This is a genomic window from Sorangium sp. So ce381, assembly GCF_051473845.1.
Classification (GTDB): domain Bacteria; phylum Myxococcota_A; class Polyangia; order Polyangiales; family Polyangiaceae; genus Sorangium; species Sorangium atrum.
In genome coordinates, this window is record NZ_CP150336.1 from 576,013 (window position 1) to 1,037,385 (window position 461,373).

Sequence of the window (461,373 nt, forward strand, 5' to 3'; positions counted from 1 at the left end):
CCGCGCGGCCAGGATCTCCGCCGCGTGGGGGACGGTGAGCACCAGCGCGCGCGCATAGAGATGGATCCGGTAGGGCTCCGGGAGGTCGCCGGGCCGGCCGTTCGTCGCGTGCTCGAGCAGGATCGCCGCGGTGACGCTCACGTTGAGGCTCTCCGCGAAGCCGCGCATCGGGACGCGCACGGCGCGGGCGCAGGCGGCGGCCAGGTCGGGGCGGATGCCGTCGCGCTCGTTGCCGAGGACCAGCGCGAGGCGGGGGATGCTCGAGAGGTCGCGCGGGGTGAGCTCGCCTTCCGGGTGGGTCGCCACGAGCTCGTGCCCCGAGGCGCGGAGCGCGGCGACCGCGGCCTCGGTGGTCGCGTGCGTGCGCACGTCGACCCAGCGCTCGGAGCCGCGCGAGACCGTGTTCGAGACGAGGAACTGCTCGGCCCGCTCGATGATGTGGATCCGCTGCAAGCCGAACGCGTCACAGGACCGGAGCACGGCGGCCCCGTTGTGCGGATCGTGCGGCGCATCCATGGCCACGGTGACGGCGTCGAGCCGCGCCGCGATGACGCCGCGCAGCCGGGCCCTGCGCTCGTCCGTGACGAACTCCTCGAGGATGCGGGCGACGTCGGCGACGTCGAGGGAGTCGAGCGCGGCGAGCAGCCTTCGCTGCTCCTGCGCGACGAACGAGCAATTGGGGGTCGAGCGGCGCATGGCGGGGGGGCGCCTCTATAGCAGGTCGATCGCGACCGCGATCCGCTCGCCCTCTGCGTACTCGACAACGGCGCAGTCGCCGGGAGAGCCGTCCTCCCAGGACAGGCAGACGAAGTCGGCCTCGGCGTCGAGCGCGATCATGGGGTGGTGCCACACGCCGGGGCGATAGGTGATCCCCTGGGCGCCGTGGGCGATGAAGGCGCCGAGCGTCGCGAGCTCGGGCCGGTCGCCGCCGAGCGCCACGACGACGAGGTAGCGCCGCGCGCTCATCGGCACGAACGCCTGGGTCGAGCCGGGGTGCTTCTCGAGCAGGGCGATCGGGAGCGGGAAGCTCGAGCGCGGGGCGCAGCGGAACACCGAGACGTTCAGCGAGGCGTGCCCGGGGCGGAGGTTCTCGATCGCGGCGAGGTGATCGAAGCGCCGCGCCGTCCCCTGGTTGGCAGGCCTCCCGGGCTCGCCGTGCGGCGAGGCCATGAGGATGTCGCCATACGGCGCATAAGCTGCAGGGCTGAGCGAATGGGCTGCGATGCGCGGGCGGTGGCTCATCGTAATGGGCGACTGTGGCGGCGCGCCACGCGTGTGGCCTCCCTGCGGCCCTCCTGCACGGTGCATGGCGCGCGCCGACCGAGGGCACGACAGGGAAAAGGTATCACGTCGCGGGGGCGCCGCAGCACGCCAGCCCGCCGCTCGCGACATGGGGCCGGGTTTTGCAAGGCGTCTCGCGACGCTTACCCGACGGGTAATGCAAGCGACCCTGGAGCCAGTCATGCGGATTGTTCACAAATCGACATTTCGGAAGCGCCTCGCGGTGGCCTCCCTGTTCCTGGCGGTGCTCGCCGTCATGACGTCCATCGTCGGCTGCCAGCGCTACGACGTGCTGGTCGAGAAAGATCAGATCGCGGCCCAGAAATGGTCCGATCTCGAGGCGGATCTCCAGCGGCGCTACGACCTGGTCCCGAACCTGGTGGCCGTCGTGAAGGGGTCGGCCAAGCACGAGGAGGAGACGCTCGCGAGCGTCGCCGAGGCGCGCGCCCGCGCGACAAGCGTCCAGCTCAAGGCCGACGATCTGACGGATCCGGAGAAGGTGCAGGCCTTCCAGAAGGCGCAGGAGCAGCTCAGCGGCTCGCTCTCGCGGCTCCTCGTCGTGCAGGAGCAATACCCTGATCTCAAGGCGAACCAGGCCTTCCACAGCCTCCAGATCCAGCTGGAGGGAATCGAGAACCGGATCCTCCGGGCGCGCCAGGAGTACAACCAGGCGGCGCGCGAGTACAACGCGGAGCTCCTGAAGATCCGGGGCCAGGTGGTGAACAAGGCGACGGGCCAGCCGTTCAAGCCGCGCGTCTATTTCACCGCGTCTCCCGAGGTCCAGTCGGCGCCGAAGGTCTCGTTCTGATGAGGGGCGCGGCGATGCGCCGGATCGGCATGGGCGGGGCGCGGCTGCGGGCCGTGGCCAGGGCCGTCGCGGCCGCGTTCGCGCTGGTCTGCGCGCTCGTCGCGCGGCCGGCCCTCGCCGACTTCACGCCGCCGACGCTCACAGGGCACGTCGTCGACACCGCTGGACGGCTCGAGCCGTCCGACATCCGCGCTCTCGACGCGAAGCTCGATCGCATCCGCCGCGAGACGGGGTTCGAGATCGTCGCCTTCGTGGCCGGATCCCTCGAAGGCGAGACGATCGAGGACGTCGCCTACAAGGCCTTCAACACCTGGCAGCTCGGCCAGCGCGGGGCCGACAACGGCGTTCTCCTCGTGATCGCCCCGAACGAGCGGCGCGTCCGGATCGAGACGGGCAAGGGCGTGGGCGGAGCGCTCACGGATCTCCAGTCGAACGACATCATCCGGCAGACCATCAACCCGCTGCTCAGGCAGGATCGATTCCGCGAGGCCATCGACCAGGGGACTGCAGAGATCGCCAGGACGCTCGTCGCCGGGACACCCGAGGAGGAACGGCGCCCGGCGCCCGGCGCCCAGCCGTCGCCCGCCCCGGTCTCGCCGATCAGGATCGGCGTGACGGCCGTCGCCATCGTGGCGGCGCTCGTGCTCGCGCTGATTTCGCCCTCCTTCCGCTGGTTCCTGTGGCTCGTCCTCCAGGCGCTCCTCTTCCGAGGTGGCGGCGGCGGCCGCGGTGGCGGCGGTGGGTCCGGGTTCGGCGGCGGTGGCGGCGGTCGCTCCGGCGGGGGCGGATCCAGCGATAGCTACTGAGCCGCTGCGCGCCGCCTCTTCCACCCTGTGCAGGACGGACCAGGCCGATCGGTCGTCCTCCGCGCCGGCCTTCCGATCGGCCCCCGTGCTCACCCCTGGCGTGACCGGGCGGGCACACGCGACATCGACGCTGGCGCGGCGCGCGTCGAACCGAGCGGAGATTCCAGGGCGCGCGCGATCTCCCGCTGCGCGCTGACCAGGCGACGCTACGCTCTCGTCATGGCTGCTGCCCTGCGCCCTGTCTTTGTCGTCGACGCCGTCCGGACCCCGATCGCCCGTTACGCCGGCGCGCTGGCGACGGTCCGCCCCGACGACCTCGCAGCGCACGTCCTCGACGCGCTCGTGCGTCGCAATCCTTCGCTGGCGCCGCGCCTCGATCACGTCGTCTTCGGCGCGACGAACCAGGCCGGAGAGGACAACCGCAACGTCGCGCGCATGGCCGCGCTGCTCGCCGGCCTCCCCTACGAGGTCCCGGGCGTCACGGTGAATCGCCTCTGCGGCTCGGGGCTCGAGGCGGTGGCCGACGCCGCGCGGATGATCGCCACCGGCGAGACCGACTGCGCGATCGCGGGGGGCGTCGAGAGCATGACGCGCGCGCCGTTCACGATGCCCAAGCAGGCCGAGCGCTTCGAGCGGAGCGCGCCGACCCTCTACGATACGACCCTCGGCTGGCGCTATCCGAACGCGAGGATGGCCGCGCGGTTCGAGCTCCAGTCGATGGGGGAGACGGCCGAGAACGTGGCCAAGAAGCACGGCATCAGCCGCGACGAGCAGGATCGGTTCGCGCTCCTCTCCCACGAGCGCGCCACGCTCGCCTGGGAGTCGGGGGGCTTCGCCGACGAGGTGGTCCCCGTGCTCGTCCCTCAGAAGAAGGGCGATCCCGTCCTGTTCGAGCGCGACGAGGGCGTGCGCGCCGACGCCTCGCTCGAGGCGCTGTCGAAGCTCAAGCCCGCCTTCCGCGAGGGCGGGACCGTCACGGCGGGCAACTCGTCCCCCCTCAACGACGGCGCCGCGGCCCTCCTGCTCGCCTCGGGCGACGCCGTGCAGGCCGCCGGCGCGACGCCGCGCGCGCGGGTGATCGCGACGGCGGCCGCCGGGGTGGATCCCAACCTCATGGGGGAGGGGCCGATCCCGGCCGTGAAGAAGCTCCTCCAGCGGACCGGGCTGCGCGTACCCAACGTGGATCTGTTCGAGCTCAACGAGGCGTTCGCGGCGCAGGCGCTCGCGTGCTCGCGCGCGCTCGAGCTCGACCCGGCGCGCGTGAACGTCCGCGGCGGCTCGATCGCGCTCGGGCACCCGATCGGCTGCTCGGGCGCGCGCATCGCGTGCACCCTGGTGCATGCGATGCGCGCGCGCGGCGCCAAGGTCGGGGTCGCCTCGCTGTGCATCGGCGTCGGCCAGGGCATCGCGACGCTCTTCGAGCGCGCGTGAGGTCATTTCGCCGCTCGTCCGCGGCGCCAGATGAGATAAGACCGGCGCAGCAGAACGCAGGGAGGGGGCCCGCGGCTCACCTCCCTCGGCTGACGGCGCCGCCTCGGCGGCCAAACCAAGGAGAAGTCCCGATGGAATTCCCCCAGATCAACGTGCCCGGCACCGGCAAGCTCCACGCCCGGCTCAAGACCTCGCTCGGTGACATCACGGTCCGGCTCGAGGAGGAGGGCGCCCCCAACACGGTCAAGAACTTCGTCGGCCTCGCCACGGGCACCATCAACTGGACCGATCCGAAGACCGGCCAGGGGATGCAGGGGACTCCCTGTTACGACGGCGTCCGCTTTCACCGCGTGATCTCGGGGTTCATGATCCAGTGCGGCGACCCGCTCTCGCGCTACCCGGACAAGGCGGCGCTCTGGGGCACGGGCGGCCCCGGGTACAAGTTCGCAGACGAGTTCAACCCCTCGCTGAGGCACGAGGGCGCCGGCGTGCTCTCCATGGCCAACGCCGGCAAGAACACGAACGGCGCGCAGTGGTTCATCACCGACGGGCCGACGCCGCACCTCGACAACCGCCACACGGTGTTCGGCAAGGTCGTGAGCGGGCAGGACATCGTCCACCGCATCGCCAACGTGGCGACCACGCGCGATCGGCCCAACCAGGACGTCGTCCTCGAGCGCGTCGAGATCTTCCGGCAGTAAGCGCGCGGCGCGCCGCGCGGCGCCGTTCAGCGCCGCGCGGCCAGCGCAGCGCTCCGCTCGTTCAGCGGGCGCAGCAGACGGTGATCTTGTCCTCGCCTTGCTCGACCTCGCCTGTGGGGTCGCCGCCGCGCGGCTGGCAGCTGCCGGTTCCGGTCACCTCGAGCGACACCGAGACGGCGGGGGGCGGATCGTCGACGCAGGCCCCATTGAACGGCACGGTCTCGCCGCGCCCCCGGCAGCGGCTCTGCTCGAAGAGCGTCAGCGTCGCCGCGCAGCGCACGCCGCCCGTGTCGCACGTGCATCGGGTGCAGCCGCGGTTGTCGACCATCGAGCTCGCGAACACGTGTCGCTCGCCGAACCCGTCCGGGCAGCGCTGGTCCCCGTCGCGCCAGACGCAGACGCCCTGCTCGAACGGCGCGTCGATCTCTCGCGGGGCGCAGGCCTCGCCGGCTCCACATCCGCCGGCGTCCGGCCCGGCGGCGCACACGAGCCCCTCGATACCGAAGCGCGGCGGCGGCAACGTCGCCTCGCCGCCCGACGCAGCGCACGTCGCCGAATCCACGCCGGGCGCTTCGCCGCTGTAGCTGCCGGCCTGGAGGTCGCCGCCGAGGTTGATGCAGTCCTCCGTCTGCACCGGCAGCGTCGCGTTCGCTCCGCCGCACGCGCCACGCGTGTACACCGTGACCGCGGGCGTCTCGCACGCCACGGTCGGCGCGCCGCACGCGCACGCGCTGCAGGTCGCGGGCGTGTCGAGGGGCTCGCGGCCGCCCACGTCCACCCGCTCGGAGAAGCCCTCGGGGCAGGCGACGTCCGCGGCGTCGGGGCCCTGGTACAGGAGGCCGGGCCCTTGCCAGTCCTCGGGCGCGGCGACGCAGGCGAACCCTCCGCAGTCGTCGTCGGCGCAGTCGACGGCGCCATCGCCGTCGTCATCCTCGCCGTTGGTGCACCGCTCGCCGCCGCCGGCGCCGCTGCTCGTGGTGCTCCCAGCCGCCGTCTGGCCTCCTCCATCTCCGCCGGAGCTGCTGGCCCCGCCGGAGCCGCTCCCGGACGGCCCCGGGAAGAGCGCGGGCTCGAACTGGTCGAAGTCCTGGGTGCAGGCGCTCGCCGCGAGGAGAGCGACGAGCGCGGTGACGCTTTGGAACGCAGAGCGGCGCAACACGACCTCCGGGATCGGCGGGCTTCGCCTCGGTTCGAAGGAGCCCGACCGACGGTACCACGAAGCGCCTGTCCGCACGGCGAGCTCCGCAGCCGGCGATCCCGGCGCCCGTTCGCCCAGTCCGAAGCGCGCCTGCTGCGGCGCTCCTTGCTGCACCGCGCCCCGCGCGTTGCGTCATCCGCTCGGGAGCGCGCGGGGATCGCCCGACCAGAGCGATGTGAGCGTATCGAGCTCTCGCGCGAGCTCCTCGATCGCCTTGTGAGCGAGCCGCGCCCGCTCTGCGGCGAGCGCCTCGAGGACGGCAGCGCGCGCGTCAGGCGCCAGGGCCTCCGCTGTTGTCATCTGCGCGAGCGCCTCATCGGCGTCGTGCAGCTGGCCGAGGCGGCGCTGCATCCGTGACGCGGATTTCGCGGTCCGCTCGGCGCGCTCTCCGAAGAGCGGTGAGAACGTCTCCGCGGAGTAGCGCAGCCGTTTGAAGCGGATCCGGAGCGCGTGCATGGCCGCCCCATCGCCCGGGTCGCTCGCGGCGAGCGCGCGCACGTCGTCCAGGGCATCACCGATCGCTCGCCTCGCGAGCGCCTCGGCGCCGCGCTTCCTCGCTTTCCGGCGCGAGATGCGCCGCTCGAGGCGCGCGAGGTGAGGCTCCAGCCGGAGCCGCTCGCCCTCGACCGGCGCGTCGGCCTGCGTCGCGCCCGTCTCGCCCTCGGCCGGCGCATCGGCCTGCGGCGCGCCCGTGTCGTCCGGGCGATCCTGCCGGAGCAGCTCGACGATGTGGGCCCTCGCCTCGCGCTCGCGGCGCGCGCGCTGCGCGACCCACCCCGCGACGGCCGCCCGGGCCGCCTCGTCCAGATCGAGCGCGGTGAGCGTCTCGCGCAGCACCTCCTCGTCGCGCAGCGCGCCGGTCGCCCGCGCGAACTCCCGGAGCCCCTCGGCCACGGGGCGGAGCCGCCTCCTTCCGTAGATGCGTCGCGCCGGCTTGAGCAGCGTCCGGAGCCGGCGAAGCGAGACCCGGAAGTCGTGCACCGCCTCCGCGTCCGGCTCCGCGTCCTCGCCCTGCTCGCTCGCGGTGACGACGCGCCGCGCATCGGCGCGGACGCGCTCGATGTGGGAGAGCAGCACCGGGCCCAGGAAGTCTCGCGCGGAGAGCCTCGCGCCGCCGCCGTCGCCGGCTCCGGCGCCACCCGAGGGCGGGGGGCTCCCCTCGAGCGGCGTCACAGACGCGTGAGCGCCACCGTCACCAGCGGGCGCCTCCCGAGCTTCGCCTCGAGCGTCCGGCGCGCCGCGAGCCGGGCGATCTCGATGATGTCGTTGTCGCGGCGCCGCGCGCGCGGCTCGCAGTCGTTCACCGCCTGCGCGACCGCGCGCGCCGCGGCCCTCAGCGCGCCGCCCTCGAGCTCCCCGGTGACCCCGCGGGCGAGGACCTGCGGCGGCGCCGCGAGGGCGCCGTGCACATCGACGACCAGCGACACGAAGGCCACCCCCTGGCGACCGAGGGTCGCTCGCTCCCGGAGGACCTCCTCCCCGAGCTCCTCGCCGCCCGCCGTCGCCACCCGGCCGGCGACGGCCCGGCCGCTCCGGCCGAGCGGCTGCGTCTTGCCGATCTCGACGACGTGGCCGTTCTCGGCGACGAGCACCTCGGCCACGCCGCGCTCCCGCGCGAGCTCCGCGTGCCGCGTCAGGTGGTGCAGCGCGCCGTGCACGGGGAGGAAGCCGCGCGGCTGGGTGAGGTCGATCATGCGCGCCTGCTCCGTCCGGTGCGCGTGCCCGCTCGCGTGGACGCGCCGATCCGTCGACCACGTCACGAGCTCGACGCCGAGGCGGAGCAGCCCGGCCATCATGTCGACGACCGGGCGGTCGTTGCCAGGGATGACGCGGCTCGAGAGCACGACCCGATCCCCCTCTTCGAGGCGCAGGAGCGGGTGCGTCCCCGAGGCGAACCGCGTCAGCGTGGAGGCCCGCTCGGCCTGCGTGCCGCTCGCGATGACGAGGAGCCGCTCGCGCGGCATCGACGAGGCGACCTCGGGCGGGACGAGCAGGTCGCTCGGCCACGGGAGCCTCCCCACGCTCTGCGCTGCCCGCACGTGCGTCTGCACGCTGCGGCCGAGCAGGCAGATCTTGCGGCGCGCGCGGATCGCGGCCTGACCGAGGGCGAGGAGGCGCTGGACGTTCGAGGCGAAGACGCCGACCACGACGCGCGCGGGCGCGGTCTCGACGAGCTCCGCCAGCGCGTGGGCGACGGCGCGCTCGCTCCCCGCCTCGCCCGGCGAGTCCACGTTGGTGCTGTCGGACAGGAGCAGCCGGACGCCGGCGTCGCCGAGCGCGCGGAAGCGGGCCTCGTCGGTCGGCTCGCCGTCGAGCGGCGTCGGGTCCAGCTTGAAGTCCCCGGTATGGACGACGAGCCCCGCGGCCGTGTGGATCGCGAGCGCCGTCGCGTCGACGATCGAGTGCGTCACCCGGAGCGGCTCCACGACGAAGCCGCCGATCGCGACCTCGCGCCCGACCTGCGTGGGCAGCAGGCGGACCTTGTCCTCGAGCGCGTGCTCCGCGAGCCGGTAGCGCACCAGCTCCAGCGCGTGGGGCGGGCCCCAGACGGGGACGTCGAGGTGACGCAGGAGGAACGGCAGCCCGCCGATGTGGTCCTCGTGGCCGTGCGTCAGCACGATGCCGCGCACCTGATCGCGGAGCGCGAGCACGTGATCGAAGCGCGGGTGGTACACGTCGACGCCGAGGTCCGTGCTCGGGAACGTCACCCCGCAGTCGATGAGCAGCAGCCCATCCGCCTGCTGGAGCGCGAGGCAGTTCATCCCGACCTCGCCGAGCCCTCCGAGGGGCACGAGCCGCAGGGTGGACGGCGGTGGCAGGGGGAGCTGGCTCGGGGCGGGGGCGCTCTGCTCGGGATGCACGTTCGGTGGAGGGGGTCTGCCACCCAGGGCGCCGGGGGCCTACGGCCCGCGGCTTGCTGAGCTGGTCTGAAAGAGAGAGGACGACTTCTTCAAGACGTAACCCACATCGGCTCGCCGTCCCCTTCGAAACTTGGAGCGACAGTGTAGCCACAGGGGGGCCCCTTGCGTCACGCTCTCTCTTTCCAGTTCCGGCGCCGGGGCCAGGCGGCGCCGACCTCGCCACCGGATCTCGTGCCGCGCGGACCGGTTCCTGCACATCCTGTCTCCCCCCACCACATCGTGACCGCCGGCGGACGCCGAGCCGCCTTTCCCCAGATTTCGAGGAGCCTCCGGTGATCGCTGCCCTGCTCGTCAATCTCCTCCGCCTGCTGCTGCTCCCGGTCAGCGCGCTCCGCTGGGCGTTTGCTGCACCCCGGGGCGGGTATGTCGTTCTCGAAATCGACGGCCGCGTGGTCGATCTGCAGCCGCCCAGGGTCCGCCTGGCGCTCTCGTGGCGTCCCAGGAAGAGGGCGCCGCTCTCGGTGGAGCGCGTCCGCGAGCTCGGCAAGCACCTGATGAAGGATCCGCGCCCGGCGGGGCTGCTCCTCCGGATGCGGTCGGTGCACGCGGGGCCGGCGGTGGCGGCCTCGCTGCGGGACGCGCTCCTCGAGATCCGGGCGGGGGGCAAGGACGTCGTCGCCTACCTGCCGATGGGCGCCGACACCACGACGCTCCTGCTCGCCTCGGCCGCGCGGGCCATCGTCGTCGGGCCCGAGACGATGGTGTCGCCGCTCGGGTTCGCTGTGGAGGGCCGCTACGTGCGCCGCGCGCTGGAGCAGGTCGGCGTCGAGCCCGAGGTGTTCGCGAAGGGGATGTACAAGAACGCCGGCGAGGTGCTCGTGCGGGACACGATGAGCGCCGCGCAGCGCGAGCAGGTGGGCGCCCTGCTCGACGGGCGCCTCGGGGACCTGACCGCGGCGCTCGCCCAGGGGCGCCGCGTCGATCGCGAGACGGCCGCGCGGTGGATCGACGAGGCCCCCTTCGGCGCGGAGCAGGCCGTCGCGCGAGGCATCGTCGACGCTGTCGCGTACGAGGATGAGCTCGAGCACATGCTCGTGGCGGGGTCGCTCCCGTCCGCGATCGCGGCGCCGCGCCGCGCCGAGATCGGCGCGCAGGACGCGGACCGCGCGTCGGGCGGAGGAGGCGGAGGAGCTCCTGCTGCTGCGCGGCATTCGAAGAACCGCCTCGTGTCGGCGGACCGCTACCTGGGCGCGCGGCGCGCTCTCTCGCTGACGCCTGTGTGGCCTCGGCCCGTCCTCGGCGTCATCGAGGTGCACGGCGCGATCGTCAGCCGCGCCCACTTCCGGGGCGCGTCGCTGGCCAGCGAGGAGCGGCTCGTCGCGAGCCTGCGCGCGGCGCGGCAGAACCCGCGCGTCCAGGGCGTCATCCTCCACGTCGACTCGCCGGGCGGCTCCGCGCTCGCCTCCGACAGGATCCACCACGAGGTCACCCGCCTCGCGGAGGTGAAGCCCGTCGTCGCGTGCCTGTCGAACGTGGCGGCGAGCGGCGGCTACTACGTGGCGGCTGCCGCGCACGCGATCGTCGCGCAGCCGCAGACGATCACGGGGAGCATCGGCGTGGTGTCGGCGCGCTTCGCGCTCGGCCCGCTGCTCGAGCGCCTCGGCGTCTCGACCGACGTCGTGAAGCGCGGCGCGCGGGCGGACCTGTTCTCGCCGTCGCGCAAGCTCGACGCGGGGGAGCGGGCGGTGGTGGAGCGCGAGCTCGACGCGATCTACGCGGCGTTCCTCCGCGTCGTCGCCCGCGGCCGCCGCCGCCCGGTCGAGGAGATCGAGCCGCTCGCCCAGGGGCGCGTCTACAGCGGCGCCGAGGCGCAGGCGCGCGGCCTCGTCGACATGCTCGGCGGGTTCGAGCGGGCGCTCCACGAGCTGCGCCAGATGATCGGGCCCAAGGCGGCCGCCATCGAGCCGGCCATCGTGCGCGCGTCGCGGTACATCCCACCTCCGCCGCTGCTGCCCGCGCCGGTGCCCACGCTGCTCGAGCTCGTCGGGCTTCGCGGGATCGCCCAGGAGGTGGCGCTCGCCATCCACTGCGAGGGCGAGCGGGTGCTCGCGTACTGCGCGGAGGCCGACGACCTGGACTAGGCGGCGACGGCCGGCTCCATGGAAGAGCTGGTGGTTGGTTGGGCGCATTCCACGGAAGAGGCGGATTTTGTCGCGGGAGAAGCTGTGCGTAATCTGTGCGCCCGGTGGGTAGCACCTGTTCAGAACTGATCACGGATCGCTAGGAATCCCGTAGCGGACAGAGAGACCCTATATGTGGGCCCTGTTCGGAGGGAGATCCCAACCTGTAGCGGTTCTCCTTGACGCACGGACGGTTCGCGAGTTTGGATAGCAGGCGGTCAGGCGCTCCCGCATGTCGGCGTACGCCTTTCAGACATGGCACCTGAAACTATGCTCACTGGTCGAAAGACGGAACGTTTGAGCAGGTAGTAGGGGAGAAGCGACGAGACCTGTGGAGATCGAGGCGATGAGGCCTCGCAGTTCTCCAGGGAACTCTTTGTGCTTTCGGTAGGACCCGGGTCACCGCCAGGTGCGGTGGTTCACAGGAGGACTTGGAAATGGCCCAGTCGGCAGTTGTGGGTGACGGCGGTAAGCTCCCCGCCGGGAACGGCAAGATGACGGCACGGACGAAGGAAGATGGGGGTGGGCGTCCTGTGACCGGGGGGGCCACCAAGGCGCAGGTCGACGGCGCAGCCTCGAAGAAGGGCGCGAAGAAGGGGGCCTCGCGCCCCCGCGGGCTCGGGTTCGACCGGCGGTTCACGCACCGGGCCGCGGATCCGCTCGATGAGGTCACCTGGGAGCGCCGATCGAGCGTCATCACCAACCCCGACGGCTCGGTCGTCTTCAAGATGGAAGGCGCCGAGATCCCCGCCGGCTGGTCGCAACTAGCGACCGACATCGTCGTCTCCAAGTACTTCCGCAAGGCGGGGATCCACGGCAAGAAGGAGCTCGGCGAGACGAGCGTCCGCCAGGTCGTCCACCGGCTGGCGCGCACCATCCGCGAGGCGGGTGAGCACTTCGGTGGCTACTTCGCCTCGACGAAGGACGCGGACACCTTCGAGGCGGAGCTCGCCTACCTGCTCGTGCACCAGTACGGCGCGTTCAACTCGCCCGTCTGGTTCAACTGCGGGCTCTACCACCGGTACGGCATCGAGGGGTCGGGCGGCAACTTCGCCTGGAACGAGGCCTCGGCCGACGCGGGGAACGGGAGCGCCAACGGGAAGGCGTCGGCGCCTCGAGCGAACGCGACGGGCGCGGCGGGCGCGCTCGACGACATCGTCGAGACCCGGAACGCCTACGAGCGGCCGCAGTGCTCCGCGTGCTTCATCCAGGCGGTCCAGGACGACCTGATGAGCATCTACGACCTCGTGAAGAGCGAGGCCCGGCTGTTCAAGTACGGGTCGGGGACGGGGACGAACTTCAGCGCGATCCGCGGGAAGCAGGAGAAGCTCTCGGGCGGCGGGACGAGCTCGGGGCTCATGAGCTTCCTCGAGGTGTTCGACCGCGCCGCCGGCGCGACGAAGAGCGGCGGCACGACGCGGCGCGCCGCGAAGATGGTCTGCCTCGACATGGACCACCCCGAGATCGTCGACTTCATCCAGTGGAAGGTCCGCGAGGAGAAGAAGGCGATGGCGCTCATCGGCGCGGGGTACCCCTCCGACTTCAACGGCGAGGCGTACCACACGGTGAGCGGGCAGAACTCGAACAACTCCGTGCGCGTGAGCGACGAGTTCATGCGCGCGGCGGCGACGGGCGCGGCGTGGGAGACGCGCTCCCGGACGACCGGCGAGGTCGTCGACACGCTGAGCGCCAAGGACCTCTGGCGCCAGATCGCCGAGGCGGCGTGGGGCTGCGCCGATCCGGGCGTGCAGTACGACACGACCATCAACCGCTGGCACACCTGCCCGAACACGGCGCGCATCAACGCCTCGAACCCGTGCTCGGAGTACATGTTCCTCGACGACTCGGCCTGCAACCTGGCGAGCCTGAACCTCACGAAGTTCCTCCGCGAGGACGGCTCGTTCGACATCGAGGGCTACCGCCACGCGGTGCGGGTGTTCTTCGTCGCGCAGGAGATCCTCGTCGACTTCTCGGCGTACCCGACCCGCACCATCGCGAAGAACTCGCACGACTACCGCCCGCTCGGGCTCGGCTACGCCAACCTCGGCACCCTGCTCATGCTGCAGGGCATCCCGTACGACTCCGATCAGGGGCGCTCGGTCGCGGGCGCGCTCACCGCGATCCTCTGCGGCCACGCCTACCGGGTCTCGGCGGAGATGGCCGCCGCGAAGGGGCCGTTCGCCGGCTTCGCCAGGAACCGCGAGCCGATGCTCCGGGTGATGGGCATGCACCGCGACGCCGCCTACGCGATCGACCGCGACCGCTGCCCGGAGTCGCTCTGGCGGGCGGCGTGCGCCGACTGGGACGAGGCGGTCCGGATCGGGCAGGAGCACGGCTACCGCAACGCCCAGGCGACGGTGCTCGCCCCGACCGGCACCATCGGCCTCCTGATGGACTGCGACACGACGGGCATCGAGCCCGACTTCTCGCTCGTGAAGTTCAAGAAGCTCGCGGGCGGCGGCTACTTCAAGATCGTGAACCAGTCCGTGCCCGAGGCGCTCCGGAGGCTCGGGTACCCCGAGGCCGAGGTGCAGGAGATCGTCGCCTACGTCTCCGGCACGAACACGCTCCTGGCGGCGCCGCACGTGAACCGGGCGTCGCTCAAGGCGCGGGGGCTCACGAGCGACGACCTCGCGAAGGTCGAGGCCGCGATCCCCGGCGTCTTCGATCTGGATCTCGCCTTCGGTCCCTGGATCCTCGGCGAGGAGGCCTATGACAGGCTCGGCGTCTCCAAGGAGTCGCGGGCGCGCTTCGGCTTCTCGCTGCTCCAGCACCTCGGCTTCTCGGCCGCGGAGATCGAGGAGGCGAACGAGACGATCATCGGCCGCATGACCGTGGAGGGGGCGCCGCACCTGCGCGAGGAGCACTACGCGGTGTTCGACTGCGCCAACCGCTGCGGCAAGAAGGGCCGGCGGTACCTCGCGCCGATGGCGCACGTCCGCATGATGGCGGCCGCGCAGCCGTTCCTGTCCGGCGCCATCTCGAAGACCGTGAACCTGCCGAACGACGCGACGGTCGAGGAGGTGCAGCGGATCTACGAGGAGGGGTGGCGCCTCGGGCTCAAGGCGGTCGCGCTCTACCGCGACGGCTGCAAGGCGTCGCAGCCGCTCTCGTCGACCTCGAGCGACAGCAAGGAGAGCAAGGGCAAGGCCGACAAGGCCGAGGTCCCCGCGCCCATCGTCCAGGCAGCGACCGCGCTGGCGCGCCCGCGCTCGCCCTCGGCGGCGGCGCCCGAGCGGTTCCGCCTGCCCAGGAAGCGCAAGGGCTTCACGCAGGAGGCGCGCGTCGGCGGGCACAAGATCTACGTCCGCACCGGCGAGTACGACGACGGGACGCTCGGCGAGATCTTCATCGACCTCCACAAGGAGGGCGCCGCGTTCCGCTCGATGATGAACTGCTTCGCGATGGCGGTGTCGATCGGGCTCCAGTACGGCGTGCCGCTCGAGACCTTCGTCGAGCAGTACACCTTCACCCGCTTCGAGCCGCAGGGCATCGTCGAGGGGCACGACTACGTGAAGATGTCGACGTCGATCGTCGACTACCTCTTCCGCGTGCTCGGGGTCGAGTACCTGAACCGCTACGACCTCGCCCACGTCCAGCCGGTCAGCTCGGCCATGGAGGACCCTGTCGAGTCGCGGGCGCAGGAGAGCGGCGCGGTGACGTTCTCGCCAACCACGCCGGCCGCGGCGGCGCTGGTCGAGGGCGGGGGACGGACGGCGAGCGCGCTCGACGCGCAGCTCGAGGACATGATGGGCGACGCGCCGGTCTGCGACGGCTGCGGGCACATCACCGTGCGGAACGGGGCCTGCTACAAGTGCCTCAACTGCGGCAACAGCATGGGATGCAGCTGAGCTGCGACGGGCGGGGGTGGGGGTGACGAGGGAGGGGCCGGCGGGGGGCCCTCCCACGAACTCGCGCCTTTTCGTGGCTGTTGCCTCGTGAACGGGGGAGCTCGGTCTGGAAGGCGTCACTGCGCTGCGGGCCGGCGCTCGGGTTCGTGGGGCCCTCCCCCGCCGGCCCCTCCCTCGTCACCCCCACCCCCGCCGACTCGGGGGGGAAGGGGAGGGTGGGGGAGATCGCGGAGCGTTTGGGATGGGGGCGAGAGCGCGGCGGGGGGGGCCGTACGGGCTTGTACTCGGGCAGCCGTATGGATGCGTTCGGAGAAGCTCTGTAGAAGACGGGCATGAACCGGTCGCGTTCGTCCATCGCCTTCGTCGTCGTTGCCTGCAGCATCCTGTCTAGCTCCTGCCGGAAAGAAGAGGCAGAGCCGGAGACGATCCCCGCGCCTACGCCGACGGTCGCGCCCGTGGCGGCCGATCCGGTGCCGACGGCGACCCCGACGGCGGCGGCGACGCAGGAGCCCGCAGCGGCCCAAGAGCCCGCGGCGGCGGCTTCCGCCGAGCCTGCGGCGACAGCAGATGCGGGGGCGGCGACGGCCGAGGGGGCGACGGGGACGACGTCACGGGGGGGAGGCGCCTCCATCCAGGCGTGCTGCACGGCGCTCCACGCGGTCGCCACCAAGTCGGGCAAGTCGCCGGAAGCCAAGTCGAAGGCGGCGACGGCATCCCATCTCTGCGCCGGGATCGAGAAGCTCGTGAAGAGCGGGAAAACCCCGCGCGCCAAGGCGCTCACCCAGATCCGAGCGAGCCTCGCCGGGAGCACGCCGCCCGCCGAGTGCAACTGAGCCGGGCGGCCCGGGCGACGTCTCGTCCCGGGTCGCGGCACCCCACCCCGATCCGGTGATCTCGAGCGCCGCAAACCTGCCCGGCCATGGAGGGAGCGCGGCCGGACCCTATCCTGCGCGGTTGCGCGGCGTTCGTCCGCGCCGCGACGGCGCCCGCCGTCGCGCATCGACCCTCACGGGAAGGAGCTGTCATGCCCTCGAAGCTGGTCACCGATCGTCAGAAGAGCGCCAACTCCGTCGTCGCGTCCGGCGAGGCCCACGCCGGCCGGATCGCCGCGGAGCTCGAGGCGCTGCTCTCTCCGCACCTGCGCAAGGGAGAGAAGATGCCGGACGTCTCGCTCTTCACGCACATCGTCGCTCGCGCCCTCGCCGAGGCGCGCGATCGCATGGTGGCGGCCGACGAGGCGCACCAGGCGGAGCTCGCCGACGACGCAGCCCCGCGGGAGGCCCGCGACGAGGCCGCCGCCGCGCTGTACACCGAGCTGACCGAGCTCCGCGAGTGGCTCACCGGCCTGTACGGCGCCGCGGCGCTGACGCGCCTCGGCTTCACGGACGCGACCCCGCGCGACCCCGCGCAGCTGGAGCGCTTCGCCGGCGAGGTGGCGCGCGCGCTCGGCGCCAAGGACCTGCCGAAGCCGCGCCGCAAGGGGATCCGCTGGGACGCCGAGGAGACGGTGCTCCGGATCGAGGGCCTGCGCGGCGCGCTCCGCGGCCACCTCAAGGACGTGGCCCGCGAGGCGCGCGAGGCCGAGGCGACGCTGCTCGCCAAGACCGCCGCGATCGCGGCGTACGACGAGCGGTTCAGCCGCGCCGCGACGTTCCTCGTGGGGCTGTTCCGGCTCGCGGGTCACCCGGAGCTGGCCGCGCGGGTGCGCCCGTCCTCGCGGCGGCCCGGCCAGATCGAGGCCGACGCGCCGCCGGCAGAGCCGGGTGGCGAGGCCCCGGTGGCGCCCGAGGAGGCCGCGCCGCTCGGCGGGTGAGCGCCGTCGTCGCGGCGCCGGGCGCGAGCGCCGCGGACGCGGCCGGGAGAACGCCGGGCGCGATCGCGAGGTCGGCTGACACGGACCGCGCGCGTCACGCCGACCTCCGCATTGAGGACGGGGCACCTCCCGTGAGACGCTCGAGAGCGCCATGGCCAAGGTCACCGCCCTTCACATGGACACGATCACGGAGAAGTCGGGCCACCAGATGACCGGCATGGCCGTCAGCGTGTGCCTGACGCCCGCGGCGCCGAGTCCGCTGCCGATCCCGTATCCGACGATGGGCACCGTGGCCGAGGGGATCATCGATCCGTGCATGCGGACCAAGATCGAAGGGGCGAAGATCCTCACGGTCGGCGGCTGCATGAAGGCCTGTCACGGCAACGAGCCAGGCACGCTCAAAGAGGTTGTCAGCCTCAACACGGGAGGACCGTGCTTCCCCTGGCTGGGCGCGCCCAACGTCCTCATCGAGCTCGGCATGGCCGGCATCACGGGCAGCATGGGCCAGATGAACAAGAGCATCACTGTCGGCGCAGGCGCGAGTGCGAGCAACGCCGCGGGCGGGGGCGGAGGGGGCGGAGGGGGCGGCGGGGGCGGCGGCGGTCCGGGCGGCGGCGGCCCTCAGGGCCCAAGCAACGGCGGCGGGGGCGGCGGAGGCAGCGGTCAGGGCGCGGGGCCGCCGAGCCCACCCGCGCCGCCGTCTGCGGACGGCCAGGCGTCTGCGGGGCACCCGGTCGACGTCGTGACAGGGGCCATGTACACGAACCCGGTCGCGGACGTCGAGCTGCCGGGGCCCCTGGTCGTGACGTTGGAGCGAAGCTATTCGACCGCGGCGGTGCGGCACCGCTGCGGCATGGGGTGGGGGTGGTCGCACGATCTCGCCTGGAGCGCCCGGCGCCGCGGCGACGCGCTCGAGCTGACGTCGCCGGGCGGTCGCACCCAGGTGCTCTCCTGGCCCGCGCAGGATCAGGTCCTGCTCCTGCCGTTCGGTGTTCGCGTCGCCGCCGTCGGAGAGGATCTCCTCGTCGAAGACGATGACGGCCTCGTGCGGGTGCTGCGCCGCGCCGGCCCGGAGGAGCGCTTCGCGCTCGTCGAGCTCCGCGACGCGTTCGGCAACAAGGCCACCCTGGAATGGCGAGGCGATGAGCTCACGGGCATCGTCGATGCCGTCGGGCGGCGCGCCCGGCTCGAGCGCCAGGGACCCTTCGCCTGGTGGGAGGTGACCGCGACCGACGAGCATGGCACCCCGCACACCCGCCGCGCCGTGACCTACGAGCTCGACGGCGCGGGCGATCTCGTGCGGGTCATCGACGCGGGCGGCGCCGAGATCCGGTACGAGTACGACGAGGAGCACTACCTCATCCGGGAGATCTTGCCCGACGGGCTCGCTTTCCGCTTCAGGTACGAGGCGATCGACGGCGTCAGGCGGTGCGTCGAGACGTGGGGCGAGATCGCCGGCCGCGACGTGCTCGCGGAGCTCGGCGGGCCCGGCCTCCCGGGCGCCCGGGGTATCCACCACGCCCGGCTCTCGTACGACACCGCCCTGCGCAGGACCGTGGTCATCGACGGCGAGGGCGCGACCCACACATACACGGGCAACGCGCTCGGCCTCGTGACCTCCTATGTCGATCCGCGCGGCCACGCGCGCACCTACACGTACGACACGGTCGGCAGGCTGCTCTCGATCCGCGATGGCGGCGGGCGGACTACCCGGCTGTCGTACAACGCCACGGGGCACCTCGCGAGCGTCACCGAGCCCGGCGGCGCGACCTGGCGAGACGCGGTCGACGAAGAGGCGCAGGCCATCGTCCGCACGCGGCCCGACGGGAAGAAGACCCGCACCACGTACCGGAGGGGCGTCCCGACCGGGAGCGTCGACTGGCGCGGCCGCGAGCACGCCCTCGAGTGGGACGCGCACGGCCTCGTGCGGGCGTCCACCGGGCCGGACGGCGCCGAGCTCACGTACGACTACGACGCGCACGGCAACCCGCTGCGGGTCGAGACGCCGGCCGGCGACGTCTACGAGTACGTCTTCGATCTGTTCGGGTGCCCCGTCGAGGCGCGCACCCCGAAGGGCGGCGTCTACCGATTCGCGTACGACTCGCGCTTCGCGCTGGTGCGCCTGGAGGAGCCGAACGGCAACGTCCAGGAGCTGGAGATCGACGCCAGCCGCCGCGTCACCGCGCGCTCCGACGCGAGCGGGATCACCAGGTACCGCTATGTCGCCGGCGCGCTCGTCGAGGTGGTGCGCCCGGACGGCAGGCGATTCCGGCTCGGCTACGACGCGCTCCTCCGGCTCCGCTGGATCGAGAACGCCGCGGGCGAGCGCCATGCGCGCGACTACGACGGCTGCGGCAACCTCTCCCGCGAGACCTCGTTCGGCGGCTCGATCACGGCGTACGAGTACGACGGATCGAACCACCTCGTCCGGACGACCCACGCCGACGGAACGTGGGTGCGCTACGAGCGCGACGGCGCCGGTCGCGTGACGAAGCTCGAGACCTCGGGCGGGCTCGTGGAGGAGCTCCAGTACGACGCGCTCGGCCACCTCACGCGCGCGCGGAACGCGGACGTGATGGTCACGTTCGAGCGCGACGAGGACGGCCGGGTCGTCCGGGAGGTCCAGGAGGCCGCCGGGTTCGCGTTCGCCGTCGCACGCCGCTTCGACGACGCGGGCCGCGTGCTGGAGCGTCGCTATGCGACGGGGTGGTCGGTCGAGGTGCACCGGCGCGAGGAAGATGGCGCGCCGGCGTCGCTCGAGGTCGCCGCCGCCGAGGCGGACGGGCTCGCCTTCGAACGGGACGCGCGCGGCGAGTCGCGGCGGAGGCGGCTCGACGGGACGCGCGCGCTCGTCTGGTCGCGCGACGTCCAGGGCATGCCGGAGAGCGTCGCCATCCTGGATGGGCGGGGCGAGCCCGTCCGGACGCGCGCGTGGACCTGGAGCCGGGTGGGCCCGGTCGCGGCGGTCGAGGACAGCGAGCGCGGCGCGCGTCGGTACGACCTCGACGTCGAGGGCAGGCCGCTCCGCCTCCACGGCCTCGGCGCCGACGAGCAGTTCGCGTACGCGCCCCAGGGGACCCCGATCCCGTCGCGCGGCCCCGCGTGGTCGATCGGCGGGGATGGCCGTCCCCTGCGCGCGGGCGGCGCCGAGATCCAGTGGGACACCCGCGGCCGCCTCGCGGGCCGCGCCGGCCAGGGGCCGCTGCAGACCTGGCGCTACCAGTACGACGAGCGCGACCGCCTCGTCGCAGCGGTCCGTGGCGACGGCCTCGCCGTCCGTTACCTCTACGACCCCCTCGGCCGCTGCGTCGCGCAGGCGCACGGCAATGGCGAGAGCACCTGGTTCGGCTGGGATGGCGAGAGCCTCGTCGAGGAGCGCCCGACGAGCGGCCCGTCGATCCAGCGCGTGTTCGACGACGACGGCTTCACGCCGCTCCTCGAGGCGCGCGACGGCAAGGACTGGCGGATGGTCGTGACGGACGCCGCCTCCACGCCGTGGCTTTACCTGCACCGCGACGGGCGCGCGTCGGAGATCGATCTCGGCGCCTTCGGCCGCGTCGCGCGCGCGACGGGCGATCCGGGCGCGCTCCGGTTCGCCGGGCAGCGCGCCGACGCGGTGACCGGCCTGCACTACAACCGCCACCGCTTCTACGACCCGGCGACGCACGTCTTCCTGACCCCCGACCCGCTCGGCCTGCTGGGCGCGCTGCAGGAGATCGGGTTCGTCCCCAACGTCACGATCTTCATCGACCCTTCCGGGCTCACGACGATCGTCGTGGGCGCGCCGGCCGACGCGACCATCCAGCAGCACGTCACCCTTCTTCAGGCACAGCACCCGGGCGCGCGCGTGCTTCGATACGATCAGCTCACGCCGGGCAGCCTGGCGCGAGAGGATCACGTCATCGTATCGACGCACGGCGCGCCCAACCTGGTGGAGTGGGGCAACGGGTACATCGACGGCCGCCAGCTCGGGCAGCGGCTCACGGCGGCGGGGTTCCGCGGCCAGAAGCGGGGGCGAAAGCGGCGCGTCGAGCTGTCCGCGTGCAACAGCGCGACCCCAGCGGCTGGCAACGGGCCGAGCGTGCTCCAAGCGGTCGCGGACGAGACCCGGGCGATCGCGAGCGGCGCGCGCTCGGCCAACCCGGCCGCGACCTACGCGGGCACCACGTCCGTGGGGCCGGGCGGCCACGCCTGGGGCCCGGGCATGATGGCGCCGAACTGGACGGGCGGAACGACGCCGTACGTGCATCAGGGCACCTGGGTCGAGGCGCGCCCCGGCCGGCAAGGGGGCCGCGGCCGGCGCCGGCGCTGATCAGCCCGGAGCGAGGAGCGAGACGAGCTCGTGCGTTTCATCAATCCCTATCCTTACGGCCGCCCTCCCCGGAACGAGGACCTCCAGCGCGCGCTCGCGGCGGCGTCCCGGGGCCAGGTGGTCGACGGGGGCGATCGCGTCCTCGTCGAGCTCGACCGGACGGCGCTGCAGGTCCTCGGAGGGGCGCTCGAGATCGACGAGCACAAGGCTTCCTTCGACGAGCGCGGCCGCGCGCCGCACGGGCTGCCGCAACTCGGAATCGTGCTTGCGGCGGAGGGCGGGCCGGTGGGCCGGGTGGACCTGTACCCGGAGAACCGTTCGATCTATTGGCGGGGCCTCGACTGGAAGCAGTGGTGCGGCTGGGCCGAGCTGCGTGACGACCGCGCGCTGCTCGAGTGGCTCGCCGCGCACGGCGTACCGGAGCCGCTCGAGGACGTGACGCGCTGGAGCAGCGAGGAGGGCGAGCGCGCGCGGTGCGAATGGCGCAAGGCGATCCCGCCGAACCTCAAGGGCCCCTGGTGCGCTCCGATCGAGCGCCTCCTGGATCCCTGGCACACCCTCGAGGCGGCGGCGTGGATCGAGCAGGCCGGCGCGAACATGCGCAAGGCCCGAGGGCTCCTGGAATGGTACGGTGGCGGGTCGGGGCCGTTCGCGCGCCGGCCCGATTACGAGCTGCTCCCGCGGCGCCTGCTCGGCCGCTTCCTCGGCGAGGATCTCCAGCGCGCGCTCCAGTCCCGTCCGAGCGACCAGGCGCTCGCGGGCGCCGGGCGCCATCTCCTGGACCTCGGGCCGCTCTCCCCAGGCGCCCGCGCCCAGCTCGCGCCGCTCGACGGGAGGCTCCGCGAGGCGATCATCGACGCGGTGCGCCGGCTCGCGTCCAGCGAGGACGCGGATCTGCTCCGCGAGCGGCTCTTCCCGGCGCCGTTCGCCCTGCCGGAGCCCACCTCGCTGGTCGGCGCATCGAGCACGCTGCACCTGCGCCGCCCGGTGGCCGCTGGCGACGCGGCGGTATACGCGGTGGATTTCCAGGACATCGTGCGCCTCGAGGGCGGCGCGCGCACCGTCCTCGGCAAGCTCCTTGGCGATGCCGTCCTTGCGGTCCGGGAGGGCCGGCTGCTCGTGGGCAAGGGCGGCGGCGTGCAGGAGCTCGACGCGCGAGGGAACGTCGTGGCCGTGCACCCCGCCGCGACCCCAGAGCAGGCGGCCGCGGCGCGTGCGATCACCGCAGCCTGGTCCGCGCCGGCCGCAGCGCCGCCCCTGGGCGAGCCGCTCGGCCCCACGCCCGAGGAGCGCGAGGCGTTCGAGGCGCTCGCGCACCTCGGGCTCGGCGCGCCGCCCTCGGCGCGGGTCGTGGGGCGCGATCACCTTGAGGCGGGCGGGCGCGCGATCGTCCGCCGCGGCGTGGCCGGCGCGCCGCCCCGGCGGATCCCGCTGCCCGGGCGCGCCGTGCTGCACGCCTTTTCGGCGTCGCACCTCGCGCTCGCGCTCGACGTCGGCGACGCCTGCCGGATCGCGTGGGTGGACGAGGGGAGCGACGCGCTGCGCCTGTCGCCGCCGCTCCGGATCGCCCCGCACGCGCTGCGCTTCCTGCTCGCCATGGGCGACGCTGCGCTGCTCGGCGTCGACCTGGGCGCCGGCGAGGTCGTGCTGCGCATCGGCATCGAGCGCGCCGGCGGCGGACAGCCCGAGCGACCGTGAGCGCTCACCTGCCGCAATTCACCCCTGGGCTGACGAGGGGCTGGTTCCGCGCTTCAGAAATCCTGCCAGGGATCTGCCTCGCGAGCCGAGAGCGATGAGGCCGAGGCGACGCTTCTCGCCAAGGCCGCCGCGATGCAGCAGGCGCTCGGATTTCACGTCGAAAGCGGTGCGACCGCGAGGTGCGACGCCGAAAAGGCGTGCAGCACGGCGCGCACGGGCAGCGCCCGACGGGCACGGCGCGCAAGGTTCGGCCCGTCGCGAGCGCTGCCGACGCGGCCGGGAGAACCCCAGGTGTGCTCGCGAGCGCCGCGGACGCGGCTGGGGGAGCGAAAGGCGCGCTCGCGAGCGCCGCGGACGCGGCTGGGGGAGCGAAAGGCGCGCTCGCGAGCGCCGTGGACGCGGTTGGGAGAGCGAAAGGCGCGCTCGCGAGCGCTGCCGCTGGAACAGACAGACTCAGGCGAAGTGGTCGTATCCCCGCGCGACGAGGCTGGTTAGCTGCCCGTCCGGTCCGACCAGCGCCACGTCGCTCGCGCCCTCCTCGCGCGCCGCGCAGCGGCCGATCGCCACGAAGCCTGCGAGCTCCCCGACGTCGGGGCCCGCGACCACGACCGCGTAGTCCTCGCCGCCGTAGAGCGCGAGATCCAGCGCGTCCACGCCGAGCTGCGCGGCGGCTTCGCAGAGGTCGGCGCTCACGAGCGCCGCAGGATCGAGCAGCGCGCGCACGCCGCTCGCGCGCGCGAGGTGCGCCACATCGGCGACGAGGCCGTCGGAGACGTCGATCGCCGCGCGGGCGCGCGCCGCCGCGCGGAGGCCCGCGTCGATGCGCGCCACCGGGCGGCGGAACGCGCGGATCGCGTGCTCGGCCGCGGCGCCGGCCGGCGAGACGCCGCGATCGAGCAGCGCAAAGCCGGCCGCGGCGAGGCCGACCGGACCGGCCAGCGCGAGCGCGTCGCCGGGTCGCGCGCCGTCGCGCCTGAGCGGCAGCGCCGCGACGCCGAGCGCCGTCGTGGTGATCGAGATCTCGCCGCCCCGCGAGAGATTCCCGCCGATGATCGCCGTGCCGATCTCGTCGCACGCGGCGCGCTGACCCCTCGCCAGCGCGCCGAGCTCGTCGTCGCTCACGCTCGGGGGAAGCACCAGCGCGGCCAGCAGGCCGACAGGGCGCGCCCCCATCGCCGCCAGATCGCTCGCCGCGGCCATCGTCGCGCGGTAGCCGAGATCCTCGAAGCCCAGGAGATCGCGCCGGAAATGGACGCCCTCGACGGCGCTGTCGACCGTCCAGACGAGCGGCTCCGGGGCACCCGGGAGGGCGCCGCCCCGCGGGGCCGCGGGCGCGAGGATCGCGGCGTCATCGCCGATGCCGCAGAGAACGTGATCGCCCGCCGCGCCCCCGAGCACGGCGCGCAGCATGTCGATGCGCTTCCACTCGGAGCGCCCGCTCATTGGAAGATGGGCGGCAGGACGCTGTTCGCCGGCGAGCCGGCGACCGTGGGCAGCTTGACAACGAACACGGTGCCGCGCGGCTCGTTCGGCTCGATGCGGACCGTGCCGCTGTGCGCCTCGACCAGGCGCTTGACGATCGAGAGACCAAGCCCGGTGCCGCCGTGCTCCCGGGTCGAGCTCTGATCGATCTGGTAGAACGGGTCGAATACCTTCAGCCGCTCGCCGGCAGGGATGCCGATGCCCGTGTCCACGACGCGGATCTCGACCGCCTGCTGGAGCGGCGCGACGAGCACCAGCCCGGGGAGGTCGTCCATGTCCTCGCTCACGGCGCGCGCGACGAGCTGCACCTCGCCCCCCGCCTCGGTGAACTTCACCGCGTTCTCGACGAGGTTGATGAACACCTGCCGCAGCCGATCGCCGTCCCCCAGCACCGGCGGGAGATCGTCCTCGGCCTGGATCCGGAGCTCGACGCCCTTCTTCGAGGCGGCAGGCGCGATGGTCGACGCCGCCTCGACGAGCACCGGGCCGACGGCCACCTCGGTGCGGTGCACGATCAACGTGCCGCTCTCCAGCTTCGAGAGGTCCAGGAGGCTCATGATGAGCCCGAGCAGCTGCTCGCTCTTCGACCGGATCGTATCGATGAACTCGCGCTGCTCATCGGTCAGAGGCCCGCCGATGCCCTCGGCGAGCATCTCGCTGTACCCCATGATCGACGTGAGCGGGGTCCGGAGCTCGTGCGACACCGTGGCCAGGAAGTTCGACTTGAGCCGGTCGAGCTCCTTCAGCCGCTCGTACGCCTGCTCCAGCTCGGCGTTCTTCTGCGACAGCTCACGGAAGCTCTCGCGGATCGACGCGACGTGCATCGTCGAGGTGAGGAGCGATTTGTGCCCGCTGAACAGGATCAGATCGAGGACCGAGCGGAGGTGGTCCGCGATCGCGCCGAGCCGCTCCGGCCGGAGCCGCGGCATCCGCAGCCACCCCTCCGCCGCAGGCGCGAGATCGAGCTGGGACGCCGCCTCGATCTGCGCGGCAGGGGGCTCGTCGAGGCCGTCGGGGAGGTACGGGCCCAGGATCGACCGGCCGATGGCACGCCCGTCGTACTCGATCGGGAACACCTGGTAGAGCGCGCCCTCGAAGCGGGGATCCGCGACCTCGCTGCCGGCCGACGTGCCTTGTTTTGCCGCACGATCCGCCGGCGCCGCGCTGGCCCGCCGCCCTTCCTGCTCGCCGCCCGTCAGGCCGCCGAGCGGCGGGAGCGGCGCGAGCGCGCCCGACTCCGCGAGCGTCGCGCCGTTGATCGATTGGATCCGGATCGGCAGGCCGAACAGCTTGTGAAATGACGCCGCCATCTCCGCGAGGGCCTGGCGATCCACGAGATCCTCGAGCGAGAGCGGGCCGATGCCGACAAGGTCGACCACCGGCGCCGCCGCGGGGGGAGGCAGCGTCGAGGGCTCAGGCGCGCTGGTCGCGCCGTCGCGCTTCGAGGAGCTGGGCGCGTCCGCGACCCGGGCCGACGGAATCGGCGCGGAGCCCGGCATGCTGAGGAGATCCTCGTCGTCGAGGCCGAAATCCGCCGGCGTCCCCTTGTGGGCGTCGGGCCTCATGGAACGATCCGGGAGCTCTTCTCGAGGCTGCCGCCCATTCGCCTTGCCAGGAGGTCGTTCACCGAGCTCGTCACACCGAGCTGGCGCGCCGCGCTGTTCAGGAGCTCCTCGCCGCTGATCGACAGCCGCTTCGAGAGCTGATGCGTCTGATCGAGCGTCTCCCACGTGAGGTGGAGCAGGCCCATGAGCGTCTCCACCGTGCCCACGCCGCGGGTCGCGACGGCCTTGTACACCGGCTCCTTGCCCCGCGCGGCGAGCCGCGCCAGCTCCTCGTCGCTCCGGATGTCGGGCAGGTCGCGCTTGTTGAACTGGATGACGAGCGGCATCCTCGCGAGATCGAGGCCGTTCTCCCGCAGGTTCTGGCGGAGGTCGAAGAACGCCTCGGCGTTGCGCTGCGTCTCGGAGATCTGCGAGTCGGCGATCAGCGCGACCCCGTCCGCGCCCTGGAGCACGAGCCTCCGCGTGGCGGCGTGCATCGGCTGGCCAGGCACGGTGAACAGCTTGATGCGGAGCGAGACGTCGCCGTCCTTCGCGCGGAAGGTCAGCGGCAGGAGATCGAAGAACAGCGTCCGATCGTCCTGCGTCTCGAGCGTCATCAACCGTCCGCGAGCGTCGGACCCGGCGAGGCCGTGCAGCGAGACGAGGTTCGTCGTCTTGCCGCTGAGCGCCGGGCCGTAATAGACGAGCTTGATCGTCACTTCACGGGCTGCGAAGTCGAGCTGCACGGCCGCATTCTCGCATGAGCGCCCGACGATTGGATATGGCCACGGCGCATGGCGGAGGAGGTCCGGCTGGGCCGGATCTCCTCCCTTGTCAGGAGGCGTGCGCCCCGCTCAGGCCGAGCCGCCGGGCGCGTTGGGCACGCTGGACACGGGCGGAGGGATCGGCCTGCTCTCGCCGTTTTCGACGGTCCAGAGCGCGCTCCGCAGCCCCTCCAGGCGCGACGTCAGCGCCTGGAGCGCCTCGGCCTGGGCGTCGCACGCCTTCAGCTGGCTCTCGCTGCTCGGCTCGGCCTGGACCCGCTCCTCGCGCGCCGCCTTGAGGACCTCGATGACCTCCCGGTGCAGCTCCTGGCCGGCCGTGACCACCCACGCGTCGAGCCGGCTCGCGAACTCCTGGATCATCTCGTCGAGCTTCGGCCCGATCCGGGTGGCGGCCTCGCGCAGCGCGACCGGCGCCATCTCCTTCGCCTTCTTGCGGGTCTCGGCCTCGACCTTCTCCTTCACGTACACGGCCAGGACAGGCGCCGCGAGCGCCAGGATCCCGCCGAGCAGGGCGTTCGTGAACATCACGCCGAGGCCGATGGTGAAGAGCGCGAAGACGCCGACATCGTAGCCGAACGTGTCGACCTCGACGTTCGGCGTCTTCACGTCGCCGCCGAGCGCCTCGCTGACCCGCTTCGCCACGTCGTGCGCGTCCTCGCGCACGAGCGCGATCGTCTTCTCGGCGAGCGCCTCGAGCGCCGTGGCGATCTCCTTCGTCTCGGCCTGGGCCCACTCGGCGAACGTGCGCTCCAGGAACGCCCCGAGGTAGACCTTGATCTCGTCGGTGTGGGCCTCGTCGATGATCGCCGGGAGCTGCCGGAGCACATCGTCGACGAAGCGATCCAGGTCGCGGTGCACCCACGCCCGGATGGCGCTCACCTCCTCGCGGATGCCGGCGCGCCGCTCCTCGATGGTGCGCGACTGGCCGGCCAGATCCTTCTCGATCATCTCGATGCGGCGGCTGAGCTCGTCGCGCGACATCGCGGTCGCCCGCCGCCGCGCGTCCACGCCCTTGCCGAGCAGGCGCGCGGACTCGAGGCCCTCGCCGAGCGCGTTGTCGAGCAGGATGCGCCCGCGCTCCTCGGCGAGGAACCGGGTCAGGTGATCGAGCAGCTCCGGCATCCCGCTGCCGGGCCGATCGCCCTCCAGCGCCCGCTCGCTCGAGATCGGGAAGACCACGGGCGATTTCACGAGCTTCCCGAGCTCGCTCCGGATGTAGGCGAGCGCCTCGACCTCCTCGTCCTGGCTCCAGATGTCGCGCTTCGTCACGACGAACAGGATCTTGTCGCGCGACTGCCCGAGCAGCTTCTCCTGGAGGAAGACCCGCTCGCTCTCCTTGAGCGGCTGGCCTGCGTCGATGAGGAACAGCACGGCGTCCGACCGCGGGATGTAGCTGTAGGTGATGTCCGCCCGCTGGAGCGAGAGGTCGTTCACCCCGGGGGTGTCGACGAGGACCACGCGCTCGCGCAGGAGCTCGGCCGGGTACCCCACCTCGAGGAACTTCACCTCGCCGGCGCTCGACGAGCGCTCTCCGCCGACCGTGAAGGCCCGCACGTCCTCGAACGGCAGGCCCGTGCGCTCGCCCGACGCGTAGACCACCTCGGCGCGCGGCTCGGCCGCGTACTCGAGGTGGTGGATCACCGCCGTCGTGGGCGTCACGCCGACGGGGAGGATCGAGGCGCCGAGAAGGGCGTTCACGAACGTCGTCTTGCCGTGGTTGAACTCGCCGACAACGACGAGGTGGAACCGATCGGCGTCGAGCTTCTTCACGAGATCGTTCGTGATGCGCGCCGCGACGCTCTTGGCGCCGAGGGACTCGGCGAACGTCACGAGATCCCTGAGCGCCCCGGTCACGTCGTCTTTGCGGCTGTGGAAGGATTCGAGCATGTGCGTCTACCTCGGCCTTGCGCCTTGCCAGGAGCAGGAGCCCCTCAGCCCCAGATCTTGATGACTTCGTGCACCTTCTCGTCGACCTCTTCCATGGAGAGGCCGCTCGCGCCGAGCCCGGCGTGGCGCTTGTAGAGCTCGCTCTCGGCGAAGGCCCGGAGCGCCAGCACGCGCTTCGGCAGCCACGGGTGGCTGGCCGTGAACTCGGCGAACCTGCCGACGCCGCCCTTGCCCTCCTCGTGCTGGGCGATGAACGCCTCGAGGTTGAGCTCCTCGTACAGCTTGGTCGAGCCGAGCGCGAGCTTGGTGAGCGCGCGCGTCGAGACGTCGAGGCTCTTCGCGCAGAGCAGGCCGGCGCGGTCGCAGGTGACCTCGGCCCGGCGCGACCAGCCGGAGAGCGCGAGCATCGCCGGGCCGACGATCCACTTCACGAAGACCGACGCCATCCGCGTCAGGTAGTGCATGGCGGTCAGGTAGACCACGTGGCTGTTGTGGATGTGGCCGCACTCATGGCCGATGACGCTGAGCAGCTCGTCGTCGGTGAAATGATCGACGAGCGCCGAGTGCACCATGATGAACGAGTCGTCGTTCGTCCCGTAGGTGGCCGCGTTGAGGGTGGGGCTGTTGACGATGTAGATCGTCGGGGTCGCGATCCCGAGCGTCTCGGCGCAGTGGACCGCGAGCTTGTGGACACGGGGGAACTGCGCGGGGCCGACCTTGACGGCGTGGCCGAGCAGCTCGTTCTTGCCGACCGTCTTGAACAGCCTGACCGCGGCGGTCACGGCGAGCTCGACCGGACGCATCTTCTCGAAGGCGAGCCGCGTGTTCTTGTCGGACACGTAGGCATACGCGTTGCCCGCGCCGTCCCCGCCGCCCGCGCGCTGGCCCTTCCGTCTCTCGATGAAGCCCTTGAAATCGAGCGTTCCGACCTGTGCCATTCGGCGAAGGTAACGGCCTGGCCGGGACCGCGCAACGCCGCCATCGTCAGGCGAAGCGAAGTTAACGCAAAATCACAGACGACCTCCGCTCACATCTGAATCGGACGCCAAGCGGACGCCAAGCAGACGCCAAGCAGACGGCAAGCAGACGGTGATCAGACAGCGGAAGCACATCGGGCGCGGGCCCGATGCGGACCGGGCGCGGGTCGACGCGGATCAGACGCCGAGCAGAGCGAGGAGCCCCTCCGGGCCGAGGCGCTCGAGCGTCCGCTGCCGCGCAAGGAAGCGCCGGAAGTCCTTGTAGACACCGCTGCCCTTCGGGCGGAGCTCGAAATCGGTGATGCGCGTGATGGAGAACCTCAGCGCCGCGATCACGCTCTCGTGGAACAAACGGTCGCGCTCCTCGGTTGAGAGCGGCCGCACCGCCGTGTAGCCGGCGGCGAGCGCGGACACGAGGTCCGGGTCGAGATCGTCGCCGAAGCACCACGCGAGCATCGTGACGGCGAGGTCGAACGCGGCGCTCCCGCGCGAGGCGCTCTCGAAATCGAGCAGCGCGGAGATCTCGCCGGCCTCCCAGAGCACGTTGTCGCGGAAGAGGTCGCCATGGATCAGCGTCTGGGGGCCGGGGGTCCTCGGCGCCGCGGCGCGGATCCGTTCGAGCCGGCCGGTGAGCTCATCGACGACGGCGGCCACGTCGGGCGGGAGGGCCGGGGCGGCAGCGGGGGCCGTCGACCTCGCGCCCGCGGCGGGCGCAGGGGAGCGGAGCCCCCGGAGCCGCTGGTCGAGGCTGTCGAGGTCGAACCGGCTGGCGTTCGCCCCCTCGAACGAGGCGCCGACGAGGTGCACCCGCGCGAGGGCCGCGCCGACGCGGCGGGTCGCGTCCGGCGTGACGCGCGCCTGGCAGAGCGACGCGCCCGCGACCCACGGGAACAGCGCGACAGGCTTTCCTGCGTGCTCCGCGACGAACGCCGCGCCCTCCGACGCGGCGTCCGTGTCGGAGGGCGCCGCGTCGCGGCGCCGGAGCGGCTGCGGGGTGGCGACGCCCCCGGCCGCGAGGTGCTCGAGCATGCGCGCTTCGCGTGACGCCGCGCCGAGCTGCTGCTCCTCGTAGATCCGCAGGAACACCTGTCCGCGGCCGTCGGCGAGCGTCAACGCGAAGTTGGAGTTGACGCTCCCGGCGAGGAGGCCGCGCACGTCGGCGATCTCCAGGCCGTACAGCGCGCCGATGCGGCGGGCATCCGCGAGCGAGAGGGGGGTCAGGATGGCCATCGCGGCGCAGGGTAGCCTCGTCTCGCGCGCGGCCTCCACAGGAACCTGGAGGAGCGCGCCGAGCGGGAGGCGAGGAGGGACGGGGAGCAACGGAAGGGGGACGAGCGACGAGAAAATGCGCGCTCCTCACGAAGATCCGCGGTGCCCCTGGTCGCGGACCGGCCCAGCGTGCGTTATGAAATCGAGTGAGCGGGAGCAACATCCCCCTTCGATTATCGAATGCCCACCCTCTACGGAAACACCACCGGACTCAGCCCCCAGGCCACCAAGACCCTCGAGCGCATCTACCGCCGCAAGGTCCCGCTCGCCAGCATCGCCACCCCCGAGCTCATCAAGGCGCTCGCCGAGGCGTCGCATGAGACGGGGCGCCAGGTCGGCGCGCTGGTCCACCGCTCGGGCGAGATCGACTACGTCATCGTCGGCGACGCGACCCGGCTGATGCTGCCGGACATCGGGCGCCTCCGCGCCGCGCAGGGCCGCTTCAGGGCGCTCCGGCTCATCCACACGCACCTCTTCAACGAGCCGCTCACCCGGGACGATCTGGTGGATCTCGTCCGCCTCCGGCTCGACCTCGTCGCGGCCGTGCAGCTCACCCCGCAGGGCGAGCCGCGGACCCTCCAGTACGCGTACAACGTGCCGGTCCACGGGAAGGAAGCGGTCACGGTGACCGTGGACGAGGCCCAGGGGCGCGGCGACGGCCGCGGGGAGGCGGCGCTGCCGTATCGGACCGTGGGCCCCGTCGCGATCGGCCGCGCCGACGTCGATTTCGGCGCGCTCATCCAGGCGCTCGAGGACGAGTTCACGAAGCGGTCGCGCACGCGGTCGGTCGCGGCGAAGGACGGCCGCGCGATCCTCGTCCACGTCGCCGAGAAATCCAAGGCGGGCGCGCTCGCCCGGGCCGAGGAGAGCCTGCGCGAGCTGACCGAGCTCGCCGGCACCGCGGGCGTCGACGTCGCGGACACGGTCCTCCAGCTGCGCGATCGCCTCGACCCGCGGCTCGTGCTCGGCAAGGGCAAGCTGGACGAGGTCGTGCTGCGCGCCTCGGAGCTCGACGCGGAGACGCTGGTCTTCGACAGGGATCTGACCCCCTCCCAGGCCTCGGCGATCGCGAAGCACACGGACCTCAAGGTGCTCGACCGGACGCAGCTCATCCTCGACATCTTCGCCCAGCGGGCCGAGTCGTCCGACGGCAAGCTCCAGGTCGAGCTGGCCCAGCTGAAGTACACGCTCCCTCGCCTCGGGCAGAAGGACGACTCCCTGTCTCGCCTGACGGGCGGCATCGGCGGGCGCGGTCCCGGCGAGACGAAGCTCGAGATCGGGCGCCGCCGCGCGAAGGAGCGCGTCAGCTTCCTGGAGGCGCAGCTGAAGCGCCTCTCCCGCCAGCGGGAGCAGCGCCGCCGCCGCCGCGCCCGGCTCGGCGTGCCGGTGGTCTCGATCGTCGGTTACACGAACGCCGGCAAGAGCACGCTGCTGAACACGTTGACCGGCGCCGACGTGCTCGCCGAGAACAAGCTGTTCGCGACCCTCGACACCCGCTCGAGGCGGCTGCGCTTCCCCGAGGAGCGCGAGGTGGTGATCACCGACACCGTCGGCTTCATCCGGGAGCTGCCGAAGGACCTGTTCGCCGCCTTCCGGGCGACGTTCGAGGAGGCCGCCGACGCCGACCTCCTGCTCCACGTCGTGGACGCGAGCGATCCCGCGCGCGACCAGCACATCGAGACGACCGAGGCGCTGCTGACCGAGCTCGATCTCATCGGCATCCCCCGCATCGTGGTGTTCAACAAGGCGGACCTGATCGCCCCGGCGGAGGGGCGGCGGCTGCTGCTCGGGCACCCGGATGCGGTGGTCCTCTCCGCCACGGACCGGGAGACGACGCGGGAGCTGCTCGCGAAGCTCGCGGAGCGGCTCAAGAGCCGCTGGGAAGAGGCCGCGATGGTGCCCACCTACGAGGTGGAAGCCGCGGAGGGCGAGCTCGGGGACGGCGGGCTGTTCGAGGGGGAAGCCGAGTCGATGACGGTGCTGGGCCCGCCTTCGAGCTCCGGGGCAGGGGAGATCAGCTCGCGTGTGAGAGGGACGTTCGAGGCGTGAGCTCCGCCGGGCTCCCTGGGGAGCCCGGCGGGAGCCGGGGAGAGCTCAGGGCGTCGGGATGGCGTCACACGTGAAGAGCGTGGGGAGGCACTTGTCGCTCGCGCACTGCTCGTTGGTGGTGCAGTCCTCACCAGCGGCCAGCTTGCAAGCGCCCTTGCCGTCGCAGACGTTGGCCTCGCTGCAATCCGTCCCGTCCTCGCTGCCGAGCGGGACGTTCGAGCACGTGCCCTCCGACCCCTCGACGTTGCACGCCATGCACGCCGAGTCGCAGGCGGCGTTGCAGCAGACGCCGTCGACGCAGAGCCCGCTGGCGCACTCGCTCGCTTCCGTGCACTCCACGCCGTTTGCGGGCTTGCACTCGCCCGCGGCGTCGCACGCCTGGCCCTCGTCGCAGCCCAGGCCGTCCGTGCCGGCCGCGGCCAGCGCGCAGGCGCCGTCTGCGCCGCACTCGTGGCACTTCGCGCAATGCGCGTCCTCCATGCACTCGGTGAAGCAGGCGTTGGCCTTCGGATCGCAGGCGAACTCCTCGCACTCTTTCTCCTCGCCGGGCGCGCACTCCACGCTCTCACCGTCGCAGGTGCCGCGGCTCGTCTCGACGCCCTCGGAGCACGTCGCCTCGCCGCACGCGGTCTCGGCCTTCGAGGGGCCGCACGTGCCGTCTTCGCCCGACGCCTTGAGCGCGGCGGTGCAGGCGTCGCAGTCCGCGTCGCAGGCGGTGTCGCAGCAGACCTCGTCGGCGCAGAAGCCGCTCGTGCAGTCGCCGGCCGCGGTGCACGCCTTGGCGTTGTCGCACTGAGGGCAGACGGAGCCGCCGCAGTCGACGTCGGTCTCTTCGTTGTTCTTCGTGCCGTCAGAACATCCGTCGTCGGGACCCACGTCCCCCGGGATGCGCGAGCGATCGACGGAGGCGATGAGCTCGCAACCCATGCCGAGGGTCGAGAGCGCGCCAGCGCAGAGCGCCACCGCGAGAAGGTGCTGTTTCTTCCACATAGTAGTCCCCTTAGAAGGTAAACCGCGCGGCGGCGCCGCCGCCTGTCGGGCTGACGAACGGAGTGACGAACGCCTTCTTCGTCACGCTCGACGCTGCGGCCTTCGCCTGGGCCGGGTCGTCGCTGAGGAGCAGGACCGCGCCGGTGACGCCGAACGTGAGCGCCACCGCGAAGGACATGTCCGCGATGAGCGCGAAGCGATCGACCTTGTCCGCTGTCTTGGTCGTCGGGGCGTCGTCGAAGTCGCTCTTCGCGCCGAGCGCCTGGATGCCGAAGATCGTCCCGACCACGACACCGGCGCCGGCGAGCCCGAGGGTGACGTAGGCCGGCACCGGCGAGCGCGGCTCGATCGGCGCTGCCGGCGGCGGCGGCTGCGCGGGCGGCGCCTCGGCGGGCGGCGGCGCGGGGGGCTGCGCGGGCGCCGCAGCGACCGGCGCCGGCGCCTGCGGCGTCAGCGTGACGTTGACCTCGCGCGCCTCGGCGAAGGTGACATCGAGCTCCTGGCTCGCGTCGGCGAACCCTTCGGCGGAGACGGTGAGGGTGTGCTTGCCGGGCGGGACCGAGAGCTCCTTGCCGGTCTGGGCCACGCCGTCGACCGCGACCTTGAGGCCTGGCGGCGCCTCCGGGGCGGTCGCGACCTTCACCTTCGCCGGCGTCTTCTTCAGGGCCTCGACGCGCGCCTGCCCCTCGGCGATCTTCTCCTTGAACTTCTCGGCGTCCGGCTTCGAATCGAGGAACGCCTGCCAGGCCGCGACGGCCTCGGTGACGAGGCCCTGCTTGTCGAGCGAGAGGGCGAGCTTGTACTTCGGCGCGGCGCCGGGCACGTACTCGTCCGCCTGGCGATACAGGTCGGCCGCGACGGCGAACTCGCCCTTGTCGAACCTGGCCTCGGCCTCCTTGTAGAGCTTCTTGGCCTCGTCCTTCTTCTGCTTCTCGGTCAGCGCCTTCTTCGGCTTGGTGGTGGTCACCTTCGTCGCGGGCTCACCGGCCTTCGCAGGGGCAGCCGTCGCGGGCGTCCCGGCCTTCGCGGGAGCCGCGGCGGGCGTCCCGGCCGCGGGCGGCGTCGCGCCGGCCGCGGGAGGTGTCGCGCCGGCCGCGGCCGGCGTCGCAGCGGTGGTGGGCGCCTGCGCCGCGGATGTGGCTGGCTTCGCAGGAGCCGCCGCCGGGGCGGCCGGCTTACCCGCCGGGGGCGCTGCCGGCTTGGCATCCGTCTGCGCAGATGCCGGACTGACGCTCGTCAGCGTCAGGAGCCCAGAGACCATCGCCGCCGAGGTCAACATCGTCAGCCGGCCCGATCGTGAACGCATACCGTAAGCCCTCCTCCGCGGATAGTGTCGCGTGGGCGCCCACTTAAGCCTTGAAGGCCGCTCTACACAAGGGGTTTCGCGTTCATCCGGGGGCGCGCGCGCGTTGGCCTAGGTCCGCGCCGAGGCCCGCGCCCCCGCTGCTCCGGCGCGGCCTCCTCGGACATCAAGGCTCGTCGCCTCGCTCCAGCCACGCAGGGAACCGAAGCCTTGCCTCCAGCCCGAAGCCCAGGGTCGCCTGGCGCATGCGCGCGGCCCGCTCTGGGCCCCGAGGGAGGCTCTCGCGGAGCCGCCGCAGCGCCTCGATGTAGCGGGCGAACCGAGGATCCGAGAAGAGGGCGCCGAGGTCCTCCCGGATGCGCCGTATCGTTCCGGGGCTGACGCCATGGCTGCTGAAGCTCATCGTCAGTCCGGACGCAGAGACCACCGAAGGATTGGCGAAGTTCGACACCTCCGGGCGATCCAGGGTGCAGACGAGGCGCCCGGCGCCCGCGAGCTCTCGGTGGAGGCGCCGCGAGAGCGCCTCGTCGCCCGGCACGAGGAACACGATCGCCGCACCGGCGAGGTCGTCCTCCACGAACGCTCGCCGGTGCAGATCGAGCCGCCCCTCCCGGCTGGCTCGCTCGATCGACCCGTCGACCTGCCCTGGCGCGACGACGGAGACTCGAGCGCCCGCCGAGAGGAGGCGCTCCACCGTGTACGGCGCCTCGCCGTCCGCGCCGATGACGAGGGCCCGCTGGCCGTTGAGGTCGAGCACGATGGGAAAGAGGCGCATGGGGGTGGAGCGGACACGAACGCGGGGCCGCGCGGCGATTGTAGACCGACGCGCCGCCCGGCGGGCGAGGGGCGTGACGGCGAGCGAGGCCGCCGCGCGTGGGGCTCAGCGGCCGGGAGGCCTCTGGGGAGGCGGAGGCGGGCTGGGCGGCGGCACCGGCGGCAGAAAGGGCTGCGTGCGGAAGGCGAGCCTCCGGTCGGCGTTGCCGATGCGCGTCACGAACAGGCCGACGAAGGAGCCGAACAGCGAGTCGCCCGGCCCGATCGCCGTCGAGCCGGGCGGCCGGGTCACCCACCGCTTGATGCGATCGAGCATCTCGGCGCTCATGGGGTTCACCTCGACCAGCACGGCGACGAAATAGCGGCTGCCGTCGCGGATGAGCGAGCGCTCCACGAGCGGCAGCCGCCGGGCCTCGGCGCAGTTGCGGAGCACGCCCTCGACGTTGATCGCGACCGTGCTCGACTGACCTCCGGCCTGGATCAGCTGGATCCGGAACACCTCATCCCAGAGGTCGTAGACGATCCGGCAGCTCTTCGCGGCGAGCGCGACAGGGTTGCCTCCGCTCTCGTGGAAGAGGTAGCCGCGCATCGTGATGACGGTGGGGAGCCCGCTGAGCAGCTTCTTCGAGATCTCGCCGTCGACGACGTCGCGGAAACCTACGGTGAGCTGCACGATCGTCTTGTCGAGCGTCAAGCTCGCCACCCGGGTGGGCAGCGCGGCCGGCGCGCCGAGCGCCTGCTGCGCGTCCGCGTCGGCGATCTCCTTGGGCCCAGGCCCCTCCTGGGCCATCGACCAGCTCGCTCGGAGGGCGAGCGTCGCGAGCAGCGCGATCCCGAGCCAGCGCGCCGCGCCACGGCCGAGCGCCACGAGCGCTCGCCGCGCGTCTCGGAGGTGCCAGGCGCGGCGGCCACCGCCCGAGCGCCGCGCGCCGTGCGTCGCGCGCCTCGGTCCGCGAGGTGCGTCGGAGCAGATCATTTCCGCTCACCGCGCCGCGCCGGGATCAGCCCGAGCAGGTTCGAGAACGCGAGCGTCACGCCGCCGACCGCGGTGTCGACCCGCAGACCGAGGTTGTACGTAATGTCCACGGGCACGCGGGCGAAGCCCTCGTATCCGGTCGGCGCGTCGGTGAACTCGCGGCGCGTCGCGAGGCCGTACAGGCCCGCGGCGCCGAAGAGATCGACGCCGTAGATGGAGCCGCGGCCGGCGTAGACCGGGATCCGGTACTCCGCCTCGAGCTTCGCGGCGAAGTCTCCGTACCGGACCTCGATGATGTCCGTGCTGAGGAAGTTCGGCGGTTGCCTCCGATCGGGCGCGAGGTCGAGCAGCCGATCCGGCAGGAGGTCGGTGAGATCGCCGACGTAGAATTTCTCGAAGAAAGGCGCGTCCCCGGCGATCGCGCCGGCGAACGCCTCGACGCGGAGCACGTGCCGCAGCGGCAGGCGGAACCAGCGCTGCGCGCCGAACTCGAACTTCTGGTAGCCGTAGTCGCTGCCGAACGGCGGTACGCCCACCGTGACCGAGACCGAGGCGAGCGTGCCCTGCGTCGCGAGGAAGGGCGCGTCGCGCGTGTCGTGATCGATCGCGGCGTGCAGCGACGAGAGCACCGTCTTGCCGCCCAGGATGTCGAACTCGATGGGCTCGCGGCTGTTGCCGCGCATGTGCGAGGCGACCGTGGGCACGGTCGCGTCGATCTGCTCCAGGTGGTAATCGAGCGACAGCCGCGAGGAGGAGGAGACGTCGTGACCTGTGCCGAGCGTCGCGCCGAACCGCTTGTAGGCGACGACGGCGTAGCCCGTGACCTCGCGCTGCTCGAGCAACGGGGACTCGAACACGACGGCCCGGTTGCCGAAGAAGTCACGGGCGTCGTTGTAGAGCAGCGTCACCGTGGCCGACCAGCGGGTCCCCACGAACGCGGGGTCGACGAAGCGGGTCCTCAGCGCGAGCTGGTCCGCCGCGAGCCCGACGCCGGCGCCGAGCGTGATCCCTGTCCCGGCGAGGTTGGTCTCGGCGACCTGCACGCCGGTGAACGCGGAGAGCGGCTTCGCGTTGCCCGCTGTGTCCTCGTCGGCCGCGATGCCGAGCCAGAGGTCCTGCACGACGAACGTGTTGCGCTCGACGACGTCGATCACGAGCGTCGCGCTCCCGCGCTCGACCCCCTTGCGGAGCGAGAACCCGACCGAGGCGAAGAACCCGGTCCCGAGGAGGCGGTAGCGCGTGAGCTCGATCTCCGGATCCTCGACGTCGAGCAGGTCCCCCGCGCGGAACCTCACGTAGCGGAGGATCACACGCGCGGCGGTCCGCACGTTGCCTCGGATCTCGATGCCGTCGAGGGTGTACCGGACGCGATGTCTCTCCTGGAGCGCCGCGCCGGGCGACAGCGCTGCCGCGTGGGGGGACGCGGCAGCGTGCGGCGCTCGCTCCTGCGCCGTGGGCCCTGCGCCGGCGGCCTCCGCGCCCTGCCCGAGCGCGCGCCTCGGGCACGTCCCCAGGAGCAACACGCACCAGAGCGCGAGGTGGGCGCGGCCGAGCGCAGGGGGCAGGGGGGCGGCCCGGGAGCGTGAAGAGCTCCGGAATCGAGGTGGATTCACAGGATTCCTGCAACGCCGCCGGAGCCTGCCGAGGCGTCGGCGACGCGCCCTTCAGCCACGCACCCTAGCACGATCGATCGCCTCGCCGGAGGAATCGGTCGCGTCGAGATCGACCCCCGCCGCGGCGTCCTCCGCGACGGCGTCGGTGGGGACAGGGCGCGACGGCGCCCTGCGGCGGATCTGCGCTGCGGCGCTCACGCGCTGTGACCACCGAGCATCGCGGGGCGTCGGGGCGGGCTCGGTGTGCTCTGCCAGCACGAGCAGGTCCAGCCGGGCCGGCGTCGGCTCGATCAGGTGATCGGCCGCGGCGAGCAGCAGCGCCCGGACCTCGGTCCGGACGCTGGCCTCTCGCGCCCAGCGCGCGCCGACGCTCGCGGCGATGGCGCGGGCGAGGAGGAGCTCCGCGCGGCCGCGCACGTCCGCGGGGATCCAGTCGGCGATGAGCGGATCCGCGAGCATGGATAGCGTCTTGCGCAGCGCGGTGACGCGGCGAGGACCGAACCGCTCCGGCGCGCGCGCCGCGTGGCGCGCGAGGCGCCATGCCCTGCGGAGCGCGCGCCTCGCCGCCCTGCCGACCACCGCGCCGCGCACGGTGAGGCGTTCGCGCGGCGCATCGATGGCGCGCAGCACCGCGGCCAGCGACACCCCGCCCGCGATCACGAGCGCGACCGTCACCGCCGTGGCCTCGAGGCCGTGCAGCTCCCAGCCGCCGGTCGCCGCGATGAAGGCGCAGGCGGACACCAGCAAGAGCCCCAGGGAGCCCAGCGCGCCCGCGGTGTGCGAGCGGCCACGCCAGGAGCCGCCTTCGCCGTGGAGGGTCCGCGCATAGCCGTCCGGCGCGATGAGCCGTCCGCCGCTCGGGATGAGGCCCACCATGGCTCGCCGCGCCGCGCGCCCGAGGCCGACCTCCAGCGGGCCGAGCTCGACGCCGGGCGGCTCACGGAACGGGCTCACCCCTCCAGAATAGCCCATGCGCTGCCCTCGCGGAGGGCGCGGCCCGGCGCGCAGCTGCGGCGGCGCCAGAAGCGTGTTGCGGCGGCGAAATCTCGTCCGTCTACAACGGGCTATGCGGCTGCTGGCAGCGCAGCGCTTCGGCATACGAACAGCGAGCCGCCGCCACATCGAGGCAGCGGCTCTCGGCGCATCACGGCTTTCCCGCGCTGTCCTTCGGTGCCCGCGACGCCTTCTCGACGAGGCCGCTCGTGCCCATGCGTGACGCGAGCGCCGAGAGCACCGCGCGCAGCGGGACGCCGCGCGACGCGAGGCCGACCAGCAGGTGGTAGATGACGTCCGCCGCTTCGGACGCGACGCGCTTGTCGCTCTCTCCGGCGATCGCCTGGGCCAGCTCGCCGGCCTCCTCGCGGAGCTTTGCGCCGATGAGCGGCGCGCCTCCGTCGAGCAGCTTCCGGGTGTAGCTCTTCGTCGCCGACGACGCCTTGCGCGTCTCGATCTCGCGCTCGAGGGTCTCGAGCAGCGCCGACGCGTCCTGCCCCTCGTCGGCGGCCTCGGGCTCTCCGTCGCCGCGGGCATCGACCTGCCGGAAGAAGCAGCTCGCGCTCCCCGTGTGGCACGTCGGGCCGCGGGGCTCCGCGAGGATCAGGAGCGCATCCCCGTCGCAGTCGGCGTGGATGCTCGTCACCGCGAGCGTATTGCCGCTCGTCGCCCCCTTCTCCCAGAGCTCGCCGCGCGATCGGCTGAAGAAGGTGGCGCGCCCCGTCTCGAGCGTCCTGGCGAGCGACTCCCGCGTCATGTACGCGAGCATCCGGACCTGCCCGGTCAGCCGATCCTGCACGACAGCCGGCACGAGCTTGCCCTCTCCGAATGCGATCTTCACGGTCTATGCCTCTCCGGTGGTGTCGGGCGCCTCGGCGGCGCCGTGTTCGCGGGCCGTCGCCCGGCCCTCGTCCTTTGCGCTGCCGCGCCTGGCGCCGGCCTTCGACGGCGCGCTCGGCTTCTTCCTCGGCGTGTCGTCCTCGTCCTCGTCCTCGTCGTCCTGGTCCTCGTCGTCGTCCCCGTCTGCTTGCCTGTCGGCGGCCGCGGCGGGGCTCTCCGGGAGGCTGAGCGCCATCGCCTGCTCCGGGTGGGCCAGGGCGGCCTTGTAATAGACCGCGAACGCGATCGACGCGGCGATCCCGGTCGCCAGCGCGACGGCCTGGGAGGTCGAGTACTGGAGGGTCGCCGAGGCGGCGAACGTCTCGGGCCTGAGGGCCAGGTACAGGGCGACCGCGGGAACGAAGGAGAGCACCTGCGTCACCTTGCGCACCACGTTGTCGCGGAGGAGGTGGGAGAACCCGATCGTGTACCCCACGGCGAAGATCACGAGGCCGGCGGGGAGCAACACGTGCTCCGGGAGCGTCGGCGGGATCGAGCCGCGCTCCGCGTCGTCGCGGAGGAGCTCGAGCAGGTAGCGGCAGACGCCGTAGGAGAACGTGAAGATGAGGAAGATCTCGCCACGGAACTTCTGCCGTCGGCGCGCGAGGAGCAGGAGCGCGAGCAGCCCTGCGCCGACGAGCGACTCGTAGATCTGCGTCGGGTGCACGGCGAGCGACGCCTCGGCGGTCGGATCCAGCCCGCGCTCCTTGACGTGCTGCACCCACGCCGGGGACCCGCTGCCGTGGTCCAGCGTGCCCTCGGCCCAGCGCGGGAACGTGCCGAGCTTCTTCAGCCAGGCGGGCGCCGCCTCGCCGAGCGGACGGCCGAAATCGCAGCCGAAGAGGTAGCACCCGATGCGCGTGATCATCAGGCCCGAGGCGAGGCTCGGGACGGCGACGTCGGCCCAGGGGAGCAGCGGGATGCGATGGGACCGCAGGAACAGGTACGAGCCCAGGAAGCCGCCCAGGAAGCCGCCGTACGCCACGAGCCCGCCGCGTCGGATGTCGAACATCGCGCCGAACGAGTCGAACTCGTCGAGGTTCGTCAGGATGTAGAGCACGCGCGACCCGACGACCGCGGCGAGGGCGGTGACGACGTAGCAGTTGGCCATCGTCTCCTTCGGCAGGCCGTCGCGCTCCGCGAGCCCGAGCGTCAGGTACCAGCCGACCACGAGCGAGAGCCCGAGCATGACACCGTAGCTGTAGATGGGCAGCGGACCCAGGGTGTAGGTCTGCTCCTTGACCTGGGAGGCGATCGCGGCGAGCGCGACGCCTGCGATGCCCGCGGTCGTCGCGCCTGGTTTGTTCTTCGCGATGAGCAGCCCGATCGCGCCCGCGAAAGCGATGCCCGCAGCGATCAGGAAGACCCAGAGCAGGGGCACGGTCCAGGTGGGCAGCGGGACGCGGAACAGGATGGGATGCATGGCGCCTCTCCTTACGCCTGGGCTTGGGGACCATCAAGCATCGTCTCTCGCGCATGACGCAGCGAGCCAAGGTGCTCGCTGACGCTGGTCCAACCGCGTCGGGCGATCTCGATGTGCCCGGGCCGTCAGCGAAGCGCGGCGCTCTCCCCATCCTGTCGACGGCGCCAGCGAAGCGACCCTCGAAGTCCGCGCGCGCCGCTGCTAGCATCGATTCCGTGCTCTCTGGCCGTGCCACCGTCGGGGTCTTCGCAGTGCCTGGACTGCTCGTGAGCGCGGCGTGTGTTCCCGAAGGGCCGGCCACCGGGGACGCGAGCGCGCGGCCGGCCGGGACGGTCGCGCCGTCGGTCTCCTCGACCGCGGGTGCAGCTCGGGGAGCGCAGGGGACGGGCGTGTTCGAGGACGATTTCAACCGATCGGCGCTCGGCCCCGACTGGAACGCCCTGAGCTCCAAGTGGGCGATCGACGAGGGGCAGCTCTGCGTGCGCGCCGCGAGGAACCGCGGCGTGTGGTTGAATCGGCCGCTGCCGGAGAACGCCCGGATCGAGTTCGAGGCCATCGCCGAGGCCCCGGACGGCGATCTCAAGGCCGAGCTCTGGGGAGACGGTCGGAGCGGGGCGACGGCGGCGAGCTACACGAACGCGACGAGCTACCTCGTGATCCTCGGAGGATGGAAGAACACCAAGCACGTGCTCGCGCGCCTCGACGAGCATGGCGCCGATCGGCTGGAGATCGACGTGGATCCAGACAGCGACGACGACCGAGCGCGCCCGGTCGCGCCGGGGCAACCGTATCGCTTCCGGATAGAGCGTCGTGACGGCAGGACCCTCTCCTGGTCGGTGAACGACGTCGAGTATCTGGAGCTCAGCGACCCTGCTCCGCTCTCCGGTCCAGGGCACGAGCACATGGGCTTCAACGCATGGGATGCGCCGGTCTGCTTCGACAACCTGCGCATCACGCCCCTCTAGCCGCGATGGAATCGGGTGAGGTCGAGCGGGAGCTCGAGGAGCTGGAGACGCGCATCGAGCGGTTGCGCGCGCTCTACGAGCAGTATTTCATGGGGATCGAGCGGCTGGAGCCGCTCATCCCGCGCAAGGACGTCGAGCGTCGCATCTGGGTGATGCGGCGGGAGCAGATCAGGAACACCGGGCTCCGGTTCAAGTTCCAGATGCTCATCCAGCGCTACAACACGTTCCAGCAGTACTGGGGCCGCATCTCGCGCGAGATCGAGAACGGCACGTACCGCCGCGACGTCATCCGCGCAGCGAAGCGGGTCGGCGCGAAGGAGGCGCTCACGATCGTCGGCCGCAAGCGGGCGGAGCGCTACGCGGAGCTCGCCGAGCAGCAGGAGACGGCGAGCGAGCCGGTCCACCGCGCCGATGACGGCGGCGATCACGACGAGATCGACGTCGACGACGAGGCGGTCACGCTGGCGCCCCCTCCTTTGCCCGCCGCGTCGCTCTTGGGAAAGCGATCGCTGGCCGCGCTGGCCGCCGAGGAGGCCGCGCCTCGCGCCGCGGTCGCGCCGCTGACCGCGCCGGAGGCGGCGAGCGCGGCGCCCGTCAGCTCGCCGGTGCGCCCCGCGCTCGCGCCGCCTGCCATGCCGCAGGCCGCCGCGGCCGTGAAGCCCGCTCCGCTGGGAGGGCTGCCCCGGGGGCTCGGTCTGACCAGGCCGCAGCAGAAGCCGGCGGAGATCAAGCCGGCAGAGGCGAAGCCGGTCGAGGCCTCGCCGGCGGGCGCGAAGACCTCGGCGCGCCCTGCCGTCGAGAAGGCCCAGCCCGCGGCGGGCGGGAACAGCCGCCAGCGGCTCGCCGAGCTCGCGGCGGAGATGCGCGCTCAGCGCACCAAGACCGGCGACGCGGCGAAGGCCGCGGCCGGACCTCCGGACGCATTGGCAGACGTCGCGCCCGAGCCTCCGCCCGCTCCGAAGCGACCGCCGCCCCCGGTTCCCGTCAAGCCTTCTCCCGGCCCTCCGGCCGAAGCTCCAGCGGTCGCTGCCGCGACGGGCGAGGCGAAGGGCGCGGGCGCGAGGCGGCAGGAGCGCCTGCACTCGGAGCGCCCGCCGTCGGCCCGGCGCCGTCGCTCCACCGCGCCGCCTGCCGCGGAGGCCGGCGCGGCGAGCGGCGCTCGGAGCCCGGCGCCGCGGACGCCGTCGCGCCCCCCGGAGGCCGCGCGCGCCGGCCTCGACACCGCGGTGCGCGCGCGACCCGGGCCGCCCCCGCAGCGATCTGCCGCGCGCGACGACGAGCTCCCGGAGCAGCGGCTGCGCCAGATCTACGCGAAGTATGTCGAGACGAAGCGCGCCGCGCGTGAGTCGACGGCCGGCGTCACCTACGAGCGCCTGGCCGAGAGCCTCCGCGCGCAGGCCGCGAAGCTGCGTGCGACGAACCCGGCCAAGTCCGTCGACTACGATGTCGTCGTCAAGGACGGCAAGACCCTGTTGAAGCCGATCCTGAAGTAGCCGGAGATCGGCTGGCGGCAGGGCGGACGCGACATCCCAAGGCAGGATCGACGCGCGAGCAGCGTTCGGCGCGGCGAGCGCCAGGAGCACGAGCGCTCCGAGCCAAGCTCAGAGCGCCGAGATGCTCCCGAGGGCGCTCGCCGCGTCAGATGATCGGGCTGGGCGGATGAGGATGTTCCGGCGGATCAGTGATGTGCGACGCGGCGCCAAAGCTGCGGCAGCCGCTGGACCCGCGCAGGTACTCCGGCGTCGTCCTCGACGAAGAGGATCGCACACGCCGTGCGGTCGGCCTCGCGCATCCTCGCGCATAAGTCGGCCAGGTCATCGTCGGCGTCCACAACGTCGGCTTCGGCCGGCTGGGAACCGCCTTGAACGTATCTAACATTGTCAAGGGCGATCCATCGCCCAGCGAACTGTTCAGATCGACATATGTCGCGCCAGCTCATTCGAGGCGCGACCAAACGAATCTTACTGCCCATTTCCCGTGAGCGACCTTCTCCCCCATGTTCCAAAGTCAAGCGCCGACCAAGCAAAGCCAGGGCGCGGCGTGCACTGAACTTTCAGAACTGTCGGGGCAGGATCTAGCACCGCTCAAAATCGGGCGTCAAGGCAAGCCTGGAACAGCCCGGACCCTCTGGGCGTTGTGCTCGATCCGGCCCACGTCCTTCACCGACATTGCGCTGGCAGCTGGGACATCGCCTCGCCTGCCCCGATCCGCGCGGCGGCCAAGGCGTGGGACTTCGCCGCGCACCCCTTGGACGCGACCGCGCGCTTGGCGCTACCGCTGATGGCGGCTCTCGCCTCGGCCTTCTTGGGGCCATCGCAGGCCGCGAAGCGCTTCACCGCGAGATCCGTGTTGCCGCCGTTCGCCAGGTTGATCGCGGCCCTGCACTCCTGCTCCGCCTTCTCGTTGCCAGGCGGCGGGGCCTTGGGTCCGGTGGTCGCGGCCGGGGTCGTCGGGGTCGACGTGTGCTTCGGGGTGTCCGGAGCCGTCTTGTCCGGGCCGTTGGGCTCGGGCGGCGTAGGCTCCGGGGTGGTGGTGGGCGTGCTCGTGGGCGTGCCCACGGGATCCGACGCCACGGTGACCGACGGCGCGCCCGTGGGCAGCGGGATCGCGGTCGACGTGCTCTCCTCGGTCGTGCTCCCGCCGCTCCCCTTCGTCATCATGACGACGCCCACGACGCCGAGCACCGCGACGGCCGCGACCGCGGCGAGGATCGGAGCTGCCTTGCTCTTCTGCGGGGCCGGCGGCGGCGCGGGGAACACCTGGCCGCTGCCCGTGGGCACGGCCGGGTGCGCCGGGACGACAGCCTGATCCATGACCGTCGCGGCCTGATGGGCCTGATGGGCCTGATGGTTGACGACGGTCCTCACCGGTCCCGATCCCGTGGGCGGCCCCGCGACGAACAGCGGCTCCCCGAGCTGCGTCTGACCCGAGCGCGACGGCATGAGCGCCGTCCCGCTGGTCGGCGCGTCGCTCCCGACGAGCGTGCGGGGCGCCGCCGCGAGCACCGAGAGGCGGGCGCCCGCGCCGATCGTGAGATCCTCGTAGAACTCCCGCGCCGACTGCTGCCGGTCCTCGCGCCTCTTGCTGAGGGCCCTCATGACGGCCGCCTTCATCTTCGGCGGGGCCGCGGCGCCCATCGGCACCGTCTCGAACGGGAACGGCTGCGCCGTCATGTGCTGCGTCGCCCACGCCCATGGCGTGTCGGCGTCGAACGGCAGACGCCCGGTGAGCATCTCGTAGGTCAGCACGCCGAGCGAGTAGATGTCGCTCCGCGCGTCGAGCTCGGTCCCCGTGAACTGCTCGGGGCTCATGTACGGCGGGGTCCCGAGCACCGTCCCCTGCTGGGTCAGCTTCTGCTCGGCCTTTGCGCTGCGCTCGTCGCGCTTCGCGATGCCGAAGTCGAGGACCTTGACGTAGTCCTCCTCGCCGGCGCGCTTGGTCAAGAAGATGTTGGCGGGCTTCAGGTCGCGGTGGACGATCCCCTTCTCGTGGGCCTCCTGGAGCGACCCGCACGTCTGCGCGATGATGCGATCGACGCGCTCTGGAGAGAGCGCGCCGCCCCGCTCGAGCGCCGTCTCCAGCGACTGCCCGTTGAGGAGCTCCATCGCGATGTAGAGCTCCCCGGTGTTCGTCTGCCCGAAGTCGTAGACCTTGATGGTGTTCGGGTGCTCGAGCTCGCTGACCGTGCCGCACTCCCGCATGAAGCGCGCGACCACCTGCGGATCCTTCGCGTGCTGCGAGAGGAGCGTCTTGATGGCGACCTTCCGCACCGACGTCCCCATCGGCTGCTCGCCGTTGTAGACGCGGCCCATCCCGCCCTCGCCGAGCACGCCGATGATGCGGAACCGGCCGCCGACGATCGCGCCGATGAGCGGGTCTGCCTCCACCGGCGCGACAGGGAGGAGCGCGCCGCACGTGGCGCAGAAGCGCGCCCCATCGATGTTTGGCTGATGGCAAGCGGGACATTCCATGCGATCGAACCTCTACCCCCGAAGCGTGACGGAACGCGATCGTCGCCTCGGGCCGCTCCGCGGCGCGCCCGAGCGAACGTGCGCCGGGCAGGATCGCAGCAGCCGCGAGCGGAGCGCAAGGGACCTCTCGCCGGCCCGAGGCGCCGCCAGCGCGCGTCGTCGTCGTCGTCCTCGTTCGCTTGCGTTCGCGCTCACGCAGCTGCTCGCCCGCGCCGCGTCGTCGCTGCGCGTGACGTTCGGCGCTGAGAACGCGGCCCGGGCGACCCCGCGCGGGCCGCGCCGCTGCGCTCCGCGCGCCGCGGGAGCGTGCTCCTCGACGTCCGCACTTGAAAACCGGGAGCGCTCGAGCGAGATCGGCGCCGCCGGAGGACGCCGGTGCTCTGGACCGCCCACCTCGACGGCGCGGCCAGCCCCGCGCTCTCGAAGCCGATTCCAGCGAAACGGACGAAAACGATGCACACCGCTTGACACGTCTCTTGCAGGGGGCTAAGAGCCTCCTCCCTTCGCGGGACTCGTCTACCTTCGGAGCGACGTGAGCGGCACCAACTGCTTCACCTCGCTGCGGTCCAGCCCGGTCGGGACACTCCGAACCGTGCAGGCAGGCGGTCCAGCAGGGCCGGGAGTTGATTGCTCGCACAGAAGTGATCGGTCTTGGGACATTTCGCTAGGTCAGCACGCACGTTTCCCGGAGCCCGGGGACGGGCAGCGGGTGGATGCCGCTGGCGTAGCTCAATCGGTAGAGCACCTGCCTTGTAAGCAGGGGGTTAGGGGTTCAAGTCCCCTCGTCAGCTCCGATGCAAGGCAACAGGTCGATGGTTCGGGAGGTCGCGGTAGAGACAAAGTCGGCAAAATCTAATAAATAGAGAAAATCTGGAGGGTTGCCCGAGCGGCCAAAGGGAGCAGACTGTAAATCTGCCGGCAATGCCTACGATGGTTCGAATCCATCACCCTCCACCGGGGCGTCTTTACGCTCCGAAGACGGTCCGACCAGGAACCAGATCCGCTGGGGTCACTCCCGACGGAAGCCCGCGGGCGTAGCTCAGTTGGTAGAGCGTCAGCCTTCCAAGCTGAACGTCGCCGGTTCGAACCCGGTCGCCCGCTCCGTGGTCGGTCGTTTGCCCACCTAGCTCAGTTGGCAGAGCACGTCCTTGGTAAGGACGAGGTCGTCGGTTCAATCCCGATGGTGGGCTCCAGCGAGGACAGCGAAACGCAGTCGCGAACTTCATTTCGGCAGGAGACATCTCGATGGCCAAGGAGAAATTCACTCGTACGAAGCCGCACGTGAACGTGGGCACCATCGGCCACATCGACCACGGCAAGACCACGCTCACGGCGGCGCTCGTCAAGGTGCAGTCGAAGCGCAACCTGGCGAAGGCGATCTCGTACGCCGACATCGCGAAGGGCGGGACGGTCCGTGACGAGACGAAGACGGTGACCATCGCGGCGGCGCACGTCGAGTACGAGTCGGCGAACCGCCACTACGCGCACGTCGATTGCCCCGGGCACGCCGACTACATCAAGAACATGATCACCGGCGCGGCGCAGATGGACGGGGCGATCCTCGTCGTGTCGGCGCTCGACAGCGTGATGCCGCAGACGCGCGAGCACGTGCTGCTCGCCCGGCAGGTCGGCCTGAACCACATCGTCGTGTTCCTCAACAAGTGCGACGCGGTGGACGACCCGGAGATGCTCGACCTGGTCGAGATGGAGGTCCGCGAGCTGCTGTCGAAGTACAAGTTCGACGGCGACAACGCGCCGGTGGTCCGTGGCGCGTCGCTGCCCGCGCTGCAGGGCGACCCGAAGTGGGAGGAGACGATCCAGCAGCTGCTCAGCGCGCTGGACAGCTACATCCCCGAGCCGGTGCGCGACATCGACAAGCCGTTCCTGATGGCGATCGAGGACGTGTTCTCGATCAAGGGCCGCGGCACGGTGGCCACGGGCCGCATCGAGCGCGGCATCATCAAGGTCGGCGACGAGGTGCAGATCATCGGCTTCAAGGACACGAAGAAGTCGGTCGTGACCGGCGTCGAGATGTTCCGCAAGCTGCTCGATCAGGGGCAGGCGGGCGACAACGTCGGGTGTCTGCTCCGCGGCGTGGAGAAGGAAGAGATCGAGCGCGGCCAGGTGCTGGCGAAGCCCGGGTCGATCACGCCGCACACGAAGTTCACCGGTGAGGTGTACGTCCTCAAGAAGGAGGAGGGCGGGCGCCACACGCCGTTCTTCACCAACTACCGGCCGCAGTTCTACATCCGGACGACGGACGTGACCGGCACGGTGAACCTCCCCGAGGGGGTGAAGATGGTGATGCCGGGCGACAACATCACGATGACGATCGAGCTCATCGCGCCGGTCGCGCTGGAGGAGCAGATGCGCTTCGCCATCCGCGAGGGCGGCAAGACGGTGGGCGCCGGCGTCGTCACCAAGATCCTCGCGTAGGAGGCCGACGTGGGCGAGCAGGCCGGTGGGTGGCGTGCGGCGCGCATCGCCGTCTCACTGGCCTGCCGCGAGTGCAAGTCGCGGAACTACAAGACCACGAAGGCGCCGGACCAGGTGGTGTCGCTCAAGAAGTTCTGCAAGCAGTGCAAGAAGCACACGGTTCACGACGAGACGAAGTGAACGGGTGCTCAGGAAGGCGCAGCGATTCTAGGGGTATAGCTCAGTTGGTAGAGCAGCGGATTCCAAATCCGCAGGTCGGGAGTTCGAGCCTCTCTGCCCCTGCCGGGGGATGTGGGTGCCTCATGGCCGCCCTTGGATCCCCACCGAGCAGGCCTCTGTCTGCCGCGGGTCGGCGCGTTTGGTGTTGTTATGGCGAAGGGTCAAAAAGACAAGCAGCCGCCGAAGGTCGCGGAGGACGAGGAGCCGGAAGAATCCGGACCGAGCTCGCCCGCCGAGGACTCGTCCCTCGTGGCGCAGAGCGAGAGGACGGGGGCTGCTGACGCGAAGGACGCCGAGGCGCCGCGGGCCGATGAGTCGAACGAGGCCGATGAGGCCGAGGACGAAGAGGTCGCGGCTGCTCAGCTCGGCTCGGAGCGCTATGTGCTCGCCGGCTTCTTCGCCGCGGGGATGCTGCTCGCCTACCTGCTTGGCAAGGTCGTCCATGGCGTCTGGGCGACCCTGGCCAACAAGGACTGGTTCAGCCGGACGCTTCCGGCGCTCTCCGCGGTGGGTGACGACGACAAGACGACGTACGGCATGATCGCCGGCGGCGTCGTCGCGCTGGTCGTCGTGTTGCGCGCGTTCCGCAACGCCGAGCTCCGCGCCTGGAGCGACGAGGTCGCCGCCGAGCTGGCGAAGGTGAAGTGGCCGACCAAGAAGGAGGTGACGAATGCGACGTTCGTCGTCATCGCGACGACCACCGTGGCGACCCTCTACCTGGCGCTGCTCGACCGCTTCTGGGCATTCGTGACCAACATCGTTTACGGCGATGGAAGCTGAAGCAGGGAGATCCTGAGGGAATCAAGCGCCATGGCCAAGAAGTGGTACGTCATCCATACCTACTCGGGATACGAGGCGAAGGTGCGCGACGCGCTCCAGCAGCGCGTGAAGCAGTACAGCCTGGAAGATCGGTTCGGCGAGATCCTCATCCCGAGCGAGACGGTCACGGAGAACCGTCCCGGCGGTAAGACCCGCGTGCGTCAGAAGCTCAGCCTGCCCGGCTACATCTTCGTGGAGATGGAGATGAACGAGCAGGTCTGGCACCTGGTCAAGGACACCCCCAAGGTCACCGGCTTCATCGGCAACCAGACGCCGCAGGAGGTCCCGATCGTTCAGATCGACAATCTCCGGCGGGGGATCGTCGAAGGGGCGGTCAAGCCGAAGCCGCGGCTCACGTTCGAGGTGGGTGAGGAGGTGCGGGTCCTCGATGGCGCCTTCGCGAACTTCACCGGCACGGTCGACGACGTGAAGATGGACAAGCAGAAGCTCAAGGTGAAGGTCAGCATCTTCGGCCGGCCCACCAGCGTGGAGCTCGACTTCTCAGCCGTGGAGAAGCGCTAGCCGGGAACGGACGGCTGCAAACCTGCGGGCGAGCACCGCGCCTCCGCGGTGCTTCGCTGTTTCTCTGAATAGTAGACCGCCCGTCGGGCGGCGGTTCGATAGGGTGCGAGATTCATCATGGCGAAGAAAGTCACAGGGTACGTGAAGCTGCAGCTTCCGGCGGGCAAGGCCAACCCGTCGCCCCCCGTCGGTCCGGCGCTCGGCCAGCACGGCGTCAACATCATGGCGTTCTGCAAGGACTTCAACTCGCGGACGGCGGCGCAGGGGGACATGATCATCCCGGTGGTGATCACGGTCTACTCGGACCGCTCGTTCACGTTCATCATGAAGACGCCGCCGGCCTCCGTGCTCCTCAAGAAGGCGGCGGGGCTCGAGACGAAGAAGAAGCCGGGCGCGGGCTCCAAGGAGCCCAACAAGGTCAAGGTGGGCAAGGTCACGCAGAAGCAGCTGCAGGAGCTTGCCCAGCTCAAGATGCAGGACATGAACACGACCAACCTCGAGTCCGCGATGCGCAGCATGGCGGGCACGGCGCGCTCGATGGGCATCGACGTCGTCGACTGAGGTGGTCGCGCTCCCCGCCGTCGGGGATGCGCCCCCGCCGCGCTGGCGCCCCGAGGGGCGCCCGGCGGGCCAGAAGCAAGACTTACCACGGTAGTTTAGGCGCACCGTGGGAGGCGAGAGCCGTTAAGAAGGAGGGCATGTGCCGAAAGTCGCCAAGAAGAAAGTCGCAGCGCGGGCAGTCGTCGACCGCGCGCGAAAGTACACATTGCAGGAGGCGTGCGCGCTCGTGAAGAAAGCGGCGCCCGCCAAGTTCGACGAGACGGTGGACCTCGCGGTCCGGCTGGGCGTCAACCCGCGGCACGCAGACCAGATGGTCCGCGGCGCCGTCGTGCTGCCGCATGGGACGGGGCAGTCGCTCCGGGTCCTGGTCTTCGCCAAGGGTGAGAAGGCCAAGGAGGCCGAGGCGGCCGGCGCCGACTTCGTCGGCGAGGCGGATCTCGTGAACAAGGTCCAGGAAGGCTTCATGGACTTCGATCGCGTGATCGCCACGCCCGACATGATGGGTCTGGTGGGCAAGCTCGGCCGTATCCTCGGTCCGCGCGGCCTGATGCCGAACCCGAAGGTCGGGACCGTGACGTTCGACGTGAAGACGGCCGTCTCGGAGGCGAAGGCCGGCAAGGTGGAGTACCGCGTCGAGAAGGCGGGCATCGTGCACGCGCGGATCGGCAAGGTCTCCTTCGCGGAGAACGCGCTCCACGTGAACGCGGACGCGCTGATCCAGGCGCTCGTCCGGGCCAAGCCGGCGACGGCCAAGGGCATCTACCTCCGGAGCATCACGCTGTCTTCCACGATGGGCCCCGGGGTTCGTATCGACCCGGTCCACTTCATCGGCAAGACGGAGGAGGCGTAGCCCATGGAACGGTCCCAGAAGGAAGTGCTGATCGGCTCCGTCCGGCAGAAGTTCGAGCGGATGTCTTCCGCGGTCTTCCTGGACTTCAAGGGGATGAACGTCGAGGCGGTCACCAAGCTTCGCGATGAGTTCCGGAAGTCCGGCGTGGAGTACCGGGTCGTGAAGAACACGCTCGTCCGCCACGCCATCAAGGAGCACCCCTGGGCGAAGACCCTCTCGAAGAGCCTGACCGGCATGACCGGCGTGGCCTGGAGCTACGAGGATCCGAGCGCGGCAGCCAAGGTCGTCAAGGCGTTCCGCAAGGACAACCAGAAGCTGCAGATCAAGGCGGGGCTCATCGAGGGGCAGATCCTCTCGGGGGACGCCGTCGAGACGCAGCTCGCGACGATGCCCGGCAAGGATGAGCTTCGTGCCACGCTGCTCGCGACGCTGCAGGCGCCGCTCCAGCAGTTCGTGCAGCAGCTCAACGCGCCTCTCCAGAATTTCGCTTATCTCTTGAAGGCGAAGGAAGAGGAAGCGGGCAAGCAGGCCTGAGAGGGTGCTTTCGTATCAATTGGGCCTTGCGCCCGTCTGGTTTTGGTTTACATGGCCCCCTCCCCGGGGCGCGCAGAAGAGTTTGAAGGAGTCTTGCAATGGCTGAGATCACGCGCGAGCAGGTCGTCGATTACCTCTCCAACCTCCCTGTCATCCAGATCGCCGAGCTCATCAAGGACCTCGAGAACAAGTGGGGCGTCAAGGCTGCCCCCGCGGCCGTGGCCGTCGCCGCCGGCCCCGCGGCCGGCGCCGCTCCGGCCGAGAAGGCCCCGGAGCAGACCGAGTTCGACGTCATCCTTGCGAACGCCGGCAGCAACAAGATCGGCGTCATCAAGGCGATCCGCGAGATCACCGGTCTGGGCCTGAAGGAGGCGAAGGACCTGGTCGAGGCCGCGCCGAAGACCGTCAAGGAGCAGGTTTCCAAGGCGGACGCGGAGGAGATGAAGAAGAAGCTCGTCGAGGCAGGTGCTACCGTCGAGCTCAAGTAACGATCACCGCTCCCTGCTAGGGAAATCGGGATCCGCCGGCGGACGGCGGCAGGGGCGGTCGTCCCTGCCGCACGTCCCGCTTTTGTCTGATGAACGGGACCGCGGATGCGGGCCCTCGCGCAACGCTGAAGAGGACCGCGAGTACGGGTCCTCGGTCAACTCTGAAGAGGACCGCGGGTGCGGGTCCTCGGCCAACGTCGGAGCTCAATGGGTCGCCACGCGGTCCGCTCTGCCCCCACAGCCAAGATGTTTTGGGTCCTCATTCCCTGGGGACGCTCGCTCGCCATTCGTGCGTAGCTTCGTGTTCGTTGCTCGGTTCGAGCCGTGCGCCCGCCCCGCACGGCTCGTGTGAGCCGGAGGAAATCGATGCCGTCGGTCGTCCAATCCAACTTCCGCGTCCGTAAGAACCTGGGTCGCGTTCGTCGCATCATCGACGTCCCCAACCTGATCGACATCCAGAAGTCGAGCTACGACAAATTCCTCCAGATGAGCGTTCCGCCGAACGAGCGGGAGGAGGTCGGGCTGCAGGCGGTGTTCCGCTCGGTCTTCCCGATCAAAGACTTCAACGGCACGAGCGAGCTCGTCTTCGTCTCGTACAACCTCGAGCCGCCGAAGTACGACGTCGATGAGTGCCGCCAGCGCGGCATGACCTACTCGGCGCCGATCAAGGTCACGAACCAGCTGATGATCTACGACACCCGCGACGGCGGGGAGCGGATCGTGCGCGACATCAAGGAGCAGGAGGTCTACTTCGGCGAGCTCCCGCTGATGACCGAGACGGGCACGTTCATCATCAACGGCACCGAGCGCGTCGTCGTCAGCCAGCTGCACCGGAGCCCCGGCGTCTTCTTCGATCACGACAAGGGCAAGACGCACTCCAGCGGCAAGCTGCTCTACTCCGCGCGCGTGATCCCGTACCGCGGCTCGTGGCTCGACTTCGAGTTCGACCCGAAGGACATCATCTATGTTCGCATCGATCGGCGGCGGAAGATGCACGCCACGGTGCTCCTGCGCGCGCTCGGGTACTCGACCCAGGACCTGCTGAACTACTTCTACTCGACCGAGACCGTGTACCTCGAGAAGGGTGGCAAGTACGCGAAGAGCATCGAGTACGATCTCCTCGCCGGTCAGCGGACGACGCGCGACATCAAGATCGGCAACGACGTCATCGTCAAGAAGAACACCAAGTTCACCCGCGCTGCCATCCGGAAGATGAAGGAGGCGAAGCTCGAGCGGCTCAGCCTCGAGCCGGAGGAGCTCGTCGGGAAGGTCGCGGCGCACGACATCGTCGACCCGGAGACCGGCGAGGTCGTGGTCGAGGTGAACGAGGAGCTCACCGAGGCGAAGCTCGAGCGGCTGCGCGACGCGAACATCGAGCAGTTCCGCATCCTCTTCATCGACGGCCTGAACGTCGGATCGTACCTCCGCGACACGCTGCTCACCGACAAGGTGAAGACGATGGAGGACTCGATCCTCGAGATCTACCGGCGCCTGCGGCCGGGCGATCCGCCGACGCTCGAGACCGCCAAGACCCTGTTCCACAACCTGTTCTTCAACGCCGAGCGCTATGACCTGTCGAAGGTCGGCCGGCTGAAGCTGAACTACAAGTTCTACCGGGATGTCCCCGAGGACGAGCGGCCGGGGCTCGATCTCACGGTGCTCACGCCCCAGGACATCCTGGAGACCGTGCGCCACCTGATCGAGCTCAAGAACGGGCGCGGCTCGGTCGACGACATCGACCACCTCGGCAACCGCCGCGTGCGCGCGGTCGGCGAGCTGATGGAGAATCAGTACCGCATCGGCCTCGTTCGCATGGAGCGCGCGATCAAGGAGCGCATGAGCATGTCGCAGGAGATCGACACGCTCATGCCGCACGATCTGATCAACGCGAAGCCGGTCAGCGCGGTCGTGAAGGAGTACTTCGGGAGCTCCCAGCTCTCGCAGTTCATGGACCAGACCAACCCGCTCTCGGAGGTCACCCACAAGCGCCGCCTCTCGGCGCTCGGCCCGGGCGGCCTGACCCGCGAGCGGGCCGGGTTCGAGGTGCGCGACGTCCACGCGACCCACTACGGCCGTATCTGCCCGATCGAGACGCCGGAAGGGCCGAACATCGGCCTCATCGCCTCGCTGTCGACGTTCGCCCGCGTGAACGAGTTCGGATTCGTCGAGACGCCGTACCGGAAGGTCGAGAACGGCCGGGTGACCGAGGACGTGATCTGGCTCTCCGCGCTCGAAGAGGAGGGGAAGTACATCGCGCAGGCGACCGTGAACCTCGACGAGGGCGGTCGCTTCAAGGAGTCGCTGGTCTCGGCCCGCTACAACGGCGAGTTCAAGATCGTCACGCCCGAGATGGTCGAGCTGATGGACGTCGCGCCGAACCAGATGGTGTCGGTCGCCGCCGCGCTCGTGCCGTTCCTCGAGCACGACGACGCGAACCGCGCGCTCATGGGCGCCAACATGCAGCGTCAGGCCGTGCCCCTCGTGCAGTCGCACGCGCCCCTCGTCGGCACCGGCATGGAGGAGCGGCTCGCCCGCGACTCCGGCGTCTGCGTCATCGCGCGGCGCCCCGGGGTCGTCGAGAGCGTCGACGCGACGCGCATCGTCGTCCGCGCCGAGGGCGAGGGCGCCGAGGTGCCCGATATCTACCACCTCATGAAGTTCCAGCGCTCGAACCAGTCGACCTGCTACACGCAGAAGCCGGTCGTCAGGACGGGCGAGGTGGTGAAGAAGGGCGACGTGCTCGCCGACGGCCCGTCGACGGACATGGGCGAGCTCGCGCTCGGCCAGAACGTGCTCGTCGCGTTCATGCCGTGGCAGGGCTACAACTTCGAGGACTCGATCCTTGTCTCCGAACGCATCGCCAAGGACGACGTGTTCACCTCGATCCACATCGAGGAGTTCGAGTGCGTCGCCCGCGACACGAAGCTCGGCAAGGAGGAGATCACCCGCGACATCCCGAACGTCGGCGAGGAGGCGCTCAAGGACCTCGACGACTCCGGCATCGTGCGCATCGGGGCCGAGGTGCGGCCGGGCGACATCCTTGTCGGCAAGATCACGCCGAAGGGCGAGACCCAGCTCTCCCCCGAGGAGAAGCTGCTCCGGGCGATCTTCGGCGAGAAGGCCGGCGACGTCCGCGACAGCTCGCTCAAGGTGCCGCCCGGCGTCGGCGGGATCGTCATCAACGCCCGCGTGTTCTCGCGCAAGGGGACCGAGAAGGACGACCGCGCGCGGGACATCGAGGATCAGGAGCGGGCCAGGATCGAGCGGACGCGCGACGAGGAGATCAAGATCCTCCGCGACTCGTTCTTCCGCCGCATCCGGGAGCTCCTCCTCGGCAAGGAGACGACGGGCAAGCTCGTCGACGACAAGGGCAAGGTGCTCTTCCAGAAGGGCGCCATCATCGACGAGCCCTCGCTCGCCGAGATCCCCCGCAAGTACTGGGGGGAGATCCCCGTCGACGACGCCGAGCGGGTCCAGCAGATCCTGCGCGACCTCGAGGAGCTCGTCCGCACGCGCGAGGAGCACTTCCGCGACAAGATCGATCGCCTCTCCAAGGGCGATGAGCTGCCGCCGGGCGTCATCAAGATGGTGAAGGTCTATATCGCCATCAAGCGCAAGCTCCAGGTCGGCGACAAGATGGCGGGCCGCCACGGCAACAAGGGCGTCATCAGCCGCATCCTCCCCGAGGAGGACATGCCGTATCTGCAGGACGGCAGGCCGGTCGATCTCGTGCTGAACCCGCTCGGCGTGCCGAGCCGCATGAACGTCGGTCAGATCCTCGAGATCCACCTCGGGTGGGGCGCCTTCGAGCTCGGCAACCAGCTGCAGCGGATGATCGAGCAGCAGCGGGCGAGCGCCGAGATCAAGGAGCACCTCAAGGCCATCTATGCGGGCGACGAGACGATGAACGGCTTCTTCGACAACCTCGATGACGGCGACGTGAAGCGCTTCGTCAAGACGGTCGACGAGGGCGTGTTCATGGGATCGCCGGTGTTCGACGGCGCGCACGAGTCGGACATCAAGGGCGCGCTCGATCTCGCGGGTCTCCCGACCTCGGGTCAGGCGATCCTCTTCGACGGGCGCACGGGCGACGCGTTCGATCAGAACGTCACGGTGGGCATCATGTACATGCTGAAGCTCCACCACCTGGTCGACGACAAGATCCACGCTCGCTCGATCGGGCCGTACTCGCTCGTCACGCAGCAGCCCCTCGGCGGCAAGGCGCAGTTCGGCGGGCAGCGGCTCGGCGAGATGGAGGTCTGGGCGATGGAGGCCTACGGCGCGGCCTACGCGCTGCAGGAGTTCCTCACCGTGAAGAGCGACGACGTGATGGGCCGCACCCGGATGTACGAGGCCATCGTGAAGGGGGACTACACCCTGGAGGCGGGGCTGCCGGAGAGCTTCAACGTGCTCATCAAGGAGCTCCAGTCGCTGTGCCTGAACGTCGAGCTGGTCGAGACGAGCGCGGGCGTGGAGGCGTCGGCCGCGGAGGAAGAGGAGTGATGCAGTTCGTCACGTCACGAGCGCCGCGCGCCTTTTCGGTGACGGCAGGGGAGGCGCGCCGCGCGGGCGGCGCGCTCCCGAGCGCTCAAGCAGTGGGCGCGGACAGGTTCATCGGTTTCGTTTCTGTCTCCGGAGGTCTCCATGCGTGACATCTTCAGCTTCTTCGAGAAGCCCAAGGACCCGCTGTCGTTCAGCGCCATCCGCATCTCGCTCGCGAGCCCGGAGAAGATCCGCGAGTGGTCGCACGGCGAGGTGAAGAAGCCGGAGACCATCAACTACCGGACGTTCAAGCCGGAGCGCGATGGTCTGTTCTGCGCGAAGATCTTCGGGCCTGTGAAGGACTACGAGTGCAACTGCGGCAAGTACAAGCGCATGAAGCACCGTGGGATCGTGTGCGAGAAGTGCGGCGTCGAGGTCATCCAGTCGAAGGTCCGGCGCGAGCGGCTCGGGCACATCTCGCTGGCCACGCCGGTCGCCCACATCTGGTTCCTGAAGAGCCTGCCGTCGCGCATCGGCAACATGCTCGACATCACGCTCAAGGACCTGGAGAAGGTGCTTTATTGCGAGGCGTACATCGTCATCGATCCCAAGGAGACTGGCCTCATGCGGGGCGATCTCCTGAGCGAGGAGCGGTATCTGCAGCTCCTCGACGAGTACGGTGACGACAAGTTCAGCGCCGGCATGGGCGGCGAGGCGATCCTCGAGATGCTCAAGCAGGTCGACGTCCACGGCCTGGCGGAGCTGCTCAGGACGGAGATGCGCGCCGCGACCAGCGAGGCCAAGCGGAAGAAGCTCGCGAAGCGGCTCAAGGTCGTCGAGGCGTTCCGCGAGAGCGGCAACCGGCCCGAGTGGATGATGCTGACCGTGATCCCGGTGCTCCCGCCGGATCTGCGCCCGCTCGTCCCCCTGGACGGCGGCCGCTTCGCGACCAGCGATCTCAATGACCTCTACCGCCGCGTCATCAACCGCAACAACCGCCTGAAGCGGCTCCTCGAGCTGAACGCGCCGGAGATCATCATCCGGAACGAGCGCCGGATGCTGCAGGAGGCGGTCGACGCGCTGTTCGACAACGGCCGCCGCGGCAAGACGATCACCGGCCCGAACAAGCGCCCGCTCAAGTCGCTCTCCGACATGCTGAAGGGCAAGCAGGGCCGGTTCCGCCAGAACCTGCTCGGCAAGCGCGTCGACTACTCGGGCCGCTCGGTCATCGTCGTGGGCCCGACGCTGCGCCTGCACCAGTGCGGTCTGCCCAAGAAGATGGCGCTCGAGCTCTTCAAGCCGTTCATCTACAACAAGCTGGAAGAGCGCGGCTACGTCAACACCATCAAGAGCGCCAAGAAGATGGTGGAGAAGGAGCGCCCGGAGGTCTGGGACATCCTCGAGGAGGTCATCAGCGAGCACCCGGTGCTCCTGAACCGCGCCCCGACGCTCCACCGCCTCGGCATCCAGGCGTTCGAGCCGGTCCTCATCGAGGGCAAGGCGATCCAGCTGCACCCGCTGGTCTGCGCGGCGTTCAACGCCGACTTCGACGGCGACCAGATGGCCGTCCACGTGCCGCTGTCGGTCGAGGCGCAGATGGAGGCGCGCGTGCTCATGATGAGCACGAACAACATCCTCTCGCCCGCGAGCGGCAAGCCGATCATCAACCCGACGCAGGACATCGTGCTCGGGCTCTACTACGCGACCCGCGAGCGGAAGTTCGAGAAGGGGTCGTACCGCGCGGACACCCTCGCCTTCGGCGAGGACGGCGTGGCGCAGGGCTACCTGCGGGGCATCTACGCCTCCCCCGAGGAGGTGCGGATGGCCTACGACAACGGCGAGGTCGCGCTGCACGCCGGCATCCGCGTCCGCGTCCCGATCATCGACGACGACGGCAACCCGCAGCTCGACGAGTTCGGCCACGTGAAGCGCCGCATCGTCGAGACCACGGTGGGCCGCGTCATCATCTCCGAGGTCCTCCCGAAGGGGGTCGCGTTCGAGTACGCGAACAAGACCCTCGACAAGAAGGCGCTCTCGGCGCTCATCGACGTCTGCTACCGCATCCACCGCAACAAGGAGACCGTCCTCCTCGCGGACCGGCTCCGCACGCTCGGCTTCGACCACGCGATGCGGGCGGGCATCTCGATCTGCATGGATCACATGGTGATCCCGGCGGCCAAGAAGGTCCTCCTGGGCGAGGCGCAGAAGGAGGTCGAGCGCGTCGTCGAGCAGTACCAGGAGGGGCTCATCACCGACGGCGAGCGGTACAACAAGATCGTCGATATCTGGGCGAGCATCGCCGACCAGGTCACGACCGAGATGATGGGCGGCATCGGCAAGGAGACGGTCGTCGATCACGAGACCGGCAAGGAGTCGATCGAGCCGAGCTTCAACCCCATCTACATCATGGCCGACTCCGGCGCGCGCGGGTCGACGCAGCAGATCCGGCAGCTGGCCGCGATGCGCGGCCTGATGGCCAAGCCGTCCGGCGAGATCATCGAGACGCCGATCACCGCGAACTTCCGCGAGGGTCTCAGCGTGCTCCAGTACTTCATCTCGACGCACGGCGCCCGGAAGGGCCTCGCCGACACGGCGCTCAAGACGGCGAACTCGGGGTACCTCACCCGGCGTCTCGTCGACGTGGCGCAGGACGCGGTCATCTCCGAGTTCGACTGCGGCACGCTCGACGGCATCCGCGTGGCGAAGCTCGAGGAGGCCGGCGAGGTCATCCAGCCGCTCGGCGACCGCATCCTCGGCCGCGTCGCGCTGGAGGACGTCGTCGACCCGCTCACCGGCGAGGTGCTCATCACGGCGAACACCGAGCTCGACGAGCAGGCGGTGCGGTCCATCGAGGACGCCGGCATCGAGGAGGTCGTCATCCGCTCGGTGCTCACGTGCCAGCTCCGCCGCGGGGTCTGCGCGCTGTGCTACGGGCGCGACCTCGCCCGCGGCTACCGGGTCAACATCGGCGAGGCGGTGGGCATCATCGCCGCCCAGTCGATCGGCGAGCCGGGCACGCAGCTCACGATGCGCACCTTCCACATCGGCGGCACCGCGGCGCGCGGCAAGATCGAGGCGAGCTACCTCGAGGCCCGCACCGAGGGCACCGTCCGCCTCCGCCGCGCGGTCGTCCAGAAGAAGAAGGACGGCACCATGGTGGTCATGAACCGCCACGGCGAGATCGTGGTCGTCGACGAGACGGGGCGCGAGCGCGAGCACAACCGCCTCGTCTACGGCGCCATCCTCAAGAAGGCCGACGGCGAGCGCACCAAGCCCGGCGAGCTGCTCGCCGAGTGGGACCAGTTCGCGACGCCGATCCTCACGGAGGTCTCCGGCGTTGTGAAGTTCGGCGACCTCATCGAGGGCGTCAGCGTGCAGGATCGCCTCGACGAGGTGACGGGCCTCTCGCGAAAGGTCGTCATCGAGTCGAAGGCGGCCGACGTCCGCCCGCGCATCTCGCTGAAGGACCCCGAGTCGGGCAGGACGCTGAAGCTCCCGAACAGCGAGCTCGAGGCGCGCTACCTGCTCCCTGTCGGCGCCCACATCGTCGCGCAGGAGGGGGATATCATCGAGGCCGGCGAGGTCATCGCCAAGATCCCGCGCGACACGACGAAGGTGCAGGACATCACCGGCGGTCTGCCCCGCGTCGCCGAGCTGTTCGAGGCCCGAAAGCCGAAGGATCACGCGATCATCAGCGAGATCGACGGCGAGGTGAACTTCGGCAAGGACACGAAGGGCAAGCGGAAGGTCATCATCACGCCGTACTCGCCGGACGGGCACGCGCTCGGCGATCAGGCGCGCGAGTACCTGATCCCGAAGGGCAAGCACATCCAGGTGCAGCCGGGCGACCGGGTGCGCGCGGGCGACCCCCTCCAGGACGGCCCGCCGAACCCGCACGACATCCTCCGGGTGAAGGGCGAGAAGGAGCTGTCGGCCTGGCTCGTGAACGAGATCCAGCAGGTCTACCGTCTCCAGGGCGTCGGCATCAACGACAAGCACATCGAGGTCATCGTCCGGCAGATGCTCCGGCGGGTCCGCGTGCGCGAGGTCGGCGATACGAACTTCCTCGTCGACGAGCAGGTCGAGAAGCACATCTTCGAGAAGGAGAACGAGACCGTGCTCGAGCGCGGCGGCAAGCCCGCCATCGCCGAGGCGCTCCTCCTCGGCATCACCAAGGCCAGCCTGTCGACCGAGTCGTTCATCAGCGCCTCGTCGTTCCAGGAGACGACCAAGGTGCTCACCGAGGCCGCGATCAACGGCAAGACGGACGATCTCCGCGGTCTCAAGGAGAACGTCATCATGGGCCGCCTGATCCCGGCCGGGACGGGGCTGCCCGCCTACAAGCGCCTCCAGGTCGTGGTCGAGGGCGAGCCGGTGGCGCAAGCGCCGTACGTCGCCCCGCGGCCGCGTCCCGAGGAGACGCTCACGGCCGTGAACGAGGAGTGATCTCCTGCTGGCGCGCCCAGGGCGGGATCCAAACCCGGCCCCGGGCGCGCCGCCCGTCTCCCGAAGCGCGTTTGCGGCGTTTCGGGGGGGCGTCCTCCGCTTCGCCCCAGGCTCACCGACCTGACGAGCCGCGCCGGACGTGGCGTGCGCGCCTACCCGGGGTCAGTCTTCACTTCCACGTCGCAGCGTATCGGGTCGAGCGGGCATCGCCAGCCAACCGGCGTCGGCTGGAACGCTCACGGGGCTCGCGCGCCGCGCCGAGCTCTGCTCTCATTCCTCGAGCGCACCCCATGGCTGTATACGCCGCTAGCGGCTGGCCAGCTCTCCCCGCGTGCTCCCGTTCCGCGAGGGTTCTTGGGCGCGCCACCTCCAATTTCTGGGTAGAATCAGGGTTTCGATGGCTTCCGTTCAAGGATTGAACCAGCGGATTGCCGATCGCCTCGTCCTCGAGGGGCGCATCACCCCGGACGATCACCGTCGTGCGGTGGAGTACGCGATGCGTACGCGCGGCCGTATCGAGGACGCCATCATCGAGCTCGACATCGTCAACGAGGCCGAGCTCCTGAAGTTCATCGCGACCGTCCACAACACCCGCTTCGTCTCGACCGAGAAGCTCTCGAAGGCGATCATCGAGCCCCGCGTGCTCGCCAAGGTCTCGGCGATCACCGCGACGTTGCACGGCGTCTTCCCGGTCCTGCTCGACGATCGGAACACGACGCTGTCGGTCGCGACCGCGGATCCCGACAACGACGTCGCGCTGCACGAGATCCGGCTCGCCGCGGGCGTGCGGGACGTACGCGCCATCGTCGCCAGGCCGGCGGCGGTCCGCGCGGCCATCGCGTACCACTACCGGGGCGACACGACCGCGTTCAGCTCGCTGCTGCGCCCGGTCAACTCGTTCGACGAGATCCTCTACACCAACAGCAATAACCCCTTCGAGCGCGCGTCGATGACACACGAGCGCGCGTCGATGACACACGAGCGCGCGTCGATGACGCACGTGCCTGCGGCGGTCCCGCTGCCGGCGCACGGGCAGACGATGCACATGCCGCCGGCGCACGCGGCGCCCACGCAGGCGGCGCCGATGCACCCGCAGGCGATGCACGTGCAGCCGGCGCACGCTGCGGCGCCCACGCAGGCGGCGCCGGTGCCGGCGGCGCTCGTCACGGCGCCGCAGGTGCCCGCGGTGATGCGGGCGCCCTCCGCGCCGCCCCGGGTGGCCCCGGCCGGCCCGCCGCCCACGCCGGTGCCTCCTTCGCCGCCTCCGCAGCAGCAGGTCGCTCCCGCCCCGATCTCCGCGCCGGTCGCCGTGGCGCCGCCCCCGCCGCCGGCGCACCCGACCACGACCCACGCGTACGTCGAGACGCTCAACGTCCTCGTGAGCCTGCTCGAGAACGCGCGGCAGGACCTCCGGGGCCACTCGTCCACGGTCGCTCGCATCGTGCGCAAGCTCTGCGAGCGCATCGGCCTGCCGCCGACGACGGTCGCGAGCTACGTGGCCTCGGCCTACCTGCACGACCTCGGCAAGAACGGCCCGTACCACCTCACGGCGCTCAACGTCGCCGAGTACGAGGGGCACCGGCTCGCCGCGACGAAGAGCGTCGATCTCCCGGCGCACCTCATGGAGTCGGTGGGGCTGCCGCAGGAGGTCGTCTCGGCGATCAGCATGATGTACGAGCGCTACGACGGCAGCGGCTTCCCCGACGGCCTGTCGGGCAAGGAGATCCCGCTCGGCGCGCGCATCCTCGCGGTCGCGGACACCTACGCCGATCTCACGCAGAACCCGCGCAACCCGTACCGCAAGGCGCTCCGCCCGCCGGAGGCCTGCGACGTGCTGGCCCAGTACCGCGCCACCATCTTCGATCCGAACATCGTCGATCTCTTCCGCCAGGTCATGACCGGCGACGACATGCGCGCGAAGCTGCTCTCCGATCGGCACCAGGCGCTCATCGTCGACCCGGATCCCGAGGAGACGACGGTGCTCGAGCTGCGCCTGCTCGAGCAGGGCTTCGAGGTCTCGATCGCGCGCAACGTGGCGCAGGCGCGCCGCGAGCTCGAGACGAAGGACATCGAGGTGGTCGTCAGCGAGATCGACCTCGAGGAGCCCGACGCCGGCCTCGCGCTCCGCGCCGACGCCCTGAAGCTCGGCTTCGGCCGCGACAAGACGTGGGTCATCCTCACCGCGAAGACGGACCGGCAGACCGCTCAGCGCGCCTTCGATCTCGGCGTCGACGACTTCGTCTCGAAGCCGGCGTCGACCGACGTCATGGCCGCCAAGCTCCGCCAGCTCATCGAGCGGCGCTCCACGACCGCCGTGCCCCGCGGCGTGTCCGGCTCGCTCGCCGAGATGGGCCTGCCGGACATGATCCAGATCCTCTGGCACGGCCGGAAGACGTGCGCGCTCAAGATCCAGGCGAACTCCATGGCCGGCGAGATCCACTTCGCCGACGGGCAGGTCGTCCATGCGCTCTGGGCCGGCGCGCAGGGCGAGGATGCGTTCTACCGGATGCTCACGCTCCGGGAGGGCGACTTCCGCCTCGACCCGAGCTTCTCGCCCAGCACCCGCAGCATCACGGCGTCACCGGAGGCGCTGCTCCTCGAAGGGATGCGCCGCCTCGATGAAGGGACCCTGTCCTAGGCGCGTCGCGCGGGAGGCCCCTTGAAGAGCCCCGTCTGCATCGAGACCCCGCGGCTGCGCCTCTTCATCCCTTCCGTCGAGCTCGCTGGCCGCTACCTCGCCTATTTCGAGCGCAACCGCGACCACCTGGCGCGGTGGGATCCGCCGCGCCCCGAGGGCTTCTACACCGAGGCGTTCTGGCGCGAGCGCCTCCTCCGGGACCACGAGGACTTCGCCGCGGATCGCGCGCTCCGGCTCGCGCTGCAGTGGCGGGGCGCGCCCGGCGGCGAGGTGATCGGGGTCTGCAACTTCACGCAGTTCGTCCGCGGCGCCTTCCAGGCCGCGACCCTCGGCTACTCGCTCGACCAGCGCGCCGTGGGCTCGGGCCTGATGTTCGAGGCGATCGAGGCGGGGATCGCGTACATGTTCGACACGCTCGGCTTCCACCGGGTGATGGCGAACTACCTGCCGCACAACGAGCGCAGCGGCCGGCTGCTCCGGCGCCTCGGCTTCGCCGTCGAGGGGTACGCGCGCGATTACCTGTTCATCGACGGCGCCTGGCGCGATCACGTCCTGACCGCGCTGACCAACCCGAGGTCCGCGCCTCCGGGCGGCTCGCGGACGACGGGGACAGCGCACCCCGTCCGCGGCGCCGGCCCGCGCCACGGTTGATCCGGCCGCTCCCGCGATCGCGCCGCCGCGCTGCAGGGCCCGCTGCGCGGCGTCCGGGCCGCACGCCGCCGGCGGCCGGCCACCGGTCGGCGACTGGTCGGTAACCAGGCGAGAACGCTGAAGATTGCGGCTTGCCCGCCCGCGACGGCCGCGCGCCGCGTCTTGCCCCGCAGCGGGCACCGCCCTAGCTTGTCCCGAGGCGTGGACCGCGAGTGCGGCCGCGACCCGGAGGCACATGTACGGTCCGCAAGGCAACGGTGGCGGCAGCGCACGCAGGCCAGCGCAGCGCTCGACGAAGGTCACGGTCCCCGAGATCCGGTCCCGCAAAGGGGTCTCGCCGATCGCGATGGTGACGGCCTACGACTTCACGATGGCGCGGCTGCTCGACGAGGGCGGCGCCGATCTGCTGCTCGTCGGCGACTCGCTGGGGATGGTCGTGCAGGGGCACACGACGACGCTCCCCGTGACGGTCGAGGAGATCTGTTACCACGGGCGCGCGGTGGCGCGCGGCGCGCGGCGGGCCCACGTCGTGGGCGACATGCCGTTCATGAGCTTCCAGCTCTCCCCGATGCACGCGCTCGAGAACGCCGGGCGCATGATGAAGGAGGGCAGCTTCGAGAGCATCAAGCTCGAGGGAGGCGAGGAGATCGCCGAGCACGTGCGCCGGATCGTCGCCGCGGGCATCCCGGTGATGGGTCACCTCGGGCTCACGCCGCAGTCGGTGCACGCGATGGGCGGCTTCAAGGTGCAGGGCAAGGGCGACGAGGCGGCCGAGCGCCTCATCGCCGATGCCCGCATCCTCGACGAGGCGGGCGCCTACGCGATCGTGCTCGAGGCCATCCCGCCGGATCTGGCGCAGGAGGTGACGGCCGCGGTCTCCGTCCCGACGATCGGCATCGGCGCCGGGGCCGGCTGCGACGGGCAGGTGCTCGTCTGTTACGACCTGCTCGGGATGTTCCGCGAGCTGACGCCGAAGTTCGCGAAGCGCTTCGCCGAGGTCGGCGATCAGATCGTGGAGGCGACGCGCGCCTACGTGGACGAGGTGCAGTCGCGCACGTTCCCCGCTGCCGAGCACAGCTTCAAGCCGAACGGGCCTCGCCGGGCCGCCACCGTGCCCGCCGCGCCGGCCAAGCCCGAGTTCGCGCCGGCGGACGAGATCCCCCCGCACTGGCAGACGCACTGAGCGCGGCGGCCGGCCTCAGCTCGCCCGGCCTTCCGCCGGCTCCTGCCGCCCTGCGATGGAGCGCAGCAGGAGCTCGACCGCGAGCAATCCGAGCAGCAGCAGCGCGACGTAGGGCGACCCGTCGATCGACGCGGCCATGCCGCCCAGCTCCGCCGCGCGGGCGCTCTCGGCGACGCGCCGCGGACGGAGGTCGATCTCGCGCTCCGGGACGGACACGACGCGCGTCGAGCGCTCGCCGTCGAGGGTGAGCTCGTAGAGGCCGGCGAGCGGCGGAGACACGCGCAGGCGCCGCTCGACCTCGGCGACGGGGAGCGCCTCGCGTGACCGCGAGCCCTGCGGGGCCCCGTCGCGATCGAACCGCACGCGCTCGACCTTGACGTCGTGGTAGCCGTCGAACGTCCACACCTCGCCCGCGGCGAGGCGCCGCGCGCCGCCGCGGGCGCGCGCGGCGCCGACGAAGCCGTCGAGCAGCGACAGGAACGCGGGCCGCAGCGCGACGTCGCTCTCCTCCGTGCTGAGGGGCAGCGTCATGAACAGCACCACGCCGCGCCCGAGCGGGCGGCGCACGAGGAACGGGGCGCCGTCCGCCCACCGCGCGAGCACCTCGGCGCCCTCGGAGGCCTCCGCGCCCAGCGTCGCCCGGCCGCGCGGGGCGACGTCGGCGAGGCCGGGCGCGGACGGGCCGAGCCAGCCCGCCGTCGCCGGATCCACGCCGGGCACCGGGGAGGCCGACCAGCGGACGACGCCGGGGACCAGCGGCTCGAACCCGGCGCCGAGCGGCGCCGCGGCCGCGCGCTGGCCGAGCGTCAGCAGCGCGACGCCGCCGCGCTCGACCCACGCGGCGAGCGAGCGGCGCACCTCCGGCGTGAAGCCGGGCGCGTCGTCGACGATGAGCCCGGCGTGCGCGGCCAGCTCGTCCGCGTGCTCCGGGACGGAGGGCAGCGGCCTGATCTGCGCATCCAGGTCGAGCGCCGAGAGGGCCTGCTCGAGCGGCGGTGGGCCGCCCGTCTCGACGTGCGTGGCCGCGGGGTCGACAACGACGGCGATCGAGAGCGGGCCGCCGGCGGAGATGATCGGGGCGCGGTCGTCCTCGGCGATCGCGTCGCCGCCGGTGAGCGCGGCGATCAGGATCTCGGGCGCCCCGGCGGGGAGGTCGATCGAGAGCTCCTCGGCGCGCAGGGTCGGATCGAGCGCGACCTTGCCGAGCACGGCGTCGCCGGCGCGCACCTCGAGGGATCGCCCCGCCGCGGCGGAGGCGCCTGCGGCGGCGGAGCCCGCGGCGGGCGGCGCGTCCGCGCCGCCGTCTCGCTGCGCGACGGCGATGTCGGGCCCGCGCGCCGCGGTCGACGCGGCGGTGCAGACGACGCGGACGCGCGCCTTCTGGCCGGATCGATCGGCGCGCACGATCCCGCAGTCCTGGCCCGTCGCCTCGAGCTCCTGGAGCGGCACCCACGTGGCGATGTCGGGGGTGCCGGAGATGGGCGGGGCGCCGGGCGTGCCGTCCGCGAGGTCGCTGAGGAGCACGATGCGCTTGTCGCTCTGAGGCAGCCCCCGGAGCAGATCGCGGGCGAGCGCGAGGGCGCCGTCGATGTCGGTGGCGCGGTCCGACGGCGCCGCCGCGGCGAGCGCCTCGCTGACGGCGGCGAGGTTGGTGGTCGACGCGAGGGCGACGCGGGCCGGGGCGCCCGCGAGGACGAGCGCCGCGGCGTCCCCGGGAGCGAGGCCGCTGGCGAGCTCGCGCGCGGCCGTGAGCGCGCGCTCGAACCGCGAGGACGCCTGGCTCGATCGCCCGGCGCCCTCGGCGCCGTCCGCGCGCGCCCGCATGCTGAGCGAGTCGTCGATGACGATGGCGAGCGCGACCGACGCGCCGGCCCTGCGGCTGAGCGACAGGTGCGAGCAGCGCAGGAGCGGCGTGGCGCCGAGCACCGCGAGCGCGAGCACCGAGACGGCCCGCGTGGCGAAGAGGGCGCGGTCCTCGAGGAGGCTCCGGCGCCGCGCCGTCGGCGGCGTGGGCGGGACCAGGCGCGCCGGCGGGAACGGCCGCTCCTCGGCGCGGCGGCGGCGCAGGAGGTGCGCGGCGATCGGCGCGCCGACGAGCAGCGCGACCAGCAGCGCGCCGAGCGTGACGAAGCTCATCGGCGCACCTCGGCGATCGCCTGCACGAGCCCGCGGACGACGTCGGTCGGCGGATCGGCGCTCGTCGCGCGGAGCAGGCGGCCGCCGCGCGACGCGAGCGCCCGCGACCAGACCTCGGCCAGGGCGGCGAGGCGCGCCTGGTACTGCGCGCGGACCGCCCCCGCGTCGGCCTCCACGACCGCGCCGCCCTCGAGGGCGCGGAGGCGCACGTTGCCCTCGAAGTCGAGCGCCGCCTCGCTGGGATCGAGGACCTGGAGGGCGATCAGCGTGCGGCCGCCGGTGCTCAGCGACGTGAACGCGGAGAGCGCGCGGTCGGCGCCCGACGGGGCCGCGCCGGATTCATGAGCAAGATCGATGAGATCCGAGATCAGCAGCACGACGGCGCCGCGGCGGGCCTTCTTCGCGATGGGCGCGAGCGCGCGCTCGACGGCGCCGGCGTCGCCGCTCCAGTCCTGGGCGGCGGAGGTGGCCTCGAGGGCGCCGACGATCCGCTCGAACGCCTCGCGCCCCGCCATCGCGGGCAGGCCGTGGGTGCCGGCGCCGCCGAGCCAGGCGAGCCCCACGGGGTCGCCGGTCGCGAGCGCGACGCGGGCCATGGCCGCGGCGATGAGCGCCGCGTAGGCCAGCTTGGCGCCGGGCGCGCGCCGGCCGCGGTAGGACATCGACGCGGTCGCGTCGACGCACAGCCACAGGGCGCGATCGGTCTCGGTCTCGAACTCGCGCACCATGAGGCGATCGTGGCGGAGCAGGGCGCGGCGATCGAAGAAGCGGAGATCGTCGCCGGGCACATAGGGCCGCTGGCCGCCGAACTCGACGCCCGCGCCCTTGCGGACGCTCCGGTGCATCCCGGCGTAGACGCCCTCGGCGACGGCGCGCGACTTGAGGCGGAGCGGGGCGAGCCCGCCCCAGTCGATGGGGAACGCGGCGAGCGAGGCGCGGTCGGAGGCGAGCGGCACGGTCCGCTTCTTAGCCTGGATCCACGGGGCGATCACCTTGCGGCAGCCGTGCGCCGGCGCTGCGGGTGAAGGCGCGGCAACGGCGCGTCGGCGCCGCGGGCGGACGCGCGGCTGCCGTGCATCGGAGGCGCGGCAGCCGCGCGCCAGGGGCGCTGAGCCGCGCTCGGGGGCGCTCCTGGGCTCCCTCCCTCGCGCGGCTTTCTCGTGGGCTTTCCCGTTCTTCCGGGGGCGAGGGCTTGCCGAGGCGACGCCCGCCGCACATCAGCTCCGTGGAATGGCTGACGAGAAGAGGCCGGCGTCGCGCGCGTGGCTCGGGTACCTGCTGATCGCGGTCGGGATCCTGGTCCTTTCCGGGATCGTCAGGTCACGAGGGCGCCCGCTCGTGCCGTACGACGAGGCGGTCGCCGAGGTGCGGCGCGGGGAGATCTCCTCGGCGATCGTGAAGCCCGACGAGATCGAGCTGGTCCGCCGCGCCAGCCCGCAGCGACCGGAGGAGCAGGTCCGCGTGACGCGGCTGCCCGGCGTCCAGGACGAGCCGATCGTGAGGGCGCTGCTCGACCAGCAGGTCCACATCGAGGCGAAGAACCCCCAGACGTCGGTGTGGATGCAGGTGGCGCTCTGGCTGTTGCCGCTCTTCCTCATCAACGCGGCGTTCTTCATGATGCTGCGGCGGGCGGGGCAGGGGGCCGGCGGGCCGCTCGGGTTCCTGCGCAGCAAGGCGAAGATCTACGATCGATCCAAGCAGGATCCGGTGCGCTTCTCCGACGTCGCCGGCGTCGATGAGGCCAAGGACGAGCTCGTCGAGGTCGTCGACTTCCTCAAGGAGCCCTCGAGGTACCGCTCGTTGGGCGGGCGGATCCCGCGCGGCCTCCTGCTCATCGGGCCGCCCGGCACCGGCAAGACGCTCCTCGCGCGGGCGGTGGCGGGCGAGGCGAACGTGCCGTTCTTCTCGCTGAACGCGAGCGAGTTCGTCGAGATGTTCGTGGGGCTCGGGGCCGCGCGGGTCCGCGAGCTCTTCGAGGAGGCGCGCAAGAGCGCGCCCAGCATCGTGTTCATCGACGAGATCGACGCCGTGGGCAGGACCCGGGGCGGCCTCGGCGCCCTCGCGACCCACGACGAGCGAGAGCAGACGCTCCACCAGCTCCTCGCCGAGCTCGACGGCTTCGACGCGCGCACCACCGTGATCCTGATGGCGGCCACCAACCGCCCCGAGGTGCTCGATCCGGCCCTCCTGCGGCCCGGGCGCTTCGATCGTCAGGTCATCGTGGATCGGCCCGATCTGCGGGGCCGCGAGGCGATCCTCGCCGTCCACGCGCGGCGGGTGCCGCTCGCGAAGGACGTCGATCTCGGGCTCGTGGCGCGCCGCACGTCGGGCATGGTCGGCGCCGATCTCGCGAAGATCGTCAACGAGGCCGCGCTGGCCGGGGCGCGGCGCGGCGCCAGGGAGATCGGGCAGGCCGATTTCGACGAGGCGCTCGATCGCTCGCAGCTCGGGCTCCGGCGGCGCGGGCAGATCATGACCGCGGAGGAGCGGCGGCGCGTGGCCTACCACGAGGCCGGGCACGCCCTCGTCGCGCTCGCGCTGCCAGCAGCGGATCCGGTGGAGCGGGTGTCCATCGTGGCCCGCACGATCGGCGCGCTCGGCGTGACGATCCAGGTGCCCCGCGACGAGCGTCAGCTGGCCACCGAGCAGGAGATCGAGTCGCGCGTCACGGTGATGCTCGGCGGCAGGGCGGCGGAGGAGATCGCGCTGGGGCAGGTGTCGAGCGGCGCGCACGACGATCTCGGGCGCGCCACGGCGCTCGTCCGCGAGATGGTGACCCGCCTCGGGATGAGCCGGCGCCTCGGGCTGGCCGCGCTCGCGCGCACCGTCGGCGCGCCGATGCTCGGCGTGATCCAGGAGGAGCGCACGTGCAGCGAGGAGACCGCCCGCGAGGTCGACGAGGAGGTGAGGGAGCGGCTCGGCGAGATGTACCTGAAGGCCAAGCAGCTGCTCGTCGATCGCCGCGAGGGCCTCGAGGCGGTCGCGGATGCGCTCGTGCTCAAGGAGACGCTGCGCGGTGAGGATCTGGCGGAGATCGCGGCCGTGTCGACGCGCCGGAAGATCGCCGTGGGCCCGCCGAGCGCGGCGTGAGCCTCAGCCCGCGCGCCGCCGGCGCCTGAGGCCGCCCGCGAGCGCGGCCAGCGACAGGCCGGCGGCCGCCCAGGCCCCGCCGGCGGCGCCCCCGCGCGGCGCGCCGCCGGCCGCGCGGCAGGCGCAGCCGCCGTCCTCCTCCGCGAGCTCGCCGCTGCCTGCCGGGGCCTCGGGCTCGCCGACGCCGATCCCTCGCACCGCGATCCTCTGCACGGGTCGGTCGGGGTCGTTGGACTCGATGAGGACGGTCGCCGCGAGCTCGCCGCTCGCTTTCGGCGCGAAGCGGATCGCGAAGTCGAACTCCGTTTCGGGGTCGATCCCGAATGCCGCGTCCGCGAGCTCGAAGCTCTCCGGGTCGTCGGTCGTCACGACGGCATCGAGTAGCGCCTCCCCCGCGTTCGACAGCCGGACGAGCTCCACGTTGGCCTGCCCCACCTCCACGGCGCCGAAATCGATCTCCTGCTTGTCCAGCGCGAGGTCCGGGAGCGGCACATGGACGCGCTCGCTCTCGAAGACCCACTCTCGCTCGGTGAGCGGGAAGGCGAGCGGGATGTCGGCGAGCGGGATCGACCACGAGCGGCCCAGCAGGCTGACGCTGAACGCGGGGACGAGGTGGAGCGTGCCGTCGTACCGCACCGAGCCCTCCGGACGAACGTTGAGCTCGACCGACGGGCCTCCCACGTAGTCCACGGAGGAGGCTCCGCCCTCGGGGGTGATGTCGCCTCCGCTCACCGTGGCCTGATCGAGCGTCTCGATGGCCACGCGATGGGTCGTGTAGCGGGCCGCGACGTCCATCGCGACGTCGAGCTCGAACCTCCCGTCGATTCCGGGGATCGAACCGCCGATGACGTCGCCGAGCGACACCGACGCAATGCGCTGCAGCTCGGTGGAGCTCTCCAGCGTGATGCCCGGCGCCCAGCCCCACGCGTCGAACTGCTCGCGGGCGTGCACCTGGAAATCGATCTGGGGCACATAGGGGATATCGCCCGTCCAGTCGACGTCCTGGCCCACGAAGGAAATGCTGATGCGTCCCTGTGCGCTGACATCGAGTCCGTAATCGCAGCTGAACGCGCCTCCGTCCGGGGCGCCTGGCGCCTTGAGCGCGAGCGCCTCTGGCCACGACGCCTCGAGCGCTCCGCTCAACGAGACCTGGGTGTTGGCGTAGACCGCCGCCCCGAGGCTGACTTGCAGGGGTGAGCCCGGCGGGACCCAGCCTGTTTCGAAGTCGAGCTCGAGCGGGATGGCGTCTTTGCGCTGGAATGTGAGCGGCCCCCGCGCGCAATGGAGCGGATCGTCCGCGCACGGCACGGCGAGCGAGTCGTAGGCCGACGCGGCCGCGGGGGCGAAGAGGGCGAGCGCGGCGGCGACGCAGGGGAGAGCGCGCCGCCGCCGGGGCCGAGCAGAGCGGAGAGCCGCGAGGGCAGCGCCGCCGGACAGCAAGGAACGCATGAGAACGATTACCACGATCCTCGCGCTCCACGCCATAGCCGCACCCCCGATGGCGGCGCGCCAGGCGCGGCCCAGCTGCGCTTCGGCGGCGCTCTAGCGCGCCCCGAACAGCGTGCCGACCACGATGCCGGCGGCCGCACAGAGAATGGCCACCACGGTCCAGAGGATGAGCTCACGCGAGGTGCCGCCCGCCGTCGGTGCGGCGATGGCGGCCGTCTCCCGGACCACCGCGGCCGCGCGTTCGGGCAGCGCTCTGCTCATCGCGCTCTCCAACCGCGTAACCGGCTGGCCGACGTGGCCAACGCCCGAGGCGGAAGCACCGTCCTGGAGGGGCGCGGCGTAATCGAGGCCGGTCCGCTCCAGCGCGAGATCGGTGATCGAGACGGCGTCCGCGAGGCTCGCGGGGGTGTGGTGCACGACGCGCCGTTCTTCGCGGCAGGCGCGCAGGGCGTCGGCGAACGCCCTGGCGCTCGGGTGCCGCTCGGAAGGGCTCTTGGCGAGGGCCCTCAGGATGACGGCCTCCAGGCCGGCCGAGATGAGCCCGGAGCGCTCGCTGGCGCGCGGCGGCAGCGGCTGCTCGGCGATCTGCGCCGTCATCACGGCGATGGGCGTCCGCTTGCTGAACGGCACGGCGCCGACCGCCATCTCGTAGAGGATGCAGCCGAGCGCGTAGATGTCGCTGCGCGGGTCGACGTCCTCCCCGCGCACCTGCTCCGGCGCCATGTACTCCGGCGTCCCGAAGATCATGTCCTTCTCGGTGAGCCCGGTCGTCTGCTGCTCGCCGTGCACCACCTTCGCGAGCCCGAAATCGACGACGCGGACGCGGCCCGCGAGAGGGGACGGCGCGGCGGCGTGCTCGCCCGACGGCGCGTCCGGGCGCTCGATGAGCACGTTGGCCGGCTTGAGATCGCGGTGCACCACGCCCGCCGCGTGCGCGGTCTCGAGCGCGGCGCAGATCTGCAGGGCGATCTCGATCGCCAGGTCGATCTCGATCGGCGCGTGGTCCCGCAGGAGCTCCTCGAGCGAGCTGCCGTCGATGTGCTCCAGCGCGATCACGAGGAGCCCGCCCTCCTCGACGAAGTCGAGCATCCTGACGACGTGAGGGCCCTCGACGCGCTCCAGGATCGCGGCCTCCCGGTGATAGCGCCTGAAGATCTGCGGCGTTCCCGAGAGGTGCCTGTGGATCACCTTCAGCGCGACGGGCTGGCCGTCCTCGTCGCGGGTGGCGCGGTAGACGACGCCGGAGGCCCCCTCGCCGATGACGGACTCCACGGTGTACCGCGACGCGACGCCATGCCCGGCGGGCAGGCGATCGGGCGCGGGCTGCTGCGAGGTCACCGCCCACCGCCCGCGTCCGCCGGGATCGGCGGCGCGGGATCCGGCGAAGGCGCCCTGAGGTGCAGCTCCGTGGACGAGGTGCAGGCGCGCACGATCTTCGGGCTGAGCTCGATGGGATCGAGCCGCGCGGCCGGGTCGGCCTCGCGCCACGCGGCGCACGCGGTCTCGGCGAGCCCGGTGGCGTCGAGCGCGACGTAGGCCTCGAGCAGGTGCCGCTGCACGGTGGCGATCTGCACCCGGGCGAGATCGCCGTAGCCGAGCAGGCGGCTCGCCCGCGCCACCGCGTCGATGTAGCGGCCGCTCCGCACGTCGCCGGCGAGCTGCGGCAGCTCGGCGTCGACCCGGCGCTGGGCGTCGCGCGCGCGGCCGGCCCCCTCGGAGCGCACGAGCGCGCCGGAGCTCGCGGCCTCGGCCTTGCCCTCGGCCGTGAGCGGCAGATCGGTGAGCGGGACGAGGATCACCATGCCGCGGCGCAGCGGGTCCTGCTTGAGGTGGTTGTACTTGTCGAGCATCCACGCCTGGTCCCGCTTGCCCAGGAAGCGATAGGCGATGGTGAGCAGGGTGTCGTGCTGGCCGACGACGTACCGCAGGTTGTACGGCACGATGATCTCCTGCCCGTCGGTCGGCTCGAGCCAGGGCCACGTGTCGTTCGAGAGCGCGAGGACGTCGCTCCGGTCGGCGGTGCCGAGCAGCCGCTCCGCGAGGATCGCCCAGGTCTCGCCCGCGGTGACGCGGTGGTGGCCGAGCGCGGGCACCTCCAGCCGCAGGCCGGGCATGATCGGCACGCCGGCGCCCGCGTCGAGCGCGTTGGCGGCGACGAGCACCTGCTCCATCTGCACGCGCCCGTAAGTGCGCTCCGCGATCTGCGCGAGGGTCTCGCCCTCGCGGACGACGTGCGGGAACGCCGCCGCGGCGCTGCCGACCAGCGTCGTCGCTGCGAGGGCGCCCACGGAAAACCAAGCTCGCCGAGGCATCACGCCGCCGAGGGTACCAGGGGTTCGCGCGTCGTGGGACGGCTCGCGACGGCTCGCGCGGCGGCGCGCCGGGAACGTTCGCCACGATTTCGTCGCGCCTGTCGTTTCGTGCCAGAGTGCGCGCGACGCATGAACGACACGACGACGGCCGGCAGGATCCCGACGTGGCTCTCGCGGCGCTCGCCTGCGGCGGCGCGGCTCCTCACGGCCGGGCTGCTGGGACTGGCGACGCCGGGCTGCCTCGTCCGGCAGACGCTGTACGACGAGGCACGCGCGGAGATCCGGAGAGAGCGCGAGGCGGGTGACAAGGCGCGGGCCGAGGCCCAGAGCGCCCGCGCCGAGTCCGCGCAGCGGTCCGCGCAGGTCGTCGCCATCGAGGAGGAGCTGGCGCGCCTGGCGGACGACCTCCGGGCGCGCGATCTCAGGCTGTCCGAGGCGACGACGGCCGAGGCGGGGCTCGCGCGGCGGCTCGACGAGCTCGTCGCCATGAACGAGGAGCTGTCGGCGCGGCTCCGGAGCGCCGGGCAGAGCGTGGGGCAGCTCGCCGGGGAGCGGGGCAGCCTGTCGGCGGAGCTCGCGGAGACGCGGGCCAAGCTCGACGATCTGCGCCGGAAGCAGGCGGCGGCGGAGGCGCGGGCGGCCGGGATCCGCGACGCCGTGGACCGGCTCAAGGGCGCTGTCGCCGCGGGGAAGGTCCGTGTCGGGCTCCGTGCAGGGCAGCTCGTGATCGAGGTGCCGAGCGATACGCTCTTCGCCGCGGGGAAGGCCGAGATCCAGCGCGGGGGCCGCGCGGTGCTGGCCGAGATCGCCGCGGTGCTGCGGACGATGCCGGAGCACAGGTTCCAGGTCGCCGGACACACCGACGACGGCGGCGACGCGAAGAGCAAGAAGGGGAAGGGCGCGCGCCTCCCGTCGAGCTGGGAGCTGTCGGCGGCCCGCGCCGTGGCGGTGGTCCAGGCGCTGATCGCCGAGGGCATGGCGCCCGGGAGCCTGTCCGCGGCTGGATACGGTGAGTTCGCGCCGGCGGCGACGAACGCCACCGCGGAGGGGCGGGCGAAGAACCGGCGGATCGAGATCGGCCTGGTGATGGACCAGGAAGCGTTGGAGAAGGAAAAAGCAGGCGGCCCGAGCGAGGCGGCGCCAAAGCCCTGACGGGTCGCCTCCAGCGCCTCCGGGCGCTGCCTGCGTCACATCACCGATCGCCCGCCTGCCCCGCAGCCGCCGCCTCGCCTCGCCGCAGCGCGCACGCCGCGAGGATGCACAGCGCCGGCGTCACGACCATGTGATACCGGTCCTCGCCGAAGAACACGGCGTGCGTCAGCGCCACCGACGCGACCGCGAACGCGAGGTAGCCGACGACACCCCCGTTCGCGGGCCGGCCCGGCAGCGGCAGCGCGGCGATCAGCGGGATCGCCACCGCGAGCGGCCAGAACGCGTGCCCGTCGCCAAACACCCCGAGCGCGACCAGCCCGAGCACCGCCGCGAGCGCGAGGAGCTGCGCGGCGAGCTCTCGCCGCGGGCTCCGACGCGGCATCGCCACGACGCCGAGCGCCGCGGCGGACAGCAGGCCGAGGTGCGACGCCGTGAGCACGCGGCGCCCCGCCGCGCGCCGCTCCTCGGGCCACGCCCCAGGGTCCGCCTCGCCGAGATAGCCGATCGGGAACGACTCGTGATCGAAGGTGAAGCCCAGCTTCCTCGGGATCAGGCCCAGCCAGCGACCTGGATCATCCTTGATCCACTGAAGCCCGGCGGCCATCCAGCAGCGGTCCTGCGCCACCTGGCCGCGGGCGATCGGGCAGCCGTCGCCCGCGCGCAGCGTCTCGAAGCGGCCCGTCGCGCGCGGGAACGCGCCGATGGCGAGGTTCCAGCCGCCGTTCGTCGAGACGAGCGCGCAGCCGTCCATCACGCGGCAGTTGCGGATCGTCCACGGCGCCACCACGGCGAGGGCCGTCGCGGCCGAGAGCGCCGCGGTGAGCGCGCCGCGCCTCCACGCGGCGGACGCCCCGCCCGCGCCCCGCCACGAGATCAGCGCCAGAGCCGGCGCGCAGAGCAGGCTCTGGGGCCGCACCAGCGCCGAGAGCCCGAGCGCCACGCCCGCGAGGACCGCGCCGCGGGCCGGGCGGCCCCGCGCGGCGTCGCGCGCGAGCAGCCACGGCGCCGTCACGAGGCCGAGCGCCGCGAGCGGCTCCGTCATGAGGAGCGCCGCATAGAGGATGAGCCCCGGCGAGAGCGCCGCGAGGAGCGCCGCCACGCGGGCGCGCCCCGGCGTTGTCGCGTACCGGGCGAGGCGGTGGACCACGACGACGAGCAGCGCGCCGGTCACCGCGTTCGCGACGGTGGCCACGTGCGGCCCGGCGCCGAACAGCTTGTAAACGAGGGCGAGGAACCCGCTGTAGCCGACCGGGTAATGGCACCACGGATGCCAGACCGCCTGGCCCCCGACGATGAGATCGTCCGAGTAGCCGAGCCCGGCGGCGATGCGGCGCGCGCCGAAATCGTAGTAATGGCCGTCCCACACGGGCTCGCGCGCCCACGCGATCGCCACGTAGAGCCGCGGCAGCAGCGCGAGCGCGAACGCGAGCGCCGAGAACGCGAGATCCCCGCCGGCGCGCTCTGACATGCCGCGCCCGCCGTACTCGCCGCGCCCACGTCCGAGTCGCGCCGCCCCGTCGCTGGCGCGCGCCGCCTCAGCCATGCGGCTTGGCGCGCGAGCCCGCGGAGATCTCGCGCAGGCGACGCATGTAGGTCTTCGCCACCTGCGCCGGATCGAGCCGCATGTACTTGGCAATTTCCTGAACGAATCCCTGTACGTAGACGGTCGCCGGCAGGTCGCCTATCGCCTCGTTCTCGATCGCCTGGAGGTGCGCGAGCGAGATCTTGGTCCGCTGGGAGATGTCGGTGAGCTCGACCCCCTGCGACTCGCGCACCTTGCGGAGCAGCGCGCCGCTGAACTGCGTCTCGGCGTTGATCTCGCGCGCGAGCTCGGCCTGCAGCATGGCGAGCTCGGCCGCGGCCGCGGCGTTCTCGGCGCGCACCGGGCCGAGCTGCGTGCGCGGATCGTCCGGGTAGGTCGAGAGATCGTACGCGCGGCGGCGCACCGGATCGAGGAGGGTGTCGTGCGCCTCCTCGATGCGCGCCTGCTCCTTCTGGAGCACCGCGGGGCTCAGCACGCTGACCACGGGCAGGCTCCCCTCCCGGTAGGTGTCGCGCTGGCGCTTGTAGGCGCGCCGGATCTCGTCGTCGGCGGCCGTCCGCGCGAGGCCGAGCGCATCGTAGAGCGTCAGCGGCGCGGCGCTCTTCGAGGCGGCGGCGAGGGCGCGCGCGTGCGCCTCGGCCGGGCGGGAGTCGCGCGCGGCGAGCAGCGCGAGGATGCGCCGGGCCACGCGCTCGAGGTTGCGCGCGCTCTTGGACGTCGGGCTGTCGATGAGGAGCGGCTGGCGCCGGCGCGCGGTCAGCCACACCGCGTCGTCGTGCTCGATGTGCCCGAGGTAGTCGAGGGAGATGCCGAGGAAGCGCTCCGAGACGGCGCTCATCGCGGGGCCGAGCTCCAGGTCCGAGCGGTGCCGGGTCTGGCTGACCACGAGGTGGGGCTTCACCCGCGGCAGCTGCGCGGCCGCGAGCGACGCTACCCCCTCGTCGAACCGCTTCACCTCCATGATGAAGTCGCGCGGCGTCGCGAGCGGCGGGAGCGACGCGGCCACCTTCTCCACGAGCCGGATCTTGAAGCGCTCCTTCATGAGCGCCCGGCGCAAGGTGCGCTGGTAGAGCGCGCGGCAGAAGCGGTAGGAGTGCTCGACCGCGAGCGGCTCGGGCGTGGTGGCGCAGATGCCGACGTCGGCGTGCAGGAAGAGGTCGAGCGTCGAGGAGCCGGTCGCCGCGCCGAGGCTGACGATCACGTAGTCGACGTCGAGCTCCTGGATCATCTTCATCCAGTAGGCGGCGCGGCTCGGCCGGTGCGGCGTGGCCGTCATCGGGTCGTACGCGGTCGGGACGAGCCGGAGCCCGGGCACCGTGGTCGCGATCGGCTCGGCCTTGCCCTCCTCGATGTCCTCGCGCGTGACGAGCGGCGGCGCCTCGATCCCCAGCGCGGCGTGCAGCCCCGGGCTGTAGGCGTCGGTGTCGATGATGATCACGTCGCGCCCGAGCTGCGCGAAGTACACCCCCAGGTTGACCGCGAGCGTCGCCTTGCCCACGCCCCCGCGGCCGCCCCCCACGGCGATCACGCGCCGGGATCGCGAGCTGGAGAACGAGGTGATCTCGCCCGGCAGGGGGAGATCATCGTCCGCCGAGCCGGGCGGGAGGGTCGAATAGCGCGGCGGAGGGTAGGACTCACCGGAGCTGGACAAGGTTCCTCTTCGTGCGGCGCGCGGTGGTGCGCGGGCGGAGTGGTGCGGCGGCAAGCAGATGCGAGCGGCTCGCGGCGCGAGTCCCTCCTAGCACGCGCCGCGCGCGGCCATCAGCGTCGCCGTCGCCGTCGCCGGGGCTCCGCGCCGTCGCCGGGGGCTCCGCGCCGTCCCGCGCGGTTTGCCCGCCCCGCCTGCCGCAGCTCCCGCCGCGCGAGCCGCCTCGACGCGCCCAGGCCGCTGGGCTAGGCGCTCTCCGTGGCCACCGTCCGACCTTTCCGCGCTTACCGACCCCCCCAGGCCCAGGCGGCTCGCGTCGCGAGCCCGCCGTACGACGTCATCTCGACCGCCGAGGCGCGCGTCCTCGCGGCGGGAGGCCTGCACAGCTTCCTCCGCGTCTCCCGCCCCGAGATCGACCTGCCCGAGGGGACGGACGAGCACGACGACGCCGTCTACGCCCGCGGCGCGCAGAACCTCGCCGATCTCATCGCGAGCGGCGACCTCGCGCAGGACCCGGAGCCGCACCTCTACCTCTACGCCCAGAGGATGGGTGATCACCGGCAGATCGGCGTCGTCGGCTGCGCCGCGGTCGCCGAGTACGAGCAGGACATCATCAAGAAGCACGAGAAGACGCGGCCCGACAAGGAGGACGATCGCACCCGCCACATCGAGGAGCTCGGCGCCCACGACGAGCCGGTGTTCCTCACGTACCGCGCCGACGCGGGCATCGACCGCGCCGTCGCAGAGGCCTTGCAGTCGCCGCCCATCTACGATTTCACGACCGCGGACGGCGTCGAGCACAAGCTCTGGGTCCTCGGCCGCGCGGCGACCGCCGACATCGAGGAGCGCTTCCAGGCGATCCCCACGCTCTACGTCGCCGATGGCCACCACCGCAGCGCCGCGGCGGCGCGCGTCCACAGGAAGCTGCGCGGCGACGGCGGAGAGCACGACGTCTTCCTGGCCGTGGTCTTCCCGCACGACCAGATGAACATCATGCCGTACAACCGCGTCGTCCGGGACCTCGCCGGCCGCAGCGCGGAGGCGCTGCTCGCAGCCCTCGGCGAGCGGCTCGACATCGCGCCGGCGAGGGACGGCGCGGCCGCGACCCCGGCCGGCCCGCGGACGTTCGGGCTCTACCTCGGCGGTCGCTGGTACACCGCCAGGGTCCGCCCGGGGTCGTTCGACGCGAAGGACCCGGTGGCCTCGCTCGACTGCTCCATCTGCCAGGACCAGATCCTCGGCCCGATCTTCGGCGTCAGCGACCCCCGCCGCGACAAGCACGTCGATTTCGTCGGCGGCATCCGCGGCGTCGCCGAGCTCGAGCGACGCGTCGACTCGGGCGCGTTCACGATGGCGATCCACCTTTATCCGACGCAGATCGACGAGCTCTTCGCGGTGAGCGACGCTGGGCTGCTCATGCCGCCGAAGAGCACGTGGTTCGAGCCGAAGCTCCGCAGCGGGCTCTTCATTCATACGTTCTGACGAGCGCGCCGCGCCGGGGCTAGACTGCGCCCCATGGCGGACATCAAGCGTATATCCCCCCAGCAGGCGAAGAAGCTCATCGACGAGGAGGGGTATCTCTACCTCGACGTCCGGAGCGAGCCCGAATATGCGGCCGGGCACCCGAGCGGCGCGCACAACGTGCCGCTCATGCACGCCGGCGCCGGCGGCATGAAGCAGAACCCCGACTTCCTCGATGTGGTCCGCGCCCTGTATCCCAGGGACGCGAAGATCATCGTTGGCTGCAAGTCCGGACAGCGCTCGATGCGCGCGGCCGAGGCCATGGTGTCGGCAGGCTACACGGCCGTCATCGAGCAACGCGCCGGCTTCGATGGGCCGCGCGACGCGTTCGGCGCGATCACCGAGCCGGGGTGGGGGCCGGCCGGGCTGCCCGTCGAGACGACAACGCCCGGCGGCTCGTACGCCGAGCTCCGCAAGAGCGCTGGCAAGTAATACGTCCGGCGCGCACGGCCCGCGCCGCGGCGCCGAGCGCGCCGTCGCAGCGCCGAGCGCGTTGCCGGAGGCCGCTCGCTCCGCTAGGAATCCGCGTGCTCCACGGTGCGCGCGTCGCAGTGGTCATCCCCGCGCGGGACGAAGCGCGATGGATCTCCGAGGCGGCGGGGTCGGTCCCCGCCTTTGTCGACCACGTGATCGTCGTGGACGATGCCAGTCGAGATGGCACGGCCGAGATCGCGCGCGGGGTCGGTGACGAGCGCCTCGAGGTGCTCGTCCACCCGGAGTGCCGCGGCGTCGGCGCGGCGATCGTCGCTGGCTACCGGCGCGCGCGCGCCCTCGGCGCCTCGGCCGTCGCGGTCATGGCCGGCGACGGGCAGATGGATCCGCGCGATCTCCCGCGCGTCGTCGCCCCGATCGCCTCGGGCGAAGCCGATTACGTGAAGGGCGATCGGCTGCGCCACCCCGACGTGTGGCGCGTCATGCCTCTCCAGCGGCTCGCCGCGACGGCGGCGCTTGCAGCGCTCACCCGCCGCGCAGCGCGGCTCGACGCCCTCTCCGACAGCCAGTGCGGGTACACCGCCATCTCGGCCCGCGCGATCGACGCGCTCGACCTCGACGGCCTCTGGCCCCGCTACGGGTATCCGAACGACCTGCTCGCCGCCCTCGCGGCTCGCCGGCTCCGCGTCTGCGAGGTCAGCGTGCGTCCCGTCTACCGCGGCGAGGCGAGCGGCCTGCGCGCGCGCCACGTGTTCACCATTCTTTTCCTGATCGCCAGGAACGCCATAAGGCGGTCCCTGAGCTGATCAGGAAAACCGCAGAGCGCCCGGGCGCGGACGGAACGTGTGAGTCGGAGTCGATCGAATCGACACGTGCCACTGCGTAAAACGGTCGACAACTCGCTCATTGGTTTTCATAGCAAAGCTGCCTGGCGACCTGACTCATCGACTTGGCGCGGAGGGGCCCGAGAGGCGCGAACCCCGCAGCCATGCTTCAACAAGGGGGGTGACGGACGTGGCCATCAGCCGAGCCGCCTGGGCTAGAATCTGGAATCCGGGGAGGTCGCGGACTCCGTCGTTCACGCCTCGGGTCGTGGCCTATGCGTTCGGCATCGAGCTGCCGTACAGCCTGCTTGTCCCGGTCGCTCACCTGCGCCTCCTCGGCGTCGTGGACTCGGCGGTCCAGGCGCGGTTGCTCGGGCTGATCGGGTTCATGTACCTCGTCAAGACGGGGGGCCTGATTGCGCTGCTCGTCCACATGCTGCGCCCGATCGAGCGGCTGCGGCAGTACGCCGTGGTCCATCGCCTCCAGAGCGGCGCGGGCCTCGAGGACTCGAGCAGCGGCGGCGCGGCGCCCCCGGAGGAGGTCGTCCTCGCCGCGGCGAGCGCCGCCTACGACACCCCGCTCGCGTTCGCGACGGTCTGGGCCGTGTCGTGGGGGCTCCTGTACCTGCCGGTCACCGTGGCGCTCTACTTCATCGCGCCGGACCAGAGCCCGCTCGGCGTCCAGCGCGGCGTCGCGCTGGCCCTGTTCGCGCTGGCGCTGTTCGCGGCCGCGCTGCCGCTCGCCTACAGCATCCTCGGCCGCCTGCTCGCCCCCGCCGCCGGCGTGATCTCGCTCATCGCGCGCGAGCGCGGCCTCTCCATGCCCGGCAAGGGATACTCGCTCGCCGTCCGCCTCGTGATCCTCGGCGCCTGCCTCGCCATCGCGCCGACGAGCTGGATGGCGGCGATGGTGCTCGGCGAGACGGCGGGGCCGGCCAAGCCCGGCCTGAAGCTCACGCTGGCGATCTTCTCGATGGTCGCGGTCACCTGGGCGCCCGTCTGCGCGGGCTTCCTCGCCGGCGCCCTCGCGGGCCCGCTCCAGCAGGTCGCCGCGGTCATCCAGAAGATCGTCCAGCGCGGCGAGGTCGACCGGCTGGAGCGGATCCCGGTCTATTTCAATGACGAGATCGGCGCGCTGGCGGGCGGCGTCAACGCGATGGTCGATCGCCTGGAGGCGTCGTCCCGGCGCACGCGGAGCTACCTGGCGGAGCGCGAGCGCCTGCTGCAGGACGCGGCGCAGCGCGCGGCGCAGCTCGGGGCCGTGCTGGACAACCTCGTCGAGGGGGTGTTCGCGTGCGACCGCCAGGGCCGGCTGACGATGATCAACGCCTCGGGGCTCAGGCTGCTCGGCCTCTCGGGCCGCTCGGAGCAGGCCGGCAGGATGGTCGAGGAGGTGATGGACCTCGGCCGGGTGCGCCACAGCGACGGTCGCGCCTTCACGCGCGACGAGCTGCCCATGGTGCGGGCGCTCGCCGGCGAGACCATCGTGCAGGAAGAGCAGGTGCTCGCGGACGGCCGCGCGGGCCGCGACGTCTTCCTGCGGACCAGCGCGGCGCCGATCCGCAGCGAGGGCGGGGCGGTCCTCGGCGCGGTCGCGGTCGCCCGCGACGTGACGGAGCTCATGGAGCTCGATCTCGTCAAAGATCAGTTCATCCGGGTCGGCGCGCACGAGCTCAAGACGCCGGTCGCGATCATGAAGGGATACGCGCTCGCGCTCCTGCGCAACACGAACGATCTGCCGGCGCCGCGCCGCAAGATGCTGGAGGCCATCGACCGCGGCGCGGACAGGATCAACCGCATCGTCGACGATCTCCTGGCCATCTCGCAGGTCACGCTCGACGTGCTCCAGGTCTCCGAGGAGGACGTCGATCTGAAGGAGCTCGTGCAGGAGACGGTCGACCGCGTCGCGAAGTCGGCGAGCCGGCACCGGGTGCGGATGTCGCTCGACGCCGAGCGGCCGCCCGTCGTGCGCGCCGATCCGGAGCGGCTGCGCCAGGTGCTCGCGAGCCTCCTCGACAACGCGGTGAAGTACTCGCCCGACGGCGGCGACGTCGACGTGCGCGTCGCCGTCGCCGAGCGCGCGCCGGCGTCGTCGCCGCCGTCCTCCTGCGACGCCGCGCTCTTCTCGCAGCGCCACGGCGCGGCGCCGCGCTACGAGGCGGTCGTGTCCGTGCGCGACCGGGGCGTCGGCATCCCCGCCCACAAGCAGGAGCGGATCTTCGAGCGCTTCTTCCGCGCGCACACGGACACCCGACACGACTACGGCGGCATGGGAATAGGGCTGTTCCTTGCGAAGGACATGATCACCCGCCACGGTGGCCGTATCTGGTTCGAGAGCGAGGAGGACAGCGGCAGCACGTTTTATTTCACCCTTCCACTCAGCAGCGAGGCCCCCGCGGCCGATCGACGATGAGCGACAGACACGCAAAGACGGTGCTCCTCGTGGAGGACGACGCGGATCTCGTGGCGCTCGTCGCCCTCGTGCTCCAGGAGGACGGGTACCGGGTCAAGATCGCGTGCAACGGTCGCGAGGCGCTGGCCAAGCTGGAGCACGACCTGCCGGATCTCATCCTGCTCGACATGAAGATGCCGGTGATGAACGGCCCGGAGTTCGCGCGCGAGCTCGAGGTCCGGCACGGGCGTCAGGCGCCCATCGTCGTGCTCACCGCCGCGGCGGACGCGCACCGGCGGGCGGCCGAGGTCGGCGCCGACGCGTGGCTCGGCAAGCCGTTCGAGCCGGACGCGCTCCTCTCGACGGTGAGGCGCTACACGGGGTGAGCGCGGAGGAGCTGCCGCCGCTCGGCGAGGTCGCGCCGCACCTCGGCCCAGTACCGCGCGGGGAACCGGCGGTGATCGAAGCCGGTCGCGCGGAACACCCGTGTGATGCGGGCATAACGGCGCAGGCTCCACTCCCTCATGATCTGGAGCGAGGGGTGGAGGCCGCGCGCCTCGATGAACGGCGCCGCGCGCGCGTAGAGCGCTGGCATGACCTCATCGAGCCAGTGCCGCATCAGGGCCTGGTATCCGGGCGTATCGACGCACCGTCCGGAGATCACCTGAGCGCGCGTGACCCCATGGCGCGCGAGCTCCTCCTCGGGCAGGTAGCAGATGCCGCGATCGGCGTCCTCCTGCATGTCCCTCAGGTTGTTGAAGAACTGATCGAGCCGGCCGAACTCCCCGGCCGCGTCCCAGTGCTCCTTCGTCAGGAACGGAACCAGCTGGAAGATATGGCCTGACAGCCGCGCCAGCATCGTGTCGTGCTCCTTCAGGGTGCGGATGAGCAGGCTGGGAGCGTGGTAGTCGGCGAGCGCGAGCAGGTAGGCGTCCCAGGCGGCGAGCGCGCGCGGTTGCATGTCGTCCGGGTCGGGACGATCGGGCGCGGGGCGGCGGAGCCACAGCGCGTGGATGGCCGTGAGCTCGCGGGCGAAGGGGCAGCACGGATCGACGAAGCCGCAGGAACGGACGCGCCGCCACGCCACCATGAAGCGGCTGAATCGCCGCGCGTGGGGCTCGATGCGCTCGTTCTCGGCGAGGCGATCGACGATCCGGATCCAGCGGATGCGGTCGAGCCACGCCCGCTTCACGTCGGGGGCGAGGCCGAGCACCCATGCGGCGTTGTCCTCGTCTTTCAACGCGTCGTCCGACAGGGCGCGATAGTGCGATGAGCCGACGATCGCCGAGATCGGCTGATAGGGAGTCTGCTCCGATGCCGGTGCAGCAGCGGGCAAGTAGGGCAGTCGAGGGGAGATGTGTTGAATAGGTTTCACGATGTCGAGTGCCGCACGTTGAACGTGCTTGTCGCCGGTGTCGCCCTGGCTTCGCGCGGTCACTGGCGATTATGGACGTGGCCCGCCCTGTTTGCTTTGGGCGCCTGCGTCGGTGATGGATGGTGGCTCTCTACCGTGTAGAACTTTCCGATCCTCCGAGAGATGCGCGGTGACGCCTGTTCGCCTTCCTTTATGAGGCCTTATCGTCTCCCAGTCGACGCGGAAATTCGTCGTCCAGGGCACGGGCGCCGGAGATAATGCATGGATTCCTTGTGTGTTTTGCCGGTATGTTGGGAACACGCCGTCAATGATCGTCGGTGTATACCCTGGGTCGGTACATTGTCCAACGGATAACGTCAGTGATGGCCTGACATCTCGGCCCCTCCTCGCTCCGTCTCGGCGGTACGTCAGGCGTTCTAGGCACATGGATTATCCCGGAGTTCCTGGCGGATGGCACCTATGCCCACGTGACGGCGCGTGAGCGCCGGGGGGCGAGCCTCTCTCTCTGCTGCTCGGTCTGCCGCGGTGAACGGCGCGGCGGAAACGCTCCGACTCGCGATCGGACGCGATGCTAGACGCGCTCGTGACAGGGGGGATTCAGCGGTTGTTATCGCGCCGTGCGTGCTGCGGTGAACGGCCCAGATCTGTGGTTGTGACCACGGCCAAAGCGGTCATCCGCGCTCGGTGCGCCCGAGGCGCGTCCGCTCCAGACAGAGGGGATGGGCTGGACGAGAGGCCCTGGGAGCCACGTCCACCGCTCCATCACGCGGTGGACGTGGACGATCGAGTCGGTGCTCCCCGAAGCGCGCTCCTGGCGCGGTGACGCCGCTCACCGCCGCCGTTGCGCCGCCGGCGCAGGATGGCCGCCCGCCGGCGGGCTGCCGGGCTACCAGACATGCAAACGAGAATCTCAGGTTCGAAAGACTTCAGGAGCATCCTTAAGGTTAACCCCGTGAATCGAGCAAGGCCGGGCCCTGGCCCGTGTCCTGCTAAAGCTGCAGGGCAGAGCGCCCGTGACGGCTTCCCCCCCGCCGTCGAATGGGCGCTCTGTTTTTGTGCTCTTCGTCCGGGACGCGAGGCCTAGCGCTCGCGCAGCCGGTTCACCCGGTCGCTCCAGTGCTGGAGATCGAGCGCGGAGAAGACCGCGGCGGCGCGCGCGATCTGGCGCTCGCGCTCCGGATCGCGGCGCGGGAGGTGCCGCGCGAGCTCGAAGCGGGCGCGCGCCTCCTCGACGGGCAGGCCGCGCTGCAGGGCGTCGTCGATCGCCGCGGCCCAGAGCTGCCTCGCACGCGCGCGGCCGCCGGCGAGCCACGCGGCGAGGCCGCGCAGGCGGAGCGAGGTCGAGCGGCCGAGGGGGAAGATGCGCGCGTACTGGCCGAGCGCGCGGCACGCCTCGGCGGAGAGGCGCGAGAGCTCGCGCCTCTCCGCCGAGCCAGGGGCGTCCTCGAGCAGCGCGAGCAGCACCTCGCACGTCGCCGCATAGCCGTACAGGCAGTGGTAGCCCGCCGGCTGTCCCTCGCGGAGCATGGGGAGCGTCCGTTCGGCGGCCGCGCGCGCCTCGGCGTTCGCGCCGCGGAGCAGGTGCCCCAGCGCGACCTGGCCGTGCGTGATCTGCTGCGTGCGGTCGCCGAGCCGCTGCACCTCGGCCGACAGCGCGTCGAAGATGGCGATCGCGCCCTCGCCGTCGCCGAGCAGCAGCCGGCACTGCGCGCGGCCGCTCTCCGCCCAGATGTGGCCCTGCGCGTTGTCGCTCTCGCGCGACGCGATCACGAGCGCGCCGTACAGGTCGAGCGCCTCCCTCCAGCGGCCCTCGGAGTACGCCACGCCGGCGAGCAGCGTGATGCACTCCTCCTTGCGGCGGCGGTCGTGCAGCGCCTCGGCCAGCCGCTCGGCCTGGGTGAGCAGCGCCCGCGCGTCGCGGCACCGGCCCTCGCCGAGCGCCGTCAGCCCGCGCAGGCACGAGACGAACGCGACGCCCTGCGGGTCGTCGAGCGCCGCGGCGACCGCCGTCGCGCGCGCGGCGTACGCGTCGACGACGGCCTTCCACGGGACATACCCGAACGCGACGCTCAGGGTCGCGTACCCGCGCACGAGCGCGAGCGACGGGCCGAGCCGCGCCGCGGCGTTGGTCGCCGCCAGCGCGGCCAGGAAGGCGAGCGTCGGCTCGTTGCGGAACAGGTACGTCTCCGACAGCTTCTCCGCCGCGAGCGACGCCTCGGCGAGGCGCTCGCGCTCGGCCGCGTCGCGCGTGACCGGGGCCGGCAGGCCAGCGACGTGCGCGAGCTGCAGGCCGAGCTGCTTCAGCGAGGCCATCGCCGGGCGGAGCCGCTCCCCGAGGCCCGCGCGACCGCTCGCCGCGCGCTCCCCCGCGCGGAGCCACGCGGCCTCGTCCCGGGAGAGCAGCTCCAGCGCCGCCGCGCAGTGCCGCTCCGCGCCGAGCAGGTCGCCGAGGTTGTAGTGGGCCTGGCCGAGCCGCCGCTCCCAGCGCGCACGCCGGAGCGGCGGCGCGCGCTCCTCCGGAGGGTGCGCGCCGTCGAGGTCGAGCGCCCTCTTGTAGAAATCCACCGCGTCGCCGGAGGCGCCCGTCGCGAGGGCCTGGGCGCCCGCCTTGTCGAGGTACTCCAGCGTCTTCTGGACGGCGCCGGCGATTCCGTAGTGGTGGGCGAGGAGCGGGTACGACAGCGCGAGGCCCGGCGCGTCGCGGTGGCGCCGCTCGATCGCGCGCGCCGCGGCGGCGTGCAGGGCCCGCCGCTCCGGCTCGGGGGTGCCCGCGTAGACGATCTCCCGCAGCTTGTCGTGCACGAAGCCGAGCCGCCCCGGCTCGGTCTCCTCGAGCACGTGGCGACGGGCGAGCTCCGCGAGCGCGTCCATGGCGTCGACCTCGGCGAGCCCGGCGGCGCCGAGCAGCAGGCGCTCCTCGAGCTCGCGGCCCAGCACCGAGGCGAGCCGCGCGAGCGCGAGCGCCTCCTGGCTCAGCCCCGACAGCCGGCGCGCCACGAGCTCGCGCAGCGAGCCCGGCAGCGGCAGCGGGGCGGGCGGCTGGCTCCCGCGCGCGGCGCGGGCGAGCCGCTCTGCGGCGGCGCCCTCGGCGCCCGCGCGGATCCGCCACGCGTAGGCCTCGTCCCGGTAGATCACCCGCTCCTGGATCGCGGCCCGGAGGTACTCGGCGATGAAGAACGGGTTCCCCTCGGACTGCTCGAAGAGGTACTGCACGAACGCCTCGGGCGGCTCGTCCAGGGCGAGCATGTCGCGCACCATCCGCCCGACCGATCCGCGATCGAGCCGCCCGAGCTCGAGCCGCGAGGCCCAGGGGGCGCCGAGGAGCGAGGAGAGCGCGGGCGACGTCTCCTCGGTCCGGTACGCGCACAAAAGGACCACGGGATGGGCCGCGAAGTAGTCCGCGTCGAGGTGCTCGAGGACGGCGCGCGAGTTCTCGTCGGCCCACTGGAGGTCGTCGAGCACGAGCAGGACGGGCCGCGTCGCGGCGAACGCGGCGAGCGTGTCGGCGAGCGCGGTCCGCAGCCGGTAGCGGGCCGCGTCCGGCGGCAGCTCGGGGGGCTCCGGGTAGCGGTCGTGGCCGCGGAGCTGGGCGAGCGACGGCTCGTGCGGCGCGAGGACCCTGCCGCGCGGGCCGAGCAGCGCGTCGTAGCCCGTGGGGCCGAGCTCGCTGCACCGGTCGGCCACCGCGAGCAGGAGCGGGCGGAACGGGTGCAGCGGCGCGGCCTTGACGGCGCCCTCGCGCTCGACCTCGGCCGACACGGCCGCGCACGCGCCCGTGACCACGGCCATGCGGATGAGCGCCGCCTGGTGCGCCGCCTCGACGGCGAGGCGCGTCTTGCCCACGCCGCTCTCGCCGCCGACGACGACGAGGCTGCCCTGGCGCCGCTCGTGGGCGCGCTCGAGCGCCTCGGTGATCTGCTGCAGCGCCTCCTCGCGCCCGGCGAGGCGCGGCCGGTACAGGTACGGCTGCGCGCTCGGGACGCGCGCGCGTGCCGAGCCACTCCAGTCGCGCGGCGGCGTGTCGGCCGCGCCGAGCTCGGCGAGGGCGGTCGCGACCTCGTCGGCGTAGCCGAGCCGGTCCTCGGGGCGCTTCTTCAGGAGCCGCGCGATGAGGGCGTCGAGCGCGGGAGGCACGTCGGCGACGAGCTCGGAGGCCGGGAGCGGCTCGGCGTAGAGGTGCATGGACAGCACGACGGAGCTCGAGTCGCCGAGGAACGGGACGCCCCCGGTCACGGCCTCGTAGATCATGCAGCCGAGCGCGTAGAGATCCGCGCGCGCGTCGACGAGGTCGCCGCGGATCTGCTCGGGGGACATGTAGTCGGGGCTGCCCATCAGCCTGCCGCCCGCCTGGAGCACGTCGCGCCCGGTGTGCCCCTCGAACTGGAAAGCGAGGCCGAAGTCGAAGAGCACCGGCGTGCCGTCCGGGCGGATGAACACGTTGTCCGGCTTGAGATCGCGGTGGACGAGGCCCCGGCCGTGGACGTACGCGAGCGGCCGGCAGATCGCGCGGAGGAGCGTCAGCGCCTGGCGGAGCGCGCCGCCCGCCGCGCGGTGGAACGGCCGCGGCGCGAAGGGCTGGTACGAGCGCGGGATGATCGAGGCGGGCGCGATCTCCGCCGTCGCGGTGCTGGCCTGCGCGTCCATGGCCGTGGAGACGCTCACGGTCGGCTCGCTGCTCACGCTCCCGCGGGCGCGCCAGCGCTCCTGGTTGTGATCCCGGAGCGTGCGCCCCTCGATCAGCTCCATCGCGTACCACGGGATCCCGCCCTGGACCCCCTCGTCGAGCACCCGCACGACGCCCGGGTGCTCGACGCCCCGGAGCGCGTGGATCTCGCGGCGGATGCTGGAGACGAGGCTCTCGTCGCCCACGCTGACGGTCTTCAGCGCCGCGAGCGCGCCCGTGATGCTGTGCTGGGCGCGGTAAACGACCCCCATCCCGCCGCGGCCGAGCGGCGCGAGCACCCGCCACGGCCCGATGGACACCGGGACATCCGGAGGGTGCCTGGCCTGTCCCGAGCTCGGCGTCGTGATCATCGAGGGACCGACGCAGCCTTGGCCCGGGCCTGGATTCGCCCCAGGTGGTAGGTCAAAAGCGGTTTCCCGACATCCACGCTGGAGCTGAGTACATCCACCCGACGGCGCGCGATGATGTCACGGCGCGGCCGACCGTACAACAGGTCTGTGTGGAGGCCAGCTCATCGCACGAACGCCGCGCGGCGGGGCCGCCGCACCGACAGGCGACTACACACGAGGCAGCGGAGCGTGGCTATCGAGGCTCGCGCCGGGGCGGAGGCGCGGCGCGTCCGGAGGCGCCGGCGCGCCGCCGTAGCGCCGCGCGGTCGTCGCGTCGCGCGTCGCGCGGCGCGTGCACGCAGGGAGCGCCGGCGCGCGGGCGCCTCTCTGGACGTTGGCGCCACGCGAGACGCGGTGAACCCGGGACTCTGCGGAGGCGCGCTCTGCCGCCGCGGTCGTCGCCGCATGTCGAGACGCGATGTCGAGGCGAGCCTCGCCGCGCCGCGCTCGGGCGGGGACGTCTCGGTCTCTCGCGGCCAGAGGACCGCCGGGGATCGTCTGCTTTCCCCGCTTGGTGGATTCGACATCTCCGATGTCGTTGTCCCGTTTCACCGCGCTTCGATCGTGCTGTGCGAGCCAATCGTGCACAGCTGAGCTCGCGGTACACGGTTTGCTCCCGGTGCGCTCACGGCCCGCGCTGGCGGCCGCACTTAGAAAGGGAACCAACGAATGAAGCATTCGACTCATCTCGGGGCCTTGTTGACCGTCCTGTTCCTCGCTGCGTGCGGCGGCGAAGGTGCAGATTCCGCCCCGACGGACAGCGCCGTGAGCTCCAAGCAGCTCAGGGATCTGACGGCCGATGACGTCCAATCCGCCTGCGACTCGCTCGCGGCGAGGGTGAAGCTCTCCAAGGAAGATGCCTGTGAGTACCTGGGCCTCGTCGCGTCGCCCGCCGTCGGGCAGCCGTGCGGCACGGTGAAGGACGAGTGCCTCTCCACGGCGGACGAGGCGGCTGACGAGCAGGACGACCACGCAGCGGATTGCATGCCTCCGACCGAGCACCGCGCCGGCTGCTCCGCCACGGTGGCCGAGTACGAGGTCTGCTTGCTCGCCCAGACGCAGCGGGTCCGGGCGCTCACGTGCGACTCAGCGCTGAGCTCGCTCGAGACGGTCCCTCCGGAGTGTGATGCGGTGGCGCGCAAGTGCCCGCAGATCCTGGAGGCGGACGCGGGCGGAGCTCCGGGCGCCGAGAGCCCCTGAACCCGGCGCCGAGGAGCGGGCGGCCACCAATCATGGGCGATCGATCATCGATCATCGCGCTCAACGCGGACGCACGGCTCTCTTCCTGAACGAATCGCCGGTAGACACGACACGGCCGCTTGGCGGCCGTGAGTGCCATTGTCCTACCTCTGTTTTCCTGGATCTTTTGATTCCTGTTGATATTCGTGCTCGTCCGCGCCTTCCAGGGCATCTCGGCGTATGATGGGCTCCGGAGCCGGCGCGTCCGGGGAGGTTCAAGCCTCGGCGTCTCGGCTCAAGCGAAGTCGCGGCTCGCGCCGAGGGTTCGCTGGCACAGAGGAGGATTTCATGAAGATCACCAAGGTTTCCGGAGTGCTCGCCCTGCTGCTGATCGCCGCCGCGGCTGCTTGCGGCAAGGGCGAGCAGCCGGCTGAGGCGAACGCGACGGTCGAGGTGACCGCCACCGCCGAGTCGGCGATGGGCGAAGGCGCCTACGTCGAGGAGCACGAGAGCGGCAAGGCCGCCTTCAACGTCGCTGCCGACGGGAACGTCAAGGCCGCGGTCACGGGTCCGGACGGCAAGCCGATCCGCGAGGACGTCAGCGGCACGCTGGTGTGGAAGGACGCGTCCGGGGAGAAGACCGTGCCGCTCACGCTCGATGCGAAGACCGGTCTCCTTGTCGCCGCCGGCCCCAAGCTCGAGGCGGATCTCACCGAGATCGGCTACACGCTCAACGTCGCCGGCAAGCCGTGGAACGGGACGCTGCACGTCCCCGCCGGCGGCACCGCCGAGCTCTACGCCAACGCCAAGGCGTCGGCGGAGCTCGGGCTGCCGGAGGGCAAGCTCGGCCCGCACGGCGGGCGCATCGAGATCGTGGGCGACGACCGCCTCGAGCTCCTCGTCGACGAGGTGACCGGCGAGGTCCGCGTCTATGTGCTCGACGCCGACCTGAAGCCCATCGATATCGGCGAGCGGAAGATCACGCTCGGCGTGGTGGCCGAGGCGCCGCAGGTGGTCGTCCTCGCCCCGGCGGTCGCGACCGCGGACGTGGCCGCGACCGCGGCCGCGGGGGTGGCCGCGGGGGCGTACCTGACCGGCAAGCTCGCGCTCGCCGCCGATCCGCTGAAGCTGACCATCGCGGTGCGGAAGGCGGGCCGCGCCGCCGTGGGCCTGTGCGGCTACCGGCCCGGGGTGGCGTTCGCCGTCCATGCGCGCGCCCCGCGCGTGAAGGTGCGCGTGAAGACCGACTGGGATGCACACGTCCACGCGCTCGCGAACGCCGACCTGAAGGCGAAGGCCGACATCGACCCGAAGGTCCACGTCCACGCGGGGGCCGGCGCCGCTGCCAGGGCCAACGCGAAGGCCAACGTCAACGTGAAGGCGCCGAGCATCCGCGTGACGCCGCCCAGCGTGAACGTGCAGATCAAGGCGCCGAAGATCTCGATCCCCAAGCCGAGCTTCAAGGCGTCGGCGTCGGCGCACGCGAGCGCGGGCGCGAAGGTGGGGGCGCACTGACGCGCCCCGGCGGGAGGGGCGGGCGGCGCGGGCCGCCCGGCGAGCCCTCCCCCGACCCTCCTCCGAGGCGTCGGAGAGCGTGTCGTTGACGCGGAAGACCTCGGCGAAGCGGCCGCGGCGGACCTCTCCGCCCGCGGGCGCGGTGGCGGCTGTGGTGCTCGATCCGGCGTCGAGCGCCCCGCTCCACCGGCAGGTTTACGAGGCGGTGCGGGGGGCGATCGTCGCCGGGCGGCTGCGGTCCGGGAGCAAGCTGCCGTCGACCCGGGCGCTCGCGGCGCAGCTCAGCCTGTCGCGCAACACGGTGCTCGGCGCGTACGCGCAGCTCCTCTCGGAGGGGTACCTGCGCGGCCGGATCGGCTCCGGGACGTACGTCGCCGACGCGCCGCCGGAGCGCGTCCTGCTCGCCCGGCCGAGCTCCGAGCCGCAGCCAGCGCCCTCGCTGGATGGCGCTCCCCTCTCGCGGCGCGGCGCGCTCGTGGCGGGCGCGGCGTCGCCGTTCCTGCGCGCCACCGCGCCGCGCGGTCCTGCCGGCTGGGCGTTCCAGGTGGGCGTGCCCGCGTTCGACGCCTTCCCAGCCGCCGCCTGGGGCCGGCTGATGAGCCGGCGCTGGGACCGCTCGTGGCAGGCGCTCCTGACGCGCTGCGAGCCGCAGGGGTACGCGCCGCTGCGCCGCGCGATCACCGACTACCTCGTCACCGCGAGGGGCGTGCGGTGCACGCCGGACGAGGTCATCGTGGTCAGCGGCACCCAGCAGGCGATCTCGCTCGTTGCCGAGGTGCTGCTCGATCCCGGCGATCCGGTCTGGGTCGAGGATCCGGGCTACACCGCGGCGCGCAGCGCCCTGATCGCGGCCGGGGCGACGCCGGTGCCGGTCCCGGTGGACAGGGAGGGGCTCGACGTGGCGACGGCCGTCCGGCGATCGAGCTCGGCGCGGCTCGCCGTCGTGACACCGGCGCACCAGTTCCCACTGGGCGTGACGATGAGCCTCGAGCGCCGGCGCGCGCTCCTCGACTGGGCGAGGTCGTCGAGCGGCTGGGTTTTCGAGGACGACTACGACAGCGAGTTCCGCTACGCGGGCCGGCCGCTCGCCGCCCTTCAGGGCCTGTCGCCGGGCGCGCGGGTGATCTACGCGGGGACATTCAGCAAGGTGCTCTCGCCGTCGCTGCGGCTCGGCTACCTCGTGGTGCCGGAGGGGCTGGTCGACGCGTTCGTCGCGGCCAAGGCGCTGGCCGACGTTTCGTCGCCCTCGCTGGAGCAGGCGGTCGTGGCCGATTTTATGATCGAGGGCCACTTCGCGCGCCACGTGCGCCGCATGCGCGTGCTGTACGAGCGGCGCCAGGCCGCGCTGGTCGCGGCGGCGGAGCGAGAGCTGTCGGGGCTGCTCGAGGTCGGCCCGGCGCCCGCCGGCATGCACCTCCTCGGCTGGCTGCCTACCGGGCGCGCGGACGGCGCTGCGGCCGAGCGCGCGGCGGCGTGCGGCGTGCGGTGCGTCGCGCTGTCCGAGCTTCGCGCGCGCTCCGCCGGACGGGGAGCCCTGCTGCTCGGCTATGCGGCTTTGCCCGAGGACGAGATCGCCGAGGGCGTCCGGCGGCTGAAGGCCGCGCTGCGCCAGCGCTGAGCGCCCCGCACGTGGATCCAGCCGATCGGGACGAAGTGGATCTCGCGCTCGCCCGGCGCGCTGCCTAGAAAGTGCGTTCTGGCTCTACTGCGGGAGGTTGCCCCGGATCAGCAGAAAAACCGCCCAGGCGCCGAGGCCGCCAAGCAACCAGGGGAACGAGAAGGGAATGCCGGGACGGCCCTCCCCCTCTTCTCTTGGCGGCCTCGGCGCCTGGGCGGTTCGCTTCTCAGGGCGACCTCCCGCAGTCGTGCTAGGCGCCCGCGCGCGGGCGGAGGGAAACCACGGAGGATGGACCCATGCAGTCACGCATGAATTACGCGAGCGTCGCCCCCGAGGCGTATCAAGCGATGCTCGGGCTGAGCTCCTACGTCAAGCGCTGCGGGCTGGAGAAGACGCTGATCTCGCTCGTGTTTCTCCGCGCCTCGCAGATCAACGGCTGCGCCTATTGCATCGATCTGCACTGGAAGGAAGCGCGGGCCGCAGGTGAGGACGAGCGGCGACTCTACATGCTGAGCGCGTGGCGCGAAGCGCCCTGTTACAGCGAGCGCGAGCGGGCCGCCCTCGAGTGGGTCGAGGCGGTGACGCTCGTCGCGGCAGAGCACGTGCCCGATCGCGTCTATGACGCCGTACGCCAGCACTTCTCGGAGCGGGAGATCATGGATCTCACCTGGGCCGTGGTGACGATCAACGCCTGGAACCGCGTGGTGCTCGCCACCCGGGCCGTGCCTGGCTCCCACAGGTCGGAGAAGCGGGAGCAGGCGTGAACCGGCGCGCGGCCGCGCCGCGGCCGCGGGCTCCGTTCGAGCGGCCTGCGCGCCGTCGTCATTCAGCGCCGGCGGCGGATGACAATCTCCCTGTTCCGGACCGGAAGTGCCTCGATGGGGGTGTGCTACCGGCCGGTTGGAGGGGTCGCTCCCGCACGCGCATGAGCCTGAGGAAGAAGCAGTGATGTTTGCTCACCCGGACAGCGCGCGATAATCGATCTTCCCCGTCGACGTCCGCGGCAGCTCGTCCATCGCGACGATCTTCTCCGGGACCATGTACGGGGGAAGCCGCTCCGCGAGGTACAGCCTGAGCGAGCGGTCGTCCGCGTCCCCTGCGAGGGCGACGAAGCCGCGCAGCGTCTTGCCGAGGCGCGCGTCCTCCACGGCGATCACCCCGGCCTGGCGCACCGCAGGGTGCGACGCCAGCGCCGCCTCGACCTCGCCCGGCTCGACCCGGTAGCCCCGGATCTTCACCATCCGGTCGATGCGACCGCGGAAGTAGAAGAGCCCGTCGGCCTTGCGCTCCACCCGGTCGCGGGTCCGGTACGGGCCGCCGTCCACGGCCGTCGGCCCCGAGACCACGAGCTCGCCCGTCCCGGGGCCCTCGATGACCCGGCCGCTCTCGTCGTCCGCGTCCAGCGCGAGCAGCGCGCAGGCGGCGTAGGGGCACGCGACGCCGATCGGGAGCTCGCTCGCCCCGTCGAGCGCCGCGCGATCGACCCGGTGGAACGTGCAGACGTTCGTCTCTGTCGGGCCGTACAGGTTGTAGAGCGCCGCGCCGGGCGCCCGCGCCGCGAGCGCCGCGAGCTCGCGCGGCGGGAAGACCTCGCCGGCGAAGAGGATGGCGCGCACGGGGGGCGAGAGCGCGAAAGCCGGCGCCGGCGCGCCCGCGTCCGCCGCGGGGAGCGCCGCGACGAGCTTCATGAACATCGACGGCACGCCGTAGATGACCGTCGGCGCGAGCGCGCTCACCGCGTCGCGGAGCGCGCGGCCCGAGGCGAGGTCGCGCCGCGCCATCGTCACGAGCGTCGCGCCGGCGCGGAACGTCGCGAGGTGGTCGAACCAGGCGAGATCGAAGACGAGCTCGGCCACGCGGAGGACCCGATCCGCCGGCGTCACCCCGATGAGGTCGATGCAGAAGGCGGTGAACGCGTCGAGCCCGGCCCATGTGATGGGGACCGGCTTCGGCTCGCCCGTGCTTCCCGAGGTGTGCAGGATGCACGCGACGTCCTGCGCTCCGGAGCCGCCATCGCCGCTGGCCCCGCCGTCGCCGCCCGTGTCGGCGCGCGCCGCCCCGCGCGGCGTGCGCCCCTCGGCGTCGAGCTCCACGCGCGGCAGGCCGCCGCCGAGCTCGGCGTCGATGCCGTCCGCGAGGCCCGCGGCCGCGGCGTCGAGCACGAGCGCCCGGCACCCCCGGGCACGCGCGATCCCCCCGAGCCGCGCCGGCGGCGCGGTCGCGTCGAGCGGGACCGCCACGGCGCCGGCCGTGAGCACCCCGGCGAGCGCCACCGGCTCGTCGTGCGCCCGGCCCAGCGAGAGCAGCGCCACCCGGTCCCCCGGGCGCACGCCCGCCCCGGCGAGCGCCGCGCCGACGGCCGCCGCGCGCGCCGCGAGCTCGGCGTAGGTCACCGTGGCGCCGCCGCGCGACGCGAGCGCGATGGCGTCGCCGCGCGCGGCCAGGTCCTGGGCGCGCAGGCGGAACGTGCCGGCCACGCGCTCCCCGCTAGCCCTGCGCGGCCGCGATGCGGCCGGCGACGAAGCGCGCCATGCTGTCCACGGTCGACACCGCGTCGAGGTCCACCTCCTCGTCCGGGATCCTCACGCCGAAGCGCTGCTCGATGAACACGAGCACCCGCGTCAGCGACATCGAGTCGAAGCCGGACCCGCCCGCGAAGAGATCCTCGTCGAGGGCGAGCGGCGCCTTGCGCAGCAGGATCTCCTTCGCGATATGGTCGTGCAGCGCGCGCCGCACCGTGTCGAGATCGTAGGTCACCGCGGTGGTCCCTTTCCGGCCGGAGCCCGGGCGCTCAGCCGATGGCCGGCGTCGCCTTGCGGGCAAGATAGTCGATGAGGTCGATCTTGGACACGACGCCGAGCACCGTCTCCTTGTCGACGACGAGCGCGATCTTCGCGTCGCTCAGGACGCCCTTCAGGAGCTCGACCTTCGTCGCGGGCGTCACGGTCGCATAGTCGCTCTCGACGAGCCCGCCGATGCTCGAGTCGAGGGTGCCGCTCCCCGTGACGAGGTGCCGGAGCAGGTCGATCTCGTGGACCATCCCGCGCAGCTTGCCGTCCTGGGTCACCGGGAGCTGGCTTATCCCGTGCGATTTCATCATGTCGATGACCTCGCGGACCCGCGCGTTCGCGTCGGCGGTGACCACCGCCCCGCTGGGCTTGACGGCGAGCAGGTCGCGCACCGTCCCGAGGCCCTTGTCCTCCTCGAGGAAGCCGTTCTCTCGCATCCAGTCGTCATTGAAGATCTTCGAGATGTACTTGGACGCGCCGTCGGGCAAGAGGACGAGGATGTTCTCCTTCTTCGCGCTCTGCCGCGCATACTTGATCGCGCCGGCCACCGCCGCGCCCCCGGAGCCGCCCACGAAGAGGCCCTCGAGCCGCACGAGGTCCCGCGTCATGAGGAAGCACTCCTTGTCGTCGACCCGGATGATCTCGTCGATGATCTTGAGGTTCATCGTGCTCGGAAAGAAATCCTCGCCGATCCCCTCGACCTTGTAGGCAAACGGCTTCGTGATCCGCTGGGTCTTCACGTAATCGTAATAGAGCGAACCCACCGGGTCGACGCCGACCATCTTGATCTCCGGCTTCCTCTCTTTGAGGAACTTGCCAATGCCGCTCAGGGTGCCCCCTGTCCCCATGCCGGCGACGAAGACGTCGAGCTCGTCGCCGCACTGCGCCCAGATCTCGGGGCCGGTGGACCGGACGTGGGCCTCGGGGTTCGACGGGTTGTGGTACTGGTTCGCGTAGAAGCAGTTCGGCGTCTCGTCGGCGATGCGCTTCGCCACCTGGTAGTAGCTGCGCGGGTCGTCGGGCTCGACGGCGGTGGGACAGACCACGACGCGGGCGCCATAGGCGCGCAGCGTCGCGATCTTCTCCTGCGACATCTTGTCCGGCATGACGAAGACGCACTTGTATCCCCGGATGGCCGCGACCATGGCGAGCGCGGCGCCGGTGTTGCCGCTGGTCGCCTCGACGATCGTCCCGCCGGGCCTGAGCCCGTTCGCCTCGGCGTCGCGGATCATGTTCAGCGCGACCCGATCCTTGTGGCTGCCGCCCGGGTTCAGGTACTCGCACTTCACATAGATGTCGCTCTCGAGCCCCTCGGTGACCCGGTTCAGCTTGACGATCGGCGTATCGCCGACGGCCTTCGTGATATCGCTGCGCGCGCCTCGCATCATGGGGAGACCTCTTAGCCGCCGCGCGCCGGAGCGACAAGCGACAAGGGGAGCACGCGGGCGCGGCGGCGCCGCGAGAGGCGCGCTCGCCGCGGCGCTTGCGAGCGCGCCTGCCGTGACTGCCGGGCTCGGCCGCCGGCCATCTTTCCTATCCTTCGGGAAGGAGCACAAAAGAAATGGTGTTTACGATAGGTCCATATTGACCCTATCCGGCACGTTATCGTTACGGGTTCAAAGGCCCTGACGGCAGCGAGCCATGGCTCTCCCGGGGCGAGCCGCTGGGGCGCGGCGCTGACGGGCCGACGCGCTGACGCGCTGACGCCAACGCCACGCGGCGCCGCTGCGCGTGTCGGGGCGAGCGGACCGGCGGGCGATCTCGCGCCGCGCTCCCTGTGGTAGACTGGCGAAATGGCGTCCGAGCCGAAGATCCACCCGAGCGCCGAGACGGCGCTCCTCAAGGTCCGCTCCAAGGAGATCGCGTTCAGCCGCTTCCGCGTTCAGGTGACCGCCGGCCCGGACGCCGGGGCGTCCCAGACGTCGGACGCGACGGAGTTCGTGATCGGCACGGCGCCTGGCAACCAGCTCATCCTGACCGACCGGGCGGTGTCGCGGCACCATTGCGTGATCTCGGTCACCCCGCGCGGGTTCTTGCTCCGCGATCTCGGCAGCAAGAACGGCACGACCCTCTCCGGCTTCCGCGTCGAGGCGGCCTATCTCCTGCCGGGCGCCTCGCTCGGGGTCGGGCAGTCCACGCTCCGCTTCGAGCCGCTGGCCGAGGAGATCCGCGAGCCGCTCGGCGACGAGGAGCGGTACGGCCGGGTGCTCGGGCAGAGCGCCGCGATGCGCCGCATCTTCGGGGCGCTGCCGCGGATCGCCGCGTCGGACTCGACGGTGCTGATCGAGGGCGAGACGGGCACGGGCAAGGGCCTGCTCGCCGAGGCGATCCACGAGAGCAGCCCGCGCGCGGGGGGGCCGTTCGTCGTGATCGACTGCGGATCCATCCCGCCGACGCTCATCGAGGCCGAGCTCTTCGGGCACGCGAAGGGGGCGTTCACGGGCGCCCAGGCGGCGCGCGCCGGCGCCTTCGAGGCGGCGCGGGGCGGCACCGTGCTGCTCGACGAGATGGGCGAGCTCCCCCTCGACATGCAGCCGAAGCTCCTGCGGGTGCTCGAGGAGCGGCAGATCCGGCGCATCGGCACGATCGAGCCGACCAAGCTCGATATCCGGGTCATCGCGACGACCAACCGCGATCTCCGCCAGGAGGTGAACCGCGGAAATTTCCGGTCGGATCTGTACTACCGGCTCAACATCGTCCGCCTCCGCGTCCCCGCGCTGCGCGAGCGCCCCGACGACATCGCGCTGCTCACGGCGCATTTCTACCGGCAGCTCGCGCAGGGGCAGGACCAGAGCCCCCCGGGCGAGCTGCTCGAGGCCTTCATGCGGCAGGACTGGCCGGGCAATGTGCGCGAGCTCCGCGGCGCGGTGGAGCGCGCGGTGCTCATGATCGATCCCGCGCTGTTCCGCGAAGCCGTGATGGGCTCCGAGGGGGCGGAGAGCGGCTCTCCCGCGCTCCCGGTGCCCCGGGACGACGAGCTCAGCCTGTCGTTCCGTGAGGCGAAGGAGCGCGCCGTGGCGCGCTGGGAGCGCACGTTCCTCACGGCACTCGTGCGCGCGAACGGCGGCAATCTGTCGCGCGCCGCCCGCGCGGCGCGGATGGACCGCAGCCACCTGCGCGAGCTCCTCCAGCGGCACGGCGTCTCGGCCACGGAGGCGTGACCGCCGGGCCCGCGGGGCAGCGCCGGAGACGGCCCACCCCGCCTGACCCTGAGGGCAACGCCAGGGCGCGCCCTCTCGCTGGTTTTACTGATTGGCCTTCTGCCGGTTCTCTCCCTTGAGCTCCTTGGCCTTCCCTTCGGCGGCCATCTGCTCATTGTCGACCAGCTTGCCGACTCGGTTCTTGATCGCGCCGGCGGCCTCCTCGAGCGCTCCCTTCGCGCGCTCCTCCGCCTTGGCGTCCTCCTTTTGCACCTTTCCTCGGAGCTCCTTGGCGCGGCCCTCCGCTTCCATCTGCTCGTCGCCGAGCAGCTGGCCGAGGCCCTTCTTGACCTTGCCGCCCAGCTCCTCGGCGGCCCCCTCGTTGCGATCGCTCGTGTTGCTCATTGCTTCCTCCTCGTGGCGTGGCCTCCGCAGAGCCTCTCTGCGGCGCGCCGCCGCCGTTGACCTGGCATTGGCAACCTCAGGATGTAGCAATCGGTGCGCCATCGCAGGGCAAACGGTCTTTTCGAGGACGCGGAAGGGGGGATTGGGGCAGGCTACCTCGCCCGCGCTCTGTCTCTCGGCCCCTTTGAGGCAATACGCCACGCGGCGGCCAAGCAAGCAGTCCCACGGTCCGACCGGACGATCCCCGCTCTCCGGGGGGCCGCACCGCGCTGTGGTCGGATTTCGCCATGGATCGCGGCGACGCGAGCGCTCTGTCCGCGGCGTTCAGCCCGGCTGCGCGTCTGTGGAGAGTCGGGACTCCACGGCATGGCGCGGCGTTTGCTGAACAGCCTGCATAGCAACGAGGAGCGCTTCGCTCCTTTCTGGGAGGTTCATCATGTCATTCATCCTCTTTCTCCTGTTCGGCCTCGTCGTCGGTGCTCTGGCGCGCCTCATCGTTCCTGGACGTGAGCCGGGCGGGTGGGTCGTCTCGATGATCATCGGCGTGGTCGGCTCCTTCATCGGCGGGCTGCTCGGCCGCATGCTGTTCATGTACCGTGAGGGTGAGCCGGCCGGCTTCTTCATGTCCCTCATCGGCGCCATCCTGCTGACCGCCGGCTATCAGGCGATCGCGCGGCGCCGTACGGTGGTATGAGCCGGCCGAGCGATCCCCTCTCGAGGCGCCACGCCCGATACCGGCCCACGGCGCTGGAGGAAGGAGCTCCCGAACCGCTCCCGCGATCTGTAACGCGCGGGAGCACCTCGGGCCGCGAGCAGGAGGCGCGGAGGAGGCGCTGCGGTCCGTGAGCGAGAGCTCGGCGCAGGCGGCGCGCGCTCTCCTCGCGCTCGGCAGGCTGAGGGGTCCTGCTCGTCGCACGGCTCACCCCCAGGGTCGTACGACGAGCAGGGCCTCCGGCGGCCTGTCGCGCTCGGTCCGGCGCCGGCGCCGCGATTCCGCCGGCGCCGCGCCCGCTCGCCGGGTAACGCTTGACGCCGCAGGAGGCTTTGGGCTTGCTAGCGGGCTCCGCGCTTTTGCCCAAGGTCCTGGCCATGTCGTTCTCGATCCTGCCCCCGCCGATCACGCCCCTCGCCGCGATCCTGCCGTCCGAGCCGCTGCTCCTCATGGGCGCCGGTCCGGTGCCCATCCCGCAGGCGGTGGCGCAGGCGAACGGGGTCATCATCAATCACCTCGGCCCCACCATGGACCGCGTCATCCAGAACGTGAAGTACATGGCGGCCTATGCGTTCCAGACGCGCAGCGACAAGATCCTCGGCATCGCCGGGCCCGCGTCCGCGGCGATGGAGATGGCCGTGGCGAACCTGTGCTGGCCCGGGCGGAAGGTCCTTTGCCTGAAGGTGGGGACGTTCAGCGGGCGCCTCGGCGAGATGGCGCTCGGCGTGGGCGCCGACGTCACCTTCCTCGAGGGGCCGCCGGGGCGGCCCGTGTCGCTCGCGGACGTGCGGGAGGCGCTGAAGAAGCAGCGCTACGACGTGGTCACGATGGCGCACGGCGAGACGTCCTGCGGCGTCCGCATGGTCGAGATGCCGGAGATCTGCAAGCTCGCGAAGACGCAGGGCGCCCTCACGATCGTCGACGCGGTGGTCACACTCACGGCCATGCCGGTCCACATGGACGAGTGGGGCATCGACGTCGGCATCGTCGGCGGGCAGAAGGCGCTGTCGTCGATCCCGGGCGTCTCGGCCTGCGCGTTCTCGCAGGACGCGTGGAAGGTCGTCGAGGAGCGCCCCCTGCCGCGCCCGCACTGGTGCTACGACGCCACGCGCGCGCAGCGGTTCTGGGGCTACCAGCAGTACCACTACACGGCGCCGGTGCCGGGTGTGCTCGCGCTGCACGAGGCGCTGCGCCTCGTCTGCGAGGAGACGCTCGAGCGGCGGTTCCGTCGCCACGAGATGAGCTCTCTGGCCATGCAGGCGGGCATCGAGGCCATGGGGCTCGAGCTGTTCGCGTCGAAGGACGTACGCCTCAACAGCGTGCTCGCCATCAAGCTGCCGGCCGGCGTCGATAGCGCGCGGATCCGCGAGTACATGACCAAGGCCTTCCGCGTCGAGATCTCGGGCGCCTTCGGCCTCAACATCGTCCGTGTGGGCCAGATGGGCGAGCAGTGCCGCTCGCACAACCTGTTCAAGACGCTCTACGCGATGGGCATGAGCTTCCAGCGAGAGGGCGTGAAGCTCGACGTCGCCAAGGGAATGGCCGCGCTCGAGCAGGGTCTGGCGGGGGATCGCGAGTACTTCGTCGACTAGCTCTGCCCGACGGAGGCGCGGTCCTGGATGGCCGGACCTCCGCGCCGCGTCGCGGCGGCGAGGGCTTGCTCGCGGCGCTTGCCGGCGTCGATCCGGCTCCGATGCGCGTCGAGCAGGTCGCTGCGCGTCAGGATCCCGAGGACCTTGCGGGGGGCCTGCCTGGACACGACAGGGAGCCTCCCCACGCCCTCGGTGACCATGTGATCGGCGGCTTCGCGAAGGGAGCTGTCCTCGAACACCACGGCGGGCGGTCGCCGGACCAGGTGGCGGATCGAGATGGTACCGGCCTGCTCGGTGAGCACGTCGCGCTGGGTGACCACACCGACGAGCTCCCCTCGGCCGTCCACGACCGGGAAGCCCTGGTGGCGGGAGCCCGCCGCCTGCGACAGCAGAAAGGCGCGGGCCGTCTCGACCGTATCTTCGGCGGCGAGCGTCACGGCGGGGCGCGAGGCGGCCTCGCCCGCGGTGATCTGCGCCAGGTGATCGGCCGCGTACTCGACCGTCACGCGCGCGCCGCGGCGGGCGATCTTCTCCGTCATGATGGAGTGCCGCATCAGCAGGCTGGAGACGAGGAAGGCCGCGCTGCAGCCGCCGAGCAGCGGCAGCAGCCCCATGGGCTGCCGGGTCGTCTCGAAGGCGAAGACGACGGACGCGAGGAGCGCCCGGGACGCGCCCGCGAAGATCGCCGCCATCCCGACGAGCCCGGCGACGCGAGGGTCCACGCCGAGCCCGGGGAGGAGCGCGGCCGCGGCCAGGCCGAGGATCGCGCCGAGCCCGCCGCCGATGGTGAAGAGCGGCGCGAGCGTCCCGCCCGAGGTGCCGCTGCCGAGCGCGATCGACCAGGAGATGAACTTGAACAGCGAGAGCGACACGAGCGCGGCGAGCGCCAGGCGGCCGCTCAGGATGTCGTCGATGTTGCTGTACCCGACCCCCAGCGTCCGCGGCGCGAAGGCGCCCACGACGCCGATCGCGACGGCGCCGATCGCCGGCCACCACATCCAGTGGAGCGGCAGCCGCTCGAACGCCTCCTCGATCGCGTAGATCGCGCGGGTCGCGCCCATCGCCGCGAGGCCGAGCGCCGCGCCGAGCACGATGTAGAAGGCGAGCGCGGGGCCGGTCGAGGGCGCCACGGCCGGCATCTCGAACGCGGGCGCGGTGTGGCCTGCGGCCAGGCGCGCCGCGGTCGCCGTGGTCGCGGCGAGGGCGACGGGGATCACCGATCGCGGGCGGTACTCGAAGAGGAGGAGCTCGATCGCGAGCAGCACGGCCGCCACCGGGCTGCCGAAGGTCGCCGACATGCCCGCCGCCGCGCCCGCGGCGAGCAGCGTCTTGCGCTCGTCCGCCGTGATCCGCAGCAGCTGCCCGACCAGCGAGCCGAGCGCGCCGCCGGTCGCGATGATGGGGCCCTCGGCGCCGAACGGACCGCCGGTGCCGATGGCGATGGCCGCGGAGAGCGGCTTGAGCAGCGTCATCCGCGGCGGGATGCGGCTCTGGTTGAACAGCACCTGCTCCATCGCCTCGGGGATCCCGTGGCCGCGGATCGCCTGGGAGCCGTAGCGCGCCATCACGCCGACGACGAGCGCGCCGGCGATCGGCACGACGAGCACGAGGAGGCCGAGGTTGTGCTCGGCGGGCGACGCGGGGGCGGCGGACAGCCGGCCGAAGAACGCGAGGTTCGTGATGATGGCGATGAGCGCGGTGAGCAGCTCCGCCGCGAGGAAGGCCACGGCGCCGAGCGCGATCGCGAGGCCGCTGACGAGGACGACCCGCCGATCGACGGCGGCGCTGGGCGCGGGGACGCGGAGGTCCTCGAGGGTCGGGCCCATCGAGGGGGCGACCGGGATGCTCTCGGTGACTGGTGGGGGTGGGGCGTTCAATCTGGACAATTCAGCTCTCCTCGCGGTCGATGGCTTTGGCTTCGGCGGGGGTCTCCTCGCCTTCGAAGAACAGCGGCGGGGCCTCGTCGCCGGCGCCGAGCGCCCGGGCGAGGGTGGTGAGGCTCTGCGCGAGCCCGCTGCGCTCGTCGGCGGGCAGGCGGTCGACGGCGGCGACGAGCTCGGCCTGCGCGGTGCGGGGCGCGCGGCGGAGCAGCGCGCGGCCGGCAGGGGTGAGCGAGATCTCGGTCCGGCGCGCGTCCTCGGGCGAGGCGCGCCGGGTGACCAGCCCTCGCTCGGCGAGGCGCGTCACCACGACCGACACCGAGCTCTGGTGCGTCAGGGTGCGCTGCGCGAGCTCGGCGATCGAGGACGCGGCGGCCTGATCGAGCTGCTGCAGCACGAACAGCTGCGCGCTGCTCAGCCCGAGCTGCCGCTCGCACGCGCGCGACGAGACGCGCAGGCGCTGCACGATCGCGCGGATCGCATCCATGACCCGCTGCGCGTCGGGCCCGCCGGGGGCCGGCCGCGCGGGGCTCTTCCGGCGCGCCGTCGAGGAACCATGGGATCCCATATAATTGCGGGGAACCTACGCCGCTCGCCGGTCAACCGCAAGCAGTCTGCGGACCTCCGAGGGGCTCGGGCGGATCGAGGCGGGCCGTCCTCGACGGGGTGATCGCGGGCGGCGGTGGAATGGCGGCGGGGCGCCGGCGCGGTGTCCGGCGCGCGGCGCGCCGGCCCGGGGGCAGCGCGCCGGGCGGACCGTGCGGGCGACGCTACGCGGGGCGTCGCCTGCGCGGGCGATCCAGGCTAAGAACCGGCCCTCCCATGACCTTCCAAGACCTCATTCTCACCCTGCAGAAGTTCTGGGCCGATCGCGGCTGCCTCATCGTGCAGCCGTACAACTCGGAGGTCGGCGCCGGCACCTTCAACCCGGCGACGTTCCTGCGCGCGCTCGGCCCCGAGCCCTGGAATGTGGCCTTCGTCGAGCCTTCCCGGCGGCCCGCGGACGGTCGTTACGGGGAGAACCCGAACCGTATGCAGCAGTTTCACCAGTTCCAGGTGATCCTCAAGCCGAGCCCGATCGACATCCAGGACCTCTACCTGGAGTCGCTGCGGGCGATCGGCACGAACCCGCTCGATCACGACGTCCGGTTCCTCGAGGACGACTGGGAGTCGCCGACGCTCGGGGCGTGGGGGCTCGGCTGGCAGGTGTGGATCGACGGGCTCGAGATCTCGCAGTTCACCTACTTCCAGCAGATCGGCGGGATCGACTGCCGCCCCGTGTCCGGCGAGCTCACCTACGGGCTCGAGCGGATCGCGATGTACCTGCAGGACAAGGACAGCATCTACGACGTCGTCTACTCGGACCGCGGCGGGAAGATCGTGCGCTACGGGGACATCTACCAGCGCGCCGAGTGGGAGTGGTCGACCTACAACTTCGAGGAGGCCGACATCGCCGAGCACTTCGCGGCGTTCGATGTCTGCGAGGCCGAGGTGAAGCGGCTCCTGTACCGGGGCGCGGATCCGGCGGCGAAGGGGGCAGCGATCGATCCGAAGAAGGCGCTGGTGCTCCCGGCCTACGATTTCGTCGTGAAGGCGGCCCACCGCTTCAACGTCCTCGACGCGCGGGGCGCGATCAGCGTCACCGAGCGGCAGCGCTTCATCGGCCGGGTCCGCGCGCTCGCGAAGGCGGTCGCCGAGACGTACGTCGCGCAGCGCGAGGCGCTCGGCTTTCCGCTCCTCGGCGAGCAGCAGGCGAAGGCGGCGGAGTAGCGCAGAGCAGGCCGAGGCGGCGGGCAGTGCGCCGTCGCCTCGGCCGGGCAGCGCGTCGCGCGGCCTCAGCCGGGCGGGTTGTCCGGGATGAAGTCGTGGCGGGTGCAGATCGCGACGACCGGCAGCCCCGCCGCGCGGATCGCCTCCGCGCCCCCCTCGAGGCGGTCGACAAGGGCGATCACGCCGACCACCGAGGCGCCCGCGGTGCGCAGCTTCTCGACCGCCTTCAGCGTCGAGCCGCCCGTCGTGATCACGTCCTCGAGGATCGCGACGGGCATCCCGGGCACGAGGCCGCGATCGCCCTCGACGAGGCGCCGCGAGCCGTGGTCCTTGACCTCCTTGCGCACGTAGAGCGCGGGGAGGGGGCGGCCGCGCAGGAAGCTCGTGAGCGACACCGCGCTCGCGAGGGGGCACCCCCCGAGCTCGACGCCCGCGACGGCCTCGCACCGCGGGAGCGCGTCGAGCGCCTCGAACATGAGCGAGCCGACGAGGGCGTGGCCCTCGGCGGTCAGCACCGACTGCTTGCAGTCGATGAAGAAGTCGCTCTCCCGGCCGGACGCGAGGACGACGCGCTTCTGCTCGAACGAGCGCTCGCGCAGCAGCGCGACGAGCCGCTCCCGCTCCGAGGCGCCGGCGGCGCTCACCGGCCGCCCCGCTTGCGCAGCGAGGCCTTCGCGGCGCCCTTCCGGAGCGCGGGGACCACGGGCGGCGGCGGCCCGCCGGCGCTCTCGGCCGCCTCGGGCTCGTCACCCTCGCCGGCAGCCGAGGCCGACAGGTCGGCCTCCTCGTCGTCGTGAACCGGCGCGAGGCGCGGCTCCGGCGCAGGAGCGGGCCTCGCCTCGACGACCGGGGCGGGGCGCGCCGCCGGCGCGGGGCGCGCGGGGGCAGGCGCGGCGCGCGGCGCAGGCCGGGCGGGCGGCGCAGGCGCGCGCTGCTCCGCCGGCGCACGCGCCGGCCGCGCCGCCGCGGCGCGCGGCGCAGGTGCAGCGGCGGCGGCCCGCGCCGGGGCGGGGGCGGGGACCGCGGCGAGCGGCGCGCCGGTGGTGACGTTGCCGCGCACCAGCGCGCCCGCGTGGATGCCGATCTGCGGCGCGCCGAGGTCGCCGACGACGCGCGCGCCGGGCTCGAGGATCACGGCCTCGTCGCCGGAGATGTTCCCGGCGACGGCGCCGCGGACGACAACGCGCCGCCCGCGGACGTCGCTCTGGATGAGCGCGCCCTCGCCGATGGTCACGTCGCCGGTCATGACGACGCTCCCCTCGACGCGGCCGAGGATCTCGAGATCCCCGTCGCCCTGCACGTTGCCGCGGATGGCCGTCGTCGGCCCGATCGAGGACTGGGCGGCCATCGGCTACACGTCCATGTCGACGTTGCCCTTGAACGAGGCTCCGTCCGCGATGGTCAGCCGCGACGCCTTCACGTCGCCGACGAGGCGCCCGCCGGCGAGGAGATCGACGCGATCGGCCGCCGTGACGTTGCCGGTCACGTTGCCGCCCACCTGGAGCGACGCCGCCCCGATGTCCGCTTCGACCAGCGCCCCTGCGTCGATGGTGAGAGGCCCCTCGACGGTGAGCTTTCCGCGCACCGTGCCGGCGACGATCACCTCCTCGTCGGAGGTGATCTCGCCCTCGATCGTGAGCCCGTTTCCGATGATCGTACCCGCCACGTTCGTGCTCCTCGCCGCGCCCTCGCGGCGCGATTCTTCGTCCGTCAACGCGCGCTACCGCCCTGCCGGTTCACGCCGGGGGGCCTGCCCGCGACCGCCGGTCGTCCGCTCCGAGAGCTCGGCCGGGAGGTCGAACTCCGCCTCGATGCGGCCGGCGAACGCCGCGCCCTCCTCGAGGATCACCTCGCTGCCGCCCACGTTTCCGGCGTACTGCGCGGTCGCCCGGATCGTGACGGGGCCGCGCGACGCCACGTCCCCCGTGAGCTGGCCGGAGACGACGAGCGAGTTCGCCTCGACGTCTCCGGTGACCGTCGCCCCGTCCTCGATCTCGAGGTCGCCGGCCAGCTGGATGTTCCCCTCGACGCTCCCCTCGACCCGGAGCGAGCCGTCGCCATGGACGCGCCCGCGGATGCGGGCGCCCCGTCCGATGAGCGATTCGGCAGCGTCCGATTCGCTGCGCGTCGTTGTCGAGCCTCGGGCCATTCTCGTCTCCTGTGCGCGGAGGGAGCCGCGCGAGCCGGGGCGCGCACCAGACGCCCGGCTCGTCCGCTGGAGCTGGGCGAACTGGATCACCCGGCCCCGCGGCGGCGCGGACGCTACTCCAAGCGGCTGCGCCTCGCAACCGGCGGGCGGCCTCGGTGGCGGGGGCGCTTCCCGTGGACTGACTGCAGCGGAGCCCTCGGGGGGAGGGGGTGTCGCGCGGGGGGCGAGGGGGGCCCTCCCACGAACTCGCGCCTTTTGGTGGCAATGGCCTGCTGTACGGAGCTGGCGAGTCCATGAGGACTGGCTGCGATGCGGGCCGGCGCTCGGGTTCGTGGGGCCCTCCCCCTCGCCCCCCGCGCGACACCCCCTCCCCCCGAGGGCTCTCTCCGGGGGGAAACGCGGGAGCGTGGTGGGAGAGCGAAGCGCGGTACGGAAGGGGGGAGCGCGTGGGGGGCGCTTCCTGCGGGGCTGGCTCGGGTGGTACGGTCTCTCTTGACTGGGCTTTCCTTGCTCGCGACGCCTGCTGTGGCTCTGACGGCGAACCGACTCGGATGGCTCGGCGCGCGTCGTCCGTGAGGCGAGCGCAGACCAACCCAACCCGGGGGTTCCTCATGCGGAAGATAGCTATCGTGGGGTCTGGACAGGCCGGCCTGCTCGCGGCGCACGCCCTGGTGAAGGCCGGCTACGAGGTGACGCTCTACTCGGATCGGACGCCCGATCAGTGGCTCAACGAGTCGAAGCCGACCGGCACCGCGGCGCGGTTCGACGTGGCGCTCGCGTTCGAGCGCGAGCTCGGCCTGGCCTTCTGGGAAGACGCCGCGCCCCGGGGCCACGGGGCACAGCTGACCGCGTGCGCCGCGCCGGGCAACCGCCTCCTGACGCTGGCGGGCCGCCTGGAGCAGCACTTCTTCGCGATCGATCTCCGGCTCCAGAGCCACCGGTGGATGCTCGAGCTCGAGCGGCGGGGCGGCAAGATCGTGATCGAGCCCGTCACGATCGCGCGGCTCGACGCGATCGCCGCAGAGAACGACCTCACCGTCGTCGCCGCGGGGCGCGGCGAGCTGTGCAACCTGTTCGAGCGAGACCCCGCGCGCAACGTCCACACGGAGGCGCAGCGCAACGTCGTCATGATGTGCGTCACCGGCCCGAAGCTCGGGTTCGACGGCATCCCGATGCTCCCGGTCAAGTTCAACCTGTTCGCGGGCATCGGGGAGGCGTTCTGGGTGCCCTACCACCACAAGGACGTGGGACCGAGCTGGAACTGCCTCGTCGAGGCGGTGCCCGGAGGGCCGCTGGACAGGTTCCAGGGCGCGAAGTCAGGCGAGCAGATCATCGCGATCGCGAAGGGGCTGGTGAAGGAGCTCATCCCCTGGGACTACGAATGGTTCAGGGGAGCCGAGCTGTCGGACAAACACGGATGGCAGAACGGGCGGGTCGTCCCCGCGGTGCGCAAGCCCGTCGGACGGCTGCCCTCCGGCCGGCTCGTGACGCCGCTGGGCGACACGGCGATGTCGATCGATCCGATCGGCGGCCAGGGCGCCAACAGCGGCAACAAGATGGCGCGCAACCTGGTCGAGTGCATCGTGCAGCACGGCGAGCGCCCGTTCGACGCCGACTGGATGACGCGCACCTTCGATCGCTTCTACGCGCGGCACGGCGGGCCCACCGACCGGTTCAACAACATCCTGCTCGCCGGGGTGACGCCATCGATGGCCCACCTCCTCATGGCGCAGTACGGCAGCGACGGGCGGGCGGACAACACGAGCGGGCAGCAGGCGCTCGCCAACGCCTTCGTGAACAACTTCAACGATCCGGCGCGGCTGACGGCGGTCCTCGAGGACGTCGGGCGAGTGCGCGCCTTCATCCGGCAGACGACCGGGAAGCCGTGGCCGCTCGCGCTCGCAGCAGGGGGCGTGGGCGTCGGCATCGCGCAGGTGCGGCAGCGCATCGGGCTCCCGCCGGGGCACCCGGCAGCGCCGGTGCACGCCGGCGGAGCGCTCGCGTAGCGCCTCGCCGGGCGCCCGCTTTCCTCTGTCGTAGCGGTACGCCGTCGCCCCCCGACGCGCACGTCGTCGACGCGCTGGAGGTCGGGCGGAATCCGTGCCGTCAGATAAAGGGCGAGGGGTCCCTGCCTTCAGCCACATGCTGCACGAAGTGGGTTTTCTGAAACGAGGCCTCGAGCAACCGTGCATGCACCAAGAAGTCGACTGGGGGCACGCCTGGCTCTCGAGCCGCAATGACTTGCGTCGATGTCGCGAGCCCGAAGCGCTCGAGCTCCCGGACTGGTCCGTCCGGCAGCGCCTCGCAGTGAGCGAGCGCCTCGCTTGCGCGCTTGATCGCGCCCGCCGCCGCTGCTGCCGCAACACGTGCGCGGAGCTCGGAAGGGTCGATCGATCCCGATCTGCCTGACGCGATCATGGCGACGCGCGCCCGGTCGGCGTAGATCGCCTCGAGGCAGTGGGTGTATGTGAGCATATCCAGGTGCAGCGGAGAGTCGCCAGGCAGCAGGCAATACGAGGACAGTAGATCAATGAGACCCTGATGGACGAGCATTCGCGTGAACCGGTCGGTGATCGAGTCAAGGTGTTGAAACGCCTCTTGCCCGTTCGCGATGACGTCAGGTTCGTCCATGGGATCAGAACGTCCTTGTCCCCGGCGGGCCAGGGAAGTTAGGCGGCCCCATGAGGAGCCGCGACGGTGATGTGCTCCGGTCAAAGGTGATTTGTTTGGGATCCGTGTTGATGAGCCCTGGCGGGCCGACGTGAATCGTTCTGTCGGGTGCAATCACCAGCTCGCGCCCACCGCCCTCGCCGTTGAAAGCGAACGAGCCGTCGACGCAATTCATTCGCGCTGCGTCCCATGAGCTCCACCACGCGGCATTCCTTTCCATGTCAGATGAAGGGCGTCGGCTCCTTGCCCTCGGCCAATAGCTTCACGAGTTCGATCTTGCGAAAAGAACACTCAAGCATCCGCGCATGCACAGCAAAGTCGACTGGTGGCGTGCTCACCGCCGCTTCGAGCAGCTCCGCCGAGACGCCGAGCCCGAAGCGCTCGAGCTCGCGCACTGGGCCCTCCGGCAGCGACTCGCAGTGCGCAAACGCCTCGGCGCCGCGCTTGATCGCCCCCAACGCCTCAGCCGCTTCGATGCGGGAGCGGAGCTCTCCCGATCCGATCGGGGACTGCGCGCCGCACGACGCGAGCGCCGCGATGCGCGTCCGGTCGGCGTAAATTGCTTCAAGGCAGCGCGCATACTTGAGTAGATCGAGATAAAGCGGAAGATCTGTATGAAGCAGAGAAGAGGTTCCGAGCAGATCGATGAGCCCCTGGTGGACCAGGTGTCCTGTAAAACGATCGGCGATCGCCTCTGCGTGCTGAAACGCTTCCTGTCCGTGCACGATGATGTCTGTCTCGTTCATAGGATCAAAATGTCCTTGTTCCGGGTGGCCCCGGAAGGTTGGGCGGCCCTACGACGAATCGCGGCGGCGTTACGCTCTTGTTGATGAACGGGGGCGTGGGAGTCTTGTTGATGAGCCCCGGTGGCCCGACATGGATGTGCCGGTCGGGAGTGATGACGAGCTCCCGACCACCCTTGTCACCCGCGAACCCGTGCGAGCCATCGCTGCAATCCAGACGCGTTGCGCCCCATGATTGACCGTGCTGGTTCGCAGCGCCGTGGATCTGCTTCACCATCCCCTGGTACATGTCGGCCATCTCCCCCGCGCTGCGCCGACAGCAATCGGTCGGCGCGGTCGTAACGGTACGCCGTCGTCCCCCAGCGCGCGTCATCGATGCGCTCGACGCGCCCGCGTGCGTCGTAGAGCCACTGCCGTGTGACGAGCGCCTTGGGTGCCCCGGGAGCAGGCGCCGTCGCGCGCTGGTCGATCAGCCGGTCCATCGCGTCGTAGCTGCTCCGCACCGCGATCGCCGCCGTATCGTCGTCGCCCTCGCGCAGCGTGCGGCTCGTCCGCTGGACCTCGCGTCCCAGCGCGTCGCGCTCGATCCGCAAGAGGTGCCCGTCGTGCTCGACTGCGCTCAGCGCGTCGAGCGCGTCGTACGCATACCGCGTCGTCGCCCCGTTCGGCATCACCCGCTCGACACACGCCGCCCGCGCGCGTCGTACCCGAAACGCACCGCCATGTCGCCCTGCCGCTCGCACACCACGCGCCCGAACCTGTCGCGCTCGAACCACGTCTCGATGCGCTGCCCGCTCGACTCCTCGAGCACGGCCCCGAGCAGCCGCCCCATCCGGTCGCGCGCGTGGCCGATCGCCCCATCGGGCGTCTCGTCGGCCGTGAGGTTCCCCTCGCGATCGTAGAACAGGTCGCGCCACGTCCCGTCCGCCGCCTGCTCGATGCGCCCGAGCCTCCCCGAGCTGCGGTAGCCGTAGCGCAGCGTGCGCCCATCGAACGTTTCCTCCTGCACGCCGCCCACGGCGTCGACCGCCGCGATCAGGCACCCCGCGCGATCGTAACGGTAGTCTACCCACTGCCCCAGCCGCCGCTCTGCCCACAGCTCCAGGCGCGTGATCCGCCCGTCCTTCCACCGCACCTTGAGCTCTCGCTCCGCCGTGTCGACGATCCGGACGAGCCGATCGCCTTCGTACTCCAGCCGGATCTCGTTGCCGTGCACATCGCGGATCGCCCGCAGCAGCGCCCTCGCCGACCCGCCCTCCGCCACGGACACCCGCACCTGCCGCGACCCGAGCTCCACGATCCGGTACTCCCCCGCTCCCTCTCGATGCAGCTCCAGCCGAAGCGGGATCGCGTCGAACGGATCGGCCCGGACCTGCGCCCCGCACTCTGCAACAAGGATCTCGTCTGAATCGTGGAGCGCTCGCCTCTCTCAAGCTGAGCCCCGAGCTGACACTCTTTCCTCGGTCAACACGTCATTGTCGACCTTGTAAATGATGATGTTCTCCCCGTCTTCCCCTCGCGCGTGGAAATATCCTGAAATTTCGACCTTCAGGAGTGCAATCTCATGGATCGTGTCGCAGAGCAATGTCAGGCCTTCCTCTGTGACATCTGCGCCATAGAACAGATACCGTGTCCAGTTGATGGGCTCATCGCTCCAGCACCAGCCCTTCATGTAGAGCCGCTCTTTGTCGTGGCTCTGCCACCGCTCGCGAAGAGCGGTGATGGTGGATACAATCTTCGGGAAGTCGCTGGGTGATGCTTCCAGCCAGCCACGGACCGAGTAAAAATACGACATGGTGCGCCTGAAGGCTCGGTTGTTGATTCGTGTCAGTCCTGTTCGAGCTTTGAGTGTCAAGAGGAGCACTTCCCCTGCGTCGGTGGGGGTAGGCCGCCCCATCCGGTCGCGCGCGTAGCCGATCACCCCATCCGGCATCTCGTCGCCGATCAGGTTGCCCGAGCGGTCATAGAACAAGTTGCGCCACGTCTTGTCCGCCGCGATCTCGATGCGCCCGAGCTGCGGTATCCATAGCGCAGCCTGCCGCGTCGTCGTCCGCCCGAGCGCGTCGGTCTGCGATACGGGTCGTCCGGTCCTGTCGTGCGTGGACGTCGCGCCGATGCCTCCTCAACACATCCCAGCATGCGTCACCAAACTCCCGACATGCATCACCAGGTGATCGCCTCATAAGCTGGTGCAGGAGTAGCGACTTCTTTGGCATGGTGGGGGGGTGGAGCCGTCGCTGGTCGGCGAATCGCAGGCCGCGTACATGCTCTCCTCACCCGGTCCAGCCGCTTAAATAGTCATCAATTGAGATGCTCACAATCTCGTCACCGCCAATCTCTTGATAGTCTCCGATGCTATCAAAATCGGCGTCGCCCTCGACGATTACGCGAATCGCGTGGCCTGCATGGTCGGCAAGGAATTTCCATATCACCCGGTTGAGCTTGTTGTTGAGCGAGTTTGCTGGGTCGCTCTCCTGGCCCATGTGGAATCGATCGACCCTGTTGCCCTTATATATCGCCTTTCCGAGCCACAGGGCGACACCGCACTCGACGCATGTGAGATACGCGTAACGGCTCATTGTCCACCGTTGCAGCTTAATGGCCCACTGTACAAAGTGTTCCCGTCTGTGTCTGTAATAACGAGCTTGGTGCCGGAGTACTTGGCCAGATCGTCAGCGGTTCGTGAGCCTCGAAAGCGGGCGACCATTCTGCTTGCGTCGTCGGGGCTTGTGCTATGTTTGACCTGAACAAATACTTCTCCGCCGCTGCCGGCTTGAGCTTTTGCAGCATGGCTCACTTGCTTGTTGAAAGCTCCTTGCGAGCTCCCGCCTATGCACTTCACCTCTCGGCGCCCAACAATATTGCCGTGCGGATCCTCGAACGTGACGTCAGCTCCTGCACCGCCAGAGCCAGCAACCCTTGCGGTCGAGCCTGTAGGGCCGGTCCCTAGGATGTTCTCGGCATTTTTCTGACTCAGCGGGAACTCTGGATTGCTGTCGGCAATAAGTGCATTGACATCGCTTGGCGTATAGCTGCTTAAGCCGAAAGGATCGATGCGGCTGGTTGGACTACCGTCAAGTCGGAATAGTCCCGAGCCGCCACGTATGCCCAGCGGATCCGGGCTGCACCACCCCCCGATCTCCGGATCGAAGAACCGGAAGCGCGTACAGCAGAGCCCCGTCTCCTCGTCGGCGTACTGCCCCAGGAGCCTGAACGGCGACTCCACGGTGGTCCTGTGGTTGAGCACGCTGATCGGATCGCGCCACTCCTCGGTGACCTTGCCCCAGGCGGAGTGCGCGGCGGCCCAGGCGACGAGCCCGCGCGGATCGAGCAACTCCTTGGGCGTGCCGAGGTGGTCGTTGACGTACGTCAGCACGCGCCCGTCCTGCTGCTGCAGGAGCGGCACGAACGTCCCCGGCGCGTGCACGAACGTCCTCGCCCCCCGCTCGCTGTCGACGTCGGCCGCGAGCACGTCCCCATCCCACACGAAGTCCACCCTGCGCGGCCGGTTCGTCGCGGCCTGGCTGCTCACCTCCTTGCATATCCGCCGCCCAAAGGCGTCATAGGCCATGACGACCCGGGTGCCATCCGACCGCCGCACCTCCCTCAGTCGGTCGCGGCAGTCCCAGGTGTAGCGGGTCATGTCCTGCTCGTTCACGGACCCGCCGTTCGGGTGGCTCGCGCGGTACTGCGCGAGCTCCACCTTGGCGGTGCGCCGCCCGCGCGCGTCGACTTCGTACGCCGCCGTCTCGGTCCTGCGCAGCACGCCGCCCGGGTCGATCTGCCACGACGGCTGCGTCCAGTCCTGCGCCTGCTGCGCCGGCGCGAGCAACCCCAGATCATCCTTGCCGGCGAGTTCCTGGAGCATGCGCGTGATCGACCCGGCCGGGTCGTAAGAGAACACCTCACGCACCGTCCCTCGCTGCGCCGACAGCAGCCTATCAACGCGGTCGTAGCGGTACGCCGTCGCCCCCCAGCGCGCGTCGTCGATGCGCTCGACGCGCCCGCCGGCGTCGTAGAGCCACTGGCGTGTGACGAGCACCTTGGGCACGCCTGGCGCCGGCGCGGTCGCGCGCTGCTCGATGAGCCGATCCATCGCGTCATAGGCGCTCCGCACCGCGATCGCCGCCTCGGTCGCCGCGTCCTCTTCGCCCACCGTGCCGCTCGTCCTCTGCACCTCCCTCCCGCGCACGTCGCGCTCGAACACCACGCGGTGCCCGTCATGCTCGACCGCGCTCAGCGCGCCGAGCGCGTCGTACGCATACCGCGTCGTCGCCCCGTCCGGCATCACCCGCTCGGTGCGCCGCCCGCGCGCGTCGTAGGCGTACCGCACCGCCTTGTCGCCCTGCCGCTCGCACACCACGCGCCCGAACCTGTCGCGCTCGAACCACGTCTCGATGCGCTGTCCGCTCGCCTCCTCGAGGACGGCGCCGAGCAGCCGCCCCATCCGGTCGCGCGCGTAGCCGATCGCCCCATCGGGCGTCTCGTCGGCCGTGAGGTTCCCCGCGCGATCGTAGAACAGGTCGCGCCACGTCCCGTCCGCCGCCTGCTCGATGCGCCCGAGCCTCCCCGAGCTGCGGTAGCCGTAGCGCAGCGTGCGCCCGTCGAACGTGTCCTCCTGCGCCACCCGGCCCGCGGCGTCGTAGTGAAAGACGTACCTCTCGCCCTTCGGGTTGGTGATGGCGCGGAGCCGCTCCTTGCGTGTGTACGCGAACCTCCACACGCCCCCGCCCGGCTCGACGATCTGGGCCAGCACGCCCGTGCCCTCGTAGGCCAGCTGGGTCGTCTGCCCCAGCGCATCGACAAGGCGCGCCGGGTTGCCCATGCGATCGTAGGTCGCGACGGTCCTCGTCCCGTCGGGCCGCTCGACACGGATCGGCCGCCCCATCGGGTCGTACGCCACGCGCGTCGTCCGCCCCAGCGCGTCGGTCCGCGACACGGGCCGGCCCATCGCGTCGTACGCGTACGCCGTCCGCGCGCCCCGCGCGTCCGTCTCCGCGATCACGTTGTGCTGCGCGTCGTGCTCATGGCCGAGCAGCAAGCCCTCCTGCCCGCCGCCGTGCCCGTACACGCCCGTGACCCGCCCGCGCTCGTCGCGCGCGAAAGAGTACGCCTCGCCGGTCGGCTGCAGCACCGCGCTCACCTCGCCGCGCGCGTCGCGTACCACCTGCGTGACGAGCCCCTCGGGGCTGATCTCTCGCACCACGAGATCGCCATCGTGCTCCCACCGCGTCTCGTTGCCGAGCGCGTCCACCTCGCGGATCGCGTTCCCGCGCGCGTCGTACCAGCGCTGCATCCCCTCGCCCGCGCCATTGGTCTCCGCGACGAGGAGCGCGTCCTCGTCGTACGCCCGCTCCCACAGCGCCGTCCCGTCGGGCAGCGCCGCGCGCGTCACAAGGCCGTCGGCGTTCCAGCTGTACACCCGCGGCTCCACGCCGCGGACCTCGGTCGTCTGGCCCTGCGCGTCGCGCCGGAGCTCCACCTCGTGCAACCCGTCCCGCCCGCCGGTCTTCCTGCACCGGTGCCCGTGGTGGTCCTCGTAGGCGTACCAGAACCGCTCGCCGTTCTTCAGCGTCGCCGCGGTCATCCGGTGCCGGACGTCGACCTCGTACGCCTCCACGCCGCCCACCGCGTCGACCGCCGCGATCAGGCACCCCGCGCGATCGTACCGGTAGTCCACCCACTGCCCCAGCCGCCGCTCCGCCCACAGCTCCAGGCGCGTGATCCGCCCGTCCTTCCACCGCACCTTGAGCTCTCGCGCCGCCGTGTCGACGACCCGGACGAGCCGCTCGCCTTCGTAGACCATCCGGATTTCGTTGCCGTGCACATCGCGGATCGCGCGCAACAGCGCCCTCGCCGAGCCGTCCTCCGCCGCGAACAGCCGCACCTGCCGCGACCGGAGCTCCACCACCCGGTACTCCCGCGCTCCCTCGCGATGCAGCTCCAGCCGCTCGCGCCGGTGGAACGCGCTCTCCCCGGGCTCCACCTTCTCGAACCAGATCCACCGCCCCTCGCCGTCGCGCAGCGCGAGGACCTGCTCGCCCTCCTCGATCCATTGCTCGTACGAGAACGCCCAGCCAGGCCCCAGCGCCGCGTCTCGCTCCCCGTGACGCGACGAGCGATAATGCCGCGCCCACACGAGCGGGATCATCCCCGGGACCGAGAGGTCCGTCGCCGCATCGACCACCGCGCCGTCCGTGACGTCGACCGGGTGCCCCTCGGTCGTGCACTGGTCCACCGGCGGCGACGACGACTTGCCCGCCTTCGCCCCCTTGTGGCTGCGCCCGCCGCCGCCCCCACCGCCGCCTCCCGGCGCGCTCGGCCCGCCGCCTCCCGGCGCCCCCGCGCCGCCGCCTCCTCCTCCATCGCCCGCGCCCCCGGCGCCGCCCGCCCCGCTCGCCGCCGTCCCGGCGCCGGCGGTGACCGACTTGTTCATCTGCCCCATGCTGCCGGTGATCCCGGCCATCCCGAGCTCGACGAGCACGTTCGGCGCGCCGAGCCACGGGAAGCAGGGGCCGCCCGTGTTGAGGCTCAGCACCTCTCTCATGGTGCCCGGCTCGTTGCCGTGACACGCCTTCATGCACCCGCCGACCGTCAGGATCTTCTTCCCTTCGATCGTCGTCCGCATCGGTGCGTCGATGATCCCTTCGGCCACCGTCCCCATCGTCGGATAGGGGATCGGAAGAGGGCTCGGCGCGGCCGGCGTGGTGCACACGCTCACCGCCATGCCGGTCATCTGGTGGCCGGAGCCCTCGTGCACCGTATCCAGACCCAGCGCGGTGACCTTGCTCATGGCGACAGCAGGTTCACCCACGCCCCGCCGGGAATGCAATCGGGGCCGCACGAAGCGGACACGACGCCGGCCTCACCGGTCCTGGCGGCGAAGGGACCGCCTCGAGGAGCTGGAGCGACAGAAGGCGAAGATCCGCGGGGCCGAGATGTGGATCGAGGAGATCGGCGAGACGCACGGCTCGCCACGGCTCTACGTGGTCGCGGAGATGGCTCCGCGATGGCTACTCCAGGACGGCGTGGTACCGCCCGCTCGGCGTGACGATGACGTGGGCCTGGAGCGGGACGTTCAGCGCGTAGGAGAGATCGCGCAGCTCCTCGGTCATCGCGTGGTCCTCCGCGGTCGGCGTCGGATCGCCGCTCGGGTGGTTGTGGGCCAGGACGAAGCCGACGGCCGCCATGTCCAGCGCCGTGCGCAGGATGGTCGAGCGGCCTGCGTGGAGGGCGTCGTCGACGCCGCGGGCGAGCATGCGCGCTTCGCGGACGCGGCCGTGGCTGTCGAGCGCCGCGATCCAGAGCTCCTCGTGGACGAGGTGCGCGAGCCTCGGGCCGAAGTACCGCGCCACGCGGGCGGCGTCGGTGAGGCGCGCGCCTCGGCGAGCCCGCGCGGCGTGGGCGCGACGGCCGAGCTCGAAGGCCGCCGCGAGCCGCGTCGCGTCGAGCAGCGCGATCTGGGTTCGCTCGGCGATGGCCGCCGGAGAGAGGCGACCGAGGGACGGCAGGGCGGCCGCGCCAAGGATGCGCGCTCCTACGGCCGGGATCCCGAGCACCATCTCGATCAGTCCGGCCTCGGTCACGGTCGGGATCTCGGCCGCCGTCTCGGCGGGCGCATCGACGGGTGCGCCGCTCATCGGGGCCACCTCCGAGCGCGGGTGAGCGAGCGGGCGAAGAGGCGGCGAGCGAGGCGGAGCCGCGTGGCCACCGTCGGCCTCGGGATCGCGAGCGTCGCCGCGATCTCGCGCGTCGTCAGGCCGGCGGCGGTGAGCGCCAGGACCTGTTGACGCTCAGGCTGGCCGATGGTCCGCCGAGCAGGCAGCTTGATGGCCATCGAGGGCGTGCGCGGTTGCGGTCAAGGAGAGCGATGGCCATCGTTCGGACGCGCGCCGCAGGGCAGCTCGCAATGGCCATCATGGTTGGTGGCCGTCGGCGCCGGCGAGGTGTTTCTTCGCCAGCGCCGAGGGGGCGCCCGTCGTGTCGGTCAGCGTCAGCTGCCGTCCGTCCCCAGGTCGCCGACAATGCGCGCCATCACGTCACGCTCGACGAGTTTCTTCTTCCGTCGCGCCGCCTCGCGCAGCGCGGCGGTGGCCATGCGGTCGATCTCGCGCAGGCTGGAGCCAGCCGCCTCGTGGAGCAGCGTCAGAGCGTCCGCGGTGAAGACGTCGCGGTCGGCGCCAGCACGGCTCATCCGTAGCCGCACGTACTCGCCGGTATCGTCGGGGACCATCGCACCGATCGAGAGACGCCGCTCGATGCGCGAGTACAGCGAGCGATTTTTGCGCAGCTCAAGCCGGTCTTGAAGGTCAGAGAGCCCTACCAGGATCAGCGACAATAGTGCGCGGCTGTCCCATTCATAGTTCGGTGGGCGGCCGGCGCCGTGCCCGGCTTGCGCCGGGTCGGTTTCCGGCCGCCCCCGTCCAAACCCGGCGTGCACCTTTCGTTATGCACCGGGCTCTCCCTCCATGTTTGTGGCGAAGTACGGTTCGCGCATCCACCCCAGCTTGTATTGCTCGACGCGCACGGTGGACGTGTCGAAAGGGCTGACTCCTCCATCCGTCCATCGCACGCCTCGTCCCCCCGACCTGCGCTGCCCGTACTGCAGGATCAAGCGCTTCAGGGAGATGCGGTGCTTCTTACGAAGCCATCGGGCGATCGTCCACCACACGTAATGGTCGAGGAAGTTGAAAACCTTCTTCGCTCCCCACGCGTGCCGGTAGAAGTTCGCCCAACCCCGCAGGATGGGGTTGAGCCTCTGGAGCTGACCCCGCAGCGAAGAGCCCGTTGATCTCTTCTTGAAGAGCTGCTTGATCTTCTCCCGGAGGCGCTGGCTGCGCTCCTTCGGCACGAGGCTCGCGCTCACCTGCCGGCGATGTCCGGGGTGGCGTCGGACGAGGACATGGTGCCCGAGGAAGCTCATCGGCTTCGTGACAGGGGTCACGAGCGTTTTTGCCTCTGCAAGCTCCAGCCCAAGCTCGGCTTTCAGGAAGCTGGCCAGTGCAGCCTTCTCCTCGTTCGCGACCCGCTCGGCATCCGCATGCTGCTGCGGGCCGGGCGGGGCGGCAACGAGGATGATGAAGTCATCCGCGTACCGGATGGGGACGAGGATAGGGAGGCCGCGCCGCCGGTCGGTGGCGCGTCTCTCGTTTGCTCGTCGAGTGATCCCCGCAGGATCGGTTTGTATCGTCGGGGTGCGGCGTGGCCACACATGACGCTCATACCGCTCCTCAATCGCGCTGAGCGCGATATTCGCCAGCAATGGCGACAGGATCCCACCTTGGGGAGTGCCGGCTTCCGTTCGGGAGAACTGCTCCTCGGAAAGGACGCCAGCCTTGAGGAATGCCGCGATCAGTCTCGTCACCTTGACATCGCCAATGCGTCGGCGGACCCGGTTCATTAGCGCGTGGTGCCCGATGTGATCGAAGCAGCCCTTGATGTCTCCTTCGATGGCCCATTGGTACGGAAGCCGATGCTCGATCCCGCCCTTGCGTACAGGCCTCGGTCGCAACAGCATCCGTAGATGCTCGAGAGCGCCGTGGACCCCGCGGCCGGGGCGGAAACCATACGAGACGGGAAAGAAGTCCGCCTCGAAGATCGGCTCAAGGATGCTCTTCAACGCTGCTTGCACGACGCGATCCTTGACGGTGGGAATTCCCAGGGCTCGGTACTTCCCTGGGGCGCCTGCCTTGGGGATCCGCACCCGTCGGACAGGGCTCGGGCGGAAGCGGTGATTTTTGAGCTCCTCGCGCAGTGTCTGCACGAAGGACTCGCTGCCACCGCTCGTTCGTCCGAGCTTGACCACCGTGACACCGTCGACGCCCGCCGTGCGACTCCCGCGGTTGCGGGCGACGCGGTGGAAGGCGCATCGCAAGGAGCGAGGATCTGTAATGAATCCCCACAGCTTGCGAAAGACGTAGTCCAGATCGTCTCTACCTCGCCGGTGAAGCTCGCGCTGGACGCTCCGGAGCCAGTCCTGATCGGACTGAGGCGCCGCATACACGGCTTTCTCCGGCGCCATGCGCGTTTCACCCATGGACTGCCTCCCTTCGCCATGTGCGCGGCTCTCCCGCGCTCCGACTACTACGGAGGCTCCGCCCCCCGGACGAGACATTGCCAGACCTGGTGGCTTGCTGGCGCTTCCGCCAGCGCTCGGCTCGGGGTTCCCGTGTTCACTGCCCTGACCCATGGTGCTGTAGGTGGTCGGCTTTGCCCCTGGCAGCGCGGACCGCATCCCCGTTCGAGGCTGGGGGGCGGCGTGCCCATGCCGGGCACACCCAGATGCTTTCAACTGGCTACCGGGCTCTGGCTGCAAACCCGCACGAGGCGGGGCATCCTTCCGTACAGAGGGTTCTAACACCGACTTCGATTTGCTTGGACGACGGTCCATGCAGTTCTCACCTTGGCACCTGTGGTCACCGGCCTCGGTCGCCGAAGCTTCCTTCGCCGGCTGTTTACGCCGCTCGGCTGTTGCAGGCCCCCGTTCCAGTCTCCGGGGACGTTCGCGGCGCCCTTCTTCACCCAGCTCGGCCTGGGCGAGGGGGACCCCTTGCGGTCCCCGGTCTTGGCAGCGCCTCACGGCGCACATTTAACAATATGTGGAGATGATCGAGCGTGTCTTGGTGGAGCAGGTGCGCTTCGTCCAGCAAGAAAACCGGGTGGATGCGCTCGCGGCCGAGGGTCTCGATATGGGCGCTGACAGCGTAGAAGACGGCCGCTGCGGTCGCCGCGGGGTTGAGGCCGAGGGCATGGCAGAGCTGGCGATAGAAGTCGCGGCGACCGAGCGTGGCGTTGTGGCAGTAGGTCAGCCGGAAACCTGCCTGCGGCAACCGATGACGCACGGCCCGCAGCACACACGTCTTGCCGGCGCCGGGCTCGCCGACCAGCAGCACTTGGGCGTGCTCGTGCACGGCCTCGCACACCTCCTCGACGAGCTGCTCCTTGGAGGGCGGCAGCCACAGGTCGCCGTCCTGGATCTCCTTGGAAAAGGGGGCGGCGGAGAGGGTGAAGAAGCGGACGTAAGACTCGCTCACGTTGCACCTCCACGCTCGCTCGTATCCTCGCCAGAGCCGGTGGAGAGGCCGAGCGTGCGCGCGGGGTTGAAGTCCACCGGGCGTGTCGGTTTGTCCACCGCAGGCCCGCCGCACGGCAGCCGCTTGCGCCGCGCATTGCGCTGCGGGTCGACCGGATGCAGTACCAGGCGCTTGCCCTCGTGCTCGACCCACGGCGGCTCGCCGGGCGCGACGAAGCACCGGGCGACGGAGACGATCTGGCCGGCGAGGTAGCCTTGATCGAGCTGCCAGGCGACGCCGTCGATGGAGATGATGTTGTCACCTGAGACGCGGCGCCGGGTGCGCTCGGTGAGTGCGACGCGCAGTGCCTTTTCGTCGACGACGCCCTCTGCGGCGGGGCGGGCTGCATAGACCTTCGCCGGGGTCTTGCCAAGCAGGCCCGCGTGCGGCGCCGGGTGATAGCGCCTGTCGAGGAAGGCGCAGAGCGTCGTATTGATGTCGACGAGCGACGCCACGGCGCCGAGATAGTTGAGACACCCTTCGCGCAGCGTGCGCCAGAAACGCTCCATCTTGCCGCGCGCCTGCGGGTCGTAGGGCTTTGCATGCAGCAGCGTGATGCCGAGCCTCGCGCACGCGGTCTTGAGGACGTCGCCGCGGTAGGTGGAGCCGTTATCGAGGTAGAGCGCGTCGGGCTTGCCGTGGCGGCGCAGAGCGTCGACGGTCATGCCGAGCATGTCGACCTCCTTCTCGGTGGGGTGCGCTTCGAGGGCGATGACGTAGCGAGAGGCGTCGTCGAGCAGCCCATGGATGCGAATCGGCATCGCTTTGCCGCCGACGGTGCAGCCCGTCACGTGGCAGACGTCGCCGTGCCAGAGCGCGCCGGCACGCTCGGCTTGCCAGCGCAGCCGCGTCTTGGGCTCCCCCTCGGCGCGCGCGGCGCGCCGGCGAAGGCCATACGCCGCATACAATCGCCGCACGGTGGGCTCGGAGACCTTGCCCGCCTCAAGCCGCCCCTCGTCGACGAGCGTTTTGAGGATGAGCGGCACCGAGGCGTCGGGGTGCTCGCGCCGGATGTCGAGCAGCAGACTGCGCAGCTCCTCCGACAGCTCCTGCGCGAAGCCGCGATCACTGCGTGGTTGCGGGCGCAACCCATCGAGGCCAGCGGAGCGATACGCATACAGCCAGCGCTCGAGCGTGGGCACCGCGTAGGTACGCGTGCTGTGCGCGCCCGGCGGTCGAAACCGCTGCTCGCTCAGGGCGCGCAGCTCGGCGGCGAGCTGGCCGTGGGTGAGCACGCGGTGCATGAGAGGGCCGATGACCGTGGCGCGATAGATCGCCACGGTCTCGGCGTGATCGGTGGGGCCGAGGGCCATTGCAAGGGGTCCTTTCTGCGCCTTGCCGGCGCGCGGTCCTTGTCCGGGATCCGCCGCGTTTTCGGCAGCGATCCTCTCAGGTGGGCGCTACGATTGGGGCTCCGAAGGGGCAGATGCCGTCACGCCGCGTGCGCGGCGCCGAAGAAGGCGCGGTGCTCGATCGGCAGCGCCCGGGTCGTCGGGTCTGCGCTCGCCGCCAGCGCTGCCGCGGCGCTGCCTGCGCGCTGGCGGAGCGAAGCGAGTGGAACGGGGTCGGGGGCTTCAGCAAAGAGGCGTCGTTGCGCGACATCGCGCACCCATCTGCGCAGCGTGGTCCAGCCGGTGACGGCGCTGTCGCCGACGATCCCCGCGGGGGCCACGCGGCGCCGGACCTCGGCCGCGGTCGCGAGTACAAGGCCCCAGAGCGCGAGGGCGAAGCCGATGGCGGAGGCGCTGTACAGGCGCCGGCCGAGCACGCCGCGAGGAACGACGTGGAGCACGGCGCCGCAGGAGACGCAGCGATAGCGGCGGGCGGTCACCGTGAGCATCTCGGGCGGCTGGTCCGGCCTTGACGGGCCCCAGACCTGCCGCTCGCGCTTGCCGTGGCCCTGGAGCCGAATGGCGCCGCCGAGGGGGCAGCTCGCGACGCCGCAGGCTGGGCACCGAGCAGGTCGCGCTTCGACGACCGTGGGCGTTTGCTGCTGCCAGCGCTTGATGTCGATGGCGCTCTGGACCACACTGCGACCGCTTCGATTCCTGGGCACGGGAACCGGAGCACGACGAGGAGACTGTCGGCCAAGATCAGGTCTCCTCGTCGCCTATTTTGTGGCCGGCCCCGCGCCGCTGCTCCGCTCCTCGGGTGGACCTACCCCGTCGTGAGTCGGGCGTGCGAGCAACGATAGCTGGAAATCTTCGATGGCTGAACGGAAGGGGCTGCGATCGGGCATCAGCGGCGTCTTCGGCCGACGCGAATGTGCTCGGAGGGGTCCATGGTGAGAATTTTGAGCAGCTGACCGGAATGCACGGCGCCGCCACTCTCCGGACACCATCGCCCTCGTTGCCCGTGCAGAGCGAGCACGCTCCATGATGGCCAGCTTCGCCGGGCAGGGCTCCTCGCCATCAAGAAGCATGCTCGATAAGAGGAGCTTCGGCATCAACGAGAGTGCGCGGCAATACGGGCTAACACGCTGTTGGATCTGACAGCCAGTCTAGCAGCGCAGAGCGTCCTTCGGCCGCTCTGCTTGCGTCGCCTGTCTGCAGCTCAACAGCACGTTCGGCGCCGGAGAGCGTAGCCGACGGTTGTTGTCGCCCAACACCTGATGCGGGGCGGGAACGCCGCGGGGCAAAGTACGTCGTCGCCGATGTCACCGCGCCGCGCCACGGAGTCGCCGGCCGGCGACGGTCGTGGTAGCGCTGCTCCTGATGGCGAAGGGCAACCGCACGGCGACGACGCGCGAGGTTCGATCCTCGCAGCGACAGCGGCGTGTTCGCGTCTACACCGCCTGGCACCCGGTGCTCGTCGCGCTCCTGGAGCACGTGCTCCCCGAGGGCTGGTACCAGTGCATCTCGGAGTTCCAGCTCGCCCGCGAGCCGCTCCGCGTCGACATCGTCATCCTCCGTCGCAGCCGTCGCGGAGCCCCACCCAGGCCGCGCCTGCTCACGAGCGTGGTGGGCGAGCTGGCCGAGCACACGCTCGTGCACTTCAAGGGGCCGACCGACGAGCTCGAGCGCGACGACGCGCGCATGCTCCTCGCGTACGCGCTCCAGTACCTCGTGGTCGCCGAGATCGAAGCTCCCGCCGCGGTCGCCCTCCGCGTGCTCGCGCCCCGCCTGACCCCGCGCTTCACCGAGGCGCTGATGTCGCTCGGCTGCGCGCTCACACCGACCGGGCCGGGCACGCACGAGGGGCGGCTCGGTGTCTTCCCGCTGCGGGTGGTGGAGACGGTGCCCGCCAACGCTCGCGAGGGCGAGCATCTGCTGTACACTGTGACCCCTGGGATGGTCGCTGACCCCGGCGGCATCCCGGCGCTCTCCCCGGCGGAGGTCGCGGTGTTCTGGGCGCTCCTGGAGCATGTCGAGCAAGTTCGACACCCCCTCCCGGGGCAGAGGAAGCGGCACATGAAGGACGAAAAGCGGGTCGTCGAGAGCTTCGAGCAGGCGCTGGCACGCCTCGTTGCGCGGCTGCCGCCCGAGCAGCGCCTCGCGGGGCTCGCCCCCGAGCAGGTGCTGCAGGCGTACGCGCCCGAGCAGCGCCTCGCGGGGCTCGCCCCCGAGCAGGTGCTGCAGGCGTACGCGCCCGAGCAGCGCCTCGCGGGGCTCGCCCCCGAGCAGCGCCTCGCCGGGCTCACCGAGGCGCAGGCGGTGCTCGCGTTGCCGGACGCGATGCTTCGTGCGTTGTCGGAGGAGTACCTCGCGACGCTGCCCCGCCAAACGCAAGCGGCGATTCAGAAGCGCCTCGGGGCGGCATCGGGGCGGCAGCCCGCGCGCCGACGAAAGACGCGCAGCGCTTCGAGATGACGCTTGGAGAACGCAAGCCGCGGTGGTGGTCGCGTGATTCGTTCTTCCTGACCGGGCGCCGAACAAGCCAATGCGGCTGCCGGTTCGGGCAACCGCGCTTCGCGCGGCAGCCCGCCCCGCAGCAGATTGGCGAGGCGTTCGGCCCGCGCTTGACCTCGGGCATGTCCAGCAGGCGTTGATGCCGGCGGCGCGCGCCTCGTTCCCGAGCTGCGTGGCGTAGGTCACGATGGAGTTGCGGAGCACCATCGCCATCTCCCGGTTGCGCAACCCGAGGATGCCGAGCAGGTCGCGCCCGCTCACCTCGTCGAGCAGCGCGCTGCCCTCGCGCAGGAAATCCTCGGCGAGGCCGATGGGCGAAAGACGGGCCTGGTGCTGCTGGGCGAGCCGGAGCAGCATGGCGAGATCGCTGGTCTCCTCGGTGAGCGTGCCGCTCGTGTTCACGTCGGCGAACTGCTCGGCGACGTCCGGCTCGAACGCGAACGCCTGGTCGGCCGGGGGGCTGCGCCGGCGCGCCCGGGGCGCGTCCCAGCAGGCCGGGGCGCGAACCCAGCAGACCGTGGAGCGCGGCCAGCGGGCCGGAGAGCGCGGCCAGCGCCGCCGAGACGGCCGGGAATCGTGCCAGCCGATCCGAGGAGGCGTACCAGCAGATCCGGGGAGCCGTACCAGCACGTCCGAGGAGGCGTACCAGCAGGTCCGGGGAGCCGTACCAGCAGGTCCGAGGAAGCGTGCCAGCCGATCCGAGGCGGCGTACCAGCAGATCCGGGGAGCCGTACCAGCACGTCTGAGGAGGCGTACCAGCAGGTCCGGGGAGCCGTACCAGCAGGTCCGGGGAGCCGTACCAGCGGGTGCTGGCACGCGTCCCGGGGTTGCTGGGGAGCCGCCGGAACGTGCTGGCACGGCGCCGGAACGTGCTGGCACGGCGCCGGGAGGTGCTGGCAGGGCGCCGGAACGTGCTGGCACGGCGCCGGTGGCACCAGCGCCGCCGCAGCCTTCTCGCGAGCGCGCCGCTCCCTCCGTTCCGCTCGGCGCCGGAACTCCCCGAGCGCGCCGTGCTCCCGATCGAGCGCGTCGCCCTCGCGCGTGCCGCCCAGGACCCGGCGCTTCGCGCACTCCCCGACCGCCTCCCCCCCGTTATCCTCAACCACGTCGCCGCGACGGCCAGCGTGATGGTCGACAGGGCCGAGCGCGTCCTGGTTGACGACGCAACCGGCGAGGTGGTCGCCGAACTGCCGGACAACGGGCGCGACGACGGTCGGATGGCGGTGGACGACGCGGGACGGCTCGTGATCCACGGCGGCGACGAGAACTTCGGTGGGGAGAGCGTGTTATCCGGGCGGGGCGGCGAAGAGTCCCCTTCGGGTGCAGCAATGCGAGCAATGCAGGATTCTATCTGGACGAAATCCTTGGGGCGAGCGGCTGTGGTGCCCGGCCTCCGTCTGCGCTCCACGGACTGCGAGGCGTAGGCCGCCGCTGCCGAGCGCGTGGTGGCCGACGCGGCGGCGCGCGACTAGGTGAGCTCGTCCCGAAATGTGCCTCGGCCGCGACGGCGATGTCGTTAGGAGCTCGACGACACCTGCCGCAGACGTTGCGGCGACGGAGCCAGTCGTTTATGTCTGGGAGGGGCCTTCCTCGGGTGGCCGGCGCTTGTCGGACGCGTTGAGAGGCCCTTCGCGACGCGCGCCAAGGTCCGGAGTGTCGTCCCCCGCGAGGAGATTTTCTCATGAGGCGCCAGGAATTGGGGAACTGGATGGCTGCCTGGATCACCCGGACGGCGGTTCGAGCGGCACCCATCGTCATCGGCGCTGCTGTCGCGGCGCCCGTCCTTGCGGGCTGCACGTTCGGCGATGACCCGCAGAGAGCTCAGCCCGTCGTCGGGAACTGGTTCAATCAGAACTGCATCCCCGTGGAGTGCATGTTCGAATGCTGCCAGGGGTGGAATTACACTACGAAACCGCTTCTCCACGGAAGAGGTTGGTATGGCCCTCAATGCGACGAAGTTCGGACAAAAAATGCTGCCTATTCGGAGTACGTCGTTCTGATGTTGCAGGCCCAGAATTGGTGCACTGAGGACTTTACCTACTTCGAATCGGGGTACTGCGCGATCGTTGATCCCCCCGACGTCATCAAAGAGTTCGGCCCCGATGGACAGCCCGTGTATTCGGGGTTGAGCTTCTTGGTCTGCCCGCCGAGGGGACAGCCAGCGGCGCACCCCATGGAGGATGTGGAGCTCATCTCCGAGGAGTGAGGGTGGTCGTGATGGTCATGCCTGCACGCCTCCTCGCGATCGCCATCATCGCCGCCTCTGCCTTCGTCCGCCCCTCAAATGTCTGCGCCCACGAGGGCCGCTGCGCGGCCCCCGAGCCTTTCAACGGGTTCTGGGGCGGTGGGCAGGTCCAGGTGAGAGAACGCGTGGCGGGAATTCCGCTCCTCGCCACGACACGCTTTTCGTACAGGCAGATCCGATACTCTCCCTGCGCCAGCGGGATGCCCGTGTTCCCCCCTGGGGTCGGCGAAGCGAGCATGAGCGTGGGGGTACCGCTCTTCGACAACCGGCGCGGCGGGTGGCTTCTACAAATGTCCGCCCGGGGGCAGGGGTCGCAGAGATCGAGCGAACCCGTGAGCGGTGTCGTCACCGGCGCACCCGCCACCGCGGGCCACATCAACCTCTGGGAGACCTCGCTGCCGTTGATCCAGCTCACGGGGGCGGTGTCGGCGGCCATCATGCCGCAGTCCTCGGACGTTCCCCTGTCGATCGCGTATCTCGGCGGTGTGCGGTTCTACGCTCTTCATGACAAACACGCGCAAGCGAACTTGGGGATCATGGTCAGCGGCAAGAATGCTGTCGTCAACGCCGTTCCCTCGCTCGCGGTCCGGGGCAGCGATCTGGAGATATGGGGTCATAAAATCGCGATCGGATTGGAGCTCCGCTCACCCATCGAGTTCTCTGGTGGCCCGATACCCGTTCGGTGGCGGCTCTGGGGCGCCTTGACCTTCGCGCTCGACAAACTGGACGATGGGAGGAGCGACCACGCGCGCGACACACAAATGCCCTGGTCTTCCTTCGATCTGGTCCGTTCACCCCTCGAAGCCGCCCCACCCACCCAGACGGCCTGGGAGATGACGTTATGATCAAGTCCGTTCATTCGTCGGGCAGCCCGAATCGTTTGCGGCACCTGCGGTGCATCTCTTGCACGTCCCCGATCAAGCTATTTCTCGTCCTGACTGCGCGGTTGAGTTTTGCTTCGTAAATTCTAGTCTTCTCTTCTTGCGTCAGATCGTCTTCGTTCAGATGTGCTGGAAGATCTGTGAATTCGGCGCACTTTTCGAAGCTACTCACCATGAGCTCGCCAACTCCTCCCTCGTCTACACATGACGCGCTGTATGTCAAGACGAACAGGAGGTTTAGGTGATCGCCGATCGCGCCGCAAACGTAGGCATTGGCCAAGGTCTCTCGTGCTCTGCATTCTTTTACCTCTTTTTGCAGTGCCTCGACCTTGGCGGTCTTCTCCAACCCGGCGTCGTCCGTTTCTCCCGGAGGAGACGTCGCCGTGGCCGGCGGGGTCGATCGAGGTTTCGCGAGCGCTCTCAGTTCTCGTCGACACGCAGCGAGCTCCCGCTTCACCTCCGCATCAGGGATGGACGCCTCGCTCTTCTCCATGGCCGGAGGTCTGCGCTCCCGCGTCACCCAGCCGACCAGCACGCCACCACCAAAGACGAGGCCGAGCACGGCCACCGCGATGAGGAGATGAACCATGAGGCCGGCGCTCTCGGGGCGTTTGCTCATGTGTCCACCTCCTAAGGCTTCGGTGCCTGCTTCATCATCGGTGGGAGTTTCGGGGGCGTCTCCGTGCACGTCCAGACGAACTCTTTCAGGCTGCGGAGCAGCTCGCCTTCCGTGAGCGTCTCACGAGCCCGGATCGCTTCCGCGACGAGGCTCGACTCTTCCTTCGTGAGGTCGCCCGAGCGAAAATCCGCGGGAATGTCCGAGAGCGCCGCGCAGCTCTCGAAGTTCTGCTCGATGAGATCGGCAGCCCTGGACTTCGGCCCGCACATCAACCCATCCTTCGGCAAAGCCATCAGCGCGCTGAACTGACGAGCCGCGGCGCTGCAAACCTCGGCGTTGACCAGGATTTCGCTCTTCCTGCACCGCTTCAGCTCCACCTCGAGCTCATCGACGGTGGCTGCTCTTTCGGGAGCGTCTTGTCGCCCTTCCCCCGGAGGCGCCTCGGCTGCCGAAACCGTCGCTCGCGGCTCCGGACGAGCTGCCAGCTGTTCTCGACATGCAGCCAGCTCTCCCCGGTCGATCCGAATCCAGGGATCCGAAGCCGGCTCCGCGCTCTTCTCCTTCGCCGGCGGCCTCCGGTCCAGGAGCGATCTTCCGACGAGCACGCCGGAGCCGAACGCAGGGACGAGCAAGACCGTCGCTGCCAGAACACGAACGGCGTGCCCCGTTTTCGTGGCGTTCTCCGTCATGAGTCGCGTCACCTCCGCCCACGACGTCGCGCCAAGATCTTCTCCGCCGCCGTGAGCGGCCGTCCCTCCGGCGCCGCGCCGCCCGCGCCCGTTGCGTGTCCGCCCCCCGGGGACGCAGGTTGGGGCCCCGCCGCCGACCCAGGTTGAGGCCTCGCGGCCGACCCAGGTTGAGGCCCCACCGTCGGCCCAGGTCGAGGCCACGAACCAGGTTGAGGCCACGACGCCGCCGACCCAGGTTGAGGTCCCGGCGCCCCCGCCGGCGGCGCTGTCCTCCCTGCCATCGTCCCCGCCGGCTCGCCTCCGCCGCGCCTGTCATCGCGCAGCGCCGCTCCCGCCTCCGCGCCCTCGCGCTGCGCGCGCCCCCGCTCCCGAGCCGACAGCAGCGCCCCCACGGTCGCACCCGCGCCGGCCGGCTGCGCGGCGGCTCCCCACCGCGCCGCGCGGAGCCGCTCTCCCGCCCGCGCGATCCACGCCGCCGCCGCCTCCGGCAGCGCGAGCCGCCGCGCCGCCACCGCGAGCAGCAGCGCGAGCGCGGCGAAAAACACCAGGTTGGGCGTCGCGTCCCGGTACGCGAAGCGCTTCGAGGCCCGATCCTCGAAGATGCCCGCGAGCGTGTCGCGCCGCTTGCCCCCGGTGAACTCCGCGATCCGCCCGAGCAGCGACAGATCGCTGCCCGTCGGGCGCAGCTCCTCGCCGGCGGTCATCGCCGCCCCCGTCGTCCCGACCGCCTCCCCCGTGAGCTCGTCCCGCGCAACCGCCACGTAGGTCCCCGGCCGCGAGAGCGGCAGCTTCGCCGTGTACGCCCCCGCGCCCGTCGCCTCGAGCGGTAGCTCTCGCGAGAAGCCGTCGGGCCCCGCGACGTGCACGACAAGCCGGCGGAACGACTGCGCACGCCCGTCGTCGCCGATCACGCTCGCCCGCACCGACAGCTCGCCGCCCGACGCGTCCGCCTCCAGGCGCACGCGCGGATCCTCCTCCTTGCGCGTCACGTCGCGCGCGGCCTGCGCGATCATCCGCGCCGCGCCGGGCCAGCGCGTCCACGCGGCGCCCCAGCGGCCCTTGAGATCGCTCGTGAACGCGGCGGCCCGGCCGAGCCCCGCCGACCACACAGCGAGCACCGGATCACCCTCCGGCCCGGACAGCAGCACCGTCGATCGGCTCTTGGGGACCGTCACCACGTAGCCTCCGAGCGCCGGCGCCTCGCCGAACGGCACGCCGGCGGTGATCGACGACGGCGCGCCCAGCGCCACGTGGAACGGCTCCTCCACGATCGCGCTCTTCGCCGCCATGATGGTCTCCTGCGTGAACACCGCGGGCAGCCGCGTGGCGTCCTCGACGAGATAGAAGCGCCCTCCGCCGATGCGCGACAGCGCCTCGAGCTCCGGCACGTCGTTGCCCTGGCCCAGCGCCACGACGCTCGTCGTCGTCCCGCGGCGCATCGCCGCCTCCACCATCGCGCGGCACGGCCCCATGTTCTCCGCGTCCGACCCGTCGGCGAAGAGCAGCACGTGCTTCAGGCTCGAGGTGTCCCGGTCGAGCGCCTGGTACGCCGCCTCGAGGGTGATGTCGACGTAGATGCCGCCGCCGCCCGGGCCCACGGCGCGGATCGCCTTGTCGATCGCGGCGCCGTTCGTGACCGGCCCGAGCGGCACGCTCCACCGCACCGCCGTGTCGACGTGCGCGACGCCGAGCCGATCGCCGGCGCCGAGCAGCGAGGCCGACCGGGCGGCGGCCTCGTTGGCGAGCTCGAGCTTCGTGTGGGCGCCGGCGGTCGCCGCCATCGACCCGGAGATGTCGATGCCGATCACCTCGGCCAGGCTCGCCCGCCGCCGCTCCTGCTTCAGGTCGAACGCGACGGGCGAGATCTCCTCGAGCGGCGTCCGCGCATAGCCGCCCGGCCCCATGCTCCGATCGCCGCCCATCAGGATGAGCCCGCCGCCGAGATCGCGGACGTAGCTCGCGAGCGCGTCGATCTGGCCCGGCGAGAGATCCGACGCGCGGATGTCGCTGAGCACCACGACGTCGTAGCCGGCGAGCTCCCCGAGATCGGCGGGGACGCGGCTCAGGCCGCCCTCGTCCACGCGGAACGCGCCGTCCGCGAGCGCCCGCGCGATGAACGCGCCCTGCCCGGCGTCGCCCTCCAGCACGAGGGCCGCTGCGGCCCCGCGGACGCGCAGGAACGCGCTCGCCGCGTTGTCCTCGGCGGCCTCGTCGAGCCTCGGATCCTTCGCGGTGATCTCGACGTCGTAGCGGTGCAGCCCGGGCCCCGGCGCCTTCTCCCGGATGCGCAGCACGTCTTCTCCCGCGGCGATCGAGGCCTCGGTGCGGGCGATGAGCTCGCCGTCGCGGCGGAGGCGGATCTCGACCTCGGCCGGGGACGGCGACGAGGTGACGAGCCGCAGATCGAGCGCCTCGCCCTCGTCGGCCCGCGCGGGCGCGCGGAGGGCGACCACGCGGACGTCGGGGACGAGCCGCTGCTCCAGCGGGATCACGTCGACAGGGAGGCCGGCGGCGACGGCGGCGGCCGCCGCGGCCATCGTGTCGCCGCGGGTCGCGACGCCGTCGCTGAGCAGCACGACGCGCGCCGCGGAGTCCGGCGGCACCTCGGCGAGCGCGCGCCGGATGCCGGCAGCGAGGTCCGTCCCGTCGCGGCCGAGCGCGACCCGCTGCGGGGCCGCGAGCTGCGAGCGCGGGCGCGGCGGATCCTCGGTCGCCGCGCCCGCGGCGAACGCGATGGTGGCGATCCGATCGTCCTCGCGCATGCCGAGCTCGGCGACGGAGAGCTCCTGCGCGACGCGCCGGTCGGCGCTCGGCACGAGGTCGATCGAGCGGCTGCGATCGATTGCGACCAGGACGGTGAGCCGGTCGAGTGGCCGGCCAAGCTCTGGCCCGGCCGCGGCCATGGCTGCGGCGAACGCGGCGAAGGGGGCGAGGAGGTCGCCGAGCCGCGAGCGCCACGCCCCCTGCCGGCGGGCGTGCGCCGAGGCGAGCGCGAGCGCGAGGTACCGGAGCGCGATGAACGACGTGGCGCCCAGCGCGAGCAGCGCGCCCCAGGGCCGCGCGAGCCGGAGATAGGCGTCCGGGAGCAGGCCGCACCAGACGAGGCCCACGTAGAGCGCCGGCAGGGCGCCAGCCACCATCCAGCCGAGCAGGATCGGGCGGCGGAGCGCGCCGCGCCGGAGGGCGAGGCGCAGCAGCGCCGCGAAGACGAGCGCGCCGGCGAGCGTGGCGGCGTAGGGGAGGGCGCGCAGCGCCGCCGCCGGGATCAGGGACGCCTCCGTTCGGTCCGCATGCGGGGGAGCCGCAGTAAATCATCTTTACGGGGGCCCGGGGACGCCGCTTCGGCGGGTGTGGCCGAGTGCCCCATCGGCGAAGCCATGGGGCGTCTCTGTCGGTGTCGTGCGGGTTTCATGGGGCGCTCCGGCGCATCGGAGCACCTTTCCATGTTTGTCAGGGATGGCACGCTGTCTGCTTGAGCGCGGTCATGGGTGCGGCGAGGCCGCGCAGCCGGGGCAGGAGACATCATGTCGCGCATCGAGACCACGGACACCTGGAGCGGCACGAACGGCGGCACATGGGATCTCGATGGGGGGTTCGGCGAGCCCGCGCGCAGCGCGCACTACCAGGAGGGGGATCTCGTCGCGGGCAAGTACCGGCTGGTCCGCAGGATCGGCGAGGGGGCGATGGGCACGGTCTGGGTCGCGACGCACGTGGCGCTCGGGTCGGAGGTCGCGATCAAGCTGATGCGGCCCGAGCTCCGGTCGCCGGAGCTCGCGGAGTACTTCGTCCGCGAGGCGCGCGCCGCGGGCCGGCTGAACCACGCGGAGGTCGTCCGGATCTTCGATCTCGGCGAGACCGCGGCGGGGGACCCCTACCTGGTGATGGAGCTCATCGAGGGCGAGTCGCTGAGGAGCGCGCTCTCGCGCGAGGCGGCGCTGACGCCGGAGCGGGCGATCGCGCTGCTGCTCCCGGTCGCGGGCGCGATGCACGCGGTGCACGAGAAGGGGGTCGTCCACCGCGACCTCAAGCCGGACAACGTGATGCTGGTGCGCCACGGCGGCGGCCGGCTCCAGCCGAAGATCGTCGATTTCGGCGTCGCGAAGATCGTCTCCGAGCGCGAGGCGAGCCAGGCATCGGCGGCGTTCGAGGTCTTCGGAACCCCGGACTACATGCCGCCGGAGCAGGTCCTCGCGGTCCCTGACATCGATCGCCGCGCCGATATCTGGTCGCTCTGCGCGATGCTGTACGAGCTCCTGTCGGGCCGGCCCCCGTTCTCATCAAGGAACGCGCTGGACGGCCTGCGGGCGGTGCTGCAGGACGCGGTGCCGTCGCTCGTCGACACGTGCGGCCTCGACGCGGAGCTCTGGGCGATCGTGGAGCGCGGGCTGCGGAAGGAGCCGTCCTTGCGCTGGTCGAGCATGCGCGAGCTCGGCGAGGCGCTCGCGGCGTGGCTCCGGGCGCGGGGCGTCCGGGAGGACGCGCGCGGCGTGTCGCTCGAGGGGGAGTGGCTTCCTTGCGAGGAGCCCTGTGTGCCTGCGGGCAATGGCGCGACGCCGCGCGTTTCCTGGGTGGAGGAGCGGAGCCGGCCGAGCCGCCGGTGGTCGTCGCGCCGCCGGGTGCACCGGGTGTCCCGGGGCCGGCCACACGGCGAGCAGGCGGCCTGCCCTTGAGCGCCCATGAAGCGGCCGGCGCCCGCCATGCGAGCGCGGGTCATTGCGACGGCTGACCCGTGCGCAGCGGGCCACCTCGCGAGGTGGGCCAGAGCATGCAATTGGCCGCCGAGCCCGGGATCGTGAAGACATCCATCCCGTGCTCGAAGGTCTGCACGAAGACCTCGAGCTGGCCGTCTCCGTCGAGATCACCCACCGCCGGAGCGGCGGGCGCGCCGTTGCCGTTGCCGTTGCTGCCGGGGTTCGGCAGGGGCACGTCGTGCAGGACCGCGCCGTTCGCGCCGAGGATCACGAGGTTGCCCGAGTCGAGCACGTCGGGAGCGCCATAGGTCGCCAGCAAGACCTCGGGTGATCCGTCCTGGTTCAGGTCGGCCACGGTGGCCTCGGTCGCGAACATGATCGATTTGCCGTGCATGTAGTTGTACCGCCACAGGAGCGACGCATCGGGGCCGAACGCATAGAGGTAGCCGTCGTTCATCGGGACGATGATCTCGGGCCGCGCGTCCCCCTGGACGTTCACCGTCGTCGGCGAGGGCACGCCGTTCGGCGGGTAATAACCGTCGATCGCGAGCGGCCTCTCGCCGCGCGGGAGCGTCTCCCACCCGGGTTTGCGCATCGCCGATCGGCTGCCGTCGCCGTGCGCGCCCTCGAGCACCATCACCGCATACGCCTGCGTCTCGTAGGGCTCGTGCATCTCGACGTTCGGTACGCCGACGACCTCGTTCCGCCCGTCCCCGTCGAGATCGACCACGTTCGGCGGCGATGCGGTCCACTGCAGCCACTCGGCGGAGCTCGGGTGCGGCCATGTCCCGGTATGGAGATGATAGTGGTCGCCCTCCACCTTCGGGTCCGCCCAGCGGATGAATTGGCCCCAGGTCAGCGGCTGATCGGCGAAGGCCTCCTCGCGATTCTTGAAATACGGCGCGGTGTCGATCGCCACGCCGTCGTGGTTGAACGCCTGGATGTGGTGGTTGTCGTAGGTGGCCAGGATCTCGAGCTCCGGGTCGTCGTCGATGTCGCCGATGCCGACGTTGAGCCCATAACACCCGTACCCCGAGTGCCCCATACCGTTGCGATCGGCGTCGTTCCCCGGGCCGCTCTGGTTGTTGTACCGAGGCCAGGCCGCGAAGGCGGCGCCTGCGGGCTCATAGAGCGACCCATCCGCGCTGAAGACGAAGACCTGCGCGCCGCCGTCCTCGGTGGTCGCGGTCTGGGTCGTCGTCGCCACCACCTCGATGGTGCCGTCGCCGTCGAGATCCGCCGCGGCGAGCCCGCGCACCTCGGGGGCGCTGCCGGCCGTGGTGGTGTCCACCGGCCACCCGGCTTTCGGCGCGAGCCCGTCGTTCCATTCGAATGCGAAGACCTGGTGACCGTTGCCATAAACGATGTCGATCGCGCCGTCGCCCTCGAGATCGGCGACCACGTGCGGCGCATAGATCCGGTCTTCCCCGACCTCGGCGCGATCGATCTCCTTCCCGTGCGAGTCGAAGACGAAGAGCGAATAGTAAGCGGCGATGAGCTCGTTCTGACCGTCGCCGTCGAGGTCCATCACCACAGGCGACGCGTACCAGCTCGTCTGCCCGGGCAGGACCATCCGGTGCTCGGGCGCCTGCACCTCGCCGGCGCTCGTGCCCACCTCGCAGATCGGGTTGCGCGTGCCGCCCGTGCTGCCCCTGCCGCCGCCGGCGCCGCTCGCGCCATCCCCGATCTCGCCCCCGGCGCAGGCTGCCGCGAGCAGCGCGAGGAGCAACGCCGCGCTGCCGAGAGGCCACGCACCCAGGCCGGTGCGCGCGGCCCATGGTGAAGGGGGCGGGTCCTGAGGTCCGGCGGGGAACCCGCGACCGGAACGGCACGGGTGGTCCTGGGTAATCATGGGTCCTCCGGGGAATGCGCCCGCGGGCGACGCCCGCCGGTGGAAAAGGACAGGAGCCAAGCTCATCGAGATTACCAGGAACCTTCAGAGCCGGGGATACGAGAGTCCACCCGAGGGGAGATTCACCGGATCGCTGTGAGGGTGGTTGTCCAGAGCAGGGTGTGGTTCGTCGTCCGGGGGTGCGCCCCGCCCCTCAAACAGGGATTCGCGTGCATCGGCGAGCTCGTCGAGCTCGTCGAGCTCATCGAGCACATTGCGCCCCTGCAACCGCAGTGTTCACGACCGTAGTGGCACGCGCGTGAAATACCAGACGTCGAAGAGCACGAAGCCGAGCGCCGCCAGCGCGAGCAGCCAGGTCCATTCGACGTGGGCGTCCGGCTGTCCCGCCGCGCTGGAGACGGCGACCTCGCCGCCTCCCTCCGCGACGAGCGGCCTCGGCGTGAGGTCGCTCTCGGCGACGCTCGTGAGGTTCGCCGGCACGACGACGGACCCGGCCTGCGGTCCCTGCCAGGCGAGGCGGTAGAAGCCGGCGCGGGGTGTCTCCGCGATCACCGCGACGCCTGCGCGCTGCGCGACCTCGAGCCGCTCGCCTGCAGGGCCGGTGGCCTGGAGGTCCCGCGCGGTCGCGGGGACGCTCACGCGCAGCGGCTCGCCGGTGCGCGCGGGGCCTGTGATGCCGTGGGCGCGGTGGGCTCGCGCCTGCTCGAGCAGGTTGCGCACGAAGAGCACGAAGGACGCCTTGAGCGGCCAGTCGCTCTCGCCGACGTCGAAGCCGAGCAGCGTGCCTGTCCGCGAGGCGGTGGAGATGTCGGTCGCGATCGTGCCCTCCTGGGCGCGGATCAGCTCCTGCGTCGCCGCTTCCGGCTTGAGGGACGAGGCCGCGCGGAGGTTCACGCCGTCCAGCGTCAGGAAGCGCAGCCGCGGATCCGCCGTGTCCCACGACGTGAGCGTGGGGCGCTCGAGCGTCTGCCCGACGAGCGTGCCGGCGCAGCGCCCGGGCGGCGGGTTCACGATCAGCAGATCGCCCCCCGGAGGATCGGGCGGGCACGCCCCGTCGATCACAACGAACGTGTCGGGATCGAGCCCGGGCTTCCCGAGCAGATCCCCGAGCGCGCCCGAGGTCACCGAGGTCATCGGGTCGGACGCGAGCGCCCGCTCGAGCCAGACGGAGCCGCCGGAGGGCGCTCCCGCCTGCGTGCCCGGGGGCTCGCCGCCCTGGCCCCTGCCGGCCGACGCGAGGAACACCGGGAGCTTGTCGCCGGCCGGCACCCTCCCGTAGGCGACGTCGTCGAGCGGCATCGCGTCGCGCGGCGAGAGCTCGAAGACGAGCCCCTTGCGGTAGTCGCCGGGCGACGGGCGGAACGTGACGACGACCGGGAGGCGCTCGCCCGGCTTGACCAGCACCCGCCGCGAGCCGAGCACGTCCGACGCGTTGTCCTGCCGCATCGTCACGTACACGTCGCGCGGCTGCGCCCCGAAGTTCGCGACCACGAGGAAGGCCTGCACCTCCTCGCGATGCTCCGACCGCTCGCCGTCCGCGCCGCTCGCGTCACCCGCTGCGCTCCCGGAGCGCACGTCGACGCGGACGATGGCGGCGTTGTCGACCGGATCACCCACGGTGATGACCTCTACCGGCAGCGACGCGCCGCGCAGCGAGGCGGGGCGGGCGAGGTTGCCGTCGGTGATCGCGACGACCCGTCGGGCGCCGCCGAGCTGGCGGAGCCGGTCGATCCCGAGCGCCACCGCGGCCCCGAGATCGCCCTCGACGTCGCGCGCCGCGATGGGATCGATCGCCGCCTTGAGCCGGACGAGATCGCGATCGAGCGCCGCGACGAGGCGCGCGTCGCGCCCCGCCTCGACGATCAGCGCGTCGCTGCCCGGGGCGAGGCCGGCGAGGAGGTCCCTGGCGAGCTGCTTCGCGAGCTGGATGCGCGTTGTCGCCTCGCCGGCCGGCCCTCGAGCGGCCGCGGACATCGAGGCGCTCGTGTCGAGGACGATCGCCACGTGATCGCCGGTGAGCTCGCGCCCGCGCGAGGCGGGGCGGGCGAGGGCGAGCGCGAGGAGCGCGAGCGCGAGCGCCTGCAGGATGAGCGGCAGCTGGGCGATGAGCTTCCTGAACGGCGCGCGCGCCATGAGGTCGCGCTGCGCGGCGGCCCAGAGCCACGTCGAGGGGACGCGCCGGCGGCTCCGCTTGATCTTGAGGATGTAGAGCAGGACGAGCGGGCCGAGCAGCGCGAGCAGCCACAGGCCGCCGGGCGAGAGCAGCGCGAGCGGAGCGCCCGCGGAGGCCTGTGCGAGCGGGGCGGCCACGTCAGTCGACGCCCCTCGCGACGAAGCGGCGGACGGCGCCCTCGAGCGGCTCGTCGCTCCGCGCGCGCACGTACGTCGCGCCGTGGCGGCGGGCGAAGGCGCGCAGCGCCTCGCACAGGCCGGCGAAGCGGGCCGCGTAGGCGGCGAGGGCCGCGGCGTCCAGGGTCACGTCGACGAGCGCCCCGGTCTCGGCGTCCTCGAGCGTCAGGTCGCCCTCGAAGCTCGGCTCGAGCTCGTCGGCGGCGACGACCTGGAGGGCCGCGACGTCGTGGCCGGCCTGCGCCGCGCGCCCGAGCGCGGCGGTGACCGGGCCGGGGTCGAAGAAGTCGGAGACGACGCAGAGGAGGCCTGGCCGGGCGCTCTGCCGCACGACGGCGTCGATGGCGCGCGCGAGGTGCGTCCCGCCGGAGGCCCTCACGCCGTCGAGGGCGCGGAGGAGCGCGGCGAGCCCCGCGCGCCCGCGCACCGGCGCGTGCTCGCGGGCGATGCCGTCGCCCGCCACGAAGAGCTGCGCGCGCTCCGAGCGCGCGAGCGACATGTACCCGATCGCCGCCGCGAGCCGGCGGGCCGCGTCGAGCTTCGTCGGCTCGCCGAAGTCGAGGGACGCCGACGCGTCGCACACGATGCGGGCGATGACGTCCTCCTCGGCGCGGAACAGCTTGAGCACCGGCTCCCCGGTGCGGGCGTAGGCGGCCCAGTCGATCCGCCGCATGTCGTCGCCGGGCGCGTACGCCCGGTGCTCCTTGAACTCGGCCGAGCCGCCGCGGCGCCGCGCGAGGTGCTCGCCGGCGCCGCCGGAGCGGGCGCGGATCTCGAGCCGCCGCTGGAGCACCTCGAGCTCGCGGACGAAGCTCGCGCCGAGGAGCGGCTCGGGGGACGAGGGGACCATCGGAGAGGAGTAGACATCGGCGCGGGCGGCGGTGCCAGCGGGGTCGCGGACGAGCGGCGGCCCGCGCTCGCCAGGAGCGCCGGCCGCGCCCGGCCCGCGGTCGCCGTGGTCGCCCCGCGCGCCGAGACAGACCGCCACGGTGGGGCAGAGCACCCCGTTCGTGCTCGGCGTGGCCGACAGGACCCCCGTCCGCAGGCGCGCCGCTGCGCCGTGGCTCGCTTTATGCGAGCCAGCGCGGTGGTTCAGCTGTCTGTGCGCCGGCCCGGCCGGCAGAGCCGCCGAGCGCCCCGTACCGATGTGTCACCCGAAAGGAGGCACCGTGAAGGCCCTGGTTTTCCACAAACCTTCGGACGTCCGCGTCGAGGACGTCCCGGATCCCCGGATCGAGGAGCCCACCGACGTCATCGTGCGCGTCACCGCGACAGCGATCTGCGGCTCGGATCTGCACATCTACAACGGCTTCTTCCCCCAGGCGAAGCCCATGGTGCTCGGCCATGAGTTCATGGGCGTCGTCGAGGAGGTCGGCCCGCAGGTCACGAAGCTGCGGAAGGGCGACAGGGTCGTTGTCCCGTTCCCCATCGCGTGCGGGCGCTGTTTCTTCTGTCAGGCGGAGCTCCCCGTCCATTGCGAGAGCTCCAATCCCAAGCACTACGGCCCCGAGGGCGGCACGCTCGAGGGCAAGGGCGGCGCCCTCTTCGGGTACACGGACATCTACGGCGGTTACAACGGAGGTCAGGCCGAGTACGTGCGCGTCCCTTACGCCGACTTCGGGCCACGGAGGGTGCCTGAGCGCCTCACCGACGAGCAGGTCCTCTTCACGACCGACATCCTCCCCACCGGCTGGACGGCGATCGAGTGGGCCGAGCTCAAGGGGGGAGAGACGGTCGCCGTGTTCGGATGCGGGCCTGTCGGCCTCGCGACCATGAAGTGCGCGTGGCTCCGCGGCGCGGCGCGCGTCATCGGCGTCGATCGGGAAGAGTACCGCCTGACGAAGGCCCGCGAGATCGCCAAGGCCGAGACCGTCAACGTCGACAAGGTCGACGCCGTCGAGGCGATCCGCGCGATGACGGGCGGGCGAGGCGCGGACGTGTGCGTCGATGCGGTCGGGATGGAGGCCCACCGCGGCCTCCTCGAGAAGGCCTCCAGCGCCCTTCACGGCCAGGTCGGGACGATATCGGCCCTCCGGCTCGCCCTGAGCGCCGTGCGCCGGGGCGGGGTCGTGCCGATCGTTGGGGTCTACGGCGTGTCCTATGACAACTTCCCGCTGGGCCAGCTCTTCGACAAGGGCCTGAAGCTCCGCGCCGGCCAGGCGCTGGCGCACAACTACATCGACCGGATCCTCAAGCACATCGAGGACGGCCACCTCCGGGCGGACGACATCATCACCCACCGCCTGCCGCTCTCGCGCGCCCCGCACGGCTACGAGATCTTCAACAAGAAGCGCGACGACTGCGTCAAGGTCGTCCTCAGGCCCTGACGTAGCGCGCAGATCGCCCCTCCGGCGCTCGTCCGGCGCGCCGTCATGCGCCCTCTGCCCGTCGAACACCGCCATCACGCCCCCTCGTCGGAGCGATGCTCCGCCGGTCGAACCGGCGCTCGGGAGCGGCCCACGCGCTCGGGCGGCGCGAACACGCGAACCATGGCCCGCCGCAGCCGTGATGCCTGACACCGGCGTCAGGGGCGCGCGGCCGCGGTGCTGTGTAATTTGTTGAATTCATGTTTGTTTGTTCAGGGTATGGCGCTTGCTTGGCGCCGAACCTCGGCGAGCGCCTCGCTCGCTTGCTTGGCCACCCGCGATGGCCTCTGATCGCACGGAAGGAGAGCTCCCGATGGCTCGAGATCTGCGCTCAACTCGAACGCTCCTTCACCCCTTGTGGTTGGGAGCCCTGGCGCTCCTCGTCCTCAACGATCACGCCCTCAAGGGCTCCGGCCTGCTCCCCGGGTGGTTGACCGGGAAGCTCAGCGACTTCGCTGGGCTCCTGGTCGCGCCCGCGGTCCTCGCCTCGCTGCTCCGCGTGACCTCGCGCCGCGGGTTCCTGGGCGCGCACCTCGTCATCGGCGTGGTCTTCTCGGCCATCAAGCTCGCTCCGGAGGCCGCCCGCGCGGTCGAGGGGCTCATGGCGCTCACGCCGCTCCCGTGGCGGATCACCGTCGACCCGACGGACCTCATCGCGCTGCCGGTCCTCCTCGCCTCGTACCGCGTGCTCGGCGAGGCGATGGCGCGGCCGGAGCCAGCGCGCCCGGTCGCCCACCGCCTGGCGCTGATGGCCGGCGGCCTGTCCTGCGTGGCCACGAGCTACGATCCGCCTCCGTGCGGCGAGGCCGAGGGGTGTGTGCCGCCGCAGCCGCAGGAGCTCGCGTCGCTCGTGATCGGCAACACGACAGGGACCGAGCAGCTCATCCGCGTGCGGCGCCTCCGGGAGTCGGTGCGGGTCGATTGCGGCGTCGTGCTCGACGACCCGACGGGCGCCCTCTCGCGCGATCTGTTCGCGAACGCCGAGACCTGGCTCATCGCGCCCGGCCGCGCGCTCCCGCTCGGCAACGCGGGGTGTGACGCCTACCTCATCGACGCCGACGGGCTGCCGCTCACGCTCCTCGCCTGGTCCGCGACGGACTTTCCGGAGCAGCTGCTCGTCACGTCGACGGAGAACCCGCAGCCGGATCGGATGATCGTCCTGCAGCGCGCCGGGGCCAGGCTCGCGCTCGCCGCGCACCCGGCGGTGTTCCCGGCGCCTCCCCTCGAGACGCCGTCGCCCGCGAGCGCGTGCGGCGTCCACGCCACGGGGAGCGGGCTCGACTGGACCATGCCCGTCCCTGGGGCGGGGGTCCTCACCGGCGTGACGTCGTCTCCGGACGGCTGTCATGCCTTCACGCTCGAGCGCGGCGAGACGTTCTTCCTCTGCGCTCCTGCCGAGGCGATCCCGTTCAGCGAAGGCGACGTCCTCCGCGTGAGCTCCGTCGCGATCGACCGCGGCAGCTACCCGGAGCTGCCGCGGGACCAGCTCGCCTTCGCGCGCGGCATCCACATCGAGAGCGCGACGCACGCCGTGCTCGCGCTGCGGGGCAACGTGCTCGCCCGCTGGTCGATGGTGGGCCGGCAGCCGGCCGCCGATTTCACGGCCGATCTCTCGCCGCTCGCGGGCTGCGACGCGTTCCACGACGCGTGCGGAAGCCTCGTCGAGCCGCTCGAGGCGTCGCTCCTCGGCGAGGGCGTCTCCGGGGTCGTCTCGCTGCGGCCCGGCGAGAGCGCGGAGCTCGCCGAGGGCGCCGGCGCGCTCTTCCTCGTGCGCGCCGACGACATGCCCGTGCGTGACGCGGAGTGCTTCACCGTTCCCATCGATCAACCCCGCCTGCTCGAGTCGGTCTTGGTCGCCGCCACCGCGGCGCCGTAGGAGGTCACGCCATGAAGCTCCGCATCCATGATGTCCTCGCGCTCGGCGCCGCCGCCGCGCTCGGCGCGGCCGGCTGCGCCGATTCCGGCGACGCAGAACGCGGCTTCGCCGCACCCACGGACCCCCCGGGCAGCGTGGGCGTCTCCCAGGGCGGCGCGCAGGACTTCGGCCTGTTCCGGCAGATCCTCGAGGACGGCGAGATCCCCGGGCCGAACACGCTCGACGACGTCGGCTTCTTCGCCGAGCACAAGCTCGACTACCCGGCCGCGACGTGCGGCGAGGACGTGTGCATGCACGGGCTGCTCGGGATCATGGGCAACATGATCAGCGGCTCGCCCTGCACGCTCATCCAGATCGGGATGAACTCGCCCGTGGACCTCGGCGCGCTCGAGCGGCCGCCGCTGCACCTCGTCATCGCCGTCGACACGAGCGGCTCGATGCAAGGCGACCCGATCGCCTACGTCAGGGCGGGGCTCGTCGAGATGATCGACGCCCTCCAACCGACCGACCGGATCTCGCTCGTCCGCTACTCGAACACGGCCGAGGTCGTCCTCGAGCAGGCGGAGGGCTCGGACAGGGAGGCGCTCACGGCGGCGTTCGAGGGCCTGACGGCGCAGGGGTCGACCAACCTGTACGAGGGGCTCTTCACCGCGTATGCGCTCGCCGAGCGGCACCTCGATCCGGCCTGGCAGAACCGCGTGATCTTCCTGTCCGACGGCGTGGCCACGGCCGGGCTCACCTCGCCTCAGCGGCTCGTGTCGCTCGCGGCCGGGTACGCGGAGAAGGGGATCGGCCTCACGGCCGTCGGCGTCGGGGCCGAGTTCGACGTCGACGCGATGCGCGGGATCAGCGAGGTCGGCGCGGGCAACTTCTACTTCCTCGAGGACCCGAAGGCGGTGGAGGAGGTCTTCGCCGAGGAGGTGAAGACGTTCCTCGTGCCCCTGGCGCTCGACGTGGAGCTCGACGTCGCCGTGGGAGACGGCTACGTCGTGCGCGGCGCGTACGGCACGAACGGCTGGCAAGGCGGCGAGCGCGGCGGCGCCGTGCACATCCCGAGCCTCTTCCTCGCCGGCCGGACGAGCGCCGCGGAGCCCGTCGGCTCCGGCCGGCGCGGCGGCGGAGGCGCCATCCTGCTCGAGCTCGTGCCGAAGCCCGACCAGCGAGGCGTCGAGGAGCCGCGCGCCGTGGGCAGCCTCGCGCTGTCGTGGCGGCACCCGCTGACGGGCGAGGCGCACGCGCAGGAGGTCGACGTCGAGGCGCCGAGCGCGCCCGACGCGCCGCCGGAGGCCGGCTATTTCTCCGGCGACACCGTCGAGAAGGGCTTCGTGATGCTGAACCTCTTCGCCGGGTTCAAGCTCGCCGCCCAGCTCGCCGCGGACGCCGACCCCCGCACCGCGCGGCGCACGCTCGAGGCGCTGCGGCCGAACGTCGAGGCGTGGCTCGCGGATCATCCGGACCCCGACGTCGAGGACGACCTGCGCTACGTCGATCTGTTCATCGAGAACCTCATCACGGCGGAGGCGAACGTGCAGCCCTACACGCCGGCGGATCCGCCGAACCCCTGGCCCGCCGACTGAGCCCCGAGCGGCCCGTCGCGCCGGCGGACGAAAACGACGCTGGCGCCGCGCCCGTGGCCCCCTTCACGTCTTCACGTCGATCCCCCTCAACACGCGTTTCGACGTCTCCACGTCTCCACACGCGCTCTGCGTGCCCGGGTGCCCGCGTACCCCACAACGCATCCCGTGCGGCGCAAACGTGCGCCGCGGAGATGTCGCTTCCTCGCGGCAATCGCCTTGTGTAGGATCGAATTTTCGCGGCCGTCGAGGATCGAGGAGGAGAGTGCGCCTATGCGAAGATTCATGTTGTTCGGGTTGGCGAGCATCGCCGTCGGTCTCACGGCCGCTCTCCCGGCGAGCGCGGGTGTCCCGGAGTGCGGCAACATTCGCTTCGAGGGCCTGTCGAACTGCGAAGTGCGCGTCACGGGCGAGTGCACCGCGGGCTGCAGCGAGCTCGGGATCTACAAGACCGCGTGCGCCACGAAGCTCGTGCAAGTCTGCAAGACGGAGTGCACCCTCTCGGCGGACGCGGGCTGCACGGACAGCTGCACCGAGCAGTGCAGCGCGGACTGCGACAGGGGTATCAATGTCATCTGCTCCCACAACTGCTTCGTCGAGTGCACCACCACGCGGGACGTCGAGTGCCGTGGCGCCGTCGACGCCGCCCAGTGCGCCGCGACGTGGGACGCGAACTGCGACAGCGAGTGCGGCGCCAAGTGCGTGACGGTGGATGGCGGCTGCTACCAGCACTGCATCGAGTGCTGCGGGGGCTCGTGCACGGCCGACGCGAACATGGACTGCCAGACCACGTGTCAGAACGAGGAATTCGAGGACTGCGAGCACGAGTTCCGCGCGAACTGCGACGCTTCCTGCAGCGGCGACGGCGCGCTCTTCTGCAATGGGAAGTACATCATCTCCGGATCGCAGATCCCGGCGTGCGTGAACGCGCTGCTCGCACAGGGCATCAGCGTGAAGGCCGAGGCAGAGGTCACCATCGGTCCAGACGGCATCGACGGGAACCTCGCAGCCGGCATGTGCGCCGCCAGGCCTGCGAGCAAAGCCTCCCTCACCGCGCCGCTCGCCGGGCTCGCCGCGGCGGCAGGCTGGCTTGCGCGGCGCCGCAAGCGCTCATCGCGTACGTCGGGCTGAGCGTCCCCAGGTGAGCGTGCGGCCGACCCACGAGACGCTGCTCGCGCTGCTCCTCCTGTGCTCCGCGGGCTGTGCGGGCGAGGCGGCTGACGCGCTCGTGGTGATCGGTCTCACCACGGATATGGCGGTTGGCTTCCAGTTCGATCACATCGAGACGACCACGAAGGTGGATGGCGTCGTCACGGGCACCGAGCGTCTCTCGTATGGCGGGGGAGAGCTGTCGCTCCCGGCCGAGCTCGTGGTCGGGCCAGCGCCCGACGGCGCGGAGATCGAGCTATCCATAGCGGCGTTCCGCGACGGCGAGGCCTCTCCCATCGTGACGCGGAGGGGCGCGACCCGCGCGGCTGGCGGGCGGAGTCTGCTCCTGCCCGTCTCGCTCGACGAGGCGTGCTGCGCGACCCCCTGCGCGGCGAGCGCGACCTGCGCGGCGGGGGCGTGCGTCGAGCCCTTCATCGCCCCCTCCGCCCTCACCGACTACGACCCGCTGTGGATCGCGTCGGCGAGCGATGCGTGCAAGACGCCGGGCTCTGGCGACCCTGCGGTCGTGATCGGGCAGGGGGAAAGCGCGTTCGCTTCGCTGGAGCATGGCGAGGTGGTGCCGATCGAGGCGGGCCCTCAAGGGGGCCACCACGTGTGGCTCGCGCTGCGCGTGACCGGCCTCCGGCAGATGGGCTCGCGCCTGACCGTGGAGGGGTACTTCCCCGAGCTGGAGTTCGAGCTCCTTCCCTTCACCGCCCAGGTCACGATGCACAAGGCCGGGGAGGGCCGCTGCGAGATCGATGGCGTGCGCTTCCAGGTGGACCGGGGGCTCCCGGTCGAGACCATCCGGGGGCAAGCGCTCGACATCGAGATCTCCCTGGAGGACCCGAACGGCGACGTCGGGACGGCCACGCAGCGGGTCGTCATCTCTCCCTGACCCATCCGCTGTCGGAGCGACCCCTCCAGTCCGTCGACTGCGTTGCCGGATCCACGCGCCCCCCTCGCGAGGGGGCGCCGGCACGTCGCGACCTCGCAGGGGCGGCCCTCGAGGCCGTCGATTTCGGTTCCGGATCGACGCGCCCCCCTCGCGAGGGGGCGCCGGCACGTCGCGACCTCGCAGGGGCGGCCCCTCGAGGCCGTCGATTTCGGTTCCGGATCGACGTTCCCCCCCTCGCGAGGGGCGCCGGCACGTCGCGACCTCGGAGGAGCGACCCTCGAGGCTGTCCGTTTTGGTCCTGGCTCAGCCGAGCGCGCCTCGCGCGGCGACGCCAGCGCGTCGAGATCTCCGCCGCGCCGCCGTGACCGCCGCCAGGCACGCGGCGGCAAGGGCGCCGGCCCGACCGTCCTCCGCGCCGCCGGTGCGGCAGCCGCAGCCCTCTTCACTCGGTCGCGCCCCACCAGAAGCCGGCGCCCCGCCGTCTGGTACATCGGGCGCTCCACCCGCGCCTGCGGCGCTCGCCCGATCTCCGCCGCCGCTCGCCGCCGTTGCTTCGCCGACGCCGGACGCTCCGCCAGCGCCGGTCGCGCCGGCGCTCGTGCCGCTGCCGGCCGCGGCTGGACCGGCGTCCGACGTGCAGTCCCGGTGGCCCGTCATCAGCGCGATCCTCGGCCAGTCGGTCGCGCAGACCGCTCCGACCGCCGTGCTCGCCGCGCAATCCAGAGGACCACGGATGCATGCCTGCTGGAGCAGCGGCTCGAACGTCGCGCCGCCGTCGAGCGAGCGGCCGATCGTGAAGCCGTCCAGGAACTCGCTCGCGCACGCGTAGAGGCCCGAATCCGTCCAGGTGAAGCAGCGCGGCGCGACGCTCGAGACGCGCTCGAACGCCAGCGTCGACGAGGGCGCGCGGAAGACGCCGTCGATGTCGCTCCCCACCGCCACCGTCGCGCCGTCCGGCGAGATCGCGAACGCGCGCACGAAGCCCTCGGTCGCGAACACCGGCGCGAACGTCGCCCCGCCGTCCGTCGAGACGAACAGGCGCCCCGGCGCGCTCGCGATCCGCACGTACAGCACGTCGGCGTCGCGCGGATCGACCCCGGCGATGTAAGGCTCGCGCGACGTCGTGCTCCCCGGCACCGCCGCGGTCTGCCACGTCTCCCCGCCGTCGGCCGAGCGCGCGATCACCCCCTTGACCGAGCCGCCCTCGCTCGCGAGGCCGCTCACGTAGACCCGCCGCGGATCCGAGGGCGCAACGTCGACCGTCCGCGCCAGAAAGCCCTCCGGGAGCGGCGTCCCCGCGCTGGTCCAGGTCGCGCCGCCGTCGCGCGACGCCCAGAGGCCGTGCCTGGTCCCGGCGGCCACCGCGACGACGTGCGACGGATCGCCCCGCCGGACCGAGAGATCGATCACCTCGCGCCCCGCGAGCTCGGCGGCGCGCGCCCAAACGCAGCCGCCCTCGCTGCCGACCGCGATCCCGTCGGTCAGCGCGGCGAGCACGCTGCCGCTCGCCGCCGCGGCGATGGGCGGGGATTGGCCGCCCGCGTCGTCGTACCCGACCGCGCCCTCGCAGATCCAGTGCCAGCTCGCGCCCCCGTCCCGCGTGGTCAGCAGGCCGTACGTCATCCGGGCGACGGCGCGCGCTGGATCCGCCGGGTCGAACACGAGCTGGTCCGCCGAGGGAAAGACGCCGTTCGCAGCGGCAGGGGAGGGGAGCGCGATGGCGACGAGCGGGAGCGCGACGAGCGCGACGAGCGCGACGGCGCGCGCCGCGGCGGCGAGCGCGACGGCGCGCGCCGGGCGAGAGCCCGGCCCGACGGCGCGCGGGGGAGACGAGCGCATCACGGGATCCATCGTACCGCGGCGCGCGCGCCGAGAACCGCCCACGCCGCGTCCGCGCCCCGCTACACTCGCCGCAATGCCGGAGCGCATCGTCGTGTCCTTTCGAGGTACTGCGGCCCTCTCGCAGCCGGACGGCACGGACGCGGTCGCGCCGTGGCCCGGCCGCCGCGGCGCGCCGCGGGCGCCCGCGCCGACGTCGCGCCAGAGGGGCGCGGCGCGCGGCGCCGGCGGCGCGCCGCGCGGCGAGGAGAGCTACCTCGCGAGGGCGCTCGCGCTGAAGAAGCGCGCCGAGGCGCTCGGCGCCACCCTGTGCGCCTGGAGCGCGCAGACCTTCTCCTTCGAGTTCACCGCCGACGACGTCGAGGAGGCAGTGCTGCTCGCCGCGCTCGCCGCGGAGGACGCGGGGGTGCACCCCGACGCGCGCTTCGCGGTCGGCATCGCGCAGGGCGAGATGACCTACGTCGGCGAGGCGGGGCGCTTCACCGCGCTGTCCTGGGGGCAGCCGCTGCTCGTCGCCGTCATGCTCGCCCGCGTCGCGCCCCCCGGCGACGTGCTCCTCGATCCCGCGCTCCCCGCCGTGATCTCGGGCGAGCTCATGACCCTCGGCGCCCACCGCGGCATCGACGGCGCGCGCCGGGTGCGCGGCCTCCGCCTCGACGCGCAGCAGCCGCTGCGCAGGCAGGTCGCCGAGAGCGTGGCGCGCCTGTGCAAGCCGCCGCTCATCGGCCGCGACGCCGAGCTCGCCGAGCTCGCCGTGCCCCCCGGCTCCCTCGCGATCGTCCGGGCCGAGCCCGGCGCCGGCGGCACGCGGCTGCTCCACGAGCTGGAGAGGCTGCTCGCGCCGTCGCGGAGCCTCTTCGTCGCGCCGATCGGGGCCTCGCGCGAGCCGTTCGGCGCGCTCCGGCGCGCCCTCGCGCGCGCAGCGCTCCGCGCCGAGAAGAGCCGCGCCCGCGCGCCGGCGCTCCCGGATCGGCTGAAGCCCGCGCTCGCGCGGCTCCTCGCCGGCGAGGGCGTCGAGCCGAAGATCGCCGCCGAGCTGCTCGCCGTGTGGCTCGCCCCGTCCGACGTCCGCGTCGGCCTGCTCGCCGTCGACGACGCCTCCGAGGTCGACGCCGCGAGCCTCGACGCGATCGCCCTCGCCCTCTCGCCGGGAGGCGGCCCGCGCGCCGTCGCCCGGCTCGGGCGCTCGGAGCCGCTCCCCGCGCCGCTCACCGCGCTCACCCCCGCCGCGACGGTCACGCTGGGGCCGCTCTCCGCGACGGGCGCGCAGGATCTCGTCCGCCGCCTGTTCGACGGCTGCATCGACGAGGCGGGCGCACGCCGCTGGGCCGCGCGCGCGCCCGCCTTCCCGCTGGCCGTGCGCGAGCTCCTCTGCGAGGCCCTGGAGAGCGGCGCGCTGCGCTGGATCGGCAGGAGCGTCGGGCCGCGCCGGCGCAGCGCCGGGCGGGGCAGGCCCGCGCGCACCATGACCGGCGCCGAGCTCGCCGCGCCCCCCGCGTCCCGCCCGATCGAGGGCCGCCTGCGCCTGCTCGCGATCGGCCACCGCACGGTGCTCACAGCGCTCGCGACGCTCGGCGGGGACGCGTCGGACGCGGCGATCGACGCGCTGTGCGACGGCACCGGCGCCCCGAAGGTCGCCGCGGTCCAGGCGGCGCTGCTCGGCGCCGGCTGGGCCTTCCGGCCGGAGCCCGGCTGGCTGCGGCTCTCCTCGCGCACGCTGCGCGACGCCCTGATCGCGGCCGTCCCGCCGGGCGAGCGCGCCGCGTGGCACCTGGCCGCGGCGCGGGTCGTCGAGGATCACGCCGGCGTGCTCGGCCTCGCCGACGCAGCGTGGCACGCCGCGAAGGCGGGCGACCGGCGCTCCGCGGCCGATCTCGCCGGGCGCGCCGGGCGCGCGGCCGGCGACGCGCTGCTCGAGTCCTCGGCCGCGGAGCTGCTCGCGTTCGCCGACGAGCAGGAGACGGCGAGAGATCACCGGGACGGAGCGCCGGACAGCTCGTCGAGCCAGCCGCCCACCTACCGCACGCCCATCGAGGTGGTCGGCGACGCGCCGGAGCCGCAGCGCGCGGCGCCGGCCCGGGAGCGCTCCGGCCCCGACGCGCTCGGCGGGGCGGCGGACGGCTCGGCGAGCGAGGCGCGCGCTGCGTCCCGCCAGCGCGGCGCGGCCTCCGCGCCCGCCGCGGAGGGCGAGCATCGCGAGCGCGTGGGCGACGTCGCGCCGCGGAGCGCGGGGCGCGACGTCGCCCACGCGCTCGCCGCGCTCGCGGCGCAACCGGACGACGCACTCGAGGACTTTCCCGACGCGACCTCCCCGGACGTGGCGTGCTGCGACGCCTCCGGGGATCCGCTCGCGAAGACCACGGAGTCGCCGGTCCTGTCGATGAACGACATCGCGGTCCGCCTCGCCGAGCTGGCCAAGCAGGCGCTCGTCCAGGGCGACCTACGCACGCTCGAGCGGCTCGTGGGCGAGCTCCGTCGCACCGGCGAGCACCTCGATCTGGCGGAGCGCATGACCGGCCTGATCTCGCTCGGGCGCGGCGCGAAGGAGGAGGCGCTCCGCCGCTTCCGGATCGCCGCGGAGGCCGACGCGTCGCCTTCGCAGCGGGCCCGGGCGCTGCTCGCGTACGGCGTCGCGCTGGCCGCCGCGGGCCGCACGGAGGGCGCGCTCCTCGAGGCGCTGAGCGCCCTCGCGCGCGCCCGCGAGGCCGAGGATCACCACGGCGAGCAGGCGTGCGCGCAGTTCCTGGCGCAGCTCGCGGCCGCGACCGGGCGCGAGGAGGCGGCCCGCGCGTGGGCGCAGGTGGCGCGCCTCGCCGGCGCGGCGCCCCCCTCGTGACGGCGCATTGACAGCGTCGCCGCGGCTGTCCATACCGCCGGCCATGTCGTCCCGAGAGCCCTCCGGCGAGCCGGCTCCCGCGCCCGAGACCGGCGAGGAGCGCGCCGCGCCGAGCGAGAGCGCCAGCGCCGGAGAGCGCGTCGCGCCGGAAGCGCGCGCCAGCGCCGGAGTGCGCGCCGGCGCGCGCCGGGTCGCCGCGCTCCTCGCGCTGGCGCTCTCGCTCGGCGCGATCGCCGGCGTCGCGTACCAGCGCTACGCCGCGGTGCACCTGCGCGCCCTCCCGAGGGTCCCGGGCTGTGTCCGCGGGGCGCGGGTCGCGCTTCGCAAGCCGGTCGCGGTGTCCGGCACGGAGCCGCGCCAGACGGCGTCGGGCGAGACGGTCTACCTCACGCCCGGGGAAGATCGCGCCGTCGCCTGCGCCTTGCAGCTCGACGAGGCGCTCGCGCGGGACCTCGCCGGAGCGCTGGCCGAGCAGGCGCCGGCGCAGCGCGCCGCCCGGTTGGTCGAGCTCGTGCGCGACCGCGTGCCGGCCGACCCGGCGTACGATCGCGCCGCCTCTGCGGCTTACATGATGGCCTCCGCGGCCCTGCGGGGCCTGCCGGACGACGTGGCCGAGGTCCGCGCCGCTGCGGAGGAGCTCGATCGGCACCACGCCTGCCGCTTCGACACGCGCCGCCCCTGTCCGACGCGCCCGCCGATGCCGGCGCTCGTCTGGCTCACCGGCGTCCCGGCGGCGCTGAGCCTGCTCGGGCTGCTCTGGATCGGCCTCGCCGCGAGCGCCGCGCGCACCAGGCGCTGGAGGGCGCGCCGGATCCGCTGATCGCCCGAGCGCGCGCGCGTCGCGCGCCGCGGTCGGCCCGAGCGCCTCAGTCGATCGCCTCGACGCGAAAGCTCGACTGGACGAGGCGGCGGGGTCGGGCCCCGATGTCGGCGACGTCGAACCCGAAGCCCGCGCCCTGCTGGTGGATCCCGCCCGACGTGGCGCCGCTCGGCATCTGCACCGACGAGTTCACCGTGACGTAGACCTTCGCCCCCTTGGCGAACGCGGCGGTCATCGCGAGCACGCGCCCGGCGAGCTGCGCCGCCGCCTCGCGCGCCACCAGCGCCCAGAGCGCCGCCGCTCCAGCCGTCGACGACAGCGCGCGCACGCCGAGCACCGCGCCGGCGCCGCTCAGCTGCACCTCGAACACCGCGCGCGCCGTCGCGGGCGTCTCGGAGGAGCGCACCGCGTCCGCCACCACGGACGCGACCGTCCCGGCGGCGGGCAGATCCAGCCCCAGCGTCTTGTCCCGATCGCGCATCGCCTCGCGCAGCACCTCGCCGGCCCTGTCCACCGAGACCTCGCGCGGCGCGGTCGGCGCGGTCGGCGCCGGCGGTGGCGGCGCGCGGTCCGGCAGAACGCCGGGCAGCTGCCACACCGGCGCCCCCCCGAGGCCGGCCACCCCCCGCGGTGGGGTCGGCGCGCTCGGCGGCCCGTCGTACTCGCTCGATGGCGCAGGGGCCGGAGGCGTCACGGGACCCTCTCGCGGCTCGACCGGCGCCTCCGGCGGCGCTGACGGATCGAGCGGCCGCCGGTCGCGGCGCGCCGTCCGGCCGAGGACCGGCTCCGCCTCGCGCGGCCGCACCTCGTCCGGCGCGCGTGGCAGGAGCGCGCGCGCCTCGTCCTGCTCCGGCTCGCGCGGCGGGACGGGCTCTATCTCGATCTCCACCTCGCGGCGCGCGCCGCTCGAGCGGGCCTCGAGCGCCGGCCCCGGGGAGCCCGCGATCCGCGCGAGCAACGGGATGGCGGCATGGAGCAGCGTCGCTGCGAGCAGGAAGCGGACCTCTCGGGAGAGCAAGCGCCGAGCACCTTGGTGGGTGCCGGAGAGGGGCGCAAGTGCGTGTTTCGTCGCCGGCGTGCTCGCGTCACCGCTCGCGCGCACCTGCGCGGCTCCGGGCACACTTCACCCGCTCCCTCGCTTTGCGGTCCGACAGGCTCACCCGCGCGTGTTCCAGCAGGGGTCAGGGTCTTACGGCCACGCTTAAATATGCGCCTACGGAACGGTTGCCGCTTGAGCTCGAGACCGTACTGGTCGATGCTCCGCCTGCCGCGACGCCTTCCGGGCTCACGGCAGGAGCAGAAACGCAGCGTGCTGCCGCCGTGCGGCGCGCTCACGGAACAGACGCAGCGCCTGGCGAACCAGGGCTGGGCGCTACATCCCCGTTGTAAGGGAGGGGTATCGAAATGAAGGGAAACGTGCGCGCTGACGGGTCGCCTGCGGACCTGTCGCCGACGCCCACGCCGCCGCCCGTCACCGTGGTCCAGGGTTGCCCGGATCGCGGTCTTCCCCTCGACCTGCCGCCCCTCTGCATGGCCCCCGCGCCGCAGGAGGAGGCGTTCCTCCCCGATTTCGCCGCTCCAACGCTGCAGGGGACGCCGCCCTTCCCCGGGGCCGGACCGTACGGCTCGTGGTCCGCGCCCTCGCCGGACGAGCGCCGCGCGCGCGTGTGGCGCGCCATCGGGGCGTTCGTCCTGGCCGCGGCCACCGTGATCGTCGTCGTCGCCGTCACCGCGCGCGGGCTCGTCGCGCGCATGCCGGCCGCCTCCGCCGAGGCGTTCCGCGCCATGACCCCCGTCAACCGCGCGTCGCTGCTCGCGCTGCGCTCCTCGCGCGAGGACGCCGGCGCGAGCGCGGCCGTCGCGCCGGAGGGGCTCGCGCGCTTGCAGCTGCCGGCGCCGCCGCCCGAGCCGGCGACGCCGCCGCCCGCGATCCGGCACGAGGGCTACGCGTCGATCCGCGGCGGCGTGCTCTTCACGCCCGACACGTTCAGGCCCACCGGGTCGAGCTACGATCTCCTGCTGCACTTCCACGGCAACACCCAGCTCGTCCGCGAGAGCGCCGAGGTCGCCGGGCTGAACGCCGCGGTCGCCGTCATCAACCTCGGCATCGGCTCGGGCGCGTACGAGGACTTCTACGCGACGCCGGGCGTCTACGAGAGCCTGCTCGCGGACATCGACCGGGCGCTCGCGCAGCGCGGGCTGCCGACCCCGCGGCTCCGCCGGGTCGCCCTCTCCTCGTGGAGCGCGGGCTACGGCGCGATCGCCAAGATCCTGGAGCTCCGCCGCGGCGCCGAGGCCCTCGACGCGATCCTCGTCACGGACGGCATCCACTGCGGCTTCGTCCCGGAGCAGCCGAGCGGGCTCAACTCCCTGCAGCTCGCCTCGTTCGCGCGCGCCGCGCACCTCGCCGCCTCGGACAAGCTGCTGTTCACCATCACGCACTCGGAGATCGACCCGATCGCGTACGCCAGCTCCACCGCCACGGCCAGCTACCTGCTCGACGCCGCGGCGGGGCACCACGTCGAGCGGTCGCCCGCGTCGGACGCGCCCCCGCACCTGCGGCTGCGCGCGGCCGAGGGCGCCGTCTCGAAGAAGCTCGAGAAGCAGATGATCCCGACCACCGAGGCGAGCGTCGGCGAGCTCCACGTCCGCGGGTTCCGGGGCAACACGCCCGAACACCACATGGCGCACCTGCTCCAGATGGCCTCGACCGTCCTCCCGGAGCTCGTCGAGCGCTGGCGCGTAGGCGGCGATCCGCCGTCGTCCGGGCGCTGATCGCGCCTGTCCGCCAGGCCACCCCGGCGTGTCTCTGTCCGGCCAGGCCGCCGATGGGCGCGCCTGCCCGCTGGGCCGTCCGCCGCGCCCGCAGGCGGCGGGGTCAGCTCCGGCTCCGCGCCTCTGCCATCCAGGCCTCGATCGCCGTGGCCACCGGGTGATCCACCCCGAGCTCCGCCTCGGCGAGCGCGAGCGCCCGCTCGTACAGCGGCAGCGCCGTGGACAGCCGCCCCGCGGCGTGGTGGACCTGCGCGAGCCGGACCAGCGTGGGCCGGAGCGACGGGTGGGCGGCCCCGGCCAGCGCCTCCCGCGCGGCGAGCGCGCGCTCGTACAGCGCCGCCGCCTCGGCCGCGTCCCCGAGCGCCTCCCGCGCGGCCGCCAGGTTGTGCAGGATCGACGCGAGGAGCGCCCCCTCCACGCCCGCCCCCGCCTCGGCGATCTCGAGCGCCCTCCGGAGCATCACCTCCCGCTCGGCGGTCGGGAGGTCCTCTTCCAGCTCCAGGAACGTGGCGGCGTTGTAGAGCGCCTCTGCGACGAGCGCGTGACGGGCGCCGAGCGCCCCCTCCCGCAGCGCGATCGCCCGCCGGAAGAGCGGCGCCGCCTCGGCGCGGGCCCCCCGCCTGCCGAGCAGCAGACCGAGCCGGTTCAGCAGCGCCGACAGCTCGATGGGGTCGGGGTCGCGCATCCGCTCGTAGCCCGCGAGCATCCGGCGGAACAGCGCCTCGACGTCCTCGAGCTCGCCCTGCCGCTCCAGGATGGCGGCCAGCTGCTCGAGCAGCCTCGGCAGCGGGGGATCGGTGCTCGCCGCCGCCTCGGCGATGGCGATCGCCCTCGCGGAGCTCGCGCGCGCCTCGTCCAGCCGCCCCTGCGCGAGCCGGGCCGAGCTCAGCGCGTAGAGCGGCGCCGTCAGCTCGGCGTCCCCGTCACCGTAGATCTCCTCGGCGATCCGGAGCGCCCGCGCGCACGTCGCCTCCGCGTCGGCGTGGCGCGAGCTGGCGAGCTCGGACGCGGCCACGTCGAGTAGGCGCCGGTACTCTCTCCCCCTCCACCAGCGCAGCACGGCGCGATCCGGTCGCATCCTCCTCTACTACCTCGTCCCCACCCGGGAGGGCGAGAAGGCCGGCAGGGACGTCCGGCGCGCACCGGCCGGCGTCCGGCGGCGGCACCCGACAAGGATGATCGGAAGAGCATCGCGCGGGCGCGGAGCAGTGTACTCTGCTCGCAGGATCTCGTGGCGCGAAGGTGCGATGCAAACGCTCGATGCCAGCAACTGGCGGTTCCCGTCGATCGGGGCTATGGCGCACGGCGCATGGTGCAGCGCCTCACGGCCGGCCTCTCGCGCGGGGGTCCCGGCCTCACGAACGGGGCGATCGTGGAGGCGATCGAGGAAAGGTCGCCAAGGACATTTCTTCCGTTTAGACTGCCCCGACGGCCCCACGCGCCGACGCTCCCCACGATCATGAGGTCCAGGCTCACGCATCGCGAGGCATCGTCACCGAGGGGAGGGCTCGCCCGCGCCCGCACGGGGAAGGCGACGGAGTTCATATGAGTGGTGCCAACGAAAACGTCGTCGATGAAGTAGCGCGCAGCGAGCCGATCGATCCGTTGCTCGGAAAGGTGCTCAACGGAAAGTTCAAGATCCTTTCCCAGCTCGCGACCGGCGGCATGGGCACGATCTATCGCGGCGAGCAGATCCCGCTCGGGCGCCCGGTGGCGATCAAGGTCTTGATCCCGAACCAGGCCTCGCGGCAGCTCGACCCGAACTTCCACAAGCGCTTCTTCCTCGAGGCGAGCATCCTCGCGCGCCTCCAGCACCCGAACATCGTCACCGTCTTCGACTACGGCCGCATCGAGGCCGACGATCAGGACCGGTTCTTCATGGCGATGGAGTTCCTCGAGGGCGAGACGCTCTTCCGGCGCGTGCGCCGGCAGGGGCGCCTGCCGCCGCCCGAGGCGATGCGCATCGCGCGGCAGATCGCGCGCGGGCTGCGCGAGGCGCACAAGCACGGCGTCGTCCACCGCGACCTCAAGCCGTCGAACGTCATGCTCGTCTCCAACGAGGACGCGGAGGAGGCGGTCAAGATCCTCGACTTCGGCCTCGTGAAGCAGCTCGGCGACGACTCGGAGGAGCTCACGCAGCAGGGCGCGTTCCTGGGCTCGCCCCGCTTCATGTCGCCGGAGCAGATCTCTCACGGCAAGGTCGATCTCAGGACCGACATCTACTCGCTCGGCGTCATCCTCTACCAGATGCTCTGCGGGAAGGTCCCGTTCGAGTCCGAGAAGTCGATCCAGATCCTGATGGCGCACCTCCAGCAGCCGGTGCCGCGCATGAAGGAGCGGAACCCGGACGTCGACATCCCGGAGCCGCTCGAGGCGCTCGTGATGCGCTGTCTCGCGAAGGATCCGGACGGCCGGCCCGCGACGATGGACGCCCTCATCCAGGGCCTCGGCGAGTGCGCACGCGGCATGGGCGTGACGACCGCGTTCGGCGGCACGCAGATCACCTCGTTCGAGTCGCTGCCCGGCGTGCAGATCTCGTCGCGTTCGTCCACGGTGCAAGCGCTCAAGGATGCGGTGACGCTCCCCGCGCCGTCGACCGATGACGATCCGAGCGGGCGCACCTCCGGCGTCGGCTCGGGCCCGGGCGCCGCCGCGACCGCGACGGGCGCGTCCAAGGGCGCGACCGGCGCGCAGGAAGCTCCCTCCGGCGGCGGGCGCAAGGCGGTGATCTTCGCCGCCATCGGCGCGATCGTCGTGGCGGCGGGCGCGTTCGCGCTGACCCGCAAGCCCGCGCAGAACAGCGAGGCCACGCCCGAGGTCGTGACCGCGCCGACGACCGCGCCCGCGGCGACCGGCACGCCCAGCGAACACAAGGGCGCGCCCTCGTTCATGCTGATCATCGAGTCGATCCCGGCGGGCGCCGAGGTCCTGGAGGACGGGAAATCGCTCGGGCAGACGCCGCTCCAGCTCTCGATCGCGAACGACCAGGTGCGCGCGTCGCCTCGCCGGCTGACCCTGCAGAAGGAAGGCTTCCAGCCCTACTCCATCGTGCAGGGGCCGTCGGAGATGTCCGTGCAGACGGTCGCACGGCTCGCGCAGGTGGCCGCGCCCGCGAAGACCGAGGACGCGCCGTCGAACACGAGCTCGGGCGGCAGGCGAAACTGGGGCCGCCCCGTTCGCCCCGCAGCGCCCACGGCCACGTCGAAGCCCAACCCTCCGGAGAACACGGCGCCGTCGATCCGGATCGACCGGTAGCGATCAGGGCGCGCCCGACGAGCACCATCGGCTAGCCCCTGATTTCACCGCGCCGCAAGGGCGTGGTGCAGGGGCCATGCGCTAGCTTCCTGGCCGCGCATGTCCCGCCTGCTCATCGTCTCGAACCGCCTCCCGGTGACCGTCCACGCCGATCAGGGGGACGTCTCCGTCGTCCCCTCGGCGGGCGGCCTCGTGACCGCGCTCCGGGGCCCCCACGAGCGGCACGGCGGCCTCTGGCTCGGATGGCCGGGCGACCTCGCGCAGCTCACCGAAGAGCAGCGCCGAGAGGTCGAGGAGCGGCTCGATCAGCTGGGCGCCGTCCCGGTGCACCTCACGTCGGCCGAGGTGACCCGTTACTACGACGGCTTCTCGAACAGCGTCCTGTGGCCGCTGTTCCACTACCTCGTCGAGAAGCTGCACCTCGACGCCCGGCAGGACTGGGAGAGCTACCGCGAGGTGAACGAGCGCTTCGCCGACGCCATCGTCTCCCGGTACAGGCCGGGCGACAGGGTGTGGATCCACGACTACCAGCTCACGCTCGTGCCGGCGATGCTGCGGAGGCGCATCCCCGACGCGCGGATCGGCTTCTTCCTGCACATCCCGTTCCCCGCGGCCGAGGTCTTCCGGATCCTGCCCTGGAGGGAGCAGGTGCTGCGCGGCATGCTCGGCGCCGACGTCGTCGGGTTTCACACGACGGCCTATCGGCACCACTTCGTCTACTCCGCCGCGCGCGTGCTCGGGCTCGATCCCGATCTGGAAACGCTCGCGTACGAGGGGCGGCGGGTGCGGCTCGGCGCGTATCCGGTCAGCATCGACGTCGACGAGTTCGTGCGGCTCGCGCGGGACGAGGAGGTCCGCGCCGAGGCGCGGCGCATCCGCGAGAGCGCCAAGGGCCGGAAGATCGTGCTCGGCGTCGATCGGCTCGACTACACGAAGGGCATCCCGCGGCGCATGCTCGCCATCGAGCGCTTCCTGGAGCGCGAGCCCGAGCTCCGGAGCAAGGTCCGGTTCATCCAGCTCGCGGTGCCGACGCGCGAGAAGGTCGACGCCTACGCCGACTTCCGGCGCGTCGTGAACGAGCTCGTCGGCCGCATCAACGGCAGCTACGGGACGCTCGACGACGTCCCGATCCACTTCCTGCACCGGTCGATGCCCATGGCCGGGGTCGTCGCGCTCTACCTCGCGGCCGACGTGATGATGGTGACGCCGCTGCGCGACGGGATGAACCTGGTCTGCAAGGAGTACGTCGCCTCGCGGATCGACGACACCGGCGCGCTCGTGCTGAGCGAGTTCGCGGGCGCGGCCGCCGAGCTGATCGAGGCGCTCCAGGTCAACCCGCACGACATCGACGCGGTGGCGTCGACGATCCAGCGGGCGCTGGTCATGTCGCCGTCCGAGCAGCGCGTCCGGATGCAGGCGCTCCGCCGCCGCGTCGTGACGCACGACGCGCACCGCTGGTCGCACCGCTTCCTGAACGATCTCGAGCGCGCGAGCGGCGCGGCGCCCGCGGTGGGGGCCGTCCGGCGGCCTGAAGGCGCGCCCCAGGGGAGCACGATCGCGAGCGCGCTCAGCGCGCCGTCGCTGATCGTGATGCTCGACTACGACGGCACGCTGGTCCCGCTCGAGGCCATGCCCGAGCTCGCTCAGCCGGACGAGGCGCTCGTCACCGAGCTGCGCGAGCTCGCGGCGCGCCCGCGGACGCAGGTGCACGTCGTGAGCGGCCGGCCGCGCGAGGACCTCGAGCGGTGGCTGGGCGAGCTGCCCATCAGCCTCCACGCGGAGCACGGGTTCTTCTCCCGCGCCGCGCCCGGCGAGCCCTGGGTGGCGCTCCGCGAGGCCGCGCTCGACTGGAAGCCGAGGGTCCGCGACGTCCTCCAGGGCTTCGTCGACCGCACGGCGGGCAGCTTCATCGAGGAGAAGATGGTGTCGATCGCGTGGCACTACCGGGCCGCCGACCCGGAGCTCGCCAGCCAGACGGCCCGCGAGGTGCCCCTGGAGCTCGGCGAGGCGCTGCGCGAGCACGATCTCGAGCTCATCCCGGGCCGCAAGGTGCTGGAGGTGCGGCTCCGCGGGGTCAACAAGGGGGTGATCGTGCCGCGGGTGCTCGCGATGATGGGGCCCGACGCGGTGGTGATCGCGCTCGGCGACGACAGGACCGACGAGGATCTGTTCGCGGCGCTCCCCCCGACCGCCCTCACGATCCACGTGGGCGGCGGGGAGAGCTCCGCGGCGTTTCAGCTGCCCGACCCGGCCTCGGCGCGTCGCTTGCTGCGCGCGCTCGTGGCCTGAGGGCTCGCGCTGCGGCTCACGCCCCGGCGCGGCGACCGCGCCGCCGGAGGGCGGCGCCGAGGAGCGCCGCCGCCCCGGCGAGGAACGCCCCCGAGCCGGCGACCGGCCCGCCCGCGAGCGCCCCGCCGACGCTGCACGCGCTGGCGTGGGCGTCGTGCGGCGCGTCCGCGTTGCCCTGCGCGGCCTCGGGGCACGCAGCGGCGCGCGCCGCGGTGTCGTCGCTGTCCGTGTCGCCGTCCGCGGCGCAGTCGCCGGCGGACGCGTTCCCTTCGGCGTCGGCGTCGGCGTCGCTGGCATCGACGTCGTCGGTGTCGCCGGCGCCCGCCTCACCGTCGCTCGGGGCGGCGTCCCCGTCGACGTTCCACGCCTCCTCCGCGGCGCTGCTGTCGCTGTCGCCGAGGTCCCGATCGCCGTCCGCGGTCCTCATGGCGAGCGCCGCGAGGCTGGAGCCGGACTCGTAGGCCCCGATGTCGATCGCGCCGGCGACCGGCCGCTGCAACGGTCGGCTGGCCGCGCGCACGCTCCTCACGGGCGAGGACTGCGGCGCGGCGAGCGGCCTCGGGAACGGGTGCCCCGCCGGGCTCGGCGACGCGCTGGAGCCGGCGTTGACGAGCGGGCTGTTCGACGCCGGGCGGAGGTCCAGCGAGCCGAGGTTGGTGAAGCCGGGGTCGGCGCCCTGCACCGTGCCTGTCCACGCCGCGGGGAGGGCCGAAGAGCCGGTGGGGACCCAGTTGTTCGCGCCCGAGATCAACGCCGCTCCCGTCTTCCAGGTCGCGCTCCTGTCGACGTAGACCTCCACGCCGCCGCCGCCGCGCCGATAGAACACGTTGTTGCTCATCTCGACGCTCTCGATTCCATCGAACATCCTGAGCGCCGGCCGCGACCCGGGGGCGAGCAGGAACGTGTTGTTGACGAACCGGAAGCGACCCCACGTCTGCCCCGTGCCGTCGCCCCCGACGCGCACGGCGAAGTGCTGGCCGGTCTTGACGATGACGTTGCCCACGACGTCGGAGTCCTCGCGCGCGAGCCCCTCGTCCTGGCCGTCCGGCCCGATCAGCTCGAGCTCGTGGTACTTCGCGCCCTCGATCCAGTTGTAATAGATCTCGTTCCGCTCCGCGCGGCTCTTCACGTTGTTGCCGCCGTTGCCGTCGTGCACATAGCAGTGCCGCATGCGGAACACCGAGCCGAGGCGCGTCTCCTCGTCGGTCGCGATGTAGATGGGGTGCCTGCTGTCGCCCGAGCCGCAGGCATAGACCTCGACGTACTCCAGCGTGAGGGAGCCCGACTCGGAGTCGGCGCCGAGGATCCCGTGCCCGGCGCAGTCGTGCACCACCGAGTCGCGGATCGTGATGTCGTGCGCTTTGTTGAACACGCAGCGGCCCGAGCCGCCGGTGATGTCGAAGCCTTCGAAGGTATAGTGATTGCCAGCGAAGACCACGGTGTTCGTCCCCCCGGATAGGACCGGGCGGCGGCCGTTCACGCGAACGCCGCGGATCGTGATCTTCTGCGCCTCGGTGCCCGACTTCTTGAAGAACAGATCCCCCGGATAGGTCGCGTCGCCCTCGACCAGAACCACGTCCCCGGCAGCGAGGCGAGGGGCGACCTCCGCGAGGCTCGCATGAGGCTTGCCCCGCCCCACCTCGTACGTCGCTGCGCTCGCCGGCGAGGCGGCGAGCAGCACGGAGAGCCCGATGCCCGGCGCGACGAGAGAGAGTGTGACGAGGTGCCTTGTGTTGAGTTGCTGCATTGGCGTACTGTCGCGTGCTGTAGAGTCCGAGTGCAAGCTGCTTTTTAATGAAATGCATGATGGGTAATTCAGGCGACACCTGACGGCGGGAATTCCTGTGGTTATTCCCGCATGCCCAGCGGCTGTAACCATTGTTGAAAATCCTCGCGGTCTGCCATTTCTCGATAAAATTTGGTAAATAAAAGCAAGTCGGAGCGAACGCCGCGAAGAGCGTGAAGAGCAGGTAAGAGCGGGTGAAGCGCAGGTGAAGCGCGCGAGGAGCGGGAGGAGCGGGAGGAGCGCGACGGGCGGGAGGAGCGCGACGGGCGAGGCGGGCGGTTCCTCTCGGCACGCGCGTCGTTCCGTGCCATGGAGCCGGCCATGTTCCCGGTTGTCCTCGCCTCCACGTCGCCCTTCCGGAGGGCGCTCCTCGATCGCCTCGGGCTCGCGTACGAGGCCGTCGCGCCGGCCTTCGAGGAGATCGCGCCCGAGGGGATGTCGCCCCTCGCGTGCGCCCGCCTCTTCGCGGAGGGGAAGGCCCTGAGCCTCGCGTCCGCGCGGGAGGGCGCCGTGATCATCGGCGCCGATCAGGCGCTCGAGCTCGATGGGGAGCTCCTCCGCAAGCCGGCCTCGCTCGACGAGGCGGCAGACCAGCTGGGGCGGCTCGCGGGGCGCGTCCACGCGCTCCACACCGCCGTCGCGGTGCACGCGCCCCCGGCGGTGCCGCTCGCGGCCGGCGCGCCGCGGACGCTGGCCGAGATCGTCACGGTGGAGCTCCGCGTCCGCCCCCTCGGCCGCGCGCAGATCCGCCGCTATGTCGAGCTGGACCGGCCGATCGGCAGCGCGGGAGGGTACCTCTTCGAGAGGCACGGACCGTGGCTGTTCGACGACGTGCGCCACGCCGACGAGGCGGCCATCGTGGGGCTGCCGCTCGTCCCGCTCTGCCGCCTGCTGCGCCGCTTCGGGGTCGATCCGCTCGACCCGCCCGCGCGCGCATGAGCGCAGACGTGCGCGCAGGCGTCAGAGCGCGCCGGCGGGCTCCACGCAGGCCGGCAAAGAGCCTGCATCCCGGGAGATACGGTAGGTTCCCGCCAAGCCGCGCCATTGCGCGTCGGCGCGATCCGAGCATCGAGAAGAAGTCCGAGGGAACCAGGAATATGCCGGCTTCCCCAGGCGCTTCGCTGTCCGACGGCGCAGGCGGGGGGGCCGCTGCGCTGTGTGCGTGCCGGGGCTTCCAGGGAGGGGCGGCTGTGGCGCGCCCGTTGCTAATCGTGGTTCCAGGGTCGAGCCTGCCGCTGGGCCCTCGCGGATGCGCATCTTCTGCCGGGCGACGCCGACAGGGCGGGCCAGGCGCTCGACGAGGTGAGGCGATGATGGAACGCCCGCCCTTCAACGCGGCCGAGGCGCTCACGGCGGCTGATCTGATCCTGTCCTGGTCGGCCCTGCAGAACGAGGAGCGGGTGCAGGCCTATCGCCGCCTGCGGCGCGAGGAGGCGGAGGACTTCTTCGAAGGTCTCCCCACGGCCGACCAGGCCGCGCTCCTGGCGGGCCTCACGAAGGGCGAACGCAGGTTGTGGCTCCGCCTGCTCGCGCCCGACGACGTGGCGGACATCCTCCTCGAGGTGTCGCCGGCCGACCAGGCGGAGCTCCTCTCCTTGCTCGACGAGCCGACGCGGCGCGAGGTGACCGCGCTCCTCGCGTACGCCGAGGATGAGGCTGGCGGGCTCATGAGCCCGTGGTTCGCGCGCGTGCGGCCGGAGGCGACGGTCGACCAGGCGATCAGCTACCTCAAGCGGCAGGCCAGGGATCACCTCGAGACCATCTACTACGGTTATGTGCTCGACGCCGAGCAGCGCCTGCGCGGCGTGGTGTCGCTGAGACAGCTCATGATCGCCCCCGGCGACCGGCGCGTCAGCGACGTGATGAAGACCGATATCGTGTCGGTCAACGAGGACGCCGACCAGGAGGCCGTGGCGCGAAGCTTCGCGGAGCACGATCTCGTGGCGATACCCGTCGTCGACAGCGAGGGTCGGATGAAGGGGATCGTCACCGCAGACGACATCGTGGACGTCGTGGAAGAGGAGGCGACCGAGGACATCCAGAAGCTCGGCGGCATGCAGGCGCTCGACGCGCCCTACCTCCGGACCCCCATCTCCAGGATGCTCGGCAAGCGCGCGGGCTGGCTCTCGGCGCTGTTCGTGGGCGAGCTCCTCACCGCCACGGCGATGGGGCACTACGAGAGCGAGATCGCCCGCGCCGTCGTGCTCGCCCTCTTCGTGCCGCTCATCATCTCGAGCGGGGGCAACTCCGGCTCTCAGGCGACGACGCTGGTCATCCGGGCCATGGCGCTCGGCGAGATCCGGCTCGCCGACTTCTGGCGCGTCAGCCGTCGGGAGCTCGCGTCGGGCCTCGCGCTCGGCGGGATCCTCGGCACCATCGGCTTCGCGCGCGTCATCGCCTGGGAGAAGCTCTTCGGGGCCTATGGCCCGCACTACGGGCTCCTCGCGCTGGCCGTCGCGATCAGCCTGGTCGGCGTCGTGACCTGGGGCACGCTGGCGGGGGCGCTCCTGCCGTTCGTGCTCCGGGCGCTCCGCTTCGACCCGGCGAGCGCCTCGGCCCCGTTCGTCGCGACGCTCGTCGACGTCTCCGGCCTGGTGATCTACTTCAGCGTGGCCGAGCTCCTGCTCCGCGGGGTGCTGCTGTGAAGCGGGCGAGCGCCCCCCGCGCGCTCCCCGGCAGCCTCCTCGAAGCGCGCGACCGGGGAGAGCCTGGGCGACCGGGGCCTAGGGGTGGACGCGCGACGCGAGGTAGCGCGCCACATACGCGCCGATCACGCGCGCGTCCTCGCGCCAGCGGCCGCCGGCCTTCAGCATGTCCGCGTCCGCGGAGCTCAGGTTCGTGTTCGGGATGGGCGACGCCGTGCGGCTCGAGAACTGGACCTCATCGAGCACCCGGCCGTCCGGCGTCGTGAGCCGGAGCGTCAGCCGGATCTGGCTCGGGGCCGAGGAGACGACCGCGTAGAAGCCTGGATTCATGTAGCCGATATAGGGCTTGATCACGAACGGCGCCGACGTGGGGCCGTCGGACGGCGCGACCTCGATGCCCTCCTCCTGGGCCGTGGCGACCAGGGCCTTCGTGAACTCCTCGTTGATGGACTCCTTGTCCGCCACGAAGCGCTGGTGATCGTCCGCGTCCTTGCCGGCGAGGTACTGGTCCTCGCGCTGGTCGAGGATGAAGAGGCCCACGTAGTCGATGGGCATCAGGGCGAAATACCGCTGGCCGACGAACGTGTCGGGGCTCGCCTGGGTCACGACGCGCCAGCGCGGCGCGCACCCGGCGAGGGCCGCGACGCCGAGCAGCGCGGCCGCGATGAAGCTGCGACGGTGCATGAGGGTCTCCTTCAGAGGGCTCGCCTTGTAGGCCATGTCCGAGCGAGCTGGCAAGGGCGGTGCAGCGCGCCGCGCCCGGGCGGGCCGGTTCGGCGCCGCGCGCCGGCGCGGCAGCGGCTCGAGCGCGCCCTCCGACCCGGACGGGGCAGGCGGCCCGCGGCCCGCGTATTCGACGGCGCGGGCTCGCCCCGCGCTCGCGCGCGTCTGTGCACTGGGCGGACATGACCCGAGCTGGCCTGTCGGATGCATGTTGGATTCGACAGCTGCAATGGCTACCTCGCACGAGGATGCCTTTCTATCGACGCTGGAGGTAAACCCATGATCCCGAATTTCGTAGCCGGTCTCTTCAGCCTTTTTCCCATCTTGGTGCTCCCCTTGCTCGGCGTCGATCCGCCGGAGGACGCCGGCGACAGCGGCTCGCAGGTGGGCCAAGGCTCCGAGCTGGAGATCCCAGGCTTGCCCGGGGAGGGCGCCTCGCGGTTCGCCTATTCGATCTCCTGCATCGAGGGCAGCACGGGAAAGAAGACCTTCCTCACGGAGGACGACTTCTGCAGCGCCCTGCGTGACGAGCAGGTCTGCTCCGAGAGCGCGGCCATCTTCGCGCTCTTCCACGGCTGCCCCTGAGCGCCCGCGCGGCGGCGGTACAAACCCTTGACATTCGAGGGGGGCCTTGCTCTTCCTAGCGAGCGCGGACCGCCCCGCGCGGCCCTCCCCCCACGAGGTCGCGCGCCTCGGAGGCTCAGATCGTGACGAACCTCTATCTCATCCGGCATGGAGAAGCGCTGGTCAACGTGAACCATATCGTGGGCGGGATGCGCGGGGACACCGGGTTGACGCAGCTCGGCATCCTCCAGGCGGAGCGCCTGCGCGATCGCCTGGCCGCGACGCGCGAGATCCCCGCCGACGTCCTGATCGCCAGCACCTATCGCCGAGCGCAGCAGACGGCCGAGATTGTCGCTCCCGCCCTGGGGCTGCCCGTCACGCTCGACGACGAGATCCAGGAGCTCCGCCCCGGCGAGGCGGACGGGATGCCGGTCGGCGAGGCGATGGTGCGCTATGCGATCGATTTCGAGCGCGAGCCGTACCGGCCGGTGAGCCCCGGTGGAGAGAGCTGGGCTCAGTTCATGCTGCGGGTCTCCGTCGCCCTCGATCGCGTCACCCGTGAGCACGAGGGGCGGACGATCGTCGTCGTCACGCACGGCGGCTTCATCGACGTCGCGTTCCTCCACTTCTTCCGGATGAACGCGCTCGCCTTCCCGAGCGCGCACTTCGCCACCCGCCACACCTCGCTCACCCACTGGCAGCGAAGGCGGCGCTGGGGTCGGGCCGAGGCCTGGCACCTCATCTATTACAACGATTGCGCGCACCTGCGCGACGTCGAGCGGACCGTGCGCATCCCCTGGGCGGAGCTCTCCACGCTGGCGCCGAGGCTCGCGGAGGATCCGTCTGGGCCGCCGTCCTCCGAGAGCGGCGAGGGGCGCTAGCGCGCGCGGGTAGCGGGTAGACAGACAGGCAAGCGCCCGCCCGCGGTCCCTCCCGGCCCTCGCGCTTGCGCCGCCGCCTCGGGGCGAGCTACATGACCCGTATGATGGGTCCCGTTCACGCAACCTTCCTCATCGCCGCTCCCGACCAGCCCGGTCTCGTCGCGCGACTCGCAGGGTTCTTCTACGACATCGGCCTGAACATCATCGACGCGAGCAATCACACGGATGCGTTCATGGACGAGGGCCCGCGCTTCTTCATGCGTCTCGTCGTCGATCTGTCCGGCCTCGCCTCGCCGGCCGCCGTCGCCGCCCTGGGCGGCTCCGCCACCCGCGGCGCGATCGAGGCCGCCTTTCGCGAGCTCGCCGCGGCGCTCTCGGCGCGATGGTCGGTGGAATACAGCGATCACGTCCCGAAGATGGCGATCCTGGTCACCAAGGATCCTGCGTGCCTTTACGATCTGGTGCTCCGGCAGCGCGCGGGTGAGCTCCGCTGCGAGATCCCGCTCGTGATCTCCAACCACCCCACGCTCGAGGCGGTGGCCGAGAGCTTTCGAATCCCTTTCTTCTGCATCCCGATCACCCCGGAGACCAAGCGCGAGCAGGAGCGTCAGGTGCTTCACCTGCTGAAGAGGCACCATGTCGATCTCGTCGTGCTGGCGCGGTACATGCAAATCCTCTCCGAGCAGATGCTCGATGAGGGGCCGCCCGTCATCAACATCCACCACGGGTTCCTGCCCGCGTTCCAGGGCGCGAAGCCTTACCACCAGGCGCACGCGCGCGGCGTGAAGCTCATCGGCGCGACGGCGCACTATGCGACGCGGGACCTCGATCAGGGGCCGATCATCGAGCAGGACGTGGCGCGCGTGAATCACCAGATGGGCCCCGAGGAGATGACCCGGATGGGGCGTGACGTGGAGCGGCTCGTCCTCTCTCGCGCCGTCCGGGCGCACCTGGAGCGGCGGGTCATCGTAGAAGGCCGCCGCACCGTTGTTTTTTAGGTCTCCAAACAATGCCCCGACCGACCGGGGCAGTCGGGGCAATCTGGGCGATCGAGAGCGGGTGAGGCGCGCGCGGCAGGGCGTGCTCTCCAGGGAGCCCGACGAGCGCGCGCGCGAGGCGTTACGGCCGGCCCTGCTGGCCGGGCGCGGTGACCTGGCCCTGCTGGCCGGGGGCGAACTGCCCGAGGGCGGCCGACTGGCCATAGGCGCCCGACTGGGAGATGGCTGCCTGGCCAAGGCCGGCCTGCTGACCAGCATAGCCCTGGATCCCATGGCTGGATTGCTGGCCGGCATAACCGCCGAACCCGGCCTTGGACGGCACCTGCCCGGGGAACATCCCGGCCTGGCTCGGGACGAGCGCGCCCTTGCCAGGGAACATCCCGGCCTGGCTCGGGACGAGCGCGCCCTTGCCAGGGAACATCCCGGCCTGGCTCGGGACGAGCGCGCCCTTGCCAGGGAACATCTGACCCTTGCTCGGTCCGAGCATGCCCTTGCTGGGGAGCATCTGGCCCTTGCTCGGTCCGAGCATGCCCTTGCCGGGGAACATCTCGCCCTTGCTCGGTCCGAGCATCCCCTTGCTCGGGCCCATCTGGGCCTGTCCGGGCGCGAGCTGCGCCGCGCCCATCCCCATGTATCCGCCTCGCTCCTCCTCCAATGCTTGATTGACGGCCCCGGTCTCGTCGTCACCGGGATCGCCTTGATCGAAGTCCGCCTCGTCCGTATTCACCGTACAACCGGCGGCCAGGGCAGCGAAAAGAAATGCAGGCACCAGCATCTTGCTATGAATCGACATGATCGTTCCCCCCGATGTCCGCGAGGGCCCACCAGGCCCAGACATCTCGGCTCACCGCAGAGCAGAGTGTGTGCCCGGCGGAGCTGTGCAGACGTTTCCGCTCCCGGCGTGCTTGACGTCCGCGAGGCATGAATGCAGAGGGCTCGCTCGATCCGCGCCCTGCAGCGGAGTCCGTGCGATCCGGGCTGAGCGGATCGTCGAGGAGCGCTCGTTCTGCTTTTCTCTGGCGAAAAGACGCGCCGGGTCCAGCCAGGGCGCACCAGCGGCCCGGCGCGCCCGGTGAAGCCCTGACGTCAGGGCGGGCTGCGCTGGTGGCCCCGCCCTGCTCAGGACGCTCTTTGGTGCGTCGCGCGTGCAGCGCTGGCGCGCCGGACGGTTCGTTCGATCGTGGCTTGTCCGCCCGGGTCGCAGCCCGTCAGCGAGGCGCCGCGCGCCCAGGGCGCACCGCCGCGCGGCCGCTGCGCATGCGGGACGGGCGGCTCACGCATCGGGCTTCTTCCCGAACAGCCACTTCTTCGCCTCGTCGTCCATGGGCTGGCTCGGGTTCCGCAGCTCATTTCCGACCGCGAGCCCGCGCTCGACGGCGGGCCTCGCGCGCACCGCGTCGAGCCACCGCTTGAAGTTCGGGAGCTCGTCGGCCGATATCCCGTACCGGTCGTGCGGCATCGCCCAGGGATAGCTCGCCATGTCGGCGATCGAGTACTCGCCCGCCAGGAAAGGCCGGTCCGCGAGCCGCTTGTCCATCACGCCATAGAGCCGGCGTACCTCCTTGGTATAGCGCTCGATCGCATAGGGGATCTTCTCCGGCGCATAGTGATTGAAATGGCCTGCCTGGCCGCTCATCGGGCCGAGGCCGCCCATCTGCCACATGAGCCACTGGGTCACCTCGTAACGACCGCGGACGTCCGAGGGCATGAACTGGCCCGTCTTCTCCGCGAGATAGAGCAGGATCGCGCCCGACTCGAACACGGAGATCGGCGCCCCGCCGCCCGGAGGGTCGTGATCGACGATGGCGGGCATCCGGTTGTTGGGGCTGATCGCGAGGAACTCGGGCTTGAACTGCTCGCCCCGCCCGATGTTGATCGGGACGAGCTTGTACGGGAGGCCCGTCTCCTCGAGCATTATGCTGATCTTCCAGCCGTTCGGGGTGGGCCAGTAATAGAGATCGATCATCTTGCGCTCCGTGTCCGTGGGTCGCCGCCGATCGCGGCGGCGCGCTGTCTCAGGCGATGGATCGTGCCTGCCGGGCGCCGCGCCGCTTCGCGCTGGCGTCGCCCGGCCCGTCGGGCAATCGGTGGCACGTCGCCCCGTGGGGAGCAACCGGCGATCGGCTGCATGGCCTCAGCGCGGCGATCCCGTCGGGGCGCGCGCGGGCCTCGCCCCGTCGACGAGCGCGCGCAGCGCCGCGATGTGCGCGGGCCCCGTCCCGCAGCACCCGCCCACGATCGTGGCCCCCGCCTCGAGCCAGGGGCGCGCGAGCTCCGCGTAACGCGCGGCCGCCGAGCCGCGCTGGTCGACGCCAGCGCCCCAGCCGAGCCCCTCGGCCTCCGCGCCGGCGTTCGCGTAGGCCCCGAACGGGACGCCGCACGCCGCGAGCTGCTCGATGTGCGCGAGCGTGCGAGTCGCAGGGGTGCAGTTGACGAGCACGGCCCTCGCGCCTCGAGAGGCCGCCTCCCGCGCGGCGAGCCCGATGTCCTCGGGCGAGAGCAGATCCGATCCCGGACCCGCCGTGAACGATACCCATGCTTCGACGCCCGTGGCGACCGCCTCCTCGAGCGCCACGAGCGCCTCGCCGACGTGCGGGAACGTCTCGCAGAGGAGGAGGTCGACGCCCGCGCTCGCGAGCGCCTGCGCGAGCTCTCGGTGCTCCTGCCGCGCGTCGGCCGGGCTCAGATCGGGCCTGTAGCAATCCTCGAGCGGCGCGATGCTGCCGGCGACCCGGTGCCGCGGGCCCTCGTCGCGCACGGCCTCGCGCGCCAGCGAGACCGCCCGCGCCGCCAGCTCGGCCCAGGCGGCGCCCGCCTGCCTCCGCTTCGTGCGGAACGTGTTCGCCGTGTGCACCGTCGCGCCCGCGCGCGCGTAATCCCGGTGGATCGCGCGGACCACGTCGCGCCCCCGCGCGTCGAGCAGGGCCGCGGCGCTCCAGAGCGGCGCCGGCGTCTCGACCCCGCGCGCGGCGAGCTCGGTCCCGAGCGGGCCGTCGAGGACCACGATGGCAGCCTCGGCGGCCACAGCAGTTGAACCGAGCGGCGATCTGGCCACGTCCACCATGTAGGCTCCGGTATGTCCGCGGCCGGCTCCCACGGCAACCCCTGAGTCTGGTCATGGCCCGTCTGCGGCTCGGGGTAAGCGAGTCCCCGCACAGCGCACCGTCCCGACCACTATGCGGCAGAAAGAACGATGGAATTCTCTTTCGCGCCGGGAAATTACTTGCCAGGTATGGGGGGCCTGCGGCACCGTTGAAATGAATTCATCTTCCCCTCATTCCACTCGACTCGCCGGAGTCGTGGGGTCCGACAAGCAAGCGATCGTTTGCAGGAACGACGCAGGACCGACATGGGGGAGCTCCCGCTGGCCCGCGCGAGGCCAGGCGAGCGCCGTCAGTGAGCCCATAAGAAAGGAACGCCATCATGATTCGACAGTCCATCCGTTCTTCCAAATCGCTCGCTCTCAGTGTTGCGCTCGGCGTCATCGCAGCGGCCGGTTTTGCCGGATGCAGCGCGTCGGAGGAGGCTCCCGTCGATGACGCGGCGGCGCACGAGCGGATCACCCAGGCGGACGTCTCGAAGGCCCTCGAGACGAGCGAGTTCCTGAACCTCGACATGAGCCGAGACACGGTCTACGCCCTCGACTACTCGGGGGGGCCGATCGACTACACGCGCATCAAGCTCTCCACCGGCAACGGCAAGGAGATCTTGCTCTCGGAGCAGATGGCCGCCATCGAGCAGGCGGACTACGGCGACTACCCGGCGCCCGCCCTGACGGAGGCGTCGGACCAGCGGTTCAGCATCTCCTCGGACGAGGCCGCCTTCGGGAAGCTGTCGGACAGCGAGCTCGACCAGCTGAAGACCGACGGGTTCTTCTACTCCGAGAAGCCCGTGTCGACCCCCGGGGCGAAGCCGCAGAGCACCGACCCCGACTGCATCCACGCCTACTGCGAGATTTGTACCGACAACACGACCGGCGGGCACCCCGAGACCTGGCTGCCGGGGACCTTCACCTGCTACCTCATCGAGCACGTGTGGTGCTGAGCCTCGCCTGACGGACTCCTTTCCCCCTCGCTCGCAGGGCCTCGTCGATGCGTTCGCTCTCGGTCTGGTGCGTTGCGCTGCTCGCCCTCGGGGGCACGGCGTGCGGAGAAGACGGACCCGTGCTCCCGAGCGGCCTTCCCCGGCCGGCCGGGGGGATCTACTTCGACTTCGGTGCGGCGCCGGAGGAGGACCGCTTCCGCGCGCTGATGGGGTTCCCGACCCGGGATGTCGCCGGGCTCGAGAGCGCGATCGAGGACATGTACGATCCCGGGAAGCCGGACACGTTCCGGAAGTACATGTCGGTCGAGACCTGGATGGAGCGCCACGCCCCCTCCGAGAGCGACGTCGCGGCCGTCGAAGACTGGCTCGTCCAGCAGAAGATGGAGATCCGACGGCGGTCCAGCAACCGGCTCCTGCTCGAGTTCGCGGGCACGGTCGAGCAGTTCAACGCCGCGTTCGACACGGAGCTCCGCGACTTCGAGCGCGAGAACCCCTCGGCCGGCGGCAAGCCGCTCCGCACGTTCGGCGCGCTCGATCCGCTCAGGCCGCCGCAGCGGATCATCGACCTCGCGTCGGGCGTCGTCTCGGTCGAGATCCCCGCGGACACCGAGCCGCTCGCGGCCGAGGGGGGCTCGATCGAGACGGACCCTCCGCCGGAGCAGGAGAAGGGGTACACGCCCGCGCAGATCGCGCGGGCCTATGGGGTCGAGGCGCTCCACACCGGCGGCCACAGCGGGCGGGGCGTGAAGGTCGGCGTCGTGGTCGGGGCGACGTACAAGACCCGGGATCTCCAGTCGTTCTGGCGATCGTTCGGCGTCTCGCGCGACAACCCCGTGGAGGTGGTCACCGCGGATCCGATCTCCACGCGCTATGTCGAGACCACGCTGGACATGCAATGGTCTGGCGTGATGGCGCCCGAGGCGGACCTCATCGCGTACGAGGGGCCGGACGCGCGCACCCACTCCATCCTCTATGCGTGGAACGAGGCGATCGCTGAAGGCGAGGTGTCGGTGCTCTCGACGTCGTTCGCGCATCGCGAGGAGACGGAGGGGCAGATCATCCGGGAGCAATACAACGAGGCGGCGCGCATGGGCGCGGCGCTCGGGATGACGATCGTCGTCGCGAGCGGCGACTCGAGCAGGCCCGACGTGCCGTCGTCGAGCCCGTACGTGACGTGCGTCGGCGGGACGGTGCTCGAGCTGGGCGCCGGCGGCGAGGTCGCGCGCGAGGTGGCGTGGAGCGGCTCCGGCTCGGGCCGATCGCGCGCCTTCGATACGCCGTGGTGGCAGGAGAGCGTCGTCCAGGACGCGCAGGGCACGCGCGCGGTCTCCGATGTCGCGCTGAGCGCGTCGTCGGAGTCCCCGTACTGGCTCTACTTCCTGGGCGAGTGGGAGCGGCGCAGCGGCACGTCGTTCGCCGCGCCGGTGTTCGCCGGGCTGATGGCGTCGGTGAACAGCCACCGGATCGCGCAGGGCAAGCCCGTCGCCGGGTGGCTGAACCGGGCGCTGTACACCGATGCGGGCGTGCAGGCCGCCTTCCGCGACATCACCGAGGGCAAGACGCCCGAGGGGTTCAGCGCGGGGCCTGGCTGGGACTACCCGACCGGCTGGGGCGCTCCGCTCGCGGACAAGCTCGCGGAGGCGCTCCCCTAGGAAAGCGTCATCCTCTGGTCGGATGGCGTCCCCCGTCGCGTTCCTCTCGCTCTCGCTCGCTTCGCTCCCGCTCCTCGCGGCGGCGCTCGGCTGCGACCGACCAGGCCGCTCCGTCGGCCCGGCGCCTGCGCCGCCCAGCGTCGCGCCCGCCCCGGCGCGGGAAGGGGCAGCGCAGGCCGCGGACGGCGGCGCGACGCCGGCGGCCGCTGCGAGAGACGCCGCGCCCGCTGCCGGCGACGCGGCCGCCGCTGTTGCGGGGGCTTCGCCGCTCCGCGCGGACGCGCCGTTCGTGGAGCTCCCTGTCGAGGGGTTCCCGACCGCCGTGGTGTCGGTGCCGGTCGGCGCCACGGCGCGGCGTCCCGTGCTCATCGCGTCGCACGGCAACTACGATCGGCCCGAGTGGCAGTGCCAGGTGTGGCGCGACATCGTGGGTGACGGCGCCTTCGTCCTGTGTCCGAGGGGCGTCGCGCGGACCGATTCGCCGTCGGCGAGCGACGTCCGCTTCACGTACGAGAGCAACGCCCGCCTGGAGCAGGAGATCGACGCGGGGCTCGCGGCGCTGCGGGCGCGCTTTCCCGAGCACGTGGATCCCGGCGCGGCGCTCTACACGGGCTTCTCGCTGGGCGCGATCATGGGCTCCGCGATCGCCGCGCGCCGGGCGGCGCTCTTCCCGCGCCTCGTGCTGGTCGAGGGCGGACACGACAAGTGGACCCCGGCGACGGCAAAGGCGTTCGCGGACGGCGGCGGGCAGCGGGTCCTCTTCGTCTGCGCGCAAGCCGGGTGCGGCGCCGCCGCTGCCGCGGCCGCCGCGCGCCTCGACAAGGCGGGGGTGCTCGCCCGCGTGGCGCGCAGCAAGGAGGCCGGCCACCGGTACGACGGGCCGGTCGCCGAGGAGACACGACGGGCGCTGGACTGGCTGATCGACGGCGACCCACGCTGGTGAGCCGGAGCGGCGCGTGGCGCATGGGGAGCGCGCGCGATGAACTGCCGCGGCTGCTCGGTGGGTCGAGATGTCGCGCCGCGCGGGCGGCCTGGTCGGCGGGCGGCCTCTGAGCTAGACGAGGCCCGTTGCTCGTCATGGCTTGCTCTTTCCCGGATGCGCGTGCGCGCCGCCGCGGTGGTCGGCTGCGGCGCGCGTCGGCGCTCGCCGCGGCGGCGCTCGTGGCGGCCTGCGGCCCGGGCGAGGAGCCGCCGGGGCGCTCGGCCGCCGCGCAGCCGGCGGCCCTGGAGCCGGCGCTCGCCGACGCGGGCGTCGTGGAGCCGCTGGACGGCGGCGCGGCCGCCGAGGCCGAGCCCGCGGCGTCCAGGGAGGCGCTGCGGCCCGGGCGCGGCGACAAGCTCGCGAGCATCGCGATGCGCACGTTCGTGTACGCCGCGCCCGAGCGCGGCGCGCTCAAGCTCGGTTACCTGCGGGCCGGCGCGATCGTCGAGCGCGCCGCGGCGCCGTCGGGCGACGCGGGGTGCGCGGGCGGATGGTACGCCATCCATCCCCGCGGCTTCGTGTGCGTCGGCAAGGGCGCCTCGCTCGACCTGGACCACGAGATCGTCGCCGCGACGCCGGCCGGCCCGCGCCGCGGCGAGCCGTATCCGTACCGTTACGTCGTGTCGCGGAAGCCGCCGCCGCACCTCTATGTCCACCTGCCGAGCGAGGCCGAGCAGCGGCGCGTCGAGGGGCGCTCGCGCGCCCAGGGCACCCCTGCGTGGTCCCGCCGCGACGAGGCGCTCCTGGGCGAGCCGGAGCCGCTCACGCCCTTCTTCGCGAGCCGCCGCGACCTGCCCAAGCCGCTCGGCGCTGCCGAGAAGGTGCGCTTCCCCGCGCACCGCGGGCGCGCGCGGGCCGACTCGGCCTTCGGCTTGATCTCCACCTTCGAGTGGACAGGGCGGCGCTTCGGACTGACGACCGAGCTCGACCTCATCCCGATCGATCGCACCTCGGCCGTCGCTCCCACGGCGATGCGCGGCGTGGAGGTGAAGAGCGAGGGGACCCCCGCGTTCGTCATGCACCACGGGGTGCGCACGCTGAAGCCGGACGCCTCGGGCGAGCTCAGGCCGGACGGCTGGGCGGCGCACCGCTCCGGCTGGGTGCTCACCGGCAAGACGGCCGCCGGCGGCGCCTACGCGGAGACCGACGCGGGCGTGTGGATCCCCGCGTCCGCGCTGCGGGTCGCGCGGCTGGGCCGCGACTTCTGGGGGCACGCGGCGCGCGGAAGGAAGTGGATCGACATCTCGATCGAGCTCCAGACGCTCGTCGCCTACGAGGGCGAGCGCCCCGTCTTCGCGACCCTCGTCTCGACGGGCAGGGGCGAGCTCGGCGATCCCGCGACCACCAGCGCCACCGTGCAGGGCACGTTCTTCATCCGCGAGAAGCACGTCACGGCGACGATGGACGGCGACGAGCTCAGCGAGTCGTCCGTCGACCTGCGGGACGTGCCCTATGTCCAGTACTTCCACAACAGCTACGCGCTGCACGGCGTCTACTGGCACGACGCGTTCGGCAAGGTGCGGAGCAGCGGCTGCGTGAACCTCGCGCCCGCCGACGCGGCGTGGCTGTTCGCGTGGACCGATCCCCCCGTCCCCGAGGGCTGGCACGCCGCGTTCAACGACAAGGGCGGGACGCTCGTGTACATCCACGCCTGACCGCGCGCGGCCCGGTGCGGCGATGTGTAATACCGCCGGACCGCGCGCGTCGGCCATGCATGCAACCCGGGACGACGCTGTTGGTGATCCAACTTCCTGCGCTGAGCTCTGGAGCGGTCGAGCTCAAATGCGGCATGAAGCCGCTGCGGGGCGCGGTCGTCCTCGGGCCCCGCACGTGATCGCACTCGCCACGCTGGAGCGGCTTCCATGAAATCACCTCACCTCGCCGGTCCGAACGCCCTGCTGATGCTCGTCGCTGCGCTCGCCGGCTGCGCGCCGCGCACCCTTCCCGCGAGCTTCCCCGCGTCCTCTGCTGCCTCACCGCAGGCCGCGGAAGCTCCTTCTCCGCGGATCGGCGTCGCCCTCTCGGAGGAGCCTCCGCTGCCCGGCGAGCCCGCCGCGGGCTGGGTCGGGCTCGAGCCGGCGGGGGGCGCCGGCGCCGACCCTCACCAGCACCACCACCACCATCATCACGGCCCGGCGCCGGCGACGCCGCCGGAGGGCGGCCCGGCGGCTGCCAGGCCCGAGGAGCCTGTCCATGCGCACTGAACGCCGGCGCTCGCGCGCGCTCGCCTCGCGCCTCCTGCCGCTCGTGGCGGGCCTCGCGCTCGCCTCGGCGACCGCGGCCGGCTGCGCCGCCCCGTCGTCGACCGCCGACATGGCGCGGATCCGCGAGCTCTCCCGCTTCGAGCTCCCGCCGAGCGCGGCGTCGGAGGAGGTCGATCCGGAGCCGGCCGACGGCGCGCGCGCCCTCGGCCAGGCGCCGCGGCGGCCGCTCACCGCGGACGCCGCGGTGCGGATCGCGCTGCTCAACAACCGCGAGCTGCGCGCCGTGCTGAAGGAGGTCGGCGTCGCCCGGGGCAACCTGGAGCAGGCGGGCAAGCTCCCGAACCCGGAGATCGCGATCGGGGTGACGCCGCTGCAGGAGGGGGTCGAGCACGCGCACCTCGAGCTCGGGGTCGAGATCGACCTCACGTCGGCGCTCCTTTCGCCGCTCCACGCGAGGGCGGCGCGCTCGGAGCACGAGGCCGCGCGTTACCGCGCTGCCGGCGCCGTCGTCGATCTCGGCTACCAGGTGCGCGCCGCGTTCTACGCCGTGCAGGCGGCGGAGCAGCGCCTGGGCATCGCGAACCGCGCGCTCGACGCGTTCGCCGCGGCCCGCGACGCCGCCCGCGCGCTCTTCGAGGCGGGCAACGTCCCGGAGCTCGACGTGGCGACGCAGGAGGCGGGTTACGAGGAGGCCCGCGTCACGGCCGCGCAGATCGAGCTGGAGCTCCTCTCGCAGCGCGAGCGGCTCACGCGGCTGCTCGGCCTCTCCGGCGCGGCGACCTCCTGGACGATCGCCGGCGCGGTCCCGGCGGCGCCCGACGCGCTCGTCACGCCGCCGCGCGCGGAGTCCCTGGCCTTGCGGGCGAGCCTCGAGCTCGCGGAGCTGCGCAGCCGGCTCGAGGCCGCGGCGGGGCGCGCCGGGGCCTTGCGCGCCGAGGGCTGGGTGCCGGACGTGGCGGCCTCTGTTCACGGCGAGCGGGAGCTCGGCGCGAGCGACGAGGCGCACGAGCACCCGTGGGTCGTCGGCGCCGAGGTCCGCCTCTCGCTCCCGCTCTTCGATCGGCGGCAGGGCGCCGAGGCCGCGCAGGCGGCGGAGTTCGACGGCCTGCTGGAGCGCTACCACGGGCGCGCCGTCGACGTCCGCTCGGCGGTCCGCGAGGCGCGCAACCGGCTGGTGTTCGCGCACGCGCGCGCGCAGCACTACGCGCGCGTGATCCTCCCGGCGCGCAAGCGGGTCCTGGAGCAGACGTTGCTCCAGTACAACGCGATGCAGGTCGGCGTCTTCCAGCTGCTCTCGGCGCGCCGAGCGCAGCTGGACGCCGAGCTCGCGGCGGTCGAGGCGCTGCGCGAGCACTGGACGGCGAAGGCTGCGTTCGACGCGCTCCTGGCAGGGCGCCGCGTCGAGGCCGCGGGGGCCGGAGCTCCCGCGGCGATGCCGAGGGCCTCGGCCACCGGCGAAGGAGGGCATTGACATGGACCGACGTGCTTTCATCCACGCGGGCGGTCTGGCCGCCGGCGCCGCCATCCTCACGCAAGGGCTCGCCCATGCGCAGCAGCGCCCTGGCGCGCCGCCCGCCGCGGGCGCCGCGACGCCCCCGCCTCGCCGGACCGCGGCGCCCGGGGGGCAGCCCGCCGTGGTGACGCCGAACGGCAGCACGCTCCCGCTGCGGGTGGTGGACGGCGTGAAGGTCGGCCACCTCGTCGCGGGCCCCCTCGAGCACGAGATCGCCCCGGGCCTGAAGAGCGAGGTGTGGGGCTACAACGGGAGCACGCCCGGGCCGACCATCGAGGCGGTCGAGGGCGATCGCCTGCGCATCTACGTGACGAACTCCCTGCCGGAGGCCACCACGGTCCACTGGCACGGCCTCGTGCTGCCGAACGGCATGGATGGAGTCGCCGGGCTCACCCAGCGCCCGATCGCGCCCGGCGAGACGTATGTTTACGAGTTCGTCGCGCGGTATCCGGGGACGTACATGTACCACTCCCATTTCGACGAGATGACCCAGATCGCGCTGGGCGCGGTGGGGATGTTCGTCGTGCACCCGAGGAGGCCCAGGGGGCCGCGCGTGGACAGGGATTTCGTGCTGATGACGCACGAGTGGAAGATCAACGCGGGGGCGCGCCGGCCCGATCCGAACGCGATGAGCGACTTCAACGTCCTCACGTTCAATGGCAAGGCGTTCCCCGCGACGGCGCCGCTCCTCGTCGGCCGCGGCGAGCGGGTGCGCGTGCGCCTCGGGAACCTCGGCCCGATGGATCACCACCCGATCCACCTGCACGGCCTGTCGTTCCAGGTCACGGCGACGGACGGCGGGTTCGTCCCCGAGTCGGCCCAGTACCCGGAGACGACGGTCCTTGTCCCGGTCGGCAGCACGCGGGTCATCGAGTTCGTCCCCGAGGAGCCGGGCGACTGGGCGGTGCACTGCCACATGACCCATCACACGATGATGCAGATGGGCCATGGCCTGCCGAACATGGTCGGCGCCGCGACCCGCGCGCTCGATCGGCGGATGGGCCGCGTGATGCCCGGCTACATGACGATGGGGACCACGGGGATGGGCGGCATGGGCGAGATGCCCATGCCTATCCCCGCGAACAGCCTGCCGATGCGCGGCGGGGCCGGGCCGTTCTCGTACATCGACATGGGGGGAATGTTCACCGTCCTCAAGGTCCGCGACGAGCCGGACAAGGCGGACCCGGCCGGGTGGTACACGCACCCGGCCGGCACCGTGGCCGGGCCGGCGAGCGCCGAGCGGATGCGGGCGGACGGCATCGACCCCGCTTCGGGAGGGAAGCCGGGCGGGTGAACCTCTCGGCGTGAGCGAAAGCTCGCGGCCGGCATCTCGTCCGCGCATCGAATCGAGAGGGCCGGGGGGGCTCGGGCTGACTGCGGCGTTGCGGGTCGGCCGTCTCGATGGACACACGGGGCGCGGTCGAGCGACCACAGGTCAGCCAAAATCTTCAGCGATTTCAATGAGCCAGAAGCGGTCCACGCCTTGCCATATCCGGTGGCGAGGCCGGGACGCCCCGGATCGCGGAGGAGTGCTTCGATGGCAATGAAGATGGCTCGACGGATGACGTTTCTGGCGCTTTGCACGGTCTCGCTCGCCGGCTGCGGCGAGCGTCACGACGCGCGGCCTCCGGCGCAGGCCGCTGCCGCGAGCCCCGCGGCGACGCAGTGCCCCGAGCCTGCAGCCGCCACGGCGGCGGCGCCCGCAGGCCTGCCGGCCGCGACGGTGATGGCGCCCGCGCCGGACGCGAACGTCGTGGCGGACAAGGGGAGCAAGGGGACCCGCGAGGCCAAGGAGAAGGGGAGGGGGGCGGCGGAGCTGAAGGTGAAGCGGCTGGTGATCGCGGCGGGGGTGAAGGACCGCGAGCCGGTGGCGCCGGGGACGACGTTCCACGCGCCGGAGACCCCGCGGCTCTATGCGTTCCTGGAGGTCGAGAACCGGAGCGACGCGGAGGGCGAGGTGACGGTGGCGTTCGTCCCGCCGGGCGGCGGGGCGCCGGTGGGGAACGTGACGCTCGGGGTCGGGCCGTCGCCGCGGTGGCGGACGTGGGCGTTCACGCGCGGGGCGCGGCAGGCGGGGGAGTGGACGGCGGTCGTGCGGTCGGAGACGGGCGAGGAGCTCGCGCGCGCGCCGTTCGAGGTGACGCTGTAGCCGAGGGCGGCTGGGCGCGGGAGGCGCCCGTCGTCGTCAGAGCGTCAGGGCGCGTCCTGCGGCGCTTCTGCCGTTGCATCCTGCTCGAAGACGCCGAGGTACACCTGGTCGACGTCGAGCGCGCCGCCGAGGGAGGACAGCGCTGCGTGCTCGCCGGGGCCGTGGATCCGGAGCAGCCAGCTGCCGTCTGGCTGCCGCGTGAAGACCTCGATTCGCGGCGCCTTCTGCGATGCGAGCACGTACTCCTCGAGCGACGGTAGCGTCCGGTACTGGGCGAACTTGTCCCCGCGATCGTAGGCCTCGCTGGATTCGGAGAGCACCTCGACGACGACGCGTGGGTTCAGGAGCGTGTCGCGCTGCTCGTCTTCGAACTCGGGACGCGCGCAAACGACGGCGCCGTCGGGGTACACGTAGCGGCGCGTGGCGGCGATCTTGATGCGCATGTCGGAGGTGAGCACCCGGCACCCCCGGCCGCGGAGCGCGTTCCGCAGCTCACCGATGATGTTCGCGGCGATCGCGCTGTGCTCCAGCGTGCCGCCCGCCATGGCGAAGAGCTCGCCGTCCGCGTACTCGTGGCGAAGCGGCGACGAACGCTCGAAGTCCAGGTATTCCTGCGGCGAAAGGCCGGTGCGGACCGCGGCTTGTGCCATGTCCCGCAGTTTCACCCGGGAGACGGAGCGCGTCCACGGGCGAGGGCTCCGCTGATGCGCAGCGGGCAGGACCCTTCCTGCGGCGTCAGGCGGGCACGAGCTCGACGAGCGTGAGCTCCGGCGGGCAGTTGATGCGGACCGGCAGCCAGCCTCCGGCGCCGGCGTTGACGTGGAGGCGCCGGCCGCGGTGCTCGTAATGCCCGTTGTGGTAGAGCCCGGCGGGCAACATCGGCGTGAGGGCGTAATCGCCGATCCGGCCGAGCGAGATCTGCCCGCCGTGCGTGTGGCCGGACAGCATCAGATCGAACGGCAGCTCGCGGGCGGTGCGGAACGTGCCCGGATGGTGGCTGAGGACGACGCGCGGCGCGCCGTCGTCCCGCATCTGGCCTAGCGCTCGATCCAGTCCGTCGCGCGTCGGGCGCCGGGCGGGCTCTCCCGGGCGCGCGCGGCTCGGGTAGTCGATGGCGCCCATCCACAGGTGATCGCCGCCGATGCGGACCTCCCGCGCCTCGTCGACGAGCACCTGGGCGCCCGCTTCCTCGAGGCCCTTCACGATCGTCCCCACGTCGGCCGATCGCGCGGCGATGTACTCGTGGTTGCCCATGCAGAAGAAGAGCTGCCCTCGGGCGGGGCGCAGGCCCCGGAGCAGCCGCGCGGACAGCTCGAGCTGCGAGACGTGGTGATCGAGCAGATCGCCGGTGACGACGTGGATGTCCGCGCGTACCGCGTTCATGGCGTCGCGGAGCTCGTCGAGCCGCTCCGCGTCCATGAAGCTGCCGACGTGCACGTCGCTGAGCTGCGCGATGGTGACGCCGTGCAGGCTCGTCAGCTCGCGGCGCACCGGCAGCGCGAGCCTCACCACGACCGGTCGTTGCCGCGACGCGAGCACGCCGCCCATCGAGACCGCGACCGCCGCCGCGGGCAGCGCCCATGTCGCGCCGACGACGAGGCGGCGGCGGCGCTCGTCGACGGCCTCCGGTCGGGCCTCGATATCGGCTGGCGCTGGGATGTCCTGAGCGGCCGGATTGGCCTCGGCGCCGCCGCTGACCTGCGTGTTCGTGGCGGTCTGGGCATCGAGCGCAATCGGAGCGTTCCGGGGCGGCCGGAGCCGGTGGAGCACCCGGACGGCCGCGCACGCGAGCGTGACGATCCCGAGGAGCAATCCGTAGAGGAGCAGGCTCACCTGCGCGCCCATGGCGATCAGCGCCAGCGACTCCGGCGCGTGGCGCTGGAGCGCGCGCAGCCCGGAGAAGCTCGCCGCGGCCATGAGCAGCGCCGGGAGCGCGGCCAGCAGCAGCCCAGCAGCGGAGAGCCCGCTGATCACCGCTTCATGTCGAGGGAACGCCGCGCGGAGCCGCCGCCAGAGGATCAGGCCGAGGAGGCCGTTGACGAGCGTGACGACGAGGCCGCCGAGCTGGTACACGCGGCTGAAAGTAGCATCGCGTCGATCCTGCGTCCGGCCGCGGCCCTGCGGCTGCGCCTAGGATCCAGCTCCTCCGTCAGGCACCTCGGCGTCGACCGGGATCTCCCTTGCTTCGAGCCCCTCGAGCGACGCCTTGCCCGACAGCGCGTCGAGGTCGCCGCGCGCGTCCCGGAGGTAGCCATTGAAGAACGCGGCGAGGTAGCCCATCGCGATCGCCTGCTGCTCGCGCCGCGAGAGCCCGGCGTGGCCGTCGAGCGGCTCGACGAGGCCGAGCGACGTCGTGTAGCCGAAGTGGTTCGCGCCGGGCAGGGTCACGAGGTGCTTCGGGGCGCGCGCGCGGTCGTAGAGCGCCGCCGGGACGGAGGCGGCGATGGGATCCGCGGTGCCGCGGACGACGAGCGCCGGCCGAGGCGCGAGCGCGTCGATGGGCAGCGCGCGCTCGGGGGCGCCCGCCGGCGCGAGGAGCGCGAGGGCGCGGACATCGAACGGGCAAGCGGCGTCGAGCGCGAGCGCGAGCGCCGCCTGCGCGCCGAGCCCGTGGCCGATCAGGCCCACCCGGGCGAAGTCGGCCAGGAGGGGGCCCCGGGAGCCGGCCCGGAGGTGCGTGAGCGCGTCCCGGAGCACCGCGGCGCGGCGCAGCGGCGCGTCGTCGGGCGTGAGCCACGAGAGATCGGGCGCGACGACGACGAAGCCCCAGCGCGCGAGGTGCGCCATCACGCCGGCGAGCTGGCGGTAGTCCTGGGCGAGACCCGCGGGGGATCCCGCGGTGGCCGCGCTCGTGGCGAGGCGCCGCTCGTGGGCGATCGCGATGACCGGGAACGGGCCTCCCGCCGAGAGCGGCGCCTCCTCGCCGTCCGCGGACGCGGGGTAGTAGAGCAGCGCGGCGCTCCGCGCGGGGCACCGGTAGAGCGCGCCCTGGAACGGCCACGTGTCGGGGTAGCAGGCGTCCGCCGACAGCGAGAGCGCGCCGATGCGCCGGAACCCCGCCCGATGCGGTCCGGCGCGCAGCCGCGGCGACGCGCCGGTCGGGAGCGGCGCAGGCGGAGGCGAGCTCGTCGAGGGGGGCGGGCGAGAAGGCGTAGCGGCAGGCGGGCGAGAAGGCGTAGCGGCAGGCGGGCGAGAGGGCGTAGCGGCAGGCGGAGGGAGCGTCGCCGGGGAGGGGACATCCGCCGGGGAAGGGGGCGCGTTGCCGAGGATCGCGCGCTGCGACCACAGCGCGCCGTCGCGCGCCGCGTGGACGACCCGCCCTTCGGCGCGCACCGCGAGCTCGATCCGCCCGAGCGGCCAGCTCTCGATCACCGATACCGCCTCGCATCGGCCAAGATCGGTGGCGAACACGGTCGGACCGCGGAAGCGCGCCCCGTGGGCGCCGTCGTCGCGGCACCACCGAGCGAGCCCCACGCGCGCGAGCGGCGAGAACAGCTCGAGGGTCGCAGATCCGCCGATCGCGCTCCGGAAGAGCGCCGGTGTCCCGCGGACCCCGGAGACCACCTCCTCCGGGCCGTGCCACCCGGCCCCGGACCCGGGAGAGCGCCAGAACATCAGCAGGCGATCGCCGACGCGCGCGACGACCTCGAGGTCGCCGGGCGCGTGCGGTCCGTGCGGCGCGCCGGCCACGCGCTGGATCATCGCGACCGCCTCGAATCGACCGAGCCCCTCGCCGAAGATCACCGGGCCGCGCCAGCCGAGCTCGGCGGTGTCGTTGTCGCGGTGGTAGTGCGCGATCCCGCCGCTCGCGTGGGGCACCACGAGCTCGAAGTTGCCCTTGCCCCCGGAGCCTCCCTGGATCAGGGCGGGGTCGCCGGCCGCGCCCTCCGCGAAGAAGCGCGGCTCGCTCCACGACGGCTCGCTCGAGGGCGCGCACCAGAACGCGGCCAGCCGATCCCCGGCGCGCACCACCGCCTCGAGGTGGCCTGGATCGCCGAAGTTGCTCTGGATGAGCGACACCGCCTCGACCGGCCCGAGGCCGCCGGCGAACGTCGCCACGTGACGCCACGGCCCGGAGGCCTCCTCGCGGCGGTGGTGCTCGACGCCGAACGGCGTGTCGGCGGCGGGCAGGACGAGCTCGAGCGTGCCGCGGGAGGCGCATTGCAGGAAGAAGCCGCTGGTCGTGGTGGGCATGGCGCTGACGGCGTCCAATTTACCGGCGAGGCGCCGCCGCGCCTACCGCAGCATCTCGGCGAGCCGCTCGCCGGTCGCCGCCGCGAGCCCCCGGGCGAGCGCCCGCGGGTTCAGCTCGACCGCGACGGCCACCGCGTCCGGCGCGTGGGTGGCGAGCGGCCGCTCGACCGGCGCGTCCAGCCCGAGCAGGTGGCCGAACGAGCCGCCCGCGAGCTCGTTCCAGGCCGCGAGCAGCTCCTCCGAGGCGGCCTCCCCGCTCGTCGAGAAGTCGCCCGCCACCGCGATCGCGAGCGCGATCCCTTCGCGCGCGCTCGGCCTCGCGGCCGCGCCCACGGCGGTGGCCGCCGCGAGAAGCCCCCGCGCGCCGCGGGCGAGCTCCCCGTCGAACGGCCCCGGCGCGAACGCGCGCACGGGCGCCGGGCCGAGGCGGGCCTCGAGCGCGCGCAGCGGGCCGCCCGAGAGCGCGGCGGGCGAGCGCTTGAGGCGCCCGAGCGCGTACAGCGACGCGACGCGCGCCGGCCCGCGCAGCGGGCTGCCGCCGTCCTGCACGCAGGCCACGTCCTCGCCGAGCAGCACGAGCGCGCGCGGCGTCGTGCCGATGTCGCCCGTCACGCGCACGACGTCCGGGCGATCGAGCGCGCGCCGCTCCTTGCCCGTGAGCCTCCGCCGGAAGAGCCGCTCGATGGCGCGCGGATCGCCGCTGTGGCGCGCCACGTAGAGCGTGGCGCCGCCCGCCGGCCCCGCGCCCGCGTACGACGCGATCGCGGCCTCGCGGACCTGCCGCAGATCGACGCCGGTCGCGCGGGCGTGCCGGGCCAGGTTCTCCTCGGGCGCCACGAGCGCGATCGACGGGATGAGCCACGGCACCGCCGCGACCTCGCGGGGCCGGACGAGGATCAGCCACCTGAGCCCCGCCTGCGGCAGCAGGCGCGTCAGGTCCGCCGTGGCGAGCGGCGGCAGCGGCGGGCTCGGCCGAGCGGGCGGCCGCGGCGCGCCGCCGCACGAGGGCAGCGCGAGGCCGAGGGCGCAGCCCAGGGCGCCGCCGAGCACCGCGCGCCGGCGAGGCGCTCGCCCGGGCGCGTCAGCCAACGACGAGGTGGGCGAAGCGGCGGTTCTTCGAGCCGACGCGGACCAGGTAGCGCTTCCCACGCTCGAGCTTGAGCTGCTCGTCCTTGACCACCTCGCCGTCGAGGTGCACCGCGCCGCCCTTCACGAGGCGCCGCGCCGCGGAGGTCGACTCGGCGAGCCCCGCCAGCGCCAGCGCGTTGCCGATCGGGATCGTGTCGCGGTCGCTCGCCACGTGGAGCTCCTCGATGTTCTCCGGCAGGCCGCCGGCCGCGACGCTGCGGCGCCGCTCGAGGGCCGCGCGCGCGTCCTCCGCCGAGTGGAAGCGGGTGACGATCTCCTGCGCGAAGAGCTCCTTCACCGCGATGACGCCCTGCTCGCCGCGGAGGACCGCCTCCCGCAGGCCGGCGATCTCCTCGGGCGGGCGCGACGACAGGAGCTCCATGTACCGCCAGATCACGCCGTCATCGACGAGCATCAGCTTCTGCAGCATGTCGAACGGCGGCTCGGTGATGCCGACGTAGTTGTCCGCGCTCTTCGACATCTTGGCGCCGACGACCTTCCCGTCCTCGACGCGCGCGTTCGTGCCCTCGAGGAGCGGCATCGTCATCACCATCTGGGCGCGCTTTCCGTAGCGGGGCATCAGGTCGCGCGCCACGAGCAGGTTGAAGAGCTGATCGGTGCCGCCGAGCTCGATGTCGGCCTCGAGCTCGACCGAGTCGTAGGCCTGGAGGAGCGGGTACATGAACTCGTGCACGTAGATGGGCCGCGCCTCCTCGTAGCGCTTCTTGAAGTCGTCGCGCTCCAGCATGCGGGCGACTGTGTACTTCGCGCAGAGCTCGATCATCTGCGTCGGATCGAGCTTGTTCAGCCACTCGGAGTTGTAGCGGACCTCGGTCCTGTTCTTGTCGAGGACCTTGAACGCCTGCGCCTGGTAGGTCTCCGCCGCGGCGACGACCTCCTCGCGCGAGAGCCGCGGGCGCAGCTCGTTCTTGCCGGTCGGATCGCCGACCATCGCCGTGAAGTCGCCGACCACGAAGACCACGTGGTGCCCGAGCTCCTGGAACTCCCGCATCTTCTGCATCACCACCGTGTGGCCGAGGTGGAGATCGGGGCGGGTCGGGTCGAAGCCGGCCTTCACGCGCAGCGGCTTGCCCTCGCGGATCCGCTCCTCGAGCTCGGCTCGGACGTGGAGGTCGACGACACCCTTGCAGAGGATCTGGAGCTGACGTTCGGCGGGGACCATGGGGGCCCGCTTCTACCGCGCAGCGGAACCGCCCGCCAGGGGGGGCGACGCGCCTCGGCGCGCGCGAGCGAAGAGGGCGCCGCGAGCGACGAGGACACGTCGTCACCTCGTGCGGCGCATCACGTCACCTCACGTCACGCACGCGCCGCGCGCCGCCTCATTCGTCGTCGGTCTCGTCGTCGTCCTCGTCCTCGTCGTCGTCGTCGCCCGAGATCGCGTACGCGCGGCTCGCGTTGACGAGCTCCTTGAGCTCCTTGCCGACCTTGAAGAACGGAAGGCGCTTGGCGGGCACGGGCACCGGCTGGCCCGTGCGCGGGTTCCTGCCGCTGTAGGGCTTGTACGGCCTGACCGTGAAGCTGCCGAACCCGCGGATCTCGATGCCTTCGTTGCGCTGGAGCGCCTGCGTCATCGCGTCGAAGACGCAGTTCACGACGAGCTCCGCTCGAGCCTTGGTGAGCTCCCCCCGTCCCGCGATCGCGTCGATGAGCTCGCTTTTCGTCATGGTCCACCTCCCCCACCCGAGCGGACCGCCGCCGGCGCTCGACTTGCCGCTTTCCACCGCAGAGCTCCAGGGGATGCGCCGCTCCAGGAGCCGCATGACAACAGAATCCTATGAAAAGCTCGCATGTTACGGGACTAGCGGTCAACCGAATTCCCGCCCACAACGGAGAGCGCATCGAGCGCGAAGAGGCCTTCGGTTCGGCTCGTTCCGCTCGTTCCGCAGGTTTCCCTGGCCTCGCGGGCGAGGGCGAGCTCGATTTCGACGGCATCCTCGGGGATCGGGTGCGGCGGGAGGTCGGCGCAGGCGAGCGGCGCGCCGGGGGGGCTAGGCGCGGCGGGCTCGAGCCGCCAGACGTGGAGCAGGGCGCCGTCGACGAGGAGGCGCACCTCGCCGGCGCCGTCGCCCGAGAGCGCCACGCGCGGGCTGATCCGGGCGCCGCGGAGCCAGGGGGCGGGCAGGCCGACCCGGACGACGGCCTCGCCGCGCCCCGCCGCGTGCACCGCGAGGAGGCGCCCGCCTGACGCGCACGTACCGCCGGCGTGCTCGGGCAGCGCGAAGGCGCCGCGCTGCGCGCGGGGCGGCCACAGCGACTCGCCCTCGATGCGGGCCTCGCCGGGCGGCTCGGCGTCGAAGACGAGCGGCGTTATCGAGACCGTGGCGAGGCCGCCGCCGTCCGGGATCGCGAAGCGGTAGCGGTACGCGGGGGGGCGACCGCGGGCCTCCCACGCCATGCGGTCGATCGCGTCGCCCCGGTAGCGCAGCACCGCGACGTCCTCCGGGGCGGGATCGAAGCCGAGGTTGAAGCCGTGATCGGTGTCGACGAACACGAGGCCGCGCGAGACGCCCGCGCGCGCGACTGCGGCGGGGTCGAACATGGGCAGACCGCCCTCGCGATCGCGGAGCGCGGCGTGGTCGAAGCCCGCGCGGAAGGCGAAGCCGGCGAGCGGGAGCGCCGCCGCGAGGAGCGCCGCCGGGAGGAGCGCGCCACGCCGGCGCGCGGGGCCGCGCTCCGCGTGCGCCGCCGTCGCAGCGCTCCCCGCGTGCGCCGCCGCAGCAGCGCGCTCCGCGAGCGCGAGGGCGGCCATGGCGGCGAGGACGTGCTCCACCGGCAGCACATCGGCGAAGAAGCGCGCGCCGCCTCCCGGGTAGTTGCCGTCGAAATAGAAGGGGGCGTAAGCGGCGATCTGGAGCAGCGGAGCGATCGCGAGGGCGCGCGAGCGCGGCCGACGCCAGGCGATCACGGCGCCGACGAGCACGAGCAGCGCGAGCGGCTCGGCGTTCAGCGCGTCCACGAGGTGGAGCTTCAGGCGGCGCAGCGTCGTGCCGGCAGCAGCCAGAAAGCCATATCCTTCCGCGAGGTTGTGACGGACGAAGTCGCCGTGCTCGCCGAGGCAGCCGACGCCGGCGCCGAAGCCGTAGCGGAAGCAGCCGGGCGGGCCGTCCGAGACCGCGTAGTACGCGGCCTGCGACGAGGCGAAGGCGCCCGTCGCGGCGTGCTGGTGGGCCGCGAGCAGCGCGAGGCCGGGGAGGGCGCCGATCGCCATCGCCGCGGCGAGCCGCACGAGCCGCGGCGAGCGGCGCGGCGGCGGCTCGCCCTCGCGCGGACCGGCCGCCGCGCTCCCCGGCGCGATCGCCGGCAGGAGCACGAAGGGCAACGTCGCCGCGAGGGCGAGCGCGCTCGGCGGGCGCGTCGCCGCGAGCCAGCCGGCGGCGAGCCCGGCGAGCGCGGCGGCGCGGACCGCCGGACCGAGGGGCCCCGTCGCGGCGCCCGTCGCCGCGGCGGCGTGGGTCTCGTCGAGCGCGCGCCGCGCCGACGCGAGCGCGACCGTGAAGCAGAGGGCCGCGAGCCCGTGCGACATCGTGTCGGCCGTGTGGTAGCGGAGCGCGGCGCAGAGCGCCGAGAAGAGCGCGGCGACGAGCGGAACGAAGCGGATCGGCGCGGCGCTCCCGGCCGGGGCCGGGCCCTCCGGCGCGAACCGCGCGGCCAGGTCGTAGGTGGCGATCGCGAGCGCCGCGGCGAGCGCGGGGCCGATCGCGAGCGGCGCGCCCGTGAGGAAGCCCAGCGCGAGCAGGGCGGGGTAGCCCGGGGGAAAGAGGACCGCGACCTCGGCCGCGCGGTTCGCGCCGGAGGGCCCGGCCATCGCGTCGCCCACCGCGTCGTTGCGGACGAGGAAGCGGCCGAGCACGGAGGCCGCGGGCTCGTCGAGCGGCCACGCGAGGTGGCCGGCCGCCATCGCGCGCGCCTCGAGCCAGTAGCTCGTCGCGTCGATGATGCGGGGGCCGCCCCGCAGGTAGACCGCGACGTACGCGGCCGAGAGCAGCGCCGCGACGACCGAGAGGGCCGCGGCGATCGCGGCGCCCAGGGCCGCGCCGGAGGGGGGCGCGGGGTCGGGGCCCGAGCGCGCGGCGCCGGGGCGCGGAGGCGCGGGGCCGGCCCGTGCGATGGTGGACGAGCGGCCGCGGCGGAGGAGCCAGGCGCAGGCGAGCACCGCGGCGAGGGCGAGCGCGAGCGCGATCCATTGCGCGGGGTCGCGGGGCAGGCCGGCGCGCACGTCACTGTCCGGCGAGCGGGCGCGCGCCGGCGCCCTGCGCGGGGCGATCGAGGATCCAGACGTGGTGATCGACCCACTCCCCGTCGACCGGCGTGAGCGTGAGCGTGAACGTCTCGGGCAGGCCCTCGGGGAGGTCGAGCGAGGCCTCGGTCCAGCCGTCGCCCTTCTTGAGCGCGAGGTGGCCGATCTCCCGGCCGTCCGCCGTCGCGCGGATCGCGGCGGCGCGGGGCGCGGCGGTGCGGACCACGAGCCTGCCGTGGCCCTCGCGGGGGGCGTGCAGGCGGGCCGCCTCGCTCCGGCCGCCCGGGATGACGCGCCCGGCGTCGAAGCGATCGTGCCCCGATCCGCGCGGATCCGGGAGGACGCTGAAGCCGACGAAGCCTGCCTGTGGCCGCGGGAAGGCGTAGCCGTGCTCCCGCTCGCTCACGAGGTCGGCGACGTCGAGCTCGTCGACGATCCGCTCGTCCGCGCGCATCGACGCGGGCGGCTCGCCGTACGCGAGCGGGCTCCAGTCGGCCTGGTAGATGACCTTCTCCGCGCCGCCGCAGATCACGTTGCCGACGACGGGGATCGCGGCGATCCGCCTGCCGAAGATGGCCGGGAGGTCGCCCCACCAGCCCGGGTAGATGGCCAGCGTGTCGGGGCGGTCGTCGGCGGGGATGCGCTCGATGAGCTCCAGCGAGGCGCCCAGGCCGTGGACGCCCGCGCGCGCGAACGGGAGATCGTGGTAGCCGCCGAGCCCGATGAGGTCGAGGCCGGGCCGGTCCGACGCGTAGAGGAGCGCGCCCGCGTCGCCGACGAGGACGCGGCGCACGTCGAGCTGGGCGAGGAGCTTGCCGGCGACGAGGTGCTGATCGCGGATGTTGCGGCTGGCGCGGCCGAAGAACCAGATCTGGTCGCGCATCCTGGGCAGCTGGTGGGCCCAGAAGAGCGCGGCCACGGCGAGGGCGAGCGCGACGCGCGCGCACCAGAGGCCGCGCGCCAGGGCGCCGCCGCGGGCCGCGGCCGCGACGCCGCCGAGGGCCCCGAGCCGCGCCCTGAGCCCGACCGGGGCGCTCTCGTGCCGCTCCTGGCGCTCGTCGCCGCTGGCCCATGCGGCGCGCGCGACGAGCAGCGCGAGACCCATCGCCGCGAGCACCAGCAACCAGGCGACCGCGGGCATGGTGTAGCGCTCGTTCTGCCAGCGGACCTGACCGTTCAGGGACACCAGCGCGAGCCACCCGACGACCTGGACCCAGAGCAGCGCCGCGGCCCCGCGGGTCTTGCGCGAGGCGAGGGGGACGAGCGCGAGGGCGGGCACGAGCCAGCCCCAGGGGAGCGCGTCCGAGAAGTGGTGGTTGGTGTTGCGGGCGACGACGTACGTCGCGAGGAACTCGTAGGTGTCCCACTTCTCGGAGGACGTCATGTACGGGTTGTTCAGCGCCAGCTTGGCGATGGCGCCGCTCGCCGCCCACTCGCCTGTGAACACGCGGTTGGCGACCGCCTGGGCGAGGCACGCGAGCGCGCCGGGCACCGACGTCCGGAGCATGGTCGCGATCGCCGCGCGCGCGCCGTGCGCCCGCCCCACGGCGATGGCCGCGTAGACGCTCAGCGCCGCCACGCAGACGACCGACTCCGGCCGGGTGGCGTAGAGGAGCGCGCCGGCGAGGCCGGCGGCCCAGCCGAGGTGGGCGAGGCGCTTCGGCGGCGCCGCGGCGCGCGCTCTCTCTATCGCCCGCGTCGCCCGCGCCGTCGGCTCGCGCGGCGCGTCGGCCGCGCGGGCGACCGAGAGCGCGGCGAGGGTGGCGAGCGCCCAGACGCCGAGGTGGAAGGCGTTCTCCATCCCGCTGAACAGCGACCAGTCGAGCGCGCCGATGGAGAGCGCCACGGGCGGCAGCAGGTACTTCGCCCAGCGCCCGACAGGCTCGAGGAGCCGCGCGCCGACGAGCAGGAAGCCGAGCGTCGAGGTGCACGCGACGATCGCCGCCCACTGCATCAGCAGGACGCCGCGGAAGCCGACGAGGTAGCCGAGGGCGAGGACGAACGGGTAGCTCAGGCTCGTGTTCCCGCTCGAGAAGCCGTTGCCCTCGGACCACTCGAACGGGTACCCGCGCGCGGTGGCGCGGGCGTAGTCGAAATGGATGAAGACGTCGTCGAGCGGCGCCGACCACATGCCGCCCGTCTGCTGGTGCATCGCGCTGTAGAACGCGACGGCGGCGTAGAGCACGCACGCGCCCGCGTAGGCGGCGAACAGGACCGGATCGACGCGCGGCCAGGCCGCGACCAGGCGATCGAGCCGACCTGGGGGCGCCGCCGGGCCGGCGCCCCGGGAGGCCGCGGTCTCGGTTCCCTCTGCTCCGTCCGTCACGTCGGGGGAGGCGCTGCTCGGCTGAGGCAGAGGCGTTGCTCCTCCGGGCAGCGAGGAGGATGCGGGGTCGGCGCTGGACGGTGACACGCGGCTCTTTTACACGACTTTCACGCGGCCCGAGCCGTGGAGCCCGTCCGCGAAGGCGCGCGGGGAGTGGCTGGATCCATCCGGGGAAGAGCCCGTCGGACCGCGATAGGTCCTTGCGGTCCAGTCCTCCGGGAGCACGGGCCTGTAGCTCAGGGGAGTGCCGCCCCGGCTCCCGGTCAGAAGGGTTACCACGGCTGCAGAGGCGGTCAGCTCTGCCCAGCACGTTTGCAAGCGGCTGCTTCAGGAGTGAAATGGGAAAGTCATTTTACTAGCGAAAGTCCCTGAATTCGGAAGGGAATCTCTTGGCCCGCATCCTGCTCGGTGAGCAGTCGCAGAGCGCCCGTGACGGTCTCCCCCCCCCACCGTCGAGCGGGCGCTCTTTTTTTTGTCCGTTGCCTCCGGGCTTCTGGCGGACCGACCCTCGGCGGCGCCTCGGCGAGCGCTCGCTGCCCGTGCCGCCGCGATGCTCGTCGTGCGCCTGTTCCAGCTCCGGTGCGCCGCGTCTCGGACGAGCTGAGCCGCGTCCGTGTAGGATCCAGCCACCGAACGTGACACCCGAGAGGCTCATGCCTGTGCCGCGGCTGTTTTCCCGCCTGTTGTTGCTGCTGTTCCTCTGGAGCCTGCTCGCGGCGTGCGCGCCGGGCCCCGCGACGGCGCCCGCCGTCGAGCCGCCGAAGACGGTGGTCCTCCCGCCACCCGCCGCGCCGGCCGCTGTCGTGGCGGCCGAGCCCGAGCCGGAGCCCGAGCCGGGCACCGCGGTGCCCGTCACCCGCGCCGATCCGTGGTGGGGCGAGCCGCTCGCGCCGGTCACCCTCGTGGTGTGGGGCGACTTCGAGTGCCCCTTCACCTCCCGGCACATGGCGACGCTGGAGCAGCTGAAGCAGGCCTACGGCCGCGATCGGCTGCGCATCGTCTGGAAGCACTTCCCGCTCGCGTTCCACAAAAACGCGCGCCCGGCGCACCTGGCGGCCGAGACGGTGTTCCGGCTCGGCGGGGCCGAGGCGTTCTGGAAGTTTCATCGGCTCGCGTTCGCCAACCAGCGCTCGCTCGCGCCGGAGTCGTTCGAGGCGTGGGCCGCCGAGGCGGGCGTCGATCGGGCGGCGTTCCGCGCGGCCTTCGATGAGCAGCGGCACGCGCCGAAGATCGACCGGGACCTCGAGGCCGGCCAGACCGCGGGCATCAAGGGCACCCCGGCGACCTTCGTCAACGGGGTGTCCCTCAGCGGGGCGCGGCCCATCGCCGAGTTCCGGTCCGCCATCGACGAGCAGCTCCGGGCGGCCGGGGATCTCCGGCGATCCGGCGTCCCGCAGGAGCGCATCTACGCGGCCCTGTCCGAGCAGAACAAGGCGCGCGCTCCGGCCCCGACGCCGCCCTCGCCGCCGGCCCCCGAGGACACGACCGTGTGGAAGGTGCCTGTCGACGGGTCGCCGATCCGGGGCAACCCGGGCGCTCTGGTCACACTGGTCATGTTCTCGGACTTCGAGTGTCCGTTCTGTCGCAGGGTCGCCCCGACCGTCGAAGGCCTCGAAAAGAAGTACGGCGCTCAGCTGCGCGTCGTCTTCAAGCACTACCCGCTCCCCTTCCACAAGCGGGCCGAGCCCGCCGCGGAGCTCGCGCTGGAGGCCGGGGCGCAGAAGGGCGACGCGGCGTTCTGGAAGGCGTACGAGCTCTTGAAGACCGGGGGCCTCGAGGACGCGGACCTCGCGGCGCACGCGAAGTCCCTGGGCCTCGACGTGGCCCGCGCGCAGAGGGCCATCGCCGCCCGGCGCCACGCGGCGCGCATCGAGCGCGATCAGCGCCTCGCCGACGACCTCCAGGCGAGGGGGACGCCCCATTTCTTCATCAACGGCAGGCGGCTCGCCGGCGCCCAGCCGGCAGAGAAGTTCGAGGCCCTCATCGATGAGCAGCTCGCGCGCGCAGCGGCGCTCGTCGCGGCGGGCACGCCGCCCGCGAAGGTCTACGACGCGCTGCAGAAGGAAGCGAGGGCTGGCACCGCGCCCGAGCGGATCCTCGCCCCGGCGCCGACCAAGGACAACCCCGGCAAGGGAGCGAAGCCCGGCGCGAAGGTGACGATCCAGATATTCGCCGACTTCCAGTGCCCGTTCTGCAAGCGCGTCCAGCCCACGATCGACGAGGTCATCGCCGCCTATCCGGGCAAGGTCCGCGTCGTCTTCAGGCACCTGCCGCTGCCCTTCCACACGCGGGCGCCCCTCGCCGCAGAGGCGTCGATCGAGGCGTTCCGGCAGAAGGGCGAGGCCGGCTTCTGGGCGATGGCGCAGCGCCTGTGGGAGGACCAGTCCGAGAGCGGGCTCGGCCGGGGGGCGCTCGAGGGCCACGCCGCCGCGATCGGCCTCGACGTGGCGAAGTTCCGCGCCGCGCTCGACTCGGGAGCGCACCGCGCGGCGGTCGAGGCGGACCTGAAGCTCGCCGAGCGCCTGCACATCACCGGCACGCCGTCCTTCGCCATCAACGACTACTTTCTCAGCGGGGCGCAGCCGACCGCGCACTTCAAGCGGCTCGTCGACAGGGCGCTCGGCCCGCACGATCCCCCCACGAAGGAGTCGCTTCACGGCGCGGGCAAGCCCGCGGCCCCGCCGGGGGCCGCCCAGCCGGGCGCAGCGCAACCTGCGCCGGCCCAGCCGGGTGCAGCGCAACCTGCGCCGGCCCAGCCAGGTGCAGCGCAGCCAGCGCCGGCTCAGCCGGGGGCAGCGCAGCCAGCGCCGGCCCAGCCCCCTGCGACGGTCGGCCAGATGGGGGCGAAGCATCTCCTTATCATGTATGCAGGATCACTGCGGGCCCCGGCGCGCATCGTTCGCACGCGGGACGAGGCGCGCGCGCTCGCCGAGCAAGTGCTCAAGAGAGCGCAGCAGGGGGCGAGGTTCGAGGATCTCGCGGCCCAGTACAGCGACGAGCCGGCTGGCCGCGCGCGCGGCGGCGATCTCGGCACGTTCAGGAAGGGCATGATGGTGCCCGAGTTCGAGCAGGCGGTGGAGAACCTCGCTGTCGGCGCGATGAGCGGGGTCGTCGAGACGCCGTTCGGCTTCCACATCATCCTGCGGACGCAATAGCGAGCGTGCGCGGCCCCCGCAGGAGATGGAGCAGCGCACGTGGGGAGTTCCAACGTGGAGCCTCCCGGATCGTCCCCCGGCTGGATTGGATGTAGGACGGGTATCCCGCTCGCGAAGAGAACGGCGGATCGCGTAGCGACGAGCGAGGGCGAGTGGCCCCTTTCAGCGCGATGGCGCGGCTCGACATCGGGAGACCTCCTGCCATGGGGGACACCCCGCGGCCGTTCAGTGGACGAACGGGTTCGTCCGCAGCGACTCGCGGCGGGCGGCGCGATTTCAGGTCAGGCCCGATTCTTCTTGCCGGTCCCGGTTGAGAAGATTTCGCGCCATCCTCCAAAGGCGTCCGCGCGACCTCCGCGCGCTCCCCGCGCGGCCTGCGCGTTGACCCCCCTCGCGCGCGTCGAGTAGAACGATCTTCGCGCCAGAGCGCGCCACCCAGTCAGCGCCAGCGCGGATTGGAACCGCAAACGATGCGTTGGTTCGTCGAGATCTCGTCGTTAGGCCAGAACGCACCGCCGAGCAGGAAGGTGTGCGTCGAGGCCCCGCAGTGGCAGCCCGCGCTGCAGAAGGCCCGGGCGCTCCGCGGCGATGGGGGCCCGCTCAACAATTTCTCGGTGGATCTGCTCGAGAGCGGCTACCGAGCGATCGATCCGGCGACGCGCGTGCGGTACGTCGTGCAGCGCGCCCCGGACGACGCGGCGCTGACGGACGGCACGGACACTCCAGCGGGCGCGTCCCCGGCCGGGGCGGCTTCTCCCAGGCCGGCCGAGCCTGCGGGGCGCGTCGCAGGGAAGCGTCCGATCGCGCCCACGGTCCCGTTCATCTCGATGGGGACCGCGCTCCTCGTCTCGGAGCCAGCGGGCGCCCAGGCGCAGCCGGTGAAAGGCGGAGAGGCCGCGCTGGCGCGGGATGCGCCGCCGGAGCGAGGCGCCGCGCCGGAGCGAGGCGCCGCGCCGGAGCGAGCGCCCGCGGAGCTGCCGCCGTATCAGCTCATCTCGCAGCGCGAGGAGAACCCGTCCGAGCGCTCGCCGCTCACGTACCGAGAGCTCGTCTATGCGGTCGCGACCGGCACCCCGCGCGATCTCGTCAGCGCGCTGCTGGTCGATCGGCTCGAGCGCGCACGGCAGCGCATCGACGACGCGCGCCCGGGCAAGTTCATCCATATCGCCGTGTTCGATCACGTCTTCGACGGCCGGCCTCAACGCGGCCCGCTCGCGACCCTCGCCTGGAAGGACTGGCGCTCGGCCGAGCCCGAGATCCAGTTCCGCCCGCGCACCGGGGGCACCGCACCGCCGCCGGCCATGCCGCCTGCGGACGCGGCGCCGCCGGTCGCCGTGCCGCCTGCGGACGCGCCGCCTGCGGACGCGCCGCCTGCGGATACGGCGCCGGCTGCCACGCCGGCGGCGGATGCGGCGCCGCCGGTCGCCGCGCCGCCCGGCACGCCGGCGGCGGACGCGCCGGTTGCCGACGCGCCGCCGCCTGCGGCCGTCGCGCCGGCTGCGGACGTGCCGCCGCCGGCCGCCGCGTATCCTGCGGATGTGCCGCGGCCGCCCCTCACGCCGCCGGCCGACGTGGTGTTGCTCGCCGCGCCGTCCGACGAGCAGAAGGGGCTGCCGCGCCTCCAGCTCGTTCCGGAGGCGCCCGATGTCGCTGCCCCCACACCGGCCCCGCCGCGTCGGCGGTCCTCCTTCCCTCCGAAGAACGGGCGCCTCTCCGGCGACGACCTCATCGCGGAGCTGTTCGAGGCGTGCAGCGACCTGCACTTCCTCCAGGACACCCTCGCGGGCGCCGACTTCATCCTCGCGCTCACGCTCGACAAGATCCCGTGCGCCCTCGGCCTCGTGTCGCTGTTCGACATCAACCGGCGCGAGTTCGTCGTCGTCCGGCAGTACGGCGGCAAGGGCGCGCTCCTCGCCCGGCTGTCCGAGCGGGCGCCGCTCCCGCTGGCCGCGATGCGGTCGAGGCGCGCCGTCGTGGTGCCCGACGCGGCCAAGGACGAGCGCGTCATGGACGAGCGGTGGAAGGCGATCGGCGTCGAGCTCCGGAGCGTCATCTGCGCGCCCGTCGAGCTCGCGGGCCGCTACCTCGGCCTCCTCGAGATCGGAAACCCGCTCGACGGCAAGCCCTTCTCCGAGAGCGACGGCAACGCGCTCACCTACATCGGCCAGCAGTTCGCCGAGTTCGTCGGGGCGCGCGGCGTCGTCCTCGAGCCCAGCCTCGTGACCGCGGGGGCGAAGAAGGCCGCCCGCTAGCGGAGCCGAGCGATGGACCTCCTCCCCTCCGCCGGGCAGCGCCATCGCGTCCCGTACTTCGCCCTCGTCCCCGCCATCGTCGTCGCCGTGCTCGTGCTCGGCGGGATCGCCCTGCGCACGACGCTGCAGATCGAGAAGGCGCGGCAGCAGACCGTCTTCGACGCGACGCTCACCCTCGCCGACGAGCGCGTCGATCGGCTCGACAAGCTGATCATCGCCCAGGACAACGTCGTCGCCGCGCACGTCGACGTGGCGAACCTCTCGGTCATCGCGCGGCGGTGGCTCCCCACGGCGGCCCGCGAGACGCCGACCGTGCGCGCCATCCTGGTCCTCGACATGGACAACGAGGCGCACGACGTGCTCGCGTTCGCCTCGCGCGGCGCGTCCGGGCGGGAGGACGACGCCTTCCGCAAGCTCCTGCTCGCCCGCCTCCTGCCGCAGATGAACTTCACCGGCGACACGGGCGAGCTTCGCCACCTCCACCACGTCATCGATCAGCAGAGCCTGCTCGTGAGCTACTGGCAGCGCGAGCACGTGGGGCGCAGGTGCCTCATCGTCGCGTGGCACGAGGTGCCGCGCCTGGTCCACGAGGTGATGCCCCGGCTCTTCCGCGACCTCGATCGCGAGAAGAGCCGGATGAACGTCATCGACGAGGAGGGCCGCATCGTGTTCGGCCCGCCCATCATCGGCGGCGAGTTCACCGTCGGGCGCCCCTTCCCGACCACGCTCTACAACTGGCGCCTCCAGATGGCGCTCACCACGGCCGAGGAGCTCGGCGAGAAGGTCGAGCGGCAGCGCCTGATCGAGATCCTGATGGTCGGATTCTCGGCCCTCGTCGCGCTGGCCGGGCTCGCGATCGTGGTGCTGGCCTCCGTGAACGAGCGGCGGCTCGCGGCGCTGAAGAGCGACTTCGTCGCGAACGTGTCCCACGAGCTCAAGACGCCGCTCTCGCTGGTCCGCATGTTCGGCGAGCTCCTGCTCGGCGACCGCGTCCCCAACGACGAGAAGCGCCGCCAGTACCTGCAGATCATCGTGAGCGAGAGCGAGCGGCTCACCGCGCTCATCGAGAACGTCCTCGATTTCGCCCGCGTCGAGCGGGGCAAGGCCGCCTACGAGTTCGCGCGCGGGAGCGTCGCCGAGGTGGCGACGCGCGCCGTCGACATGTACCGCTACCGCGCCGAGCGCGAGGAGATGACCGTGGAGCTCACGATCGCCGAGGGCCTGCCCGAGGCGCTCATCGACGCGCGCGCGCTCGAGCTCGCCCTCGTGAACCTGCTCGACAACGCGCTCAAGTACGCGAAGGACGGCGGCCGCGTCGCCGTCGCGGTGGAGGTCGAGGGCGGGGGCGGCGGGCGCCTCGCCGCGCTGACGCGCCAGGCGAGGCGGGTCGCCATCCGGGTGAGCGACCGCGGGCCGGGCATCGATCCCGACGAGCAGAAGCACATCTTCGAGCGCTTCGCGCGCGGACGGCGGGCGAGCGAGCGGCAGGTGCGCGGCAGCGGGATCGGGCTCGCGCTCGTGAAGCACATCGCCGAGAGCCATGGCGGCGCCGTGCGGGTCGAGAGCCCGCTCACCGACGACGGGCGCGGCAGCGCGTTCGTCGTGTCGCTCCCCGCGCTGGAGCACGACCGGGAGGCGCAAGAGGGCGCCGCGAACGCCGAGCCGATCGCGGCCGATCCGGCGCCGGACGCGGGGTCGCCGTGAGGGCGCGCAAGCGCGGCGAGGCGGAGCCCCGGCCGGGCGACGTTGCGGTCAAGACGACGCCCCAGCGGACGAACGCCGCGGTCAAGGCGACGCCCCAGCGGACGAACGCCGCGGTCAAGGCGGCGCCCCGGCGGACGGACGCCGCGCGGGGCGCCGCGGTCCAGGCGGCGCTCGACGGGGTGCGCGCGCGGTGCGCCGTCGAGGAGCGCCGCGCGCGAGACCCGGTCTCCTTCGTCCATCGCTACACGGACCCGGCCGATCAGGAGCTCGTGGCGCTCATCGCCGCGTCGCTCGCCTTCGGCAACGTGAAGGCGCTTCACGCCAAGATCGGCGAGGCGCTCGACCGCCTCGGGCCGGAGATCGCCCTCACCGCCGACGACGCCCGCGCCGTCTCGGCGCGGCTGCGCGGCTTCCGGCACCGGATCTACCGCGATCGCGATCTCGCGGGGCTGATCGTCGGCGCCCGGCGGGTGCAGCGGGCCTCGGGCTCGCTCGGCGCCGCCTTTGCGGCCGAGCTCTCGCGCACCCGCGACCTGCGCCAGGCCCTCGGGGCGTGGGTGCGGGCGATCCGACGCGCCGGCGGCCTCGACCGGCGTCCGGACGACCGCGGAGCAGCGCACATCCTCCCCGATCCCGAGAAGGGCAGCGCCGCCAAGCGGCTGATGCTCCTGCTGCGGTGGATGATCCGCCCCGCCGACGGCGTGGACCTCGGCCTGTGGCCGGTGCCCCCGTCGGCCCTCCTCATCCCGGTCGACACGCACATCGAGAAGCTCGGCTACAACATCGGGCTCACCGATCGCAGGGGCGCCACCTGGAAGACGGCAGAGGAGATCACCGCGGCCCTCCGCGGCTTCGATCCGGCCGACCCGGTCAAGTACGACTTCGCCCTCTGCCACCTCGGCATGCTCCAGCAATGCCCGTCGCGGCGCGATCCGGTCCGCTGCGAGGGGTGCGGCGTGAAGCCGGTCTGCCGTCACTGGGACGAGTGAGCATGCCCTGTACGTCGGATTTCCGTCCGGAACAGCTACTTGCCTGATCAGTTCGAGAGCGTGAAGTCCTTCGAATTTGAATCAGATTGCAGCCGTGATTTTCAAGGATGCAATAGTGGCTGGTTGTTCTTGGTGTAAGTATTTGAAATTCTACTCTGGATGGGGCGGCACAGAGCCTGCAAAATGGTGGGCGAGCGCCGTCGCGGAGACCTTCCCCCCCCAGGTCCGCGAGGCGCTTTTTTCATTTTGTCCCCGGCAAGCGCATGAGCGCGGCCGTTCGGCAGACAGCACGGCAAGAAGAGCGCCGCAACGGAGCCCCCCCGAGCTCTGCTGCGACGTTCTTCTTGCCGTGCCCCCTTTCCCGGGGTGCTTACGGAACCCTTGCCAGCTCTCTCCTCGCCCTCGTGTATTGCGATCCGCATGCCACGTTCCGGGCTGGTAGATCTGGAACCTTTGTGCACGCCTGTGCTGGAGCTCTCGATCTCGCGCCGCGGTAGGCCTGGGCACATGGTCATGTCCCCGCGAGACGCGGATCCCAGGGAAAATGAGCCGTTGCCAACGTGCGTTTCCGCCAGGGGCAGTCGCCCCGCGCGCTGTCCGGCGCAGTCGGGTGGAGTCGATTCCGGAGCGCTGTGTGACTTTTTCGCGCGCGCAGGAGATGATCGTGAAACGTGCTGTTCCCATCGATTCATGATCATCCAGAGGAGCGAACCGGTGAGCGGCCTCGACGAGCGGCGGGTCTGTATTCCGTCCATCCTGGTGAAAAGAATGTCGAGGTTGCTCGCATGCGGAAGCAGCGCCAGCAGGTAGATTGACCGTATGGTCTGGACATTCGGGGCAACCCTCCTGGTGGCGCTGGCGCTCACGGTGCTGGCGGCGATCGGGCTCTGGGCGCACCTCCTTTACTGGGTCAAACGGCTGACCCTGCCGCTCGAGTACAGCGTGGAAGAGGTCCTGCGGACCGAGGATGGCGCGCCGATCGAGATCCGCCGCGTGCCACGCCCGGACGGCGTGGAGGCGCAGCCGGATCTGCCGCCGATCCTGCTGGTCCACGGGATCGCCGCGAACCATAGAAACCAGGACATCCACCCCGATTACTCGCTGGCTCGCCACCTCGCCACGCTCGGACGCGACGTGTGGTTGTTGACGTTGCGCAGCGGCCGCCTCCTCACCCGCGCCGAGCGCCGCAGCGTCCGGTTCTCCGCCATGGTCCGGTACGATCTTCCCTGCGCCATCGAGGCGATCCTGGAGCGCACCGGCGCCCGTTCCCTGGATTATGTCGGCTTCTCCATGGGCGGCATGCTCCTCTATGCCGCGCTTGGCCGGAGCGTCCCCGGCGATCGGGTCCGCCGCGTCGTCATCGTCGGCTCGCCTGGCCGGCTCACCACGCCGGTGCGCCTCATGCGCTTCCTGCCGGGCCGGCTGCTGCCGGGCGTCCCGCTCCGCCTCATGGCACGCAGCGTCGCGTTCGCGTCGGAGTGGCTGCCGACGCCCATCCATCACGCGGTGGCCAACCCGCGCAACGTGCCTCCCGGCGTCACGCGGCTCGCGCTCGTCAACTGCATCGAAGACATCCCTGCTGCGCTGAACGCCGACTTCGCCGCCTGGATGGCGAGCGACGGGGAGATCCGCGTGGACGGCGAGAGGGTCCTGGACGGCCTCGCCTCGGTCGCGGCGCCGGCCCTGTTCATCGCGGGCAGCGCCGACAGGATCGCCCCCGCCACGGCGGTGCGCGCGGCCTTCGACGCATGGGGGCGCGATCGCCCGGAGACGCCGAAGCGCTTTCTCGTGCTAGGGCGCGACTTCGGAGCGCGGGAAGATTACGGTCACGGCGATCTGGCCGTCGGCGCCTATACGGGCGTCGAGCTCTTCGAGCCGATCGCTCGTTTCCTCGGTCCCCAGGCCGAAGACGCGTCTGGGCCCGAGACGGGCGCCGTGGCGCTGGAGGCCATCCAGGCGCGTCAGCCGACATCCGACGAGACCGCGCCGGTGCCGGATCTCCCGGCCGCCTGACGGTCGATTGCAGAGCGAAAGCGAAGAGGCGTATCCTCGACGCCGGATCTCTCGGAGCCACGCGGTGGCCGGCCTGTCCGCCGAAGGATGTTCATGAGTCACCCCGGATTGCGCGCCAGGTTCGAGCCGTCGTCGATGGCGCTCTGGCTGACGGTCGCGGCCCTCCTCGCCCACGCCGCGTCCTGCGCGGGGGACTCGTCCGACGGGCCGTGTGATGACGGCCTCACGCTGTGCGGGGGAGCGTGCTTCGACACGCAGGCCGATCCGGACCACTGCGGCGGCTGCGACGGCGTCTGCGCGAGCGGGAAGCGGTGCGAGGCGGGCGTGTGCGTCGGCGGGGCGGGGGGCGTGGACGGGGCGGGGGGCGTGGACGCCTCCTCGACGGGCGGCGCGGGCGGCGCGCTGTGCGCCCCCGGCCTCGTGGCGTGCAGCGGCGGCTGCGTCGACCTCGACACCGACGCCGCGCATTGCGGGGGCTGCGGCCAGGAATGCGCGGCCGAACAGCGGTGCGAGGGCGGCGCCTGCCGCTGCGCCCCCGGCCTCACCGAGTGCGGCGGCGGCTGCGTGGACGTGGAGAGCGATCCGCTGCATTGCGGGAGCTGCGAGGCCCGCTGCCCCTTTCACGAGACGTGTGTGGAGGGGGCGTGCGTCTGCGATGAGCGCTTCGCTGTCTGCGGCGGCAGGTGCGTCGATCTGGCCGTCGACCCGGCGCATTGCGGCGCGTGCGGCGCGGCGTGCGCCCCGGGGCTGTTCTGCCAGGGGGGCGCGTGCGCCTGCGCCGTCGGCGACTACGAGGACATCGGCTCGACGGTCCCGCAGCGCCTGACGGGCACCACGGTCGGCGCGGAGACCTATTTCTCGCTCGCCTGCATGGCCGCCGGCTCGACCGAGTTCGTCTACAGGTTCACGGCGGAGGAGGCCGGCAGGTACAAGTTCGACACCGCCGGCTCGAGCTACGATACCGCCATCGGCGTCCTGGACTTCGACGCCTGCGAGGAGCTCGCGTGCAATGACGATCGCGGGGGAGCCGCGACCGGCAGCGCCTCGGTGGCCCTCGAGGGAGGGCAGAGCGTCCTCCTCGTCGTCTCGGGCTACGACGGGGCGCAAGGCGACTTCGCCCTTCACGTCGACCGGGTGGCGCCGCCGGCGTGCCCGCTCGACAGGATCGCGACGGCTCTCCCGCAGACGATCACCGGGGACACCTGGGGGCTCGGCGACGCCGTCTCGACGCGCTGCGGGTCAATCGACACCCCCGACGCGAGCTACAGCTTCACCGCGCCGCGCGCTGGGAGGTACATCTTCGACACGTCCGGCTCCACGTTCGATACCGTCCTCGAGCTGCGCAGGGGGTCCTGCTCAGGGACGCTGATCTCTTGCAACGACAACGCCGTGGGAGCCGAGACGTCGCGCATCGTCGTGAACCTCGCCGCGGGCCAGACGGTGGTCGCGGTCGTCGACGGCATCGACGGCGGATCCGGGCCATTCACGCTCAACGTCAGCGAGTACGTGCCGCCTCCATGCCCGGAGTTCACGCTCGGCGCCACGTTTCCGCAGACGGTGACGGGCACCACCGATGTTCCGGATCGCGTGAGCATCCTCCCGTCGCCCTGCACGAGCGACAGCGGCCCCGAGGTCACCTATGGATTCACCGCGCCGGCGACCGCGCTCTATACCTTCGACACCTTCGGCTCCTCCTTCGACACGGTCCTGCACGTCCACGAGGGGACATGCAGCGGCGAGAGCGTCGCATGCAACGACGACACCGCTGGCCGGCAATCGCAGGTGAAGATGGTGCTCCGCGAGGGAGAGACCGTCGCCGTCGTCGTGGACGGCTACGCCGCAGTCGCCTCCGGCGCCTTCAAGCTCAACGTGAGCCAGACCTTCGTCCCTCCGTGCCCGATGCTCGATCTCGGGTCGACGGTGCCTCAGACGGTGACAGGGACCACCGCGGATGCGGCCGACGTCCTGCGCCCGAGCTGCGGCAGCGGCGGCGCCGGCGAGGTGACCTACAGCTTCACCGCGCCCGCGGCCGGCACCTACGTCGTCGATACGTTCGGATCGAGCCTCAACACGGTCCTCTCCGTCCTCGACGGCAGCTGCTCCGGGGCCGTGCTCGCGTGCAACGACAACGCGGCGGGAAGCGAGCAGTCGCGGATGACGCTGGAGCTCGCCGAGGGGCAGACGATCGTCCTCCTCGTGGACGGCAGCGCCGCGGGGGCGTCGGGCGATTTCACGCTCAACATTGCGCGGTTCTCGGGCGGCGGCACCTGCTCGACGGCGATCGATCTCGGCTCCGTCACCCCGCAGGTCGTGACGGGGAGCACCGCGGAGCGGCCCGAGTCCGTTCGCCCGAGCTGCGGCTTCTCGAATGCTCCGGACATGATCTACCGCTTCACCGCGCCGGAGGCTGGGCTCTACATCTTCGATACGTTCGGATCGAGCTTCGACACCGTACTCCAGATCTTGAAGGACAGCTGCACGGGGACGTCGCTCGGGTGCAACGACAACACGGACGGTCAGCAGTCGCGTGTCACCCTCAGCCTGGCCGCCGGTCAAACCGTCCTCGCCGTCGTCGATGGCAGCGGCACGAGCTCCGGCGACTACGTGCTCCAGGTCGACCGGTTCACCGGCCCGGGGACCTGCGCGACGGCGATCAACCTCGGATCGCAGCTGTCCGTCACCAGGACCGGCACCACGCGCGGCCAACCCGACGCGGTGAGGCCGAAATGCGTGTCCGCAGCGCTCGTGTCCTCTCCGGAGACGGTGTTCACCTACACCGCCCGGATCCGCGGCACCTATGTCATCGACACGATCGGCTCGTCGTTCAACACCGTCCTTCACGTCCACGCGGGTGGCTGCGGCGGCACCGAGCAACAGTGCAACGACGATCTGACCGGCTCGCGAGCGTCGAAGGTGCAGATCGATCTCGCCCCCAATCAGACCATCACCGTGGTCGTCGATGGGTATAATGGTGCGTCTGGCGACTTCACGCTGAACATCCAAAAGCTCTGAGTCCGCGCTGCATGTGCCCTGGAGCCGGCCTGATGACGGCGTCCGTCGCGTCGAGCTGGCGAGGGCGCCTCTCCGCGGCGAGGTGAACGCGGTCCGGGCCGTGGCTCGGCCTGCGCGCAGCCAGCCGAGCGCCCCCGCCGGTTGCGGATGCGTCGGCCGCAGGCGTATCCTGGCGCGCGCCTCGTTCTCCGCTCGCCTCGAACGGCAAGGCACCCCCCCAAGGATGGCTATGAACCGATCCGGATTGCGCCCCAGGTCCGCCCTGTCGTCCGCCGCGCTGCTCCTGGCCGCGGGGGTTGTCCTCGCGGCGTCCTGCGCCGAGAGCCCCGAGGCGTCGGGCGAGTGCGCCGATGGGCTGTCGCGGTGCAATGGCGAGTGCGTCGAGCTCCAGGCGAACGCCGAGCACTGCGGCGCGTGCGGCGACGCCTGCGAAGAGGGGCAGCTCTGCGTGGAGGGGCGCTGCGGCGAGGGCGGCGGCGGCGAGGGCGGCGGCGATATAGGATCCGGCGTCGGGGGCGGGGAGGGGTGCCGAGAGGGCCAGACCGACTGCTCGGGCAGATGCGTGAACCTCGAGACCGACCCGCGGAACTGCGGCGATTGCGACGTCGCGTGCGCGGAGGGGCGCGCCTGCGCGGACGGCTCCTGCGCCTGCGCGGGCGACCTCATCGAGTGCGACGGCGCCTGCGTGGATGTGCGGAGCGACAGGCTCAACTGCGGCGAGTGCGGATCCAGCTGCGCGCCTGCGCAGCAGTGCGTCGACGGCGCTTGCACCTGCCCCGACGGGCTCGCGGACTGTGGCGGCTCGTGCGCCGATCTGCAGACGAGCCCGTTCCACTGCGGCGATTGCGGCGTCGCGTGCGAGCGAGGGGCGCTCTGCCAGGCAGGCGCCTGCACCTGCGTCCTCGGCACGTACGACGAGCTCGGCGACACGTTCCCGCAGACGGTCACGGGGACCACCATCAGCGGCGAGACGAACTACGATCTCGCGTGCGTGGCCGCCAGTTCGTCGGAGCGGGTCTATCGCTTCACGCCGTCCGTGGCGGGGACATACACGCTGGACACCGTCGGGTCCACCTTCGACACGGCCATCGGGGTGCTGGGAGCGACCACCTGCGCTCAGCTCGCCTGCAACGATGACCTCGCCACCGGGGTCGGCCAATCGAGGGTCCGCGCGGTCCTCGAGGCGGGCCAGCCGGTCCTCATCGTCGTGACCGGCTTCGACGGAGGGGAAGGCGATTTCACGCTCAACATGGCGAGATCCGAGCCGCCGAAGTGCCCTGGGTGGACGATCGACGCTCCGCTCCCGACGACCGTCACCGGCAACACCGAGCACCTCGGCGACGCGATCCGGCCGACGTGCGGAGCTGCGGACAGCCCCGACGCGAGCTATGTCTTCACGGCGCCGGCGGCCGGGAAGTATGTATTCGATACCTTCGGCTCCGGGTTCAATACGATCCTGGAGCTGCACGATGGCGCGTGTGATGGCGACGTGCTCACCTGCTCCGACGACTCGGGAGGAGGGTCGCAGTCGCGCGCGACGGTGGAGCTCAGCGCCGGCCAGAAGGTCGTGGCGGTCATCGACGGCTTCGAGGGCGCGCGTGGGCCCTATACGCTGAACGTCGCTGCGTGGGCTCCGCCCGCGTGCCCCATGGTGGATCTCGGCTCCACCTACCCGCAGACGGTCACGGGTCACACGTCAGGCCTCGACGGGGTCCTCCAGCCGGCCTGCGCCACGGGCAATTCCCCCGAGGTCACCTACAGCTTCACGGCGCCCATCGCCGGCCGGTATACATTCGATACGCTCGGCTCGACCTTCGACACGGTGCTCCACGTTCACGACGGCAGCTGCACGGGCGCCTCGCTGGGGTGCAACGACGACGCGGAGGCCTCGTACCAGTCGGAGGTGTCCACGCCCCTCGCGCAGGGGCAGACGGCGGTTGTGGTCGTCGACGGCGCGTCCGGGAGGCACGGCGCGTACACGCTCAACGTGAGCGGCTCCCCGGCCCCTCCGTGCCCGGCGAACGCGCTGGAGCCGGTCGTCCCGCAGACCGTGAGGGGGACGACCTTGGATCGCAGCGACTTCGTGGCCGCGCCGTGCGGCAAGGTCGGCGGGGCCGAGGTGGCTTACGGCTTCACGGCGCCGTCCGACGGATTGTATGTCTTCGATACGTTCGGATCGAGCTTTGACACGCTCGTCCACGTGCACGCCGGCACCTGCGGCGGGGAGGTGCTCGGCTGCAACGACAACACCACGGGCCTCCAGTCGCGGGTCGTGGTGCCGCTCGTCGCGGGGCAGGAGACCGTCGTCGTGGTGGATGGCTCCGGGCCAGCGGCCACGGGCGCGTTCACGCTCAACATCGGCCTGTTCGAGGGCGACGGCACCTGCGAGACCCCCATCGACCTCGGCTCGACGGTCCCGTCGACGGAGACGGGCTCCACCCTGCACCAGCCGAACTCGGGCACGCCGAGCTGCACCATGTCGAGCGGCAACGACAGGGTCTATCGCTTCACCGCGCCGGCGGACGGGACCTACGTCATCGACACGCTGTCGTCGACGTTCGACACCGTCCTTCACGTGCACGACGGCGACAGCTGCACCGGCCCCGAGCTCGCCTGCAACGACAACACGAACGGGGTCACCTCGCGCGTGACCGTGCCCCTCACCGCGGGGCAGGTGATCACGATCATCGGCGACAGCCGGCCCTCCTCCTCCGGCACCCTCACCCTGAACATCGCCCTCGCCCCTTGAGCGGGCGCGCCCCGCTCGGCGGCGCATCTGCTGGGCCGCGGCGGGCGGCCGTGCGGGTCGCTGGGGGGCGGCCGCTGCGCGGCTTCGGTCGGGGGTGGGGATCGCCGCACGTGGGGGCAGGTGGACCGGGCGGGAGCGATGGACGGCGGGCGGCCCTGGCGGTGAACGACGCGACGCGCGCCCTAGGAGTTTTCTTGAGAGCGGCGCCCGCCCGTGCGAGTCTCGGCCCCCTTGGGACTTGCGCCCGTCGTCCGGGACGCGCCCCTGTGATCCGGGTCGAACCATGCCAAAGGAACGCGTGTTCTCCCTCGATGCCGTTAGGACCGACGGCTGGTTCGAGCGCATAGGCGACGGCATCGGCAGCTTCCAGGCGCTCTGCGAGATCGTGGGTGAGGCGTTCTTTGCCTTCTCGATGATTACGGGCGCCCGCATCACGGCGCTCACCGTCGACCGCCGCAACCCGGACAACACCCTGGTCGACTTCGTTATCGCGCCGCCGGGCGAGGAGGACATCGACGGCGACGTCCAGCGGCTCACGCTCGCGGACTTCCGCCACCGCCTCGTCGGCGCCCTGCTCACGGAGGACACGACGCCGCCCGCGCCCGAGCGGGACACCGACCTCGAGGGTATCCAGCTCCACATCGGCGTCCGCTACCTGCTGCTCGCCCCGCTCTACGGCTACAGCCTCCGCAAGCTCGCCGTCGAGGGGAAGACGTCGCGCCTCCTCCTCCTGCGCGACGGCATCGAGGAGACGCACGAGCTCAACGAGTTCCGCGCCCGCATCCGCTCGCACGTGCGCGACGAGCTCGAGCGCGCCTCGGCCGGCGCGCGCTCCGCCATCGACCTCACGAAGGTCGCCGAGGCCGAGGTCGCCTCGCAGCGCGGCGACTTCCCCAAGGTGATCCAGCTGCTCGGCACCTGGCCGGCCCCGCTCGCCATCTTCCTGCGCACGCCCGAGGGGCAGATGCTCACCCCGGACGCCCGCAGCCTGATCGCCAAGGGCCTCGGCCTCCTCGGCACCGCGTGCGTCAAGCTCGGCGAGGAGCACCAGGGCGAGGAGGTCATGCGCCTCGCCGTCCAGTACGCGCACGACGGGGCCGCAGCCGGCGACATCTTCCGCCGGCTGGGCGAGGCCATGCTCGAGGACGGCCGGGCCGGCGAGGCCATCGGCCCCCTCCGGCGCGCCGCCAACCTCGGCGCCCCGCCGAAGCAGATCTGGCCGCTGCTCGCGCGGGCGTTCGTGCAGCGCAAAAAATTCGTCGCCGCCCTCGCCTGCGTCCGCGAGGCGCGGAGCGTGGGCGTGGCGGACGCCGACATGGTGGAGGAGATCCGGGAGATCGAGGCCACCCTGGGGACGGCGCTCACCGCGTGGCGAGGGCTGGTCCTGGCCGCGAACCGCTCCTAGGATCGCGGTCCGCGCCTTGGTTGACCGACCGCCGACCGCCTCCATTGACACCCCCGCGGCGGCCGACTAGATCCGGCGCGGATTAAGCCGGGATCGCTCGGATTTTTGCTGCTTCAGGCAGCATCGCCGCGTCGCTCTCACCTTTTTGGACTGCATGGTTCGGGGCCGCGGGCCCCGAGGTCTCGCCCCGAGACGCCGCGCGCCTCGGCGAGGTGGTCGACCCCTCCCGGGGCTCGACACGTAGGAGTGCTCTCTCGATGGCCACCTACATCCCCCTGTTCCTGCTGTTTCTCGTCGCCGCGATCATCGCGCTCGCGATGTTCACGCTGACGTCGCTGCTCGGCCCGAAGAACCCGACGCCCGAGAAGATGATCCCGTACGAGTGCGGCAGCGAGTCGACGGGCGGGCGATTCGTCAAGCCGAGCGTGAAGTTCTACCTGACGGCGATCCTCTTTGTCGTGTTCGACATCGAGGCGGTGCTCATCTACCCGTGGACGGTCCAGTTCCGCTCCCTCGGGTGGACGGGCCTCGCGACGATGAGCTCGTTCATCGCGCTGCTCGTCGTGGCGCTCGTATACGTGTGGAAGAAGGGAGCTCTGGAATGGGAGAAATGAAGGCCGGTGGGCCCTCGACGCGGGTGATGGAGGGCTCCGAGCACGGCTTCGCGACCACGCGCGTGGACGCGCTGCTGAACTGGGCGAAGAAGTACTCGCTGTTCCAGTACCCGTTCGTGACGGCGTGCTGCGGCATGGAGTACATGGCGATGGCCAGCCCGCGCTTCGACATGGCGCGGTTCGGCGCCGAGGTGCCGCGCTTCTCGCCGCGCCAGGCCGACCTGCTCTGGGTGGTGGGGACCATCAGCCAGCGCCAGGCGCCCGCGCTCCGCCGCATCTACGAGCAGATGGCGGACCCGAAGTGGGTGCTCGCCTTCGGCACGTGCGCCTCGTGCGGCGGCTTCTACGACAACTACACGACCGTCGCCGGCATCGACAAGGTCATCCCCTGCGACGTCTACGTGCCCGGCTGTCCGCCGCGCCCAGAAGCGGTGCTCGACGGCCTCATGCTGCTCCAGGACAAGATCGCGCGCGGCGATCGCACGCCGGCGATCGTCAAGCCGCGCGAGGACCCCGCGCAGACGACGGAGCAGCTCATCGCCCTCCAGCGCAAGGAGCGGAGCCTGCCATGAGCAAGAAGGTCCTAGAGCTCCTCACGGCGCAGTTCCCGGGCGCCGTCCTGGAGACGCACTCGCAGTTCGGCGACGACACGGCGGTGCTCGATCCCGCCGTGTGGCGCGACGCCGCCCTGTTCCTCCGCAACGACCCGCGGACCCTGATGAACATGTTCGTCGACCTGACCGCGGTCGACTACCTCTGGCGCGGCGACGTGCCCCGCTTCGAGGTGGTCTGCCACCTGCGGTCGCTCGAGCGCAACCACCGCGTCCGGATCAAGGCGCGCGTCGGCGACGAGGAGGGCAACGGCGCCGAGATCGACTCGATCGTCCCGGTGTGGAAGGGCGCGAACTGGTTCGAGCGCGAGTGCTACGACCTGCTCGGCATCGTCTTCAAGGGGCACCCGGATCTCCGGCGCATCCTGATGTACCCGGAGTTCGAGGGGCACCCGCTGCGCAAGGACTATCCGGCCAACCGCATCCAGCCGCTCATCCCGTTCCGGGACGTGCCGAACACCGGCAAGCTGCCGCCGTTCGGCCCCGACGAGGGCATGAGCTTCGGCCGCCAGTCGCACGATTTCGCGCGGAGTGGCCCCGGGGCGTCGATCGACGGAGACGAGGCCGTGAGCAACGGCAAGCGCGCGGGCGCGCTGGAGGAGCGGAGCTGACCCATGGAACCCCTGGATCGCGAGCTGGACGAGGCCGAGCTCGACCTACCGAGCGAGCCGATGCTCCTCAACATGGGGCCGTCTCACCCGGCGATGCACGGCACGGTGCGGATCGTGCTGGAGCTGTCCGGTGAGACGATCAACAAGGCCGACGTGCAGATCGGCTACCTGCACCGCGGCTTCGAGAAGATGTGCGAGCGCGGCACGTGGTCGCAGGTCTTCCCGTACGTCGACCGGCTCAACTACGTCTCGCCGATGCTCAACAACGTCGGCTTCGCGCTGGCGGTCGAGAAGATGCTCGGCGTCACGGTCCCCGAGCGCTGCCAGTACTACCGCGTGATCCTCGGCGAGATGGCGCGCATCTGCGATCACATGATCTGCAGCGGCGCCATGGCCATGGAGCTCGGCGCCTTCACGCCGTTCCTCTACCTGTGCCGCGCGCGCGAGATCTTCTGGGAGATCTTCGAGGAGGAGACGGGGGCGCGCCTGACGCACAGCTTCGGCCGCGTCGGCGGCATGGCGCGGCCGCCCACGGCCGACTTCAAGGCGATGGTCCGCGTGGGCCTCGCGCGCGTGCTCGCGCTCATCAACGACGCCGAGAAGCTCATCCTCAAGAACCGCATCTTCCTCGATCGCCTCGACGGCGTCGGGCAGATCTCGCAGGAGGACGCGCTCGCGCTCGGCTGGACCGGCGTCGTGCTCCGGGCGACCGGCGTGCCGTACGACGTGCGCCGGGCGAACCCGTACATGGTCTACGACCGCTTCGAGTTCGACGTGCCGGTCGGCACGCGGGGCGACAACTACGACCGGTTCATGTGCCGCCAGGAGGAGATCCGCCAGGCGGGGAGGATCATCGAGCAGGCGCTCGAGCAGATGCCCGACGAGGGGCCGGTCAACATCGACGATCCGCGCATCGTGCTGCCGCCGAAGGAGGAGGTCTACACGACCATCGAGGCGACCATCCAGCACTTCAAGATCGTCATGGAGGGCATCAAGGTGCCCGCGGGCGAGTGCTACTCGTACACCGAGGCCGGCAACGGCGAGCTCGGCTTCTACCTGGTGTCCGACGGCAGCGGCACGCCGTACCGCGTCCGCATCCGTCCGCCGTGCTTCGCCACGACGCAGGGGCTCTCCCAGCTCATCACCGGGCTGATGATCCCCGACGTCGTGCCGACCTTCGGCTCCCTCAACATGATCGGCGGGGAGTGCGACCACTAGCGACGGCGCGAGGAGCGCTCCCGTCATCGACTTAGGAAAGCAAGGGCCCTCCGCGGCCCCGCCGGGAATCGAGAGCACGATGCCTACGATCAAGATCGACGGAAGGGAGATCCCCTTCGAGAGCGGTGACACGATCATCCGCGCGGCGCACCGCGCCGGGATCGACATCCCCCATTACTGCTGGCACCCGGGCCTCAGCGTCGCCGCCAACTGCCGGATGTGCCTCGTCGAGGTGCTGCCGCCGCCGGGGCGGCCGGCGATGAGCCTCGACATCCTCCGCTGGGACGCGGCGAAGCAGGACTACGTGCCGGCGGCGAAGCCGAAGCTCCAGCCGGCCTGCCAGATGGCCTGCGCGAACGGCATGGAGGTGCTGTCCGACAACAGCGACCACGTGTCCGAGGCGCGCTCGGCGGTGCAGGAGCTCCTGCTCCTGAACCACCCGGTCGACTGCCCGATCTGCGACCAGGCCGGCGAGTGCCGGCTCCAGGACTACTGGCTGGAGCACCAGCGCAAGGGCAAGCGGATGCGGCAGGAGCCGGTGCACAAGCCGAAGGCGGTCACCTTCGGCCCGACCATCGTGTACGACGCCGAGCGCTGCATCGTCTGCACGCGGTGCATCCGCGTCTGCAACGAGCTCGCCCGGGATCCGGTGCTCTCCGTCCGCGAGCGCGGCAACCTCGGGGAGATCACGGTCTCGCCGGGGCGCGAGCTCGACCACAACTACACGCTCATGACCGAGCACGTCTGCCCGGTCGGCGCGCTCACGTCGCGCGACTTCCGGTTCAAGGCGCGCGTCTGGTTCCTCCGCAGCGCCCGGACCGTCTGCCAGGGCTGCGCGACCGGCTGCAACGCCTACCTCGACTACGATCCGCGCAACAACACGCCGTACCGGCACCGCCCCCGCGAGAACATGGCGGTCAACACGTACTGGATGTGCGACGAGGGCATGCTCTCGTACCGGCACGCGGTCGAGGGGCGGCTGCTCACGGCGCTCGTCGGCAACGACGACGCGAGCCTCGACGACGCGCTCGCCGCGGCCAAGGAGCAGCTCGCCGGCCACGGCGACGACCCGTCGAAGGTCGCGATCGTCCTGTCGGCGCAGCACTCGAACGAGGACAACTTCGCGCTCTACCACCTCGCCACGACGTACCTCGGCGCCACCGACTTCTTCGTGTCGGGCAAGCCGCTCGGCGAGGGCGACGACATCCTCATCAGCGAGGACAAGAACCCGAACACCCGCGGCGCCGTGCAGATCGCGGCGGCGACCCCGCCGCGCCCGGTCGCGGAGCTGCTCCAGGGGATCGCGTCCGGGCACTACGCGTACGTGGTCGCCCTCGGGTCGGACCTCGAGGTCGACGCGGGCGAGGCGCAGCGGGCGTTCTCGCGGCTGAAGGGGGTGGTGACGATCGCCGCCCACGAGGGGCCGCTCGCGAAGGCCGCGCGCGTCGCGCTGCCGGCGTGCTCCTGGGCCGAGGCCGAGGGGACGTACGTGAACGGGAAGGGCCTGGCGCAGCGGAGCGAGCGGGCGCTGCTCCCGCACGGCGACGCGCGCCCGGCCTGGGAGCTCATCGGCCGGCTGGGGCGCGCGCTCGGGTACGAGACCGGGTGGAAGACCCTGGCCGAGCTCCGCCGCGCGATGCCGCCCGGCGCGGCGCTTGGTGGAGCAGCCGCGCCCGCCGCGGCGCCCTCTGCGCACGGTGCGCCGGCGCCCGCCGTCGCCGACGGCGCGCGGGTCGAGCCGAAGAAGACGGAGGCCACGGCATGACCAGCGTCGAGCTCGTTCTCGCGATCGTCAAGATCCTCATCGTCGTCCTGTTCCTGCTGAATATGGCGGCGATCGCCACCTGGGCCGACCGGCGCCAGGGCGCGATGGTGCAGGACCGCGTCGGCCCGAACCGGGCGGTCGTCTACCTGCCGTCCCTGGTCGTGCGGGGCATCGTGTTCTTCCCCCCGGCGCTGCTCGCGGCGCTCTCCGTGTTCACGGCGACGCGCCCGGCGTCCGCGCCGGCCGCGGCCGAGACGATGGTGGCCGCCGCGCAGTTCGCGGTGGCCGTGGCCTGGCTCGGGCTGATCGTGTTCTGCGCGTCGGCCCGCAGCGGCGGCCCGATCAACCCGGCCGAGGAGGCGCTCGCCCGCGTCGAGCCCCGCAGCATCTTCTACGGGGGCGTCATGGCCCACGTCGCGGTCTTCTTCCTGACGCAGGCGGTCCCGCTCTCGGCGGCGCCCGTCGTCGCGCGGATCGCGTGCGTGCTGCTCGGCGCGCTGCTCCTCGTCACGGGCGCCTACGCGGCCCTGCGCGTGCCCGAGGGCAAGATCCCGCTGCGGCTCCTCGGCACGCTCCACGCCGCGGCCGACGCGATCAAGATGATCTGGAAGGAGGACTTCATCCCGAAGAACGCCGACCGGCTCCTCCACTCGCTCGCGCCGCTGCTCGCGATGTTCCCGGCGCTCGTGACGTTCGCGGTCATCCCGTTCGGCGACAAGCTCTGCTTCGAGGACAACGGCGACGGGGTCTTCGGCTTCGGGGACCTCCCGCTGCTCAAGCGGACGGTCGACCAGGCGTTCACGTGCAGCGGCCACGTCGTGAACCTCCAGGTCGCGGACCTCAACGTCGGCATCCTCTACATCTTCGCGATGGCGGGCACCGGCATCATCGGCGCCGCGCTCGCCGGCTGGGCGAGCGACAACAAGTTTTCGCTGCTCGGCGGCCTGCGCGCCGCGAGCCAGATGGTCAGCTACGAGGTCGCGATGGGCCTCAGCGTCGTCGGGCTCTTCATCATCTACGGCAGCGTCCGGCTCGGCGACATGGTGCAGTGGCAGGCCGAGCACGCGTGGGGGATCTTCGTCCAGCCGCTCGCGTTCATCCTGTTCCTCGCGGCCCTCGCGGCCGAGACGAAGCGCATCCCGTTCGATCAGCCCGAGGGCGAGAGCGAGATCGTCGCCGGCTACTTCGTCGAGTACTCCGGGATGAAGTTCGGCATGTTCATGACCGGCGAGTACGTGGAGCTCATCACGTCGAGCGCGCTCCTCGTCACGCTCTTCTTCGGCGGCTACCACCTGCCGTTCCTGGACCGCGACGGCATCAACGTCGCCTTCGGCGACGCGACGCTCTTCCAGTACAAGATGACCCACTTCGCCGTGAGCCTGACGTACGTGCTGGCGTTCTTCGGCAAGACGATCCTCATGGCGTGGGTGCAGGTCTTCTTCCGCTGGACGCTGCCGCGCTTCCGTTACGACCAGGTGATGCGGCTCGGGTGGACGAAGCTCCTGCCGCTCACGATCGTCAACATGATGGTCACGGGCATCGTCGTGCTGGCCGTCGACTCGGCGCCCGCGGGGCTCGTCGGCGGTCTCCAGGTCGCGGCCGACGTCACCCACGCGATCGTCGCCGTGGGCGGGTTCGCGGCGGTCGTGGCGCTGATCGCCGGCCTCCTCGAGCCGGTCGAGCGCCAGCGCACCGTCAACTCCACCTCTTCCCGGTTCGCTGCCGCGGCGGGGGGCACCAAGGCGTCGCCGCAGCAGGCGTAGAGGAGGATCTCATGGCGAGAGCTACCCCCAGCAACACGTGGACGAAGCCGGCCGGCCGGCCGATCGCCGGCAAGCCCATCCCGCGCCCGACCCGGAGCGCCGACGTCCAGGCCTACATCCCCGAGATGGTCAAGGGCCTGGGGATCACGATGAAGCACTTCTTCAAGAACACGAAGGAGATGGTGCTCGGCCAGAAGCCCGACCCGGTGCTGAACGCGCTCGAGCCGGGCGTCACGACGATCAGCTACCCCGAGGAGAAGCGCCCCTACCCGGAGCGCTTCCGGGGCATCCACCGGCTCACGCTGCGCGAGGACAACTCGCCCCGCTGCGTCGCGTGCCTCTGCTGCTCGACGGCGTGCCCGGCGCAGTGCATCGCGATCGAGCCGGCCGAGTACCCCGACGGCGATCGGCGGAAGGGCTACGAGCGGTACCCGAGCAGCTTCGTCATCGACGAGCTCCGCTGCGTCTTCTGCGGCTTCTGCGTCGAGGCGTGCCCCGTCGACGCCATCCGGATGGACACCGGCCTCCACGCGGTGCCCTACGACTCGCGCGAGCAGTTCATCTACAGGCGCGATCTCCTCATGAGCCTCTCCGATCGTTCGGGCTCGCGGCTGACGGCGAACACGCGCCACGAGCCGGGCGACCCGACGCACCCCGGCCTGACGCGCGATCACGCGGATCACTGAGCCGGGCATCTCGCCTCTCGTCCGGCCGAGGTTCTGCTAGAAGGGCGGGTCATGGCGACGACGTACGGCTCCTTCGAGGCGGTCATCGGGCTCGAGGTCCACGCGCAGCTCCTCACCCGGACCAAGGCGTTCTGTGGCTGCGCGACCAGCTTCGGCGACCCGCCGAACACGCACACGTGCCCTGTCTGCCTCGGTCTCCCGGGGGCGCTCCCGGTCCTGAACCGCGAGGCGGTCCGGATGGCGGTGAGCGCCGCGCTCGCGCTCGGCTGCGCCGTCCAGGAGAGCAGCGTCTTCGCGAGGAAGAACTACTTCTACCCGGACCTGCCGAAGGGGTTCCAGATCAGCCAGTTCGATCGGCCGCTCGCGCTGCGCGGCCAGCTCGAGATCGAGACCGAGGCGGGCAAGACGCGGGCGGGGATCACGCGCGTCCACATGGAGGAGGACGCCGGCAAGAACCTCCACGGCATCGGCGGCCTGTCGGTCGTCGATCTCAACCGCGCCGGCACGCCGCTCATCGAGATCGTCGGCGAGCCCGATCTCCGCTCGGGCGCGGAGGCGGCCGAGTACCTGAAGCGGCTGCGCGAGATCCTGATGTTCATCGGCGTGAACGACGGCAACCTCGAGCAGGGCAGCTTCCGCTGCGACGCCAACGTCTCGGTCCGCAAGGCGGGGGAGACGAAGCTCGGCACGCGGACGGAGCTCAAGAACATCAACTCGTTCCGCTTCGTCGCCGAGGCGATCGATCTCGAGATCCGGCGGCAGATCGCGCTCATCGAGCAGGGCGGCCGCGTCCGGCAGCAGACCCGCGGGTACAACGCCGAGAAGAAGGAGACGTACCTCCTCCGCGACAAGGAGAACGAGTCCGGCTACCGCTACTTCCCCGAGCCGGATCTGCCGCCGCTCGTCGTGGACGAGGCGTTCCTCGCCGACGTGCGCGGCGCGCTCCCGGAGCCGCCGGCCGACAAGCGGCGCCGCTTCACCGAGTCGCTCGGCCTCACCCCGTACGCGGCGTCGGTCCTGACGGGGCACCCGCAGATCGCGGCGTTCTTCGAGGAGGCCGCGCGCCTCCACGGCGACGCCGTCAAGGTCGCGAACTTCGTCCAGGGCGAGGTGCTGCGCGACACCCGGACGGCGGGGCTCTCGGCGACGTTCCCGGTCGCCCCCGGGCAGGTGGCCGCGCTGCTCCGCCTCGTGGACGAGGGCGCGATCAGCGGCAAGCAGGCCAAGGAGGTGTACATGGAGATGGCCGGCACGGACCGGGCGCCCGGCGACATCGTCCGCGACAAGGGCATGGCCGTGATGAGCGACGCCGCCGCGATCGAGGCCGTCGCCGCGTCGGTCATCGCCGCGAACGAGAAGCAGGCGGCGGCGTACCGCGCCGGCAAGACCGCGCTGTTCGGCTTCTTCGTCGGTCAGATCATGAAGAAGACGGGGGGCAGCGCGAACCCGGCCGTCGTGAACGATGTGCTGAAGCGACTGCTCGAGGGAGCTCCCGCCACGGGCGGGTGACGGCTCTTTCTCCGAGCGCAAGCGTGAAATAGGGTACCGCCGGCAGGCGCTCTCGCCGCGCGATCCGGGGCGCGCCCGGCGCCTCCGCCTCGCTGAAGCCCTCGTTGAACGATCGCCCCGCCTCCGATCGCCCCGAGCGGGCAGGACATCCGACGCATGGTCAGCGCTCGTCCACTCGACGCCCTCCGCTTCCCTCTCCGCACGGCCGGCTTCGTCGGCCTCACCTTCGGCATGTACGGCCTGCTCGAGGTCGACACAGCGATCTCACCCGCGGCCGACCGCGAAGTGGTCCTCCACACATGGATGCGCCGGTACGGGCGCGCGCTCCTGAAGCTCTACGGGCTCGACGTGCGCGCGGGCGGCCTCTTCCAGGGTGAGCTCGCCTCAGGGCGCGCCGCCGGCGCGGCCGATCCGGCGGGCGCCGGGTACTGCCCTGGACGCGACGCTGCCGGGGTCGGCCGGCTGTTCGTGATGAACCACCGCTCCGCGCTCGACATCATGATCACGCTCGCCTTCTTCGAGGCCACGGTCGTGAGCCGGGCCGACCTCGCCGGATGGCCGGTCATCGGCATGGCGGCGCGCCGCGTCGGAACGCTCTTCGTGGACCGCTCCAGCAAGCGCAGCGGCTCTGCGGTCGTCCAGGCGATGTGCGCCGCGCTCAAGGGCGGCCGTGGTGTGATGGTCTACCCCGAGGGGACCACGTTCTCCGGAGATGAGGTGCGGCCGTTCCGCGCGGGCGGCTTCACCGCGGCCTGCCGCGTCGGCGCGGAGATCGTCCCTGTGGGGCTCGTGTACGGCGGCGCCGAGTCCTCCTACGTCGACGAGTCGTTCACGGCGCACATGGCCCGGGTGAGCCGTGCGCGACGTATCCCGGTGGCGATCGAGGTCGGCGCGCCCATCGCCACGGTAGGCCAGGACGTCGGCGAGGTGCGCGACGAGTCGCACCGCGCCGTCCAGGCGCTCGTTCACCGCGCCCGCGCGCGGCTCGTCGCCGACGGTTAGCCGCCGCGCTCTCTCCTGCGCCGCTGGCTTCTGCGATCGGCCCTCGCTACGATGCGGGCCGCCGGCGACCCCATGGAGCGTGAAGGCAACCCTAGCGAGACCGCCATGGCATGGCAGGTCCTGAAGCCGCCCCGCGGAGGGGCGATCCATAATGAGCTGATGTTCCTGGCGGACGCGAGCGAGCAGCTCACCGGATCGCTTGACCCTCATACGATCCTCGAGCGGCTCGCGCGTCTGTCGGTGCCCTACCTGGCGGACTGGTGCACGGTCGATCTCATCGAGCGCGGCGCCGCGGACGCCATGGGCCTTGTCGGCTCGGTGCCGCCGCCGCCGCCGTCGAACGATCCCACGTTCGTGGCCGGGGCGGACGGGTTCGACCCCGCGCCCGTGGCGGGCATCTATGCGGCCCGGCGCCAGCGCGCCGCCGCGGACTCCGACAGGGCGGGCGCCGATCGGGCGGGCCACGCGGGCGCGACGCGGCAGCGGTTCTGCCGGGTCGCCGCGAAGCACGTGAACCCCGAGCGCGAGGGGCTCCTGCGCGCGATCTCGCCCGACGCCGAGGAGCGCCTCGGCATCGCCAAGGTGCTGCACAGCGGCGAGTCCGAGCTCTTGCACGAGCTCGATCGCGACAAGAGCGACGAGGCCGCCGAGCGCGCCGCGGCGCTGGAGCAGCTGGGCACGCGGTCGGCGATGGCGGTGCCGCTCATCGCGCGCGGCCGCAAGCTCGGCGTGCTGTCGTTCGGCGTGTCCGAGTCGAACCGCATCTACTCCGCGGACGACCTCGTGCTCGCGGCCGAGCTCGCGCACCGCGTGGCGCTGGCGCTCGACAACGCCTACCTCTACCGGAAGGCGGAGGAGGCGCGCCACGCGGCGGAGCGGAGCGCGGATCGGGCCGCGTGGCTCTTCGCGGTGACGGCCGCGCTGTCCGACGCGATCACGCCGCCCGCGGTGCTCCGCGTGCTCGCGAGCGACGTCGTCGCGGCCGCCGGGGCGATGACCGGCGTGGTGGCGCTGCGCGCCGGGCTCGGCGGCGAGCTCGAGACGGTGCGCTCGACGGGCTACCTCGAGGCGCAGATCGCGCGCTTCAAGAGCTTCGACCTCGGCGCGGAGCTGCCGCTCGCGCGCGCGGTCCGGGAGCGCCAGCCGATCTTCCTCGAGTCGGAGGAGCGCTTCGGCGAGTTCGAGCCGGGCTTCGCGTCGTGCTGCGTCGCGACGGGCGAGCGCGCGTACGCGGCGATCCCGCTCTTCCTCGAGGGGCGCGTGCTCGGCGCCGTGGGGTTCGGCTTCTCGGCGCCGCAGTCGTTCTCCGAGGACGACCGGGCGTTCATGCTCGCGCTGGTCCAGCAGAGCGCGCAGGCGCTCGAGCGGGCGCGCCTCTCCGCGCTGCAGACGGAGGAGGCCATGCACCTCTCGCACGAGGTGCTGAAGCAGATGCCCGAGGCCATCCTCGTCACGGACGTCGAGGGCAACATCCGGTACTGGATGGGCGAGGCCGAGTCGATCTTCGGCTACCTGTCCGAGGAGATCGTCGGCAAGAGCATGGCGCTCCTCCACCGCGAGGACGTCCGCGAGGAGAGCACGGCCCGGATCCTCCAGCAGATCGAGGACGCGCGCACCTTCGTCGGCGAGGTCCCGTGCGTGCGGCGCGACGGCTCCGAGGTGCCGATCGAGATCACGGCGTACGCGGTCCACGACCAGGAGGGTCGCCCGCTGTTCCTCGTCGGCATCCACCGCGACATCACCGATCGCAAGCGGGCCGAGGAGGAGCGCGCCCGGCTGATCCGGGTGCAGGCGGCGCGGGCCGAGGCGGAGGAGGCGGCGCGGCGGTTCGCGTTCCTGGCCGAGCTCAGCACGGCGCTGGCCGCGTCGCTGGACTTCACGGCGACGCTCCAGTCGCTCGCGCGGCTCGTCCTGCCGGTGCTCGCCGATTTCTGCCTGGTCGACATCGACGACGGCCTCGGGCTGCGCCACGTCGCGGCCGCGCACGTGAGCCCGCTGAAGGAGCCGCTGCTCCGGTACTTCCACCCGAGCCGGGTCGACGGCGAGCCGGGCCCCGTGGCGCGCGTGCTGCGCACGGGCCGGTCGGAGCTCTACGCGGACGTCCGCGGGGACGTGCTGCTGCACGAGGCGATGACGAGCGAGGAGGCCACGGCCAACCGGACGCTCGCGCCGCTCTCGTACCTCGTGGTGGCGCTCCGGGCGCGGGGGCGGATCCTTGGCGCGATCTCGCTCGTGTCGTCGGAGTCGGGCCGGTTCTTCGAGCGGTCCGACGTGGCCTTCGCGGAAGAGGTCGCGCACCGGGCCGCGCTGGCGCTCGACAACGCGCGCCTCTACCGCGAGGTGCAGGACGCCAACCGGCTGAAGGACGAGTTCCTCGGGACGGTGTCGCACGAGCTGCGGACGCCGCTCAACGCGATCCTCGGCTGGGCGAGGATGATGCAGGCGGGCTCGCTCGATCGGGTCGCGGAGACGCGGGCGCTGTCGGCGGTCGAGCGCAACGCCGAGCACCAGGTGACGCTCATCGACGAGCTGCTCGACGCGTCGCAGGTCGTGACGGGCACGCTGAAGATCGAGCGGCTCGCGGTGGAGCTGACGCTGCCGGTGCAGACGGCGGTCGAGTCGATCCTCCCGTCGGCCGCGGGCAAGGGCGTGGCGATCGAGACGAGGCTCGATCCGGAGGGCGTGTTCGTCGAGGGCGACCCTGCGCGGCTGCAGCAGGTCGTGTGGCACCTGCTCTCGAACGCGGTAAAATTCGCGCGCCCCGGGGGGCTCGTGCAGGTGCAGCTCTCGCAGGACGAGCGGTTCGCCGAGGTCAAGGTGATCGACGACGGCGAGGGCATCTCGGCGGACTCGCTCCCGCACGTCTTCGAGCGGTTCCGGCAGGAGGACAACAGCGGCGCGCGCCGGCACGGGGGCCTCGGGCTCGGGCTGTCGATCGTGCGGCACATCGTCGGGCTGCACGGCGGCATGGTGCGCGTGACGAGCGCCGGCCCCGGGCGCGGGACGACGTGCACGGTGCAGCTGCCGCTCTCGACGGGCGCGACCGCGACGGCGCTCACGAACGCGGGGATCGCGCCGGACCCGCGCAACCCGTTCCCGCGGCTGACCGGGGTGCGGGTGCTCATCGCGGACGACGATCCGGATACGCTGGCGATGCTCTCGGCGGTGCTGCGGCGCTGCGGGGCCGAGGTCAGCACGGCGACGTCCAGCAACGAGGCGCTCAAGCTGCTGGAGACGTCGGAGCCGGCGCTGCTCGTCGTCGACATCGGGATGCCGGGGGAGGACGGGTACTCGCTGATCCGGCGGGTGCGGGATCTGCTGCCGCGCAAGGTGGGGCGCACGCCGGCGCTGGCGCTGACGCCGTACGCGCGGACCGAGGATCGGGTGCGGGCGCTCGCGGCCGGGTACCAGATGCACGTGCCCAAGCCGATCGAGCCGATCGAGCTGGCGGCGGCGGTGAAGTGCCTGGCGACCGGGTTCATGCCCTGGTCCCGGGACGAGTGAGTGAGGGAGAGACGGGGGATCCGGGGGCACGCGCCGGGGTGGGGGTGTGCGCGGCAGCGCGCGGGGGGCGCTGGCCATCCGCCAAGACGGGGGCGGGAGAGCTTGCGCATGAGACACCGCCCGGCATGTCTCACTTCGGGCCTTGCCCTCTGAGACGTTTCGTTGCGCGCCACATAAGGCGCGCCTGGGACGTGGAGCCCGCTGAGAGCTTATGGCACCTCGTTCGGTGCTCCAGCGCGCCCCCCGCGCGCTGCCGCGCACACCCCCACCCCGGCGCTCACGGCACTGACGCCCATGGCCCCTGGCCGAGGACGCTCTTGATTCGGTAAGGGCCGCTCGGGGAGCACGGCTGCTTTCATTCGAGCGCCGATGTCGCTCGCCTCACGTCGGACGTCAATGGTTCTCTCGGGGGCGAGGGCAAGTTGTTGCCGTGGGCAACGTGTTGCCTTCAAGGGAGGGGCCGCCGGGCAAGTTGTTGCCATTTCTTCCGGTTCCGCGTCCGTGAGGCCACGTTTTCGATTGGCATTCTGGTTGCAATTCTGGACGCAGCATCGCTCGGATCCCATGACCTGCGTCGATGCGCGGCGCCGGCGGGTCCAGGCGAATGCATGAGGATTTCTCGGAGAGGAGAGCATCGCCATGGCCACGCCCTATCAGATCAACATTGCGATGGACCAGAACACCTTCAACGCCCTGGAGGCGGGCGGATTTTATCTGTATGGATTCAAGGGGGTGCAGACGAGCATCCAGGGCGGCGCGCCGCTCGTGTGGTTCCAGACCAAGACCTTCTCCCTGGATACCACCATCTCGTGGGAGGAGCAGTATCAGGGGTACACCTCGCAGAGCGCGATCATTCCCGGCGGCAAGATCAAGGCGAGCGCGTCCTACGACATGAACCTCAGCGACATCCTCCAGGTCACGAGCCCGGCGGGCACGGGCACGGTCGTGACCGGTGGAACGCAGAACGCGATCTCGATCGCGAACCAGACCACGACGCAGATGGTCTGCGGCATCTCGCAGGTGCAGTCGGTGAGCGGCAGCCCGGTGGCGACGCCCCTCTGCGCCTTCCCGCTTTACGGCAACATGCTGGATGTCTTCGCGCCCATCCAGCTCGTCTTGCTGGAGTTCGCCACGACGGCGGTGAATACGGGGACGGTCATCTTCCAGGCGTTCAGCCAGGCCGCCCTGATCAACCTCACCAGCGAGCCCGAGGTCTCGTTGAGCTTCGACATCAACACAGGCTGGAACTCCAGCGGCAACCCGAACGTACAGCTCGTCCCCGCGGGCGCCAACCTCGCGCCGCTCCTGCTCCAGTCGTCCGCCAGCCTGAACCGAAGGATCCTCGCGGCGCAAAGCGGCCACGCGCCGGCGCAGGAGGCGCGCCACGCCTCCCGCAGCAATGGCGGCCTGATCCAGGCCTGACGTGGCGCGCGCGGGGCGACCGGCTGCCGGTTCACCCTCCGCGGTCGGGCGACGAGCGCGACGCGGCAAGGAGGCCTCATGCGACGACGTCTTCGTGGACAGGCAGCGCTCGTCGCCGCGTCGTTGCTGTCCCTGACGTGCGGCACGGGTCTCAGGACGCCCGACGAGCGGCCAGGCGCGGCGACATCGAAGGCCGCGCGCGTCGACGAAGCCGCTCCGCCCATTTCCCCCTCAGCGCCGACCGAGAGACGGCTGATCGTCTCCATGAGCGCCGAGACGGCGAGCGCGCTCGCCGCCTCGGCGATTTCGCTGTACGCCTTCAAAGCGGTGGGCGCGGAGGACGCCGCCGGCGTGCCGCTCGTGTGGTTCCAATCGAGGACCTACTCGCTCACCACGACCCTGTCGTGGGCGGCGCTTTATCGGGCCTACACCGAGACCCGCACGCTCCTGCCGTCTGCCCGGGTGGACGCCTCGGCCTCGTACGACATCGAGCCTGGACAGGCGCTCTACGTGCAGGAGCCGACGGGCACCGGCGTCGTGCTCTTCGGGGGACCGGCAAACGCCGTTTCGATACAGAACGACACGTCGACGCCGTTCACCTGTGGCCTCGCGCAGCGCCTCGGCGAGACCGCCGCGCCCATCGCCTCCTTTCCGCTCTATGGCAAGAGCCGCCAGGTCTTCTACCCCATGGAGACGGTGCTCCTCGTCGTCGCGGCGTCGAGGCTCCGCCCCGGCGACCCGGCCACCACGTCGCCGGGGCCAGGCGTGCTCGTGGAGCTGGGCCAAGAGAGCACCCGCCGGCTCGCGTTCGAGATCAATGAGGGGTGGAGCTGGGGCTCCGAGCCGTGGGCCATGGCCGTGTCGGCCGGCGCGGACATCCTCCCCCTGCTCGTCGTCCGGAGCCCCTGAAGGACGATGTCTTGGCATTGACGTTGCTATTCGTTGCTATTCACTGCCATCGCGTGTTGCACCGGCACGACCTGTTCGTCGTGCCTTTATACAAGACAGGAGACAACCATGGCCGTCGTCAATATCCCGCCCAATCAGGTCATCTACAAGCTCGGCCCCATCCCCGGGACGATGCACGTCTACAACACCGGCAACCCCGGAGGCGGCGCGACCACCTACAACATCACCATTCTCAACGTAGGTGTCTGGACCGACGTCGTCATCCAGACGGGCCACACCGACACCTACCAGCCCAACGGCAACGTCGTCTTCGTCCAGAACCTTGGGCCGAGCAGGCTCCAGGTCCTCTACGTGGAGAGCGAATTGACGGTCGAGCAGGCGGGCGGTCGCTCCGTGAAGGAGTTCCCCGTGCTCGACGCGCCCGCTGGCTAGTCCGGGAATCACCAGGGGACCGAAGCGAAAAGGGCGCCATCGCCAGGGCCACCTGGGATCGGAGACCGAAAAGGGAACCGTGGAGCGGTTCGGCGACGGCGGCTGGACAGGTCTTCAGCGCCGCTTCGCGCACGCCGGGCACGCGATCCTGCCCTGCGCGTTCGGCGCGCACGCCTCGCAGAGCAGGTGCATCCGATCGTCGCACGCCGCCGGCCGCGCCGTCGCCGCGGCGCACGCCTCGCACGTGAGCCTGTCCAGGCTCGAGGCGCCCGCCGGAAGCCGCAAGACGATGTCTCGCGACTCCTTGCGCCGCCGGAGACGCATGTTCACGAGCGCCGCCGGCACCTCGGCGCTCACCAGCGCGGCGACCGAGCACGTCACCTTCGCAGCGAACCGCGCGGGCAAGGCCTCAAGCTTCGCGTTCCGCTCGGCGACGAGGTGCGCGATCTTGGCCTCGACCGCCTTCGGATCCGCGCGCCGCCGCGGCGCCCTCGCCTCGGCGATCAGGTCCGCGAAATACGACACGATACGATCGTGATCCCGCGCGTGCCTGCGCTCGACCTCGCCGAGCAGCGGTTGCACCGCAGCGCGCACCGCCCGCTCGGCGCGGAGCGCGATCCAGTCCGCCGTGCGATCGTCCGTCGAGAAAGGCAGGGCGCTCGGCAGCACGAGAGCGCTCGGCCAGGCGAGATCCAGGTGCGCGCCCACCGCAGCGTCCGGCTCGCCGCCGTCATGCGCGTTCAGCACGACCCGCACGAGCCCCTCGCGCCGGTCGTCGGCCTCGACGCCGTAAGCGACGCTGGCAGCGACGTAGACCGCCGTGCCCGTGGAGACTTGCCCGGGCTCACAGAGCCCGTTGCGCAGCGCGAAGCGGTCCGCGGCGGCCCGCACGTGGGCAGGACGCGGCGGATCCGCGGCGAGCCGCACCGAGGTGGACACGGGCCGCCCGCGCGCCCTCGCGATCAACCGCTCTAGCAGCGTCGAGCCAAGGCCGCACGCGACGTCCCCGTCCCGATCGGGGTAGAGCGCGAGGGCGCACTCCTCCGGGACCTCGATCTCGGCCGCGAGCTGCGCCGGCAGGAGCGCTACCGCCCGCGCGTCGTCCCGCTCGGCGAGCGCTCCGGCCTCCGCGAGCGCCTCGACCACGAAATCGAGCGGAGAGGGCAGCGCGCCCTCCGTGGGCGAGAGCATCCCCAGCGCGGCGGTCACGCCTCGTAGTCCTTTCCAAAGAGCTTGGCGTCGAGGCGCTTCACCTGCTCGTAACGCCCGCGCGCCGCGGCGAGCTCCTCGGCGATGGCGTCGAAGCCGCTCGCGATCTCCTCCTCCGAGCGCGACGTCGCGTAGAGGGCGACGATCCGCTCCTCCAGATCTCGCTCGTCCGCCATGTTGCCAAGGACCATATCCATCTCGCCCACGACCAGCTCGAACAGGTGCAGGCGGCGGTCGAGCAGATCGAGGACACGCTCCTCGGCGGTGCCGCGCGCGCAGAGGTTGTACACGCGCACCTCCTCTCGCTGGCCCATCCGGTGCAATCGCCCGATCCGCTGCTCGATGAGCATGGGGTTGTAGGGAAGATCGAAGTTCACGAGGACATGGCAGTGATGGAGGTTGTGCCCCTCGCCGCCGGCGTCGGTGGACACGAGCACACGCGCGCGGCCGTCGCGGAACGAAGAGAGCGCCGCGCGCTTGTCTGCGGCGGAGAGGCCGCCGTGGAACGCCACGGGCTCGACGCCTGCACCGCGGAGCGCGGCCTCGATGTACGAGAGAGAGTCGCGAAACCGGGTGAAGACGAGGATCTGCTCGTCGTGAGCGCGCGCGAGATCGACGAGCGCAAGGCCCTTCCGGGACGCGTGGACCGAGGCCGCGAGCTCCGCGAGGGCGGCGAGCGCGGCGCGCAGCGCGGGGGCGCGCCGCTCGCTCGCGCTCATGCGCTCGAGGCTGCCGCGCACCGCGGCGGGGCTCGATCCGGCGCCGAGCAGGAGCGTGGAGGCCAGCATCCGGGAGCCGGCGTCGGCCCCGTGCGCGCGCACGAGGGCGAGGACGCGGTCGTAGAGCTCGCGCTCCTCCGGGAGCGGCTCGACCATCGCCGTGCTCACGTAACGGGGCGGCAGCGCGAGGCCGCTGTCGGCGCGGGTATTACGCACCATCACCTCGGCGAGCAGGGCGCGCAGCCGCTCCCGGTTCTTCGGCGACAGCGGGTCCTTCGGGTCGACGAACTGCGCGCGGAAGGCCGCCGGGGTCGCGAACTGCCCGGGCTTGAGCAGCGTCACGAGGTTGTAGAGCTCCTCGAGATCGGTCTCGATCGGCGTCGCCGTGAGCATCAGGAGGAACCGGCTGTGCAGGCCGTCGACCAGCTTGAAGCCGGCGGTCGTGCGGTTCTTGACGTGATGGGCCTCGTCGACGATCACGAGGTCCCACGAGGCGGCCTGGACGAGCGGCGCGTGCTTCGCGCTCCTCGCGAGGGCGAGCGACGCGACGACCACGCCCTCATCGCGCCAGAAGGCCTCGGGATCCGCGGTACGCGCGGCGTCGTCGGTCGTGCGCGCGGCGATCCCGGCCTTCTCCGCGAGCTCGCCCGTCCACTGGCCGACGAGCGCAGGGGGGACGAGGACGAGCGCCCGCCGGACCATCCCGCGGAGCTGGTACTCGCGCAGGATCGTCAGCGCCTCGACCGTCTTGCCGAGCCCGACCTCGTCGGCGAGCAGGGCGCGCCCGCGGAACACGCGGAGGACGCGGCGCGCGGTCTCGATCTGGTAGCGGTGCGGCTCGACGCCGGTGAGCGCGGCGAGCGCGAGCAGCTCCTCGAACTGCTCGGCCGAGGCGAGCAGGTGGGCGCGCAGCGCGTGGCTCACCGCTGCGAGCGAGGACGGCGGGCCCGCGAGCCGCTGGAGCAGCTCGGATCGGTCGAGGCCCGACATCAGGAGCGGCGCCGGCTTTCTGGGCGGCGGGGCCGGCAGAGGAGCCGGCTCGGGCGGGGGCGCCGGCTCCACCACGCCGGAGGCGGCGGGCGGCCGGGAGGCGGGCGGCCGGGAGGCGGTGGGCGGCCGGGAGGCGGCGGGCGGCCGGGAGGCTGTGGACGTGGCGCGCGCGCCGGCGGCGCGGGCGCGCGCCGGGCGCTCCGGGGTCGGGGTGGTGGGACGGCTTCGTTGTGTCGCGGCGGGCGCGTCGTTCCGCTGAGCCCGCGCAGGCAAGCGGGCATGAGCGCGGGTGACAGGGCGCTCCGGCGGCAGCCGCTCCGCACGATGGGCCACGAGGAGTCGCTGGACGTCGTGACGAAAGACGAGCTGTCCCAGCCGGCGCGGGACACCGACGTTGCGGTCGATGCAGAACGTGCTCGCGTTGTAGACGAGGAACGCTGGATCCGCGCTCGTCGATTCGCGCATCCGCTCGATGAGCGCGCTGCCCGCGAGCGCCTGTGGAAGGCCGTGCGCGAGGAGAAGGTCATGCGCCTCGTCGAGCGTCAGCGGCTCCTGGTGCGACCGGCCCGAGAGCGCGAACGCCAAGGTGAAGAGATCAGCGCCCGAGAGCAGCCGACTGGCCGCTTCCGTGGCGAGCAGCCAGTTCACGTCGCTTGCGGAGATCGACGTGATGGGCGTCGTCGAGACCTGCATGACTCGGCCGCGTGTATCCCTCCAGCGCCAGGATGTCGAGGTGCCATGGGCGCGAGAACGGCGAGAACAGGACGATTATTTTTGGAAATTTGACGCCCCTGATCGGAATGCGTCCTAGATCTTCTGGCGAAGCCAGCGCGTGAAGGGGTCGAGGAAGGTCCGTTTCCAGTGGACGTTGAAGTACACGTCCGCTTCGCCGAGCTCGGGGTTGTGATCGATGGTGACGGACGCGGCACGATCGAAGAGGCCGGCGCTGTCGAACATGGCGGGGCCGAAGCCGGTGCCCTCGACGTAGATGAGCACGTCGCCGCGGAAGGCGGAGAGGTTAGAATAATGGCTCGCGTCGCGCCCCGAGAGCCCGCACGCGAGATCGCGGATGGCGGCGAGGGAGCCGTAATTGTCGAAGAGGGGACCTACGAGCTCGAGCCGGGACTGGTCGCTATAGACGAGGCTCTGGGTCTCGAAATCGGCGACGGTGCGCACGAACGAGGGCGTCGGGGCGAGCGCGCCCGGAGGGGGCGGGGCGCCGAAGACGAGCAGCATGGCGAGCTGGTTGGTCGTGCCTGGCGGGAAGATGGGCAGGGGGAACTCGCCCTGGGGATCGGCGGCGGCGCCGCGCAACGCGAGCCCGAGGACGGCGAGGCTGGGGTCGTAGGTCGAGCCCGCGGCGAGCGCCCCCTCGAGGTTGCTGCAGATCGCGTCGTTGTGCGCGGCGATCGCCGGATCCTCGGTGTAGAAGGTGCCCTCGTAGAGAAACACGCCCGAGAAGGCGCCGGGTGCGCGATTGACGGTGGCCATGGCCGTGTTGGCGCCCGCGGAGAATCCTCCGATGACGGGCCGCGCGCCGGGATGCTGCGAGCGCACGAGGGAGAGCGCGAAGAGCGCGTCGCTCGAGAGCGTGTCGAAGCTCCAGTCGGCCATGACGCTGCAATCGGCGGCGCCTGACTCGCACGCGCCCGGCGGGAGCTCGGTCCTCCGCTGGTCGACGAGCCAGACGTCGTGGCCGGCCATGGCGAGCTCGCCGGCCGCGGATTTCGCGTACCTCCCGGTCTCGCTGATCTCGTAGAATTCGCCCGGAAGCGAGAAGGGGCTCAAGAGGATCACGGGCTCGCTGCAGCCGCGGCCGGCCCCGCGCTTGCTCACGTGGATGATCGAGAATCGATCGAGGGGGCTGTCCCCGGCGTCCACTTCGTAGACCACCCTCTCGAGCGATGGATGCGGTCGCGTGACCTCGACCGAGGCGATGTCGTACGCGCCGAAGGCGCTGCCCGCGAGAAATCCAAACCATCCCAGCATAGGCGCTTCCCTCCATGGGAACGGGGTGAACACCACGATGTTCACCGTGGTGCTTCGAGCGGCGCTCGCTGCTCGAAGCGTCCATCTTCTGCTCGCGCGCGCCCGGACGCTTCTATGAAATGGACGAAAGCGTGCGGCGTTGCCGCGTGGTGATGCTGGTGAAGTGTGGCGATGTGTGCGATGCGCTCGGCAGAATCATGGGTCCACGGGCCTGGCTTCGGCTGAAGGCATTACCTGCCCGATGGGTGACGGCGAATCCGCGCCTCGAACGCCCCACGGATTGGCCACCGGGACCTCGCTGTGGAGATCTCTCTTCGCGTTGATTTGGCTGCGCATCGGTTTACCGGTTCGCCGATTCATCGAGCGCGTGAGAAGCGCCGGCCACATCGCGGTCAGGCGCGGGCGCGGCGCGGGAGAGGTCGTGATGTCGCCCGCCAGCAGCGCGTGCGCCAGCGCGTCGTCCCCGATGGCGCGCGCGGCGGCCGCCATCCTCCGGTGCTCCTGCGCATCGGCCAGCGCCGCGGCGACCGGGAGGCGTCCCGATGGCGCGCGGGCGCGGTGTCGCCGCCGTTGCTGCGAACCGCCGGCGTGAGCCTACCCCCGGGTGCTTTGCCGCGGTTCATCTTCGCCGGTGCGGGGTCGATATGGCGAACCGCGACGCGTCATCCCGCGTCCTGTGTGGCGGGCTCTCCGAGGCGCTGGAGGCGCTTTTGACCTGCGTGGTCATCCACCACGACCCAAGGAGCCCGTGGGTCGTACGCCGTGACGCCCCACACCGGCAGCGGTGGCCCTTGGGCGATTTCCGCAAGACCGCGTCGCTTTATTTCATCGCCGACAGCCGACAACCTATAGCGAGCCTCTAGCATAGGTGCTCTGTCCGTCCTGTAGGGCACACTCTCCAGCGCGGCTTCAGCCCCACGGTGCTCGGCCCACTGGCGCAGCCGCACAGCAAAGGAGCAATCGCTGATGCGTATCATCCAATACTTACTCAGCTCTGCGCCAGCCGATGAACCGGGTGCTCGGGCCAATAGCGGAGCCTCCACGCGCAGAGCGCCCACAACATCAGCCGGTCGCTCCACAACCCGGACGTCCATACGACGATTCTCTGGCGCGATGTTAACGCATTGATAACATTGTTAAATCGTGAGCGAAATTGTGTCCTCTCCCGCCCTCGAAGGTTCCAGTAATCGCACCGCCGCTCGCAATGGTCTTCGGGTTCGGACGCGCACGGCCCCTCCAGCACGTTATCGCGCACGAAACGTACAGGAAGTCGAAGCCCGCGCTGGATCGCTCTTCGAATGTCTTCATTTGTAGTGACATGAATGGTCATTGGATCCTCAGAATAAACACTTTTTGCAATCCGGCGATGGAGGATCCCCAGCCTCGCACCGATTTCCAGGAAAATTGGGGAAATTCCGCAAGCGTCACGTGGCTGCTGAGGCACCAAGCCGTTCCGGACGGGAACGGAAGCGTACGCTATTACGCGGTTCGTGTGTCCGCCATGTGTTTCGTGAGGCCGCTGCGCAGAAGCCTGCGGAGCTGGCGACTTAGCAGCGAGCGCACCCGCATGCGCGATGGTGGAGCCGGCCATTTCGGTTTCGTTACGACCATCCTCGAGTCCTTGCTTCGACAGGCGCCGCTGAAGCGATCATGCCGTTGAAGCGCGGGCGCGCTCACGCTCGGCGAGTCGGAGCTCGGCACCGACCGGGTGCTCGGACAGTCCGGCTGCTTCGCCCTCTACTCCGCCAGCGTCCAGGTGGCGCGCATCCTTGCCGACCGCGAGCGCCGGCATCTGCGGGCCATCGTCGAGCTCCTCAAGCCCGCGCAAACCCATTCCGTGTACCTGAACGGCCCCCTGCCGCCCACCCTGCCGAACCCATGGGAGCTCGGCCTCAGCGACCTCGGCGAGGGCGACGGACCTGCACCGACCCTCGCCGGCTGCCGAGAGGAGCCAACGCGCGGCGCTTGACCCGGATAGTATACCCCCCTATGCTATATGTGTGCACACGGTCGAGAACAAGAAGAAGCTCATCGCCCGCGTTCGGCGGATCCGCGGGCAGCTCGAAGCGGTGGAGCGAGCCCTCGAGGGCGAAGCGGGTTGCTCGGAGGTCCTGCAGACGGTGACCTCGGCGCGCGGCGCGCTGAACGGCCTCGTGGGCGAGCTCATCGAAGGGCACATCCGCACCCACGTCATCGACGGGGAGCGTGCAACGGGACCTCAGCGGGAGGCCGCGGAGGAGCTGGTTCAGATCGTCCGCACCTATGTGAAGTGAAGGAAGCAACGATGAGCGACTCCACTGGATCCGATCAGCTCGCCCAGCTTCGACACGCCCACGACCACGGTGCCGCCGCGGCTTCGCACGAAACCAGGACCCGGTGGGTCGTGGCCCTGACCTTCGCCATGATGGTGGCGGAGCTCGTTGTCGGCTATGCGACGAACTCGCTCGCGCTCACGGCCGACGGTTGGCACATGGCCACGCATGCGGGCGCGCTCGGCATGGCGGCCTTCGCGTACTGGTTCGCGCGCAAGCAGTCCGGGTCGAGCGCGTTCTCCTTCGGGACGGGCAAGGTGCACGCCCTCGCCGGGTACACGAGCGCTGTCGTGCTTGCGCTCATCGCGCTCCTCATGGTCGTCGAGTCGCTGCGCCGTCTCCTCCATCCCGAGGCGATCGCCTTCTCCGAGGCGCTTCCTGTCGCCGTCGTCGGTCTCGCGGTCAACCTCGTCAGCGTGAAGCTCCTCCACGCCGACGAGCACCATCACGAGGCGCACGACGACCATCCCGACCACGATCACCAGGATCACCACGATCACGACCATGGCGATCACGACGACGAGCACGCCCACGGCCATGACCACCACGGGCACGACCACAACTTGCGTGCGGCGTACTTCCACGTCCTCGCGGACGCGCTGACCAGCGTGCTCGCGATCCTCGCCCTCCTCGGCGGGCGCTACTTTGGCTGGACCTTCCTCGACGCCGCGATGGGCATCGTCGGCGGGCTCGTCATCGCGAGGTGGAGCTACGGGCTCTGCCGACAGGCAGCCAGGCAGCTGCTCGACGTCGTCCCTTCCGAGTCCCTCGCTCGGCGCATCCGCGATCGAATCGAGTCCACCTTCGCTGGAGCGAGCGTCGTCGATCTCCACCTGTGGGACATCGGTCCCGGCGCGCGCGCCTGCATCGTTTCGGTCGCGGTGCCGAGCCCCCTGGCGCCTTCCGCCTACCGTGACGCGCTCGCCCCGATCGCGAGCCTCCAGCACGTCACTGTCGAGGTTCACCCGCTCTCTGCCGGTGACGCGCGGAGGGGCTCGTGAGCTTCAGCGCGATCTTGCTCCTCGCGCTCGGGCTCGCGATGGACGCGACCGCTGTCGCGGCGGCACGGGGGCTGTCTGTCCCGGCGATTCGAGCGCGCCATGTCCTGCTCGTCGCGGCGTTCTTCGGCGGCTCTCAGGCCCTGATGCCCGTCATCGGCTGGCTGCTCGGAGCGCGGATCGGTCCACGCGTGCAAGCGTGGGACCACTGGATCGCGTTCGTGCTGCTCGCGTTCATCGGCGGAAAGATGCTCTGGGAAGCCCGCGGCGACGACAGCGGCGAGGGCGAGACCACGGTCGATCCCTTCGCGTTGAGCTCGATGTTCGTGCTGGCGATCGCCACCAGCATCGACGCGCTCGCCGTGGGCATCACGCTGCCGATGTTGAACGCTCCGTTCGCGATCTCCGTCGTGACGATCGGCGTCGTCACGGCGCTGCTCAGCGCGGCGGGGCTCTTCGCGGGACGGCGGTTCGGGGCGATGCTCGGCAAGCGTCTCGACATCGCTGGAGGGGTCGTTCTCATCGGACTCGGGTTCAAGATTCTCCTTGAACACCTTCTGATGTCGTAGGCATGTCCCCGCAGATCGCGCCCGCCGGCTGGCTCCGTTGCGTCGGAGAGCCCGCTCAGATCGAGAGCGCGATCGGCGAGCGCCGCCGCGCGCTCGCCGCTGCGTCGCCGCGCGGCGCGCCCCAGCCGCGGCCCGGGACCTCGGCGGCCGCGCTCACGCCGAGCGCGCGCTGCAAGAACGAGGAGCCCCGCGCATAGGCGAGCAGGTCGCTCGGCCGGACCGCAGGCATGCCGCGGTGCAGCTGCCGTACGAGCAGCAACGCGTAGAGGTCCATGTAGCGCTCGACCATGCGGGCAGCGGAGTAGCGCTGGAGCGTGACCTTCCGGCCGTACCGCCCCATCCGCGCGGCGAGCGCGGGGTCGTCGCGGAGCTCCACCAGCCTGGCCGCGAGCGCCTCGGCGTCCCCGGAAGGCACGAGGAAGCCCGTGTACCCGTCGGTGAGGGCCGTGGGCACGCCGCCCACCGCGGTCGCGACGACGGGGAGCCCGGCGGCCATCGCCTCGAGGACGGCGAGCGGCAGGCCCTCAGCGACGGAGCAGAGGGCGAACGCGTCGAGCGCGGCGAGGATCTGGGGCACGCCGTGCCGCCCGCCGACGAAGAGCGCGCGGTCGGACAGGCCGAGCTCGCGCGCGAGCGCGACGAGCCGCGCGCGCTCCGGGCCATCTCCGACGAGGAGCAGCCGCCCGTCCTCCGGCAGCGCCTGCGCCGCCGCGCGCAGGAGCAATGCGTGGTTCTTCACGGCAGAGAGGCACGCCACGCTCCCGAGCACCCAGGCTTGCTGCGAGATGCCGAGCTCGGCCCTGACACGGGCCCTGGCCACCGGATCGGGCGCGAACCGCGACAGGTCGAGGCCGCTGGCGACGACGTGCAGCTTCTCGGCGCTGACCTGGCCCTGGTTGACCAGCATCTCGGCCGTCGGCCGCGAGACCGCGACGTGGGCGTCGACGAACGCGGCGGCGGCGCTGCGCAGCCATCGCCGGCTTTGCAGGTCGTCCGAGACGCCGTGCTTCGTGTGGACGACCGGGACGCGGTGCAGCCAGCCCGCGGGCGCGGCATAGATGAGCGGCTGCTGGTTGTGCGCATGGACGAGCGAGATACCTCTCGCCCTGAAGAGCGCGACGAGCCGGGCGGTCATGCTCACGTCGAAGCCGCGGCGCTTCGGCAAGAGCTGCACATCGACGCCGCGCCGCCGCAGCTGCTCCGCCCGCGGGCCATCCGGATCGTCGGCGATGGCGATCACGGTCACGTCATGGCCCGCAGCGCGCTGGAGCGCCGCCAGATCGACGACCACCTGCTCGGCGTCGCCGGCCTTCAAGCTGCTCACAACGTGCGCGATCCCGAGCTTCCATGGAAGCCCCGCCCGGCCAAGGTCGCGGCCTCCCGCGCCATAAATGTCACGAACATCCATGTCTCTCCCCCTCGAACGAATGGAACAGTGTCGACGCGCGCTGCTCGTCCAGCGTGCCTGCGCTGCCTGGCTCCTCAAGGCGTGATCTGGCTTCTCCGATCGGCGGAGCGGCGCTCCGCTCCCTGGCCGATGCAGCGAAGCGCTGATGGACGAGCGTCCTGGGCTCGAGAAGCGTAAGCGCTGCAGCACGCCGAGGGCGCTGCGCGGCGGATGGTAGGAAAGTTGATTGGCGTGGAATATAGGCCGAACCCGGAATGTGGCAATAGAAAACGGTGGTGAATGGTAAGACGGTGGTACACGAGGATTGTTGTCCAGGCCGAGCCGCGCGGCGTGCGCTCGCTCCGGCTGGACGGGATCCGTCCGCGACTTCCAGCCCCGGCGCGAACGTCGGGGTTCTCCCGCCGCCGCATACGGTTTTGTCCCGCAGAACCAGCGCCTCAGCGACGGAGAGGCATTGAAGAAGGTGTGGAGGCGCTCGTCGACGAGGGGCAGGTCCACGCGTCATCGCTCCCGTCGCGGTCAGTCGGGCGCCGGCGATCGACCTGCCTCCCGGCAAGTGAGATTGGCGACGTCTGGCGTGTCGCGTGGCGCGTCAGCGACAGAAGAGGAACCTGCAGTTCCCGGACGCGCACTGGTTGTCCTTCGTGCACGCCGCCCCCCGGCCGCGCTTGCCGACGCACTCGCCCTCGTTGGTACCCCACCCGCAGAACTGGCTCGCCGCGCAGTGCGCGTCGGAGCGGCAGAGGCACGTCTGGGTGAGATCGCCGCAGCGGTTGCTGGGGCATTCCTCGTTCACACGGCAGCCCTGGCCGATGCTCTTCGATCCGGGCGTGTAACAGAAGCCCGCGCCGGCGATCAGCCCGCCGCAGCGGCCGGAGGCGCACTCGCTGTCGCGCGTGCACAGCTGATGCTCGGCCTTCTTCGGCTCGCAGGCGTTGTCGCCGCCGACTCCAGGCGTCTTGAGCGCGCAGCGGAGGCCGCTGCCGCAATCGGCGTCGTCGTTGCAGACGCAGCGCCCCGGGATCGCGTTGCAGGCGACGGCAGTGCACTGGCCGCTCGCGCACTCGTCATCGAACCGGCATCGCCCGCCCAGCACCTGAAATCCAGGGCAGTAGGCCGCGCCGCACTTCGTGGGATAGGCGAGCTCCCGCTCCTCCGCCGCCACGAAGGGCGCGATGCCGGTCTCGTCGAGATCGGCGGCGGGATCGGCCATCCCGGCCCGCGGCCCCTGGGCGCGCTCCCACATGCGGAGGAAGGACTCCGTCGAGGATCTCAGGCCGGTCGTGTCCACGCCCAGGCGATCCAGATCGGCCAGGAGGTCGGGCAGCATCCCCTCGTGGGCCAGGCCCTTCTCGTCGAACTCCGTCCCCAGGGGGCCGGGCCCCTGCGCGCGCTGCTCCCAGGCCTGGCAATCGGCCTCTGCCTGGAACGCCGCCGAGCAGGCGCCATCCTCGCCGAAGCGCGGCCGGGTCTGCTGGATGAAGCCGTTGAGATCGGCCCCGAAGGCCATGGGGACCTTCAGGCCGAGCCGCCCGTACTCGTAGGCCTGCGCGAAGGAGCGGGACGAGCCCTGGCAGCTGTTCTCGACCGAGCTGCGGCTGTACTGCCGGGTCTCGTCGTGCGCGGTGCGCAGGCCGAAGATGCCGCCCGTCTGCCGGAGCATCCGGATCACCCGTGCGGGCGTGGACTTCTCCTTTTCGGCCACCGCCGGGGCCATGATCTCCCGGAAGTGACCGTGGGAGATGTAGATCGGATAATAGTCGCGCGCCCGCGCCAGCTGGAACACCCGATCGACGCCGCGCTCCGAGAGGTGCGCGACGTCGAGCAGCATTCCCCGGTCCATCATCTCGCCGACGAGCGCCTCGCCGAGGGGCGTCAGCCCGCGCATGTTGCGGCAGCTCGCGTCGACATCCATGCCCAGCGTGACCCCCGCGAGGGTGGCGCCGCAGTCGGTGTCGATGAAGCAGCTCTCTGTGTACTGCGCGAACTGGAAGATCGGGTTGTGCAGCGCCGCCCCGCCAAAGGCGTTGTCGACCTGGTGCACCGGCTGGAGCGTCCGGACCCCCAGGGCGTGGTACTTGGCGAGCTGCGCGCGCATCTTCGCCGCGTCGACGTCTCGGCCGAACAGGTGGCTGGCCTCGATGGACAGCACCACCGCCAGCTTGCCCGCGCCGATGATCTGCCGGGCGTGCGCCGGCGAGAGCGCGATCTCCATCCAGCCGGCGTTTCGCGCGGCCAGCGCGCGGGTCATCTGGATCTGGAGATCGACATCCACCATCTCGTCGCAGGCCCGCTGCCGGTTCTGCTCCGGCAGGATCGAGCAGAGCCAGTCGTAGCTCACCGCCGACATGACGATGAGGCTCAGCCCGCGATCGTGCGCCGCGCGCAGCCAGCTCACATGGCCCTGCTGGTGAGCGATGGTGTCCCAGCGCGGCCACCCCTCGGAGAAGCGCTTTCGCCCGAGGTGGAGCCCTGTGTCGCCGCTCGTCCCCTCCGTCTGGCCGATCACCTCCGAGCCGAGGACGCCGCCCCCCAGGCCGAGCAGCGCGGAAAGCGCGCCGCTGCTGGCGAAATCGAGCATCGTCGACTGAGGGCACCGGTCAAGGAGCGCGCTGAGATCCTGTCGAACGCGGCCGTGATCGCTCCCTGGGCTGCCGCCGTCGCAATCGTCCAGCGCGCCGGCGCCGTCGTGTTTGCCGTGGAGCCATCCACCCCCGAACGCCTCCTCCGACATCATGTGGAAGTGCAGATCCGCGAACCCGCTCACCGGGGCTCCGCCGAGCGCCGCCGCGGAGGGGACGGGGAGCGCCGCCGCGGCGCCGTCTGCCGCCGCGGCGCCGGCGGAGAGGCCGAGCGAGGCAGAGAGCGCGAGATCGTCCGTCTCGCCCTGCTCGCCGGCAGGCGAGGGCGTTCCCGGGTCGCACGCGGACGTCATGAGGGCGAGGGCGGCAAGGGCCGCGGTCGCGAAGGGGCGCGGCCAGCGCCGGCGGCGCTCTCGGGGCGCCGGGCCGGGGCGAGTCGATAGAGCAGGTGTCAGGCGATCGTCGGGGCAGGTCATGGGTGTCGCGGTCCGAGGGTCGTGGGTGTTCCAGGCGCTGAGGACGCCTGGTTATCTGGGGTAGTTTCCACCGCATTTTCAAGCGGTGCACCGCGGCTGCGCATCGCGTGGCGGGTTTTGTCAGCGCCTGGCGCGTTTTGTCGCCTTCGCCGCCGGTCCAGAGGCAGCTACTCCACGCAACGATGGGAGACCGCGAGCCGCTCCGCGAGCGGGCACGGCGGCCGACCGCGTCACGTCCGCTCATCTCGGCCGACCAGGCCGTCGGGGTTGATTCAATGACAGTTCTCAGGTCCTTGCTGATACGTCGGCTCATCCAACCACGAGACGCCCTCGTGCATTCGAGGCGCGCGGGGCGCCTCCCGCTCCTCCTTTGCCTGGGCATCGTCGCACCGGCCTGCGCGGGCGGCGCCGACGAGCCGAGCGAGCCGAGCGAGCCCATCGGAAGCGTGCAGCAAGCGCTCTGCTCCGCGGACGACGTGGGCTGCCAGAGCGGCGCCCCGAGCTGGCCGAGGTGGTCCCAGCAGCCCGATCGGCCGGCCGCCGTGTTCGACGAGTTCGAGACCGGCTCGGGCGCCGCGAGCGCCTCGAGCAGCGCCAGCTCCAGCAGCGCGTCGAGCAGCGCCAGCTCCAGCAGCGCGTCGAGCAGCGCCAGCGGCGCGAGCGGGGCCGGCGGAGGCTCGGGCGTCGAGTTCAAGGTCAAGGCGTGCGACCCGAACCAGCTCGGCAAGATGCCGGAGAGCCCCAACCGGAAGGGCGCCGATCTCCAGAACATCACGACGAACTTCCACGTTCTGCAGTCGATGCAGCTCCTCTCGTCGATCATCAGCAAGACGTCCGAGGCGATCAACGCCTCCGAGACGGAGCCGATCGAGGACGCGGACAAGGGCAAGTGCATCTGCACACAGCGCGTGGTCGCCGGGTGCACGGACGTCATCCAGAAGAGCAAGACGACCTACGAGGAGTGCTCCGACTTCTGCGATCCGGTCACGACGCCGACGAACACCTGCAGCACCGGGGTGCTCGTCTGGCTCGCCAACGACTTCCAGCAGACAGAAGCGGGCAAGTACAAGTGGGCCTTCACCGCGGTCAAGTGGCTCGACAAGATCGCCGGTGAGATCTCCGACGGGCGCTTCGCCGACTTCCTGGAGCAGGCCGGCGGCGAGCTCGAAAACGCCACGGAGCTGCTCGCGAAGATCCAGTGTTACATCGACCTCTACACCGAGGGGTACCACCTCGGCAGCTACTCCGAGCAGCGGCCCGATCTGCACATGTGCATCCCCTGGGCGGGACACGGCGCGTACGCCACGCTGGTCGAGAGCGGCGACGGCCGGTGGGGCATCGGCGGCCGCTACACGTCGCACAACCTGAGCGAGAAGCGGCGCGCCCAGATGCGCACCGGCGGCTTCGCCGTCACGGCGTTCGGCAAGACGCTGAGCATCCTCCCGGGGACGGAGTTCGACATGCAGCTCGACGGCTACAAGTGGTTCAACCGCGAAGCCCCCCTCGGCATCGCGGCCTTCGGCCACTCGGGAGGCGGGGGCTTGAGCCTCTCCGCCGCCAAGAAGAACGGGGTCTTCTACCTCGCGGACGAGGATCAGACCGAATCGCTCGACACCGACCACGACGGCCGGGTGTCTCCGCAGGAGTTCCTCATCGGGACCTACATGCCGTTCTCCTACACGGCGGACTACACGCCGAGCGGCGCTCCGAGCCCGGCCACCTGGCCCAGGGACGCGGCGGAGCCGGTCGAGCGCTGGGAGGGGCGCTCCGCCGCCGTCATGGCCGCTGCGCTCAACCTGGATCTGCAGATGAAGCCGATCGAGAAGGAGCTGACGAAGATCCCTCTCCCCCCGGTCCCCGGCGCGTTCCTCATCCCGTACTTCCGGCTCGGCGCAGGGGTCAAGTGGTACGACGAGGCCTATTTCATGCGCAAGCGCCTGCAGGAGGCGCTCAACAAGCACACGAACCACAAGATCGAGAACGTCGATTTCGATCGCAACATGCACCCGTTCCAGGCGCCGGACGTGACGGCCGAGGCGGGGACGGAGGTCTCGGTGAAGCCGGAGATCGGCGCGAAGCTCTTCCTCGGCGTGCCGCTCGGCAAGCGGCTGAAGGTCGGCGTGGAGGCGAGCATCGGCTTCTCCGTGGATCTCAGGCCCAGCGGCTCCGGCGGTGTGGTCGACCTCAACACCTCGCTCGAGCGGGCGCTCGTGAACAGCAACCCTGACGAGTCGCTCGAGTGCAAGCCCGTCTTCAACTACAAAGATCAGACGTACTGCTCCAACCGCCTCGTCGAGGAGTCCGAGCTGAACCTCGGCTGCTCCCCGCTCGACACCAACAACTCCTGCTGCCTCACCTTCGCCACCGGCGGCCGCGCCTGCATCGACGACTGGACGGGGATCACCGAGGAGTGGTGCGATTCAGGCAAGCTCTCGTACGAGCTGTTCGCCACCTTCATGAAGGAGAAGAAGGCCAAGCTGCTGAAGAGCGCCTTCCAGCAAGGCTTCACCGCCAAGTGGAACGCGAACAAGACCTGTGACGAGTGCGACAGCGACGGCACCTGCGTGACCGACGTGCGCAGCGACGATCTCCGCGACATCTCGGGCTGCCAGAAGCACGGCGTCTGCTGCAACCCCGTGGCGTCATCGCCCTTCGGCCTGGCGGGGTCGCGCGGCCTCGTGAACGCCAGCTACGCGCAGGCCCGCTTCCTCCAGACCGGCGACCTGGCCTACGACGCGTCGACTCGCATGCTCTACGTCGCGGACCGGACCGCCGTGCGCCGCATCGACCTGACGAGCGGCGCGGTGACGACGATCGCGGGGTCGACGACCTCGGGCACCACCGATGGCGTGGGCACCGCCGCGCGGTTCAACACCATCTCGGGCATCACGCTCCACAACGGCGCCCTCTACCTCGCGGATCGCGGCAGCCGCACGATCCGCAAGCTCACGCTGAGCAGCGGCCAGGTCACGACGGTCGCCGACCGCACCGTGGTCGGCACGCCGCGTGACGTGGCCGTGGACGGAGGCAACCTGTACGTCACCGACAGCGGGAATCGCACGCTGATCCGCATCGACCTCGCGACGGGCGCGAACATCGCGGTCGCCGGCCTGACCTCCTCGTCCGGGAACGTCGACGGCGTGGGGACGACCGCGCGGTTCGCGGAGCCCTCCGGCATCGTCGCCGACGGGCGCGGCAACCTGTACATCGCCGACGCGTTCAATCACTCGCTGCGCCGGTTCGAGATCGCGACATCGATGGTCACCACCGTGGCAGGCAACGGCACCGCGGGCTCCGCGGACGGCGCCGGCACGGCCGCTCGGCTCACCTCGCCGCAGGCGCTCGCGATCGACGGCGCTGGCAGCGTGTTCATCGGTGAAGGCAACAGGCCCGGTCGCATCCGGCGCTTCGACCCGGCGCTCGGCGCCACGGCCACGGTCGCCGGCGGGCCTGGCACCGTGTGGCAGGACGGCCTGGCCACGACCGCCGTCTTCGAGCTGCCCGGCGGCATCGCCGTCCTGCCCTCCGGCGACATCTACGTGAGCGACACGCTGCCGTCGACGGTCCGCAAGATCGGGAGCAACTGCGACGCGTCGATCCCGGGAGCCGTCGTGTACGACGTCACGGAGGCCGAGTGCCCTGGCACCTTCGGCGCGTACCGTTGCGTGACCGAGACCAGGAGCGATGTCGTCGAGTGGAGGGGCCCCGGGTGCCACCCGCTCCACTCGGGCTTCCAGTCCGCGTGCGGCTGCGCGTCGAACGCCGACTGCGCGAGCGGCGAGACGTGCGACGCGGTGAAGAAGCTGTGCACCGTCGGCGGCACGCCGGTCGACTGCCTGTGTAGCGCGGACCCGAACCCGACCTGCGCGAGCGAGCCAGGCCGCACGTGCGTCGAAGGCGCGTGCACCCGCCGCTGCACCTACAGCGCTGCCACCGCGGACACCGTCTGCGGCTACGGTCAGGTCTGCACGCCCGACGGCGCGTGCGCGCCGCAGGGCGGCGTCCAGTACGCCGAGCAGGTGATCTGGGGGCTCAAGAACCCGGAGGCGCCCGCCCATGCGATCGCCACCTACGGCATGAGCGAGATCGAGCTGATCGCCGCGCTCAACGCGGGCATTCACGTCGGCCTCGAGGTCAAGCTGTTCAAGAAGCCGAGGAAGTTCACGCTCTGGGACTGGCGGCGGTCCTGGGATATCGGCTCTGTCGAGAAGGGCAAGTTCCAGCCAGGGCTCGAGGCGACGTACCAGTGGGACAGCGCGTCGCTCGGCCAGGTGACGAACTACCAGCCGGACGAGGTGACCCGCTACGCCACGGTCATGTCGGAGACCGCCGACTTCCTGGCGTGGTGCAAGGACGAGCTGCCGCTCTACGCGGAGGATCCGCTGCCCCCCACCACGGAGGACGTCACGGGCGGCGTGCAGGAGGTCCTCGACTTCGGCTTCGACCTGGGAGAGCAGGTGTCCAAGATGGAGAACCTCTGCATCGAAGGTCGGCCGATGATGGAGTGGCTGCAGGACAAGGACGCGCTCGCCGAGAAGTTCGTGACCGGCACCTGCACGTACGTCGGACTGGTGAGCGGCTTGCGCGGCAACCTCAGTTTCCCGTGCCAGGACGCGCACATCAACCTGCTCAAGCACTGGGGCTGCCTCGATGCGCAGGGCTCCGCCGTCGCCAACCAGCTGCGGGTGGGCGCCTTCAGCGGCGCCGTCGTCAACACCCCGACGCCCACGTTCGATCTGACCGCGCTCTTGTACGACACGAGCAACGGGCTCGAGGCGTCCAACCTGGTGCACCCGAGCGCCCTGGCCGAGGCGTGGCTCGCCGAGGTGGAGGCCTGCTTCGACGACCACTCCGAGGACACCGTGCCTTGCTCGTGCCTCGACGACGCGGATTGCACGACGGGACCGGGGCAGACCTGCGTGAGCGGGACGTGCCAGGGCCCCGACGACGACGTCATCCAGTGCTCCGTCGTGCAGAACGCGGGCGTGACCGTCGAGCGCTGCTGCGGCGACGGCGTGCAGCAGGCGTCCGAGCAGTGCGATGACGGCAATGCGCAGAACGGCGACGGCTGCTCGTCGAGCTGCCTTCTCGAGACGAAGGGTGCGTGCTGCCGGTCCCAGGGCTGCACCGACCTCGGCACCGGCGGCATCGGCTCCAGCGCGAGCTGCCGCGAGGCCGGCGGCTACCTCGTGAGGGGCTACAGCTGCGCGCAGATCGACGCCTGCGGGGCCGAGCCCATCGGCTCTTGCACGGAGCCCGACGGCGCCTGTCACACGCCGACCTACCAGGCGCAGTGCGACGCGGTGAGCGGCGTGTTCGTCGTCGGCGGCCACTGCGAGAACGAGCCGGAGCGGCTGACGCTCCAGCCCGGCAGCGCCGGGGTCGATGCGACCATCACCAGCTTGAGCGCAGGTGTCGGGACCAACAACGGGAGCTCCCCGAACATGACCGCGGGGGTGTGGACCGCCAGCGGCGTCAATTACACGAACCGGAGCCTCTTCCGCTTCGATCTGTCGCCCATCCCGGCGGGCTCCACGATCGAGCGGGCGCGCCTCAGCCTCTACGCCGATCCCGACGCGCGCCTCTACGGCCAGGGCACCTCGAACGGCCTGACCCCGGGGCACTCGACGTTTGGCGGTTCCAACGCCTTCCTGCTCCAGCGCGTCACCTCGGCGTGGCAGGAGAACACCGTGACCTGGGCCAACCAGCCCACGGCCACGTCGCTTCACCAGGTGCTCCTGCCGCAGAGCACGTCGGACGGCCAGGATTACGCGGGTGTGGACGTGACCGAGCTCGTGCGGGACATGCTGAGCGCGCCCGCGAGCAACCACGGCTTCCTGATGCGGCTCGAGAGCGAGGTGGCGAAGCACCGGGAGGTCTCGTTCATGTCGAGCGACAATGCGAACGCCGCGCGGCGCCCCAAGCTCGAGGTGGTGTTCCGGAGGCCCTGAACGCCGGCGCGATAGAGCGACGGTCACCCGCTTCGGATACGGGCCCACCTCGGCATTTTCGGTGCTCAGCGCACCGGAGTGCGCCTGCGCGCCGAAAACGCCGATCTGGGCCCGTCTCCTGCGCGGGAGACCGCCGCTCTGCTCTGCATGGTGCAAAGGCGGGCAGAAACCGCTGTAGACCTTTGGTTTTGATCGACACTCGAAGAGGATTGGAGAAGATGAGAAGCTCATTCAGAATGTTTGCAGGCGTCGCCGGCGGTCTCCTCACGAGCGTTGCGGGGGTGTCCGCGGCGCTGGCCCAGGTCGCCCCGCTGGACACGAACCATGTGGTGATCATCGATCGATCCGGCAGCATGTACGGCGACCGCATCGAGCTCGCGAAGAAGGCGGCCAAGATCTACTGGAACACGCTCGCATCGAGCAATGTGCCAGCGTCGCAGTCGTTCACGGAGATGCTCGGGGTGGCGAGCTACTCCGACACCTCGTCGATCACGTATCCCTTGACGGCGCTGCCGGCGTCCGGCCTGGACACGGCGGTCGACGCGCTCGTCGCGGACGGGTCGACCTCGATCGGGGCTGGCCTCCAGGAGGCGCTCGACATGCTGATCGCCGAGAGCCCGACCAAGAGCGCGCGCGAGTGCGTCATCCTGCTGTCCGACGGGCAGCACAACACGCCGCCGGCCCCGAGCGACTTCTATATGGACTATTACGGCCGCGTGGACGAGGTCCACTCGATCGCGCTCGGGTCGGGGGCGGACGAGGCGATGATGAGCGACATCGCGGCGAACTACGGGTTCTCGCCCGGGATCTACCTGCGCGCCGACAGCGACACCGCGCTCGATCAGCTCGAGCTGATCGGCGCGTTCAACCGCATGGCGAACGACTGTCGCGACGGCGGCATGATCGATCAGGCGGTGACGCAGATCCTGCCGCAATCGACGTCGTGCGTGGACGCGCTGGTCTCGGCGGCGCAGATCGTGGATTTCACGATGCTCTTCGTCGGCGCGGCCGCGCCGGACGTCTACTTGCTGCCCCCTTGGGACCCGACGTCCAAGATCACCGAGATGAACTTCGCCACGTCGGGCTCCGACCTGACCTTCTTCTCGGCCGAGAGCTTCAAGCGCTTCTCCCTGAACGTGACCCAGCCCTACGAGGAGGGGTCCTGGCAGATCTGCGCCACCAACAGCTCGGATCAGCCCATCTACCTCTATTCCGCTGTGTCGACCCTGGCCGACACGATCTCGCTCCGGGTCACGCCGAGCACGCTGAACGTCGGGACGGCGCCGCTCATCGTGGAGGCCGAGGTGAGCCACCTGGGCAGCCCGGTCCTGGGCGCCACGGTCAGCGCGGAGATGACCGGCCCGAGCGGCGCGGTCACGCCCCTGTCGTTCCACGACGACGGCGCCGCCGCGCACGGCGACGCGACGGCCAACGACGGCGTCTACTCGCTGAAGGTCGGCCAGTTCACCGAGACGGGGAGCCACGACGTCACGGTGTTCGCGGACTACGCAGGCAGCGCCACCGTCCCGATGTTCACGCGGCAGCACACGTTCGGGTTCTACAAGAACCCCGCGCCGCCCTGCCAGAGCCTAGGGCCGATGAGCACGGCGATCGTCGCGTCGGTCAACGGGACCTCCTGCTTCCAGATCGATCGGGCGAGCCTCCCGACCGCCTGGACGCCGGCGACCCTGACGCTGCAGATGAGCCCGACGGACGGCGTCCCGCTGAACGGCGTCAGCGTGTCGGCCAACGGCGGGGCGCCCCAGAGCGCCCCGGCGAACAGCTGGTCCGCGACGACCACGATCCCGTTCCCGGGCAGGGCGAACGACGTTGTCTATCAGGTGAGCACGACGAGCAACAGGCAGCTTCGGATTCAATGGTATCCGTGACGCTGCACGACGGTCTCGTCGCGACGCGCCGCTGACCCGTCATGGACCGCGCGCGCATGGAGTCCCTCTCTGGACCGCCGGTGAGCTCCGGCTCACCGGCGGCGCAGCGCGCGGGACACCGAGCGCGTGCTCGCATAGCCGAGCCCGGCGGCGAGCGCGCGCCGCGTGGGGCTCGACGAGGCCAGGTAGCGGTTCGCCAGCTCGGTTCGCGCTTCCATCAAGAGGGCGCGGTGCGACGTGCCCTGCTCTCGCAGCAGCCGCTGGAGCGTCCGCGAGCTCACGCCGAGGTGCTCGGCGACGCGATCGATGTTCGGGTTGCCCTGGGCGATGCAGAGCTGGAGGGCCTGTCGGGCCTCGTCGACGAAGCTCGACGGGGCGCCGGCGGGGGCGGCCGGCGCCCCGCCGACCCTGCCGAGCGCCTGAAGCCGCGCCGCCGCGCAGTCCTCGAGGATCTCACAGAGGCGCGGCTCGGCGGAATGGAAGGGCAGCTCCAGGAGATCCCGATCGAAGACCAGCTCGTCGCAGGGAGCATCGAACTCGACCCGCGCGTCGAAGACGCGCTCGTACTCGCCTGCGACGCGCTCGCGGCGGTGCCGGAAGCGCACCGCCAGCGGGCGGATGTGCTCGCCCGAGAACGCCCGCGTCCGGAGCACCATCAAACTGACGATGAGATCCGCGACGGCGGGCACGCCGTCCGGCGAGACGTGGCGGAAATGCGCGCGGCGACCGGTCACCTCGAGGCTCAGGACGCCCCCGTTGGCGACCAGCGGAGCGAAGCGGATGACGCGCTCCAGCGCTGTGCCAAAGCTGCTGCTGCTGCGTGTCAGGTAGTCCAGGAGATCGAGCGAGCCAACCTCGAGCCCCTCCGCGGCGTGCAGCCCGAGCAGCGGATTGCCGCTCATCTTCTCGGCGGAGGACCATATCTGCCGCGCCACGCTCAGGGAGATCGGCAATCCGCGCTGGCGGAGCGCCTCCGGCGGGAGCGCGGCGTCGCGCAGGACCGCGTCGATCGGCAGCCCGAGCTTGGGCGCTGCGGAGAGGAGGAGCAGGACGAAATCAGAGAACGCAGACTGAGCCGGCGCATGGACCACGGTTCCTCACAAGCCAAATGTGTCGGAGCGTAGTGGCCGAAGCCGCCCGGGGCAACCCGGATCCTGGCGCTGGGCGCCCACGTGCCGGGCGTCGCTCGCGGCGTGCGCGGCGTGCGCGCCGTGCGCGGGGCGCCCGGGGATGCGAGGCGAAAAGGGGGCTCAGGCCAGGAGGCCCGGCAGCGGCCCGGTGCAGACGCCGGGAATGCCGAAGGTGGTCACGTCGTCGAGGCCCATGGCGTTGCATACCGACACGAGCAGGTTGTTGTGTGGCAGGTCGGCGTATTTCATGTAACGGCCCATCTTGAAGTAGCCGCCCGCGCCGCCCGCGAGCACCCAGGGGATGTCCTTGTACGTGTGCGTGTTGCCGACGCCCAGCTCGTTGCCCCAGAGCAGCAGGGTGTTGTCCAGCACCGAGCTGCCGTCCACTTCCTTGGCGAGCGCCAGCTGGTCGAGAATGTATTTCACCTGCTCGCTGTGCCAGACGTTGATCTTCACGAGCTTCTCGTTCGCGACCGCGTCGTTGTCGCCGGCGTGGGAGAGCTCGTGGTGCTCCTCGTTCACGCCGATCCAGGGGTAGTACTGCCAGCTATCGGCGTTGGCCCACATGAACGTGGAGACGCGGGTCATGCCGCAGATGTGCGCGAGCAGCATCAGATCGGTCTGCAGCCGGCCGACCTTCGGATAGTTCTCCATCGCTCGCGTGTCGAACTTCTCCGGCATCGCGAGCGGCGTGCACGAGACCGCCGAGCTCTGCAGCCGCTGCTCGATGTTGCGGATACCGCCGAGGTGCGCCTCGAGCCGCGCCTTGTCCTCGGAGCTGACACGCGCCTTCAGGCGTCCGATATCGTCCTTGAGGAAGTCCAGGACGCTCTGGCGCTCGGCGAGCAGCCGCTGCAGCTCCGTCTCGGAGAGATCGGCGTTGGCGAAGATGCGCGAGTACATCTGGAATGGATCGTCGACCGCCGTGTTCGGCTGGTTCGGACCGCGGTACGAGATGACGCGGAGCGGCTCCTGCCCTTCGATGCGCACGCCGAACTCGAGCGACGGGAACTGGCTGCTCTCGCCGATGCGGTTGGCGATGTGCTGGTCGACGGAGATGCGGTCCGCCCAGCCGGCAGGGCCGCCCGCGCCCGTGAAGCTGCCGGCGAGCAGCGAGCCGCCCGTGAGCATCGCGCCGGGGCCCTTCATGTGCGGGCCGCCGGGCTTGTTCTCGCTCGGGACGCCGAGCTCGTCCTCGACCGTCGAGTTCATGTGCACGCCCTTGAGCACCAGCATCCTCTGCTTGTGCTCCTCGAGCGGCGCCAGGATCGGGCCGAGCGAGAGCGGCGCCTCGTGCGCGTCCCCCGAGGGGAAGAACGCCGACGGCACGGTGCCGTTCGCCGAGAAGATGCCGATGAAGCGTTTGGCGCCCGGCTGCTTGGCGTCCTGTCCAAACACCGTGGCGCTCCGCCAGACGGGGCTCGTGAGCGCGACGGTCAGGGCGCCGAGCCCGCCCAGCAGCTTGCGGCGGCTGATCTGGGTGCGGAGATCGATCGGGCCTCTTCGGTTCATGGCATCTCCTTCGTGTGCGCGTCGATCGGGCGGCGGTAAAGGAAGGCGTCCGTCTCCACGACGGCGCGGGGAAGCGCGTTCAGGTCCTGGCCGGCGGCCTTGAAGGTCTCGAGCAAGCTCTGCATCGAGCAACCATCCATGTCCTGTTCGAAGCGGGCGATCGCGAAGCGGAACCACTGGCGCGCCACGCACTCCTCCACCTCGGCGCTGCCCGCGAGCTTTGCGCCGAGCTCCGTCACGCCCTCGAAATCGCCGTTCATGTCGCGGGTGGCGATGACCTTGCCGCTCGCGTCGACAGGCTCACCGCCGTCGAGCTCGCGGTAGCGGCCGAGCGCGTCGAAATGCTCGAAGCCGAAGCCGATCGGATCGAGCAGCTGGTGGCAGCCGACGCAGCTCGGATCCACCTCGTGCTGCGACAGCCGCTCTCGGGTCGAGCTGCCCGGGTCGACCTCGGGCGGCTTGGGAATGTTGGCCGGCGGGGCCGGCAGCTGCTGGCAGAGCAGCGCCTCGCGCACGAACTTCCCTCGGTAGATGGGCGAGCTCTCTGCGGGCTTCGCCTGGATGGCGAGCAGGGCCGGGAGCGTCAGGATGCCCGAGGCGGTGCCGTCCGTGCGCTTCAGTGCCTGGAAGGAGTCGTCGCCGGTGACGCCGTAGTACCCGCCGAGATCCTTGTTGTAGAAGACCGTCGTCGAGGTGAGGAGCGCGCTCAGCTTGCCTCCCTCGTCGTTGAGCACGTGGTCGAAGAAGGCGTCGGCCTGCCCGCGCAGCGACTCGCGGAACGACCGGGATTGCCACTCGGGGAAGGCGTCCGCGTCCTTCACCACGCTGTTCAGGCCGTTCATGTGCGTCCAGCTGCCGAGGAAGCGATTGACCAGCTTCGCGCCGCGCTCGTCCTCGAGCATCCAGCCGAGCTGCGCCGCGACGCCCTCCTTCGTCGTCAGGCTGCCGTCTTCGATGGCCTCGTTCAGCCTGGCGTCCGGCAGGGTGCCCCACAGCATGTACGAGAGGCGGGCGGCCACCTCGTACGGAGAGAGCTTCACGGCGCGATCGCTCACCTTCTCCGAGGTGCCGATCTCGACGCGGTACAAGAAGCGCGGCGATTGCAGCATGCCGCGGAGCAGGAGCTCGATCCCGTGCTCGTAGCTCGTCTCAGCGCCCACGTCGAAGAGCTGCAGGTGTCGCTCGATGTCCGCCGCGTCCGTGATCGGCGCGCGGTAGGCGCGGGCGCCGAAGCCCACGACCAGCTGGCGCGCGCACTCGCTCGGCTCGGCTCCGGCCTCGCAAGGCGCGATCTCGTCGAGCGCCGCCGGATTGCCGACGACGGCCGCGGCGATGGCGTCTGCCGCGGCCTGGAAATGCTCGAGCTCGACCTGCGTCACGTCCGGCTGCAAGAGGCCGAACGCCGACGCCTCCATGGCGGGGCCGAGCGCCGCATCGAGGCCGGGCACGTCGCCGACGAGGTCGCGCACGGTGTTCATGTACTGCTCCCGCGAGAGCAGCCGCATCGGCGAAGGCCCAGGATCGACGGTGCTCGTATCGCACCTCAATGGCTCGCCGGGGCCCGCCGACCCCGAGCCCGAACCTCCGCTGCTCGAGCTGCCGCTCGTGCCGTTCGTGCCCTCCGCGGGCGATTGGCCGTCTTCGCTGCCCAGGTTGCCGATGCACGCCGACAGCGCGAGCGCCACGGCGAGCAGGCCCACGCTTCCGTGGGACTTGAATTGTTCAATCGATGATGTAGTCATTCAGGGCTCCGCTCGAGGCTGTTGGCTACTCCGGCTCGGTGGGAGACCCGCTCGGGCGCGATCACCTTTTTCGTCGTCGACACGTGGAGACGTTTCGATTGGTACGGAGAGGTGGGTCTACGGTCGCCGAGTTCCGACCCGATGGGAGCGCCGCCGGCTCACTGTCCTTCGATGCTGCAGCACACGGAGCAATCGTAGGCCTCGAGCAATTCGCGCCCGGCGCACGGGACGTCGCCGCACGCGGTTCCCTTCAAGGCGCCGCAGCTCGGGAGGCATTTCCCTTCGACCTCGATCGAATGCGGCGGATCGCAGGGCGTGTCGTTGCCCGGAGGCTCGTCGCCGTCCGGCGTGAAGTACAGCCGATCCAGCCCGACGTCCTCGACGGCGTTCGCGAGGACGAGCTCGTGAGCTCCGGCCGAGAGGGGGAAGCGGAGCGGCTCGCCATAGCTCGTGTTGTCGTGGAAATCGTCCCAGAACCAGATGTCGCCGACGCTGATGCGCCAGAGGTACCAGGGGCCGCTGTCCACCTGGAACCAGAAGCGGTTGTTGAGGGCGCCCGGAGCGTGGATCCGCCCCCAGATCAGGTACTCTGCCCCGCGCGGCGCCTCGAAGCGGTAGCGCGCTCGCGCGAGCCCCGGCGCGTCGTCCGAGGTCACCCCGGCCGGGGGAGCGATGAAGCGGCCCTCGGAAGCGCGGCTGTCTTCACCCACGGTGAAGCCGCCGCTCAGCTCTCCGAGCTCCGCCTCGAGATAAGAAGATCCGGACACGACAGGAGCCCAGGCCCCGACCGACGTGATCTCCGCATCACACCCGGAGGCCGCAAGGCAGCCGAACGCCATGATGAGAGCGGCCGACCAGCGCTTCACGGCTGATCCAGGAGCCGCCTTAGCTTCGCGCTGTGGGGGCTCTTGGGATACTGCTTGACGAACGCCTGAGCGCGCCGCTTCGCCTCCTGCGTGTTGCCGCGCGCGGCCAGCACGTCGATGGCCAGCACCTCGCGCTCCTGCCGGAGCACGCCGTTCGGGAACTGCGCGCGCAGGCGCTCGAGGAGCGCCGTGGCTCCCGCCACGTCTCCGGAGCGCAGCTTGGCGCGCGCTTCCGTGAGCAACGCGCTCTCCGCGCGCAGCAGATCGGTGTCCGTGGGCTTCGGTCCGCTCGGCTTCCGGGTCGGCTCTCCGGCGGTGGGCACATCGAGCGGCGGCTCCGGAAGTGCCTTTATCTCCGCCGTCGACGGCGCCGGCGTTTGCGGCACCTCCGCAGGCGCGCGCTCCGGGGCCGCCGCGCGGGGCGGCGCAGGCGCCTCGTCGGGGGAGGAGAGGGCCCAGTACCCTGCGCCGAGCACCAGGCCGCCGCCCACGAGCACCGCCGCTGCCTTGACCGAGAGCGCCGACGGCAGCAGCGAACCGACTCCAGCCTTCGTGGCAGCGGCGGCGCTGGCGCCGGCCGTGGCCCCGACGGCCGTCCCCGCCGCCAGCTGGCCCGCGATGCCGCGCCATGCGCGCTCCTTCGCGCCCTCGGGCGGACCCACGTGGCGCACGCTCCCCAGGAGCTCCCGCTCGAGCGAGTCCGCTCCGCTCTTGACGCTCAGCAGCCGTTCGGGATCCCCCATCACACGGCCTCCTTTCGGCTCGTGTCCTGTGCCAGCGCGAGGCGCTTGACCTCGCGCGAGAAGGTCTCGCGCGCCAGGCGGAGGCGCGAGCGCACGGTGCCCACGGAAATGCCCAGCAGATCCGCGATCTCCTGGCCCGACTTCTCCTCGAGCTCGAACAGGACGAACACGAGGCGCTGCGGCTCCGGCAGCTTGTTCAAGATGGCCTCCGCCGCCTGCGCGCGCTGCCGCGACTCCGCGCTCAGCGCGAGCTCCTCGGACGCGCCGCCGTAGAGGTCCATCTCCGCGGCGTCCGTCGTGACCTCGCGCCGGAACCGCGCGGAGCGCCGGTAGTCGCTCGCAACACGCTGGCAGATGGCGAAGAGCCATGTCGTGACGAGCGAACGACCCTCGAACTCGGGGAGCTTGAAGTGCGCGGTCAAGAACACCTTCTGCGCCAGGTCGAGCACGTCCGCTTCCCGCACCCCGAGGCGCCTGAGCGAGCACCAGACGAAGTTGAAGTGCGCGTCGTAGAGGGCTCGAAACTCGGGGTCCGGTGTGCTCATGCCGTAACGTCCCGGTGACCTGTCAGCGAACGAGACGAGCCGACGCCGCAAGCTCGAGCGCGGAATTGTGCAGGGACGATACCACTCGGTCCCCTAGTGGGGCTGCCGGCCCGAGACGATCACAAAAAAATGCGCGTGCTCCGCGCGGCGGTTACCCTCGCGTCGTCCCGATGCGGAGGCGTCGCGCTTTTCCCGTGGTTCTTGGTGCGATGCTGGCGGCTTCGGGGACCGCCGCGGCGCAGACCGAGCCGTTCCTGAGCGTGACGCGCGGCGCTGGCGCCGAGAGCTGCCCGGATGCGGCGCGCCTCATCGAGCGCGTCGAGCAACTGCGCGGCCGGCCGGAGACGGGTGCGAGCGGCGCCTACGTCGTCGAGTTCACCCGGGAGGCCGACGGCTTCCGCGCGTCCATCCGCAGCGGGAGCGGCGCGCGCGAGCTGCGCGATCGCAGCCGCAGCTGCGCCGGGCTCGAGCAGGCGACGGCGGTGACGCTCGCGCTGCTGCTCGACTCCGACGGGCAGGCGTCGTCCCCGCAGGGGCCCGGGGCCGAGGCGCGCGACGCGCCGCCGCCCGCGCCTCCAGCGCCGGCGCCTTCGCCCAGCGCCTCGGCGGAGCGGCCGCTGGTCGCGCGGCCCGCGCCAGCGGGCGCCGGCGGCGGCGAGCGCGAGGCACCGACGTCCGAACGTGGCGCCACGCGGCTCACGCTGGCGGCGGGCGCTGCCGGCCTGGTCGGCGTGGTGCGTCCCTTCGCGCCCGCGCTCTCCGCGGAGCTCGGCGTCGGCGGTGCGCGATTTCGAGCGGCGATCGGCGCGCTCTGGCTCGTCCCGCAGACGCTGGAGCTCGGGCCGGGCGAGCTCCGCGAGACGATGTTCGGCGGCGTCGTGCGCGCTTGCTTCGCGGCCGCGGGCGTTGGGGTGCTGCGCTTCGACGTGTGCTCCGGCGTTCACGCTGGCCGGCTGAAGGCGGCGGCGAGCGGCTTCACGCGGAACGACGCCGTCGAGAAGACGTGGCTGGCGATACCGTTCGAGCTGTCGCTGGCGAGCCTGGCAGGTCCGCTCGGCTTCGAGGTCGGTGCCGCCGCGCTGGTGCCGCTCCGGCGCAATGATTTCTCGGTGGATGGCGTCGGGGTCGCGTACAGGTCGCCGCCGGTCGGCGCGCTGGTGTCGCTCCGCGGCGTCGGCAGCTGGGTGCTGTAGGCGTCTATGCATCATGGCGGTTCGCTTCCCCGTCCGACTTCCCCCAGCAATGCTAGTTTATGAGGGTGACGTATCGCACTCGTATCGAGGAAGGCCCGCGCTGCCGCTTTCATGGTCTCGCCCCCTCGACGGAGGAGTGCGCGCGCTGCGGCGCTCCCGTCTGCCACGTGTGTGTCTCCTTCTCCGCTTCCCACGGGGTCGCCTGCCCTGGCTGCGAGCGAGCGATCCGGCGCGGTCGCGCGCTCAGGAGCGCGGGCGTCGCGGCGGTCTTGCTCGCGGCGGTGGGCGGCGTCGCGGCGGCGTACATCCACGCTGCCGCGGCCGTGCGGATGCCGCCGGAGGGCCTCGCCGCGACCGAGCGCGCGCTGGAGGCGAACCCCTGTGAGGAGGACCTGATGCTCACGCTGGCCGAGCTCCTCCGTCGCGCCAATCGCGATCGCGAGGTGATCGAGCGCAGCGAGGCGTTCCTCGCGGCGTGCGGCCACGAGCCCAGGGTGCTCTGGAAGATCCGCGCCGCCCACAACCGCCGCGGAGAGTACTCCGGGGCGGAGCGCGCGGCGACGCGGCTGCTCGAGCAGAACCCGGCCGACGGGGACGCCTTTTGCGGGCGCGCCGAGTCGCGGGAGCGCCAGGGGAAGCTCGAGGAGGCGGCCGCCGACTACGAGCAATGCATCGCGCTCCGCCCGTACCAGCGGGGGGCGCCCGTCCACCTGGCGCGCGTCTATCAGGATCTCCGCCGCCCGTGCGACAGCATCGCGCCGCTCGTCCTGCTCTTCCATTACAATGCCGATGAAGGGACGCGGCTCGTGGGGTGGTCTGGCTTCACCGTGACGGAGATGGCGAGCCAGCTCGCCACCTCGGCCGACTGTCAGCGTCTCGCCGTCACCGGACAGGCGCTCTTGCCGCGTGGGGAGGACCGCCTGGCTCGAGGCGAAGCAGCGATCGACGGCAAGGAAAAGGGCGTCTTCGTCGTCGATCCGATGGTGAGCCACGTGCTTGTGCAGAGGGCGTTCGCGGACCGGATCGGCCTCTCCGCCGGGCCGCGTGGGCTGTGGGTGTGGACGCCGAGCGGCCTTCAGGAGGCGAAGCTCGCCGTCGCCGGCCGGCTGGAGGTGGAAGGCGCCTCCGCGCCGAGCGTGAAGCTCGCCATCGTGGAGGACCTCCCCGGCGTGGCGGGCGTGCTGGGGCTGTCGTTCCTGCTCCGGTTCCGCGTGCAGCTGACCGAGAAGGGAACCACGCTCTCGCCGCCGCCGACCGGCGCGGCGCCGTCGACCGAGGAGACGGCGCTCGCTGCGGCAGCGGGCGATGAAAACGAGGCGGCAGCAGCGGATGACGGCGGGGCGGCGGCAGCGGACCACGACGCGGCGGCGGCGAAGGCAGGCGACGAGGAGGTGGCGCAGGCCCATGAGGGGCTCGCGCCGGCTCGCTGAGCGGCTCCGTGTCGCGGAGCAACGGGCGAGCCCGATGGCGAGATCGATGTGGATTACCCCGCAGGCCTACCGCGCTTCGCGAAGTGCGCATGGCACCGGCGGAACATCTCCTGCCATCGTGCGTACTCCGTCGGTCGCTCGCGGAGCCGCTCCTTCCAGGCTGTATCGACAGCTGACCGCTTCTCGGCCGAGCTCAGCCCGTATCGCCGGAAGATCTCCTCGGCCGCGTCAGGGAACAGGGACAGCTCGGCGCAGAGCGCGGCGTACTGGGCGAGCGGCAGGACGATGTCGATCGGCTCGGCGAGGGGCGCTGGACCGCTCGTGCCAGCATTGCTCGACGGCGCGGGAGACGGCGGCGTCGTGGAGATCTGGGAGGTGGCTCCGGTCACCGCAGCTTGCGCGCTCGCGGTTTGCCTCAACAGCTCACGGGGGATCTCGAGGCTCAGGGACGTCTCTCCGAGCTGAGCCGGAGCCTGCGGAGCCCGTTTCGATGAGGCCGGCGCTCCGGCAGGCCTCGCCGGAGCCGTCGCGGCAAAGGGAATGGCCGGGGCTCGCGGGAGCGCCTGCACCGGTGACGTCTCCGCGACCTCCCGGGGCGCCCGTGGCCGCTGCGGCTGGTCTATCTGCGCGGGTGGCCCAGGAGCCGCCGATGCCTCGGGCGCGAACGGCAGAGCTGGGCCGCGGGGGACGTCCACGAGCGGCCTGGTCTCCGCGACCACGGGTGGCGGGGGCTTCACCGCCGCCGATACGGTGGACCGCGGGAATGGCAGCGCCGCCCCTCGTGGAATGTCGGGCAGGGGCGCCGTGCCGGTGAGCGACTCCGCAGCGCGCGGAGGCTTCGGTTCGGCCCTCCCGATCGAGATTGCGCCTTGCGCGGGCATGAAGGGGACCACCGCGGCTTGGGGCACGTCCAGCAGGGGTCCCGTGCCCTGCAGCGCAGTCGGGGGCACCGCGCCGCCGGAAGACGGCGCGGACGGCGCAGACAAGGCGGCGCGAGGCGCGATCGAGCACTCGACGTCAGCGACGTCCCGCGCCCGGGCGAGGAGCATCTCCAGCCGGTGCGCGTGGTGCGCCTCCAGCCGCTCGAAGTCCTTCGCCAGCACCGGATCGCGCCCCAGCACCGCCCGCCAGCCCCGATGAAGCGCGGCGAGCGCCGCCTCGTCCCCCAAGCCGTGGCGCTGCAACGCCCCTTCGCGCTGCTCGGGCAGCGCCGCGAGCTCCGCGCACAGGGCGGCGTACTCGGCCAGGCCCAGACCGGGCCCGCTGGGCATCACCGCCGCGGTGGGATCGTTTGTGGGCGCGTTCGCCCCTCCCCGTGCGTCGGCCATCCTCGACGGCCTCAGCACACGGGAGCCGACCCGGAGCGGTCCAAGCTTCCCGGGTTTCGCACGAAGCTCCGTGAGGAGCTCGCCGAGCTTCGCGTCCTCCTCGGCGCGCCGCGCCCAGCGGCGGCGGAGCCGGGCGACGTCGTTCATGCCCAGATCATTCCCGTGCAGCAGCTCGAACGGCGCCGGATGCGCCTCGAAGGCAGCGAGGAAGCTCGCCCAGGCGGTCGCGTCCTCTGCGAGCGGCTCGACCGATCGCTCCAGCCAGTCCTCCGCCTGCGCCAGCTCCAGCTCGTACGCCGCGAGCAGCTCCGGCTCTCCGACCAGCCGCTGCTTCCAGGCGAGATCGGCCCGCGCGAACGCACGCGGCGTCAGCCCCTCGACTGCGAGCACGTCCGCGAGCGGGAACCCCTCGGTCACCGCGGCCGTAACGGCCGCATACCGCGCCAGCGAGACCCCTCCGCTCGCTTCCTGCGCTCCCGATGCGGGCTTCGTGGCTGCCGCCATCCCCCGGCCCCTACTCGCCGACCAGCACGGTGCCGGACGCGAGCACCCTTCCGTTCGGCGCGTCGGCCGGGTCGTTGCAGGTCAGCGCCGGATCGCCCAGGTGCGCGGCCGGCTTGTTGTTGATGAGCACCGTCTTGCTGCCCGCCTGGATCCGAGCCTGATTCGACGGAGGACGCTGAAAGGCACCTCCAGTGGGCAGGTGCGCGGGCGCATTCGCTGCGGTGCTCCCCTGGACCGCGGCCGGCTTGCCCTCGACGAGGACGTCCGCACTCAGCTCGCCGTACAGATCCCCGCTGAACGGCATCGGCGTCGGCGTGGGCACAGGCCCGCTGGGCGAGGGCACCATCACCAGGTGCGTGTCGATGCCGATGACCTTGTCGCCTTGCTTCGCGGCGGGTTTGCCTGGCTTGGGGGGCTGCGATCGCATGTTCTCTCCGAGCTATCCTGCGCCGCTTACGGCACTTCGTGGTCGAGTTGAGGAGGGCCCACGAACGTGAGCGGCTCGCCCGTAGAGTTCACCAGAGTGCATAGTACGCTTCGTGCTGCCATGTCCCTGCTCGCTTCCGCTGTCGCCCGCCCGGTGCCAAATCGAAGAGATTGCTGGTCAGTGGTGCAGTGTACCAGGAGCCAGGGGGCGGCTTGCAAGGATCGCCGGCACGTGATCATGCATTGGGCGACCGAATTCTCTGCGGAGCTGGCTACCGGTGCCGTGGGTCGGGCTCGCGCCCGGCGCGCTCTCGGTCAGGCGGTGGGAGCGGAAGAGGGCGAGCCGACGATCCTTTTCACTCTTCTCGTGAACGCCCACGACCCAGATCTCGGACAGCGACCGCGCCGCGACGCTTTCCGGCACGTACGCGGCCTTCGCCTCTGGATCGACGGGCATCGGTACCTGCATCCAGGCACCGCCTCGCGGGAGAGCCCAGACCTCCACAGCCTTCCCTCCTCGGGGAGCGTCTCGCGCCAGGCCGAGGATCACCAACGTCCCGTCCTGCCCGCGAGCGGCATTCAAGATCCTCCTTGTCGGAATCGCCCCGGTCCATCGCGGTCCGTGCCTACGGCGATCGCTGTCGCCAGGGGAGCCGACGTCCATGGCTGCGACAATCTCGCGCGCTCCGTGCATCTCGGAGACGTTACGCTCGGGAGCATCGCCTCCGCGGCCATTCCGGTGGGTGTCGATGCTTCACGTCTGTCGTGAACATCTTGCGATCCCGAGGGGGCGGCGCCAGGAGTGCGAGGCGAAATGGGCAGCGACGAAGCGGTTCGGGGCAGCTGCGAAGCCGTCGGCAGGCGCCCCGTGGAATCCTTGGCCTTTGTCCGAGAAGGCGCAGCAGGCTGGCGCGAATGTCGCAGGGCGCAAGGGGTATGCGAAGCACGTGCATGGTCGCTGGTCTGACAGTGTGCCTCTCCGCGTGCGTGGTTACCTCAAGCGATGAGACGGACGCTGCCGCCACGACCGAAGGAGCGATCGAGGCCGAATCGACCGCCTCCACCGAATCGCTCGCAGGCGAACGCGGCGACTTGGAGCTCTGCAAGGCGCTCGCGCTTGCTTCGTACGAAGCCAGGGAGGAGTTCTGCCGAGCGCAGCCACGGAACAGGCGCCGCCGGTGCTGGGAAAATGTGCATGCCAGCTCCCTTGGCTGGCTCGTGTAGTGCACGGTCGAGTTCTCGTACTAGCCTCATCGCATGGATGAGAAGGATTCGCCGATCGCGGAGCGTCGCTACAGCGTGGAAGGTCAGCCTGGGCGAGAAATCATCTTGAAGATTGGGCGGCCATTCGAGGTGAGCCCTCCTGGGGTGGACTGGGCGTGTCCCGTCGTCTTCGAGGGCCTGGACGACGGATGCAGCAAGTGCGTGTACGGGATCGACGGTGTGCAGGCGATCCAGCTCGCGATGCAGTACGCGCGCAACCAGCTGGAGGCCTCCGGGCTGCAGCTCCTGTGGATGACCGAGGAGCCGGGCGATCTGGGGCTCCCGCGCCCGATCGAGAGCACGCTCGGCGTATGGTTTCAGCGCGAGCTCGAGCAGATGGTGGAGAGTGAGCAACGCAGGATGCACGAGATCGTGCTCAAGCTCGGCGAGGTGCGCGAGCGGCGCCGGAAATCGACCGGAGCCTAGCTTCGGCGCGGTGCCCGCTCCGTCCCGTGGGCGGGGCCGATCGACCGCTGTGCGATCCTTTCCTCGTCGGCTCCTCCTCCGTCGAGGAGGCTGCGCGCCCCATCACATCGTTTCGACCGACTTGAGCATCTCCGGGATGAAGTGGAGCCTCGGCCGGAGCAGCCTGTCGCGACGCCCGGGCTGTCGGACCTGGAGCATGGCGCCGGTCGCTGAGCTGTTCGAGGCATCCAGCAGATCGTCGGTGAACGTATAACTGTAATTCTCTTGCTTGGCCGGTGTCTTGTCCTCCGCAACGGCCTCGGGGATCGAGACGCCGAGAAACAGCAGCGCGGCTGTGACTGAAATAAGCGATCGCGGTTTCATCATGTCTCCTCGCCTTTATCGGACACGAGCGAGGTCCGCAGATTGGGACCCTTCTTGCCGAGCTCGACGCCGCGTCGCGGAACTCGCCGGGGCGGCTGCGGCGAGAGCGCGCTGAGCTCCCTGCTCGGGGCGCCCGCTCCTGGGGCACGCGCCATCCATGGGGACGATGCGGCTCTGCGTTCCGTGCCGACAGGCGCGCTCGATGTCGTCGCGGAGGGCTTCCTGGACGGACCGCCAGATCTGGTGAAACGCAGGTGACATCGCTCTCCTTCCGCGTAGAATCGGGCGCGATGCTCACCTGCAGTCGAAGGAGCACGACGGGCGGCCTCATCGTTGCGGTCGTCGCGGCGCTCGCCGTGGTCGTCCCCGCCGGAGCGGCCGGGGCGAGCGAGGAGACGTCGGCGAAGGTGGCGAGCGGCATCGCCGTCGGCGTCCAGCTGGAGGCGCTCTCGGACGTGAAGGTCGCGCGCGCCGAGGTCGCCCGGGGATCCAGGGTGAGCGTGGCCAGGCTGATCGAGCGCCAGGGCCAGCTCACCGCCGTCGACGTCGAGCTCGCCGACGGCCACATCGCGCGCGTGGCGATGGCGACGGTCCGCAAGTCGTTCCGCGTCCTCTCCGAGTAGCCGTCTTCCTCGATCCGCCGGCTTCTTCGCCCTCGTGCGCGATCGCGGCTAGGGTGCCGCCATGCGGAACCCCGCCAAGGTGCGCGTCGCCGTCCTCTTCGGCGGCCGCTCGGCCGAGCACGAGATCTCCCTCCTGTCCGCCCGCTTCGTCGTCGAGGCGCTCGACCGCGACCGCTTCGAGCCGGTGCTCATCGGCATCGACAAGTCCGGCCGCTGGCTGCTCCAGGAAGAGGCGCTGCTCCTCAGCGCCGCGCGCGACCCACGCCTCGCCCGGCTCAACGAGGCCATGCCGGAGATCGCCCTCGACGCCCACCCCGGGCCCGCCGGCGAGGCGACGCTGACCGTGCCGGGCGGCGCGCGCTCCCCGATCGACGTGGTCTTCCCCGTCCTGCACGGGCCTACGGGCGAGGACGGCTGCGTCCAGGGCCTCCTCGAGCTCGCCGGGGTCCCGTACGTCGGCTCCGGCGTGCTCGGCTCCGCCGTGGGGATGGACAAGGACGTGATGAAGCGCCTGCTCCGCGAGGCGGAGATCCCCATCGTGCCCCACGTCACCCTCCGCCGGGCCGCGTGGGACCGCGATCGCGGCGCGTGCATCGAGCAGATCGCCGCCCTCTCCGCCGCCGGCGGCGCCGGCTTCGGGCCGATCTTCGTCAAGCCCGCGAACCTCGGGTCGTCCGTCGGCGTCCGGCGCGTCAAGGCGCGCTCCGAGATCGAGGCGGCCGTCGAGCACGCCTTCGAGTTCGACCTGAAGATCGTCTGCGAGCAGGGCATCGAGGGCGTGCGCGAGATCGAGTGCTCCGTGCTCGGCGACGACGACCCCATCGCCTCCGTGCCCGGCGAGATCGTGGTCGGGCACGCCGACGGCTTCTACTCCTACGCCGCGAAGTACATCGACGCCGACGGCGCCACGATCCGGATCCCGGCCGACCTCTCCCCGGCCGAGGCGAACGCCGTGCAGCTGGTCGCGCTCCGCGCGTTCCGCGCGCTGGAGGCGTCGGGGATGGCCCGCGTCGACCTCTTCCTCTCGCCCGATCGCGCGCTCTACGTGAACGAGATCAACACCATCCCTGGCTTCACGGCGATCTCGATGTACCCGAAGCTCTGGGAGGCGAGCGGCATCCCCGCGCGCGAGCTGATCGAGCGCCTCATCGCGCTCGCGCTCGAGCGCGGCGCGCGGAAGGCCCGCCTCAGGACGAGCGCCTAGCGGCGCGCGGCGCCCGGAAATCCCGCCTCAGGACGAGCGCCTAGCGCCGCGGCGCGCGTCCGCCCGCGTCAGCCCCCGTCGAGCCGCACGCCGGGGGCGCCGAGCGCGGGCCGCCGCACGAGGGACGGGCCGAGCGCCTCGAGGATGCGCGCGTGGCGCTCGGCGGGCGCCCACAGGAGGATGTGGCCGCCGCCGCCTGCGCCGCACATCCGGAGGACCTCGACCCCGAGGCCGTCGAGCCGCCGCTCCAGCGAGAGCGCGATCGCGCTCGCCGCCCTCGAGAGGCGCAGCTTCGCGGCCGCGCCCCGGCGCATGCCCGAGAGCACCAGCGAGAGCGAGCCGAGCTCGAAGCCGCGCGCGACCTCGCCGGCCGCCGCCACGAGCTCGCCCTTCGCGTCGCACGCCGAGCCCGAGTCCATCCGGTCCAGCACCTCGCCCGACACGCGCCGCACCTCCGTGTCCACGAGCAGCAGCCCCGCCGAGAGCGCGGGCACGAGGTCCGGACAGCCGATCGCGAGCGGCCGCACCCCCGAGCAGCCGCCGGCGTCGAAGGCGAGATCGAGCAGCCCCCCGAACGCAGCGAACACCTGATCCTGCGCGCCGCACGCGTTGCACAGGCGCTCGCGCTCGATCGCGACCGCCTCGCGCGCCAGATCCTCGGGCGCGACGGCCTCTCCGATCGAGGCGCGCAGCGCGAAGAGCGCCGCCACCGCCACCGACGCGCTGCCGCCCAGGCCGGCCCCGGGCGACGTCTCGCTCTCGACCCGCAGGGCGACCCCGTCGCCCACGCCCGCCGCGGAGAGCGTCGCCTCGATCAGGCGGAAGGCGACATCGTCGCGCGGAGGATCCGCGCGGCGCCGCAGGAGGACGCGCCCCCCTCCGGCGGCGCCGGCGCCCTCGGTCGGGTGCGGCTCCGCCCGTCCCTCGCCGCGCGCGGCGAGCTCGAGCCGCACCCAGCCTCGATCGAACGGCTCCACGATCACGCGCACGCGCAGATCGATCGCAGCGCCCACGACGCGCCCGCCGTCCTGTCGGGCGATGCCGGGCAGGTCGCTGCCACCCCCGGCGAAGGAGACGCGCATCGGCGCGCTCGAGGCCGCGCGCCACAGCGGGCTTCGCAGCGTTCGCGGCGCGGAGAGGGAGCCGGCGCAGGGGATGCTCATGCTGTCCTTCGGCGCGAGCGCGACCCGCCGGGGCGCGAGCGCGCCCCAGGGACCGAGGCGGAGCGCCCCGCGGCGGCACCCCGTGCAGGGAGCAGGCCATCGATGGAGCGCCCGGCGTGCACGCTCCCGCTCGGTCCCCCCCGGTTCCGTTCAGTTCAGGTCCTTGCTCGCGGGCTCGGTCCGCGGCGAGGGCTGCGCGCGGGCCGCGTCGAGGATCCGGTCGATGACCCTGAGCCCGGCCGCGAACATGTCCCGCTCAGCGCGCTCGCCGCCGGCGTGCACCTCGGCCGCCTTCTCCCGGAGGGCGAGCGCGTCGCGGCGGACGACCGGGAGGCGGGCCGCGCCCGCCGCGTCGGCGATGCACCCGGCGAGATCGTAGATGAGGAACGCGTCCTCCTCGCTGATCCGGGCCTCCGTCCGGCGCCCCTCTGCGCGGGCGCGCGCCGGGGATCCGCCGGCGCGATCCCCCCGGGCGTGCGGCGCGACCTCCCGATCGTCGTCATCGTCCCCGATCGAGCCCGAGGAGACACGGTCGAGCAGGCTGGTCAGCTCGACCCGGTAGGCGGCGAGGACCAGCGCGCAGAGCGCCCCGCGATCGCGCAGCGAGAAGAGGATCAGCTCGAGGAGCCGGTCGGACCGGGTCGCGCAGTTTTGCATCGCTGCCTTGTACGGCGTCCGCCCACGTGACCTCAATCCAGAACGCCACCGCCCGCGGCGGATCCACCCTCGGACGCGGGGCACGTTACGCACCGAGGGCGCTCGCGTGGCGCGCGGCGGCCCGCCGAGGCGCGAACCGCCCCGTCGAGGCGCGCCGAAATGCGCTCAGACGCTGATAGCGTCGGGGGCCCCACGCGGCGGTTGCGGAGCTGAGCCGGATCGGTCAATAGGTCCGACCCTCCTGCGTCAACGGGCCGCGACGGATGTCTGGCGTGCTGACGCTCCGGCTCAGCCTGTCACCTCATCCTCCATCGCATCGGCATCCCCGTGACCGCGAATCGTTCTACGAGCCCCACGCACACCCGAGAGCAGTCCACCGCGCCGTCCTCGGCCACCGTCACGACGTCCGCCCGGCCCGCGCCGCCTGCGCCGCCCACGTCGCCCACGCCGACCGACGGCGCGCCCGGCGCCGGGCTGAGCGAGCGCGGCGCGGCGATCGTCCGCGAGGAGGAGGCGCTGCTCGCCCGCGTCACCGCGCACCTCGCCACCGCCGCGACCAAGCCGTCGCGCCCGCCGCCCGCCGAGAACTACGAGGAGCAGCTCCTCTCGCTCCGCGATCAGATCGCGGCGGCGCGGCTGGAGGACGTGCCGGCGCTCGTGCAGCAGATGGAGCGGCTGCAAGGGATCGCCGCGCGGCGGAACGAGAACGTCGTCGAGCCCGTCGATCCGAAGTCTCCCTACTTCGGCCACCTGCGCCTCCGGGAGAAGGGCCGCCCCGAGCGCGACGTCCTCATCGGGCGCACGACGCTCGTCGACGCGAGCGCGGGCGTGCGGATCGTCGACTGGCGCCACGCTCCGGTCAGCCAGATCTACTACCGCTACGAGGAGGGCGCGGAGTACGAGGAGACCTTCGGCGAGCGCGACGTCGAGGGCACTGTGCTCGTGCGGCGCACCGTGACCATCGACGACGGCGAGCTCTATCGCATCTCGGCGCCGCAGGGGACGCTCGTGCGCGGGCCCTCGGGCGGCTTCCGCGAGATCGCGACGCGGGCGACCGAGCTCTCCGGCGGGCAGGGCAGCGCGGTGCGCCCCGAGGACATGCGCGACATCGCGCGCGCGGCGGCGGGCGGCGCGCGCGGCGGGCTCGGGACGGGGGCGGCGTTCCACGCCCGCGAGGACCGGCACCTGCCGGAGATCGCGGCGCTCCTCGACCCGCGGCAGTTCGAGCTCATCTCGAAGCCGGACGCCGGGATCGTGGTCATCCAGGGCGGCGCCGGCAGCGGCAAGACGACGATCGGCGTCCACCGGCTCGCCTTCCTTTCCTACAACGGAGGGCGCCGGTTCACCGCCGACAAGATGCTCGTCATCGTCGGCAGCCCCGCGCTCCGCGCGTACATCAGCGAGGCGCTCCCCGCGCTGGGCCTGGGCGGCATCGCGGTCGAGACGTTCTCCGAGTGGGCGCGCGCGGCCCGGAAGCGCGCGTTCCCGTGGCTCGAGGCGCCGGTCGAGGAGAACACGCCCTCGGTCGTGACCCGCTACAAGACCCACCCGGCGATGCTCCACCTCCTCGAGCAGCGCGCGGCGGAGCTCAAGGACGACGCGCGGGCGCGGCGCGACTCGCGCGGCACCCTCGCGTTCTGGGCGGACGTGCTCACCGATCTCGACCGGGTGATGGCCGCGTTCGAGGCGGCGGGCGACCCCGAGTTCGGCCCGGAGCAGGTCAAGCGCGCGTGGCGCTGGTGCGCGGACCGCTGCCCCGCCGTGCTCGATCTCGACCCCGGCGACCGCGCCGAGCGCAAGGCGGCGATGGCCGACGAGCCCGCGGACGACGACGACGACCGGGGCGGGGACGGGCGCGAGGTCTCGAGCGACGACCGCGCGGTGCTCGACCCCGAGGACGACGCGCTCCTCCTGCGGGCGTACCAGCTGCTCCGGGGCGAGCTCCGCAAGGGGAAGAACGTGCTCGTCTACGAGCACCTCTTCGTGGACGAGGCGCAGGATCTCGCGCCGATCGACCTCGCGGTGCTGCTCGGCGTCGTGGCCGAGCCGCGGAGCGTGACGCTGGCGGGCGACACGGCGCAGCGGCTCTTCATGGACTCCGGCTTCCGCGACTGGCGGGCGACGCTCGACGACCTCGGCCTGTCGCGGGTCGACGTCGAGCCGCTGCGCATCGCGTACCGCTCGACGCGCGAGGTGCTCGCGTTCGCCCGCGCGGTGCTGGGCCCGCTGGCGGATCCGACGCCGCCCCTGGCCCCGCGCAGCGGGGCGCCGGTCGAGCACCACCATTTCCCGAGCGCCGGCGCGGCCGTCGCGTTCCTGGCGGACGCGATCCGCCCGCTGTTCGCGCGGGAGCCCCGCGCGACGCTGGCGATCCTGGCGCGCCACCCCGAGCAGGCGGACGTCTACTACGACGCCCTCCGGATGGCGGAGATCCCGAACCTCCGGCGCGTGCGCGCCTACGAGTTCGCGTTCCGCCCCGGCGTCGAGGTGACGGAGGTCCGGCAGGTGAAGGGCCTCGAGTACGACTACGTGGTGCTGGTCGACGTGAACGCGTCGACCTACTCGGCGGACGACGAGTCGCGGCACCTGCTCCACATCGGGGCGACCCGCGCGGCGCACCAGCTCTGGGTGATCTCGACGGCGGCGCCGTCGCCGCTCGTGCCGGACTGGCTGGGCTGACGGGGAGGGGGGAGGGGGAGGGGAGGAGCACCGCTCGGGCGAGCCGAGGTGTGCCGCCCTCGGCAGGCCTCGGAAGCCCTTGAAAGGGGAATGGACACAATCGACACCGGGCCGTGAGAGAATCCTTGACCGGAGCGAGGCCGTGAGTAGATTCCCTCTCGCGCGGTGGAGCAGCCTGGTAGCTCGTCGGGCTCATAACCCGAAGGTCGTAGGTTCAAATCCTGCCCGCGCAACCACGACCCAAGCAGCAAAAGCAACAAGAGGACGCGAGGATTGGCCGGAACAGGCCACCTCGCGTTTTTCGTTTTCAGAGTCCGTCCGCTGGCGCCGAGCGTGATGCCGGAGAGGCGGCCTGAGCGATTCGGCTGTCCGGCCCCTCCAGGCGAGCGCTGCTCGTCGCTCGCTTTGCCTGCTCGCCTGGTGCGCCTCTCGGGAGAGGTCCTGGTCGATCCGGCGGCGTCGCGCGCCCTGGGTCCCAGTCGTTCCCTCGGAGCCCGGCGACACGGAGCGGGGCGAGCGCAAGGACGATAAGAGGCTCACCCCTTCTGGAACACCCAGCGTCGATGGCGCGGACTCAATCGCTCTCTGCGGCTCCGGCGCGCTGTCGCTCCGATGCCCTGTCCGTCGGCGGCGAGCGCGTGGCGCGGAGCGCGCGAGATGTGCTGGGGAGAGCTGATTCCATCAGCTGGTGATTCGCGGTGTAGAGGTGCCGAGGCCGCTCCTTTTCACGGCATCCTTCGGGAGGAGGTGGCCGCGGTCGGGCCCGCGGGCGATCCGGTCCGGTCGGACCTGTCGCGGGTGGGCCGCCCGCCACCCGTCGTTTCGCGGCCGCGCCCGTTGCGCGCGTTGCGGGTTGTATAAGTGGCTCCGGCCGGGCCGATGTCGCTCGGAAAGTGCGCAGCGCTACGCGGCCCGCACCGGTGCGGTTCGCCAGCACCACGTCCCCGGCCTCGGTCCGCTCGTCGTCCAGCCGCACGCCGGGCACGGTCGCCGCGATCTGTGCGCGTTCGTTGCGCGCTGGTCGAGCGCGTTCGTTGCGCGCTGCTCGAGCGCTGGTCGACATGGTGCCCGCGCTTCCACGGGCGCCTCGCGCCGGCGGCGCAGCCCTCTCGCCGCGCCGTAGGCAGGCGCCGGCCCCGTGATGTAGGATGGCGATAGAGGCGGCTCCTGTGCTCTGAACACGCGCGCCGCGGCGCGCACCTCACCGGCGCATTCCCGGTAACCTCCAGCGGACAACCACGATGGCCAAACCGAACGATCCCTTCGCACCCTCGACCAACACGCGCGGCGCCGCGACGCCGGGGGATGCTGCCAAGCCGCAACGCAGCGCCAGCGCGCCCGCGCCCGCGGCGCGTGCGTTGCCCTCCACGGGGCCTGCCACCCAGCGAGGGCCGGGGGCCTACGGCGCGCCCGAGTTCCTCAACAAAGCGCGCAGCGCGCAGCCGCCGGAGCTCCTGAGCCAGCGCACCATCGAGCTCGTGCAGTGGTCCTGGGCGAAGGTGATGCCCATCTCGGACGCCGCGGCGGCGCTGTTCTATGAGCGGTTGTTCACGCTCGAACCGTCGGTGCGGCCGCTGTTCAAGAACGATATGGCCGAGCAGAAGAAGAAGCTCATGCAGACGCTCGCCGTGGCCGTCGATGGGCTGAACAACCTGCCCAAGCTCGTGCCGGTGCTCCAGGGCCTCGGCGTCCGGCACCAGGGCTATATGGTCGTCGATCGCCATTACGACGTGGTGGGCGAGGCGCTGCTCTGGACGCTGCGCGAGGGGCTCGGCGACTCCTTCTCGGCCGACGTCGAGTCCGCGTGGAAAGAGGTCTACGGCCTGGTCGCGGACGTCATGAAGAAGGCCGCCGCGGCGCACGCGGCCGTGGGCGCCGCGCCGGCGCACCCCTCGCCGGTGCCGGCCGGGAGGGACGCCCCGCGGATCGGCGCGTCGCAGCCGGCGCAGCGCTCGGCGCCCGTGGAGCAGGCGGTGCAGCTGCCGAAGTCGGTGCCGCCGCCGTCGTCGACCAAGGCCTCGCGGACGCTCGTCGGGGTCGTGCCGCCCTGGCAGGGCGACCCGCCGCCGCCCGCGCCCGCGCCCGCGGGCCCGCCCGCGGGCGCGCCGATCAGCCTGCGCACCATCGAGCTCGTGCAGCGATCGTGGGCGAAGGTGATGCCCATCTCGGACGCCGCGGCGGCGCTCTTCTACGACCGCCTCTTCGAGCTCGATCCGTCGGTGCGGCCGCTGTTCAAGAACGACATAGCCGAGCAGAAGAAGAAGCTCATGCAGACGCTCGCCGTGGCCGTCGATGGGCTGAACAACCTGGGCAGGCTCGTGCCGGTGCTCCAGGCGCTCGGCGTGCGGCACCACGGCTACATGGTGGTCGATCGCCATTACGACGTGGTGGGCGAGGCGCTGCTCTGGACGCTGCGCGAAGGGCTGGGCGACGGCTTCACGCGCGACGTCGAGTCGGCGTGGACCGAGGTCTACGGCGTGATCGCGGACGTCATGAAGAAGGCGGCCGCAGATCACGTCGCGAGCGGGGGCGCTCGCAAGGCCGACGCCGCGCCCGCGCGGGAGCGGGCGCCCGCGCAGCGGCCTCCCCTGTCCGAGCAGCGCGCGCCGGCGCCGTCGAGCGTCACGGAGGTGATGCCGGCGAAGAGGCGCCCGGGCCCCCTCGACGAGGACGCCGACACGCTTCACTACCAGACCAACCCCGCCCATGAGGCCCTGATGAACAGCGGTATCAACCATGAGGAGTCCCGGGCAGGAGCGCGCCCGGCATCCGCGGCGCCCCCTGCCGCCGCGAGCGCGGGCCCGCAGGGGCTCGTCATCCCGTGGGCCGGCCAGGACATGGTCGTCAACGTCCATGTCAAGCTGGACGGTCCGCTGGTGACGGTCCCGGTCGCTTCGCCGTCGATCGCGTCGCCCGCGGCGCCTGTCGTGCTGGAGGCGACAGGCCCGAGCGGCCTCGCCGCGGGGCTCGCGATCGCCCTGCTCTCGATCGCCGCCTCGATGGCCACGGCCATCCTGATGACGGTGGGCGGCGCCGACAAGGCTGCGGCGGGCGTGGGCGCAGCGGCCGGCGCGGGCGCGGCGCCCAACATCGCGTCCCTCGCGACCTACGCCGTGCCGATCATCGTCACGGTCCTCGTCCTCTCCGCGTTCACGATGGGACACATCCTGGGGCGGGGTCGGGCCCGGAGCGACGCGGGGCCCGGCGCGGGGCAGCTGTGAGCTCCACCGGCGGGTCGTGAGCGGGCCGTGCGCTGGCGCCGACACATTCGCCCGGCGAGCGCTGGGGTTTGATGGCAAGATGGGAATGAGAGTCCGATGATCGCGGAGCCTGCGAGTACGCTGACCCACCTGGCGGGACAGTGGCTGGGACCATTCCAGCTGATCCAGCTGCTCGGCATCGGCGCGATGGGCGCCGTGTACCTGGCCAGGGACAGCGTGCTCCAGCGCGACGTCGCGGTGAAGCTGATCGCGAAGGGGAGCGCGGACACCGATCCCGAGCGGCGCGACCGCTTCCTGCGCGAGGCGCGCGCCGCGGCGCGCCTCCTCCACCCGAACGTGGTGCAGATCTTCCAGGTCGGCGAGGACGAGGACGTCCGCTACATCGCCATGGAGTACGTCCATGGCCTCACCATGGCGCAGGCGGCCAAGCAGCACGGCGGCCGCCTGCCGGAGCAGTTCGGGATCGAGAAGATGCGCGAGGCCGCGGCGGCGCTCGAGCTCGCGGCGTCGTTCGGCATCTCGCACCGCGACGTCAAGCCCGCCAACCTCCTCCTCAATGCGTCGGGGACGCTCAAGATCGCCGACTTCGGCCTGGCGTCCCATCCGGAGAGCGGCCCGCTCGGCAGCAGCTCCGCCCGAACGCTGGAGGGCACGCCGTTCTACATGAGCCCGGAGCAATGGACCGGGCAGGACATCGCGCCTCCGTCGGACATCTACAGCCTCGGCTGCACGTTCTACCACCTGCTCGTGGGCAGGACGCCCTTCTCGGCGCGGGATCTCGCTGGCTGCTTCCAGGCGCACTGCCACGCGCCCGTCCCGGATCCGAAGCTGGCGATGCCGGACATCGATCCGCTCCTCGCGGAGCTCTTGCGCCGCTGCATGGCGAAGCGGCCGCAGGAGCGGCCGTCGGCCGGGCACATCGTTGCGTTCCTCGAGGACATGCTGATGCTCCGGCGCAGCAGCGTCAGGCCGCGAGAGATGTCGGAGTCGAAGAGCGCGCTGCTCGGCGCCCCCATGGATCTCGCCGATACGAGGATCAGCGAGCTCCCGGCGCCGCCGAGGGGCACGCTCGCGACGCCGACGGGCACGATCCTGGTGAACAGCTCGACCGCCGTCGGGCACTTCACCGGCCAGTACAGCTACCGCGATCATTTCGGGCTGACCGGCTATCCGTTCAGCGACATCCGGCAGCCGAGCTTCTTCTGGGACGCAGGCCCTTACGCCTGGATCCTGAGGACGCTGGCGTCGCAGATCGTCGCCGGGCAGCGCCCGGCGATCCTCGTGGGCGAGCCGGGGAGCGGCCGGACCTTCGTCTGTGAGATGATCAAGAACAAGGTCCCGCGGATCCATGTCTTCTCGATCGAGCCGCAGCTGCTCTTCGGGACGCGGCCGCTCGTGTCGCTGTGCAGGCAGGTGGGGGCGTCGGCCATCTCACCGACGCTGAGCCAGCAGTTCCTCGTCGACGCGTTCCTCGGGCAAGCGCTCCTCCGCGCCGGGTCGGACGCGATCGCCGTCCTGGTCGTCGACGGCGTCGATCCGGAGGACCACGATCTCCTGATGGAGCTCCATGACATCCTGCGCTGCGCCCCGGCGGGCAAGCTCTCGATGATCCTGGTGGGCTCCCCCGATCTCCCCGCGACCCTCGCCTCCAACGGCGTGCCGCGCGAGCTCTACTCAGGCGCTCAGTCGCTCCTCTTGCCCGGCATGACGCAGCAGGAGATGATCGAATACATCGATTTCCGGATGCGTTCGGTCGGAGGGAGCCGGCGGGGGCTCCAGCTGGACCTCGCGTCGCAGCAGCTGCTGCACGCGCGGAGCGGCGGCAGCCCGAAGCTCATCAACATCTACTGCCACAACGCGCTGACGATCGCCGCGCTCCAGGGCGAGACCGACGTGAGCCTGTCGTCCATCCGCCTGGGAATGAAGAGCAAGAGCTATCTCACCGCCGAGGCGGCAACGAACCTGATCCGGGGCTGAGCGCGCCTCTGGCGCGTCGTCAGGCGCGGCCGGAGCCGTCGTGAACGGGGCAATCTCCACGCGCTCGCGCGCCGGACAATCCCCCGCATCCTCGCCGCGCTAGCTATCGTTTCCGGCGGTTCCGACTGGTGCGACCGTTCCGGCCGCGCCGGTCGCGGGCGGCGCGCTCGGCGGCGCGGCGGGGAGCGGGTCGCGCCCGGGCATTGCGGCGAGCACCGCCGCGTCCGTCATCGGCGCGCGCGGCACGTTCAGCGCCCGTCCAATGCGCGCCCTCGAATGCTTGTCGTTGTCGATACACCTGCCGCGCGTGTATGCGCTGAGCCGGTCGCGCGGCTCCTGCTTGCGGCACGCTCCGAAGGATCCCTTGATCAGCGCGAGTCCCGCGCGAAAGCACTTCTCTCGATCTCCGACGAGATCCGCGTGCGACCACCCCTCCCGGGTCTTGCCCGCGCCGACGCGGACCTGGAGCAGACAGGAGTCGAGCCCCGAGCCGCGCGCGAGCTTCCCGATCCCGAGGTCCACGTCACGACGGTAGCCGCTCTCGAAATACGCGATCGATAAGAGCAGCGCCATCGTCTCGGCTCGACCGCGCGGGCCGCCGAAGAGCGGCTTCAATGCGGGATCATAGGCGACCTTCGCCGCCGCGCGCGCGATCTCGTGGTAGCGCGCGCGGCCTTCCTCGGGCGTCTCGACCGCGTCCTTGATGAAGCTCTTCCCAGGCGGGGCCCATGTCATCATGATACCAACAGCCCACGCGATAATCGTATCCATGAGACATGTAAGGTCCTGGGATACCTCTGTGTCAAGCGATTCGGACAGCCTGGCTGGGATTGTCGTCGTGCGTTGTATGATCGCGTGCCGCTCAGTGTGCATTATAACGTCCTCGTCAAACTGCGAATGATCTTGGGAAGCGGCGCGTCGTACGTGGTGCGCAATCGTTTTCGCACTGGATTTGTGTTCGGTTGTGTTCGGTTGTGTTCAGTTGCATTTGTTGCGCTCGGCCTCGCGAGATTGCGGGTGAGCTCGCGGTCAAATTCGCGCCGAGCCATCTCGCGCTCTCGCCGCGGAGCTCACGAATGGAGTGGTCGCCTCCAGTCCTCGAGAGAGCGACTGGCCCTCACCGGGCCGAGAGCGATGATGTGCTGCGCGCGCGCTCGACGCGAGGCGCGCGTCAGGCCTTCTCGGCGGCGTCTTCTTCGGAGGTCGCGCGCGTGTCTTCGAGCCGGTCGACCGCGCGCAGCTCGGGGAACAGCCATGCCCAGAGCAGCACGACCGCGATCGTCCCGAGGCCGCCGAACACCACGGTCGGCACGGTCCCGATGAGCCTCGCGAGGGTGCCTGACTCGAGCTCTCCGAGCTCGTTCGAGGCGCCGACGAACACCATGTTGACCGCGCTCACGCGGCCGCGCATCTCGGGCGGGGTGGCGAGCTGCTCCAGGGTCATCCGCACGACGACGCTCACCATGTCGGCGGCGCCCATCACGGTGAGCGCGACGAGCGAGAGGAGGAAGCTCCGCGACAGGCCGAACACGACCGCGGCGACCCCGAAGAGCCCGACGCAGAGGAGCATCTTCGACCCGGCGCGCCGCGCGATGGGCCGGAAGGCGAGGACCACGGCCATGAGCCCGGCCCCCACGGCCGGCGCGGCGCGCAGGAAGCCGAACCCCTGCGGGCCGACCCCGAGCACGTCGGTCGCGTAGATGGGCAGGAGCGCGACCGCGCCGCCCAGGAAGACGGCCACGAAGTCGAGCGAGATCGACGCGAGGAGGACCTTCTTCCGGTAGACGTAGCGCAGCCCGGCGAGCGCCGTGGCGAGCGACGGCGGCTTCCTCTCCAGGCGGCCGGCGGGCGCCCGCACGGCCAGGGGCCCGGCGCACGCCGCGGCGAGCGCGAGGCTCGCGCTCAGGTACACCGGCGCAGGCGCCTTCCAGAGCGCGTAGAGCAGCCCGCCCAGGCTCGGCCCGCCGATGGCGCCGACCTGCCAGAGCGTCGATTGCCACGTCACCGCGTTCTGGAAGTGCTCCGTCGGCACGAGCGTGGGCAGGAGCGCCGAGCCGGCCGGCCCCTGGAAGGCGCGCACCGTGCCGAGGAGCACGAGGACCCCGTAGATGGCCGGCAAGCTCGGGCTCGGCGAGCGCGCGAGGAAGAAGAGCGCGAGCGCCGCGAGCGCCGAGGTGAGGTAGCAAAGGACGAGGATCCGCCGCCGATCGAAGCGATCCGCCGCGTGCCCGGACGCGAGGGACAGCCCCGCCACAGGGAGGAACTGGGCGAGCCCCACATAACCGAGCGCCAGCGGATCTCGCGTGAGGTCGTAAATCTGATACCCCACGGCGACGGACTGCATCTGGTACGCCACCGTGGCCATCAGGCGGGCCGCCGCGTAAACGCAAAAATCGCGCGACGTGAAGGCGGCGAAGGGCGACGACGGCTTCAGGGCGGCGGGGGCGGTGGCCATGAACGAGTCCGGGCGACGTTCATGGCGCATTCCAGCGAGGGTCGCCAGGCTGCGAGGCTGCGGTCACGACCCGGGAGGTCGAGCGCCGGGTCGCTGCACCCCGCACGCCGTGGAGGGTCGCATCCCGCGCGCCGTGGAGGGTCGCATCCCGCGCGCCGTGGACGGCCGCATCCCGCGCGCCGTGGAGGGTCGCATCCCGCGCGCCGTGGACGGCCGCATCCCGCGCGCCGTGAAGGAGCAGGACGTCCAGGCACCACGGCCGGACATCGCGACGGTCACGTTCGCGTGGCCTCGACGTGGAACACTGGCGCGCCGAGCTGGACCTGTGGTAAGCGGCAGCCACACATGATGCTCCTTGGACACGACACTTCGTCGGGACGGGCGCGCGACCTCGCCGAGCAGGCGTGGCGCGCCTGGACGCTGTTTGGCAGCCGCTCCCGCCGCGGGCGTGATGGCCGGCGCGACGACGACGACGACGATTTCCCGCGGCCGAACGCGATCCTCACGTGGCTCCCGATGCTGGGGCGCGCCGTCTCGCCGCTGCCCGCCTGATCTACGCGCCCCTCAGGGCCCGCTCGCCGTCAGCGTGAGCGACCCGTCGCGGAGGCTCACCACGCGGTCTTCGGCCGCGACGCGCGACCAGTCGAACTCCCGGAGCAGCTCCGTCGGCGTGCACGGCTCGGGGCGATCCCGCAGGCCGACGCAGCACGCGAGCGCTCCGGTGAGCGCGGGCGCGCTCCGGGCGAGCGCCGCCCCGCGCGCCGCGCCGTGCGTCTTCGCCAGCTTGCCGCCGCGCTCCTCCAGGAGGAGCAGGTGGTGCCGGTAGACAGGCGCCGGCAGCCCGAGCAGCGCCTGGAGCGCCGCCTGCGTCGCGGTGCTCGGCGCGATGTCGCGCCCCCGGACGACGCGCGTGACGGCCGCCGCGCCGTCGTCGACCACCACCGCCAGCTGGTAGGAGAAGGCGCCGTCGCGCCGGCGAACCACGGGATCGCCCATCGCGAGCGCGGGCTCCTGCGACAGGTCGAGCCCCCCCTCGTCGAGGGGCCGGAACACGCCGTCCGGCAGCCGCGCCCGGATCGGCTCCACGCTCGCGCGCCACCCGCCGGGCGGCAGCGCGCGGCCGCGCGCGCGGTTGTCGTAGGCGAAGCCGCCGTCCGGGGCGCGCCGGCCGATCGCGCGCACCTCCTCGCGCGTCGCGGAGCAGGGGTACAGCGCGCCGAGCGCCTCGAGCCGGTCCATCGCCGCCTCGTGGTGCGCCCTCCGCGCGTGCTGCTCGACGCGCTCGTCGAAATCGAGCCCGAGCCACGCGAGATCGTCCTCGATCGCGCGCGCGAACTCGGGCCGGCAGCGGTCCGGATCGAGGTCCTCCAGCCGGAGGACCAGCCGCGCGCCCCGCGACCGCGCGTCCAGCCAGCAGAGCAGCGCCGCCGCGAGCGTGCCGAGGTGGGCGGGCCCGGTGGTCGACGGGGCGAACCGGCACACCTCGCTCATCGCTCTTCCTCCTGCCGCTGCCGGCCGCGCCCTCGTCGCGCGGCCCGCGGGCTCGTCACGCCGCGCCTCAGAGGAAGCGCGCGATGCGCGCCCGCACGCGCGGCTCGCCCAGCACCGCCATGACCTCGGTCAGATCGGGGCTGTTCCTGGTCCCGCAGACCGCGACCCGGAGGAGCATCGAGACGTCGCCGACATGGCCCTTCCACGACTCGGGAGAGGCCTTGTACTGCTTCACCTCGCCGGCGTAGCCCGTGGCCACCGCGATCTGCCGGATCTTCTCGAACCATGCCTCCTTCGAGTCGGCCGGGTCGAACGTGTCGAGCATCTGCCGGAGCAGCGGCTGGCGATCGCCCTCCGGGACGTTCTCGGGGAAATCGAACGCGTCGACGCCGCCGTAGAGCTCGTCGTAGAAGAAGAAGAGCTGGGGCCGCAGGTCGGGCCAGGTGGTGATGCGCTTGTTCGACTTCTTGCCGCCGCGCTCGATGCCGAGCGCGCGCTTCGTGTACTCCGGATCTCGCTCCATCAGCGCGGCGAGCTCCTTGTCGTATTCCCTGGCCCAGTCGAGGCCCTGGGCATAGACCTCCTCGGCGCTCATCCGGCTCACGACCGCCTGGCTCACGCTCTTCAGCTTCACCATGTCGCTCAGCGCGCCGCCGGGGGCGAGCTTGTTGAGCTTGAGGGGGAAGGCGGAATAGGGCTTGTCGGGGTTCGCCTTGCGCCAGTCCTCGAACGCGGAGTTGGCGATGTTGAGCAGGTACTCGATGGTGCCTGTCTCCGGGACGCCGATCTCCCGGTAATAGGCGATGTTCGCCTCGGGGTCCTTGCGCTTGCTCAGCTTGCGCCGCGCGTCCGAGACCTTCGTCTCGCCCGTCTCCGGATCGACCTCTTCCGCGCGATCGAGCTTCTGGATGGGCGGGACGTGGGCGTACTCGACCGGCCTGAAGCCGAGCGTGCGGAAGAGCTGCAGGTGGAGCGGCATCGACGAGATCCACTCGTCGCCCCGGATCACGTGCGTCGTGCGCATCAGGTGATCGTCGATCGCGTGGGCGAAGTGGTAGGTCGGGATGCCGTCCGACTTGAGGAGGATGGTGTCGAGATCGTTGACGGGCATCGAGATGACGCCCTTCACGCCGTCCTTCCACTCGACGCGGCCGGAGACGTCGTCCGGGGCGCGCAGCCGGAGCACGAACGGGGTGCCGCCCGCGAGCGCCTCCTTCACCCGGGCGAGCGGCGCGTCGCGCCATTTCGCCCACCGGCCGTGGACCCCGGGCTTCACCGTGAGGGCCATCTGCTCCTGCCGGATGGCGTCGAGCTCCTCGACCGTGCAGAAGCAGGGGTAGGCGAAGCCGCGGCGGATGAGGTCGATCGCGTAGTCCCGGTAGATCTCGACACGCTCCGTCTGGATATAGGGGCCGTAGCTGCCCTGCTGCACGAACTCGCCTCGCGACGACGCGCCTCCGTCCTTCGCCGGCGCGCGGAGCACGCCCTCCTGAGGGGAGAGATCGAAGCGCGCGAGGGAGTCGACGATGGTGTCGAGCGCGCCGGGGATGGCGCGCTTCACGTCGGTGTCCTCGAGGCGGAGGTAGAAGACGCCCTCGCTCTGGAGCGACAGCCGCTTGTTGATGAGCGACACGAAGATGCCGCCAATGTGCATGAACCCGGTCGGGCTCGGCGCGTAGCGGGTGACCATCGCGCCTTTGGGCAGCGCGCGCCGGGGATAGCGCGCCTCGTACTCCTCGGGCCGCCTGGCCGACGCCGCGGCGTCGCCGAAGAGGAGGCGCACGAGCTCGTCGCGGTCCTCTCCGGGGCCCGGTTCGCGGACGGTGACGGGAAGCGTCGTCTCGTTCGGGGCCTGCTTGTCCATGAGGGCGCGTCGCTCCTGGTCTGACATCGGGCGGGCAGCCATTGCACGCCTGCCTCGCCTTGTCAATCGGCCGGGGGCCTGTCAATCGCGTGGTGACGAGCGCAAACGAGCGCAAACGAGCGCAAACGAGCGCAAACGAGCGCGGGTCGCGGCCGCGCGCCGCGCTACTGCGGTGTGTTCTCGCCGATGAGCCAATAGGTCTTCATCGCGCCCTTGCCCTTGATCGCCACGAGGCCTCGCTCCTCGAGGAGGAAATCTCGCGCGAGCAGGGAATAGCTCGCCTCGCTCACCTGGATCCGGCCGGGCTCTCCGCTCGACTCCATGCGGCTCGCCACGTTCACCGCGTCGCCCCAGAGGTCGTAGCTGAACTTCTTCTTGCCGATCACGCCCGCGATGACAGGCCCGGTGTTGATGCCGATCCTGAGCTGGAACGGCTCTCCGTCGTCGGCGACGAACTGGCGCACGGTGTGCGTCATGGCGAGCGCCATCCGCGCGATGGCCCTCGCGTGATCGGGGCGCTGCGCCGGCAGCCCGCCGACGACCATATAGGCGTCTCCTATGGTCTTGATCTTCTCCAGGCCGTGCTGCTCGGCGAGCTGATCGAACGAGGAGAACATCCGGTTGAGCAGGCCGACGAGCTCCGCCGGGTGGAGGCGCGCGGCGAGCGGGGTGAAGCCCGCGATGTCCGCGAAGAGGACGGTCACCTCCTCGAAGTGCTCGGCGATGAGCTGCTCATGCTCCTTCAGCTGATCGGCGATGGTCCTCGGCAGGATGTTGAGGAGGAGCCGGTCCGAGCGCTCGTGGGCCCGCTCGGCCGCCGCCTTCGCCTGCTCGAGCGCCGCCTTCTGCTGGCTCTGCCGCCGCGCGTTCGCCTCCAGGGCCGAGAGCATGCCGTTGATCGAGCCGGTGAGGCGCGACAGCTCGTCGGTGCCCGGCATCGCGACCCGCGCCGACAGGTCGCCGACGCCGCCGATCTCCGTGACCTCCCGGCTGAGGCGGGCGAGCCGGTACAGGACCAGCTTCTCCAGGAGCAGCAGCGTGACGCCGCCGAAGACCAGGCCCACGACCACCGTCACGAGCACGAGATAACGCAACGTGTCATGACCCATCCTGAGGATGGCCCGGTCGTTGTCCACGCGCACGAGCAGCGCCGGGCGGCCGTCGATGTCGTTGAGGACGGTGTATCCGGCGATCCTGTCGGCGCCGAGCGGGTGGACGAGGATCGGATCGCGGTCGGACAGGGCGGCGCGCGCCTCGCGGAAGTCGTCGGGCAGCTGGGGATCGTCGAGGCGGTGCACGGCGAGCGAGAGGCCGGCGGGCTCGGTGAGGCGCTTGATCTCGGCGTCGGTCAAGAAGCGCCCGAACGTGACGGTGCCGGCGACCGGTCCGCGGCCGGAGCTGCCGACGCTCGGCTGGGAGCAGAGGAGCATCGGCCCGTCCGGGAGGAGGACGATGCCGCCTCGGACAGTGCTGGTAGGCGTGTCCCGCCCGAAGAGGAGATCGCCGACGCGGAGCCGCTCGGCGATGCCGCGCGGCACGGGGGCCCAGCTCTTCGTGGCGTGGTCGTAGCCGGTGCTGTACACGGGGGTCCCGTCTGCGCCGGCGAAGACCGCGAGATCGATCCGGGCGATATCGAAGAGCTGGGCGACGAGGTTCGAGCGGACGAACTCTTCATTGCCGTCCTGCACGAACGCGTAGGCGTCGTCCCACTGGCTCCAGTCGGTCCAGCGCGCGTTGAAGTCGCTGCTGGCCTGGCGGAAGAGGTTGAGCGCCACGTGCACGGTGCGGCGGGTGTCCTGCGCCTCGGCGGCCATCGAGTTGGCGAGGAGCGCCCTCGAGGACACGCCGTACAGGGCAAAGCTGAGCCCGAGCAGCGTGGCGGCGATCGCCAGCAGCGTCTTCGCGCGCAGCGAGAGCAAGGCGTCGAGGGCGGGCTTCAGCGGCGCCGAGACTATCGAAATGCGGGACGGCGCGGAAGCGCGCCGACACCAGCCGGGACGGTGCGGGCTCCGGGCGGGTGGGGAGGGGGGCGCGGTGTCTCCGGCCCGGGCTGCGCTGGAGGGCTCCGGGACGGGCCTGGAGGAGAGGTCTCATTCTCCTCCAGCGGCGGCACGTCAGGCATCGAGTTCCCGATGTGTAACGAGGACGTTATCGTCAGCGGCTTTGGGTCGACTCTACATCGATTTTCGCGGAAATTCAGGCCCCTGGTGATGAAAGCAACTCGAACGGTCGTCGCCGTTTCTGGCGGTGATGACCGACGCCACGGTATCTCACTTTGCCTCGTGGCTTCCTTGGACCGCTGTCGCGAGAGCAGATAGAATGCGTGCAATGCACACGCCCGGCCGGCTGCTTGTCATTCCTGCGGTCCTTCTCACCCTCGCCGCGTGCGCCAACGGCACCGACGATCTGCTGCCCGGGTACTACGAGGAGCAGGCCGGCGGAGGCGGACTCGGCGGTGATGGCGGCGCCGGAGGGGGAGACCTGTCCGTGAGCTCGAGTTCCAGCTCGACCGCGAGCTCATCCGGGGTTGGCGGTGCAGGGGGCGAGGGCGGGGGCGGCGAAGGCGTAGGCGTAGGCGTAGGCGGCGATGGGGCAACGCCGGCTGAATGCGATCACGCCGCGCCGAACACGTGCACTGGAGCAGAGGAGCTCGGCCATATCTCGGGCGACGTCGAGGCCGATTCGCTGACGGTGACAGGGACCACGTCGAAGTGGTTCAAGATTCTGATCGTCGACGATGCCGATGAAGCCAGCGCCGAGCATTTTCGTGCCACGCTCGACTCTCCACCGGGGATGAATTTCGATTTGATCGTCTACCAAGGGGGGATTGATGCGCCGGACTGCTTCGTGTCCGGCGTCAGAGGGCAGGGGGTGCCCGAATCGTTCTACGTCACCTGGAACGACCGATTCATCGATCCCGACGATCGCTGGTTTGTCATCGAGGTGCGGTATGTGGAGGGTACCGCGTGCGGTGAGGACGCGAAGTGGACGCTGACGGTCCTCGGCAACAATGCGGCGTTGACGTCGCCTTGACCCGCGCCGCCAGGACAGGGGCGCCTCGGCCGAGGGCGCCCCGGAACGCGCGAAAGGCACCGCGCGCCGCCCCGACGCCGGCCCGGAGGGACGTCGGTGATCGGCGACACGGTGCCTCGACACCTCGCACACCGGCTCAGCTCACGCTGATCGGGATCTGACGCGGCTTGAGCGACGCGCTCTTCGGCAGGTGGATCCGCAGGACGCCCGCCCGGAGATCGGCGGAGATCTTCTCGGAATCGATGCCCTGCGGGACCACGAAGCTGCGGCGGAAGTCCGGCAGGCCCTCGACGCCCTGCTCCCGCTCGGCCGCCTCGGTCCGCCGGCCCTCGAAGGTGAGCTCCCCCTTCTCCACGCGGACGGCCAGGCGATCCTGCGTCACGCCCGGCAGATCGGCCACGACCAGGAGCTCCTCGGCGCTCTCGTAGATGTCGACCGCCGGCGCCACGGCGGGGCGCTGCTGGATCTTCTCGGGGTTGCTCTCGGCACGGTGGGTCAAGCTGCGATCGGTGCTCATGTTCATCGCTCCTTCCTCGGTACACTCCAGATCCCGCTCATCGCAGGATCGTCGCTCTCCTCTGCTGTTCGTTCGTTCCTCAGCTCTCAGCTCCCTCAGCGAGCCGTCACCGCGATCTGACGCGGCTGGGCCTCGGCGGCCTTGTTCAGCGTGAGCGTCAGCACGCCGTTCTTCAGGACGGCGGTCGTCTTCTCCGGATCGACCTTGCTCGGCAGCGTGAAGCTCCGGCTGAAGCGCACCGCGCCCCGCTCCTTGCGGTGGACGAGGTAGCCCTCCGGCGCATCCGGCTTGCGCTCGCCGCTCACCGTCAGGACGTCCTGATTCAGCGAGATCTGGATGTCCTTCTCCGTCAGACCCGGGATATCGGCCTTGACGACGAGCGCGCTCCCCGTGTCGAACAGGTGGACGCGCGGACCACCCGCGTACCGGGCCGTCTGGTCGAAATCGCCGCGGAGCGACGCGCGGGGCGCGTCCGCCTCCTCGAACACCCAATCCAGGCGCCGGCGAAGCTCATCCATCATGGCAAACGCGCGATCGAAATCCGTGTAACGGTGCAGCATGGTCAATCCTCCATGACCACCGCGCGCGGCGCGCGCCGGGGCTCCGCCCGCGGCGCCGTCACCCTGCTCGCGACGGCCGATTTGTTCTAGCGTTACGGGACCTTGGCTCCGAGAGCCGGTCTCTTCGCACCGCCCAATCTTTGCACGGCACGTGGGGTGTCAAGAGCACGGCCAGCGGTCGTCCCTCCGAGGCAGAGCGGCGGGAAAGGCGGCGGCGACCGGCCTCGTCGGACCGATGGGAAGGACGGGCGGGCGCGATCTCTCCGACTCCCCCGGACAGCTCCAGGCGCCTCCCCCGGGCACCGCCGCGCCGAACGAGCCACGCTGGGCCGGCGCTTGGCAGTCGGCGGAGCCAGCCACGCCGGCGCCCGGTCGAGCCTGCTGCATTGAACAGCCCTAGGAGCGCATCCCGGAAAGCGCTAGAAACCCCGGACATGCAGCCCTGCTCGCCCGCCTCCCGCCGTCGCGTCGCCCGCCTCCGCTCGGCCGCCTCCGCCGCGGCGCTGTCCCTGGCGCTGATCTCGGGTGCCGCCCTGGCGCTGCCCTCGGAGGGCGACCGGGCGCCGAACGCGCGCGTCGAGGACGCCGACGGCCGCGAGCTCCAGCTCAAGGCGCTTCAAGGCAAGCCGATCCTCATCGTCTACGAGGACAAGGACTCGAAGTCCCAGAACCAGGCGCTCAAGGACGCGCTGGCGAAGCTCGCGAAGGGCGACCGCTACCGGCGAGGCATCGCCGTCGCCGCCATCGCCGACGTCAGCTCCTACGACTTCTGGCCGGCGAGAGGGTTCGTGAAGGACGCCATCCGGGAGGAGTCGAGGAAGGTCGGCGGGACCATCTATTGCGACTGGGACGGCTCCTTCCGCACGGCCTACAAGCTCCGCCGCGGCGTCAGCAACGTCGTCGTGGTCGGCAAGAACGGCCACGTGCTCTTCGCGGCCGAGGGCGCCCTCAAGCCGGAGTCGCAGAGCAAGGTCCTCGACCTGCTTCGCAAGGAAGTCGAGGGCTGACCGCGATGGACGCCCCGGCCGGCGGGGCGGCTGCGCTCAGCTCCCGTCCTTGCGGCGCCGCCGCGCGTGCAGCGCGGACTCGACCTGCGCGCGGATCTCCGCCGCATCCGCGGCCGCCACGAGGCCGCCGCGCGCCTCGATGAAGGTCCGGAGCGGCCCGGCGCCCCTGCCGCCCACGATCCACGGCACGCCCCGGCACGCGTCCGCGTAGGCGTCGATGAGCTCGCGCGCCGCCGGCGGGAGCGGCGGGATCGCGACCGTCAGCGCGACGAGGTCCGGCGCGATCGCCTCGACCGCCCGCGCGATCGCGGCGGGCGGCGTCCTCGCGCCGAGCACGACGGAGCGGAAGCCCCACGAGCAAAAGCGCAGGCCGATGCCGAACAGCCCGAGCACGTGATCCTCGTCGGCGAAGGCCGCGAGCAGGACGCGCCGCCCGCCCTCGCCAGGCTGCGCGAGCCGCAAGAGGTGCTGCAGCGTCGCGCCGATCACCTGCGAGGCGAGGTGCTCCTGCGCGACCGTGATCTTCCCCGCGTGCCAGAGATCGCCGATGCGCTCGAGCGCCGGGATGAGCGCGCGCTCGGCGATCATCACCGCAGGGCCGAGCGAGAGGGCCCGGTTCACCTCGGCCTCGATTCCGTCCAAATCGAACCGAACCGTGGCGTCGATGATGCGCTCGCTCGCCCCGGCGAACGCGTCGCCCCCGGTCGTGCCCACCGGCGCGCGCGGCCTCGCCGTCTCGAGCACCATGCGCGCCGCCTCGGCCGCGGCGATCCCGCCGTTCACGTGGTCGCGCATCTTCTTGATCACCGCCACATCGTCGTCGCTGTACAGGCGGTAGGCCGACGCCGTGCGCGCGGGCGACGGCACGCCATAACGGCGCTCCCACGCGCGCAGCGTCGCCGAGGACACGCCACACATCTCCGAGACGACATGGATTCTGTAGCGGCTCAACTGGATAAACCTTGCTAGGACCCGCCGAGCCGCGGCCGTCCACGCCGGCCCGGCGCACCGGGGTGCATCGGAACGGCGGGCGGCGAGGCCCAGAAAGACCCCCTCCCGCCGGCGTTTTTCGCCTTTGTCAAAGGCTAGGACAAACATTATACTGCGCGTCATGCAAAACACCAGCGCTTCTTCGGCGCAGGATCCGGCGCATCCGGCGGGGCCTGACGGCTCGCCAGGCGACGAGACGGCCGCTCCCCCGCGAGCGGCACGGGCGCGCGGCGTCCTCCGTGGAGCGCGCGCGCCGCGCGCCGTCGTGATCGGCAGCGGCTTCGGGGGCCTCGCGGCGGCCGTCCGGCTCGGGGTGCGGGGCTACGACGTCACGGTCGTCGAGAAGCTCGACGCGCCGGGCGGGCGCGCGTACGTCCACCGCCAGGACGGGTTCACCTTCGACGCGGGGCCGACCGTCATCACGGCGCCGTTCCTCCTGGAAGAGCTCTGGCAGCTCTGCGGCCGGAAGATGGCCGACGACATCGAACTGCGGCCCGTGACGCCGTTCTACCGGATCCGGTTCCACGACGGCGCGACGTTCGACTACACGGGCGACGCCGCCGCGATGCGCGCCGAGGTCGCGCGCCTGTCACCCGGGGACGTCGAGGGGTACGAGCGCTTCGTCCGGCGGAGCGAGGCGATCTTCCGGGTCGGGTTCGAGGAGCTCGCGCACGTGCCGTTCGGGTCGTGGGCGGACATGGCGCGCATCGTGCCGGACATGGTGCGGCTCGAGAGCTACCGCACGGTGTACGGCCTCGTCGCGAAGCACGTGAAGGACGACCGCCTGCGCCAGGTGCTGAGCTTCCACCCGCTGCTCGTGGGCGGGAACCCGTTCTCGACGACCTCGATCTACAGCCTGATCGCGTTCCTCGAGCGCAACTGGGGCGTCCACTTCCCGATCGGCGGCACGGGCGCCCTGGTGAAGGGGCTCGTGTCGCTCATCGAGGGCCTCGGCGGCACGGTGCGGTGCGGCGCCGAGGTGCGGCGCATCTCCGTGGAGGGCGGCCGCGCCCGGGGCGTGGAGCTCGCGTCGGGCGAGCGGCTCGCCGCCGACGTCGTGGTCTCGAACGCGGACTCGGCGTGGACCTACCGGCACCTCGTGCCCCCCGAGGCGCGGAAGCGCTGGACCGACCGGCGCATCGAGCGGCAGCGCTACTCGATGAGCCTCTTCGTGTGGTACTTCGGCACGCGCCGGCAGTACCCGGACGTCGCTCACCACACGATCCTCCTCGGCCCGCGGTACAGGCCGCTGCTCGAGGACATCTTCGAGAAGCACGTGCTCGCCGACGACTTCAGCCTGTACCTGCACCGCCCGACCGCGACCCGGCGCTCGCCCCGCCCGGCTGCGACGCGTTCTACGTGCTGTCCCCGGTGCCGAACCTGCTCAGCGGCACCCACTGGCCAACGACCCAGGAGCGGTACCGGCGCTCCATCTCGGCGCTGCTCGAGGCGACGCTCCTGCCGGGGCTCGAGGGCGCGCTCGCGACCTCGCGGCTCCTCACGCCGCAGGACTTCCAGGACCGGCTGCTGTCGTTCCGGGGCGCGGCGTTCGGGCCGGAGCCGGTGCTCACGCAGAGCGCCTTCTTCCGGCCCCACAACGCGAGCGAGGACGTCGAGGGCCTCTACCTCGTCGGGGCAGGCACGCACCCGGGCGCCGGTCTGCCCGGGGTGCTCTCGTCGGCCCGCGTGCTGGATCGGGTGGTCCCGGATGCATCGAAGCTCGCCTGAGGCGTCGGCGGCGGACTTCGCCGCGTGCAGGGACCTCCTGCGCAAGGGGTCGAAGAGCTTCGCCGCGGCGGCGCTCCTGCTGCCCGCGCGGGTGAGGGAGCCGGCGGCGGCCTTCTACGCGTTCTGCAGGGTCGCCGACGACGCGGTCGACGAGCTGGGGGAGCACGCGCCGCCGTCCGCGGCCGCGGCGGCTGTCGCGGCGCTGCGGGAGCGGCTCGCGCGCGCCGCGGCGGGCAGGCCGGACGACAGCCCGGTCGATCGCGCGCTCGCCCACGTCATGGCGGAGCACGGGCTGCCGCGCGCGTTCATCGAAGCGCTGCTCGAGGGGTTCGCGTGGGACGCGGAGGGGCGCCGCTACGAGACGCTCTCGGACCTGAACGCCTACGCGGCGCGCGTCGCGGGCACCGTCGGCGCGACGATGTCGACGCTCATGGGGGCGCGGGGGCCCGACGCGCTCGCGCGGGCGTGCGACCTGGGCGTCGCCATGCAGCTCACGAACATCGCGCGCGACGTCGGAGAGGACGCGCGGCGCGGGCGGATCTACCTGCCGCTCGCCTGGATGCGGGAGGCCGGGATCGCGCCGGACGGGTGGCTCGCGCGGCCGGTGTTCGACGAGCGGCTGGGGCGGCTCGTGGCGCGGCTGCTCGCCGAGGCGGAGGCGCTGTACCTCCGCGCGGGCGCCGGCATCCCGATGCTGCCGCGCGACTGCCGCCCCGCGATCCAGGCGGCGCGGCTCATCTATGCCGACATCGGGCGGGTCATCGCGCGCCGCGGCTTCGACTCGGTGTCGACGCGCGCCGTGGTGTCGCCGGGCCGCAAGGCGTGGCTCGTGCTGCGGGCGCTGCTCCGCGGGTCCGTCGCGCCCGCGGAGGCCCGCGAGCACGGCGCGGCGCCGCCGCTCGACGAGGTCCGCTTCCTCCTGGAGGCGGCGCGATGAGCGGCGGCGCGAGCGTAGGCGGCGCGATGAGCGGCGGGGCGAGCGGCGCGATGAGCGGCGGGGCGAGCGGCGCGATGAGCGGCGGGGCGGCGCGCGCTCTGGAGGCCGTTGGATGAGCGCCGGCGGCGTGCCGGGCTCACCCGCGCGGGAGATCGACGCGGCGCGGGGGCGCGTGCGCGATGCGGGCGGCGAGGCGCTGCTCGCGCGCCTCGAGCACCTCGACGCGGCGCGGGCCGCCCCGGCGCCTCGGCCGGGACCCTCACCGCGGCCGCCGGATCGGGGCGCGACCGCCGATTACGACGTGGTCGTCGCGGGCGGCGGGCTGTCGCTCCTGCTCGCGCCGCTGCTCGCGTCGGCCGGGCTGCGCGTCGCGGTGCTCGACCGGGCGCGGATCGGCGCCGCGCACCGGGAGTGGAACGCCGGGACGGCCGAGGTGGCCGCGCTGTCGGCGTCGGGGATCTTCACGAGGGACGAGATCGAGCGGCTCGTGATCGCCCGCTACGTCGAGGGGCTCTGCCGCTGGCACGGCGGCGGGACGTACCCGGTGCGCGGCGTGCTCGACCACGCCATCGACGCGGGCGGGCTGCTCGCCGCGGCGCGGGCCCGGGCAGAGGCGCTGGGGGTGACGCTGCTCGACGGGCACGCGCTGCTCGGGCACGCGGAGGGCCCGGACGCGGTCGCGCTCGCCGTGGCCGAGGCGCATCCGGGTGGCGCGCCGCGCGCGCTGTCCGCGCGGCTCCTCGTCGACGCGCGCGGCGCGGCGAGCCCCTACGCGACCGCGGACCTCCTCTGCCCGACCGTCGGCGGCGTGCTCACCGGGCTCTCGGAGGGCGACGGGGAGCGGCGGATCCGGCCGGATGTCGGCGAGATCCTCGCCACGACGGAGGACGTCCAGGAGGGCAGGCAGCACCTCTGGGAGGCGTTCCCGGGGCGGCCGGGCGAGACGACGGTCTACCTCTTCTATTACGCGCGCTCCGGGGACGTCGGGCCAGGCGCGCTCCTGTCGCTCTACGCGCGGTTCTTCCGGCTCCTCTCGCGCTACAAGGAGGGCGACGCGCGGCTCGTCCGCCCGACCTTCGGGCTCATCCCCGGCTGGTCGCGGCTGTCGGCCGCGCCGCGGGCGCCGGGGCGCCGGGTGCGGCTCGTGGGGGACGCGGCGGCGCGGCACTCGCCGCTGACGTTCTGCGGCTTCGGCGCGAACGTGCGCGAGCTCGCGGCGACGGCCGCCGATCTGGCGCGGGCGGTCCGGGAGCCGGGAGCGCCGAGCACGGCGCGCGACGCGCCGGTGCACGCGGGCACCGGCGCGCTCGCGGCCCTCATGGCGAAGCCCGCCGGCGGGGCGAGGGCAGGGGAGATGAACGCGCTCCTCGACACGGCCTTCGCCGTGCTCCACGCGATGGGCAACGACGCGTACGCGGCGCTGCTGCGCGACGAGATGCAGGCGGCCGATTTCGTGAGGTTCTTGCGGGAGACGGCGGCGCGGCGGCCCGAGGTGTACCGCGAGGTCGTGAGCGCGCTGCCGCTCCGGGCCATCGGCCGCTGGGGGGCGGGGCTCGCGAGGGAGCTCTACCGCGCCCGCTGAAGCTAGAGCGGCGGTCACCCGCGTCGGATACGGGCCCATCTCGACGTTTTCGGTGCTCAGCGCCCTTCCGTGCGCTTCCGCGCCGAAAACGCCGATCTGGGCCCGTCTCCTGTGCGGGTGACCGCCGCTCGGCGACGCGTGTAACAGGGGCGGCTGAGCGCCGCTCTATCGCGCCCGCTGCGCGGAGCGCTGGGCGCGGCCGCCCGCGGCGGCGCGCCGCGCGAGGACGAGGGGCCCGAGGAACAGGCCGTACGGCGGGCCGCCGGTGCCGTGGTGGACGCGGTGCGCGTCGCGGACGCGCGCGAGGTACGGGATGCGCGCGAGGCCCGAGACCGGGAGGCGCCCGTGGACGAGGCCGTCGTGGACCAGGACGTAGGCGAGGCCGAACGCGGTCATGCCGAGGCCGAAGCCGAACGCGGCCTCGCGCAGCGGCCCCGACGCGCCCCAGGAGCCGTACATGATGAGCCCGGCGGCGATCGGGGCGTGGAGGGACGCGAGCGCGTCATTTTTCTCGAAGGCGCCGCGCCGCTTCGTGTGGTGGGAGCGGTGGATGCTCCAGAGCGCGTGGTGCCAGACCTTGCCGTGGAGGAGCGCGGCCCACACCTCCATGGTCGCGAAGGCGGCGAGCGCCGTGGCGATCCAGATCGCGAGCGTCATCGCGCCCTCCGCATGCGGAACGGCAGGAGGAGCTGCACCCAGGGGCTGGCGAAGCGGTCGAGCGAGAGGGCCTCGTGGACGACCGTCGCCGGCTTGCCGCCGAACGTCGCGGCCGCGAGCGAGCGCGCGTAGAACGGCGTGTCCTCGAAGGTGCGGAGGAGCCGCGGCGCGGACCCCGGGTCGGCGGCGATCTCCCGCTCCATGCCCCAGCGCGTGCCGCCGAGCGGCCGAGGGGCGAGCGGCGGGAGCTCGCGCGCGCCGCCCGCCGCGTCGAACGCGGGCGAGAGGAGCATGCGCGTGCCGTCGCGGCGCCGGACGTCGTAGGTCAGGGCGATCCCGTCCGCGCCGAGCGCGCGCGACCAGGTCCAGCGCTCGAAGGCGTGGTCGAGCGGCTCGTCGCCGGCGTTCGTGTCGAGGTAGGCGCTGCCGGAGAAGCGCAGCGAGGGGTGCGCGAGCTCGACCTCGGCCCGCGCGATCGGCGCGATGGGCGCCCAGCGGTGGAGCCCCCGCCCGTCCAGGGCGACGGCGTCGTGCGCGCCGTCCGCCGCGGGCCTGGGCGCGGACGGGCGGAGGCGCACCGTCCCCGAGAGCCGGGAGGGCAGAGGCGCCGTGATCTCGTCGAAGGAGACGCGGAGCTCGCCCCCGGACCACTCCATCACGCTCGGCCCGATGGCGAGCGACCGCGTCGACCTGAAGACCGCGCCCCGCGGCCGCTCGGTCAGCGCCCAGCGATCGGCGCTCGGGCCGTACAGCGCGACGTTCATCGCGCAGTGCATGAGCGGGTCCGCGGCGCCGCGCGATCGAGCCTTTGCGTAGTACGGCGAGAAGACGCTCCCGAGCATCGCGATGATCGTGATCGCGCTCCGGCCGTCGTCGCTCACCGCGTCCAGGTACCACCAGGCGTAGCCGCCGCTCGGGATCTCGAGGTCGAAGCGAGGTCCTCCATCACGCTCCGCGCCGCGAGCTGGCCGCTCAGCGCCGCCATCGGCACGCCCGCCCCCGGGTGCGCGCTCCCGCCGGCGAAGTACAGGCCCGGGAGCTTCGAGCGCGAGGCCGGGCGCGCGAAGGTCGAGTTCCACCCGTGGGACACCGGCCCGTACAGCGCGCCCCCCGTCGCCGGGAACATCCGCTCGAAGTCCGCCGGCGTCGTCGCCACCGGGGAGGGGCCCGTGCTCCTCAGCGAGAGCCCGAACCGCTGCAGTTGCTGGAACACGCGCTGCTCCCATTCGTGGATCTCCGTCGATGAAGGGGTGTGTTTATCACCGGTCGCAGGGGCGTTGAGGATGAAGAACAGCCGTTCTCCGCCTCCCTCGCCGCCCGGGCGGGCTCCGGCCTCGCCGGGCTCAGGCCGCGGCTCGTGCCCGCGGTCCTCGGCGCAGACGTAGACCGTCGCGTCGCGCGGGAGCTCGGAGCGGTCGAACAGCGCGCGGAACTCGGCCTCGTAGTCCCCGGAAAAGAAGACGTTGTGCCGGAGGAGGGGGAAGCCGCTCGCCTCGGCCACGAGCGCCCAGGTGACGGCCGAGAGCGACCGTGGCTCGCTCCCCGGCGCCTTGCGGGCGGCGCGCTGGCCGAACAGGCCGACCCGCAGCGCCGCCGGGTCGGCGTTCAGCACGATGGCGTCGGCCTCGATGCGCTCGCCGCCCTCGAGCACGACGCCCGCCGCGCGGCCGCGCCCCTCCTCGATGGCGGCGACGTGCGCGCCGCAGCGCAGGGTCGCCCCGGCGCGGGCCGCCGCCGCGGCGAGCGCCTCGGCGACGCGCCCCATCCCGCCCTCGGGGAGCCAGAGGCCCTCGCGCTCCACGTGCGCGATGACGCTCAGCGTCGCAGGCGCGAGGTACGGCGACGAGCCGCAGTAGGTGGCATAGCGCCCGAACAGCTGGAGGAGGCGCGCGTCCACGAAGAAGTCGCCGAGCGCGCGGTGGAGGGTGCGGTGCCCGTCGATCTTCATCATCCCGCCGAGGCCCAGGCTGCCCGCCGTGCTCAGGATCGTCTTGAGCGTGGGCCGCTCCGCGCGCAGGAACGGCGCCTCCACCACGTCGAAGATCTCGCGCGCGTACCGGCAGAACCGGCGGTACCCGTCCGCCTCCCGCGCCCCCGCGAGCGCGCCGATCGCGTCCGCGCTGCGCTCGACGTCCGCGAACAGGTCGAGCGTCGAGCCGTCCGGCCAGGCGTGGCGCGCGAGCGTCTCGGCCCGGCGGAGCGGCACGTGGTCCTCGAAGCGGAGCCCGAGCGACGCGAAGATCTCGTCGAAGACCCACCGCATCGTGAGCACCGTCGGGCCGACGTCGACGCGGCGGTCCCCGAGGACGACCTCGCGAATCTTTCCGCCGACGCGCGGCGCCCGCTCGAGTAGCACCACGTCGAGCCCGCTCGAAGCAAGGAGCGCGGCCGAGGTCAGACCGCCGATACCCCCGCCGATCACCACGACGCGATCTCTCCCGTCCGCCATGGCCGGAGTGTACGCGTCGGAGGTAGTTTGTCTATACTTTGTTTAACTAATGTTCAAACTGTTGACAAGCCCCTGAGCCTCGCCAAGACTCGCGCCCCATGGATTTCGATCGCCGGATCGAGCGCGTCCTCCTCGCCGCCATCGAGCCGCTCTCCTCGCCCGCGTCGCCGCCCGGGCTCCTGGCCGCGACGCAGCACGCCGTCTTTCCTGGAGGCGCTCGCATCCGGCCGCGGCTCTGCCTGGCCGTCGCTTCGGCGTACGGCGATCCCGCGCCGGAGGCCGCCGACGCCGCGGCGGCGGCGGTGGAGCTCATCCACTGCGCTTCGCTCGTCCACGACGATCTCCCCTGCTTCGACGACGCGCCGATCCGGCGCGGCCGGCCGTCTGTCCACCGCGCCTTCGGCGAGCCGATCGCGGTGCTCGCCGGCGATCAGCTCATCGTGCTCGCCTTCGAGGCGCTCGCGCGCGGCGCCTTCCACGCCGTGGCGAGCGGCGTGATCGACGCGCGCCGGGCGGTCCGGTTCTTCGAGGTGCTCGCGGGCGGCGTGGGGATGCCGCAGGGGATCATCGCCGGGCAGGCGTGGGAGTCGGAGGCGAAGGTCGCGATCTCGGCCTACCGGCGCGCGAAGACGGGCGCGCTCTTCGAGGCGGCGGCGACCCTCGGCGCGCTCTCTGCAGGCCAGGACGGGGCCGCCTGGGGCGACCTCGGGCAGCGCATCGGCGAGGCGTACCAGGTCGCGGACGACGTGCTCGACCTGGTCGGGAAGCCGGAGGACATGGGCAAGCCGGCGGGGCGCGACGGGGCGCTCGGGCGCCCGAACACGGCGCTGGAGCTCGGGCTCTCCGGCACGACCCGGCTGCTGCAGCGGCTCATCCAGGACGCGGTCGAGGCGGTGCCGCAGTGCCCGCGGGCCGACGACGTGCGGTCGTGGGCCGTCGAGCTGGGGGACAGGCTCCTCCGGGTCTGCAGGGCGCCGGCGGCGGCGCTGCCGACCGTGAGCTCCATGTAACGGCTCGGGCGGCCTGACGTACGTCCGAGAGGGGCGCTCGTCGGAGCGACTCGGGACGTCTGAGACTGATGATCGAGAGTGGAAGCTGGGTTGTTTGCGCGTCGCGGGACGGAACGTGTGAACCTGACGTGAACCGACCTGAACCGACGTGAAGCCGACGTGAAGCCGACGTGAACCGTCGCGAGGCAAATTCAGGAAGGGCCTTAATGCGTTGTCGCCTCGCGATAGTGGGGCTGCGCCCAGGCTCGACGAACGCGGTTTGAGGTGGCATCCTCGGCGGGCCTTTCCGCGTCTGCCGCGGGGAGCGTGGCTGTGGAGCGGTGGTGAGGCGCTGTGTCCTGCGTCCGGTGAAGCGGGGCGTGGGTCATAGTCCGCGAGCGGGGGGATTGGGGGATGAGGGCGATTCGGGAGCAACACGCCACGATCGTTTCTCGAAAGCTCGAGGCCGACAGTCCGGGGGGGATGCGCGAGGCGATCACCTCCGCCGAGCAGCTCGCGCGCGTCGCGCGCGGGCGCCTCCGCGATCGGGTGGTGGACGTCGGGAGCGCCGCGGGCACCGCCCTCCGGGGTGCGCCGAGGAGCGCGAGCTTCGTCCGGGCGGGCGCCGCCGCCGTGCCGCTGCACGTGTCGCGGATGCTGCTCGATCGACACCAGGTCGCCGCCCACGCGCTCGCCCACCTCTACGCGGAGATCGAGGCATGCCGCTCGCTCGCCAGCTGGGCCTGCGAGGCGGGCGGTGAGGCCAGGGCCGTCGCCGAGGCGCACGCAGGGGCGCTGCTCCTGTCGCTGCGCGGCGGCGTCGATCTGGGCGGCGGAGAGATCGCGCCGCTCGGCGAGCTCGAGCTCCGCGACGACGAGGTCGCCAAGGCGATCGGGCACCCGGCGGTCGCGGCGTGGGCGCGCGACGCGGGCTCCGGCGTCGCCGTCGCCTCGATCGCGCGCGCGGCCGCCGAGCAGGGCATCCCCGCCAGCGCCGGCGCGGAGGACGAGCGCATCGGCTGGATCCGGCACAACATGCGCGACTTCGTCGAGCGCCTCGTCGAGCCGCTCGCCCCCGAGATCCACCGCCGCAACGGGCTCATCCCCGAGTCGATCGTCCGCCGCATGGGGCAGTTCGGGGTGTTCCGCCTCGCCACCGCGCCCGAGCACGGGGGCGACGGGCTCGGCGTGGCCGCCATGGCGACCGCCATCGAGGAGCTGGCGCGCGGCTCGCTCGGCTTCGGCGTGCTCACCATGACGGCCTCCATCGCGTCGGACCTCCTCGCCCGATCCGGCACGGATCTGCAGCGCCGGACGTGGCTGTCGCGCATCGCGAACGGCGAGGCGCGCTGCGCCCTCGCGTTCGCGGAGCCGGCGTACGGGTCGGACCTCGCGCGCGTCGCCACGCGCGCCGAGCGCCAGGCCGACGGCAGCTATCTGCTCATCGGAAAGAAGGCGTGGGTCACCGGCGCGTCCCGCGCCGACCTGGTGCTCACCCTCGCGAGGACCACGACGCCAGGGGGGCAGGGGCAGCTGCCGCTCGGGCCGAGCCTCTTCGTCATCGCGAAGCGGCGCGGCGCGCCGGGCGCCGACTTCCCGGACGCCGGGATCGCCGGGACCGAGCTGCGGGCGCTCGGGCAGCGCGGCATGGGGCACTACGAGCTCCGGATCGAGGGGCTCCAGATCGGCCGCGAGGCCCTGCTCGGCGAGCGCGAGGGCGAGGGGATCGCCCAGATCCAGCGGGCGCTCGTGACCGGCCGCACCTACGCGGCCGCGTGCGGCGTGGGCGTGGCCCAGGCCGCGCTGGAGCTGGCGCTCGAGCGGGCGAAGACGCGCGTGCAGTTCGGGTCGCAGCTCATCTCCTTCCCGCGCGTGGCGCACCGGCTCGGAGGGCTCATCGCGCGCGTCGCCGCCGCGCGGCAGCTCACGCGCGCCGCGGCGCAGGTGGCGGACACGGGGCAGCCGTGCGAGCTCACGTCGGCGATGGCCAAGCTCTTCTCGAGCCGCGTGGCCTGGGACGCGGCCGACGCCTGCATGCAGATCCACGGGGCGAGCGGCTACGCGGAGAGCTCGACCGCGGCGAGGCTCCTGCTCGACGCCCGGAGCCTCTTCTTCCAGCTGGGCCCGCACGAGGTGCTCGCGCAGGGCATCGCGCGCGCCCTGCTCGAGGGGCCGCTGCCCTGAGGCGCGCTCCGCCGCGGCGCGCCGCAGCGCGGAGGTACGAGCGACCGGCGAGCGCGAACGGGCGGCCGGGCGCGTGAACCGGCGAGCGAGCGCGTGGGCAGAGGCGCCGCGTGGCGCGGACGGCGCGGAGGTGCGGCGCAGCGCGCCGTCGTCAGCCGAGCGCGCCTGTGCCATGATCGCGCCGACCGATGGTCCGCGTCCGCTCTCCTCGCTACGGCCGCAAGCTCGACGATTTCACGGTCGGCGCGGTGTATGCCCACCCCTGGGACGTCACCGTGGACGAGGGGATGCTCGCGCTCTTCGCGGCCTCGTTCCAGGACGCGATCCCGACCTACGCCAGCCGCGTCGCGGCCCGGTCGGTGGGGCTCAGGGACAGGCCGGTGAGCCCGCTCTTGCTCCTCAACCTCGGCATCTCCTTCAGCGTGCACGACGTGAGCGAGCAGGCGATCGCGCACCTCGCCTACACCGACGTCCGGTTCCCGGCGGCCTGTTATCCGGGGGACACGCTGCGCGCGAGCTCGCTGGTCATCGGCAAGAAGCCGGTCTCGACGGGGGACAAGGGCGTCGTGCACGTCAGGACCCAGGTGGTGAACCAGGACGGGCTGCTCGTCTGCTCGTTCGAGCGCAAGGCGCTCGTGCCCCCTGGCCGCGTCCCGGAGCGCCCCGAGGACGCGCCGCACGCGGTCGCGCAGCCGGACGCGCCGCCGGGGCGCCTCCCGACGGAGCTCGACGGTCCGCTGCCGCCGCCTGCGCGCCAGGGCGGCTTCGCCTGCGCGTGGGACGACTTCGAGGTGGGCGACGTGATCACCCACGAGGTCGGCAGGACCATCGGCGACAGCGAGCACATGCAGCTCGCGACCCTCCTGCGCAACTCCCACCCGCTGCACGTGGACGAGCAGTACTCCAGGTCGAGCTCCTTCGCGAAGACGCGGGTCGTCCACGGGGGGCTCGTGCTGTCCTGGGTGCTCGCGCTCTCGAGCCGGGACACGGCCGGGTGCGGCGTCTGGGACCTCGGCCTCGACGAGGGGGCCCACCCGAGCGGCGTGCTCGCGGGCGACACGCTGTTCGCCGCGTCGAAGGTGATCGCCAGGGAAGAGGCCAAGAGCGGCGCCGGGAGCGTCACCTTCCGGATCGTCGGCGTGAAGAACACGCCGCCGCGCGCCCTGCTCGATCAGGGCGCCGACCTGTTCACACCCGAGCTCGGCAAGGCCGAGGGCAGGGTGAAGGAAAAGGTCGTGGAGATCACGCGAACGCTGCTCCTGCGCCGGCGGAGCTAGCTCTGTGCGCCAGCGATCCCTGGCGGGATTGCTGACGCACAGAACCAGGCCGCGAAGCGGACGCCGGGGTTCGGGGCGGAGCCCCGAGGAAACCCGGCGCGAAGCGGACGCCGGGGTTCGGGGCGGAGCCCCGAGGAAACCCGGCGCGAAGCGGGCGCCGGGGCTCGGGGCGGAGCCCCGAGGAAACCAGGCGCAACCAGGCGCGCTTGCGGCGGGGGCCGTAGAATGAGGAGTCCCCGGCGGGCCGCCTGCGGCATACAATGGCCGGCCATGAGGACCGCTCTGCCCCAGCGAGGAACGGGACGGCCATGAGCGCAGCTGGGAGCCGTGAGCTGGACGCGCTCCGCGCGCGCGTCGCCGAGCTGGAGCGGGAGCTGGCCCACGCCCGCGCGCCAGGTCGGATCGCCGCGCGAGGCCCGGACGCGCCGGCCAGAGACCCGGGCAGCGCGAGGGGCTCCGCGCTCGTCGAGCAGGCGCGGCGGCAGCTCGACGAGGGCGAGCAGGCGGCGCAGATGGGCAACTGGCTCTGGGAGCTCGGCCAGAGCAGCACCATCTGGTCGCGGCAGCTCTTCCGGATCCTTGGCCGCGATCCCGAGACGGATACGCCCTCGACGGAGACCTTCCTCGAGGCCGTCCACCCCGACGACCGGGAGCGGCTGCAAGCCGGCCTGCAGCTGGCGAACGAGACAGGCGAGGGATCGGGCGCGATCGCGTTCCGCGTGCGCCACCGGGATGGAACGGTGCGGGAGTGCCTGCTGAGCAGCCTGCCGCTCGTCGATGGGGCTGGGTCGCCGTCCCGCTTCTTCGGCGCGGTCGTCGACCTGACCGAGCGCCGCCGCGCCGAGCAGGAGCTCCGCCGCAGCGAGCGCATGCTGAAGGAGGCGCAGCGCATCGCCCACGTGGGCAGCTGGTCCTACGACATCGCGTCGCGGACGATCCGCTGGTCCGAGGAGCTCTACCACATCCTCGGCGTCGATCTCTCGGTGCGCCCGACGTTCGAGCTCTTCGCGGGCCTCATCCACCCCGAGGATCGCCACCGGGTCTTCGGCGGCGCGGAGACCGCGTCGCCGCTCGGCATCGCGAGCCCCGTCGAGTGCCGCGTCGTGCGCGCGTCCAGCGGGGAGCTGCGCCACGTGCAGATGGCGGCGCAGCTGGTCACGGACGACGCCGGGACGATCACCGGGCTGGTCGGCACGAGCCTCGACATCACCGAGCGCCGGCGCCTCGAGGAGCAGCTCCTGCACAGCCAGAAGCTCGAGGCGATCGGGCGCCTCGCCGGCGGGGTCGCCCACGACTTCAACAACATGCTCACCGCGATCTTCGGGCACAGGGAGCTCGCGGTGCGCAAGGTGCCGGCGGCGTCGCCCGTCGCCGAGCACCTCACGCAGATCGGCACCGCCGCCGAGCGGGCCGCGGCGCTCACGCGGCAGCTGCTCGCCTTCGCGCGCAAGCAGCTGATCCAGCCGAGCGTGGTCGATCCGAACGCGCTGATCTTCGGGGTCGAGCCGCTCCTCCGCCCGCTCGTCGGCGAGGACGTGGAGCTCGTCGTGCTGCCGGGGAGCCAGATCTGGCCCATCCACATCGATCGGGGGCAGTTCGAGCAGCTGCTCATGAACCTGGCCGTGAACGCGCGCGACGCGATGCCCGGCGGGGGCCGCCTGGTGATCGAGACGGCGAACAGGGCGCTCGGCGGGGGCGGCGGGGGGTGGGGGCCGGAGATCGAGCCCGGCGACTACGTGGAGCTCACGGTCACGGACACCGGGCAGGGCATCGACGACGCCGTCCATCAGTACGTGTTCGAGCCGTTCTTCACGACCAAGGAGCCGGGCAAGGGGTCGGGCCTCGGGCTCGCGACGTGCCACGGCATCGTGAAGCAGCACGGCGGCCACATCTGGTTCGCCAGCGCCCCCGGCCAGGGCACGCGCTTCACGATCTGCTTCCCGCGCGTGCGCGGCGTGCCCTGCGAGCAGCCTGTGAGGGCGACCGCGGCGGCCGTCGGCGGCGTGGAGACCGTGCTCGTCGTGGAGGACGAGGCGCAGGTGCGCGAGCTCTGCGTCGCCGCGCTGCGCGCCTTCGGCTACTCGGTCCTCGCGGCGCGGAGCGGCAAGGAGGCGATCGCGCTCGCGACCGCCTATCCCGGCCCCATCCACCTGCTCGTGAGCGACGTGGTCCTGCCGGACGCGCGCGGCCCCGCGCTCTCGGCGATGCTCGCCCGCGCGCGCGCCCCGCTGCCCGTCCTCTACGCCTCGGGCTACACGGAGGACGCCCTCCTCCCGGGCGATCTGCTCGACGGGGTCGCCCACTTCCTCGCCAAGCCGTACACGCCGACGCAGCTCGCGAAGGCGGTGCGCGCCGTGCTCGACGCGTCCGCGCAGGCGCGACGGGCGAAGGGCTCCGGCGACGCCCCGCCGCCGGCTCCGACCGCCGAGCGCCTGCAGTGAGCGCGCTCGTGCGTCGCGGGAGGCGGGCTCACGCCGCCGGAACGAGCGGTCGTCCACGTGTGCGGGCGCGTGTGCGCGCGCGTGCGCTGCGGTCCGCGGCGCGCCACGCTGGCCCCCACCGGCCGGGTGCATCTATCCTGGACGGGCGGCTTTGGCGATGAAGATCCGGGGGTCGGCGCTCATGCACACGAGGACCTACCTGCAGACGCGGTGGGGGAGCCAGGCCATGTCCGCCCTCGACGCCAAGCTGCCCGCCGCCGCGCGGGCGGTCTTCACGGCGCCCGATCTCGCGGCGCACGGCTGGTATCCCATCTCGGTCTGGAACGCGATCGCGGACGAGATCTCGCGGTGGCCCAACCGGTCCGGCGTCATCCGCGATCTCGCGGCTTACGTGGCCGAGCAGGACCTGACGCTCGCGCACAAGGTGCTGCTCAAGCTCGGCACGCCCGCGCTCGTCATGCGGCAGGCCGGCGTGATGTGGGGCATGTACTTCAACGGCGGCCGGCTCGCGCCTCTCGCCGAGGGAGAGCGGTTCTTCCGGCTGATACTTTACCTGGGGGTCGACCCGCAGTCGGACCCGGGGCGCCAGATCTGCAGAGACGCGGTGCCGGCGTGGCAGGAGAACGCGCTCCGGCTCTCCGGCGCGCGAGGCGGGCAGAGCCTCCACACGAAGTGCCGTTTCGAAGGACACCCCACCTGCGAGTACGAGGTGCGCTGGCTCCGCTGAGCGGCGGTCACCCGCGTCGGATACGGGCCCATCTCGACGTTTTCGGTGCTCAGCGCACTGGAGTGCGCTTCCGCGCCGAAAACGCCGACCTGGGCCCGTCTCCTGTGCGGGTGACCGCCGCTCTGAAGCGGGGCGTTACCACTTGGTGCAGAAGGCGAACAGGTTCACCTGCGCCTCTTCCGCGACCACCTCGACGGGGGTGCTCCCGAACTTCGACCGGGCGAACAGCGTCCTGAGATCGTCGATGCTGCGGTGGATCAGCTCCCACTCGAGGACGTGGTCCATGAACGCCTTGCTCGGGTTGTTCACCCCGAAATTGCCCACGACCGCGACGCCCCCGGGGAGGAGCTTGTCGTGCATGCAATTGAGGAGGGCCACGACCAGATCGTCGCGGAGATAGTCCGTGAGCCCGATGCTGTAGATCATGTGCTGGGGCTTGAGGACCGTCCTGCCGCGGCCGTGGGCCAGCCGCACCACGTTGTCCTGCGCGAAGCTGAAGCGGTCCATGACGCCGAGCTGATCGGCGATGCCGGCCGCGTAGGCGAGGGCCTGGTTGTCGATATCGATGCACGTCGCCTTGATGTCGGGCGGCTCGCCCCCTTCAGCGTAGAGGTCGAACAGCTCCCGGGCGGGGCCGCTCGCGAGGCTCGTGATGTGGACAGGGCCGGACGCGTGCGCGGTGCAGGCCTCCCGGATCGCGCGGCTCAGCACGCCTCTCCTGTTCTTGACGGCGCGGCAGGCGTCGATGGCGAGCCCCCACTGGTCGATGAAGCGGCCGAGGCGGCCGTCGCCCGCGGGCTCGTCGTTGTACATCATCTCGATGGTGTAGAAGTCGCCCGCGTAGCCGCGCGGCTTCGTGTAGCACCGGTCGACGGTGCGGCTCAGCATGAAGAGCGAGAAGGTCTCCCGGAAGACATAGGCGCCGATGCCCTTCTCGAGGTGGCGCTCGCGCTCGATGTGCTCGCGCAGCGCGGACACGATCGTCTGGCACGCGGCGCTCACCTTCTCCTGGATCTCCGCCTCGGGCTGCTTTGCCTCCTTCACCATCCTGTCGGCGATCATCATCTCGAACTTGAACTGTTCGACCGTGTCGATGAGCTTCGGAGGGATGTTGTTGGTGCCGGCCTGGCCCGTCCTTGCCGCGTGAAAGCGGTTGACCTGCGGCACGTCCTCGACGAGGAGCGGCGGGAGCATCGCGGTGTTCTCGCGGAGGCGCTGGGCGAGCATGATCGCGAGCGACTGGTAGAAGCGCGCCGCGAGGCCGGGGACGGAGGCGAGGAGCGAGTGCACATACGGGCCCTCGATGACGTCGAGAGTGCACTCCTCGCGGGCGACGACGGAGGCGCTCGCGGCGGCGCTCTCGAGGAACGACATCTCGCCGAAGATGGCGCCGGGACCGAGCTGGCGGAGCGCCACGCCGCGCCCGAGGTGCGCGACCTCGACCCCGACCAGGCCGCTGCGCACGATGAAGATGCCCTGCCTTCGCGAGCCCTCCTCGAGGATCTGCTCGCCCGGTCGGTAGGTGACGCAGCTCGACTTCTCCAGCAGAAGCCGCTCGTCGTCCTGGGTCAAGAACTCGAAACCTGTCGTCATGATGCCTCCCGACCGCCGTGGGCGCCCCGGCCTCGCGGAGGAACGGATCTCTCCCCCCGCCGCGGCGACAGAGGCGTCCACGCGTGCGCCCCTTCTACCACGACGCATCGCGCCTCCGCTGAGGCATGGCGGTCCGCGCGCTGGCTGGGCGCCGATCGCGCCGCGGTCGCCCCGGGGCGCCTCGTCGACCGCGCGCCGCGGCTGCCGCAGCGCGCCTCGTCGATCACGCGCCGCGCTCGCGCCGAACGCACGTCGCGCGGTCCTTCACCGGGTCAGCGCGGGGCGCAGGCCGCGACGCCGCCGTCCTCGGCGAGCACCAGCACACAGGTGCGGAGCACATCCATGCCGGCAAATCCGTCCGACGGACAGGTCGCCTGCCGCTCGCCGGGCAGAAGATCGAACTCCGCGGCGGCGTCGAACCCCGCCATCCGGAGGCGAGCGCCCGAAAGGACGGGAACGGTGTGCCTGCCTGAGGCGGCGTAGGCGCTCCTGTCGCCGGTCGCCCGGCGCGACAGCCGCTTCCCCGCGGGGGAGACGGCGAAGAGCGAGCTCTGCGACGCCCCCGAGTCGATCTTCAGCGTGACGTCGATCCCCTCCACGCTCGCCCTGGCGGTGAGCCCGCTGCCCTGGTTCGGGCCGCCGCAGCGGGCGAGCTCCATGATGGCGGCCTCGCCGAACCGCGCCCGGAGCGTGCGTGCGGCCTCGTCGCGCGGAGCTTCGGTCATCCGGCCCTCGCGCAGGTCGAGCACGACGGCGCGGCCCGGCCCCGCCAGCTCCTGAGGCGCGATGATGCCGCCGATGCCGATGCGCTGCAGGACGTCGGGCATGCGGACGACGAGCAGCGCGGAGACATCGACCCGGCCCCACCCGGAGAGCGCGAGGCTCGCGCCCTCAAGGCGGGACACCGCGAGGGGCCTGCCCGCTTGGTCGACGGCGACGTCGCCCGCGGTCGAGAGGGGCAGCGCGAGCTCGTCGGCGAGCCAGCGGGCCAGGACGTGGTGGGAGGCGCCGGTGTCGACGATCAGCACGGCCGGCTGGCCCGCCACGACGGCGTCGATAAGCGGCGAGGGGAACGCGCGATCGTCGAGGTGGTACTGGAGGCTGGCCCGGCGCTCGGGGCCCGCCGCCGGCGCCGCCGGGCCCGCGCCCGCCGCCGGGGGGCCCGCGGGCGACGACGCGTCGCCGGCGCCGGCGCCGGTCGACGCCGCGCTGCGCGGCGAGGCGGGCGCGGCGCGGACCGCGGCGGGCTCGGCGCAGCCGGCCACCGCGAGCGCGCCGGCCGCGGCGGCGGCCGAGAGCGCGGCGAGGAGCTGCCTGCGAGCGCGCGGCACGAGCATCCGCTACTCGACGCAGCAGAGCGTCGACTGCCCCGTGGGATCCAGCGAGCCGCTGAGGTTCGTGCGCGCGGTGCAGGTGGAGCTGGTCGGCGTGCCGACGAGGTGAGCCGGGGGCGAGTAGGCGTACCCGCAGTACCGCCCGCCCTGCGAGATCTGGGCGTGATCGAAGCAGGAGTAGTCGTTGCCGAGCTCGACGCGCACGTAGTTGCAGTCGCCGCCGCTCGCGGTGCACGAGCACGACGAGCACGTCCGGGTGTCGTTGTACCCCCGGAACCAGTCGCTCTCGCGCCGCGCATAGCCGCTGCAGGTGGCGCTGCCGGACACGAGCGCGCATTGCGTCGTCGGCGAGGCCTGCCTCGGGACGCAGGCCTCGCCGGCGCCGCAGCCCAGGCCGGCGCTCGCGTGGCAGAACTTCCTGGACTCGGTCCACGTCGCCGGCGCGGGGATCGCCGTGCCGGTCGCGGTGCAGCTCTGGATCACGTCGAAGAGGCCCGCGCGCACGCCGCCCCAGTCGACGAACCCGTTGTTGATCGGCTTCGCGTCGCACGTGAACCCGACCCGCTTCGCGAGCGTGCCGCGCGTCCCGCCCTCGTCGGCCTCGCACTGCGATTCGTCGGCGTAGAGGTAGAGATCCGCCGCGCAGTCGGTGGGGTTCGGCGTGCAGCCGCAGCCCTCGCAGCCGCTGCCGGAGAGGCCGCGGAAGAGGAGCGTCTCCTTCTCGGCGAACCCGTCAGGGCACGGCTCGGCCGCGTCCACGACGACGCCGAGCTCGAAGTTCGTGGGTGCCGTCAGGCAGACCGCGCCCTCCGCGCAGTCCGAGTCCGCGCAGTCGACGGCGTCGTCGCAGTCGTCGTCGAAGCCATTGAAGCAATCCTCGACCTGCGTGCAGCCGGTCGTCGCGCTCGTGCCGGCGCTCGCGCTCGTGCCGGCGCTCGCGCTGGAATGTTCGGTCGTCCCGGCTCCATCACCGCCGCCCGACCCGCCCGCGAAGTTGCGCTCCTGGACGCTGCAGGCCGAGAGGCTGACGAGCGCTGCTATCGCAGGCCCGCGAAAGTTCGTCATGCCGCCAGGATAGCCGTCCTTGCAGGGGAGGTGCAGCGTCATGTCCCGGAGGCGCGGCGCTCACCGCGAGGGGGCGTGATGGGCGAGGTGCCCTGTGACGCCGGGAGGAGAGGCCGTCACGGAGCCGTGGAGCGCTGGAGGCGGCGCTCCACCTCGGCGCGTGTCGGATACGAGGTCTGACACCCCTCGCGCTCGACCGAGATGCCCGCCGCCGCGATCGCGAACCGGAGTGTGGCCTCGATCGCCATCCCGGAGGCGAGCCCGCCGGCGAGCACGCCCGTGAGGGCGTCCCCGGCGCCCGTCGTGTCGACGGCGCGGGCCGGCAGGGCGGGGAGCTCCTCGCCCGACGGCAGCAGCACCGCGCCGCGCGCGCCGCGCGTGAGCACCACGCGCTCCGGCAGGTGACCGCGCAGCGCCTCGTGCTCGATCTCGTTGACCACGGCGAGATCGAACCGGCCGACGAGCTCGGGATCGATGGCGTTGACGGGCGACGGATTGCAGATCGACAGCGCGCCGTCGGCCCGCGCCGCCGCCAGCACGCCGTCGATCGCCGCGGCCGGGATCTCGCCCTGGCAGAGCCAGACCGAGGCCCCGCACGGCGAGGGCGGCGTGACGAGCGCGTTGGCGCCGGGGATCGCGAGGATCTGGTTCTCTCCGGCCTCGTCGACGCTGATCAGGGCCACGCCCGTCGTCGCGCCGCGGTGGACCGCCACCGCGGAGAGCTCCACCCCGTCGGCGGCGAGCGCGGCCGCGCAGAGCTCGCCGTGGGCGTCGTCGCCGCGCGCGCCCGCGAGCCGCACGCGCGCGCCGGAGCGCGCCGCCGCGACCGCCTGGTTCGCGCCCTTGCCGCCCGGCGCGACGAGGAAGCGGCGGCCCAGCACCGACTCGCCGGGGCGCGGCAGCCGCGGGCCGTAGCCGATGAGATCGGCGGTGATCGAGCCGCAGATCGCGAGCAATCCCATCACCGCCGCATACCACGAACGCGGCGGCGCCGGCCGGGTCCCCGGGCGCACGGCGCCGCCCACGGCGCGCTTGTCAGTCGGCGTTCACGGCCACGGCGTTGGTCTTGCCGCTGGCGAGCGCGCCGGCGCGGCGGATGATGCCGATGAACTCCTGCTGATCGCCCTTGCTGGACGCGGCGGCCCTCGCGATCTTCTCGATGTCGGCGAGCCTCCAGGAGCGCGCGTGCGGGCTGTGGCGCAGGACCTCCGCGAACCCTGCCACCGCGGACGCGAAGCGGAAGTCGGCCGGCGCCGCGTCGAAGGTGGGGGCGACGGCGCCCGGGGCCATCTTGACCAGGGTCTCCTCGGCCGTGTTCGAGCCGAGCGGCGCCTTGTGGCGGAGGCGCACGACGACCGGCGCCGCGCCCTCGCCCTTCAGCGCGGGGGCCTTGAGCTCGACGTCGTAGATGGCCGTCACGCTGTGCCCGGCGCCGATCTCGCCGGCGTCCACCTTGTCGTTCCGGAAGTCCCGGTCGGCCACGTCGCGGTTCTCGTAGCCGATGAGCCGGTAGCTCTTGACGAAGCTCGGGTCGAACTCGACCTGGATCTTCACGTCGCGGGCGATGACCTGGAGCATCCCGCCGACCTGCTCCGAGAAGACCCGCCGCGCCTGCGCCTCGCTGTCGATATAGGCGTAGTTCCCGTCGCCCTGGTTGGCGAGCTGCTCCATCATGAGATCCTTGTAGTTGCCCTGGCCGAAGCCGATGGTGGACAGCGTGATCCCCTTGTCCCTCGCGCGCTTGATGGTCTTCAGGATCTCGTCGTGGGAGGTCGGGCCGACGTTCGCGTCTCCGTCGGAGAGCACGATGACGCGGTTGACGTGCCCCTTCACGAGCGTCCGCTCGGCCAGGCTGTAAGCGAGATCGATGCCGCTCGACATGGCGGTGGAGCCGCCCGCGGTGAGGTCGTCGAGGGCCGCGAGGATCTTCCCCTTGCTCTCGATGCCGGTCGGCGCGAGCACCTCTCGCACGCTGCCCGCATAGGTGCAGAGCGCCACGGTGTCCCCCGGCTTGAGGGTGTCGGTGAGCATCTTCAGGCTCTTCTTCGCGAGCTCGATCTTGTCCGGCGACTGCATCGAACCGCTCGTGTCGACGAGGTACACGAGGTGCACCGGGGTCCGCTCCTTGGCCGTCACGCGCTTGCCCTGGACCGCCACGCGCACGAGGTGGTGGCCCGCCGTGAACGGCGAGGGCGCGGCCGCGAGGTGCACGGCGAACGGGCCTGTCGCGGGCGACGCATAGCCGTAATCGAAGTAGTTGAGGAACTCCTCGGCGCGCACGGCCTGATACGGGGGCAGCGCGCCATCCATGATCTTGCGGCGCGCGATGGCGTAAGAGGCCGTGTCCACGTCGATCGCGAACGTCGAGAGGCGGTCCTTCGCGGGGTCCTCGACCGGGTTGACGCCGTAGTCCCGGTACGTCTCGCTGCCCTGGGGTTCGGGCGCCGTGACGGCGACGGACGGGGGCGGGGGCGCGGGGCGCGCCACGGCCGTCGCCGCCGGGGTGGGCGCCTTCTTGGGCGCGGGCGCGCCGCCCGTCACCTGGATGCGCGCGTCCGCCCCGGGCGCGGCGCCCGCCTTGGTCGCCCGCGACTGCGTCGGCATGGGCGAGGGCGGCGAGGGCGCCACAGGGGCCGCCGCCACGGGCAGGGCCGGCGGCGGCGCGGGCTCCGCGAGCGCGGCGCCAGGATCGGCCGCCTCGGCTTCCTCGCGCTTGGCGGTGGGCGCGCGGCCCTCGTCTTGCGAGGCGTCGAACTCCGGCTGCATGGCCCGCCCGGCGGCGGCCTCGGTCGGCGCGGCCGACGCGGTCGCCGCCGTGGGGGAAGGCGTGGATCCACCGCAGCCGATGAGCAGCGCGGTGACGAGGGCGGGGGCGACGAGATCGAGGGGCCGGGTGCGCATGAGGTGTCCTCCTTGAAGGGGATCGCGAGGGCGGATCCCTGCTGTACGTTCTCGTGGGTCGGCCATCGCCGATCGCCACACAGGTCCATGTGGGGGCCGCACGCGCGGCTGCCCCACAGCGCGTTTTCCACGGGCGAGACGGGCCCTTCGCCGCTTTCGCTGCGTGAACGCCGCGTGTCGCCGGTCGTCCGGCGAGCCGACGAAGGGGCTCTCACGGCCGGGGCCCGCCGTGGCGGGGCTCGGCGCGTCCGAGTGCCAGGGAAACGCGGTCGTCTCGGCCGGCTTACACCCGAAATCGACGGGAGCTGGCGTCGGGTCCTCCGCCCTCGGAATCAGAGCGGGCGCGGGGCGTGGCGCCGCACGCTAGATTGAGCAAGATCGCGGGGAGGCGGGGCGGCGACGGCCGTCCTCCTTCCTTCCCGCTTCCCTCTCGATCTCTCCTCAGGAGGTCCGTGATGAGCGAAACGAGCCGCGAGCGCTTCCAGTCCACCCTGTGCCGCGCCAGGAAGATCGCCGTCTTGACGGGCGCAGGCGTCTCGGCGGAGTCGGGCATCCCCACGTTCCGCGGCGCTGGGGGGCTGTGGCGGCGTTACGAGGCGACGAGCCTCGCCTCGCCCGAGGCGTGGCAGCGCGATCCGGGCCTCGTCTGGGAGTTCTACAACCACCGCCGGGAGCGCGCCCTCGGCTGCGCGCCGAACCCGGGCCATCACGCGCTGGCGCAGCTGGAGGCGCGGTGGCGGGAGGCCGGCAGGGTCTTCACCCTCATCACCCAGAACATCGACGGCCTGCACGAGCAGGCGGGCTCCCGGAGCCCGGTGCGCCTCCACGGCTCGCTGTGGCAGGTGCGCTGTCTCTCGTGCGGGAGCGTGACCGAGAACCGCGACGTCCCCATCACGCCTGCCTTCGCGGGCAGCGGCTCTCCCGATCCGGAGGCCCCCGCCCGCCGCTTCACGGCGGCCGAGCTGCCGCGCTGCCGCTGCGGCGGCGTCCTCCGACCGCACGTGGTCTGGTTCGGCGAGGCCCTCCAGGAGAGCGACCTCTCCGCGGCGGCCGCCGGCGTCGAGGGCTGCGATCTCCTGCTCGTCGTCGGTACGTCGGCCGTTGTGTATCCCGCGGCCGGTTTCGTCCCCATGGCCAAGCGCCACGGCGCCCTCATCGCCGAGGTCAACGTCGAGCCGAGCGCGATCTCCGGCCTCTGCGATGTCGTGTTCACCGGCGGCTCCGGCGCGATCCTGCCCTCCCTGCTCGACGTCACGCCGGGCCGAGCGCCGTGAGCGCCGCGGCCTGACGGGCGCGGCGAGCCGGCGGCGCCAGCGCGACGCGCGGTCACGTCGCAGCGGGCGCGCGGTGCACGCACCGCGCGGCGCGGCGCGTGCTTCCGCCGGGGTCATGGAGCACGTCAACCGTGGGATCTCAGGGCTAACGTGGGTGGCGATCGCGCTCGTCGTGATCGGCGCCGTCAACTGGGGGGTCGTTGGGCTGTTCGGGTTCGACGTGATCGCCGGGCTGTTCGGCAGGCTCAGCGCGCTCAGCCGCATCATCTATGTGATCGTCGGGCTCGCTGGGCTCTACCTGCTCTACGCTGCGGTCCAGCTCGGAAAGCGCGAACGGGTCACCACGATGCCCTGAGGGCGACGCGCCTGCGCGCCCCGGGCGCTCATGCGCCCGGGCTGGCCTGGCCGCCGAAGCCGCGCGGACGGGCGGCGGCCGCGCGCGCCTCGATGAACCGCGACACCGCGTCGACGAACGCCTCGGGGTTCTCCACCTGCGGCATGTGCCCTGTCGCCGGGATGAAGGTGAGCTGCGACCCCGGCAGCGAAGCGTGAAGCTTCTTCGCGTCGTCCGCGCTGTTGCCGAGGAGCTGGTCCGCCTCGCCCCAGACGAGGAGGGGACTCAGGCTGAGCGGGGCCCTGAGACCTCCCTGGATGGCGGCGTCGAGCACCGCCTCCAGCTGAGGTGGATTGGCGCTCCCCAGGACGTCCCGCAGGGCAGCCGGGGCGCGGCCGGGATCGGCGTAGGCGCGGCCCAGGACCCCCGGGCTATAGGTCTGCTTCCGCATCAACGCGCGCAGCATCCGGCGGGGCAGCGGCCGCGCTCCGAGCCAGCCGACGAAGCGCGGCAGCGGGGGGATGGGAACGCCGTTGACGAACACGAGCCCTCGGCAGCGGGACGCGAACAGGGTAGCGAAGCTCGATACGACCGATACGCCGAAGGAGTTGCCGACGCACCACGCGCTCGAGACACCGAGCTCGTCCAGGAGCCGATCGAGCCAGCGCGCATAGGCGTCCAGGGAGCCGAGCCCCGGGGTGTCCGTGCGCCCGACGCCGGGCAGATCGGGCGCGATCACCTGGAAGCGCTCCGAGAATCGCTCCCAGACAGGCCCCCAGTGCATCGGCGCCCCACCCCAGGCGCCGTGCACCAGCAGCAGCGGCTCGCCCTGCCCGCCCACGTGGACGCTGGCAGGGCGGCCGTCGATCGCGATCTCCTTCAACGAAACCGTGCTCATGCCCCTCTCCTGTGCGGCATCATCGCGGGCCCATCCTGCCCCTGGGCGCCGGGGGCCCGCAACAGGAACGCACGCCGGCGCGCGCCCCCGTCCATCCCTCTTGCCCGCGCGGCCGCGCGGCGCCTCTCGGGCCTTCGCGCTTGCCTCACGGGCAGCCGATCGCGGTATCGTCCCCGCCGTGTCCCCCGCTCAGAAGCTCCGCGATCTGCTCGCCTCGCCCGGCCTCCTCGTCATGCCTTGCTGCTTCGACGCGCTGTCGGCGCGGCTGATCGAGCAGGCCGGCTTCTCCCTCTCGTTCATGAGCGGCTTCGCGGTCTCTGCCGCGCGCCTCGGCGCGCCCGACACGGGGCTCATCTCGTATGGTGAGATGGTCGATCAGGCGCGGGCGATCTGCGGCGCCGTGTCGATTCCGGTGCTCGGAGACGGCGACACGGGCTACGGCAATGCGATGAACGTGAAGCGCACGGTGCGCGGTTATGCGCAGGCCGGGCTGGCCTGCGTCATGATCGAGGACCAGGTCGCCCCGAAGCGCTGCGGCCACACGCGCGGCAAGCAGGTCGTGCCCCGCGACGAGGCGTTCACCCGCGTCCAGGCCGCCGTGGACGCGCGCGACGAGGGCGCCGGCGTGCTCATCATGGCCCGCACCGACGCCCGCCAGACGCACGGGTTCGATGAGGCGCTCACCCGCGCGCGGGCGTTCGCCGACCTCGGGGCAGACATCGTGTTCCTGGAGGCGCCCGAGAGCGTGGACGAGATGCGAACGTTCTGCCGCGAGGTGCGCGCGCCGACCATGGCCAACATGGTGGATCACGGCAGGACGCCGGTGCTGCCGCCGGCCGAGCTCGAGGCGATCGGCTACAAGATCGCGGCCTATCCGCTCACCCTGCTCTCGGTCGCCGCCGCCGCCATGCGCGAGGCCCTCGCGTCCCTGCGCGCCGGACGGCACCCCGACCCGCGGATGAGCTTCGCGGCGCTCCAGGAGATCGTGGGGTTCCCCGAGTACTACGCTGAAGAGGAGCGCTATGCGCAGCCGCCAAGGAAGGGGTGAGTCGAGCACCATGGCCACGATGTCCTCCGCCGCGCCCGCGTCGCTCCTCGACGCCGCGCGCAGCCTCGTTCCGCTCGTCCAGGAGCACGCCCAGCGGGGAGAGCGGGAGCGCCGCCTGCCCGATCCGGTCGCGAGGGCGCTCCGGGAGTCGGGCATCTTCCGCATGTGCCGTCCGCGCGCGCTGGGCGGGCTCGAGGCCGACCCCCTCACGGCGCTGCAGGTCATCGAGGAGCTCTCGCGCGCCGACGGCGCCGCAGGGTGGTGCGCCATGATCTGCGGCACGACCGGCGCGTTCGAGGCGTACATCCCGGCGGAGGGGGGCAAAGAGATGCATGCGAGCCCGGACGCCGTGACGGCTGGCGTCTTCGCGCCGAGCGGGCGCGCCGTCGAGGTCGAGGGAGGATATCGGGTCGCCGGGAGGTGGGCGATGGCGAGCGCCTGTCATCATTGCGACTGGCTGGGCGGCACCGCGGTGGTCTACGACGGGTCGGCCCCGCGCATGTTGCCCGGGGGCGTCCCCGAGGCCGTCGTGCCGATGTTCCGCGCCTCGGAGTGCGAGATCCTGGATACGTGGAGCGTCTCCGGTCTTGCCGGCACCGGGAGCCACGATTTCGCGGTCGTGGACGTCTTCGTGCCGAGCAGCCGGTGCATCCGACTCCCCATGACGGCGCCGACCCATCCAGGGCCTCTCTTCGTGTTCCCTCTCTTCGGCTTCCTCGCGAGCGCGGTCGCGGCGACCGCGCTCGGGATGGCGCGCGCCGCCGTCGATGAGCTGACCCGGCTCGCGGCGACCAAGCGGCCGAGCGGCATGACGACGTCGCTCGCGACGCGGCCCTCGACGGCGCTCGCCGTGGCCGAGGCCGAGGCCACGCTGGGCGCGGCCAGGGCCTACCTCCTCGAGGCCGTCGGCGCCGTCTGGGACGCCGCGGTCTCTGGCACGTCGATCTCGCTGCGGGAGCGGGCGCGCGTCCGGCTCGCCGCGACGAACGCCGCCCTCGGCGCGGCGCGCGCCGTCGATCTGGCCTTCACGGCGGGCGGCGCCACAGCGCTCTACGCGGAGAGCCCTCTTCAACGCAGCTTCCGCGACGTTCACGCCGTCACGCAGCACGCCCTCGTCGCCCCGCACACGCGCGAGGTCCAGGGCCGTGTGCTCCTCGGGCTGGACACCGAGCTGCCGATGTTCTGAGGGGCCGTCCGCGCGAAGAGACGCGGATACGAGAGGGCAGGGCGGGCGATCGAGCACGCGCCCGCGGGGCGCGCCCCGCTCTCATCCCAGGGGCAGATCCACCCAGCGCTCGAACCCAGGCCGGCGCTTGATGCGGCCGTACCACGCGTCGACGTGCTGCAGCGCGGGCCGCTCGGTCTTCAGGTTGTACCACCGCTGCGCCGCGACCCCGAGCGGGATATCGGCGAACGTGAAGTACTCTCCCGCGGCCCACGGGTGCCGCGACAGCTGCCTGTCGAGGATCCCCAGCGCGGCGAGCGCCGACTTGCGCGCTGCCTCGATCGCGGCCTGATCGCGGCGCTCTTCGGGCGTGCGCACCAGCTGCACCAGGAGCGTCCGGATCGGGGGCCACAGGGTCCCGAACTGCCAGTCGGTCCAGGCGTCGGCGCGCGCCCTGTCGGCGAGATCGCTCGGCTGGAGCGGCGCCGACCCGTAGCGCGAGAACAGATAACGCACGATCGCGTGCGACTCCCAGAGCACCAGCGGGCCGTCCTCGAGCGTCGGAACCAGCCCGTTCGGGTTGAGGGTGAGATAGTCGGCGTCCTTGACGCGACCGAACGTCCCGCCGGCGTCGATGCGCTCGAAATCGAGCTTGAGCTCGTCGAGCGCCCAGAGGACCTTCTGCACGTTCGAAGAATTCTTGTGACCCCAGAGCTTCAACATGATGTCCCTTGTCCCTCGGCGCCGCTCAGGCGGCCGTCGTCGCCGGCTTCACGAACTTCGCGAAGCGCTCCACGTAGAACTCGACCGGATTCTGGATGGCGCGCACCGCGGGGCGCGCCTGCACGGCCTCGATCCACGCCCGGAGCCGCGTGAGCTCCGCGGGGATGGAGAAGTCGCGGAGGCGGCCGACCGCCGACAGCCGCTCGAACCATGGATAGAAGGAGAGATCGACGAGGCTGACCTCGGCGCCGAGCCAGTAGGGCCCTTGGCCCGACGATCTCGCCAGCGCCTCCCGCTCGATGAACGCGAGCACGTCGCCGAGCGCCTTGCGCCCCTCCGCCTCCTGGTCCCGGTTCTCGGCCCTGAGCAGCTGGGTGAACGCCGGCACGAGGCGCGTGTTCGAGTAATCGATCCAGATCCTCGCCAGGGCGCGCCTGCCCGGCTCCCTGGGCAGGAGCCGCGGCTCGGGGAAGACCTCCTCGAGGTACTCGTTGATGATCGCCGACTCCCAGATGCGGTGGCCCTCGTGCTCGATCGCCGGGACCTTGCCGTAGAGCGAGGCGTCGACGAACGCCCGCGGCTTGTTCTGCAGATCGACCTCGGTCAGCTCGAAGTCGATCGCCTTCTCCTGTAAAACGAGCCGGGTGCGGTGGGCGAAGGGGCACGCCTTCGCGCTGTAGAGTCGCAGCTTCGTCATCCTGTTCTCCTTGATGGCGTGCGCCAGGCGAAGAGCTCTCCTGCTCTCAGGCAGGGGGTGTGCTCAGCTCACGGGCCGTCGTCGTGGCAGGGAGCAGGGAGCGTGCCAGAGCGCTGTTGCAGGAACGGATCGCAATCGTTCGCGCCGGCCGCGCGCTTGCTGCGACGGAAGCAGGGATTGCTGGTGATGTGCTGCGGAGGCAGCAGTGAATCCGGCGTGGAGCGTGGGAAGGCCGCTGCTGATCGAAGGTCGACTCCTTGTCGAGTATCCGGAGACGTCGGGCCCCTCGGGACGAGGCGTGCTCAGATCTTCATCCTTCCTCCTCGTGTCATGGTTCGCAGTCCGCGCCACCTCAGCCAATGGCACCTCTGCTCGAGCGGTCATCCGCCGTCCACGCGCGGGCGTGGATGTGGATCTCCTCCCGGTGTGCGGGAAGGCGCGCTGATGTTTTCCGCCTTACTCTTCTATGGCGGACATTAATCTGTTATGACGGACATGTCAAGCCGCTCCGCGGCGGCGTCGATGCCCTCGGCAAGAGGTGCGTGGACCGGTGTAGACCCGCGATGATCGCTGCTGTGGCGAGGGATTGGCCGGATGTGCGAAGCTTGTCGTCGTTGTATGCTGCGTGGCGTGACGACTGCTCTCCTCGACGCCGGAGCACACCATGGTTCGCATGGTTCGGGGCGTGACCGTCGCGTGGTCCGATGGCCTGGGCAAGAGGGTATTGTCGCCGTCGAGCGCATGACGGCGACAGGCATGGAGCGACGCGATGACAGGTGAACGCCCGCCGGACCGCATCCTGACCGCTCGGCTGACGGTGCGAGCGTGGCGACCCGAGGATGCGCCTTTGATCAGGGGGGCGATCGACTCCAGCCTTGCGCACCTGCGGCCCTGGATGCCGTGGGCCGTGCACGAGCCCTCCTCCATGGAGGCGACCGCCGCGCTCCTGGAGAAGTTCCGGGACGACTTCACGGCGGGACGCGACTTTCATTATGGCATCTTCACGCGCGACGAGCGCGACGTGCTCGGGGGTACGGGGCTCCACCCGCGGATCGGCCCGGGCGCGATCGAGATCGGCTACTGGCTCCGGGCGACGGCGACGCGCTGCGGTTACGCGACCGAGGCGGTGGCAGGCTTGACCCGGGTCGCGCTCGAGGAGCTCGGCGTGAACCGCGTCGAGATCCGCTGCGATCCGCGGAACACCGCGAGCGCCGCCGTGCCCCGGCGGCTCGGGTACCGGCATGTGACGACGCTCGAGGCGAACGCCCTGACGCCCACGGGCGAGCCGCGCGACACGATGGTGTGGGCGCAGACGGCCGCGGAGCTCGCGGGGTCGAGCCGGGGAGGCTGAAGCTCATGAGTCCGTCCCCCTCGGCCAGCGCCCCGGGAGCGCCATCGGATTCGGAGGTTCGGATCGAGGAGCGGCCGATGCGCCGATAACGGGGTGCCGATGCGCCGATAGCGGGGCGGACGCCGCGATCACTCGAGCTCGAGCGTCATCTCGATCATCGTGCGGCGAAAGCCGAAACGCTCGAACAGGCGCTGCGCGGCGGCGTTCTGCGTTGCGGTGTGGAGCACGATGCGCGGCGCGCCCAGGGCCCGGAGACGCGTGATGACGGCCTCCAGGAGGATCGCGCCCGCGCCCAGCTGGCGCGCGGACTCAGCGACATAGATGTCGTGGACGGCGCCGCAGGTGTCGAGGAGGCTGTTCCAGTCGCGCGGCTCCCGGCGGCCGTAGGCGTAGCCGACCAGCGCCGGCTCGGCGCCGGTTCGCTCGGCGACGACGATCGCGGCGTCGGGGTCGGCGAGCTCGCTCGTGAGCCATCGCTCGTAGCCCGGCTCGATCGGCTCCAGGCACATGAAGCGGTGCGGATCGAGGGCGTGGTGCAGGCGGACGAGCTGCGCGGCGAAGCGCGCCACCTCGGGCATGTCGGCGCGCACCGCGAGGCGGGCGTTGACGGAGGGGATCATCCGCCAGGATAGCCGAGCCGCGGCCGCTCGCTCCGCCTCAGCGACCCTTCCCGGCCCCCAGGCTCTCCAGCGCCTGCTCCGCGTCGCGCCGGTAGGCGTTGTCGGTCGGCGCCGTCTCCAGGAAGCGCTCGTAGTGGTGGATGGCCTTCTCGCGGTTGTTCGCAGCGCGGAGCGCCTCGGCGAGGAGGAAGTGCGCGTCGAACAGCCACGGCGGGGTCGAGCGGTCCGGCGCCTCGCCCAGGGTGACCGCCTGCTCCATCTCGCTCGCGGTCCCGGCCCGGTTGCCGCGCGACGCGTAGATCTTGCCGAGGCGGTAGTGCCACTCGGGGACCTTGTCGTTGGCCGCGATCGCCTTGCGCCACGCCTCCTCCGCGGCCGCCCAGTTGCCCTGATCCTGGTAGCAGAGCGCCATCGTGGCGTAGGCCTCGTAGCGGGACGGCCGCTTCTCCAGCGCGATCTTCAGATCCGCGAGCGCGTCCCGGCTCGCCCCCTGCTTCTGCAGCAGCACGCCGCGCTGCCAGTACGCGTCGCCGAGCTCCGCGTCGAGCTCCAGCGCGCGCTTCAGCGCCATCTCCGCGCGCGCGGTCTGGGCCGTCTCGTTGGCGCCCCAGCCGACGTACAGGTGGTACTCGGCGCGGTTCGGATCGAGCTCCGCGGCGCGCTCCAGGAAGCGCAGCGCCTCGGCCATGTTCGTGCCGCGCACGAGGAGCGCGCGGCCGAGGAAGTGGTTCGCCTCGGCGGAGTTCGCGCGATCCTTGAGCACGTCGCGCAGGATCGGCTCCGCCTGGCTCGCGTGCCCCGCCATGACCTGGGTCGAGCCGACGCGCAGCTTCAGGTCGATGTCGTTCGGCGCCTTGCGGAGCGCGTCGGCGTACATCTCCAGCGCGCGCTCGCTCTGGCCGGTCTCCTCGAACAGGAGCCCGCGCTCGAGCGCGAGGCCCGGGTAGTCCTTGTCGGCCGCCGTGACCTTGTCGAAGACCTTCGCGGCGTCCTCGAACCGGCGCAGGCGACGGTACGCCACGCCCAGCTTGAACTGGCTGCCGAGGTCGTCCTCCTTCGCGAGCGCGAGCTCGAGCTCCTGCCGGGCTTCGTCGTAGCGCCCTGTCTGGAGCGCGACCTCCGCCTTGGCCTTGTGCAGCGCGGGCAGGTCCGGGAACTTCGCCGTCGCCTCCGACAGCTTCTCCGCCGCCGCCTCGTTGCGGCCCATGCTGGACAGGAGCGACGCCAGCGCCACGTAAGCGTCGACGACCTCCGGGAGGTTCTCGGTCGACTTCACGGCGTCGAGGTACGCCTGCTCCGCGTCCTTCTTGTTGCCGAGCGCGAGCTCGGTGCGCCCGAGCCAGTAAGCGACCTGCGGGGCCGCCGCGTGGGTCTTCTGCAGCTCCTTCAGGAGGTCCTTCGCCTCCTTCATGCGCTCCTGCGCCAGCCAGGTCTTCGCCTTGCCGAGCTGCGCGGCGAGGTTCTTGTCGTCGGCGCGGGCCGCGGCCTCGAAGCGCGCCTGCGCCTCGGAGTAGCGGCCCGACCGGTAGAGGACCTCGCCGTTGCCGATCAGGGCGCGCACCGCCTGCGGATCGAGCTTCACCGCGGCGGCGAACGCCTGCTCCGCCGCGCTCATGCGCGACTTCGCGAGGTGGATGGTGCCGAGCAGCGTGTACGCGTCGACGATCTCTGGGTCGCTCGCGGCGGCCCGGATCGGGCCGTCGCCGGTGACCTTGCCGAGCAGATCGAGCGCCTCCTGCTCGCGGCCCGGGGCCTGCCAGAGCAGCGACGCGATCAGGGTGCGCGCCCCGACGTGGTCGGGTGAGGCCTCGAGCGCGCCTCGGGCGCTCGCCTCGGCCCCCGCGGCGTCCCCGGCGAGGATCTGCGCCCGGGCCAGGCCGTAGAGCGTGCGCGCGCTCTTCTGGATGCCGCTCGCGTGCTGCCACGCCGCGATCGCCTTGGGGGCGTCCTTCGCGGCGAGCTCGATCTCGGCGGCGAGGACGGCGAGGTCGATGTCGTCCTTGAGCTGCGTGGCGAGCGCCTGCGCGGCCTGCCGCGCGCGCGGGAGCTCGCCGCTGGCCGCGGCCTGCGCCGCGACGGCCAGGGAGAGCAGGTCGCTCGGATGGGAGCTCGCGAGCGTGAGCATCTCCTTGCCGAAGGCGTCGTCGACGGTCCGATGCCCGAAGCGGATGCTCCGCGCGAAGGCGATGTACGCGGCGTAGGCCATGGTCGGCCGGTGGCGCGGCGCATTGCCGCGCGTGGCGTTGGCGTCGTTCAGCGCTCCGTTGGCGGCCGACGCGGTGTCCTTGCCGAAGGCCGCCTGGGTCCGCTGGCGGAGCTCGGCGAGCGCCCCCTCGTGCGCGAAGGCGTTGAGCCGGTCGCTGATGAGGTTCACGCCGAAGGCGCCGACGTCCGGAACGAGCGCGAGCGCGCCGCCGCTGACGGCGGCGACCGCGAGCGCCGCCACGACGTAGCGCTTGATCTTCGACTTTTGCGGCGGCGCTTCCGTGGTCGCCGCGGGCTTCGCGACCTGCGCCTCGGGACCGGCGCTCAGGTCGCCGATCTCCGTGCCCGCGCCGGTCAGGTCGACCTCGTCCCCGACGCTGGGGTGCGGCTCGCTGAGCTCGATGCCCCGATCGTCGGCGTCCGCGGGCGATTGCGTGAAGTTCCCGGAGCGGTCGGACGGATCGTAAGGGGCGGGCGCGGCGCCGGAGGCGAGCTGCGTGACGCTCTCGCCGAGCGCGATCTCGTCGCCGAAATCGGCGGCGCCGAAGCCTGCGGTGGGCGCGGCGCCGAAGCCGGTGGTGGCCGCGGCGCGGACGTCGGAGGGCGGCGCGGCGCCGAAGCCGGTGGTGGCCGCGGCGCGGACGTCGGAGGGCGGCGGCGCGGCGAGGAAGTCGGCGGGCGGCACGGCGCCGAAGTCGACGGGCGGCATGGCGCCGCTGCTGGGTGGCTCGGGCGCTGCCTGCGGCGGGAGGGGGCGCGGCCCGGGCGCCTGGAATGCGGCGCCCACGCGCGAGTCGTCGTAGTCCGGCGGGGCCTCGTCGAAGAGCTCGGCGCCGACGATGGTCCCCGGTCCGGCAGGCGAGCCGGCACCGGTGGCCTTCGTGGGGAGGGCGGAGCCGGCGGCCTTCGTGGGGACGGCGGGGCCGGTGGTCTTCGTGGGGAGGGCGGAGCCGGTGGTCTTCGTGGGGAGGGCGGGGCCGGTGGCCTTCGTGGGGAAGCCCGCGGGGGCCGGGGCGGGGAAGCCCGCCTGGGCCGCGGCCGGGAGCCCGGCGCGAGCCGGCGAGGGAAGCGGCGCGGAAGCCGGCGTGGGCAGGCCCGTGTTCGAGAACGGAGCGGGCATGCCGATGACGGCCGGGGCCGAGCTCGGCAGATCGCCGGCGACGATGGGCAGGTCGCCCGAGGACGCCGAGGGCAGCTCGGAGTCGCCGTCGCCCTCGAGAGGCAGCTCGAGCTCGCCGAAGCCGAACGACATGGATCCGCCGGTGGAGCGCGCCGGAGGAGCCGGGGGCACGTCGTCGTCCAGGTCCCCGAAATCGTACTCCGGGGCCACGCGCGGGGGCGCGTCTCCCGCACCGCGGGTGCGCCCGCGCCCGAGCGGCTGCGTGGCGGCCCCGGCGTTTCGCGCGCCGAGCCCCGCGTCGCGCGCGCCGGGCCCCGAGGGGGCGCCCGGCGTCGACTCTCGCTCACCGAACCCGAGGGTGCGCCGGCTGCTCGGAGGATGCGGGTCGACCCGCGCCGGCAGGTCGGCCCCGGAAAACGCGGTCGGCGTCGCCGGGGCGGTGCGGGACTCCGCGCGCGATCGCGCCGGGAGCGCCGACGCCCCTGGCGCATTGCCGTAGACGACAGGCAGATCGTCCGGGTTGAGCCCCTGCACCTCGGCGTCCATCGGGCTCGGGAGCTCGACCATGAGGTCGATCTCGCCAAAGCCGCGCCGCTGCGGCACGGTCTTGGCGTTTCGCCGATCGGACGGCGCAGGGCGATCGGGGACGTCCGGCAGGCCGATCTCGCCGAAGACCTCCGGCCCCGGGGGCTCAGGAGGCGGCGCGGGAGGCGCGGGCGCCGCGCGGCGCGGCGGCGTCGGTACCGGCGCCGGCGCTGGCCCCGGGCGCCGTGGAGGCACGACGGCGGGGAATGCGACATCCTCCGGAGCCGCCACGGGCAGATCGGCGTCCTCGGGCCCCGCCGGGGCGCTCCGCTCCGAGAGCTGAAGACCTCCCGCCCCGGCCCGCGGCGGGGGGGTGGGCACAGGCGTCGGCGCAGGCGCTGCGCTCGCGCCCCCCTTGGTCACCAGCAGGCTCGTACCGCACTTCGGACAGCGCATCCTGAGCCCCGCAGGGGGGACACGCTTCTCGTCGACTTGGTACGGCGATTTGCACCCGTCGCACTCGACCTTGATCATGCTTCCCGACCCGATGCCGGCGCCGCGAGTGCCTTCGCAGGCGCCCCCACGCTCGTTCGGCCCGCGAAAGGCCGGGATGCCCCGACATCCGCTCTCCTTACTAGCAGGGGTTGTGGTCCTTGGATCGCCTCTTCTTCCGGCTGCCCTCAAATCGGCGACTTCCTCGGGCATATCGCGTGCTTGGTCCGGAAGCAGGAAGCGGACGGCAAGCGGACGGCAAGCGGACGGCAAGCGGACGGCAAGCGGACAGCACGCGGACGAGGGGCGGCCGGGGACGGAGGGGGATGGAGGGACGCGGGGCGGCGAGGGAGCGGCGACGCCGTCCGACCGGCGGCGCGTCGCCATCGCGGCCTCGCCAAGCGTCCTCCACCTGTGCTAACGCGCTGCCGCCCATGCAGCGCTCGACGGCGGTCATCTACACGCTCTTCTTCGCGGGCGCGCTGGCGTTCGTCATCACGAACGGCGGCTCGAAGGGGCGCGGCGCGGCCAGCGCGCCCGCCGACGCAGGCGCCGACGCCGCCGACGCCGCCGCCGCGCCTGCGACGACCGCGGCGGGCGACGGCGACGCGGGGAGCGACGCCGGCGCTGAGGACATCGTCCAGGAGAGAGGCCCCGAGCCGGCGGGGCGATCCGACGCGGGCGTCACGCTCCTCTCGGGCGAGGCGCCGCCCTCGCTGCCGGCCGAGGCGCCGAAGAAGGTGCGCTTCGGCGTCGTGCTGATCCAGTACCGCGGCGCGCAGGGCGCGGCGCCGACCGCGCGCTCCAAGGACGCCGCGCTGGCGCTCGCCCGGGAGCTCGCGGAGGTGGCCAAGACGGACTTCAAGGCCGCCATCGAGAAGGGCGACAAGGGGTCGACCGACGACCTCGGCTACATCCCGCGCGGCGTGCTGGAGCCCGCGCCGGAGTACGAGCTGTTCAGCCTCCCCAAGGGGGGCGTGAGCGGCCCTGTCGACACGCCGCGCGGCTTTTGGATCGCGCGTCGGATCGAGTAAGTAGAGCGTACCGCGCGCGGCGCGTCGCCGCGGACGCGAACGAGTGGAGATACCGCATGGCGACGATCGACATCCGCCGGCAGCACGCGCTCACCAAGGACGAGGCCAGGAAGCGCGCGGAAGAGCTTGCGCGGGGCATGGAAGACAAGCTCGGCATCCAGTGGCGATGGGATGGCGACGTCATCCGGTTCGACGCGCCGGGCGGCGCCGCGAAGGGGACGAAGGGCCTCGTGCGCGTCGAGGCGTCCGCGGTCCATGTCGAGATCGACCTCCCGTTCCTGCTGAAGGCGATGAAGGGCATGGTCGAGTCGAAGGTCAACGACAAGCTCGACGCCGTGCTGGGCAGGGCCTAGCTCGCGAGCGGGCGACCTCCTCCCTCATCCCGCGCGCCGCGGCGCCCGCGAGCGCGCCCACCGTTCTTCGCTTTCGGGTGGTTCCGGCGGCGCACGCGGTCGACCAGCGCGCTCCGCGGATCTCCTCCCCGGGCGCGGGGCGCGCGCACATTCGTGTCCGCCGCTCGACCCACGGATGGCGCGCGGTCTGGCGCGCGGTCCGGCGCTCGACCGACTGCTCGACCGGGTGCCCGGCGCTGATCGAGCCCGCTCCCTGCCCGGCGCGCTTTACTCCGTCAGGTTCGGTTCGCTACTCTCCGCCATCGTCATGCGGTGCGCACAGATGAGACCCCGTTCGGAGGCGTCGCGAGCGAGATGACGGTTCAGGCACCCGAGGGGCAGGCCGAGAGCATGACGGCCCTGATCGCGCGGCTCCGCGCGGAGCAGGGCGAGCAACCGGAGCGGCAGCTCCAGGCGCTCTTGCTGCACGAGCTCGGCGCGCTCGAGGAGGCGCTCGGCGAGGAGCCCACGGCGGCGCGCGACTACCTCGCCGCGTTCAACGCGGATCCGCAGTTCCGCGAGCCGCTCGAGGCGCTGGTCCGCATCCTCACGCGGCGCAAGTCCATCAAGAACCTCGGCAAGCTGCTCGACGCGCTCACGCGCGCCGCGGCCACGCCCGAGGAGCGGGCGCGCTCGTTCTGGGAGCGCGCGGCGTACCTCCAGGACCACGAGCAGAACCTCGCGGCGGCCAAGGAGGCGCTCGAAGAGGCGGCGCTCAGCAACCCGGAGGACGCGACCCCGTGGCTCGAGCTCGAGCTCATCGCGGCCAAGGAGGGGGACCTCGCGGGCCGGATGCGCGCCCTCGAGGCCCGCGCGGAGCTCGCGACGGACGCGACGTGGAAGGGGCTGCTCTTCATCGAGCTCGCCGACCTCGCGGCGGCGACCGAGAACGTGGAGCGCGCCTACGAGCTGCTCGACGCGGCCGCCGCGCTGGAGGGGCGGGCGCGCTTCAGGTCGCAGCTCGCGCTCGAGGTCATCGCCCGGCGCGAGGAGGACCTCGGCGCGCTCGCGCGCGCCCTCGAGGGGCAGGCGGAGCTCATCGCCGACGCGCTCGACGACGAGGCGAGCGGCGACGCCAACGGCGTCCCGCGGCACATGCGCAAGCCGGAGCACGCGGCCGACGCGTGGCTCCGCGCCGCCGAGCTGACGCAGCGGGCCGGGACGGGCGGCTTCGCGTCGCTCCTCGAGCGGGCCGCGGAGCGGCTGCCGCAGTCGACGCTGCTCGGCCGGGCGCGCATCGCCGCGCTCGAGTCGGCCGGCGAGGCCGAGGCCGCCGCCAGCCTGGCCAAGCAGGAGATCGCGCGCGGCGCGAGCGGGCCCGGCGCCGCGGCCCTGTGGCTCCGCGTCGCCGAGGCGGCGGCGCTCGCGAGCGATCGCGAGGCCGCGCTCGCGGCGCTCCGGAGCGCGCTCACGGCCGACCCGCAGTGCATCCCGGCGCGCGCGCTGGAGATCGATCTGCTCGGAGACGGTCAGGACCCGTCCGCGTTCGCGGCCTCGCTCGAGGCGACGGCGGCCTCGTACACCAGCGAAGAGGCGAGGGGGCGCGCGCTGCTCCTCGCGGCCTACGTCTGGGCGGTGCGGACGGACGACGTCGGCGCGGCGAAGGCGGCCCTGTCGCAGGCGGGCATGGCCGGCGTCCACCCGGGCGTGCTCGCGCGCTTCGGCCGGTCGTTCGCGGCGCTCCGCGGCGACGCGGCCTGGTACGAGGAGTCGACGAAGCGGCTGCTCTCGACCGGCGTCGACCCGGCCGAGAAGGCGAGCCTGTGGTTCGAGATCGGCCGGAGCCGCCTCCTCCGCGGGGACGCGGACGGCGCCGAGGGCGCCTTCGCCGAGCTCGCCAACGCCGGCGCGGACGACGGCGCCACCCCGAACGCGTGGCTCGGGCGGGCGCTCGGCGCCTTCGCGGTCGATCTCGTCCGCAGCCGGCGCGAGCGCGGCGACGAGCCCGGCGCCCCCGGCCCGCGGCGCTCGCCGACGGTCATCGAGGCGCTCGCCGAGGTCGAGGGCGAGGAGACCGCGCGCGGGCTGTGGCTCGTCGCCGCCCTGCGCAGCGCGCGCGGCGGCGATCTGGATCGCGCCCGGAGCCGGCTCCGCGCGCTCTTCGAGCGATCCGCGGACGACGAGGTCATCGCGGTGTTCCTGGCCGAGCTCCACCGGCGCGCCGGGAGCCACGCCGCCGCGGCCGCGACGCTCTCGGCCTGCGCCGCGGCGATCGACGACGCCGATCTCTCGGCGGCGCTGCACATCGAGGCGGCGATCCTGCTCTGGCGCGCCGGCGAGCGCGGGCGCGCCGTCGAGGAGCTCGAGGCGGCGCGCGGCAAGGCGCCGCGGGCCGGCGCGACGGTGCTCACCTGGGCCCTCCGCGGCCACGAGGCGAGCGATCTGGAGAGCCGGCGCCGCGCCCTCGAGGTCGCGGGCGAGGCGGGCGAGGACCCGGCGGCGCTCGCGCTGTCGCGGTTCGGCCTCGAGGTCGGCGCGGCCGAGGGCGGCGACGCCGAGGAGGCGCTCGCGACGCTCGAGGCGCTGGAGTCGCAGGCGAGCGACGACCTCGCCCTGGCCGCCGCGCTCGGGCGGCTCCTCTGGCAGCCGGCCCTCGAGCAGCGGAGCGCCGTCGAGCGCGCGCTCGACTACATCGAGGAGCGGGGCGACGGCGCCGCGACGATCGCGCACGCCGAGCGCTTCCGCCTCGCGCGCACCCTGGACCAGGATCGCGCGAGCACCGCGGCGCGCGCTGCGGCGTGGGCCGCGGCCGACCCGAGCCCGCACGCCGAGCTCGAGTGGCTCGGCGCCGCGCTCGGCGCCGAGGACCGCGAGGCCGAGGTGGCCGCGCGGAGCGCGCTCGCGCGGCACATGGACGGCGAGGCCCGCGCCGCGATGGAGGCCTCGGCCGCGATCGTCGGCGCGCTCGACCAGCCGAACCTGCCGCGGCCGTTCCTGACGGGCGAGCACGCCCCCGCGCAGCTCGCCAACCTCGAGCTCGCGCTCCCCGGCTGCGATCCGCGGCGCCGCGCCGCGGCGCTGCACGGGCTCGGGGACGCGCTCGGCGAGGACGCGCAGCTCACCGCGCTCGGCCTCGCGGGCTGGTCGGACTTCGCGGCCGGGGAGCACGAGCGCGCGCTCGCCGCGTTCCGCACGGTCGTCGAGCGGCGGCCCGACGACGTCGCCGCCTGGGAGGGCGTCCGCGCGACGTCCGAGGCGCTGCGCGACCCCGTGTCGACGGCGCTCGCCTCGGCGCAGCTCGGGGCGCTCTGCAAGGACGACGCGCGCGGCGCGGGGTTCTGGGAGAGCGCCGGGCTCCTGCTCCTCCAGCACACCGAGGCGCACGACGACGCGGAGATCGCCTTCGATCGCGCGTTCTCGCGCGACCCGCGGCGCGGCGTCGCCTTCGACCGGCTCTTCCGCCGGGTCCGCGCGCGCAACGAGGACGATCGGCTGCTCGACATCATCGAGAGGCGGCTCGGCGTGGCGGACAACGACCTCGAGCTCTGCAAGCTGTTCTGGGAGCGCGCGCGCGTGCTCCGCAAGAAGGGCAAGCTCGACGACGCGCTCGCCGCGCTCGAGAACGTGACGCTGCTCGAGCCGGACCACATCGGCGCGCTGGCGCTCTCGGCCGACATCTCGAAGGCGCAGGGCGACCTCGGCCAGGCGGCCGCCTTCTACGCCGAGCTCTCGCGCGTCGCGAAGGCGCCGGGGGAGCAGCGCCTCATGTCGGGGATCACCGCGGTCGACGCCTACGAGAAGCTCGGCGAGCACGACAGGGCGCTCGAGGTGCTGGTCGGCCTGCACCGGGCCGGGCTGTCGACGCTCGTCGTCCGCGAGCGCCTCGTCCGCGTCGCCGCCCGGGTCGGCTCCTGGGACGAGGCGACGCGCCTGCTCGAGGAGCTCATGGTCGAGCGCGACACCTCCGCGGGGCGGATCGAGGCGGCGCGCCTCGCGATGGCCATCTACAGGGATCAGCTCCGCGCGCCGCGCCGCGCCGAGCGGGCCGTGGCGAAGCTCCTCGAAGAGGCGCCGGACGACGGCGAGGCGATCGATCTCGTCCTCACGACGGACTACGAGCCCGCGTTCCGCACCCGCGTGCTCGGCCGCGCCAAGGCGACGCTGATCCAGGCGCTCGCGGTCGAGCCGATCGACGCGGACCGGGTCGCGCTCCTCGCGAAGATCGCCGGCGCGGGGCAGGACGCGGCGCTCCGGCAGGCCACGCTCGGCGCGCTCGTCTCGCTCGTCCGCATCGACGACGGCATCTCCGCGGAGCTCAGGAAGATCGACGCCCGCGTCCCGGCGCGGCCGCAGATCGCCCTCGACGCCAAGGCCATGGCCGACATCGCCGATCCGCTCGACACCGGGCCCGTCGGCGAGCTGTTCGCGAAGATGGCCGAGACCATCTGCATGGCGCTCGGCCCCTCGCTCGTGTCGCTCGGCGTCGGCAAGAAGGACCGCATCGACTCGCGCGGCGGCCACCCGCTGCGCGTGGCGGTCGCCGAGTGGATGGGGGCGCTCAGCTTCGAGACGGACTTCGAGCTCTACGTCGGCGGCCCGAGCCCTCACGGCGCGACCGGCGTCTATGGCCAGCTGCCGGCGCTCGTGCTCGGCCCCGAGATCACGACGCCGCTCGACGCCGCCTCGCGCTCGGCGATCGCGCGCGAGGCGTTCGCGCTGCGCCGCGGCATCTCGTCGCTCAGGACGCGGGACGACAGCACCGTCGCCTCGCTCGTCGCGGCCGCGTGCATCGAGGCGGGCTTCACGGTCCCGCAGCCGCCCTACGCCGTCTTCGGCGAGGTCTCGCGCGCCATCCACAAGGAGATGTCGCGCGCGACCCGCAAGGCCATCGCCGACGTCTGCCAGCGCATCGTCTCGAGCCAGCAGGACCCGCTCCGCTGGGCGCAGGCCGCGCGCAGGAGCATCGACCGCATGGCCGTCATCGCCGCCGGCGACGTCTCGCTGGTCCTCTCGGACATCCTCAATACCCCGCGCGAGCAGCTCGGCGGTGTCGTCGCCGAGAGCGAGCGGGCGCGCCAGCTGGTCGCGTTCGTCCTCTCGCAGAGCTACCTCGAGCTCCGGAAGAAGCTCGGCATGGGGGTCCGGTGAGCAAGAATCCGCAATCCAAGAGCTCCTCTGGCGGCGGCGGCGACGAGGGCGCGCCGTCGCAGGAGAAGATCACGGTCCCCCCGCCGGCGATGTACGGCGCGGCGGTCTCGGAGGAGGGCGACGTCGAGGAGGCCACGCTCCTCGCGAAGATCCCCGAAGAGCTCATCCAGTCGATCCGCGGCGCCGAGGAGGGCGAGCGCGCCGGCGTAGGCGGCCTGAAGCAGCTGTTCTCCCGCGAGCCCGTGCCCGCGCCCGCGAGGCCCGCGCAGAGCGCCGGAGAGAGCGACGCGCTGCTCGACATGCTGTTCGAGGACCAGCGCGCCGAGGACGCCGACGACGGGGTCGTGACCTCGGCGCCGGCGTTGCACGGGACGCGCCGGCCCCCGGCGCCCATCCCGCCGCCGCGCCCCCCGTCGCTGCCCCGCCCCGCGGCCCCGCCCCGCTCGGGCAAGCCGGGCGACGTGAAGGCGTCGCTCGGCGCCGAGCCCACGCCCGGCGATCGGACGCCCAGGATCCCGCCGCCGGCCCCGTCCGCGAGGTTCACGGCGCCGCGCCCGCAGCCCGCCACCCCGCCGCCCCCGCTGCCGCCGCCGTCCGTGCGCCGGGAGCCCGTGTTCGAGGAGGACACCGCCGAGCCGGGCGACCGCGCGACGCCCATCCCCGACGGCGGCGACTCCCCGTTCGAGTTCGCGCCGCCCAGCGGCGCCAGCAGCGCCCGATTCGCGGAGGCGCCCGCCTTCGACGACGAGGAGACGCACGGCATCGACGACGAGGAGACGAACGCCCTCGACGAGCCCGGGCCCACGACCCGGCCGTACGCCGGCCAGTCGTCCGCCTCCACCAGCCGCTGGGATCAGGCCGCCGCCGACAGCGATCCCGGCGAGCTCGTGGACGAGTCCAGCCTGCTGAGCGGGCCGCCCGAGCCGACCGATGAAGAGCTCGAGGACGATCTCGCGCAGACGCGCGTCGCGACCCGGCGCCCCGACAGCGGCGTCGCGTTCGCGCCGCCGCGGCCGTCGTCGTCGTCGCCGCGCGCGCCGTCGTCGTCGCCGCCGCGACCGTCGTCCTCGTCGCCGCGCGCGGCGTCGTCGCCGGCGCGCCCGTTCTCGGCGTCCCACGTCCGGCCGTCGTTCGTGCCGTCGTCGTCGTCGTTGTCGTCGCCGCGCGCGCCGTCGTCGCCGCCGCCGCGGCCGTCGTCGGCCCGCGTACCGTCGGCGCCTCCTGCGGGCCCGTCGTCGCCTCCTTCCCTCGCGCCGGAGAGCCTCCCCCCGCTGCCCTCGATCCCGCCGCCCGCCTCGGTGTTCGACGGCGAGCAGGACGCGAGCGCGATCCTCGTCCAGTCGCAGCAGCGCGACGTGTGGGCGGCGCGCGCCGCGTGGCTCCGCTCCGAGGCCGAGCTCATCGAGGACCCCTCGGCCCGGGCGCGCGCGCTGCTCCCCGTCGCCGAGCTCTACGTGATGGCCGGGGAGGACGCCGCCGCCCGCGCCATCGCCGCCGAGGCGCGCGATCTCGCCCCGAGCCTGATCTTCGCGCACCGCCAGCTCCGCGGCCTCCTGATGCGCGAGGGGGATCTGCCCGCCGCGCTCGAGGCGCTGGAGAGCGAGACCCGCGTCCTCGGCACGCCGGCCGCGCGCTGCCACAACCTCGTGCTCGGCGCGGAGCTCTGCCGCATCCCGCTCGCGGATCCCGAGGGCGCCCACAAACGCTTCGAGCTCGCGGCGCGGACGCACCCCGCCGATCCGCGCGCGCACGTCCAGCGCTTCTGCGAGGCGCTCGCCGCGCCGGACTCGGACGCGGCGGCCTCCGCCGTGATCGCGAAGTTCCGCCTCCCCGAGGCGCCCGAGCTCGCGCCGCTCGCCGCGGCGAGCGCTCAGGTCGCAGCGCACCGCGGCGCGGCGCGGCCCGCGCGCGGCCGCGCCGCCTCCGCCACGCCGTACGAGGCGCTGCTCCGCGCCCGCGCCCTGCTCCGCGCCGGCGACCTCGCCGAGGGCCTCGCGAGCCTCGATCCCCTGCGCGGCACCTCGCTCGCGCCGGCCGTCGCGTGGCTCACCGCCGCGCTGAGCGCCGCGCGCAAGGAGACCCGCCCGGCGTCGCTCGGCGCGCTCCGCAGCGTCGCCTCCGGCTCGCACGGCGGCCAGGCGCGCCGCGCCCTCGCGGCGCAGGCGATCGAGCTCGGCGACGCCGCCGCCGTGCGCGACGCGACGCTCGACGACGGCGACGCCGGCGGCGCCTTCTCGCCGGCCGATCGCATCGTCCTCTCGGCGCTCGCCGGCGGCGCCGCGGGCGAGATCGATCCGTGGCTGGACGCCCTCGCCGACGATCCCGACTTCGCGCCGCTCTGCGCCGCGGCGAGCGCCGCCCTGAGCGACGCCGGCGGCGACGGCGCGGTGGCCTCCGCGGACGGCGCGCCCGCGTCGAGGGGCGTGCGCCCCCTCGGCGGCCCGAGGGCCCGCGCCGCCGCGGCCCTCGGCCGCGCGCTCTCGCGCGAGGCCGTCCCCGCCGAGGGCGGCGTCGACGCGAGCGACGCCTTCTCCCGCGCGGTCGTCACCTACGGCGACACCGCGCCGGAGAGCCCGCTCTTCCGGGCCCTCGCGCTCGAGCTCGATCTCGACGGCGATCGCGGCGCCCGCGTCGCCAGGGCCGTGGCGTCGCTGCGCGAGGTCGCGTCCGAGCGCGACGGCGCGCTCGCCGCCGCCGTCCTCGCGGAGATCGCGGGCGATCAGCGCGCGGCGATGGGCGATCTCGATCGCGCCCGCGCCGCGGACCCGCAGCACGAGGGCGCCGCGCGCGCCCGCGCCGCCCAGGAGAGCGGCGTCGGCGCGGCCCGCATCCTCGCGGAGCACGCGCTCACGCTCGACGAGGGGCCGCGGGCCGCGGTGCTCGTCACCGAGGCGGCGATCCGCCTGCTCGACGGCGGCGACAACGAGGAGGGCGAGCGCCTGCTCTCGCGCGCCGCGCAGATCGATCCGAAGCTCCCCGTCGCGCTCCACCTCGGCGAGCGGAGCGCGCGCGCCCGGGTGGACCGCGACGGCCTCCTCGAGTGGCTCAGGACCCGCCGCGAGGGCGCCGCCGATCCCCTCGAGCGGGCCCACGATCTCGTCCGCGAGGCGCTCCTCGTCGCCGAGGCCGACCCCGCGGCCGCCGCGTCGCTCCTCGAGACGGCGCACCGCTCGCGCCCGCAGGACATCGGCCTGCGCGAGCTCTTCGAGCGGCTCGCGCCGGAGCCGCCCGCCGACCGCGCCTCCTGGCGCGCCGAGCGCGCCGCCGAGCTCCTGCGCGCGCTCCAGAGCGAGGGTGAGGGCGGCGACGGCGGCGACCGCGCCGCCGCGGGCATCGAGGCCGCTCGCCTCGCGCTCGAGGCCGCCCTCGACCACGAGCGCGCCGGCGATCTCGCGCAGGCCGCCGCGTGCGCCCGCCAGGCGATCGCCGCCGGGGATACGGCGCTCGCGCCGATCGCCCTCTACCGCGCGGCCGTCGCGGGCCACGGCACGGGAGAGCTCGTCGACGCCCTGATCCCGCGCGCCCGCGAGGCGGCGGACGCGGCGGAGCGCCTCGACATCTACGAGCGCCTCGCGGAGCTCGACGAGCAAGGGCGCAAGGACGCCGGCAGCGCCCTGCTGTGGCGCCGCTCCATCCTGGAGGAGACGCCGCACCACCTGCCGACGCTCCGCCGCGTCGCCTCCTACCTCATCGGCGAGGGCCGCGACGAGGAGCTCGAGCCGATCGCCCTCGAGATCGCGCGTGTCCTCGACGGCCCGGAGGCGATCGCCCACGCGCTCCTGTCGGCGCGGCTGCGCCTGCGCGTGCTCCCGTGGGAGGAGGCGCTCGAGCCGGTCCAGATCGCGTACAGGAACGAGCCCCGCGGCATCTGGGCGCTGCGCCAGATGGCCGCCCAGGCCCGCGCGAAGGCGGATCACGCCCTCGCGATCGAGGCGGATCGCCAGCTCATCGAGCGCACCGATCGGCCGTCCGAGGCCGCGGCCCTCTCGGTGCGCGCCGCCAGGGACGCCCTGCTGGCCGGCTCGATCGAGGACGCCGTCGCCTTCTTCCGGCACGCGATCACGCTCGTCCCGCACTACCTCGTCGCGCACCTCGACCTCGCCGACGCGCTCGATCGCGGCGGCGACCCGGCGGCCGCCGCCGCGGCGCTCGAGTCCGCCGCGGGCGCGAGCGTCGGCCCCGAGGGGCGCGCGCACTCGCTCTACGCCGCGGCCGTCCTCTGGCAGGACAAGGTCCAGAACGTCGCGCGGGCGCGCGACGTCCTCGAGGCGGTCGCCACGGTCGATCCGTCGTACGCCGACGTCTTCTCGCGGCTCAGGGCCATCTACATCGCCGAGGGGGCGCGCGCCGAGCTCGCCGCGCTCCTCGAGCGCCGCCTCGAGGCGGTGACCGATCCCGCGGAGCGGGTCGAGATGGAGGTCCTGCGCGGCCGGGCGCTCGCCGACGTCGGCGACGCGGCGGCCGCGAAGCGCGCGCTCGCCGCCGCGCTCGACGCGAACCCCGATCACGTCGAGGCCCTGTCCGCGTTCGCCGACGTCTGCGCCGGCGAGGGCGACTGGGCCGGCGCCGAGCAGGCCTGGATCCGCCTCGCGCGCCTCGTGCCCGAGCCCGCGAAGCAGGTCGCGATCTACCTCCGCCTCGGCGAGCTCTACGACGAGCACCTCCCGAACGCGGAGCGCGCCGAGCTCGCCTACCAGGAGATCCTGAAGCGCTCGCCGGGCGACGTGAGCGCGCGCGAGCGCCTCGTCTCGCTCTACAAGCGCGCCGGCGACGGCGCCCGCGCGCTCGAGCAGCAGAACCTCCTCATCAACGCCGCGGAGGCGCCCGAGCAGAAGTGCCGCCGCACCGCGGAGCTCGCCGAGATCTACGAGGCGATGGGGGACGCGAAGAAGGCCGAGGCCACGCTGCTCACGGCCCGCAAGACGTGGCCGAAGGACGACTTCGCGCTCGGCGCGCTGGCCCGCTACTACCAGCGCACCGAGCAGGCCTCCGCGGCGGCGACCCTGCTCGATCGCGCGCTCGCCGACGCGCGCCGCGCGCTCAACACCGGCCGCTTCGAGCCCTACCTCTTCTCGACGGTCGCGACGGTCGCGGAGCTCCGTGGCCGCGCCGGCGCCGCGAGGATCGCGCGCGCGACGGTCGACGCGCTCGACGGCCGCGACGCCGCGATGGGCGGCGCGGGCAACGCCGCCGGCGCGGCCCGCCTCGACGCCCACCTCGCGCCGGAGCTCATGACCCCGGCGTTCCGGGAGCTCCTGCTCAAGACGGGCCCGCTGCTCGACGCCGCGGTGCCGTTCGATCTCGACTCGATCCGCGCGACGCCGCTGCCGCCCCAGCACGCCGAGATCACCGATCTCGCGCGCGGCGTCGGCGCGGCGTACGGCCTCCCCAACCTGCAGGTCTTCATGACGGGCGCGCTCGGCGCCGTCTGCGTGCCGGCGTCCACGAGCCCGCCCAAGATCGTCCTCGGCCAGGCCCTCGTCACCTCGCCGCGCGAGGACGTCCGGCTGGCCCTCATCCACCGCGCCGTCAAGATCCTCCAGACCAACGCCTCGGCCTTCTCGCGGACGGCGCCGATCGACCTCTGGCCGCTGCTCGCGGCTTACCTGAAGGCGTTCGTCCCGACGTGGTCGCCGCAGGGCGCGGACGCCGGGCGCCTGCGCGAGTACCACGGCCGCATCGAGCGGGTGATGGCGGGCGGCGTGGATCCGAAGATCAGCGTGCTCGCCGCCGACGTCATCGGCTCGATCGGCAACCGCGCCTCGACGTTGAACACCGCGATCAACGGCTGGGGGAACCGGGCCGCGTTCCTCGCCGTGGGCGACATCAACGTCGTCCTCACGGGCATCGCCTGGTCCGGCGGCAACACGAACGCGCCGCCCGCCGCGGGCAAGGACCGCGTCACCTGGATCGGGCGCAACGCGGAGGCGCGCGACCTCATCGTCTTCGCCGTGAGCGACGGCCTGACCGAGGCCCGGGAGCAGCTCGGGTTCAACGAGTGAAGGCGGGCGGGCGCTCGCGCGCTCGCCTTTGCCCGCCGCCCGCGCCTCATCGCGTCATCGTCACACCGTCATCGCGCATCGCGTTCCTGACGCGTTCCCATCGCAGGATTGCACCGTGGCGCTATGTTGAGCGCGCGTCGTGGCGAGCACTTCGCCGTCGCGGAGGCTTGCGCGGCCGCGTATGCTCCGCTGCCCGCCAGCGAGCGCTCGGCCTCTCCGCCCCGACATCGGCTGCACGTCCCCCCACGATCCATGACGACGACCCTCAAGGCCAAGCCCCGCGTCTCTTACGATTGCTCGAAGTGCCCGGCGTACTGCTGCTCCATCTACGAGCGGGTCGAGGTCACGCCGCGCGATCTGCGGCGGCTCGCCCGCCATTTCGGCCTCACGCTCGAGGCCGCCGAGGCGCGCTTCACGAAGCGCTACAACGAAGAGCGCATCCTCCGGCGGCAGTCGGATCCGGTGCTCGGCCGCGTCTGCCGCTTCCTCGATCTCACGACCCGCGGCTGCACCATCTACGAGGCCCGGCCCGAGGTCTGCCGCGATTACCCGGGCAGGCCGCGGTGCGGCTACTACGACGTGCTCCAGTTCGAGCGGGAGACGCAGGACGATCCCGACGTGATGCCGCTCGTGCAGATCACGTTCCGGTCCAGGACGCCGGCCGGTTAGCCGTCGATAACGCGGCTCGCGCGCGGCTCGCGTCCCCTCACGTCCACTCGGGCAGCTCGTCGCCCGTGTCCGCCTGCGCCGCCGCGCTCGCCTTCTTCCGCTCGTGAAGCCACTCCTCCGGCCGATCGGCGGGGTAGACGCGCAGCGAGCCGTCGGCCGGCCCGAGCAGATCCTCCGTGCGCGACGCGCCCGTGATCCGCTGCGCGGCGATGAGGCCCGACATCGCGGCGCCTGCCACCCCGTGGCTCAGCGTGCTGGCGCCGCACTGGTACAGCCCCGGGATCCTCGTCCCGATCGAGAACGACAGCGGGCCGAGCTGCCACCTCGTCTTGGCGGTGCCGTAGGCGGCGCCGCGGTGCGAGGCGCAGTAGAAGTCGTTGGTCAGCGGCGTCGCCACCGAGCGGAACGCGAGCGCGCGCGAGATGCCCGGGATGACGTTCTCCGCCGCCGCGATCATCTGATCTCCGATCGACTCCTTGAACGCCTCGTACTCCGCCCCTCGCTCGCCCGTGCGGGTCTTCTCCCAGCGCGTGAAGGGGCCGTGGGGCACGAACGTGAACATCTCGATCGTGTGGTGGTTGCCCCGGGTCGGGTGGCCCGGGTCCTTCAGCGTCGTGATGGTCAGGAACAGCCCGTCCACCGCCCCGCGCGGCAGCTGGTGCTCCATGCGCTCGTAGAGGCGCCCCACGTCTTGCCCGCGGTACCACCAGTAGTTGCCCGAGTCGTAACCCATCGACCGGAGGTCCATGTCCACCGCGCAGAACACGCTGAGCAGGCTCACCGAGTACTCCATCCGCTGGACCTTGCGGCGCTCGCGGGCCGTCAGCTCGGGCGGCAGCAGCTCTCCATAGGTGATCGCCGGGTCCGCGTTCGAGACGACGCTCGCCGCGCGCAGGACCTCTCCTCCCTCCAGCTCGACGCCGGCCGCTCTCCCTCGCTCGACGAGGATCCTCTTCACCCGCGCGCGCGTCCGCACCTGCCCGCCGAGCCGGCGAAGGGCCCTGATCATCGCGAGCGGGATGCGCTTCGCGCCGCCGCGCGGGTAGTACCCGCCGTCCATGTAATGGCAGACGATCCCCGCGTGGACCGGCAGCGCCACGCGCGACGGCGAGAGGCCGTGATCGCCCCCCTGCGCCGACAGGAACGCGCGCAGCAGGGGATCGCGGATCGTCGCGTCCAGCAGATCCTCCTGCGTGCGGAGGCCCCAGCGCACGAGGCTCGGTACCTTGAACGGCGCGAGCAGCACCCTCGGGAACTCGAGCGTCTCCTCGAGGCGCCCGAGATCGTCGTTGACCCCGCGCAGCACACGGAAGTACCGCGCTATCCCTGTGGCCTCGTGCGGGAACCGCGCCGTGAGCCGGGCGATGAGCCGATCGAGGCCCTTGGGCACGTCGAGCCGCTCGTCGCCGATGATCAGGTGATCGAGCCCGTCGGGGTTGAGCTCGCAGAACTCGAGATCTCCCGAGAGCCCGAGCCCCTCGTAGAGCCGCCGCACGGCGCCCCCCGGGCCGAGCCCGCCGATATAGTGGACGCCCGGGCTGAACAGATACCCGTTCAACGAGAAGCTGTGGGTCCACCCGCCGGGGAGGTAGTGCTGCTCGACGACGAGCACCTTCTGCCCCGCGCGCGCCAGCGCGAGCGCCGCAGTGAGGCCGCCGGCGCCCGATCCGATCACGACGGTATCCGCGTGCCGCATGACGCTACCCCCCCGGACTGCGATGCTCCAGGGGCGTGGCCGGGTGCGCGCTCGTGCCCTCGAGGCCCCGCCTCTCGCCGGTCGCTTACCCGCCGTTACCCGCCGTCTCGCTTGCCGCCGTCGGGCGGCGCTCCGGCGTCGGGCGGTGCCCTGTCTGCCTTCTCCATGTTCGTGAGCGGCAGCGGGCAGACGACGGGCACGGCGCGCGCGGGGGTCTGCGCCGACTCGCGGAGGCATGTCTTGCCGGTCAGGCGGAGGCGCTCGCCCACCTCGAGGTCGGGCGGGCACACGACCGCCTGGGACGCGGAGACGAGGTCCCCGTCGATCCAGAAGAGCTCGCAGCCGTCGTCCGTCCGGCGGAGGTGGTAGTGCCGCGTCGGCCGCCGCGGCGCCGGCGCGCCCTCCGGCAGCGCGGCGCCGCCGTCGCTCGCCTCCGCGACCCCGCCCTCCCTCCCGGCGTCCCCCTGGCACGCGGTCACCCCGAACGGCACGCCGAACAGCACCCCGGCCAGCAGCACCGGCAGGAGCCCGGCCAGCGTTCGCTGCGGCGTCGGCGGCGGCATCTGGGCGCCTCCCGGACCGCCCCTGCTCACCGGGTCGGGAAGAGCAGGATGGACATCTTGGTCAGGAAGAAGTCGGCGATCAGGATGGCGATCGACGTCACCACCACCGTGCGCGTGGTCGCGTGGCCGACGCCCTCCGTTCCGCCCCGCGTGATCAGCCCGAAGTGGCACCCGACGAGCGCGATGATCGCCCCGAAGAAGGGCGTCTTGTACATCCCGCTGAAGTAATCCATGAACGTGACGGAGCCGAGCGCCGTCCTCAGGAAGAAGCCGGCGGGGATGCCGAACTCGGTCGCGCAGACCAGCATCGCCCCGCCGAAGCCCAGCACGAGCGCGAACGCGCCGAGCACGGGCATCACCACGACGCTCGCGAGCAGCCGCGGCAGGACGAGCTTCTTCACCGGGTTGGCGCCGAGGGCGCGGATCGCGTCGATCTGCTCGGTGACGGCCATCGACCCGACCTCCGCCGCGATGCCGGCGCCGATGCGGCCGCCGACGATCACCGCGGTCAGCGTCGGCGCCAGCTCGCGCGAGAAGGACAGGCCGATGATGCGGCCCGTGTACTCCATGCCGCCGAACTTCTGCAGGCCGATGGCGAACTGCACCGCCATGACCATCCCGACGAACAGCGCCGTCACCGACGCGATGGCGGCCGAGCGGACGCCGAGCGCCTCCATCTGATAGAGGGTCGAGCGGATCTCGAGCGGCCGCTCGAACATCGACTTGAGCGCCCCCCAGGTCATCCGCCCGAACTGCCCGAGGTGCTCGACGAACGCGACAGCGGTCTCGTTGAGCCGGGCGAGGAGCGGGGGGAGCTGCGGACCGGGCAGGCTGTTCGGCGGCAGGCTCTGCGGGGGCACGCTGGTCGGCTTCGGCTGCTGGCTCTGCGGAGGCACGCTGGTCGAGCCCACGCCGGAGGAGGCGGCCGGCGGGCTGTTCGAGGCGGGCGGCGGCGCCGCCAGGAGCCGTTTGCGATCAGTCGTCATCGGTCGACAGGGTCGAGAAGCCGCGGACCATCCGTGTGAACGCCGGCTCGCTGGCGGCGTAGCGGGCGGGATCGGCGATGAGGAGCATGTCGTAGACGCAGCCGTTCTTCTTGAGCACCCAGATGTCGAAGACCTTCGGCACCCCGTCGAGCTTCGCCGACATGACGGTGTGCATCGCCTCGCGGCCGTCGAACGGCACGACCTCCTGCTTCAGCACCTCGCGCTCGGTGAAGTGCAGGAAGAGGTGGTTGGTCAGCGAGACGAGCGGGACGTCCTCCTCGTTCCGGCAGCGCCCGTTGAGGGCGATCGTCGCCCCGTTCGCGTCGTCGCGGTACGCCACCGCGGCGTCCGACACCCCGAGCCGCTTCCAGCTCGCCGGCGCCTGGGGCACACGGAACGCCACGTCGGTGCCGCGGTAGACCGTTCCGTTGAACGACGGCCCTCCACAGCCGGCGAGCGCTATCGCGACGGCGAGGAGCCAGGCTCGGGGGTCCGCCGCCTCGCCCGCAGAACCCGCGGCGGTGAGGCGCCTTCGAAGGGGTCGTCGCATCGCTGCGGGCCGACGCTATCACGCTTTTGCATCCTGGGCGAACCACGAGCAGCCCGGCCGTTCCCGCGAGATCCTTCGGATCTCACCGGCCTTTTCGCCGCGCGCCGCGTACGGCGCGCCGCACCTCGGGTCGCTCCTGGCCGCGCCTCGGGGCGCTCCTGGCCGAGCCTCACCGTTACCAGGAATCCCGCCGCCGCGGCGCGTCCCACGGCGCGGCCCGGCGGGCAGCGGGGCGCCGGGGGCGAAACTGCTGCCAGCGCTCGTGCTCGCGCCGGGGGCGCCCCGTCATGAAGACGCGGACGAGGAAGAGCCCGGCGACGAACCCCCCGAGGTGCGCGAAGAACGCCACGCCGCCGCCGCTCACGCCGATGGAGCCGAGCCCGTTCAGCAGGTTCACCACGAAGTACGCGAGGATGACCAGCCACGCCGGGAGCTCGAGGAACAGCCCGAAGATGAACCACAGGAGGAAGATCGGGTTCAGCACCGTGATCGGCGATCGCGGGTAGAGCGACGCGTACGCGGCCAGCACGCCCGAGATCGCGCCCGAGGCGCCCACCATCGGGATCGTCGAGCCGGGATCGATGACGATCTGCGCGCCCGCGGCGGCGATCCCGGACAGCACATAGAACGCCGCGTAGCGGGCGCTGCCCAGCGCGTCCTCGACGTTGTCGCCGAAGATCCAGAGGAACAGCATGTTCCCGCCGAGGTGGGCCCACCCCGTCGGATCGTGCAGGAACATGCTGCTGAAGACCGTCCACCACGCGTCGCCCGGCGCTTCGAGGAACTGGCGGGGGACGAGGCCCCACGCCGAGAGCAGCCGGTCGGGCGGGAACCCGCCCGTGATCAGCGACCGCATCCAGAAGAAACCGAGGATGTTGAGCGCGATCAGCAGGTAGTTGACGATCGGCGTCTTTCGGGTGGGCAGTTGGTCACGGAGGGGCAGCATCGCGATCACCTTAAGCACGCGGGCCCGTGACAGCATCCGCCCGCCTTGATAGACCCCCGGCCGATGTCCGCCCTGCGCCTCCACGACACGCTGACCCAGAAGCTCGCCCCGCTCGCCCCGCGGCGGCCTGGCGAGGTCCGCATCTACTGCTGCGGCCCGACGACCTACGACGTCGCGCACGTGGGGCACGGCCGCGCCGCGCTCGCCCCGGATATCCTCGTCCGCCACCTGAGGGCGCGCGGCCTCCGCGCCGTCTACGTTCGAAACGTCACGGACGTCGACGACAAGATCCTGCAGCGGTCGGCCGAGTCCGGCGAGCCGCCCATGGACCTGTCGGCGCGGATGGCTCGCCTGTACCAGGAGGACGTCGCCGCCCTCGGCTGTCTGGTGCCCGACGTCGAGCCGAAGGTCTCGGAGCACATCCCGGAGGTCATCGCCCTCGTCGAGCGGCTGATCGAGCGAGGCGCGGCCTATGTCGTCGAGCGCCCCGGAGACGCGCGCGACGTTCGCGACGTGTATTACTCCGTTCGCAGCTTCCCCTCCTACGGCAAGCTCTCGAAGCGCAACCTCGACGAGCTGCGGGTCGGCGCGCGCGTCGGTCCGTGCGAGGACAAGCGCGATCCGCTCGACTTCGCGCTCTGGAAGGGGGTCGCCCCCGGCGGGTGGGGCTGGGACAGCCCGTGGGGCAAGGGGCGCCCCGGGTGGCACATCGAGTGCTCCGCCATGGCGGGCCGCTACCTCGGGGCCGGCTTCGACGTCCACTGCGGCGGCATGGATCTCGTCTTTCCCCATCACGAGAACGAGATCGCCCAGAGCGAGGCCGCCCATCCGGACGACGCGCCGCTCGCCTCGATCTGGATCCACAACGGCTTCGTCAACGTCGACAAGGAGAAGATGGCGAAGTCGCTCGGCAACTTCGTCAAGCTCCGCGACGTCTACGCGCGCAACGACCCGGAGGCGCTCCGCTACTTCCTGCTCACGGTCCACTACCGGGGCCCGCTCGAGTTCGACACCCACAAGCGCGACGACGGCCGCGTCGTCTTCCCCGGCGTTGTCGAGGCCGAGCGCCGTGTCGACTACCTGTACGCGACGCTCGATCGACTCGCCGCGCTCGCCGGCCCGCCCGCCGCCGGCGAGGGCGCCGCGCCGGAGCTGCCGGCGCGGCTCCCGAAGGGGTTCGCGGCGCTCGCCGCCCTCGCCGACGGCGCGCCGGGCCGCGCCGCCGCCGCGCTCGACGACGACCTCAACACCCCCGTCGTGCTCTCGATCATCGCCGAGGTCGCCAAGGCCGCCAACGAGCTCGCCGACGTCGCGCAGCGGCGGGGGAAGGACCAGGACGTCGCCAGCGCCGCCCCGCCGCTCGCGCGCCGCCTCCACGCGGCCCTGCGGTCGTCGCTCGACGCCCTCGGCCTGCTGCAGACGCCGTCGCCGGTCTACCAGGCCCGCACGCAGGAGCAGCGCCTCGGGCTCCTCGGCACGACCCGGCAGGCGATCGAGGCGAAGCTCGCCGAGCGCGCCGCGGCGCGCGCCGCGAAGGACTTCGCGCGGGGCGACGCCCTCCGGAAGGAGCTCGAGCGCGACGGCATCGAGGTTGCCGACTCTCCCACCGGCACGACATTCCGGGTGGGCGCCTGAGGCGCGCGTTCCACCGCTGACGGCTCGTGCAGGCGGCGGCCCCAGTGGACGAGGACAGACGGGGGATCTAGGTTTCGGCCCGATGAAGGCCCGTAGCGGTCCGCAGGCCTCGCACCTCCCGCGGACCAGAACGATGACGGACGACCATGGCTCGTGATCTCTACTCCGTGCTCGGCGTCTCGCGCGACGCGGACGAGGACAGCATCAAGAAGGCGTTCCGCAAGCTCGCGATGAAGTACCACCCGGACAAGAGCCCGGGGAAGGCCAACGAGCAGAAGTTCAAGGAGATCAACCAGGCTCACGAGGTGCTGAGCGACAAGACGAAGCGCGCGCTGTACGACGAGTTCGGCGAGGAGAGCCTCTCGCAGAACTTCGATCCCGAGCGCGCCCGCGCCTACCGCCGCTACGCGAACGCGCGGGCCGGCGGCGGCGGCCGCGGCCCCGGCGGCTTCGACGTCCAGGAGATCTTCGGCAACGCCCCCGGCGGAGGCGACCTCGGCGACATCCTCGGCGACCTCTTTGGCCGCGGCGGCCGCGCTGGCGCGGGCCGGCGCCCGCAGCCCGCGCGCGGCCGCGGCGGCGACATCGAGCAGAACCTCACCATCGATTTCGTGTCGGCGGTGCGCGGCACGACGCTCCAGCTCCAGCGCGAGGGGGATCCCGAGCCGGTCACGGTGCGCGTCCCGCCCGGGGCCGCCGAGGGCAGCCGCCTGCGCATCCGCGGCCAGGGCGCGCCGGGCATGGGCGGCGGTGAGCCCGGCGATCTGCTGCTCAACATCCACGTCACGCCGCACCCGTTCTTCAAGCGCGAGGGCGACGACCTCCACCTCGACGTCCCCGTCACCCTGGCCGAGGCCTACCGGGGCGAGAAGATCCGCATCCCCACGCCCGACGGCGAGGTGACGCTGAAGATCCCGGCGCGCACCCAGACCGGCCAGGTGATGCGGCTGCGCGGCAAGGGCATCGCCCGTAAGGCGAAGGAGCCCGGGGATCTCTACGTGAAGTTCGTCGTGCACGTCCCCACCGTCGACGACCCCGAGGTCGCGAAGGCGATCGACGCGCTCGACGGCAAGGTGGAGGCGCCGCGCGGCGATCTCCGGTTCTGAGCGCGGCCTCCCGGCGCGGCCCGGGCCGCGCGTACAGCGCGCTCCTCGCGGCGGCCGCCGCGCTCACAGCGTGCGCCTCGCCGGGGCCGACGCGCCCGGCCCCGCGCGCCGCCGGCCTCTCCGCCCCGGCCGCCGCCCAGCCAGGGCGTCCGCCGCGGCGGGTGGACGCGCCGGCGCCTGCCGCCTCCTCCGCCGAGCCGCGCGCCCCGGCCGCGCCTCCGGCGGCCTCGCCTGCGGCGCCGGGCGCCTCCGTCGGGGACCCGTCCGCGGCGGCCGCCGAGGGCGACGCGCGCGGCGGCGCCTCACAGCGGCCCTCGGTCGCGATCGATCCGCCCTACAAGCTCGGCCGCCACCTCGTGCCCCGCGGCCAGGCCGAGGTGGCGGAGCGGGATCGCTGGAACGCCGGGGGCAGGGGGGATCCCCCCGCGCCGCCGCCTCCGGCCGAGGGGCACCCGCTGCCGAGGATCATCGTGGACATCGACCAGGTGAAGGGTCCGCTCAAGGCGAGCGAGGTGCAGCGCGTCGCCCGGCGGCACCTCTGGATCCACGTCTACTCGTGCTACCGCCTCCGCGCGTACCGGGACCCGACGCTGCACGGCAAGACGACGGTGCGGCTCACGGTGAGCCGCGCCGGCAAGGTCACGGGGGCGCGCGCCACCTCGTCCACGCTCTCCGCGCCGGACGTCGTCTCGTGCCTCGCCGCGCGCGCGCGGTCGCTCCCGCTCCCCGGGGCCAAGGCCGGCTCGACCATCGTGGCCACCCTGCAGGTCTATCCGGGCGACGAGCCGGTCGAGCCCCCGCCGTCCGTCCTCGCTCCTGGCCCTGGCGAGCTCGGGCCGGACGCGATCTCCGCCGCCCTGGCCGAGGCCTTGCCGGCGTGGCGGAGCTGCTACGAAGAGGCCCTCGCGGGCGCGCCGGCGCTCTGGGGCCGCCTCGCGATCCGCTTCCACGTGACCGACAGCGGCGCCGTCGACGAGGCCTTCGAGGCCGAGTCGCGCTTCCCGGACGAACGGCTCACCCGCTGCGTGCTCCGGCGCGCGCGAGCGCTCACATTCCCGGCGCCGGAGGGCGGCGACCTGCGCTTCGTCGCGCCGCTCCGTTTTTCGCCCGAGCCGCAGCCCTCAGCACCCTAGTCGCGCCGCCTGACGCGGCACCACCTCGGCGCCCGGATTCGGTCCGCCCCAACCGGGACGAGCCCCGTGTGTTCCGCGACACGATTCGCCCCTTCCCGCGCGCGGCGTGCGGTGCGAACGCTCCCGCCGCCTGCGCGGCCGACGCGGTCGGACAAGCAAACCGTGCAGCGATCCGCAACGCCAAATTGCGCCGCATGGCGTATGTGCAACTTTACGGTGGGGGAGGAGGCTCAGGTAACCAATGGACATCTCACCGGGCACCATCGTTGGGGGGAAATATCTGCTGGAGAGGCAGCTCGCGCGTCCGTTCGCGCGGATCGCGCGCGACCGCGGCTCGGTCTGGGCCGCGCGCGAGCTGCAGCTGGGCGTTCGCGTCGCCCTGAAGCTCTTCGACCCCGACGCCGGCGCCACGGGGGAGATCCTCTGGCTCGACCGCTGGGTCCGCGCCGCCGCCGAGCTCTCGTCGCGGCACGTCGTGAGCGTGCGCGATCACGGCATCGAGGACGGCGTCGTCTACCTGGCGACGGATCTGCTCTCCGGCGAGGATCTCGCGGCGCGCCTGGTCCGGCGCGGCCGGCTCTCGCTGGAGGAGTCCGCGCGCATCGCGGCGCAGGCCGGCGACGCCCTGCAGGCCGCCCACGCGGCGGGCCTCCTTCACCAGAGCCTCCGCCCGGAGAGCCTCTTCCTCGCGCTGGAGGGCGACGAGGAGGTCGTGAAGGTGCTCGACTTCGGCCTCCCGAGGGCGCTCGCGCCGCGGCTCGTGGGCGAGATCGCGGCCGAGGTGAGCGCGGGCGCGCTCCACTACCTCAGCCCGGAGCAGATCCGGGCGGAGCGGACCCTCGACGCGCAGACCGATCTCTGGTCGCTGGCCGCGATCCTGTTTCGCGCGGTCACCGGTCACCTCCCGTTCCCCGGCGACGTCGCCAGCGTCGTCGCCTCGAAGATCCTGCTCGCGCCGGTGCCCGTCGCGACCCGGCTCGCGCCGAGGCTGCCTGCCGCGCTGGACGGCTTCTTCGAGAAGGCGTTCGCGCGCGACCGGGCCCGGCGCTTCCGCTCGGTGGAGGAGATGGTGGGGTCGTTCGCCAGCATCGCGGAGCACGCGCCGCCGCCCTCCTCCGGCCTCCAGCGCCCGCCCGTGTCGGCGCGCGCTTCCGGCGTCGCCTCGGTGCGGGCGCCGGTCGTGACGTTCGCGCACGCGAGCGCGGCGGCCTCCCGCGCTGCCGCGCGGCTGGAGGCCGGCTCCGAGCCGCCGACCGCGAGCCGTACGACGCCGCCGGACACCCTGCTCGCCGCCGAGAGCGCCGGCGTCCTGCGCGGTCTCGCGTCGCCCGCGCGCCTCGGCTGGCTCCTCCCCGCCGGCCTCGTCGCGCTGATGGGCGTCGCGACGCTCGTGACGCTCACGCGGCCCGAGCGCCCGAGGCCTGCGATGGCCGCGACCGGCGCCAGGGCGGCCGTGCTCTCGGCGGTCCTCGCTGCCGGCAAGGCCCAGGCGGCGCGCGCCGCCGCGCTCGAGGCGGCCGCCTCGCCGCCGGCTCGGCCGTCGCTTCCCGAGCCTGCTCAGCGCGGCGCACGCGCGGCCGCGGCCGCGCCCCAGGCCGCCGCTTCGTCGCGCCTCGCGCGGCCGGGCACCGCCACGGGGGCGGCCGCCTCGGGCGGTCGCGCGCGCCAGAGCCTGGCGCACGACTGAGCGCGGCGCGCTACGCGCTCCGGACCGCGTCGTCGTCGGCAGCCTTCTCGGCGGCGGCCTTCTCGGCGGCGGCTCTCTTCTCCGCGGCCGCGTCGCTCGCCTTGCGCGCCTCCTGCGCCGCGCGGATCGCCGACAGCGCCGCGCGCGCGTCGCCGCGCGTCCGTTCCGACGCCGCGCGCGGGTCGCTCCCGTCCCCGATGCGCGCGCCGGTCATCGTCTCGAAGTACCCCGCCTCGACCCAGACGGCGCCGAGCGTGTGCGCCATCTCCGCGCCCTCCGGCCCGAAGTACCCGACCGAGCCGCCGTAGATCTGGCGCGGGCCGACCTCGAGGCGACGGCTGACGCCGCTCGCGCGCGCCGCCGGCGCGCCGACCGCGCTGCCGCGCGCGAAGGCGGCGCGCAGCGCCTCGACGGGCGACGCGTCGCCTGCGCCCGGCCCCGCCGATGGATCGCGCTCGAGGCGGACGAGCGTCTCGCCCGACGCGCCCGCCACGGTGAGCCCCGGCGCGAACGGCGACTCCGCGAAGTCGAGGAAGTAGAGGTGGGTCGACGGCGCGAGCACCCGCAGCGCCCGGTACACGTCGAACGGATCCGCGCCGCGCAGCGGGGCCCGGAACCTGCGGGCGAGCACGACCTCCTTCGCCTCGCCGGCCGCGACGCGCTCGTGCGCGGCGGCCACGTTCGCGGCGAAGTCCTCGTCGGCCACCGGCGTCTCGACGTGCTCTGGCAGGGCCTGCGGATTGAGCGCGGGGAGGCTCATCTGCTCTGGCCCGTGCGACAGCTCCCAGGCGCATCGGCTCACGGCGCCTTGCGACTGGCCGGCGATGGTCATGGTCTGCGCCACGCTGTCGAACACGACGACGGTCGCGTCCTTCATGACCCGTCCGAGGTAGGCCTCGTCGGGCCACGGCTCGACGCCCAGGAGCAGGTGCACCGCATCGTAGGCGAGGAAGCCGACCCAGGCCTGACAGACGCGGGCGGCCAGGTCGCGCGCCGTGTCCTGTGCGTCCGGCGTCTCTCGTACCGCGGCTTGCGCGAGCCCGTCCGCGAGCGTGGCGAACGGGTCGAACCCGCTCGGGAGGAGGGTCTCGGCGCGCGCCCTGTAGCCGAGGATCGCGTAGCGGCCCCAGCGCTCGCCGGGCAGGGCGGACTCGAGCATGAACGACGACCGGCCCGGCGACTGGGCGCGGAGCGCGGCGTAGGCGCGGACCGGCGTGACGTGATCGGCCGGCAGGGTACGGGTCACGACGGAGCTCATCGCGGCCCAGCCTACACGACGTTGCGCCGCGCGGCGAAGGCGGGCAAGGTACCTCGAAGGACGCGGTGCGAAGCGCGAACGCCCTCTCCTCGGCCCTTCGTCTGGCTGCCTGCGGCGGCTGGCTGGTGGCCTTCGTCGGCTGGCTGGCTGCCTGCGGCGGCGCGCAGCCCGTCCCGGAGGGCGCGCGCACCACGGTGGTCTCGCTGCGGAAGATCGACTGCGAGGCGTGCGGCGCCGAGCTCATCGCGGATCTCCGCGAGCGCCCGGGCGTCTATTCGGCCGCGTTCGACAGGCGCCGCGCCGAGATCTCCGTCACCGCCTCGCGGTCGTTCGACGTCGCGGGGACCGTGAAGCGGCTCGCCGCCGACGAGGGGTTCGAGGCGGTGCTCGGCGCCGGCCAGGGGCAGTACGTCGGCTGGGCGACCTTCCCCGAGGGCGCGGACGCCCGGACGATCGAGGAGGGCGGCGCGGACATCCCCGACCTCGGCGCGCAGATCGTCCAGGGCAAGGTCACGGTCATCGACTTCGTGGCGGCCTGGTGCCTGCCCTGCCGCAAGCTGGACGCGCACATGGTCAAGGTGCTCGAGGCCCGCAAGGACGTCGCGTACCGCAAGCTCGACATCGTCGACTGGGACAGCCCGCTCGCCCGGCGGTACCTGAAGCAGGTCTCGAAGCTGCCGTACGTGATCGTCTTCGACAGAGCGGGCGTGCGGGTGGAGGCGATCGCCGGCCTCGCGCCCGACGAGCTCGACGCGGCGATCGAGCGCGGCGCGCGGCGCTGAGCCGGCGCTGGCCCGGGCGCGCGCGTCCACGCACGCGCGTGTCCACGCACGCGCGTGTCCACGCACGCGCCCGGGCGTCGCCGCTCGGCGAGCGGATCAGTAGTGGCCGAAGAGGTCCTGGATGCGCGACTCGAGCGCGACCGCGATCTTGTAGAGCGACGAGATGGACGCCGACGACTCGGCGCGCTCGATCTGCGACAGCAGCGACACGCTGAGCCCCGTGCGGCGCGCCATCTGCTTCAGCGTGAGGTCCTTGTCCTTGCGGAGGTTCCTGATCGTGTCGCCGATGACGCGGTGGAGCTGCTCCTCGGGCGTGCGCGCGAGGCCCTTCTTGCGCATGACGCGGGCGAGCACCTCGCGGAACTCGTCCACGTTGAACGGCTTCTTGATGTAGTCGACCGCGTCGAGCTTCATGGACGCGACGGCGCTCTCGAGGTTGGGGAAGCCGGTGAAGATGACGACGGCGATGTCGTTGTCGACCTTGCGGATCCGCTTGAGCACCTCGATGCCGTCGAGCTTCGGCATCATCAGGTCGAGGATGATGAGGTGGTAGCCGCCGGTGCGCACCTCTTCCTCCACGGTCGTGGGGTCGCCCAGCGTCTTGACCTGGTACCCGTCGCGCTCGAGCAGCGTCTGCATGTAGTCACAGATCGCGCGGTCGTCGTCGACGATCAGAATGCGTACAGCGGGAAGCTCAATTGCCACCTGTTCCTCCTCTCACGTCACGACCGCCGGAGCCGGCCGGTCGCCCTGGTCCGTTCTGGAAGGGGCCGCCTGTGCGGTCCCCCGCTCGAGTTGCGCGAGCAGGTGGCGAGGCCCTCACCGGCGCACCAGACGCCTCGCTCTCTGCTTCCTTTCGGCAACATCGGGATTCCAGTGACACTTTAACACGGCCTGAGCAAGTTAGGACGGGACTTTTTTCTTGCGCTCCCACGATTCTTGGCTTCGTGAAACGTCCGGGGCGCCGGGCGCTCCTCGAAGTGAGCGAATTCCTGCCGCTTTCTGTCATCTGGCTGCCATGCGGTGCGCAGGTGCTTCCGGGGATGCGGTGCGGGCCAGCGGTGCAGCGGTGGACCCCTGGTCATTTCATCTTGACAAGCGGCTCACTCTTGGCGATGTTGCGCGCCCGCTGTTGAGCGGGCGTTGCACTTGCGGCAGCGAACGGGGCGTAGCGCAGCCTGGTAGCGCACTCGGTTCGGGACCGAGGAGTCGGAGGTTCAAATCCTCTCGCCCCGACTCAGTTCATCTGGGATTCCACGAAGGGCGGCTTGATAGCCGCCCTTCGTCGTTTGGGTGCGCCCTCTGCGGCCCCGCCCGCTCTGCTCCCTCTTCCCCCCGCGTTTCTCGTGAACGGTTCACGTGAACGTGGTCGTGAACGGTTCACGTAGTCGTGAACGTGGTCGTGGACGTGAACGTGGTCGTGGTCGTGGACGTACACGGCCAGACGTAAACGTGGACGTCAGCGCCGCATCCACGAGCGATCCTGCCTGACCTCGCCAGCCCGGAAGACGGCTGCCAGCGGCTTTCCTGACGACCGTGGGCGTTTACGTTTACGTCTGGCCGTGTACGACCACGACCACGACCACGTTTACGACCACGACCACGACCACGTTGGGGTGGTCGTGGTCGGCTGCGGTACTACCCCGTACGTCCCGCCAGGTTGGCGATCACGGCCGCGAGCTCGGACGCCTCGATCGGCTTGGGCACGTGCGACTGGAACCCCGCCAGCAGCGCGCGGGTCCGGTCCTGGGCGCTCGCGTAGGCGGTCAGCGCCGCCGCGGGGATGCGCCCTCCCTGCTCTGGGCTCTGCGCGCGCAGGCGCCGGATCAGGCTGTAGCCGTCCTCCCCGGGCATCCCGAGATCGCTCAGGATCACGTCGGGCTTCTCTCGCTGGATCGCGGACAGCGCCTCGTCGACCGTCGCCACCGCCGTGATGCTCGCCCCCTTGCGCTCCAGCACCGTCGTCACGAGCTCCCGCGCGTCCGGCTCGTCGTCGACCATCAGCACCCGGACGCCCTGGAGCGTCGGCTCCGGCTCGTTGGACAGGGGGAGCAGCCCATCGGCCCTCCGGAGCGCCGCGATGGCGCCCCGGGGCGCGAGCGGGATGTCCACTGTGAACGTCGCGCCCTTGCCGTCCCCGGCGCTCTCCGCCTTCACGGTGCCGCCGTGGAGCTCGACGAGGTGGCGGGCGATCGCCAGGCCGAGCCCGAGCCCGCTGTGCGGCCGCGTGCTCGTGCTGTCGGCCTGGCGGAAGCGATCGAACACGTACGGCAGGAACTCCGGCACGATGCCCTGGCCGGTGTCGCTCACCTGGATGCGGGCCAGGCCCTCGGCCCTGCCGAGCTGGATCGAGACCTTGCCGCCGCGCGGGGTGAACTTGATCGCGTTCGACAGGAGGTTCCACACCACCTGCTGCAGCCGCGTCTGGTCGCCCGAGATCGGCCCCGCGTTCGGGTCGAGCTGCACGAGCAGCTCGATCCCCTTCGCGTCCGCGCCGTGGCGGACCGCGTCGATGGCGGCGTTGATGATCGGCGGCAGGTCGACGAGCATCACGTCGAGCCGCAGCTTGCCGGTGATGATGCGGGAGGCGTCGAGGAGGTCCTCGACGAGCTGCGCCTGGAGCGTGCCGTTGCGCTCGATCGCCTCCAGCGCGCGGACGTGCGTGTCCGGCTTCAGCGAGCCCTGCCGCAGCATGCGCGCCCAGCCGAGGATCGCGGTGAGCGGGGTCCTGAGCTCGTGCGAGAGCGTCGCCAGGAACTCGTCCTTGGCGCGGTTGACCTGCTGCGACTCGCGGTAGAGCTGGGCGTTGTCGAGCGCGAGCGCGGCGAAGTTGCAGAGCTCCTCGGCGAGCGCGAGATCCTCGACGGTGTAGCGCCGGCTCGACTCGGTCGAGAGCAGCGTGATCGCCCCGCGCGTCCGGTCCCGGGCGCGCAGCGGCACGATCATCGCCGAGCGGACGCCGAGCTCCCGGAGCAGCGCGAGGTACGCCGGGTCGTGCGCGCCGGACCAGCACTCGTTGCCGGGCTTCAGCGACGCGGCGCGCTGCCACGCCATGCCCTCGACCTCGGGGAGCAGGAGCGACTCGCCGCACCGGAGCACCGCCTGCACCGCGCGCGGCACGTCGGGATCCCTCGGGTAGCGGGCCTGGAGATCCCGCCCCAGCGCCTTCTTCGTGTCGCTCGCGTGCACGGCCGCGAGCCGGCTCAGCGCGCCGTCCGGCTCGACGATGTCCACCACCGTGGCGTCGGCGATGTGCGGCACCGCGAGGCGGGCGATGTTGGCCAGCGTGGTCTCGTAGTCGAGGCCCGACAGCGCGAGCTGCCGGCTCGCCTCGCCGATGAAGTAGCGCCGCTTGTCGGCGAGCCGCTTCTCGGTCACGTCGCGGAAGACCAGCACGAGCCCGACGAGCTCGCCCTCCTCGCTCCGGATCGGCGCGCCGTTCGAGTCGATCGCGAGCTCCGAGCCGTCCTTGCGCAGGAGCAGCGTGGTGTCGTCGAGCCCGATGATGCCGCCGTGGCGCAGCACCTCCGTGACGGGGTTGTCGAGGTCGTCGCGCGTCTGCTCGGAGATGACCCGGAAGACATCGGACAGGCGGCGGTCCTTCGCCTCGTCGAGCGTCCAGCCGGTCAGCGTCTCGGCCACGGCGTTCATGAAGTCGATCCGCCCGGAGCCGTCGGTCGAGATGACCGCGTCGCCGATGCTCTTCAGCGTGGTCGAGAACTTGGTCTTGCTGACCCGGAGGTCCGCCTCGAGCTGCTTGAACTGGGTGATGTCGGCGAAGATGGACACCGCGCCGAGCATCTCGCCTTCAGGCGAGAAGAGCGGCGCGCAGCTGCCGAGCAGCATCCCGTGGGTGCCGTCGAAGCGCTGGAAGTGGATCTCCTCCGCGGGGACGGTCTCCTTGCGCGACAGGCACCGCGCCATCGACCAGTCGCCGCCCTCGAACGGCCGCCCGTCGGGGTGGAACGCGCGGTAGCGCCCCCAGCCCTCGACGTTCTCGGCGGTGGAGCTGCCGGCCCAGATCCGCTCGGAGGCGCGGTTCTGGAGGATCAGCTTGCCCTGGCTGTCGGAGACGATGATGCCGTGCGGGCTCTCGCTGAGGAGCGCGTCGAGGAGCCCGCGCTCGTGCTGCGTGATCACGCGCAGCCGCTCGACCTCGCGGCGCAGCGCCTCGATCTCCGTGTCGACCGGCGGCACCGACGCCGCGAGCGGCGTGAGCTCGAACGAGGCGCTCGCGGTCGGATCGAAGCTCACGATCGCGCGGTCGATCTCCATGACCGTGGGGCCGATGAGCCGCCGCTGCTCGGTGGTCGTGGCCGCGTCGTACAGCAATGCCCGCGCCTGCGCGAGCGCCGCGACGATCGGCATGTCCGGGCGTTCGGGCATAGAGCTCAAGGGATCCCACGGCCGCAGGACGCGAACAAGATGCTACGTGCGCGACCTGACACGGAAATCGCGTCGGCGAACGTGAACTCCTCGCTGGACGGACTCATCCGGTGAGCCGGAGCACGACCGCATCCCTGGAGGGCGGACGAGGTGCACCCCGGCGGGATCGGTCGTGCTGGTCGCTTCGTTCGCGCTGGCCGCGGTGGCGGCGTCGGTAGCGGTGGCCGCGTCGGTCGCGTCGGTCGCGTCGGTCGCGTCGGTCGCGTCGGTCGCGTCCGTTGCGTCCGTTGCGTTGGTTGCGTCCGTTGCGGCCGCGCGACGATCAGCTGCGGGCCGCCTGGATCTGCTTCACGAGCTCGGGCACGGTCGCGAAGAGATCGGCGACCAGGCCGTAGTCGGCGACCTGGAAGATGGGCGCGTCGGCGTCCTTGTTGATGGCGACGATGACCTTCGAGCCCTTCATCCCTGCGAGGTGCTGGATGGCGCCGGAGATGCCGACGGCGACGTAGAGCGAGGGGGCGACGACCTTGCCCGTCTGGCCGACCTGGAGGTCGCTGGCGGCGTAGCCGGCGTCGCACGCGGCGCGGCTGGCGCCGACGGCGGCGCTGAGGACGTCGGCGAGCGGGTCGAGGACCTCGTTGAAGCGCTCCTTCAGGGCGCGGCCGCCGGAGACGACGACCTTGGCCTCGGTGAGCTCGGGGCGCTCGCTCTTCACCTGGTCGAAGGAGACGAACTCGACGCGCTCGGCCGCCGCGCTCGGCGGGACGACCGCGACCTGCTCGATCGGCGACGTCGACCCGGTGGGCTCGGCGGCGGCGAACGCGCTCTGGCGGACGCTCACGACCTGGACGGGGGTCGAGACGGTGCAGACGCCGTACGCGTTGCCGGCGTACATGGGGCGCTTGTACTTGAGCTTGCCCCCCTCGGGCAGGAGCTCGGAGATGTCGCTCGCGAACCCAGCCGAGAGCCGCGCCGCGACGCGCGGGAGCAGGTCCTTGCCGTAGGCGCTCGCGGTGCCCACGACGACGGCGGCGCCCTTGGCGGCCGCCGCGACGGTCGGCACGTAGCGCTCGGCGACGTAGTCCTTCAGCGAGCTCGCCTGGGCGACGAGCACCTTGGCCGCGCCGAGCGTCGCGGCCTCGGCGGCCGCGTCGCCGAGGGCGTCGCCGATCACGAGGATCGAGTACGTCCCGCCGAGCGCCGCCGCCGCCTGCCTCGCGAACGTGACAGCGGAGTGGGTCGTCTTCTTCAGCTTTCCATCGGCGGCCTCAGCCACCACGAGAACGTCAGCCATGATCCCTCCTGCACGACCCGCCGCTGCGGGTCGGGGTCCGCGTCGGCGGCACCCTCGATGTCTTCGGCCTCTTGTCGCGTCCGGTCTTGTCCCTGCTGCGTCCCGTCAGATGACCTTCGCCTCGTTCTTGAGGCGCGAGACGAGCTCGCTGACGTCCTTCACCTTGATGCCCGCCTTGCGCGCGGGGGGCGGCTGGAACGCTGTGTACTGGACCTTGAGCGCCTGGTCCGCGGCGAGGTCGGCGAGCTTCACCTCGGCGAGGGGCTTCTTCTTGGCGGCCATGATCGCGGGGAGCGCCGCGAAGCGGACGCCGTCGTTGTACTTGAACGCGGGCGCCGTCTTCTGGGAGTAGACGCTGGTCGGCGCGACGATGCGGAGGTCGACCGTGACGACGGCCGGCAGGCGCACGCGGAGGGTGGAGACGCCGCCGTCGACCTCGCGGCCGACGAGGAGCGCGCCCTTCTCTTCCTTGATGGTCGCGGCGAACGTGGCGAGCGGCCAGTCGAGCAGCTCGGCGAGGATCTGGCCGACCTGGTTGGAGTCGCCGTCGACGGCCTGCTTGCCCATGACCACGACGTCGGGCTTCTCGCGCTCGACGAGCGTCTTGAGGGCGCGGGCCACGAGGTCGCCGTCGAGCTTGTCGTCGGTGGCGTCGACCCGGATGGCCTTGTCGGCGCCGGTGGCGAGCGCGGCGCGGAGGGTCTGCTCGGTCTCCTTCGGTCCGAAGGTGACGACGACGACCTCGCCCGCCCGCGTCTTCGGCGCCTTGCCGTCCTCGGTCAGGCGCAGCGCCGCTTCGAGCGCGTACTCATCGAACGGGTTCGGCTTCCACTCGAGCCCGGTCGTCTCGATTTTGTCCCCGGAAGCGGGGATCTTCACCTTGTTCGCGTTATCCGGATCGGCGACGCGCTTGAGCGGAACGAGGATCTTCACGGCTCGGTGGCTCCTGTTGCTGTGTGGTAACGCAGAGCGTAGTCCGCCTCGGCAAGGACGCGCCACGCCTACGACAGCCGGGCCGGCGGCCCCATGCGTGGACCCGGCGCGCGCGGCTGAAACAGCACGCCCGAGGCGGAGGGAGCCGGTCATGGCAGCGCCGACGTGGTGCGTCAAGCAGGCGCGACGGCCTATTCGAAGGGCGGGAGCCATTGTGAGGGGCCTCGCGGGGCGGGAGAGGCGAGGTGATCCGTTGTGAGCGAGTGGCGTAGGGGTGGCGTAACGGAGGCGATCCATCGAGAGGGGCGGAGAGCGTCGTGAACGTGGTCGTGGTCGTGAACGTGGTCGTGGTCGTGGTCGTGGTCGTCAACGACAGATCGTTGACGTGAACGTTCTGCCGAAACCTTGGTCAACGAAGGGGAGTGCGACTTCCGGGTGACGTTCACGTTCACGATCGAGCCGTTGACGACCACGACCACGACCACGACCACGACCACGACCACGACCACGACCACGACCACGAGAACGTTGGTGACCGATGGTGGGGGAGGGGGCGTTTACGGATGCGATCCGTTGAGAGGGGGCGGTGGAGGGGTGCGCAACGGGTCTGATCCGTTGAGAGGGGGGCGGAGGGGGCTCTTGACGGATGGAGTCCGTCAAGAAGGCCCGGCGGAGGGGGGTGGTTAACGGATCGAGTCTGCCAGGAGACCCGGCGGAGGGGGGTGGTTAACGGATCGAGTCTGCCAGGAGACCCGGCGGAGGGGGGTGGTTAACGGATCGAGTCTGCCAGGAGACCCGGCGGAGGGGGGTGGTTAACGGATCGAGTCTGCCAGGAGACCCGGCGGAGGGGGGTGGTTAACGGATCGAGTCTGCCAGGAGGCCCCGGCGGAGGGGCGGCCCCGTCAATCCACGCCAGTCGCAGGGGCTCCCTCGTCGATCGCTGGCTCGCCGGCGTCCGGCGGCGCGCCGCCTTCCACGTCACTCTCCTCCTTGTCCTTGCCGCCCGAGCGCCGGCGCTCGGCCTTGGCCGCCTCCCGCTGGAGCGGCGCGAGCAGCCGGCGCGCCGTCTCCTCGTCGGCCCCCTCGAGCTCCAGCATCTGGAGGACGCTGCGCACCACCTTGATCCAGCGATTGCGCGCCCGGAGCTGCCCGCCGCGCGGGTCGGCCGCGCCCGGCCGGTCCTCCGCCGAAAGGTGGATCCGCTGCGCGTCGAGCTTGCCGAGCTCGTCGCCCGCGGCGAACCACGACTGCACCGCCTTGAGCAGGTTGCCCCCCGGCGTCGGCAGCGCCCGGAGCGCCGCCTTGGACTCCGGCGTCAGCCGGTCGCGCGCGAGCTTCACCTCGCCCGCCTCATCGCTGTAGCTCGCCCCGATGAACTTGAGCCCATCCGCGAAGAGCTGATCTCGAATCTCGAGGTAGATCGCCGCGTCCTCCGGATCGTCGGCCAGATCGGCGAAGCCGGTGAGCACCGCGTGGGCGCCGCGCGCCTTGCGATCGTGGATCTGATCGACCACGACCTGCCTTTGCTGGATCGCGGAGCGCTCGTCGCCCGCCTTCTTCTGCCGCCGGTGCGACTTCAACACGCCTTCGTGCGCCTCCTCGATATCGTCGATGAGCGGGGCGCACCGCTTCAGCGACACGAGGCGCGGCCTTTCGCGCTCCGGGTCGAGCCATGCGCCGGTGATCTGGACCATTTGACGAGGAGAGAGGTCTTTGAGGGCCATGGTGCCTCCTTGGTTGTCCTCCGGCGACGCGCCGGGGAATGCACCATTCGTCAAGCTCTCAGTCCGGATGGGCAGTGTAAAGTCTCTTTTGCACGGCGCGAGATTTCGAGTCGGCCCGCGGCGCGCCCGGGAGGGGCGCCGCTGCTCGATTCCGGCTTGATTGCCGCTCGATTACAGCCGATTCACGGCTCGAGAGGGACGCAGGGTGTTATCGCCTGTAATTGCCTTTTGCTCCGGAAGCTCGGGTGGTCCGGCGCGGAGGTCCCTTCAGGTCCCCTCGCTCGGCGGCGGCTCCTCGACGTGGCTCGCCTGCAGGTCACCCCGGAGCCGCCTGCGCAGGTGCGCGTCCATGCGCATGGCGTGCTTCTCGTGGACGCCGAGCTCGGCCGCGACCTTGGCCCAGGAGAGGTCTTGCCAGTACCGGAGCTCGATGAGGCGCGCCTCCGGCTCGTCGAGGCCGCGGAGCGCGATCCCGAGCGCCTCGAAGGCGCGTGTGCGCGTGAGCGCGTCCTCGGGGCGCGCCTTGAGCCGCTCGCCGGTGTGGGCGACGAAGCGCGCGAAGACGAGCGCGCGGCACGGCTCCAGGAGCTGGCTCCGCGCGTCGGCGTCGTCGTCGCTGAACGGGTCGCTCGTGTCCCGCACCGACTCGGCCGCATCGAGGAAGGCGTCGAGCCCGGCGCGCTGGAACGACGCCTCGCGGGTGATCAGCCGGAGGACGGCGCCGGCGACCCGCTTCCAGGCATAGACGCTGAACGGGACGCCGCGGGTCGGGTCGTATCCAGGGCTGGCCTCCAGCAGCGCCTGATAGGCCGCCTGCTCGCAGTCCTCGAGGCGCTGGGACGTCCGCACTCCATGGACCTGCGCTGTCGTGCGCGCGACGTGGCGGGCCATGGGCAGCGCCTCCAGCACGCGCTCCTGGTCAGGGAGAGGTGGAGACGGGCGCTGGCCGGGGGTCACCGCCGCCCACCGAAGGTGCCGTCGCGGCGCGCCGCCGCCTCGCCGGCCGCGGGCCCGCCGGCGCGCTGGGACGACGCGTCGCGCGGGACCTCGCCGCTCTCGGAGGGGACCGGAGGCCTGGCCCGCAAGCGGTCGTAGAGCGGCGCGGCGACGGGGTGCGTCTTGATGAAGATCGTGAGGAGCCTGCGGTAGTCCTCGATCTCCTCGGGGGAGAGCGCGCCGAGGTACGGGCCGAGCGCGTCGGCGAGGCAGGCCTCCAGGAGGGGATCGGCGTTGCCGGGCGGCTCCAGGTCGTCGGGCTCGTCGGATGCGTCGTGCGTCATGGTGACCTCGCGCAGGAAGGGGCCCGCGTGCGTGCGGCGCCCGTTCCTTCTCCTAAATCACTGCCGGGTGGTCCGTTCAGACAAGGAAAGCGACAGGCCGGGATCTTTTTGTCGCGTCCCCGGAGGAGCGGCGTGGGCGGGGCGCTGGAGCGGGCGGCGGGCCCGGACCATGAACCGGAGCGCCGGGGTGAGCCGGGGCCCCGTGGGCAGGTAACACGCCGGATCGACGCCGTTTTTCAGGAATCGACATCGCCCGTGCATTTTCTTTGTCTGAACCGGCCCCCTGCTCGTGATTTCCATCTCAGGAGACCTCGCCGGTGGTGGCACGCCGCACGTCGGAAAGATCAGGGCCCTCGGGCGCCGTGGGGGATGCGCTGGAAGGGACCCCCTACCGGGCGGTCCGGGTGCTCGGGCGTGGGGGCATGGGCGAGGTCGTCGAGGCGGAGCACCGCGCGCTCCGGAAGCGGGTCGTCGTGAAGCTCGTCCGCCGCGCGCTGGCGCACGATCCGCGGTTCGCGGACCGGCTGCAGGTGGAGGCGCGGGCGCTGGCGGCTGTGTCGTCGCCGCACGTGGTGGCGGTCCTCGATCTGGGACAGACGCCGTCGGGGCGCCCGTACTTCGTGATGGAGCGGCTCCGAGGGACGACGCTCGGGGAGGAGCTCGAGCGGCGCGGTCCGCTGCCGGTGGCCGAGGCGATCGATCTGGTGCGGCAGGTGCTGGCGGGGCTCGCGGCGGCGCACCGGGTGGGGCTTGTCCACCGCGACGTGAAGCTCGACAACGTGTTCCTGTGCGCGCCGGGGGCGGCGCCGGGCGGCGCCCGGGTCGCGAAGGTGCTCGACTTCGGCGTCGCAAAGGTGCTCGACGGCGCCGTCGCCGAGGCGGCGCCTGGGGCGGAGCCGTCGCCGTCCGTGCCCGCGCCGGCGTACCCGACCGAGGCCGGGCTGCTGGTGGGGACGCCGCGGACGGCCTCGCCGGAGCAGGCGCAGTGCCAGCCGGTGGACGCCAGGGCAGATGTGTATGCGGTCGGGCTGCTGATGTATACGCTGGTCGTGGGGCACGGTCCGTTCGCCCATGTCGAGGACGCGCTGGCGCTGCTGCGCGCGCACGTCGTGGAGCCGCCGGCCCCGCCGTCGCGGTACGCGGCGCAGCGGATCCCGGCGGCGCTGGACCGGGCGGTGCTGAAGGCGCTGGCGAAGCGGCCGGAGGAGCGGTTCGAGAGCGCCGAGGCGTTCGCGGCGGCGCTGGGGCGGATCGGGGCGGAGCTCGCGGAGGAGGACGGGAGCGGGGGAGCGGCGCGGATGCCGGAGGCGGAGGCAGGGTGGGGGCCACAGAGCAGGGCGTGGTTCGAGGCGAGGCCGGAGGGGAGCAGCGGGGCGGGAGCCGGCGGGGGCGTGGCGGCGGGAGCGGGGGAGGCGCCGGTGGACGCGCGGCTGTTCGCTGGGCTGACGCTGGCGAGCACGGTTGTGTTCTCGGTGCTGGCGGCGCTGGTGCTGCGCGGGATGGGGGTGTGGTGATGGCGCGGGAGGCGCTGAAGGCCGGGGACGTGTTCCTGGACTACCGGATCACGGAGGTGATCGACGCGGGTGGGATGGGGGAAGTGTACCGGGCGGTGGAGGACTACTCGGAAGACGTGGTGGCGATCAAGTGCATGCTGCCGCGGCACCTGAAGAGAGAGGACTTCGCGAGGCGGTTCCGGCAGGAGTGCAAGTTCTATCCGAAGCTGAAGCACCCGAACATCGTGAGGATGAGGAAGGCGGGTGTGTCGCCGGATCACGTGGCGTACATCGTGATGGATTACCTCGAGGGGAGGACGCTGAGGAAGCTGCTCAACAAGGCGTACCGGCTGGACTTCCTGAGCGCGATGCACGTGATGCTGCAGGTGGCGGACGCGATGACGTTCGTGCACTCGAAGGGGATATGGCACCGTGACCTGAAGCCCGAGAACATCATGGTGGGGACGAAGGCGGACGCGAAAGGGCACGTGTGGCTGCTCGACTTCGGGATAGCGAAGTTCGCGGACGGCGGGATGAACACCGATGATCTGCCGGACGTGGGGACGGTGAGGTACATCTCGCCGGAGCAGGTGAAGATGCTTTACACGTCGTCGAGGAAGGCCGAGCGCGTGGAGCGTGCGAGGCCGGATGGGCGCACGGACATCTACGCGTTCGGTGCGATCTTCTACGAGGTGCTGACGGGGAAGCACCTGTTCCTGGACGACAGCGAGCCAGCGACGGCGGAGGAGACGCTGACGGGGCACCTTGTGGCGGCGCCGGAGCCGGTGCACGAGATCGTGCCGGATTGCCCTGAGTTCCTGTGGCCGGTGGTGGCGCGGTGCATCGCGATCGACCGCGAGGAGCGGTATCCGAGGTTCGACGACGTGGCGCGGGACCTGCGGGGGCTCTTGAGGGACACGGTGCCGGCGGGCCACGTGCTGGCGCAGCGGCTGGCGCGGGAGCGGATGGAGGCGGAGCGTCAGGCGGCGTTCGCGGGGGTGGCGCTGGAGGACAGCACGCCGGTGGAGGAGGAGAGGGGCGCAGCGGGCCGGGCGGGCGAGGAGGAGACGGAGGAGGCGCGGCAGGAGGGCGAGATGGAGCGAGGGAGCGCGGAGGGCGAGAAGCGGGCGCGGCGGGTGGTGCACGGCGAGACGGCGCCGCTGGAGCAGTTCGTGGCGCCGGCGAGCGTGCTGCCGTTCGCGCCGTCGTCGCGCGTGCCGCGGGGGCGGGGGGTGGGGCATACGGAGCCGCTGCCCGCGCTGAAGCTGCTGGAGTCGACCGCGAAGCTCGGCGGGACGTGGGCGGAGCGGATGGCGCAGCGGACGGGGCCGCCGGCGATGCCGCAGGCGGGGGCGCAGGGGGTTGGGGGGCCGCTGCCGCCGGCGGAGGTGAGGGCGCAGGCGTATGCGGGGCCGCCGCCGATGCCGGCGGAGGTGAGGGCGCAGGCGTATGCGGGGCCGCCGCCGCAGGCGCAGGCGTACGGAGGGCCGGCATCGCACGCGGGGGCGCAGGGGCATGGTGGGCCGCCGCCGTTGCCGCAGTCGTACGGAGGGCCGGCATCGCACGCGGGGGCGCATGGGCATGGTGGGCCGCCGCCGCTGCCGCAGTCGTACGGAGGGCCGCAGGCGCAGGCGTACGGAGGGCCGGCATCGCACGCGGGGGCGCATGGGCATGGTGGGCCGCCGCCGCTGCCGCAGTCGTACGGAGGGCCGCAGGCGCAGTCGTACGGAGGGCCGCCGCCGCAGTCGCACGGAGGGCCGCCGCCGCAGTCGCACGGAGGGCCGCTGCCGCAGTCGTACGGAGGGCCGCCGCCGCTGCCGCAGTCGTACGGAGGGCCGGCGTCGCATGCGGGGGCGCAGGGGCATGGTGGGTCGGCGCCGTTGCCGGTGATCGAGACGCAGCACGCCACGTCGTGGCGAGATGCGCAGCGAGCGGCACCGCAGCCGCCGCAGGAGGTGGAGCTGCCGTACGTGACTCCGCAGTTCTCGGCGATGGAGTCGCCGCGAGCGGGAGCGCCGCTGCCGATCGTGGCGCGGCCAGTGGCGCCGAGCTCGGTGACGGCACCGAGCGTCGTGCCGGCCGAGTCGTTGCGGAAAGAGACGCCGATGACGGCGGCTCCGGCGGCGCTGCTCACGCAGCGGCGGCGCGCGCCGCGGGCCTACGTGCTGGCGCCGCTGGTGGCGTTGGCGCTCACGTTGGGAGGCGTGGGCGTGGTCCTGGCGCTCCGCTCCGCACGCGGTACGGCGCCGGCTCCGGTGACAGGAGAGCCGGCGCCCTCGGCGGCGCCGGCCTCGGCGGCGTCGGTCGAGAGCGCGACGGCGAGTGCAGCGACGGCAAGCGCGGCGACGGCAGCGGTCGCGCCAGCGCCGCCGCCGCCCGAGGCGAGCCCCGCCGCGCCTGCGCCGGAGGCGACGGCGAGCGCGGCGGCGGCGAGCACGGCCGAGGCGGCGGTGGAGGCCGGAGCAGCGGAGAAGGCAGGGGCGGCTGCGGCCGCAGAGGCGCCTGCCCCCAAGGAGCAACCGGCGGCGGTGAAGGAGCAGGCGGCGGTGAAGGAGCAGGCGGCGGCGAAGGCAGCGCCTGTGAAAGCAGCGCCGGCCGCGGCAGACGACGACGAGGACTTCTACCCGATGCCGAAGCGGCAGAAGCCGTCATTCTTGCGGGTGATCGAGGAGCGGAAGAAGGCGGCGCCGGCCAAGGCGGCAGCGCCAGCGCAAGCAGGGGGCACGACGCCAGCCAAGCCGTGCCCTGCGGTGGGGTGCAGGCCGTTCTAGTCGCTGAGGAGAGAGGTCTTCGAGATGGGCAGCAACAAGGACAGCGACGACATCCGGCAGTACCTGCCGGATCTGGAGAGCATCCGGCGCGAGGCGGATCCTGAGGTGGCGGAGCGGAAGCTGCAGCAGGCGCTGAACAACCCGGAGCTGGACCGGGCGCTGTCGGAGATGCAGCAGCAGAAGCCGACGGGGCAGCCGCTGTTCCAGTTCCCGGTGGTGCCGGCGCTGCCCAAGGAGCGAACGGGACCTCCGCCGCTTCCGGTGCAAGCGGCGCCGCCGCCGTATCCGGCACAAGCGACGCCGCCACCGTATCCGGCGCAAACGGGGCGGACTCCGCTGCCGGTGCACGCGGTACCGCCGCCGTTTCCGGCGAAGGCGCCGCTGCAGGCAGCGCCGCACGGGGCAGTCGCGCAGCAGCACGGGGCAGTCGCGCAGCAGCACGGGGCGGTCGCGCAGCAGCACGGGGCGGTCGCGCAGCAGCACGGGGCGGTCGCGCAGCAGCACGGGGCGGTGGCGCTGCCCGGAGCAGCGGTGCCGCATCAGGGCGCGATGGCAGCGCAGCGTGCGCCGGTGCAGCAGGGGGCGCAGGTGACGCAGCGTGTGCCGTTATACGGGGGCGCGGCGGCCCCGCAGCACGCGCCGGTGCAGCAGGGCGCGCCGGTGCAGCAGGGAGCGATGGCGCAGAGCCAGTGGGCGGACCGGGCGCTCCCGCCGATCGACAAGGCGCTGCTGCCGTCGTCGTTGCTGCCGGTGACGCCGCCGCCGGTGGTGACGCCGAAGCCGCCGGCTGGAGCGCAGGCGGAGGGGCGGCGCCGACCCTGGATGCCGACGTGGCTCATGGTGGTGCTCGCCGTGCTCGCGGTGAGCATGCCGTTCGTGCTGGCGATGCTCCTGCGGCGAGAGACGCCGCCGAAAGAGCAGGATCCGGCGCTGCCGCCGAGCGGGGCGCCAGCGCAGAGCACGCAGGCGCCGCCCGAGGCCTCGGAGCTGTTGCCGCCGGTGGCGCCGGCACCGCCGGAGGCGGTCGAGCCAAGCCTCGATGACACCGCGTCCGCGAGCCAACCACCAGCGCCGCCACCGCCACCAGGGCCGGTGTCGCCCGTGCCCGCGCGGCCGACGCGCGCGGCGCCGCACGTTCCGCAGACGCCCGTCGCGCCTGCGCCTACCGACAAGCCGCTCGCCGATGACGTGATGGAGTGAAACCGCGTGGAGCCATGATGATGAACCGCCGATCCCTTGCTGTGTTGTTCAGTGCCGCGACGCTGATCGCCGTCCCTGAGATCGCTGCCGCGCAGACCGCCACGCCGCAGGCTGCGCCCGCCAACGCCGACGCGGTGACACGTGCCGATGAGTCCTATCGACGAGGGCTGCGTCTGTACTCGGACAAGAAGTACGTGGAGGCGGAGGCCGAGCTGCAGTCTGCGTGGGAGCTGAACCCGACGTTCGACGTGGCGTACAACCTCGGGAACACGAAGTACCAGCTGAAGAAGTACCGAGAAGCAGCGGAGCATCTGTCGTTCGCGCTGAGAAACTGGCCGCTGGTCAAGACGGTGGCGAAGCTGAAGCCGACGGCAGAGCAGCGGCTAGCGGAGTCGCGAGCGCAGGTGGGGGCGCTGAAGGTGACGGTCAGCGCGGCGGGGGCGGAAGTGCTTGTGGATGGCAAGGCCGTGGGCCGAGCGCCGCTGGAAGGGGAGGTGTTCGTCGAGCCGGGTGAGCACCGGGTAGAGGCGAGGCTCGAGGGGTATGCGCCGGTGAGCCAGACGGTGAAGAGCGCGAAGGGCGAGACGGCGGACGTGGGGCTGGCGATGGTGCCAGTGAAGAGCGAGGCGCAGGCGGCGGGCGCGAAGACGGAGGGCGGGATGAGCGCGGCGGGCGTGAGGGCCGGTGCGCCGGTGATGGGGCAGCCGCCGGCGGGGCCGGTGGAGCCGCCGCCGAAGAAGAACTGGGTGCCGGTGATCGCGCTGGGCGCGGCGAGCGTGGTTGGGCTCGGTGTGGGAATCGGGACGACAGTTGCGTCGAATGCCGCGAGCGACGATGCCCACACGCAGAGCGCTGCGATCATTCAGGCTGGTGCGCAGTGCGTGAGACCGGAAGCATCGTGGGTCGTGCCATGCGAACAGGTGCGGAGCGATGCATCACGCGCGGACACGCTGGGGAACGTTGCCCGGGTCGCGTTCATCGGGTCGGGCGTGCTCGCGATCGGCGCGGCGACGTATGCACTTTGGCCGAAGCCGAAGCGCACGGAGCCGATCGTTGCTCTGCCTGTGGTCCACTCGGGTGGTGCAGGCTTGGCCGTGATGGGGGCTTGGTGATGGACTTCCGAAAGGCAAACCACGTGCGGAACATGCGCAAAGCACTCAGTGGGTTGACGTTCGTCTTGGCGGTGGGGGGGTGCGATAGCTTCTGGAGTGACCTGGCGGACGACTGCGAGCTCCTGGTTACCTGCAGTTATTTCTATCCGTCAGGCACAGGGGGCGGTGTGCCGAACCCGGCGTGCGAGACAGATCCGACGCAGGACGCGAGCACGGTGACGGACGAGTGCGCGGTGTTCGCGAGTGCGACTGCGGAAGCGGGGGGAGACGGGACGAAGGCGAAGCCGTACGCCTCGCTCGGAGAGGCGGTGGCGAACGCGAACGGCAAGCGGGTGCTTGCGTGCGCGAGCAAGCCGTTTGCTGAGAGCGTGACGATCGAGGCTGGGGTCGAGGTGATCGGGGGCTTCGACTGCGAGGTGGGGTGGACGTGGCGTGAGGAGGCGCGGAGCGCGATCGAGGGACTGCCGAACCAGAGCGCGCTCACGCTGGGCGAAGGTGCGAGCGGAGCGAAGGTGCATAGCTTCTCGGTCCGTGCGGCGAGCGCGACGGAGCTGGGCCGGTCTTCGATCGGCGTGGCGGTGGCGGACATCGAGGCGGAACTGGCGCAGGTGGATGTGACGGCCGGCGATGGGATGGCCGGCGCGAACGGCGAAACGCCGGAGGAGGCGCCGCAAGGGGGAGCCGGCGCGCCGGCGGACGTGTCCAATGCGTGCCCATTCGTCGTCTATGGTGGTGATCCCGGTGTGACGACGTGTGACGACGGCGAGACGCGCGGTGGCGCCGGCGGACTCGGCGGGACCACGGGTACCGACGAGGGCAATGGGCAGAAGGGCGCGGATGGTGTGCCGTTGCCGGAGCCGAACCCGGACAAGTACGGGATCGGTGGCGCTGGGCAAGCCGACGCCAACTGTCGGCGCGGAGAAGATGGTTTGCCCGGCATTGGCGGCGAGGTCGGCGAGGCTAGGAGCGACACGCAGCCGACGCTGGCCGGCATCGTGGGCGGCGATGGCGGCAGCGGGACACCTGGGAAGCGAGGTCAAGGGGGAGGTGGCGGCGGAGGCGCGAAAGCAGGGCTGTTCTGCGGGCCCGTCTCGAACCCGGTGGATGGCCCCGGGGCCAGCGGAGGCGGAGGCGGAGCCGGTGGCTGTGGCGGGAAGGGAGGCAGCGGAGGAAAGGCCGGAGGATCGAGCATCGGGATCGTGAGCCTGGGGACCAAGCTGGTGCTGACGGACGTGACCGTTGCGGTGGGCAAAGCGGGCAAGGGGGGGAATGGCGCGGCGGGTCAACTCGGCGGGTCGGGTGGAGCAGGTGCTGCCGGCGGTACGGCCCCTGCGGCGCCTGCAATCCCCGGATGCAAAGGCGGGGATGGTGGCCGAGGCGGAGCTGGAGGTCCTGGCGCCGGCGGCCGAGGGGGCCACGCCGTGGGCGTTGCCTACGCTGCAGTGCCGAGCGCCACGCCGGAGCTGAAGGAGTTCACGGCGGGCACAGCCGGAGACGGAGGCAGTGCTGGGCCTGGTGGATCGGAGCAGAGTGCCGGTGCTCAGGGCGCGAGCGGTATCTGCTGGAACTTTGCGACGAACGAGAGCTGCGCGCAGTGAGAAAAAGGTGTTGCTGTGTGGCAATTTTATGGAGCTCAACGGAATGCAATTGAAGGAGTAGGTGGCCTGGGTGGGCCGTCGTTCGCAATCGCATACCAGGCCGAGGCGGAGAAGCGGGAAGGGCCGATGACGCTATAGCCCGGCACGCCGGGCGCTGGGGAGAGCCGGCGGAAGCAACAACGTGTCGGAGAACGCGGGCGCGGAAGGCACTGCGGCGACGGAGCAAGCGTCTCCGTAAGCGACCGATGAGGTAGCGGGCGGCGTCGTCGAGGGCGTCGCTCGCCGGCCCGAAGTGCGGCGGAAGAAGGTGTTGGCGATCGCATGGAACGCGATCGACGGGGAGAGGTGTGTCCTGCGGGTGACCCGCGCGGTGGCAAGCGGATGCTCCGCCGGTACTGCACGCGACGACGGCAACGCGAGGCGGGCGGGAACACTTGTGGACTGGGGACGAGCGGAGCGTGCCGGAACTTCGGTGGAAATGAGAGCTGTGGGCGGTGCGAGAAGAAGGTGGTGTCGCGGGACAATACCGCAGTTCTCAAGGGAATGCGCTCGATTACGATCGCCTGGGCAGCAAGAAATACGTGCTGCCGAATGGCAATTGTGTAGGGCTCAAGGGAATGCGATGCGTCGCAGACGAGGGTCGCAGTCTGTGAGCAGCTGAGCTGAAGGAGAGAACAAGAAATGATTGGACGTGCCCCGCGCTGGGGTGGTAGGGACCGTTTTGTCGCGGAGACGCGGCACGGTGGGCTTCCCGGCGCTGACAACTTCACCATCTCCGAGTGGACTGCCCGAGGCGCGGGCGGAGGGACCGTTGACCTGCTGACTTCTTCTGCGTCGGGCCGCGAGAGCGGACGCGATCCGACGGTCGCTGAAGGGAGCCCGGCAGCAGGTCGCTATTCCACAGCGTCGGACCGGCCAGTCGTCGAGGTGTCGGTCGCACGGACGCAGCGCCGCGCAGACACGACGAACGCCAGTGATAGGAGCACTCCTCCAGTCCTGCGTGCTGCGCGTGACGTGGGAGGGGTGGATCGCCCACAGGTCCGCAGGGCCAAGCACAGGCTGCATGCGGGCTTCTATCTCTTCAGCGCTCTTCTCTTGGGCACACCGGCACGGACCGCGTGGTGCGAGGAGGCGAAAGAGACTGCGCCGGCCGCTCCGGACGAGGAGGCGACGACGAATGCGCCGGCCGATTCGACTGCATCCGGTGCGCTTGTGGCGGATAACTCACTGGTTGCGTCCGTGACGCCGATCGCACGTCCGCAGGAGCGGAGCTGGGGGCCGGTCATCGTGCTGGGGACGGCCAGCGCGGTGTGGCTTGGTGTGGGGGTGGGGATGACGGTAGCGAGCAACAACGCGCTAGATGAGGTGCGCTTGAGAGGTCAGGCGATTCTGGCCGTAGGGGGACAATGCGTAACCCCATCACCGGCGGTCGTACGGTCGTGCGAAGAGCTTCACAGTGTCGGCTCGAGGGGCGAGATGTGGGGCAACGCCGCGCGAATCGCCTATATCGCGTCGGGGGCGCTGGCCATCGGTGCGGTTACCTATCTGCTGTGGCCTCGAACGAAGGCGACAGCGACGGGGCGGATTCGTGCGTTGCCCAGTCTGCAGACAGGCGGCGTCGGGGTCAACGTGACGGGTATGTGGTGAGCTCAGGAGAGGAAGTGATGGCCATGATCAGAAAGTGCTGGATTCGAGGAACATTGGGACTCGTCATATTGCTGTGCGGCTGCGGGTTCTGGGACAACGTGACGGACGACTGCGAGCGGATGCTGACGTGTGATCACTTCGTACCCACAGGCCACGGCGGCGGTGGAACGAACCCCGCATGCGAGCCGGATCCGACCGAGGACGCGAGCACGGTGACGGACGAGTGCGCGGTGTTCGCGAGCACAAACGCGGCTCCTGGCGGGGACGGGACAAAGGAGAAGCCGTACGCTTCGCTCGCGGAGGCGGTCGCGAACGCCCACGGCAAGCGGGTGCTGGCGTGCACGAGCGGAGCGTTCGCGGAGAGCGTCACGATCGAAGCGGGCGTGGAGGTGATCGGCGGCTTCGACTGCGACGCGGGGTGGACGTGGAGCGAAGCGGCGCGGAGCGCGATCGAGGGGCCGCCGGATCAGATCGCGCTCACGCTGGGGGAGGGAGCGAACGGGGCAAAGGTGCGGAGCTTCGCGGTGCGCGCCGCGAGCGCGACGAAGGCGGGCGGGTCGTCGATCGGGGTGGCGGTCGCGGACATCGAGGCGGAACTGGTGCAGGTGGAGGTGACCGCAAGCGACGGGATGGCTGGCGCGGACGGCAAGATGCCGATCGAACGGCCGTACACCGGGGCGAGCGGGTCGACGAATACGGCTTCGTTCGCGTGCATTATGGATGTGTCCGTCTACGGCGGCGACCCCGGCGTCACCATCTGCGAAGACGGTGAGACCCGCGGTGGCCAAGGCGGCCTCGGCGGCATCCCAGGCATGGACGACGACAACGGCCGGCCCGGCCAGGCCGGAACCCCCCTGCCCGACCCAATCCTCCCCGACAGCCCGGGTCTCGGCGGCATGGGCCAAACGGAGATGAGCGAATGCGAACAGGGCCGACCCGGCCGCGATGGCGCCTCTGACACCCACGGCGCCGCCGGTCGCGCCACCACCCTCGCCCTCACGGGTATCGCCGGCGGCGACGGCGCCCCCGGCATCACCGGCAAGAAAGGCCAAGGAGGCGGCGGAGGCGGCGGCGCGAAGGCGGGGTATTATTGCGGAAACCCGAGGAGCCCCGTGGAGGCTTCTGGCGCCAGCGGCGGCGGCGGCGGAGCCGGCGGCTGCGGAGGCAAAGGAGGAGGCGGCGGCCAAGCGGGCGGATCGAGCATCGGCATCCTCAGCCTGGGAACGAAGCTGGTGTTGACGGAGGTGACCGTCGCCGCGGGCAAGGCGGGCAACGGAGGAAAGGGCGGACTCGGACGCCCTGGCGCCAGCGGGGGCAGTGGCGGGACCGCAGGTGACGCGGGCCCTCTTGGTGGCTCCGGATGCAATGGTGGTCGTGGCGGCACGGGCGGCCGCGGCGGCCTTGGCGGCGGCGGTCGAGGCGGCCATGCGGTGGGAATCGCCTACGCCGCGGCGCCGAGCGCGGCGGTGGAGCTGAAGGACTTCAAGGAGGGGGCGGCGGGCGACGGCGGGCAGCTCGGGTTCGGCGACAACGCCGGCACGCCCGGTGTGAGCGCCGCGTGCTGGAGCTTCGGTGGAAACGAGAGCTGCGGGCAGTGAGAAAGAAAGTGCCGTCGTGTGAGAATTTCGAAGAGCTCAACGTAATGCGACTGGTTGAGTCACGAGCGCTGCGTCTTGTGAGCAGCTGAGCTGAAGGAAACACAAAGATATGAGTGGACGTGCCCCGTGCCGCGGTGGTAGGGAGTGGTTCGTCGCGGAGACGCGACACGGTGGGCTGCCAGGCGCTTACAACCGCACCACCATCGCGTGGATTGCCCAGGGCGCTGGCGGAGGGACCGTTGATCTGCTGAAACCTTCTGCGTCGGGCCGCGAGCGTGGATGTTATCCAACGGTCGCTGAAGGCAGTCCGGCAGTAGATCACTTTCTTGCGGCGAGGGAGCTGCGATGTGTGGCGCCGGGGCGGAGGCGTGATGGCGCTGGGCTCCGAACCGCGATCGCCGTCGAAACCCCCTCCCGTCCTCGCGTGCCGAGGCGACGCGGTGCAGCAGCAAGGGCAGACCACGCTGCAACCCGGCACGCCGCCGGGCGCCGGGGGCCCCGGCGGCAGCAACAACGTCGCCGACAACGCGGGCGCAGCAGGCACGACGGCGGCGGAGCAGGAGTTTCCGTAAGTGAGCGACGAGGCAGCGGGCGGCCTCGTCGCTGGTGCAGCCTGCCGCCGCGAAGCGTGGCGGCAGGCTACCCCGACGATCGCGCGACGCGCGATCGAGCGTGCGAGGCGCCTCCCGCAGGCCACATGTACAGCGGCGAGCTGCGCCCGCTGCTCGCTGCCACCGGTGAGCGTGGAGAAAGTGAGGACGACCGTACGATTTTGTGACGACCCGGCCTGGCTGCGCGTAAGTAGTCGAAAGATATCGATTTCTGGACGAAAACGCTTGGCGAGCTCTTTCGTGGCCGGCAGTATGCGCGCCGCTCGATCCAAGGAGCGCCCTGCCGATGCGCCGGAATTCCAGTCGAAACGATGTCCCTCCCTCCGGAAGACGCCCCAGCCCGAGCGGGATGGGGGAGTGGGAGCGGATGTGGGTACGCAGGCTGGGTCTCGAGGACGTGGAGTGGGACCCGGAACTGCACTGCGAGCACTGCATCGCGAAGCGAGCGGCCTGGGAAGCGGTGATGGAGGAGCTTGCATCACGGTCGGGGAACCGACCGAAGCTGCGGCTGAGCCCTGGGTGGGAGCAGATCCCGCCGAGGGCGGGCAGGCGAGGCAGGCGGAGCAAGGGCCGCTGCAGGCGGCTGCTGCTGAAGATGGTGCGACTGGCGCGTCTCGTGCGCGAGGATTTTTGAGCGCTTGAGCGAAAGGTCGCGTCGCGAGCTCCCAGGTCGAGCGAGCAGCCGCTGACGGCCTGAGCTCGCCGAGGGCGCACGGTGACGGCGCGGCGGGCTGGGTGACAGAACAGGAGACCGGCGCACCGCGAGCGAGGTGCGCGCTGACTCGGCTCGTCCTTGCGACGAGCGTGCGAGGTGAAGGATGGTGCGTCCAACGCTCGCCATCGAGGCCGGGGCGGATGCCCTTGTGTCGAGGCGTCGTGCGAGCAACGAGGAGCGCTCTGGTGAGTTGCCTTGCCTGGGCCTCTTCCTGGTCACGGGCCGGCTCGGCGGAGAGATCGTCTCCCGCACGGCGATCGAGATGGTGCATCCCCCTGTCGAGGCAGGAAGCGTGGACGACCTTGGCGCTGGCGAGATGATCGCGCCGCAGTGTCGGGACGAAGTGCGGCTCACGATGAGCCCGCGTCGAACAGGCCGCTCCGAGGACGAGCGTCTGCAGCCGGGACCGAGCGGCGTGCAGGTGACCTTCGCCGGTGTACTGCTCGCGCCAGGGGCGGCGTACATCGTCTACGCCGGCGATATGCACATCTACCGGTTCCGTGGGGGGAAGCTGGAGGCGCGACCGCGTGATGGTGCGGCGGTCGACGGCGGGGCGTTGGATGGATCCGTCCCGCTGGACGCCCCAGCCATGCTGGTGCAACACGCCGGCGCGGCCGCGCGCGCGCTCGGCTGCGAAGCGGCGGTGGAGATGACGGCCCAGGTCGAGAACACGGAGCCGGGCGACATTTTCCTCGTGTGCTCGGGGGGCCTCTGGGGCTCGGTGTCCGAGCAGCGCATCGCCGGCATCCTCGCAGCGCACCGTGAGCTGCGCCTGGCGGCGAGCCTGCTGATGGACTGCGCTCATGAGAAAGGCGAGCTCGAGCAGGCAATGTGCGTCCTGGCCCGTGTGGCGGGGTCCGTGGGTTGACTTCGTAAGGAGGAGCGGCGCAGAAGCGCCGGAGCGCAGCGAGGCTGTGGCGAGGCGACCCCTCCCGTCCCGCGCGTAGCGCGGGACTTGGGAGGGGCGGACCGCGCGCAGGCCCGTAGGGCCGAGCACGGGCCGGGGGTGGGCAGCATTCCTGGGGGCGAAGATGGTGGCGCGAAGGGCGGGGCGGCGATCTTTCCTGGAGCCATGCCGGGCGCCGGAGCGAGCGGAGGCAGCGGCGGACCCCGCGGCTGCGGCGGGCTGCCCGCGCAGGGCGGCGGAGCAGGCGTCTCCGTGAGCAAGCGATGTGGCGGCAGCGAGCAGAGCCCGCTGGATTGCTGGTAGCGGGGAGCGGTGTAGAAAAAATGAGAGGCGGTATGATTTCGTGGCAATTCCGGAGGGCTGAACGTAACACGGTAAAACGGTAACCATGATTCGAAGAAACCCCTTGGCGAGCTCATTCGTTGCCGGCAGAATGGGCGCCTCCCGAATTCAAGGAGCCCCATGCCGAAGCGCCGAAGGTCCCGCGGAGACGACCCCCCTCCCTCTGGTAAGCGCCCCAGCTTGAGCAAGATGGGGGAGTGGGAGCGGATGTGGGTACGGAGGCTGGGTCTCGAGGACATCGACTGGGATCCCGAGAAGTATTGTATGCACTGCATCGCGGAGCGGGCGGCTCGCGAAGAGGCGGCGGCGGAGGAGCTCGCGCCGCCGTCAGGGCCCAGACTGCCCGCGTCGCAGAGCCTCTTGTGGGCCAAGAACCAACGCCCGGTCAGTGGTCCTAAAGAGCGCAGCAAGCGCCGCCCCAGATTGATGCTCGTGCCCTCGGTGCACCGCAAGGGCGAGGACTCTTGAGCGAGAGGCCCCTTCGCGAGGGGCTGGATCGAGCGAGCTGACCAGAGGGTATGGGGGACGCTGGCTCTGATGTGCTCTCCGGGAATCTGTCGTGTTGTGCCGGAACACCGCATCTCCGGCATCCTCGCTGCACATCGCGAGTTGCTGTGTGCGGCGCGCCTTCTGGCTGCTGCGCGCGGCGCGCCTTCTGCGCGAGTCGCGGCTCCGGATGGATGGACTGCGCTCATGAGCTCGCGCCGCGAGCCCGAGCGCGCACCGTGCGCCCTGGCGCGTCGGCATACATGCGCCCCGGCGCGCGGCGGCAACGGCCGAGGCGCTCCGCCATGAGCGCGATCGGCCCGAGCGTGCGCCCACGCCTCGCGCAGGCCCACGCCGGCGCGCCGCTCTCCCCGGCCCCGCTGGCCTCCCGCCCGAACGCCTGGCCGCAGCGCCGTCGCACGCAGGAAGCGCACCACGGCCTACCTCCGTGCGCCCCGCTCCTGCTACCCTCCGGGCCGTGGCGATAACGACCGATTTCCTCGTCATCGGTAGCGGTGTGGCTGGGCTGACCTTCGCGCTCGAGGCGGCCGAGCACGGCGAGGTGATCATCGTCACCAAGCGCGCGCGTGACGAATCCAACACGAAGTACGCTCAGGGCGGCATCGCCGCGGTCTTCGCCCCGGACGACTCCCCCGAGGCGCACATCGCCGACACGCTCGAGGCAGGGGCGGGGCTCTGTCACGAGGTGGTCGTCGAGATCTGCGCGCGGGAAGGGCCCGAGCGGGTGCGCGAGCTCATCGCGCGGGGCGCCCAGTTCGACCACGAGAACGGCCAGGTGCGCCTCGGGCGCGAGGGAGGGCACTCCGCGCGGCGGATCGTGCACGCCGCCGACGCCACCGGCCTCGAGATCGAGCGCGCGCTCCTCGAGCAGGCCCGGCAGAACCCGAACATCCGCTTTGCCGAGCACCACACGGCGATCGACCTCATCCCGCTCTCCCGGTTCGGCGGGCCGGACATCTGCGCCGGCGCCTACGTGCTCGACGAGACCGACGCCGCGCTGAACGGGCCGCGGCCGCGCGACTCCGAGCGGCCGGCGCCCCGGCACCGGCCAGCGTCGAAGCCGCACGTCGTCGAGACCTACCTCGCGCGGGCAACCGTGCTCGCGACCGGCGGCGCAGGCAAGGTCTACCTCTACACGACGAACCCCGACGTCGCGACGGGCGACGGCGTCGCCATGGCCTACCGGGCAGGCGCCGAGATCGCGAACATGGAGTTCTACCAGTTCCACCCGACGTGCCTGTTCCACCCGGAGGCTAAGAGCTTCCTCGTGAGCGAGGCGCTGCGCGGCGAGGGCGCCATCCTCCGGCTGCCGGACGGGACGGCCTTCATGGCCAGCCACGATCCGCGCAAGGACCTCGCGCCGCGCGACATCGTGGCGCGGGCCATCGACTTCGAGATGAAGCGGACCGGCTCGGACTACGTGCTGCTCGACATCACCCACCGGCCCGCCAGCTTCGTCCGCGAGCACTTCCCGACCATCCACGCGCAGTGCCTCCGCTACGGCATCGACATCACCGTGCAGCCGATCCCCGTCGTGCCGGCCGCCCACTACATGTGCGGCGGGATCACCACCGACCTCTACGGCAGGACGACGATCCCCGGGCTGTGGGCGATCGGCGAGTGCACGTGCACGGGGCTGCACGGCGCGAACCGGCTCGCCTCGAACTCGCTGCTCGAGGGGCTCGTCTTCGGCCACCGCGCGGCCGCGCGCCTCGGCACCCAGATCGCCGAGCTCCGGCAGAGCGCTTTCCCCGATGTGCCCGAGTGGCAGGTCGGCAACGCGGTCGCCAGCGACGAGGAGGTCGTCGTCGCCCACAACTGGGACGAGCTGCGCCGCACCATGTGGAACTACGTCGGCATCGTCCGGTCCGACGCCCGCCTCCGGCGCGCCGCCCGGCGGATCTCGCTGCTCCAGGAGGAGATCCGCGAGTACTACTGGAAGCACCTGGTCACCCGGGATCTGCTCGAGCTGCGGAACATCGCCACCGTGGCCGAGCTCATCGTCGGCTGCGCCTCCGCCCGGCACGAGAGCCGGGGGCTGCACACGACGATCGACTACCCGGAAACGAACGATCGCCTCGGCACGGACACGGTCGTGAAGCGGGGCGTCCTGCCTTATCTGCGAGGTCGATGAGCGATCTGCACGGCACCCCCGACCCTCCGCCGAGCGGCGGAGGGCCCGGCCCGCTCGTCCGGCGAGGCGGCGAGGAGCGACCGATGTCGATCCCCGGGGCCATCGGCTGGACCGTGGGCGTCACCGCGCTGTTCCTGTTCCTGCTCGGCCTGATCTCCTCCTTCCGGATGGAGCCGGCGCTCGACGGCGCGGGCTCGTTCCGGCCGGCGCCGAAGCTCGACGTCATCGGCAGCTTCGCGTGCCAGGCCGCGGCGTACCTGCTCGGGCTCTTCGGCGTGCTCCAGGTGCACGCGCCCCGCGCGTCGATCCGGCAGTTCCTCGGCCTGCGCAGGACGCACGTGGCGTTCTACCCGCTCGCGATCGCGCTCGGCTTCGCGCTCGAGGGGCCCATCGCAGCGCTCTACACGGCGATCGAGGCGCGCTGGCCGTCGGGGATCGACGACGCCGAGCTCGTCCGGGTCTTCGTCGACGCGAGCGCGCCCGAGCGGGCCGCGCTCGGCCTCATCTTCATCGTGCTCGGCCCCGCGCTGGAGGAGATCTTCTTCCGGGGAGCGCTCGCCCGCCCGCTGCGCTGGACGCACCGCGCCCCGCTCGTCATCGCGATCACGGCCGCGCTCTTCGCGGCGGCCCACGTCGGGTGGCAGAAGTTCCTGCCGATCGGGATCTTCGGCGTGGCGCTCGGCGTCCTCCGCGTCGCGAGCGGCTCGCTCTTGCCGTCCATCCTCCTCCACGGCACCTACAACGCCATCCAGTGCTTCACGCTCCTCTCCGCGGCGCGCGCGGGGGCCGTCGACGACGCGTCCTCGGCTGCCGGCGCCGCGGCGAGCCCCGTGTGGCTCGTGGCGGTGAGCTCCGCCTCCGCGCTCGTGTTGACCGCGCTCGCCTTCGTCCTCGGCCATCGCGCCGAGGGGGCGGCCCGCGCGAGGGAAAAGGACCTCTCATGATGCCGGCTTTCGGGAGCCAGGGCGGCGGCGAGAGCCGAGCCGCGCAGATCGCAGCGGGGGACGGCGAGGGCCGCTCCGCCGGGGCCGTGGACGCGAGCGGCGAGGGCCGCGCTGCCCCGCGCGCCGGGGCGAAGCGGGCGCGCGTCAGCCTCTGCCTGCCGGGGGGCGGCCTGACGGGCGCGCTCTACCAGATCGGCGCGCTCGCGGCGCTCGAGGACGGGGTCGAGGGGATCGACAACCAGAGCTTCTCGCTCTACCTCGGGCACGGCAGCGGCGCCGCGGTCGCCGCGGCCCTGGCGGGCGGCATCCCGATCGAGCGGCTCTACCGCGCCCTGCTCGATCCGGTCGACAACTTCTTCCCGCTGGAGCGCAGCCACCTCCTCCACATCGACGCCGGCGAGTGGCGGCGCGCGCTCAGCACCAGCCTGGTCGCGCTCCGCCACGCGATCGTCCGGCTCACGACCCGGGGCGACGCGACCCCGAACGCGCCGGCGCAGCAGTACCTGTTCGAGCAGCTCGATCGCTTCAACGACTCGCTCCCTGCGGGGCTCTTCCAGCTCGATCGGTACGAGCGGTTCCTCGCCGAGTTCTTCCTGAGGCGCGGCATCCCGAACTCGTTCCGCGCGATGCCGCGGACGCTGCGCATCCCGGCGCACGACCTCGACTCGGGCGAGCGCGTCATCTTCGGCGCCGAGGGGTTCGACCATGTCCCTGTGTCGCTCGCCTGCGCGGCGTCGCTCGCGCTCCCGCTGTTCTTCTCGCCGGTGCGCGTCGAGCACCGCCACTACCTCGACGGCGGGCTGGGCCACGTGGCGCACCTCGATCTCGCGCAGGCCGCCGGCGTCGATCTCACGATCGTCGTGAGCCCGCTCGTGCCCGTCTCCACCGCGCACCGCCCCGTCCCGACAGGGCACGGGGTGCGCGAGAGCGTGCGCGACAAGGGCATGCTCTGGATCTTCAACCAGGCGATGCGGATCGGCGCGCACGCGCGGCTCCACCAGGCGGTGGGGCGCACCCTCGCCGAGGGCAAGATGCAGGTCCTCGTGCTCGAGCCCGCGCGGAACGACGCGCTGCTGTTCCTCCACAACCCTGCCAACCTGCGCGCGCGGCGCGCCATCCTGGAGTACGCCTACCGGACGACGCGCGAGCGCATCGCGGTCTGGATGGAAAAGAACCGCGCGGTGGTCGAGGCGATGGGGTGGCACGAGGCCCGCGCCTCGGGCGCGTCGACGGGCTGAGGCGGATCGGCCACTTGAGGGGCTGATCAGCCGGCCGAGGGCGCATCGGCGAGCCGAGGGCCCGCTCGGACGGCGAGATCAGCTGGCGAGCGAAGAGAACCGGACGATCGTCAGCTCGTCGGGCGGGATGCTGATGCGGGCGCGCGGGATGGCGACGCCGTGGAGGTAGCGCCAGCCCTCGCCGTCGTGGAGGAAATCGGACAGCTCGACGAACGAGCGGTCCACGCCGGCCTCGAAGATCCTGGCGAGGAACAGCACCGACGCCGAGTCGCCGCTCTGCAGGCTGTCGAGGATCTGGAGGCCCCGGTACCGGTGGTGGTGGATCGTCACCTTCAGCTCGCGGAGCACCTGGTCCCTGTCGCGCCCGCGGTCGATGTGGCCCATGTGCAGCGTCCGCCAGAGGTAGGCGGTGTCTCCGACCGCGAACGCGGCGTACCGCGAGCGCATCAGCGCCACGGCGTCGGGCGCCTCGCGATCGCCCAGATGGCAGGGGGCGCAGCACTCGCGGTACGAGCGCCCCGAGCCGCACGGGCACGGGCGGGAGAGGGTCCCCGTACCAGGACGAACATCTCGGGTCATGGGCGTTCTCTACACGGGTTCGTGCGCCGTTGCAGCGCCCTGGGCGCGTCGAGGTGGGCGCGACGGGTGTGCGGCACAACGGGCGCGGCACGGCATGGCGCCGTCGCGCCGTCCAGCGCGCGTCCCTGAGCGAAGCCTCTTGCGGGGCGCCGGCGAGGACGGTAAGGCGGGCGGGAAGTATGCCCGCAGCGCGCGCTCACGCCGCGGCCCTCCTCCTGGCCCTCGCCCTGGTTCTGGGGGGCTGCAAGCGCCAATACGCCATCGGCGATCACGTCCTCGTGACGTGGGAAGGGAACGTCTACCCGGCCGAGGTCATCGAGGTCCTGGGTCCGACGAAGTTCAAGATCCACTACCAGGGCTACGATGACATCTGGGACGAAGTTGTACCTCGTGAGCGGATCCGCGGCCTCGTCGAGGGCAACGTCGTCAACCCGCCGCCGCCGCCGAAGGTCCGGAGCAAGGGGCTGCAGGCATCGCAGACGAACGTCTACAAGATCGGCGACAGGGTCCGCGTCGAGTGGCACGGGCAGATGTACCCGGCGGTCGTCACCGGCATCGTCGGTCAAGAGCGCTACCGCATCCACTACGACGGCTACGGATCGGAGTGGGACGAGACGGTCGGGCTTTCCAGGATTCAGGCCAAGTAGCGTGAAATGTTCATGCGCGGTCATTTTCCCCCTGGCGCTGGCCATGGGGCCGAATTAAGAGCCGCGCCGAATTTCTGACTGGGCGATCGCAAGAGTGCGTCGCCCGGCTGACGTTCGATGCGTGCCGCACGCCCTCCACGGGCACGCCCTCACGGGTGCGCGGCGGGGAGCCTTCTGTGATCAGCGAACTGTCCAAGCTGCGCAACATCGGGATCAGCGCCCACATCGATTCGGGCAAGACAACGCTGACCGAGCGCATCCTCTTTTACACCAAGCGGATCCACGCCATCCACGACGTCAAGGGCAAGGACGGCGTCGGCGCGAAGATGGACTCGATGGATCTCGAGCGCGAGCGCGGGATCACCATCCAGTCCGCGGCCACGCACTGCTTCTGGAACGGGCACCAGATCAACGTGATCGACACGCCCGGCCACGTGGACTTCACGATCGAGGTCGAGCGCGCGATGCGCGTGCTCGACGGGGCGATCCTGGTCCTCTGCGCCGTCGCCGGCGTGCAGAGCCAGTCGCTCACGGTCGACCGCCAGATGCGCCGCTACGGCGTCCCGCGCATCGCGTTCGTGAACAAGTGCGACCGCGCCGGCGCGAACCCGCTGCGGGTCCGCGCGCAGCTGCGCGAGAAGCTCAACCTGAACCCGGTCCTCCTGCAGCTGCCGATCGGGCTCGAGGACAAGTTCGAGGGGGTCGTCGACCTCATCGCGATGAAGTCCTACCGGTTCGAGGGGGCGAACGGCGAGAAGATCCTCGTCGGCGAGATCCCGGCCGGGATGGCCGACGAGGTGAAGGCGGCGCGCGAGGAGATGCTCGACGCGCTCTCGATGTACTCCGACGAGCTCACCGAGGCGATCCTCGAGGAGCGCGTCACCGAGGAGCTCCTCCAGAAGACGATCCGCGAGGCGACCGTGAAGCTCCAGATCGTCCCGGTGATGATGGGGTCGGCCTACAAGAACAAGGCGGTGCAGGTCCTGCTCGACGGCGTGACCCGCTACCTGCCGACGCCCGCCGACATCACGAACAAGGCCGTGGATCTCGAGAAGGACGAGGCCGAGGTCGTCCTGTCGAGCGACTCGGACAAGCCGCTCGTGATGCTCGCGTTCAAGCTCGAGGACGGCCGCTTCGGCCAGCTGACGTACCTGCGGGTCTACCAGGGCAACCTGGCCCGCGGGGGCGAGATCACGAACACCCGCACGGGCAAGCGCCACAAGGTCGGCCGGCTCGTCCGCATGCACGCGGACGAGATGGAGGACATCGACTCCGCGGGCGCAGGCGACATCGTCGCGATGTTCGGCATCGACTGCAACTCCGGCGACACCTTCACGGACGGGACCCTGAGCGTCGCGATGACGTCGATGCACGTGCCCGAGCCCGTCATCTCGCTCACCGTGACGCCCAAGGACAACAAGTCCCAGGCGAACATGTCGAAGGCGCTGCGCCGCTTCACGAAGGAAGACCCGACCTTCCGCGTCGGGGCCGATCCGGAGAGCGGCGAGACGATCATCCAGGGCATGGGTGAGCTCCACCTGGACGTCTACATCGAGCGCATGAAGCGCGAGTACGCGGCCGAGGTGGTCACGAGCCCGCCGCGCGTCGCGTACCGCGAGACGATCACGCGCCGCGTGGACTTCAACTACACGCACAAGAAGCAGACCGGCGGCTCCGGCCAGTACGGCAAGGTCGGCGGCTTCATCGAGCCGTGGACGGAGGCGCCGTTCCGGTTCGACGACCAGGTCGTCGGCGGCGCGATCCCGCGCGAGTTCATCCCGGCGGTCGAGAAGGGCTTCGTGTCGATGCTCGCCAAGGGGCAGCTCATCGGCGCGCCCGTCACGGGCGTGTCGGTCACGCTGAACGACGGCGCGGCCCACGCGGTCGACTCGTCCGACATCGCCTTCCAGGAGGCCGCGCGCGGCGCCTGGCGCGAGACGTACCCCAAGGCCGGCCCGCAGATCCTGGAGCCGCTGATGAAGGTCGCCTGCGAGGGGCCGAGCGAGTACCAGGGCGGCATCGTCGGCATCCTCATGCAGCGGCGCGGCATCATCGTGGGTTCGACCGAGGCAGACGGCTTCTGCCGCGTCGAGGCGGAGGTGCCGCTCTCCGACATGTTCGGCTTCTCGACGGTCCTCCGCTCCGCCACCCAGGGCAAAGCCGAGTTCACGATGGAGTTCTCGCGCTATGCTCCTCTTCCGGCGGCGCTTGGTGAGGAGCTCATCAAGAAATACCGGGAAGAGCAGGCGAAGAAGGCCAAGTGAGGGGGTCGGCATGTACCGCAAAGAGGTAAACGAGCGGAGCCCCATGCGGGTCTTCGAGGGGTCGATGCACGGCGGGCTGGGTCGCGGCAACGTCGGCGTCATCGTCTCCCGGCCCGGCGTGGGCAAGACGGCGTTGCTCGTGCAGATCGCGCTCGACGATCTGCTCCGGGACCGCCGGGTGCTCCACATCTCGCACGAGAACGCGGTCGATCACGTCCGGGCGTACTACGACGAGATCTTCCACGATCTCGCGCAGTCGATGCGGCTCGAGGAGCCGGAGGCCGTCCGCCTCGAGGTCGAGCGGCACCGGCAGATCTACTCGCACCTCGGCCACGTGAAGGCGTCGGCCGCCGCGCCCGAAGAAGCGGCGCGCCTGTGGGTCGAGAAGATGCTCGAGACGGTGGCGTTCGCGCGCGGCGTCGCCCACTTCGAGCCCGACGTGATCATCGTCGACGGCTTCGACGTGGCGGTCGCGTCGGAGCAGGCGATGGAGGCGCTCGGGCGGCTCGCGAAGGAGCGCTCCGCCGAGGTCTGGGTCGCGGCCCAGGTCGACGAGGCGGGCCCTCCGGGCAAGCTCCCGGCCGCGCTCCAGAGCGTCGAGCGCCACCTCAGCGTGGTCGTCTACCTGCAGCCGGAGCGCGACGTGGTCCGCCTGCGGCTGCTGAAGGATCACGGCAACAAGGACCTCGCCGATCTCCACCTGCGCCTCGATCCTCACTCGATGCGCGTCATCGACGAGGACGTGCGCCCCCCCTCGGAGCGGCCGAAGGACCCGCGGAGCTTCCGCCTGCACTCGGGCGGCGCCAAGGGGGCCGAGGCCGAGTTCGGCGCGTGCGCCGAGCGGTACGGGGTGCAGGAGCTGAACTACAGCTTCGAGGGCCACCGGCTCCTCGAGCGCCAGCGCGGCGTGGTCGTGCTGGGGGACGACGAGCTGCGCAAGGGCGACTTCAGCCTCGTCTACGTGTCGCGGCGCCTCGGCCGCGTGCTGAGCGAGATCCCGCTCGTGCGCAACATCCTCCAGACGATCTGGCACCAGATCAACGCGGCCAGCCAGGTCTTCGTGGTGGGGACGCTCCAGGAGGACGGCACCGTGCGCGGCGGCACCGGCTGGGGCGCGGAGCTCGCGCGCCTCTGGAAGAAGCAGCTGTTCGTCTACGATCAGGAGAAGCGCGGCTGGTTCCGCTGGAGCGGCTCGGCGTGGGAGATGGCGCGGCAGCCGTGCATCGCCAGCGAGAACTTTGCCGGCATCGGCACGCAGGATCTCAACGACGCCGGCCGCGACGCGATCCGCGACCTCTTCGCGCGGAGCTTCGGCGAGCCTGGCTGAGCGCCCATCGCAGGGGCGCCCTCCGCCGCGGGGGCGCCTCGCTGCGGCGCGCAGCAGGCCGGCGTGAAGCGGGCCTGCTGCGCCGAGCCGCTCAGGCCGTGTGCTTCTGGATCAGCTGGGCGAGGCGCGGGACCGCCTCCTCGACGTTCTTCTTCGCCGAGCCGCGCAGCTTTTCGTAGGTGCCGCGCACGACGCTGCTCGACGACGACTTCGCCTTCTCGTCGGTGATGCTGAGGAGCGCGTCGGCGATCCGCGAGCGGTTCGACGCGAAGAAGGAGCTCGGGTTCCCGCCGCTCGAGGCCTCGGTCCAGATGGGATCGAGCTTCTTGGCGAACTCGGGCAGGAGCTTCTCGACCACCTGCTGGATGAAGCCGGGCTTGATGCCCTTCACGGCCGCGTAGCCGGCCTTGACCGCCAGGCCGGAGAGTCCGCTCTTCGAAGCCACCTCCTCGTCGACCAGCGTGCAACAGTCGGCGACGACCTTGGATTTCTTGTTCGCATCGAGCAGCGTTTCGCTGAGACCCATTCTCGAACTCCTCCGGGCGCTTCGGAGACCGGCCGCGGCCCCCAGACCCATGTCAGCATGACCCCCGGCAGGGAGCCGCGACCCCGTCGAGCGGACAGGTGGTCCGCTCCCGACAACATCGAAGCGCGGCTCTTACCACAGCAGCCCGAAGGCCGGCATCGCAAGCGCCCACCCGGGAAACCTTCGGTCCAGGACGGCTCTCGTCCGACATCGGCCGTCCTGGATGGCAATGCAACGCCGTCTCGCGCTCGATTCTCGGAAATGCCGCGCGGAGACCGCATGCATGGCCGCCCCTCGCGCGCCATACTCAAGATGTAATTTGAATCACAGTTTGGCGTGGCGGGCGCTCGCCGCTGTCGTGTTGCGAGGCCTGCGGGGGGCTCATGGACGTTACCTGCGAAATCTGCGGAATCGTCACCACGGTGTCGAGCGACGCGCGCGGCGGGGCTGCGCTCGAGTGCAGCGTCTGCGGCGGTGCGATGCTCCGGGCGCACGGGAGGGGCGCGGCCTCGCCGCCGGCGGGAGGCGCCGGCCATCGATCGAGCCGGCCTCCTCCGCCGCTCCGGCGATCGAGCGCGCCCTCGGTGCCACGGAGCGACGATGACCCGACGATGATGGACCTCCGGTCGCTCGCGCTGAAGTCGTTCATCGCGACGCTTCCCGCCGCGACGACGACGTCGAGCGCGTCCACGGCGAGCTCGGTCGCGCCGGGCAGCGGCCCGGTCGCCCCGGCGGCGGTGGGCCTGACGACGCCGCAGGCGAGCCGGGGCGCGGAGTCGATCGCGTCGATCGCGTCGACCGCGTTCGCGGGTACGCCGCCGGTCGGGGTCGATGCGCCGAGCGTGAGCGATGTGATGGGCGTCCACGACGCGCTCGTGCCTGTCGCGGTGCCCTTGCGGGCGCGATCACGAGCCCGCGTGCGCGTCCTCGCGGCGGCGACCGTGGTCGGCGCCCTGGCGATCGCCGTCGGGCTCACGCTGATCGTCGGCGGGATGTCGCGTGCGCCGGGGGATGACGTGCCGCCTGCAGCGCAGCGCGGCGTGTCCCGGGCCGGGGAGATCGCGCGGGAGGTGAGCGTGCCGGTCGCGGCGCCTGGCCCTCGGAGGAGGGCGCTGCGCGGGCCCGACGCGCGCGCGCCAGCGGCCGACGACGACGAGGCCAGCGCCGCCGAGCCCGTCCCGACGCCGCAGGCGCGCGCCGCACCGGAGACGGGCGCGCGCGAGGCCTCCGGGGCGGGGGTGCGCCCGCCCGCCGCGTTGGGGGCGCGCGCCCGGCCTGAGCGTCAGCCTTCACCTCCGCCCGCGTCCGAGGAGGTGTCGCGGCCCCAGCCGCCGGTGTCGCTCACCGACGCGATGGCCGCCGCTGTCGCCGACACGCCGGCTCCCCCCGCTGCGGAGACGCAGCCCCAGGCCGACACCGGCGAGGAATAACCCGCGCCGAGGGCGCGCGCGCTCGGCGAGCGTCAGCGCCGCGCCCTCCGGCGCCGTCGCGTGAGGCCGGCCGCCGCGACTTCCTCGAGCGCGCGCGCGACTACCACGCCGGCGAAGGCGCGCTCGAGGAAGTCGCGCCGGCCCTGGCTCGCGTCGTAGGCGACGGTCTCGCCCGACTCGCCGATGTCGGCCATCACGCCCGGGCGACCGAAGCCGAGGTGGAAATTGTGCAGCGAGAACGCCGACACGCCCTCCGCCGGCCCCTCGCCCCGGTTCTCGATCCGCATCGCCATCACGAACCCGGCCTGCGGGAGGCCCTGCGGCGCGAAGAAGAGCTGCCTGCACTCGAGGTTGCCGACCCGCTGCACCATCGTGACGACGCCCATGCCGCCGCGCTGCCCGTCGGTCCAGCCGGCGTAGCCGCTCGCGTCGAGGTCGACGGGGACCTCGGTCAGCCACCGCTGGTGCCCGTCGGAGCGCAGCCCGAAGTACGCGTCGTAGAGCAGATCGCGCGTGCGTACGGCCTGCGGCTGGTTGCCGATCCAGACCTCCTCGCCGCGCTCGTCGAGGAGCGGCTCCTCGGTGGCGGGCAGGCGCTCGCGGAAGTGGGTGAGCCTCGCCGCGCCCAGATCGAGCAGCACCGCGCCGAACCCGTTCGACGAGGGCAGGCGAAAGAACGTGCGCTGCACCGGCGCCTCGGCCCGCGCCGCGTGAGGGGCGGCGAGCGCGACCGACGCCGCTGCGCCGAGCGAGAGGAGCGCGGAGCCGAGGGCCCGGGAGGCGCGGGGCGGGCCGGAACGTTGGTGCCCAAAATATTCCCGCGCCTGGGTCGGGCGATGCATCGCGGCACTTTAACGGAATGCCTGTCATCGCGGCGCGCCGGCTCGCCGGCGGGCGCTCAAAATGCTGCAACGCGCCTCCCGGCGTGGTAACGGCATGCCCATGACAAAACTGCCTGCGTTGATCCTCGTGGTCTCGGCGCCCCTTGCCGCCTTCGCGGCCGGCTGCGGCTCCGATCCGCAGCCGCCGGCGAATGTCGCCAGCGACGTCGCGCCCCCTCCGGTGGCGAAGACCGCCGCCCCGCCTGCCCCGAAGCAGGACACCGCGAAGCCGACGAGCGGATCGATCCGCATCGACGACAAGATCCTCAAGGCCTGCGGCGATCTGCCGACCGCCCGCTTCGCGTTCGACTCGACGGCGATCGAGGGCGAGGCGGCTGGCACGCTCGACGCGCTCGCGCGCTGCTTCGTCTCGGGTCCGCTCAAGGGCAAGGGGATGAAGCTCATCGGCCACGCCGACCCCCGGGGGGAGACGGAGTACAACCTGGGCCTCGGCCAGAAGCGCGCCGGCAGCGTCGCCGAGTACCTCGGCAAGAAGGGCCTCGAGCAGGGCCGCATCGCGACCTCGTCGAAGGGCGAGTTCGAGGCGACCGGCACGGACGAAGAGGGCTGGGCACGCGACCGGAAGGTCGACATCCTGCTTGCGGACTGAGCGCCGCGCCGCGTGCGGCGCTGGGCGAACTTGAAGAGGGCCACGGCCGCGCTTCCAGGCGAGGGAGGGGGCCGCGGCCGCAAACTCCACTGAACTGGGCCGCGCGCGCGGAACCCTGACGAGCCGACTCCCTGACCCGAAGAGATCGAAATGGCCTTCCTGCAAAGCGCCCCTGAGCCGGCGACGGCGGTCCCGATCAAGCTCGATCCCGTCTCCCTCGTCCTTCACGCCTCCGGTCCCGTCTTCCTCGTCGTCTGGCTGCTGATCTTCGCGGCGATCCTCGTCTGGGTGATCGCCGTCCTCAAGGTCCTCCAGCTCGCGCGGCTCGCCTCTCTGCAGGCGCGGTTCGAGCAGGAGTCGGCGCACGCCCACTCGCCCGATCAGCTGTTCGCGCTCGCGCAGCGGCACGCGGACGCGCCCGGCGCCCGCGTCGTGATGGAGCTCAGCCGCCGCGTCGGGACGAGCCGGCTCCTCGACTCGATCGCGAAGCGGGCGATCGTGACCGAGACGCAGCGGGCGAGCGCGCTCATGCCGACGCTCTCGTCGATCGCGGCGGCGTCGCCGTTCATCGGCCTGTTCGGCACGGTCTACGGGATCATGGACGCGTTCCTCCGCATCGGTCAGCAGAAGAGCGCGTCGCTGCCCGTGGTCGCCCCCGCCATCGGCGAGGCGCTCATCGCGACCGCGATCGGGCTGTTCGCCGCGATCCCGGCGGTCATCGCGTACAACGGGATCAACAAGCGCGTCGACGACCTGCTCGCCGCGCTCGAGGCCGCGAGCGAGGGCTGGGTGGAGATCGCGTCGCTCTCCGCGCGGGGGATGCAGGAGTCCATCCCGCTGGCGCTCCAGCGGTCGAGCGACCGGCCCACGCCGGTGATGCCGAAGGGCTGAGGGGCGGGGCCGGTCATGGGCATGTCGGTCGGTGGAGGGCGCAGGCGGCGGGGCGGCGGCGGTTTCAGCGACATCAACGTCACGCCGCTCGTGGACGTGATGCTCGTGCTCCTCGTGGTGTTCATGGTCACGGCCCCGCTGCTCACGGCCGGGCTCCGGGTCGAGCTGCCCAACGTCTCCGCCGAGGAGGCGCCGACGAAGGACACGAAGCTCGTCGTGACCGTCACGAAAGAAGAGAAGATCCTCTTCGGCGAGGACGACGCGACCGCCGACATCGAGGGCGTGCTCGCCTCGAACGGGCGCGTGCAGAAGGAGAAGGAGCTCTACATCCGCGCCGACAAGGACGCCCGCTACGGGGCCGTGGCGCGGGTCGTGGCCGCTGCCCGTGCCGCCGGGGTCGAGGGGCTGAACCTCCTCGTCCAGCCGGAGATCGAGCCGGAGGGCGCGCCGCCGCCGCCCGGGGGAACGGCGCCGCGGCCCGGCGGAGCCGCGCCTCGGCCGGGGGGATCGGCGCCGTGAGCACGGCTGCGGCGCGCGCGCCCGGACCGAGGACGCCGCCTGGGCAGCGCCGGCCGGCGAGCGACTTCCGCCCGCGGGACATCGCGCTCGCCGTCGCGGTGGCGATGGCCGTGCAGGCGGGGGCCGCCGTCGCGGTCAGCCTGGCCGATCTCGCCGTGCCCGCGGCGGCGCCGGAGATCGACAAGGGGCCGAGCGTCCCGGTGAAGGTCGTGCCCGTGCTCGACATGGACACGCCGCTGCTCAAGCTGGGCGGCAAGCGCGACAAGATGAAGCTGCCCGACCGGTGGGTGCGCCAGACGCCCAAGCCGCGCGTCGAGCAGAAGGCGTTCGTGTCGCCGAGCGCGGGCAAGACCGAGGCGGACATCCCGCCCAAGGAGGTCAAGATCGCCGACGCGGGCACCGCGCCGCCGCCGCCCGACGCCGCGATCGCGAAGCAGGTCGACACCGAGCTCGATCCGAAGGCCGACGCCGCCCCGGCCGCCAACGTCGACCAGGAGGGCCACGAGGACGGCGTGAAGGAGGGGACCGAGACCGATCCCCTCAAGGCGCGCGCGGTGGATCTGTACCTGGCTCGCATCGCGGGCTGGTTCTCGAGCAGGTTCCGCGTGAACGGCTCGGGGCTCCCGCCGGAGGAGCTCACGAAGCACAAGCCGCGCGCGGTGATCGTCCTGTCGGACGGGCAGATGGTGAGCTACACGCTGACGCCGAGCGGGAATCCCGCCTTCGACGCCGCCGCGCAGGCGACCCTCGAGGCGGCGAAGGGGCAGGCGCTGCCGCCGCCGCCCGAGAACTATCCCAACCTCGGGCAGAAGCAGGTCAGCGTCACGTTCGTCTGTAGAGAGACCACATGCGACTAGCTCGATACGCCCTCGGCGCCCTGGCGCTCGCCGCCGCCGCGCTCGCCACTCCCCCTGCTCCTGCGCAGGCGCCGGCCTCCTCGGCGGCGCCGCCCAACCCGGACGAGCTGCTCGGCCACATCACGGTCGTGGCCGGCGCGACGCGCCCGCTCCCGAAGATCGGCGTCCTGCCGTCGCTCGTCTCGGACCCCGAGGACGTGACGATCCACAGCGTGGTCCGGCGCGACCTCGAGCTGTGCGGCGAGTTCGAGGTGCTGCCCGACAGCGCCGCGCCCGACGGCCTGTACCTCTCAGACAGCCCGGTGGACGTGAAGGCGTGGTCCGCGAAGGGGGTCGAGGCGGTCGTGAGCGTGAGCGGCAAGAAGGTCGCCGCCGACAAGGTCGAGCTCGTCGGCCAGGCGTTCCTGGTGAACCGGGGGCAGGCCCCGGTGTTCGACAAGAAGTTCATCGTGCCCCTCCGCGACGTGCGCTTCGAGTCGCACCGGGTGGCCGATCAGCTGATCGGCGCCCTCACCGGCCAGAACGGCGGTTTCGCCAGCCACATGACGTTCGCCTCGGGCTCGGGCTCGCTGCGACGCGTCTTCACGATCGACGCCGACGGCCACGACGCCAGGGCCGTCTCGCCGCCCGACCAGACCGCCATCGCCCCTGCGTTCGGGAAGCACGAGCAGCTCCACTACGCAGCGAGCGTGAAGGGCGACGAGTACAAGGTCTTCACGCCCGCCGGCGGCCCGCTCCCGCTGCCCGTGAAGGGCTCGGTCTACGGGATCGCGTTCTCGAAGGATCGCGCCCAGGTCGCCCTCAGCATCGGGGTGGGGTCGACGATCAAGCTGTTCTCCGGTCCCGATCTCCAGAGCATCAAGCCGGCGTCCGAGGTGGGGATGGCGCTGCACCCGGTGTTCACGCCGACCGGCAAGCTCGCCTTCTCCGGCGAGGGCAGGTACGGACAGCGCATCTACGTCGGCGACAAGGCGATCTCTCCGGACGGGCTCTTCGCCTCGGCGCCCACGTTCTGCAACCACCCCGACGGTGTGAAGGCCGTCTATGCCGTCGGCGTGGGAAAGAACACCGATCTCGTCGCCTCGGGGGAGACGGGCGGCGGCCTCGTGCGGTTGACCCAGAATCAGGGCAGGAACGGGTACCCGGCCTGCAGCCCCGATGGGCGGCTCGTGGCGTTCTTCTCCACGCGCACCTCCGGCGAGGGGCCAGGGCTCTACGTCATGCGCGTCGACGGGCAGCGCCCGAAGCGCATCTCGAACCTCCTCGGGGACTCGCTGCGCTGGGATCCTCTTCCGCCCGGCAAGGCCGTCGAAGCGAAGAACTGACGCGGGCGAGCCGCGGGCACGGCCCGGACATCCGGCGAGTGTCCGATCGAGGGCCGCCCGCATCGTGGCTGAGCCAGGTGTTCTCTCCCCGACAACTTTTTACGTCCAGGCACGTCTGACGTGGGTAGTTCGTGCGCGCCCTTCCGCGCCGCTGCTGCGAGCGGATGCGAAGGGAGTCCGCGCTCGCAGCCCCCGCTTCCTTGGCCCGCCGCGTCGGTCGCGGTTAGCCTCCGGACTGCTCAGGGGGAGAGTTGGCTGGAAAATTGCAACAAAATTGGGGCGAACCGCCCTGGCCAGCCAGCCGAGGGGAAATGGAGAAGAGCATGGTGTCGAGCCGTATCTGGACCGCCATCGCGATCGTCTGGGCCTTCTGCGCCGGTGGCTGCAGCTCGGTGGCGGCGGTTCAGGAAGCGAGGATCAGCGAGCAGGGGGGGTTCAGGGACCCGGAGCACCGGCTCGCCGCGGCGGAGGACGGGGGTTACTGCAGCGCCGAGGTGCTGCGCTGGCAGTACGATGAGCCGGCGGGGATGCTTCGCCTTGCCGATGCCCGTTTGATGCTCGACTGCTGTGGGAAGCGCGCGATCCACGTCGAGAGGATCGACAACCTCTTCGAGGTCACCGAGCAGGACGCGCCGGACGGCGCGGGAGGTCGCTGCAGCGAGCAGTGCGCCTTCGATCTGTCGGTCGGCGTGCGCGACGTCCCGCGGGGCGAGATCTACGTGAAGCTGCTGCGCGATGTGGTCGATCAGCAGAGCGGCCCGGCCGTGATCTGGAGCGGCTCGGTCGATCTTGGCGTCTCCGGCGGCGCGGTCGTCCTCGACGAAACCCCCGCGGAAGCCGGCTGCCAGGCGAAAGGCCTTCCGCGCCAGCGCAGCAAGACCGTCGCCGCGCGATGAGGCGCTGAGCACACGCCCCCCGAACGTGCCGCCGCACCTCGAGTCCGCGGTGCGGTCGGCAGGGGGGAGGGGAGAGCTCGCGAATTGTCCCGCCGCGCATGTCGGCGCGCGGCGTGTGGCGACGCGTGGCGACGGGTGGGATGGCAGAGCAGGTGGACCGACCATGACGTTCATGGTCAGAGAATCGGGCTAACTCTGCCACTTTCGCCTGGACAAGGTTTCCAGAAACCCGTAGATCACACTCGAATGTGCGTGCAGCTGCTCCGGGGTGCGGCATGCGTTCGCACCTTACGTACGTCGGCTTGCAGCTGAATCCCTAGGCGCAGGTAGCGGACACGTGAAGCGCGTATCTAGAGGCCCTGGTTCTTTTTCTTTGGGCGTATTTTAACAGTGTCGCGGGACAGCCAAGGAAGTCGGGGCATGAAGTACCTGGGGGTCTGTGGAGCGCTTGCAACGGTGGGATCGCTGCTCGGTCTGAGCGCGTGCCTGGAGGCGGAGCCCGCGCACGTGGGGCTCGTGAGCGAGGCCGGCGGGTTCGTGGAGCCGGAGCGGCGGCTCGCCTCCGAGGGGGAGGAGAGCTACTGCGGGGCCGAGGTCCTGCGCTGGCGCTACGACCGGGCGAGCGGGGCCCTGAAGATCGCGAACAGCCGGCTCCTGCTGAACTGTTGCGGCCAGCGCGCGATGCACGTCGACAGGATCGACAGCATCTACGAGATCACCGAGAGGGACGAGCCCGACGCGACGAATCCGAGGTGTGATTCGGTCTGCGCGTTCGACTTCGCGGTGGCGATTCCCGAGGTCGCCCAGCGCAAGGTCTACGTGCGGCTGCTGCGTGACGTCGTCGACGCTCAGGGCAGCGCAGAGCTCATCTGGCAGGGGGAGATCGACGTCCGGCAGTCGACCGGCGAGGTGGTGCTCGATGGTGTCGCCGCTCCGGGGGAGGCGTGCAGCGGGCCGTCCCAGCAGCCGCTCACAGCCCGGCAGCAGCTCGCCGTTCAGTAGCCGCTCGCTGCTCCGGCCTGGGAGCGGGCTCCCGTCGCGCAAGAGCGCTCGCAGGGGGCAGGCGCTGCGCGGGCTGACACCGGCGCGGTGCGCTTGGTGATGGGCTCCGCGTCTTCGTGACGGAGCACGCGCTCGAGCCGCGGCCCGGTCCCGGTGCTCGAGCGACGGTCGAGCAACGGCCCGGCGGTCTGCCTCAGTCGATCAGCGTGCGCGCGGGGCGGCCAGGCTCGCACTTCACGAGCGTGGCGGTCAGCTCGAGCGTCTCGGGGAGCGTGCCTTGCACCTGCGCGACGACCTGCTCGACCACGTGCTGGGCCTCGTCCAGGTTGGGACCCACGATGGAGACGACGAACGTGAGCGGGCCGGTGCGCCCGGCCGCGGCCGGCGTCAGGCTGAGCAGCAGCGTCTGGGTCAGATCGACGACCTGAAGCGCGGCCTTGCGCAGCGCGAGCATCTCGAGGATCGTCGGTCGCAAGCTCACGAGGCCGTTCTGGCCGCGGAGCTCGAAGCGCGCGATCTGCATCGGCACCTCGGCCCACTCGGCGAAGAAGCCGTCCTCGTCGATCGCCTTCATCAGGTGCTCGCGCACGAGCAGCCCCGTGAGGCCGTCGCGCCGGGCGAGGTAGCGCTTCGCCTTGTCGTGGTGCGGCGAGTCGGGCCCGAACGTGACCACCATGAGGCGGCACTCGCCGAGCTGCACCTCGGCCCCGTGGAGCAGCGAGACCTGCGCTTTGCGCTCGAAGGGGAAGTCCGCGTACGTGCCGTTCGTGCTGTTCAGATCCTCGACCAGCCAGGAGCCCGTCTGCCAGCGGAGGAGCGCGTGTGAGCCGGAGACGGTCGCCTCGGCGAGGACGAGATCCTGATCGCTGCGGCGGCCGATGGAGAGCACCGGCTTCTGCAGCGGGAACAGGGTGGCGACGCTGTCGGGCGCGTTCGTGGCGTACGTGATGAGCAGCGACTGCGCGCCGGGCGTGAACTGCGTCTTGATGGCCCGCCCAGGCGCCGGGCCTGGATCGATGCGCTCGCGCGGCAGCTGGATCGGCGCGGTCGCGGTCTGCGTCGGGTTGAAGAACCGCATGTGCCGCGCCTGCGGGCGCATCTGCGGATCCGGGTTCAGCGCGCGGAAGATCTGCCTGATCTCGTCGTTCGTCAGCGCAGCGGGCACGTCGAACGTGATCTGCTGCTTCATCGTCTTGAGCCGCGGCTTGTAGCCGGGCTCGGGGACGCGGCAGGTCCACATCTCCCAGAGCGTCAGCGCCGCGGCGTAGACGTCGTCCTCAGGGCTCGCGCCGCCGCTGCGCAGCCGCTCCGGCGACATGTAGTGAGGCGTGCCGCCGTCCGGAGGCGCCCCCGGCTTGCGCACGGCAGCGCGGGCGCGCTCCTTCGCGAAGCCGAAGTCGAGGATGACCGCGCGATCGTCGGCGACCATCACGTTGCCGGGCTTCAGATCGCCGTGCACGAGCCCCTGCTGGTGGATCGCGGCGAGCCCCGCGCAGACGTCGGTCGAGATCTTGCGGAACTCGTCGGCGCTGAAGCCGCCCGACGTCTTGCGCTTGCGGATGTGGTTGTGGAGCGTCTGCCCGGGGATGTACTCCATCACGAGGATGGGCCCCCACGGGCTCGGGGCGAGGTCGTGCACGCGGCAGACGTTCGGGTGGCGAGCCTTCTGCGCGAGGATCACCTCCTGCCGCAGGGCCTCGTCGTCGCCGGGCATGGCGGAGGCCTCGGGCACCACCTTGAGCGCAACCTGCTGCTGGGTGAGGCGGTCGAAGGCCAAGAACACCTCGCCCATGCCGCCTTTGCCGATGCTCTTCAGGACCTCGTAGCGGTCGTTGATGACCGTTCCGACGTCGATGGGAGGGAGGGGATCTTTGGTCACGGCCACGGGCGCACGAAGGGTGAGGAAGAGCTCCGCGACGGCGCCGAAGGAGACGCGCCGGGACGCCGATACGGACTGCGCGCAGGGTCGTCCATTCGAGCTCCGGGCGCAACGAGTCGTTGCACAAGGGCTGCAGGCGGCCCGTTCGGCGCCGCACGGGACCGCCCCGCCGCTCCTGCACAGGGCCGCCTGGCCACCGCGCGGGGTCCGCGGGGCGCGGCCGCCGCGGTCGTCGCGGCCGTCCACAGTCGCGCGCGGCGCGCCGCGCTGTTCAGGGGAACGGCCGCGCCGTGTGGGCGTGGTTCAGCGGACCGTGGCCGTGGCCGAGCCCCGGCGCGGAGCGCATCGCCTCGCGGAGGTAGCGCCGCGCGCGCCCGATCGACGGGACGAGGGCGAGGCCCTGGGCGAGGCCAGCGGCGATGGCCGAGGCGAGCGTGCAGCCCGTGCCGTGCGTCGCGCGCGTCTCGATGCGCGCGTCCTCGAACAGCAGCTCGCCCTCCGACAGCCCGGAGGCGCCGGGCCCCGGAGCGGCCCGGAGGACGTCGACGACCGTCGCGCCCGGGAGGTGGCCACCCTTCAGCAGCACGGCGCGCGGCCCCATGGCGAGCAGCTGCGCGGCGGCGCTGCGCATCGCGTCCACGCTGTCGATGACCACGCCGGTCAGCGCCTCGGCCTCGGGGATGTTCGGCGTGAGCAGCGCGGCGAGCGGCAGGAGCCGGGCGCGCAGGGCGCCCTCGGCGTCGGGCTTCAGCAGCCGGGCGCCGCCCTTGGCGACCATCACGGGGTCCACCACGAGCGGCGCGCCGCGGCCGAGGCGCTCGTAGACGCGCGCGACCTCGTCGATGACCTCCGCCGAGTGGAGCATCCCGGTCTTGATGGCGTCCGCGCCGATGTCGTCGAGCACGACCTCCATCTGGCGACCGATGAAGCCGGGAGGCACCGGGAACACGGCGTCGACGCCACGGGTGTTCTGGGCGGTGAGCGCGGTGATCGCCGTCGCGCCGAACGCGTCGAGCGCGGTGACGGCCTTGAGATCGGCCTGGATTCCGGCGCCGCCGCCCGAGTCGGATCCGGCGACGATGAGGACGCGTCCTTTCATGAAGCTGAAGCCTCCGGGCCGCGCGCGGCGGCCGGCCATGTGTCGCTCACGCGCGCTCGCTTCGCTGCACGTCAGTAATGCTTGTCGAGGACCGCGGGATCCTTCGTCGTCGCGAAGACCGTGTCGCAGCGCCGGCACCTGTACTTCACCTTCGTCGGCCGGGCCGAGATCCCGAACGCGAGCTGGATGTACCCGAGGACGCGGTACTCCGCCTCGGCGCTCACCATGTAATGATCGCGACCGTGGCCGCAGGGGCACTGGACCGGCTCGGGCGTCGTACGGTCGCGATAGGGCATCGAGGACGGGCTCGTTGGCATGGACGTCAGCGTAGTCTAGGGAGCCCGCGGCGGACGTCGAGAGGCGGCGCCGCCACGCGGACTGGACGGGGGCGACCGGGCGGCGCGAGCAGGCGGCGGTGCGCCGGGGCCGCCCTGCGTGCGGGCCCGTACGAAGGGCGCTTTGCGCCGCGCCGCGGACCGAACTAGGAGACGCTCCCATGCGCCCCGCCCTGTGCGCCGAGCGTCTGGTGAAGCGGTACGGCGGCGTCACGGCCGTGGACGGGGTCGATCTCGCCGTGCACGCCGGGGAGGTCGTCGGGCTGCTCGGGCCGAACGGCGCGGGCAAGACGACGACCTTGCGGATGCTCGCCGGCATCCTGTCGCCGGACCAGGGGCGGATCCTCGTCGGCGGCGTCGACCTGGCCGCGAGCCCGCTCGAGGCGAAGCAGCGCCTCGGCTTCCTCTCCGGGGACACGCAGCTCTACCAGCGGCTCACCCCCCGCGAGGTGCTCCGCTACTTCGGTCGGCTGTACGGCATGGAAGAGGCGGCGCTCTCGCGCCGGATCGACGCGCTCGTGGCCGACCTGGAGATGGAGGCGTTCGCGTCGCGGCCGTGCGGCACGCTCTCCACGGGGCAGAAGCAGCGCGCCAACATCGCGCGCGCGTTCCTCCACGAGCCGCAGGTGCTCATCCTCGACGAGCCGACGACCGCGCTCGACATCCTCAGCGGCCGCTTCATCGTCGCGTCGATCCGGCGGGAGCGCGCCGCGGGCAGGGCCATCCTCTTCTCGACGCACATCATGAGCGAGGCCGAGTACCTCTGCGACCGCATCGCCCTCATGCACGAGGGCCGCGTCGTCGACGCCGGCACGCTGCCCGAGCTCCTCGGGCGGTCCGGCACGACGAACCTGACCGACGCCTTCCTCCACCACGTGGAGCGGAGCCGCCCGAGCGCTGCGCGCGATACGCCCGAGCGCCCGAGCGCGCCCGCGCCAGGAGGCTGAGGCGCCGTGAGGCTCGCCATCGTCTGGACGATCCTCCGCAAGGAGCTCGTCGAGTCGCTCCGGGATCGGCGCACGCTCGTGCGCCTCGTCGTGGTCCCGCTCCTTCTCTACCCGCTCTTCGCGCTCGCGATGAGCAAGCTCGTCGGCTTCGAGGCGGATGCGCGCGAGGCGCGCCCGTCCAGGATCGCGGTCTGGGGAGAGCTCGCCGAGGACCTGCAGACGAGGCTCTCGGCGGCGGGCAAGCTCGAGCTCGCGCCGTGGGCCGGCGCGCCCCCCGACGTGCGCGAGGGGCTCCTCTCCGGGGCGCTCGCGCCGCCGGCGGGGCCGGCGCCCGCGCCGGACGAGGGCGAGGCGCCGCCCCCCGAGGCCGAGCCGCCGAGGTGGATCGAGCCGGAGAACCCCGTGCTCGCCGCGGCGCGCGCCGCGGTGAGCGAGCGCAAGGTCGACGCGGTGCTCGTCCCGTGGCCCTCGCTGGGGGCCGAGCTCGGGCGCGGCGGGAAGGGCGCCGTCGCGATCTACTTCGACTCGGTCCGCGCCGACTCGGCCACGGCGGAGGCGCGTCTCGAAGGCGCGCTGCGGCGCGCCCGCAAGGCCATCATCGCGGATCGAGAGGTGGAGCGCGGCCTGCCCGAGGGGTTCTCGCGCGCGTTCGACGTCGTGCCGCGCGACGTCGCGGCGGACAGCCGCAAGGTCGGCCAGATCCTCGGCGCGATGATGCCGATGCTGCTGATCCTGATGTCGCTCCTCGGCAGCTTCCTCCCCGCGATCGATCTGACGGCGGGCGAGAAGGAGCGCGGCACGATGCAGACGCTGCTGTGCGCGCCCGTGCGGCCCATCGAGATCATCTCGGGCAAGTTCCTGGCCGTGTGGGTCATCTCGCTGCTCACGGCGCTCGGCAACGTGGTGAGCATGTCGCTCACGGTGAGCCGGTTGCTGCCCGACGCGATGGTTGTCGGCCCCGGCACCTTCGCGCTGACGTTCGTGCTGCTCGTGCCGGTCACGCTCCTGTTCTCGGCGCTGTTCCTCGCGCTCGCCGTGTTCGCGAAGGACTTCAAGGACGGTCAGAACGCGCTCATGCCGGCGTACCTGCCGCTCTCGCTGCTCGCCGGCATCACGGCCCTGCCGGTGGTCGAGCTCAACCCGTGGACGGCCTACGCCCCGGTCCTCAACATCGCGGTGCTGATCAAGGCGCTGTTCGTCGGAGAGGCGCCGGCCGATCTCCTCTTCACGGCGCTCGTCTCCTCGGCGCTCTATGCCTGCCTCGCGCTCCTCTTCGCCGCGCGCGTCTTCGAGCGCGAGAGCGTGCTCCTCGGGGGGCACGAGTCGGCGCGCGCCGTGCTCGGCCTGGGGCGCCGGGCCGGCGGGGTGCCCTCGGCGGGCTTCTCGCTGGCGGCGTTCGCGGGCGTCCAGGTGCTTTTCTTCTATGGCAGCCTGCTCATCGCCCGCGCCAGCGTGGCGGTCCAGCTCGCTGTCTCGCAGGTCGGCTTCTTCCTGGTCCCGACCCTCGCGCTGGTCGCCGGCTTCGGCTACTCGCCGCGGGCGACGCTCGGCCTCAGGGCGCCCTCGGTCCGCGGTCTCGCCGGGGCGCTGCTCCTCGGCGTCTCGGCGTGGGCCGCGATCGGCGGCACCGTCCTCCGGTGGTTCCCCGCGCCGGAGCCCTTCGCCCGTGAGCTAGGGGAGCTCGTGCTGCTCGGCGGGCAGCCGTACCCGGTCGTCCTGCTGCTCGTCGCCGTCACGCCGGCCGTCTGCGAGGAGCTCCTGTTCCGCGGCTTCGTCTACGCGGGCCTGCGCCGCGCCGGGCCCGCGGTGGCGATCGTCGTTTCGGCGCTCCTCTTCGGGCTCGCGCACGGGTCGGTGTACCGGCTCTTGCCGACGTTCTCGCTCGGGCTGGCGCTCGGCTACGCGCGCCACCGCACCGGCTCCGTGCTGCCCGGAGCGCTGCTTCACGCCCTGAACAACGGGCTCGCGGTGTCGCTCCTCTATTTCAAGCCGTCGTGGGGGCAAGGCGTCGTCGAAGGAGAGCTCCTGCCGTGGAGCATCACGTTTGCAGGGATGGTCGTCTCGTTGGCCGGGCTGCTCCTGCTCCGGTTCTCGGCGCCGGGCGCGCCGGAACCGGAAGATTCACCGCGGCCCTGATCGCAGCTCGAGGATCTGCACGTCGTACGGCGAGAGCTCCACGGCGTGGACCGGGGACTTGCCGCCCAGCTCGGTCAGGTGCCCCGAGGCCACGGCGGGCTTCACCGAGAGCGGCTGATCCGCCTGGCTGACCAGGAAGACGAAGCGGCGGCCATCCCGGTGGCGCAGCGTGTCGGCCGCGACGCGCGGGTCGTCCACCGTCACCGGCCGCTTCACGCCGGCGAGCTCGGCGAGCGCGTCGTAGAGCCGGTAGGTCGGCTCCGGGTTGATCCGCGGGGTCGCCGCGGCGAAGTGCTCGATCGGATAGGTGCACAGCACGACGCTGCCGCTCCCGATCTTGCGCCGCAGCAGCGCAGGCCGGCCGCGCTGGTCGACCGCGACGACCTCCGCGCCCCTGGCGCGCACGGGCAGGTAAGCGCGGCTGTGCTCGGTGCCGGAGACCGGGAACGTGAGCGTCGTGCCCGCCGCGATCGTGCCGAACTGGCATTCGAAGGTGAGCTTCGCGCGATCGTCCTCGATCGGATCGACCATCCCGTAGCGGAGCTGGTGCTCGACGCCGAACATCGCGTTGAGGTGCGCGTACCACGGCCCGCGCTGCGACCCGTGCGTGCCGTGGCAGTACGACGCGTAGACGACCGCTCCGGCGGACGCCAGCCGCTCCAGGAGATGCCATGTGGGCGCGGTCAGCTGCTTGGCCGACGGCAGCAGGTAAAGCCGGCAGTCCTCGGCGATCCCGTCTCGCTCCCGGGTCAGCCCGACCGGCAGGTCCGCCTCCTTCGCCGCGATGTAGGCCTGCCGCAGCATCGTGAACAGATAGCTGCGGTCCTCGGCCTCCGTGAACGGGAACGCGCCTTCCAGGTACGATGGGACGATGATCGCCGCGTCGGCCGGCTCGCGCTCACAGCCGAGGACGTCGATATCGGAGAGCACCTTCGCGAAGCGGGCCATCTCCTCGAGCTGCGGCTTGGGGCGGCCGTCGACGGTCGTCAGCCCGAAGTGGAGCTCGAAGGGGTGGTGCCTGTAGGGATCCTGGTGGATGAGATCGAAATCGGTGTTGTTCCAGCCGATCCAGCCCGTGGCGCCGGCAAGCAGCGTGTTGTGGAGGACCTGCCGGTAGTAGTGCGCGGCGTTCTCGTCGGAAGCGAAAGCCGATGACACGCCGAACTCCTCCAGCACGACGGGCTTTCCGAGGAAGCCCGTGAGCTCGCAGACGAACGCCGCGCCATAGTGCTGGCGCACCAGGTCGTTCTCCATCCGGTACACGTGCGGGCCGAGGAAATCGACGAGCGCGCCGAGATCGCGGACGGAGAACCCATTGTCGTTTCCCGTGACCTCGATGCCCCACGCGCCATCGCCGATCGAGATTGGCTGGCTCGCCCCGCCGGCCCGCAGCGCCTGCACGACCAGGCTCGCCCAGCTCGTGACGTTCTCGCGGGTCGAGCGCTCGCGCTCGCCGTAGATCGGCATTTCGTTGGAGACGAGCCAGCCCGTCACCGCCCGGTGCCCCGCGAAGCGCCGCGCCATCTGCTCGGCGAACCAGGCCTGCCGGGCCACCATCCACACGTCGCCGTAAAGATCCCGCCCGCGCCGCCAGGCCGGGTCCCAGTTCTCGCCGGACATGTGGCCGACGAGGAGGGTCGGGATCGTCGTGAGGCCCGCCTCGACGTGCGCCTCGAGGAAATCGGCATAACGCGCGACGCAGTCCTCGTCGATCCGGTCCGGCTCCGGCATGAAGTGAGGCCAGTAGAAGAACGACCGGGTCATGGTCAGGCCGTGATCGGCCAGCACCCGGAGCTCCTCGCGGACCACGAACGGATCATAGCTCTGCCACATGAGCGGGCCGCCGCGCCTCGACCAGAAATTGGCCCCCAGCCAGGCGATCGCCTGTTGACGAACTGCGACTTTGGCGAAATTGCGGTGCATAGTCCTCACGTCCTGGTCATGCAGAGCGGCGCTCTCGAACACCGTCCGTCGCCCTGCTCGCGGCGCGGCCGGCGGGCTACTTAATCGGTTCAGTTTACGTCACTTAATCGGTTCAGTCTACGCGCCCGTGCGGGAGGGCCGCGCCCTCGTTCGGGCGAGGCCGTCTCATGCGCGGGGGGGCGGGGCGGTGCTGCCCCGCGTCGCGAGCGTCGGCGCGCTGCACTCGTCGTCGGTGACCGGCTCTCCGGCGACGAGGCGGAGGAGCAGCGCGGCGGCGCGGGAGCCGTGCTCGGCGATGTTGCGGCGCACCGCGGTCAGGGCGGGGTGGACGAGCTGGCACAGCGCCGAGTCGTCCCAGGCCACGATCGAGAGGCGCTCCGGCACGGGGACGCGCATCTCGTGGGCGACCGCGAGCGCGGCCACGGCCATCACGTCGTTGTCGAAGACGATGGCCGTCGGCGGCGAGGCCTCGGCCAGCAGCCGCCGTGTGGCCTGGCCGCCCGCCTCGCCCGTGTAGTCGGCGTGGACCGTCTGCACCCGATCCAGGCGCCGCTGGCGTGCGGCCGCGGTGAACGCCTTGGTCCGGACCGCTGTGTGCACGAACTCCGCGGGGCCGGCGACCCGCGCGATCGACCGGTGACCCAGCGCGGCCAGGTAGTCGACGACGGCCCGCATCGCGCTCGCGTCGTCGCTCCACACCGCGGGCAGCTGCCCCTTGCCCGCCGGCCCGCCGATCACCACCGCCGGGAGCTTCAGCTCCTCGATCAGCTTCACGCGCGGATCGTCGTCGCAGAGGTCGACGAGGATCACCCCGTCGACCCGCCGCTCGGCCCACCAGCGGCGGTAGGTCTCCACCTCGGTCACGCGATCCTCCGTGACCTTGAGCAGCAGCGCCTCGGCCTTCTCGGACAGCTCCGCCTCGATGCCGGAGATGAGCTGCATGAAGAACGGCTCGATGCCGAGCATGTGCGCGGGCCGATCGATGACCAGGCCGACGGCGCCTGCGCGGCCGTCGGAGAGCGCCCGCGCCGCGTTGCTCGGCTGCCAGCCGAGCTCCGCCGCGATGGCCAGGATCCGCTCGCGCGTCGGCTCCGACACGCCGGGCCTGCCGTTCAGCGCATACGACACCGCTCCTTTGGAGACCCCCGCACGCCACGCGATGTCCGTGATCGTCGGACGCTTCACGCATCACCTCCGCTCCAGGCGACGGATCGCGCCTGTTGTGTGAACCGGCTTCTCCGCATGGCCCCGGTTGGATAGCACGACGGCCCGCGGGCGAGCCGAACGCCGCGCAGGGCCGAGCGCCCTGAGCGAGCGACGACCCTGGCGCAGCCTCTCCCACACCGTCGCCTGCCCAGGCGACGGCGGCGGGGCGCCGCGCCGGACGGCCGCGAGGGGCCGTCAGCGCGCCGGGATCACCAGCCCGGGGCCGACTCGATCCCCGGCGCGCGCTCCGCGGCCATCGCCTCGTGCTCCGCGGCGTCCGGGGGGGCCGCAGCCCTCGCCGGTGTCGACGGGCCAGCCGTGAGCTGAATCGGTTCAGGCCCGTAGCGCGCGCGCCTGTCAAGCGGGACGCTGCGCCGTCGCGCGGGCATACCGCACGCCCGCGCGACGGCGCAGCGTCCCGCGGGACTCCGCTGCTGGCCGGACGGGTCGTGTCGTGTCGCTCACGCCACCTCGAGGAGCTCGCGTTCGGTGATGCCGAGAAGGAAGAGGATGGCGTCGAGGCCGCTTGCGGAGAGGGACGTGTCGGCGGCCTCTCGCAGCTTGGGCTTTGCGCGGAACGCGACGCCGAGGCCGGCCCTCTGCAGCATCAGGAGGTCGTTGGCGCCGTCGCCCACGGCGATGGTTTGATCGAGCAACACGCCTTCTGCCTGGGCGATGGTCTCGAGCAGCTCGGCCTTGCGTTGTGCGTTGACGATCGGCCCTGTGACCCGGCCGGTCAGCTGTCCGTTCACGACCTCCAGCGCGTTCGAGTAGGCGTAATCGATCCCGAGCCGTGCCTTCAGCGCCTCTGCTGCGATCGAGAAGCCGCCGGAGATCACCGCGGTCCGGTAGCCGAGCCGCTTCAGCACCCGGATGAGCGTCTCCGCGCCCTCGGTGATGGGGAGCTCTGCGGCGAGCTTCCGCAGCACGCCCACGTCGAGGCCGCGGAGCAGCGAGAGCCGCTGGCGGAGCGACTCGTCATAATCCATCTCCCCCTGCATCGCGCGCTCGGTGATCTTCGCCACCTGCTCCGCGACGCCCTTCGCGCGCGCCAGCTCGTCGATCACCTCGATGCGGATGAGCGTCGAGTCCATGTCCATCACGACGAGCCGCTTGCTCCGGCGGAAGAGGCCCTCGCGTTGCAGCGCGAGATCGAAGCTGTTCTGCGTCGCGAGCGCGAGGAGGGCCTGCTTGAGGGCGTCGGCTTCTTCCTCGCGCTGGAGCAGCACCTGGATCTCCACCGAGGAGAGGCGTTCGACCGACAGCCGCGCGATCTTCTCGATGTTCGCGCCGTGGGCTGCGAGTGTGGCCGCCACGTCGTGCAGCTGCTTCGCGCCGAGCTCGCGGCCGATGGCTGTCACCACGTACCGGCTCCCGGGCGCGCGCCGCGGCGCGCCGCCGTCGAGCGGCTTGAAGTCCAGCGTCACGCCGAGCTCCTTCGCGGCGAACAGCAGCTCCTTGAGTCCGCTGCGTGTCTCGGGGAAGAGGGCGAGGAGCGCGAGGTTCAGGTTTCCGTGCACCACCACCTGCTCGATGTCGAGCAGCGTTGCGCCGATGTCGCTGAGGATGCCCGTGAGCCGAGCGGTGATGCCCGGGTGGTCCCTACCGGTGACGGTGACGAGTATCGGATCGGGCGAGACTGCCATGCCGGCGCCCCCTTAACAGCGCCGCGCCCCAGGGTCGACGCCGATACAGCGCCCCACGAAGCAAACCGATGCTTTCCCGAAAAGAAGAGCCTTTACCGAACTACCGCTCCCCCCTTCGCGTTCCGCTCCCATCCGCTCCCCCGCTTCGTAGCCCCTGCAGCCACCCACCCCCCCATCCCCCCATCCCCCCCACAAAGAGCCCGCGGGGGAGGAGGCTGCGCGCGCGGGGGGGCGGTGGGCGGGCCCCACGAATCCGAGGGCCGGCCCGCAGCGCAGCGGCTGCCGTGCGAACTCACCCACCCCGTCCAGCAGGCAACAGCCCCCCAAAAGGCCCGAGTTCGTGGGAGGGCCCACCGCCCCCCCGCGCGCGCAGCCTCCTCCCCCGCGGGCTCCGTCGCTATCGGTAGCGCCCGCCCCCTCGCCCCGCCGCCGCCCGTCCACCCCCCTTGCCGCCCGTCGCCGCCCGTCCGCCCCCCTTGCCGCCCGGACCGCGCCGGCTCGCCGGCCGCCCGGACCGCGCCGGCTTCTCCTCGGCCGCCTCGCGCGCCGCGCCAGCGTCCCCGTCCCCCTGCTGTGCCTTGAGCTGCCGGAGCTGATCGCGCAGCCGCGCCGCCTTCTCGAACTCGAGGTTCTCCGCCGCCGCGAACATCTCCTGCCGGAGCGCGTCGATCTGGTCGACAAGGTCCACCGCGGCGCGCGCCGCCTCGGCCGCCGGCTTCGCCGTCCCCTTCGGCACGGCGTAGTAGTCGCGCGTGCCCGAGGTGGGCGACAGGTCGAGGATCGCCTTCTTCACCGTGGCCGGCGTGATGCCGTGCTCCTTGTTGTACGCCTCCTGGATCGCGCGCCGCCGGTTGGTCTCGTCCATCGCGCGCTTCATCGCCTCGGTGATGCGATCGGCGTACATCACGACCTCGCCGTTCACGTTGCGGGCGGCGCGGCCGATCGTCTGGATGAGCGAGCGCGGGCTCCGGAGGAAGCCCTCCTTGTCGGCGTCGAGGATGGCGACCAGCGACACCTCGGGGAGGTCGAGCCCCTCGCGCAGCAGGTTGATGCCGATCAGCACGTCGAACTCGCCGCGCCGGAGATCGCGCAGGATCTCCACGCGCTGGAGCGTGTCGACGTCCGAGTGGAGGTAGCGGACCCGGATGCCGAGCTCCGTGTAGTACTCGGTCAGATCCTCGGCCATCCGCTTGGTCAGCGTCGTGACGAGCACGCGATCGCCGCGGCCGACCCGCTCCCGGATGCGCGCGAGCAGGTCGTCGACCTGCCCGGACACCGGGCGGATGTGGATCTGCGGATCGATGAGCCCGGTCGGCCGGATGATCTGCTCCACGACCGAGCCGGCCGATTTCTGCAGCTCGTAGTCGCCGGGCGTCGCGCTCACGAAGAGGACCTGCGCGTAGTGCTGCTCGAACTCCTCGAACTTGAGCGGCCGGTTGTCGAGCGCGCTGGGGAGCCGGAACCCGTACTCGACGAGCGTCTCCTTCCGCGCCCGGTCGCCCCGGTACATCGCCCCGACCTGCGGGACGGTCTGGTGCGACTCGTCGATGATGAGGAGAAAGTCCTTCGGGAAATAGTCGATCAGCGTCGGCGGGGGCTCGCCGGACTTCCGGCCCGAGAGGTGGCGCGAGTAGTTCTCGATGCCGTTGCAGAACCCCATCTGCTCCAGCATCTCGAGATCGTACATCGTGCGCTGCTCGATACGCTGCTTCTCGAGGAAGCGCACGGCCCTGTCGTAGAAGTCGATGCGCTCGCGCAGCTCCTCGCGGATCGCCTGGATCGCGAGCCTGAGCTGCTGCTGCTCGGTGACGTAGTGGGAGCCGGGGAAGACCGCGTAGCGATCGAGCTGGCCCACCACCTTGCCGCGGACCGGGTCGACCTCCTTGATCGCCTCGATCTCGTCGCCGAAGAACTCGACGCGGATCGCGAGCGCCTCCTCGTAGGCCGGGAAGATCTCGACGACGTCGCCGCGGACGCGGAACGTCCCGCGGTGGAAATCGACGTCGTTCCGCGTGTACTGGATGTCGACGAGCCGCCGCAGGAGCTCGTCGCGGCGGATCTCGGTGCCGCGCTCGAGCTTGATGAGGAGCCCGTGGTAGCTCTCGGCCGAGCCGATGCCGTAGATGCAGCTCACCGAGGCGACGATGATCACGTCCGGCCGCGAGAGCAGCGCGTGCGTCGCCGCGTGGCGCATGCGGTCGATCGCGTCGTTGATGATCGCGTCCTTCTCGATGTACGTGTCGCTCGTCGGGACGTAGGCTTCGGGCTGGTAGTAGTCGTAGTAGCTGACGAAGTAGTGGACGGCGTTGTTGGGGAAGAGCTCCCGCATCTCGCCGTAGAGCTGGGCCGCCAGCGTCTTGTTCGGCGCCATGATGAGGGTCGGCTTTTGCAGCTTCTCGATCACCTTGGCGGCGGTGAACGTCTTGCCGCTGCCCGTGACGCCGAGGAGGACCTGGAAGGCCTCGCCCTGCTCGAAAGCGGAGCAGATCTCCTGGAGCGCGCGAGGCTGGTCACCGCACGGCTTGAATTCGGAGACGAGCTCGAAGTGTGTGGGCATGGAGCGGAGGACCCTAGTGCGGCGAGGCGCTCCTCGCAACCTCCCCGGCCGTCAGGGCCGGAGGGCGGGGTGGCCTCGCCGGGAAGGCGCGGTCTCGTCCGGCTTCGTCGGTCTTCCAACTATCGGCAACCATTGGCAACCATCGGCCGAGCGGAAATTGTCGACCCGCTGTTGCCTGGAACGAGCGCACCTGGAACGAGCGCGTCGCATGTCTCGCGCGCCTCCGTCCGGCCCACGCTCGTCCCCGCTTCGCCGCATGCCTCGCACCTCGCCGCGCGCTCGTCGCCTCCCCAACGCGGGCTCCGTGCGCTCGTCGCCTGCGCCCCGTGCGCGTGCGCTGTGCTCGCTGTCGTTGCAGACGGGCCGACTCGAGAGCGCTTGACGTCGGCGCGGGACCATAGGATTCTGGCTGCTGTCGCGTCGTGGTGACGTGAGCCGACACGGAGGTCAGGTCATGAGTGCCAACACATCGCACACCCATTGCGCCGCCGCCGTCGTTTCCGCCGCGGCCGGCTGAGCTCGTCTCCACGTCTCCGCGACGTCGCCCGCGTGCCCTGAGGGGCGCGTGTGTGCCCTGAGCGCGTGCCCCTCGCAGGGATCTGCCCTGGCCGGGTGTGCCTTCTGGCGTGACGTCCTGATCGATCGACGAGCTCCGCTCCGCGGCGGCCCCGCGCGTGGAATGGCCGGCGCGTGCGCGCTTGTGCGCCGCCGCGCCCTGTCCGTCGATCGCCGCGCGCCGAGCTCGGGCGCGGCCGAACGCCATGGAGCGCTCGTCCGTCATGCAAACTGACCTCGATTCTCTCGTTGATCCGTCTTCGCAGCACGAAATGCAGCCCGATCTGATCGGGCTCGGATGGACTCCCTTCTTCGCGAGCCAGCTCGCTTGTCTGGAGGATGCCGTGCAGCCTGCGCGCGTCGTCCTCGCCTCCGCGTCCAGGCACCACGTTCAGACCGCCGAGGGCCCGCGCCTCGCGGTGGTCAGCGGGCGCCTCGCGCACGAGGCCGCGGATCGCGCGGCGCTCCCCACCGTCGGTGACTGGGTGGGGCTCAGGCCTGGCGACGGCGCCGGGCCCGCGTACATCGTGCACACGTTCACGCGCAGCACGTGCCTGCGCCGCAAGGCCGCGGGGCCCGCGGTGGAGGCCCAGGTGCTCGCGGCCAACATCGACAAGGTGTTCATCGTCACGTCGCTGAACGCCGACTTCAACCTGCGCCGCCTGGAGCGGTACATCGACGCCGTCCTCGACAGCGGCGCTCGCCCGGTCCTCGTGCTCAACAAGGCCGATGTCTGCCCGGATCCGGAGCGGTACATCGACGCGGCGCGGGACGTCGCCCCCGCTGCGCGGGTCGCGCTCGTCAGCGCGCTCTCAGGCGCCGGCCTCGACGCGCTCCGCGCCGAGATCGGGGCAGGGGAGACCATCGCCCTCGTCGGCTCGTCCGGCGTGGGGAAATCCGCGCTCAGCAATCGCCTGCTCGGCATGGAGGTCCAGCGCGAGGGCGCGATCCGGGCGTCGGACGAGCGCGGCCGCCACACGACGGCCCACCGCGAGCTGTTTCCGATCCCCGGCGGTGGCCTCCTCATCGACACGCCGGGCATACGGGAGCTCGGCCTCTGGTCCGCGGGCGGCAGCGCCCCGGCCGGCTTCGACGACGTCGAGGCCCACGCCGCGGCCTGCCGCTTCCGGGACTGCGCCCACGACGGCGAGCCCGGCTGCGCGGTGCTCCGTGCCATCAAGGACGGCGATCTCGATCCCGAGCGCCTCGGCGGCTACCTCAAGCTGGCTGCCGAGCGACGCCACCTCGCCGGCCAGCAGGACGTGCGCGCGAGGATCGAGGAAAAGCGGCGCTGGAAGCAGATCTCGAAGCAGATGCGCGCCAATCCGAAGCGATAAGAGCCGACCCCCGCCCCCGCGGCCAGACCCCAGCGTCCCCGCCACGCCGCGTAGAGACCGCCCGCAAATCCCCCGACTCATTCCACCCGCTCTCCGCCCCCGTCCGCCCGCGCGCACCTTCGAAAGCGCTCTTTCCCATCCCCAGGAGAGAGCCCTCGGGAGGGGGTGTCGCGCGCGGGGCCGGCGGGGGAAGGGCCCCACGAACCCGAGCGCCGGCCCGCATCGAAGCGAGTCGCCCCCGGTTCTCCCTCCCCCGTTCAGCCGGCCATAGCCACCACAAGGCGCGAGTTCGTGGGAAGGGCCCCCCGCCGGCCCCGTGCGCGACACCCCCTCCCGAGGGCTCCCCCGCGTCCTGGGAAGCCCTCTCCGTCGCGTGTCCCGTCAGATCCCGTATTGCCGGAGCTTCTTGTGGAGCCCCTCGCGCGTGATCCCGAGCGACTTCGCCGCGTTGGTCTTGTTGTTGTTGTGCCCGCGCAGCGCTTCCAGGAGGAAGAACTTCTCGACCGCGTCCATCATCTCCTTGAGCGACCCCTTCGGCGTCCCCGCCCGCGCCACGAGCCCCTCGACCTGCCGGATCCTCGCCGAGAGCAGCTCCGGCGTCCCGAACGCCCCCGGCTCCAGCTGGATGACGATCCGCTGCACCTCGTTCTGGAGCTCCCGCACGTTGCCCGGCCAGTCGTACGCGACCATCAGCTCCATCGCCTGCTGGCTGAACCCGCCGCACGGCTTGCCGATCTCGTCCGCGTAGCGCTCCAGGAAGTGCGTCGCGAGCAGCGGGATGTCGTCGCGCCGCTCTCGCAGCGGCGGCAGGCGGATCGGGAAGACCTTGAGGCGGTAGTAGAGGTCCTCGCGGAACCGCCCCTTGGCCACCTCGTCCTCGAGGTTCCGGTTCGTCGCGGCGACGATGCGCACGTTGACGTGCTTCGGGCTCGTCGCGCCCACGGGGCGGATCTCGCCCTCCTGGAGCGCCCGGAGGAGCTTCGATTGCAGCGACAGCGGGGTCTCGGTGATCTCGTCGAGGAAGAGCGTGCCCCCGTCGGCGATCTCGAACAGGCCCTTCTTCTCCTCGGTGGCGCCCGTGAAGGACCCCTTCTTGTGGCCGAAGAGCTCGCTCTCCAGGAGGCTCTCGGCCAGCGCCGCGCAGTTCTGCGCGACGAACAGCTTGTCGCGGCGGCGGGAGCGGTAGTGGACGGCGGCGGCGATGAGCTCCTTGCCCGTGCCCGTCTCGCCCTCGATCAGCACCGTGACGCGCGTGTCGACCACCTTGTCGAGCTGCCCGATGACCTTCCGCATCGCGTCGCTGTTGCCGATGATGTCGACCGCGCCCCCGCTGCCGCCCCGGCGACGCTCCTCGCGCCCCTTGAGGAAGCTGTTCTCCTTCTGGAGCCGCTCCTCCGCGAGCACGAGCCGCTTGATGAGCCGGGCGTTCGCCACCGCGAGCGAGGCGTTGGCGGCCAGCACGAGGAGCGTCTCCAGGTCGCCGGCGTTCAGCATCCCCGGCACGCTCCGGTTGTCGGCCTGGAGCACGCCGATGATCTCCTCGCCCTTCCAGAGCGGCACGGCGAGCGTGCTGCGGATCGAGGCGCCCATCAGCGACTCGGACTGCCCGACCTCGATCGGCGCGTCCGCCGCCAGCACGGCCGCCCGCTCCTTGATCACCTTCCGGTACACGCTGCGCGTGATCGGGACCGGCCCTGCAGGCGGCCCCCCTTTGCCCGACGCGGACCGGACCCGCGTCAGCACCGGCACGAACGCCGCCGGCGCCGCGCCCGGCTCCTGGTCGTCGTCGCGCAGCACCACCGTGACGTGGGTCGAGCTCGGCACCAGCGCGAGCACCGCGTCGGCGATCTCGGCGAGCACCTCGTCGAGATCGTTCGCCGCGCCGATGCGCTTCTGCGCCGCGTACATCGCCGACAGCGCGCTCGGATCGCGCTCGATCTTCGCCTCGGCAGGCTCGATCTCGTCGAGGCGCCGGATCGAGACGACCCGCGCGTCGTCGGCCTCCTCCGGGATCTTCACCACCATCCGGGTGACCGCGTCCCCGGAGCCGAGCTCGATGACGTCCCCCGTCTGGAGGGCGAGCGCGCTGCGCCCCGCGCCGAGCTCCAGCCGCTCGCCCCGCCGCGTCACGCTCGTGCCGTTCGTCGAGCGCAGATCCTCGAGGATCACCCCGTCCGCGCCGCTCACGATGCGCGCGTGCGCCCCGGAGACGTGGCGATCGTCGAGGACGACGCGGTTGTCCGACGAGCGCCCGAGCGTGATCAGCTCGCCCTGGAGCTCGAAGGTGCGCCCGGCAGCGAGACCCTGGGTTACCTCGAGCACGATCATGGTTCGTTCTTCAGCCGGGAAGACCCCGTGACAAGGGCCGGAGTAAACCGTCAAGACGGCGGAGATGCCAGGAAAAACCAGGACCCAGGCGCGTCAGTAGAGCGTCCTGCGAGCGCCGCAAGCATCGCGCCCGGGCGGCGTCAATCAAGGAAAATCTGGATCTGAGTGATGTGCCCGCTTGCGCGCTCCACTCACTCCACGCGCTTCACGCGCCCCGCACGCCCGACCCGCGGCCGACCGCGGGACGGGGCGCGCGGCGCTGCGGTCACTGCGCGCGGGCGGTGAGGCGGTAGATGACCGTCTTGAAGGGCGCGTTGCCGGCGATCTTCTCGGCGTCCTTCGACGTCTCGCCCTCGTCGACGATCTTCTGCAGCTTGGTCGCGACCTCGGCGTCGCCCTTCGGCGAGAGGGCGTCGATGACCGAGACCGAGACGAAGCGCACGGCCGCGTTCGTGATCTTCGGCATCGCGTCGATGATCTGCTGCCGGACCTCGGGGGTGCCGAGCACGCCCGCCATGTAGGCGGACTTGATCCCCTGGAACTGCGTCTCCTTCGCCTGCGACGCCGGATCGCCGAGCTTGCCGACGTAACAGTCGAGCTTGGTGCCGCAGGCCGAGAGTAGATCCTTCGCGATCTTGATCTCCTTCTCCATCGACTTGCCGACCGTGCCGCCGCCGCTCGTCTTGGTGCCCGCGAGCCGGTCGACGTCGGCGATCTGGTCGGGCTTCATCAGCTTGAGCGCCGTCTGCAGCGAGACGTCGCGGATCTGCGCGACGTCGTCCTCCTCGCCGCGCGCCTCGAGGCCGGTCTTCACGAGCCACGGCACGAGGCTCGCGTCGAAGAAGTTGCTCGCCGCCTCGGCGAGCATCACCCGCGCGTTGATGCCGGCCGGCGGCATCTCGAGCCCCGCGGGCGTCTTGTCGTAGGCCGCCTGGAAGGCCGCCAGGGTCTCCGGCGTCTTGGGCACCTTGGTCAGCTCGCGCGCGATGATGGCGCGCGGCACGTCCTCGGCCTTCTCGAGCGCGGCGAGCAGCGGCTGCGACGACTCCTGCCGGCCGATCGTCGCCAGGACGAGCGCGGCCGCCGCCACGTGGGCGGTCTCCGCGGCCTTCTTCTGCTCCGCGCTCGCCTTGTCGCCGCCGGCGCCCTTCAGGTTCTCGACCTTCGAGTACTCGACGAGCTCCTTCTGGTCGCCCTGGAGCAGCGCGATCGTCGGCTGGATCGCGGGCTTGCCGATCTTCGTGAGCGCGAGGATGGCGGTCGTGGCCGCGTCCGCCTTGAGCGGCGACAGCACCACCTTGAGCAGCGGCACGACCGCCTTCTCGCTGCGCTGCCACCCGAGCAGCTCCGCGGCGGTGATCTGCCAGAACAGCTCGTTCCGCATCGTGGCGACGTCCTTCGGGTCGTTGATCGGGCGCCCGATCATCGTGATGAGCCCGTCTTCCCAGGACTTGCTGTTGATGTCGACCATCGCGTCGTGCACGTCGCGCGAGATCGTCGAGCCCTTGGGCTTGCCGTGCTGGAGCTTCGAGAAGACGGCCATGAGCGGCTCGGCGGCCTTCTCCGACTTCATCGCGCCGAGGCCGCGCACGGCCCAGCGGACGTCCTCCTCGGTGGACTCGGGCTTGTAGTCCTTGAGCGCCTTGATGAGGCAGGCCTCGCCGCGCGGGTCCCTCGTGTCGGAGATGAACTTGATGAGCTTCGAGTTCGTGCGCTCGTCGAGATCGCCGGCGACGCACTTCTGCGTCATCGGCTCGATGATCTTGTCGAGGAGCGGCTTCACGGTCGGGCCGGTCCGGTCCTTGTTGTCACGCGTCATCGCGTCTTCGAAGAACTGGACGAGCCGGTTGACGGAGGCGGTGAGCGTGGCCGGATCGTCGAGCCGCTTGACGTGCGTCTCGGGGTCGTTCTCGTCGCCGCATCCGACGATGACCCCTGCGGAGAGCGCCATCGACGACGCGGTGGCGGCCCCCAGGAGGAGCGAGCGAAGGAGCGGCAGGATGCTGCGTGCTGAGCGGGACATGGTGTTTCCTCCGGGACCTCGGTGATGCTGCCGGCCTGACCTCGCCGTCGCACGGTGCGCTTCGGGGGAGGCGGTCAGCGGCTAGCCTTCGTTAGCCTGAGGGGACGAAAGTGGACAAAAACAGCGCGCGGCAGGGGGCGCGGCCCCCCTTCGGCCACGACGTGGCGCCGCTCCGCCATGGAAACGGCGAAGCCGACGCTATTCGCCGCCAGAGAACGTGTCAACGCGAGCGCGGCGCCGAGACGAGCCGACGGATCCCCGTGGCGAAGAGCCGGTCGGGGATGACACGGCGCAGCGCGACGAGCGCCCGTGCGTCCCGGCCAACGAGGGTCCGGAAAGGCGGGGATGCGTCGTCGATGAGGCGGAGGATCGCCGCCGCGACCGGGGCGGGCGGCGGCGCCTTGGCGGCGTCCTTCAGGACGATCTGCTCGATCGCCCTGGTCATCGCGCCATAAGGGCCGTCGAGGGAGACGTGGGCGCCGCGCCGCTGGTTTTCGTAGAAAATTTCGGTCTTGAAGGTGCCGGGCTCGACGAGGCAGACGTGGACGCCGAACGGGGCGACCTCCCAGCGCAGCGCCTCGCTGAAGCCCTCGACGGCGTGCTTCGTGGCCGCGTAGGCGCTCACGCCGGGGAGGCCGACGAGCCCGGAGATGCTCGAGACGTTGACGATGCGGCCGCGCCCCGCGCCCCGCATCGCCGGGAGCACGGCGCGCGTCACGGCCATCAGCCCGAAGACGTTGGTCTCGAACTGCGCCCGGACATCGCCGTCCGCCTGCTCCTCGAAGGCGCCGCCGACCGCGATGCCGGCGTTGTTGACGAGGGCGTAGGCGGGGCCGTGCTTCTGAAGGATCTCCCGGATCCTGTCGGGCGCGCTCGCCGCGGCGACGTCGAGCTGCTCGATCTCGAGCGTGACGCCCCGCGCGCCGGCGGCGGCGAGGAGCGCGCCGGCCTTCTCGGGGCGGCGCATCGTGGCGATGACCCGGTGGCCCGCGGCCGCGCACGCGACCGCCGTCGCGAGGCCGATGCCGCTCGAGGAGCCGGTGACGAGGACGAGGTGACCCATGGCGAAGGGGCGCGAGTATAGGCGAAGCGCGGTGCGGCGGGGGAGCGCGGCATGTGCGGCGCGCGCGGCACGTCGAGTCGTCGCCACCGCGTCACCGCGCCACCGCGCCGCCGGGGCACGCGCTCAGCCGATGATCATCGCCTCGCTGAGGAGCCGGCCCTCCCTGAAGCGCCGCAGGTTCCAGCGATCGAACAGGGGGAGGGAAGCGCCCTCGGCGATGTGCTGCGCGAGCAGCTTGCCCATGACGGGCGCGATCATGAAGCCGTGCCCCATGAACCCGGAGGCCTGGTAGAAGTGCTCGACCTCGTCGACCCCGCCCACGATCGGGTTCTGATCCGGGGTGAGGTCGTAACAGCCGGCCCACTGCCGCAGCACCTTGACGCTGCCGAGGATCGGGCACGCGGCGACGAGCGCCCGCGCGTACAGGGCGAGGAACTTGTGGCTCGACCCCATGTCGAGGCCGTCGGGGACGTCCTCGTTGGAGATGCCGCCCACGATCTCGCCGCGCATCGACTGGGAGAAATAGAGGCCGTTCGAGAGATCCGCGACGAGCGGGCCGAGCCAGGGCTTGAGCGGCTCGGTCGAGCAGATCTCGTGGCGGTGCGGGTGGTTGGGCAGCTCCACGCCGAGCATGCGCGCGACCTCGGGGCTCCAGGCGCCGGCCGCGTTGACGACCCGGTGCGTCCGGATCTCGCCGCGATCGGTGACCACGGCGTCGATCCGCGCGCCCTGCGTGCGGAAGCCGAGGACGTTCGTGAAGGTGGCGATGTCGACGCCGAGCTTCTGCGCGCGCTCGGCGTAGCCCCAGACGAACGGCCAGGGGAACACGACGCCGTCGTCGGGGTTGTAGCTCGCCGCGACGACGCCGTCGGTCGAGAGCTGCGGCACGATCGCGCGCGCCTCGTTGGCGGTGAGCATCCGCGTCCCGAGGCCGCACGCGTTCTGCACGGCGACGCTCTTCTCGAGCGTCCGGCGGCCCGCCTCGCTGCGCACGAGGAAGAGGTAGCCGCCCTGCCGGAACCAGATGTTGATCTTCATCTCGCGGGCGAAATCCCGGCAGATGCGGATGCTCTCCTGCATGAGCCGGATGTTCCCCTCGCTCGAGAACTGCGCCCGGACGCCGCCGCCGTTGCGCCCGCTGGCGCCGCCGCAGAGGTAGCTCCGATCGACGACGACGACGTCGGTGATGCCGTGGTGCCGCGCGAGGTTGTACGCGATCGCGAGGCCCATGATCCCCGCGCCGATGATGACGATCTCGGCCTGCCCCCGCATCGCGCCTCAGCCGAGCTCCGACCTCGCCGCGGCGACGACGGCGGCCTGGAGCGCGCCGTTCGAGGCGATGATGCCGCGGCCGAGCTTGAGCCCGGGGCCGGTGTAGTCGATGGGCGCGCCCGAGAGGTCGGTGAAGCTGCCGCCCGCCCCGAGGAGCACGGCCTCGGGCGCGCAGCTGTCCCAGAGCTTGGCGCCGCCGCCGCCGTGCACGTAGAGGTCGACCTCGCCGGTCGCGATCCGGGCGATCTTCACGCCGACGGAGCCGCAGGGGACGACCTTCGAGATGCCGAGCCGCGCGAGGAGCGGCTCGATCTCCTTCGGCCGGTGCGAGCGCGAGATGATGAGCGTCGCGTCGGCCGGAGCGCTCACGGCCGAGACCCGGAGCGGCCTGCGGCTGCCGTCCCTCGCCTCGAGGAAGGCGGCGCCTCCCTCGCCGGCGCGGCCGGCCAGCGCCTCGCCCGTCGTGGGCATCACGACGACGCCCAGCGCCGCGCGGCCGCGGACCGCGAGCCCGATCATCACGGCGAACTCGCCGTTCCTGTCCGCGAACTCGCGCGTGCCGTCGAGCGGGTCGACGAAGAACACCCGCTCCTTCTGCAGGCGCGCGGCGAGCTCGTCGCCGCTCGGGACGCTCTCCTCGGCGAGGATCGCCTCGCCGGGGAACGCGGCCTCGAGCGCGCTGCAGATGAGCGCGTTCGCCTCGCGATCGGCACGGGTCACCGGGTCGCCGGGGCCCTTCATCTCGACGGCGAACGGCGTCGCGTACACGTCCATCACGATCGCCGCCGCGGCGCGCGCGATGCGGACGATCTCGTCGAGCTCCCTGTCGTTCTGGTCCATCCTGCTCACACCTCGATCCCTGCCTGCTTGAGGCGCGCGGAGAGCTCCGTGAGCGCCGAGTCCTGGAGGTAGGGGGGCATGCCGGCCTCGCGGACGAGCTGGTCGAGCTGGGCGACCGAGCGGGGGCCGAGCACGGCGGACGAGACGACGCGGTTCGCGAGGACGAAGCGCAGGGCCGCCGAGCGGAGCGAGGTGACGGCGCCCGAGACCAGCGGCCTGAGCGCGTCGAGCTGGCGGATGCGGGTCCTGAACTCGTCGCGGGTCCACCGCTGGTAGCGGTGATCGTCGAGGTAGAACTCGCGATCGGCGCTCCACTGGCCGGCGAGCAGCCCGTGCGCGAGCACCGATCGGGCGAGGACGCCCGCGCCGGACTCGGAGACGTCCCCCGCGACCTCGTGGAGGTCGCCGGGGAGGAAGGCATTGTAGGCGATCTCGATGACGTCGACCTCGTCGCGCAGCGCGGAGCGGGCGACGTCCGCGGAGCCGGCGCTCACGCCGAAGGCGCGGATCTTCCCGGCCTGCTTGAGGTCCTTCAGGAAGCCGAGCGCCTCCTTCGAGTGCATCGCGGCCACGGTGGGGTTGTGGAGCAGCACGACGTCGACCACCTCGCGGGCGAGGCGCTCCTGGGACCGCTCGAACGCGGTGCGGAGGTGGGCCGGGTCGAACCGCTTCGTCGGGGGATCGCCGTCGCGAACGGTGCCGATCTTGGTGACGACGAACGTCGTGCCGGCGCCCTGGAGCCGCCTGCCGAGGCAGCGCTCCATCTCGCCGCGGCCGTAGACGTCGGCGGTGTCGAAGAGGTCGATGCCGACCGCGAGCGCGCGATCGATGACGCGATCGATCTCGGTGTCGGCAATGGCACCGTAGCCGTCGCCGGAGAGTCCCCAGGTGCCTAGGGCGAGCTCCGAGACCTGAAGGGTCGTCTTGCCGAGGGGGCGCTTCCTCACGGGCGGCGATCTACACCAGCGCCGGGAGGGCGCCACGAAATAGGGGCGGAGCCCCGGGGCACGGCGCGCCGCGTCGCGCGCCGCGCGCCGTGCGCCGTGCGCCGTGCCAACGCGCGGCCGAGCTGCCCCGGGGCGGGCGTCCCTGGTCGAGCCTCGGCGCGCGGTCGCAGGGCGCGTCCTCCGGGGCCCCACGCGCCGGCGCGGGCCGTCGGGCCGCCACGTCCCTGCGCGCTCGGCCACGGAACGCTCCATGCCAGAGAGCCAGGGAAGGGGCGTGATGCGGAAGCGCGGGGGGCGGCGCCGCCGAGGGCAGGGTCTTCGGGTGACATGTCGAGTCGAGCCCTGCCGGTGGCCGACGAAGGGGGCTGGAGAGTATGGCGAAAGGGCCTAATGAGGCATCGGCGGCCGAACCCGTCAGCGACCGGAGGTCGCGGCCGCCCGCGGCGAGCACCACGGCGCGGCGCGCGCTGGAGCTCGTCGCCGTCCGAGGCAAAGACGTGCTCGGCGTCCGCCACGTGCTGGCCGAGGGGCGCGCGCACATCGGCGACACGCCCGCGTCCATCGTGCGCGTGCCGTCGGGGGAGCTCGATAGAGCGGCCCCGGTCATCGCGGAGGTGATCGGCGCCCGCTACGTGCTGCACGTGCCGCGGCGGACGCGGGCGCGCCTCCACGGCGCCGACGGGCTCGCGCGCCTCTTGACGGGCCCGGTCGATATCGAGCTCCAGGAAGGAGACCGCGCCGTGCTCGTGATCGGGGCCGTCCAGATCCGCGCGCAGATCGTGCCCATCGAGATCATCTCACGCCTGGGTGCGTCCGGACTGCGCTGGATCGGCCTCATCGGCGCCCTGTACCTCGTCGCGCTCGGCATCTGTGCCGCCCTCGCGCCGCGCGACCGCGCCCGCCTCGACGAGGGGTCGATCCGCCGCGCGGTCAACGAGGCCGCGGCGCAGCTGTGGCCAGACCACATCCCTGCGCCATGACGTGAGGGCACCGCCGACCTGGCCGTCACCGGCGGGTGATGCCCGCGCGTCGTGGAGTGGTATTCTCTGCCCTCCATGCGATTCAAGATCGTTCCGCCCCAGCCGGTTCAATTCCTGCTCTGCTCGCTTGCCGTCCTTGGCTGTGACGGCACGTCCGCCGAGCACGACGACCCGAGCAGCGAGCCGCGGGACGGGATCCTGAGCCTGCCGTCCGGCTGGAACTCCATCGAGCCGGGCGGCGAGACGACGTGCTCGCGCGGTGATCCTTTCAAGTACTTCGTCCGTCCGGGCACCGTCAATCGCCTCATCGTCGAGTTCCGCGGCGGCGGCGCGTGCTGGAACGCGACCACCTGCTCGGCCGCGGGATCGCTCTTCCAGGAGACGGTCGGCGACGACGCCCTGGCGACCGGGATCTACGATCATGAGAACCCGGACAACCCCTTCAAGGACTGGCACCATGTGTACATCCCCTATTGCACCGGGGACGTCCACTGGGGCGACAACGTGGCCACGTATGGGGAGGGGAGCCAGGCCGTCACCATCCAGCACAAGGGCGCCGTCAACGTCCGCGCGGTGCTCGGCTGGATCTACGAGAACGTCCCTGCGCCAGAGACGATCTTCGTGACGGGCTGCAGCGCGGGCGCGTATGGAGCCATCCTCTGGTCCGCGCACCTGCGGGAGCACTACAAGAGCGCGTCGGTCATCGAGTTCGCCGACAGCGGGGCAGGGATCATCACCGAGACGTTCTTCAGGGACAGCCTTCCTTCCTGGAAGCCCGAGGGCGCTTATCCCACGTGGATACCAGGCCTCGACCCGGCCGAGCTCTCGCGGCTGTCGGTGCTCTACGAGAAGATCGGCGCGTATTACCCCGACATGCGCCTGTCGCAGTACAACACCGCCTATGATGAGGAACAGGCGTTCTTCTTCAGCGCGATGGGCGGCGGCGACGCCCAGGAGTGGTCAGACGCCATGAGGGCAGAGATCGCCGAAATCGAGGCATCGACGCCGAACTTCAGGTCGTTCCTTGCCGCCGGCACCGCGCACTGCATCCTCTGGCGGCCAGAATTTTACACCCTCGAGTCGCGCGGGACGCGCCTCGTGCGATGGCTCGACGGGCTCGCGAACGGCGCGCAGCCGCCGAGCGTCGCCTGCGACGCTTGCGGCTCGCCTTGAGCGTCGCCCGGGGGCGGGCGGCGCGGTGGCCGAGGAACCGACGGGCGCGGCCAGCGCGCTGGCGGGCGCTGGCGGGGGTGGGCCCGGGAAGCGTCGTGGCCCGAGCGGACGCGTTCGGTTGCGGCGGCAGTTGACGCGCAGCCAGAGCTCAAGATTATGTCCGCCGCGAACGCGGGCGCGTGGGCGCATCCGCGGCGGCCCCGGAGGAAGAGCTCCGGGGGGAGACAGAGGGATTCATGCGCACGCTTTGTATCGATATCGGCGGAACGGGGATCAAGGCCATCATCCTCGACGAGCAGGGGAATCCGATGACGGATCGTGTGCGGGTGCCGACGCCCCAGCCGGCCTCGCCCGACCCCATCCTCGATCTCATCGATGAGCTCGCCCGCGCGCAAGGGGAGTTCGATCGCGTCTCGATCGGCTTCCCCGGCGTCGTGATGGAGAACGTGACCAAGACGGCGCCGCACCTCGACAACGAGAAGTGGAAGGGCTACCCGCTCGGCGAGGCCGTCGAGCGCCGCCTCGGCAAGCCTGCCCGCGTCGCCAACGACGCGGGCATCCAGGGGCTCGCCGTCATCGAGGGCAGGGGGCTCGAGATGGTGCTCACCTTCGGTACGGGGCTCGGCTGTGCCCTGTACATCGACGGCCGCTACGTGCCGAACCTCGAGCTCGGGCACCATCCGTACGGAAAGAGGGACCTGAAGTACGAGGACCGCGTGTTCGACGCCGAGTGCAAGCGCATCGGCCCGAAGCGCTGGAACAAGCGGGTGCGCAAGATGATCGCGCAGGTCGAGCCGATCTTCAATTACCGCAAGCTCTACCTCGGCGGCGGCAACGCGCGCCTGCTCGACGCCTCGCGGTTGCCCGAGAACGTCGTCGTTGTGGACAACGTCGCTGGCCTGCTCGGCGGAATCAAGCTCTGGGCCTAGCCCAGGGCGGCGGCGCGCTCGTGCGCTGGCGGGGAGGCTGGCCTCCTCGCCAGCGCGGTTTCCTCGTCTGGCCGCCTTCACGCCTGAGACAACGCGCCGGTCCGGGGCGGGCCCGCGCTGGGTGGGCCGCGCCGGTTCCCAAGCGGGCGTGACCGTCGTACCCTGGCCCGATGAACTCGCCCGACGCACCGAAGCCCGACGCACCGCCCGCGGCCAATCCAGCGGCGGACGCTGATCTCGACCCTTTTCGCCTCCAGTCGCCGGAGACCCTCGCGAACCCGTACCCCGTGTACGCCAGGTTGCGCCAGGAAGCGCCCGTGTACTTCAGCGCGGCTTACAACGGCTGGCTCATCACCCGCTACGACCAGGTTGCGGCGGGCTTCCGTGACCCGCGCCTATCGGCGAAGCGCTCCAGCGCCTTCGTGACGAAGCTGCCTGACGAGGTGAGGCAGCGGCTGGAGCCGTTGCGCCGCAACCTGGCGTCGTGGGCCTTGCTGCTCGATCCGCCGGAGCACACGCGCATCCGCTCGCTGATCAACAAGGCGTTCGTGCCGCGGCTCGTCGAGGGGTTGCGCTCCCGGGTGGAGACGCTGGTCAACGAGCTGCTCGATGCGGTCGCCCCGACGGGCCGGATGGACGTCCTCCGCGATCTCGGCGACCTCTTGCCGCTGCTCGTGATCGGCGAGGTGCTCGGTGTACCCGTCGAGGACCGGCACCGGCTGAAGGGCTGGTCCAACGCGCTCAGCGGCTTCCTCGGCGCGGGCCGGCCGACGCTGGAGATCGCGGGGGGCGCGCTGAGCGCCGTGGCCGAGCTGGAGGACTATTTCCGCGGCGTGATCGCGGCCCGGCGGCAGAGCCCTGGCAACGACCTGCTCAGCCAGCTCATCCTCGCGGAGGAGCAGGGCACGATCCTCGGCGAGCAGGAGCTCCTCTCCACGTGCTGCATGTTGCTCTTCGGCGGCCACGAGACGACGAAGAACCTCATCGGCAATGGCCTGCTCGCGCTGCTTCTCCACCGTTCCGAGCGCGAAGCATTGCGCGGCACCCCGTCGCTGATCGGCCCGGCGGTGGAGGAGCTGCTCCGATACGACTCTCCGGTGCAGTGGATGAGCCGCGTCGCGCTCGACGACATCGAGCTCGACGGCGTGCGCATCCCGAAGGGTGATCGCGCCTTCCTCGTGCTCGGCGCGGCGAACCGCGATCCCGCGCAGTTCCCCGACCCCGACAAACTCGACTTCCGCCGCACGGACATCCGTCACATCTCGCTCGGCCTGGGCGTCCATTACTGCGCCGGCTCCGCGCTGGCCCGGGTAGAGGCCCAAGCTGCCATCTCCACGTTCCTGCGCCGTTTCCCCGACGCCGAGCTCTCTCCTGGGCCGCTGACCTGGCGCATGAACCCCGGCATGCGCGGCCTCACCGCCATCCCGATAGAGCTAGGCCCGCAAAACTCCGCTTCCTGACCCAACCCATCGCCGCTTCTCCAGACCATCCTCCACCCCGCCCGTTCCACCCTGGAGCCGCCGGGGAGAGGGGAGGGGGCGCGCGGGGGCGAGGGGGAAGGGCCCCGCGGATCCGAGCGCCGGCCCGCTCCGCAGCCAGTCCCCCCAGATCTCCCTCTCCCGTACAGCCGGCCATAGCCACCACAAGGCGCGAGTCCGCGGGAAGGGCCCCCCTCGCCCCCGCGCGCCCCCTCCCCTCTCCCCGGCGGCCGTCGCGCCCTGGTTCTAGCTGTTGAGCCGCATCCCCGGCGCCAGCTGCCCAGGCAGCGCCACCTTCGCCGCCTCCAGCCCCGCGACCGGATACGCGCAGTAGTCCGCCGCGTAATACGCGCTCGGCCGGTGGTTCCCGCTGCTCCCGACCCCGCCGAACGGCGCGGCGCTCGACGCCCCCGTCAGCGGTTTGTTCCAGTTGACGATCCCCGCCCGCGATTCCCGCCAGAACCGCTCATAAAGCTCCCTGCGATCCGAGATCAGCCCGGCCGCGAGCCCATAACGTGTGCGGTTGGCCAGCGAGAGCGCCTCATCGAAGCTCTCGTAGCGCTGCACCTGCACGAGCGGCCCGAAATGCTCCTCGTCCGGGAGCTCCTTGATCGCCGACACATCGAGGATGCCGGGCGAGAGCAGCGCGGTTCCCTCCTCGAGCCGGCGCATCTCCAGCAGCACCTCGCCGCCGAGCGAGACCAGCCGCGCCTGCGCCGCGAGCAGCTGATCCGCCGCCGCGAGCGAGATCACCGCGCCCATGAAGGGCTGCTCCGCGTCGTCGTACCTGCCCACCTTGAGCCGGGACGCCGCGTCGACCAGCCTCGCCAGCAGCGCGTCGCCCTCCGGCGTCGCCGGCACGAGCAGGCGCCGCGCGCACGTACACCGCTGGCCCGCCGAGATGAAGGATGACTGGAGGATATGGTGTATCGCCGCCTCGGTATTCGCGACCTCCTGGACGATGAGCGGGTTGTTGCCGCCCATCTCCAAAGCGAGGATCTTCTCCGGTTGACCCGCCAGCTGCCGGTGCAGCGCGTTGCCCGTGCCGGAGCTGCCCGTGAAGAAGAGGCCGTCGATGCCCGGGTGACCGGCGAGCGCGACGCCGGTGCGCCTCCCCCCCTGGACCAGGTTGAGCACCCCGGCCGGGACGCCCGCCTCCTGCCAGAGCCGCGCGGTCTCCTCCGCGACCCTCGGCGTGAGCTCCGAGGGCTTGAACACCACGCAATTGCCCGCGATCAGGGCCGGGACGATGTGGCCGTTCGGCAGGTGCCCCGGGAAGTTGTAGGGCCCGAGCACAGCGACCACGCCGTGCGGCCGGTGCCGCACCACGGCCGTCGCGTCGCCCGCCTCGGCGTGACGCTCGCCCGTCCGCTCGCGCCAGGCCATCAGCGACACGTCGATCTTGCCGATCATCGTCTGGACCTCGGTGAGCGCCTCCCACCGCGGCTTGCCCGTCTCCAGCCCGATCACGTCCGCGAGCCGGGCCTTGTGCTCGCCCAGGAGGCCCGCGAACCGCTTCACCAGCGCCGCCCGCTCCTCCAGGCCGCGATCGCGCCACGCAGCGAACGCGCCGCGCGCCGCCGCCACGGCCGCGTCGACCTGCTCCTCGCTCGCCGCGCGCCCCTCGAAGACGATCGCCTGCGTCACGGGGTTCCGGCTCGCGAACGGCTCGCCCGCGCCGGTCACCCAGCTGCCGTCGATGAAATGGGTCGACATGGTCACCTCTCTGTCGCGGAGCTCCCCCCGCGGAACACCACACGGGCTCAGCGGTCCGTCCAGCCAGTATGGTTTGCGTCCACCTCGCTCCGCCAGTGCGCATCGTACCAGAGGCCGGCGTCCCCAGGGCTCGCACGCCCCCGGACGGAACATCGCGCCGGCGACCGCCCTGTGAACGATGGGGCCGCTCGCCGACCTCGCCAGGGCTTCACCGCGTCAGGGGGCGACCACAACATCATGTGTCCCGGTGCCACTGAGCCCCAACCCGAGGGGTTCTGCTCGGTCGAGTGCTCTCCTGGTGAGAATCCAGGAGCCTAGGTCTCAATGCTCTTCGTGCTCCATCGTCCCGAGTTCGCCTGTGGCGGGCGCGCGACATTCACGGGAATGCCCCGTGGCGAACAGGTGTGCTGACCGTGTTTGCGCTTTGGATCACGCTCCGGGCGCACTGCAGCAGGGCGCTCTCCACGCCCGGTGACACCAAGTCTTGACGGTCCTGTGGCTGGCGTGGAGGCGTGCTCATGTCAGTTTTCCCGCCGATGCATCACACGGTGGCTATCTCAGACATCCATCTATGTGAGCTCGAGCCGACCGACGGCCTCTGGATGCGCTATCGGCAGGCGCCGTACTCCCCGGACGGGGAGATCGCGGCGATGCTCGACGCGCTCCGGGGAGAGGTCCGGAAGGGGGCGGGCGGCTCCGGGGGGCCCGGCGCGGAGCGCGACGAGCTCACGCTGGTCCTGAACGGCGACATCTTCGACCTGGATGCGCCTCGGGTGATCGGAAACGAGAGCGTTGTCCACGACCTGCCGCGCACCGCCGAGCACGCCGTGCCGGCGATGGAGGCCATCCTCCGCGATCACCCGGTGTTCGTCGCGGCCGTCGGCCGGATCGTCGCGGACGGGCATACCGCGGTCTTCGTGGCGGGCAACCACGATATCCAGCTGACGCTGCCCGAGGTGCGCGAGGCGGTGCAGCGGAGCATCGTGGATGCGGCCATGCACGAGCTCGCCGCTCGGGACGGTGGCCCTCCGGCGGGCTCGACCGAGGAGCTCCGCGCGGCGCTCGCGGCGCGGGTGGCCTTCCGCGCCTGGTTCCACCGCACGCACGACGGCGTCATCGTCGAGCACGGCAATCAGTACGACTCCTACTGCTGTTATCGCTACCCGATGGCGCCGTTCGGCCGGAAGCCGGGGGAGATCCAGCCGACGATGGGCTCGCTCGTGAGCCGCCTGCTCGTGTCGCGCATGGGGTACTTCAACCCGCACGTCGACTCGTCGTTCATGCTCTCCGGCTTCGGCTATCTCTCTCACTGGACGCGGTACTACCTGTTCTCTGGCCGCTCCCTCGTGTTTGCCTTCGGCGTGGGCGCGCTGCGCACGATGATCGAGCTCGTGCGCCGGCGCGACCCGAGCCGCCGGGCGCTCCGGCGCGCGGACCTCGCCGCGGCCGCCCGCGAGACGGGCGCGCCTTTCCCGGCGGTCGTCAAGCACGCGCGGCTGTTCGCGCGGCCGGCCGAGGACTGCCTCGGCCGCGTGGCGCGCGAGCTCTGGCTGGATCGCCTCGGGCTCGCGGCGATCGGGATCCTCGCGGCGCTCGCGTGCCTGTGCTGGATGCCGGGGGGGCTCGCGGCGGCGGCGGCGTTGCTCGCGCCGACGCTCCTCGTCGCGTACGAGTGCGCCGTGCCGAAGCCCACGCTCGACGCGGTCTGGCAGGGCGTGAACCAGGCGGCGCGGTCCGTGGCCAGGGCGCACGGCGCCAAGGCCGTGATCTTCGGGCACACCCACAACCCGGAGGGGAACTGGGAAGCCGGGGTGTTCTTCGGGAACACCGGCTCCTGGTCCGCGGCGTTCGAGGACATCGCGTGCACGAAGCCCGTCTTCGAGGCGCGCCCCCTCGTCTGGCTGCGTTCCGAGGACGACGCGGGTCCCGAGGCGCCCCTCTCGGGCGGCCTCGTGATGTGGAAGGACGAGCGGTTCCAGCCCTGGAGAGCCGACGCGAGGCCGTCCGTGCCCAGGAAGGCCGAGGTGGCCAAGCGCCCGCGCCCGGCGCTGCGTCCGCGCCCCGCGCTACGGCCCCAGGCGACGGCCGCGCTGCGCGGCTAGGCTGCCGGCGCTCATCGGGTCGTACAGCGCCTGTCGGGTTGAGCCCAGCGCGCCCGGACGATAGAGTCGGCGCGGACCTCGGCCCTGGGGAGCTCCCCGGCGCGATCCGCGGAGTGGACGACGCATGAGCCTCAGCGAGCGCGAGCGGATGGCGCTGACGCAGCCCGCAGGCAGCGCGCCCGCCTCGACCGAGTCGGGCAGCGCGCCGCCGGCCGGCGCCGCGTCGGACGTCACGTTCAGGCTGCGCGAGACCCCGGGCGCCGCGGCGCCCGAGCTGCCGCCGATCTCCGTCACGGCCCCGGAGCGCCTGTCCGCGGAGGAGCGCTACGAGGATCTCGGCTGCATCGGGCGCGGGGGCATGGGCGAGGTGCGCCGCGTGCGCGATCGCATCCTGGGGCGCGTCCTCGCGATGAAGATCCAGTCGCCCGAGACGCGCGACGCGACGCCCGATCGCGCCCGCTTCCTCGCCGAGGCGCGCCTGACCGCGGCGCTCCAGCACCCGGGGATCGTGCCGGTGCACGAGTGCGGCGAGCTCGCCGACGGGCGGCTGTGGTTCACGATGAAGGAGGTCCGCGGGCGCACGTTCGGCGAGGTGATCGCGGAGGCGTACGCGGCCGGCGGCGGGAGCCTCTCGCCCGTCGCGCTGCGGCGGGCTGTCGACACGTTCCTCCGCGTCTGCGAGGCCGTGGCGTACGCGCACAGCCGCGGCGTGATGCACCGCGACCTCAAGCCCGCCAACGTGATGATCGGCGAGTTCGGCGAGGTCCTGGTGATGGACTGGGGCCTCGCGCGGCCCGCCGCGCCGCTGCGCGGGTCGCCCGGCGCCGCGGGCGCGGCGGACGTGATCGAGGCGGCCCCGCTCACGCAGCCCGGCGAGGTGCTGGGCACGCTGCTCTACATGGCGCCGGAGCAGGCGCGAGGCGAGGGCGATCGCCTCGGCGCGGCGAGCGACGTCTACGCGCTCGGCGTCGTGCTCTACGAGATCCTCGCCGGGCGCCACCCTTACGGCGGCCAGCCCGCGGCGGTCTGGGGCGCGCTCCTCACCGGCGGGCTCAGGCCGGTCGAGGCGAGCGCCCCCCACGAGGTGCCCGCGGAGCTCGCGGCCCTCTGCGCCCGCGCGATGGCGCTCGCCCCGGAGGCTCGCTACCCGGACGCGGGCGCGCTCGCCGCCGACCTCCGGAGCTGGCTCGACGGCGCGCGGCGGCGCGAGCGCGCGCTCGCGATCGTGGACCATGCCCGCGCGATCCGGCCGGAGATCGAGGCGACCCGGGCGCGCGCTCGCGCGCTGCGCGACGAGGCGCGGGCGATCCTCGACGGCCTGAGCTCGTTCGATCCGGCCGAGCAGAAGGCGCGCGGGTGGCGGCTCGAGGACGAGGCGGAGCGCCTGGAGCGGGAGGCGTCGCTCGGCCAGGTCGAGTGGATGCAGATCCTCCGCTCGGCGCTGAACGAGGCGCCGGACCTCCGCGAGGCGCACGAGGCGCTGGCCGACCACTACGCCGAGGAGCTCCTCGAGGCCGAGGAGGCGCGGGATCCGCGGGGCGCGGCGCGCGCCGAGGCGCTCCTCCGGCAGCACGACCGCGGGCGCCATGCGGTGCTGCTCGCCGGCGACGGGGCGCTCACGCTGGCGACCGCGCCCGAGGGGGCGCAGGTCTCCCTCCACCGCTACGTCGAGCGCGACCGCAGGCTCGTGCCCGAGCTCGCGCGCGAGCTCGGCCCAACGCCCCTGCTCGACGTGGCGCTCCCGCGCGGCAGCTACCTCCTCAAGGTGCGCGCGCCGGGGTACCACGAGGCGTGTTATCCCGTGCTCATCGAGCGCGGGCGGCGCTGGGACGGCGTCCGGCCAGGCGGGGAAGGGGCCCACCCGGTCCGCCTCCTTCGCCTCGGCGAGCTCGGCGAGGACGACCTCTACGTGCCCGCCGGCTGGTTCCTCGCCGGCGGCGATCCGGACGCGGGGGACAGCCTCCCGCGGACGCGGCTCTGGTGCGACGGCTTCATCGTCCGGAGGCACCCGGTCACCAACGCCGAGTACCTCACCTTCCTCAACGCGCTCGTCGCGAGCGGGCGGGACGCCGAGGCCCTCGAGTGCTGCCCGCGCCTCCCGCTCGGCCGCGCCTCCTCGGGATCGAGCCCGGACTCGCTCCGGTTCGAGCGGGGAGACGACGGCCGCTTCCGGCTCGGGTGCATCCAGACCGACGTCCAGGAGGAGCCGAGGATGCCTGTCGCGTTCGTCCACTGGCGGGCGGCGATGCGTTATGCGGCGTGGTACGCCGCCGGGACCGGCGCGCCGTGGCGCCTCCTGAACGAGCTCGAATGGGAGAAGGCGGCGCGGGGCGTCGACGGCCGGTGCATGCCCTGGGGTGATTTCCTGGAGCCGACCTGGGGTTGCATGCTGGGCAGCCACGAGGGCGTCGCCGGCCGGCGGCCCGTCGACGACTTCCCGCAGGACGAGAGCCCTTATGGCCTGCGCGGCGCGGCGGGCAACGTGCGCGACTGGTGCATCAACGCGTGGAAGCGCGAGGGGGCGCGGACCGAAGCGGGGATCGTGCTGCTCGATCCGGCCGACGACGGCGACGCGGATTTCCGCGCGGCGCGGGGCGGCGCGTGGTCGACGTCGCCGAACCTCTGCCGCGCGGCGGGGCGCTTCGCGGGCAAGCCCGGGGATCGCTTCGGGGGGATCGGGTTCCGGCTCGCGCGCCCGGCGCCGGGGTGAGCGGCTCGCAGCGCCGCGCCGCCGTGCGCTGGCGGCCTGCCCGGGCGCGCGCAAGGCGGCGCCGCCGGTCGAGGCGTCAAGCGCGCGGGCGGCTCACGCGGGCCTCATCACGCCATGGTAGTAGTACCAGGCGCTCTGAGGGTCGATGTCGCGCGGATCGATCGACGGCGTATCCCCCACGAACAGCTGCGCGAAGCTCACCTTGCTCGGGGTCTTCTGGAAGATGAGGCCGTTCTGGGGCCGCTCCATCTTGTACCAGATCGCGTTGCGCAGCTCGCCGGCGCTGTCGAGCTCCACGAGGAGGCCGATCCGGCGCCCGATCGGCCCGTCTGGATCGACGGCCCAGTAGAGCGCGCTGGCCGGAGAGGTCGGCTGGTAGATGCCCTGAGTCCACTGCTGACCGGACGCCTCCTGGCCCGTCGAGAGGACGCTGCCCCCGACGAGCCAGTCCCGGAACTCCTTGGGGTAGTCCGGCGTTCCCGGGCGGTTCGTGAACCCGAACGAGACCAGGGTGAGCGCCCGCGACTTGACGGGGGCGAGCCTCGACCAGTACTCGGTCTTCGCGATGTACCCGCCGGGGGGGGTCAAGCCCGTCACGGCCACATGGAGGAGCGGGGTCCCGGTGCTCGTCTCGATGAAGCGGAGCTTCGAGTCGATGGGGATCTGCGCTTGGTTCGGCTGATCCGACCCCTTGGGCAGGAGGTCTCCCCGCGTGACACCCAGCTCGCCCGTGCTCGATTCAGTGCTCATGGCTCGATGAACTCCTCGTCTCGTGTGTGGAACCCCGGAACGTTGGCCGACTCGTCCGGCGCGAGCGCGACATCCGGCGGGGCGGACCTCGCCGGGCGTGCGCTCGCGCCGGGGGTTCACAGGAGACCCACGGTGATGGGCTGGAAGAAGACCTGGACGCCGGTCCTGGTCCCCGCCTCGTTGCCCTTCGTGTCGCCGACATAGTCGAGCAGCGAGACAAGGTTGCCGGTCGAGAACGAGAAGAGGTCGTGGCTGTGGTTCGTGTCGAGGTACTCGTGCTCGAAGTACGTCGGGCTGAGGATGCCGGTGATCTCCCGGGGCGCGGTGTAGAGGTGGAACCAGCCGGTCCCCTCGGCGCGCGTCCAGTCGCTCTTCGTCTCGATGGCGTCGATATGGACGGACGCCCAGACCTCATTGCCATTGAAGACGTGGAGCTCCACTTCCAGAGAGGTGCGCGGCCCGTGCCCGCCGAAGTCGGCATCGCCGCCGACGCGCGGCGGGATGTAGAACGGCGTCTCTGCCTGAAACGTCACCGCCGAGGAGAGGGCGAGCGCGGCGCCGTCCACCTCTCCCTCCGCAGCGTCGATGTCCACGTCCTCCTGGACGAGATCCTCTGCGGCCGACTCTCCAGCGGGCGTCACGGCGCAACCAGCGAGCAACGAGAAGGACAACGAAGCAAACAATGCACGCATCATGATAGAGCTCCCTTCGAGGTGTGCCTGCGCGCTCTCCTGCCGAGATAGCGGTGCAGCGCGCGGCGCTTTGCCTTTCAGCAGGCGTCGTGCCACCGCGAGGAAACGAGGAATCAGGCCGGATCCGTGGCGCTGTCGCGTCCCGGCGCGGCAGGTCGAGTCACCCTCGCTCGACTTGAGCAAGACCTGCGCGAGCGGCGCTTGCGCGAGCGCCGCGCGGCCCATCCTCGACGGCCTTCCCGGGCGTGGACCTCACCTCCTCTTCCGAAGGTGCGCTGTTGCTGGAATTCTGGCCGGGGTGCTGTTGCTGTAAATATTCATTCATGCTCGATACCTGGGATCGGCGCTCGGAGGGTGCACTCTGCATTGAAGGGGAGAGGCAAGGTGTGATATGTGTGGCCCATGAAGGTTGGGGGAATTCATCTCATCACAGTTACCGCGCTTCTCGCCTGTGGGTGCGCCTCCTCTTCGCCGCCCTCGCCCTCGACGCCGCAGAGCGTGGGGGGTGCTGCCCCGGGGGTGGCCGTCGCTCAGCCGGCGGCCCCGGCCGACGACGCCGCAGCGGCGGGCCCTGCCGGTCCCCGGAGCCGCCGCTATCCGGTAGAAGAGCTGCGCAGGGTGGCCCGCGTCGCGTCCGCGCGTTGCAAGAAGGCGAATGCGCCCTCGGACTCGGGGTGTCTCCTCACCGAGGCCACACCATTCCTCAAATACCGGCCCGAGGATCCGGATTGCCGTTACGTGTCGGGGACCGCGCTGTCCGTCGCCGAGTGCTCCGATTTCGAGGAGGGCTGCCAGAGCGTGGACGCCAAGGATCTCGACCACCAGATCGCGGCCCTGCAGACCGCCGGCAAGGACTGCAATCGCGAGCCGACCGACTCCGAGCGGGCAGAGCTGCTGAAGCTCCTCGGCGCGAAGTGAGGCCCTGCGTCCCCGGCGCGCGTCAGCGCGTGGCCTTGCCCTTGCGTGGCCGCGGGATGCCGTAGGCGCTCAGCCGGGCCACGAAGGTGCGGCGGGGCATGCCCAGGAGCGCCGCGGCCTGCGTCTGGTTCCCCGCGCACTGCTCCAGCGCGTCGACGATCCGCCGCCGCTCGATGGCGTCGAGCTCGCCCCGCAGGCCGCCCGCGCCCTCGGCCGGAGGGACCGTGCCGGCCGGCGCGGCGGCCTCGGGCGCCGGCGCGGGGCGCGGCTCGGCAGGCGCCGGCGCGGGGCGCGCCTCGACGGGCGTCAGCGCGGCGGCCGCGTCGAGCAGGAGGTGCTCCGGGAGCAGCGTGTCCCCGCCGGAGAGCACGACCGCGCGCTCGATGACGTTGCGCAGCTCGCGGATGTTGCCGGGCCAGCCGTGCGCCTCCAGCGCGGCGAGCGTCTCGCGGGCGAACGCCGGCGCCGGGCGCCCGAGCGCGCTCGCGGTCCGATCGGCGAGCGAACGAGCGAGCGGCGCGATCTCGGAGATGCGCGCCCGGAGCGGCGGGATCGTCAGCGCGATGCCGTTCAGCCGGAAGAACAGATCCTCCCGGAAAGCGCCCCGCTTCACCTCGGCGGCCAGGTCGCGGTTCGTGGCCGAGATGAAGCGCACGTCGATGGGCCGCGGGCTCAGCCCCCCGACGCGCATCACCTTGCGCTCCTCGAGCACGCGCAGGAGCTTCACCTGGATGCTGGGCGGCAGCTCGCCCACCTCGTCGAGCAGCACCGTGCCCTTCTCGGCCGTCTCCAGGAGGCCCGGCTTCGCCTGGACCGCGCTCGTGAACGCGCCCCGCTCGTGGCCGAACAGCTCGCTCTCGAGGAGCGACTCCGAGAGCGCCGCGCAGTTGAGCCGCACGAAGGGCCCCTGCGCGCGCGGCGAGCGCCGGTGGATGTGCTCGGCCAGCACCTCCTTGCCGGCGCCCGTCTCGCCGAGCAAGAGCACCGTGATCGGCGCGCCGGCCACGCGCTCGGCCAGCGCGTAGAGCCGCTCCATGGCCGGGTCGAGCACGATGGGCTGGCCCTGGCCCGGCGCCGCGCTCGGGGCGCCCTCGCGCGGCAGGATCACGATCAGCGTCGAGCCGAGGTTCACCGCGTCCCCGACCGAGAGCTCCATCGTCTTGCCCTGCTCGGGCTGGAGCTCGAGGAGCTTGGTCGTCGGCCCGGCGCTGCGCTCGCGGCGCAGGCGGGTCCCGTTCGCGCTCCCGAGGTCCTCGATCGCGATGGGCGGGCCGAGGTGGATGATCGCGTGCCGGCGCGAGACGGAGCTGTCGTCGATCGCGACGTCGTTCTCCGGCGACCGGCCGAGCGACACCCGGCCCTCGGCCGGCAGCGGGTGCCGCGTCACGCGGCCCCCGGCGAACACCGCGAGCTCCAGGGCGCCCTGCACATCGTTCCGGGTGGGCTTCGCGGTGGCCACGGTTCTCTCCCTGTTCACTGCGCCTGGTTCTACCTCGCCGCGCCGCCCCCGTCTGCTCACGTCTCGAGCCACGCGCGCGCCGGCTGGCGTGCCGTCGTGGTCTCCGCGCACGGCGGGCGGGAGCGCGCGCGGCGGGACGGCGAGCGCCGGAGGAACCTCGCTGCGTTGCGGGCGATGGAGCGGGTATGGTACTTGTCGCTCCATGAGGCCTGGGGGGTCCTTGCTCGTCCTCGCCTCCGCGTGCGCGCTCCTCGCGAGCGCGTGCTCCGGAGCGCCGCAGCCAGCCGCGGGCCCGCGGGCCGTCGGCGCCGCGAGCGCCGAGCCCGCCCGCCCCCGGATCCCCATGTATCCGGCGGCCGAGCTGGACCGGATGGCGCGCCTCGCCGCCGCGCGCTGCAAGAAGGCGAACACACCCTCCGACGAGGCGTGTCTCCTCACGAATGCCTCCACCTTCCTGAGGTATCCGCCCGGGGATCCCGATTGCCGCTATGTCGCGGGGACGGCGCTCTCGGTCGCCGAGTGCTCCGAGTTCGAGGAAGGGTGCCTGAGCGTGGATCCCCAGGATCTCGTCCGCCAGCTCGATGTCCTGCAGAGCGCCGGGAAGGACTGCCAGCGCGAGCCGACCGACGCCGAGCGCGCCGAGGTGCTGAGGCGCGCTGGCGCGGCCAACGCGAAGTGACGCGCCGGCCCCGAGGCGGGGGACAAGCCTGAGGCGGCCTCGATGCAGCGTGGGAATGTCCTCGTCCTGCCACCGACGCTGCCATCATCGATCGTCGCCACGCCGGCCGGCGCCGACGCGCCGACGCTGAAGATCGCCGGCGTGGGCCCGCCACCTTCACCCGTGGCCGCCTCGATGGTCACCGAGAACTGGATCGACGTCCCTGCGTCCGAGACGGTGATATTCAGCTTACCATTGCTGTAAGTGGCCTCGATCGAACCGCCAAGGCGCCATAAGACGCCAGGGTATTTGGTCGTATGGCGTCTTATGGCGACCTGGCGACTCATTCCTCGCTTGAACAACGTGATTGGGGTTCTAGGAAGTTTCCGCGCCGCTCGCCGCGGTGTCGAGCGCGATCGCCTCGGTGCGGTCGACGTCGGCCGCGACGCGGGCGAGCTTCGCGCGGATGCCGCTCACCGCGTCGGCGCCGAGCGGCAGGCGGAGCGGCAGCGGGTCGAGCCCGAGCGCATCGACGATCGCGCGCGCCGCCTTCGCCGGATCGCCCGGCTGCGATCCGTCGGACCCGGCCGCGTACGCGCGCGTCGCGCCGACGGTGGGCGCGTAGGCGTCGAGCGCCGGCATGGACCGGAAGGCGCCCCCGAAGAGGCGCGTGCGGAACGCGCCCGGCTCGACGATGAGGACGCGGACGCCGAGCGGCGCGAGCTCGGCGGCCATGCACTCCGAGAGCCCCTCGAGCGCGTGCTTCGCGGCGCAGTAGGCGCCGAAGCCGGGCCCCGTCGTGAGGCCGCCCATGCTCGTGATCTGGACGATCGCGCCGCTCCTGCGGCCGCGCATGCGCGGAAGCACCTCGCGGGTGAGCGCCACGGCGCCGAAGAACATCGCCTCCATCGCGGCGCGGAGCTCCTCCTCGCTCGTCTCCTCGACCGCGCCGACAAGGCTGTAGCCCGCGTTGTTCACGAGCACGTCGATCCGGCCGAAGCGCGCGAGCGCCGCCGCGACGCCGCGGCGGATGTCATCGGGCTTCGTGACGTCCAGCTTCACGACCTCGACGCGCCCCGGCGCCTCCGCCGCGAGGCCCGCGAGCGCGTCGACGCCGCGCGCCGCCGCCACGACCGAGTCGCCACGCCGGAGCGCCTCCTCGGCGATCGCGCGGCCGAAGCCGGAGGACGCGCCGGTGATGAACCAGATCCTGGAACCGTCGTTTGCAGTGCTCATGGGTCTCTCTCCTCTGCCTTCGACGGGGAGCCTACGTCGCGGCGCTTCGCCGAAAAACGGGGTCAATCTGCACGGGATGTTAAGCTGCGCTTCATGATCCAGGACGACCTCGCGGGCCTGTCGGTGCTCCTCGTCGTGGCCGAGAAGCGCAGCTTCACCCGGGCGGCGGCGGAGCTGCGCGTGACGCCCTCGGCGGTGAGCCAGACGATCACGGGGCTCGAGCGGCGGCTCGGCGTGCGGCTCCTCCAGCGCACGACGCGCAGCGTGGGCCTGACCGAGGCCGGCGCCCGCTTCCTCGAGCGGCTCCGGTTCCACGGCAAGCGCCTCGCGCGCCTCCTCGAGGGCTTCTGCCCGCCCTTCCCGGGGTACTTCCTTTACTACCCGAGCCGGGCGCACGTGCCGCCCAAGCTCTCGGTGTTCATCGACTTCCTGCGCCGGCGCGGGAGCCGCAGGCGGCGCGGCGGCTGAGGGATGTCACCGAGGGCGATCGAGCGGGCACGCGCCGTCGATCCGGCGGGCTACTCGGCTGCGTGATAGCAGATGTCGAGCTTCGGCCTGCGCGCGACGTCGGGATACTCGCTCGCGCGGAAGTCGGTCCTGTTGCTCCCGTCGACCAGCGCGACACCGTGGTTCGGATGCGCGCCGTCGACCCAGCCCTGCACGAGGGACGTCAGATCGGCGGTGACGAACGCGTCGGTCTGCGCCAGCGTGGTGAGGGAGGCCTCGACGGCCGGGCTGTATCCGCTGAACCCGCCTCCATGGAGCGTCGATTCCTCCCAGGCGCCGTTCACGCTGTGCACGGTCACGACGCTGCCCGCCGGCTTCCAGGCATAGGACAGCGATAGCGTCGCGGAGATCACGCTGGAGCCTGCCGGGATGAACGACAGATCGTAGGCGACGACCGCCGTTGCCGGCTGGACCGCGCTGGCGCTGGTGATGAGGTAGGGATACGCGCCGTACGCCCAGCCCGTCGTGGGGCCCTCGACGAAGGAGTCCTGCACGCCGCCGAACACGCCGCGCCGCAGGCTGACGCACTCGAGGTCGCAGGCGTTGCCGAGGCCGTCGCCGTCCGAGTCCACCTGGGAGGCGTTGGGGGCAGCCGGGCAGTTGTCGCTCGCGTCGGGGACGCCGTCGCCATCCATGTCCGGCGCGGGCGCGATGCGGAAGCGCGCGACGCCGGGGTCGTGGTCGCTGGCCTGATCGGCGAACTCCGCGTTGACATGGACGACGTCGAAGCCCACGAGCTTCGGCCCGGCCAGGTTGGCGCTGACAAGCACGTGGTCGAGCGACTGGCCATTGCCGTCGAATACGTACGTGTAGCGCTCCTCCGGCGGGAGCGTCTCGATGAGCGTCGTCAGCCCGGCGTCCTTGAGGATGCCGAGCGGCGCCGAGAACTGGAAGTCGTTCAGGTCGCCCAGGACCACGACGTTGGCGGAAGGATCGCTGTCGAGGATCTGCCGCACGAAGCCGGCCACCACGGCGGCCTGCTGCCGCCGCTGGGCCTCGCTCGAGAGGGTCGGGGGCTGGAAGCGCCCGTAGAGCGGCTCGTCGCCGCCCTTGGAGTTCCAGTGATTGGCCACGACGAACAGCGGCTGGCCGTTCCAGCGGAACTCGCCTGCAAGCGGCTTGCGGCTGCTGGCGAAGGCCGGATTGCCCGGGTCGATGCGGCCGGGGCTGTAGCGCAGCGACACGCCGCCTGGGCCGCCGAGCACCTCGTTCGGCGTCAGGGCGCCGGCGCCCGGGCGATCGACGAACTCGAGCCCGCGGTCGGTCCGGAACAGGAAGCCCACGCGGATGTTGCCGCCGGGCTCCCCGCCGTCGGTGCCGTCGGTCGGATCGATGCTGCGGAATCGATAGGTGCTGGGCCCGCCCGGCACGGCCGCGATCGCGGCGATGAGCCGCGCGAACGTCGTCGATGCGTCCACCACTCCATTGTTGGTCGGGCCGCTGTTGTCCTGGACCTCTTCGAGCGCGACGAGGTCGGGGCTGCCGAGGTTGTCGACGAGGATCCGCGCGAGGCGATCGAACTTCTCCTGGGGATCGCCAGGATCGAGGTTCTCGACGTTGAACGCGGCCACGTCGAGGTCGTCGGCGGTCCGCGGTCCGAGCGACGTGACCTCGCGCGAGAGCGTCGAGGTCGCCGCGGGGAGCGCCTCGTCGACCGGCAGGAGCTTGTAGTTGGCGAAGTTGTAGTCGACCGTGCCGACGATGGGCCCGGCGAACGTGGCGCCCACGTCCAGCGCGGGCGCCGAGGTGCGCAGGGGCACCTGGAGCAGGATGCGCTCCGGGTTGAAGTCGCCGGGGCTGACGACGACGGCCCCGCGCGCGCTGCGCAGGCCGGCCGCGTCGCCCGTGGCCGCGTCGCGGTCGCCCGGGACCAGCGCGATCTCCGCGGTCCCGGAGCTCGGGAACTCGCGGGTGGGGCCCACGACGGCCGGGGCGTTGATGCTCACCCGCATGCCCTCGAGGCTCTCCCAGAAATCGATGCCGTCGGACTCGGGGTCGAAGCCGTTCGCGGCCTCGACGCTGCCGCTGGCGTCGTCCTCGATGATCCGTGTCGGGGGACGGCGCGCGCCGGGCGCGAAGCCGATCGAGACCGGCGCCGGCAGCGCCTGGCCGCTCGAGAGGACGGTGATCTGCGGGCGGGAGAGCTCGGTGACGGTCAGGTTGTGGTACGCGCTGCCGCGGGAGGGGGTGCACGGGTCGGCGCAGCCGGCGCGGTACTCCGTGACCTCGCCGGTGAGCTCGACGAGGTCGCCGACCCTCACCGACGGCGCGGCTCCGGTGAAGACGAGCAGGCCCTCGGAGGTGGCCGGATCGCCGTCCGGCGCCGGCGACTCCACGGTGAAGCCGTTGCTGCGCAGGGTCGCCACGAGGCCCGTCGTCTTCACGACCGCGCCCGAATGGGGCGACAGGTGCGCGCGCCCCTGGATGTCGTGGATCGCGATCACCTGCGCCGCCCGCGCCGTGGTGAACGAGACCGACACGTCGGCGGGCAAGGGGTCGATCGTCCCGTTGCTCCCCGGGTCCTGCTCCTGCACGCCGCTCGCCCGGACGACGAGGAGGCACGCCGTGCTCGGGGGGAGCGGCTCGGCCGGCGTGAGCGTGAAGGCGAGGGGGCCGCCGCTGACCGAGATCGGGCGCGCGCCGCCCGCGCAGGAGAGCTCGAAGGCATCGGCCGCGACGACCGCCTCGCTGAACGTCACGCTCAGGCTCGCGGCCGGGTCGGCGCCCGTCGCGCCGTCGCTGGGCGCTGTCGAGGTGACCGCCGGCGGGGTGTCGCCCCCGCACGCGAGCGCCGCGGTCGATGTGTTGCGGGGCGTGGGCGTCCCGGTCGAGAGGTCGTCGACGTTGCTGCCCGTGTCCTGGCAGCCAGCGCCCTGCCGGAGCGACGCCGTCGCGTTGGCGGTCGCCGGCGCCGGCGCGGCGCCCTCGAAGTAGCTCGCCCCGCCGAAGCCGACCAGATCCTCGATCAGCGCCTCCTGGGCCGCCGAGCAGGGCGCGGTGCCGCCGTTGCAGCCGAGGCCTGCGGCCTGCCGGACGAGGGCGACCTTGCCGGCCGAGCCGCTCATGTTGATGGGGGTCGCGTCGACGAGGTCGGCGGCGGGGAGCGGCGCGCCGCTGCCCGAGCCCCCGGCCTCCTGGACGAGGAAGTACTGGCCGGGCTGCAGGGTGATCGCGGGCAGCTCCGTGAGCTGCGTCGTCGTTGCCCCGAGGGCGCCCGTGCCCGTGGCGCTGGCGTACTGGATGGACCACCCCGCGAGCGACACCGGGCTGTCCGACCGATTGAACAGCTCGACGAAATCGTGCGTGTAGACGGCCCCCGCGTTGCCCCCGCCGCCGTACACCTGGCTGATGACCACGCGCCCGCTCGGGAGGGAGGCGGCGAGCTCGGCGGTCCCGAGCTCGGCGGTCCCGAGCTCACCGGGCTCCGGCGAGCCGCCGCAGCCCCAGGCGGTCGCGAGCGCCATGGCCGACACCCATCGAATGCGGTCACGCCGAAGAAGAGAATACCCCGCGCGCGAGAGGGCGCGCGGGAACAAGGATGACTTTAGCACGATGACACCTGTTGGCCTTCGAAGACGATTGCAAGAAATGGCCGAAGCAGACAGCGGCGGCCACTTTCACATTACGCCAGGACGTGCCTTGTGAATGTCACGTCTCCATGAAATCGCAACTGGCCAGTACGGCCGTCCCCCGAAGTCCGGGATGTTGCGCGATGGATATGTTTCAATTCAGTGATGATCTTGCTGATGATTGTGATTTAAGTTACATTTGTGGCGCAATTCGTCTACGCGACCATGACGGGTGGTGGGATCCGGGCCTAGGCGTTAATCAAGATTCGCGCAGCGTTCTACTGCCTCTGAACGTTTACGTTTACGTTTACGTGGTCGTGGTCGTGGTCGTGGTCGTGGTCGTGGTCGTGGTCGTGGTCGTCAACGGTGGACCGTGAACGACCACGACCACGACCACGTCTGAAGATCCCGCACATCTTTTTTTGATCCGTTTCGGACCCGCCAAGCGTCTGAAATGTCATGGGAAATCCCGATGTGCCGGAAGCGACGCCGTCGCTCGTGCGCGAGTTCGAGACGGTGCAGCTGGGCGACGCGCGCCTGCATCAGCGGGTCCGGGCGGTGGTGGCACGGCTGAGCGTCGCGCCGGGCGAGAGCTTCCCGGACTCGCTGAAGACAGAAGCAGAGCTGGAGGGCTTCTACCGGCTCCTTGGCAACAAGCGCGTGTCGTATGGTGCGCTGGTGCAAGCCCACAGCGAGCAGACCCTCGAGCGGATGGCCGGTCACGACACGGTTCGCGCGGTGCATGACACCACCGCGGTCGCTTTCGACGGCGACGGCGCACGCAAAGGGCTCGGCCCGCTCAACGGCAAGCACACCCAGGGCTTTTTGGCGCACGCGACGCTCGCCGTGGCCACCGACGCGATCAACCAGCCGCTCGGACTGCTGGGGCTGGCCTGCTGGGCCCGCAAAGCCTCCGCCCTGTCCAAGAGCCCACGCAAGAAGAACAGGACGGGCAGCGACTATGCGCGCGTGACCGACAAGGAATCGACGCGCTGGCTGCGGCAGGTGGAGGCGGCCGAGCAGGCCGTGGGCGACCGCACGTCGCTGCTGCACATCATGGATCGCGAGGCCGACGCCTACCCGCTTCTGTGCGCCATGGTCGAGCAGGGCCACCGCTTCGTCGTGCGCATGGCGCGGGATCGGAACGTGTTGGAGTTGGCCGAGGACGAGGAGGAATCGCTCGACGACAGCGCACCGCTTCGGCTGAGCGAGGCGCTGGTCGAGCTGCCGATCCGGCTTAGCCGCGAGGTCGTGCTCACCCAACGCCGCACCGGCCCTGTACCTGCGAGCAAGCGTGCGCACCCCGAGCGCTCGGAGCGGAGGGCCACGCTGGGCGTCGGCGCCCGGCGCGTGGCGCTGCGCCGTCCGTACTACCTGCCCGAGCTGGCCGAAGAGCTCGCAGTCAACATCGTGTGTGTGCAGGAGATCGACACGCCAGCGGGCGAAGAGCCGGTCGCGTGGGTGCTGGCGACCAACGAGCCCGTCGACACGCCCGACCAGATCGCTGCGATCGTCGACCATTACCGGGCACGGTGGCTCATCGAGGAGTTCTTCAAGGCGCTCAAGACCGGCTGCGCCCTCGAGACGCGCCAGCTCGAGAGCTTCCGGAGCCTGACGAACGCGCTGGCGCTGTTCGCCCCGATCGCGTGGCAGATGCTGCTGCTGCGCTCTCTGTCGCGCCTTGAGCCCAACGCGCCCGCGGAACGAGCCCTGAACCCCACGCAGCTGAAGCTGCTGCACCAGCACCAGCCCAAGAAGCTGCCGGCGCAGGGGGCGACGGTAGTCGATGCGCTCTACGCCGTTGCCGGTCTCGGTGGACACCTCAAGCGCAACGGTCCCCCCGGTTGGCTGACGCTCGCGCGCGGAATGCAGACCTTGCTCATGCTGGAGATGGGCTGGAACGCCGCCGTCGCCAACACAGCGAAAACTAAGGGGGAAATGTGATCAATCCTCAGACGACCACGTTCACGTTCACGTTCACGTTCACGTTCACGTTCACGTTCACGTTCACGTTCACGTTCACGTTCCCGTTGGTGACCGATGGAGGGGGTGGGTTCGTGCCCCTGAGCGCGACCGGACGAGCCTGGTTAGCGCCTGGGGATCCAGGGGGCCGACCGAGGTGGCTCTTGTGTCCTCATGTCGTGTGGAGTGCTCGCTGGACTGACCCCTGCCCCGTGTAGGGCGTATTTGTAGCGCTCCTGCCCGCTTCCTCGTATTCGCCCTCCTTGCCTCGAGGGTGTGATACGTCCTGAACTGAACCAGGAGTGTCCTCGATGCGCATCGCAATCATCTCGACCTATACGCACCCGAGCCGACTGCTCCGCAAGGAGCGCTCGATCATGCAATCGTCCGTGCCCGAGCTGCTCGCGGCCCTGTGCCCGCCCGACGCCGAGATCGAGCTCTACAACGAGAAGGAGACGGACATCCCGCTCGACCGCCACTGGGACCTCGTGTTCTTCTCGTACCTGCACGCGTATTACGAGCACACCAAGGTCCTCTCCACGCTGTTCCGGCGGCAAGGCATGACCACCGTGGCCGGCGGGCGGCACGCGAGCCATTTCCGCGCGGACGCGCTGCAGTACTTCGACGCGGTGGTCGCGGAAGATCCGGAGGCCAACCTCCCGGCCCTCATCGCCGACTTCCAGCGGGGCGAGCTCCAGCCCGTCTATGCGCTCCCGCCGGTGCCCCCGGAGCAGATCCCCACCTACCGCTACGACCTCGTCGATTACCGGAACAACCTCGTCCGTCTGCCCGGCATCGAGGCGTCGCGCGGCTGCCCCTTCTCCTGCAACTTCTGCGTTCTGACCGGGCACGAACAGTATCGCTATCGCCCCATCGACCACGTGATCCGGGACATCCGCGACCGGATGATCTTCAACCAGCGCATCCCGGGGGTGACCAACAATGTGTTCAGCTTCCTCGACAACAACCTGGGGGGCTCGCCCCGCTACCTGCGCGAGCTCTGCGAGGCGCTGATGCCCCTCAAGAAGATCTGGGGCTGCGCGCTCACGTTCAACGTGCTGCGCGACCCGGAGCTGGTCCGCCTCATGGGGCGGGCGGGGTGCCGCTACGTCTACACAGGGCTCGAGTCGCTGAACCCCGAGTCGATCAGCTCGATGAACAAGGGCCAGAACAAGCTGAGCGAGGTCAGGGAGGTCATCCAGCGGGCCTTCGCGAGCGGGATCGTCCTCTCCTTCGGGCTCCTCGTGGGCGCGGACGGGGACACCAACGACTACCTCGAGCGGGTGCCCGAGTACCTCCACGACCTCGGCGATCACTGCCCGACCTTCCTCGGGATCGTGTGCCCGTACCCGGAGACGCCCTTCTTCGCGCAGGTGGCGGCCGAGGGCCGGCTCCTTCCCGGGGTGATCAGCCGGGACCTCGATGGATACACCCTCTGCCACCGCCCGCCACGGCTGCACCCCTCGGAGGTGATCGACCATTTCCAGCGCCTGAGCCGCGCGCTGGGGAGCCTCCACAACGTGGGTCGCCACGTGTGGAATCGCCTGATGACGAGCGATCTGCCCCGTTACAAGGCGTGTGTCGTCATGTCGGCGCCCGAGGTGATGAGCCTGCGCGCTCCGCTCGCCAACCGCTCGCGCAGCTACATCGCCGGGCGCGATCCGATCGAGGCCTGGGACGCGGAGAAGATGCGGGAGCTCGGCCTCGAGCCGCAGCGCATCGAGGCGTCGTCCTGCCGCGCGGATCCGCGCGGCCTCGCGCGGATCCGGCCCCGCCGGCCGGGCCGCTCCAGCGCGGCCGCGTGACGCCATGGGAGGATCCGCCATGAAGGGCCGCACGCGCCTCGTCGCGATCGCCTACCTCGCCCTGGTGCACGCCGGCGCCCTCCTCGGGCTGCTCCTGCCGATCCGGGCGAGCTCCATCGCACTCGCCGCCGCGCTCTACGCGGCGCTCCAGCTCTCCACCGTGGTCGGCCTGCACCGGCTGCTCTCGCACCGCGCGTTCCGCTGCCCGAAATGGGTCGAGTACGCGCTCGTGTCGGTGGCGATGATCAGCGGCCAGGGCAGCCCCATCGCGTGGGTGGCCACGCACCGGCGGCACCACGCCCACACCGATCGCGAGGGCGACGTCCACTCGCCGCGCCGCGGCCTCTGGTACGCCCACCTCGGCTGGATCCTCGACGATGGATCGACCGATCCCCGCGATCCGGAGAGATACTGCCGCGATCTGGTCGGCGATCCCTACTACCGGTGGCTGCTCCGCTGGCGCTTCGCCCCGCAGGTCGCGGCGGTCCTGCTCGCGGGTCTCGCCCTCGGCTGGGCCGCGGTGCCCTTCGTGTTCTTCGTGCCGCTCGTGTGCTGGATGCACGCGACCTACCTGGTGAACTCCGTCTGTCACGCGCCCCGCTTCGGCAGCCGCGCGTTCGATACCCGCGACGGGAGCCGCAACGTGGGCTGGGTGGCGGTGCTGACCTTCGGCGAGGGCTGGCACAACAACCACCACGCCTTCCCGCGCGCCGCCCGGCAAGCGATGGCGCCCGGGCAGCACGACCTCGCCTTCCTGTTCATCCGCGCGCTCGCGGCGGTCGGGCTCGCCTCGGACATCCAGCCGAGCTCGGCGGACCGTGAGAGGTTGCACCCCGCCGCGCAGCCGAGGCGCTAGCATGGTCGGCATGAGCGATCTCGGCCTCGACGCAGCGAGCTCAGATGTTCGTGACCACCCCGACGGCATCGTGCGGGTGGCGGTGCACGGCGAGGTCACGGAAGATAGAGTGCGCGCTATCCTCGGCGCGATCCGGCGCGTGGCGGAGAGCGGTCGCGACGTCCTGGTGCTCGCCGACGCGCGTCACATGGGCCCTGTCTCGGCGCCGGCGCGCAAGGCGGTGACGGAAGAAATGCGGGGAGCGCGCGTCGATGCGGTCGCGCTCATCGGAGCGAGCTTTTCCATGCGCGTCGTCGTGACACTCCTCGCGAAGGGCGTGCAGATGCTCACAGGACGGCACTACCCGCAGCAGTTCTTCGACACGGAGGGCGAGGCGCACACGTGGCTGCTCGCTCGGCGAGACGCGCTCCGGGCCGGGCGGGGCCCGGGTACACCTGAGTGACCGCGCGTGAGCACGGGGGCGCTTCAGGGCGCCCGTGCGGTGAAGGTCCTGTTGCAGATCGCGTGATGCCGTCGTCAGGCCTGGGGCGGGTACTCGGCGAACCGCGGCAGGTCGTCGGTGATCGGGAACCAGCTCGCCTTGGAGTCGACGAAGATGTGGGCTGCGGGGCGGATGCCGGGATCGGTGTCGAGCGTGCCCGCGGGCACCACGGCGAAGCCGCGCTCGGGTGACAGACGGGGGGCCGCGCCGCCGCAGCGCTTGCAGAACGCGACGGTGAAGAACCGCGCGTCGGGCACCTTGTAGCTCGCGATCTGCGCGTCACCGCGGATCCAGCGGAAGCTGTCCAGGGCGACGAAGACGTTGGTCGCGTGCGCGGAGCTGCGTCCGAGGCGACAGCGCATGCAGTGGCAGCTCACCATGCGGAGGGGCGTGCCGTCGAACTCGAAGGCCACGTCGCCGCACAGGCAGCTCCCCTGGGTGACGCCCTCTTTCGGCGGGGCCACGGGGCGCGAGACGACCGGCGCCTGCATCTCGGGCCGCCATTCCTCGAACTGCGGCAGGGGATCCGTGATCGTGTACCAGGGCGCCTTGGAGCCGACGAACTGGTGGAACTTCGGCTCGATGCCGAGATCGCCCTCCAGGTTGCCGGCATGGAGCACGGCGAGCTGCCTCTCGGGGCGGAGCATCGGCGTGGCCGAGCCGCAGGTGCCGCAGAAGGAGCGACGGTCGCTCGCGCAGGAGGGGCGGATGGCGTCCTCGCCGGCGAGCCAGCGAAAGCCGGGCAGCGGCGCGACGACGGCCGTGGTGAACGCCGTGCCGTTGAACTTGCGGCACATCGAGCAGTGACAGTTCAGCATCGTCTGGAACGGACCGTCGATCTCGAAGCGGACCGTCCCGCAAAGACACGCGCCCTTGGTCATGTTCGCATCTCCCGTGATCGTGGGTGCTCCGTGTGCGCAGGAGCGATGGATTGCGCGTGCACGCTAGCACGGCGCGGTGTCCAGGCGCGCGTCCAGCGTTCGATTCGAGGGCGCCCTTCACCCGAGGCGCGCCGTCCAGCGGCTCAGATCCCCGACAGCACACCCACCATCGCCTCGCTGATCCGCGATAGCTCTGCTGGCTCGATGATGTAAGGAGGCATGGTATAGACCAGCTTCCCGAAAGGCCGTAACCAGACGCCTCGCTCCACGAACGCCGGCTGCACGCGCGCCATGTCGACGGGCTGCTCGAGCTCGACCACGCCGATGGCGCCGAGGACGCGCACGTCGGCCACCGCGTCGAGGGCGCGGCAAGGGGCGAGCTCGCGGCGGAGCTGGGCCTCGATCGCCGAGACGCGCGCGCGCCACGGCGAGCCGAGCAGGAGCCGGATGCTGGCCAGCGCGGCGCTGCAGGCGAGCGGATTGCCCATGAAGGTCGGGCCGTGCATGAAGACGCGCGGCTCGCCCCGGGAGATGGTCTCGGCCACACGCTCGGTGAAGAGCGCGGCGGCAAGCGTCATGGTGCCGCCGGTGAGGGCCTTGCCCAGGCACAGGATGTCCGGCGCGATGCCCGCGTGCTCGCAGCCGAACATCTCCCCGCTGCGGCCGAAGCCGGTCGCGATCTCGTCGAGGATGAGCAGCACGTCGTGCCGGTCGCAGAGCGCGCGCAGCTCGCGCAGATAACGTGGGTGGTAAAAGCGCATCCCGCCGGCGCCCTGCACCACGGGCTCCAGGATGACGGCCGCCACCTCGTGCGCGTGCCGCTCGAGCAGCTCGGCCATGCTGTCGAGCGCGCGCGGCGACCACGGCGCGCCGAACGCGGGACCAGGCGCCGGGGCGAACAGGTGCTGCGTGAGCGCGCCGCGAAAGAGGTGGTGCATGCCGTTCACCGGGTCGGTGACCGCCATCGCGCCGAACGTGTCGCCGTGGTAGCCGCCGAGCACGCTGACCAGGCGGCGCTTCTCCGGCTGTCCGCGCGCGATGAAGAACTGGAGAGCGAGCTTGATGGCCACCTCGACCGACACGGATCCGGAGTCGGCGAGGAAGACGCGCGTCAGCGGCTCGGGCGTGAGCGCCACCAGCGCCTCGCACAGCTCGACCGCCGGCGCGTGGGTGAGGCCCCCGAACATCACGTGGCTCATCCGCCCGAGCTGGGCGCTGATCGCCGCCGTCAGCGCCGGGTGCCCGTAGCCGTGGATGGCGGCCCACCAGGAGGACATGCCGTCGATGAGCTCGCGGCCGTCGGTCAGGGTGAGGCGGACGCCTTCGGCGCGCTCGACGGCGAAGAGCGGCGCGCTCGACAGGGGCGCCGCGTAGGGGTGCATCACGCAGCGGCGGTCGCGGGCGACGAGATCGTCTCGGCCAGGAATGGCGCTCTCCGATGGCATGGCGACGCGTCTAGCCCAGAACGCCCATCGCCACCAGGTCCGCCGGGCGCGCTGGCGGTCGCCGCGCCGCCGCGCCCGGCGCCGTCCCGCGGCGGGACGCGGCCCCGGCCCCCTCCGGACGATTCCTCGAACCGGCTGTAACGTTCGGACCCCCTCCGAGACTGTGCAGGTAGCGGGATAGCCGTCGCGGCGCCGGGGACACGCCCGGGCGCAGGGGCGCGCGCATCCATCGCACGTCGAAATACCGATGACGTCGCGCTCGAGGAGAGCCTGGCGACGATGAGGAGACATCCATGAACGGTCTGCTTCGCAAGGTCCTGCGGTCTGCCACCATGATCTCGGCCGCTGCGCTCATGTCGTCCGCGCTGCCCGGCTGCGGCGGCAGCGACACGGACGGGGGCACGGGAGGCGGCGGCTCCCAGCCCTCGGACAAGAACACGTATGTTCTCGTCCACGGCGCCTTCGTGGGCGCATGGGCATGGGACAAGGTGGTGCCGCTCCTCGAGGCCGGCGGCAACGAGGTGATCGCCCTCGATCTCCCCGCTCACGGCGAGGACAAGACGCCCGTCGCGGACGCCGGCCTGCAGGCCTATACAGACGCCGTGGTGGAGGCCATCGACAGCGCCTCGCGCCCCGTGATCCTCGTCGGCCACAGCATGGGCGGCACCGTCGTGAGCCAGGCCGCCGAGCAGCGGCCCGACAAGGTGAAGAAGCTCGTGTACCTGACCGCGTTCCTTATCAAGGACGGCCAGTCGCTGAGCCAGGAGTGGGCCGACGACGAAGGGGCCGCGATCAAGGAGTATGCGGCCGCTTCGGACGACGGCACGACGCTGAGCTTCAAGGAGGGGTGGGCCGCGAACGCCTTCTGCCAGGATTGCTCTCCGGAGGACGTCGCGCGGCTCGAGGGCCACCTGCGCGAGGAGCCCGCGAAGCCGTTCGACGAGCCGATCCATGTCACGGAGGAGAGGTGGGGGAGGGTCCCCCGGGTCTACATCGAGGCGCTCAAGGATCTCGCCATCAGCCCTGCAGAGCAGAAGCAGCAGTACACCGCCTTGCCCTGCGAGCGGGTCATCTCGATCGACGCGGGCCACGCCCCCTTCCTGACGAAGCCGAAGGAGGTCGCGGACGCGCTGACGTCGCTTTGACCGGGTGGCGGCTGTCGTCCTCCGCGGGGCGAGCCGCTCCGGAGCCGCGTCGATTGATGCGGGGCTCGGCGGCGTGATACCGTGCTCCGCGTGTCCCACGACCCCTCGGCCGCCGCCGACGGCAAACAGGCCGCAACGGCGCAGCGCGCATCGGCCGAGGTAGGCCCGCTCTTCGCGCCGGGCGGCGCGGCTGCGCCCGCATGCGCGGCGCCGGCGGACGACATCGCGCTCGTTCGCCGGCTGCTCGCGGGGGACGAGCAGGCCTTCGAGCAGCTCGTGACCCAGCTCCACACACCCATGCTCCGGCTCGCCCGCGCGGTCGCCGGTCCCGCGGGCGCGCAGGAGGTCGTCCAGGAGACCTGGGCGGCGGTCTTCGATGGGCTCGTGCGCTTCGAGGGGCGCTCCGCGCTGAAGACATGGGTGTTCAGGATCCTGACGAACCGCGCCAGGACGCTGGGCACCCGGGAGAAGCGCATGGTCCCTGTCTCCTGGCTGGAGGACGGGGATCTGGGCAGCGAGCCGGCGGTCGATCCGGCCCGATTCGACAGCACCGGTGACTGGTCGACTCCGCCTGTTCCGTGGACGGAGCAGAGCCCGGAGGTGCTCTTGCTGCGCAAGGAGATGGGCGCCGTGCTGCAGCGAGAGCTCGAGACGCTGGCGCCTGGACAGCGCGCGGTGGTGCTCCTGCGCGACGTGGAGGGGTGTCCCTCCGACGAGGTCTGCGAGATCCTGGGTATCAGCGAGGCGAACCAGCGGGTCCTCTTGCACCGCGGCCGATCGAAGCTCAGGGCCGCGCTCGAGCGCTACATGACGAGGGGGTGAGCGCGCATGATCGTCACGTGCTGTCAGCTGACCGAGATGATCACCGACCGGAGCGAGGGAAAGCTGTCCTCCGAGCAAGAGGAGGGCTGCGCGCGGCACCTCGCGTGGTGCGACAGGTGCCGCACCTACCTGAAGCAGATGGATCTGACGATCGACGCGCTCCAGGGGCTCCCGGGCGAGCCCGTGCACGATGACGTCCGCGCTACGCTGTTCGCGCAGTTCCAGCGGCGGAAGACCACCGTCGATTGAGCCTGGCGACCTGGGCGGCGCGGCGCGCTAACCGCCAGGGACGCGTGGAGTGCCGCCAGGGACGCGTGGAGTGCCGCCAGGGACGCGTGGAGTGCCGCCAGGGACGCGTGGAGTGCCGCCAGGGACGCGTGGAGTGCCGCCAGGGACACGAGAAAAGCATCTAGGTCGACTGCGGGATTGCAACCAGGGACACGGCGGCCCATGACGGGGACAGGAAGCCTCCCCCTCAGGGACGCAGAGGCAGCCTCCAGCGACACGAGGTGAAGGCTCAGGGACACCCCGGCGCGCCTTCGCCTGTCCCTGGCGGTTCCCACGGCACGCCGAGCCGAGTGTGCATGCGGGGGGATCCCACAGGGATCCTGGCCGAGGCCTCCGTGGAGCTCAGGACCGAGGGCGACGCCGCGGGGGCGCCATGCCCGCCGCGCCGTCCCGGGTCTCGGCTGAGCCGGCGCGCGGCCCGGCCTCGGCCGCCCCGCCGCGGGCCTCGGTCACGCCCCCGCGCGTCTCGGCCGCACCGCCTCGCGGATCGCGGGACCCCGCGTCGTCCCGGCGGACCTGGACCTTGCGGCCCTTCAGCCGTGTGGCGCGCAGCGCCTCGATGACGGCGTCCGCCGCGTCGGCCGGGACCTCCACAGTGGAGAAGCCGTCGGCGATCTCGATGGCGCCGATGTCGCGGGAGCTCAGCGACGCCTCGTTCGCGATGGCGCCTACCAGATCGGCCGGCCGGATGCCCGCGGCGCGCCCCGCGCTGATGTACAGCCGGGCGACGTTGCCGTCGGTCTCCCGCCCCTCCCGCCGCGGCCGCGCCTGCGCCTCGCCCGGGCGCCCGCGCGCCCCCGCGGGGCCGCGCGTCGCGCGGTCGTCGCGGGCACGCTCCGGCCCGCGCGCAGGCGGCCGGAACGACGGGATCTCCGCCTCGTCCTCCTCCCGGTCCCCCTCCGTCGCGTCGTGGGCGAGCTTCACCGCCGCCGCCGCGATGTCCATCACGTCGAACTCGTCGGCGAGCCCCTCGACAACGACCCGGAACCGCTCGGCGCCGCCCTCGATCAGCGCCTCCCGCAGCGAGGCGCGCGTCAGCTCCAGGCGCCGCGCGCGCAGATCGGCCACGGTCGGGAGGGTGGCGGCCTCGATGCGCTGCCCGGTGAGCCGCTCGACGTTGCGGATCAGGTAGTGCTCGCGCGGCTCGACCAGCGTGATCGCCGCGCCCTCGCGGCCGGCGCGCCCCGTGCGGCCGATGCGGTGGACGTACACCTCGGGGGCGCAGGGGACGTCGTAGTTGATGACGTGCGAGACATGCTCGATGTCGAGCCCCCGCGCCGCGACGTCGGTGGCGACGAGCAGCTCGGCCGTGCCGGCGCGGAAGCGGGCCATCACGCGATCGCGGTGCTCCTGCGAGAACCCGCCGTGGAGCGCCTGGGCCTCGTAGCCGCGGGCGCGCAGCGCCTCGGTCAGCTCGTCGACCTCGTTGCGGGTGCGGCAGAAGAGGATGGCCGACGACGGGTCCTCCATGTCGAGCACCCGGGTCAGCGCGGCGGACTTGTGCGCCCGCGGCACGATGTACGCCGTCTGGCGGACGCGGGGGAGCTCGCCGGGGGCCGCCTTCTCGCCCGCGATCTTGACCCGCACCGGCTCGCGCAGGTGCCGGCCGGCGATCGCGGCGATCCGCGGGGGCAGCGTGGCGGAGAAGAGCACGGTCTGGCGCGCGGCCGGCGTGGCCGAGAGGATCTCCTCCAGCGCCTCGGCGAAGCCCATGTCGAGCATCTCGTCGGCCTCGTCGAGCACGACCGTGCGGATGCCGTCGAGCGCCAGCGTGCCGCGCCCGATGTGGTCGAGCGTCCGGCCCGGCGTGGCCACGACGACGTGGACCCCGCGGCGGAGCGCGCGGAGCTGCTGCCCGAAGGGCTGGCCGCCGTAGACCGACAGCACCTGCACGCCGAGCCGGCGGCCGTAGCGGTGCATCGCCTCGGCCACCTGCATGGCCAGCTCGCGGGTCGGAACGAGCACGAGCGCCTCGGGGACGCGGGGCGGCTCGCCGCCGATCTGGAGGCGCTGGAGCAGCGGCAGGGCGAACGCGGCCGTCTTCCCGGTCCCGGTGGCGGCCTGCCCCAGCAGGTCGCGCCCGGTCAGGAGGTGCGGGATCGCCTCGCGCTGGATCGGCGTGGGCTCCTCGTAGCCGAGGTCGGCGAGCACACCGAGGAGGGCAGGCGCAATACCGAGCGTGGCGAAGCTGGCGGACGAGGGGGGCGTCTCCACAGGGCTCCCCATGTCATGGTCGCGCGCTTGCGCGGCCGCAACCCGGCATCCGGCGCGGAGCGCAGCGCGCGCGGCGGACCGCGCCGTGGGGCGCTCCCGGCGGACCGCGCCGTGGGGCGCTCCCGGCGGACCGCGCCGCAGCGCGCGCACGGCGGAGCGCGGCGCTTCGGTCGAGCCCGCGCGCGGCGGTCGAGCGCGCGCGGCAGGCGAGCCCCGCTGCCCCGATCAGCCGAGCTTCGCGGCGAGGGCGCGGTACCGCTCCGGCAGGCGCGCGGCGTCCAGCCGGCCGAGGAGCGCGCGCGCGGCCTCCTGCGCGCGGGGGCTGCCCTCGGGCGCGCGGCTCACCGCCTCGAGGTAGAGCTCGAGCGCGCGCCTGCGCTCCGCGAGCGCCTGCGCGGCCCGGCCCCGGAGCTCGAGGATCTCGGCCTGCTCCGCGCAGAGCGCCGCGTACGCGCCGATCTTCTCGTGGTCGCCGAGCAGGGTGGCCGCGCCCGCGGCGTCGAGCCGGTCGAGCATGTCCCGCATCGGGCCGAAGAGCCCGTCGGCGGTGGTGCGGACGAGCAGCTCCGCCTCGTCGAGCTGGCCGGCGCGCCGGAGCCCGGCGACCCTGCCGATGGCCTCGGCGAGCTGCTCGATCATGCGGAGGATGTAGTCGCGCTGTCGGAGCGACATCGGGTCTTTCGTTCGAGTCTAGGACACCGAGCTCGTCGATCGAGCGAGAAATGAGCCGCCAAGCCGCCAGGGACGCCAAGAACAGAACACGCTCACGGCTTGCTTGGCGCCCCGGCGGTTCGAGATACTGCTCCATCGAGGCCAGGGGCCACCACCAGGACCGATATGTCGGTGCCGAGCGGTGCTGCTGCCTCGCCTCTCCGGCGCACGATCCTGCCGCCGTCATGGCTCGCTTTCCCGCCGAGCTCGCATGGTACGATCCGGTCATGCGCATTTCGCCATCCCTCGCGCTGCTTGCCGCCGCGTCGCTCGCGGCCTGCGTTCGTTCCCCTGCGCCCGCCGCGGCGCCCGATGTCGTCGCGCCATCCGCCGACGACGTCGGGCCCTGGTACACGTCGGCGCCCGACCTCGCGGCGGTCCCGCCGGGGCTCGAGACGCCGGAGCAGCGGGCCGCGCGGCTGCAAGCCAAGGCGATCCTCGTGGATGGCCACAGCGGCGTGCCCTCGCTGCTCCTCGGCGGCTCGTTCGCTCAGGTGAGCCAGGACGACGAGCTGATGGCCGAGGAGGTCGCCAGGATCAAGGCGGCGGGCGTCACAGGCGCGTTCTTCCCGATCCACGTCAGCGCGTCCGCGCCGCCTTCGTCCTCGCGGCTCGGCGGCAGCGCCGCGCGCCGCGCGCTCGATCTCATCGAGGCGACCCACCGGCAGGTCGAGCGCCACAGCGCGACGCTGACGCTCGTGCGCAACGCGAAAGACGTGCGCCGCGCCGAGCGCGAAGGCCGGGTCGCCGTGATCATGGGCATCGAGGGCGGGCACGCCATCGAGAACTCCCTGCCCGCGCTGCGCTCGTTCTACCGCCTCGGCGTCCGCACCATGGCGCTCACGCACATGACAACGAACGACTGGGCAGGCTCCGCGGGAGGAGCCCTCGATCCCGGGTATGTGCGCGACCGAGGCCTGTCCCCCTTCGGTGAGGCCGTGGTCCGCGAGATGCAACGGATCGGCATGGTGGTCGACGTCTCGCATGCATCGGACGGCACGTTCCAGGGCGTCATGAAGGTGGCCAGGGCGCCGATCATCACCTCTTCCACGATGCCCGCCGCCGGCCACCGCCGCCGCAACCTCGACGATTACATGCTGCGCGCGATCGCGGAGAACGGCGGCCTCGTCATGGTGAACTCCTGGGCGCTCTTCCTGGACGAGGCGTATGCGGAGCAGTCGGCGCGCTTCGCGCAGAAGTACGGGGCGCACCTCAAGGAGCTCGGCGAGAGGCTCCCGGGCGACACGAGGGCGCTCCGCGAAGAGATCGAGAAGCTCAGGACCCAGGAGGGGCAGATAACGCCGCCGCTGTGGCGGATCATCGACCATATCGACCACGTGGTGAAGGTCGCGGGGATCGAGCATGTCGCCCTCGGCTCCGTCTTCGATGGGAACGAGGCGCTCAAGGAGGGGCTCGCAGGCAGCGCCGGGGCCCCGAACATCACGCTGGAGCTCATCCGTCGCGGCTACTCGGATGCGGACATCCTCCGCCTGCTGGGCGGGAACTTCGTGCGGGTCCTCGAGCAAGCCGAGGCCTATGCGGCCTCGACGGAGACCACGCTGTCCGGGGACGGCAGCACACAGCAGCTCAGCGCGGCCGAGCTGGGCGATCTGCCGACCCAGCCCCTGCTGCCGGCGCCCCCGCCGCCGGCGCCCCCGCCGTCGCGGGGGCCGATGTCGTGGGGGGTTGTCCCGCCGTCCTCGCCGCAGCAGCGACCGGTCGCGCAGCCCTCGAAGGCCGGAGCGCCGGAGTCCCCGTCCTCGGAGCTCCTGCTGTCGCGGTAGCCTCTCGCCGTCGACAGTCGGTCGAGCCGGGTTTACCGTGGCGATCCTCCGGGATGCGAACGGCGGCGCGAACCCTGACCCGGCCACGATCACCCACGCTTCCGGCGGCGCTCGCCGCCTGCGTGCTCGGCGGCGCGTGCTCGGAGGCGCCGCCGCCGGGCGGCCACGGCGGTGGAGGCCAGGGCGCCGGCGCGCACCCTGTGACGACGACCACGTACGTGAGCGCGGCCACGGGCTTTGGAGGCGCCCTGGAGGAGCTGCCGCGCGTGTTCACGGTGACCGGCGTCGTCACCGACGGCGCGGCGCCGCTCGAGGGCGCCATCGTGATGCAGGCCGGCGGGGAGCCGGCCCTCGTGACCGGCCCGGACGGCGCGTTCTCCATCGAGATCACCCGGGACATCCCGGGCCAGCCGACCGTGGTCGCGGCGAAGATCGGATATCGGACGGACGGCATCGAGTTCGAGGTCGTCCCCGACGGGCCGGTGGAGATCGCCATTCGCCGCGCGTCGCCGCCGGACAACGCGCTCGGCTACACCTACGGCGATCCTGGCGACGGCGATCCTCACAACTCGACGCGGTTCTGCGATCACTGCCACACGACGCTCGTTGCCCAGTTCCTCGAGTCGGGGCACGCGCGGTCGGCCAAAAGCCCGCTCCTCCAGGCCATCTACGCCGGCGTCTCGATGGCCCCCACGGACGAGGCCTCGTGCAGCGCCGCGGGCGGGCGCTGGAAGGCCGGCCGCGTCCCCGGGAGCGAGGGGGCCGCCGCGATGCGGTGTTATCTCGGGAGCGGCGTGCTGCCGGATCTCAACACGTCCTGCGGCGGGGGAGCGCAGCCCTCGTGCGACGATCCCGCGCTGCCCGAGGCCGCGCGACCGGCGGCCTTCGGCGCGTGCGCCGACTGCCACGCCGCGGGGATCGACGGCCCCGCGGGCGGGCGAGACCTCCTCGAGGCCACCGGCATCGCGTTCGAGAAGGGCGACCACTGCGACGCTTGCCACAAGATCCGCGACGTCGATCTGAGCAAGCCGCCCGGGGTCGCCGGCGCCCTGATCGTCCAGCGCCCGCAGGAGAGGAGCTCTCCCGACCCTTCATCGAGGCTCCTGGAGGTGATGTTCGGCCCGCGGCCGGACGTGCCGAACAGGTTCATGGGCGGCAGCTACCAGCCGAAGTTCTCGTCCTCGGAGCTCTGCGGCGGCTGCCACGAGCAGAAGCAGGCGGCGCTCCTGCCGGGCGCGGCGCTCGATCCGGTCCGCTGGCCCGACGGGCTCCCGATCCATCAGACGTTCTCCGAGTGGGCCGCGAGCTCCTGGAACCGCCCGGCCTCGCAGTGCCAGGCCTGCCACATGCCGGGGGTCCTCTCGCTGAAGAGCAGCCTCGACGTGACGAACGAGGCGAACGCGAGCGTCTCGCTCGGCTTCGTCCGCCCGGCGGGGACGGTCCGCTCCCACCTCTTCCGCGGCCCGCTGGAGGGCTCCCCGCGGCTCATCCAGGGCGCGGTCGACGTCCGCATCGACGCCTCGGCCGCGCCGGGCGAGCTCGCGGTCACGGTCTCCCTGGCCGGCGGCGCGGCGGGCCACGCCGTCCCGACCGGGGAGCCGATGCGCGCGCTCGTGCTCCTCGTCACGGCGGAGGCGTGCGGCGCGCCCCTTGCGCCGTCGAGCGGCATGACCGTGAACGACACCGGCGGCGCGCTCGCGGAGGCGCGCGTGGGCCAGGGCGCGGCCCTGACGGGCGCCCGGCTCGCCTGGGAGGAGGGCGCGGCGCGCGCGAGGGCGGGCGACGTGGTGCGGATCGTCCGCCCGACCGGCGTCTACGACGAGTACACCGGCATCGGCCGCTTCGCGGACCCGTCGCTCGACGCCGCGGACAAGGGCCTGGAGATCCGCGCGCCGGTCGGCGAGGCGCGGGTGGTCGCCGCGGGGGGCGGCGCGATCACCCTGAGCGGCGCGATCCCCGCGCAGGACGGGGATATCGTCTACCTCGGCGCGCCCCTCGCCTCGCCGGCCGCGGACGGCCAGCCCGCGGCCGCGTTCGCCGGGGCCGCGGGCTACACGTTCGCCAAGGTGCTCGTCGATCCGGCGGGCGCGCGGCACGCGCCGCAGCACCGCGCCGTCGACATCGCCAGCGACAACCGCATCGCGCCGGGGAGCGTCGCTGTGACGTCGCACGGCTTCGCGATCCCCGCGGGCTGCTCGGCGGCCGCGAACGTCACCGCCACGCTGCTCTACCGGCCTGTCCCGCTCGCCCTCGCGCAGGAGCGCGGGGTCGGCGCGCGCGATTACCTGGTCGCCACGGCGTCCTCGCCTGTGCCGCTCGACTGAGCAGCGCGGAGATCAGGAGAAGACGAGGAGCTGCACGGCGCTCTCGCGCAGCGTGGTCTTTAGCCACCGGATCTGCACCTGCTTCTCCGGGAGCGCCGCCTCCGCGAACGCCTTCAGCCCCTCGTCGCGCGCCGCGTGCCCCGCCTCGCCGAGGAGCACCCAGCCGATCTCGCAGTCGTGCGCCATGGGGTAGAGGCGCCGCAGGTCGGCGAACAGCTCGGCGCCGGCCACGCCCGTCCGAGGGCGCACCTTCGCGAGGGCGCGGCGCGCGCCGCTCCGCAGCTCCTCGCCGATCCGGCGCTCCAGCGCCCCCTCGATGCGCACGCCGTGCTTCCGGGCGAACGGCCGCAGCCCCTCGGCGCGGCGCTCGCACTGCGCGGCGAAGCGCAGGCAGAGATGGGCGATATCGAGGCGGTCTGCGTGCCTTTCGGCCGCGGCGCGGAACGACTCCCCGAGATTGGCCTCGGCCTCGTGGAGCCTGTGGAGCGCGTTTCCCAAGAGCAACTCGGCCTCCTCTCGCTCAGCCGCCTGGCCTGGGGTTGGATTCCTCGGCCGCCGGACCGCCCACCGTGGGCGGCACGACGACGCCCGGGGCGGGCGCCGCGGCCCCCGTCGTCGGGGCGGGAGAGGGCACCCCGCCGCTCGCGGCCACCCTGAGGAGCTTGACCTTCGCCACCTTGAAATAGGGCTGCTTGCTCACCGGATCCCACGCCGAGATCGTCAGCTCGTTCGCTGTGCGCGGCCAGCGGTGGCTCTCGGGGTCCTCGTCCCAGGTGCCGTAGTGGAAGGGAAGGAACACGGCGCCTTCGCGGATCTCGCTGATCCGCGCGCGCACCACCACGTGGCCGCGCGGCGACTCGACGCGGACCCAGTCGCCCTCCTCGATGGCGAGCCGGCTCGCGTCGGGCGCGGCGATCTCGACCCAGGCGTCGGGCGCGGCCCGCTGGAGCTGCGGCGCGCGCGCCGTCTTCGTCCGCGTGTGGAACTGGTAGATCGTCCGCCCCGTGGTGAGCAGAAACGGGTAGTCGTCGTCTGCCTCCTCGATGGGAGGCAGGTACTCGGACGCGCGGAGGAACGCGCGGCCAGCCGGGTTCAGCGCCCGGAACTCCGTCTCCGAGCGCGCGCCGCCGGTGTCGAGATCGTGGCCGAAGTCCTGCGCGACCTCCGGATCGCTGAAGAAGCGGTGATCCGTATAGAGCCGCGGCGTCCCTTCCGGGCGCTCGTCGGTGCACGGCCACTGGATCCCGCCGCTGCGGAGCCTGTCGTAGGTGATTCCTGTGTAATCGCAGGGGCGGCCCTTCGAGCACAGCTTCCACGCCTCGAACGCCTCCTCGGGCGTGCGCCACTTGACGAGCGGCGCGCCGTCCTTGTCCCGGAGATCCATCCGCCGCGCGTAATCGAGGAGGATGTCGAGATCCGACCGCGCCTCGCCCGGCGGCTCGACGGCCTTCTCTGTGAGGTGCACCGTCCGGTCCGTGTTCGTGAACGTGCCTGTCTTCTCTCCCCAGATCGCCGCGGGCAGCACGATGTCGGCGTGGCGCGCCGTCTCGGTGAGGAACGCGTCCTGGACGACGACGAAGAGGGGCTCCTGATCCAGGGTGGAGCGGAGGCGGCGCAGCTCGGGGATCGAGACCGCGGGGTTGGTGGCGATGATCCACAGCAGCTTGATCGAGCCCTCCGCCGCGTAGCGGAGGATCTTCATCGCGTGGGTGGGCGCTCCCCAGCTCGGGATCACGAGGGGATCCACGTTCCAGATCCGCGCGAGCTCCTCCATGTGCCGCCGGTTCCGGTGGTTGCGGAAGCCGGGCATCTCGCCGTTGCAGCCCGTCTCGCGGGTGTTCTGCGAGGTCGGCTGCCCGTTCGACTGGATGATGCCGCAGCCGGGCCGCCCGATCATCCCCCGGACGAGGTGGATGTTGTTCACCTGGACGGCGGCGGCGGTGGCCTGGTTCGACTGATAGACCCCCTGGAGACAGGCGGAGAAGAGGCGCTCTGCCGAGCCGAGGACGCGCGCCGCCTCGCGGATCCGATCGGCCGGCACGCCGCAGATCGACGCCGCGCGCGCGGGCGGGTAGCGGTCGACGAGCGCGGCCAGCGCGTCGAGGCCGATCGTGTGGGCGTCGACGAACGCGCGATCGAGCCAGCCGTTCCTGAGGATCTCGTGGAGGATCGCGTTGAGCAGGGCGACGTTGGTTCCGCTCTTGATGGGGAGGTGGACGTCGGCGCGCCGCGCGGGGACGCTGCGGCGCGGGTCGACGACCACGAGCCGCGGCGGGTCGGGGCCATCGAGCCGATCGAGCATGCGCATCCAGAAGACGGTCTGCGTCTCGGCGACGTTGTAGCCGACGAGGAACAGCGTATCGCAGTGGTCCACGTCGGACATCGAGCTTGGCTGCCCGTCGCACCCGAAGCTCTCGCGCATCGACTGCGCCGCCGTCGCGGTGCAGAGGCGGGTGTTGCCGTCCACGTGCGGCGTGCCCAGGCCGCCGCGGGCGAGGAGCGAGAGCGTGTAGTACTCCTCGAGCAGGAGCTGCCCGGAGTTGTAGAAGCCGAACGCGCCGGCGCCGTGCTTCGCCCGGATCTCCCTGGAGCGCGCGGCGATCGCGTCCATGGCGGTGTCCCAGTCGGCCTCGACGAGCCTCTCGCCGCGGCGGACGAGCGGCCGGGTGAGGCGGTCGCGCGCGCGGTTCGCCTGCCAGCCGAAGAGGCCTTTGGGCCCGAGGCGACCGTGGTTGGGGTGGTCCGCGCCGCGCCCGCGGACGCCGACCATGCGCCCGTCCTTGACCGCGATGTCGAGGGCGCAGCCGTTCGCGCAGAGCACGCAGGCGGAATGCACCCAGCGCTCCACGTCGCCCTCGGCGAGGCCGGGATCGAGGAGCACATCGACCCGTGTCGGCCACGGTTCGTCCCGCCCGTACGGCGTCCGGACGCCCCAGGGATCCGCGATCCGGTCCAGCATGGGTGTTCCGATTACCGCTCCTCGCGCGCAACAGCGAGTCGGGCGAGTGATGCATTTTGCTACAGAAGCGCCAGCACGCGCGCCATTGTAGTAGCCCGCCGGCCTCGACCACGAACGCTCTCTGCGCGGTGCGCCCGAGCGCTGCGGAGGTTCCGCCCCCGCCGGCTGTTCGCGGCGCACGGGCTGCGGCTCGCGATCTCGCGCCCTGACGCTGCTCAAGCGCGGAGTCCCGCGCGGCCGGAGCCGTGGCTCAGCGCTTGCACTCACAAGGCCAGAGGCCAGAGGCCCGAGCCCGAGCGAGCGGTCGTGGAAAGGAGCGACGGTGCACAACAAGACCTGGTACGCGCGATTCGCGAAGCAGACGTCCTACCTCTGCGGGCGGCCCAAGGTGTTCGTGCTCGCCGTGGCCGTCATCGTCGTCTGGGCGGTCACCGGGCCCCTCTTCCACTTCAGCGACACGTGGCAGCTCGTGATCAATACGGGGACGACGATCATCACCTTCCTCATGGTGTTCCTGATCCAGAACACCCAGACGCGCGACACCGAGGCGATGCAGCTCAAGCTGGACGAGCTGATTCGCGCGACGCACGGCGCCCACAACGCGCTGCTGGATCTCGAGGAGCTGGAGGAGGGCGCGCTCGAGCGGTCTCGCAAACGCTATCAGGCGCTCGCGAGGGCCGCCCGCAAGGCGCCGGACGACACCGACTGCCCCGACGCCTGACCCCAGAGACAGCCCCTGTGGTCCGACCCGGATCAGACACCAACGGTCCCAGGCACCGTGCCAGGCACGTTGTCGAGGGCCCTTGCGTTCAAGCGCTCAGCCCTTTACGGCGTCGGACATGAGCCCGCTGGATCCGTCCCGGAGCACCTTGTTGAACCTCTTCCTCCGGCTCGGTCTCGCGCTCGCCTCGGGCGCGCTCGTCGGCTGGGAGCGCCACGCCGCTGGCAAGCCGGCCGGGCTGCGGACGCACATGCTGGTGAGCGTCGGCTCCGCGATCTTCGTCATGGCCGCGCTGGAAGCCTCGGCGGACTCGGCCAGCCGCGTCGTCCAGGGCATCGCGGCGGGCATCGGATTCCTGGGCGCGGGTGAGATCTTCCGGTTCTCGCAGCACTCCGGCGGCAAACCGAGGGTGACAGGGCTCACCTCCGCCGCGGCCATCTGGGTCTCCGCTGCGCTCGGCATCAGCGCTGGATACGGGCTGTGGCGGCTCGTCGTGGCCGGGTGCGCGATTACCCTGCTCGTCCTCACGGTCGCGAGGCGCGTCGAGCGCCGCATCTCGACAGAGGATGACGAGAACGGGGCCGCGTAGCGGCGCGCGGCGCGGCTCGACGAGGGCTTCGTCCCTCCGCGACGCTGCTCTGGCGCGGCCATCGAGGATGTGGGAGATGCGCCTGGCCCGCGGGGTCCGCGACCCATCCGATGAGCATGGCCCATTACGTCTCGGTCTTCCTCGTGTCGTTGTCGGCGATCTTCTTCGTCGTGGATCCGCTCGGCATCGTGCCGCTGTTCCTGACGATGACCGCGGGCGATCCGCCGGAGAAGGTGCGGCGCACGGCGCAGCGGGCCTGCGCCGTCGCCGGCGGGCTCATGCTGTTCTTCGCCCTCTTCGGCGGCGTCGTCTTCAGGGTCTTCGGCATCTCGCTGGCCGCGTTCCGCGTCGCGGGCGGGCTGTTGCTGCTCGTCACGGCGCTGGACATGCTGCGCGCCCGCTCCTCGGCGACGCGCACTACGCCGTCCGAGGAGCAGGAGGGCATCGCGAAGGAGGACGTGGCGCTGGTGCCCCTGGCCATGCCGCTCCTCGCCGGCCCGGGGGCCCTCGCCACGGTGATGGTGCTGATGGCGCGCGGGGGCAACGACCCCGTGGCCATGGGGCTGGTGCTCGCCGGCGTGGCCATCACCTTCGTGGCCTCCTACTTCGTGCTGCGCGGCGCAGGGCTCGTGCAGCGGGCGCTCAAGGCGTCCGGCATGGCCGTGCTCGAGCGCGTCATGGGCCTCATCCTGGCCGCCATCGCCGTGCAGTTCATGGCCGACGGCGTGAAGGAGCTCTGGCGCGGGTGACGCCCCGTGGAGCTGGACGAGGGGTGTGTCACCGCGATGGGGTTGGGCACGTCGGGAGCGAGTGAAGGCGGTCGTCGTGGAGCTCGCCTGCCGGGCTGGCGCGGCGGGGCCCGGCGGAGCGGGCATCGCTAGGCGGCCGGGCCGGCGCGGCGCGCGCTGGGCTCCCCACGGAAGACGTGGGCGTGGGCGCGCGCGAGGTCGTCGAAGGCGCGGGGCGGGCGGCCCGTCACGCGCTGAACGACGTCGGTGACGCGGTCCTCGGCCCCGTCGCGGATGGCGAGGTCGAGGCTCACAAGAAACGCGGCGTAGGGCGCGGGGATCCCCGCCCGGACGAGGTACGCGCGGGCGTCCTCCTCGCCGGCGCGGACGTGGCGTATCGCGCGGCCGGCGATGCGGGACACGATGGCCGCCACGTCATCATAGCTGAGCGCCTCCGGGCCGGTGATCACGTGAGATGTGTTGTGCGGCGCGCCGTCGAGGAGCGCGCGCGCGGCGACCTCCGCGATGTCGTCGGCGTCGACGAAGCCGACGCGGCCTCCGCCCGTCGCGGTCGTGAGCTCGCCGCGCCCGGCGATCGCCGCCGCGTGCGGGTGGCGCGGGTCGATGAAGTTCTGCATGAACCACGACGGTCGGAGGACGGTCCATTCCGGAGCGCGCTCGCGGAGCGCGCGGTGGACGAGGCCGAGCCCGGGGCCCCCCTCGGCCACGGGCGACGCGCTGAGGAGGACGAGGCGGCGAGCCCCGCTCGCGAGCGCGCGCTCGACGAAGGGAAGCATGAGCGCCGAGGGATCCTCGACCATCGCGGGCGCGACGAGGTACACGCGATCGGCGCCGCGGAGCGCCTCGTCGTGCGTCGCGGCGTCGGCCCAGTCGAAGCGGGCGTGCTCCACGCCGTCGCGAGCGGCGGGGGCCGCCCGGCTCGCGGTGCGGACGCGCGCGCCGGCGGCCACGAGCCGCGCGGCGAGGGCTCGCCCTGTGGTGCCCGTCCCGCCGGTGACCAGGACGAGCGGCCCGTCGCTCCCCGCGCGCGTCCTCATGACGCCCCCTCGCGATGTGCGTCGAGCTCGTCGCCGAAGGCCTCGAGGACGGGCGCTGGATTCCAGTACTCGCGGTAGCGCACGACGCGGCCGTTCCTCGTCGCGACGATCATCACATAGTCCTGCTCGTAGCGTTTGCGCGCGGGCCCGATGGTCGCCGAGCCGTGCACCTCGGCGAGCGCGACGTCGGGATCGGTCGTCGGATACCGCCGCACGTCCCGGAGCTCGAGCCCGTGGAAGCTCTGGAGGATGCCCTCGAAATGGCGCCGGATGGCCGCCTTGCCCTCGAGGCGCGCCGGCGCGCCGAGCGCCGGCGCGTACGGGAACTCGACGGTTGCGTCGTCGGCGAAGAGGTCGAGCCAGCGATTCATGTCACGACCGATGAGATCGAGGAGCGCGTCGAGCGCCTGCGCGGCGTCGAGCGGCCGGGGATGCGGGAGGGGGTGGGTCATGGAGTGTCCTTTCCTTTCGTGTCGACGAGGCCAGCGTAGAGACGCCGCGATTGCCGCGCGTCCAGCTCCACGATCCGCGCGTCCACGGCCCACGACCGGCGCCGCCCTCGCGGCGGGTCGCGCGCGCCGGCGTGGCGCGGCCCGCCGTGTGTTGTAGAGTCGATCGCGCCATGTCCGCCGCGTTCGACGAGCTGGCCCGGAGCGTCGTGCTCCGCGAGGCCGAGGTGAAGCGCTTCGCGCTCGGCGATCGCTGGGGCAAGCGGCAGCCGGCGCAGCGCGCCGCCGCCCGCGTGTACGCGGCGCTCCGCGGCGGCGGGTGGATCGACGTCGCGCGCCGGCGGCTCGCGCTCGGCGCGGGAGAGCTCGTGTTCCTGCCGCGCGCCGAGGAGCACGCCATCCGCGATCGGCCGACGACCTCGCTCGCGCACCCGGAGGCCCTCTGTCGCGGGATGCGCGCCGTGGCCGACGACGCCCTGGCCACGGAGGCCCCGCCGGAGACGCGCCTCGTCGTCGTCGACCTGCACGTCGACGCGGCGGGCGCCCCGTGGGTCGCGCTGCTGCCGCCCGCGGTGCACGTCGCGGGCGCGGCTCCGGGGCTCGCGCGCTGGCTCAACGACACGCTCGCGCTGCTCGCGGGCCCGCCGGCGCTCTCGGCGGCGCTGCGCCGCTCGGTCGGCGAGGCGTGGGCGCACGCGCTCTTCGCGAGCGCGCTGCGCGACCCGGCGGCGTCGCTGCCGCGGCGGGACGCGCTCCGGGACGAGCCGATCGCGGCCGCGCTCGCGCGGGTGCGCGCCTCGCCCGAGCGCGCGTGGGAGCTCGGGGACCTCGCGCGAGCGGCCGGGCTCTCGCGATCCGCGTTCGCGGCGCGCGCGACGGCGCTCCTCGGCGAGCCGTTCGGCCATCACGTGCGCCGGCTGCGCCTCGAGCGCGCCGCGGTCCTGCTCGGCGAGACGACGCTCCCGGTGAAGCTCGTCGCCGCCCGCGTCGGCTACGACAGCGAGCCCGCGTTCGCGCGCGCCTTCGCGCGTGCCCACGGCGTGAGCCCCATCGGCTACCGGCAGGCGAGGCGGCGAGACGACCGCGCGCCCACCGTCAGACGCGCAGGTTGACGGGATGGAAGGCGCCGCTGAGCGGCGCAGCCGGTATCATGTCCACCCGGCTCTGAACACCAGCTCCCACGCACCGGCGCGTGGTGCGCGGCTTTCGGCGCGGCGCGCCCTGCTGATGCCGTATCCTCCTGCGGATGCGGCAAGGCGCGAGGATAGGTGTCCTGCTCGTCGCGATGGCGGCGTGCGGCGGCGATGGCGATGATGCGGAGTCCACCGCCGGCGCCGGAGGCTCCACGCCTGGCACGGGCGGCGTCGGAGGCTCCAGCTCGGGCGCGGGCGCCGCCGGTGGTTCCACGCCTGGCGCGGGGGGCTCCACGCCGGGCGTCCCGGCCTACGGTCGTTTCGGCCAGGCCACGACCACCTTCACGCTGCCGGAGCCGGCGCCCAGGGAGGGCGAGCTCCCGGAGATCGCCTATCCCGATCTCGCCGGATCGTTCCCGGAGGTCGACTGGAGCGCGCTCGATCGGCTCTACATCCCGGCTGGCCACTACCGGAGCATCCTGCTCGGCGGCCTGCCCGAGCGGAGCGCGGAGCGCCCGCTCGTGATCACGAACCTAGAGCGACAAACGGGTTGAAACCACGAGAAAGAGCAGGAATTTCACAGGGAGGCGGGGAGGCGGGGAGCGAGAGACGACAAGAGGGAGAAATTCTTTTTTTTTTCTTCCTCCCCGCCTCCCCGCCTCCCTGTGAAAATTCTCCGGGTTTCAACGTGATCGCTGTTCTAGGCGGACAGGTCAAGGTCGGGGGCGACGCCGCCAACTACGTGTTCGTGATCAAGGGCGGAAAGGGCTGGATCCTGACGGGCCGCCACGATCCTGTCTCGAAGACGGGAGACGAGGGGTTCCGGGGGCACGCCGAGGGCGCGTTCGCCCATGGCCAGGGGACGTACGGCATCTTCATCGACGACGCGTTCAGCAAGGAGGGCCTCTCTGGGCTGGCCATCGGCGGAGGAGCCTCGGACTTCGAGCTGGACACCCTCGAGGTCGCGCGCGCCGAATTCGCCGGCATCGTCGCCAAGACAGACGACGACGGGCAGGCCACGATGCGCAACGTCAAGATCCACGACCTCTATGTGCACGACGTCGGCTCGGAGGGGATCTACTTCGGCAGCACCCAGGCGCAGCCGCAGCACGCGTTCGAGCGCCTCGAGGTGTACGACAACCGGTTCCTCCGCACCGGCACCGAGGCGCTGCAGGTCGGGCAGCTCGGCTCGGACTGCGAGATCCACCACAACGTCATCGGGCCTGGCGCGGTCCGGTGGCGGTCGGCGTTCGACCATTACCAGGACGGCAACGTGCAGTTCGGCCAGCGCTATGGCAGCTCGAGCTTCCACCACAACGTCGTGATCGGGACGGGCGACCTCTTCGTCGAGCTGTTTCCGACGCGCGTGGACGGCGATCCGCGCTCGCCCTCGGATACGGTCTCGTTCACAGACAACTACTTCGCCGACACGTCGCTGAGCGGGGTGTACACACACGCGGTGGACACCGGCGCCACGATACGCTTCGAGCGCAACGTCTTCCTCGGGTTCCACTTCAACTACACGGAGGTGTACCCAGACATGGACGAGCCTGTGCAGGTCTTCGCCGTGGGCAGCAACGCGCCGAACCCGCACATCCTGAAGGGCAACCAGGTGGACGGGCCCTATCCGTTCATCAAGTGGCTCTTCGACAGCGTGCAGGCCGAGGACAATCCAACGGTCGCGGTGGAGCGGGTCCGCTTCCGCGACTTCATGGGCGGCGCCCTCGACGAGGACTACCGGCGCCTGGAGTGGTGGACCGACCGCGCGACGCTCAGCCCGGACGAGCGCGCCGTGACGTACCCCAAGGGCGCGTACGTGCTCCACCGGGGGGCGCTCTACGAGGCGCTCGCCGAGAGCCAGGGCGAGCAGCCGGATCAGCACCCCGACGTGTGGCGCGCGCTGCCGGCCCCCGCGGACGATGTTCGCCTGAGCGCCGACTCGCCGCACCAGGGGCTCGGCGTCCGCTGGCCGCCGCCTTAGCGGGTGTCGGTCGTCCAGGAGGGAGCGGATCGCGCAAGATGACTCCTGCTCTCCGGGGCGCGTCGCTTCGCGCGTGAACTCCTCGAATCCTCGTTCCCTTGTCCCTCTCCTCGCCCGGTGGCGTACTGCTCGCCATGAAGCTCTTCTACGCGCCCACATCCCCCTTTGCCCGCAAGGTGCGGGTCACCGCCCACGAGCTGCAGCTGGGAGACCGGATCGAGCTCGTGCTGGTCAATCCCTGGTCGGACGCGGCGCTGCGGTCCCTGAACCCGCTGGCCAAGGTCCCGACGCTGGTCCTGGAGGACGGGCAGGTGCTCTTCGAGTCGGCGCTCCTCTGCGAATACCTGGACCACCTCGTGGCCGGTGGGTTGTATCCAGCGCCGGGAGAGGCGCGGTGGAGCGCCTTGCTCCGGCAGGGCATCGCGGACGGCGTCAACACCGCTGCCGGGCGCCTCTTCGCCGACGAGCATCGCCCATCCAATGAGCGATCGAGCAGCGTCATGCAGCGCCAGGAGGCTGCCATCGAGGCCGGCCTCGACCGGCTGGAGCGCGACGCCGGTACGCTGTCGGGAGCGCTCGCGGACATCGGCGCGATCTCGGTCGCCTGCGCGCTCGGCTACCTCGACTTCCGCTGGCCGGATCGGGCGTGGCGGGGCGGCCGGAGCGGCCTCTCGCGCTGGTTCGATGCCGTCGGCCAGCGCCCGTCCATGATCGCCACGCAGCACCGCTCGCCGTGAGCTCCTGAAGTAGGGTCTCAGGCGGCGCTCGCCGCCCCTGCAGGGGTCGACGCTCGTCGCCTCGCCCGCCTCCCGCCCGCGTCCGGCCTGCGCCCGAGCCCGGCTGCGCGCTCGTCCACGGTGACGCCCGAATGAGCGGCGACCTCGTCGCGGGCTTCCGGTTCGATGACTGTCGAAACAGATTGACGGCGCCGCCGCGCTGCCTAGATTCAGTTCGATGACCGTCGAACCAGATCCCCCGG

General features: G+C 71.9%; 339 protein-coding genes, 7 tRNA genes and 3 pseudogenes (2 of these 349 cut by a window edge). 192 read left to right on the forward strand and 157 right to left on the reverse strand.

The genetic code is table 11. From position 1 onward, the window contains the following. On the reverse strand, window positions 1–696 hold the 5' portion of the coding sequence (locus WMF29_RS02110; protein ID WP_437327239.1) for a TrmH family RNA methyltransferase. Its footprint begins 141 nt before the window's first position; the window shows 696 of its 837 coding nt (coding positions 1–696); it begins with the start codon at window positions 694–696; its stop codon lies off the left edge, out of view. Between the two features lie 15 nt (window positions 697–711). After that, the gene (locus tag WMF29_RS02115; RefSeq protein ID WP_437327240.1) at window positions 712–1,242 is read right to left on the reverse strand and encodes an ureidoglycolate lyase; all 531 of its coding nucleotides are present in this window, start codon (window positions 1,240–1,242) and stop codon (window positions 712–714) included. 220 nt (window positions 1,243–1,462) lie between these two features. On the opposite strand from WMF29_RS02115, the gene WMF29_RS02120 reads away from it, so the two are divergent. The 4 genes from WMF29_RS02120 (at window position 1,463) to WMF29_RS02135 (ending at window position 5,027) form a co-directional block, all read left to right on the forward strand. After that, window positions 1,463–2,089, forward strand: a complete 627-nt coding sequence (locus WMF29_RS02120; RefSeq protein ID WP_437327241.1) for a LemA family protein — start codon at window positions 1,463–1,465, stop codon at window positions 2,087–2,089. Next, window positions 2,089–2,895 carry a TPM domain-containing protein gene (locus WMF29_RS02125; RefSeq protein ID WP_437327242.1) on the forward strand — a complete coding sequence of 269 codons (807 nt, stop codon included), beginning with the start codon at window positions 2,089–2,091 and terminating at the stop codon, window positions 2,893–2,895. Before WMF29_RS02120 ends, WMF29_RS02125 begins: the two co-directional genes overlap by 1 nt. Window positions 2,896–3,114: 219 nt before the next feature. Continuing rightward, window positions 3,115–4,326 carry a thiolase family protein gene (locus tag WMF29_RS02130; RefSeq protein WP_437327243.1) on the forward strand — a complete coding sequence of 404 codons (1,212 nt, stop codon included), beginning with the start codon at window positions 3,115–3,117 and terminating at the stop codon, window positions 4,324–4,326. Between the two features lie 131 nt (window positions 4,327–4,457). Continuing rightward, complete coding sequence (locus WMF29_RS02135) at window positions 4,458–5,027, forward strand: peptidylprolyl isomerase (RefSeq protein ID WP_437327244.1); 570 nt, start codon at window positions 4,458–4,460, stop codon at window positions 5,025–5,027. A gap of 61 nt (window positions 5,028–5,088) precedes the next feature. On the opposite strand, the gene WMF29_RS02140 is transcribed toward WMF29_RS02135, so the two are convergent. From WMF29_RS02140 to WMF29_RS02150, 3 genes are all read right to left on the reverse strand, one after another. Then, complete coding sequence (locus tag WMF29_RS02140) at window positions 5,089–6,183, reverse strand: hypothetical protein (RefSeq protein WP_437327245.1); 1,095 nt, start codon at window positions 6,181–6,183, stop codon at window positions 5,089–5,091. Between the two features lie 174 nt (window positions 6,184–6,357). Beyond that, complete coding sequence (locus tag WMF29_RS02145; protein WP_437327246.1) at window positions 6,358–7,398, reverse strand: CHAD domain-containing protein; 1,041 nt, start codon at window positions 7,396–7,398, stop codon at window positions 6,358–6,360. Beyond that, entirely contained in the window at window positions 7,395–9,086 is a 1,692-nt protein-coding gene (locus WMF29_RS02150; RefSeq protein WP_437327247.1) for a ribonuclease J, read from the reverse strand. The genes WMF29_RS02145 and WMF29_RS02150 overlap by 4 nt, the downstream gene beginning before the upstream one ends. 332 nt (window positions 9,087–9,418) lie before the next feature. Between WMF29_RS02150 and sppA the strand changes: the two genes are divergently transcribed. The 6 genes from sppA (at window position 9,419) to WMF29_RS02180 (ending at window position 22,940) form a co-directional block, all read left to right on the forward strand. After that, window positions 9,419–11,227, forward strand: a complete 1,809-nt coding sequence (gene sppA, locus WMF29_RS02155) for a signal peptide peptidase SppA (protein WP_437327248.1) — start codon at window positions 9,419–9,421, stop codon at window positions 11,225–11,227. A gap of 476 nt (window positions 11,228–11,703) precedes the next feature. After that, complete coding sequence (locus WMF29_RS02160; RefSeq protein WP_437327249.1) at window positions 11,704–15,117, forward strand: vitamin B12-dependent ribonucleotide reductase; 3,414 nt, start codon at window positions 11,704–11,706, stop codon at window positions 15,115–15,117. Window positions 15,118–15,449: 332 nt separating this feature from the next. Next, window positions 15,450–15,950: a hypothetical protein gene (locus WMF29_RS02165; protein WP_437327250.1), complete on the forward strand. Its 501-nt coding sequence runs from the start codon at window positions 15,450–15,452 to the stop codon at window positions 15,948–15,950. Window positions 15,951–16,141: 191 nt separating this feature from the next. Beyond that, window positions 16,142–16,930: a hypothetical protein gene (locus WMF29_RS02170; protein WP_437327251.1), complete on the forward strand. Its 789-nt coding sequence runs from the start codon at window positions 16,142–16,144 to the stop codon at window positions 16,928–16,930. 151 nt (window positions 16,931–17,081) lie between these two features. Then, entirely contained in the window at window positions 17,082–21,242 is a 4,161-nt protein-coding gene (locus WMF29_RS02175) for a PAAR-like domain-containing protein (RefSeq protein ID WP_437327252.1), read from the forward strand. Window positions 21,243–21,272: 30 nt separating this feature from the next. After that, window positions 21,273–22,940, forward strand: a complete 1,668-nt coding sequence (locus WMF29_RS02180; RefSeq protein WP_437327253.1) for a hypothetical protein — start codon at window positions 21,273–21,275, stop codon at window positions 22,938–22,940. A gap of 453 nt (window positions 22,941–23,393) precedes the next feature. On the opposite strand, the gene thiL is transcribed toward WMF29_RS02180, so the two are convergent. From thiL to WMF29_RS02210, 6 genes are all read right to left on the reverse strand, one after another. Continuing rightward, complete coding sequence (gene thiL, locus WMF29_RS02185; RefSeq protein WP_437327254.1) at window positions 23,394–24,383, reverse strand: thiamine-phosphate kinase; 990 nt, start codon at window positions 24,381–24,383, stop codon at window positions 23,394–23,396. After that, complete coding sequence (locus tag WMF29_RS02190) at window positions 24,380–25,987, reverse strand: ATP-binding protein (RefSeq protein ID WP_437327255.1); 1,608 nt, start codon at window positions 25,985–25,987, stop codon at window positions 24,380–24,382. The genes thiL and WMF29_RS02190 overlap by 4 nt, the downstream gene beginning before the upstream one ends. Continuing rightward, window positions 25,984–26,712, reverse strand: coding sequence for a GTP-binding protein (locus WMF29_RS02195; protein ID WP_012233021.1), 729 nt, complete (start codon window positions 26,710–26,712; stop codon window positions 25,984–25,986). Before WMF29_RS02195 ends, WMF29_RS02190 begins: the two co-directional genes overlap by 4 nt. A gap of 108 nt (window positions 26,713–26,820) precedes the next feature. Continuing rightward, window positions 26,821–28,638, reverse strand: a complete 1,818-nt coding sequence (locus tag WMF29_RS02200) for a dynamin family protein (RefSeq protein ID WP_437327256.1) — start codon at window positions 28,636–28,638, stop codon at window positions 26,821–26,823. Between the two features lie 44 nt (window positions 28,639–28,682). Continuing rightward, window positions 28,683–29,576 (reverse strand): M48 family metallopeptidase, encoded by an 894-nt coding sequence (locus tag WMF29_RS02205; protein WP_272097504.1) that lies wholly within the window; start codon window positions 29,574–29,576, stop codon window positions 28,683–28,685. Window positions 29,577–29,792: 216 nt separating this feature from the next. Beyond that, the gene (locus WMF29_RS02210; RefSeq protein ID WP_437327257.1) at window positions 29,793–30,845 is read right to left on the reverse strand and encodes a homoserine kinase; all 1,053 of its coding nucleotides are present in this window, start codon (window positions 30,843–30,845) and stop codon (window positions 29,793–29,795) included. A gap of 219 nt (window positions 30,846–31,064) precedes the next feature. On the opposite strand from WMF29_RS02210, the gene hflX reads away from it, so the two are divergent. Continuing rightward, window positions 31,065–32,933, forward strand: coding sequence for a GTPase HflX (gene hflX, locus WMF29_RS02215; protein ID WP_437327258.1), 1,869 nt, complete (start codon window positions 31,065–31,067; stop codon window positions 32,931–32,933). 45 nt (window positions 32,934–32,978) lie between these two features. On the opposite strand, the gene WMF29_RS02220 is transcribed toward hflX, so the two are convergent. The 8 genes from WMF29_RS02220 to WMF29_RS02255 form a co-directional block, all read right to left on the reverse strand. Beyond that, entirely contained in the window at window positions 32,979–33,923 is a 945-nt protein-coding gene (locus tag WMF29_RS02220; RefSeq protein WP_437327259.1) for a hypothetical protein, read from the reverse strand. 10 nt (window positions 33,924–33,933) lie between these two features. Beyond that, window positions 33,934–35,229, reverse strand: a complete 1,296-nt coding sequence (locus tag WMF29_RS02225) for a PEGA domain-containing protein (protein ID WP_437327260.1) — start codon at window positions 35,227–35,229, stop codon at window positions 33,934–33,936. 163 nt (window positions 35,230–35,392) lie between these two features. Continuing rightward, window positions 35,393–36,001: a precorrin-2 dehydrogenase/sirohydrochlorin ferrochelatase family protein gene (locus WMF29_RS02230; RefSeq protein WP_437327261.1), complete on the reverse strand. Its 609-nt coding sequence runs from the start codon at window positions 35,999–36,001 to the stop codon at window positions 35,393–35,395. Window positions 36,002–36,106: 105 nt separating this feature from the next. Beyond that, window positions 36,107–36,868, reverse strand: coding sequence for a hypothetical protein (locus WMF29_RS02235; protein WP_437327262.1), 762 nt, complete (start codon window positions 36,866–36,868; stop codon window positions 36,107–36,109). 104 nt (window positions 36,869–36,972) lie between these two features. Then, on the reverse strand, window positions 36,973–38,589 hold the full coding sequence (locus WMF29_RS02240; RefSeq protein WP_437327263.1) for a BamA/TamA family outer membrane protein: 1,617 nt from the start codon (window positions 38,587–38,589) through the stop codon (window positions 36,973–36,975). Between the two features lie 51 nt (window positions 38,590–38,640). Beyond that, window positions 38,641–39,561, reverse strand: a complete 921-nt coding sequence (locus tag WMF29_RS02245; protein ID WP_437327264.1) for a hypothetical protein — start codon at window positions 39,559–39,561, stop codon at window positions 38,641–38,643. A 172-nt stretch (window positions 39,562–39,733) separates the two neighbouring features. Next, window positions 39,734–40,423, reverse strand: coding sequence for a bifunctional phosphoribosyl-AMP cyclohydrolase/phosphoribosyl-ATP diphosphatase HisIE (gene hisIE / locus WMF29_RS02250; protein WP_437327265.1), 690 nt, complete (start codon window positions 40,421–40,423; stop codon window positions 39,734–39,736). A gap of 3 nt (window positions 40,424–40,426) precedes the next feature. Beyond that, window positions 40,427–41,884, reverse strand: a complete 1,458-nt coding sequence (locus WMF29_RS02255; RefSeq protein ID WP_437327266.1) for a prolipoprotein diacylglyceryl transferase — start codon at window positions 41,882–41,884, stop codon at window positions 40,427–40,429. Window positions 41,885–42,099: 215 nt separating this feature from the next. Between WMF29_RS02255 and WMF29_RS02260 the strand changes: the two genes are divergently transcribed. After that, window positions 42,100–42,849: a hypothetical protein gene (locus tag WMF29_RS02260; protein WP_437327267.1), complete on the forward strand. Its 750-nt coding sequence runs from the start codon at window positions 42,100–42,102 to the stop codon at window positions 42,847–42,849. A 5-nt stretch (window positions 42,850–42,854) separates the two neighbouring features. After that, window positions 42,855–44,342 (forward strand): MXAN_5187 C-terminal domain-containing protein, encoded by a 1,488-nt coding sequence (locus WMF29_RS02265; protein ID WP_437327268.1) that lies wholly within the window; start codon window positions 42,855–42,857, stop codon window positions 44,340–44,342. Between the two features lie 666 nt (window positions 44,343–45,008). Here WMF29_RS02265 and WMF29_RS02270 read toward each other — a convergent pair. Beyond that, entirely contained in the window at window positions 45,009–46,820 is a 1,812-nt protein-coding gene (locus WMF29_RS02270) for a serine/threonine-protein kinase (RefSeq protein ID WP_437327269.1), read from the reverse strand. Between the two features lie 718 nt (window positions 46,821–47,538). Here WMF29_RS02270 and WMF29_RS02275 point away from each other — a divergent pair. The 18 genes from WMF29_RS02275 (at window position 47,539) to panB (ending at window position 66,649) form a co-directional block, all read left to right on the forward strand. After that, window positions 47,539–47,611, forward strand: a tRNA-Thr gene (locus WMF29_RS02275). Between the two features lie 81 nt (window positions 47,612–47,692). Then, window positions 47,693–47,774, forward strand: a tRNA-Tyr gene (locus WMF29_RS02280). A 74-nt stretch (window positions 47,775–47,848) separates the two neighbouring features. Next, window positions 47,849–47,921: transfer RNA gene (locus WMF29_RS02285), tRNA-Gly, on the forward strand. Window positions 47,922–47,937: 16 nt separating this feature from the next. Further along, window positions 47,938–48,013: transfer RNA gene (locus tag WMF29_RS02290), tRNA-Thr, on the forward strand. Between the two features lie 52 nt (window positions 48,014–48,065). Further along, window positions 48,066–49,256 (forward strand): elongation factor Tu, encoded by a 1,191-nt coding sequence (tuf, locus tag WMF29_RS02295; protein ID WP_437327270.1) that lies wholly within the window; start codon window positions 48,066–48,068, stop codon window positions 49,254–49,256. Window positions 49,257–49,265: 9 nt separating this feature from the next. Beyond that, on the forward strand, window positions 49,266–49,436 hold the full coding sequence (rpmG, locus tag WMF29_RS02300; protein ID WP_012233038.1) for a 50S ribosomal protein L33: 171 nt from the start codon (window positions 49,266–49,268) through the stop codon (window positions 49,434–49,436). Between the two features lie 29 nt (window positions 49,437–49,465). Then, window positions 49,466–49,538 (forward strand) — tRNA-Trp (locus tag WMF29_RS02305). Window positions 49,539–49,625: 87 nt separating this feature from the next. After that, window positions 49,626–50,255, forward strand: a complete 630-nt coding sequence (secE, locus tag WMF29_RS02310; RefSeq protein ID WP_437327271.1) for a preprotein translocase subunit SecE — start codon at window positions 49,626–49,628, stop codon at window positions 50,253–50,255. 30 nt (window positions 50,256–50,285) lie between these two features. After that, on the forward strand, window positions 50,286–50,816 hold the full coding sequence (gene nusG, locus WMF29_RS02315) for a transcription termination/antitermination protein NusG (protein WP_012233040.1): 531 nt from the start codon (window positions 50,286–50,288) through the stop codon (window positions 50,814–50,816). Window positions 50,817–50,933: 117 nt separating this feature from the next. After that, window positions 50,934–51,377: a 50S ribosomal protein L11 gene (gene rplK, locus WMF29_RS02320; protein ID WP_272097520.1), complete on the forward strand. Its 444-nt coding sequence runs from the start codon at window positions 50,934–50,936 to the stop codon at window positions 51,375–51,377. A gap of 139 nt (window positions 51,378–51,516) precedes the next feature. Beyond that, window positions 51,517–52,227, forward strand: a complete 711-nt coding sequence (gene rplA / locus WMF29_RS02325; RefSeq protein ID WP_437327272.1) for a 50S ribosomal protein L1 — start codon at window positions 51,517–51,519, stop codon at window positions 52,225–52,227. A 3-nt stretch (window positions 52,228–52,230) separates the two neighbouring features. Next, window positions 52,231–52,761 carry a 50S ribosomal protein L10 gene (gene rplJ / locus WMF29_RS02330; RefSeq protein ID WP_012233043.1) on the forward strand — a complete coding sequence of 177 codons (531 nt, stop codon included), beginning with the start codon at window positions 52,231–52,233 and terminating at the stop codon, window positions 52,759–52,761. Between the two features lie 98 nt (window positions 52,762–52,859). Beyond that, window positions 52,860–53,249, forward strand: coding sequence for a 50S ribosomal protein L7/L12 (gene rplL, locus WMF29_RS02335; protein ID WP_272097522.1), 390 nt, complete (start codon window positions 52,860–52,862; stop codon window positions 53,247–53,249). A 366-nt stretch (window positions 53,250–53,615) separates the two neighbouring features. Next, complete coding sequence (gene rpoB / locus WMF29_RS02340) at window positions 53,616–57,752, forward strand: DNA-directed RNA polymerase subunit beta (RefSeq protein WP_437327273.1); 4,137 nt, start codon at window positions 53,616–53,618, stop codon at window positions 57,750–57,752. Window positions 57,753–57,893: 141 nt separating this feature from the next. Then, window positions 57,894–62,177 (forward strand): DNA-directed RNA polymerase subunit beta', encoded by a 4,284-nt coding sequence (rpoC, locus tag WMF29_RS02345; protein WP_437327274.1) that lies wholly within the window; start codon window positions 57,894–57,896, stop codon window positions 62,175–62,177. Between the two features lie 397 nt (window positions 62,178–62,574). Further along, the gene (locus WMF29_RS02350; protein WP_437327275.1) at window positions 62,575–64,815 is read left to right on the forward strand and encodes an HD domain-containing phosphohydrolase; all 2,241 of its coding nucleotides are present in this window, start codon (window positions 62,575–62,577) and stop codon (window positions 64,813–64,815) included. Window positions 64,816–64,836: 21 nt separating this feature from the next. After that, the gene (locus tag WMF29_RS02355) at window positions 64,837–65,466 is read left to right on the forward strand and encodes a GNAT family N-acetyltransferase (RefSeq protein WP_272097525.1); all 630 of its coding nucleotides are present in this window, start codon (window positions 64,837–64,839) and stop codon (window positions 65,464–65,466) included. Window positions 65,467–65,701: 235 nt separating this feature from the next. After that, window positions 65,702–66,649: a 3-methyl-2-oxobutanoate hydroxymethyltransferase gene (panB, locus tag WMF29_RS02360; protein ID WP_272097526.1), complete on the forward strand. Its 948-nt coding sequence runs from the start codon at window positions 65,702–65,704 to the stop codon at window positions 66,647–66,649. Between the two features lie 15 nt (window positions 66,650–66,664). On the opposite strand, the gene WMF29_RS02365 is transcribed toward panB, so the two are convergent. Together WMF29_RS02365 and WMF29_RS02370 are read right to left on the reverse strand one after the other, a co-directional pair. Continuing rightward, window positions 66,665–68,785 (reverse strand): VWA domain-containing protein, encoded by a 2,121-nt coding sequence (locus WMF29_RS02365; protein WP_437327276.1) that lies wholly within the window; start codon window positions 68,783–68,785, stop codon window positions 66,665–66,667. Next, window positions 68,782–69,741, reverse strand: coding sequence for a DUF58 domain-containing protein (locus tag WMF29_RS02370; protein ID WP_437327277.1), 960 nt, complete (start codon window positions 69,739–69,741; stop codon window positions 68,782–68,784). Before WMF29_RS02370 ends, WMF29_RS02365 begins: the two co-directional genes overlap by 4 nt. Before the next feature lie 274 nt (window positions 69,742–70,015). Between WMF29_RS02370 and ftsH the strand changes: the two genes are divergently transcribed. Beyond that, the gene (ftsH, locus tag WMF29_RS02375; RefSeq protein WP_437327278.1) at window positions 70,016–71,875 is read left to right on the forward strand and encodes an ATP-dependent zinc metalloprotease FtsH; all 1,860 of its coding nucleotides are present in this window, start codon (window positions 70,016–70,018) and stop codon (window positions 71,873–71,875) included. 3 nt (window positions 71,876–71,878) lie between these two features. On the opposite strand, the gene WMF29_RS02380 is transcribed toward ftsH, so the two are convergent. The 3 genes from WMF29_RS02380 to WMF29_RS02390 all read right to left on the reverse strand — a co-directional run bounded on the left by WMF29_RS02380 (window position 71,879) and on the right by WMF29_RS02390 (window position 75,612). Continuing rightward, a complete protein-coding gene (locus tag WMF29_RS02380) occupies window positions 71,879–73,324 on the reverse strand; it encodes an Ig-like domain-containing protein (protein WP_437327279.1) in 1,446 nt (481 codons plus the stop codon). A 93-nt stretch (window positions 73,325–73,417) separates the two neighbouring features. After that, window positions 73,418–74,662, reverse strand: a complete 1,245-nt coding sequence (locus WMF29_RS02385) for a serine/threonine-protein kinase (RefSeq protein WP_437327280.1) — start codon at window positions 74,660–74,662, stop codon at window positions 73,418–73,420. Then, window positions 74,659–75,612, reverse strand: coding sequence for a LysM peptidoglycan-binding domain-containing protein (locus WMF29_RS02390; protein WP_272097532.1), 954 nt, complete (start codon window positions 75,610–75,612; stop codon window positions 74,659–74,661). Before WMF29_RS02390 ends, WMF29_RS02385 begins: the two co-directional genes overlap by 4 nt. A gap of 153 nt (window positions 75,613–75,765) precedes the next feature. Between WMF29_RS02390 and WMF29_RS02395 the strand changes: the two genes are divergently transcribed. After that, window positions 75,766–76,788, forward strand: a complete 1,023-nt coding sequence (locus WMF29_RS02395) for an OmpA family protein (protein WP_437327281.1) — start codon at window positions 75,766–75,768, stop codon at window positions 76,786–76,788. 40 nt (window positions 76,789–76,828) lie between these two features. On the opposite strand, the gene WMF29_RS02400 is transcribed toward WMF29_RS02395, so the two are convergent. Continuing rightward, a complete protein-coding gene (locus WMF29_RS02400; protein WP_437327282.1) occupies window positions 76,829–78,256 on the reverse strand; it encodes an ArnT family glycosyltransferase in 1,428 nt (475 codons plus the stop codon). Window positions 78,257–78,323: 67 nt separating this feature from the next. Further along, a complete protein-coding gene (locus WMF29_RS02405; RefSeq protein ID WP_437327283.1) occupies window positions 78,324–79,982 on the reverse strand; it encodes a helix-turn-helix domain-containing protein in 1,659 nt (552 codons plus the stop codon). A 255-nt stretch (window positions 79,983–80,237) separates the two neighbouring features. Here WMF29_RS02405 and WMF29_RS02410 point away from each other — a divergent pair, with 255 nt between their 5' ends. From WMF29_RS02410 to WMF29_RS02430, 5 genes are all read left to right on the forward strand, one after another. After that, window positions 80,238–81,461 carry a DUF1015 domain-containing protein gene (locus WMF29_RS02410; protein WP_437327284.1) on the forward strand — a complete coding sequence of 408 codons (1,224 nt, stop codon included), beginning with the start codon at window positions 80,238–80,240 and terminating at the stop codon, window positions 81,459–81,461. 33 nt (window positions 81,462–81,494) lie between these two features. Next, entirely contained in the window at window positions 81,495–81,932 is a 438-nt protein-coding gene (locus tag WMF29_RS02415) for a rhodanese-like domain-containing protein (protein WP_437327285.1), read from the forward strand. A gap of 95 nt (window positions 81,933–82,027) precedes the next feature. Then, window positions 82,028–82,738, forward strand: a complete 711-nt coding sequence (locus WMF29_RS02420) for a glycosyltransferase family 2 protein (protein WP_437327286.1) — start codon at window positions 82,028–82,030, stop codon at window positions 82,736–82,738. A 208-nt stretch (window positions 82,739–82,946) separates the two neighbouring features. Then, a complete protein-coding gene (locus WMF29_RS02425; RefSeq protein WP_437327287.1) occupies window positions 82,947–85,169 on the forward strand; it encodes a HAMP domain-containing sensor histidine kinase in 2,223 nt (740 codons plus the stop codon). Then, window positions 85,166–85,534, forward strand: coding sequence for a response regulator (locus WMF29_RS02430; protein ID WP_437327288.1), 369 nt, complete (start codon window positions 85,166–85,168; stop codon window positions 85,532–85,534). Before WMF29_RS02425 ends, WMF29_RS02430 begins: the two co-directional genes overlap by 4 nt. Here WMF29_RS02430 and WMF29_RS02435 read toward each other — a convergent pair. Both WMF29_RS02435 and WMF29_RS02440 read right to left on the reverse strand, forming a co-directional pair. Further along, a complete protein-coding gene (locus WMF29_RS02435) occupies window positions 85,522–86,523 on the reverse strand; it encodes a squalene/phytoene synthase family protein (RefSeq protein WP_437327289.1) in 1,002 nt (333 codons plus the stop codon). The genes WMF29_RS02430 and WMF29_RS02435 overlap by 13 nt on opposite strands. Before the next feature lie 1,080 nt (window positions 86,524–87,603). Further along, entirely contained in the window at window positions 87,604–91,557 is a 3,954-nt protein-coding gene (locus WMF29_RS02440) for a serine/threonine-protein kinase (RefSeq protein ID WP_437327290.1), read from the reverse strand. A 708-nt stretch (window positions 91,558–92,265) separates the two neighbouring features. Here WMF29_RS02440 and WMF29_RS02445 point away from each other — a divergent pair. From WMF29_RS02445 to WMF29_RS02460, 4 genes are all read left to right on the forward strand, one after another. Further along, complete coding sequence (locus WMF29_RS02445; RefSeq protein WP_437327291.1) at window positions 92,266–92,796, forward strand: hypothetical protein; 531 nt, start codon at window positions 92,266–92,268, stop codon at window positions 92,794–92,796. Window positions 92,797–93,123: 327 nt separating this feature from the next. Continuing rightward, the gene (locus tag WMF29_RS02450) at window positions 93,124–94,290 is read left to right on the forward strand and encodes a hypothetical protein (RefSeq protein ID WP_437327292.1); all 1,167 of its coding nucleotides are present in this window, start codon (window positions 93,124–93,126) and stop codon (window positions 94,288–94,290) included. Window positions 94,291–94,369: 79 nt separating this feature from the next. Then, window positions 94,370–95,908, forward strand: a complete 1,539-nt coding sequence (locus WMF29_RS02455; protein WP_437327293.1) for a PLP-dependent aminotransferase family protein — start codon at window positions 94,370–94,372, stop codon at window positions 95,906–95,908. A gap of 296 nt (window positions 95,909–96,204) precedes the next feature. Next, window positions 96,205–96,672, forward strand: coding sequence for a carboxymuconolactone decarboxylase family protein (locus WMF29_RS02460; RefSeq protein ID WP_272097546.1), 468 nt, complete (start codon window positions 96,205–96,207; stop codon window positions 96,670–96,672). A gap of 192 nt (window positions 96,673–96,864) precedes the next feature. Here WMF29_RS02460 and WMF29_RS02465 read toward each other — a convergent pair whose 3' ends face one another. From WMF29_RS02465 to WMF29_RS02475, 3 genes are read right to left on the reverse strand one after another with little or no spacing between them, the layout of a single operon-like run. Continuing rightward, window positions 96,865–98,385 carry an AMP-binding protein gene (locus tag WMF29_RS02465; protein WP_437327294.1) on the reverse strand — a complete coding sequence of 507 codons (1,521 nt, stop codon included), beginning with the start codon at window positions 98,383–98,385 and terminating at the stop codon, window positions 96,865–96,867. Between the two features lie 10 nt (window positions 98,386–98,395). Further along, window positions 98,396–98,665, reverse strand: coding sequence for an acyl carrier protein (locus WMF29_RS02470; protein WP_272097548.1), 270 nt, complete (start codon window positions 98,663–98,665; stop codon window positions 98,396–98,398). A 34-nt stretch (window positions 98,666–98,699) separates the two neighbouring features. Beyond that, a complete protein-coding gene (locus tag WMF29_RS02475) occupies window positions 98,700–100,085 on the reverse strand; it encodes a cystathionine beta-synthase (RefSeq protein WP_437327295.1) in 1,386 nt (461 codons plus the stop codon). A gap of 405 nt (window positions 100,086–100,490) precedes the next feature. Here WMF29_RS02475 and WMF29_RS02480 point away from each other — a divergent pair, with 405 nt between their 5' ends. After that, entirely contained in the window at window positions 100,491–101,858 is a 1,368-nt protein-coding gene (locus WMF29_RS02480; protein ID WP_437327296.1) for a sigma 54-interacting transcriptional regulator, read from the forward strand. 84 nt (window positions 101,859–101,942) lie between these two features. Here the strand turns inward: WMF29_RS02480 and WMF29_RS02485 are convergent, their stop codons facing one another. After that, a complete protein-coding gene (locus tag WMF29_RS02485; RefSeq protein ID WP_437327297.1) occupies window positions 101,943–102,242 on the reverse strand; it encodes a CsbD family protein in 300 nt (99 codons plus the stop codon). 436 nt (window positions 102,243–102,678) lie between these two features. On the opposite strand from WMF29_RS02485, the gene WMF29_RS02490 reads away from it, so the two are divergent. Beyond that, window positions 102,679–102,936 (forward strand): GlsB/YeaQ/YmgE family stress response membrane protein, encoded by a 258-nt coding sequence (locus WMF29_RS02490; protein ID WP_437327298.1) that lies wholly within the window; start codon window positions 102,679–102,681, stop codon window positions 102,934–102,936. Between the two features lie 395 nt (window positions 102,937–103,331). Next, entirely contained in the window at window positions 103,332–104,546 is a 1,215-nt protein-coding gene (locus WMF29_RS02495) for a pyridoxal-phosphate-dependent aminotransferase family protein (RefSeq protein WP_437327299.1), read from the forward strand. Here WMF29_RS02495 and WMF29_RS02500 read toward each other — a convergent pair. Both WMF29_RS02500 and WMF29_RS02505 read right to left on the reverse strand, forming a co-directional pair. Then, on the reverse strand, window positions 104,543–106,372 hold the full coding sequence (locus WMF29_RS02500; RefSeq protein WP_437331074.1) for a chloride channel protein: 1,830 nt from the start codon (window positions 106,370–106,372) through the stop codon (window positions 104,543–104,545). The genes WMF29_RS02495 and WMF29_RS02500 overlap by 4 nt on opposite strands. A gap of 61 nt (window positions 106,373–106,433) precedes the next feature. Next, window positions 106,434–106,994, reverse strand: a complete 561-nt coding sequence (locus WMF29_RS02505) for a MarR family winged helix-turn-helix transcriptional regulator (RefSeq protein WP_437327300.1) — start codon at window positions 106,992–106,994, stop codon at window positions 106,434–106,436. Between the two features lie 254 nt (window positions 106,995–107,248). Between WMF29_RS02505 and glyQ the strand changes: the two genes are divergently transcribed. After that, window positions 107,249–108,196, forward strand: a complete 948-nt coding sequence (gene glyQ, locus WMF29_RS02510; RefSeq protein ID WP_437327301.1) for a glycine--tRNA ligase subunit alpha — start codon at window positions 107,249–107,251, stop codon at window positions 108,194–108,196. A gap of 65 nt (window positions 108,197–108,261) precedes the next feature. Here glyQ and pyrE read toward each other — a convergent pair whose 3' ends face one another. The 4 genes from pyrE to WMF29_RS02530 are packed head-to-tail and all read right to left on the reverse strand — an operon-like array spanning window position 108,262 to window position 110,345. Then, window positions 108,262–108,840 (reverse strand): orotate phosphoribosyltransferase, encoded by a 579-nt coding sequence (gene pyrE, locus WMF29_RS02515; protein WP_437327302.1) that lies wholly within the window; start codon window positions 108,838–108,840, stop codon window positions 108,262–108,264. Further along, a complete protein-coding gene (locus WMF29_RS02520) occupies window positions 108,837–109,544 on the reverse strand; it encodes a bactofilin family protein (protein WP_437327303.1) in 708 nt (235 codons plus the stop codon). The genes pyrE and WMF29_RS02520 overlap by 4 nt, the downstream gene beginning before the upstream one ends. A gap of 3 nt (window positions 109,545–109,547) precedes the next feature. After that, a complete protein-coding gene (locus WMF29_RS02525) occupies window positions 109,548–109,862 on the reverse strand; it encodes a bactofilin family protein (protein WP_272097558.1) in 315 nt (104 codons plus the stop codon). Between the two features lie 54 nt (window positions 109,863–109,916). Further along, complete coding sequence (locus WMF29_RS02530; RefSeq protein WP_437327304.1) at window positions 109,917–110,345, reverse strand: bactofilin family protein; 429 nt, start codon at window positions 110,343–110,345, stop codon at window positions 109,917–109,919. Between the two features lie 611 nt (window positions 110,346–110,956). Between WMF29_RS02530 and WMF29_RS02535 the strand changes: the two genes are divergently transcribed. Next, window positions 110,957–112,351, forward strand: coding sequence for a styrene monooxygenase/indole monooxygenase family protein (locus WMF29_RS02535; RefSeq protein WP_437327305.1), 1,395 nt, complete (start codon window positions 110,957–110,959; stop codon window positions 112,349–112,351). A gap of 100 nt (window positions 112,352–112,451) precedes the next feature. On the opposite strand, the gene WMF29_RS02540 is transcribed toward WMF29_RS02535, so the two are convergent. The 14 genes from WMF29_RS02540 to WMF29_RS02605 form a co-directional block, all read right to left on the reverse strand. Beyond that, the gene (locus tag WMF29_RS02540) at window positions 112,452–112,976 is read right to left on the reverse strand and encodes a hypothetical protein (protein ID WP_437327306.1); all 525 of its coding nucleotides are present in this window, start codon (window positions 112,974–112,976) and stop codon (window positions 112,452–112,454) included. A 260-nt stretch (window positions 112,977–113,236) separates the two neighbouring features. After that, entirely contained in the window at window positions 113,237–113,761 is a 525-nt protein-coding gene (locus WMF29_RS02545) for a hypothetical protein (protein WP_437327307.1), read from the reverse strand. Between the two features lie 176 nt (window positions 113,762–113,937). Further along, window positions 113,938–114,429 carry a hypothetical protein gene (locus tag WMF29_RS02550; protein ID WP_437327308.1) on the reverse strand — a complete coding sequence of 164 codons (492 nt, stop codon included), beginning with the start codon at window positions 114,427–114,429 and terminating at the stop codon, window positions 113,938–113,940. Further along, window positions 114,429–115,055 carry a hypothetical protein gene (locus WMF29_RS02555; protein WP_437327309.1) on the reverse strand — a complete coding sequence of 209 codons (627 nt, stop codon included), beginning with the start codon at window positions 115,053–115,055 and terminating at the stop codon, window positions 114,429–114,431. The genes WMF29_RS02550 and WMF29_RS02555 overlap by 1 nt, the downstream gene beginning before the upstream one ends. A gap of 132 nt (window positions 115,056–115,187) precedes the next feature. Next, window positions 115,188–115,730 (reverse strand): hypothetical protein, encoded by a 543-nt coding sequence (locus WMF29_RS02560; RefSeq protein ID WP_437327310.1) that lies wholly within the window; start codon window positions 115,728–115,730, stop codon window positions 115,188–115,190. A gap of 301 nt (window positions 115,731–116,031) precedes the next feature. Next, the gene (locus WMF29_RS02565) at window positions 116,032–116,241 is read right to left on the reverse strand and encodes a hypothetical protein (protein ID WP_437327311.1); all 210 of its coding nucleotides are present in this window, start codon (window positions 116,239–116,241) and stop codon (window positions 116,032–116,034) included. Between the two features lie 92 nt (window positions 116,242–116,333). After that, window positions 116,334–120,551 carry a PAAR-like domain-containing protein gene (locus tag WMF29_RS02570; protein ID WP_437327312.1) on the reverse strand — a complete coding sequence of 1,406 codons (4,218 nt, stop codon included), beginning with the start codon at window positions 120,549–120,551 and terminating at the stop codon, window positions 116,334–116,336. Between the two features lie 220 nt (window positions 120,552–120,771). Further along, window positions 120,772–121,398: a JAB domain-containing protein gene (locus WMF29_RS02575; protein WP_437327313.1), complete on the reverse strand. Its 627-nt coding sequence runs from the start codon at window positions 121,396–121,398 to the stop codon at window positions 120,772–120,774. Beyond that, a complete protein-coding gene (locus WMF29_RS02580; protein ID WP_437327314.1) occupies window positions 121,395–121,595 on the reverse strand; it encodes a sigma factor-like helix-turn-helix DNA-binding protein in 201 nt (66 codons plus the stop codon). The genes WMF29_RS02575 and WMF29_RS02580 overlap by 4 nt, the downstream gene beginning before the upstream one ends. Before the next feature lie 156 nt (window positions 121,596–121,751). Then, window positions 121,752–122,198: a hypothetical protein gene (locus WMF29_RS02585; RefSeq protein ID WP_437325348.1), complete on the reverse strand. Its 447-nt coding sequence runs from the start codon at window positions 122,196–122,198 to the stop codon at window positions 121,752–121,754. A gap of 6 nt (window positions 122,199–122,204) precedes the next feature. Next, window positions 122,205–123,794, reverse strand: a complete 1,590-nt coding sequence (gene ltrA, locus WMF29_RS02590; protein ID WP_437325349.1) for a group II intron reverse transcriptase/maturase — start codon at window positions 123,792–123,794, stop codon at window positions 122,205–122,207. Between the two features lie 481 nt (window positions 123,795–124,275). After that, the gene (locus WMF29_RS02595; protein ID WP_437325350.1) at window positions 124,276–124,791 is read right to left on the reverse strand and encodes an AAA family ATPase; all 516 of its coding nucleotides are present in this window, start codon (window positions 124,789–124,791) and stop codon (window positions 124,276–124,278) included. After that, a complete protein-coding gene (locus WMF29_RS02600; protein ID WP_437327315.1) occupies window positions 124,788–126,143 on the reverse strand; it encodes a DDE-type integrase/transposase/recombinase in 1,356 nt (451 codons plus the stop codon). Before WMF29_RS02600 ends, WMF29_RS02595 begins: the two co-directional genes overlap by 4 nt. Window positions 126,144–126,262: 119 nt before the next feature. After that, a complete protein-coding gene (locus WMF29_RS02605; RefSeq protein ID WP_437327316.1) occupies window positions 126,263–126,859 on the reverse strand; it encodes a hypothetical protein in 597 nt (198 codons plus the stop codon). A gap of 685 nt (window positions 126,860–127,544) precedes the next feature. Between WMF29_RS02605 and WMF29_RS02610 the strand changes: the two genes are divergently transcribed. From WMF29_RS02610 to WMF29_RS02625, 4 genes are all read left to right on the forward strand, one after another. Continuing rightward, entirely contained in the window at window positions 127,545–128,639 is a 1,095-nt protein-coding gene (locus WMF29_RS02610; protein ID WP_437327317.1) for a hypothetical protein, read from the forward strand. 1,049 nt (window positions 128,640–129,688) lie between these two features. Further along, on the forward strand, window positions 129,689–130,102 hold the full coding sequence (locus WMF29_RS02615) for a hypothetical protein (RefSeq protein WP_437327318.1): 414 nt from the start codon (window positions 129,689–129,691) through the stop codon (window positions 130,100–130,102). Between the two features lie 257 nt (window positions 130,103–130,359). After that, window positions 130,360–130,884, forward strand: coding sequence for a hypothetical protein (locus WMF29_RS02620; RefSeq protein WP_437327319.1), 525 nt, complete (start codon window positions 130,360–130,362; stop codon window positions 130,882–130,884). Between the two features lie 2 nt (window positions 130,885–130,886). Then, complete coding sequence (locus tag WMF29_RS02625; protein ID WP_437327320.1) at window positions 130,887–131,768, forward strand: hypothetical protein; 882 nt, start codon at window positions 130,887–130,889, stop codon at window positions 131,766–131,768. Between the two features lie 10 nt (window positions 131,769–131,778). On the opposite strand, the gene WMF29_RS02630 is transcribed toward WMF29_RS02625, so the two are convergent. The 3 genes from WMF29_RS02630 to WMF29_RS02640 all read right to left on the reverse strand — a co-directional run bounded on the left by WMF29_RS02630 (window position 131,779) and on the right by WMF29_RS02640 (window position 136,252). Beyond that, window positions 131,779–132,423, reverse strand: coding sequence for a hypothetical protein (locus tag WMF29_RS02630; protein ID WP_437327321.1), 645 nt, complete (start codon window positions 132,421–132,423; stop codon window positions 131,779–131,781). Between the two features lie 11 nt (window positions 132,424–132,434). Further along, entirely contained in the window at window positions 132,435–132,692 is a 258-nt protein-coding gene (locus tag WMF29_RS02635; protein ID WP_437327322.1) for a hypothetical protein, read from the reverse strand. Window positions 132,693–133,120: 428 nt separating this feature from the next. After that, complete coding sequence (locus tag WMF29_RS02640) at window positions 133,121–136,252, reverse strand: VWA domain-containing protein (protein WP_437327323.1); 3,132 nt, start codon at window positions 136,250–136,252, stop codon at window positions 133,121–133,123. Between the two features lie 384 nt (window positions 136,253–136,636). On the opposite strand from WMF29_RS02640, the gene WMF29_RS02645 reads away from it, so the two are divergent. Next, window positions 136,637–137,782: a serine/threonine-protein kinase gene (locus WMF29_RS02645; protein ID WP_437327324.1), complete on the forward strand. Its 1,146-nt coding sequence runs from the start codon at window positions 136,637–136,639 to the stop codon at window positions 137,780–137,782. A gap of 40 nt (window positions 137,783–137,822) precedes the next feature. On the opposite strand, the gene WMF29_RS02650 is transcribed toward WMF29_RS02645, so the two are convergent. From WMF29_RS02650 to WMF29_RS02660, 3 genes are all read right to left on the reverse strand, one after another. Further along, the gene (locus WMF29_RS02650; RefSeq protein ID WP_437327325.1) at window positions 137,823–139,655 is read right to left on the reverse strand and encodes an FG-GAP repeat domain-containing protein; all 1,833 of its coding nucleotides are present in this window, start codon (window positions 139,653–139,655) and stop codon (window positions 137,823–137,825) included. Window positions 139,656–139,931: 276 nt separating this feature from the next. Then, a complete protein-coding gene (locus tag WMF29_RS02655; RefSeq protein ID WP_437327326.1) occupies window positions 139,932–141,965 on the reverse strand; it encodes a vWA domain-containing protein in 2,034 nt (677 codons plus the stop codon). A gap of 1 nt (window position 141,966) precedes the next feature. After that, window positions 141,967–143,007: a DUF58 domain-containing protein gene (locus WMF29_RS02660; RefSeq protein ID WP_437327327.1), complete on the reverse strand. Its 1,041-nt coding sequence runs from the start codon at window positions 143,005–143,007 to the stop codon at window positions 141,967–141,969. 166 nt (window positions 143,008–143,173) lie between these two features. Here WMF29_RS02660 and WMF29_RS02665 point away from each other — a divergent pair, with 166 nt between their 5' ends. From WMF29_RS02665 to WMF29_RS02685, 5 genes are all read left to right on the forward strand, one after another. Continuing rightward, complete coding sequence (locus tag WMF29_RS02665) at window positions 143,174–144,331, forward strand: zinc-dependent alcohol dehydrogenase (RefSeq protein ID WP_437327328.1); 1,158 nt, start codon at window positions 143,174–143,176, stop codon at window positions 144,329–144,331. A 394-nt stretch (window positions 144,332–144,725) separates the two neighbouring features. Continuing rightward, entirely contained in the window at window positions 144,726–146,246 is a 1,521-nt protein-coding gene (locus WMF29_RS02670; protein WP_437327329.1) for a hypothetical protein, read from the forward strand. 11 nt (window positions 146,247–146,257) lie between these two features. Beyond that, window positions 146,258–147,823 carry a vWA domain-containing protein gene (locus WMF29_RS02675; RefSeq protein WP_437327330.1) on the forward strand — a complete coding sequence of 522 codons (1,566 nt, stop codon included), beginning with the start codon at window positions 146,258–146,260 and terminating at the stop codon, window positions 147,821–147,823. A gap of 270 nt (window positions 147,824–148,093) precedes the next feature. Continuing rightward, window positions 148,094–148,951, forward strand: coding sequence for a hypothetical protein (locus WMF29_RS02680; protein ID WP_437327331.1), 858 nt, complete (start codon window positions 148,094–148,096; stop codon window positions 148,949–148,951). 10 nt (window positions 148,952–148,961) lie between these two features. After that, window positions 148,962–149,867, forward strand: a complete 906-nt coding sequence (locus WMF29_RS02685; RefSeq protein WP_437327332.1) for a hypothetical protein — start codon at window positions 148,962–148,964, stop codon at window positions 149,865–149,867. 303 nt (window positions 149,868–150,170) lie between these two features. Here WMF29_RS02685 and WMF29_RS02690 read toward each other — a convergent pair whose 3' ends face one another. Then, entirely contained in the window at window positions 150,171–151,706 is a 1,536-nt protein-coding gene (locus WMF29_RS02690; RefSeq protein WP_437327333.1) for a WD40/YVTN/BNR-like repeat-containing protein, read from the reverse strand. A 76-nt stretch (window positions 151,707–151,782) separates the two neighbouring features. Between WMF29_RS02690 and WMF29_RS02695 the strand changes: the two genes are divergently transcribed. Both WMF29_RS02695 and WMF29_RS02700 read left to right on the forward strand, forming a co-directional pair. Continuing rightward, entirely contained in the window at window positions 151,783–154,542 is a 2,760-nt protein-coding gene (locus tag WMF29_RS02695; protein ID WP_437327334.1) for a hypothetical protein, read from the forward strand. Window positions 154,543–154,585: 43 nt separating this feature from the next. Further along, complete coding sequence (locus tag WMF29_RS02700) at window positions 154,586–155,362, forward strand: hypothetical protein (protein WP_437327335.1); 777 nt, start codon at window positions 154,586–154,588, stop codon at window positions 155,360–155,362. A 46-nt stretch (window positions 155,363–155,408) separates the two neighbouring features. Here WMF29_RS02700 and WMF29_RS02705 read toward each other — a convergent pair whose 3' ends face one another. Further along, on the reverse strand, window positions 155,409–156,380 hold the full coding sequence (locus WMF29_RS02705) for a hypothetical protein (protein ID WP_437327336.1): 972 nt from the start codon (window positions 156,378–156,380) through the stop codon (window positions 155,409–155,411). 386 nt (window positions 156,381–156,766) lie between these two features. On the opposite strand from WMF29_RS02705, the gene WMF29_RS02710 reads away from it, so the two are divergent. Further along, window positions 156,767–158,137, forward strand: coding sequence for a hypothetical protein (locus WMF29_RS02710; protein ID WP_437327337.1), 1,371 nt, complete (start codon window positions 156,767–156,769; stop codon window positions 158,135–158,137). A gap of 103 nt (window positions 158,138–158,240) precedes the next feature. On the opposite strand, the gene WMF29_RS02715 is transcribed toward WMF29_RS02710, so the two are convergent. After that, window positions 158,241–159,215 (reverse strand): tetratricopeptide repeat protein, encoded by a 975-nt coding sequence (locus WMF29_RS02715; RefSeq protein WP_437327338.1) that lies wholly within the window; start codon window positions 159,213–159,215, stop codon window positions 158,241–158,243. A gap of 467 nt (window positions 159,216–159,682) precedes the next feature. On the opposite strand from WMF29_RS02715, the gene WMF29_RS02720 reads away from it, so the two are divergent. Both WMF29_RS02720 and WMF29_RS02725 read left to right on the forward strand, forming a co-directional pair. Next, window positions 159,683–161,392, forward strand: a complete 1,710-nt coding sequence (locus WMF29_RS02720; protein WP_437327339.1) for a serine/threonine protein kinase — start codon at window positions 159,683–159,685, stop codon at window positions 161,390–161,392. A gap of 99 nt (window positions 161,393–161,491) precedes the next feature. Then, a complete protein-coding gene (locus WMF29_RS02725; RefSeq protein WP_437327340.1) occupies window positions 161,492–163,681 on the forward strand; it encodes a bifunctional alpha,alpha-trehalose-phosphate synthase (UDP-forming)/trehalose-phosphatase in 2,190 nt (729 codons plus the stop codon). A gap of 16 nt (window positions 163,682–163,697) precedes the next feature. Here WMF29_RS02725 and WMF29_RS02730 read toward each other — a convergent pair whose 3' ends face one another. Continuing rightward, the gene (locus tag WMF29_RS02730; protein ID WP_437327341.1) at window positions 163,698–165,428 is read right to left on the reverse strand and encodes a right-handed parallel beta-helix repeat-containing protein; all 1,731 of its coding nucleotides are present in this window, start codon (window positions 165,426–165,428) and stop codon (window positions 163,698–163,700) included. Between the two features lie 360 nt (window positions 165,429–165,788). Here WMF29_RS02730 and WMF29_RS02735 point away from each other — a divergent pair, with 360 nt between their 5' ends. Together WMF29_RS02735 and mgtE are read left to right on the forward strand one after the other, a co-directional pair. Beyond that, window positions 165,789–166,406: a Maf family protein gene (locus WMF29_RS02735; protein WP_437327342.1), complete on the forward strand. Its 618-nt coding sequence runs from the start codon at window positions 165,789–165,791 to the stop codon at window positions 166,404–166,406. A 371-nt stretch (window positions 166,407–166,777) separates the two neighbouring features. Further along, window positions 166,778–168,112, forward strand: a complete 1,335-nt coding sequence (gene mgtE, locus WMF29_RS02740) for a magnesium transporter (protein ID WP_437327343.1) — start codon at window positions 166,778–166,780, stop codon at window positions 168,110–168,112. A 78-nt stretch (window positions 168,113–168,190) separates the two neighbouring features. Here mgtE and WMF29_RS02745 read toward each other — a convergent pair whose 3' ends face one another. After that, complete coding sequence (locus WMF29_RS02745; RefSeq protein ID WP_437327344.1) at window positions 168,191–168,796, reverse strand: hypothetical protein; 606 nt, start codon at window positions 168,794–168,796, stop codon at window positions 168,191–168,193. A 318-nt stretch (window positions 168,797–169,114) separates the two neighbouring features. On the opposite strand from WMF29_RS02745, the gene WMF29_RS02750 reads away from it, so the two are divergent. The 3 genes from WMF29_RS02750 to purU all read left to right on the forward strand — a co-directional run bounded on the left by WMF29_RS02750 (window position 169,115) and on the right by purU (window position 171,278). After that, on the forward strand, window positions 169,115–169,420 hold the full coding sequence (locus tag WMF29_RS02750) for a hypothetical protein (RefSeq protein ID WP_437327345.1): 306 nt from the start codon (window positions 169,115–169,117) through the stop codon (window positions 169,418–169,420). A 122-nt stretch (window positions 169,421–169,542) separates the two neighbouring features. Beyond that, window positions 169,543–170,280: a histidine phosphatase family protein gene (locus WMF29_RS02755; RefSeq protein WP_272097590.1), complete on the forward strand. Its 738-nt coding sequence runs from the start codon at window positions 169,543–169,545 to the stop codon at window positions 170,278–170,280. Between the two features lie 104 nt (window positions 170,281–170,384). Beyond that, window positions 170,385–171,278 (forward strand): formyltetrahydrofolate deformylase, encoded by an 894-nt coding sequence (purU, locus tag WMF29_RS02760; protein ID WP_437331075.1) that lies wholly within the window; start codon window positions 170,385–170,387, stop codon window positions 171,276–171,278. Window positions 171,279–171,399: 121 nt separating this feature from the next. On the opposite strand, the gene WMF29_RS02765 is transcribed toward purU, so the two are convergent. The 3 genes from WMF29_RS02765 to WMF29_RS02775 all read right to left on the reverse strand — a co-directional run bounded on the left by WMF29_RS02765 (window position 171,400) and on the right by WMF29_RS02775 (window position 174,342). Next, complete coding sequence (locus WMF29_RS02765) at window positions 171,400–172,071, reverse strand: hypothetical protein (RefSeq protein ID WP_437327346.1); 672 nt, start codon at window positions 172,069–172,071, stop codon at window positions 171,400–171,402. 480 nt (window positions 172,072–172,551) lie between these two features. Further along, window positions 172,552–173,244 carry a glutathione S-transferase N-terminal domain-containing protein gene (locus tag WMF29_RS02770; RefSeq protein WP_437327347.1) on the reverse strand — a complete coding sequence of 231 codons (693 nt, stop codon included), beginning with the start codon at window positions 173,242–173,244 and terminating at the stop codon, window positions 172,552–172,554. Between the two features lie 168 nt (window positions 173,245–173,412). Beyond that, a complete protein-coding gene (locus WMF29_RS02775) occupies window positions 173,413–174,342 on the reverse strand; it encodes a homocysteine S-methyltransferase family protein (protein WP_437327348.1) in 930 nt (309 codons plus the stop codon). Between the two features lie 359 nt (window positions 174,343–174,701). Here WMF29_RS02775 and WMF29_RS02780 point away from each other — a divergent pair, with 359 nt between their 5' ends. The 8 genes from WMF29_RS02780 (at window position 174,702) to WMF29_RS02815 (ending at window position 183,822) form a co-directional block, all read left to right on the forward strand. Beyond that, window positions 174,702–175,322, forward strand: a complete 621-nt coding sequence (locus WMF29_RS02780) for a hypothetical protein (RefSeq protein WP_437327349.1) — start codon at window positions 174,702–174,704, stop codon at window positions 175,320–175,322. A 47-nt stretch (window positions 175,323–175,369) separates the two neighbouring features. Continuing rightward, on the forward strand, window positions 175,370–176,974 hold the full coding sequence (locus WMF29_RS02785; protein WP_437327350.1) for a S53 family peptidase: 1,605 nt from the start codon (window positions 175,370–175,372) through the stop codon (window positions 176,972–176,974). 22 nt (window positions 176,975–176,996) lie between these two features. Continuing rightward, the gene (locus tag WMF29_RS02790; RefSeq protein WP_437327351.1) at window positions 176,997–177,917 is read left to right on the forward strand and encodes a hypothetical protein; all 921 of its coding nucleotides are present in this window, start codon (window positions 176,997–176,999) and stop codon (window positions 177,915–177,917) included. 134 nt (window positions 177,918–178,051) lie between these two features. Continuing rightward, window positions 178,052–179,611 carry a L,D-transpeptidase gene (locus tag WMF29_RS02795; RefSeq protein WP_437327352.1) on the forward strand — a complete coding sequence of 520 codons (1,560 nt, stop codon included), beginning with the start codon at window positions 178,052–178,054 and terminating at the stop codon, window positions 179,609–179,611. Window positions 179,612–179,818: 207 nt separating this feature from the next. Continuing rightward, window positions 179,819–180,160, forward strand: coding sequence for a hypothetical protein (locus WMF29_RS02800; RefSeq protein WP_437327353.1), 342 nt, complete (start codon window positions 179,819–179,821; stop codon window positions 180,158–180,160). Further along, window positions 180,150–181,631, forward strand: a complete 1,482-nt coding sequence (locus tag WMF29_RS02805; RefSeq protein ID WP_437327354.1) for a TolC family protein — start codon at window positions 180,150–180,152, stop codon at window positions 181,629–181,631. The genes WMF29_RS02800 and WMF29_RS02805 overlap by 11 nt, the downstream gene beginning before the upstream one ends. A gap of 1 nt (window position 181,632) precedes the next feature. Next, window positions 181,633–182,967 (forward strand): multicopper oxidase family protein, encoded by a 1,335-nt coding sequence (locus tag WMF29_RS02810; protein ID WP_437327355.1) that lies wholly within the window; start codon window positions 181,633–181,635, stop codon window positions 182,965–182,967. A gap of 243 nt (window positions 182,968–183,210) precedes the next feature. Further along, the gene (locus tag WMF29_RS02815; RefSeq protein ID WP_437327356.1) at window positions 183,211–183,822 is read left to right on the forward strand and encodes a DUF2914 domain-containing protein; all 612 of its coding nucleotides are present in this window, start codon (window positions 183,211–183,213) and stop codon (window positions 183,820–183,822) included. A gap of 44 nt (window positions 183,823–183,866) precedes the next feature. Here WMF29_RS02815 and WMF29_RS02820 read toward each other — a convergent pair whose 3' ends face one another. The 8 genes from WMF29_RS02820 to WMF29_RS02855 all read right to left on the reverse strand — a co-directional run bounded on the left by WMF29_RS02820 (window position 183,867) and on the right by WMF29_RS02855 (window position 195,728). After that, entirely contained in the window at window positions 183,867–184,472 is a 606-nt protein-coding gene (locus WMF29_RS02820; protein ID WP_437327357.1) for a Uma2 family endonuclease, read from the reverse strand. A gap of 85 nt (window positions 184,473–184,557) precedes the next feature. After that, window positions 184,558–185,895 carry a metallophosphoesterase gene (locus WMF29_RS02825; protein WP_437327358.1) on the reverse strand — a complete coding sequence of 446 codons (1,338 nt, stop codon included), beginning with the start codon at window positions 185,893–185,895 and terminating at the stop codon, window positions 184,558–184,560. A 57-nt stretch (window positions 185,896–185,952) separates the two neighbouring features. Next, entirely contained in the window at window positions 185,953–188,016 is a 2,064-nt protein-coding gene (locus WMF29_RS02830) for an alpha/beta hydrolase (protein ID WP_437327359.1), read from the reverse strand. Window positions 188,017–188,058: 42 nt separating this feature from the next. Continuing rightward, on the reverse strand, window positions 188,059–189,105 hold the full coding sequence (locus tag WMF29_RS02835) for a hypothetical protein (RefSeq protein ID WP_437327360.1): 1,047 nt from the start codon (window positions 189,103–189,105) through the stop codon (window positions 188,059–188,061). Then, window positions 189,098–190,327 carry a tyrosine--tRNA ligase gene (gene tyrS / locus WMF29_RS02840; RefSeq protein WP_437327361.1) on the reverse strand — a complete coding sequence of 410 codons (1,230 nt, stop codon included), beginning with the start codon at window positions 190,325–190,327 and terminating at the stop codon, window positions 189,098–189,100. The genes WMF29_RS02835 and tyrS overlap by 8 nt, the downstream gene beginning before the upstream one ends. A 157-nt stretch (window positions 190,328–190,484) precedes the next feature. Continuing rightward, window positions 190,485–190,829 (reverse strand): HU family DNA-binding protein, encoded by a 345-nt coding sequence (locus WMF29_RS02845; protein WP_437327362.1) that lies wholly within the window; start codon window positions 190,827–190,829, stop codon window positions 190,485–190,487. Window positions 190,830–190,963: 134 nt separating this feature from the next. Then, entirely contained in the window at window positions 190,964–193,381 is a 2,418-nt protein-coding gene (locus WMF29_RS02850; protein WP_437327363.1) for a hypothetical protein, read from the reverse strand. Between the two features lies 1 nt (window position 193,382). Continuing rightward, window positions 193,383–195,728 carry a hypothetical protein gene (locus tag WMF29_RS02855; RefSeq protein WP_437327364.1) on the reverse strand — a complete coding sequence of 782 codons (2,346 nt, stop codon included), beginning with the start codon at window positions 195,726–195,728 and terminating at the stop codon, window positions 193,383–193,385. Between the two features lie 653 nt (window positions 195,729–196,381). On the opposite strand from WMF29_RS02855, the gene WMF29_RS02860 reads away from it, so the two are divergent. The 21 genes from WMF29_RS02860 to WMF29_RS02960 all read left to right on the forward strand — a co-directional run bounded on the left by WMF29_RS02860 (window position 196,382) and on the right by WMF29_RS02960 (window position 229,053). Continuing rightward, the gene (locus WMF29_RS02860; RefSeq protein WP_437327365.1) at window positions 196,382–198,883 is read left to right on the forward strand and encodes a thioredoxin domain-containing protein; all 2,502 of its coding nucleotides are present in this window, start codon (window positions 196,382–196,384) and stop codon (window positions 198,881–198,883) included. Between the two features lie 470 nt (window positions 198,884–199,353). Continuing rightward, window positions 199,354–201,135: a GAF domain-containing protein gene (locus tag WMF29_RS02865; RefSeq protein ID WP_437327366.1), complete on the forward strand. Its 1,782-nt coding sequence runs from the start codon at window positions 199,354–199,356 to the stop codon at window positions 201,133–201,135. A gap of 12 nt (window positions 201,136–201,147) precedes the next feature. Further along, window positions 201,148–202,839 (forward strand): sensor histidine kinase, encoded by a 1,692-nt coding sequence (locus WMF29_RS02870; RefSeq protein ID WP_437327367.1) that lies wholly within the window; start codon window positions 201,148–201,150, stop codon window positions 202,837–202,839. Beyond that, a complete protein-coding gene (locus WMF29_RS02875; RefSeq protein WP_437327368.1) occupies window positions 202,836–203,828 on the forward strand; it encodes a TIGR02757 family protein in 993 nt (330 codons plus the stop codon). Before WMF29_RS02870 ends, WMF29_RS02875 begins: the two co-directional genes overlap by 4 nt. Before the next feature lie 819 nt (window positions 203,829–204,647). Continuing rightward, window positions 204,648–205,841 (forward strand): alpha/beta fold hydrolase, encoded by a 1,194-nt coding sequence (locus WMF29_RS02880; RefSeq protein ID WP_437327369.1) that lies wholly within the window; start codon window positions 204,648–204,650, stop codon window positions 205,839–205,841. 93 nt (window positions 205,842–205,934) lie between these two features. Beyond that, window positions 205,935–208,853 (forward strand): MXAN_6577-like cysteine-rich protein, encoded by a 2,919-nt coding sequence (locus tag WMF29_RS02885; protein ID WP_437327370.1) that lies wholly within the window; start codon window positions 205,935–205,937, stop codon window positions 208,851–208,853. A 229-nt stretch (window positions 208,854–209,082) separates the two neighbouring features. Further along, the gene (locus WMF29_RS02890) at window positions 209,083–211,602 is read left to right on the forward strand and encodes an MXAN_6577-like cysteine-rich protein (RefSeq protein WP_437327371.1); all 2,520 of its coding nucleotides are present in this window, start codon (window positions 209,083–209,085) and stop codon (window positions 211,600–211,602) included. 283 nt (window positions 211,603–211,885) lie between these two features. After that, on the forward strand, window positions 211,886–213,007 hold the full coding sequence (locus WMF29_RS02895; protein WP_276596875.1) for a hypothetical protein: 1,122 nt from the start codon (window positions 211,886–211,888) through the stop codon (window positions 213,005–213,007). Between the two features lie 257 nt (window positions 213,008–213,264). After that, entirely contained in the window at window positions 213,265–213,621 is a 357-nt protein-coding gene (locus WMF29_RS02900) for an NADH-quinone oxidoreductase subunit A (RefSeq protein ID WP_272097619.1), read from the forward strand. A 26-nt stretch (window positions 213,622–213,647) separates the two neighbouring features. Continuing rightward, a complete protein-coding gene (locus WMF29_RS02905) occupies window positions 213,648–214,193 on the forward strand; it encodes an NADH-quinone oxidoreductase subunit B (RefSeq protein WP_437331076.1) in 546 nt (181 codons plus the stop codon). Further along, window positions 214,190–214,843, forward strand: coding sequence for an NADH-quinone oxidoreductase subunit C (locus WMF29_RS02910; RefSeq protein WP_272097621.1), 654 nt, complete (start codon window positions 214,190–214,192; stop codon window positions 214,841–214,843). The genes WMF29_RS02905 and WMF29_RS02910 overlap by 4 nt, the downstream gene beginning before the upstream one ends. 3 nt (window positions 214,844–214,846) lie before the next feature. Then, window positions 214,847–216,061: an NADH-quinone oxidoreductase subunit D gene (locus WMF29_RS02915; RefSeq protein WP_272097622.1), complete on the forward strand. Its 1,215-nt coding sequence runs from the start codon at window positions 214,847–214,849 to the stop codon at window positions 216,059–216,061. Between the two features lie 79 nt (window positions 216,062–216,140). Continuing rightward, window positions 216,141–217,826 (forward strand): 2Fe-2S iron-sulfur cluster-binding protein, encoded by a 1,686-nt coding sequence (locus WMF29_RS02920; RefSeq protein ID WP_437327372.1) that lies wholly within the window; start codon window positions 216,141–216,143, stop codon window positions 217,824–217,826. Further along, window positions 217,823–219,589 carry a complex I subunit 1/NuoH family protein gene (locus tag WMF29_RS02925; RefSeq protein ID WP_437327373.1) on the forward strand — a complete coding sequence of 589 codons (1,767 nt, stop codon included), beginning with the start codon at window positions 217,823–217,825 and terminating at the stop codon, window positions 219,587–219,589. Before WMF29_RS02920 ends, WMF29_RS02925 begins: the two co-directional genes overlap by 4 nt. An 11-nt stretch (window positions 219,590–219,600) precedes the next feature. After that, entirely contained in the window at window positions 219,601–220,275 is a 675-nt protein-coding gene (locus WMF29_RS02930; protein ID WP_437327374.1) for a NuoI/complex I 23 kDa subunit family protein, read from the forward strand. A 51-nt stretch (window positions 220,276–220,326) separates the two neighbouring features. Beyond that, complete coding sequence (gene gatB / locus WMF29_RS02935; protein WP_437327375.1) at window positions 220,327–221,784, forward strand: Asp-tRNA(Asn)/Glu-tRNA(Gln) amidotransferase subunit GatB; 1,458 nt, start codon at window positions 220,327–220,329, stop codon at window positions 221,782–221,784. Between the two features lie 156 nt (window positions 221,785–221,940). Then, window positions 221,941–222,786: a lysophospholipid acyltransferase family protein gene (locus WMF29_RS02940; protein WP_437327376.1), complete on the forward strand. Its 846-nt coding sequence runs from the start codon at window positions 221,941–221,943 to the stop codon at window positions 222,784–222,786. 105 nt (window positions 222,787–222,891) lie between these two features. Beyond that, window positions 222,892–226,290 carry a GAF domain-containing protein gene (locus WMF29_RS02945; protein ID WP_437327377.1) on the forward strand — a complete coding sequence of 1,133 codons (3,399 nt, stop codon included), beginning with the start codon at window positions 222,892–222,894 and terminating at the stop codon, window positions 226,288–226,290. 639 nt (window positions 226,291–226,929) lie between these two features. Then, a complete protein-coding gene (locus tag WMF29_RS02950) occupies window positions 226,930–227,712 on the forward strand; it encodes a hypothetical protein (RefSeq protein ID WP_437327378.1) in 783 nt (260 codons plus the stop codon). A 78-nt stretch (window positions 227,713–227,790) separates the two neighbouring features. Then, window positions 227,791–228,621 carry a hypothetical protein gene (locus WMF29_RS02955; protein ID WP_437327379.1) on the forward strand — a complete coding sequence of 277 codons (831 nt, stop codon included), beginning with the start codon at window positions 227,791–227,793 and terminating at the stop codon, window positions 228,619–228,621. A 108-nt stretch (window positions 228,622–228,729) separates the two neighbouring features. Next, complete coding sequence (locus WMF29_RS02960) at window positions 228,730–229,053, forward strand: hypothetical protein (protein ID WP_272097631.1); 324 nt, start codon at window positions 228,730–228,732, stop codon at window positions 229,051–229,053. 114 nt (window positions 229,054–229,167) lie between these two features. Here the strand turns inward: WMF29_RS02960 and WMF29_RS02965 are convergent, their stop codons facing one another. The 4 genes from WMF29_RS02965 to WMF29_RS02980 form a co-directional block, all read right to left on the reverse strand. Continuing rightward, window positions 229,168–230,262 (reverse strand): RING finger protein, encoded by a 1,095-nt coding sequence (locus tag WMF29_RS02965; protein ID WP_437327380.1) that lies wholly within the window; start codon window positions 230,260–230,262, stop codon window positions 229,168–229,170. After that, on the reverse strand, window positions 230,259–232,664 hold the full coding sequence (locus WMF29_RS02970) for a DEAD/DEAH box helicase (protein ID WP_437327381.1): 2,406 nt from the start codon (window positions 232,662–232,664) through the stop codon (window positions 230,259–230,261). The genes WMF29_RS02965 and WMF29_RS02970 overlap by 4 nt, the downstream gene beginning before the upstream one ends. A gap of 114 nt (window positions 232,665–232,778) precedes the next feature. Next, entirely contained in the window at window positions 232,779–233,960 is a 1,182-nt protein-coding gene (locus WMF29_RS02975; RefSeq protein WP_437327382.1) for a hypothetical protein, read from the reverse strand. A 195-nt stretch (window positions 233,961–234,155) separates the two neighbouring features. Then, window positions 234,156–234,449: a hypothetical protein gene (locus WMF29_RS02980; protein ID WP_437327383.1), complete on the reverse strand. Its 294-nt coding sequence runs from the start codon at window positions 234,447–234,449 to the stop codon at window positions 234,156–234,158. Between the two features lie 1,219 nt (window positions 234,450–235,668). Between WMF29_RS02980 and WMF29_RS02985 the strand changes: the two genes are divergently transcribed. From WMF29_RS02985 to WMF29_RS03000, 4 genes are read left to right on the forward strand one after another with little or no spacing between them, the layout of a single operon-like run. Further along, window positions 235,669–235,929, forward strand: a complete 261-nt coding sequence (locus tag WMF29_RS02985) for a hypothetical protein (protein WP_437327384.1) — start codon at window positions 235,669–235,671, stop codon at window positions 235,927–235,929. 31 nt (window positions 235,930–235,960) lie between these two features. Then, a complete protein-coding gene (locus tag WMF29_RS02990; RefSeq protein WP_272097643.1) occupies window positions 235,961–236,233 on the forward strand; it encodes a metal/formaldehyde-sensitive transcriptional repressor in 273 nt (90 codons plus the stop codon). An 11-nt stretch (window positions 236,234–236,244) separates the two neighbouring features. Continuing rightward, the gene (gene dmeF / locus WMF29_RS02995) at window positions 236,245–237,273 is read left to right on the forward strand and encodes a CDF family Co(II)/Ni(II) efflux transporter DmeF (protein ID WP_437327385.1); all 1,029 of its coding nucleotides are present in this window, start codon (window positions 236,245–236,247) and stop codon (window positions 237,271–237,273) included. Further along, window positions 237,270–237,839 carry a manganese efflux pump MntP gene (locus WMF29_RS03000; protein WP_437327386.1) on the forward strand — a complete coding sequence of 190 codons (570 nt, stop codon included), beginning with the start codon at window positions 237,270–237,272 and terminating at the stop codon, window positions 237,837–237,839. Before dmeF ends, WMF29_RS03000 begins: the two co-directional genes overlap by 4 nt. 55 nt (window positions 237,840–237,894) lie before the next feature. On the opposite strand, the gene WMF29_RS03005 is transcribed toward WMF29_RS03000, so the two are convergent. Both WMF29_RS03005 and WMF29_RS03010 read right to left on the reverse strand, forming a co-directional pair. Next, entirely contained in the window at window positions 237,895–239,163 is a 1,269-nt protein-coding gene (locus WMF29_RS03005; RefSeq protein WP_437327387.1) for a glycosyltransferase, read from the reverse strand. A 676-nt stretch (window positions 239,164–239,839) separates the two neighbouring features. After that, window positions 239,840–242,182, reverse strand: coding sequence for a membrane dipeptidase (locus WMF29_RS03010; protein ID WP_437327388.1), 2,343 nt, complete (start codon window positions 242,180–242,182; stop codon window positions 239,840–239,842). A 455-nt stretch (window positions 242,183–242,637) separates the two neighbouring features. Here WMF29_RS03010 and WMF29_RS03015 point away from each other — a divergent pair, with 455 nt between their 5' ends. Continuing rightward, window positions 242,638–248,256 carry a DNRLRE domain-containing protein gene (locus tag WMF29_RS03015; RefSeq protein ID WP_437327389.1) on the forward strand — a complete coding sequence of 1,873 codons (5,619 nt, stop codon included), beginning with the start codon at window positions 242,638–242,640 and terminating at the stop codon, window positions 248,254–248,256. A 236-nt stretch (window positions 248,257–248,492) separates the two neighbouring features. Then, a complete protein-coding gene (locus WMF29_RS03020) occupies window positions 248,493–250,145 on the forward strand; it encodes a VWA domain-containing protein (protein WP_437327390.1) in 1,653 nt (550 codons plus the stop codon). A 92-nt stretch (window positions 250,146–250,237) separates the two neighbouring features. On the opposite strand, the gene WMF29_RS03025 is transcribed toward WMF29_RS03020, so the two are convergent. The 6 genes from WMF29_RS03025 to WMF29_RS03050 form a co-directional block, all read right to left on the reverse strand. Beyond that, window positions 250,238–251,236 carry an AraC family transcriptional regulator ligand-binding domain-containing protein gene (locus WMF29_RS03025; RefSeq protein WP_437327391.1) on the reverse strand — a complete coding sequence of 333 codons (999 nt, stop codon included), beginning with the start codon at window positions 251,234–251,236 and terminating at the stop codon, window positions 250,238–250,240. 159 nt (window positions 251,237–251,395) lie between these two features. Continuing rightward, on the reverse strand, window positions 251,396–252,787 hold the full coding sequence (locus WMF29_RS03030) for a DUF1552 domain-containing protein (protein ID WP_437327392.1): 1,392 nt from the start codon (window positions 252,785–252,787) through the stop codon (window positions 251,396–251,398). Then, entirely contained in the window at window positions 252,784–254,529 is a 1,746-nt protein-coding gene (locus tag WMF29_RS03035) for a DUF1592 domain-containing protein (protein WP_437327393.1), read from the reverse strand. Before WMF29_RS03035 ends, WMF29_RS03030 begins: the two co-directional genes overlap by 4 nt. Window positions 254,530–254,687: 158 nt before the next feature. Continuing rightward, window positions 254,688–255,395: a hypothetical protein gene (locus WMF29_RS03040; protein WP_437327394.1), complete on the reverse strand. Its 708-nt coding sequence runs from the start codon at window positions 255,393–255,395 to the stop codon at window positions 254,688–254,690. Further along, window positions 255,392–256,138 (reverse strand): tetratricopeptide repeat protein, encoded by a 747-nt coding sequence (locus WMF29_RS03045; protein WP_437327395.1) that lies wholly within the window; start codon window positions 256,136–256,138, stop codon window positions 255,392–255,394. The genes WMF29_RS03040 and WMF29_RS03045 overlap by 4 nt, the downstream gene beginning before the upstream one ends. Next, window positions 256,138–256,683 (reverse strand): RNA polymerase sigma factor, encoded by a 546-nt coding sequence (locus tag WMF29_RS03050; protein WP_272097656.1) that lies wholly within the window; start codon window positions 256,681–256,683, stop codon window positions 256,138–256,140. Before WMF29_RS03050 ends, WMF29_RS03045 begins: the two co-directional genes overlap by 1 nt. Before the next feature lie 209 nt (window positions 256,684–256,892). Here WMF29_RS03050 and WMF29_RS03055 point away from each other — a divergent pair, with 209 nt between their 5' ends. Both WMF29_RS03055 and WMF29_RS03060 read left to right on the forward strand, forming a co-directional pair. After that, window positions 256,893–257,876: a hypothetical protein gene (locus WMF29_RS03055; protein ID WP_437327396.1), complete on the forward strand. Its 984-nt coding sequence runs from the start codon at window positions 256,893–256,895 to the stop codon at window positions 257,874–257,876. Window positions 257,877–257,941: 65 nt separating this feature from the next. Beyond that, complete coding sequence (locus WMF29_RS03060; protein ID WP_437327397.1) at window positions 257,942–259,306, forward strand: retroviral-like aspartic protease family protein; 1,365 nt, start codon at window positions 257,942–257,944, stop codon at window positions 259,304–259,306. A gap of 53 nt (window positions 259,307–259,359) precedes the next feature. Here WMF29_RS03060 and WMF29_RS03065 read toward each other — a convergent pair whose 3' ends face one another. From WMF29_RS03065 to WMF29_RS03075, 3 genes are all read right to left on the reverse strand, one after another. After that, window positions 259,360–261,138, reverse strand: coding sequence for a hypothetical protein (locus WMF29_RS03065; RefSeq protein ID WP_437327398.1), 1,779 nt, complete (start codon window positions 261,136–261,138; stop codon window positions 259,360–259,362). Window positions 261,139–261,148: 10 nt separating this feature from the next. Then, window positions 261,149–261,565, reverse strand: coding sequence for a PAAR domain-containing protein (locus tag WMF29_RS03070; RefSeq protein WP_437327399.1), 417 nt, complete (start codon window positions 261,563–261,565; stop codon window positions 261,149–261,151). A 177-nt stretch (window positions 261,566–261,742) separates the two neighbouring features. Beyond that, window positions 261,743–262,021: a hypothetical protein gene (locus tag WMF29_RS03075; RefSeq protein WP_437327400.1), complete on the reverse strand. Its 279-nt coding sequence runs from the start codon at window positions 262,019–262,021 to the stop codon at window positions 261,743–261,745. Between the two features lie 800 nt (window positions 262,022–262,821). On the opposite strand from WMF29_RS03075, the gene WMF29_RS03080 reads away from it, so the two are divergent. Next, complete coding sequence (locus WMF29_RS03080) at window positions 262,822–263,253, forward strand: DUF6968 family protein (RefSeq protein WP_437327401.1); 432 nt, start codon at window positions 262,822–262,824, stop codon at window positions 263,251–263,253. A gap of 102 nt (window positions 263,254–263,355) precedes the next feature. Here the strand turns inward: WMF29_RS03080 and WMF29_RS03085 are convergent, their stop codons facing one another. Beyond that, a complete protein-coding gene (locus WMF29_RS03085) occupies window positions 263,356–263,619 on the reverse strand; it encodes a hypothetical protein (protein WP_437327402.1) in 264 nt (87 codons plus the stop codon). 287 nt (window positions 263,620–263,906) lie between these two features. On the opposite strand from WMF29_RS03085, the gene WMF29_RS03090 reads away from it, so the two are divergent. Further along, window positions 263,907–264,239: a hypothetical protein gene (locus WMF29_RS03090; RefSeq protein ID WP_437327403.1), complete on the forward strand. Its 333-nt coding sequence runs from the start codon at window positions 263,907–263,909 to the stop codon at window positions 264,237–264,239. 61 nt (window positions 264,240–264,300) lie between these two features. Beyond that, window positions 264,301–265,443, forward strand: a complete 1,143-nt coding sequence (locus WMF29_RS03095; RefSeq protein WP_437327404.1) for a D-alanine--D-alanine ligase family protein — start codon at window positions 264,301–264,303, stop codon at window positions 265,441–265,443. Between the two features lie 68 nt (window positions 265,444–265,511). Here the strand turns inward: WMF29_RS03095 and WMF29_RS03100 are convergent, their stop codons facing one another. Together WMF29_RS03100 and WMF29_RS03105 are read right to left on the reverse strand one after the other, a co-directional pair. Further along, on the reverse strand, window positions 265,512–266,606 hold the full coding sequence (locus tag WMF29_RS03100; protein WP_437327405.1) for a GHMP family kinase ATP-binding protein: 1,095 nt from the start codon (window positions 266,604–266,606) through the stop codon (window positions 265,512–265,514). A 150-nt stretch (window positions 266,607–266,756) separates the two neighbouring features. Continuing rightward, window positions 266,757–267,263, reverse strand: a complete 507-nt coding sequence (locus WMF29_RS03105; protein WP_437327406.1) for a hypothetical protein — start codon at window positions 267,261–267,263, stop codon at window positions 266,757–266,759. A 327-nt stretch (window positions 267,264–267,590) separates the two neighbouring features. Between WMF29_RS03105 and WMF29_RS03110 the strand changes: the two genes are divergently transcribed. From WMF29_RS03110 to WMF29_RS03125, 4 genes are all read left to right on the forward strand, one after another. Next, window positions 267,591–269,942 (forward strand): ATP-binding domain-containing protein, encoded by a 2,352-nt coding sequence (locus WMF29_RS03110; RefSeq protein ID WP_437327407.1) that lies wholly within the window; start codon window positions 267,591–267,593, stop codon window positions 269,940–269,942. Between the two features lie 159 nt (window positions 269,943–270,101). Further along, window positions 270,102–270,178, forward strand: a tRNA-Met gene (locus tag WMF29_RS03115). A gap of 1,005 nt (window positions 270,179–271,183) precedes the next feature. Beyond that, window positions 271,184–273,163, forward strand: a complete 1,980-nt coding sequence (locus WMF29_RS03120) for a globin family protein (RefSeq protein ID WP_437327408.1) — start codon at window positions 271,184–271,186, stop codon at window positions 273,161–273,163. A gap of 96 nt (window positions 273,164–273,259) precedes the next feature. Beyond that, the gene (locus tag WMF29_RS03125) at window positions 273,260–275,140 is read left to right on the forward strand and encodes a protein kinase domain-containing protein (protein WP_437327409.1); all 1,881 of its coding nucleotides are present in this window, start codon (window positions 273,260–273,262) and stop codon (window positions 275,138–275,140) included. 99 nt (window positions 275,141–275,239) lie between these two features. Here the strand turns inward: WMF29_RS03125 and WMF29_RS03130 are convergent, their stop codons facing one another. Together WMF29_RS03130 and WMF29_RS03135 are read right to left on the reverse strand one after the other, a co-directional pair. After that, window positions 275,240–275,878: a hypothetical protein gene (locus WMF29_RS03130; RefSeq protein ID WP_437327410.1), complete on the reverse strand. Its 639-nt coding sequence runs from the start codon at window positions 275,876–275,878 to the stop codon at window positions 275,240–275,242. 433 nt (window positions 275,879–276,311) lie between these two features. After that, complete coding sequence (locus WMF29_RS03135) at window positions 276,312–277,595, reverse strand: MFS transporter (RefSeq protein WP_437327411.1); 1,284 nt, start codon at window positions 277,593–277,595, stop codon at window positions 276,312–276,314. A 345-nt stretch (window positions 277,596–277,940) separates the two neighbouring features. Here WMF29_RS03135 and WMF29_RS03140 point away from each other — a divergent pair, with 345 nt between their 5' ends. Continuing rightward, window positions 277,941–278,147 carry a hypothetical protein gene (locus WMF29_RS03140; protein ID WP_437327412.1) on the forward strand — a complete coding sequence of 69 codons (207 nt, stop codon included), beginning with the start codon at window positions 277,941–277,943 and terminating at the stop codon, window positions 278,145–278,147. Between the two features lie 12 nt (window positions 278,148–278,159). Here the strand turns inward: WMF29_RS03140 and WMF29_RS03145 are convergent, their stop codons facing one another. The 3 genes from WMF29_RS03145 to WMF29_RS03155 all read right to left on the reverse strand — a co-directional run bounded on the left by WMF29_RS03145 (window position 278,160) and on the right by WMF29_RS03155 (window position 282,869). Beyond that, complete coding sequence (locus WMF29_RS03145) at window positions 278,160–279,086, reverse strand: glutamate--tRNA ligase family protein (RefSeq protein ID WP_437327413.1); 927 nt, start codon at window positions 279,084–279,086, stop codon at window positions 278,160–278,162. Between the two features lie 67 nt (window positions 279,087–279,153). Further along, the gene (locus WMF29_RS03150) at window positions 279,154–280,950 is read right to left on the reverse strand and encodes a glutamate--tRNA ligase (protein ID WP_437327414.1); all 1,797 of its coding nucleotides are present in this window, start codon (window positions 280,948–280,950) and stop codon (window positions 279,154–279,156) included. Between the two features lie 164 nt (window positions 280,951–281,114). Beyond that, the gene (locus WMF29_RS03155; protein WP_437327415.1) at window positions 281,115–282,869 is read right to left on the reverse strand and encodes an adenylate/guanylate cyclase domain-containing protein; all 1,755 of its coding nucleotides are present in this window, start codon (window positions 282,867–282,869) and stop codon (window positions 281,115–281,117) included. 409 nt (window positions 282,870–283,278) lie between these two features. Here WMF29_RS03155 and WMF29_RS03160 point away from each other — a divergent pair, with 409 nt between their 5' ends. Continuing rightward, complete coding sequence (locus tag WMF29_RS03160) at window positions 283,279–283,983, forward strand: hypothetical protein (RefSeq protein WP_437327416.1); 705 nt, start codon at window positions 283,279–283,281, stop codon at window positions 283,981–283,983. 136 nt (window positions 283,984–284,119) lie between these two features. Here WMF29_RS03160 and WMF29_RS03165 read toward each other — a convergent pair whose 3' ends face one another. After that, window positions 284,120–284,500, reverse strand: coding sequence for an Hsp20/alpha crystallin family protein (locus tag WMF29_RS03165; protein ID WP_272097681.1), 381 nt, complete (start codon window positions 284,498–284,500; stop codon window positions 284,120–284,122). A gap of 95 nt (window positions 284,501–284,595) precedes the next feature. After that, window positions 284,596–285,060, reverse strand: a complete 465-nt coding sequence (locus tag WMF29_RS03170; RefSeq protein WP_437327417.1) for an Hsp20/alpha crystallin family protein — start codon at window positions 285,058–285,060, stop codon at window positions 284,596–284,598. 434 nt (window positions 285,061–285,494) lie between these two features. Here WMF29_RS03170 and WMF29_RS03175 point away from each other — a divergent pair, with 434 nt between their 5' ends. After that, window positions 285,495–286,067 carry a YtfJ family protein gene (locus WMF29_RS03175; protein WP_437327418.1) on the forward strand — a complete coding sequence of 191 codons (573 nt, stop codon included), beginning with the start codon at window positions 285,495–285,497 and terminating at the stop codon, window positions 286,065–286,067. 36 nt (window positions 286,068–286,103) lie between these two features. Here WMF29_RS03175 and WMF29_RS03180 read toward each other — a convergent pair whose 3' ends face one another. Beyond that, window positions 286,104–287,018 (reverse strand): MerR family transcriptional regulator, encoded by a 915-nt coding sequence (locus tag WMF29_RS03180; RefSeq protein WP_437327419.1) that lies wholly within the window; start codon window positions 287,016–287,018, stop codon window positions 286,104–286,106. 160 nt (window positions 287,019–287,178) lie between these two features. On the opposite strand from WMF29_RS03180, the pseudogene WMF29_RS03185 reads away from it, so the two are divergent. The 3 genes and pseudogenes from WMF29_RS03185 to WMF29_RS03195 all read left to right on the forward strand — a co-directional run bounded on the left by WMF29_RS03185 (window position 287,179) and on the right by WMF29_RS03195 (window position 291,304). Continuing rightward, window positions 287,179–288,785, forward strand: a pseudogene (locus WMF29_RS03185) (phytoene desaturase). A 49-nt stretch (window positions 288,786–288,834) separates the two neighbouring features. Beyond that, window positions 288,835–289,722, forward strand: a pseudogene (locus tag WMF29_RS03190) (phytoene/squalene synthase family protein); the annotation flags it as partial. Window positions 289,723–289,834: 112 nt separating this feature from the next. Beyond that, entirely contained in the window at window positions 289,835–291,304 is a 1,470-nt protein-coding gene (locus WMF29_RS03195) for a lycopene cyclase (RefSeq protein WP_437327420.1), read from the forward strand. A 165-nt stretch (window positions 291,305–291,469) separates the two neighbouring features. Here WMF29_RS03195 and WMF29_RS03200 read toward each other — a convergent pair whose 3' ends face one another. From WMF29_RS03200 to crtD, 3 genes are read right to left on the reverse strand one after another with little or no spacing between them, the layout of a single operon-like run. Further along, complete coding sequence (locus WMF29_RS03200) at window positions 291,470–291,961, reverse strand: beta-carotene hydroxylase (RefSeq protein WP_437327421.1); 492 nt, start codon at window positions 291,959–291,961, stop codon at window positions 291,470–291,472. Then, on the reverse strand, window positions 291,958–292,842 hold the full coding sequence (locus WMF29_RS03205; protein WP_437327422.1) for a carotenoid 1,2-hydratase: 885 nt from the start codon (window positions 292,840–292,842) through the stop codon (window positions 291,958–291,960). Before WMF29_RS03205 ends, WMF29_RS03200 begins: the two co-directional genes overlap by 4 nt. Beyond that, window positions 292,839–294,410 (reverse strand): 1-hydroxycarotenoid 3,4-desaturase CrtD, encoded by a 1,572-nt coding sequence (gene crtD / locus WMF29_RS03210; protein ID WP_437327423.1) that lies wholly within the window; start codon window positions 294,408–294,410, stop codon window positions 292,839–292,841. The genes WMF29_RS03205 and crtD overlap by 4 nt, the downstream gene beginning before the upstream one ends. A gap of 98 nt (window positions 294,411–294,508) precedes the next feature. Here crtD and WMF29_RS03215 point away from each other — a divergent pair, with 98 nt between their 5' ends. The 5 genes from WMF29_RS03215 (at window position 294,509) to WMF29_RS03235 (ending at window position 302,028) form a co-directional block, all read left to right on the forward strand. Beyond that, window positions 294,509–295,420, forward strand: coding sequence for a polyprenyl synthetase family protein (locus WMF29_RS03215; protein ID WP_437327424.1), 912 nt, complete (start codon window positions 294,509–294,511; stop codon window positions 295,418–295,420). Window positions 295,421–295,813: 393 nt separating this feature from the next. Continuing rightward, window positions 295,814–297,583, forward strand: coding sequence for an acyl-CoA dehydrogenase family protein (locus WMF29_RS03220; RefSeq protein WP_437327425.1), 1,770 nt, complete (start codon window positions 295,814–295,816; stop codon window positions 297,581–297,583). Window positions 297,584–297,771: 188 nt separating this feature from the next. Further along, entirely contained in the window at window positions 297,772–298,860 is a 1,089-nt protein-coding gene (locus WMF29_RS03225; RefSeq protein ID WP_437327426.1) for a MaoC family dehydratase, read from the forward strand. Window positions 298,861–299,168: 308 nt separating this feature from the next. Then, window positions 299,169–301,301 (forward strand): ATP-binding protein, encoded by a 2,133-nt coding sequence (locus WMF29_RS03230; protein WP_437327427.1) that lies wholly within the window; start codon window positions 299,169–299,171, stop codon window positions 301,299–301,301. 157 nt (window positions 301,302–301,458) lie between these two features. After that, window positions 301,459–302,028: a hypothetical protein gene (locus tag WMF29_RS03235; RefSeq protein WP_437327428.1), complete on the forward strand. Its 570-nt coding sequence runs from the start codon at window positions 301,459–301,461 to the stop codon at window positions 302,026–302,028. 135 nt (window positions 302,029–302,163) lie between these two features. On the opposite strand, the gene WMF29_RS03240 is transcribed toward WMF29_RS03235, so the two are convergent. The 5 genes from WMF29_RS03240 to WMF29_RS03260 all read right to left on the reverse strand — a co-directional run bounded on the left by WMF29_RS03240 (window position 302,164) and on the right by WMF29_RS03260 (window position 308,921). Beyond that, on the reverse strand, window positions 302,164–303,621 hold the full coding sequence (locus tag WMF29_RS03240; protein ID WP_437327429.1) for a cyclic nucleotide-binding domain-containing protein: 1,458 nt from the start codon (window positions 303,619–303,621) through the stop codon (window positions 302,164–302,166). A gap of 272 nt (window positions 303,622–303,893) precedes the next feature. Beyond that, the gene (locus WMF29_RS03245) at window positions 303,894–304,958 is read right to left on the reverse strand and encodes a retropepsin-like aspartic protease (protein ID WP_437327430.1); all 1,065 of its coding nucleotides are present in this window, start codon (window positions 304,956–304,958) and stop codon (window positions 303,894–303,896) included. A gap of 3 nt (window positions 304,959–304,961) precedes the next feature. Beyond that, the gene (locus WMF29_RS03250; RefSeq protein WP_437327431.1) at window positions 304,962–306,020 is read right to left on the reverse strand and encodes a hypothetical protein; all 1,059 of its coding nucleotides are present in this window, start codon (window positions 306,018–306,020) and stop codon (window positions 304,962–304,964) included. Between the two features lie 116 nt (window positions 306,021–306,136). Then, a complete protein-coding gene (locus tag WMF29_RS03255) occupies window positions 306,137–306,982 on the reverse strand; it encodes a ribokinase (RefSeq protein WP_437327432.1) in 846 nt (281 codons plus the stop codon). Between the two features lie 73 nt (window positions 306,983–307,055). Further along, complete coding sequence (locus WMF29_RS03260; protein ID WP_437327433.1) at window positions 307,056–308,921, reverse strand: vWA domain-containing protein; 1,866 nt, start codon at window positions 308,919–308,921, stop codon at window positions 307,056–307,058. A gap of 455 nt (window positions 308,922–309,376) precedes the next feature. On the opposite strand from WMF29_RS03260, the gene WMF29_RS03265 reads away from it, so the two are divergent. Together WMF29_RS03265 and WMF29_RS03270 are read left to right on the forward strand one after the other, a co-directional pair. Then, entirely contained in the window at window positions 309,377–310,195 is an 819-nt protein-coding gene (locus WMF29_RS03265) for an SIR2 family NAD-dependent protein deacylase (RefSeq protein ID WP_437327434.1), read from the forward strand. Between the two features lie 154 nt (window positions 310,196–310,349). Continuing rightward, entirely contained in the window at window positions 310,350–310,550 is a 201-nt protein-coding gene (locus tag WMF29_RS03270) for a DUF378 domain-containing protein (RefSeq protein WP_437327435.1), read from the forward strand. Between the two features lie 28 nt (window positions 310,551–310,578). On the opposite strand, the gene WMF29_RS03275 is transcribed toward WMF29_RS03270, so the two are convergent. Then, the gene (locus WMF29_RS03275; protein WP_437327436.1) at window positions 310,579–311,427 is read right to left on the reverse strand and encodes an alpha/beta fold hydrolase; all 849 of its coding nucleotides are present in this window, start codon (window positions 311,425–311,427) and stop codon (window positions 310,579–310,581) included. Window positions 311,428–311,605: 178 nt separating this feature from the next. Here WMF29_RS03275 and WMF29_RS03280 point away from each other — a divergent pair, with 178 nt between their 5' ends. Both WMF29_RS03280 and WMF29_RS03285 read left to right on the forward strand, forming a co-directional pair. Beyond that, complete coding sequence (locus WMF29_RS03280; protein WP_437327437.1) at window positions 311,606–312,475, forward strand: isocitrate lyase/PEP mutase family protein; 870 nt, start codon at window positions 311,606–311,608, stop codon at window positions 312,473–312,475. Window positions 312,476–312,485: 10 nt separating this feature from the next. Then, window positions 312,486–313,661, forward strand: a complete 1,176-nt coding sequence (locus tag WMF29_RS03285) for an acyl-CoA dehydrogenase family protein (protein WP_437327438.1) — start codon at window positions 312,486–312,488, stop codon at window positions 313,659–313,661. A gap of 81 nt (window positions 313,662–313,742) precedes the next feature. Here the strand turns inward: WMF29_RS03285 and WMF29_RS03290 are convergent, their stop codons facing one another. After that, window positions 313,743–314,363 carry a glutathione S-transferase family protein gene (locus tag WMF29_RS03290; protein ID WP_437327439.1) on the reverse strand — a complete coding sequence of 207 codons (621 nt, stop codon included), beginning with the start codon at window positions 314,361–314,363 and terminating at the stop codon, window positions 313,743–313,745. Window positions 314,364–314,388: 25 nt separating this feature from the next. Continuing rightward, a complete protein-coding gene (locus WMF29_RS03295; RefSeq protein WP_437327440.1) occupies window positions 314,389–315,060 on the reverse strand; it encodes a glutathione S-transferase family protein in 672 nt (223 codons plus the stop codon). Window positions 315,061–315,829: 769 nt separating this feature from the next. Here WMF29_RS03295 and WMF29_RS03300 point away from each other — a divergent pair. Continuing rightward, entirely contained in the window at window positions 315,830–316,411 is a 582-nt protein-coding gene (locus tag WMF29_RS03300; RefSeq protein WP_437327441.1) for a GNAT family N-acetyltransferase, read from the forward strand. A gap of 128 nt (window positions 316,412–316,539) precedes the next feature. On the opposite strand, the gene WMF29_RS03305 is transcribed toward WMF29_RS03300, so the two are convergent. Together WMF29_RS03305 and WMF29_RS03310 are read right to left on the reverse strand one after the other, a co-directional pair. Continuing rightward, window positions 316,540–317,031: an N-acetyltransferase family protein gene (locus WMF29_RS03305; RefSeq protein WP_437327442.1), complete on the reverse strand. Its 492-nt coding sequence runs from the start codon at window positions 317,029–317,031 to the stop codon at window positions 316,540–316,542. A 37-nt stretch (window positions 317,032–317,068) separates the two neighbouring features. Further along, on the reverse strand, window positions 317,069–321,415 hold the full coding sequence (locus WMF29_RS03310; protein WP_437327443.1) for a tetratricopeptide repeat protein: 4,347 nt from the start codon (window positions 321,413–321,415) through the stop codon (window positions 317,069–317,071). Between the two features lie 392 nt (window positions 321,416–321,807). Between WMF29_RS03310 and WMF29_RS03315 the strand changes: the two genes are divergently transcribed. The 5 genes from WMF29_RS03315 to WMF29_RS03335 all read left to right on the forward strand — a co-directional run bounded on the left by WMF29_RS03315 (window position 321,808) and on the right by WMF29_RS03335 (window position 334,558). After that, the gene (locus WMF29_RS03315) at window positions 321,808–322,407 is read left to right on the forward strand and encodes a peptidyl-prolyl cis-trans isomerase (RefSeq protein WP_437327444.1); all 600 of its coding nucleotides are present in this window, start codon (window positions 321,808–321,810) and stop codon (window positions 322,405–322,407) included. A gap of 56 nt (window positions 322,408–322,463) precedes the next feature. Beyond that, window positions 322,464–322,760 carry a polyhydroxyalkanoic acid system family protein gene (locus WMF29_RS03320; protein WP_437327445.1) on the forward strand — a complete coding sequence of 99 codons (297 nt, stop codon included), beginning with the start codon at window positions 322,464–322,466 and terminating at the stop codon, window positions 322,758–322,760. A gap of 354 nt (window positions 322,761–323,114) precedes the next feature. After that, window positions 323,115–327,887: a hypothetical protein gene (locus WMF29_RS03325; RefSeq protein WP_437327446.1), complete on the forward strand. Its 4,773-nt coding sequence runs from the start codon at window positions 323,115–323,117 to the stop codon at window positions 327,885–327,887. Beyond that, a complete protein-coding gene (locus WMF29_RS03330) occupies window positions 327,884–333,889 on the forward strand; it encodes a hypothetical protein (protein WP_437327447.1) in 6,006 nt (2,001 codons plus the stop codon). Before WMF29_RS03325 ends, WMF29_RS03330 begins: the two co-directional genes overlap by 4 nt. 252 nt (window positions 333,890–334,141) lie before the next feature. Next, window positions 334,142–334,558: a YkgJ family cysteine cluster protein gene (locus tag WMF29_RS03335; RefSeq protein WP_272097716.1), complete on the forward strand. Its 417-nt coding sequence runs from the start codon at window positions 334,142–334,144 to the stop codon at window positions 334,556–334,558. A 37-nt stretch (window positions 334,559–334,595) separates the two neighbouring features. Here the strand turns inward: WMF29_RS03335 and WMF29_RS03340 are convergent, their stop codons facing one another. The 5 genes from WMF29_RS03340 to WMF29_RS03360 form a co-directional block, all read right to left on the reverse strand. Further along, window positions 334,596–336,254 carry a phytoene desaturase family protein gene (locus tag WMF29_RS03340; protein WP_437327448.1) on the reverse strand — a complete coding sequence of 553 codons (1,659 nt, stop codon included), beginning with the start codon at window positions 336,252–336,254 and terminating at the stop codon, window positions 334,596–334,598. A gap of 95 nt (window positions 336,255–336,349) precedes the next feature. After that, window positions 336,350–336,817, reverse strand: coding sequence for a hypothetical protein (locus tag WMF29_RS03345; RefSeq protein ID WP_437327449.1), 468 nt, complete (start codon window positions 336,815–336,817; stop codon window positions 336,350–336,352). Between the two features lie 26 nt (window positions 336,818–336,843). Next, entirely contained in the window at window positions 336,844–337,803 is a 960-nt protein-coding gene (locus WMF29_RS03350) for an MlaE family ABC transporter permease (RefSeq protein ID WP_437327450.1), read from the reverse strand. Next, window positions 337,793–338,353 (reverse strand): hypothetical protein, encoded by a 561-nt coding sequence (locus tag WMF29_RS03355; RefSeq protein ID WP_437327451.1) that lies wholly within the window; start codon window positions 338,351–338,353, stop codon window positions 337,793–337,795. Before WMF29_RS03355 ends, WMF29_RS03350 begins: the two co-directional genes overlap by 11 nt. 175 nt (window positions 338,354–338,528) lie before the next feature. After that, window positions 338,529–339,299, reverse strand: a complete 771-nt coding sequence (locus WMF29_RS03360; protein WP_272097721.1) for a rhomboid family intramembrane serine protease — start codon at window positions 339,297–339,299, stop codon at window positions 338,529–338,531. Window positions 339,300–339,362: 63 nt separating this feature from the next. On the opposite strand from WMF29_RS03360, the gene cysS reads away from it, so the two are divergent. From cysS to WMF29_RS03380, 4 genes are all read left to right on the forward strand, one after another. Next, window positions 339,363–340,934, forward strand: coding sequence for a cysteine--tRNA ligase (gene cysS, locus WMF29_RS03365; RefSeq protein WP_437327452.1), 1,572 nt, complete (start codon window positions 339,363–339,365; stop codon window positions 340,932–340,934). A gap of 146 nt (window positions 340,935–341,080) precedes the next feature. Then, on the forward strand, window positions 341,081–342,040 hold the full coding sequence (locus WMF29_RS03370; RefSeq protein ID WP_272097723.1) for a J domain-containing protein: 960 nt from the start codon (window positions 341,081–341,083) through the stop codon (window positions 342,038–342,040). Window positions 342,041–342,201: 161 nt separating this feature from the next. Next, window positions 342,202–343,173 carry an AgmX/PglI C-terminal domain-containing protein gene (locus tag WMF29_RS03375; protein ID WP_437327453.1) on the forward strand — a complete coding sequence of 324 codons (972 nt, stop codon included), beginning with the start codon at window positions 342,202–342,204 and terminating at the stop codon, window positions 343,171–343,173. 241 nt (window positions 343,174–343,414) lie between these two features. Next, the gene (locus WMF29_RS03380; RefSeq protein ID WP_437327454.1) at window positions 343,415–344,860 is read left to right on the forward strand and encodes a protein kinase domain-containing protein; all 1,446 of its coding nucleotides are present in this window, start codon (window positions 343,415–343,417) and stop codon (window positions 344,858–344,860) included. Between the two features lie 10 nt (window positions 344,861–344,870). Here the strand turns inward: WMF29_RS03380 and WMF29_RS03385 are convergent, their stop codons facing one another. Continuing rightward, window positions 344,871–346,118: a chorismate-binding protein gene (locus WMF29_RS03385; RefSeq protein WP_437327455.1), complete on the reverse strand. Its 1,248-nt coding sequence runs from the start codon at window positions 346,116–346,118 to the stop codon at window positions 344,871–344,873. A 65-nt stretch (window positions 346,119–346,183) separates the two neighbouring features. Between WMF29_RS03385 and WMF29_RS03390 the strand changes: the two genes are divergently transcribed. Further along, complete coding sequence (locus WMF29_RS03390; protein WP_437327456.1) at window positions 346,184–346,900, forward strand: TlpA family protein disulfide reductase; 717 nt, start codon at window positions 346,184–346,186, stop codon at window positions 346,898–346,900. Between the two features lie 96 nt (window positions 346,901–346,996). On the opposite strand, the gene WMF29_RS03395 is transcribed toward WMF29_RS03390, so the two are convergent. Then, window positions 346,997–347,605: a response regulator gene (locus WMF29_RS03395; protein WP_012233257.1), complete on the reverse strand. Its 609-nt coding sequence runs from the start codon at window positions 347,603–347,605 to the stop codon at window positions 346,997–346,999. Between the two features lie 457 nt (window positions 347,606–348,062). Between WMF29_RS03395 and WMF29_RS03400 the strand changes: the two genes are divergently transcribed. Then, a tRNA-Pro gene (locus WMF29_RS03400) sits at window positions 348,063–348,136 on the forward strand. A 402-nt stretch (window positions 348,137–348,538) separates the two neighbouring features. Here the strand turns inward: WMF29_RS03400 and WMF29_RS03405 are convergent. The 6 genes from WMF29_RS03405 to WMF29_RS03430 form a co-directional block, all read right to left on the reverse strand. Next, entirely contained in the window at window positions 348,539–351,286 is a 2,748-nt protein-coding gene (locus WMF29_RS03405; RefSeq protein ID WP_437327457.1) for an ATP-binding protein, read from the reverse strand. A gap of 322 nt (window positions 351,287–351,608) precedes the next feature. Then, on the reverse strand, window positions 351,609–352,580 hold the full coding sequence (locus WMF29_RS03410; protein WP_437327458.1) for an electron transfer flavoprotein subunit alpha/FixB family protein: 972 nt from the start codon (window positions 352,578–352,580) through the stop codon (window positions 351,609–351,611). Between the two features lie 105 nt (window positions 352,581–352,685). After that, window positions 352,686–353,513, reverse strand: a complete 828-nt coding sequence (locus WMF29_RS03415) for an electron transfer flavoprotein subunit beta/FixA family protein (protein ID WP_437327459.1) — start codon at window positions 353,511–353,513, stop codon at window positions 352,686–352,688. A 902-nt stretch (window positions 353,514–354,415) separates the two neighbouring features. Then, window positions 354,416–355,237 carry a hypothetical protein gene (locus WMF29_RS03420; RefSeq protein WP_437327460.1) on the reverse strand — a complete coding sequence of 274 codons (822 nt, stop codon included), beginning with the start codon at window positions 355,235–355,237 and terminating at the stop codon, window positions 354,416–354,418. A 267-nt stretch (window positions 355,238–355,504) separates the two neighbouring features. Continuing rightward, window positions 355,505–356,128 carry a sigma-70 family RNA polymerase sigma factor gene (locus WMF29_RS03425; RefSeq protein WP_437327461.1) on the reverse strand — a complete coding sequence of 208 codons (624 nt, stop codon included), beginning with the start codon at window positions 356,126–356,128 and terminating at the stop codon, window positions 355,505–355,507. Between the two features lie 62 nt (window positions 356,129–356,190). Beyond that, the gene (locus tag WMF29_RS03430; RefSeq protein WP_437327462.1) at window positions 356,191–356,517 is read right to left on the reverse strand and encodes a hypothetical protein; all 327 of its coding nucleotides are present in this window, start codon (window positions 356,515–356,517) and stop codon (window positions 356,191–356,193) included. Window positions 356,518–356,879: 362 nt separating this feature from the next. On the opposite strand from WMF29_RS03430, the gene WMF29_RS03435 reads away from it, so the two are divergent. The 13 genes from WMF29_RS03435 to WMF29_RS03495 all read left to right on the forward strand — a co-directional run bounded on the left by WMF29_RS03435 (window position 356,880) and on the right by WMF29_RS03495 (window position 375,334). Then, window positions 356,880–358,031, forward strand: coding sequence for a serine/threonine-protein kinase (locus WMF29_RS03435; RefSeq protein WP_437327463.1), 1,152 nt, complete (start codon window positions 356,880–356,882; stop codon window positions 358,029–358,031). After that, on the forward strand, window positions 358,031–360,781 hold the full coding sequence (locus WMF29_RS03440; protein ID WP_437327464.1) for a protein kinase domain-containing protein: 2,751 nt from the start codon (window positions 358,031–358,033) through the stop codon (window positions 360,779–360,781). The genes WMF29_RS03435 and WMF29_RS03440 overlap by 1 nt, the downstream gene beginning before the upstream one ends. Window positions 360,782–360,805: 24 nt before the next feature. Then, window positions 360,806–361,981, forward strand: coding sequence for a hypothetical protein (locus WMF29_RS03445; protein WP_437327465.1), 1,176 nt, complete (start codon window positions 360,806–360,808; stop codon window positions 361,979–361,981). Window positions 361,982–361,995: 14 nt separating this feature from the next. Beyond that, window positions 361,996–363,093, forward strand: a complete 1,098-nt coding sequence (locus WMF29_RS03450) for a PEGA domain-containing protein (RefSeq protein WP_437327466.1) — start codon at window positions 361,996–361,998, stop codon at window positions 363,091–363,093. 53 nt (window positions 363,094–363,146) lie between these two features. Continuing rightward, on the forward strand, window positions 363,147–364,691 hold the full coding sequence (locus WMF29_RS03455) for a hypothetical protein (RefSeq protein ID WP_437327467.1): 1,545 nt from the start codon (window positions 363,147–363,149) through the stop codon (window positions 364,689–364,691). 1,023 nt (window positions 364,692–365,714) lie between these two features. After that, a complete protein-coding gene (locus WMF29_RS03460) occupies window positions 365,715–366,338 on the forward strand; it encodes a hypothetical protein (protein WP_437327468.1) in 624 nt (207 codons plus the stop codon). 17 nt (window positions 366,339–366,355) lie between these two features. Further along, window positions 366,356–367,936: a hypothetical protein gene (locus tag WMF29_RS03465; RefSeq protein ID WP_437327469.1), complete on the forward strand. Its 1,581-nt coding sequence runs from the start codon at window positions 366,356–366,358 to the stop codon at window positions 367,934–367,936. Between the two features lie 440 nt (window positions 367,937–368,376). Further along, complete coding sequence (locus tag WMF29_RS03470) at window positions 368,377–368,508, forward strand: hypothetical protein (RefSeq protein WP_437327470.1); 132 nt, start codon at window positions 368,377–368,379, stop codon at window positions 368,506–368,508. A gap of 857 nt (window positions 368,509–369,365) precedes the next feature. Then, complete coding sequence (locus WMF29_RS03475; RefSeq protein WP_437327471.1) at window positions 369,366–370,130, forward strand: PP2C family protein-serine/threonine phosphatase; 765 nt, start codon at window positions 369,366–369,368, stop codon at window positions 370,128–370,130. A 561-nt stretch (window positions 370,131–370,691) separates the two neighbouring features. Next, entirely contained in the window at window positions 370,692–370,979 is a 288-nt protein-coding gene (locus WMF29_RS03480) for a hypothetical protein (protein WP_437327472.1), read from the forward strand. Window positions 370,980–371,475: 496 nt separating this feature from the next. Next, a complete protein-coding gene (locus WMF29_RS03485; protein WP_437327473.1) occupies window positions 371,476–373,152 on the forward strand; it encodes an L-aspartate oxidase in 1,677 nt (558 codons plus the stop codon). Continuing rightward, on the forward strand, window positions 373,149–374,096 hold the full coding sequence (locus tag WMF29_RS03490; protein ID WP_437327474.1) for a CPBP family intramembrane glutamic endopeptidase: 948 nt from the start codon (window positions 373,149–373,151) through the stop codon (window positions 374,094–374,096). Before WMF29_RS03485 ends, WMF29_RS03490 begins: the two co-directional genes overlap by 4 nt. After that, the gene (locus WMF29_RS03495) at window positions 374,093–375,334 is read left to right on the forward strand and encodes a patatin-like phospholipase family protein (RefSeq protein ID WP_437327475.1); all 1,242 of its coding nucleotides are present in this window, start codon (window positions 374,093–374,095) and stop codon (window positions 375,332–375,334) included. The genes WMF29_RS03490 and WMF29_RS03495 overlap by 4 nt, the downstream gene beginning before the upstream one ends. Window positions 375,335–375,412: 78 nt before the next feature. Here the strand turns inward: WMF29_RS03495 and WMF29_RS03500 are convergent, their stop codons facing one another. After that, window positions 375,413–375,913: a YchJ family protein gene (locus WMF29_RS03500; RefSeq protein WP_437327476.1), complete on the reverse strand. Its 501-nt coding sequence runs from the start codon at window positions 375,911–375,913 to the stop codon at window positions 375,413–375,415. A 179-nt stretch (window positions 375,914–376,092) separates the two neighbouring features. Between WMF29_RS03500 and WMF29_RS03505 the strand changes: the two genes are divergently transcribed. From WMF29_RS03505 to WMF29_RS03515, 3 genes are all read left to right on the forward strand, one after another. Beyond that, window positions 376,093–376,560 carry a Tudor-knot domain-containing protein gene (locus WMF29_RS03505; protein ID WP_272097758.1) on the forward strand — a complete coding sequence of 156 codons (468 nt, stop codon included), beginning with the start codon at window positions 376,093–376,095 and terminating at the stop codon, window positions 376,558–376,560. Between the two features lie 176 nt (window positions 376,561–376,736). Then, entirely contained in the window at window positions 376,737–378,824 is a 2,088-nt protein-coding gene (gene fusA, locus WMF29_RS03510) for an elongation factor G (protein WP_437327477.1), read from the forward strand. Between the two features lie 10 nt (window positions 378,825–378,834). After that, window positions 378,835–380,151: a hypothetical protein gene (locus tag WMF29_RS03515; protein WP_437327478.1), complete on the forward strand. Its 1,317-nt coding sequence runs from the start codon at window positions 378,835–378,837 to the stop codon at window positions 380,149–380,151. A gap of 91 nt (window positions 380,152–380,242) precedes the next feature. Here the strand turns inward: WMF29_RS03515 and WMF29_RS03520 are convergent, their stop codons facing one another. Continuing rightward, window positions 380,243–380,677 (reverse strand): DUF6918 family protein, encoded by a 435-nt coding sequence (locus WMF29_RS03520; protein WP_437327479.1) that lies wholly within the window; start codon window positions 380,675–380,677, stop codon window positions 380,243–380,245. A gap of 383 nt (window positions 380,678–381,060) precedes the next feature. Between WMF29_RS03520 and WMF29_RS03525 the strand changes: the two genes are divergently transcribed. Next, on the forward strand, window positions 381,061–382,107 hold the full coding sequence (locus tag WMF29_RS03525) for a hypothetical protein (protein ID WP_437327480.1): 1,047 nt from the start codon (window positions 381,061–381,063) through the stop codon (window positions 382,105–382,107). Window positions 382,108–382,139: 32 nt separating this feature from the next. On the opposite strand, the gene WMF29_RS03530 is transcribed toward WMF29_RS03525, so the two are convergent. Further along, on the reverse strand, window positions 382,140–382,949 hold the full coding sequence (locus WMF29_RS03530) for a hypothetical protein (RefSeq protein ID WP_437327481.1): 810 nt from the start codon (window positions 382,947–382,949) through the stop codon (window positions 382,140–382,142). Window positions 382,950–383,049: 100 nt separating this feature from the next. Between WMF29_RS03530 and WMF29_RS03535 the strand changes: the two genes are divergently transcribed. The 7 genes from WMF29_RS03535 to WMF29_RS03565 all read left to right on the forward strand — a co-directional run bounded on the left by WMF29_RS03535 (window position 383,050) and on the right by WMF29_RS03565 (window position 389,088). Then, a complete protein-coding gene (locus WMF29_RS03535; protein ID WP_437327482.1) occupies window positions 383,050–383,598 on the forward strand; it encodes an OmpA family protein in 549 nt (182 codons plus the stop codon). 150 nt (window positions 383,599–383,748) lie between these two features. Then, a complete protein-coding gene (locus tag WMF29_RS03540; protein WP_272097765.1) occupies window positions 383,749–384,489 on the forward strand; it encodes a MotA/TolQ/ExbB proton channel family protein in 741 nt (246 codons plus the stop codon). A 15-nt stretch (window positions 384,490–384,504) separates the two neighbouring features. Continuing rightward, window positions 384,505–385,008: a biopolymer transporter ExbD gene (locus tag WMF29_RS03545; protein WP_437327483.1), complete on the forward strand. Its 504-nt coding sequence runs from the start codon at window positions 384,505–384,507 to the stop codon at window positions 385,006–385,008. After that, on the forward strand, window positions 385,005–385,865 hold the full coding sequence (locus WMF29_RS03550; protein WP_437327484.1) for a TonB C-terminal domain-containing protein: 861 nt from the start codon (window positions 385,005–385,007) through the stop codon (window positions 385,863–385,865). The genes WMF29_RS03545 and WMF29_RS03550 overlap by 4 nt, the downstream gene beginning before the upstream one ends. Then, window positions 385,856–387,190: a tolB protein gene (locus tag WMF29_RS03555; protein ID WP_437327485.1), complete on the forward strand. Its 1,335-nt coding sequence runs from the start codon at window positions 385,856–385,858 to the stop codon at window positions 387,188–387,190. The genes WMF29_RS03550 and WMF29_RS03555 overlap by 10 nt, the downstream gene beginning before the upstream one ends. 323 nt (window positions 387,191–387,513) lie before the next feature. Further along, window positions 387,514–388,086: a hypothetical protein gene (locus WMF29_RS03560; RefSeq protein ID WP_272097769.1), complete on the forward strand. Its 573-nt coding sequence runs from the start codon at window positions 387,514–387,516 to the stop codon at window positions 388,084–388,086. Between the two features lie 420 nt (window positions 388,087–388,506). Next, entirely contained in the window at window positions 388,507–389,088 is a 582-nt protein-coding gene (locus WMF29_RS03565) for a hypothetical protein (protein ID WP_437327486.1), read from the forward strand. A gap of 193 nt (window positions 389,089–389,281) precedes the next feature. Here WMF29_RS03565 and WMF29_RS03570 read toward each other — a convergent pair whose 3' ends face one another. The 3 genes from WMF29_RS03570 to WMF29_RS03580 form a co-directional block, all read right to left on the reverse strand. Beyond that, the gene (locus WMF29_RS03570; RefSeq protein WP_272097771.1) at window positions 389,282–390,967 is read right to left on the reverse strand and encodes an FHA domain-containing serine/threonine-protein kinase; all 1,686 of its coding nucleotides are present in this window, start codon (window positions 390,965–390,967) and stop codon (window positions 389,282–389,284) included. A gap of 271 nt (window positions 390,968–391,238) precedes the next feature. After that, on the reverse strand, window positions 391,239–392,066 hold the full coding sequence (gene thiD / locus WMF29_RS03575; protein WP_437327487.1) for a bifunctional hydroxymethylpyrimidine kinase/phosphomethylpyrimidine kinase: 828 nt from the start codon (window positions 392,064–392,066) through the stop codon (window positions 391,239–391,241). Between the two features lie 71 nt (window positions 392,067–392,137). Further along, window positions 392,138–392,362 carry a hypothetical protein gene (locus WMF29_RS03580; protein WP_157907469.1) on the reverse strand — a complete coding sequence of 75 codons (225 nt, stop codon included), beginning with the start codon at window positions 392,360–392,362 and terminating at the stop codon, window positions 392,138–392,140. Between the two features lie 200 nt (window positions 392,363–392,562). Here WMF29_RS03580 and WMF29_RS03585 point away from each other — a divergent pair, with 200 nt between their 5' ends. Continuing rightward, the gene (locus WMF29_RS03585; RefSeq protein WP_437327488.1) at window positions 392,563–393,348 is read left to right on the forward strand and encodes an ABC transporter ATP-binding protein; all 786 of its coding nucleotides are present in this window, start codon (window positions 392,563–392,565) and stop codon (window positions 393,346–393,348) included. A 6-nt stretch (window positions 393,349–393,354) separates the two neighbouring features. Further along, a complete protein-coding gene (locus WMF29_RS03590) occupies window positions 393,355–395,484 on the forward strand; it encodes an ABC transporter permease subunit/CPBP intramembrane protease (RefSeq protein ID WP_437327489.1) in 2,130 nt (709 codons plus the stop codon). Here WMF29_RS03590 and WMF29_RS03595 read toward each other — a convergent pair. From WMF29_RS03595 to uvrB, 4 genes are all read right to left on the reverse strand, one after another. Then, window positions 395,470–397,407 (reverse strand): cellulase family glycosylhydrolase, encoded by a 1,938-nt coding sequence (locus tag WMF29_RS03595; RefSeq protein ID WP_437327490.1) that lies wholly within the window; start codon window positions 397,405–397,407, stop codon window positions 395,470–395,472. The genes WMF29_RS03590 and WMF29_RS03595 overlap by 15 nt on opposite strands. Window positions 397,408–397,572: 165 nt before the next feature. After that, the gene (locus tag WMF29_RS03600) at window positions 397,573–398,592 is read right to left on the reverse strand and encodes a LacI family DNA-binding transcriptional regulator (RefSeq protein ID WP_437327491.1); all 1,020 of its coding nucleotides are present in this window, start codon (window positions 398,590–398,592) and stop codon (window positions 397,573–397,575) included. Window positions 398,593–399,074: 482 nt separating this feature from the next. Further along, complete coding sequence (serB, locus tag WMF29_RS03605; protein WP_437327492.1) at window positions 399,075–400,259, reverse strand: phosphoserine phosphatase SerB; 1,185 nt, start codon at window positions 400,257–400,259, stop codon at window positions 399,075–399,077. A gap of 397 nt (window positions 400,260–400,656) precedes the next feature. Further along, window positions 400,657–402,816 carry an excinuclease ABC subunit UvrB gene (gene uvrB, locus WMF29_RS03610; protein ID WP_437327493.1) on the reverse strand — a complete coding sequence of 720 codons (2,160 nt, stop codon included), beginning with the start codon at window positions 402,814–402,816 and terminating at the stop codon, window positions 400,657–400,659. A gap of 827 nt (window positions 402,817–403,643) precedes the next feature. On the opposite strand from uvrB, the gene rsgA reads away from it, so the two are divergent. Further along, window positions 403,644–404,708 carry a ribosome small subunit-dependent GTPase A gene (gene rsgA / locus WMF29_RS03615; protein ID WP_437327494.1) on the forward strand — a complete coding sequence of 355 codons (1,065 nt, stop codon included), beginning with the start codon at window positions 403,644–403,646 and terminating at the stop codon, window positions 404,706–404,708. 381 nt (window positions 404,709–405,089) lie between these two features. On the opposite strand, the gene WMF29_RS03620 is transcribed toward rsgA, so the two are convergent. From WMF29_RS03620 to WMF29_RS03645, 6 genes are all read right to left on the reverse strand, one after another. After that, window positions 405,090–407,036: a sigma 54-interacting transcriptional regulator gene (locus WMF29_RS03620; protein WP_437327495.1), complete on the reverse strand. Its 1,947-nt coding sequence runs from the start codon at window positions 407,034–407,036 to the stop codon at window positions 405,090–405,092. A gap of 265 nt (window positions 407,037–407,301) precedes the next feature. After that, the gene (locus WMF29_RS03625; RefSeq protein ID WP_437327496.1) at window positions 407,302–409,059 is read right to left on the reverse strand and encodes a hypothetical protein; all 1,758 of its coding nucleotides are present in this window, start codon (window positions 409,057–409,059) and stop codon (window positions 407,302–407,304) included. 220 nt (window positions 409,060–409,279) lie between these two features. Next, a complete protein-coding gene (locus WMF29_RS03630) occupies window positions 409,280–410,122 on the reverse strand; it encodes an SDR family NAD(P)-dependent oxidoreductase (RefSeq protein WP_437327497.1) in 843 nt (280 codons plus the stop codon). A 123-nt stretch (window positions 410,123–410,245) separates the two neighbouring features. After that, entirely contained in the window at window positions 410,246–411,394 is a 1,149-nt protein-coding gene (locus tag WMF29_RS03635) for an NAD(P)/FAD-dependent oxidoreductase (RefSeq protein ID WP_272097783.1), read from the reverse strand. Window positions 411,395–411,400: 6 nt separating this feature from the next. Further along, on the reverse strand, window positions 411,401–412,234 hold the full coding sequence (locus tag WMF29_RS03640; RefSeq protein ID WP_437327498.1) for a 3'(2'),5'-bisphosphate nucleotidase CysQ family protein: 834 nt from the start codon (window positions 412,232–412,234) through the stop codon (window positions 411,401–411,403). A gap of 5 nt (window positions 412,235–412,239) precedes the next feature. Continuing rightward, window positions 412,240–413,181, reverse strand: coding sequence for an aldo/keto reductase (locus tag WMF29_RS03645; protein WP_437327499.1), 942 nt, complete (start codon window positions 413,179–413,181; stop codon window positions 412,240–412,242). Window positions 413,182–413,555: 374 nt separating this feature from the next. Between WMF29_RS03645 and WMF29_RS03650 the strand changes: the two genes are divergently transcribed. The 4 genes from WMF29_RS03650 (at window position 413,556) to WMF29_RS03665 (ending at window position 417,723) form a co-directional block, all read left to right on the forward strand. Then, window positions 413,556–414,161 carry a hypothetical protein gene (locus tag WMF29_RS03650; RefSeq protein WP_437327500.1) on the forward strand — a complete coding sequence of 202 codons (606 nt, stop codon included), beginning with the start codon at window positions 413,556–413,558 and terminating at the stop codon, window positions 414,159–414,161. Between the two features lie 75 nt (window positions 414,162–414,236). After that, on the forward strand, window positions 414,237–415,334 hold the full coding sequence (locus WMF29_RS03655; protein WP_437327501.1) for a pectin acetylesterase-family hydrolase: 1,098 nt from the start codon (window positions 414,237–414,239) through the stop codon (window positions 415,332–415,334). A 236-nt stretch (window positions 415,335–415,570) separates the two neighbouring features. Next, complete coding sequence (locus WMF29_RS03660) at window positions 415,571–416,263, forward strand: ROK family protein (RefSeq protein WP_437327502.1); 693 nt, start codon at window positions 415,571–415,573, stop codon at window positions 416,261–416,263. Window positions 416,264–416,433: 170 nt separating this feature from the next. Further along, window positions 416,434–417,723 (forward strand): cytochrome P450, encoded by a 1,290-nt coding sequence (locus WMF29_RS03665; protein WP_437327503.1) that lies wholly within the window; start codon window positions 416,434–416,436, stop codon window positions 417,721–417,723. A gap of 264 nt (window positions 417,724–417,987) precedes the next feature. Here the strand turns inward: WMF29_RS03665 and astD are convergent, their stop codons facing one another. After that, window positions 417,988–419,457 (reverse strand): succinylglutamate-semialdehyde dehydrogenase, encoded by a 1,470-nt coding sequence (astD, locus tag WMF29_RS03670; protein ID WP_437327504.1) that lies wholly within the window; start codon window positions 419,455–419,457, stop codon window positions 417,988–417,990. A 548-nt stretch (window positions 419,458–420,005) separates the two neighbouring features. Between astD and WMF29_RS03675 the strand changes: the two genes are divergently transcribed. Together WMF29_RS03675 and WMF29_RS03680 are read left to right on the forward strand one after the other, a co-directional pair. Next, a complete protein-coding gene (locus WMF29_RS03675; RefSeq protein ID WP_437327505.1) occupies window positions 420,006–421,559 on the forward strand; it encodes a hypothetical protein in 1,554 nt (517 codons plus the stop codon). Window positions 421,560–421,683: 124 nt separating this feature from the next. Next, the gene (locus WMF29_RS03680) at window positions 421,684–424,269 is read left to right on the forward strand and encodes a bifunctional serine/threonine-protein kinase/formylglycine-generating enzyme family protein (protein WP_437327506.1); all 2,586 of its coding nucleotides are present in this window, start codon (window positions 421,684–421,686) and stop codon (window positions 424,267–424,269) included. A 93-nt stretch (window positions 424,270–424,362) separates the two neighbouring features. Here WMF29_RS03680 and WMF29_RS03685 read toward each other — a convergent pair whose 3' ends face one another. Together WMF29_RS03685 and WMF29_RS03690 are read right to left on the reverse strand one after the other, a co-directional pair. Then, the gene (locus WMF29_RS03685) at window positions 424,363–425,019 is read right to left on the reverse strand and encodes a hypothetical protein (RefSeq protein ID WP_437327507.1); all 657 of its coding nucleotides are present in this window, start codon (window positions 425,017–425,019) and stop codon (window positions 424,363–424,365) included. 116 nt (window positions 425,020–425,135) lie between these two features. Continuing rightward, window positions 425,136–425,714, reverse strand: a complete 579-nt coding sequence (locus tag WMF29_RS03690) for a hypothetical protein (RefSeq protein WP_272097794.1) — start codon at window positions 425,712–425,714, stop codon at window positions 425,136–425,138. Window positions 425,715–426,230: 516 nt separating this feature from the next. Here WMF29_RS03690 and WMF29_RS03695 point away from each other — a divergent pair. Further along, the gene (locus WMF29_RS03695; protein WP_272097795.1) at window positions 426,231–426,629 is read left to right on the forward strand and encodes a hypothetical protein; all 399 of its coding nucleotides are present in this window, start codon (window positions 426,231–426,233) and stop codon (window positions 426,627–426,629) included. A 22-nt stretch (window positions 426,630–426,651) separates the two neighbouring features. On the opposite strand, the gene WMF29_RS03700 is transcribed toward WMF29_RS03695, so the two are convergent. Further along, the gene (locus tag WMF29_RS03700; RefSeq protein ID WP_437327508.1) at window positions 426,652–428,088 is read right to left on the reverse strand and encodes a sigma 54-interacting transcriptional regulator; all 1,437 of its coding nucleotides are present in this window, start codon (window positions 428,086–428,088) and stop codon (window positions 426,652–426,654) included. Between the two features lie 202 nt (window positions 428,089–428,290). Between WMF29_RS03700 and WMF29_RS03705 the strand changes: the two genes are divergently transcribed. Both WMF29_RS03705 and WMF29_RS03710 read left to right on the forward strand, forming a co-directional pair. Then, on the forward strand, window positions 428,291–428,767 hold the full coding sequence (locus WMF29_RS03705; protein ID WP_437327509.1) for a hypothetical protein: 477 nt from the start codon (window positions 428,291–428,293) through the stop codon (window positions 428,765–428,767). Window positions 428,768–428,809: 42 nt separating this feature from the next. Beyond that, window positions 428,810–429,010 (forward strand): hypothetical protein, encoded by a 201-nt coding sequence (locus WMF29_RS03710; protein WP_272097798.1) that lies wholly within the window; start codon window positions 428,810–428,812, stop codon window positions 429,008–429,010. A gap of 111 nt (window positions 429,011–429,121) precedes the next feature. Here WMF29_RS03710 and WMF29_RS03715 read toward each other — a convergent pair whose 3' ends face one another. Continuing rightward, window positions 429,122–429,982: an oxidoreductase gene (locus WMF29_RS03715; protein WP_437327510.1), complete on the reverse strand. Its 861-nt coding sequence runs from the start codon at window positions 429,980–429,982 to the stop codon at window positions 429,122–429,124. A gap of 93 nt (window positions 429,983–430,075) precedes the next feature. On the opposite strand from WMF29_RS03715, the pseudogene WMF29_RS03720 reads away from it, so the two are divergent. Continuing rightward, a pseudogene (locus WMF29_RS03720) lies at window positions 430,076–430,288 on the forward strand (LysR family transcriptional regulator); the annotation flags it as partial. Between the two features lie 212 nt (window positions 430,289–430,500). Here the strand turns inward: WMF29_RS03720 and WMF29_RS03725 are convergent. Next, a complete protein-coding gene (locus WMF29_RS03725; RefSeq protein ID WP_437327511.1) occupies window positions 430,501–433,953 on the reverse strand; it encodes a DNRLRE domain-containing protein in 3,453 nt (1,150 codons plus the stop codon). Window positions 433,954–434,517: 564 nt separating this feature from the next. Between WMF29_RS03725 and WMF29_RS03730 the strand changes: the two genes are divergently transcribed. From WMF29_RS03730 to WMF29_RS03745, 4 genes are all read left to right on the forward strand, one after another. Continuing rightward, window positions 434,518–436,002: an IS4 family transposase gene (locus WMF29_RS03730; protein ID WP_437325635.1), complete on the forward strand. Its 1,485-nt coding sequence runs from the start codon at window positions 434,518–434,520 to the stop codon at window positions 436,000–436,002. A gap of 329 nt (window positions 436,003–436,331) precedes the next feature. Continuing rightward, window positions 436,332–437,825 (forward strand): B12-binding domain-containing radical SAM protein, encoded by a 1,494-nt coding sequence (locus WMF29_RS03735; protein ID WP_437327512.1) that lies wholly within the window; start codon window positions 436,332–436,334, stop codon window positions 437,823–437,825. 19 nt (window positions 437,826–437,844) lie between these two features. Continuing rightward, entirely contained in the window at window positions 437,845–438,681 is an 837-nt protein-coding gene (locus WMF29_RS03740) for an acyl-CoA desaturase (RefSeq protein WP_437327513.1), read from the forward strand. A gap of 10 nt (window positions 438,682–438,691) precedes the next feature. Continuing rightward, window positions 438,692–439,123 (forward strand): STAS/SEC14 domain-containing protein, encoded by a 432-nt coding sequence (locus WMF29_RS03745; protein WP_437327514.1) that lies wholly within the window; start codon window positions 438,692–438,694, stop codon window positions 439,121–439,123. 74 nt (window positions 439,124–439,197) lie between these two features. Here the strand turns inward: WMF29_RS03745 and WMF29_RS03750 are convergent, their stop codons facing one another. Beyond that, window positions 439,198–440,043 carry a GFA family protein gene (locus WMF29_RS03750; protein WP_437327515.1) on the reverse strand — a complete coding sequence of 282 codons (846 nt, stop codon included), beginning with the start codon at window positions 440,041–440,043 and terminating at the stop codon, window positions 439,198–439,200. A gap of 143 nt (window positions 440,044–440,186) precedes the next feature. Further along, window positions 440,187–441,488, reverse strand: a complete 1,302-nt coding sequence (bioA, locus tag WMF29_RS03755; protein WP_437327516.1) for an adenosylmethionine--8-amino-7-oxononanoate transaminase — start codon at window positions 441,486–441,488, stop codon at window positions 440,187–440,189. Between the two features lie 293 nt (window positions 441,489–441,781). Here bioA and WMF29_RS03760 point away from each other — a divergent pair, with 293 nt between their 5' ends. From WMF29_RS03760 to WMF29_RS03770, 3 genes are all read left to right on the forward strand, one after another. Further along, window positions 441,782–442,633, forward strand: a complete 852-nt coding sequence (locus WMF29_RS03760) for an alpha/beta fold hydrolase (protein ID WP_437327517.1) — start codon at window positions 441,782–441,784, stop codon at window positions 442,631–442,633. Window positions 442,634–442,723: 90 nt separating this feature from the next. Further along, complete coding sequence (locus WMF29_RS03765) at window positions 442,724–443,455, forward strand: RNA polymerase sigma factor (RefSeq protein WP_437327518.1); 732 nt, start codon at window positions 442,724–442,726, stop codon at window positions 443,453–443,455. A gap of 6 nt (window positions 443,456–443,461) precedes the next feature. Continuing rightward, window positions 443,462–443,704, forward strand: a complete 243-nt coding sequence (locus WMF29_RS03770) for an anti-sigma factor family protein (protein ID WP_437327519.1) — start codon at window positions 443,462–443,464, stop codon at window positions 443,702–443,704. A 381-nt stretch (window positions 443,705–444,085) separates the two neighbouring features. Here the strand turns inward: WMF29_RS03770 and WMF29_RS03775 are convergent, their stop codons facing one another. Continuing rightward, a complete protein-coding gene (locus WMF29_RS03775; RefSeq protein ID WP_437327520.1) occupies window positions 444,086–445,969 on the reverse strand; it encodes a DEAD/DEAH box helicase in 1,884 nt (627 codons plus the stop codon). A gap of 213 nt (window positions 445,970–446,182) precedes the next feature. Beyond that, complete coding sequence (locus tag WMF29_RS03780) at window positions 446,183–446,629, reverse strand: hypothetical protein (protein ID WP_437327521.1); 447 nt, start codon at window positions 446,627–446,629, stop codon at window positions 446,183–446,185. 266 nt (window positions 446,630–446,895) lie between these two features. Here WMF29_RS03780 and WMF29_RS03785 point away from each other — a divergent pair, with 266 nt between their 5' ends. Further along, a complete protein-coding gene (locus WMF29_RS03785) occupies window positions 446,896–448,452 on the forward strand; it encodes a dipeptidase (protein WP_437327522.1) in 1,557 nt (518 codons plus the stop codon). A 53-nt stretch (window positions 448,453–448,505) separates the two neighbouring features. Beyond that, window positions 448,506–450,776, forward strand: a complete 2,271-nt coding sequence (locus WMF29_RS03790) for a hypothetical protein (protein WP_437327523.1) — start codon at window positions 448,506–448,508, stop codon at window positions 450,774–450,776. A gap of 12 nt (window positions 450,777–450,788) precedes the next feature. Here WMF29_RS03790 and WMF29_RS03795 read toward each other — a convergent pair whose 3' ends face one another. Together WMF29_RS03795 and WMF29_RS03800 are read right to left on the reverse strand one after the other, a co-directional pair. Continuing rightward, entirely contained in the window at window positions 450,789–451,280 is a 492-nt protein-coding gene (locus WMF29_RS03795; RefSeq protein WP_437327524.1) for a hypothetical protein, read from the reverse strand. Between the two features lie 16 nt (window positions 451,281–451,296). Beyond that, window positions 451,297–453,735: a molybdopterin oxidoreductase family protein gene (locus WMF29_RS03800; RefSeq protein ID WP_437327525.1), complete on the reverse strand. Its 2,439-nt coding sequence runs from the start codon at window positions 453,733–453,735 to the stop codon at window positions 451,297–451,299. 322 nt (window positions 453,736–454,057) lie between these two features. On the opposite strand from WMF29_RS03800, the gene WMF29_RS03805 reads away from it, so the two are divergent. The 3 genes from WMF29_RS03805 to WMF29_RS03815 all read left to right on the forward strand — a co-directional run bounded on the left by WMF29_RS03805 (window position 454,058) and on the right by WMF29_RS03815 (window position 455,794). After that, window positions 454,058–454,456 (forward strand): low affinity iron permease family protein, encoded by a 399-nt coding sequence (locus WMF29_RS03805; protein ID WP_437327526.1) that lies wholly within the window; start codon window positions 454,058–454,060, stop codon window positions 454,454–454,456. Between the two features lie 118 nt (window positions 454,457–454,574). Next, window positions 454,575–455,045, forward strand: a complete 471-nt coding sequence (locus WMF29_RS03810) for an MgtC/SapB family protein (RefSeq protein WP_437327527.1) — start codon at window positions 454,575–454,577, stop codon at window positions 455,043–455,045. A gap of 116 nt (window positions 455,046–455,161) precedes the next feature. Beyond that, window positions 455,162–455,794, forward strand: coding sequence for a MarC family protein (locus WMF29_RS03815; protein ID WP_437327528.1), 633 nt, complete (start codon window positions 455,162–455,164; stop codon window positions 455,792–455,794). Window positions 455,795–455,922: 128 nt separating this feature from the next. Here WMF29_RS03815 and WMF29_RS03820 read toward each other — a convergent pair whose 3' ends face one another. Both WMF29_RS03820 and WMF29_RS03825 read right to left on the reverse strand, forming a co-directional pair. Beyond that, entirely contained in the window at window positions 455,923–456,831 is a 909-nt protein-coding gene (locus WMF29_RS03820) for an NmrA family NAD(P)-binding protein (RefSeq protein ID WP_437327529.1), read from the reverse strand. Continuing rightward, complete coding sequence (locus tag WMF29_RS03825) at window positions 456,828–457,283, reverse strand: nuclear transport factor 2 family protein (RefSeq protein WP_437327530.1); 456 nt, start codon at window positions 457,281–457,283, stop codon at window positions 456,828–456,830. The genes WMF29_RS03820 and WMF29_RS03825 overlap by 4 nt, the downstream gene beginning before the upstream one ends. Before the next feature lie 170 nt (window positions 457,284–457,453). Here WMF29_RS03825 and WMF29_RS03830 point away from each other — a divergent pair, with 170 nt between their 5' ends. From WMF29_RS03830 to WMF29_RS03850, 5 genes are all read left to right on the forward strand, one after another. Further along, window positions 457,454–458,392 (forward strand): helix-turn-helix domain-containing protein, encoded by a 939-nt coding sequence (locus WMF29_RS03830; RefSeq protein WP_437327531.1) that lies wholly within the window; start codon window positions 457,454–457,456, stop codon window positions 458,390–458,392. 134 nt (window positions 458,393–458,526) lie between these two features. Continuing rightward, the gene (locus WMF29_RS03835) at window positions 458,527–458,967 is read left to right on the forward strand and encodes a hypothetical protein (RefSeq protein ID WP_437327532.1); all 441 of its coding nucleotides are present in this window, start codon (window positions 458,527–458,529) and stop codon (window positions 458,965–458,967) included. A gap of 134 nt (window positions 458,968–459,101) precedes the next feature. After that, a complete protein-coding gene (locus WMF29_RS03840; RefSeq protein ID WP_437327533.1) occupies window positions 459,102–460,394 on the forward strand; it encodes a right-handed parallel beta-helix repeat-containing protein in 1,293 nt (430 codons plus the stop codon). A 134-nt stretch (window positions 460,395–460,528) separates the two neighbouring features. Next, entirely contained in the window at window positions 460,529–461,131 is a 603-nt protein-coding gene (locus WMF29_RS03845; protein ID WP_437327534.1) for a glutathione S-transferase N-terminal domain-containing protein, read from the forward strand. A gap of 217 nt (window positions 461,132–461,348) precedes the next feature. Next, on the forward strand, window positions 461,349–461,373 hold the start of the coding sequence (locus WMF29_RS03850) for a metalloregulator ArsR/SmtB family transcription factor (protein ID WP_437327535.1). The gene runs 1,016 nt beyond the window's last position; 25 of the gene's 1,041 nt are visible here — the first part of the coding sequence; it begins with the start codon at window positions 461,349–461,351; its stop codon lies off the right edge, out of view.

Coding starts and splice junctions, on each gene's coding strand:
- WMF29_RS03220 (WP_437327425.1), top strand. CDS start 295,814: ATGAGGGCGATTCGGGAGCAACACGCCACGATCGTTTCTCGAAAGCTC.
- WMF29_RS02535 (WP_437327305.1), top strand. CDS start 110,957: ATGCGGAAGATAGCTATCGTGGGGTCTGGACAGGCCGGCCTGCTCGCG.
- WMF29_RS03620 (WP_437327495.1), bottom strand. CDS start 407,036: ATGATCGTGCTCGAGGTAACCCAGGGTCTCGCTGCCGGGCGCACCTTC.
- WMF29_RS02485 (WP_437327297.1), bottom strand. CDS start 102,242: ATGAGCAACACGAGCGATCGCAACGAGGGGGCCGCCGAGGAGCTGGGC.
- WMF29_RS03825 (WP_437327530.1), bottom strand. CDS start 457,283: ATGACCCACCCCCTCCCGCATCCCCGGCCGCTCGACGCCGCGCAGGCG.
- WMF29_RS03445 (WP_437327465.1), top strand. CDS start 360,806: ATGGGCAGCAACAAGGACAGCGACGACATCCGGCAGTACCTGCCGGAT.
- WMF29_RS03420 (WP_437327460.1), bottom strand. CDS start 355,237: ATGGCCCTCAAAGACCTCTCTCCTCGTCAAATGGTCCAGATCACCGGC.
- WMF29_RS02950 (WP_437327378.1), top strand. CDS start 226,930: ATGGCCACGCCCTATCAGATCAACATTGCGATGGACCAGAACACCTTC.
- WMF29_RS03475 (WP_437327471.1), top strand. CDS start 369,366: ATGGTGCGTCCAACGCTCGCCATCGAGGCCGGGGCGGATGCCCTTGTG.
- WMF29_RS02915 (WP_272097622.1), top strand. CDS start 214,847: ATGGAACCCCTGGATCGCGAGCTGGACGAGGCCGAGCTCGACCTACCG.
- WMF29_RS03715 (WP_437327510.1), bottom strand. CDS start 429,982: ATGAGCACTGCAAACGACGGTTCCAGGATCTGGTTCATCACCGGCGCG.
- WMF29_RS02745 (WP_437327344.1), bottom strand. CDS start 168,796: ATGCACCGTCGCAGCTTCATCGCGGCCGCGCTGCTCGGCGTCGCGGCC.
- WMF29_RS02675 (WP_437327330.1), top strand. CDS start 146,258: ATGAAGCTCCGCATCCATGATGTCCTCGCGCTCGGCGCCGCCGCCGCG.
- WMF29_RS03130 (WP_437327410.1), bottom strand. CDS start 275,878: ATGATGACATGGGCCCCGCCTGGGAAGAGCTTCATCAAGGACGCGGTC.
- WMF29_RS02565 (WP_437327311.1), bottom strand. CDS start 116,241: ATGGGCCAGGAGAGCGACCCAGCAAACTCGCTCAACAACAAGCTCAAC.
- WMF29_RS03105 (WP_437327406.1), bottom strand. CDS start 267,263: ATGCAAAACTGCGCGACCCGGTCCGACCGGCTCCTCGAGCTGATCCTC.
- WMF29_RS02945 (WP_437327377.1), top strand. CDS start 222,892: ATGGCATGGCAGGTCCTGAAGCCGCCCCGCGGAGGGGCGATCCATAAT.
- WMF29_RS03440 (WP_437327464.1), top strand. CDS start 358,031: ATGGCGCGGGAGGCGCTGAAGGCCGGGGACGTGTTCCTGGACTACCGG.
- WMF29_RS03150 (WP_437327414.1), bottom strand. CDS start 280,950: ATGGACAAGCAGGCCCCGAACGAGACGACGCTTCCCGTCACCGTCCGC.
- WMF29_RS02500 (WP_437331074.1), bottom strand. CDS start 106,372: ATGGGCCCGACCCTCGAGGACCTCCGCGTCCCCGCGCCCAGCGCCGCC.
- WMF29_RS03810 (WP_437327527.1), top strand. CDS start 454,575: ATGAGCCCGCTGGATCCGTCCCGGAGCACCTTGTTGAACCTCTTCCTC.
- WMF29_RS03800 (WP_437327525.1), bottom strand. CDS start 453,735: ATGCTGGACCGGATCGCGGATCCCTGGGGCGTCCGGACGCCGTACGGG.
- WMF29_RS03495 (WP_437327475.1), top strand. CDS start 374,093: ATGATGCCGGCTTTCGGGAGCCAGGGCGGCGGCGAGAGCCGAGCCGCG.
- WMF29_RS02800 (WP_437327353.1), top strand. CDS start 179,819: ATGAAATCACCTCACCTCGCCGGTCCGAACGCCCTGCTGATGCTCGTC.
- WMF29_RS03425 (WP_437327461.1), bottom strand. CDS start 356,128: ATGGCCCGCCACGTCGCGCGCACGACAGCGCAGGTCCATGGAGTGCGG.
- WMF29_RS03305 (WP_437327442.1), bottom strand. CDS start 317,031: ATGATCCCCTCCGTCAACGCCCGCCTCGCGGTGCGCGCCGACATGCCC.
- WMF29_RS02135 (WP_437327244.1), top strand. CDS start 4,458: ATGGAATTCCCCCAGATCAACGTGCCCGGCACCGGCAAGCTCCACGCC.
- WMF29_RS02205 (WP_272097504.1), bottom strand. CDS start 29,576: ATGGCACAGGTCGGAACGCTCGATTTCAAGGGCTTCATCGAGAGACGG.
- WMF29_RS03660 (WP_437327502.1), top strand. CDS start 415,571: ATGCGCACGCTTTGTATCGATATCGGCGGAACGGGGATCAAGGCCATC.
- WMF29_RS02795 (WP_437327352.1), top strand. CDS start 178,052: ATGGCTTGCTCTTTCCCGGATGCGCGTGCGCGCCGCCGCGGTGGTCGG.
- WMF29_RS03140 (WP_437327412.1), top strand. CDS start 277,941: ATGATGCTCCTTGGACACGACACTTCGTCGGGACGGGCGCGCGACCTC.
- WMF29_RS03120 (WP_437327408.1), top strand. CDS start 271,184: ATGGCCAAACCGAACGATCCCTTCGCACCCTCGACCAACACGCGCGGC.
- WMF29_RS02225 (WP_437327260.1), bottom strand. CDS start 35,229: ATGCGTTCACGATCGGGCCGGCTGACGATGTTGACCTCGGCGGCGATG.
- WMF29_RS03490 (WP_437327474.1), top strand. CDS start 373,149: ATGAGCGATCTGCACGGCACCCCCGACCCTCCGCCGAGCGGCGGAGGG.
- WMF29_RS03705 (WP_437327509.1), top strand. CDS start 428,291: ATGAGGCCTGGGGGGTCCTTGCTCGTCCTCGCCTCCGCGTGCGCGCTC.
- WMF29_RS02830 (WP_437327359.1), bottom strand. CDS start 188,016: ATGCCCACCACGACCAGCGGCTTCTTCCTGCAATGCGCCTCCCGCGGC.
- thiD (WP_437327487.1), bottom strand. CDS start 392,066: ATGAAAGGACGCGTCCTCATCGTCGCCGGATCCGACTCGGGCGGCGGC.
- WMF29_RS02450 (WP_437327292.1), top strand. CDS start 93,124: ATGAAGATCACCAAGGTTTCCGGAGTGCTCGCCCTGCTGCTGATCGCC.
- WMF29_RS02580 (WP_437327314.1), bottom strand. CDS start 121,595: ATGGCCATCAAGCTGCCTGCTCGGCGGACCATCGGCCAGCCTGAGCGT.
- WMF29_RS03665 (WP_437327503.1), top strand. CDS start 416,434: ATGAACTCGCCCGACGCACCGAAGCCCGACGCACCGCCCGCGGCCAAT.
- WMF29_RS02480 (WP_437327296.1), top strand. CDS start 100,491: ATGGCGTCCGAGCCGAAGATCCACCCGAGCGCCGAGACGGCGCTCCTC.
- thiL (WP_437327254.1), bottom strand. CDS start 24,383: ATGAGCGGGCGCTCCGAGTGGAAGCGCATCGACATGCTGCGCGCCGTG.
- rplL (WP_272097522.1), top strand. CDS start 52,860: ATGGCTGAGATCACGCGCGAGCAGGTCGTCGATTACCTCTCCAACCTC.
- WMF29_RS02960 (WP_272097631.1), top strand. CDS start 228,730: ATGGCCGTCGTCAATATCCCGCCCAATCAGGTCATCTACAAGCTCGGC.
- bioA (WP_437327516.1), bottom strand. CDS start 441,488: ATGCCATCGGAGAGCGCCATTCCTGGCCGAGACGATCTCGTCGCCCGC.
- WMF29_RS03345 (WP_437327449.1), bottom strand. CDS start 336,817: ATGCCGCCGCCGACGCCGCAGCGAACGCTGGCCGGGCTCCTGCCGGTG.
- WMF29_RS02880 (WP_437327369.1), top strand. CDS start 204,648: ATGGTCTGGACATTCGGGGCAACCCTCCTGGTGGCGCTGGCGCTCACG.
- WMF29_RS03300 (WP_437327441.1), top strand. CDS start 315,830: ATGACAGGTGAACGCCCGCCGGACCGCATCCTGACCGCTCGGCTGACG.
- WMF29_RS02970 (WP_437327381.1), bottom strand. CDS start 232,664: ATGCAGGTCTCGACGACGCCCATCACGTCGATCTCCGCAAGCGACGTG.
- rplK (WP_272097520.1), top strand. CDS start 50,934: ATGGCGAAGAAAGTCACAGGGTACGTGAAGCTGCAGCTTCCGGCGGGC.
- WMF29_RS03730 (WP_437325635.1), top strand. CDS start 434,518: ATGGGAAATCCCGATGTGCCGGAAGCGACGCCGTCGCTCGTGCGCGAG.
- WMF29_RS03335 (WP_272097716.1), top strand. CDS start 334,142: ATGACGACGACCCTCAAGGCCAAGCCCCGCGTCTCTTACGATTGCTCG.
- WMF29_RS03770 (WP_437327519.1), top strand. CDS start 443,462: ATGATCGTCACGTGCTGTCAGCTGACCGAGATGATCACCGACCGGAGC.
- WMF29_RS03750 (WP_437327515.1), bottom strand. CDS start 440,043: ATGACCAAGGGCGCGTGTCTTTGCGGGACGGTCCGCTTCGAGATCGAC.
- WMF29_RS03515 (WP_437327478.1), top strand. CDS start 378,835: ATGTACCGCAAAGAGGTAAACGAGCGGAGCCCCATGCGGGTCTTCGAG.
- WMF29_RS02120 (WP_437327241.1), top strand. CDS start 1,463: ATGCGGATTGTTCACAAATCGACATTTCGGAAGCGCCTCGCGGTGGCC.
- WMF29_RS03035 (WP_437327393.1), bottom strand. CDS start 254,529: ATGACTACATCATCGATTGAACAATTCAAGTCCCACGGAAGCGTGGGC.
- rplJ (WP_012233043.1), top strand. CDS start 52,231: ATGGAACGGTCCCAGAAGGAAGTGCTGATCGGCTCCGTCCGGCAGAAG.
- WMF29_RS03820 (WP_437327529.1), bottom strand. CDS start 456,831: ATGAGGACGCGCGCGGGGAGCGACGGGCCGCTCGTCCTGGTCACCGGC.
- WMF29_RS03200 (WP_437327421.1), bottom strand. CDS start 291,961: ATGACGCTCGCGATCTGGATCGCCACGGCGCTCGCCGCCTTCGCGACC.
- WMF29_RS02200 (WP_437327256.1), bottom strand. CDS start 28,638: ATGCTCGAATCCTTCCACAGCCGCAAAGACGACGTGACCGGGGCGCTC.
- WMF29_RS03725 (WP_437327511.1), bottom strand. CDS start 433,953: ATGGCGCTCGCGACCGCCTGGGGCTGCGGCGGCTCGCCGGAGCCCGGT.
- WMF29_RS03640 (WP_437327498.1), bottom strand. CDS start 412,234: ATGGACCAGAACGACAGGGAGCTCGACGAGATCGTCCGCATCGCGCGC.
- rsgA (WP_437327494.1), top strand. CDS start 403,644: ATGCAGCCCGATCTGATCGGGCTCGGATGGACTCCCTTCTTCGCGAGC.
- WMF29_RS03045 (WP_437327395.1), bottom strand. CDS start 256,138: ATGGGGGATCCCGAACGGCTGCTGAGCGTCAAGAGCGGAGCGGACTCG.
- WMF29_RS02870 (WP_437327367.1), top strand. CDS start 201,148: ATGGACCTCCTCCCCTCCGCCGGGCAGCGCCATCGCGTCCCGTACTTC.
- WMF29_RS02550 (WP_437327308.1), bottom strand. CDS start 114,429: ATGCCGAACGGGGCGACGACGCGGTATGCGTACGACGCGCTCGACGCG.
- WMF29_RS03565 (WP_437327486.1), top strand. CDS start 388,507: ATGAAGTACCTGGGGGTCTGTGGAGCGCTTGCAACGGTGGGATCGCTG.
- WMF29_RS02925 (WP_437327373.1), top strand. CDS start 217,823: ATGACCAGCGTCGAGCTCGTTCTCGCGATCGTCAAGATCCTCATCGTC.
- WMF29_RS02955 (WP_437327379.1), top strand. CDS start 227,791: ATGCGACGACGTCTTCGTGGACAGGCAGCGCTCGTCGCCGCGTCGTTG.
- WMF29_RS03020 (WP_437327390.1), top strand. CDS start 248,493: ATGTTTGCAGGCGTCGCCGGCGGTCTCCTCACGAGCGTTGCGGGGGTG.
- WMF29_RS03145 (WP_437327413.1), bottom strand. CDS start 279,086: ATGAGCGAGGTGTGCCGGTTCGCCCCGTCGACCACCGGGCCCGCCCAC.
- WMF29_RS03250 (WP_437327431.1), bottom strand. CDS start 306,020: ATGACGAACTTTCGCGGGCCTGCGATAGCAGCGCTCGTCAGCCTCTCG.
- WMF29_RS02130 (WP_437327243.1), top strand. CDS start 3,115: ATGGCTGCTGCCCTGCGCCCTGTCTTTGTCGTCGACGCCGTCCGGACC.
- WMF29_RS03325 (WP_437327446.1), top strand. CDS start 323,115: ATGACGGTTCAGGCACCCGAGGGGCAGGCCGAGAGCATGACGGCCCTG.
- WMF29_RS03245 (WP_437327430.1), bottom strand. CDS start 304,958: ATGCTCGTGCCGCGCGCTCGCAGGCAGCTCCTCGCCGCGCTCTCGGCC.
- WMF29_RS03685 (WP_437327507.1), bottom strand. CDS start 425,019: ATGAGCACTGAATCGAGCACGGGCGAGCTGGGTGTCACGCGGGGAGAC.
- astD (WP_437327504.1), bottom strand. CDS start 419,457: ATGTCGACCCATTTCATCGACGGCAGCTGGGTGACCGGCGCGGGCGAG.
- ftsH (WP_437327278.1), top strand. CDS start 70,016: ATGGCTGACGAGAAGAGGCCGGCGTCGCGCGCGTGGCTCGGGTACCTG.
- WMF29_RS02160 (WP_437327249.1), top strand. CDS start 11,704: ATGGCCCAGTCGGCAGTTGTGGGTGACGGCGGTAAGCTCCCCGCCGGG.
- purU (WP_437331075.1), top strand. CDS start 170,385: ATGGGTCCCGTTCACGCAACCTTCCTCATCGCCGCTCCCGACCAGCCC.
- WMF29_RS02495 (WP_437327299.1), top strand. CDS start 103,332: ATGTCGTTCTCGATCCTGCCCCCGCCGATCACGCCCCTCGCCGCGATC.
- WMF29_RS03815 (WP_437327528.1), top strand. CDS start 455,162: ATGGCCCATTACGTCTCGGTCTTCCTCGTGTCGTTGTCGGCGATCTTC.
- WMF29_RS03845 (WP_437327534.1), top strand. CDS start 460,529: ATGAAGCTCTTCTACGCGCCCACATCCCCCTTTGCCCGCAAGGTGCGG.
- WMF29_RS03255 (WP_437327432.1), bottom strand. CDS start 306,982: ATGGGATTGCTCGCGATCTGCGGCTCGATCACCGCCGATCTCATCGGC.
- WMF29_RS02815 (WP_437327356.1), top strand. CDS start 183,211: ATGGCAATGAAGATGGCTCGACGGATGACGTTTCTGGCGCTTTGCACG.
- panB (WP_272097526.1), top strand. CDS start 65,702: ATGTACGGTCCGCAAGGCAACGGTGGCGGCAGCGCACGCAGGCCAGCG.
- WMF29_RS02490 (WP_437327298.1), top strand. CDS start 102,679: ATGTCATTCATCCTCTTTCTCCTGTTCGGCCTCGTCGTCGGTGCTCTG.
- WMF29_RS02885 (WP_437327370.1), top strand. CDS start 205,935: ATGAGTCACCCCGGATTGCGCGCCAGGTTCGAGCCGTCGTCGATGGCG.
- tyrS (WP_437327361.1), bottom strand. CDS start 190,327: ATGGTCCCCGCCGAACGTCAGCTCCAGATCCTCTGCAAGGGTGTCGTC.
- WMF29_RS03065 (WP_437327398.1), bottom strand. CDS start 261,138: ATGGCGGCAGCCACGAAGCCCGCATCGGGAGCGCAGGAAGCGAGCGGA.
- WMF29_RS02700 (WP_437327335.1), top strand. CDS start 154,586: ATGTCGTCCCGAGAGCCCTCCGGCGAGCCGGCTCCCGCGCCCGAGACC.
- glyQ (WP_437327301.1), top strand. CDS start 107,249: ATGACCTTCCAAGACCTCATTCTCACCCTGCAGAAGTTCTGGGCCGAT.
- rpoB (WP_437327273.1), top strand. CDS start 53,616: ATGCCGTCGGTCGTCCAATCCAACTTCCGCGTCCGTAAGAACCTGGGT.
- WMF29_RS03010 (WP_437327388.1), bottom strand. CDS start 242,182: ATGACGTCCGCGTGCGACCCGGGAACGCCCTCGCCTGCCGGCGAGCAG.
- WMF29_RS02725 (WP_437327340.1), top strand. CDS start 161,492: ATGTCCCGCCTGCTCATCGTCTCGAACCGCCTCCCGGTGACCGTCCAC.
- WMF29_RS02910 (WP_272097621.1), top strand. CDS start 214,190: ATGAGCAAGAAGGTCCTAGAGCTCCTCACGGCGCAGTTCCCGGGCGCC.
- WMF29_RS02400 (WP_437327282.1), bottom strand. CDS start 78,256: ATGTCAGAGCGCGCCGGCGGGGATCTCGCGTTCTCGGCGCTCGCGTTC.
- WMF29_RS02780 (WP_437327349.1), top strand. CDS start 174,702: ATGATTCGACAGTCCATCCGTTCTTCCAAATCGCTCGCTCTCAGTGTT.
- WMF29_RS03745 (WP_437327514.1), top strand. CDS start 438,692: ATGAGCGATCTCGGCCTCGACGCAGCGAGCTCAGATGTTCGTGACCAC.
- cysS (WP_437327452.1), top strand. CDS start 339,363: ATGTCCGCCCTGCGCCTCCACGACACGCTGACCCAGAAGCTCGCCCCG.
- WMF29_RS03195 (WP_437327420.1), top strand. CDS start 289,835: ATGAGCGCCGGCGGCGTGCCGGGCTCACCCGCGCGGGAGATCGACGCG.
- WMF29_RS03835 (WP_437327532.1), top strand. CDS start 458,527: ATGCGGCAAGGCGCGAGGATAGGTGTCCTGCTCGTCGCGATGGCGGCG.
- WMF29_RS02600 (WP_437327315.1), bottom strand. CDS start 126,143: ATGGCCCTCGGCCCCACCGATCACGCCGAGACCGTGGCGATCTATCGC.
- WMF29_RS03585 (WP_437327488.1), top strand. CDS start 392,563: ATGCGCCCCGCCCTGTGCGCCGAGCGTCTGGTGAAGCGGTACGGCGGC.
- WMF29_RS03555 (WP_437327485.1), top strand. CDS start 385,856: ATGCGACTAGCTCGATACGCCCTCGGCGCCCTGGCGCTCGCCGCCGCC.
- WMF29_RS02730 (WP_437327341.1), bottom strand. CDS start 165,428: ATGCAGCAACTCAACACAAGGCACCTCGTCACACTCTCTCTCGTCGCG.
- WMF29_RS02770 (WP_437327347.1), bottom strand. CDS start 173,244: ATGATCGATCTCTATTACTGGCCCACCCCGAACGGCTGGAAGATCAGC.
- WMF29_RS02190 (WP_437327255.1), bottom strand. CDS start 25,987: ATGAGGCCCGACGCCCACAAGGGGACGCCGGCGGATTTCGGCCTCGAC.
- WMF29_RS03540 (WP_272097765.1), top strand. CDS start 383,749: ATGGCCTTCCTGCAAAGCGCCCCTGAGCCGGCGACGGCGGTCCCGATC.
- WMF29_RS03450 (WP_437327466.1), top strand. CDS start 361,996: ATGATGATGAACCGCCGATCCCTTGCTGTGTTGTTCAGTGCCGCGACG.
- WMF29_RS03560 (WP_272097769.1), top strand. CDS start 387,514: ATGGTGTCGAGCCGTATCTGGACCGCCATCGCGATCGTCTGGGCCTTC.
- WMF29_RS02620 (WP_437327319.1), top strand. CDS start 130,360: ATGAGGCGCCAGGAATTGGGGAACTGGATGGCTGCCTGGATCACCCGG.
- WMF29_RS03780 (WP_437327521.1), bottom strand. CDS start 446,629: ATGTCGCTCCGACAGCGCGACTACATCCTCCGCATGATCGAGCAGCTC.
- WMF29_RS02695 (WP_437327334.1), top strand. CDS start 151,783: ATGCCGGAGCGCATCGTCGTGTCCTTTCGAGGTACTGCGGCCCTCTCG.
- WMF29_RS02505 (WP_437327300.1), bottom strand. CDS start 106,994: ATGGGATCCCATGGTTCCTCGACGGCGCGCCGGAAGAGCCCCGCGCGG.
- tuf (WP_437327270.1), top strand. CDS start 48,066: ATGGCCAAGGAGAAATTCACTCGTACGAAGCCGCACGTGAACGTGGGC.
- secE (WP_437327271.1), top strand. CDS start 49,626: ATGGCGAAGGGTCAAAAAGACAAGCAGCCGCCGAAGGTCGCGGAGGAC.
- WMF29_RS03095 (WP_437327404.1), top strand. CDS start 264,301: ATGCGGAACCCCGCCAAGGTGCGCGTCGCCGTCCTCTTCGGCGGCCGC.
- WMF29_RS02715 (WP_437327338.1), bottom strand. CDS start 159,215: ATGCGACCGGATCGCGCCGTGCTGCGCTGGTGGAGGGGGAGAGAGTAC.
- WMF29_RS03290 (WP_437327439.1), bottom strand. CDS start 314,363: ATGTTGAAGCTCTGGGGTCACAAGAATTCTTCGAACGTGCAGAAGGTC.
- WMF29_RS02570 (WP_437327312.1), bottom strand. CDS start 120,551: ATGAGCAAGGTCACCGCGCTGGGTCTGGATACGGTGCACGAGGGCTCC.
- WMF29_RS02350 (WP_437327275.1), top strand. CDS start 62,575: ATGGCTTCCGTTCAAGGATTGAACCAGCGGATTGCCGATCGCCTCGTC.
- WMF29_RS02860 (WP_437327365.1), top strand. CDS start 196,382: ATGCCTGTGCCGCGGCTGTTTTCCCGCCTGTTGTTGCTGCTGTTCCTC.
- WMF29_RS02630 (WP_437327321.1), bottom strand. CDS start 132,423: ATGAGCAAACGCCCCGAGAGCGCCGGCCTCATGGTTCATCTCCTCATC.
- WMF29_RS02810 (WP_437327355.1), top strand. CDS start 181,633: ATGGACCGACGTGCTTTCATCCACGCGGGCGGTCTGGCCGCCGGCGCC.
- ltrA (WP_437325349.1), bottom strand. CDS start 123,794: ATGGGTGAAACGCGCATGGCGCCGGAGAAAGCCGTGTATGCGGCGCCT.
- WMF29_RS02170 (WP_437327251.1), top strand. CDS start 16,142: ATGCCCTCGAAGCTGGTCACCGATCGTCAGAAGAGCGCCAACTCCGTC.
- WMF29_RS02115 (WP_437327240.1), bottom strand. CDS start 1,242: ATGAGCCACCGCCCGCGCATCGCAGCCCATTCGCTCAGCCCTGCAGCT.
- WMF29_RS03500 (WP_437327476.1), bottom strand. CDS start 375,913: ATGACCCGAGATGTTCGTCCTGGTACGGGGACCCTCTCCCGCCCGTGC.
- WMF29_RS03165 (WP_272097681.1), bottom strand. CDS start 284,500: ATGAGCACCGATCGCAGCTTGACCCACCGTGCCGAGAGCAACCCCGAG.
- WMF29_RS02545 (WP_437327307.1), bottom strand. CDS start 113,761: ATGAACGAGACAGACATCATCGTGCACGGACAGGAAGCGTTTCAGCAC.
- WMF29_RS03320 (WP_437327445.1), top strand. CDS start 322,464: ATGGCGACGATCGACATCCGCCGGCAGCACGCGCTCACCAAGGACGAG.
- WMF29_RS03360 (WP_272097721.1), bottom strand. CDS start 339,299: ATGCTGCCCCTCCGTGACCAACTGCCCACCCGAAAGACGCCGATCGTC.
- WMF29_RS02805 (WP_437327354.1), top strand. CDS start 180,150: ATGCGCACTGAACGCCGGCGCTCGCGCGCGCTCGCCTCGCGCCTCCTG.
- WMF29_RS03430 (WP_437327462.1), bottom strand. CDS start 356,517: ATGACGCACGACGCATCCGACGAGCCCGACGACCTGGAGCCGCCCGGC.
- WMF29_RS02475 (WP_437327295.1), bottom strand. CDS start 100,085: ATGATGCGAGGCGCGCGCAGCGATATCACGAAGGCCGTCGGCGATACG.
- WMF29_RS02895 (WP_276596875.1), top strand. CDS start 211,886: ATGCCAAAGGAACGCGTGTTCTCCCTCGATGCCGTTAGGACCGACGGC.
- WMF29_RS03315 (WP_437327444.1), top strand. CDS start 321,808: ATGCAGCGCTCGACGGCGGTCATCTACACGCTCTTCTTCGCGGGCGCG.
- WMF29_RS03785 (WP_437327522.1), top strand. CDS start 446,896: ATGCGCATTTCGCCATCCCTCGCGCTGCTTGCCGCCGCGTCGCTCGCG.
- WMF29_RS02735 (WP_437327342.1), top strand. CDS start 165,789: ATGTTCCCGGTTGTCCTCGCCTCCACGTCGCCCTTCCGGAGGGCGCTC.
- WMF29_RS03170 (WP_437327417.1), bottom strand. CDS start 285,060: ATGCTGCACCGTTACACGGATTTCGATCGCGCGTTTGCCATGATGGAT.
- WMF29_RS03070 (WP_437327399.1), bottom strand. CDS start 261,565: ATGCGATCGCAGCCCCCCAAGCCAGGCAAACCCGCCGCGAAGCAAGGC.
- WMF29_RS03760 (WP_437327517.1), top strand. CDS start 441,782: ATGAACGGTCTGCTTCGCAAGGTCCTGCGGTCTGCCACCATGATCTCG.
- WMF29_RS02265 (WP_437327268.1), top strand. CDS start 42,855: ATGGAATCGGGTGAGGTCGAGCGGGAGCTCGAGGAGCTGGAGACGCGC.
- WMF29_RS02775 (WP_437327348.1), bottom strand. CDS start 174,342: ATGGTGGACGTGGCCAGATCGCCGCTCGGTTCAACTGCTGTGGCCGCC.
- WMF29_RS03100 (WP_437327405.1), bottom strand. CDS start 266,606: ATGAGCATCCCCTGCGCCGGCTCCCTCTCCGCGCCGCGAACGCTGCGA.
- WMF29_RS03340 (WP_437327448.1), bottom strand. CDS start 336,254: ATGCGGCACGCGGATACCGTCGTGATCGGATCGGGCGCCGGCGGCCTC.
- WMF29_RS02210 (WP_437327257.1), bottom strand. CDS start 30,845: ATGGCCATCCTGACCCCCCTCTCGCTCGCGGATGCCCGCCGCATCGGC.
- dmeF (WP_437327385.1), top strand. CDS start 236,245: ATGAGCGACTCCACTGGATCCGATCAGCTCGCCCAGCTTCGACACGCC.
- WMF29_RS03310 (WP_437327443.1), bottom strand. CDS start 321,415: ATGATCAAGGTCGAGTGCGACGGGTGCAAATCGCCGTACCAAGTCGAC.
- WMF29_RS02165 (WP_437327250.1), top strand. CDS start 15,450: ATGAACCGGTCGCGTTCGTCCATCGCCTTCGTCGTCGTTGCCTGCAGC.
- WMF29_RS03595 (WP_437327490.1), bottom strand. CDS start 397,407: ATGCACCGCAATTTCGCCAAAGTCGCAGTTCGTCAACAGGCGATCGCC.
- WMF29_RS03355 (WP_437327451.1), bottom strand. CDS start 338,353: ATGCGACGACCCCTTCGAAGGCGCCTCACCGCCGCGGGTTCTGCGGGC.
- rpoC (WP_437327274.1), top strand. CDS start 57,894: ATGCGTGACATCTTCAGCTTCTTCGAGAAGCCCAAGGACCCGCTGTCG.
- WMF29_RS03080 (WP_437327401.1), top strand. CDS start 262,822: ATGGATGAGAAGGATTCGCCGATCGCGGAGCGTCGCTACAGCGTGGAA.
- WMF29_RS03075 (WP_437327400.1), bottom strand. CDS start 262,021: ATGCCCGTCGATCCAGAGGCGAAGGCCGCGTACGTGCCGGAAAGCGTC.
- WMF29_RS03285 (WP_437327438.1), top strand. CDS start 312,486: ATGGCCACGATGTCCTCCGCCGCGCCCGCGTCGCTCCTCGACGCCGCG.
- WMF29_RS02640 (WP_437327323.1), bottom strand. CDS start 136,252: ATGGTGGCTGGCGCCCTGCCGGCGCTCTACGTGGGCCTCGTCTGGTGC.
- WMF29_RS02395 (WP_437327281.1), top strand. CDS start 75,766: ATGAACGACACGACGACGGCCGGCAGGATCCCGACGTGGCTCTCGCGG.
- WMF29_RS03090 (WP_437327403.1), top strand. CDS start 263,907: ATGCTCACCTGCAGTCGAAGGAGCACGACGGGCGGCCTCATCGTTGCG.
- WMF29_RS03230 (WP_437327427.1), top strand. CDS start 299,169: ATGAGCGCAGCTGGGAGCCGTGAGCTGGACGCGCTCCGCGCGCGCGTC.
- WMF29_RS02635 (WP_437327322.1), bottom strand. CDS start 132,692: ATGTGCGGGCCGAAGTCCAGGGCTGCCGATCTCATCGAGCAGAACTTC.
- WMF29_RS03650 (WP_437327500.1), top strand. CDS start 413,556: ATGGCGAAAGGGCCTAATGAGGCATCGGCGGCCGAACCCGTCAGCGAC.
- WMF29_RS02785 (WP_437327350.1), top strand. CDS start 175,370: ATGCGTTCGCTCTCGGTCTGGTGCGTTGCGCTGCTCGCCCTCGGGGGC.
- WMF29_RS02175 (WP_437327252.1), top strand. CDS start 17,082: ATGGCCAAGGTCACCGCCCTTCACATGGACACGATCACGGAGAAGTCG.
- WMF29_RS03275 (WP_437327436.1), bottom strand. CDS start 311,427: ATGAGCACGGTTTCGTTGAAGGAGATCGCGATCGACGGCCGCCCTGCC.
- WMF29_RS03240 (WP_437327429.1), bottom strand. CDS start 303,621: ATGACGACAGGTTTCGAGTTCTTGACCCAGGACGACGAGCGGCTTCTG.
- WMF29_RS03465 (WP_437327469.1), top strand. CDS start 366,356: ATGGCCATGATCAGAAAGTGCTGGATTCGAGGAACATTGGGACTCGTC.
- WMF29_RS02690 (WP_437327333.1), bottom strand. CDS start 151,706: ATGCGCTCGTCTCCCCCGCGCGCCGTCGGGCCGGGCTCTCGCCCGGCG.
- WMF29_RS02255 (WP_437327266.1), bottom strand. CDS start 41,884: ATGCATCCCATCCTGTTCCGCGTCCCGCTGCCCACCTGGACCGTGCCC.
- WMF29_RS03505 (WP_272097758.1), top strand. CDS start 376,093: ATGCCCGCAGCGCGCGCTCACGCCGCGGCCCTCCTCCTGGCCCTCGCC.
- WMF29_RS02270 (WP_437327269.1), bottom strand. CDS start 46,820: ATGGAATGTCCCGCTTGCCATCAGCCAAACATCGATGGGGCGCGCTTC.
- WMF29_RS02645 (WP_437327324.1), top strand. CDS start 136,637: ATGTCGCGCATCGAGACCACGGACACCTGGAGCGGCACGAACGGCGGC.
- WMF29_RS03385 (WP_437327455.1), bottom strand. CDS start 346,118: ATGAGCTCCGTCGTGACCCGTACCCTGCCGGCCGATCACGTCACGCCG.
- WMF29_RS03625 (WP_437327496.1), bottom strand. CDS start 409,059: ATGTCCCGCTCAGCACGCAGCATCCTGCCGCTCCTTCGCTCGCTCCTC.
- WMF29_RS02920 (WP_437327372.1), top strand. CDS start 216,141: ATGCCTACGATCAAGATCGACGGAAGGGAGATCCCCTTCGAGAGCGGT.
- WMF29_RS02750 (WP_437327345.1), top strand. CDS start 169,115: ATGATCCCGAATTTCGTAGCCGGTCTCTTCAGCCTTTTTCCCATCTTG.
- WMF29_RS02530 (WP_437327304.1), bottom strand. CDS start 110,345: ATGGCCCGAGGCTCGACAACGACGCGCAGCGAATCGGACGCTGCCGAA.
- WMF29_RS03260 (WP_437327433.1), bottom strand. CDS start 308,921: ATGCGCACCCGGCCCCTCGATCTCGTCGCCCCCGCCCTCGTCACCGCG.
- WMF29_RS03580 (WP_157907469.1), bottom strand. CDS start 392,362: ATGCCCTATCGCGACCGTACGACGCCCGAGCCGGTCCAGTGCCCCTGC.
- WMF29_RS03635 (WP_272097783.1), bottom strand. CDS start 411,394: ATGCGGGGGCAGGCCGAGATCGTCATCATCGGCGCGGGGATCATGGGC.
- WMF29_RS02845 (WP_437327362.1), bottom strand. CDS start 190,829: ATGACGAAAAGCGAGCTCATCGACGCGATCGCGGGACGGGGGGAGCTC.
- WMF29_RS03740 (WP_437327513.1), top strand. CDS start 437,845: ATGAAGGGCCGCACGCGCCTCGTCGCGATCGCCTACCTCGCCCTGGTG.
- WMF29_RS02930 (WP_437327374.1), top strand. CDS start 219,601: ATGGCGAGAGCTACCCCCAGCAACACGTGGACGAAGCCGGCCGGCCGG.
- WMF29_RS02125 (WP_437327242.1), top strand. CDS start 2,089: ATGAGGGGCGCGGCGATGCGCCGGATCGGCATGGGCGGGGCGCGGCTG.
- WMF29_RS03380 (WP_437327454.1), top strand. CDS start 343,415: ATGGACATCTCACCGGGCACCATCGTTGGGGGGAAATATCTGCTGGAG.
- WMF29_RS03055 (WP_437327396.1), top strand. CDS start 256,893: ATGCTGGCGGCTTCGGGGACCGCCGCGGCGCAGACCGAGCCGTTCCTG.
- WMF29_RS03030 (WP_437327392.1), bottom strand. CDS start 252,787: ATGAACCGAAGAGGCCCGATCGATCTCCGCACCCAGATCAGCCGCCGC.
- WMF29_RS02610 (WP_437327317.1), top strand. CDS start 127,545: ATGGCGAAGGGCAACCGCACGGCGACGACGCGCGAGGTTCGATCCTCG.
- WMF29_RS02245 (WP_437327264.1), bottom strand. CDS start 39,561: ATGGGCTATTCTGGAGGGGTGAGCCCGTTCCGTGAGCCGCCCGGCGTC.
- WMF29_RS03525 (WP_437327480.1), top strand. CDS start 381,061: ATGGACGTTACCTGCGAAATCTGCGGAATCGTCACCACGGTGTCGAGC.
- WMF29_RS02710 (WP_437327337.1), top strand. CDS start 156,767: ATGAAGGGAAACGTGCGCGCTGACGGGTCGCCTGCGGACCTGTCGCCG.
- WMF29_RS03350 (WP_437327450.1), bottom strand. CDS start 337,803: ATGACGACTGATCGCAAACGGCTCCTGGCGGCGCCGCCGCCCGCCTCG.
- WMF29_RS03680 (WP_437327506.1), top strand. CDS start 421,684: ATGAGCCTCAGCGAGCGCGAGCGGATGGCGCTGACGCAGCCCGCAGGC.
- WMF29_RS03235 (WP_437327428.1), top strand. CDS start 301,459: ATGAAGATCCGGGGGTCGGCGCTCATGCACACGAGGACCTACCTGCAG.
- WMF29_RS03405 (WP_437327457.1), bottom strand. CDS start 351,286: ATGCCCGAACGCCCGGACATGCCGATCGTCGCGGCGCTCGCGCAGGCG.
- WMF29_RS03215 (WP_437327424.1), top strand. CDS start 294,509: ATGGATTTCGATCGCCGGATCGAGCGCGTCCTCCTCGCCGCCATCGAG.
- serB (WP_437327492.1), bottom strand. CDS start 400,259: ATGGCAGTCTCGCCCGATCCGATACTCGTCACCGTCACCGGTAGGGAC.
- WMF29_RS02520 (WP_437327303.1), bottom strand. CDS start 109,544: ATGGCCGCCCAGTCCTCGATCGGGCCGACGACGGCCATCCGCGGCAAC.
- WMF29_RS02415 (WP_437327285.1), top strand. CDS start 81,495: ATGGCGGACATCAAGCGTATATCCCCCCAGCAGGCGAAGAAGCTCATC.
- WMF29_RS02680 (WP_437327331.1), top strand. CDS start 148,094: ATGCGAAGATTCATGTTGTTCGGGTTGGCGAGCATCGCCGTCGGTCTC.
- crtD (WP_437327423.1), bottom strand. CDS start 294,410: ATGGCGGACGGGAGAGATCGCGTCGTGGTGATCGGCGGGGGTATCGGC.
- WMF29_RS03050 (WP_272097656.1), bottom strand. CDS start 256,683: ATGAGCACACCGGACCCCGAGTTTCGAGCCCTCTACGACGCGCACTTC.
- WMF29_RS02980 (WP_437327383.1), bottom strand. CDS start 234,449: ATGGCGGCCGCCGCGCGCGCCATCGGGGACGACGCGCTGGCGCACGCG.
- WMF29_RS02975 (WP_437327382.1), bottom strand. CDS start 233,960: ATGCTGGGATGGTTTGGATTTCTCGCGGGCAGCGCCTTCGGCGCGTAC.
- WMF29_RS02820 (WP_437327357.1), bottom strand. CDS start 184,472: ATGGCACAAGCCGCGGTCCGCACCGGCCTTTCGCCGCAGGAATACCTG.
- WMF29_RS02940 (WP_437327376.1), top strand. CDS start 221,941: ATGGTCAGCGCTCGTCCACTCGACGCCCTCCGCTTCCCTCTCCGCACG.
- gatB (WP_437327375.1), top strand. CDS start 220,327: ATGGCGACGACGTACGGCTCCTTCGAGGCGGTCATCGGGCTCGAGGTC.
- WMF29_RS03790 (WP_437327523.1), top strand. CDS start 448,506: ATGCGAACGGCGGCGCGAACCCTGACCCGGCCACGATCACCCACGCTT.
- WMF29_RS02575 (WP_437327313.1), bottom strand. CDS start 121,398: ATGAGCGGCGCACCCGTCGATGCGCCCGCCGAGACGGCGGCCGAGATC.
- WMF29_RS02720 (WP_437327339.1), top strand. CDS start 159,683: ATGAGTGGTGCCAACGAAAACGTCGTCGATGAAGTAGCGCGCAGCGAG.
- WMF29_RS03370 (WP_272097723.1), top strand. CDS start 341,081: ATGGCTCGTGATCTCTACTCCGTGCTCGGCGTCTCGCGCGACGCGGAC.
- WMF29_RS03410 (WP_437327458.1), bottom strand. CDS start 352,580: ATGGCTGACGTTCTCGTGGTGGCTGAGGCCGCCGATGGAAAGCTGAAG.
- WMF29_RS03295 (WP_437327440.1), bottom strand. CDS start 315,060: ATGACGAAGCTGCGACTCTACAGCGCGAAGGCGTGCCCCTTCGCCCAC.
- WMF29_RS03265 (WP_437327434.1), top strand. CDS start 309,377: ATGAGCGAAACGAGCCGCGAGCGCTTCCAGTCCACCCTGTGCCGCGCC.
- uvrB (WP_437327493.1), bottom strand. CDS start 402,816: ATGCCCACACACTTCGAGCTCGTCTCCGAATTCAAGCCGTGCGGTGAC.
- WMF29_RS03830 (WP_437327531.1), top strand. CDS start 457,454: ATGTCCGCCGCGTTCGACGAGCTGGCCCGGAGCGTCGTGCTCCGCGAG.
- WMF29_RS03710 (WP_272097798.1), top strand. CDS start 428,810: ATGCAGCGTGGGAATGTCCTCGTCCTGCCACCGACGCTGCCATCATCG.
- WMF29_RS02790 (WP_437327351.1), top strand. CDS start 176,997: ATGGCGTCCCCCGTCGCGTTCCTCTCGCTCTCGCTCGCTTCGCTCCCG.
- WMF29_RS03735 (WP_437327512.1), top strand. CDS start 436,332: ATGCGCATCGCAATCATCTCGACCTATACGCACCCGAGCCGACTGCTC.
- WMF29_RS03535 (WP_437327482.1), top strand. CDS start 383,050: ATGACAAAACTGCCTGCGTTGATCCTCGTGGTCTCGGCGCCCCTTGCC.
- WMF29_RS02380 (WP_437327279.1), bottom strand. CDS start 73,324: ATGCGTTCCTTGCTGTCCGGCGGCGCTGCCCTCGCGGCTCTCCGCTCT.
- WMF29_RS03225 (WP_437327426.1), top strand. CDS start 297,772: ATGGTCCGCGTCCGCTCTCCTCGCTACGGCCGCAAGCTCGACGATTTC.
- WMF29_RS02230 (WP_437327261.1), bottom strand. CDS start 36,001: ATGCGCCTCTTTCCCATCGTGCTCGACCTCAACGGCCAGCGGGCCCTC.
- WMF29_RS02900 (WP_272097619.1), top strand. CDS start 213,265: ATGGCCACCTACATCCCCCTGTTCCTGCTGTTTCTCGTCGCCGCGATC.
- WMF29_RS02905 (WP_437331076.1), top strand. CDS start 213,648: ATGGAGGGCTCCGAGCACGGCTTCGCGACCACGCGCGTGGACGCGCTG.
- WMF29_RS02365 (WP_437327276.1), bottom strand. CDS start 68,785: ATGAGCTTCGTCACGCTCGGCGCGCTGCTGGTCGCGCTGCTCGTCGGC.
- WMF29_RS02430 (WP_437327288.1), top strand. CDS start 85,166: ATGAGCGACAGACACGCAAAGACGGTGCTCCTCGTGGAGGACGACGCG.
- WMF29_RS03545 (WP_437327483.1), top strand. CDS start 384,505: ATGGGCATGTCGGTCGGTGGAGGGCGCAGGCGGCGGGGCGGCGGCGGT.
- WMF29_RS03125 (WP_437327409.1), top strand. CDS start 273,260: ATGATCGCGGAGCCTGCGAGTACGCTGACCCACCTGGCGGGACAGTGG.
- WMF29_RS03775 (WP_437327520.1), bottom strand. CDS start 445,969: ATGGGGAGCCCTGTGGAGACGCCCCCCTCGTCCGCCAGCTTCGCCACG.
- nusG (WP_012233040.1), top strand. CDS start 50,286: ATGGCCAAGAAGTGGTACGTCATCCATACCTACTCGGGATACGAGGCG.
- hflX (WP_437327258.1), top strand. CDS start 31,065: ATGCCCACCCTCTACGGAAACACCACCGGACTCAGCCCCCAGGCCACC.
- WMF29_RS02865 (WP_437327366.1), top strand. CDS start 199,354: ATGCGTTGGTTCGTCGAGATCTCGTCGTTAGGCCAGAACGCACCGCCG.
- WMF29_RS03135 (WP_437327411.1), bottom strand. CDS start 277,595: ATGGCCACCGCCCCCGCCGCCCTGAAGCCGTCGTCGCCCTTCGCCGCC.
- WMF29_RS03160 (WP_437327416.1), top strand. CDS start 283,279: ATGCACACGCCCGGCCGGCTGCTTGTCATTCCTGCGGTCCTTCTCACC.
- WMF29_RS03530 (WP_437327481.1), bottom strand. CDS start 382,949: ATGCATCGCCCGACCCAGGCGCGGGAATATTTTGGGCACCAACGTTCC.
- WMF29_RS03175 (WP_437327418.1), top strand. CDS start 285,495: ATGCAGCCCTGCTCGCCCGCCTCCCGCCGTCGCGTCGCCCGCCTCCGC.
- WMF29_RS02220 (WP_437327259.1), bottom strand. CDS start 33,923: ATGTGGAAGAAACAGCACCTTCTCGCGGTGGCGCTCTGCGCTGGCGCG.
- WMF29_RS02765 (WP_437327346.1), bottom strand. CDS start 172,071: ATGTCGATTCATAGCAAGATGCTGGTGCCTGCATTTCTTTTCGCTGCC.
- WMF29_RS02445 (WP_437327291.1), top strand. CDS start 92,266: ATGAAGCATTCGACTCATCTCGGGGCCTTGTTGACCGTCCTGTTCCTC.
- WMF29_RS03630 (WP_437327497.1), bottom strand. CDS start 410,122: ATGGGTCACCTCGTCCTCGTCACCGGCTCCTCGAGCGGCATCGGCCTC.
- WMF29_RS02460 (WP_272097546.1), top strand. CDS start 96,205: ATGCAGTCACGCATGAATTACGCGAGCGTCGCCCCCGAGGCGTATCAA.
- WMF29_RS02540 (WP_437327306.1), bottom strand. CDS start 112,976: ATGGACGAACCTGACGTCATCGCGAACGGGCAAGAGGCGTTTCAACAC.
- WMF29_RS02890 (WP_437327371.1), top strand. CDS start 209,083: ATGAACCGATCCGGATTGCGCCCCAGGTCCGCCCTGTCGTCCGCCGCG.
- mgtE (WP_437327343.1), top strand. CDS start 166,778: ATGATGGAACGCCCGCCCTTCAACGCGGCCGAGGCGCTCACGGCGGCT.
- WMF29_RS03655 (WP_437327501.1), top strand. CDS start 414,237: ATGCGATTCAAGATCGTTCCGCCCCAGCCGGTTCAATTCCTGCTCTGC.
- WMF29_RS03690 (WP_272097794.1), bottom strand. CDS start 425,714: ATGATGCGTGCATTGTTTGCTTCGTTGTCCTTCTCGTTGCTCGCTGGT.
- WMF29_RS02440 (WP_437327290.1), bottom strand. CDS start 91,557: ATGATCACGACGCCGAGCTCGGGACAGGCCAGGCACCCTCCGGATGTC.
- WMF29_RS03520 (WP_437327479.1), bottom strand. CDS start 380,677: ATGGGTCTCAGCGAAACGCTGCTCGATGCGAACAAGAAATCCAAGGTC.
- WMF29_RS03085 (WP_437327402.1), bottom strand. CDS start 263,619: ATGATGAAACCGCGATCGCTTATTTCAGTCACAGCCGCGCTGCTGTTT.
- WMF29_RS02650 (WP_437327325.1), bottom strand. CDS start 139,655: ATGATTACCCAGGACCACCCGTGCCGTTCCGGTCGCGGGTTCCCCGCC.